This window comes from Pseudomonas sp. Bc-h, from assembly GCF_002080045.1.
Lineage (GTDB): Bacteria > Pseudomonadota > Gammaproteobacteria > Pseudomonadales > Pseudomonadaceae > Aquipseudomonas.
The window spans coordinates 1-461373 of record NZ_MUIN01000001.1; the positions used below are offsets into that span (position 1 = coordinate 1).

Consider the following 461373-nt stretch of genomic DNA (forward strand, 5'->3'; position numbering starts at 1 on the left):
GGGGGTTGGGTGGGTGTGGTGTGGATCTGATCATGGCTACATTCCTTGGTGAGCTGAGCCGACACTCTCCGCTGTCAAACGAAGTGGGTGGCGGCTGTAGGCGGGTTGACAGACCAGTCACCAAGAAACCTGGCGCACACAAGTGTGCCCCACATACAGCCGCCATAACGCAGTCGCGCATCAGTGATGCGCAAGTCTATTAGCGAGTGTTGCTTCTTAGTGGATTCGGTCTGTCAAAACCGGTCGCTGAACCCAACGACGGGAGGAGGTTATGCCGTGATCCAGAGAGCCGCAACGCGCCGGGGAGGATAGCGATTAAATTCAGAAGCGTCCTACAGCAACTGGTTGAATATGTAGGGGAATGTGTCGCTTTGAGACGGCAGACGGTTGGAGTGATCCGTGCCCGCCCGTTAGATCCGATACGTGATCGACGAAAATGACCGATTTTCGGTTGACGATATAGTCGAGACGTCATCATAATTTCGCCCACAGTCCAGTACAGCTCGCAGGCAATCTTTAGAACCTGCCCGGCGGTCCTGGACTTTTTTTTGCCTCAAGGAAGCGACATGAAAAGGACGGCGGTGCTGGTTGATGGTGGATTTTCTTCGAGCGAGTCCGTTTCTTCGTCAGAAAATACTTCCGTCCATGCTTCGTCCTGACCTCTGAACACCTGAGCACGATCGTCCACCTTCTCGTCAAAAACCACATCGAAGAGCGCCGCGCGCTTCCCCGAGAGCTTTATCGCGTTTACTACTACGACTGCCCGCCAAACGACAAACAGGTCCGTTGCCCGATTACGCCGGAAGGCCATAAAACCCCTGGCACGATCAACTTCAAAGAACATCCTCCATACAAGGTGCGAGGCGAGCTTCATGACCGCCTCAAACGAAGCCGAAAAACAGCGTTGCGGTTAGGCGAACTCTCGAAGAGTGGTCGCTGGCGACTCAACAATCATGCCTTGGACGCATTGCTCAAGGGCAGAATGACCTGGCCGGACCTGACCAATTCGGATTTCCATTTTGATATCGACCAGAAGGCTGTCGACATCAAACTCGGGATGGACATCACGACGCTGGCGCTCAACAAGCTTGCTGACGTGATTGTGCTCATTGCTGGCGATTCCGATTTTGTCCCCGCAGCAAAGCTTGCGAGAACCAATGGCATAGATTTCGTTCTTGATCCCATGTGGGCTAACACCGCAGCAAGCCTCAGCGAGCATGTCGACGGAGTCAGGTCCTACGATATCGTCAGGATGATCAGTTTCGTGACGCATGAGGTGGTGGTGAGTGTTCCAGCGTGGTGGCCACAGCTGGATCGGCAGGAGGAAGTCCGCAGAGAACACGAAATCGTAGATCCGCCAGATGATAGTGATGAGCCGGGCGTGCCCGATTGATTGGCGTCAGCGAGCTGGCTTCCGGGTGGCATTGGCGGATATACGACGTGACTTTCAGCCCCCTGTGCTGATGTATTTTCCAGTTCACAGGCAACCGGATGAACCTCATGTAGCCCGGGGAGGGCTGACCTGAGAGTTTTGCGGTTCCTGTGTCCTTGCCCATTCTTTCGCAGCCAGCTAAACCTTGACGCACCTTGTTTTATTTTCGAGAAGGAAGCTTTCGCATGGACATGCACAACGAATTCACCAACAGTCGATTCTTCCACGCCGACCGCATCGACCGCCGTTCCGCCGACGCCTTGGTGGGCATCGCTGCCGGACTCATTGCTGATGGTGTGGTCAACACCACTGAAGCGGTTTTCCTCAAGCAGTGGCTGGAGAGCCAGGTGGCGCATCTGGACGATCCGGTGATCAACCTGCTTTATTCGCGGCTCGCCTGCATGTTGAAGGACAACGTGCTGGATGAGGATGAGTCGACTGAACTGCTCAATCTCTTGCATGGGTTCGCGGGATTGCCGATCGCCAAGCCAGCGCCGTCCCAGCGTGGCGCGGTGGCCCCGAATGATCTGCCCTTCAACACTCCCGAGCCTGAATTAATCTGGGAGGGCCGGGTCTTCGTTTTTACCGGCGTCATGGCCTACGGGCCGCGCAAAGACTGTCAGACGTTGATCGAAGACAAGGGCGGGGTGATCGGCGGGGGCGTAAGCAAGAAGGTCCACTACCTGGTAGTGGGGAGCATCGGCAATGAGCAATGGCGGCACAGCACCTATGGCACCAAGATCATGAAGGCAGTGGAGTTGAGGGAGGCAGGGGCTCCGATTGCGATTGTGGCTGAGGATTATTGGCAGCGCCGAATGTTCGGGTGATTGCTCGAATGGGATTGGTCGATGGATGACGTGGACTTAAGCAGATTACGAATGACTTACACGCAGCCCAAAACAAAAAAGGCCCACCTTTCGGTGAGCCTTTTTCGCTAAATCTATGGTGCCGGCACCAGGAGTCGAACCCGGGACCTACTGATTACAAGTCAGTTGCTCTACCAACTGAGCTATACCGGCGTGTGGGCGCTGATTATAGGGATTTGATTTGTCGAGTAAAGCCCTAATTTCAGTTTTTTACGGTGCTTATGTCGGAACGCGATTACCGTTATTCACAATTGCTCTCGTGCCAAGGCGATGAAAGGTGATTTTGTAGAACCGTTCTCATTCGTTCGCAAGCTACTGATTTGTCGAAAATTTAACACCTGTCTAAAAAATGACCAATTCGTGAAATCGTTTGCGGATCAGGGTTTCTGTGCATTCGTGGGAATTTCGTCAACAGAGTTATCCACAGGGCAGTACGCTCGAAGTGGATCATTTTCGCTCGGCGAGGATGAGCAGATTTCTCGGGGTGAGCTGGCTGTCGCAGAAGGTGCCGATGCGGACGTGGTAACTGCGCTCTTGCAGGTAAAGAGCGCGGTCGAGGATGAGCCAGAGTTCGAGGAGGCGGCGGAAGAGGTTTCGGAGTAGTTCGAGGTTGCGAACTTCGGCCAGGCGCTGCCACCCAGCGGCCTCGGAGGCGGGCCAGTCGTGGTTGCCTGGATCTGATAGTTGTTTGAGTTCAGCGAGGTCGCGGCAGTAGTCGGCGAAGGGTTTGTCGAGCCAGGCGCTGGGCAGTGATGGCGTTGGCAGGTAGTCGTCGATGCCTCTCAGCTCGCGTTGCATGAGGTCGAAGGCCAGGCGGCGGGCCATGGAGGTGTCGCGCTGGCGACGGACGCGGGCGCCTGCGGTGACGGTTTCGCTGAGGGGCAGGCCGAGGTCGTCCAGGGAGAGTTCGAGTGCGGAGGCTTGGCCTTCGGTGGACATCGCCTGGTAATGGTCGCTAGCGATGCGGTTGTAGCAGCACGGTGCGATAGCCATGTGTTGGCAGCGGGTGTCGCTGGCGAGTTGCATGAGGCGCACATGCAGATCGCCGCAGGCGTGCAGGGCGACGGGAGTGTGGTCAGGCTGCAGTTGGTCTACGGCTTCGGCGGCCATGACGTCTTGTTGGACGTGTTCGGCGGCGATGTGGAGTTTGGCGCTAAGTTGGGTGCCCGCTTCGACCAGCTTGGGGTCGTATTCCAGGCAGGTGAGGGCTTGCCCTTGATGGGCGAGGCGTCTGCCGAGGTGGCCTTTGCCGGAGCACCAGTCGAGCCAGTGGGTCGGCATGTGCTGAAAGCTCAGGCTGCTGGCGAAGGCTTCGATCTGTTGCCATTTGCGGCCGGGGACGTCGACGCTCATGCGCGATGACACGCTTTGCAGTTCGACGCGGGGTAGGGCGTCGATGTCGCTCAGGGCTTTGGACTGCGCAGCGATCTGCTTGAACGGCTCGGGCGCGTCGAGTTGCTCGGGATGGTTGTGAGCGGCTTCGGCTTGTTCAAGCGAGCGCTGGCGCAGCCAGGTGGATAGTTCGGGGTGCTGCGCCTCCCACGGCAGATGGCGATGGGTGAAGGGTTTTGGGCGCCACAGGTGCTGATGCTCGAGCAGGAAGGCGTCGAGGGCGTGGAAGCGGGATATCAGGTCGGCGGGGTGCAGGGGCATCGGCTGGGCAGCGGTGTTGGGGTTCGGGGCAAGCTTACGGGCTTTGGAGGCTGGACGTCAGTCTTCGCGAGTAAGCTCCCTTGCACAGGGGAGCTCATCGCCACGCGGGCCGCATTGAGCCAGCCCCAGCCCGGTGTGCTGTTTATCGCCCCTGGCTGGCGTCCACCCGTAGGTAGCGTTCCAGCAGTTTGAAGCCCTGTATCAGCACGAACGACATCAGCAGATAGATCAGGCCCGCGAGAAAGAAGCTCTGCTCCGGCATGTAGGTGCGGGCGTTGATGGTGCGGGCCATGCCGGTGATGTCCAGCAGCGTAACCGTGCTGGCGAGGGCGCTGGCCTTGAGCATCAGGATGACTTCGTTGCTGTACGCCGGCAGCCCTATGCGGGCGGCGCGGGGCAGGATGATGTAAAGCAGCGCCTTGCCTTTGGACATGCCAAGCGCGCGGGCGGCTTCGATTTCCCCCGGCGGCACGGCCTGAATCGCGCCGCGCAGGATCTCAGCGATGTAGGCCGTGGTGTGCAGCGTCATGGTCAGTGCTGCGCAGAAGAACGGATCGCGCAGGTAAGGCCACAGCGGCCCTTTAGTCACGGCGTCGAACTGCGCCAGCCCGTAATAGACCACGAACAGTTGAACCAGCAGCGGCGTGCCGCGAAAGAAGAAGATGTAGGCGTAGGGCAGGGCGCGCACATAGGCATTACGTGAGGCGCGGGCGATGCCCATGGGGATTGTCAGAATCAATCCGGCGACAACGGCGATGGCCACCAGCTCCAGCGTCAGGGTCGCGCCCTGCAGCAGTTTGGGCAGCCATTTGAGGGCAAACTCCCACGTCATGATGCGCTCCTCACGAAACCGATCGATGCACGCTTCTCCAGCCATGCCAGGCCGACCATCGACAGCGCGGTCATGCCCAGATAGAGGAAGGCGGCGACCATATAGAAGGTGAACGGCTGTTTGGTGGTGGTGACGGCGATCTGCGCGTGGCGCATGACTTCTTCAAGACCAATGACAGAAACCAGCGCGGTGTCTTTCATCAGGATCATGAACAGATTGCCGAGCCCCGGCAGCGCGATGCGCCACATCTGCGGCATGACCAGCTTGACGAAGATGCGCGAGCGCGACATGCCCAGCGCCAGCCCCGCTTCGCGGTGGCCTTTTGGGATCGCCAGCATGGCGCCGCGAAACACCTCTGTGGCGTACGCGCCGAAGCACAGCCCCAGCGCGATGACGCCCGCAGCAAAGGCGCTGAGCGACAGGTTGGGAATGCCGAACAGGTGGCCGATGGCGCGCATGCTGCTGACGGTGCCGAAGTAAATCAGCAGCACCCACAGCAGTTCGGGAATACCGCGCACCAAGGTCGAGTAGGTGCCGCCGAGCCACTGTAGGGCACGGTTCGGTGAGGTCTTGGCCAGCGCGCCGAGTAGTCCCAGGACGAGGCCCAGGCACAGGGCAGACAACGCGAGTTGGATCGTCATCAGCACGCCGGCAGCCAGGGCCGGGCCGAATCCTTGTAGATCGAGGTTCATGGCTTTGCTTGGTCAGAGGACAGACACCACCGCTCTATAAGAAGGCGCGGCGGTGTCGGTCGGGCAGATCAGAGGATGCTGAACGGGAAGTACTTGTCGTTGATCTTCTTGTAGGTGCCGTCTGCAATGATTTCCTTGAGGGCTTCATTCAGCTTCTCGCGCAGCGGGTCATCCTTGCGCACAGCGATGCCGATCTTGTCGTCGCCGGGCAATGGCTCGCCCTTGAACTCGAAGCTTTCGCCTTCTTTGCTTTTCAGCCACTCGTAGCTGGCGTATTTGTCGCCGAGCAGGGCGTCCACGCGACCGGAAGCGAGGTCCAGAAAGGCATTTTCCTGCGAGTCGTAGAGTTTGACCGTGACAGCGTCGCCCCAGTTGTCTTCCAGCCAGGTGCCGGAAAGGGTGGCGCGCTGTGCGCCGATGGTCTTGCCATTCAGCGCTTGCTTGATGGCCTCGTTGTCGGCACCCAGATTGGTCGCTTTTGGCGCGATGAATTGCAGCTTGTTCGAGTAGTACGGGTTGGTGAAGTTGACGGCCTGCTTGCGCTCGTCGGTGATGGACATCGACGAGATGAGGAAATCGAACTTCTGCGCGTTCAAGGCCGGGATGATGCCGTCCCAGTCAGAGGTCACGACTTCGCAGGTGACCTTCATCTTCGCGCACAGGGCGTTGCCGATTTCGACGTCGAAACCCACGACCTGACCGCTTGCATCTTTGTTGTTGAACGGCGGGTAAGCCCCTTCGATGCCCATTTTCAGAGTGTCGGCAGCAAAAGCGCTGGAGACCATTGCCAGGGTAGCGGCAGTGGCCAACAGGAAATTTTTCAGGGTCTGCATCGATGTTGCTCCGTTAGCGATTGCTGGACATGAATTGTTTGCAGCGCGCCGATTGCGGGTCGTCGAAAACCTGCTGCGGCGATCCTTGTTCTTCTACCAGCCCTTGATGCAGGAACACCACTTCACTGGATACCTGCCGGGCAAAATTCATTTCGTGGGTCACCATCAACATGGTCCGGCCTTCTTCGGCCAGCCCACGGATCACAGTAAGCACTTCTTGCACCATCTCGGGGTCCAGCGCGGAAGTCGGCTCGTCGAACAGGATCACTTTAGGCTGCATTGCCAGTGTGCGTGCGATGGCCGCGCGCTGCTGCTGGCCGCCTGACAGTTGCGCAGGATACACGTGGCGTTTGTCGGCGATCCCGACCTTGGCCAGCAACGCCTCTGCCATGTCGGTCGCCTCTGCCTTGCTCTGGCCCAGGACACGGCGCGGCGCCTCGATGATGTTATCGAGCACGGTCATGTGTGGCCAAAGGTTGAAGTTCTGGAAGACGAAACCGATCTCGCTGCGCAGCCGATTGATCTGACGGTTGTCCGCGGCAATCAGTTCACCCTTGCGGGTGGCCTTTAGCTTGAGTTCTTCGCCGGCCACCAGGATCTGACCCTGATGCGGGTTCTCCAGCAGATTGATACAGCGCAGCAGCGTGGACTTGCCGGAGCCGGATGAACCCAGAATCGAAATCACGTCGCCGTCGCGCGCGGTCAGCGAGATGCCCTTGAGCACCTCGAGCTGGCCATAGCGCTTGTGCAGGTTGCGGATTTCCAGGGCGGGCGTGGCCTCGGCCATGTGCGGTCCTCATGTGTACGTGTGCTGATCGCGGGCGGCAAACGAGCTTGCCTTGCGCAAAAAGGGCGCGATGGTGCCAGCTTTAAACGCCGTGGGGAAGGGTGTTTCGGCCAACGGCGCGATCAAAGGTCATAAGCATGCCCCTATTTGGTGCTAATCGGTCGCGTCTGTGTATTTTCGGTGCAAGTAAACGTCTCTATCCTGTTGCGCTCGGTAACATCTCCTACAGGAATGGCTAAATGCTATTCCGCTCAGAGACTTACCGAATGCCTCTGCAACGGGCATATGCGTGCACGACGTCGCTTTTGAAATATTTTGGCGTAGTTCTTGCGTAAAAAATAAATAACAGAGCCGTTGTGATCTTTTTACGAGGACGCACAAACCGCTCTGATCCGTACAAAAATCCTAAAGGTTGCTTTCATGAGCAGTACCCCAAACTCTTCAAACCTCGATCAGGGGCTTAAATCGCGGCATATCACCATGCTGTCGATTGCAGGTGTGATTGGCGCTGGCCTATTCGTCGGCTCCGGGCATGCCATTGCCGAAGCGGGTCCCGCAGTTCTGCTGGCCTACGCTGCAGCCGGTACGCTGGTTGTGCTGGTCATGCGCATGCTGGCTGAAATGGCTGTCGCCTCCCCGGATACCGGTTCGTTTTCGACCTACGCCGACCGTGCGATCGGTCACTGGGCGGGCTTCACCATTGGTTGGTTGTACTGGTGGTTCTGGGTGTTGGTGATTCCGCTGGAGGCCAACGCCGCCGCGACCATCCTTCATGCATGGTTCCCGAATATCGCGATCTGGGCATTCACGCTGGTGATCACCTTGCTGCTGACCGCGACCAACCTGTTCAGCGTCAAGAACTACGGTGAGTTCGAGTTCTGGTTCGCGCTGATCAAGGTTTTGGCGATCATTGGTTTCGTGGTGCTGGGCATCGCTGCGGTCTTTGGCCTGCTGCCGAACAGCCAGGTCAGCGGCGTCAGCCATCTGTACGACACGCAAGGCTTCTTGCCGAACGGCATGGGTGCGGTGCTGGCAGCGATGCTGACCACCATGTTCTCGTTCATGGGTACCGAGATCGTCACCATCGCGGCGGCGGAGTCAAAGGACCCTGGCAAGCAAATCACCAAGGCCACCAATTCGGTGATCTGGCGGATCTGCCTGTTCTATCTGGTTTCGATCTTCCTGGTCGTGGCGCTGGTGCCGTGGAATGACAGCCGTCTGGCTGAAGTAGGCTCCTATCAGACTGTGCTCGACCTGATGGGTATTCCGAACGCCAAGTTGATCGTCGATCTGGTGGTGCTGGTCGCTGTAACCAGCTGCTTGAACTCGGCGCTCTACACCGCTTCGCGCATGCTGTTCTCCCTCGGCAAGCGTGGTGACGCACCTGCGGTTTCGCAACGCACCACCAAGGCAGGCACTCCTTACTGGGCTGTGTTGCTGTCGACTGCTGCGGCGTTTGCTGCGGTGTTCGCCAACTACGTCGCGCCGGCTGCGGTGTTCGATTTCCTGCTCGCCAGTTCCGGCGCCATCGCGCTGCTGGTGTACCTGGTCATCGCTGTTTCGCAGCTGCGCATGCGCCGCAAGCGTGAGTCTGCCGGCGAGCCTATCGACTTCCGCATGTGGCTGTTTCCGGGCCTGACCTGGGCTGTGATCGTATTCATCGTCGCGGTGCTGAGTATCATGCTGTTCCAGGAAGGCCATCGCATGGAAATCATCGCCACGGGCCTTCTGAGCATCCTCGTGGTCGCTGCCGGTTTGATCGTGTCGAGCCGCCGCAAAGCGGTCAAGGCGGGGAAGGTTGTGCTCAATTGATGAGTGATTGAGCTGGCTTTGCTGGCGTGATAAAGGCGGCTGCCGTCAGTGACGATGGTGGCCGTTTTTTTTTGCGCGCATATTTTGATCTATCAAGTAGCCTATTTGTTTATGCTTTTAAGAGTATTGTTTACGGCATCATTCAACGGTTGATTTCTGTTGAAGGGTTTCCAAATGACTAAGAGTGAAATGAGTGGGAGCGTAAATCGATGGCATACGCACTGTTGGCCGAAGTCGCTGCTTCAGTGACTGACTTGAAGAAGGATCCCATGGGGACATTTCGCGAAAGCAATGGCGACCCGATGGTGATCCTCAACCGCAACGAGCCAGCCTTCTACATCTTGTCGCCTGAGCGATATGAGGAACTCCTGGATATGTTGGATGACGCGGAGCTTGCCCGGATAGCCAAAGCGCGACGCGGTGGTCGCACAGTTAAGGTGGACATTGATGACCTCATCGCAGAGGCTGAAAAACGCTGAGCCTGTATCGGGCGGAGCGTCGGCAAGTACGTCGCTAGACGGCAGTCACCCATCAGGAAGCATCCGCCCCAGCACCGACTTCCCCCGCACCTGGTGCATCACCACTGCCGCCATGTGCAACGCCACGAGCCCCGCTAAAACCGCGCACAAGGCGTGATGCAGTTGATGTAACCCCAGCAGCGCGACATTCGAGTGAATCAGCTGTGGCAGCGTTATGAGCGCCATTAGCGTGACCGGGTGGGTCATCATCAGCACGCCTGTGATAAGCACGCCGGAGACCGCTGCATAAATCGCAGTGTGTGCCGCGCTGGCTAGTCGCTCTTTTGAAGTATGCCGAAGGTGTGGCGCCGCTTTGACGGCCAGACACAGGCGCCAGGCGAAGAACGGAATAAAGAGACTGGTCAGCTGCGGATTGAAAGACTCGACCCATTGCCGAAACGGATGATCCGAATCCAGAAATGCCACGCCAAAGCCGCTGAAGGTTGCCCAGAGGATGACCGCCGCGGACAGCCAGTGCAGGAAAATTCGCGGTTTGGAGTAAGCGCTCGCTTCGCCCGCTATAGCTGCGGATGAAGGGGTGTGGAGATGTGTCAAAACGGCCAGCCCTTATTGAGAAGAAGTTGCATTCTCGTACTAGCGCAAAGCTACCGTCTTGACCGGTGTCATGCAAATTAAAACCTGTTAACGGCGACCCGCATCCCGTGCGTTCTTGCGCTGCAGGATGTCCGACGCTTCGTTGTAGGCGTCCTGGAATTCGTCGCTGCCCAGCCACTCGACGGTCACCTCTTCCTCTTCGTCATGGAAGATCCCGCGGTAAACGATCAGCAAGGCCATAAGGAAGTCGGTGGCCGGGTCTTCCTCTTCTTCAGCAATCACCAGCTCCAGCACCGGGTATTGCAGGAAGACAACGCACATGGCCAACAGGCTGATGGCTTCAGCTTTTTGCATCGCCTGGAAGAGGTCATCGTAGTCGGCGGGCTCGAAGCCGTTCTCCATGATGTCGTTGAAGTCGAATTTGCTCAGATCGAGATAGACGTCATCGAACGGCTCATTGACGAGCGCATGGTTGAGCACCGGATGCACCGGACTTGGCTTGCCCTTGCCGGAACGGTTCTGCTTGGCCTTTGCTTTGGCCCGCTGGGCACGTTTCTGCTGTTTGTCTGGGGAGGCCATGACGGCGGTTTCCTTGTTCGGTGCAGCCATTTTCATGGCCCGGGATCATCGGGCGCACATTGTATTCAGTCTTGTGCGGGTTCGCCGGGTTTCTTCTGGTCGATGGTGAACTCTTCCATTAGGGCCTCATCTTCGATTTCGCAGAGCGCCTCGTAGAAACTCTCGTAGAAGTCATCACCGTCGATTCGCGTTCTGATGGACTGATCATCGAGTCCATGGGCCCACTTCCAGTAAGCGCCCAAGGTGTTCACGAGAATGTCGGGAAAGTTCGCAAAGTCGATGTCGTGCAGGGCGTGCGCTGCAATCGGGCCTTTGGCGAAGGTCAGCAGAAATTCTCCTTCTCCTGCCGCTTCGGCTTCCATCAGTTCCTTGTAATGCGCAATACGTTGCGCTTCTGTGGGGGCTGGCGCAGGAGATCTGTAGAGGTCCCACAGCAGGATTTCGACTTCGGAGTGTGTTGCTCCGTCTCCGCCGTCTAGGAAGGCAATGGCGGCTTCTCGTTCCTCGTCGGTCATCTCGGCCAGGACCTCGGGCTCCAGATAGCTCTCCAGAAGTAAGTTGTTATCGAGTTCTTCATCGTCTGGGGCGAGGAAGTCAGGCATGAAATAGTCCGGGACTATAGGGGCAAGCGCCTGAGGATTCTGGCGAGCCACGCGCTGTTGCTTGGCTTTGTCTTTGGCGCGCTTGGCACGCTTCTGCTGTTTGTTCGCTGATGCCATGGCCGTTCTCCTGAAAGTGAGTCTGGCCACTGATGTTAGTAAATCGCGCCCAATAAAAAACCCCTGAATCTTTCGATGCAGGGGTTTTTCGGTATTTTGGTGCCCAGAGACGGAATCGAACCGCCGACACGGGGATTTTCAATCCCCTGCTCTACCGACTGAGCTATCTGGGCAACGGGGCGCATTAGACGTGTTTTTCAGGAGGTCGTCAAGCGTGATGTTGAAAAAAATTTGAATTATTTCCTCCGCTTACGATTAACACCGTCTGCAAAGGGTTATTCGGACGGCGGAACGTAGCCTTCGGCCTTGGCGTATTCCTCGCCGGAGAGGTACTTGTCCATCTCGGCCTGCAGGAACTTGCGGTCTTCGGCGTTCATCATGTTCAGACGTCGCTCGTTGATCAGCAGGGTCTGGTGTTTCTGCCAGTCCGCCCAGGCCTTCTGCGAGACGTGGTTGTAGATGTCTTCGCCCTTGGCGCCCGGATACGGCGGACGCTCCAGACCTGGCAGTTCTTCTTTGTACTTGCGGCACATTACGGTGCGGGTCATGACGACTCTCCTGCGTTCAATACGTCGGCTGCGCTCATCAGCAGCTTCTTCACCGGGGCGGCAAGGCCCAGGCGCGGCGGGGTGGCGAGGTTATACCAGAGCCAGTCGGCCTCGGCCACGTGATGGGCGGACTCCTGGACCCGGACCAGCCAGGGTTCAATGCTCAGCTGGAAGTGGCTGAAGGTGTGGATCAACCCCGGTAGGGCTTGATGTTCACCCAGTTCCAGCGCGTGTTGGTCGGCCAGATGCTGCATGTCATTGAAGTCATCCAGTTCCGGCAGGCTCCACAAACCGCCCCACAAGCCGGTGGAAGGCCTGCGGTATAGCAGGATTTCGCCTTCGTCGTTGGCAAAGATCGGCATCAAGGTGCGCTTCTGCGGCACGGCCTTGCGCGGCTTGGGAATCGGGTAGCGGGTTTCCAGGCCAAGCATGTGCGCTTCGCAGCTGCGTTCCAGCGGGCACAGCAGGCAGCTGGGCTTGCTGCGGGTGCAAAGCGTGGCGCCCAGATCCATCATCGCCTGAGTGTAGTGATTGACCCGGCTGTGTGGCGTGAAACGCTCTGCGGTCGCCCACATCTGCTTCGCGACCTTTGGCTCACCCGGATAGCCCTCTTGCGCGGTAAAGCGCGCCAGAACGCGTTTGACGTTGCCATCGAGGATCGGTGCGCGAATGCCCATGCTGATGCTGGCGATGGCCCCGGCAGTGGATTGGCCGATGCCTGGCAGTTCGGTGAGCTTTTCCACGTCGCGAGGGAATTCCCCGCCGTGTTCGGCAACGACGATCTTCGCAGCTTTTTGCAGGTTGCGCGCGCGGGTGTAGTAGCCCAGCCCGGTCCACAGATGCAGCACTTCGTCTTCCGGCGCCTCAGCCAGAGCCTGAACGGTAGGGAGCGCCTCCATGAAGCGGTCGAAGTAACCCAGCACGGTGCTGACCTGGGTTTGCTGCAGCATGATTTCCGACACCCAGACGCGGTAAGGGGTGATGTCGTGTTGCCAAGGGAGATCGTGCCGGCCGTGACGGTCGTACCAGTCGAGGACGGCGGAGGAGAACTGCTCGGGTTGCATCGTGGTTCCGGTGTTCAGGGAAAAGGGTTGAGGCAAGCTTGCCCCGATCCCCGTGGGAGCCGGCTTGCTGGCGAATGCGGTATGTCTGCACCGGATCAGGTGATGGATACACCGCTTTCGCCACCGTCGTAACCTCCGGCAGCTCCTACAGGTTGTGTGTCGCGCTGCCGATCTGTGGTCGGCAGCGCGGTGTTACCGCTTGAACAATCCCTTGATGGCATCCTTGAGCTCGGGACTGACCTTGTCCCCCAGCTTTTCGTCAATCTTGTCGCCGAGGCGATCTCCGGCCATCTTGGCGGCGACCTTGCCGAGCCCTTCATTGTCCAGGCGGCATGCCTTGGCGCCCAGTTCCAGCGGGCCACGGCACAGGATCGGCCATTCGACACCGACGAAGCGCGGATTCACTTCACAGGCCGGGTCCGGCATATCGCTCTTGTCGCCTTCGATGATCACGCCGACGCGATAATTCATGCCCATCACGCGCAGGTCGATATCGCCGTCGCCATTGACGGTCAGGCCCGGCGTGCGAACTTTCAGGTCAGGGTTGCTGGCTACGCCGTTGCGCAATACCAGGTTGCCGTTGAGTTGCTGGAACGGCGTGTCCTTGCCGCGTGGTTCGCCGCTCAAGGTCTTGCGGTTGAGCACCGAGATACCACGGCACAGTTGCTGTTCAAGGTTGGCGTTTACGAGCACGCCGTTGTTCAGGGCGAAGCTGGCGGTGCCGTTCAGGCTCTCCACCAAGGCCTTCTCGCTGTTGCCCTTGGCGGTGACGTCGCTGTTCAGGTTCAGCAGGCCGCGCAGGGGAGGCGTGGTGCCCTGACTCTGAATGAAGTGTTCGACTGGCACTTTGACGACATGGGTCTGCACACTGGCCAGCGGCACTTCCGGACGCACGTCCAGATTGCCTTTGACTTCGAAGTTGCCGTTGTAGAGATCGCCACGCAGGCTGTCGACCTTGATCACGCCATCCAGCGCGGAGGTTTTCAGCGCGGCATTCTGAATCGGCAGCTTCTCAACGGTCAGCTTGCCAAAACTCAAGTCGGCATCGACATCCAGCTTGCGCATGCGCTCAAGCGGCAGCAGCCGGGCATCGCTCCAGGCGACCTGGGTTGGCTGGTTCGGCAGCGGACTGGTGCCCGACGCAGCGAGGGCCTCGGCTTCGCCGCTCTGAACCTCGGATTTGCGTGCAGCTCCGGCAGCTTTTGCCTTTTCATCCTGCGGTGGACGATAGCGGTCGGCGTCGAAGGTGTCGGCCTTGAGTTGCAGGCGCAGGGACTGTTTGGCGAAGTCGTCCACGGCCACGCGACCGGTGATGGTGCTGTCGTCGAGTTTCAGGGTGAGATCGTCCAGCGCCACGCTGGTTGGCGTGGCGGCAAGGCGGGTGACCATTTCGAATTTGTTCAGACTGCCTTCACCAAGAGCGGGCGCAGGCTGACCGATGCTGTCGAGAAATTCGCGCAGATTGAATGAAGCAATGGACAGACCGCCGCTCAGTTGAGGCGTCTTGTCCAGATCGCGGACATGCAACTCACCCAGAGCACGCAGCTGGTTGGCGGACAACTTGAGGTTGGTCCATTCGGCAACGTTGGCCGACATGTCTGCCAGTAGCTGACCCTGAGCGGAGAAGGTCACGGTCTTGCCTTGCAATGGGTCGCCCGCCGCTTCGCCGGAGAAGCGCATGTCATCGAGCTGATAGCGCTTGAGCGCACGGTCGAAACGCAGCTTGCCAGTCAGCTCGGTCTTGGTGCGTACCACAGGCTGATTGGTGCTGAGGAATGCTGTGAGTTTCACCGGAATGTCGGTGGCGTTGTGTACCGGGCCGGTGCTCAGCTGAATGCTCTCAGCGGTGAATTGCCGGGCTTTCTGAATATCGTTGAAGTCGATGCGCGCGTTGTTCACGGTCAGGCTGTCGATGTCCAGCTTGAGCGGCTGCCAGGCTTTGTCTGGCTTGGCGCCTGCGTCGGGAGCAGGATCGGCAGGGGCTTGCGCAGCGGGTGGCTGCGCCGTATTTGCAGCGGTAGCAGGCACCTTGCCGATGTCTTCCCAGTTGCCGTGGCCGTTTTCATCGCGGGTGAGCATCAAGTTCAGGCCTTCGACCCGCACATCGCTCATCTGCACTTCCTTGCGCAGCAGTGGCAGCACCCGCACAGACAGCCCGAGCATCGAAAGGTCAGCGAACGGTTTGGTCGGCTCGGTCAGTGTCGCGACGCTGGCGTCATGCAGCTCAAGGCCCAGCCAGGGGAACAGGCTCCAGCCAATATCGCCGTTGAGGGTCAGTTCGACGTGTGCCCGGTCGCGGACCAGTTTACGAATCTCGTCTTTGTAGTCGTTGGGATCAAACAGATGGGTCAAGGCGAAGCCGAGAGCCACGATGATCAGCAACAGCCCGAGAATGAATAGTCCCAGGATTTTGCCGAACGCTTTCATGGGCGAGTCCTTGTAATCGAGTCGTTCAAAATTTAGCCCGCGAGTATAGCGTTCTCACGCAGGTGCCGGGCCTTGATCGGCCTCGGGCGGTATTCCAGAAATGCCTGCAAATTCTGGGACAGCGGGAAATTGCGGTCATTCCGGTGTGTTTCTACAGAGTGCACTCTGCGTTCATACAATGACAGACGGCATAAAAAAGGTAGTAGCAGAATGCTTTCTGTCACGCGGCAAATGGTAATCTCTCGCCGTTCGCGGGTCATGCTGCGTCGAATTGTCACGTAACGAGACTTTCTGCCGATAAAAACTCCCGATGCTTGCGTGCATGAAGAGGGGTGGCAGATGCGATGTCGCTGTTCTTGCGAGACACAACTATAAATGGGGGCAAAATAATGACTACGAGCACTGCTCTGGGCGGCAATGTCGCTCAGCCTGCGTTCTTGTCCAAAGAGCGCATTATCGCCAAACGCGGTTTCAACCGTTGGCTGGTTCCGCCAGCCGCACTGGCAATCCATCTCTGTATCGGTATGGCCTATGGCTTCTCGGTATTCTGGTTGCCGCTGTCCAAGGCCATCGGCATCAAGACCGCCGTCGCCTGCGCGCCGGACATGGGGTTCTTCGAGCAAGTCTTCTCGTCAAGCTGTGACTGGCCGATCTCCATGCTCGGCTGGATCTATACCCTGTTCTTCATCTTCCTGGGTTGCTCGGCAGCCATCTGGGGTGGCTGGCTGGAACACGCCGGGCCGCGTAAAGCTGGTGTCGTATCGGCCCTGTGCTGGTGTGGCGGTCTGCTGATCTCGGCGCTGGGCGTGTACACCCACCAGATCTGGCTGATGTGGATCGGCTCGGGCGTGATCGGCGGTATCGGTCTGGGTCTGGGTTACATCTCGCCGGTTTCGACCTTGATCAAATGGTTCCCGGACAAGCGCGGCATGGCGACCGGCATGGCGATCATGGGCTTCGGCGGTGGCGCGATGGTCGGTGCTCCGCTGGCGACCGCTCTGATGAGCCATTTCGCAACGCCTGACAGCGTCGGGGTCTGGCAGAGCTTCGTGGCAATGGCCGCGATCTACTTCGTCTTCATGATTGGTGGCGCTCTGGCCTACCGCGTTCCGCCTACGGGCTGGAAACCTGAGGGCTGGACAGCGCCTGCGAAGAAAAACAACAGTGCGATGATCACCAACCGCCACGTGCACGTCAGCGTTGCGTGGAAAACCCCGCAATTCCGTCTGGTCTGGCTGGTGCTGTGCCTGAACGTTTCGGCCGGTATCGGCATCCTCGGCATGGCTTCGCCACTGCTGCAGGAAGTGTTCGGCGGCAAACTGCTGGGCAACGATCAAGGCTTCGCACAGCTCGACGCTTCGCAACTGGCTGCAATCGCTGCAATCGCCGCGGGCTTCACCGGCCTGCTGAGCCTGTTCAACATCGGTGGGCGGTTCTTCTGGGCGTCGTTCTCCGACTACATTGGCCGCAAAGCCACCTACTTCGTGTTCTTCGCGCTGGGCTTTTTGCTCTATGCGTCGGTTCCGACGCTGGGCCATCTGGGCAGCGTTGCGCTGTTCGTGGCGGCGTTCTGCGTCGTGCTGTCGATGTACGGTGGCGGTTTCGCGACCGTGCCGGCTTACCTCGCTGACCTGTTCGGCACGCAAATGGTTGGCGCCATCCATGGTCGTCTGCTGACTGCCTGGGCTGCCGCTGGCGTGCTCGGCCCGGTGCTGGTGAACTACCTGCGTGAATATCAGCTGAGCCACGGTGTTGCGCGCGCCGATGCCTACGACATCACCCTGTACATCCTCGCAGGCCTTTTGGTGTTGGGTTTCATCTGCAACATGCTGGTGCGTCCAGTGGCCGACAAATACTTCATGACCGAAGCGGAATTGAAGGCTGAACAGGCTATCGGCCATGACGCTGGCGCGGATCACACCACTTCGCTGGAGTGGAAAGCCGACGCAGGCACCAAGCCTCTGGCAATCCTCGCCTGGCTGGCAGTGGGTATCCCGCTGGCGTGGGGCGTGTGGATCACCCTGCAGAAAACTGCGGTGCTGTTTCACTAAAGGCTGATACACCCGGCCCGAGATTCCTTGGGCCGACGCTAATCCTTGTAGCGGCACGGCTTGCCGGCGGTAGCGATCTTACGGACGCCACCGCCGGCAAGCCGGACTCCTACGGGGTTTATCTGATGCCAGTCCTGCCCGATCGGATTGGCGCCAATGCACCCCCCCACAGCTGCTCGTGTTGCACAGGTATTCGCTTGTACGCACATGTCTAGCGCTTGAGTTCCGGGATTCAGCCCGTCAGTGATATCAAGCTCCGTGTTTCTGTTTCCCCGCCACACGCCTATAATGTCCGCCTTTTCGCCCAATGATTTTGCGGAGCTGGTGATGGCCGAACGTAAGGCGTTCGTCGAGCGCGACACCCTGGAAACCCAGGTCAAAGCCTCGATCAACCTGGATGGCACCGGAAAGGCCCGATTCAACATCGGTGTGCCTTTTCTTGAACACATGCTCGACCAGATCGCCCGTCACGGGCTGATCGACATCGAACTCGACTGCAAAGGCGACCTGGAAATCGACGACCACCACACCGTGGAAGACGTCGGTATCACGCTGGGTCAGGCCTTCAGCAAAGCCATTGGCGACAAAAAAGGCATCCGTCGCTACGGCCACGCCTATGTCCCGCTGGATGAAGCGCTGTCGCGCGTCGTCATCGACTTCTCCGGTCGTCCGGGGCTGCAAATGCATGTTCCGTACACCCGCGCTACCGTTGGCGGTTTCGACGTAGACCTGTTCCAGGAGTTTTTCCAGGGCTTCGTCAACCACGCCAACGTCACGCTGCACATCGACAACTTGCGCGGTCACAACACTCACCACCAGATCGAAACCGTATTCAAGGCATTCGGCCGCGCGCTGCGCATGGCCGTCGAGCTGGACGACCGCATGGCCGGCCAGATGCCTTCGACCAAGGGCGTGCTGTAATGCAGACGGTTGCCGTCATCGACTACGGCATGGGCAACCTGCACTCGGTAGCCAAGGCTCTCGAACACGTTGGCGCCGGTCGTGTGCTGATCACCAGCGACGCCGATGTGATCCGTGAAGCCGACCGCATCGTGTTCCCGGGTGTTGGCGCGATTCGCGATTGCATGGCTGAAATTCGTCGTCTTGGTTTCGATTCGCTGGTGCGTGAAGTCAGCCAGGATCGTCCGTTTCTCGGGATCTGCGTCGGCATGCAGGCGCTGATGGATCGCAGTGAAGAGAACGACGGCGTGGATTGCATCGGTGTGTTTCCAGGCCAGGTGCGTTTCTTCGGTAAAGATCTTCACGAAGACGGTCAGCACCTGAAAGTCCCGCACATGGGCTGGAACGAAGTGACGCAGGCTGTGGATCACCCGCTGTGGCACAACATTCCGGATCTGGCGCGGTTTTACTTCGTGCACAGCTATTACATCGATTCGCCGAACCCTCGGCAGATCGTCGGTCGTGGTCATTACGGTCGCGATTTCGCCGCCGCACTGGCTGACGGCTCGCGCTTCGCCGTGCAGTTCCACCCCGAGAAGAGCCATACCCATGGCCTGCAATTGCTGCAGAACTTCGCCGCGTGGGATGGCCGGTGGTAATGAGCAAGAAGAACAAACCGCCGATCCTGACCCTCACTCCCGAGCAGGAGAGTGAGGCGTGCCACAAGATCAAGCGGTTCATGGAGGACCGTTTCGAGCTGGACCTGGGTTCGTTCGAAGCGGCTGAAATCCTTGAATTGTTTACCCGCGAAATTGCCCCGCATTATTACAACCGAGCGATCTTCGATGTTCAGGCGCACTTGAAAGAGCGGTTCGAAAGCATCGAAAGCGACGTTTGGGCGCTCGAGAAAAACTAATTTCCGATTAAGTAGGTTTCCAGATGCTGATTATTCCCGCTATCGACCTTAAAGACGGTGCCTGCGTGCGTCTTCGCCAGGGCCGCATGGAAGATTCCACGGTGTTCTCCGATGATCCGGTGAGCATGGCAGCCAAGTGGGTTGAAGGCGGTTGCCGCCGTCTGCATCTGGTCGACCTGAACGGCGCGTTCGAAGGTCAGCCGGTCAACGGTGAAGTGGTCACGGCCATTGCCAGGCGTTACCCGAACCTGCCGATCCAGATCGGCGGCGGTATCCGTTCGCTGGAAACCATCGAGCACTACGTCAAGGCCGGCGTGAGCTACGTGATCATCGGCACCAAGGCGGTAAAGCAGCCTGAGTTCGTCGCTGAAGCCTGTCGCGCCTTTCCGGGCAAAGTGATCGTCGGTCTCGACGCGAAAGACGGTTTTGTCGCCACTGACGGCTGGGCTGAAGTCAGCTCGGTTCAGGTCATCGACCTTGCCAAGCGCTTCGAAGCCGATGGCGTCTCGGCCATCGTTTATACCGACATCGCCAAAGACGGCATGATGCAGGGCTGCAACGTACCGTTTACCGCTGCGCTGGCGGCTGCGACGAAGATCCCGGTCATCGCTTCCGGCGGTATCCATAACCTTGGCGACATCAAGGCACTGCTGGACGCGAAAGCACCGGGCATCATCGGCGCAATTACCGGTCGTGCGATCTACGAAGGCACACTCGACGTCGCCGAAGCTCAGGCTTTCTGTGATTCGTACAAAGGCTGAGGATTGAGACATGGCGCTGGCTAAACGCATCATCCCTTGCCTGGACGTCGACAACGGTCGCGTGGTCAAGGGCGTGAAGTTCGAGAACATCCGCGACGCTGGCGACCCGGTGGAAATCGCCCGTCGTTATGACGAGCAGGGCGCCGACGAGATTACCTTTCTCGACATCACCGCCAGCGTCGATGGCCGTGACACGACGTTGCACACCGTCGAGCGCATGGCCAGCCAGGTTTTCATCCCGCTGACCGTAGGCGGTGGCGTGCGGACCGTGCAGGACATCCGCAACCTGCTAAACGCCGGTGCCGACAAGGTTTCGATCAATACCGCTGCCGTGTTCAACCCTGAATTCGTAGGCGAAGCAGCTGCGCGTTTCGGCTCGCAGTGCATCGTCGTCGCCATCGACGCCAAGAAGGTTTCCGGCCCGGGCGAAGAGCCGCGCTGGGAGATTTTCACTCATGGTGGTCGCAAGCCGACCGGCCTGGACGCTGTGATGTGGGCCAGGAAGATGGAAGACCTGGGTGCCGGCGAGATTCTGCTGACCAGCATGGATCAGGACGGCATGAAGAACGGCTTCGATCTGGGCGTTACCCGTGCGATCAGCGATGCGCTGGGTATTCCTGTGATTGCTTCCGGCGGTGTCGGCAACTTGCAGCATCTGGCCGACGGCGTGCTGGAAGGCCATGCCAGCGCGGTACTGGCTGCGAGTATTTTCCACTTCGGCGAATACACCGTTCCTGAAGCCAAGGCGTTCATGGCCAAACAAGGGATTGTGGTTCGCTGATCCGGATTGCGCTGGCTCACCCTAACCTTGGTCAGCCAGCGCATTTCTTCAATTCGACGTACGCCTCAAGGCGCCGCTCAGGGCAGCAGTAGATCGGTGCGTGGCGCCGATGGTTGCTTCCCCATTTCGTAGACTATTGAACAAAGCTTCATTGGTAGCTGAGCCGCCCCAATGGTCTTCACCTCGACGTATTCGCGCATGTAACCCTGCGAGTCGTCACATTGCACCGCATCAGCCGGGCCGGATTTGAACGCGTACACCCAAAGCCACGGATTGGAGTAATGAGGCGTCACCTTGTAGTCGCCATCGGCAGTACGTTCTATTTTCATTTCCGGCATGCGGGTCGGGCCGGCCGGCGCGACTTCCATTGCCACGATTACCGGCTTGTTCATCATCTCCCCCGCTGGTCGCTGTTCAGCGGAGTCGACACCGATGATGCACAGAAAATGCAGTCCTGTGTCAGGGCCGATGGGGTCGTCGATTACTGCATTAGTTGCGTCGAGGGCGTTGCTGTAATGGTGCGGGCTCTCGCATTCGGTCGGTGTGCGAACTGCCTTGTAGCGGTACTTAGGCATGTCCAGCGAGAACTGCCATGACCACGTCGGCAGAACTTCAGCGCCCTGTTCGTCGATGCCGATTCGGCTGAAGGTCTTGAGTCTGTAATTTCCCGTTAATGTCATGTTGAGTGTCGATTGCAAGGAGCAGTCGAGAGCAAGCGGGTTGAACTGCCCATGGCTAAAGCAGGATTGCAGGCCAATCGCCGGGCTTGAGTATGAGGTGTCAGGCGCAAGCATCGGCTGGCCGTTGACGACCTCGCAGGGTGCATCCGCCTGGCAGCGATTTTCTGCCCACTTACCCCTCGTCGAGGTGCTGAGTACGCCGACGATCTGATTCGAAATCCTGTCCAAGACCGGGCTGCCTGAGCTTCCGGGAGCGATACCCTGACAGCGATGCTTGTGGAATGCGCGGAATATGTAAAAGTTTTCAACCAAGTCCGCAGCACCGTCTAGCGGGCAGGCCGACAAGCGCAGTGCAGGGGCGTTCTCGTGGCCCGAAGGATTGCCAACCATCAACAGATTCATGCCTTTTACTGGCGTCTGCGGACTGAACTTCAGTGGCTCGATGCCTTTGTCGAGGAATGACTGCAGCGGTGTGTCGAGCTCGATAATGGCCAGATCCGCGCCGCGCATGGTCGACCGGACCAGCTTTTTCAATTCATAGCGATCAGTGTTCTCCATATTGCCGAGGAAGTAATCGAAATCGATGTGCCCATCCAGGGGAGTGTCGCTCGAGATATTCAGACTGTTTCCGTTGAAGCAGTGACCGCTGGTGAGGATGTACGCCGGGCCGGATGCGTCCAGGCTGCCATTGCGTGAGTCAATCAACGACGCGGTGCAATAAAGGTCGGGATTCGCCTTGCTGAGCTGCACCCGGCCCACAGCCCTCCAGTGGCTATGACGGTCCTGCGCATTGTCGAGAGGGATGGCGTTAGAGAAGTTTTCCTGGCCTTGGCCGTAGTCATTTGCCTGGGAAATACCCGTGGCGATCACGCTGAGGAACGCGATGCTGAGCAAGGCGGATTTTCGGTATTTCATTCGACACCTATATGGTCTGTTGGCGCCCGCTTGTGGTGCGAGCTGTTAGAAAGAAGCCATCAGGTAGTCAGATAAAGTGCACTCCGGGGACATACATATTTATTGAATCAGCTACAAGGCCCGGCGGCCTGTCGAAGGCTCTGGACAACGACGCGGAGGGCCTGCACTCTGTGCGCAGTCATGGATAGAGATGAGTCGTATGCTGAGAATTTCAGCGTTTCTTTTTGCACTGTTCGGTTGTGTTTCGGGCGCAGTTATCCATGCACAAGAGCTGAGCGGTTCCACTGACGCGAGCACCAGGGCGGACACCTCATTCGTCTTGCTCACGGAGAACTTTCCGCCTTACAACATGGCCATCGATGGCAAGAACTTCGCCCAGGAAAGCAACATTCAGGGCATCGCCGTCGAGATCGTGCGCGAGACCTTCAAGCGCGCTGGCATCGGCTACAACATGACCCTGCGTTTCCCGTGGGATCGCATCTACAAACTCGCTCTGGAAAAGCCCGGTTACGGCGTGTTCGTGACTGCGCGTCTGCCTGAGCGCGAAAAACTCTTCAAGTGGGTCGGTCCCATCGGCCCGGACGACTGGATCATGCTGGCTAAGGCCGATAGCCCGATTCAGCTGAACTCACTGGAGGAGGCGCGGCAATACAAGATCGGCGCCTACAAGGGCGACGCCATTGCCGAGGAGTTGGGGCGTCAGGGCATGAACCCGATCGTGGTGCTCAGCGACAAGGACAACGCCAGGAAGCTGGTGGACGGGCAGATTGACCTGTGGGCGACAGGTGATCCGGCCGGGCGCTATCTTGCGCGGCAGGAGGGGGTGACCGGCTTGAAGACGGTGCTGCGCTTCAACAGCGCAGAGCTGTTTCTGGCGCTGAACAAGGACACGCCGGATGACGTGGTGAAGAAGCTGCAGACAGCGCTGGACCAACTGCGCAAGGAAGGGACGGTCGACAGTATTCTCGGGAAGTATCTCTGACACCCCGCGCTACCGATAAACTCCATTCTTCCCATGCCCCGACATCGCCTGATTGCCGCGGATGCTGATCATGTGGCGCAATTCGATCCACTCGATGCCTTGCGCCTTGAGCTTGGGCAGTTCGCGCTCCAGCACGTCCAGCGTCACCGGGTAGGGGTGGCCGATCATCACCACCGAACCCTGCTTGTGAGCGAGCTTGATCGCAGTCTGTAGCTGACCGTTGATGGCCTCGGCCGTGCGCTCGTCGTCGAGAAACACGTCCCGCGAAACACTGGCCAGGCCAATCTTCTGCGCTTCGGCGGCAGCAACGGTTCTGGCACTGGTGCGGCTGTCCACCAGAAACAGATGACGTCGCTGCAGTTCACCCACCAGCCAGCTCATCGCCACTGGTTCGGCGGTCATGCGGCTGCCTTCGTGATTGTTGATGCCTGCCGCGTACGGAACCTTCAGCAACGCCGCGTTGAGGCGCGATTCAAGCTCGGGCAACGGCAGATCCGGGCGCCAGGCGTAAGGGCCCGTCGCCGGATCCATGGGCATGTGCAGCATCACGGTCTTGCCGGCCTTGTGAGCCTGACGCGCGAAGTCGGTGGCGTGCGGGGTGTCGGGCATGATCGCCAGCGTCACGGGGCCGGGCAGGGCCAGCGCGCGGCTGTCCCTGTCGGGTGTTTGCCCGAGATCGTCGATGATCAGGCTGATGTAAGCGACCTTCGGCGTTTTGCCGGCAGTATCGGGGGAGTCGGCGGAGGCCGCGTGCACGGCCCCCATCGAAACAGCAAGGGCCCAGACGAGCCCGGTCAACCAGAAGCGCATATCAATTGCCGCGTGTGACACTCAATCCCTTGAGCAGACTAAGGGCCTGGTTCAGCTGGTAATCGTCGTCCTGCGGACGCGCCTTGCCGGCCTTGGACTTGGTGGTCGGTTTGTCCGCGCCGCCGTTGCCATTGCCCAGGTGGCCGAGCAGATCGGCCTCTTTGTAGTTCTCGCCATCGGCCTCGGTGGTGACCTTGGCGCGTTTGACTTCGATGTCCGGATTGATGCCCTGCGCCTGAATAGAGCGGCCGTTCGGCGTGTAGTACAGCGCCGTGGTGATCTTCAATGCACGGTCGTTGGCCAGCGGCAGAACAGTCTGCACCGAGCCTTTACCGAAAGAATCGGTACCCATCAGGATGCCGCGTTTCTGGTCCTGCAAGGCACCGGCAACGATCTCGGAAGCCGAGGCACTGCCGCCGTTGATCAGCACCACCAGTGGCGCGCCTTCACTGGCGTCGGCCGGATCTGCCGAGAAGCGCAGTTCGGAGTTGGCGATGCGGCCTTTGGTGTAGACGATCAGGCCCTTGGTCAGGAAGTGGTCAGCCACTTCGACCGCCGACTGCAACACACCACCCGGGTTGTTGCGCAGATCGAGAATCAGGCCGTTCATCTTCTTGCCGTTGTCTTTGCGCAGCTTGGCCAGTGCCTTGCCGACTTCTTCGCCGGTCTTGACCTGGAATTGAGTGATGCGGATGTAGCCGTAGCCAGGCTCCAGCATCTGCGACTTCACGCTCTTGACCTGAATGGTCGCGCGGGCCAGCGTCACGTCAAACGGGTTACCGCCGTCGCGCACCAGCGTCAGGGTGATCTTCTCGCCGAGCTTGCCGCGCATCTTGTCGACCGCTTCCTGCATGGTCTGGCCCTGAGTCGGCGTGCCGTTGATCTTGACGATCAGGTCACCCGCCTCGATGCCTGCTTTGGAGGCTGGAGTGTCATCGATTGGCGAGACCACTTTTATAAAGCCGTCTTCAACGCCGACTTCGATACCCAGGCCGCCGAACTCGCCGCTGGTGCTTTCCTGCAGCTCCTGGAAGTCTTCCGGCCCGAGATAGGCAGAGTGCGGGTCGAGGTTGCTGAGCATGCCCTTGATGGCGTTTTCCAGCAGGGTCTTGTCATCCACTGGCTCGACGTAGGCGGCCTTGATCCGGTCCATCACCTCGGCGAAGGTGCGCAGCTCATCGAGCGGCAGCGGAGCCTTGATGTTCGCGGCATTGGCGGGCGCGGATGCAGCGGGAGCGGCCGCTGGAGCAGCACCGGCGGCCATTGCCTGCGGAGCGCCGATAACCACGGCGATAGTCAGGGCCAGCGAGGTGAGGCGGGACGAAAACAGCATGTCTTACGAACTCCTGAGTGAGGCGTCGACTTATCCTTGAGTGCGACACCATTGGGCCGGATCACTAGGGCGACCCTGCTGACGAATAGCGAAATACAGCGCCGGAGTGTCCTGACCGCCACCACTGTTGCCTACAGTAGCGATCGCTTCCCCGGCTTTGACAACGTCCCCAGCTTCCTTCAACAGACTCTGGTTGTGGCCGTACAGACTCAAATAACCGTTCCCGTGGTCGAGAATGACCAGAAGGCCAGCGCCGCGCAACCAGTCGGCGAAAACCACACGACCACCATGCACAGCGTGTACCTGACTGCCAGCGGCAGCACTGATCATCACGCCATCCCACTTGGTTCGCTCGTCGTCGCCGCGAGTTTCACCGAAACGCGCCAACAATCGACCATCGACAGGCCAAGGAAGTTTTCCCTTTGCTTGTTCAAAAGCACCACCGAAGGACTGACCAGCGCTGGAAACCAGTGCGCCCGGCGCTTTAGTGGGCCGGCGCGGGGCTTCGTCGCTGTCGTCCTTGCCACGGCTTTTGGCCAGGGCTTCCTGCTCACGGGCGCGTTTCTCCGCTTCCTGCTGAGCCAGCAGCGCTTTCTGGCGCGCCTCTTCGGCTTCCCGGGCTTGCCGGGCAAGGGTTTCTTCGATTGTCTTCAGGACTTTAGTCAGATCTGTCTGATCTTGCTGGCGAGCCTGTAGTTTCTGGTCGCGAGCCTTGTAGTCCTGATTCAGCTTGGCCAGTGCGACCTGACGCTGCTGGCGCACGGTATCGAGCTGGGCTTTCTGGTCGTCCAGCGAGCTCTTCTGCACCAGCAATTGTGCTTGCTGCATGTCGATGTCTTTTTCGACTTCGGCCAGTTGGCGCAGGGTTTCGTTGAAACTGCGCAGTTGTTCAAGGCGAGCCTGACTCACGTAATCGTAATAGGTGAGGGTGCGGGCAAATTTTTCGGGGTTCTGCTGGTTGAGCAGCAGCTTGAGGTATTCCTGGCGGCCGCTCTGATAGGCGGCGCGGGCCTGTATCGCGATTAGGCGTTGCTGCTCAACGCGTGCGCTCTGGAGTTTTTTTTTCTCTCCATCGAGCCGTTGAAGCTCGGTTTCACTCTTTTTTAGTTCTTTTTGCAGGGCCTCCACCTGCTTTTCCAGCTTGCCCATTTCGGTTTCGGTGGAGCGCAGATCCTTCTGAACGCCGGATTTCTCTTCCTGCAACTGGCTCAGCGCCTTCTTCAGTTCAGTAATGTCCTGACGTGTGGCATCCAGCTGTTTTTGGGTTTGTGCGCGCTCGTCGTCGGCAAACGCCGGATTGAGCAGACAAATCAAAGCAAGGGCGATCAGGGCGCGAAGCATGAGGTTGGGCGATACCAGGAGTGAAGACGGGCTTAGTATGCCCGCCAGAGGCTGCAAAAAAAACGCTCATCGGGCGCCGCTTTCAGACATTTCATACAAAAACCGGCGCTGTCAGCGCCTGACAGGCCGGTTTATTGGGACTTACCTGGCAACCAGAATCGATGTGCCGGTCATTTCTTTCGGAATGTCCATGCCCAGCAGCGTCAGCATTGTCGGTGCGACGTCTGCAAGAACACCGCCTTCACGGACTTTCAGGTCACGCTTGCCAACGTAGACGAACGGCACCGGCTCAGTGGTGTGAGCAGTATGCGGCTGATGGGTTTTCTCGTCGGTCATCTGCTCGACGTTGCCGTGGTCGGCGGTGATCAGCGCTTCGCCGCCGACCTTTTCCAGGGCTTCGGTGATGCGCCCGACGCACACGTCCAGGCATTCGACGGCTTTGATCGCGGCTTCCATGATGCCGCTGTGGCCGACCATGTCGCCGTTGGCATAGTTGACGACAATCACGTCGAAACGCTGGTTTTCGATGGCGTCGACGATCTTGTCAGTGACTTCCGGGGCGCTCATTTCCGGCTGCAGGTCGTAGGTCGCGACTTTCGGCGAAGGAATCAGGATGCGCTGTTCACCTTCGAACGGCTCTTCACGGCCACCTGAGAAGAAGAAGGTCACGTGGGCGTATTTCTCGGTTTCGGCGATGCGCAGTTGGGTCTTGCCGTTTTTCGCCAGGTATTCGCCGAGCACGTTGTCCAGGCTGCCTTTGACGAACGCGGCAGGCGCGTGGATGCTCGCGGCGTATTGGGTCAGCATCACGAAGCCGGCGAGTTTTGGCTGGCGGGCGCGGGCGAAGTCCTTGAAATCGTCTTCGACGAACACGCGGGTCAGTTCGCGGGCGCGGTCGGCACGGAAGTTCATGAACACCACGGCGTCGCCGTCTTCGACTTTCACTTGCTCGCCGATGCAGGTGGCTTTGACGAACTCGTCGTTCTCGCCACGCTCGTAGGCGGCGTCCACGCCTGCCTTGGCGGTGTCAGCCTGGAATTCGGATTTGCCGTCAACGATCAGGTTGTAGGCGGACTCGACGCGGTCCCAACGGTTGTCGCGATCCATGGCGAAGTACCGGCCGATGATCGTGGCAGTGCGACCCTTGCCCAGACGCTTGTAGGCGGTTTCCATGGTGTCGAGGTATTGATGCGCGCTGCGCGGCGGGGTGTCGCGGCCATCGAGGAAGGCGTGCAGATAGATCTTGTCGGCGCCACGTTTGGCAGCCAGCTCGACCATCGCTACCAGGTGGTCTTCATGGCTGTGAACACCACCGTCGGACAGCAGACCCAGGATGTGCACGGCCTTGCCGTCGCCTACCGCCTGGTCCACGGCCTTGCAGATGGCCGCGTTCTCGAAGAACTCGCCGTCCTTGATCGCCTTGGTCACTCGAGTGAAATCCTGATACACCACGCGCCCGGCACCCAGGTTCATGTGGCCGACTTCGGAGTTGCCCATCTGCCCGTCGGGCAGACCGACGTCCATGCCGGAACCGGAAATCAGGCCGTTGGGCATGGTCTTATAGAGGCGATCGAAGACCGGCATCTTCGCTTCGTAGACCGCATTGCCGTCGTGGCTGTCGCTGTGACCGAAGCCGTCCAGGATGATCAGAACCAGAGGTTTAGGCGTGGTAGTCATGAATCCCACTCTTGGTGAAAAGGTGAAGTAGAGAAAAGATCGCCAGTTTAAGGACAAGTTCAGACGGCGTCACTGCCGTACGGGCTTTGGCCGACCTTGGGTGCTGTGTATACTGGCCGACATTTTAACGCCCTGGAACCTAATGATGGTTGATCACCTGATTGCATTTGCCACTAATCACTATTTGATCTCTGGCGCTTTCGTCATCCTGTTGGCACTGCTGATCGCGACAGAACTCAACAAGGGCGGCAAAAGCCTGAGCACAGGTGAGCTGACCGCCATGGTCAACCGCGACGAGGCCGTTGTCATCGACGTGCGTCCCAAGAAGGACTACGCCAGCGGGCACATTGTCGGCGCCCTGAGTTTCCCTCAGGACAAAGTCATGACGCGCACTGCGGAGCTTGAAAAGTACAAGCCCAAGACACTGATCATCGTCGACGCCGCCGGCCAGCACGCAGGGCACGTGGCCAGCGAACTGCTCAAGGCAGGCTTCTCCGCAGCCAAACTGTCGGGTGGCGTTTCGTCGTGGCGCGGTGACAACCTGCCGCTGGTGAAGTGAAATGGCTGAAGTCGTCGTCTACTCCAGCGATTATTGCCCTTACTGCTCTCGTGCCAAGTACCTGCTCGAGAGCAAGAGCGTCGACTTCGAGGAAATCAAGGTCGACGGCAAGCCACAGATTCGCGCTGAAATGACCAAAAAGGCCGGGCGCACGTCAGTTCCGCAGATCTGGATCGGCTCGGTCCATGTCGGCGGTTGCGACGATCTGTTCGCGCTGGAGCGCGCTGGCAAGCTCGACGCACTGTTGAGCGCCTGAATTCGAACCCTACATACAAGACCTTAAAAGTAAGAAGGATCTGAGATGACCGATCAAACGAATAACGGCGCCACTTCCAACGAAGAAGCTCCACAGTTCTCCCTGCAACGCATCTACGTTCGTGACCTGTCCTTCGAAGCGCCGAAAAGCCCGGCGATCTTCCGTCAGGAGTGGACTCCAAGCGTTGGCCTGGACCTGAACACCCGTCAGAAGCAGCTGGAAAACGATTTCTACGAGGTCGTGCTGACCCTGTCGGTCGAAGTGAAGAACGGCGACGAAATCGCCTTCATCGCTGAAGTTCAGCAAGCCGGTATCTTCCTGATCAAGGGCCTGGACGCGGCTTCCATGAGCCACACCCTGGGCGCGTTCTGCCCGAATATCCTGTTCCCGTACGCGCGCGAAACCATCGACAGTCTGGTTGTTCGCGGTTCGTTCCCGGCGTTGATGCTGGCTCCGGTGAACTTCGATGCCCTGTACGCTCAAGAGCTGCAGCGCATGCAGGAAGCTGGCGAAACGCCGACTCCTACCGTTCAGTAAGCGTTGTTGCCTGAATGAAAAAAGCGCCTGTGATGGGCGCTTTTTTTATGTGGACGACGTACGTCCCCTGTTACAGCACGGGGTACGTGCTGCTGTCATTTGAAGCCTAACTGCCGCCAACCCTCATAAACCGCAACGGCCACGGTGTTCGACAGGTTCAAACTTCGGCAACCTTCACGCATGGGCAGACGCAGCCGTTGGTCGCTGGACAGCGGGTCTAGCACCTCGGGCGGCAGGCCACGGCTTTCCGGGCCGAAGACAAAGGCGTCGCCTTCCTGAAACGCCACATCGTGGAAGGGCTTCGAGCCCTTTGTGGTAAAAGCGAACAGCCGCGGGTGGCCAATGCTTTCCAGGCAACTGGCCAGATCGGCATGACGATGCAGCGTCGCGTACTCGTGGTAATCGAGCCCGGCGCGGCGCAGGCGCTTGTCATCCAGCTCGAAGCCTAGCGGCTCGATCAAATGCAGGTCGCAGCCACTGTTGGCGCAGAGCCTGATGATGTTGCCGGTATTCGGCGGAATTTCTGGTTGAAAAAGGATCACGTGAAACATGCACGGCTCCGAACATAAGGACGGGATGCATTCTACCCCTGAAGAGGACCCGAGACCGAAGCTGTGGCCGCGGTTTTTGGGCTCTATCGCGATTGTCGGGTTAATGGTCGGTTTGATGATAGGTCGGCTGACCACGCCAGACCCCATCGAACTGCAGCGCATCGAAGCGCTCCCCGACGGCGTAGCGGTGTGGTTCAACCGCGAGCCGCAGCTGCATGGCGAAATCATCGACGGTGCGGTAGCACTGCTTTTCAATGCTCAGGGTACGGCACAACGGGGTGAGTTGAAGCTCGCGAGCGCAAGAGACGTGCGCTGGAGAGTGCAGAAAACCGATAAGGGATTGTTGCTGAACCTGCTGGCGGCCCGTCCGTTGCGCGGTGAGTGGCACGGCGCAACTCAGGACGGGCGCTGGAGACTCGAGGTGAATCTCCGAGAGGAATAAAAGAGGGGAATCCCCGGCCTGCCTGTACCAAGGTCCCCAAAACTGGTGATAGTTAACTTATTGCAGAGCGCGTGCCAGTTTTGGGAAATCGCCGTAGGAATTTTCTAAACATCCCTGAGACGCCCGATTTACAGCCTGTTAATCGAGGTTGCTGCGGTGAAAGCCGTTTGCTGTTTCGTATCAGCTTTCAGATTTGAGTATTTCTTGATCGGTTTTGCACGCTATTCGCGCATTTTTGGGGCTAGCCTAACCAAAGTGATGCACTCAGCCGTTCAAACTTCTCTAATGACCTCTGCACCCTGCTCTACAGATGGTTATCTCGCAGCCTTGCGGTCTTCCCCAAGATTAAAACGGCACATCTCCCAGAATCGTCGCTCGATGCATCACCCGGCGTTGAGGCCGATAGTCGTCCACCGCGTAATGCTGGGTCACACGGTTATCCCACATAGCGACGTCGTTTTCCTGCCAGCGCCAGCGGATGGTGAACTCGGGGCGCGTGGCATGAGCGAACAGCAATTTCAGAATCGCTTCACTTTCCGCAGGCTCCAGTTCATTGACGCGCGAGGTGAAGCCATCGTTGACGAACAGCGCCTTGCGACCGCTCACGGGATGCGTGCGAATGACTGGATGCGACAGCGGCGGGTTACGACGGCGGGTTTCTTCCCAGCGCGCCAGGTCTTGCGCAGTGCTGCCAAAACGTTCGACTGGAAAAGACCGGGTGAAATCGTGCGTGGCGGTCAGGCCGTCGAGCAGGATTTGCAGCGCCCTGGACAGCGCTTCGAATGCCGCAATCCCGCTGGCCCACAAGGTATCGCCACCATAGGCCGGTAACTGTTTGGCACTCAGCACGGCACCCATCGCAGGCGTCGGCAGGAAGGTCACGTCGGTGTGCCAGATGGCGTTGTCGCGGACATCGGTCAGCGCGGTGTCGAGCACCATGATTTCTGGTTGTTCCGGCACGTTGGGGTAGATCGGGTGAACGTGCGGCAATCGGCGCGAAGATCGCCAGATAAATCAGCAGCACCTTGGAGAACTCGCCGATGCCGCACCAGATCACGATCAGTGGCAGGTAAGCCAACGGCGGAATCGGGCGGTAGAACTCGATAAGCGGATCAAAAATGCCGCGAGCGATCCGGTTATGGCCGATGGCGATACCCACCGGAATTGCGGTCAATACAGCGAAGCCCAAGGCCAGGCCGATGCGCTGAAGACTCGCGCCCAGATGCTGCCAGAGCGTGGACTCCATATAGCCTTTGGTCATCAGCAACCAGGCTTTTTCCAGCACCGCTGAAGGTGGCGGCAGGAACAGCGGCTCGATCCACTCAAACGCCGTCACCAGCCACCAAGTGGCAAGCAGGAAGGCGAGGGTCAGTACGCTGATCGCGCGCGTGCTCAGTTGAATGCGAGGAGAGGGCTTTGGCGCCTTCTTCTCGGTTGGTGAGATCAGGGTTTCAGTCGCCGGAGCCGATTGATAGTTGCTCATGCCCTTTGCTCCGCAATGGCTTGGCGCTGAGAGAACACCCGCTCCAGAACGTGTTCGCGGGTTTCAATGAATCGAGGATCGGACTTGATCGCCCGCGCCGATTCCCCTGCGCTGTAGCGCTGGCCGAAGTCGAGCTTGAGGTGCTCGACGATCTGGCCGGGGTTGGGCGCCAGCAGGATCAGGTCGGTGGCGAGGAATACCGCTTCTTCGATGTCGTGGGTAATCAGGAACACTGGCTTGGCGCTGCGTTGCCAGACCTGCAGCAGCAGCTCCTGCATCTGTTCACGAGTGAAGGCATCCAGCGCGCCGAAAGGCTCGTCCATCAGCAGGACGCGTGGATCGGCGGCCAGCGCGCGGGCCAGCCCGACACGTTGCTTTTGCCCGCCGGACAATTGCCATATACGACGGTTCTCGAACCCAGCCAGATCCACCAGCGCGAGCATTTCCCGCGCCTTGGCTTCACGTTGTGCGCGAGGTACGCCTGCCAGTTCCAGTCCGAAACCCACGTTGGCCAGCACGTCTTGCCAAGGCAGCAGGGCATCGTCCTGGAAAACCACTCCGCGCTCCGCGCTCGGACCTTTCACCGGTACGTTGTCGAGGGTAATGCGACCGGCGCTCGGTTCGACGAAACCCGCGATCAGGTTCAGCAGCGAAGTCTTGCCGCTGCCGGATGGGCCGAGGGCGACCAGCAGCTGCTGCGGGCCGAGGCTCAGGGAAATGTCCGACAGCACCGGCTCGGCCGCACCGGGATACTGTGCGCAGATGCGCTCCAGCTGTAACAAGGCCATGGCGATGACTCCGCTTCTATATATAGAGGGTTACTGAGTGACGAACTTGTCGCTGACGTAAGGCGTGTAGTCAGCCAGCACTGCATCGACCTTGCCTTGCTCTTTGAGGAACGCGGCGGTCTTGCCGATGGCTTCGGTCGTCGGTGCGCCAAGTTCTTTCACCTGGTCGGTAGCCAGTGGATAGACGTTGCCTTGCAGCAAGCCGGGAATGTCATCGGATTTGGCGCCGGACAGTTTCACCAGTTTGTCGACGTTGCCGCTGCTGGCGAGCCACGCGGCCGGGTCTTTGCGGTAGTCGGCGTAGGCATCGAGCGTGGTCTTGGCGAAGGCTTTGACGATTTCAGGATGCTTGTCGGCGAAGTCCTTGCGCACGATCCAGGCGTCGAAGGTAGGTGCGCCGATCTTGGCCAGTTCACCCGAGGTAATCAGCACCTTGCCGGTTTCCTTAGCGACGCCCAGAGCCGGGTCCCAGACATACGTGGCGTCGATATCACCGCGTTTCCAGGCCGCCGCAATGGCAGGCGGCGCGAGGTTGAGGATGGTCACTTTCGCCGGGTCGATGTTCCAGTGCTTGAGGGCTGCGAGCAGGCTGTAGTGGCCGGTGGAAACGAAGGGAACCGCGATTTTCTTGCCGATGAGGTCTTGCGGGCCATTGATGCCGGAACCGTTGCGAGCGACCAGCGCCTCAGCTGCACCGATCTGCGTCGCGATCAGAAAGGTTTCCACGGGCAGCTTGCGGGTCGCAGCTGCCGTCAGCGGGCTTGACCCCAGGTAACCGATTTGCACGTCACCTGAGGCGATGGCGGTGATGACGTCTGCGCCGTTATCGAACTTGCGCCAGGAAATTTTCGAGCCCGTAGCCTTTTCATAGGCTCCGTCAGCTTGAGCGACTTTGGCCGGGTCCACAGTGGTCTGGTAAGCGACGGTGAAATCAGCCGCCTGCACCAGCAATGCAGAGCCTGCCAGCGAGAGAGCAGCCAACAGACGAAGAGGGTTGAGCAGTTTCATGGTGACGCTCCGAATCAAGGCAGACCGAGGACTGAATGCTGCGGAGCGTAAATGATCTAAGAAACGCAAAATAAATAACTTTTTTGCATGAGCTTAGAGTGGATTTCTCAGGTTCCAGATGGAGCAGGATCGCAAAAACGAAAAAAGGTCTGGGGCTGCTGCGACCGTTCATCTGAATGTCACATTTTGTAAATACGATCTGCACGCTCGCTGTGGCGGAGGGTTTTGGCCCTGAGCGCTGTGAGCCGCAATTATCGTGGCTGGCGCCGATGTCACGAGGGATTTTCTGCGGAGCATTCAGCGTAGCTGACTTTCAACAGTTAACTGACGAGTGATTATCGCCGCTGTCGAGGAAAATGACGGATAGCAGGGTGACAACGGTAACAAATACGTCTACGCCGCTACTAATTTGTTTATTTTCAAAGGCTTGAGTTCGTAATTCTCACCTTGTTTCGTAGGCCGACAGTGACTGAGCGGTCTGGTTCCGGTCGTACGATGTGGCAAAACATATCGATCTGACGAACGGAGTAGAAATATTTTTTGGGAATTAGGTAAAGACGCCGATACACTCCGCAACGGACGGCTGAAACGGCTTGTGACATATAACTGCTTGGCATAAAAGCAGGTCTACAAAGTCTTTTTAGGTTTAAAGGATTTCCCTTAACTTGCAGCCAGTGGGAAGCGCGGTCTAGTCAATTAGTCTTGGGTCCATTGACTCTCTGAGTCCGGTCCGGTGCTAATCGCGCATCCGCGGTCTTGAGCCTCCCGGCACAGGGCCAACGAACTACAAAAATTAGATTCAAGAGGAGCGAAACACAATGAAGAAGTCCACCCTGGCCTTGGCCGTATATGCAGGTGTAATGGCCACTCAGGCTGGTGCAGCTGGTTTCCTGGAAGACAGCAAGGCAACCCTCAGTTCCCGTACCCTGTACTTCGAACAAGATCCACGCGAGCCATCTTCCTCTGGTGCTAAAGGTCAAGACCAACGCCAGACCACTCAAGGCTTCCTGTTCAACTTTATCTCGGGTTACACCCCTGGCACCGTAGGCTTCGGTCTCGATGTGCAAGGCATGTACGGTATCAACCTGAGCGGTGGTATCGACAACCGCGCGGCCAACGGTAGCACTGCCAACACCGTTTCGCCGACCAGCTCCGACGGTACTCCACAGCACGACTGGGCACGCGCCGGTGCCAACGCCAAGGTCAAGATCTCCAAGACCGAGCTGAAGATCGGTAACGCGCTGCAGCCAAACCTGCCGATCCTGGTATCGAACGACGGTCGTCTGCTGCCGCAAACCTTCGAAGGTGGCATCGTCACTTCCAAGGACATCGACAGCCTGACACTGACTGCCGGTAAGCTGACCAAGGCCGCTGGCCGTGCTTCCACCAACTACGACAACCTGTCGGTTGCGGGTGGCACCAAGGGCTCCAACAACTTCCAGTTCGCCGGTGCTGACTACAAGCTCACCAAAGACCTGACCCTGCAGTACTACTACGCCAACCTGGAAGACTATTACAAGCAGCACTTCTTCGGTTTGCTGCACGTTCTGCCAATCGGTGAAGACCAGTCGTTCAAAACCGACCTGCGTTACTTCCACAGCACATCCGATGGCAAGAACTCCCAGACCGACAACGTTGGCTACCGTCTGACCGGCAACGGTTACTCCGGTACTGGTAACGACACCGGCGAGATCGACAACGATCTGTGGACCGCAATGTTCACCTATACCCTGGGTGGCCATGCGTTCATGTTGGGTTACCAGGCTTCCAGCGACAGCGGTGCCATGCCGATCATCAACAACGGCAGCGTTGTCGACGGTCGTGGTCGTAACGAAGGTGAAGGTGGTAACTCCGTTTACCTGTTCACCGACAGCATGATCACCAACTTCACCCGCGCCGGTGAGAAGACCAAGTTCGGTCAGTACTCGTACGACTTCGCACGCGTGGGTGTTCCTGGCCTGAAAGCTGCGATCGCTTACCTGTACGGTGATCAGATCCGCACCAGCGCCACCGGTGGTCGTGGCACTGAGTGGGAACGCGACATGCGTATCGACTACGTCTTCCAGGACAGCTTCCTGAAAGGCTTTGGCGTTACCGTTCGCCGTGCCAACCTGCGTTCTGACAGCGATCTGTATCCGCTGCAGCAGAACGTCGATCAGACTCGTGTGATCCTCAACTACACCTACGCTTTCAAATAAGCGTCGAGTTGTTAAGTTGAAAAAAACCCCGCTTCGGCGGGGTTTTTTTATGCCTGGCGAACCGTGATCCAGCCTTGAAATGAACGATCTGCGGCAAAAAACCGACCGTTCCATTGCATATTCATTTTGGTGCTAACCAAATGAATAAATATGATTTTAGAGAATAACAAAGCCCTGTTAAGGTCTCTGCGTCCTGGCGAGATTGCCGGCAATGAATCCCTTCCAACACCTTACTTATCCGCCATCGGACAAGCAGGTGCCACCTGTTAGCTACAAGCAAAGGAGCGTGCCATGCGCACTGTCATTTTGCGTCGAGGCCTGGTCGCTCTGTTTGCTGCGGCAGTTTCCTTCGGCGTTCTCACCCAAGCTCAAGCCGATACCTTGCGCATCGGTTATCAGAAGTACGGCACGCTGGTGCTGCTCAAGGCCAAAGGTTCGCTGGAAAAGAAACTCGCCGACCAAGGCGTGCAGGTGCAATGGACCGAATTCCCAGGTGGCCCGCAGTTGCTTGAAGGACTGAACGTCGGCTCCATCGATTTCGGAGTGACCGGCGAGACACCTCCTGTTTTCGCCCAGGCTGCTGGCGCCGATCTGCTCTACGTGGCATCCGAACCTCCTGCTCCGACCAGCGAAGCCATACTGGTGCCCAAGGACTCGCCGATTACCTCGGTGAAGGACCTGAAGGGCAAGAAAGTCGTGCTCAACAAAGGCTCCAACGTTCATTACCTGTTGGTGCGTGCGCTTGAAGAAGCGGGCCTGAAATACACCGATATCCAGACCGTGTTCCTGCCGCCCGCCGATGCGCGTGCAGCGTTCGAGCGTGGCAGCGTCGACGCCTGGGTCATCTGGGACCCGTACCAAGCCGCTGCCGAGCAACAGCTTCAGGCGCGTACCCTGCGTGACGGCAAAGGCATCGTCGACAACAACCAGTTCTATCTGGCGACCAAGCCTTATGCACAACAACATCCAAAGGTGATTCAGACCCTCGTGGAAGAAGTTCGCGCAGTCGGCGAATGGTCCAAGGCCAACCCGGATGAGGTCACCAAACAGGTAGCTCCGCTGCTCGGCTTGCCAGAGGACATCACCCGGATTTCGGTCAAGCGTCAGGGTTACGGGGCACTGTTCATCACCCCTGAAACCATCGCTGCTCAGCAGAAAATCGCCGACACCTTCTATCAACTCAAGTTGATCCCCAAACCGCTCAGCATCGCCGATGTGATCTGGACGCCACCCGCTGCTGTCGCGAAAGCGCAGTAAGCCCTGGCCTTGAGAGGAGACAACTCCATGAGCGTGGAACGATTCACTCACAGACTGGCGCCCTGGCTGCTACCGGTCTTGTTGTTGGCGGTATGGCAACTGGCGGTCAGTGCAGGCTGGCTGTCTACCCGAATTCTGCCGGCCCCAAGCGCGGTGATCGAAGCAGGCGTGACGTTGGTGCGCAGTGGCGAGATCTGGAAGCACCTGGCTATCAGCGGCTGGCGTGCGGCGATCGGCTTTGCCATCGGCGGCGGCATCGGTCTGACGCTGGGCTTCATCACCGGTCTGTCGAAATGGGGCGAACGCCTGCTCGACAGCTCGGTGCAGATGATCCGCAACGTGCCGCATCTGGCGCTGATTCCGCTGGTAATCCTGTGGTTCGGCATTGACGAAAGCGCGAAGATTTTTCTGGTGGCGCTGGGCACCCTGTTTCCGATTTACCTGAACACCTATCACGGGATTCGCAATATCGATCCGGCGTTGGTGGAGATGTCGCGCAGCTACGGCTTGTCCGGCTTCAGTCTGTTCTGGCATGTGATTCTGCCGGGGGCCATGCCTTCAATTCTGGTCGGGGTGCGCTTCGCGTTGGGTTTCATGTGGCTGACGCTGATCGTCGCCGAAACCATCTCGGCCAGTTCCGGCATCGGCTATCTGGCGATGAACGCCCGCGAGTTTCTGCAAACCGACGTGGTGGTGCTGGCCATCGTGCTCTACGCGGTACTCGGCAAGTTGGCGGACCTCGCTGCGCGTGGTCTGGAGCGGGTCTGCCTGCGTTGGCACCCGGCGTATCAAGTGGCTAAAGGTGGCGCGCAATGAGCAATCTCCAACAACCGGCGAACCTGTTGCGCGGGATCCCCCTGCAAGTGCGCAAGCTGAAGAAAACCTTCGGTTCGCGGGAAGTCTTGAAAGACATCGATCTGCACATTCCGGCGGGCCAGTTCGTCGCCGTTGTCGGTCGCAGCGGTTGCGGCAAGAGCACGTTGCTGCGTTTGCTGGCAGGGCTGGATCTGCCGTCCAGCGGCCAGTTGCTGGCAGGCTCCGCGCCACTGGCCGATGCCCGGGACGACACCCGCCTGATGTTTCAGGAAGCCCGTTTGCTGCCGTGGAAAAAGATCATCGACAACGTCGGGCTTGGACTGAGCGGTGACTGGCGCGGCAAGGCGCTCGAAGCGCTTGAAGCCGTGGGCCTGGCCGAACGTGCCAACGAGTGGCCGGCGGCGCTGTCGGGCGGGCAGAAGCAGCGTGTCGCCCTGGCGCGAGCGTTGATCCACGAGCCGCGTCTGCTGTTGCTGGACGAGCCCTTGGGCGCGCTGGATGCGTTGACCCGCATCGAGATGCAGCAATTGATCGAGAACCTCTGGCAGAAGCACGGCTTCACGGTGCTGTTGGTCACCCACGATGTCAGTGAGGCCGTGGCCATCGCCGATCGCGTGTTGCTGATCGAAGAGGGCCGCATCGGTCTGGACCTTCACGTCGATCTTGCCAGGCCTCGTGCGCGTGGCTCGTATCGTCTGGCTGCACTGGAAACCGAAGTCCTCAACCGCGTGCTGTCGTTGCCCGGCAGCCCACCCGAGCCCGAACCGTCTTCACCCCTGCCCACGCAATTGCGTTGGGCCAATTGAATCCTGGTGCAATATTGCTCCGGGCACTGATCTCAAAAAGGAAGCCATACCATGACTATCAAAGCCATCAACGTCCGTAACCAGTTCAAAGGCACCATCAAGGAAATCGTCACCGGCGACGTGCTGTCCGAAATCGACGTTCAGACCGCTTCGGGCATCGTCACTTCGGTGATTACCACGCGTTCGGTCAAGGAACTAGAGCTGGTGGTCGGCAGCGAAGTGATCGCGTTCGTGAAATCCACCGAGGTGTCGATCGCCAAGTTGTGATCGATGCGTTGTGATCAGCCCCGAAGGGTGCGAGCCCTTCGGGGCTTTTTGTTTTTTTTTTGTGGGCAGAATGGTGCTGTGGTAGTTCGGCTTGCCGGCGGTAGCGGTTTTGAAAGTGCCACCGCCGGCAAGCCGGGCCGCTACGGAATTTACCAGGCGCGCTTGGGCAAAAACGGCGGCAGATAAAGCCCCAGATACGCGTCGAACACCCGCTGACCTTCCTCGGCCATGCGCGGGGTGATCGCGTTGTGCAGCTGGACCGAACGTGCGTAAACGCGGTCGGCGAGTTCGAGGGCCAGAGCGAAGATTTCGACGTCGTCCGGCAGGGCGGGCAGGTGAAAGTGCCTGGCGAACAGCTCGTGCATCAGGTTGCCCAGTTCGACGTCGTGTTGACGGTCGGCCTGCGTTACCTCGGTCAAGCCGTGCTGGGCGAGGATCAACTGGCGAGCAGCGGCGTCTTCGCTGTAGATATTGAGCATGCGCGTTTCGACCAGGCGCGACAGGTCATGCCAGTGGGTGAGCTGCGCGTGATCGATAGGCTGTTGCAGGCTGTCGCGAAAGGCGGCGTGGACGTCTGCGGTCAGCCCTTCAAGGAGTGCCGGGACACTGGCGAAAAAGTGATAGACCGAAGACGGCGGGATTTCCGCGCGCTCGGCGACGCTATAGATCGACAGACTTGCCACGCCATCTGAAGCCAGCAGCGTACGTGCGGCATCGAGGATCGAATCGATCCGGGCCTGGCTGCGTGCGCGGGGTTTGCGGGTTGTGGCGGGGCGGGTCATCGGTTGCTCTCTTGATCGGGGCTGCGGGCATTCTACAGCGGCGCTCCACAGAATGCCTCGCAAGCAAGCTCCTTCCCACAGGGGCCTTGTCGCTCGGGAGATCGGCTTCAATGCTGCAAATCGCAGCCCCGAGGTTGATCGATATTTTTCAGGCAGCCACGATCTCTCGCGGGAGGGAGCTTGCTCGGGATGAGGCCAGCCCAGACAACACGAGGCTCGGGGGCATACCGTCTAATATAAAAAACGCCCCCAGCCTTGCGGATGGGGGCGTTCTTTTTATTTCACACTGCCGCGTAGCGCGATCAAACAGTGTGCAGATACCAGTTGTATTCAAGGTCGGAGATGGAGTGTTCGAACTCCTCCAGCTCACTCTCCTTACATGCAACGAAGATATCGATGTACTTCGGATCGATGTACCTGGCCATGACTTCACTGTCATCGAGCTCGCGCAATGCATCGCGCAAGTTGTTCGGCAGGCTCTGTTCATGCTGCTCGTACGAGTTACCTTCAACCGGCGCGCCAGGCTCGACCTTGTTGGTCAAACCGTGGTGAATACCCGCCAGAACCGAAGCCATCAACAGATACGGGTTGGCGTCTGCACCGGCGACGCGGTGCTCGATACGTACGGCATCGGCGGTGCCGGTTGGCACACGAACCGCGACGGTACGGTTATCAAGACCCCATGTAGGCGAGTTGGGCACGTAGAACTGAGCACCGAACCGGCGATACGAGTTGACGTTCGGGCAAAGGAACGCCATCTGCGCCGGTAGGGTCTCGAGCACACCGCCGATCGCATGACGTAATGCGGCGTTCTGCTCGGGATCCTCACTGGTGAAGATGTTTTTGCCATCGCGATCCAGGATCGAGATGTGGACGTGCAGACCGTTACCCGCCTGGCCTGGATACGGCTTGGCCATGAAGGTGGTGTCCATCTCATGGTCGTAGGCGATGTTTTTGATCAGTCGCTTGAGCAGCACTGCATAGTCGCAGGCTTTCAGAGGGTCGGCTGTGTGGTGCAGGTTCACTTCGAACTGCGCCGGAGCACTTTCCTTGACGATCGCGTCGGCAGGGATGCCTTGCTCTTTCGCACCTTCCAGAATGTCCTGGAGGCAATCGACGTATTCGTCGAGGTCGTCGATCAGGTAGACCTGTGTCGAATGCGGGCGTTTGCCGGAAATCGGCGAGCGCGGCGGTTGTGGGCGACCGTTCACGTTCTCCTGGTCGATCAGGTAGAACTCAAGCTCAAATGCGGCGCAGATGGTCAGACCCATTTCGTCGAATTTGGCTACAACCTGGCGCAGGACCTCACGAGGATCGGCGAAAAACGGCTCGCCTTCCAGTTCGTGCATGGTCATCAGAAGTTGTGCGGTAGGACGCTTCTGCCACGGTTCGTTGCAGAGAGTGTCGGGGATTGGATAACAGATTCGGTCAGCGTCACCGATGTCCAGACCCAGGCCGGTGCTTTCCACCGTCGAGCCATTGATATCCAGTGCGAATAGAGAAGCCGGGAGGTTGATGCCTTTCTCGTAAACCTTATGGAGGCTGGTGCGTTCAATGCGCTTGCCGCGCACCACTCCATTCATATCTGCAATCAGAAGGTCAACGTATAGAACCTCAGGATGTTCCTTAAGGAACGCGTTCGCTTCGTTGAGCTGAACGGCACGCGGGGGTACCGACATGATGCAACACCTTTGTTGTTGAAAATATCAATCATCGAGCATTACGGGGTTCAGTCAATCCGAAAGCCCGAATGAAGTCAAGAGAGGCCTGTTTTGCCCTAAAAAGGCGCCTCTGGGCCGTTTTTGCCGCACTTTAGGGCGGATTTCAGCCGTTGGACGGGGTGGGAACTGCGATCTTGAGCGAGGCGTGTTTTATTTTTTACGGGGCTGTTGTGTAAAAAAATGAACAAGGCTAAGCTCGGTCGCAACCCATAACAGCAATAATACCGGGGGTCACATGTCTCGCCTTCCGCTGATCGGCGTCACCGCCTGCACTCAGCAAATTGGCTCGCATGCCTATCACATCAGTGGTGACAAATACGTCCGCGCAGTTGCCGTCGCTGCCAAGGGCCTGCCGCTGATTCTGCCGTCACTGGCAGAGCTCCTCGATCCAGCCGACATACTCGCGGCGGTCGATGGTCTGCTCTTCACCGGTTCTCCATCCAACGTCGAACCCTATCACTATAGTGGTCCCGCCAGCGCGCCGGGTACTGCTCATGATCCTGCACGCGACCACACCACCTTACCCCTTATTCGTGCTGCTGTGGCCGCTGGCGTGCCTGTGTTGGGTATTTGCCGCGGATTTCAGGAGCTGAATGTGGCATTTGGTGGCAGCCTGCATCAAAAGGTTCACGAGACGGGAACGTTCATGGATCATCGTGAGCCAGACAACGAACCCGTTGAAATTCAATATGCTCCGAGTCATCCGATGCACATCCAGTCGGGCGGTGTTTTGGCCGGGCTCGGGCTGCCGGAAGAAATTCGTGTCAATTCAATTCACGGACAGGGTGTCGAGCGTCTTGCCCCGGGTTTGCGGGTCGAAGCGACAGCGCCGGATGGCCTTATTGAAGCGATCTCGGTGCCTGCGGGCGCGGCTTTTGCTACAGCCGATGTGTTCGCACTGGGCGTTCAATGGCATCCGGAGTGGCAGGTCACGCAAAACCCCGACTATCTTTCAATATTCCAGGCATTTGGCGATGCCTGTCGAAAACGGGCACTACAACGCGACGTCGACGCGTCAAAAAACGCCTGACTGCCATGACGGCTGCCAGGAAATGAAACCCCTGAGGTATTTATGAGTACCAACCTCGACCAGCTCACCGATTGGTTGAAAGAACACAGGATTACCGAAGTCGAGTGCATGATCTCCGACCTGACCGGTATCACGCGTGGCAAGATTTCTCCGACCAACAAGTTCATTGCCGAAAAGGGCATGCGCTTGCCGGAGAGCGTATTGCTGCAGACCGTGACCGGAGACTACGTCGAGGACGACATTTATTACGAGTTGCTGGACCCCGCAGACATCGACATGTTCTGCCGTCCTGACCAGAACGCGGTGTATCTGGTGCCCTGGGCCATCGAGCCCACCGCGCAGGTGATTCACGACACCTACGACAAGCAAGGCAATCCTATCGAGTTGTCGCCGCGCAACGTCTTGAAGAAAGTACTCAAGCTCTATGCCGATCAAGGCTGGCAGCCCATCGTGGCGCCGGAGATGGAGTTCTATCTGACCAAGCGCAGCGACGACCCCGACTATCCATTGCAGCCGCCAGTCGGCCGTTCGGGCCGCCCGGAAACCGGTCGCCAGTCCTTCTCCATTGAAGCGGCGAACGAATTCGACCCGTTATTCGAAGACGTCTACGACTGGTGTGAACTGCAGAATCTGGACCTCGACACCCTGATCCACGAAGACGGCACGGCGCAGATGGAAATCAACTTCCGTCACGGCGATGCCCTTTCGCTGGCCGATCAGATCCTGGTGTTCAAGCGCACCATGCGCGAAGCAGCGCTCAAGCATGATGTCGCCGCGACCTTCATGGCCAAGCCCATGACCGGCGAGCCCGGCAGCGCCATGCACTTGCACCAGAGCATCATCGACATCGAGACCGGCAAGAACATCTTCTCCAATGAAGACGGAACCATGAGCCAGCTGTTTCTGCAGCACATCGGTGGCCTGCAGAAGCTGATTCCCGAGTTGTTGCCGCTGTTCGCGCCCAACGTGAACTCGTTCCGCCGCTTCCTGCCGGACACCTCGGCACCGGTGAACGTGGAGTGGGGCGAAGAAAACCGCACCGTCGGCCTGCGCGTGCCGGATGCCGGGCCGCAGAACCGTCGCGTGGAGAACCGCCTGCCAGGCGCCGACGCCAACCCGTATCTGGCCATTGCCGCGAGTCTGCTGTGTGGCTTCATCGGCATGGTCGAGGGGCTTAACCCGAGCGCGCCTGTGGTGGGTCGTGGTTACGAGCGCCGCAACCTGCGCTTGCCGTTGACCATCGAAGACGCGTTGGAGCGGATGGAGAACAGCAAGACGGTCGAGAAATACCTCGGCAAGACCTTCGTTACCGGCTACGTCGCGGTCAAGCGCGCCGAGCACGAAAACTTCAAGCGTGTGATCAGCTCGTGGGAGCGGGAATTCCTGCTCTTCGCCGTCTGAAGAAACAGGGCGCCGGCCAGCCTTGCGAGGCTGGGGCGCCCGACACGCGATACCCAGTCAATGGAGTGGTTTCATGAGTTCCAACAATCCGCAAACCCGTGAATGGCAAGCCCTCAGCAACGATCACCACCTGGCGCCGTTCAGCGACTTCAAACAGCTTAAAGAGAAAGGCCCGCGCATCATCACCAACGCGAAGGGCGTTTACCTCTGGGACAGCGAAGGCAACAAGATCCTCGACGGTATGGCCGGTCTCTGGTGCGTTGCCATCGGTTATGGCCGCGACGAACTGGCCGATGCCGCCAGCAAACAGATGCGCGAGCTGCCGTATTACAACCTGTTCTTCCAGACCGCCCACCCCCCTGCGTTGCAACTGGCCAAGGCTATTTCCGACGTTGCGCCAGAAGGCATGAACCATGTGTTCTTCACCGGTTCCGGCTCCGAGGGCAACGACACGGTGTTGCGCATGGTCCGTCACTACTGGGCGGTCAAGGGCAAGCCGAGCAAGAAGGTCATCATCAGCCGCATGAACGGCTACCACGGTTCAACCGTCGCTGGCGCCAGTCTCGGCGGCATGATTTACATGCACGAACAGGGCGACTTGCCGATCCCGGGCATTGTTCACATCTCTCAGCCTTACTGGTTCGGTGAGGGCGGCGACATGACCCCGGACGAATTCGGTGTCTGGGCCGCAGAGCAGCTGGAAAAGAAAATCCTCGAAGTCGGCGAAGACAACGTCGGTGCGTTCATTGCCGAGCCTATCCAGGGTGCGGGCGGTGTGATCGTTCCGCCAGCAACGTACTGGCCGAAGATCAAGGAGATCCTCGCCAAATACGACATCCTGTTCGTCGCCGATGAGGTGATTTGTGGCTTCGGCCGGACCGGTGAGTGGTTCGGTAGCGATTTCTACGACCTTAAACCCGACCTGATGACCATTGCCAAGGGCCTGACCTCGGGCTACATCCCCATGGGCGGCGTGATCGTGCGCGATGAAGTGGTGAAAGTGCTGAACGAGGGCGGTGATTTCAACCACGGCTTCACCTATTCCGGGCACCCCGTTGCGGCGGCGGTGGGGCTTGAGAACATCCGCATCCTGCGCGACGAGAAGATTGTCGAAAGGGTTAAATCGGAAACGGCACCATACTTGCAAAAGCGTTTGCGTGAGTTGAGCGATCATCCGCTGGTGGGTGAAGTTCGTGGCGTCGGCATGCTCGGTGCGATCGAGCTTGTGAAAGACAAGGCCACTCGCGAGCGTTACGCAGGTCAGGGTGCAGGCATGATCTGCCGAACGTTCTGCTTCGATAACGGCCTGATCATGCGAGCGGTGGGTGACACGATGATCATTTCGCCGCCGCTGGTGATCAGCTTCGCCGAGATCGATGAGTTGGTGGAAAAAGCGCGCAAATGCCTGGACCTGACCCTTGAGGCGTTGCAGAGCTGAAGAGGGCGCTGCAGGCGTGCGCTGGGTTGAAGGCGCACCCCCGCATGGTTCGATGTGTTGGTGTGCAGATGAAATCTTTGAAAGTTATGCAATAAGGCAGGCCGCTCTGCTTGTAAGCCCGCCCAGGAAATTGCCAGACTAACGGTTGTTTTAGTCGCCGCTAACATAAAACATTGGAGCTGTACGAATGAAGAAATTTGGCAAAACCCTCCTCGCGTTGTCCCTGATGGGCGCCGTAGCTGCAGCTGCACACGCCGATGACAAAGTTCTGCACGTCTATAACTGGTCCGATTACATCGCACCCAACACCATTGCCGAATTCGAAAAGGAATCCGGCATCAAAGTGGTGTACGACGTCTTCGACAGCAACGAGACCCTGGAAGCCAAATTGCTGGCTGGCAAGTCGGGCTACGACATCGTCGTACCGTCCAACAACTTCCTGGCCAAACAGATCAAGGCTGGCGTGTATCAGGAGCTGGACAAGTCCAAACTCTCTAATTACAAAAACCTCGATCCCGCGCTGTTGAAGGCCGTGTCGGTCAGCGACCCTGACAACAAGCACGCTTTCCCGTACATGTGGGGTTCGATCGGTATCGGCTTCAACGCAGAGAAGGTCAAGGCTGCCTTGGGCGCCGATGCGCCGGTCAATTCCTGGGACCTGCTGTTCAAGCCTGAGAACGCTGCCAAGTTGAAAGCCTGTGGCGTGAGTTTCCTCGATTCGCCGACCGAAATGTTGCCAGTGGCGCTGCATTACCTGGGTCTGCCAACCGACAGCCAGAAGAAAGAAGACATCCAGAAAGCCGAAGATCTGTTCAAGAAGATCCGTCCTTCGGTTACCTACTTCCACTCTTCCAAATACATCTCGGACCTGGCCAACGGCAACATCTGCGTAGCCGTGGGTTACTCGGGCGACGTTTATCAGGCCAAGGCGCGTGCTGAAGAAGCGGGCGGCAAGGTCAAGGTCAGCTACAACATTCCGAAAGAAGGTGCTGGCAGTTTCTATGACATGGTCGCCATCCCGAAAGACGCAGAAAACGTCGACGGCGCCTACAAGTTCATGAACTTCCTGCTGCAACCTAAAGTCATGGCCGAAATCACCAATGCCGTTCACTTCCCGAACGGTAACAAGGCTGCGACCGAGTTCGTCGACAAGGAAATCACTTCTGACCCAGGCGTTTACCCGCCAGCAGACGTTCTGGCCAAGTTGTACGCGATTGCCGACTTGCCGGCAGCGACTCAGCGACTCATGACCCGCAGCTGGACCAACATCAAATCGGGCAAGTAAGCCTGGTCGAAATGTGCCGTCCGCGACGGCACATGCATAACTCGTAGCAGCCCGGCTTGGCGGCGGCAGCGTCCGTCAATCCGCCACCGCCGGCAAGCCGGACTGCTCCAGAGTTCGCGTGGTAGTACGAACGAAAGAAAAAGTTTTTTTGCGAGAAGGGTTTATCGAAGGTAAGTTGCGCGCCGGATTTGTCACAGGCAGTCGTTACTGTCGTCGGCACGGCCAACAGGCCCACCTACTAAAAAGGACTGCAAACGTGTCTATTTCTTTATTTTCCAAAGGCTTGCTGCTGGGAGCCGGCCTGACGTTCGCCGTCGGTGCTTACGCGGAGTCTACCGTCCGCATTTATAACTGGTCCGATTACATCGGCACCACAACTCTGGCGGACTTCGAGTCCACCACGGGGATCAAGACCAAATACGACGTTTTCGATTCCAACGAAACCCTGGAAGGCAAGCTGCTGGCCGGTCACACCGGTTACGACGTGGTAGTGCCCTCCAACCACTTCCTTGGCAAACAGATCAAGGCGGGTGCGTTTCAGAAGCTCGACAAGTCGCAACTCCCGAACTACTCCAACCTCGACCCTGAACTGTTGCAGCGTCTGGAAAAGAACGATCCAGGCAATCAGTACGCCGTTCCGTACCTGTGGGGCACTAACGGCATCGGTTACAACGTCGACAAGATCAAACAAGTCCTGGGGGTCGACACCATCGACTCGTGGGCTGTGCTGTTCGAACCCGAGAACATCAAGAAGCTGCAGAAGTGTGGCGTCGCTTTCCTCGACTCGGCGGATGAAATGATGCCGGCCGTGCTGAATTACATGGGCCTGAACCCCAACAGCACCGACGAGAAAGACTACAAAAAAGCTGAAGACAAGCTGCTGAAAGTTCGTCCCTACGTGACCTACTTCAACTCGTCCAAATACATCACGGATCTCGCCAACGGCGATATCTGCATCGCCGCCGGTTTCTCCGGTGACGTGTTCCAGGCCAAGGCGCGCGCTGAAGAAGCGGGCAAAGGCGTGAACATCGCGTACTCGATCCCGAAAGAGGGCGGCAATCTGTGGTTCGACATGCTGGCGATTCCGGCTGACGCACCCGACGTAAAAGCCGCTCACGCTTTCATCAACTACATCCTCAAGCCTGACGTAATCGCCAAGGTCAGCGACCAGGTCGGTTACGCCAACCCGAATCCGGCGTCGGGCGAATTGATGGATCAGGATATTCGCAATGACGAGTCGGTTTATCCCTCCAAAGAAGTGCAGCAGCGCCTGTACGTCAACTCCGAGTTGCCACCGAAGATTCAGCGTGTGATGACGCGCAGCTGGACCAAGATCAAATCCGGTAAATAAAGACCTTGGCGCCCGGCTATATCGGTCGGGCGCAAGAACAGTTGGGAGTTTCACCCATGGCAGTTGCCTCCGGCGCCTACAAAAAAGCCCTTGAGGGTGGTCAGCAACCTAAACAGGTGCTGGTCAAAATCGATCGGGTCACGAAAAAGTTCGATGAGACGGTTGCTGTGGACGATGTGTCTCTGCAGATCAACAAGGGCGAAATCTTCGCCTTGCTTGGCGGTTCTGGCTCAGGGAAGTCCACGCTGCTGCGCATGCTCGCCGGTTTCGAGCGACCGACCGAGGGCCGCATTTTCCTCGACGGCGTCGACATCACTGATATGCCGCCGTACGAGCGTCCAATCAACATGATGTTCCAGTCTTACGCGCTGTTCCCGCACATGACCGTGGCGCAGAACATCGCTTTCGGTCTGCAGCAGGACAAGCTGCCAAAGGCCGAGGTCGACGCCCGTGTGGCCGAGATGCTCAAGCTGGTGCAGATGACCCAGTACGCCAAACGCAAGCCGCACCAATTGTCTGGCGGTCAGCGTCAGCGTGTTGCACTCGCGCGTTCGCTGGCCAAGAAGCCGAAACTGCTGTTGCTCGACGAACCGATGGGCGCACTGGACAAGAAGCTGCGTTCGCAGATGCAACTGGAGCTGGTGGAGATCATCGAGCGCGTCGGCGTGACCTGCGTGATGGTGACCCACGACCAGGAAGAGGCCATGACCATGGCCCAGCGCATCGCGATCATGCACCTGGGCTGGATCGCCCAGATCGGCAGCCCGGTCGACATCTACGAAACGCCTACAAGCCGTCTGGTCTGTGAGTTCATCGGCAACGTCAACCTGTTCGACGGTGAGGTGATCGAGGACATGGAAGGCCACGCGCTGATCCGCAGCCCGGAGCTTGAGCGCAATATCTATGTCGGCCACGGCGTCAGTACCTCGGTGGAAGACAAGCACATCACCTACGCCATTCGCCCGGAAAAACTGCTCATCACCACCGAGCAGCCGACCGTCGAGTACAACTGGTCGCGCGGCAAGGTCCACGACATTGCCTACCTGGGCGGGCACTCGGTGTTCTACGTGCAACTGGCGTGCGGAAAGCTGGTTCAGTCGTTCGTCGCCAACGCCGAACGCCGTGGCGCGCGGCCGACCTGGGATGACGAAGTGTTCGTCTGGTGGGAAGACGACAGCGGCGTGGTACTGCGGTCATGAAAATGCGAAAGATCAAACGAGCGCTCAATCGAATAACGCCCAATGGCCGTCAGGCGGTCATCGGGGTTCCGTTCCTCTGGCTGTTCCTGTTCTTCGCGCTGCCATTTCTGATCGTCATCAAGATCAGCTTTGCGGAAGCCGACGTCGCGATTCCGCCGTACACCGAGATCTTTTCTTACGCCGAGCAAAAGCTCGACATCGTGCTCAACTTCGCCAACTACGCATTGCTGACCGGCGACGATCTGTACATCTCAGCGTACCTGGGTTCGTTGAAGATGGCCTTCTTCAGCACCTTGCTGTGTCTGCTGATCGGCTATCCGATGGCCTACGGCATCTCCATCGCCCGCAAGGAAATGCAGACGGTGCTGTTGCTGCTGATCATGATGCCGACCTGGACCGCGATCCTGATCCGCGTGTATGCGTGGATGGGCATTCTCAGCAACAACGGTCTGCTCAACGCTTTCCTGATGTGGCTGGGCGTGATCAGCGAGCCGTTGCAGATCCTCAACACGAACCTTGCGGTGTACATCGGCGTCGTTTATTCGTACCTGCCGTTCATGATTCTGCCGCTGTACGCCAACCTGGTGAAACACGATCAGAGCTTGCTGGAGGCAGCGTCGGACCTGGGTTCAAGCACCTTCAACAGCTTCTGGAAAATTACCGTCCCACTGTCCAAGAACGGCATTATTGCTGGCTGCATGCTGGTGTTCATTCCGGTGGTGGGCGAGTTCGTCATCCCTGAGCTGCTCGGTGGTCCCGAGACGCTGATGATCGGTAAAGTCCTGTGGCAAGAGTTCTTCAACAACCGCGACTGGCCGGTAGCGTCCGCGCTGGCGGTGGTGATGCTGTTGATCCTCATCGTGCCGATCATTCTGTTCAACCGTAGCCAGGCCAAAGAACTGGAGGGCAAGGCATGAGAAGCTTCCGATTCTCGAACCTGATGTTGGTACTGGGCCTGATCTTCATCTATGCGCCCATGGTCATCCTCGTGATCTACTCGTTCAACGCCTCCAAGCTGGTAACGGTCTGGGGCGGCTGGTCGGTCAAGTGGTACGTCGGCCTGCTCGACAACACCCAACTGATGAGCGCGGTGGCGCGCTCGCTGGAAATCGCCCTCTACACCTCGGTCGCCGCTGTTGCGCTGGGGACCATGGCGGCGTTCGTGCTGACGCGCATCACCCGCTTCAAGGGCAAGACCTTCTTCGGTGGCCTGGTCACCGCGCCTCTGGTCATGCCCGAGGTGATCACCGGTCTGTCGCTGTTGCTGTTGTTCGTGGCAATGGCTCAGTTGATCGGCTGGCCACAGGAGCGCGGCATCGTCACCATCTGGATCGCGCACACCACATTCTGTGCGGCATATGTAGCGGTGGTGGTGTCGGCGCGTCTGCGTGAACTGGACATGTCTATCGAAGAAGCGGCCATGGATCTGGGGGCACGGCCGTGGAAGGTGTTCTTCCTGATCACCATCCCGATGATCGCGCCGTCACTGGCGGCGGGCGCGATGATGTCCTTCGCGCTGTCGCTGGACGACCTGGTACTGGCGAGTTTCGTCTCCGGCCCTGGCTCTACGACCCTGCCGATGGAAGTGTTCTCGGCGGTGCGTCTGGGCGTGAAACCTGAAATCAACGCCATTGCCAGCCTGATTCTGCTGGCGGTTTCGATCGCGACATTCCTGGTGTGGTTCTTCAGCCGTCGCGCCGAGAACAACCGCAAGCGTGCGATTCAGCAGGCGATCGAAGAGGCTGCGGCAGATGGCTGGAAACAGCCGGACGTACGTCGTGCTCAGGTGGTTGAGCCGGTTTGATTTGATCCTTTGAACACGCACTGAACATTCCCACGCTCCGCGTGGGAATGATCAAGCAAGCCTTGATCAGTGAGCTGGCACCAGCCTCAACACGTCCTTGCTGTTCCCCGCCACATCCCCCTCGCTGAACCGCTCCGGCGTGTACTGCCCGCTGACATAGGCCTTGGCCTGATCGGCGTAGTGTTTGTCGAACAACACCCCACTTTGCCCGACCGGATTGATCCCCAGCGCATGTGCAGGATCGGCGAAGTCGATCAGCCGGCGCGTCGACGGGCCATAGGTCACAGGCCATGGAGCGGTGGTAATGCTCGCCGACAGATTATTCGGCACCTCGTGGGTGCCCGGCGCGGCAAACGGGCCGACATTGAACAGCATATCCAGCGGCGGCTGACGGCCCAGCGGATGCTCGTGAGTCAGCGTATGCGCCTTGCCCCAGGCCCACTCGTCTGGATTCACTCCGTATAACGACTTCAAGTGCGAAATCGCCGCATGCCAGGCGACCTTCACGGTGTTATCGCGGCTCTCCGGCTCCGGGGAGTTGCGATTGTTCCACCACGGTGAATTCGCGTCCGCCGCCAGGCGCGGCAAGGCCATGTCGATGACCCGCGTCGATAGCAGCGTTGCGAACAAGCCGTCGCCCAGCTCATCCCGGAAAGTCTGGTCGCAGAGGTGGTAGATGAACTGGTTGAACAGCGTCGCGCCGACTGAATCCACCGGGTAGTCGCCTTTCCATTTGGCAAGGCGCTCGATCAGATCATGCTCCTCGGGGTCACTGATCACTCGGCGCAACTCGGGAATCAAAGGTTTGAGAATCTGAGCGGCATAGTCGGTCTGCGTGCCCAACTGCAACGCCTGGCTGTTCTCCAGGTTCCACTTCACAGAATCGTCGCTCAATTGCTTGTTCAGCCGGCGACCACGTTCGGCGAGGTTGTAGTAGCCCGGAATTTCCATCCCGGTTGGCGACACTGGCTGGAAGTTGGCCGAGACGATGTACCCGCGTGCCGGGTTCTCCTCCTGGGGGTTGGCGCTGAAGGGGTAGAAACCGTTCTTGTCAGCCTGATCGGTACTGCCTTCGAGCAGAAAAGTCGGGTTCACGCCCGCCGGACGCTTGGGCAACTGCGCAGCTGCCCACCAGCCGATGTCGCCCTTGGCATTGGCGTAGACCACGTTCAAACCGGGGGACTGAATCTTCTCGGCGGCGCTGCGCATCTTTTCCAGCGTATCGGCGCGGTTGGCCTCATAGAAACCCTGCAGAATCGGGTTCTCTGACTCAAGGAACGACCACCACATGGCGACCGGCGTATCAGCGTGATCCTGAATGCCGCTGGCACTCAGCACGTCATTGACGATCGGGCCGTGGGGCGACTGGCGCAAGGTGAAGGTGATCGGTGATTCGCCTTTGACCTTGATCTGCTCGGGGCGTGACGTGATGTCTGACCAAGCGCCGTGGTACCAGACCTGATTGGGGTTGTCGGGGTTGACCTTCTCGGCGATCAGATCGACGTCGTCGTTCTGGAACATGGTCAGGCTCCAGCCGAAATCCATGTTATGGCCGAGCAGAGCGAACGGGTTGAGTGCCTGAAAGTGGCCATACAGCTCGAAACCGGGTGCCGACAGCTGCGCCTCGTACCAGACCGCAGGCACCGAGAACCGGATGTGCGGGTCGCCTGCCAGCAAGGGTTTGCCGCTTTGCGTGCGACTGCCCGACACCGCCCACGCATTGCTGCCCTCGAACTGAGGCAGACCCGCGTCTTCCAGCGCCTGCTGGCTGAGCTGTGCCAGATCGCTCAGGCCTTTCCAGTCCTTGCTGCTCAGCGCGGGCGTTTGCCCCAGTGCGCCTTGTGGCTGCCAATCGAGGTCGAAAACTTTCAGGTACTCCGGCCCCAGTTGGTCGCGTACGTACGTCAGCAGAGGTTCGGTACGAAACGCAGCGGCGAAGCTGTAAGCCAGATAGCCGCCAATGCTGAGGGTGTCTTCAGCGGTGAACGGGCGTTTGTCGATCCCCAGCACGTCAAACTCGACGGGCTTGGGGTGAGTGGCCTGAAACTGGTTCACGCCGTCCAAATAGGCTTGCAGGGCTTTCCAGGCGGGGGTGTTCTTGTCCTGCCGGGCGACGTACTCGTCGGCATGCTCGCGAATGCGCAGGCTGCGGAACAGCTTGTCGGTCGTCACCAGCTTGGGCCCAAGGACTTCAGCCAGCTCCCCACGCGCCAGTCTGCGCAGGATCTCCATCTGGAACAGCCGATCCTGAGCGTGCACGTAGCCGAGGGCGCGATACAGGTCGTCCTGATTCCCGGCCTTTATATGCGGCACGCCACGCTCGTCGTAACGCACGCTAACCGGGGCCTTGAGGCTGTTCAGGGCCAGTTCGCCGCTGCGCACAGGCTGCTTGCTGTGGATATACCAGGCACCGCCGCCAGCGATCAGAACGACCAGCACAGCGGTGACCCAAAGGCTGCGTTTCATCCAGAGGGGCTCGGAAGATAATTGAGAAGTCCGAAAGGCTACAGATTTGTCCTGAGGCTGGGTAGCTGGCTGTTTGATCCGGCAGCAGGTTCGAAGTCGTGCCAGTGGGATATTGCGTTAAGCTCAACCTCAGGTCATCCGGAGCCTTGAACATGCGAATTCAATCCCGCAGCCTTGCGCTATTGCTGATGCTTTTATGCACGCAAGCGATGGCTTTCACCGGCCCCAAGCCCGGCGACATCATCGAAGTCACCCTTGAGCAGGTCCATCCGACCCAGGCGGTAATCGGCTTTGATCAGGTGTATTACAAGCTCGAGCGCTTCGCCAAGGATCGCCAGAAGCTGTTCGATGAGATCTGCGAAAGCAACGGTCAGGACGAGGCCAGACCGATCAGTGACAGCGCCGACCCGCTAAAGCCGGAAACCTTCAGCTGCAAGGACGAGGCAAACGCGCATCCGCAAGAGATGAAAACGGTGGTAGTCGGCCCGGGCGGCCAGTTCTACCTCACGGACGGCCATCACACCTTCACCACGTTGTGGGAGCAGCCAGGCGCGGGACCGCAGATGAAGATGAAGGTGCGCATCACCGATGACTTCAGCGACAGCGCTGACCTGCCGACCTTCTGGGCGCGCATGGAGAAGGCGCACAAGGTCTGGCTCAAGGACGGCAACGGGCAGGGGCTCTCGCCCGAGCAATTGCCCGCCCATGTCGGCTTGAAGTCGATGCAGAACGACATCCTGCGCAGCATCGTCTATTTCGTTCGAGGCGCGGCCTACGACAAACCCAAGGCTGGGGATGTGTCACCGGAGTTTCTTGAGTTTTACTGGGCGGACTGGCTGCGTGACCGGCTGAAATTAGCGGATTTCAACCTAAGTGAGCGCAGCGGTTATCACCAGGCGCTGCAGGCGGCGAGCGAGTTGATGGTCAAGTCACCGTCGAGCAAAGCGATTGGCGGCGGCATGACGGCGAAACAGCTGGGCGGTTTCAAATCGGTCAAACGCAAGACCCTCACCAAGACCGCGAGCGAGAAGCTGCCGTACGTGATCGATTACAAGGACACCCATTAGTCATCTTGAACATCAGTAGCAGTCCGGCTTGCCGGCGGTGGCGTCCCACATATCGCGACCGCCGGCAAACGGAGCGCCGCCCGGACTGACTGCTACAGCAATTGGTCTCACGGAGCCCACGAGCAATAACAACCGACAGCCATCGTATGTGTTGCGCTGACCGGCCGGTCGGCCTTGAGCGCCAGCAGGATGGGCTCGATGAAGCTGTTCTGTGAGTTGCACACCAGCCCTTCGCTGTAAGGCCCGAAATACGCGAGGTTGCCCTGACGATCCCAGATCGCCACAGCGGGGCTTGAGGTGATTTTGTCGGCACCCGGCAGGCTGTCCAAGGGCCTGATTGCACTCAGCGTAGAGGGCAGCTGTCCCTGGGTACCGGATTTGCGCACAGCGTAGAAATCCACGCCGCTGGCGCCCGCAAAATGCTCCACCAGTTCGGTCAGGTGTTGCTGATTACCGACGTTGCAGGGGCAGGCGGGGTCCCAGAAGTGCACGACCCGGATACGCCCCGGCCCCGCGAGTTCTGCCGGGAGGTTCAGCACGTCACCTGCAAACAGCGCGGTTTTGTCACTGAACGCGCGGACGTATCGCCCCTCAAACCACCGATAGCCAGCCCATAACCCGGCCGCGCAGATGAGCAAGGCCAGCGCAATGAAAAACGTGCTTCCTGGAGTTCGTGAACGAGCGGTCATGGGGTGGCTTCGATTTGGGTGACGTAGCTTGCCACGCCTGAGAGGACAGAAGAAACTCACAGGCAGTCGTCACTTTTTGTTTGCTGTTTTTCTTGAGCTGGAATGCCGATGTCCAACACGTTCGACCCGGATCACCTGAGAGCCGGGCTACAACCGCTCAATGCCCGGCTGGCGCCGTCCGACGAAGCCCGGGCCTACCAGCGTTTCTACAATCTTGTGGGGCTGGGCCGCGAAGGGCGGGTCGGCAGCCAACTGGGGCGTTTCGAGATTGGCGGCTATGAGATCGTCACTCAACTCTGGATGCCCGAGCAGCCTGTGGCGACGCTGGTGCTGGTCCACGGGTTCTATGACCACATGGGGCTGTATCGGCATGTCATCGAGTGGGCGCTGGAGCTCGGATTCGCGGTGATTTCCTGCGACCTTCCGGGGCATGGCCTGTCCAGCGGGACGCGGGCAAGCATTACCGACTTTTCTGAGTATCAGGTGGTGCTCGACCGGTTGTTCGTCGAAGCCGAAATGCTTCAATTGCCCAAACCCTGGCACCTGTGTGGTCAGAGTACGGGCGGTGCCATCGTCATCGATCACTTGCTCAATCATGGCGATGAAAGCCCGGCGCAAGGGCAGTCCATTCTCCTCGCGCCTTTAGTGCGGCCCCGTGGCTGGGCGTGGTCCAAGGTCAGCTATTACCTGCTGCGGGCGTTCGTCAAAGGCATAGATCGGCGTTTCAGCGAAAACTCCAACGCCCCCGCGTTTCTGCCCTTTCTGATGGCCGACCCGCTGCAGCCGCGGCGTTTACCCACGGTCTGGGTAGGTGCGCTGGCGAAGTGGATCGAGCGAATCGAGAACGCCCCTCGTAGCCCGCGCAGCCCTTTGATCGTGCAGGGCGAGTCTGACATGACCGTGGACTGGAGCCACAATCTGGCGGTGCTCAACGACAAGTTCGACCACCCGCAGATCTTCATGCTGCACGAAGCGCGACATCATCTGGCGAATGAACTGCCGGAATTGCGCGAACGATTTTTCGGGTTTTTGACGCAGCGGATGGGGTGATGTTTCCGGTAGCGGTCCGGCTTGCCGGGAAGTGGCGATTTCGATGACGCCACCGCCGGCAAGCCGAACTGATACACGAGTAGGGGCAATCTGGGAGGCTGTGGGTTATTTCAGACTCTGCCCAACCGCCAGCCCCGCACGAATCGCCGCCAGCGCAGCCTGGTAATAGGCCTTGCCTTCGCTGGATTCAGCAAAGGTCGAGAATTCTTCCAGCTCCGAGTCGGTCAAGTCGCGGTAGACGTACAGCAGCGTGTTGTTCATGTCGTTGCTGATCTGGCCCATCAGGCGCTGGCGCTGGCCATCGAGCATGGCCTGAGTCGTGCCGCCGCCCATCAATCCCGGAATCATCGAACTGAGGCTGTCGGCGGCCACGCCTGCAATGGCAAGGCTCACTTCGGCGCCAGCTTCCTTGGCAGGCAGCGCGTTGGCGAGGTGGCCGATCATAAGCAGGCGATCGTCGCTGACCTGCATCTTCGGCAAACCTTGGGCGTTCTTTGCGAGTTGATCGGGGCGGGTAGCCGTCAGTTCTGCATTGACGATCTTGCGGCCCAGTGGCGACTGGAAGAATTGCAGCGCGGGGGTCGGGTCCTGCAATGTCTGTCGTAATTTCTGCTCTGCGCGCTGATCCATGGCTTGCGGGGCGAAGCGCTGATTGCTGTTGCTGACCAGAGCGTCGAAGACGGCGGGTGGCAGGCTGTTCTTGTAGCGCTGTTGTGCAGCTTTGAGAGCGTCGTTGAAATGCGCACGTTGTTCTGGCCAGCCGGCGACCTTGTACAGCTGGTCGTGGCCGTCTGCCCAGGCGGGCATGGTGCAGAACATCAACATCAGGAAAAACAGACGGCGCATTAGAGACTCCTGTCGGCAGGCCGCTATTCTCGGCGGGGCGGCGGGGATTTGTCGAGTTAACAGTTGCCAGACCCCGCGAAAATCCATGGGTTCGGCGGTATTTCGTATAAATCGGTCGCGGCTGTTTAAACCCCGAAAAATAAACTTTCGCCAGCAGACCGCGGGCTCTGTTGGATTGATCGGCGTATGGATACTATGCCGGCCATGCGCATATCCCCCGACGACCCACTGCTGTTACGAATCGTCGACGACCTGGCCGAACATGGCTGGTCGCAGCAGCCCCTCTTTCTTTCAGACAATCTGACCCGCGAGCTGGCCCTTGAATGCCGCAAGCGCGCAGCTGAAGGTGAGCTTGCGCCTGCAGCGGTAGGGCGCGGGCCTGCGCAGGAGGTTCGGGAAGGGATTCGCGGCGATCATATCCAGTGGCTTGAACCCGGGCAGGCCGAGCCTTGCGACCTGTACATGGAGCTGATGGACAGCTTGCGCCAGGCGCTCAATCGCGGATTGTTCATGGGGCTTGAGGACTTCGAAAGTCACTTCGCGCTCTATCCGCCAGGTGCTTTTTATCGCCGCCACGTCGATCGCTTTCGCGATGATGACAAGCGCATGGTCTCTGCGGTGATCTACCTCAACGACGCCTGGCAGCCCGATCACGGCGGCCAGTTGCGCATGTTCTTCAAGGACGGCACCGAGTACGACGTTCAACCCGACGGCGGCTGTCTGGTGGTGTTCCTGTCCGGCGATATGCCCCATGAAGTCCTGCCCGCCACCCGTGAACGCTTGTCGCTCACCGGCTGGTTCCGCCGTCGCGGCAACGAGCCGTTCGAGCTGTAAACGCCCACAAGATGAAATCTTCTACATAAACCCGGCAAGCAGCACATTTGGGTCCGCAGCGGGGCTAAGGTGAACGCTGTGCCAGAGCGTTTATCCTGGGTCCGTGAACCGATACTTCCTGCTCACGGTCCGAGACAGAGCGTTCATAAAACCAAGAACCGGAGAGATCATGAAGACCTTATTTGCAAGAACTGCCCTGGCTGGCCTGCTGCTGGGCTCGACATTCCTGGTGCAGGCCGCCGACGTGCCGCGCACTCCGTCGCCAGCAGGGGCCGAGGTTTACATCATCTCGCCCAAGGACGGCGCCGTCGTCAATGGTGCGTTCAAGGTCCAGTTCGGTCTCAAGGGCATGGGTGTTGCACCAGCAGGGGTCGATGTTCCTGATACCGGCCATCATCACCTCTTGATCGACGTGAAGGATCAGCCGGACATGAACGCGCCGCTGCCGACCACCGACAACATTCGCCACTTCGGCAAGGGCCAGACCGAAACCGAGCTGAACCTGACACCGGGCCAGCACACTTTGCAGCTGTTGGTGGGCGACAAGAACCACGTGCCGCTCAACCCGGTCGTAGAGTCGCAGAAGATCACCATTACAGTGAAGTGACCACAATCCAGGCACAAAAAAAGGAGACCCGAAGGTCTCCTTTTTTCATGGCCCTGAAAAAGCGGCTTAGAACAGAACGCGACTGCGGATGGTGCCTTTGATGTGCTGCAGCTTCTCTTGCGCCAGGTCCGAGTATTCGGCGTCAACGTCGATCACCACGTAACCGACTTTCTCGTTGGTCTGCAGGAACTGACCGGAGATGTTAATGCCGTTTTCCGCGAACACTTTGTTGATCTCGCTCAGCACGCCAGGAATGTTTTCGTGGATGTGCAGCAGGCGGTGCTTGCCAGGGTGAGCCGGCAGGGCCACTTCCGGGAAGTTGACCGAGGACACCGACGTACCGTTGTCGCTGTACTTGACCAGCTTCTCCGCCACTTCCAGACCGATGTTGGCCTGAGCCTCGGCAGTGGAGCCGCCGATGTGCGGGGTCAGGATCACGTTGTCCAGGCCGCGCAGCGGGCTTTCGAACTCGTCGTCGTTGGAGCGAGGCTCGACCGGGAACACGTCGATGGCGGCGCCGATCAGGTGCTTGTCCTTGATCGCGTCGGCCAGAGCGTTGAGCTCGACGACGGTGCCGCGAGCAGCGTTGATCAGGATCGCGCCTTTCTTCATGGCACGGATTTCCTTCTCGCCGATCATCCACTGCGTCGATGGCAGCTCAGGTACGTGCAGAGAGACGATGTCGGCCAGGCCCAGCAGTTCGTTCAGGCTGGTGACCTGGGTCGCGTTGCCCAATGGCAGCTTGGTCAACGGGTCGTAGAAGAACACCTGCATGCCCAGGCTTTCAGCCAGAACCGACAGCTGAGTACCGATCGAGCCGTAGCCGATGATGCCCAGCTTCTTGCCGCGAATTTCGAAGGAGTTGGCAGCGCTCTTGATCCAGCCACCGCGATGGCAGGAAGCGTTCTTTTCCGGGATGCCGCGCAGCAGCAGGATCGCCTCGGCCAGAACCAGTTCCGCCACAGAGCGGGTGTTGGAGTATGGGGCGTTGAACACGGCGATACCGCGCTCGCGAGCGGCGTTCAGGTCAACCTGGTTGGTGCCGATGCAGAAGCAGCCCACTGCGACCAGTTTCTTGGCGCAGTCGAACATTTCTTCGGTGAGTTGGGTGCGGGAGCGGATACCGATGAAGTGAGCGTCGGCAATCTTTTCCTTCAGCTCGGCTTCCGGCAGAGACTTGGTGTGGTACTCGATGCTGGTGTAACCGGCGGCCTTGAGGACGTCGACTGCGGATTGGTGGACGCCTTCGAGAAGAAGGAACTTGATCTTGCTCTTGTCGAGGGAAGTCTTGCTCATCTGCGTAAACCTGTGTCCCGGAGATAAATGGCAGGAATGGACAGCTTGAGCTGGCCTCACGGCGCAACGGCGCCTTCGCAGGTCGGCCTCAGGCACGTCTCTGCGGGGGCGGTATGCTAGCATATGTGCCCCGCTAAATACCCGTTCCTGCGACGTGAAGCTTTCTCAGGATCACCATGAATAGTTCGAGAGTTCGCTGATGATCGATCTTGCCGTAATTGATGCGCTGAAGACCCTGGTTGAGCCTGGCAAAGTCCTGACCGACGCAGATTCCCTTGAAGCCTACGGCAAGGACTGGACCCGCCAATACGCTCCCGCGCCGAGCGCCATTGTCTTCCCGAAAACCATCGAGCAGGTTCAAGCGATGGTGCTGTGGGCCAACGAGCACAAGGTCGCATTGGTGCCGTCAGGCGGTCGAACCGGGCTTTCCGGCGCGGCAGTGGCAATGAACGGCGAAGTGGTCGTGTCGTTCGATTACATGAACCAGATTCTTGAACTCAACGTCACCGACCGCACAGTGCGTTGCCAGCCCGGCGTAATCACCAAGCAGCTGCAGAACTACGCAGAAGAAAACGGCCTCTATTATCCGGTGGATTTCGCATCGTCTGGCTCCAGCCAGATTGGCGGCAACATCGGCACCAATGCCGGCGGGATCAAGGTCATTCGCTACGGCATGACCCGCAACTGGGTCTCGGGCCTGAAAGTCGTGACCGGCAAGGGCGACATCCTCGAACTGAACAAAGACCTGATCAAGAACGCCACAGGCTACGACCTTCGTCAGCTATTCATCGGCGGCGAAGGCACGCTGGGTTTTGTCGTGGAAGCCACGATGCGTCTGGACCGCGCGCCAAAGAACCTGACCTGCATGGTCCTCGGCACCCCGGACTTCGACGCGATCATGCCAGTGCTGCACGCGTTCCACGGCAAGCTGGACCTGACAGCGTTCGAGTTCTTCTCCGACAAGGGGCTGGCCCGCATCATGGCCCGTGGCGACGTGCCCGAGCCGTTCGAAACCAAAACGCCGTTCTATGCTTTGCTGGAATTCGAAGCGAGCAACGAAGAGATCGCCAACGAGGCGCTGGCCACCTTCGAGTATTGCGTGGAGCAGGGTTGGGTCATTGACGGCGTGATGAGCCAGAGCCAGCAGCAGTTGCAGAATCTCTGGAAATTGCGCGAGTACCTCTCGGAAACCATTTCCCACTGGACCCCGTACAAAAACGACATTTCGGTCACCGTGTCGAAGGTCCCGGCGTTCCTCAACGAAATCGACGCAATCGTCAGCGAGCATTACCCGGACTTCGAAGTGGTCTGGTACGGCCACATCGGTGACGGCAACCTGCACCTGAACATCCTCAAGCCGGAAAATCTGGCCAAGGAAGAGTTCTTCGCCAAGTGCGCGACGGTCAACAAGTGGGTATTCGAGATCGTCGAGAAGTACAACGGCTCGATTTCTGCCGAACATGGCGTCGGCCTCGTCAAGCGCGACTACCTTGAGTACAGCCGCTCGCCAGTGGAAATCGAATATATGAAGGCAGTGAAAGCGGTGTTCGACCCGAACGGCATCATGAACCCGGGCAAGATTTTCGCGGTGTAAGCTGCGCTTTGCCCTGCCAGCCATAAAAGCTGAAACCGTACGACCCCAGTATTCAGGAGCGCTCATGAGCTATCAGCACAAGTATGTCGACGGAACCAAGGTTCACTTCCCGCTGGGTAAGGTCGTCTGCATCGGCCGCAACTACGCCGAGCACGCCAAAGAGCTGGATAACCCGGTGCCGACCGAGCCACTGCTGTTTATCAAGCCGGGCAGTTGCGTGGTGGAGATCGAGGGTGGTTTCACCATTCCCCAGGACCGCGGTTCGGTGCATTACGAGGCTGAAATCGTCGTCCTGATCGGCAAGCCATTGAGCAAGAACCCGAGCCGCGAAGAAGTGCTGGACGCCATTTCCGGTTTCGCGCCGGGGCTGGACCTGACGTTGCGTGACGTGCAGTCCAAGCTCAAAGAGAAAGGCCTGCCCTGGGAAATTGCCAAATCGTTCGACGGCGCAGCGGTGATCGCGCCCTTCGTTTCCCCGGACGTTTACCCTGACCTGGCTGACATCTCGATCCGCCTGACCGTCAACGGTGAAGTCCGCCAGGATGGCAATAGCAGCCAGATGCTGAACCCGATCGTGCCGATGATTCAGTACATGGCTTCGCAGTTCTCGCTGCAGGCGGGCGACCTGATCATGACGGGCACGCCAGCGGGCTTCGGGCCGTTCAATGTCGGCGACGAAGTCGTGCTGGAGCTTGCGGGGCAGAGCCGCTTCGAAAGCGACGTACGCTGATCGAAAGCGCTTTCGGCTATCAAGGGCCGCCTGTGATGCTTCTCAGGCGGCCTTTTTTGTTGTGTGCAAACAGGATGTATCGGGAGTGCCCGGGTTGCCGTTTTTTTCACACGCGATCTGGATAATCCCTCGCCGACCGCAGCGCAGTGCCGCTGTGCCAATGGAATTCTTTCAGGACCGCCTCGATGACTGCTGATGCTCCGCAACTGCGCAAACCTAAAAGCCGGCCACGCTTCAGCTGGTCCTGGCTGTTTATCGCCCTGGTGGTGATTTTTGTCGGCCTGTCTTACGCGTGGCATTGGGATGATCGCGGTCTGTTGTGGCTGCGCGAGCAGAGCGCTTCGGCATCCGAGCGTGCGGCCAGCGTCTGGTTGCCGGACTACAAGGTCGATATCGACGGCAAGTCGCTGGTAGGGCTGGAGAAGGACGAGGCGTCGGATCTGTCCTATGACCCGGTCAGCAAAACCCTTTACTCGGTGATGGGCAAGAATGCATTCCTCGCGGAGTTGAGCCTGACAGGCGAAGTGCTGCGCAAGATTCCACTGGTGGGCTGGAGCAACCCGGAAGGCGTGATGGTGTTGGGTAACGGTGTGATTGCGATCGTCGATGAGCGTCAGCACCTGATGACCATGACCACTGTGACCCCGGAAACCAAGACGCTGAACATCGCTGACTTCCCGAAATACGATCTGGGCCCGTCGGTGGATCAGAACAAGGCGTTTGAAGGTGTGACGTGGGACGCGAAGAATCAGCAGATTCTGCTCGGCGAGGAGCGCCCGCCTGCGCTGTTCAGCTGGAAGTCCGACGGCACTGCCGTGCTGAAGGGTGACAAGCAGAAACTGTCTAACGACAACCTGATCATGCGCAATCTGTCGGCGTTGTATTCGGACCAGAAAACCGGGCATCTGCTGGTGCTGTCTGCCGAGTCGCACTTGCTGCTGGAGCTGGACGAGAAGGGCAACAAGGTCAGTTTCATGGCGCTGGTGCGGGGGCTCAACGGCCTGAGCCAGACCATCCCGCGCGCGGAAGGCGTGGCAATGGACGAGCACGGTACGATCTACATGGTCAGCGAGCCGAACCTGTTTTATTCGTTCAAGAAGAAATAAAGACGCCGTCCAGGGCGTACGTCAGACCCTGTAGCCACAAGGCCGGGCGGCGTTCCGGTTGCCGGCGGTGGCGAGTTCAGCGCCGCCGCCGGCAAGCGGTGCTACAAGCCCCGAATGAAAATGCTGATCTTGCCTACTCAGGTTAAGGCTGGTTTCAGACTAGAGTGATATTAAAGCGCCTCCTGTTCGTCATCGAGCTCCACACATGCGTCGTCTTTCCCCCCTTAATAGCGTTCTGCTCACTCTCCTGATTCTGCTGTTGCTGGCTGTTTCGTACCTGGTCACCCGTGAATATAGGGTGATCGAGCGTGTCTGGTTCAACTGGCATGTGTTCTGGCAGGCCAGCGACGCGCAGGCATTGGGGCTCGACGATTACGAAGTGGTGGTTGAAGCCAGGGAGATTGAGGGGCTCCAGGATAATGTTTCAGCCCTGAGCTTCGATCCCCAGCGCAAGACCCTGTTCACCGTGACCAATAAAGACCCCGAGCTTGTGGAGCTGAGCCTGGAAGGGCGGATTCTGCGGCGCATCCCCCTGACCGGGTTTGGCGATGCTGAGGCGGTGGAGTACATCAGCCCTGGCACTTATGTGATCAGCGACGAGTACGACCAGCGTCTGATCAAGGTGCATGTCGACGACGACACGCTGTTTCTCGACTCGGCGGACGCCGAGCAACTGACCTTGGGCATCGACGCTGGCGGTAACAGCGGCTATGAGGGGCTGGCCTATGACAACCAGGGGCGGCGCCTGTTTGTAGCCAAGGAACGTAGGCCGGTGCAGATCATTGAAGTGCGCGGATTCCCTAATCTCGATCCAGGCTCGCCGAACGTCCTCGAAGTGACCTCCAGCAAGCAGCGCGATGCCGGGCTGTTCGTTCGGGATCTTTCCAGTTTGCAGTTCGATGAGCGCAGCGGGCACCTGTTGGCGCTGTCCGACGAGTCGCGGCAGATTCTGGAGCTGGATACCGAGGGCAGGCCGGTGGGCAATGTCTCGCTGAGCAAAGGCAGCATGGGGCTGAGCAAAAGCGTGCCGCAGGCGGAAGGCATTGCGATGGGGGATGACGGGACGTTGTATCTGGTGAGCGAGCCGAATCTGTTTTATGTGTTCAGGAAGAAGTAATCAGGCCCCTCTATTTTCCTGCCTGTACTGAAACCGTGGGAGGGAGCTTGCTCGCGAAGGCATGGGTGCCGACACCCGAACTGTATCGAATGTACCGTCCTCTTCGCGAGCAAGCTCCCTCTCACGAGCGGCGCATTCCAACGGTGCGCCGCGTTGATCGTGATGAGATCAGCGCTTCAGGGTTTTCACGCCTTCCTGAGTTCCCAGCAGCAACAAGTCTGCCGAGCGTGCCGCGAACAGGCCGTTGGTGACCACGCCGACGATGGCGTTGATCTGTGCTTCGAGCTCTACCGGGTTGGTGATGTTCATGTTGTGTACGTCGAGGATGATGTTGCCGTTGTCGGTCAGCACACCTTCGCGATACACCGGGTCGCCGCCCAGCTTCACCAGTTGGCGTGCCACGTGGCTGCGGGCCATCGGGATGACTTCCACCGGCAGCGGGAAAGCGCCCAGAACCGGTACCAGCTTGCTGCCGTCGGCGATACAGATGAAGGTCTTGGCAACAGCAGCCACGATTTTCTCGCGGGTCAGGGCCGCGCCGCCGCCTTTGATCAGGTTCAGGTGCTCGTCGCTCTCGTCGGCGCCGTCGACGTAAAACTCCAGGTCGCTGACCGTGTTCAGCTCGTAAACCGGAATGCCGTGGCCCTTGAGGCGGGCAGCGGTGGCTTCGGAGCTGGCGACCGCGCCGTCGAACGCGCCCTTGTGCTGAGCCAGTGCGTCGATGAAGCAGTTGGCGGTGGAGCCGGTGCCGACACCCACGATGCTTTTATCGTCGAGTTTCGGAAGGATGAAGTCGACGGCTGCCTGAGCAACGGCCTGTTTGAGTTGATCCTGGGTCATGCGGGGCTCCACGGGGGCCAAAGGACACAAAAAGGGCGGGCATTATAACGGCATGCCGTGGTTAAAGCCTGACTCTTGGTGTGGTCGTGCGTCGGGTCGCGGGGTAGACTTCTCGGCCTTGCCCCTTCGCCAGTGATGCTTTCCAGATGCTCGAACAGTACGTCAAGAAAATCCTCACCTCCCGCGTTTACGACGTTGCCGTGGAAACCCCGCTGCATGGCGCTCGCCAACTGTCCGAGCGGCTCGGCAACCAGGTGTTGCTCAAGCGCGAAGACCTGCAACCAGTCTTCTCCTTCAAGATTCGCGGCGCGTACAACAAACTGGCGCAGCTGAGCGCGGAAGAACTGTCGCGGGGCGTGGTCACGGCCTCAGCGGGCAATCACGCCCAAGGCCTGGCGCTGGCGGCGAAAAAACTGGGCAAACTGGACGCGATCTTCGTGCCGGTGGGCGGCGGCGGGCTGATCGCGGGCATTGCGGCGTACGTGAAATACCTGCGCCCGGAGATCAAGGTCATCGGCGTCGAGCCGGACGATTCCAACTGCCTGCAACAGGCCATGGCTTATGGCGAGCGCGTGGTGTTGCAGCAAGTCGGGCTGTTCGCCGACGGCGTGGCGGTGGCGCAGATCGGCCAGCACACCTTCGACATCTGCAAGGATTACGTCGATGAAGTGATCACCGTCAGCACCGACGAAATCTGYGCGGCGATCAAGGACATCTACGACGACACCCGYTCGATCACCGAACCTGCGGGCGCCYTGGGTGCTGCGGGCATCAAGAAGTACGTCGAACAGTACGAGGTCAAGGGCCAGACATTCGTGGCCATCGARTCCGGCGCCAACGTCAACTTCGACCGCCTGCGCCATGTCGCCGAGCGCGCCGAGCTGGGCGAAGGCCGCGAAGCGATCATTGCYGTGACCATTCCCGAGCAGCCGGGCAGCTTCAAGGCGTTCTGCGAAGCCATCGGCAAGCGCCAGATCACSGAATTCAACTACCGCTACCACACCGACCGCGAGGCGCACATCTTCGTCGGCGTGCAGACGCACCCTGAGAACGACCCGCGCAAGGCCCTGATCGCCAGCCTTGGCGCGCAAGGCTTCCCGGTTTTGGACCTGACCGATAACGAACTGGCCAAACTGCACCTGCGGCACATGGTCGGCGGGCATTCGGAGCGGGTCAGCGATGAGGTGGTGTTGCGCTTTGAATTCCCTGAACGGCCAGGCGCGCTGTTCAACTTCCTCAACAAGCTGGGCGGCAAGTGGAATATCTCGATGTTCCACTACCGCAATCATGGTGCGGCGGACGGGCGAGTGGTCGCGGGGCTGGTGGTGCCTGAGGAAGAGCGGCATCTGGTGCCGCAGGCGCTGGCGGAGATCGGTTACCCGTACTGGGACGAGACGAATAACCCGGCATACAGACTGTTTTTGGGCTGAGAACACGATATCGCCGGCAGCGCTGCGTACTTGTGGGAGGGAGCTTGCAGCGCGGTGGCGCCTTGGAAATAGCTACCGCCGGCGAGCCGGACTGCGACAGAGAGAGGGCGGCGCGGCGAGGTTTTCGGCCGTGCTGCTACGCTCAAACCAACTGCCTCAAAGGAATAAACCGCGATGGAACACTTCGCCGCACTGAAAATCCTGCACATGGTCACCACTGCGCTGCTGTTTATCTGCGGCATTGCACTGACGGTCTGGATCATCCGCGGACGCAGGGCGGGGGATCTGACCGTTCAGAATCGCGCCATGCAGCGGCCGTGGGTATTCGTCTGGTTGCTGATGGGGCTGTGCCTGCTGACGTTGCCTATCAGCGGCTGGTGGCTGGTTCATTACGCCGGCTGGCCGCTGGGGCAGATCTGGCTGCTGGGGGCGAGCATTCTCTATACCTTTGGCGCCCTGAGCTGGGCTTGGCTGGCCGTACGGGTCAACCGGCTCCGGAGGCCGGTGATTGTCGGCAATTCGAAATTTACCCTGGGGTTGGCGATCTTCAGCGCCGTTTGCTTTGTCGCGATTGCCGGCCTCATGGGCGCCAAGCCTGTCTGATTCCGAGATTCTGACAAGACACCCAGCCTTGCTTCGGACGGGTACCCGCCGATGAGTGACTACCTGCTGCTCAAAACCCTGCACATCCTGTCTTCCACGGTCCTTTTCGGATTGGGGGCAGGCTCTGCCTATTACTCGTTTCGTGCATGGCGCAGCGGCAAGGTCGAAGTCATTGCCGTGACCTTCAGGCATCTGGTGTTCGCAGATTGGGCATTCACCACCACCTCGGCGATCTTTCAGCCATTGAGCGGCCTGGCGTTGGCGTGGATGGCGGGATGGCCCATGTACCAAAGCTGGCTGCTGTGGACCTACGGGCTGTATGCGCTGGCGGGGCTATGCTGGGTGCCGGTGGTCTGGCTGCAGATCCGCGTGCGGGAAATGGCCGAGAGGGCCTTGCGAGAGAACACCCCGATGCCGATGACGGCCTCTACTTATATAGCCTGGTGGTTCTGTTCGGGGTCGGTGGCGTTTTCGGCGTTCGTGGTGATTTTCTTTTTGATGGTGTGGAAGCCAGCCTGACCCTGAGGTTTTACCCAGGCTTTTTTCTACTGGTGCAAGACACCTGCAGCAGTTCGGCTTGCCGGCGGTGACGTCATCAAAATCGTTACCGCCGGCAAGCCGGACTGCTACAGGGGCAGCGCTCTGGGTTCAATCCCGCAGGGTAATCACCGGCCAGCCACGGCGGGTGGCCTCTGCGCGCAGTTTTTCATCGGGATCAACCGCGACCGGATTGGCGACTTGCTCCAGCAGAGGCAGGTCGTTCATCGAGTCGCTATAGAAGTAGCTGTCTTCCAGGTTGAAGCCATTTTCTTCGATCCAGCGGTTCAGGCGGGTGACCTTGCCTTCACGGAAGCACGGCACGTCGGTGGTGCGGCCGGTATAGCGCCCGTCGACCAGCTCGCATTCGGTCGCCAGCAGCGTATCGATGCCCAGACGCGCAACGACTGGCGCCGTGACGAAGCGATTGGTGGCAGTGATCACGACCAGTTTGTCGCCGGCAGCGCGGTGCTTGTCGATCAACGCCATGGCTTTAGGCAGGATCAGCGGCTCGATGCAGTCGCGCATGAAGTCCAGATGCCACTCGTCGAGTTGAGCCATTTCAGTGCGACCGAGAATTTCCAGGCTGAAATTCAGGTAATCGGTCAGGTTCAGGGTGCCAGCCAGGTAGTCCTGATAGAAGGCGTCGTTGCGCGCTTTGTAGGCAGCACCATCAAGGATGCCGCGTTCGCACAGGTAATCACCCCAGGCGTGATCGCTGTCACCGCCCAAAAGGGTGTTGTCGAGGTCGAATAATGCCAGGCGCATGCGGTTACTCGCTGAAATAACTGGAAAAAGAGCACAAGAATACGAGGTTTTTCCAAGAGACCGCATCTATTAATGCGGTTGTCGCGATAAGCTGTCGACGCCTCGTTGCTGCCTTCACGATCTTTGTGGAACAATGCGGCGACATGCGTTTGCGAGGTTGTAGCCGTGATCGACCCCGATGGTTTCCGCCCTAATGTCGGGATAATTCTGACAAATGATGCTGGCCAGGTCTTATGGGCTCGCCGTATCAATCAAGATGCCTGGCAGTTTCCGCAAGGGGGAATCAACCCTCAGGAAACGCCGGAAGACGCGCTCTACCGTGAATTGAACGAAGAAGTCGGGCTGGAACGGCACGATGTTGAAATTCTTGCCTGCACCCGTGGTTGGTTGCGCTATCGTCTGCCGCAACGTTTGGTTCGTACCCACAGCCAGCCGCTGTGCATCGGCCAGAAGCAAAAATGGTTTCTCCTGCGCCTGATCTCCAACGAGCAGCGGGTGAGGATGGATTTGACCGGTAAACCGGAGTTCGATGGCTGGCGCTGGGTCAGCTATTGGTATCCGTTGGGCCAGGTGGTGACATTCAAGCGCGAGGTGTATCGACGCGCACTCAAAGAGCTTGCCCCGCGCCTGTTGGCGCGCGACTGACACGGAGTTCGACCCCGAGCCATGCTCAATACGCTGCGCAAGATCGTCCAGGAAGTTAACTCCGCCAAGGATCTCAAGGCGGCGTTGGGGATTATTGTGTTACGCGTCAAAGAGGCAATGAGCAGCCAGGTCTGCTCGGTCTATTTGCTCGATCCCGAATCCAACCGGTTCGTGTTGATGGCCACAGAGGGCTTGAACAAGCGCTCTATCGGCAAGGTCAGCATGGCCCCCAATGAAGGTCTGGTCGGCCTGGTCGGTACTCGCGAAGAGCCGCTGAACCTGGAAAACGCTGCCGATCACCCACGTTACCGCTACTTCGCCGAAACCGGCGAAGAACGTTATGCCTCCTTCCTCGGCGCGCCGATCATTCACCATCGGCGTGTGGTCGGGGTGTTGGTGATCCAGCAAAAGGAGCGGCGTCAGTTCGACGAGGGCGAAGAAGCCTTCCTCGTGACCATGAGTGCCCAGCTCGCCGGTGTAATCGCCCACGCTGAGGCCACGGGCTCGATTCGTGGCCTGGGGCGTCAGGGCAAGGGCATCCAGGAAGCGAAGTTCGTCGGCGTGCCGGGTTCTCCAGGTGCTGCGGTCGGTACGGCGTTGGTCATGCTCCCGCCGGCAGACCTCGAAGTGGTGCCGGACAAGACCGTCACCGATATCGACGCCGAACTCAAGCTTTTCCAGACCGCCCTTGAGGGCGTTCGTAGCGACATGCGTACGCTTTCGGCGAAGTTGGCCACTCAGTTGCGTCCTGAAGAGCGCGCGTTGTTCGATGTCTACCTGATGATGCTCGACGATGCTTCGCTGGGCAGTGAAGTTACCAATGTCATCAAGACTGGCCAGTGGGCTCAGGGCGCGCTGCGTTCGGTGGTCAACGAGCACGTCAAACGTTTCGAGCTGATGGACGACGCTTACCTGCGCGAGCGTGCATCGGACGTCAAAGACCTGGGTCGCCGTCTGCTTGCGTACCTGCAGGAGGCGCGTCAACAGGCGCTGGTCTACCCCGATAACACCATTCTGGTCAGTGAAGAACTGTCGCCGGCCATGCTCGGCGAAGTGCCGGAAGGCAAGCTGGTCGGTCTGGTGTCGGTCTTGGGTTCCGGCAACTCTCACGTCGCGATTCTTGCTCGGGCCATGGGCATTCCGACGGTCATGGGCGCAGTCGATTTGCCGTACTCCAAGGTCGACGGCATCGAACTGATTGTCGACGGCTACCACGGCGAGGTTTACACCAACCCCAGCGAAGTTCTGCGCAAGCAGTATTCGGTGGTGGTCGAGGAAGAACGTCAGCTGTCTCAGGGCCTCGACGCATTGCGCGAGTTGCCGTGCGTGACGCTGGACGGTCACCGCATGCCGCTGTGGGTCAACACTGGCCTGCTGGCTGACGTGGCGCGCGCTCAACAGCGCGGTGCCGAAGGCGTCGGCCTGTACCGCACCGAAGTCCCGTTCATGATCAACCAGCGCTTCCCGAGCGAGAAGGAGCAACTGGCGATTTATCGCGAGCAACTGGCAGCGTTCCATCCCCTGCCGGTGACCATGCGCACGCTGGACATCGGCGGCGACAAGGCGCTTTCGTACTTCCCGATCAAGGAAGACAACCCGTTTCTGGGCTGGCGCGGTATTCGGGTGACTCTCGATCATCCGGAAATCTTCCTGGTGCAGACCCGCGCCATGCTCAAGGCCAGCGAAGGTCTGAACAACCTGCGGATTCTGCTGCCGATGATTTCTGGCACGCACGAAACCGAAGAAGCGCTGCACCTGATCCACCGTGCCTGGGGCGAGGTGCGCGACGAAGGCACCGACGTGCCTATGCCGCCCGTGGGCGTAATGATTGAAGTGCCAGCGGCGGTCTACCAGACCCGTGAACTGGCGCGTCAGGTGGATTTCCTGTCGGTCGGCTCCAATGACTTGACTCAGTACCTGCTGGCGGTCGACCGCAACAACCCGCGCGTGGCTGATCTGTACGACTACCTGCATCCTGCCGTGTTGCAAGCGCTGCAGAGTGTCGTGCGCGACGCACACGCCGAGGGCAAGCCGGTGAGTATCTGCGGCGAGATGGCGGGTGATCCGGCGGCTGCGGTGCTGTTGATGGCGATGGGTTTCGATAGCCTGTCGATGAACGCCACCAACTTGCCGAAAGTGAAGTGGATGCTGCGCCAGATCAACCTCAGCAAGGCCAAGGAACTGCTGGCTCAGCTGATGAAGAACGACAACCCGCAGGTCATCAGCAGCTCCTTGCAGCTTGCGCTGAGAAACCTCGGGCTGTCGCGGATGATTAATCCGGGTTCAGTGAAGGGTCATTGATTTAAAGTCTTCAGCGTAGACATTTCTCTGTAGCAGTCCGGCTTGCCGGCGGTTGCGATCTCAAGGATGCCACCGCCGGCAAGCCGGACTGCTGAAGATGATCAGCGCGTTTCAAATCTTCAGTTCAACCTCACCTAATCTCCCGCCATACGGCCCGAAGCTGTGTTCGATCATGCGTCGGCTGCCGTCGGCATTGACGATCAATACCGTGCTGGCGCGGGTCCCGTAATTGGGGCTGGCGATAAACACACTGGAGAGTAACTTTTCAGTGGCAAGGCCGACGCCTGTGTCGGGCAGTTCTGCGTCGTGTGCGGCTTGCGGATCGGCAAGAAACCGCAGCAGCGCTTCGGGTTGCGGGTCGTGCAGATGCTCGGACAGCGCCGTTTTGGCTTTCGTCAGCTTGGGCCAGGGCGTGTCGAGACCCGCGTTGGACACGCCGTAGACGCCCGCGTCCAGGCGCCGAGGCGTCGGGTCGGTAGCGTTGAGAAAGTGCAGCTGCTGACGGTCACCCACCAACAGATTGAAACCGCCGTATTCCGCCGAGCGTCCCGCTACTTCGCGCAAATACTCGTCGATCGACAGCGAGCTGTTCAGAAAACGCGCAACCAGCTCGCCCCGCGAGCGACGACCCGGCGGCTTGCCTGGATCGCGAATATTGGTCAACGCCGCAAAACGGCCGTCTGCGCTGACTCCCAGCCAAGTGCCACCGGCCTCCAGGTCGCGCCCGGCATACACGTTTGGGGCTTCCTCCCACTGTGCCAGTGGCAGGGTGGGACGGGCGTAGAATTCATCACGATTGGCCGCCAGGATCAGCGGCTGCGAATGATCAGGGCGCCAAGCGAAGACGATCAGGCACATGCAGGCCTCCTTTTTTTCGTCACTCTACGCACAGAACCGGCGGACATCCATCGCGCGCTGCTAGAGGTCAATTGCCGGGTCCGGTACCATGCCGCACTGATTTTGGGAGACTCCCATGGAATTTCTGCTCTATCTGGCCTTGGGCGCCTGCGCCGGAGTGCTGGCCGGCCTGTTCGGCGTGGGAGGTGGCATCATCATCGTTCCGGTGCTGGTGTTCAGTTTCACGCTGCAAGGTTTCGATACGTCGGTGCTCACGCATCTGGCCGTCGGCACTTCGCTGGCGACCATCGTCTTCACCTCGATCCAGTCGGTGCGTGCCCATCATCGCGTTGGCGCGGTCCAATGGCGGATGGTTGGCTGGATGACCCTCGGGATTCTGGTCGGCGCGGGGCTGGGTGCGCTGACCGCCAGTTACATCGCCGGGCCGTACCTGCAAAAAATAATCGGTGTGTTCGCGATTCTGGTGGCCTTGCAGATGTTTCTGGACCTGCGGCCCAAAGCCAGTGGGCAACCTCATGGCAAACCAGGCCTTACGATTGCGGGAGTGGTAATCGGCTGGGCCTCGGCGATTTTCGGTATCGGCGGCGGTTCGCTGACCGTGCCGTTCCTGACCTGGCGCAGCCTGACCATGCAGCAGGCGGTGGCGACGTCATCGGCCTGTGGTTTCCCGATTGCGGTGGCCAGTGCCATAAGTTTCATGATTCTTGGGTGGCACGACCCCTTATTGCCACCGCATAGTCTCGGTTTCGTATACCTGCCCGCTCTGATCGGCATTGCGGTGACCAGCATGTTTTTCGCCCGGTTCGGCGCCAGACTGGCGCATAAACTGTCGCCCAGGGTGCTGAAACGACTGTTCGCGCTGTTGCTGGTAGTCGTGGGTACGAGTTTTCTGATCTAGTTTTGCTTTGTCGCTCAACGAGCGTTTCTATCTTAAGGAGTCGCAATGCTGCCTTACCCGCAGATTGACCCGGTAGCCGTGGCCATCGGTCCGCTGCAAATTCACTGGTACGGCCTGATGTATCTGGTCGGTATCGGCAGTGCCTGGTTCCTGGCTTCACGCCGCCTGAACAAGTTCGACCCGACGTGGACCAAGGAAAAGCTCTCGGACATGATCTTCTGGGTCGCGATGGGGGTTATCGTCGGCGGCCGCTTGGGTTACGTGCTGTTCTATGATTTGCCGAACTATATCGCCAACCCGTTGCTGATCTTCGAAGTATGGAAAGGTGGCATGGCATTCCACGGTGGGTTCATCGGGGTAATGATCGCCACGTACTGGTTCGGCAAGCGCAACGGCAAGTCGTTCTTCCAGTTAATGGACTTCATTGCGCCGATGGTGCCGATCGGTCTGGGCGCCGGTCGCATCGGCAACTTCATCAACGGCGAGTTGTGGGGCAAGCCGACCGACCTGCCCTGGGCGATGGTCTTCCCGCCATTCAGCGACCCTGCTCAGCTGCCACGCCATCCGTCGCAGCTGTACCAGTTCGCTCTGGAAGGTGTGGCACTGTTCGTCATTCTCTATTTTTTCTCGCGCAAACCGCGCCCGACCATGGCCGTTTCCGGCATGTTCGCGCTGTTCTACGGGATCTTCCGTTTCGTCGTGGAGTTTGTCCGCGTGCCGGACGCCCAACTGGGTTATCTGGCCTGGGGCTGGGTCACCATGGGGCAGATTCTCAGCCTGCCGATGATCATCGGCGGTCTGGTGCTGATCTGGCTGGCCTACCACCGCGCGCCTGCTGCCAACAAAGCAGCTGTTTGATTCGAATCGCCCAGCCTCAGGGCTTGGCGGGTTCACCGATACAGAGGGCCTTTGGGCATGAAGCAATACCTTGAGCTGTTACAGGACGTCATCGCGAACGGAACGCGCAAGGGCGACCGCACCGGCACTGGCACCACTGCTGTGTTCGGTCGTCAGATTCGCCACAACCTGGCAGACGGTTTTCCACTGCTGACCACCAAGAAGCTGCACTTCAAGAGCATTGCCAACGAGCTGATCTGGATGCTGAGTGGCAACACCAACACCAAATGGCTCAATGAAAACGGCGTGACCATCTGGGACGAGTGGGCCACCGAGGAGGGCGATCTGGGACCGGTCTACGGCGCGCAATGGACCGGCTGGCCCACGAAGGATGGCGGCAAGATCAACCAGATCGACTACATGGTCGACTGCCTGAAGCACAATCCCAACAGTCGTCGCATTCTTTTCCACGGCTGGAACACCGAGTACCTGCCGGACGAGAAACTTTCGCCGCAGGAAAACGTGAAGGCGGGGCGTCAGGCTCTGGCGGTCTGTCACCTGCTCTATCAAGCGTTCGTCGCGGACGGCAAGCTGTCGATGCAGCTGTACATCCGCAGCTCCGACGTATTCCTCGGCCTGCCGTACAACATCGCTGCGCTGGCGCTGCTGACCCACATGCTGGCTCAGCAATGCGACCTGATTCCTCACGAGATCATCGTCAGCCTGGGTGACACCCACGCCTATTCGAACCACGAAGAACAGATCGCCACGCAGTTGACCCGCACGCCGAAAAAGCTCCCTCAGCTGAAGATCAACCGTCGTCCGGAGAGTATCTACGACTACCGTTTCGAAGATTTCGAAATCGTGGGTTATGACGCAGACCCAAGCATCAAGGCGCCTGTGGCCGTCTGAATCCTGTAGCAGCGCGGCTTGCCGGCGGTCTCGATCCGTTGGCAGGCCGGCCTGCAATGTAGCGCCTGCCTTGTCGCCCCCTCTCTAAAGTTGTGCGCACTTGAAAACCGCACAAACCTTCTATGTTCTAACTGGTCCATCCCTAAGTTGTCGCATTCTTAAAAGTTGATAAAACTTCTGATTGTTGCAGTTGTGTAATAAGTGTTTTGCAAGCCAGTAAACAAAATTGTCTTGATAGATATTTTCAATCTGAAGATTGAATATAACGAGTTTAAATTGCTTGAATGTTTGTTCTATAGTCGGGGCTTACCGATAAGTCTTTAGCCTGACACGCGTTTGGAAATAACCATCCATGACCACGACGAACTTCAGCACTGACACCTTCTCCGACACTACCTCCGGTCTTTACCGCACCGCCGCACGGATACTCAACGAAGCCGGCATTCAGATTAACGGGTCTGCCCCGTCGGATATCCGCTTCAACGGTCCTGGGGTCATTGAGCGGGCGTTTGCGCAAGGTAATCTGGGGCTCGGCGAGGCCTACATGGATGGGCAGTGGGACAGCGAGCATCTGGATGAGTTTTTCCACAGGCTGCTTAAAACCGGCATGACCGACGATGTGAAGCCTGTGCGGCTGGTGTTCTACGCGCTGATGGCCAGGCTCATGAATCGGCAGAACATCAAGCGTTCCAAGACCGTGGGTGAGGTGCATTACGACCTCGGCAACGAGTTCTACTCGAAGATGCTCGATTCGCGCATGACCTACACCTGCGGCTATTGGGAGAACGCGAGCAATCTCGAGGAGGCGCAAGCTGCCAAGCTGGATCTGATCTGCCGCAAACTGCAGCTCAAACCCGGCATGCGCGTGCTGGATATCGGCTGTGGCTGGGGCAGTTTCATGTCTTATGCCGCCGAGCACTATGGTGTCGAGGCGGTGGGCGTGAGCATTTCCAAGGAGCAGATTGCCTGGGCCCAGGAGCGTTACAAGGGGCTGCCGCTGGAGTTTCGTTTTCAGGACTACCGCGAACTGGATGAGTCATTCGACGCCATCGCCAGCGTTGGAATGTTTGAACATGTGGGCCGCAAGAACCATCGCGAGTATATGGAACTGGCCCATCGCTGTTTGAAACCCGGCGGTTTATTCCTGTTGCACACCATCGGCAAGAACCAGCGCAGCTCTTATCCTGACCCGTGGATCGACAAATATATATTTCCCAATGGCGACCTGCCGTCGATTGGCCAGATGGGCGATGCCATGGACGGGTTGTTTGTCGTCGAAGACTTGCACAACTTCGGTGCTGACTATGACAAAACGCTGATGGCCTGGCATGACAACTTCATGAATGCCTGGCCGCAGTTCGAATCGCAGTTGGGTGAGCGCTTCTACCGTATGTGGCGTTATTACCTGTTGTCCTGCGCGGGCGCATTCCGCGCCCGGGATATCCAGTTGTGGCAGTGGGTGCTGTCCAAAGGCGGTGTACCCCACGGATATCATCGCAGCCAGATCTGAACACCCCCAATCCTGTAGCAGCCCGGCTTGCCGGCGGTAGCGTTTTCAGGAGCGTTCCCGCCGGTAAATTGGACTACAACTGGATGGTCGTTATTTTTAGTTATCACTCCTCGCTATCGATCAATTAGTAACCGATTGAATTCCTCTATTAATCCAGTGCGGACTCACAATGAGCTAATGCGCCGGGTTTTCAATATCGTTCTCCACATCGAACAGACAAAGGCCGGCTTCGACAGAGGCCGCCCAAGAAAGTGACCCTTGTGGAGATAAGCGCATGAGCAACAAACTGACGACCGCATTCGGCGCCCCCGTAGTCGACAACCAGAACATTCAGACGGCAGGCCCCAATGGCCCCGCATTGCTGCAGGACGTCTGGTTCCTGGAGAAGCTGGCTCACTTCGATCGTGAAGTCATCCCGGAGCGCCGCATGCACGCCAAAGGCTCGGGCGCATTCGGCACCTTCACCGTAACCCACGACATCACTCAATTCACCCGCGCCAAACTGTTCTCGCAGATCGGCAAGCAGACCGAAATGTTCGCTCGCTTCTCCACTGTCGCCGGTGAGCGCGGTGCAGCGGACGCCGAGCGCGATATTCGTGGTTTTGCCCTGAAGTTCTACACCGAAGAAGGCAACTGGGACTTGGTCGGCAACAACACGCCGGTGTTCTTCCTGCGTGATCCGTTGAAATTCCCTGACCTGAACCATGCCGTGAAACGCGACCCGCGGACCGGCATGCGCAGCGCCGAGAACAACTGGGACTTCTGGACTCAACTGCCTGAGTCGTTCCACCAGGTCACTGTGGTCATGAGTGAGCGTGGCATTCCGCGCAGCTACCGCGAGATGCATGGTTTCGGCAGTCACACCTACAGCTTCCTCAACGCGCAGCATGAGCGTTTCTGGGTCAAGTTCCACTTCGTCTCGCAGCAAGGCATCGCCAATCTGAGCGACGGCGAGGCGCAGGATCTGGTTGGCCGTGACCGTGAGTCGCATCACCGTGACCTCTACGAGAACATCGAGAACGGTAACCTCCCGCGCTGGAAACTGTTCGTGCAGATCATGCCGGAGAAAGAAGCCGGCTCATATCACATCAACCCGTTCGACCTGACCAAGGTCTGGCCGAAGAGTGACTACCCGCTGATCGAAGTGGGCGTGTTCGAACTGAACCGCAACCCGGAGAACAACTTTGCCGATGTGGAGCAGGCCGCCTTCGCGCCTTCCAGCGTGGTGCCCGGCATCAGCTTCTCGCCAGACAAGATGCTTCAAGGTCGGTTGTTCTCCTACGGTGATGCGCAGCGCTACCGCCTGACCGTCAACTTCCATCAGATCCCGGTGAACTCGCCACGCGCCGCGCTGCACGTGAACAGCTACCACCGCGACGGCGTGATGCGCATCGATGGCAACCGTGGCGGCATGACCTCTTACGAGCCCAACACCAGGGGCGCGTTTCAGGAGCAGCCGGATTTCAGAGAGCCGCCGCTGTCCATCGAGGGCGCTGCGGGCCACTGGAACCACCGTGTGGATGACGATTATTTCTCCCAGCCGGGCAACCTGTTCCGCAACATGACCCCGACAGAGAAACAATCGCTGTTCGATAACACCGCTCGTGCCTTGCGCGGCGTGTCGGCGCCCGTCATCCAGTTGCATATCAAGCACTGCACCCTGGCCGATCCCGAGTACGGTGCGGGTGTGACAGAAGCGGTGGAGCGCATTCACCACGGTTGATAACCGTTAAACAAAAGCCCCCGACCTGGCTGACAGGTCGGGGGCTTTTTTGTGCGCGGCTTGACGGCTTTTGCTGACACGCTTCAATCCATCGAACGGCGCAGGACCTCATTGATTTCGAGATCGGTGCCGGCGCGGGTAATCAATGCCCGTGGCTACGGCCCACATGGGAATGCTCGACCTCGGGCGTCATCACACTACCACTGACTTCCAGTCGATCCAGAATCCCACAGTGATCTGGCGCGCCTTCGCTGCAGCGCTGGCGCAGGTCGATGAGCTGTTCCTGCAACGCCTGCAGGCTGGCGATGCGGGCGCTGACGTGCTGGATGTGTTCGTCGATCAAGGCGTTCACGCTCTGGCATTGATCCTGAGGACTGTCGCGCAAAGCGAGCAGGCTGCGGATCTCATCGAGCGTCATGTCCAGGCTGCGGCAATTGCGGATGAAGGTCAGGCGCTCGACGTGCTCCTGGGTGTACAGCCGGTAGTTGCCTTCGCTGCGCGCGGGTTCGGCCAACAGGCCCTCGCGCTCGTAATAGCGGATGGTTTCGACAGGGCAGTCAGTGAGTTTTGCCAGCTCGCCGATCTTGAAAGACGCATTCATGGTCATCGATCTCATTTTGTGGCTTGACCCTATAGTGGCTACAGGGTGTTCACTTGGCAACAAGCACACCAAGAGACTCAACCGATGAGTGACTCTATACACAGACATTCGCCTCACGAGCATGCCGGGCACGACCATGCGGGCCACGGCCATGATCATTCAAGCACGGTCAAATTCACGCCCGTTGGCAAGCACGAGCCTCAGGCCCACTCCTGCTGCTCTCATGAGCCTGGCCCAGCCGTCGTAAGCGTGGGCAGCGGCTCTACGGACAATGCGCGGCTGAGCAGCTTTCGGATCGAAGCGATGGACTGCCCCACCGAGCAAACGCTGATTCAGAACAAACTGGGCAAGATGTCCGGCATTCAGAAGCTCGAATTCAATCTGATCAACCGCGTGCTGGGCGTCTGGCATGAGTTGCCCTCCACCGATCCGATCCGTGAGGCGATTGGCGCATTGGGCATGCAGGCGGACGTGATCGAAGAGGGCGCCGACAAGGAGACGGCATCGCTACCCGGGCCGAAAAAGCCCTGGTGGCCACTGGGGTTGTCCGGGGTCATGGCTGTCGCCGCCGAGGTCATCCACTTCACCGATGCTGCATCCACATGGGTCGTGGCGCTGATTGCCTTGGTGGCGATTTTCAGCGGCGGTTTGACCACCTACAAAAAGGGCTGGATCGCGCTCAAGAACTTCAACCTCAACATCAATGCGCTGATGAGCATTGCGGTAACCGGCGCGATATTGATCGGGCAATGGCCGGAAGCGGCGATGGTGATGTTCCTGTTCACCGTGGCCGAATTGATCGAGGCCAAATCGCTGGACCGCGCGCGCAATGCCATTGGCGGTTTGATGCAGCTGACGCCGGAAACCGCGACTGTACAGCAGGACGGCCAGTGGATTGAGGTCGAGGTCAAACAGATCGCGCTGGGCAATGTAGTTCGGGTCAAACCGGGCGAGCGGATCGGGCTGGATGGCGAGGTCGTCGCGGGTCATTCCACCATTGATCAGGCGCCGATCACTGGCGAAAGTCTGCCGGTCGAGAAGACCATTGGCGACAAGGTGTTCGCCGGGACCATCAATCAGGCTGGCTCGCTGGAATACAAGGTGACTGCTGCGGCGAATAATTCGACGCTGGCGCGGATCATTCACGCGGTCGAAGCCGCTCAAGGCGCGCGCGCGCCGACCCAGCGTTTCGTCGACAGTTTCTCGAAGATCTACACCCCGGCGGTGTTCGCGCTGGCCGTTGCAGTGGCGGTTATTCCACCGCTGTTCATGGGCGCGGCATGGTTCGACTGGATCTATCGCGCGTTGGTATTGCTCGTGGTGGCGTGTCCTTGTGCGCTGGTGATTTCGACTCCGGTGAGCATCGTCAGCGGCCTGGCTGCGGCGGCGCGCAAAGGCATTCTGGTCAAGGGTGGCGTGTATCTGGAGATGGGGCACAAGCTCGACTATCTGGCGCTGGACAAGACCGGCACGATCACTCATGGCAAGCCGGTGCAGACCGATTACGTGCTGCTTGACGACGCATCTGGCGAACGAGCTGTGGCAATCTCCGCAAGCCTTGCCGGACGTTCCGATCATCCGGTTTCGCAGGCGATCGCCACCGCGTTCGGCAAGGACGGCCACTTGCCAGTCGAGGCATTCGAAGCCCTCGGCGGACGCGGCGTAAAAGGCGAAGTCGAGGGGCGCTTGTACCACTTGGGCAATCATCGCCTGGTGCATGAATCCGGGCTGTGTTCGCCGGCGTTGGAGGCCAGACTGGAAGCGCTGGAGACCCAAGGCAAAACGGTGGTGCTGCTGTTCGACGAGACCGGACCGTTGGCGTTGTTTGCGGTTGCCGATACCGTCAAGGACAGCAGCCGGGAAGCCATCGTCCAGCTGCATGCATTGGGTGTGAAAACCGTGATGCTGACCGGCGATAACCCGCACACCGCCAAGGCCATTGCGGCTCAGGTCGGGATCGATCAGGCCCGGGGCAATCTGTTGCCGACGGACAAGTTACAGGCCATTGAAGACTTGTATGCGAAGAACCATCGCGTCGGCATGGTCGGCGACGGGATCAACGACGCCCCGGCGCTGGCCCGCGCCGAGATCGGTTTTGCGATGGCCGCGGCGGGGACTGATACGGCCATCGAAACAGCCGACGTTGCATTGATGGATGACGACTTGCGCAAGATACCGGCGTTCATTCGCCTCTCTCGCGACACCTCGGCGATCCTCAAACAGAACATCGCCTTGGCGCTGGTGATCAAAGCGATCTTCCTGATCGTGACCTTCGCAGGCATGGCGACCATGTGGATGGCAGTGTTCGCCGATATGGGCGTGAGCTTGCTGGTGGTGTTCAACGGGTTGCGGTTGTTGAGGAAGTGATTACCAGATCCTCAGCCGGACACATAACTGCGGGAGGGAGCTTGCTCGCGAAACAATCTTCCAGACACCGCGATAGTGACTGATCAATAGCCTTCGCGAGCAAGCTCCCTCTCACAGGCATGATCGGGCCCACGCGGAGCGCGGGAACGATCGCTTGCGAGGCACTACTTCCCGTACTTCTCCCGCCCCCAGGTGATCATCCCTTGCAGCAGTTCCTTCAGCACGCCACGGGTCGGCTCGGCCAGATCCTTGCGGTAATGGAACGGCACGAACTCTTCCATGTAGGTGCTTTGCGCCAGCTCCAGCTGCACGGCGTGGATGTTTTCGGCCGGGTTGCCGTAATGGCGAGTGATGTGGCCGCCCTTGAAGCGTCCGTTGAGCACATGGCTGTAGTTCCTGGCGCCTGCGCAGACCGCTTCGACGCGCTTCTCCAGTCCCGGGTCGCAGCTGGCGCCGTTGAAGGTGCCGAGGTTGAAGTCCGGCAAGCGGCCTTCGAACAGATGCGGAATGTGACCACGAATCGAGTGAGCGTCGAACAGCAGGGCGTAGCCGAACTCGTCACGCAGGCGTTCCAGCTCATTGCGCAGGGTGTCGTGGTACGGCGTCCAGATCTGCTCCAGATAGCGCGCTCGCTCTTCCTTGCCCGGCACCTGGCCTTCCTTGAACAAAGGATCGCCTTCGAACAGCGTCGAGGGATACAGGCCGGTGGTTGCACCCGCGTAGAGCGGTTTGTCGTCGGACGGGCGATTGAGGTCGATGACGAAACGCGAGTACTCGGCAGCCAGCACGCTGGCGCCCAGATCGTGAGCGAAGTCGTAGAGGCGGGGGATGTGCCAATCGGTGTCCGGCAGACTCACGGCCTCGTCGACCAATCCCTCACGCACGACCGGCGTCAGATTCAAGCCGGGGTGCGGCATGCTGATCAGCAGCGGTACACGACCGCGAGTGAAACTCAGAACCTTGTCCACAGTAGTCTCCCGATTAGAAAGTGCTCTCTACGCCGTGACGCACGACGCGTTTTTCCAGATCGCCGCCGAGCCAGTAAGCGAGGTCGGCCGGCCGCTCGATGCTCCAGGCGACGAAATCCGCGATTTTGCCGGCTTCCAGCGAGCCATGGGTATCGGCCATGCCCAATGCCTTGGCGGCATGGATGGTCGCACCCGCCAGCGCTTCTTCCGGCGTCATGCGAAACAGCGTGCAGGCCATGTTCAGCATCAGTCGCAGCGACAGGCCCGGCGACGTGCCCGGGTTGAGGTCGGTGGCGATGGCAATTTTCACGCCGTGTTTGCGCAGGGCGTCCATCGGCGGCAGTTGGGTTTCCCGCAGGAAGTAGAACGCGCCCGGCAACAGCACGGCAACGGTCCCTGAAGCGGCCATGGCAATGGCGTCTTCCTCGGTCATGAACTCAAGATGGTCAGCCGACAATGCCTGATACCGAGCGGCCAGGCTCGAGCCATGCAATGACGACAGTTGTTCGGCGTGCAGCTTCACCGGCAGGCCCAGTTGACCCGCCGTGATGAACACCTGCTCGACCTGATCGGTGGAAAACGCCAGGTATTCGCAGAACGCATCGACGGCGTCCACCAGATTTTCCGCGGCCAGGGCCGGCAGCATCTCGCCACAGATGTGGGCGATGTAATCGTCGGCGCGGTCTTTGTACTCCGGGGGCAGCGCATGAGCGGCAAGGCAGGTGCTGCGCACGGTGACGGGCAGTTTCTCGCCAAGTTGACGGGCCACGCGAAGCATCTTGCGCTCGTTTGCCAGGTCCAGTCCGTAGCCGGACTTGATCTCGACCGTAGTCACGCCATCCTTCATCAATTGCTGCAAACGACGCTCGGCGCTGGCGAACAACTCCGCTTCACTGGCGGCCCGCGTGGCGCGAACGGTACTGGCGATACCACCACCGGCTGCGGCGATTTCGGCGTAGCTGACCCCTTGCAGGCGCTGCTCGAATTCACCGCTGCGATTGCCGCCGAAGACCGTGTGGGTGTGGCAGTCGATCAGCCCCGGGGTAACCCAGGCGCCATTCAGGTCCACGGCCTCGATGTCGCCCTGATCCGGCAGTTCGCTATGCGGACCGATCCAGGCGATATGGGCGCCTTCGGTCACGATGGCGGCGTTCTCGATGATCGAGTAAGTGCCGTTCGCCATGCTTGCCGCATGACAGTTATGCCAGAGCGTTTTCATCGTTGGCCTCCAAGGTTAACGGGAAGTAAGAGAAGCTTTGGGGTCAGGCTTGACCCACAGCCGGTAGGCGATCACCAGCAGTACGATCCACACCGCGCCAACCACCAGCGCAGCCTGTGTATCCGGGAAATAACCCAGCACCACGAATACGAAGACCATGAACGCCGTGGCGGCAATGGGTGCCACAGGCCAGAGTGGGACCGGGAATTTCAATTGCGCGACTTCTTCGGCGCTCATCGAGCGGCGCATGGCGATCTGTGTGACCAGAATCATCAGCCACACCCACACGGTCGCGAAGGTGGCGATGGAGGCGATCAGCAGGAACACGTTTTCCGGTATCAGATAATTCAGCACCACACCGCAGAGCAGTGCTGCGCCCATCACCAGAACGGTCATCCACGGCACGCCGTTGGCGGATAACTGCGCGAACCCCTTCGGCGCCTGACCTTGAACTGCCAGGCCATACATCATGCGTCCGGCACCGAAGATGTCGCTGTTGATCGCCGACACGGCGGCCGAGATCACTACGATGTTGAGGATGATCGCTGCCGAGGAAATCCCCAGATGATCGAAGATCTGGACGAACGGGCTGCCTTGATCACCGATCTGCTGCCACGGGTACAGCGACATCAGCACGAACAACGTCAGCACGTAGAACAGCAGAATCCGCAGCGGCACCGCATTGATTGCGCGGGGAATGACCCGCTCGGGGTTGCGCGCTTCGCCGGCAGCGACGCCAATGATTTCGATGCCACCGAAGGCGAACATCACCACTGCCAGCGCAGCGACCAGACCGCTGACGCCGTTGGGCATGAAACCACCCTGTGTCCACAGGTTGCTGACGTGGCTGATGCTGTCACCCGAGGTCGACCCCAGGCCGAACAAGAGAATGCCGAAGCCTGCCAGGATCATCGCGATGATCGCGCCGACCTTGAGCAGCGACAGCCAGAATTCGGTCTCACCAAACACTTTGACGCTGCACAGGTTGAGCGCGCCAATGACAAATACGATGCCGAGCACCCAGATCCAGCGCGGTACGTCGGGGAACCAGAAGCCCATGTAGATACCGAACGCCGTGACGTCGGCCAGGCAGACGATGATCATCTCGAAGGCATAGGTCCAACCCAGGACGAAGCCTGCCATGGGCCCGAGATACGTGCTGGCGTACTCGCTGAACGAGCCTGCCACGGGATTGCGCACGGCCATTTCGCCCAGTGCGCGCATCACCATGTACACCGCGGCGCCCGCGATGAGATACACCAGCAGGACCGCAGGCCCCGCGAGTTTGATGGCCGAAGCCGAGCCGTAGAACAGCCCGGTCCCGATCGCCGAACCCAGCGCCATGAAGCGAATGTGGCGAGCGCTGAGCCCACGTTTTAAATCTGTTGCGGTTTGCGATTTCATTTCACACTTTCCTAGTCTTGCTTTTGCTGTGAAATGAGCGTGGAAACGGTGTTTGCTTTCCTGTGGGAGGGAGCTTGCTCGCGAAAGCGTTTTATCAGAGACGCACTTGTCGTCTGACACTCCGACTTCGCGAGCAAGCTCCCTCCCACACTGGATTGGCGTCATGCCAGCAATCAGCTTTCCACCCTCATTCCAACGACAGGCCCTCCTGGCCTGTCCCGATTCAGAAGCTCGGCAGCAGGTCAGCAGAAACCAGTTCACTCAGACAGTTCGAGGCCAGCAGCTCGGTGGCGGCTTCGATGTCTGGAGCGAAGAAGCGGTCTTTTTCGTAGAACGGTACTTTGCCGCGCAGGGTAGTGCGGGCGATCTCCAGCTTTTCGGAGGTTTTCAGGCCATTACGCAGATCCAGGCCCTGACACGCAGCCAGCCATTCTACAGCCAGCACGCCGCGAGTGTTCTCGGCCATTTCCCAAAGACGCTTGCCCGCAGCCGGAGCCATCGACACGTGGTCTTCCTGGTTGGCCGAGGTTGGCAGGCTGTCGACGCTGTGCGGGTGGGCCAGCGCCTTGTTCTCGCTGGCCAGTGCGGCAGCGGTCACCTGGGCGATCATGAAGCCGGAGTTCACGCCACCGTTGGCCACCAGGAACGGCGGCAACTGGGACATGTGCTTGTCCATCATCAGCGAGATACGGCGTTCGCTCAGCGAGCCGATTTCGGCGATGGCCAGTGCGATGTTGTCAGCGGCCATGGCCACAGGCTCGGCGTGGAAGTTCCCGCCCGAGATGACTTCGCCTTCGGCTGCGAACACCAGCGGGTTATCGGAAACGGCGTTGGATTCGATCGCCAGCACTTCAGCGGCCTGACGCAGCTGAGTCAGGCACGCACCCATGACTTGCGGCTGACAGCGCAGGGAGTAGGGGTCTTGAACCTTGTCGCAGTCGCGATGGGACTCAGAAACCTGGCTGCCGTCGCCCAACAGATCGCGATAGGCGGCAGCAGAGTCGATCTGCCCACGCTGGCCACGAGCGGCGTGAATGCGTGGGTCGAACGGGGCGCGCGAGCCAAGCACGGCTTCGACAGTCAGCGCGCCGCAGCTCAGGGCACCAGCGAACAGGTCTTCGGCCTCGAACAGGCCACGCAGCGCGTAAGCGGTCGATACCTGAGTGCCGTTGAGCAGCGCCAGACCTTCCTTGGCCGCAAGCGTCAGCGGGGTGAGGCCGGCGATTGCCAACGCTTCCACGGCGTTCAGCCACTGGCCTTTGTAACGCGCCTTGCCTTCGCCCAGCAGCACCAGCGACATGTGCGCCAAAGGCGCCAGGTCACCGGAAGCACCGACCGAACCTTTGAGCGGAATGTGCGGGTACACCTGAGCATTGATCAGAGCGATCAGCGCGTCGATGACCTGACGGCGAATACCGGAGAAACCACGGCTCAGGCTGTTGACCTTGAGCACCATGATCAAGCGCACCAGCTCATCTGTGATCGGCTGACCGACGCCGGCAGCGTGGGACAGCACCAACGAGCGCTGGAGGTTTTCCAGGTCGGCGCTGGCGATGCGCGTGGAAGCCAGCAGGCCGAAGCCGGTATTGATGCCGTAGGCCGTACGGTTCTCGGCAAGGATCTGCTCGACGCAGGCCACGCTGTTGTCGATCTGCTGATTGGCGCTGGCGTCCAGGGTCAGGCTCACGGGTTGCCGATAGATCGCGCGCAGTTGCGCCAGGGTCAACTGGCCGGGGATCAGGTTCAGCGGGGTCGCCTTTTGGGTGTCGGTCACGATGCTGCTACTCCTTCGTTGATGTCGGTCGCGTGCCTTGAACTGGCTCCTGCCTGCCCCGCGCTTGTGGCGCTCGAACTGCGACTGTTGCTGATGCTGTTGTGGTTGGGCGCTGCCGCATGATCGCGGCAGACCTGGAATACGGTTTCCAATGACTCTTCGTTCTTGAGCAGCGTCACGCTGCTGGCGATGTCCGGGGCCAGCCAGCGGTCTTCGTCATAGGCCGGAACACGCTCGCGTAACAGGCGCCACGCCGCCTCGGTGCCGACGCCGAAGCGCGGGCCCTTGAAGAATTCGAACGCTTGCGCAGCCAGCAGGTACTCGATGGCGAGGATCTGCGTGACATTCTCCAGCACCTTGTGCAGCTTCAGTGCGGCGCTGGTGCCCATGCTCAGATGATCTTCCTGCAGGCCCGAGGTGACGTAGTTGTCGATGACCGCCGGTTGCGCCATCTGGCGGTTTTCCGCGCACAGCGAGGCGGCAACGTACTGCACGATCATCATCCCGGAGTTGACCCCCGGCTGGCTGACCAGAAACGCCGGCAGCCCGCTGACGGTGGGGTTGATCAGACGATCCAGACGTCGCTCTGCAATCGAACCCAGTTCAGCCATGGCGATTGCCAACAGGTCGGCGGCCATCGCCACCGACTGACCATGGGGGTTGGCCTGTGACACAACGCGGTAAGCCTCGGGCGTGCCCAGCAGCAGCGGGTTGTCGGTGGCGGAATTGAGCTCGGTTTCGATCTGCCGCGTGGCGTGGGTGAGCTGGTCGCGAGTCGCCCCGTGGACCTGCGGGATCGAACGGATACTCAGGGCGTCCTGAGTACGAATGCCCTTGCTGTTGGCCAGCACTTCACTGCCCGCCAGCAAACCGCGCAGGTTCTTGCCCACTTGCTGCATGCCAGGATGCGGCTTGAGCGCAATGATGGTTTCGTCGAACGCGTCCAGTTGGCCGCGCAGCGCTTCGAAGGTCATGGCACCGATCACGTCGGCCCACTGCATCAGGCGGTTGACGTCGGCGATGGCCAGGCAACTGAGGCCGGTCATGCATGGCGTACCGTTGACCAGACACAAACCGTCTTTGGCGCCCAGCTCAACGGGCGACAGTCCTTCTTCGTTCAGGGCGTGCAGGGCGGAAATCACCTGGCCGCGATAGCTCACCTGCCCGACGCCCAGCAACGCCACGCCGATGTGCGCCATGTGGGTCAGATACCCCACCGAACCCTGGGAGGGCACCTGGGGCGTGATGCGATGGTTGAGCAAGGCCAGCAACGCCTCGACCACCTGCCGATGAATCCCGGATTTGCCCTGGCTGTAGTTGATGATCGCGGCGCAGATGATCGCACGGGTCTGCTCGTCGGGCAGCGCAGGACCGACACCGCAGGCATGGCTGAGCAGGGTATTGCGCGACAGGCGACTCAGCTGCTCGCGCTCCAGCGAAACATTGCACAGCGCACCCAGCCCGGTGTTCACGCCATAGGCGCGCTCACCGCTGGCGACGATGCTCTGCACGATGGCCTGCGCATTGTCGATGCGCGCCCAGGCATTTGCCGACAGGACAAGCGTGGCGCCGTGACGAGCCACGGCGGTCACGTCCTGCCAGGTGAGCTGGGCATCGCCGATGATGATCTGTTCTGCTCGCGACATTTCTACAGCCGTCCTTAAAGGGTCGCCACGCGCCGCTGGACGAAACGATCAACGTATTCGTCGGCTGGCGAGTAGAGGATTTCTTTCGGTGTTCCGACCTGAATCAACCGGCCGTCCTTGAGGATGGCGATGCGGTTGCCGATGCGCACGGCTTCGTCTAGGTCGTGGGTGATGAAGACGATGGTCTTCTTCAGGGTCGATTGCAGCTCCAGCAACTGGTCCTGCATTTCGGCACGGATCAGCGGATCGAGGGCGCTGAAAGCTTCGTCCATGAGGATGATGTCAGTGTCGGCCGCCAGTGCGCGAGCCAGGCCCACACGTTGACGCATGCCGCCGGAGAGCTGGTGAGGGTATTTTTTCTCGTAGCCTTTCAGGCCCACCGTGGTGATCCAGTGCTGCGCACGCTCGGCGCATTGCGCCTTGCTCTCTCCACGAACGGTCAGGCCGTAAGCGACGTTTTCCATCACGGTCTTGTGCGGCAGCAGACCGAAGCTCTGGAACACCATACTGATCTTGTGCCGTCGGAAGTTGCGCAGCGCTTCCATGTCGTAAGTCAGGATGTTCTCGCCATCGACCAGGATTTCGCCACTGGTAGGATCGATCAGACGGTTGAAGTGCCGCACCAGCGTTGATTTGCCGGAGCCCGACAGGCCCATGATCACGAAGATCTCGCCGCTGCCGATGGACAGCGACAGGTCGTTCACGCCGACCACGCAACCCGTCTGCGCCAGCACCTGATCCTTGCTCTGGTTCTGCTGAACCATGGCCAGGGCTTCTTTCGCGCGGCCGCCGAAGATCTTGTACACGTTCTTGACGACGATTTTGTTCGGTTCAACGCTCATCATTTGCTCGCCTCATGCCGTGGCCGGCCATAGGCCTGCGTGATGCGGTCGATCACGACCGCCAGGATGACGATGGCCAGACCCGCTTCCAGGCCGCGACCGACGTTGAGGGTCTGAATCCCTACCAATACGTCTTCGCCCAGGCCGCGGGCGCCGATCATCGAGGCGATCACCACCATCGACAGGGCCATCATGGTCGTCTGGTTGATCCCGGCCATGATGCTCGGCAGGGCAAGCGGCAGTTGCACGCCGAACAGCTGCTGCCAGCGGTTGGCGCCGAACGCGTTGATCGCCTCCATGACCTCGCCGTCGACCTGACGAATGCCCAGATCGGTCAGACGGATCAGCGGAGGCGCGGCATAGATCACGGTCGCGAAGATCGCCGGAACCTTACCCAGGCCGAACAGCATCAGCACCGGAATCAGGTAAACGAAGCTGGGCATGGTCTGCATGATGTCGAGCAGCGGCATCAGCACCGAACGCAGGCGATTGCTGCGTGCCGAGAGAATGCCCAGCGGCACGCCGATCAGCACCGAGATGAAGGTCGCGACCAGCATCAGCGCCAGGGTCTGCATCAGCTTGTCCCACAGGCCCACGGCACCGACCAGAAACAGCAGCCCGACGATCACGGCCGTGGTCGTGACTTTACGGGTGGCGTGCCAGGCGATGAGGCCGACGATGGCCAGCAGCACCCACCATGGCGCGACGCGCAGCAGACCTTCGAGTTTGACGATGGCCCACAGCAACGTGTCGGAGATGTGCCGGAACACGTCGCCGTAGTTGGTGACCAGTTTGTCGACCCAGTCGTTGACCCAGTCGGCGATGGAGAACGTGAAGCTTTCGGGGAACATAGGCGTGTCTCGATCAAGTAAGTTGGAGCCGATCTCTTGTGGCAGTCCGGCTCGCCGGCGGTGACATTCTCGGTATCGCTACCGCCGGCATGCCGGACTGCAAAAGGGATCTGTGTGCGATTGCCCGCAAGCCTTACAACGAAGCATCCACCTTCCTGGCGGCGTCTTCGCTGACCCACTGATGCCAGACTTCAGGATGTTCCTTGAGGAAGATCTTCGCCAGCTTCGGCGACTCGATGCGGTCCTTGGTCATGCGGGCAAGGTTCTGGTTCAGCAGGTCGATGGGGATATTGACCTTTTCCATCACGGCCACCAGCTCAGGCGCCTGTTCGTGAAATGCCTTGGACAGGCCGACCTTGATATCGATGGTCTTGTTCACGCCCGCTTTTTCTTCCAGACGCACCATGTCCACCTGGCCCATCAAAGGCGTTGGCGACCAGTAGTAGGCCAGGATCGGCTCGCCACGCTTGTAGCTGGAGAGGATCGCGGCATCCAGCGCAGGGCCGGTGCCTGGACGGAAGTTGGTGTACTTGCTTTCCAGGCCGTAGCTTTTGAGCATTTCGCTGTTTTCCAGCTCGCAGGTCCAGCCAGCCGGGCAGTTATAGAAGCGGCCTTTTTCCGGCTCTTCGGCGTCCTTGAACAGCGCAGAATATTTGCCCAGGTCTGCGATTGATTTCAGGTCCGGCGCCTTGGCTTCCAGCTTGCGCTTGGCGTCGCCTTCGATCACGTAACGAGGCACGTACCAGCCCTCCACTGCGCCTTTGACCGGTGCGCCGACGCCCACGACTTTGCCAGCTGCTTCAGCCTTGTTCCACACCTCGCTGCGGCCTACCCACTCCTCGGCGAAGACTTGAATATCGTTGGTGCCCAGGGCGTTTTCCATGGTGATGGAGTTGCCCGGCAGACTATCGGTTTCGCAGCCATAACCCTTGTTCAGGACCACTTGCAGCACGTCGGTCAGAAGCATTGCGCTTTCCCAGTTCAAGCCGGCGAATTTCACCGGTTTGCCGGACTCACACCATCCCGCTGCCTGGCTGGCACCACTGGCGAGTACGCCGACTGTCAGCAACGTGGATAGCAGGGTCTTTTTCGTTTTCATTGTGTGACGCTCCTGGTCTTGAGTTGGATGAGGCAGGGCAGTAACGAAAGCGGTTGGCATCCAGCCTATGGGAAGGGCACTTGTTGCGCCCCGTCCCGCTTCACTCCAGCTTTAACAGACGTGCATGACGCGGCTCAGTTCACCGCCGCTCTCGCCGGTACAGGGTTATGGCTCGTCGTTGGAACGTCCCGCTCTGTCGGCAGGATCAAACGGTCGGCAATCTTGCCGGGCCACTTCTTCGCGGCGATGTAATACAGCGCGGCAGGCACGACCAGGCCGATGATCCACGAGATGTCGGTATCGTCCAGGCTGGCCACCAGAGGCCCAGTGTAGAAGTGGGTGGAGATGAACGGCATTTGAATCAGCACGCCGATCACGTAAATGCCGATGCCGATCCAGTTCCAGCGGCCATAGCGACCGTCAGGATTGGACAGTGCAGGAATGTCGTAGCGTTCTTTGGTGATGCAGTAGAAATCCACCAGGTTGATCGCGCTCCATGGCGTGAAGAACGCCAGCAGGAACAGGATGAACGCCGAGAAGTCCTTGAGGAACGAATCCTTGCCCAGCAGCGCCAATGCAGTGGAGAGGCCGACCATGGCGAAGATGTAGGTCAGGCGCAGGCCTCTGGAAATATGGCGGTTGCCCCGGAAGCCGCTGACAATCGTGGCAATCGACATGAAGCTGCCGTAGGCGTTGAGCGTGGTCACGGTGACCTTGCCGAAGGCGATGCTGAAATACAGCGCCGCCGCGACGGCTCCCGTGCCGCCCAGACCGACGATGAACGAGACCTCGTGATGCGCGAAGTTCTTGCCTGCCAGTGCGGCGGCGAATACACCGAACACCATCGACACTTGTGCGCCGATCACGGCGCCCAGACCGACGGCCCAGAAGGTTTTGCCTGCCGACGTGCGGCGCGGCAGATACCGCGAGTAGTCCGCGACGTAGGGACCGAACGCGATCTGCCAGGACGCCGACAGGGAAATCGCCAGCAGGAAGCTGCTCAGCGAGAAATGCTTGTTGCCCAGCAGCGCGCCGACATCGTTACCCGCCAAAAGCGCACCGAACAGGTAGATAAAGGCGATCACGCCGATGATGCTGGCGACCCGGCCGATCATGTGGATGACCCGGTAGCCGAAGATGGTCAGGACCACGATGGCAGCGGCAAAAATCACGATGCCTTGCCAGTCCGGAACCTGAATCAGTTGAGCGACGGCCTGCCCGGCCAGCAACGAGCCGCTGGCGGAAAAACCGATGTACATCAGGCACACCAGCACCAGCGGGATGACAGCCCCGAAAACGCCGAACTGCACCCGACTGGAAATCATCTGCGGCAGACCCAGTTTCGGACCTTGCGCCGCGTGCAGCGCCATGACGCCACCGCCCAGCAACTGGCCGACGAACAGCCCGATCAGCGACCAGAACACATCCCCGCCCAGCACCACGGCCAGAGCCCCGGTGACGATTGCAGTGATCTGCAGGTTGGCACCCAGCCACAGGGTGAATTGACTGAACAGACGGCCATGTCTTTCCCCGTCAGGGATGTAGTCGATCGAACGCCTTTCGATCACGGACGAACTTGCAGCACGATCATCTTGAACAGCCATCTCAAACATTCCCCTGAAGCGAGTGTTGGTACGCGTACTGCGTGACTGACGAATCTCTATCGCAGGCCCGGGCAGACAATTCATCCGAGCCTGGACTCTCTATCAGTTACCGATCATCGGCAGGTTCAGACCCTGCTCTTTGGCGCAGTCGATCGCGATCTGGTAACCGGCGTCGGCGTGACGCATGACGCCAGTCGCAGGATCGTTATGCAGAACGCGCGCGATGCGCTCGGCGGCTTCGTCCGAACCGTCACAGACGATGACCATGCCCGAGTGCTGAGAAAAGCCCATGCCGACGCCGCCACCGTGGTGCAGCGAGACCCAGGTCGCGCCGCTGGCGGTGTTGAGCAGGGCGTTGAGCAGTGGCCAGTCGGACACAGCGTCGGAGCCGTCCTGCATCGATTCGGTTTCGCGGTTCGGGCTTGCGACCGAGCCGGAGTCCAGGTGGTCACGACCGATCACGACCGGTGCCGACAGCTCACCGCGACGGACCATTTCGTTGAACGCCAGACCCAGCTTGGCGCGCTGACCCAGACCGACCCAGCAGATACGTGCCGGCAGGCCCTGGAAATTGATGCGCTCGCGCGCCATGTCCAGCCAGTTGTGCAGGTGCGCGTCGTCCGGGATCAGCTCCTTGACCTTGGCGTCTGTCTTGTAGATGTCTTCCGGGTTGCCCGACAGCGCAGCCCAGCGGAACGGGCCGATGCCACGGCAGAACAGCGGACGGATGTAGGCCGGTACGAAGCCTGGGAAATCGAACGCGTTGCTCACGCCTTCTTCCTTGGCCATCTGACGGATGTTGTTGCCGTAGTCGAAGGTAGGAATGCCTTGTTTCTGGAACGCCAGCATCGCTTCGACGTGCTCGGCCATCGACTGCTTGGCGGCCTTTACCACGGCGGCGGGCTCGGTGAGAGCGCGGTCACGGTACTGCTCCCAGGTCCAGCCTTTTGGCAGGTAACCATTGAGCGGGTCGTGGGCGCTGGTCTGGTCAGTGACCATGTCAGGGCGCACGCCGCGCTTGACCAGTTCCGGGAGGATTTCAGCGGCGTTGCCCAGCAGTGCAATGGAGATCGCTCTGCCTTCGGCGGTGTACTTGGCGATGCGCGCCAGAGCATCGTCCAGATCGGTGGCTTGTTCGTCGACGTAACGGCTTTTCAGGCGGAAATCGATACGGCTCTGCTGGCATTCGATGTTCAGCGAGCAAGCGCCGGCCAAGGTCGCAGCCAGAGGTTGCGCGCCGCCCATGCCGCCCAGGCCTGCAGTCAGAACCCAACGGCCTGTGAGGTTGCCGTCGTAGTGTTGGCGACCGGCCTCGACGAAGGTTTCGTAGGTACCTTGAACGATGCCCTGACTGCCGATGTAGATCCAGCTGCCAGCGGTCATCTGGCCATACATCGCCAGGCCCTTGGCATCGAGTTCGTTGAAGTGTTCCCAACTGGCCCAGTGTGGCACCAGGTTGGAGTTGGCGATCAGCACACGCGGGGCATTGCTGTGGGTCTTGAATACGCCGACCGGCTTGCCGGATTGCACCAGCAGGGTCTCGTCGTCATTCAGGTTGGTCAGGCTTTCGACGATCTTGTCGTAGCATTCCCAGTTGCGTGCCGCGCGACCGATACCGCCGTAGACCACCAGCTCGTTCGGGTTCTCGGCGACTTCCGGGTCGAGGTTGTTCATCAACATCCGCAGCGGCGCTTCGGTCAGCCAGCTCTTGGCGGTCAGTTGAGTGCCACGGGCCGCGCGGATTTCCACGTCGCGGCGTTTGGTCCATTGCTGGGCTGGGGTTTTGTTGTCAGTAGTCACGTAACAATCCTCGATGATCAATCCGGCCCAGGCACTGGGCTAACGTGCCTGTGTCGAACAGGCGGAATATGGGTTTAGCAGGTCAGACGCCGCTGGCTGTGAATCCAGGCGGGGCACTGATGGTACGCTTGCATACTCATATTTACTTGTACATACAAGCATATGCAACCAAGGGGCCAACTCATCCAGTGGGCTGTTTGAAAAGCTGCCAAGCCGCGCCGAATAAGGTCTGAGCTACATTGACCGATGTATGAGGTGGTAAGGAGGAGCATTGCAGGAAACGGGACATTGTTACTTTTGGGTGCGTGCGCCCCGTGACAGGGCAATCGGTAACAGAAAGTTGAATTGTTTGACGGCTGAGTTCGGCATCTACTGCGCAACTACCGTTGCGCCTGTGGCAGTCCGGCTGGCCGGTGGCAGCGATTCTTCGAGCGCCATCGTCGGCCAGCAGGGCTGCTTCAGTGGCGGTCGATAAAAATTTTCCCGATGGTGTAACCAGGGCGAGCGATGGACCGAACTACTGATCACGCGGCGCACAACGCGGCTTTACGTAACCGGGAGATGCACCTGCAATCGCTGTTTCTGGCGGGGCAAGAAGGTAACGAGCGCGCATACCGGACATTCCTTGGCGAGCTGAGCGGGCATTTGCGTGGCTTTTTGCGGGCGCGTTTGCAACGCCAGCCCGGCGAGATCGAGGATCTGCTTCAGGAGGTGTTACTGGGGGTGCATAACGGACGCCACACGTATCACGCCGATCAGCCGCTCACCGCGTGGGTATTCGCCATTGCCCGCTATAAACTCGCCGACTTTTTCCGCGCCCGTTCGCGTGGCGATGTGTTCAACGATTCTCTGGACGATACTGCCGAGCTGTTCGCCGAGCCTGAGCTGGAGCCTGCCCAGGCCAGTCGGGACCTGAGCAAACTGTTGCACGAATTGCCTGATCGTCAGCGCTTGCCGATCATGCACGTCAAGCTCGAAGGCTTGTCGGTAACCGAAACAGCGAAGATGACGGGGCTTTCCGAGTCCGCCGTCAAGATTGGCGTGCATCGCGGCCTGAAGGCGCTGGCGGCGCGCATACGAGGTACACGATGAAAACCGATGACCTGATTTCCATGCTCGCAGGGGGCGTCGCGCCGGTAGATCGCGGGCTGTTGGCCAAGCGTTTCAGCCTGGCGGTCGTCGTCGCGGCGCTGGGTTCGCTGTTGATGATGCTGGTGCTTTTCGGAGCGCGTCCTGATTTGGCAACCATGGCCAGAACCCCGCTGTTCTGGGGCAAAGTCGCGTTGCCGTTGTGTCTGGCGATAGGTTCGCTGTGGATGGTTACGCGACTGGCCCGTCCGGGCATGAGCGCGGGCTCCGGCCGCTGGGTGGTGAGTGCCGGAGTGCTGATCGTCTGGCTCGCCGGTCTGTATGCCTTGTCGCAGGCCGAGCCGGATACACGGGTTGCGATGATCTTCGGCAAGACCTGGCGCACCTGTGCGTTCAACATCACGCTACTGGCGATTCCCGGTTTCATCTCTATCTTCTGGGCCCTGCGCGGCATGGCGCCGACCCGTCTGCGTCTGGCCGGTGCCTGCGGTGGGCTGCTCGCGGGCTCGTTGGCGACGATCGCCTACTGCCTGCATTGCCCCGAGATGGAGATCCCTTTCTGGGGCGTTTGGTATCTGCTGGGGTTGTTGCTGTCCACCGTGATCGGCGCGCTGATCGGGCCCCGGGTTTTGTGCTGGTAGCGACGCCGCTGGACTGCTCCAGGCTGATCCCTGGCATGATCAGATCACCTTCACAGCCCGCCCGATGAACTGAATCGGGCCGGTCGGTTTGTTGATCGGTGAGCCTGTGGACTTCTCGAGTGTCAGCTCGAACAGCTGATTGGGTTGCAGCGGTGGCAACTTGCCGAGGGGCACTCGGAAGACCTCTCCCGGTTTGACCAGCCCTAGCGAAACCGGCCCTTGCCAATCATCGGCCTTGGTCCAGAATTGCAGCGCCTTGTCTTCAGGCACCTCTGTTTCGCTCAGCGGGATCAGCTGGATTTCTCTTGCGTCGTTGGCCTGCATCACCCAGCCTGGCGCCTTGTCTTGCGGGGCCACGAGGACAACCAGATAAGTTGGCGTGGCCTCAGGCGAAACCTGGGTCAACAGTGAAGTCCCCAATATCATCGATGCCGCCAGACCCAGCCCGGCAAGCGTACGCCAGACATTGAGACTGTCCCACCATCGAACGGACTTCATGCGGCCTCTGCGTGCCGCAGCCCTTGGCGCTGTCGACAGCTCGTCCAGACTGCGTTCGATCCGGTTCCAGAGTCGTGAAGAGGGAAGTTGCGGTTCAGCCATTTCGGTCAAGGTGAACAGGCGTGCCTCCCACCCATCTACGGCCCGGCGCAGTGCAGGGTCATGATTCAGTCGCTCTTGAACCTCGGCGCGTTGCTCGGCCGAAAGCGTCCCCAATACATACTCACCCGCCAGAATCTGTACGTCATGATCGGGTGTTGTGTCTGATTTTTCGCTCATCCAATGCACTCCCGCAACGCAACGAGGCTGCGCTTGATCCAGGCCTTAACCGTGCCCAGCGGCGCACCCGTTTTTTGTGCGATTTGCTGATGAGAATAGCCGTCGACGTAGGCGTAAAAAACACAGTTGCGACGCACGGGGTCCAATTGTTCGAGACAAGAATCGATGCGGCCCGGATTGACCCTCCAATCGAATGCGTCGGTCACGTCCTGCCAGCCTTCGAGCGTGGCCTGGGCGTGGCTGTCTTCATCATTGTCGTCATCCATCGCCACTTCCCGGGCACTGTTGCGCACGCTGTTCAGCGCCAGATGGCGCGCAACAGTGAACATCCAGCCGCGTGCGGTGCCACGGCTGACGTCGAAGCTCGCGGCAGCGTTCCAGATCTTGATGAAAGCGTCGTGGACGATGTCTTCCGCCAGTGCCCGGTCAACAACGATGCGTTGCACCACGCCAAGCAGGCGTGGGCTTTCCTGTTCATAAAGCCGTTGCAGCGCCCGCCTTTCGCCACGGGCGCAGGCATGCAACGCTGCTTCGTAATCAAAGGGAGTCTGAGGTGCGGACAAATCGATCAGCCATGAAAAAGGGAATGCCGCCGCGGCCGGTAGCCGAGGCCTCCGCGCAGGAGCATAGTCCACTTCCCGCGCAGGACCTCCAAACCTTTGTTGTCAGTTGCTGGCCCAGAAGATGTAGTCGGCCTGGTACTTGACCACTTCTTTGGCGCCTTTGTTATCCGCCGAGCAGGCGCTTGACGGGGCAACGCCGCCTTTAAGGGCAACCCGCTGGATGTAAGCCACGCCGGTCATGGCCCCTTTGCCTTCGGCAGGATTGGCCTTGACCAGTTGGTACGGCAGATTTCCCGCACTGGAGGGCGCCACGGCCAGCTGTGTCCCGGTCACTTTCGATCCGTCTTTGGCTTCCCACGTGGCAGGAGGGCCGAAGTAAGTGCCCACTTGCTTGCCGCTGCGGTCATTGAGCACTGCCTTGGGGCCGACGAACGTCCACTCCATCTCTGTTGTGCTATTGGCTTTGGCTTTGCATTCGTAGGTGATTTCGCCTATGCCGGTGGTTTCCATGCTGACCTTGTGACCGGTAGGGACTTTGATACTGTCGGGCAGATCGGCTTGGGCGAAAACGGTTGAGGCACAGGTCAGGGCCAGAGTGCTGGCGGCCAGCGAAAAGTAGTGTTTAGCGTTCATCGCAGTTACTCCTGAAGGGTATTGCGTTCGGCAGCAAAGGGCTGCTGTCTGTACTACCCGGCAGGAGACGATCTGGATGCACTGGCCTGAAAATAATTTTTTTGGTCTCGGACCGCGAGACGAGTCAATGCCGACTCAACCGACTGCGCAGCAGCAGTACCCCGACAATCGCCGACAGAATGGAACCCATCAAGACGCCCACCTTAACCTCATCGATCAAATGCGGCGCGCCGGGAAAGGCAAGGTTGCCGATGAACAGGCTCATGGTGAAACCGATCCCGCAGAGCAGCGCGACGCCGTACATCTGCATCCAGTTGCTGCCTTCCGGCAGGTTCGCCAAGCCTGAGCGAATGGCAAGCGTTGCGGCGAGGAACACGCCGATCTGCTTGCCGAAGAACAACCCCAGCGCTACCCCCAGCGGTACGGGGTCGACGAGGTTGCCAAGGCTGATCCCGGACAGCGACACACCCGCGTTGGCAAAGCCGAACACCGGCACCACGGCGAAGGCGACCCAGTAGTGCATTTTTTCTTCGAGAAACAGCAGGGGCGAGCGGGCTTCTTCCTGACGCGTACCCAGCGGAATGCACAAGGCGAGTGCCACACCGGCCAGCGTTGCATGCACGCCTGACTGAAGAACGAAGAACCACAGCAGCAGGCCGAGCAGCAGGTATGGCAACAGACGCTGCACACCCATGCGATTCATGATCACCAGAACGGCAAGGGTGGCGAAGGATGCGCCCAACATCGGCAAGTTGAGGCCAGTGCTGTAGAACAGCGCGATGATGGTGACCGCGCCGAGGTCGTCAAGAATCGCCAGTGCAGCCAGAAAGACTTTCAGCGACGTCGGAACCCGTTTGCCGAGCAACGACAGCACGCCCAGGGCAAAGGCGATGTCGGTGGCCGCCGGAATCGCCCAGCCGCTCAGGGTTTCGGGGTTGCCCATATTTATGCCGACGTAGATCAGCGCGGGCACCAGCATGCCGCCAGCAGCAGCAAAACCGGGCAGGGCGCGCTGGCCCCAACTGGCGAGCCCGCCCGCCAGTACTTCACGTTTGATTTCCAGCCCGACCATTAGAAAGAAGATCGCCATCAGGCCGTCGTTGATCCACAACTCGACCGATAAGCCGCCCCAGACGCTGTGCAACGCGGCGAAGTAGAGCGAGGCCATCGGGGAGTTGGCGACGATGATCGCAGCCAGCGCGGCGCCCATCAGCACGAGGCCGCCAGCGGATTCCGACGCGAGGAAGCTGGCAAAAATGGCGAGTGCTCGTGGGCTTTCTTTTTGAGTGTTGAGCTTCGTCATCGGCGTCCCTGTGTACGTGCAAAAAGAACGCAAATTAACACAGGTGGGCGGCGCTTAGATCGCCGTCAGCTCGATCACGCAGCAGCGGCTGGCACGCGGGGCATACAGCACAACTTCCAGCAACGACCCTTCGGCGTTGTCCAGTTGCAGGCAATCGTGGCGCTCCAGCAGTTGTGGCGGATGCTCGGCGACGTTGGCAGCCATCTGCTGCGCTGCACTGAATACCAGAAATGCATGGGCGGAGCTGAAGAAACGCTGGGGTTGCAGCACGTCGATCCATTGCAGGCGCGCGCGATAGCGGGCAGGCGCGTAGATGAGGTTGAAGTCGCGGATCGGACCGTCCAGCAAGGTGCAGGACACCTGACTGTCCCCACTGAACGCGAACGGATCGGAAGGCAGCAACGGCTCGCTGTCCTTGCCGTCGATATTTAACGTCATGCCTGCGCCTTGCAGCACGGTGATGATCCGCAGATAACCGGCGAACACCGAAAAGCCGCCCGACTCACCAATGTCGGCGATCGACAGACGCCAGGCGAAACCGTCCAGACCTTCGCCCGCGTCGCGAGTGATTTCCTCGGTGCTGCCGCCACCGTTTTTCCAGGGCATGCGGGGGTAATCGGCGGCGCGCAGAACAGTCAGTCGGGTCATTTGCTGAAGCGTCCTTCCAGGCGGTGGCGAGAGCCGGGGTGAATCAGGCGGGCGGCGGTCACAGGCTGGCGACCGGACCAGGTGCGACGACGTACCAACAGGCACGGCTCGCCTTTTTCGATTTGCAGAAGCTTGCACTCGTCAGGCTCGGCCAGAATCGCCTCGACCACGTGCTCGCCTTCGGTCAAAGGGGCGACTTGGTTGAGGTAGGCGTAAGGCGTTTGCTTGGTGAAGTCCTGCTGCAAATAGTCGGGGGCGACCAGCGCGTTGACGAAGCGGTCTTCGATTTGCACGGGAATGTCGTTTTCGAAGTGCACGATCAACGAATGAAACACCCGCTGGCCTTCACGCATGTCCAGCGCCAGCGCGCGCTCGGAGCCGGCAGCCTCTTCGCAGAGGATGATCACCTGACAGGTATGGGTGTGGCCGCGGGAAGCGATTTCATCGGCGATGTTGTGCACTTCGAAGAGTGCGGACTGGGTCTTGGGCTCGGCGACAAACGTGCCCACGCCTTGCATGCGCACGAGCATGCCTTCAGCGGTCATCTCGCGCAGAGCGCGGTTGATGGTCATCCGGCTGAAACCCAGTTGGGTCACCAGCTCGCTCTCGGACGGCACGCGATGATGCGGCGGCCAGGTTCCGTTCTGGATCTGCTGGGTGATCATTTGCTTCACCCGGGCATAGAGAGGCGCCGGACTGTCACCCATCTGGGCGGCCAGCGGAGAGTTGGCAGGCGGAGTCGGCACAGAAAAGTCCTTGTTATGGCGTAAAAGTCGGAGGCAAATGGCGTGTTATGGCGCTCAAACTAACCATTTACTCGGTCAACGACAAGCTTGCCGCAGTTTACCGGGCAGGCAAACGTCTGTATATGTATAGACAATTTCACGCGAGGGGTGCGAAGCAATGTCCGTTTTCTTTGCCGAACGAGTGTTATTGCCTGCTGGCTGGGCCAATAACGTGCGTTTCGAGGTCAGCGCCGATGGCTTTCTGACCAAGGTCCAGGCCGATTCAGAGCGTCAGGGCGCCGAGCTGATCAACGGTCCTGTGTTGCCGGGCATGCCGAATCTGCACTCCCACGCGTTTCAGCGCGCAATGGCAGGGCTGGCGGAAGTGGCGGGCAATCCCAACGACAGCTTCTGGACCTGGCGCGATCTTATGTATCGCCTCGTCGGACAGATCAGTCCTCAGCAATTGGGCGTCATCGCCCGTCAGCTCTACATCGAGATGCTCAAGGGTGGCTTCACCTCCGTTGCCGAGTTTCATTACGTCCATCAAGACACCGATGGCAAGCCCTACGCGGACCCGGCTGAGCTTGCGCTGCAGGTGAGTCAGGCGGCGAGTTCGGTTGGCATCGGCATGACCCTGCTGCCGGTGCTTTATACCCATTCCGGTTTTGGCGGGCTGGCGCCGAACGAAGGGCAGCGCCGCTTCATCAACAGCACCCACAGCTATCTGGACCTGCAATCGCGCCTTAAGCCGATCATCGAGTCGCAACCGGCGCAGGCCCTGGGGTTGTGTTTCCACTCGCTGCGCGCCGTGACACCACAGCAGATCAGCGAGGTGATGGCGGCCAGCGACAAACAGTGCCCGGTTCACATCCACATTGCCGAACAGCAAAAAGAAGTCGACGACTGCCTCACTTGGAGCGGCCGCCGTCCGCTGCAATGGCTGTATGAAAACGTCGATGTCGATGAGCGTTGGTGTCTGGTGCACGCGACCCATGCCGAGGCCGACGAAGTGGCATCGATGGCGAAAAGTCGTGCGGTGGCGGGGTTGTGTCTGACCACTGAAGCGAACCTTGGTGACGGGATTTTCCCGGCAGTGGATTACATCGCTCAAGGCGGTCGCTGGGGGATTGGTTCGGACAGCCATGTCTCGCTCAGCGTCGTCGAAGAGTTGCGTTGGCTGGAATATGGTCAACGTCTGCGCGACCAGCGCCGCAATCGTCTGTATCGCCTGGATCAACCGATGGTCGGCCGTACCTTGTATGACGCTGCGCTGGTCGGTGGCGCGCAGGCAATGGGGCAGCCGATTGGTGCGCTGGAGGTCGGCAAACGCGCGGACTGGCTGGTGCTCGACGGTAACGATCCGTACCTGGCGACGGCGTCGGGCGATGCAATTCTCAATCGTTGGTTATTTGCCGGGGGCGACCGTCAGATTCGTGAGGTGATGGTCGGCGGTCGCTGGGTGATTCGCGACGGTCGGCATGCTGATGAAGAAGAAAGCAGCCGGGCTTTCGCACAGGTGTTGAGGGAGTTGTTGGGGTAAGTCCGGTTAACGCCGCTCTCGCTGTGAAACGCCATCCCTTGCAGCAGTCCGGCTTGTCGGCGGTAGCGTTTTAATGATGCCACCGCGGCAAGCCGGGCTGCTTCAGGGATGGAGCGCGACAGGTCAGTCTGCTAGCTTGGCGATCTTCGAATCCTCCACCCGCCAGATCAGCCGGGTGGTGTCATAACCCTGCTGTTGGGCTTTCATCAGCAACTCATTGCGAGTCGTCTCGTCGACATGGGCTGTGCGCGACAGGAGCCACAAGTACCTGCGATTCGGGTTGCCGACGATCGCCAGCTTGTAATCGTCGCTGACGTCGAGCACCCAATAATTACCCTTGGCGACCCCGGGCAGCAGACGCGAGAACCAGTTGTCGAACACTACCCAGAGCTTGTCAGTCTTGCCTTCGACCTGCGGCGACGCGGTGCCTGTCGCCTCTTCCCATTTGCCATCCATGGTCCGGCAGCGGTTGGTGACTGCGATGTTGCCGTCATCCTTGAGCTTGTAGTGGGCTTCGGACTGCGCGCAATTGCGCTGGAAGAACATCGGCAACCGCGCCAGCTCGTACCAGGTGCCCTGATAGCGCTTCAGGTCCACATGATCTTCGGTTCTGGGTGCCATGGATTCCCCTTGCGGGGACTGTGCACAGGCAGTCAGCCACAGGGTCGCTAACAGCACGGCAGCAAAACGCATCACCTGGCTGATCCTCATTTGAGCCCCTGACCCGAATACAGCACGACCTTGTCGGCGGCGTATTGAACGCTGATGAAAGTCTTCTGATCGCCCCAGGTGCAGCTCGACATCCCCAGCGCGCCCGAACACTCAGTCGGGCTGCCAAGCAACTGTTCGATCTGTGCCTTGGACATCCCCGCCGAAATTTTCGAATAGTTTTCCTGATTGATCTTGCTGCACGCCGCCAGCAGCACGCAGAACGACAGCAACGCGAGAGAACGCAAAGACATGGGTGAAGCTCCTGAACCGAGAGGGGGCGACGTCGCAGCGCCTGCGCTCGTGCGCAAATGCTGGCGTGATGCCGAGAGCTTAGAAGAGAAAAAGGTGGGTCTGGTTCCGTTGAGGCAGTAACTATGCCCATGAGAGGGTCATTCCCGATTCATATGCGAATCTGGAATTGGCTGGGTTGACCAAATTAAGACTAAAATCGGTCCTTCTTCTGTTGGGAGCAGCCGCCATGAGGTTTTCGTCGCAAATCAAACCCATCAGCTACCTGAAAAGTCATACCGCCGAAATCGTGAAGACCCTTTCAGATAGCAGGGAGCCTATGTTGATTACCCAAAACGGCGAGGCGAAACTCGTCGTGATGGATGTGAAAACGTATGAGGAACAGATGGAAACGTTCGCGCTGTTGAAGATACTGGCGTTGGGTCGCAGGGAGATCGAACGTGGTGAGTTCGAGAGCGTTGAGGACGTATTTGAAGAGCTGGACGGGACAGCCGAGCGATGAGCTTCAAAGTCGTGATTCTGAATTCAGCAAAACTGGATTTGAAAGAACTCCGTGACTACGTAATCGCCAGGTTTTCTCGTTCGGTCTGGTTGGAAACATCTGAGGGTCTGAAGAAAAGCATGCTGATGCTGGCAGCCTCTCCGCAGGCCGGGTCTGTTCCTGGTGAGATCGAAATGCTTGACCTCAACGAGTATCGACAGGTGGTGTCCGGCATGAACCGCATCATTTACGAGGTTCGACAGGATGCGGTATTTATTCACGCGGTCGTCGATGTGCGCCGGGATATGGTTTCGCTGCTGACAAAGCGTCTTCTGCGCGTTCACCGATAGCCTCAAAACCGCGAGCCACGCTCCTTCAGAAACTCCACTTCCTCAGTCGTAGACTCACGCCCCACCACCTCATTGCGATGCGGGTACCTGCCGAAACGTTCGATCACCGCCCGATGCTTCTTCGCGTAGTCGAGGGTCCGGGTGAAGTAAGCACGTTCGGTGGAGGGCAGCAAAGCCAGCAAATCGGTGAAGCGGCGAACGGCGTCGTCTTGAGCGGCGAGGTTTTCGGTGTGTTCGAGCACCAGATAAATGAAGGTACGTTGCAGCGGGGTCAGCGCCAAGTCGCGTTCAAGCTTGAGGCCGTGTTTGACCAGCTCCTGAGCGCGTTTGTCGCCAGCGTAAGACTTGGGTGTATCGCGGAAAATCATGCGTGGCAGTTGATCGAGTAGCAGCACCAACGCCAGCCAGCCTTGCGGGGTTTCGGTCCATTCGGACAGTTCGCCCTTGAGCGCCTGTTCGACCAGACCACCGAAGCGGTTTAGCGCATCGGTGTCCTGGGATTTCTTCTTGCCAAACCAGAGCTTGTTTTTCTCCTTGGCAACCTCGTCCGGCGATTCGGCAGAACCGAACCACCAATCCAGCAGAGGCCGCCAAGGCGCGCTCATGATCCTTACTCTTTGTGGTACGAAGTCGCGCGTTCCACTTCTTCTTTCGAGCCCAGGAACACCGCCACACGCTGGTGCAGGCCTTCAGGCTGAATGTCGAGGATGCGCTGATGGCCGTCGGTGGACGCGCCGCCAGCCTGTTCGACCAGGAATGACATCGGGTTGGCTTCGTACATCAGACGCAGTTTGCCTGGCTTGGACGGCTCGCGAGAGTCGCGTGGGTACATGAACAGGCCGCCACGGGTCAGGATGCGGTGTACGTCGGCCACCATCGCCGCGACCCAGCGCATGTTGTAGTTCTTCTTCAGCGGGCCTTCTTCACCGGCCAGCAGTTCTTCGACGTAGCGCTTGACCGGCGCTTCCCAGTGACGCTGGTTGGACATGTTGACCGCGAACTCCTGAGTGGACTCAGGGATGCGGATGTCTTCGTGGCTGAGTACGAAACTGCCCATTTCACGGTCCAGGGTGAAGCCTTTGACGCCGTCGCCCAGCGTCAGGACCAGCATGGTCTGTGGGCCGTAGATCGCATAACCGGCGGCGACCTGCTGGGTGCCTGGCTGCAGGAAGGCTTTTTCGTTCAGCGCTTCGTTCTGGCTCAGGTACTCGTTAGGGCAACGCAGAACCGAGAAGATGGTGCCGACCGGGGCGTTGATGTCGATGTTGGACGAGCCGTCCAGTGGGTCGAATACCAGCAGGTACGCGCCCTTCGGGTATTTGCCCGGGATCTGGTAGGCGTTGTCCATTTCTTCCGACGCCATGCCGGCCAGGTGACCGCCCCATTCGTTGGCCTCAAGCAGGATCTCGTTGGACATCACGTCCAGTTTCTTCTGCACTTCACCTTGCACGTTTTCAGTACCCATGCTGCCCAGCACGCCACCCAGGGCGCCTTTGGATACTGCGTGGCTGATTTCCTTGCACGCACGCGCCACCACTTCGATAAGGAAGCGCAGATCGGCAGGAGTGTTATTGCTGCGGGTCTGCTCAATCAGATAGCGACTCAGGGTAACGCGGGACATGGAGAGCTCCGAAGAAGGGGGGATAAAAAACGCGCACAGTTTAACGCGTGTAAGGACTTATTACTGCCTGTCAGACCGACTTGGTAGTGATTGAGTTCACGGGCTACATGAGCGTAGACGTTGATCAGTGACAAGTTGGTGTACATCCTCCGGGTTTTTTCACCTGCGGGATCGGTTCAGCGCAGGCGACAGTGCCGCCTGTTTATTTATGGCGGGATGCGCGTAGCGTGCCAATCGCCATCCAGCCGAGAAATAACACCCCTAGAACCAGAACGCTCCACAGACCGATGCGCTTCCAGTCCAGACTGGCTGCTACAGGAGCTGCAGCCGCCGGAACCTCCACAGGCGTTACCGTCAGTTTCGCGCTGCCTAGAGACGCCAGCTTTTCCTGAGTCACGCCAGGCACCAGCGTCGACAGCGGCAGGTTGGCGCCTTTGATGGTCGCATTGCCAATGGCGACGCTGTACGGCGGGGCGCCGCGCCCGAGAAACACCACTTGTGTGGCGCGCACCGCGAAGCTCAGCTTTGGCGCATCGTTGCCCAGGCCGCCGCCGCGATCATCGACTTCCAGCTTGAGTTGCTGCACCACATTGCCGGGTAACTCCATTTCGTCCTGCACCACATCCTGCCCGTTCTGGGTCAGGCGATACAGCAAGCCGCTGTCGATGAGCTGCCACGGTGCATTGCTGTCGCGACGGCCATATAAAGTGGCGGGCGCCAGGCTGTTGGGTTGGGTGATCGCGACTTTCATTCGTTCGAGCGGCAGGGCGACCGGCAGTTGCCAGACATAAACGCCCGGCTTCTCGACGCTGCCATTGATGGTCGGCGACCAGCTCAGCGGCAGCGCGCCGGGTCGAGTGTTGACGACTTGCGCGGACGCCAGCGTCGGCGCCGTTTGTGGCGTGGTCCAGAGGAGTCGCAGATAGCGGGCACTGCGCCCCGGCAGCGTGACGACGCGCTGCTCGACAAGCTCATCGGCAAACGACAACCGCGCCACCTGGCCTTCGCCCCAACGCTTCCAATGCTGCAGATCGTCGCTGGCTTCGATGCTGAAACGCTGGAAGCCTTCGCGTTCGGTGCTCCAGTCGAGAATCAACTGGTCCAGCGGTGCGTTGATCGCGCTGGTGTCCAGCAGCCAGCCACGGAGAATTTCTTCGCCCGCCTCGATCTCGCCTTGAGGCAACACTTCGACCAGCGTGCCGTTGGTCGAGCGTTCGACACGGATTTTCGGTTCGGCGTCCCTGGCATCGTCGCTGTTGTAGAGCGGGAACCACTTCACCGCGACAGGGGTTTGATCTTCCGCCCGCTGAGGTTCGCCGAGAGTGATTGCGTAGGGCTGCGCCTGCCCGTCCGCATTGAATACGCGCACGTCGTTGAGGTTGCTCTGGCGCGCACTCAACTGCAGCGCCAGCGGCAATTCGAGGCGATACCACGGGCCTTCGCCGCTGACCGTCAGCGGGGTGTGACTGGCAAAGTCATCTGGCAGATCTTCAGCCTGAACCAACAACGCTGCGCACAGCATGACGCCGAACACAGCGGCCTTGACGATGGACGGACGACTCACCAACTGACTCCTGCACTTCATTGCGGTGCCGAATCCTCGGTCGCAGAGTCGGCTGATTGCTGACTACGTGTAGGATTTTTCGGCGGTAATGGTGCGAAATATCCCACTACGAGCAGCAGAATGCCAACGCCAATAAAGGAAACGATCCGCTCCAGCCCACCGCGATTGCTCAGTTCGACAAAGAACAGCTTGGCGACCACGATGCCGATCAGTACCGCGCCGACGATCCACAGATCACGCCGCGCGCGCAGATGACCGCCGATCATCAAAGCCAGTGCCATCAAGGTCCAGACAATGGAAAGCCCTGCCTGTACGCGCATGGATTCGAACAGCGCATCCGTGTGCCACGCCACGCCTGCCCAATGGTGAGCGGTGCGCATCACCATCGCCGTCACCAGTGCGAACAGAGAGGCGCCCGCGATGACCAGCGCGACCTTGCTTGAGTGTTCGGCTTTTATTCCCGACTGCGGCAGTTGCCTGTTCGTCCAGCTGACAATACCCGCCAGGGTAATCAGCAAGCCCAACTCCAACGGGTTGATCAGCGGTATATAAGGCAGCGGATCGGCGGCTCCTTCGCTGAACCAGTTGGCCAGCCAGAACCACGCCAGCATCAGCACTGCCAGCGGCGCTGCGGCCCACAGACGATATTCGCGGGGATACGCACTGATCGGCCATGGCCAGTGGCGCGACGAGCTCATCGCCAGCAAATACAGGCTTGGCAGCAGTGCCCAGCCGAGCCAGCGCCAGGCGTTGTATGACTCGGACAGCACCAGCAGTCCATAACGCAACTCCAGCGACATCACACCGATGATCAGCCAACAGCCGAGCACATGGGCGCCACTGCGCAAGCCAGGAAGAAGCTGCGCGTCGAGCCGTCGCAGCGACAGGACGTGAACAGTGAACACGGCCAGCCAACCCAGCCAGCCCCAATCTGCAGCAGGGTTGTAATAGGGATTGAACAGCATAAGGCCGAGCAACAGGGCGCTGACGGGTGTGAGTAGCACACACAGTTGCGCCAGCCCCGACCATTTCAAGCGCAGAGAGGCAATGGTCCAGAGTCCAACGCTGATGGCGCCAAGGAGCAACAGCGTCGGCACCTCTCGAGCACCCGGTACGTAATGCGTGCTGACGCAGAGTGCAATCGACCACCACAACGCACCCCAGACCAGCAACGAAGGTTGCAACACCCGTACGCTCAGCGCCAGACGCAAGGTGCCGATGCGCTCCACGGTGTAGGCGCTGATCAGGCCGGCGAGAGAGATGATCAGTGGCGTCCAGAAATCGCCTTGGTCGAACGATGGCGAATACCAGCGGCCGATGATGCCGAGAAACGCGAAGCCTGCGCCGAGTTGCAGGAGTACGCCGAAGAAACGCGCCAGCAAGCGGTTCTGTCGCATGCCGAGCCAGAACACCGCCGACCCTTCGACAGCCCAGGCGACGGTCGTCCACTGCGCGCTCAGCCCCAGCGGAATCGCCAGCGTGGCGAACATCACGCCCAGTGACAGGCAGGTTTCTACCAAGAGCAATGCCCGGCCTGGTGCACGCCCGGCGAGCATTCGAGCGATGCCCATATAAAGGAGGCCCATCACCAATGCGCTAAGGGCGGCGCCGAACTCGATGTGTTGGACGATGGCGTATTGCAGGCCGAACCCTGCGATGGGCGTGCCGAACAGCAGGCTGCCATCGACGTAGTGACTCTGTCTGGCCGACCAGCGCAGCACCGCTTCGCGGCTATCGTTTTCAGGGCCTGCGGCGTGCTGCTGCAACTTGCGACGGGCGAACAGCAGCCCGATGGCCAGATACATCAGGAAGAACAGAACCAGGAAAGGCTCGGTGCTCCAGAACAGATCCGGAGTATAGGATTTCAGTCCCCAGGCGCAGCCGATGCCGAAGGTGCCGACGAAGCCGATCAGGTTCAGCGGGCGCCATGCCTTGAACCAGGCGATGGCAAAGATGCCCGCGTTGAGCAGCGCGAAATAGCTGAACAGTGCAATGTGGCTGCCTTCGCCGCTGGAGGTCAGCAAAGGTGCCGCGAACCCACCAAGCGCCGCCACGCAGGCCAAGGCCAGCGAGTTCTGGGTGAGCGCCAGGATCGCTGAAAAAACGGTAACCGCCACCAGCAGGCTGAAGGCCATTCCAGGCGCCAGCAGTGTGTGCACCTTCATCGCGGCGAACACGGTCAGGTACAACACCGCGACGCCGGTGCCTTGCAGCATGAGTGCAAAGGATTCGTTGCGTTGTCGCAGCCACCAGCCCAGTCCCAGCAACAGTAACGCGGCAAACGCAACCCCGGCGTAACGCGCTTCTATCGGAACGACCATGCCTTCGGTGGCGTAACGCAGCAGGAAGGCCAGGCCCAGGAACAGAAGCACGACACCTATTCGCAGTACCGTGTTGCCGCCCAGAAGCCATTCTTTGGCGCGTAAAAGAGCGCTGTCCAAGGCATTGGGGCCCGAAGGCGTGGCAACGGGGCGTGCGGGTTGTGGGGCGTCTGGCGGACGACGCCATTCGGCGTCTGTCGCGGTTTCGCTGGCAGCAGGCTCCAGATCCGGAAGATCGAAAAGCAGTTCCGGACCGGTATCGTCGACAGGCTGGATGTTCAGAGGGGCGGGGGCGGGCGCATCCGGCATTTGCGCGGCGGCGGAATCCAGGTGGCTCAGACGTTCCTGAATCGCTTGCAAAGCCTGTTGGGTTTTCGCCAGTTCGGCTTGCTGTACAGCGGCCTCGCGACTGATGGAAGACAGACGGAAACTCAGGCCCAACGCAAGCCCGATCACCGCGCCCACGGCACCACCGATCAGCGACTCATCGAGCACCGCGCCGATAAACAGGCCAGCCAGCAAAAGAATCCATTGCACGCGTCGACATCCCTTCTCGGCCGGTGATCGGCGATGGCAACGAGTATATCGGGCGGGAGAGGACAGGAAACAAATTGTGTCGGGGACTGAAGACTCGGTCACCGAAGAAGAGGGAATGGCACGCTCCCCATGTAGCAGTCCGGCTTGCCGGCGGTGACGATTTGCATAATGTCACCGCTGGCAAGCCGGACTGATACAAGGATGTTGGCAGGCAGCGCAATCGCGCTTATCCGCCTTTTTATGCGCTACCTCAATCCAGCGCCTTCCAGATCTCGTTGGCGTACTCGCGAATGGTCCGGTCCGAGGAGAACCAGCCCATGCGCGCGGTGTTGAGCACTGCCGAGCGCCACCATTCCTTGGTGTCGTGCCAGCGCGCTTCGACCCGGGCCTGTGCCGCCCAGTAGGACTCGAAGTCAGCGCATACGAAGAAGCGGTCGTAGTTGATCAATTGATCGATCAGCCCGGCATAGCGATATGGATCATCCGGCGAGAATACCCCACCACGGATCGCCTGTAGCACATCGTTCAAGCGTGACGACGCCGTAATGTCGTTGTGCGCATTGAACTCTCCCGTATGTTTGCGCGCTTCGACTTCCTGCGCGGTCATGCCAAAGATGAACATGTGTTCAAGCCCGACCTGCTCGCTCATTTCCACGTTGGCGCCGTCCAGCGTGCCGATGGTCAACGCACCGTTGAGCCCGAACTTCATGTTACTGGTGCCCGAGGCTTCCAGACCCGCCGTGGAAATCTGCTCCGACAAGTCAGCGGCAGGGATGATGCTTTCCGCCAGGCTCACGTTGTAGTTGGGGATGAACACCACTTTCAGGCGACCGCGCAGGGTAGGGTCGTTATTGACCGTCCGCGCGATGTCGTTCGCCAGTTTAATGATCAGCTTGGCCGAGTGATAACTGGCCGCCGCCTTGCCCGCGAAGATCTTCACGCGCGGCACCCAGTTGGTGCTCGGGTCGGCCCGCATGGCCTGATAGAGCGCCACGGTGTGGAACAGATTGAGCAACTGGCGTTTGTACTCGTGAATCCGTTTGACCTGCACATCGAACATCGCTTCAGGGTTGAGGGTAATACCCATGCGCTCCTGAATGATCGATGCCAGCGCCTGTTTGCTGTGCAGGCGTTGCGCTGCGAATTCCTTCTGGAAGGCCGGTTTGTCAGCCAGAGGTTCCAGTTTGAGCAGCGCGGTTTCGTGATTGTCGAGCACCTGCTCGCCCAGTTCCTGGACCAACATTGCGGTGAGCTGCGGGTTGGACTGGAACAGCCAGCGGCGGAAGGTGATGCCGTTGGTCTTGTTGTTGATCCGGTCAGGGTAAAGCTTGTGCAATTGCGCGAACACGGTCTTGCGCATCAGTTGGGTGTGCAGTGCCGACACGCCGTTGATACTGTGCGAGCCGATGAACGCCAGGTTACCCATGCGCACACGGCGGCCATTGTCTTCCTCGATCAGCGACACCGCGCGCAGCAGGCCGAACAAATCCGGGTCGTCCTTGTGCTCGAGGCGTACGTTGTCGATGTGCTGGGCGTTGATCATGTAGATGATTTGCATATGGCGCGGCAACATCCGCTCCATCAGACCCACCGACCAGGTTTCCAGTGCTTCTGGCAACAATGTGTGGTTGGTGTAAGCGAGGGTGCCGACCGTGATGCGCCAGGCTTCGTCCCACTCCACGTCGTGCAGGTCGATAAGGATGCGCATCAGCTCCGCCACCGCGATGGACGGGTGCGTGTCGTTCATCTGGATTGCCGCGTGTTCCGGCAGGCTGTTGATGGTGTAGCCCATGTTCTTGTGGCGACGCAGCAAGTCCTGCAGCGATGCTGACACGAAGAAGTATTCCTGGCGCAGGCGCAGTTCCTGGCCGGCTTCGGTGCTGTCGTTCGGATACAGAACGCGGGAAATACTTTCTGCCCGCACGACCTCCGCCACGGCGCCGACGTGGTCACCGGCGTTGAAGCGTTCCAGGTGCAGGTCCTCCACGGCGCGTGCGCGCCACAGTCGTAAGGTATTCACGGCCTTGCCGCGCCAGCCGACGACGGGCGTGTCATAGGCAATAGCCCGCACGGTTTCCCCAGCGTGCCAGACCTGCCGGGTTTCGCCCGACGCGTCCAGCACCGGTGCACCTGTGACGTCGAGCACTGGCTGCACGCTACCGCCAAAGCCGATCTGGTAGATCACTTCCGGTCGTTCGAACTCCCATGGGTTACCGAAGTCCAGCCAGTTCTCGGTCTGCTCCTGCTGCCAGCCGTCGACAATGGCCTGACGGAACAGCCCGTGCTCGTAGCGAATGCCATAGCCATGGCCGGCGATGCCCAAGGTCGACATGCTTTCCATGAAGCAGGCAGCCAGACGGCCCAGACCGCCGTTGCCCAGCGCGGCATCGGGCTCCAGCGTGCGGATTTTTTCCAGGTCGACGTTCAGTCCCTTGAGCGCTTCGCGAGCGACTTCCATGATCCCCAGGTTGCTCAGGCTGTCGAACATCAAACGCCCGATCAGGAACTCCAGGGACAGGTAATAGACGCGCTTTCTTTCCTGCCTGTAGATGTAGCGCGTGTGATTCATCCAGCGCTCGGCCATCTTGTCGCGGGTCGCCAAGGCAATGGCCATGAACCAGTCATGGTCGAACGCATGGTCGGCGTCTTTGCCGACGGCATACTCGAGTTTGGTGAGCACAGCTTCACGAAAGGCTGCCACTTCAGCGTCACGAACGTTGGGTTCCGGAGACATCGGGTACGACCTCAAGTTGGTTGGACGATTGAAAGGGGTTGTTTGACTGTAGGGCGTGTCGTTGGTTATTTCCTGCCAATCGGATGAAATTTCCGCTTGCACGACCCTCGGTTCGACTCAGGTAAAGCGCTCTGGTTCGCCTGCATCTGAACTTGAACCGCGTGGGTAAAAACGCTTGCATTGATCGTTCCAACCTTCGTGTCTGCCACAGACTCTCCGGCTCATGGAGATCTTTGGTTCACCGTTTTTCGTGTAGCAGTCCGGCTTGCCGGCGGTGGTGTCTTGGCAATCGCTGCCGCCGGCAAGCCGGACTGCTACAGATTGGTCTTGACTCCCAGACACCCAGAGAACACAGGTGACAGCCGCGCAGAAACAGGCAAGCATGATGATTCATCGATTCGGGTTTATGATGCCCAACGGCAGATAGATAGAAGCCCCTGAATTGGACTTATGGAGCACCTATGCAGACTTTGTACCCGCAGATCAAACCTTACGCCCGGCACGATCTGGCAGTGGAAGAGCCTCATGTGCTGTATGTCGATGAAAGCGGCTCGCCGGAAGGCTTGCCGGTGGTGTTCATCCACGGTGGGCCGGGTGCGGGATGCGACGCGCAGAGCCGTCGCTACTTCGATCCCAACCTGTACCGCATCATCACCTTCGACCAGCGCGGTTGCGGCCGTTCCACTCCCCACGCCAATCTCGAAAACAACACCACCTGGCATCTGGTCGAAGACCTTGAGCGAATTCGCAAGCATCTGGGCATCGACAAATGGGTGCTGTTCGGCGGTTCGTGGGGCTCGACCCTTGCGCTGGCCTACGCCCAGAGCCACCCGGATCGTGTGCATGCAATGATTCTGCGCGGCATCTTTCTATGCCGTCCGCAGGAAATCAAATGGTTCTACCAGGAAGGCGCGAGCCGTCTGTTCCCGGATTACTGGCAGGATTACCTGGCGCCGATCCCACTCGACGAGCGCGGCGACCTGTTGAACGCGTTCCATAAACGCCTGATCGGCAATGACCAGATCGCCCAGATGCACGCCGCCAAAGCCTGGTCGACCTGGGAAGGGCGCACCGCCACCCTGCGCCCGAACCCGCTGGTGGTCGACCGCTTCTCCGAGCCTCAGCGCGCGCTGTCCATCGCCCGCATCGAGTGCCACTACTTCACCAACAATGCATTTCTTGAAGAGAACCAGTTGATCCGCGACATGCCCAAGATCGCGCATTTGCCGGGGATTATCGTGCATGGCCGTTATGACGTGATCTGCCCGCTGGACAACGCCTGGGAGCTGCATCAGGCCTGGCCGAACAGCGAGCTGCAAGTGATCCGCGATGCCGGTCACGCCGCGTCCGAGCCTGGGATTACGGATGCGCTGGTGCGTGCCGCATCGCAAGTGGCTCGGCGTTTGCTGGATCTGCCGCCAGAAGAGGCGTGATAGCAATACGCTGAATATCACTGTGGGAGAGAGCGAAGTATTCAGTTATCTGAGGATCGCATAGCAGACTTCGGCGATCACAATGGGAAACAGGGTTAGTAAATGAAAGGTTTGCTGCAACGCGTGCGCGGTGCTCGCGTCGATGTCGCTGGTGAAACCGTCGGCGCGATTGATCAGGGTTTATTGGTGTTGGTAGGTGTGGAGCCGCAAGACACGCGAGCCAGTGCCGACAAAATGCTGCACAAGCTGCTTAACTACCGGGTGTTCAGCGACGCCGACGGCAAGATGAATCTTTCGCTGACTGATGTTGGCGGCGGCCTGTTGCTGGTTTCGCAGTTCACGCTGGCAGCCGATACGCGCAGCGGCATGCGGCCAAGCTTCTCGAAAGCGGCGCCGCCGGCACTCGGCGCTGAATTGTTTGACTATTTGCTGGGAAAGGCTAAAACCTCGCACGGGACGGTCGCTGCGGGCCAATTTGGTGCGGATATGCAGGTACATCTGGTAAATGATGGCCCTGTGACATTTTTACTGGAGACGTAAAGCCGGGATTTTGCTTGGCATACCCGAATTTATTAGGCAAAAAGCCATAAATACTTCGTTTCCCCTGATGCGTTGTAACGCGGGCTACTAGATAATCGCGCGCTACAAAGACAGGCGATTGCCCGTCAAATTAGTAAAAACGCAGACTGGTCCGAAATCGTTTGGGGAATCATTGGCCCCTTTCGGAGTCGGAACAATGCTCGCCAACCCGGCATTTGATAGCTGGCCGTTGGTTTCTTCATCTGTTTTCGGCGAGGGTTGCTCGTGATTGTTAGTCCATGTAATGCACCAAAGACCCCTGGCAAGCGCCTGCGCAGCGCCTTGTTGGCCGGGTCGGCTTTGTTTTGTCTTTTCGGCGCCGGTCAGCTCTGGGCGTTCGATCTTGACGACGTGGCGACAAGGGCCAAAGAACTGGCCGGACAGAAGTTTGTAGCGCCAAAGAGCAATCTTCCTGCGGAATTCCGCGATATGAAGTTTGCCGACTATCAGAAAATTCGCTTCCTGCAGGACAAGGCTGAATGGGCCAATGACAAAACCCCGTTCAAGATCTCGTTCTACCATCAGGGCATGCACTTCGACACGCCGGTGAAAATCAACGAAGTGACGGCAACGGCTGTCAATGAGATCAAGTACGACCCGAGTCGTTTCGATTTCGGCGATGTGAAGTTCGATCCCAAGTCGACCGAGAATCTGGGCTACGCCGGTTTCCGCGTGATGTACCCGATCAACAAGGATGACAAGCAAGACGAAATCATGACCATGCTGGGCGCGAGCTATTTCCGCGTGATCGGCAAAGGTCAGGTTTACGGCCTGTCGGCACGTGGCATGGCCATCGATACCGCGATGCCGTCGGGTGAAGAGTTTCCGCGTTTCACCGAATTCTGGATCGAGAAGCCAGGCACCGACGACAACCATCTGGTGATCTTCGCGCTGCTGGATTCCCCGCGTGCCACTGGCGCCTACAAGTTGACTCTGCGTCCGGGCACCAACACCCTGGTCGACGTTCAGTCGCGCATGTTCCTGCGTGAGAAAGTCGGCAAATTGGGCGTTGCACCGCTGACCAGCATGTACTTGTTCGGCGCCAACCAGCCGTCGAAGGTCCTCAACTACCGCCGCGAGCTGCACGATTCCAGCGGTCTGTCGATTCAGGCAGCCAATGGCGAGTGGATCTGGCGTCCGCTGAACAATCCTAAACATCTGGCCGTCAGCAGCTTCTCGGTCGAAAACCCGCGCGGTTTCGGCCTGCTGCAGCGTGGTCGCAACTTCAGCCACTACGAAGACCTGGATGACCGCTACGACAAGCGTCCAAGCGCCTGGATCGAGCCTAAGGGCGACTGGGGCAAGGGTACCGTCGATCTGGTAGAGATCCCGACTGCCGACGAAACCAACGACAACGTCGTTGCCTTCTGGAAGCCGGAAACCCAGCCGGAGCCGGGTCAGCCGATCGACTTCAACTACCGTCTGCACTGGACCATGGATGAAGATTCCATTCACTCGCCTGATCTGGGCTGGGTCAAGCAGACCCTGCGCTCCACTGGCGACGTGAAGCAGTCCAACCTGATCCGTCAGCCGGATGGCAGCGTTGCCTATCTGGTCGACTTCGTCGGTCCGACTCTCGCCAAGCTGGGTGAAGACCCGGCAATCCGTAGCCAGGTCACCACTGACGACAACACTGATCTGGTGGAAAACAACCTGCGCTACAACCCGGTGACCAAGGGCTGGCGCCTGACTTTGCGTCTGAAGGTCAAGGACACCAACAAGTCGGTGGAAATGCGCGCCTATCTGCTGCGTGAGACCCCGGTCGAACCTGGTAAGGAACCTGCGATCATCACTGCTGACAAATCAGACAAGAAGCCTGAGAAAAAAGCAGACGCCAAGGCCGCTGTAGTCGCGGCGGCGCCGAAGGATGACAAGGCCGAAATCGTTAAGACCGACGCTGTGAAAGCCGGTGATGCGAAAGACGCCAAAGTTGCCAAGGCCGACGCGAAAGCCGATGGCAAAGACGCTGCCAAAGGTGACAAGGCTGACGCCGCGAAACCTGCCGATGCTGCCAAGGTCGCAGAGGCGAAGTCCGACGAGGCCTCCCGGCCTGAAGCCGCTCTGGGCGACGCAGCGAAGGCCAACAAAGGAAGTAAAGAAACCACGCAGCCAGCGGTAGAGGCTGCATCCACCCAACAGGGCCCGGCCATGAATCAACAGGTTCTGACCGAGACCTGGAGCTACCAGTTGCCAGCCGATGAGTAATTCACAAGCCGTGCCAGAGTCTCTGTCCGAGTACCTCGCACATTTGCCAATGACCGATGAGCAGCGGGCAGAACTTGCCAGCTGCACTTCGTTTGCTGAGCTGCATGAACGCCTTTCGGCGCAGACCGTCACCGACTCCGCCGAGGCCGCCCAGGCTTCGGTGGGCCGTCGTCTGACACTGACGACCGCTGACGAACTGCAAGACGCAGAAATGCTGAGCGTGGATGCTAGTGGCCGTGTGGTTTTGAAGGCGACGCCGCCAATTCGTCGGACCAAAGTCGTACCCGAGCCATGGCGGACCAACATCCTGCACCGTGGCTGGCGTCGTCTCACCGGCAAGACCAACCCTCCGAAGCCGAGCAAGGATGACTTGCCGCGCGATTTACCCAAATCCCGCTGGCGTACTGTCGGTTCGATCCGTCGCTACATCCTGCTGATCCTGATGCTGGGCCAGACCATCGTCGCTGGCTTCTACATGAAAGGCATCCTGCCGTATCAAGGCTGGTCGCTGGTGTCGTTCGACGAAATCAGCCACCAGACGCTTTGGCAAACCGCTGTTCAAGTGATGCCTTATGCGCTGCAGACCAGCATCCTGTTGCTGTTCGGGATCCTGTTCTGCTGGGTGTCCGCCGGTTTCTGGACCGCTTTGATGGGCTTCCTCGAGTTGCTCACCGGGCGCGACAAATACCGCATCTCGGGCGCCAGCGCTGGCAACGAGCCTATCGAAGCCGGTGCCCGCACTGCGCTGGTCATGCCGATCTGCAACGAAGACGTGCCTCGCGTCTTCGCCGGTCTGCGCGCCACGTTCGAGTCAGTTGCCGCTACCGGTGACCTGGATCGCTTTGATTTCTTCGTGCTGAGCGACACCAACGAAACCGACATCGCCGTTGCCGAGCAGCAGGCTTGGCTGGACGTTTGCCGCGAAACCGGCGGCTTCGGCAGGATCTTCTATCGTCGCCGTCGTCGTCGCGTAAAACGCAAAAGCGGCAACCTTGATGACTTCTGCCGTCGTTGGGGCGGTGACTACCGGTACATGGTCGTCCTCGACGCCGACTCGGTCATGAGCGGTGAGTGCCTGACCAGTCTGGTGCGTCTGATGGAAGCCACGCCGGACGCCGGGATCATCCAGACCGCGCCGCGTGCTTCGGGCATGGACACGCTGTATGCGCGCATGCAGCAGTTCGCCACTCGCGTGTACGGCCCGTTGTTCACCGCGGGTCTGCACTTCTGGCAGTTGGGCGAATCCCACTATTGGGGTCACAACGCGATCATCCGCATGAAGCCGTTCATCGAGCACTGCGCGCTGGCGCCGTTGCCCGGGAAAGGTGCTTTTGCCGGTGCGATTCTGTCTCACGACTTCGTTGAAGCCGCGCTGATGCGCCGTGCCGGTTGGGGCGTGTGGATTGCTTACGACCTGCCGGGCAGCTATGAAGAACTGCCGCCGAACCTGCTGGACGAACTAAAGCGTGACCGTCGCTGGTGCCACGGCAACCTGATGAACTTCCGGCTGTTCTTGGTAAAAGGCATGCACCCGGTGCACCGTGCGGTGTTCCTGACGGGTGTGATGTCGTATCTATCGGCGCCGTTGTGGTTCTTCTTCCTGGTGTTGTCCACGGCGCTGCTGGCCGTGAACACGCTGATGGAGCCCACATACTTCATGGAGCCGCGTCAGCTGTATCCGCTGTGGCCACAATGGCACCCGGAAAAAGCCGTCGCGTTGTTCTCGACCACCATCGTGCTGCTCTTTCTGCCGAAATTGCTCAGTATCGTGCTGATCTGGGCCAAGGGCGCTGTCGGTTACGGCGGTCGGATCAAGGTCACCCTGTCGATGCTGCTGGAGATGCTGTTCTCCATGTTGCTGGCGCCAGTGCGCATGATCTTCCACACCCGTTTCGTACTGGCTGCGTTTTTGGGCTGGGCCGCGACCTGGAACTCGCCGCAGCGTGATGATGACTCGACGCCGTGGAGCGAAGCGGTCAAGCGCCACGGTCCGCAGACGTTGCTGGGCTTTGGCTGGGCGCTGCTGGTGGCTTGGCTGAACCCGAGCTTCCTGTGGTGGCTGGTGCCCATCGTCGGCTCGTTGATCCTGTCGATTCCGGTGTCGGTGATCTCCAGCCGGACCAATCTGGGTCTGAAAGCGCGTGATGAAAGCCTGTTCCTGATTCCCGAGGAACACACGCCGCCTCAGGAACTGGTCTCCACCGATCAGTACACCCACGAGAATCGCTGGCACGCGCTGAATGATGGTTTCGTTCGTGCTGTCGTCGATCCACGGCAGAACGCTCTGGCGTGTGCGCTGGCAACGTCCCGTCACCGTCATGCCGAGCCAATCGAGTGGATGCGTGTGGAGCGCGTGCGTCACGCCATCAAGGGCGGTCCTGAGCACCTGAACAACAACGAGCGCCTGCAATTGCTGAGCGATCCTGTTGCACTGGCGCGGTTGCACGAGGCGGTCTGGGCCGAAGGCAATGAGGCATGGCTTGAAGCCTGGCGCGCATCGGTCAAGGCCGACCCCCATGCACCGCTGCTGCCACTGCAGCCTGCTAGCCACGTTAACGAGCATTCGCTTGTAAACGCCTGAGTGACTGGCTGAAACGAAACGCCGCCGAAGAGCAATCTTCGGCGGCGTTTTTGTCAGGGGTACGTTAAACCCGAAACTTGCCCACCATTGCCTGCAACTGCTCACCCAGCCGCGCCAGCTCAAGACTGGATGCAGCCGTTTCCTCGCTGGCAGCGGCGGTTTGTTCCGAAACGTCGCGCACCGTCTGCACGCTGCGGTTGATCTGCTCGGCGACCACGCTTTGCTCTTCACTGGCAGTGGCGATCTGCTGATTCATGCCTTGAATGGTCGAGACGGTCCGGGTGATGCTTTCCAGAGCACTCCCGGCGCGCCGACTCAGCTCGACGCCTTTGTCCGTCATGCTGCGACTGGCATCCAGCGTACTGACCACTTGCTGCGTACCGCTCTGCAGCGCGGCGATCAGGATTTCGATTTCTTCGGTGGACTCCTGAGTGCGTTGCGCCAGGCTGCGCACTTCGTCGGCGACCACCGCAAAGCCGCGACCTGCGGCGCCTGCCCGCGCGGCTTCGATGGCGGCATTGAGCGCCAGCAGGTTGGTCTGTTGCGAAACCGACTTGATGACATCCAGCACGCTGCCGATCTTGTCGCTCTCGCTTTTCAGCTGGCCCATGGCCTGGGTGGAGTTGTTCACCTCGCTCGCCAGGCGTTCGATCTGACAAATGGCGTCGGCCACCACCTGATCGCCTTCCCGCGCTTGCCTGTCAGCCTGTTGAGCGGCTTCGCTGGCTTCTTCGGCATTGCGCGCGACTTCCATCACGGTCGAGGTCATCTGGTTCATGGCGGTGGCGAGCTGATCGGTCTCGCCTTTCTGATTGTTCACGCCGACGCTGGTCTGTTCGGTCACCGCCGACAGTTGCACCGCAGCGCTGGCAAGCTGTGCGATCCCGTCACTGATACCGCTGATCAGCGTGCGCAGCCTCAAGGTCATCTCCTGCATGCTCTGTTGCAGGTTGCCCATTTCGTCCTGACGCTCAACGTCCAGATCGACGCTCAGATCGCCGCTGGCGATCCTTTGCGCCGCATTCAGGGTCTGACGCAATGGCCCGATGATTTGTTGCGTGATAAGCCAGGCCGCCAGCAGCCCCAGCAAAATCGCCAGCCCGGCGACACCGCTCAAGGTTCTGCGTGACAAAGCAGCTTCGTCATCGCGGCGCTGGCTCTGAAGCGTGGTGATCTCCTCGGTCGACGTCAGCAGCGTCTCGCCCATCGCTTCCATGGATTCCTGAGCGGCTTCTGCTTTGGTCTGAACATCCTTCAGGCCGACCAGTTGCGCGCGGTAGTCAATCAATGCCTGTCGAGCGCTGGACAGTTCGTCGGCGTTCGCGGCGGTCTGATCTGCGGCGAGCTGATCGACTTCCTTGAGCGCTTCATCGATGGCGGCGACGGCGGCCAGTTCGAAGCTGTCCTGACCGCTATAAACGTAGGCCTGCACTTCGTAGCGTGCGTTCTGGATCTGCCTGCGCAGTTGCAGCAGGTTGGTGAACTCGTCCATCCGCTCACTGCTGTCCTGCTCCTGACTGACGGCCTTCAGCACTTCGCTTTCTACCAGGCCGACTGAGCTGATCGCGGCGTCCGACAGCGCTTTCAGCTTCAGCCGAGAGGCCTCGCGGACCTGCAACAGCTCACCCAGGTCGGTGAAGGTTTTCTCCAGAGTGACCAGCGTTTCACTTTGCTTGTTGAGGAGTTTGAGGATGTCGTCGGGGAAGTCTTCGCTGCGCAGTGCGACCAGATGGGCTTCGATCTCGTTAACGCGGTCCACCACTCGGCGAGCGCTGTCGGGCGTGTTCTCCTCCCGAAAGGTGATCCGCTCGGCGCGCAGGTCTTTGGTCATCGCGTTGAGCCGCGCGATGGCGGTCAGCGACTCCGACCGCTCGATCATGGTGTCCAGGCCGTGCCAGCCAGTGAGGGTAATGACCAGCGTCAGCAACAGTACCAGCCCGAAACCCAGTGAGAGCCTGAGTTTGACGCTGGTATTGGCCAATGCCCGATTGATTCCTTGCCACATGATGCCTCTCCTTTGGATGAGCGATAATCGCGCATCGGCAGGTGAGGCTCGGTCATGACCTGAAGCAGGTGTAGGAGATTTCTGAAGGGGGCGGCAGGGTGAATCAGGTCACAGAAACACAGAGTGTTGCGGGCTCATTTTGGGGCTCTGGAGACCTCGGCTGGCATCCGCACAACCCTTCGGGAGCATCGGCTGGCAACCGAACCCTGTGGCAGCTGCAGGAGGTTACGACGGTGGCGAAACGGTCCACCTGACACACCGCTTCGCCATCGTCGTTACCTCCGGCAGCTCCTACAGGTACTGCATCGTTTTTGAGATCCGGGTTAAACCCTGAACCGCCCCACCAGCCCCTGCAAATGGGTTCCCAGCCTTGCCAGTTCCACGCTCGACGCTGCCGTTTCTTCACTGGCGGCCGACGTCTGCTCCGAGACGTCACGCACATTGAGCACGCTGCGGTTGATCTCTTCGGCGGTCGCACTCTGCTGCTCGGCAGCGGCTGCGATCTGCTGGTTCATGGCCTGAATCGCAGACACGGTTCGGGTAATGCTTTCCAGCGAGCCGCCAGCCCGACGAGTGAGTTCGACGCTGCTGACCGTCAATTCGCGACTGTTGTCCATGATCGTTGCCACTTGCTGAGTGCCGTTCTGCAACCCCGCAATCAGCCCCTCGATCTCTTCGGTGGACTTCTGCGTGCGCTGAGCCAGGCTGCGCACCTCGTCGGCGACCACGGCGAACCCGCGGCCCGCTTCACCGGCCCGTGCTGCCTCGATAGCGGCGTTGAGAGCCAGCAGGTTGGTTTGCTGAGCAACTGACTTGATGACATCCAGCACGCTGCCGATCTTGTCACTCTCGCGTTTGAGTTCACCCATGGCCTCGGTGGAATGCCCCACTTCGCTGGCCAGACGCTCAATCTGGGCGATGGCTTCGTTGACCACCCTGTCGCCCTCGCGGGCCTGCTGATCGGCGGCCACAGCGGCTTCTGAGGCTTCCTCGGCGTTGCGCGCAACTTCTTGCACGGTCGCGGTCATCTGGTGCATCGCAGTGGCGACCTGATCGGTTTCGACTTTCTGACTGTTGACCCCCGCGCTGGTCTGCTCGGTGACGGCGGACAGCTCCTCGGCCGCGCTGGCGATCTGGGTGACGCTGTCGCTGATGCCACCGATCAACTCGCGCAGGCTCAAGGTCATGCGCTGGATGCCGCCTTGCAGCTGGCCCAGTTCGTCACGGCGTTCGATATTCAGGTTGTGAGTGAGGTCTCCGGACGCGACACGGTCTACGGCGATCAGCGTCTGCTTCAACGGCAAGGTGATCTGGCGGGTAATCGCCCACGCGGCGAGCACGCCGAAGATCAGTGCCAGAAGTGTCGCCAGACCTAGAGTCGACTGCGCCTGACGGCTGTCAGCATCGCGCTTGGCATTTTGCGAGGCGGTCAGTTTGTCGCTGAGGTCAAGCAAGTGCTGGCCCAGATTGGTCATCTTCTCCAGCGCCTGGCGGCTGACCAGTTGGGCGTCCCGATACTGCGCGACGGCGGCGCGGTAACCCTTGAGCGCCAGATTGGCCCTCTGCAATTGCGGGATGTACTGCGACGAGACGTCACCGGCCAGGCTATTTACACCGACGATCGCTTCGTCGATGGCGGCGGTGGCGTTCTTCTCGAAATCGGGGTTACCGCTGAAGGTGTAGCCGCGCACCTGGAAGCGCGCTTGCTGAATCTGTTTGCTGACGCCGACGGCGCTGTTGAATTGCAGGATGTTGTCGTGCTGGATCAGCGCTTCTTCGATCTTGTTCACCTCGTCCACCGCTGCATCGGCAGTAGCGCCCAGGTTCACGCGGCTGGCCTCGCGGACCTGAATGGCTTTGGTCATATCGTCGAAGGCACGACGGTAGTCGGCCGCGGACTGAGTCTGGCTGTCCAGAAGCTTCAGATCGTCGACGCCGGCGATCTTGGTGCGGGCGCTTTTCAGGTCGACATCGAGCTTGTCCAGCGCGGTCATGACTGCCGTCGCAGTGTCCGCGCTGGATTGAGTTTCATAGCGCATGCGCGCAGTGCGCAGCTCCATGGTCTGCTCGCTGATCTGTGAAATGCTCGCCAGCTTGTCACCTCGTTCGATCAACGACGACACACTCGACCAGCCTGTGGCAGTGATGACCAGCGTCAGCAATAGCACCAAGCCAAAGCCGATACCAAGCTTGCGACTGACACTCACGTTTCCGAGACGTTGGGCAGACCAGCGATACATGATGATTCCTTGCACATTGTTTTTATGGAAGTCTGTGCATCGGCTGTGGGTCTTTGAACTGAAGCGCAACCCGACGGAGTGGCACGGTTGCCATCGATTTTGTCCGTGGGAGTCCGGCTTGCCGGCGCTAGCGATCTTACGGACGTCGCCGCCGGCAAGCTGTGCTGGTACAGGTCACGGTATCGCTGGAGGAGTCAGAACAATCGCGCGAGCAAGGCAGTGACGGCGGTTTCGACGCGCAGGATTCGCTCGCCCAGTTGCACCGGGTTCATTCCCGAGGCGCGCAGCAGATCGATTTCATAGGGAATCCAGCCGCCTTCGGGGCCGATCGCCAGCGTCACCGGCTGTTCAACTCCACGCGGGCAGGCGGGGAAATCGCCGGGATGGCCGACCAGCCCCAGAGTACCGTCGACGATGGCCGGCAGGCGGTCTTCGACGAAAGGTTTGAAGCGTTTCTCGATGACGATTTCCGGCAATACGCTGTCCCGAGCCTGTTCCAGTCCCAGAATCAATTGCTCGCGAATCGCGGCGGGCTCCAGAAACGGCGTCTGCCAGAAGCTTTTTTCGACGCGATAACTGTTTACCAGAATGACTTTCGGCACGCCCATGGTGGCGACGGTCTGAAACACCCGACGCAGCATCTTCGGGCGGGGCAGGGCGAGGATCAGGGTCAGCGGCAGTTTGGCGGGCGGTTCTCGGTCGAAGACCACTGAGAGTTCAGCCTCGCGAGGCTCCAGCCGCAGCAGCTCGGCATTGCCCAGCAGCCCGCCTACGCGGCCGACCCGCAAGCTGTCACCGACTTCCGAGCGATGCACCTCTTGCATGTGCTTGAGGCGGCGGTCGCGCAGAACGACGCGATCCGACGCTATGAAGTCAGCGTCTTCCAGAAGCAACAGGTTCACGGCTGGGTCGCTGGCGGCTGGTCCTGCTCGTCTTCGGCCTTCTCGTCGTCCTCGTGATCGCCGCGCTTGGTGACCATCGAACTGCACAACACGCCGATTTCGAACAGCAGCCACATCGGCACCGCCAACAGCGTCTGCGAGAAGATGTCCGGCGGGGTGAGAATCATGCCGACCACGAAGCAGCCAATGACCACGTAGGGGCGGATCTTCTTCAGGTATTTGACGTCGACGATGCCGATCCAGACGAGCAGCACGACCGCCACGGGGATTTCAAACGCTACGCCAAACGCCAGGAACAGTGTCATGACGAAATCCAGATAACTGGCAATGTCCGTCATCATCGACACCCCTTCGGGCGTCACGCTGGCGAAGAAGTGGAAAATCAGCGGGAACACCAGGAAGTAGGCAAAGGCCATCCCGGCGTAGAACAGAATGATGCTGGAGATCAGCAGCGGCACGGCCACGCGTTTCTCGTGCTTGTACAGGCCAGGCGCAATGAAACCCCAGATCTGATACAGGATCACCGGCATTGCCAGAAACAGCGCGACCATCATGGTCAGCTTGAACGGCGTCAGGAACGGCGAGGCCACATCGGTGGCGATCATCGTCGCGCCTTCCGGGAGGAATTTGCGCAGTGGGGCCGAAACGAAGGTGTAGATCTTCTGCGTGAAGTAGAACAGCGCGCCGAAGATCACGAAGATCGCCAGTACACAACGCAGCAGACGCGAGCGCAGCTCAGTGAGGTGCGAGACCAGCGGCATTTGCTGGTCGTTTTCCGGGATTTCGCTCATGGGGCTCGTGGTGGCTGTGTCGAATCGTTGGCGGAAGGCGCGCTCTGCACAGCTGTGGCCGAAGCGGTGACCGGTGCTGGCGCAGGTGTCGAGGCAGGTTGAGCAGGCTCGGCGTGAACCGGTGGCGGGCTGACCGACGCACTTTCAGCGGGAGCGGCCGGGCCGATGTCCGCGCTGGGCGCAGGCGACGGTGCGGCGCCCATGACCGGCTCGCTGGCGGGCGGGGTCTCGGGCTGCACGATTGGCTGCACGACAGGCGGAGCCGGCGGCTGCTGAGGCTGCATGATTTTGCGTGCTTCTTCTTCCAGCGAAAGAATGTGCTCGTTATGCAATTGGCGACGGATTTCATCGGCGCCGATTTCGCGCTCAACTTCCTGCTTGATCGCGTTGAAGCTGCGTTTCAGACGCCCGACCCAGAGCCCGGCGGTACGCGCGGCTCCCGGCAGGCGCTCGGGGCCCAGCACCAGCAGGGCGACGAGGCCGACCAGCAGCAGTTCAGAGAAGCTGATACCAAACATGCGTCACGACCTAGTCTTTGCGGATGGGCTCTTCGACCTTGTGTGCCTGGCCGTCGATGGTGTGCGACTGATTCAGCGGCTGGGTCGGCGGGGTTGGCTGCGCAGTCGACTGCGGTTGAACCGGTGGCTGCTCGGACGGCTTCTCGTCGTCATTCATGGCTTTGCGAAAGCCTTTGATCGACTCACCGACATCGGTGCCCAGGTTCTTGAGTTTCTTGGTGCCGAAGACCAGCACGACGACCACAAGAATGACGATCCAGTGTTTCCAGTCAAAAATGCCCATGTCACGTTCCTCACAAGAAATTCAGAGCCCGCAGGCCAAGTGTTTATTCCGCCGAGCGAGCTGCTTTTTCGGCGTGCCCGGACAGCCCGAAACGGCGGTCCAGTTCATCGAGTACGGCTTGTGGATGCTGACCCAGCGCTGCAAGCATGACCAGGCTATGGAACCACAAATCGGCGGTTTCGTAGATCACATCGCTGCAGTCGCCGCTGATGGCGGCATCTTTGGCGGCAATGATGGTTTCGACCGACTCTTCGCCGACCTTCTCCAGAATCTTGTTCAATCCCTTGTGATAGAGACTGGCGACGTAGGAGGAGTCGGCAGCCGCGCCCTTGCGCTCTTCGAGCACCTGCGCAAGGCGAGACAAGGTATCAGTCATGTTCAGTGTCCTGCTTGATAAATGGCTTCGGGATCCTTTAGCACCGGATCCACGGTCTTCCAGCCGGCGTCGTCGTAGACGCGGTAGAAGCAGCTTTCGCGGCCCGTGTGACAGGCGATACCGCCGATCTGCTCGACCATGAGAATGATCACGTCGGCATCGCAGTCCAGACGCAGCTCATGCAGTTTCTGCACGTGGCCCGATTCTTCACCTTTGCGCCACAACTTGCCACGGGAACGCGACCAGTAGATGGCGCGATTCTCGGCAGCGGTCAGGCTCAGTGCTTCACGGTTCATCCAGGCCATCATCAGGACGCGCCCGGTCTTGTGATCCTGTGCGATTGCCGGGACCAAACCGTCGTTGTCCCATTTAATCTCGTCCAGCCAGTCTTTCATCGTCGGCTCCGGCCGCTCTGTGGATGGGTTAGTGTGCCAGTGGTGTTCGTCAATGGCTATCGGCGCACAACCAGATAAAGCCCCGCCACCAGCATCAGGAGTGCGGGCCAGGCGCTCAGCGCCATGAGCTCGTCACCCGATTGAGTGTGCGCGGTGGCGAGAACCACGCCACCGGCAAGCAGCCCGGCGCCGATCAGGCGCAGTGCCCAATGATCGCCTTTGTTTGCGTAAGGCGGTGGCGGGTCGGAAAGATGCGGCTGCGACAGGCGTTCCAGCAAGTCGCGGGTCATGTTGGCCAGATGTGGAATCTGCTCGACTTGGGATTGCAGGTTGCCGATCAGTGTCTTGGGGCTGACGCGTTCGCGCATCCAGCGCTCCAGAAATGGCTGAGCGGTGCTCCACAGGTCCAGCTCCGGGTACAGCTGACGCCCCAGCCCCTCGATGTTCAGCAGGGTTTTCTGCAACAGCACCAGTTGCGGCTGCACTTCCATGTTGAAGCGGCGGGCGGTCTGGAACAGGCGCATCAGCACCTGGCCGAAGGAAATGTCTTTCAGGGGCTTTTCGAAGATCGGCTCGCACACGGTTCGAATGGCGGCCTCGAATTCGTTGAGCTTGGTCTCGGCGGGTACCCAGCCGGAATCGATGTGCAACTGGGCGACCCGGCGATAATCGCGCTTGAAGAAGGCGAACAGGTTGCGTGCCAGATAGTCCTGGTCTTCGGGGGTCAGGCTGCCGACGATGCCGCAGTCAATGGCGATGTACTGCGGGTCCCACGGCGAAACGGTGCTGACAAAGATATTTCCTGGGTGCATGTCCGCATGGAAAAAGCTGTCGCGGAAGACCTGGGTGAAGAACAGCTCAACACCGCGCTCGGCGAGTTTTTTCATGTCGGTGCGCTGGTCGGCCAGGGTCGCCAGATCGGTGACCTGAACCCCGTAGATGCGCTCCATCACCAGCACTTTCGGCCGGCACCAGTCCCAGTAGACTTGCGGCACGTAGAGCATGGTCGAGCCTTCGAAGTTGCGGCGCAGCTGGCTGGAGTTCGCCGCTTCGCGCAACAGGTCGAGTTCGTCGTAGATGGTTTTTTCGTAGTCGGCGACCACGTCTACGGGGTGCAGCAGGCGCGCGTCGGCAGACAGTCGTTCTGCGATTTTGGCGAGAATGAACAACCATGCGAGATCCGAACCGATGATCGGTTTAAGGCCCGGACGTACGACCTTGACCACGACTTCTTCGCCGGTTTTCAGCTGCGCGGCGTGAACCTGCGCGACCGACGCGGACGCCAGCGGCGCGACGTCGAAGCGGGCGAACACCTGGCTGATCTTCGCGCCCAGTTGGGATTCGATCAGGGCGATGGCTTTTTCGGATTCGAACGGCGGCACGCGATCCTGCAGCAGCATCAGCTCATCGGCGATGTCTTCGGGCAGCAGGTCGCGGCGGGTCGAGAGCAATTGGCCGAACTTGATGAAGATCGGCCCCAGGTCCTGCAATGCCAGACGCAATCGCGCGCCGCGCGTGAGCTCGTTCTTGCGTCGCGGAATCCAGCGCCAAGGCAATACGAAACGCACGGCCAGCAGCCACCAGGGCAGCGGCAAGGCGAACAGCAGGTCATCGAGGCGGTAACGAATTACGACACGCTGGATGCGAAACAGGCGGCGGACGGCAAGCAGGCTCATGCGTTATCGCTGGATTTGAGGGATTGGGCCAGACGCTCGAAGCGGGCTTCGAGGCGTTCCAGGTCTTGTTTGGTCTGATCCAGTTCGGCGAAGCGGGCTTCAGCCTCGCGTTTGCCGACCAGCGTGCGGGATTCTTCAGCCAGATACTCAGCCAGGTTGTGGCTCAGGCTGGCGATGCTGCCAGTGGTCCAGCGTGCGCTGTTGCGCAGGTGGCCGCCAATCAGCGGCGTGGCAACCGGGCCGAGCCAGCGTTGCAGCTCGTATTCCCAGTCCAGATCCAGATCCTGCAACACGCCCACCAGCTCCAGCAATACAGCGCTTTCGCCATCCAGCTCGACTTCCGGGCTGTGCAGCACCGCGTTCTTGTCTTTGCTCAGGGCCAGACGCATGAGGCTCGCTGCAGGCGCACGCAGGGTCACATCGGCACCGCCTTCCCAGTTCGCGGCCAGCATCAAGCCTTCGTCGCTGGGCAGAATGTGCAGATGAAACGCCGGGCTGGTGCACTGCACGGCGATCACCTTGCCGCTCAGCCGATCAAGGCGTGGCAGGGCGGTGCTGTCCATTTGCAGCACACGATTGATGCCGTGCTCGGCGCTGGCGAGCAAGCCGCTGATCAGCATCAGGGCTTGATACCACGGTGCAGGGCCACGATGCCCGAGGTCATGTTGTGATAGGTCACGCGGTCGAAACCGGCTTCTACCATCATCGACTTCAGGGTTTCCTGATCCGGGTGCATGCGGATCGATTCGGCCAGGTACCGGTAGCTTTCCGAATCGTTGGTGATCAACTTGCCCGCCAGCGGCATGAAGGCGAACGAATAGGCATCGTAGACCTTGGACATGACCTTGTTGGTCGGCTTGGAGAATTCCAGCACCAGCAGACGGCCGCCCGGCTTGAGCACGCGCAGCATGGAGCGGATGGCATCGTCCTTGTGGGTCACATTGCGCAGACCGAAAGCGATGGTCACGCAATCGAAGTAGTTGTCCGGGAAGGGCAGCTTTTCAGCGTCCGCTTGAACGAACTTGATGTTGCCTGCCACGCCGCGGTCGAGCAGACGGTCGCGGCCGACCTTGAGCATCGAAGCGTTGATGTCAGCCAGTACGACTTCGCCGGTCGGGCCGACCAGATGGGAGAATTTCTTTGCAAGGTCGCCAGTGCCGCCCGCAATGTCGAGCACGCGGTTGCCGGTGCGCACACCGGAAAGCTCGATGGTGAAACGCTTCCAGAGGCGATGCATGCCCCCGGACAGGACGTCGTTCATCAGGTCGTACTTGGCTGCAACGGAGTGGAAAACCTCGGCGACTTTCTCGGCCTTCTGGCTTTCAGCAACGGTTTTGTAACCGAAATGGGTGGTGGGTTCGGCATCGCTGCCTTTGCGCGGATCGTTCATATCGCTGTCACCGGAATAAAGTGCGGCCATTCTAATCGCCGGGGCTGGCTTTGTCTTGACAAGGCGCACGGTGAACAGTTTCTTCGCGGATCGCCGCTGGTATAGTGGCCCGACGATTTACCTCGATGAAGGAGCCTGCCGATGGCCCGAATTACCGTAGAACGCCCGCATGCACTGGGTAAAGACAAGGCTCGAGAAAAGGCTGAGTTGCTGGCCGAGAAGCTGGGCGACAAATATGGCATCGAGCACACCTGGAACGGCGACATCGTGTCGCTGGAAGGCAAGGGCGCCAAAGGCACGGTTCAGGTCGAAGATGCTCTGGTGCGGGTCAACATCGAATTGAATTTCTTTCTCTCGGCGATGAGCAGCACGATTCAGTCCGAGATCGAGCGTCAGCTGGATAAAGCGCTGACGGCCTGATAGTCATCGCAGTAAGCCTGCGCGCATTGCCTCACCCAGCCCGGCTTGCCGGCGGTAGCGATTCAAAGGACGCCACCTCCGGCAACCCGTGCTGCTACAGGATGTAGCGCCAAACCCGTTTCCCCCTACAGCCACCGAACCTAGGGTGAGCTTTCTAATTTTTCTCTCTACTTTGTGCCCATGCCCCGACTTTCAGCGGGCGGTTCGTCCTATCCCTTTCGAGCGTGAGGTGCGACATGGTCAAAGTTACCCTGAAGAAGAAAATCGAGGCCGAAGAAGCGAAGACTTTTTCGGAGGTTCGTCTTTACGCGCGCAAGATCTGGCTCGCAGGCCTGGGCGCTTATGTGAAGGCCGGGCAGGAAGGCGCCGATTACGTCAAAGAGCTGATCAAGACCGGCGAACAGACTGAGAAGAAGGCGAAGAAGGTCATCGACGAAAAGGTCGAGGCCGCCAACAGCGAGATCGATTCGGCCAAGGGCGAGTTCAAGGGTGAAATCACCAAAGCCAAGGGGCGCGTAGAGGTACAACTCGACAAAATCGAGAGTGCGTTCGACCGCCGCGTGGCCAGCGCCTTGAATCGCATTGGCATTCCGTCTAAACATGATGTTGAGACACTCTCTGCTAAGCTCGATGAGCTGACGGCATTGCTCGAACGTGTCGCGCGTAAACAATAAGGAGAGCGGGATGGCTGGCAAAAAGAAAACCGAAAAAGAAGGCAGCTCCTGGATTGGCGAGGTTGAAAAATACTCCCGTCAAATCTGGCTGGCTGGTTTAGGCGCTTACTCGAAGATCAGCAATGACGGCAGTAAGCTTTTCGAAACGCTGGTGAAGGACGGCGAGAAGGCCGAAAAAGAAACCAAGGCGACTGTTGGCAAGTCTGTCGACACCGCCAAGGCTTCGACCAAATCCCGCGTCGGTGACGTGAAGGATCTGGCGCTGGGCAAATGGGGCGAGCTGGAAGGGGCTTTCGACAAGCGCCTGAACAGCGCGATCTCCCGCCTCGGCGTTCCAAGCCGCAATGAAGTCAAAGCCCTGCACAGCAAGGTCGATCTGTTGACCCGGCAAATCGAGAAGTTGACCGGCGCGTCGGTTACGCCAATCTCGAAAACCGCAGCGGCCAAACCTGCAGCCAAGCCGGCCACCAAAACCACTGCCAAGCCTTTGGCCAAAGCAGCGGCCAAACCGGTCGCCAAAGCCGCAAGCACTGTAGCCAAGAAAACCGCAGCGGCTAAACCCGCCGTGGCGAAGGCCGCAGCCAAACCGGTAGCAGCAGCCTCCAAGGCAGCAGCTTCCACTGCAGCCAAGGCGAAAACCGTTGCCGCAAAACCGGCCGCCAAGCCTGCTCCGAAGGCCGCAGCGAAACCAGCTGCAAAGCCTGCCGCGAAACCGGCATCGGCGGCCAAACCTGCAGCGAAACCAGCAGCAGCGAAACCTGCCGCCAAACCCGCAGCAGCGAAAAAACCGGCAGCAGCGAAGAAGCCTGCAGCTGCGAAGCCAGCCGCCGCTGCGAAACCGGCCACGGCACCGGCTTCGGCTCCAACGGCCAGTGCTGCACCGGCTGCCTCCGCATCACCAGCACCGGCTTCTACCCCGTCGACCAGCTCTACCGCGTCGACACCTTCCAGCCAATCCTGATTCACGGCTGGCAACACCGAAACCCGATCTGTGAAAACAGGTCGGGTTTTTTGTCTGGCTGAGAAAGACCGTGTCCAGTCGGGCGTTCGATAGTGGCCGAACCACCGCTTCGCTGCCGTCGTGACCTSCGGCGTCTCCCACAGGTTTAGCGGTGTGCCTGATATCTCTGACACGCCTCGGGCTCTGTGGGAGACGTGACCTGCGGCGTCTCCCACAGGTTTATGATATCTGCGACACGCCTCGGACTCTGTGGGAGACGCCGGAGGTCACGACGGCAGCGATGCGGTGGTTCAGGTTTCCGCAGTTGGATCGGTCACTGTGGCCTCAGTCTTCCAGATAATGCAGCGCAAGCTGCTCGGCGGCGTGCCGTGCACCGGGCTTGAGGTGCGGCGCGACCAGCATCATGATCTGGTAAACCACCACCCGCGTTTCACCCTCGCGATCCAGAATGCGCTGGTAGTCCAGCGAAAACAGCAGGGTCATGGTGATCTGTTCCACCAGTTGCCCCAGCGCCTGAGTGTCGCTGGTGACCTGGCCTTCGGCCTTGAGTCGGGCGAGCAGCGAGGCCAGGGTGCGTTTGATCGAATTGAGCAGATTGCGTATTCCGCGTGCGAGTTTGGGCAGGCGGCTTGCGAGGTTCGACAGGTCCTGGAACAGAAAGCGATAGTGCGAAAGACGCTCGACGATCAGATGCAGAAAAAGCCAGTAATCCTCGGCATCCAGACGTGCGTCGGCTGGTGGATCGAGCAGCGGCGCCAATTCGTTCTGAAAGCGCTCGAACAGCTCCATCACCAACGGCTCCTTCCCGTGGAAGTGGTAATAGAGATTGCCCGGGCTGATTTCCAGTTCGTTGGCGATTTCAAGGGTGGAAACATTGGGTTCGCCTTGCCGATTGAACAGCAGCAGGGCACATTCGAGTATGCGGTCGCGGGTCTTCATCCAGTCTTCTTAGTTCTGATTCAAGTCGGTTGCGATCTCGCCAGCGCGGCCTTTCCTCTGTGGGAGGGAGCTTGCTTGCGAAGAGGGCAGTACGGCCGCCAGATGTTCAGCGGCAGGAACTCAGTCTCGCGAGCAAGCTTCCTCCCGCAGGATCCGTATTCCACTCAGCGCGGTTCAACGAACACGCACATACGTCCCCGGTGCCGCTTCCATGGGCGGGTAATTCTGGTTGCCCAGCGCCGTGAGCGTTTCCCGTTGCGTGCCCGAGCGCTCCTGAATCCAGTTCAGCCAGCTTGGCCACCAACTGCCCTCCGTGCGGCTGGCGTCGTAATACCAGGCCCGTGGGTCACTGCTCAGCTTGCCGTTCTCGACGTAACTGGCTTTAGGATTGCCGGGCGGATTGAGGATGCTTTGCACATGGCCGCTGTTGGACAGCAGAAAGCGACGGTCGCCGCCCAGTAGCAGAGTCGAGCGATAGACCACATCCCACGGCGTGATGTGATCGTTGATCCCCGCGACGCTGAAGCTGTCCACGGTGACCTTCTGCAGATCGATCGGCGTACCACACACTTCCAGTCCGCCGGGATGGGTCAGCGGGTTGTGCTTGAAGAAGTCCAGCAGGTCGCCATGCAGCGCAGCGGGCAGGCGCGTGCTGTCGTTGTTCCAGTAGAGGATGTCGAACGGCGGCGGTGCTTTGCCCAGCAGGTAATTGTTGACCCAGTAGCTCCAGATCAAATCGTTGGGGCGCATCCAGGCGAACACCTTGGCCAGGTCGCGCCCGTCCAGCACGCCGCGTTGATAAGAGCGACGCTTGGCGGCTTCCAGGGTCTGTTCGTCAATGAACAACGTTGCCGGACTCTCGATCTGGCTGTCCAGCAGGCTCACCAGATAGCTCGCGCTCGACACCCGACGCATCTGTCGCTTGGCCTGCAGATGGCCCTGCAACGCCGCGATAGTCAGACCGCCAGCGCAGGCGCCCATCAGGTTCACTTCCCGTGCGCCGGTAATTGCGCGGCATACGTTCATCGCTTCTTCGGCCGCTTCGACGTAGCTGGACAGGCCCCATTCGCGATGACGCACGTCCGGATTACGCCAACTGATGATGAAGGTCTGCAGCCCGTTTTTCAGCGCGTACTGGACAAAGCTATTGGTCGGGCTCAGATCGAAAATGTAGAACTTGTTGATCTGCGGCGGCACGATCAGCAGTGGGCGGGCGTACTGCTTTTCGCTCATCGGCTTGTACTGGATCAGCTCCAGCAGTTCGTTGCGAAACACCACGGCACCGGGCGTTACGGCCAGCGTGCGGCCGATTTCGAAGGCATCTTTGGTGGTCTGGCTCGGCAGGCCATTGTTGTGCATGAAGTCGTCGAGCATGTGGCTCAAGCCCTTCACCACACTGGTGCCGCCTGAATTGAACAGCTCTTTGACGGCCAGTGGGTTGAGCAGGCTGTTGGTGGGCGCCAGTGCATCGTTGAGCAATGCAAAGATGAACTGCGCCCGCGAGCGATCGTCTTCGGACAGGCCGCTGTCGTCGATCCAGTGGCGCACCTGATGCTGCCAGCTCAGGTACGCCTGCAAGCCGCGACGATACAGCGGGTTGTGAGCCCAGGTCGGATCGCTGAAGCGCGTGTCGTTCGGGTGCGGCTGATGCGGCGTGTCGCCCAGCATTACTCGGCCCAATTGCCCCCCGAGCGCCAGCGCATGACGCGCGGTGTAAACCGGGTGCTTGAGACCTTGCAGCGCCACGCTGCGCAATGTCGAGAACAGGTCCCTGCCGCGCAGGCCGGTGATCGCACTCTGCGCGTTGATAAAAGTCGCGGGCGTTGGATAAGGACTCTTCGCCGGTTTGTCTCGCATGGATCAACACTCCTTCGTCAGACCATCAACAAATACATCTGCGCAGGACGCCACGAGAGCGATCCTGCGCTGCTCTGCGCCAGGGCAATCCCGCCCGGGGCGCAGTCAGTGAAGCGACTTCCTTTGCAGTTGAAACACGGTGGTTCCAGCCATGTCCTTAGGGGTCAGCGCACGCTCGGTGCCGGCTGTGGGTGCATGACGGCGCGCTGCCGTTCTTGCTGGAGGAACTTCATGATGATGGGCGCGACAGCCTCGGCCCGGGTAATCAGAAACAAGTGACCATCGTCGATTATGTGTAGCTGGGCATTGGGTATACGCCAGGCCAGTAGTCGCATATTGATCAGCGGAATCAAAGGATCGTCGTCGCCAGCCAGCACCAGCGTCGGCTGGCGGATCTTGTGCAGCCAGTGAATGCTGGTCCAGCCCATCCCCGCGAACAGCTGCCAGTAGTAACCCAGCTTTCCGGACGAGCGGACCTTGGCCGCGTGGTTCGCGGCCAGATGCGGGTCGCGACGGAAGGCCCCGCCGTAGATTTCCGGCGCGATGCGAATCACGTGAGACGGCTGGATATAGCGCCTGGGACTGGCCATCAGCCAAAGCACTCTTGGCTTGCCGGGGACCATCACGGCACCTGCCGCCGTCGCCGCCAGCACCAGTTTTTTGCAGCGTTCCGGGTAGTCGTGGGCGAACTGCTGAGCCAGCGCGCCGCCCCACGAAACACCGATCGCGTTGACCTGTCCGTAATCCAGATAATCGAGCATCCGTGCCGCGAGTCTTGCCAGCCCCGGAAAGCGATACGGCCGACTGGGCGTCGATGAACCACCGACACCCGGGACGTCGAAGGCGATGACCTCAAGATCGGGGTCAAGGGCGTCGACGAAGGGAAACACCAGCTCAAGGTTGGCGCCGATGCCGTTGAAAATCAGCAGCGGCGTCAGATGACTCTTGCCGGGGCGCACCGCGGTGCGGATGTTGTGGCCATCCAGATCGATGGTGCGAAATACAAACGGTTGCGGCATGCGCGAAGCCCTGTGGGTTAAACGCCGGTAATGCTGTCCTGCGCGTTTTCCGGTCCTGAAACCGCATCGGCGGTTCCTGTGTGTTCGATGCTTGCCGTTCCTGTTGCTTGCTCGTTAATGCCGTTTGCTACCTTTCGTGCACATACGTCCCTGGCGAAGCCTCTCCAGCCGGATACGCCTTGTTGCCCAGTGTAGCGGGGGATTTTTTCAGTTTGCCGGAACGCTCTGCCTGCCACGCTTGCCAGTGCAGCCACCAGGAATCGGTGTGCTTGGTCGCGTCTTCCTGCCATTTGTTGGCGTCGTCGGGCATGTCCGGGTTGGTCATGAACCGCGCCTTCGGGTTGCCCGGCGGGTTCAGGATGCTCTGGATATGCCCGCTGTTGGACAGCACGAACTCGGTCTTGCCGCCAAACAGCCGTGCCGACTTGTAGCACGACACCCAGGGCGTGATGTGGTCGTTGGTCCCGGCAAGACAGAAGATGTCACTTTTGACCTGCTTCAGGTCGATGGGCGTACCACTGACTTCCAGGGCGTTCGGGCGAATCAGCGGATTGTTCTTGAACATCTCGATCAAGTCGCCATGAAACGCGGCGGGCAGACGGGTGGTGTCGTTGTTCCAGAAGAGGATGTCGAACACCGGTGGCTCGTTGCCCAGCAGGTAGTTGTTGACCCAGTAATTCCAGATCAGATCGTTGGGGCGCATCCAGGCGAACACCTTCGCCATGTCCTTGCCTTCCAGCACGCCTGCCTGGTAGGAGTGGCGCTTGGCCGATTCCAGAGTCTGCTCGTCCACGAACAGGGCGACCTGCGTGTCCAGCGTGGTATCCAGCACGCTCACCAGCAGGGTCAGCGCGTTGACCTTCTGCTCGCCGAGTGCGGCGTAATGGCCGAGCAGCGCCGTGCAGGTGATGCCTCCGGAACAGGCGCCAAGCATGTTGACGTCCTTGCTGCCGGTGATTTTGCAGACCACATCCACCGCCTCCTTCACCGCGTCAATGTAAGTCGACAGGCCCCACTCACGCTGGGCCTTGGTCGGGTTGCGCCAACTGATGATGAAGGTCTGCACGTTGTTGCGCAGGCAGAAGCGCGCCAGGCTTTTATCCTGGCTGAGGTCGAAAACGTAGAATTTGTTGATCTGCGGTGGCACCACCAACAGTGGCCGCTCGTGAACCTGCTCGGTGATCGGCTTGTACTGGATCAGTTCCAGCACGTCGTTGCGAAACACCACGGCACCTTCGGTGGTGCCCAGATTCTTGCCGACTTCGAAGGCGTCCATGTTGACCTGGCTCGGCATGCCGCCGTTGTTGACCAGATCCTTGGCCAGGTGTGACAGGCCGTCGAGGATGCTCTTGCCGCCGGTCTCGAAGAAGCGTTTGACCGCCGCCGGGTTCGCCGCGCCATTGGTGGGCGACATGGCCTCTGTCATCAGGGTGATCACGAAATGACCGCGGCTGATGTCCTGGGCGGACAGGCTGCTGTCATCGATCCAGTCGTGCAGTTCCTTGCGCCAGGCGAGGTAGGTCTGCAGGTAGCGACGGTACAGGGGGTTCTGGCTCCAGGCCGGATCGGCGAAGCGACGGTCGTCGCTTTCCGGCACCAGCGTGGACTTGCCGAGCAGAACGTTTTTGAGCTCCAGCCCGAAGTGGGCCACGTGCTTGGCGCTGTGGAAAGGTTGCCTGATGGCCTGGGTCAATACCATGCGTGCCGTGGTGAGCAAATCCTTGCGCCTCAGGCCTACGACAGGGTTCAACCCCAAGGTGTGTTCAGAGGCTTGACGCGGCAGATCATCATTACTCTTGTTACTCATCTACGACGCTCCATTGTCCTGAGACGAGCACTGGCTTCCCTGTGAAAACACGCCACGGGCGAATGCCAGTACTGCTCTCGGGTGACCGATGATTAACACAAACAGGTGTGGACGCTTACGCAAGGCACCGCGTTTTTGGGTGGCGCTATATGCGACTGCTACGAACAACACCGACAGGCTTCTGCCAATTCTCCGATGCAGAGAGCTTGCCAGAATCATTGGTTACGCGAGATTCCAAAAAATCGCAAGCAGGGTCAGTCATTGACCGCTGCGCGGACCATTGAAGCAAATTGAATTAGAAAGTGCGTCCTAAAACGCCCGCCGGTAGCGCGGGCGCGGACTAGAGCATCAGCTTGATGATTTGCTCGGAAGGGTCGCGGGATTTGCCCGCAGCTTTCAGTTCAGCCAGATAGTCATCCCACAATTGCTCCTGGCGTTGCGCCAGTTGCTCGAGGTACTCCCAAGTGAACAATCCGCTGTCATGACCGTCGTCGAAGGTCAGTTTTAGTGCGTACTGACCGGCCGGTTCTATCTTGCTCAAACCGACGCCCAGCTTGCCGAATTGCAGAATCGGATTGCCGTGCCCCTGAACTTCCGCGGAAGGCGAATGCACACGCAGGAATTCGGCGGGCAGGTGATATTCCTCATCGGGGCCGTATTTCAGGCTGAGGATTTTCGAGGCTTTGTGCAGCTGGATGGCGATTGGGATTCTGGGCATTAGGGCAGCCTCAAGCTACAAACGGCAAGCTTCAAGTAAAAGCAGATATCTGCAACCCATGATATCTGCTTGTGGCTTGAAGCTTACAGCTGGCAGCTGCTTTTAAAGGATGTAACGCGACAGATCTTCGTCTTCGGCCAGCTCGCCAAGATGGCTGTTGACGTACTCGGCGTCGATCTTGATCGTCCCTGAATCCTGCGCCGTCGCCAGGTCGCCAGCGCTGAAGGATACTTCTTCCAGCAGGCGTTCCAGCAAGGTGTGCAGACGACGGGCACCGATGTTCTCGGTCTTCTCGTTGACCTGCCAGGCGATCTCCGCCAGGCGCTTGATGCCCTCAGGCAGGAACTCGATGTTCAGGCCTTCGGTTTTCAGCAGCTCGCGGTATTGCTCGGTCAGCGATGCATGCGGCTCGCTCAGGATACGTTCGAAATCCTGCGGGCTCAGCGCCTTCAGTTCAACGCGGATCGGCAGGCGACCTTGCAGTTCAGGCACCAGATCGCTTGGCTTGCTCAGGTGGAACGCGCCGGACGCGATAAACAGGATGTGGTCGGTCTTGACCATGCCCAGCTTGGTGTTGACGGTGCAGCCTTCGATCAACGGCAGCAGGTCGCGTTGCACGCCTTCGCGGGACACATCGGCGCCGCCGACGTTGCCGCGCTTGGCCACTTTGTCGATTTCGTCGATGAACACGATACCGTGCTGCTCGACCGCTTCCAGCGCCTTGCCCTTCAGTTCTTCGTCATTGACCAGGCGGCTCGCTTCTTCATCTCGAACCATCTTCAGCGCGTCCTTGACCTTGAGCTTGCGGCTCTTCTTCTTGCCCTTGCCCATGTTGGCGAACAGGCTTTGCAACTGGTTGGTCATCTCTTCCATGCCAGGTGGCGCGGAAATGTCGACGCCGCCCATTTCCGCGACTTCGATCTCGATTTCCTTGTCGTCCAGCTGGCCTTCACGCAGGCGCTTGCGGAACAGCTGACGGGTGTTCGAGTCGCTGCTGGAAGATGCGTCTTCGTTGAAACCCACCCGAGCCGCAGGCAACAGGGCGTCGAGAATACGATCTTCGGCGGCATCTTCGGCGCGATGACGGACCTTGGTCATTTCCTGCTCGCGCAGCAGCTTCATGGCGGCGTCGGCCAGGTCACGGATGATCGACTCGACGTCACGGCCTACGTAGCCGACTTCGGTGAACTTGGTCGCTTCGACCTTGATGAACGGCGCATTGGCGAGCTTGGCCAGGCGACGGGCGATCTCGGTTTTACCGACACCGGTCGGGCCGATCATCAGAATATTCTTGGGGGTGACTTCGACGCGCAGCTCTTCAGGCAGTTGCATCCGGCGCCAGCGGTTACGCAGCGCGATGGCGACGGCGCGCTTGGCATCGTCCTGGCCGATGATATGGCGATTGAGTTCGTGGACGATTTCACGGGGAGTCATGGACATGGTTTTCAACGGTCCTCGGGCGTGATGAGTTCAACGGGCCGCGATGAATTGCGGCCCGCGACAGGACTCACTCGGCGAGGTCCTGCTCCTCAATGGTGATGTTGTGGTTGGTGAATACGCAGATGTCGCCAGCGATGTGCAGGGCTGTCTCGGCGATTTCCCGCGCCGACAGTTCGGTCTTCAGCAGCAGGGCGCGAGCGGCGGCCTGAGCGAATGCACCGCCGGAACCCATGGCGATCAGGCCGTCTTCGGGCTCAACGACGTCACCGTTACCGGTGATGATCAACGAAGCGTCCTTGTTCGCGACGGCCAGCATGGCCTCCAGCCGGCTGAGGGAGCGGTCGGTACGCCAGTCTTTGGCGAGTTCCACAGCTGCGCGAACGAGGTGGCCCTGGTGTTTTTCCAATTGTGCTTCGAAGCGTTCGAACAGGGTGAAGGCGTCGGCAGTGGCGCCAGCGAAGCCGGCGATGACCTGGCCGTGATAAAGGCGACGGACTTTCTTGGCGTTGCCTTTCATGACGGTGTTGCCCAGAGAAACCTGGCCGTCACCCGCCATGACGACTTTGCCGTGGCGGCGCACTGAAACGATGGTGGTCAAGGGGAGAGTCTCCACGCTGCGGGGCGAAAATGCCCTGATGGAAACTCATATGGGGGTGGGGGCGGGTATTTCAACTGCCAGGCGAAGCGAGGGATGAATGGCAGTCCTCTCTGGCGAGACTGTCTCTGTAGCAGCACGGCTTGCCGGCGGTAGCGATCTGGAGGGCGCCATCGCCGGCAAGCCGGACTGCTAAAAGGGACGAAACCTGTTGGTTTGATCCGTGGCCGTCAGATCTAGCGACTCTGACGCTGCTGCAGCAACAGATTGCTGAAACCGCCACCCGCCAACTGCTTCTGCGCGGTCGTCAGTTGTTCACGGTTGCTGAACGGGCCGACCAGCACGCGATACCAGGTTTCATCTTTCACGGTGCCGGACTCAACCGTCGCCGCCTGCCCGAGCAGAATGATCTGCGCACGCACCTTGTCGGCGTCGGTCTGCTTGCGGAACGAGCCCGCCTGCAAAAAGAACGTCGTCACCGGCGCAGGCTTGGTCACCGGCGGCGCGGGCGGAGGCGTCAGGCCACTGAGCGCCGCCTGGGCACGAGCGGTGTCGATCTTCGCCGCCTGTTCAGGCGAGACTGGCGTCGTAGGCGCCACCACCGGAGGCGGTGTCTTCTCGGGCACGGCTTCGTTCGGCACGATGACTTCCGACTCAGGCAGGAGCGTGTAGAAGTCGTACTTAGGCTTCACCGGCGCCGTCGGGCTTGGAGGCGTCTTGTTCGCTTCCGCGATTTTCGCAGCCTTCGCGTCGGCCTTGACGCGCTTGATGTCGTCGCCGCTGCCGGGCTCAAGTTTCATCAGGAAAACCACGAAGGCACCAACGGACAGGCCGATCGCCAGCCACAGCCATCCCGGAATCGGCTTCTTTGCGGGTGCCTCGTACCGGCTGGCGCCGCGCTTGGGAGCAGGTTTCTTTTTGACTGCCAACTTACATACGCTCCAGAGTTTCCAGACCCAGCAGTTGCAGGCCTTGCTTGAGGGTGCGACCGGTCAGGTGCGCGAGGCGCAGACGGCTTTGCTGTTGCTCGGGGTTTTCCGCGTTCAGGATCGGGCAGTTCTCGTAGAAGCTGGAGAACAGCCCGGCCAGATCGTACAGGTAGGCGCACAGCACGTGTGGCGTACCTTTTTCGGCGACGTTGTTTACGGTTTCGCCGAACTGCGCCAGTCGCGCAGCCAGGTCTTGCTCGTGCGGTGCTTCGAGGACGATCTGGCCTTTGCTCTCGTCGAAGGCCTCGCCCAGCTTGCGGAACACTCCGGAAACGCGGGTGTAGGCGTACAACAGATAAGGCGCGGTATTGCCTTCGAAGCTCAGCATCTGATCGAAGTTGAAGCTGTAATCGCTGGCGCGGTGCTTGGAAAGGTCGGCGTATTTGACGGCGCTGATGCCCACGGCCTTGGCGATGCTGCGCAGTTCGTCTTCGGCGACTTCAGGGTTCTTCTCTTTGACCAGCACGTAGGCGCGCTCTTCAGCTTCGTCCAGCAGGTCTACCAGCTTGACGGTGCCGCCATCGCGGGTCTTGAACGGACGGCCATCGGCGCCGTTCATGGTGCCGAAGCCCATGTGTTCCATTTGCATGTCGTTGGTCACGAAGCCTGCACGACGGGCCACTTCGAACACTTGCTGGAAGTGCAGGGCTTGACGTTGATCGACGAAATACAGCGCGCGATCGGCTTTGAGGACGTTGCTACGGTAACGAACGGCCGCAAGGTCAGTGGTGGCGTAGAGATAGCCGCCGCCTGCCTTCTGCACGATAACCGGCAGCGGCGTGCCTTCGGCGGTCTTGAATTCTTCGAGGAACACGCACTGCGCGCCGTTGCTCTCGACCAGCAAACCGGCCTTTTTGAGGTCAGCAACCACGTTCGCCAGATCGTCGTTGTAGGCGCTTTCGCCCATGACGTCTTTCGGCGTCAGTTTCACGTTCAGGCGCTCGTAGACTTCCTGGCAGTGGGACAGCGAAATGTCCTTGAAACGGGTCCACAGTTTCAGGCACTCAGGGTCGCCAGCTTGCAGCTTGACCACCAGGCCACGAGCACGCTCGGCAAACTCTTCGGACTCGTCGAAGCGGCCTTTGGCGGCGCGGTAGAAGTTTTCCAGGTCTGACAGCTCGTCGCTGGTGGCCGGGGTTTCTTGCAGATATGCCAGCAGCATGCCGAACTGGGTGCCCCAGTCGCCGACATGGTTCTGACGGATCACCGTGTCGCCGAGAAACTCCAGGACGCTGGCAACGCCGTCACCAATGATGGTCGAGCGCAAATGGCCGACGTGCATCTCTTTGGCAAGGTTGGGCGCCGACAGGTCGACCACCACGCGCTGGGCGGGGCCGTTCTTGCGTACCGACAACGTGGCGTCGGCCAGCGCGGCATCAAGGCGCGACGCCAGGGCCTGAGTGTTCTGGAAGAAATTGAGGAAGCCGGGGCCGGCGATGTCGACCTTGCTGATCTGCTCGTCGGCAGGCAACGCGGCAACGATCTTCTCGGCCAGATCGCGCGGCTTCATGCCCGCAGGCTTGGCCAGCATCATGGCGATGTTGCTGGCGAAGTCGCCGTTTTTCTTGTCCTTGGCGTTTTCCACCTGAATCGCCGGCGTCAGCCCTTCCGGCAAGACGCCTTCGGTGACGAGTTGGCTCAGAGCTTGTTGGATCAGCTGGCGAATGGTGTCTTTCATGGTGCTCTCTTTCGACCGCAAGCGCGGCAGCGCTCGATGCGCGGGTGGAAAAACTGGGCATTATCCGTTGCCGGAGCCACCTTGCCAACCGCGTTGGACGCGCGGTTGGGATTTGTCATGCTATCGATGCGAGGTTCAATTGCTGGCAAGACACAAACCCTGTGGGAGGGTATTCGCCATCTATCAATACAAATCCACCGGGTCGACATCCAGCGACCACCTGACCTGTCTGCCGCTCGGCATGTTCTCAAGGGCCAGCAGCCAGGTCGCCAGCAACTTGTGCAATGGGGCGCGGGCGTTGGCCTGGACCAGCAATTGCGCGCGATACCGACCGGCGCGGCGTTCCATCGGAGCCGGAACGGGGCCCAACAGTTCAATTCCGCCCAGCGCGATTTCCTTCAGCAGGTACTCCGCTTGCGTACAGGCTTCATCGAGAAAGCCTTCGGCTTGGCCCGGTTTGTGGGCTTCAGCGCGCAACAGTGCCAGATGCGAAAACGGCGGCAGCCCGGCGGCGCGGCGTTCGCTCAAGGCCTGTTCGGCGAAGGCGAAATAACCCTGTTCCGTGAGCTGGATCAGCAGGGGGTGATCGGCCAGGTGCGTCTGAATGATCACCTTACCCGGCTCTTCCGCGCGTCCGGCTCGCCCCGCGACCTGCACGATCAGCTGCGCCATGCGCTCGCTGGCGCGGAAATCACCGGAGAATAGCCCGCCGTCGGCATCCAGGATCGACACCAGTGTCACCCGTGGGAAATGATGCCCCTTGGCGAGCATTTGAGTGCCGACCAGAATGCATGGCTCGCCTTTCTGAATCGTCGCGAACAGCTGATTCATCGCGTCCTTGCGAGAAGTGCTGTCGCGGTCGACGCGCAACACCGGATAGTCCGGGAACAGGATGGCCAGCCGTTCTTCAGCCCGCTCCGTGCCTGCCCCAACCGGGCGCAGGTCGACTTTTCCGCACGCCGGGCAATTGCGTGGCACGCGCTCGACATGCCCGCAGTGGTGGCAGCGTAGCTCGCCGGAACGCTGATGAACGGTCATGCGCGCGTCGCAGCGGTTGCATTCCGAGAGCCAGCCGCAGTCGTGACAGAGCAGCGTTGGAGCGAACCCTCGTCGGTTGAGAAACACCAGAACCTGCTGGCCCGCTGCCAGGGTTTGTCCGATTGCCTGCTGCATGGGGCCGGAAATACCGCTGTCCAGTGGGCGGCTTTTGACATCCAGGCGCAGGAAGCGCGGTTGTTGAGCACCACCGGCGCGCTGATTGAGTCGTAAGAGGGCGTACCGGCCGGTGTAGGCGTTGTGCAGGCTTTCCAGTGAAGGCGTCGCCGAACCCAGCACGATCGGGATGTCTTCCTGCCGTGCGCGCACCAGTGACAGATCCCGGGCGTGATAGCGCAGTCCTTCCTGCTGTTTATACGAGCCGTCGTGCTCTTCGTCGATGATGATCAGGCCGGGATTCTTCATCGGCGTGAACAACGCTGAGCGGGTGCCGATAATGATGTCGGCCTCGCCATCTCGCGCGGCCAGCCAGGCGTCGAGCCGGTCTCGGTCGTTGACAGCCGAGTGCAGCAAGGCGATTCGCGCATTGAAGCGCTGCTCGAAACGGGCGAGAGTCTGAGGACCGAGGTTGATCTCTGGAATCAGCACCAGCGCCTGTTTGCCGGCTTCCAGGGTTTCTCGGATCAGTTGCAGGTAAACCTCGGTCTTGCCGCTGCCCGTCACTCCCGCCAGCAACGAGGCATGGAAACTGCCGAAGCCTGAGCGGACCGCTTCGAAGGCGGCGCGCTGTTCAGTGTTCAGCGGCAATTCTGGCTGCGCCAGCCAGTGTTCGTGCCGGGCTGTGGGCGCATGGCCCCGCACTTCAACAGTGACCAGTTCCTTGGCCAGCAGCAGGTTCAGGCTGTCGCGGTTCAGCATCAGCTTGCTCAACAACTGATGCGCGACACCGTGAGGGTGCTGCGCCAGCGTCCTGAGCGCTTCCTTTTGCTTGGGCGCCCGCGCGATACGTGGGTCGTCGATGCTGGCGCCGGAGGCCATATGCCAGAAACGCTCCTGCCGTGCCTCGGCCGGTTCGCCCTGGCGCAGCAGTACCGGCAATGCCCAGCTCAAGGTGTCACCGAGGCTATGCTGGTAATACTGCGCGGTCCACAGGCACAGCTTGAACAGCGCGGGCGGCAGTGGCGCTTCGCTGTCCAGCAAGGCGATGGCGGGTTTGAGCTTGTCGGCGGGGACTTCGCTGTGGTCGGTGACTTCCACCAGAATCCCGATCATCTCCCGACGGCCGAACGGCACTCGCAGGCGCATGCCCGGCTGCAGGGTACTGTGCGCGACCCCGGCGGGGGCACGGTAGTCGAACAGGCGGCGTAAAGGCGAGGGCAGGGCGAGGCGCAGAATGGCGTCGGGCACGCGGGGGATTTCCTGTTACGGAGTATGACCAAGGCGCGATCTTAGCAGACGACCGGCAGTAACGTTCGCTTGCGTCATTTGCACTCTCTGTTAATATGCGCGGCCTAATTCCGTGCGGTATTCAACAATAGTGTTGGGTGGCGGCACGCTAGCCTGAGGAAATACCGATGAAAGCTGATATCCATCCAGTTTACGAAGACGTCGTTGCGACCTGCAGCTGCGGCAACGTCATCCACACCCGTTCCAACCTGGCCAAGCCTCTGAGCCTGGACGTTTGCAACGAGTGCCACCCGTTCTACACCGGTAAGCAAAAGACTCTGGACGTTGGCGGTCGCGTCGACAAGTTCAAGTCGCGTTTCGGTGCGTTCGGCGCAACCAAAGCGAAGTAAGAGTGGATTTTCTGGATCGCTCCCCGAGCTACTCCAGGCTGCTCAAGAAGGCGTCCCTTGCGGGCGCCTTTTTTATGTCTGCGATTTGGCTCTCCTCGGCTCAGGCGCTGTGTCCGGCACCTGCTTCTCTGCCTGTTTCCCAGGTTCAACGCGTGGTCGACGGCGACACCGTGCGATTGAGCGATGGGCGCAGCGTGCGCATGATTGGCCTCAATGCGCCAGAAACTGGCAAAAAAGGTCAGTCCGCGCAGCCGTTTGCCGAAGCCGCCAAGCGTCGTCTGCAAGCGTTGGTCGATGAGAGTGATGGGCAGGTCAGCGTAGGTGTCGGTGAGCAGGCCACCGATCACTATGGCCGAACGCTGGCCAATCTCTACGGGCGCAATGGTGCCAACCTGGAAGCGCAACTGCTCGCTGAAGGTCTGGGCTATCTGGTGGCGGTGTCGCCCAACGTCGCGCTGGTCGATTGCCAGCAGGCGGCGGAAAAGACTGCTCGTCAGGCCGGGTTGGGGCTGTGGCGCAATTCGCCGGTGCAGTCGCCGGATCAAATCGACACGGGCGGCTTTGCCGTGGTGTCTGGCGAGGTCAGCAATGTGCAGCGCAACGGTGGTGGCGTCTGGATCGAATTTCAGAACTCACTGGTGCTGCGCATCGCCCCCAATCTGGTCAGTCAATTCGACCTCGCTTCACTTCAGCGTCTGAAGGGCCGCAAGGTCGAAGCTCGCGGGTGGGTGGTAGATCGTTCTCGTCGCGGCGGCCTTAAATCGGGTCAGGTGCGCTGGATGATGCCAATTACCCATTCAGCGATGTTGAATACAACATCCAGATAAAATTGTAGACATTTTTCAGGCTATATTGTTTTCAGTGCAGGCCTTGTATTTCGTGGCTCTACGCTGAAAGTCTTAGATGCGGCCCCTTGACACAGGTGACTCGGCAGTCTTGTTAGGACTTTCTGACTTGCGTATGCTCGTTCGTCCGTCTGTCCAACAGCAAAAAAGCGGAATGCCCACATGTCAGATTTGAAAACTGCCGCTCTCGAATATCACGCCAACCCTCGCCCTGGGAAACTGAGCGTCGAACTCACCAAAGCCACCGCGACAGCTCGTGATCTGTCGCTGGCGTACAGCCCGGGCGTCGCTGAGCCTGTGCGTGAAATCGCACGCGATCCTGAACTCGCTTACAAGTACACCGGCAAAGGCAACCTTGTCGCGGTCATCTCCGATGGCACCGCGATCCTCGGCCTGGGCAACCTCGGCCCGCTGGCTTCCAAGCCGGTAATGGAAGGTAAAGGTGTGCTGTTCAAGCGCTTCGCCGGTATCGATGTATTCGACATCGAAGTCGATTCGGAAAGCCCGCAGGCGTTCATCGACACCGTCAAACGTATCTCCATCACTTTCGGCGGCATCAACCTGGAAGACATCAAGGCACCTGAGTGCTTCGAGATCGAAAAGGCGCTGATCGAGCAGTGCGACATTCCGGTTTTCCACGATGACCAGCACGGCACCGCGATCGTTACTGCGGCCGGCATGATCAACGCACTGGAAATCGCTGGCAAAACCCTGAGCGACGCGAAAATCGTCTGCCTGGGCGCCGGTGCTGCGGCCATCTCCTGCATGAAATTGCTGGTGAGCATGGGCGCGAAGATCGAAAACATCTTCATGATCGACCGCAATGGCGTGGTTCACTCCGGCCGTTCCGATCTGAACCAGTACAAGGCGCAATTCGCTCACGCGACTGACAAGCGCACCCTGGCCGACGCACTGGATGGTGCTGACGTATTCGTGGGTCTGTCGGGTCCTAACCTGCTGAGCGCTGAAGGCCTGAAATCCATGGCTGCGAACCCGATCGTGTTCGCGTGCTCGAACCCCGATCCGGAAATCTCGCCGGAGCTGGCTCACGCCACTCGCGACGACGTGATCATGGCGACCGGCCGTTCGGACTACCCGAACCAGGTCAACAACGTGCTGGGCTTCCCGTTCATCTTCCGTGGTGCCCTGGACGTTCGCGCCAAGCGCATCAACGAAGAAATGAAGATCGCAGCAGCCAACGCTCTGCGTGAACTGGCCAAATTGCCAGTGCCTCAGGAAGTCTGCGACGCCTACGGCGGCATCAAATTGGAATTCGGCCGTGAGTACATCATTCCGAAGCCAATGGACGCGCGCTTGCTTGGTCTGATCTCCGATGCCGTTGCCAAGGCCGCCATCGCGACCGGCGTGGCTACCCAGCCGTATCCGAAACACTACCCGCTGAAAAGCGTGGATGATGTGTTTAACGGATAAAGGCAGTCACTGCTCCACAAAAAAACCGGCCTGAGAGCCGGTTTTTTTGTGCAGCAGCTTCAAGTTGTAAGTCGCAAGCTGCAAGTAAAAGCGTTCGCGGGTGCGGCTGTTACTTGCGGCTTGCAGCTTGGTGCTCGTAGCTGCCTTTAAAACAGATCGATTGGCGCAGATTCGTCCGCAGGGAGCGGACTGCCTGGTGCCGGGCTGCCGTTCAGTTCGTTCACGCTAGGCGGTGTGTCTTCGCTCTTGAATAGCTCAAAGAACGCTCCGGCCGTGCTTGGCGTTGCAGAGCGGCCACTGACCGGGTCGATTCGCAGGCTCAGGATGCCATCAGGCTCGGGCTGGACGTGCGGCGGTTTGTCCTTGAGCGCGGCACTCATGTAGCTCATCCAGATCGGTAGCGCGACGGTCCCGCCGAACTCATGACGGCCCAGGCTTTCAGGCTGGTCGAACCCGGTCCAGACCGTGGTCACGTAGTCGCCGTTGTAGCCGGAGAACCAGGCGTCTTTGGAGTCGTTGGTGGTACCGGTCTTGCCGGCGATGTCCGGACGATTCATTGCCAGTGCACGGCGGCCTGTGCCGCGCTTGATCACGTCCTGCAGCATGCTGTTAAGAATGTACGTGGTGCGACCGTCGACAATGCGCTCCGCCACCGCGGGGGCGGGTGGTACGCCATTGGTGTCAAGCGCGTTTGGCACAGTGTTGGCGGTCAGTGCCGGGGTTTCCGGGGCGGCAAAGGTCGACGCATCACTGACTGCTTTTTCGCTGACGGCTTTCGGGTTCGGGTCGTTGGCCGGTACGGTCGGCGGGTTGGCGACGAAGAGCGTCTTGCCTTCGCGATCCTCGATCTTGTCGATCAGGTATGGGCTGATCTTGTAGCCGCCGTTGGCGAAGGTGCTCCAGCCGCTGACGATTTCCATCGGCGTCAGCGTTGCCGTACCCAGGGCCAGCGACAGGTTCGGCGGCAGATCTGCTTTGTTGAAGCCAAAGCGAGTGATGTAGTTGATTGCCGTGTTGACCCCCAGACTTTGCAGCAGGCGGATCGACACCAGGTTGCGCGACTTGTACAGCGCCTCGCGTAGGCGGATCGGGCCGAGGAACGTGCCGGTGTCGTTCTTCGGACGCCAGACCTTGTCGATGGCTTCGTCAACGAACACGATCGGCGCGTCGTTTACCAGGCTCGCGGCGGTATAGCCGCTGTCCAGTGCGGCCGAATAAAGGAACGGTTTGAAGCTGGAGCCCGGTTGACGCTTGGCCTGCATGGCGCGGTTGTAGTTGCTCTGTTCGAAGGCAAAACCGCCGACCAGTGCGCGAATCGCACCGTTTTTAGGGTCCAGAGAAACCAGCGCGCTCTGTGCTTGCGGGATCTGGCTGAATTTGAGCGAGTTATCAGGCTGACGCTGCAGGCGCACCAGATCGCCGACATGGGCGACGTCGGATGGCTGCTTCGGATTGGGGCCGACGCTGTTGGTGTTCAAGAAGGCTTTTGCCCACTTCATGCTGTCCCAGGCGACGGTTTCTTCCTTCTCGCCGTTGCGGGTCAGAACGTGAATACCGTTCTTGTCGACCTGGCTGACGATGGCCGGCTCCAGACCGCTGATCGGACGCTGCTTGGTCAATTCCTGTGCCCAAGCGTCGCGGGTCAGGCCCGGGAAGCGGCTTTCAGGCCCGCGATAGCCGTGGCGCTGGTCGTATTCGATCAGGCCATCCTGCACCGCTTTGTTCGCATCTTCTTGACGATCGCTTGGCACAGTAGTGGTTACGCGGAAGCCTTCTGTGTAGGCTTCGCTGCCGTAGCGGCCGACCATCTCGGCACGGGCCATTTCAGCGATGTACGGCGCGTTCACTTCAGGGCTCTGAACGTGATAGCTGGCGTTGATCGGCTCGGCCAGAGCAGTTTGATAAGTGTTCTGGTCGATTTTGCCCAGTTTGAACATGCGGCCCAGAATCCAGTCGCGGCGCTCTTTGGCGCGCACCGGGTTGGCCAGTGGGTTGAATCGTGACGGCGCTTTCGGCAGCCCGGCAATCATGGCCATCTGCGCAACACTCAGATCGCGGATGGATTTGCCGTAATAAACCTGCGCCGCAGCCTCGATACCATAGGCCCGGTTACCCAGGTAGATCTTGTTGACGTAGAGCTCGAGAATCTCGTCCTTGGTAAGTTGGCGCTCGATTTGCAAGGCCAGAAGAATCTCGGTGGTTTTACGTGAGAAGCTGCGCTCGCTGGTCAGGAAGTAGTTCTTCGCAACCTGCATGGTGATAGTCGAGCCGCCGGACTGAATGTGACCGCTTTTGACCAGTTGGCTGGCGGCGCGCATCAGGCTGCTGGGGTCCACGCCATAGTGGTTGGCGAAGTTATCGTCTTCGGCAGACAGCAGGGCGTGAATGAAATTGGGTGGAATGTCGGCGAAACGGATCGGAGAGCGGCGCATTTCGCCGAACTCGGCAATCAGCTTGCCGTCGCTGCTGAACACGCGCAGCGGTATCTGCAGCTGGATGTTGCGCAGCGCGTCGACTGAAGGCAGATTCGGCGACAGGTAAAGGAAGGCACCGCTCAAACCGAGCAGCAGCCCGCAGACGATAGCGACGAAGGACCACCAGAAAAACTTCAGCAGGCGTATCAAGGCTTTTGGATTTCCAGAAAAAAGAATGGGTTAAGCGCAGGCATTTACAAATGAACACGCCTTGAAGCTTTGCTACACGAAAAAAACGCTGGGCATTATAAGCATTTTTCGTCGCCGAGCGTTATTTGCGCTACTGTCAAGGCTGCCGACAGTGGCTTTGGACAAAAAAATATCCGTAAGTGACGGAAACGCATAGGGAATCGGTTGTGTTCGAACTCTTCAGTAAGAAGGCCAATACCCTTCTAGGGATCGATATTAGCTCCACCTCGGTAAAACTCCTTGAATTGAGTCGTTCCGGTACCCGTTACAAGGTCGAGTCCTACGCGGTCGAGCCACTGCCGGTGAACGCAGTGGTCGAGAAGAACATCGCGGAGCTTGAAGGCGTCGGCAATGCTTTGACGCGAGTATTGGTCAAAGCCAAAAGTAACGTCAAAATCGCGGCGGTTGCGGTCGCAGGTTCTGCGGTTATTACCAAGACCATCGAGATGGATGCCGGCCTTTCCGATGACGAGATGGAAAACCAGCTCAAGATCGAAGCCGACCAGTACATTCCCTATCCGCTGGAAGAAGTTGCCATCGATTTCGAGGTGCAAGGTTATTCGGCGCGCAATCCCGAGCGCGTCGAAGTGCTGCTTGCTGCCTGTCGCAAGGAAAACGTCGAGGTGCGTGAGGCGGCGCTGGCGCTGGCCGGTCTGACGGCGCGTGTGGTCGACGTCGAAGCCTATGCCCTTGAGCGCTCATTCGGCCTGTTGTCGGCGCAACTCGGTCAGGACCACGAGCAACTGACCGTGGCAGTGATCGACATCGGCGCCACCATGACCACCCTCAGCGTGCTGCACAACGGCCGCATCATCTATACCCGCGAGCAATTGTTCGGCGGACGCCAGCTGACTGAAGAGATCCAGCGTCGCTACGGCTTGTCTCTGGGCGAGGCCGGCCTTGCGAAAAAGCAGGGCGGTTTGCCGGACGACTACCAACTGGAAGTCCTGCAGCCCTTCAAGGACGCCGTGGTTCAACAGGTGTCCCGCTCGCTGCAGTTCTTCTTTGCCGCCGGTCAGTACAACCGCGTGGACTACATCATGCTCGCAGGGGGGACGGCATCCATTGCCGGACTCGACCGGTTGATTCAGGAGCGTCTCGGCACGCCCACCATGGTCGCCAACCCGTTTGCCGACATGGCATTGAGCGCGAAGGTCAACGCTGGCGCGTTGGCCAGTGACGCACCGGCATTGATGATCGCTTGCGGTCTGGCTTTGAGGAGCTTCGACTAATGGCACGGATCAACTTACTCCCTTGGCGCGAAAAGCAGCGCGAAGAGCGAAAAAAACGCTTCCTGATCGCACTCGTCGGCGTCCTTGTCGCCGGTATCGGCACCATTCTGCTGGCTGATCAGTATTTGACCAGCGCAATCAACCATCAGAATGCGCGCAACCAGTTCATCAAGACTGAGATCGTCCAGCTTGACGCTCGCATCAAGGAAATCAGCGAACTCAAGGCGCGTCGCAAGCAGTTGCTGGAACGGATGAAGATCATTCAGGACTTGCAAGGCAACCGGCCGATCATCGGCCGTATCTTCGATCAACTGGCGCGAACCTTGCCGGATGGCGTGTATTTCAACGAAGTGAAGATGACCGACAAACTCATCAGCATTTCCGGGGCTGCCGAGTCGAACAATCGGGTGTCGGATCTGTTGCGTAATCTGGATGCATCTGACTGGCTGGAAGCGCCGAGTCTGACAGAGGTGAAGGCAAACACGGCTGGGGCGGTGGACCAGTCCAATACCTTCCAGTTGACCGTGCGTCAGACGCAGCCCGCTGTAGATGGAGCCAAGCCATGAATGTGAATGAATGGCTGGACAGCCTGCGCAAGATCGACATCAACGACCTGGACGTCAACAACCTCGGCTCATGGCCCGCGGCGGTGAAAGCCATCGCTGGCGCCTTGTTGATGGTGCTTGTGTTGGCGGGCGGATACTTTTTCTACATACAGGACATGCAAACCCAGCTGGATCAGGCGCGTAATGATGAAGCGACGTTGAAGGAGCAGTTCTCCAACAAGGCGTTTCAAGCGGCGAACCTGAACGCTTACAAGACCCAGATGGTGGAGATGGAAAACACCTTCGGCGCGCTGCTGCGGCAACTGCCCGGTGACACCGAAGTGCCTGGTTTGCTGGAGGACATCACCCGCACCGGTCTCGGCAGCGGGCTTGAATTCGAAGAGATCAAGCTGTTGCCCGAATCGGCTCAGCAGTTTTACATCGAGCTGCCGATCCAGATCACGGTTACCGGCGCTTACCACGACCTTGCGACGTTCGTCAGCGGTGTTGCCAGCCTGCCGCGGATCGTCACGCTGCATGATTTCGAAATCAAACCGGTGGACGCCAAGTCCCCTGGAAAACTGCGCATGAGCATTCTCGCCAAAACCTATCGCTACAACGACAAGGGGCTTCAAGGCACTGACAACAAAGGACAGGCGAAATGAGGGCCGTGCATTGGTTGTGCATCGGCGTGACGCTGATGGGGTTGGCAGGGTGTGACGGTTCGAACGATTTCGACGATTTGAAGCAGTTCATGGCTGAAGTGCGGGCGCGGCCGACGGGGAACATCGAGCCGATGCCCAAGTTTCGGCCATACGAAGCCTTTACCTACGCGGCAGCGAGTTTGCGCAGCCCGTTCCAGCCGCCGATCAAGGTCGATCTGGTCAACCGCCAGAAAGGCACGCGTCTGGTTCAGCCCGATCCGACGCGGGTCAAGCAGTTCCTGGAAGGGTTCAATATCGATGGTTTCGAAATGGTCGGCACATTGAGCAACGAAACCGGTATGTTCGCCTTGCTGCGTGGTGCCGGAGGGGTTCACCGGGTCAAGGTGGGTGATTATCTGGGCCGCAACGACGGGCGGATCGTCGGCATTACCGAGTCGGCGGTGCAGGTCATCGAAATCGTGCCTGATGGAGAGGGAGCGTGGCTTGAGCGGCCGCGCAGCATTTCCCTGAAAGAACGCTCATGAAGACGACAAGCAAGCGATACACCTTCGGATCTGCACAGTGGTGGAATGTGAACATGAACAGGATTCTTTCGATTATCGGCGTGTCGCTAGGGATGGCGATGCTTTCACCGATTCTCCAGGCGGCCAACCTCAAGACGCTGGATGTCGCCGCATTGCCGGGGGATCGGGTCGAGTTGAAACTGTCCTTTGACGGTCCGGTGGCGGCTCCCCGCGGCTACACCACCGAACAGCCGGCGCGTATCGCGCTGGATCTGCCGGGCGTGACCAGTCAGTTGGCGATCAAGAGCCGAGACCTTGGGTCGGGCAACGCCCACAGTGTCGTGGTGGTTGAAGCCAAGGATCGCACTCGCGTGATCATCAACCTCACCACGCTGGCGCCTTACAGTTCGCGAGTCGACGGTAACAACCTGTTCGTGGTCGTGGGTCAAGGTGCTGCCGCTGCGCAGGGTTCGCAACCCAGCACTGCCCAAGGCGCTCCTCGCGTAAGTGTTCCGCCAGCACAAGCCGCACAGGCCAAGCCAGCCCCGCGCTCGTATGCCCCGGGCCCCAGATCGGTGAAAAACGTCGATTTCCAGCGTGGCGAGCTGGGTGAAGGCAATGTCGTCATCGAGCTGAGCGATCCGGGTATCGCGCCGGACATTCAAGAGCAGGGCGGCAAGATTCGCGTCGACTTCGCCAAGACTCAACTGCCCGATCCGCTGCGCGTACGCCTTGATGTCAAGGATTTCGCCACGCCCGTGCAGTTCGTCAATTCCAGCGTCAGCGGTGACAAGGCCAGCATTTCCATTGAGCCATCGGGCGCGTTCGACTACTCCGCTTACCAGGCTGACAACAAGCTGACCATCAGCGTGCGTCCGCTGACCACTGAAGACCTTGAGCGCCGCAATGCGGAGAAGCTGGTCTACACCGGGGAAAAGCTGTCGCTGAACTTCCAGGACATCGACGTGCGCTCGGTGCTGCAACTGATTGCGGACTTCACCAACCTCAACCTGGTCGCCAGTGACACCGTTCAAGGCGGCATCACGCTGCGCCTGCAAAATGTGCCTTGGGATCAGGCCCTGGATCTGGTGCTCAAGACCAAGGGGCTGGACAAGCGCAAGGTCGGCAACGTGCTGCTGGTCGCGCCTGCGGACGAGATTGCCGCTCGCGAGCGCCAGGAGCTGGAGTCGCTGAAGCAGATTTCCGAATTGGCGCCACTGCGTCGTGAGTTGCTGCAGGTCAACTACGCCAAGGCTGCCGACATCGCCAAGCTCTTCCAGTCCGTGACCAGTGGCGAGTCGAAGACCGATGAGCGCGGGTCGATCACTGTCGACGAACGCACTAACAACATCATTGCCTACCAGACTCAGGACCGCCTGGACGAGCTGCGTCGTATCGTTTCCCAGCTGGACATCCCGGTCCGTCAGGTGATGATCGAGGCGCGCATCGTCGAGGCCAACGTCGATTACGACAAGGCGCTCGGTGTGCGCTGGGGCGGCTCCAGCACTCACGGCAACTTCACCACCGGTGGTAGCGGTACAGTTACTGGCGCTGCAGCCACCAACGGTCCTTTTGTGGACATGGGTGTGAGCGACCCGACGTCATCGATTGGTTTGGGCTTCCTGACCAACAACACGATTCTTGACCTCGAGCTTTCGGCGATGGAAAAGACCGGCAACGGTGAAGTGGTTTCCCAGCCAAAGGTCGTCACGTCGGACAAGGAAACCGCGAAAATCCTGAAAGGTACGGAAGTGCCGTATCAGGAAGCCAGCTCCAGCGGCGCGACCTCTGTGTCGTTCAAGGAAGCGTCGCTGTCTCTGGAAGTGACCCCGCAGATTACCCCGGACAACCGCATCATCATGGAAGTGAAGGTGACCAAGGACGAGCCTGACTACGTGAACACGGTGCTCGGCGTGCCGCCGATCAAGAAGAACGAAGTCAACGCCAAGGTCCTGGTTGCTGATGGCGAGACCATCGTAATTGGTGGTGTGTTCTCCAATACGCAGAGTAAAGTCGTCGACAAGGTGCCATTTTTGGGCGATGTGCCGTATGTTGGCCGCCTTTTCCGGCGGGATGTGGTCTCGGAGAAAAAATCCGAGCTGTTGGTGTTCCTCACTCCGCGTATCATGAACAACCAGGCGATTGCTGTGAGTCGTTGATTCTGTGCGAAATTTAATACTTGTGGGACCGATGGGCGCTGGTAAAAGCACCATCGGTCGTCTGCTGGCCAAAGAGCTTCGACTGCCGTTCAAGGATTCCGACAAGGAAATCGAACTGCGAACGGGCGCCAATATCCCGTGGATCTTCGACAAGGAAGGTGAAGCGGGCTTTCGTGATCGCGAACAAGCCATGATCGCCGAGCTTTGCGGCTTCGATGGTGTGGTGCTGGCGACAGGCGGTGGCGCGGTCATGCGCGAAGAAAACCGTCGGGCGTTGCACGCCGGTGGTCGCGTGGTCTATCTGCATGCCTCGGTAGAGCAGCAGGTAGGGCGCACTTCCCGGGATCGCAACCGACCGCTGTTGCGCACTGCAGACCCGGCACGGGTACTGCGCGAGCTGCTGGCGATTCGTGATCCGCTGTACCGGGAAATCGCCGATGTCATCATTGAAACCGATGAGCGGCCACCACGGATGGTCGTTCTTGACATCCTTGCGCTGTTGGCCGAGCTTCCTCCCCGTTAAAGCGCAGACGGAAATGCGCTATCCTCGGCGACCATAAAAAGCAGGGTCGCCAAATGGCCTTGCGCCATAGCCGGTGTCGCAGCCTTAAAGTGCGCGCACAGGCATCCAATTGTTGAAACAGTGTGGGGACACATGCAGACACTTAAGGTCGAGCTTGGCGAGCGTAGCTATCCGATCCATATTGGCGAAGGCTTGTTGGATCGTCCCGAACTGCTCAAGCCGTACATTGCCGGCAAGCAGGTAGCGATCGTTTCCAATGCTACCGTGGCTCCTCTGTACATCGAGCGTCTGACAAAGTCGCTGGCTGGTTACAACGTCCTGCCGATCGTCCTTCCCGACGGCGAAGCCTTCAAGAACTGGGAAACCCTGCAACTCATCTTCGATGCCCTCCTGACCGCACGCCACGACCGTCGCACCACTGTGATCGCGCTGGGTGGCGGGGTTATCGGCGATATGGCCGGATTTGCTGCGGCCTGTTATCAGCGCGGCGTAGATTTCATTCAGGTTCCGACCACGCTGCTGTCACAGGTGGACTCTTCCGTGGGCGGCAAGACCGGGATCAACCATCCGCTGGGCAAGAACATGGTCGGCGCGTTCTACCAGCCGAATGCGGTACTCATCGACACAGCGTCCCTGAACACCCTGCCTGAACGCGAGCTGTCTGCAGGCCTTGCCGAGGTCATCAAATACGGTCTGATATGTGACGAGCCGTTCCTGACATGGCTCGAAGAGAATATGGACAAGCTGCGTGGCCTGGATCAGGTCGCGCTGACTACCGCTATCGAACGCTCCTGCGCAGCCAAGGCTGCTGTGGTTGGTGCCGATGAGCGGGAGTCCGGCGTTCGGGCCACCCTGAATCTGGGCCACACCTTTGGCCATGCCATCGAAACCCATATGGGCTACGGCGTTTGGCTGCATGGAGAGGCGGTGGCTGCAGGAACGGTCATGGCACTGGAAATGTCCGCACGCCTGGGCTGGATCAGCGAGCAGGAACGAGATCGCGGTATTCGCCTGTTTCAGCACGCCGGGTTGCCGGTGGTGCCGCCTGAAGACATGACGCCTGAGCATTTCCTCGAGCACATGGCGGTGGACAAGAAGGTGATCGATGGTCGGCTGCGCCTGGTGCTGCTGCGCCGGATGGGCGAGGCGGTGGTGACTGACGAATATCCAAAAGAAGTACTACAGGCCACACTGGTCGCGGACTACCGCGCCTTGGTGGATCAGCTTAGAGGTTAATGAGAAATCCATGACTAGTTTGCACGCCGATGAGGCCTTTCTCGGTCACTATCAATTGAGTCATGACCCCTTTGCCACGCGGGTCCCCGGCTTCAAGTTCTTCCCTGCCCAGCGCAAACCGGTGCTTGGGCAATTGCACCATCTCGCCCGCTACAGCCAGTTGCTGTTGCTGGTCACCGGCCCTCATGGCAGCGGCAAGACTTTGCTGCGCCAGGCTTTGGTGGCGAGCACCAACAAGCAATCGGTGCAAAGTGTGGTGGTTTCCGCCCGCGGTGCCGGTGACGCTTCTGGCGTACTGCGCCAGGTGGCTCAGGCGCTCAACGTCGCTCAGCCGGAAATGAAATCGATTCTGTCGCAGGTCGTGCAACTGGCTTTGACTGGCCAGGAGGTCTACATCCTGGTGGACGATGCCGAACAACTCGGCGAATCCGCACTCGAAGCGTTGTTGGGATTGGCGGCGGGCACTCCGGAAGGTCGTCCGCACGTCTTCCTGTTCGGCGAGGCTTCGATCATCGATCGCCTGGATCAGCTGTGCGCCGAGAGCGGTACAGAAGAAGAACGCTTCCACGTTATCGAGCTTGCACCGTATACCGAAGAAGAAACCCGTGAATATCTGGCGCAGCGCCTTGATGGCGCAGGGCAAGGCATTGAGGTGTTCAGTGCCGAGCAGATCACCGATATTCACGAACAGTCCAACGGATGGCCGGGTGCGATCAACCAGGTCGCGCGCGACTCGATGATCGAAGCCATGATCGCCAGCCGCTCTGCGGTAAAGCGTCCAAGTATGGGGTTCAAAATGCCTAAGAAACACGTGTTGGCTTTGGGTGGGGTTGTTGTCGCTGCAGTATTGGCTGCCTGGTTGATTCCGGGTCGCAACAACGCGCCTGCGACAGCACCCGCCAATTCCCAGGCGCAATTGCCACTGGGTCAGGGTCAGGCGCCTGCGCAGCAGTCGAACAACGGCGGCCCGGCCATTGAGTTCGCCGGTAATTCGCAGCCAATGCCGCTACCGTTGGTCGGTAACTCGCAGCCGGTGATGCGCGGTCCTCTGGCCGAAGCCGCAGGCTCTGGCGAGGGTGACGGCGAAGACGGCGGCGCGGCTGCCAACCAGCCGCTGCAACCACCGACCGTCACCACCACCGCGCCTCCAGCAGGTGCAGCAGCAGGTCCGGCTCCGGCCATGGCTCAGACGCCGGTTCCGACACCGCGTCCGACGCCGGCTCCTGCCGCTAAACCTGCGCCGGCTCCTACGGCCAAGCCTGCTCCAGCGCCGACTCAGGTGGCCACCGCTAAGCCAGCCCCTGCGTCTGCCGCCAAACCGGCTGCTGCTCCAGCGTCCGCTGGCGGTACCTGGTACGCCGGTCAGGCGCCGACCCATTACGTGGTGCAGATCCTCGGCACCAGCTCCGAAGCCACCGCTCAGAGCTATGTGAAAGAGCAGGGCGCGGAATACCGCTACTTCAAGAAAACCCTGCAAGGCAAGCCGCTGTACGTAGTCACTTACGGTAGTTTCGCAGACCGCAATGCGGCCCTCGCCGCTATCAAAGTCTTGCCAGCGAAGGTTCAGGCTGGTAAACCTTGGCCTCGTACTGTCGGCAGTATCCAACAGGAACTCGCCGCAGCTCGCTGATTCAGTAGCGACCCTACCCGGGTCGCTCGGTTAGCTCCCCCGAACTCACGCTCGAGCGTGCTGCCAATGAGCAGCGCGCCTTGCGGTGTCTGCGTCTCAGACACACATTGAATTTCGGGTTGTGTTTGGTCAGACTCGCAACAAAGCTCTGGCTAGCACGAGAATCGCTTCAAAACCTTTCATTAATGCGACATAAATTTGCGACGTTTCGTCGCTAAATTTGTGAGGCTTTGTGTCGGTGTGTACAATGACCTCCCTTTTGCTCCCGCAAAGCTGGCGTACGTTCAGCGTGGACGGTAAATGGTTGAATTGAAAAGAAATTTGCCTCTGCAAGAGGCAGCCTGGTGAGAATGTGTCTATGAAAGCAGGTCTGTACCATCCAGAAGAATTCAAGGATAACTGTGGTTTCGGCCTGATCGCCCATATGCAAGGCGAGCCCAGTCATCACCTGTTGCAGACGGCTATCGAAGCCCTGACCTGCATGACCCACCGTGGTGGGATCAACGCCGACGGCAAGACCGGTGACGGTTGCGGGCTGTTGATTCAAAAACCCGACATGTTCCTGCGCGCTGTGGCCAAAGAGCACTTCAGCGTCGAACTGCCGCGTCAGTATTGCGTGGGCATGGTCTTCCTCAATCAGGATGACGCCAAGGCTCAAGCCGCCCGCGAAAACATGAATCGTGAGATCCTCGCCGAGGGCCTGACCCTGATCGGCTGGCGCGAAGTGCCGATCGACACCAGCGTGCTCGGTCGTCTGGCCCTTGAGCGTCTGCCAAAGATCGAGCAAGTGTTCATCGGCGGTGAAGGCCTGAGCGATCAGGAATTCGCGATCAAGCTGTTCTGTGCCCGCCGTCGCTCATCGGTATCCAACGCCGCCGACACTGATCACTACATCTGCAGCTTTTCGCACAAGACCATCATCTATAAAGGCCTGATGATGCCGCGTGACCTCACGGCATTCTATCCAGACCTCAACGACGAGCGCCTGCAGACCGCGATCTGCGTGTTCCACCAGCGCTTCTCGACCAACACCCTGCCGAAATGGCCACTGGCTCAGCCATTCCGCTTCCTCGCCCACAACGGCGAGATCAACACCATCACCGGTAACCGCAACTGGGCGCAGGCCCGTCGCACCAAGTTCACCAACGAACTGATGGACCTGGACGAACTGGGCCCGCTGGTCAACCGCGTGGGCTCCGATTCCTCGAGCATGGACAACATGCTGGAGCTGATGGTCACCGGCGGCATCGACCTGTTCCGTGGTGTGCGCATGCTCGTGCCGCCTGCATGGCAGAACGTTGAAACCATGGACCCGGATCTGCGCGCGTTCTATGAATTCAACTCCATGCACATGGAGCCGTGGGACGGCCCGGCCGGTATCGTGATGACCGAAGGCCGCCACGCCGTCTGCCTGCTCGACCGTAACGGTCTGCGTCCGGCGCGCTGGGTCACCACCAAGAACGGCTACATCACCCTGGCTTCGGAAATCGGCGTGTGGAACTACACCCCGGAAGACGTCATCGCCAAGGGCCGCGTAGGGCCGGGTCAGATTTTCGCCGTGGACACCGAAACCGGCCAGATCCTCGACACCGACGCCATTGACAGCCGCCTGAAGTCGCGTCATCCGTACAAACAGTGGCTGCGAAAGAATGCCCTGCGCATCCAGGCAACCCTGGAAGATCACGACCACGGTTCGGCGTTCTACAACCCGGATCAGCTCAAGCAGTACATGAAGATGTTCCAGGTCACGTTCGAAGAACGCGATCAGGTCCTGCGTCCGCTGGGCGAGCAAGGTCAGGAAGCCGTGGGTTCCATGGGTGACGACACGCCAATGGCCGTGTTGTCGCGCCGTGTGCGCACGCCTTACGATTACTTCCGCCAGCAGTTCGCGCAGGTCACCAACCCGCCGATCGACCCGCTGCGTGAAGCCATCGTCATGTCGCTGGAAGTCTGCCTCGGTGCCGAGCGCAACATCTTCCAGGAGTCGCCTGAGCACGCGTCGCGCGTGATTCTTAGCTCCCCGGTCATTTCCCCGGCCAAATGGCGCTCGCTGATGAACCTGGATCGTCCAGGCTTCGACCGCGCCATCATCGACCTGAACTATGACGAAGCCACCGGCCTTGAAGCTGCTGTGCGCAATGTCGCCGATCAGGCAGAAGAAGCCGTGCGCGCCGGTCGTACCCAGATCGTGCTGAGCGACCGTCACATCGCACCGGGCAAACTGCCTATCCACGCTTCGCTGGCCACCGGCGCGGTTCACCACCGCCTGACCGAAAAAGGCCTGCGTTGCGACAGCAACATTCTGGTCGAAACCGCGACTGCCCGTGATCCGCATCACTTCGCCGTATTGATCGGTTTTGGTGCGTCGGCGGTGTACCCGTTCCTGGCGTACGAAGTGCTGGGCGATCTGATCCGCACCGGTGAAGTGCTGGGCGATCTGTACGAAGTCTTCAAGAACTACCGCAAAGGCATCACCAAGGGCCTGCTCAAGATCCTGTCGAAGATGGGTATCTCGACCATCGCGTCCTACCGTGGCGCTCAGCTGTTCGAAGCCATTGGGCTGTCCGAGGCCGTATGCGACCTGAGCTTCCGTGGCGTGCCAAGCCGCATCAAGGGTGCGCGTTTCGTCGACATCGAAGACGAGCAGAAAGCCCTGGCCGCAGAAGCCTGGAGCCCGCGCAAGCCGATCCAGCAAGGCGGCCTGCTGAAGTTCGTCTACGGCGGCGAATACCATGCGTATAACCCTGACGTTGTGGCGACGCTGCAAGCAGCGGTGCAACAGGGCGACTACAGCAAGTTCAAGGAATACACCGCGCTGGTGGACAACCGTCCAGTGTCGATGATCCGGGACCTGTTCAAGGTCAAGGAACTTGAGACTCCGCTGTCGATTGACGACATCGAGCCACTGGAAGCGATCCTCAAACGTTTCGACTCGGCGGGTATCTCGCTGGGTGCGTTGTCGCCTGAAGCTCACGAAGCGCTGGCCGAGGCGATGAACCGCCTGGGCGCGCGTTCCAACTCCGGTGAGGGCGGTGAAGATCCTGCGCGCTACGGCACCATCCGCAGCTCCAAGATCAAACAGATCGCGACCGGTCGTTTCGGCGTAACGCCAGAGTATCTGGTCAACGCCGACGTGCTGCAGATCAAGGTCGCTCAAGGCGCCAAGCCGGGCGAGGGTGGTCAACTGCCAGGCGGTAAGGTCAACGGCCTGATCGCCAAGCTGCGTTACGCGGTGCCGGGCGTCACCCTGATTTCGCCTCCGCCGCATCACGACATCTATTCGATCGAAGACTTGTCGCAGCTGATTTTCGACCTGAAACAGGTCAACCCGGCGGCGCTGGTCTCGGTCAAACTGGTAGCGGAAGCTGGCGTCGGCACCATCGCTGCCGGTGTTGCCAAGGCTTACGCCGACTTGATCACCATTTCCGGTTATGACGGCGGTACCGGTGCATCGCCGCTGTCGTCGATCAAATACGCGGGTGCTCCGTGGGAAATCGGCCTGGCCGAAACTCACCAGACCCTGCGCGGCAACGATCTGCGCGGCAAGGTCCGGGTGCAGACCGACGGTGGTCTGAAAACCGGCCTGGACGTGATCAAGGCTGCGATTCTCGGCGCCGAGAGCTTCGGTTTCGGTACAGCGCCAATGATCGCGCTGGGCTGCAAATACCTTCGTATCTGCCACCTGAACAACTGCGCCACTGGCGTTGCAACCCAGAACGACAAGCTGCGCAAGGATCACTACATCGGCACTGTCGACATGGTGATCAACTTCTTCACCTACGTGGCTCAAGAAACACGCGAGTGGCTGGCGAAACTGGGCGTGCGTTCGCTGGAAGAGCTGATCGGCCGTACCGACCTGCTGGACATCCTGCCGGGCGAGACTGCCAAGCAGCAGCATCTGGACCTCACGCCTCTGCTGGGCAGCGATCACATTCCTGCCGACAAGCCTCAGTTCAGCCTGGTGGATCGCAACCCGCCGTTCGACAAAGGCCTACTGGCCGAGAAGATGGTCGAAATGGCCAAGTCGGCCATCGAGTCCAAATCCGGCGGCGACTACGCACTGGATATCTGCAACTGCGACCGTTCCATCGGCGCGCGGATTTCCGGCGAAATCGCCAAGCTGCACGGCAACCAGGGCATGAACGACGCTCCGGTGACGTTCCGCTTCAAGGGCACTGCCGGTCAGAGCTTCGGGGTGTGGAACGCCGGCGGTCTGAACATGTACTTGGAAGGCGACGCCAACGACTACGTCGGTAAGGGTATGACTGCAGGCAAGCTGGTGATCGTGCCGCCGAAAGGCAGCCCGTTCAAAACCCAGGAAAGCGCCATTATCGGTAACACCTGCCTCTACGGTGCCACCGGCGGCAAGCTTTTTGCTGCGGGAACCGCGGGCGAGCGTTTCGCTGTACGTAACTCTGGCGCCCACACCGTGGTGGAAGGCACCGGCGATCACTGCTGCGAATACATGACCGGCGGTTTCGTCTGCGTTCTGGGCAAGACCGGCTACAACTTCGGTTCGGGCATGACCGGTGGTTTCGCTTACGTGCTGGACCAGGACAACACTTTCGTTGACCGGGTCAACCACGAACTGGTTGAAATCCAGCGCATCAGCGGTGAAGCGATGGAAGCCTATCGCAGCCACCTGGAGCGTGTTCTGGCCGAGTACGTGACGGAAACCGACAGCGAGTGGGGCCGTAATCTCTGGGAAAACCTGGATGACTACCTGCGCCGCTTCTGGCTGGTCAAGCCTAAGGCCGCCAACCTCAAATCCTTGCTGTCGAGTACCCGCGCGAATCCGCAATAAGTGCTGGCGGCAGCTTCAAGCGGCAAGTTTGAAGCTGCAAGCCACAGCGGTGCGCGGTGTCGGGAATAAATTTGATCGCCTCAAGCTTGTAGCTTGGGGCTCGCAGCTTGAGGCTGCCATTAGAGGTTTGAAACATGGCTGAACGTCTGAGTAACGACTTCCAGTTCATCGATGTCGGGCGTAAAGACCCGAAGAAGAAACTGCTGCGGCAACGCAAGAAAGAGTTCGTGGAAATCTACGAGCCCTTCAAACCCCAGCAATCGGCCGATCAGGCCCATCGTTGCCTGGGTTGCGGTAACCCGTACTGCGAATGGAAATGCCCTGTGCATAACTTCATTCCCAACTGGCTCAAGCTGGTGTCGGAGGGCAACATCCTCGCGGCCGCCGAGCTGTCGCACCAGACCAACACCCTGCCGGAAGTCTGCGGCCGTGTGTGCCCGCAGGATCGCCTGTGTGAAGGTGCGTGCACCCTCAACGACGGCTTCGGTGCGGTGACCATCGGTTCGGTCGAGAAGTACATCACCGATACCGCGTTCGCCATGGGCTGGCGTCCGGACATGTCCCGCGTGGTGCCGACCGGCAAGCGCGTGGCGATCATCGGCGCCGGCCCTGCGGGTCTGGGCTGTGCCGACGTGCTGGTGCGTGGTGGGGTGACCCCGGTGGTGTTCGACAAGAACCCGGAAATCGGCGGTCTTCTGACCTTCGGTATCCCTGAGTTCAAGCTTGAGAAGAGCGTGTTGAGCAACCGTCGCGAAGTCTTTACCGGCATGGGTATCGAGTTCCGTCTCAATACCGAAGTCGGCAAGGATGTCACGGTCGAGCAATTGCTCGAAGAGTACGACGCGGTGTTCATGGGCATGGGCACCTACACCTACATGAAGGGTGGTTTCCCGGGTGAAGACCTGCCAGGCGTACACGACGCGCTGGATTTCCTGATCGCCAACGTCAACCGCAACCTGGGCTTTGAAAAGTCGCCGGAAGACTTCGTCGACATGAAAGGCAAGAAGGTCGTGGTGCTGGGCGGTGGTGACACCGCGATGGACTGCAACCGTACCTCGATCCGTCAGGGTGCCAAGGCCGTTACCTGCGCCTATCGCCGCGACGAAGAGAACATGCCAGGTTCGCGCAAGGAAGTGAAAAACGCCAAGGAAGAAGGCGTGAAGTTCCTGTACAACCGTCAGCCGATCGCCATCGTTGGTGAAGACAAGGTCGAAGGCGTGAAAGTCGTCGAGACCCGTCTGGGCGAGCCTGATGCCCGTGGCCGTCGCAGCCCCGAGCCGATTCCGGGTTCCGAAGAGATCATCGCGGCCGACGCTGTGGTCATCGCTTTCGGGTTCCGTCCAAGCCCAGCGCCGTGGTTCGAGCAGTTCAACATCGACACCGACAGCCAGGGTCGCGTGGTTGCCCCGGAGCAGGGCAAGTTCAAGCACCAGACCAGCAACCCGAAGATCTTCGCCGGTGGCGACATGGTTCGCGGTTCCGACCTGGTGGTAACTGCAATCTTCGAAGGCCGTAACGCGGCTGAGGGGATTCTGGACTATCTGGGCGTCTGAGCTGCACTCCTGCCTTGGGCTTGAGACTTGGGGCGCGAATAACTGTAGGAGGGAGCTTGCTCGCGAAGACGGATCCACATTCAGCATTTTTGTTGGCTGATCGACCGCAATCGCGAGCAAGCTCCCTCCCACGGGCATTGTGCGGTGTTGGCTGACGCTGCGTTCATGCGATAAATCGCCCCCATAGACAAAAGGCACGGTACTTACCGTGCCTTTTGCGTTGGTGTCTGAGAAAATGCCCGCACTTTTCTGCCGGATGCCGACATGACTGCCCTGAAGAACGACCGTTTCCTTCGCGCCCTGCTCAAGCAACCCGTTGACGTCACGCCGGTATGGATGATGCGTCAGGCTGGTCGCTACCTCCCGGAATACCGCGCCAGCCGCGCCAAGGCCGGGGATTTCATGAGCCTGTGCATGAACCCGGCGTTCGCCTGCGAAGTCACGTTGCAGCCGCTCGAGCGGTATCCGCTGGACGCAGCGATTCTGTTTTCCGACATCCTCACTGTTCCCGATGCCATGGGCCTTGGTCTGTATTTCGAAACCGGCGAAGGCCCGCGTTTCAAGAAGACCGTCAGCACTTTGGCCGATATCGAAGCGCTGCCAATCCCCGACGCACAGAAAGACCTGGGTTACGTGATGGACGCGGTCAGCACCATTCGCCGCGAGCTCAACGGCCGCGTGCCCCTGATCGGCTTTTCCGGCAGCCCCTGGACCCTGGCGACTTACATGGTCGAAGGTGGCTCGTCCAAGGACTTCCGCAAGTCCAAGGCCATGCTCTACGACAATCCACAAGCCATGCACCTGCTGCTCGACAAGCTGGCGCAGTCGGTCACCGCTTACCTGAACGGCCAGATTCTGGCGGGCGCGCAAGCCGTACAGATCTTCGACAGCTGGGGCGGCAGCCTCTCGGCGGCGGCGTATCAGGAGTTTTCCCTGGCCTATATGCGCAAGATCGTCAGCGGCCTGATTCGCGAGCACGACGGCCGCAAAGTGCCGGTGATCCTGTTCACCAAAGGGGGCGGTCTGTGGCTGGAAAGCATCGCCGACGCCGGTGCCGACGCCCTGGGCCTGGACTGGACCTGCGACATCGGCGAAGCCCGCCGTCGCGTCGGCAGCAAAGTGGCGCTGCAAGGCAACATGGACCCGACTGTCCTTTACGCAAATCCGCAGGCCATCCGCCAGGAAGTCTCGAACATCCTCGCCAGCTACGGCAGCGGCACCGGCCACGTCTTCAACCTCGGCCATGGCATCACCCCGGAGGTCGATCCGGCCAATGCCGGGGCATTCATTGAGGCAGTGCACGAGATGTCAGCGAAGTATCATCAGTAAACATTGATGCGCATTAAAAAAACGCCCAGTCATACTGGGCGTTTTCATTTGGAGCGATATTCGATAGGTGAAATTTCGCGAGAGCGCGTCGTAAATTCCATCTGAAATAAATAACGGAAGTTTCCTCTAGTTTCTGAGGCCGTTTCCTACATCTAAAAATTATGAATTCCGTAGAATTTTTTCGGCCTCGTTAGTCAACTTATTAAGTTCTGTATCTGCGAGCTAGTTGAGGTCTCAAAGGATTGAAGTTCGTGTGGGTGTCTGATTCACAGCGAGCGAATAATCCCGCTCACCAATGGGCGGGGTTAGGCAAAACACTACCGTTACATGGATGATCAGTTTAAAACTGCATGGGATGAGCCAAATATGTCGAGACTGAATACTGTATCTACCGCAATATCCTCTATGGCCGTGCTCGTTGCGTTGGCTGCGCCGCAGTACGCAGCCGCGCACGGTTATCTGAATGACCCGCCTTCACGAGCGTTTGTCTGCGCGAAGGGTTTGAACGCCGACTGCGGAGCCGCGCAGTACGAGCCGCAAAGTGTTGGTGAAACGGCGAAGGGATTCCCAGGAACCGGCGTACCGGATGGCAAGATCGCCAGCGGCGCCCTTTCTCAGTTTTCGGCACTGGATATCCAGTCTGCCAACCGCTGGCACAAGACCGAAATTCGGGACCGTACGATCAACTTCGACTGGTACTACAAGGCCACCCATCCCGCGACTAAGTATGAATACTTCATTACTCAAAACGGCTGGAACCCCAACGCTGTGTTGACCCGCGAGTCCTTCGACCTGACCCCCTTCTGCGTGATCGATGCCGGTGGGCGCTTGCCGACCGACCAGCCACAGGGCAGCGAAGGTCCCGCGCGGGAGAAGCACACCTGTCAGATTCCCGGCGACCGCAGCGGCCATCACGTCGTGCTGGGTATATGGACCGTTGACGATACGCCCGGGGCGTTCCATGACGTGGTCGACGTGAACATCGTTGCTGAAGCCGAGACGCCGGATGGCTGGCGGCCTGTAGGGAACATTACGCCGCGGGACGATCTGTTCGTGGGAGACAAGGTCTCGGTGCGAGCGCTGACCAGTGAAGGCGAAAGTTCTGAATTCAGCTCGCAAGTGACGATTGCAACTGTGGAAGAGGGTAAATCGGAAAACTGGTCATTCAAGCTCGCCGAGCAACTCAACGCTGCCAATACGCTGGTGCGTGCCGGAGTGCGCGGCGAAGACGGCACGATCAAGCCGGTCAGGGGCACCAACAATCTGTATGCCAAACAGGAAAGCGGGGTGAATCGCTACGAACTGCAGATGGAGTTGGTGGAAGACGCCCAGGCCCAACTGAGCATTCAATCCTTTGACGAGAACCTTGAGTTGGTTAAAGGTCGGGCCACGCTTGCGGTCACGCTGGCCACCAACCGCAAGATGAACGTCGAAGCCACGGTCTTCGATTCGACCAACAAAGCTGTTGGGTCGAGCACTGCCACCCTCGACGCCGGTAGCGCTACTGTCGATATCGCACTGGTCAGTGCTCCGGGTGATCACCAATTGAAACTGATTGGCGTGACTCCGGACGGCCGGACGACGCGTCAGGCTCTGCAAGCCCTGGTGCTGGCTGGGGAAGGTGGCGGTCAGGAGTACGACGCGGTTTATCCGGAAGGCATCGAAACTTATGCCGAAGGCACGACGGTCCTGCAACCCGAAGACGGCAACGTCTACGAGTGCAAACCTTTCCCGGCTTCCGGATGGTGCAAGCAAAACGGCCATCATTACAAGCCAGGTACCGGTTCCGATTGGCAAGATGCCTGGACACTGAAATAAACAGCTGCCTTTTAACTTCGAACAGCGCGTCGTCGCTGTTCGAAGGGTATTGACGGAAAAGGCGCTCTTTATGCAATTGCCGCAGGACTATTCACGCTTGCAGGTCGGCCTTCATTGGCTTTCCGCAATTATCATATTGTGGGCATTGGTGTCGGGAAGCCTGTTCAGGATTGTTGAAGTTTCAGCTGAGCTGAAGGAAAGTGTCACGCACTTCAATGTGTCGTTAACCATGTTGTTTATTCCGTTTTTCATCTTAAGGGCTTATCTGGCGTTTTCAACATCCTCGAGTGCTCGTGGCTGTGGCCCGAATTTTATGGAACACCTTGCACGCATTGCGCATTGCGCCATTTATGTATTAACAACTGTCGTGTTGATAAGCGGCGTGTTGATGATGAAAGACCGTGCGGATTTCTTCGGTTTTCTATATTTCGGCCCTGTGCTGACACAGCCGACGTTGCACGAATGGTTCGGCGATCTGCACATCTGGAGTTGCGTAGCGCTGGCGGCCTTGGTCGTTCTGCATATCGTTGCGGTCATCCGACACCAGATCTCAGGGAATTCAGTGATCAAGCGAATGTGGCCTTGAGCAGATTTCATCACTGGCCGGGCTTTCTCTTGCTGGCCGCGACACTTGGTTACGGGATTCATCTTTTTCTGAGCGAGCGCAGTTACCGCCTGGCGCTAGGACCTGTCACCGCGTTCGCCCCTGTCGCAGCTATCAGCGAGATACCTGCCACCTCAAGCCCGGGAGCGCTGCTGACAGTTTTAGGATTTCAGGGGGAGACAGCGGCCGTGAAAAAACAGGAGGTCGCGATATTGCGCGGCATCGTGGTTGCGACCTCAGAGGAATCACGGGCGCTGATGACTGTTGCAGGCAATCAAAGGACTTACCGGGTGGGCGAGCGGTTGCCCGGCGGCAGCGTGCTACGGCGAATTGAGGCAAGCCGCGTGTTTCTCTGGCGAAGCGGGCACGAGGTCGTTTTGCCGTTGGTGGCGCCCGCGGCCACGACTCTGCGCACTGCGCGTGCAAACACTACCCCGACGTCTTTGTATCTGCGGCCCGCGGCCGCTTCTTCTCAGGATCAACCATGAACGTGTCCGCCATGCCTGCCTTGTGCAAACGGTTGGGCTACACCGTATCGATATTTCTGGCGCTCTACTGTGTGTCCGGTGTGGCGGATGACGAGCCGCGTTGGCAGCTGGCTATGAACGAAGCCGAGTTGCGCGATGTGGTTCGTGAAATGTCTTCGATTCTGGGTGCAACGGTAGTGCTCGATCCACGAGTGCAGGGCCAGATCACCGTCATGTCCGATCAGGCGCTGGATCGCGAGGGCGTGCGAAGGCTGTTTTATTCAGTACTCGACGCCCACAACTTCACCGTGATCGATGAGGGCGAGCGCATTCTGATCACACCCGTCACGGAGGCCAAGACCCGTGCCAGCCAGGCCAGCAGCCGCAATGCTCGCACTGGCCAGTTCGTGACCGAAGTCATCGCATTGAACAATAGCGTGGCGGCCGAGGTTTCAACGCTGCTCCGGCCTCTGGTATCGGTGAACGGGTATGTAGGCCCTTCAGCGTCCAGTAACGCCCTGGTCGTTACGGACACGTCGAGCAATGTGCAGCGTATCCGGGGCATCGTCGCGCAACTGGACTCCGGGCAAAAGAACGATCATTCGGTCGTTCAATTGCGCCACGCTCTGGCAGAGCAGTTGGTGAGGGTGCTCGAACAATCTCTGGGCAAGCAGGGGGTCGAGTCGGGCAGTCTGGTCATCGCCGACGTTCGTAATAACCGACTGGTCTTGATTGGCAATCCTGCGACTCGTCGGCGACTGGCTGCGCTGGCCATGACGCTGGACACTCCTGCGTCGGCCGACGCCGAAAACTCAAGGGTGATCCGGCTTCGCCACAGTGATGCGCGACAGCTGGCCGAGGTGCTCGATGCAATGGGCTCCGGGCTTGGCGAAGGAGGCGATAAAGGCGCCACGTCGGCTGCTAAAGCGCTGGTCAAGTCCGACGATAGTCAGAACGCGCTGGTCCTGATCGCCGAACCTGCTCAGTTACGCACCCTTGAACAGGTCGTTCGGCAGCTCGATCAGCCGCGCTCGCAGGTCCTGATACACGCGGCGATCATCGAAGTATCCGGTGATATCGCCAATGCCCTTGGCGTGCAATGGGGCGCGCAGACGGGGGGCATGCTGGGCGCCATCAATTTCCCCGGAGCGGGTATCAGCCTCCCAGGCATGGCGGCAGACGACCTCAAATTGCCAGACGGTGCGGTGCTGCGTGTAGGCAATGATCGCTTTGGGGTACTGATCAATGCACTGGCCAGTGACACGCGCAACAACGTCTTGTCCACCCCCAGCCTGTTGACTCTGGATAACCAAGAGGCAGAAATCCTGGTCGGCCAGAATGTGCCGTTCAAGAGTGGCTCGTATCAGACACCTGGCAGCGGTTCGGAAAACCCCTACACCACGGTGACCCGGCAGGATATCGGTATCAAGCTGAAGATCCGACCACACATCAACGACGGCGAAACGCTACGTCTGGAGGTCGAGCAGGAGAACTCCGAGATTGCCAGTTCGGTGGAGGGGCTCGATGACCTGATCACCAACAAACGCGCACTCAAGAGCACCATTCTTGCGGATGACGGCCAGATCATCGTGATTGGCGGCCTCATCAAGGACAGCGTACGCACCCGCGAAAGTGGAGTGCCCCTGCTGCGCAGCATTCCCTGGCTGGGGGCTCTGTTCCGCTGGAGCAGCGATACCCGGGAAAAGACCAATCTGATGATCTTTCTGCGCCCGACCATCGTCCGTGGCAAGGAAGACTTGAGCGATATCACCAAAGATCGCTACCGGCAGTTGCGCAACCTGAGTGGCCCCGAGAGCGGCAACTCGTTGCTGCTGCCATCCGAGTCCCGCCAACTGTTCGACGCACCGCCTGACTCGCCGGCAAGTGGCTTGCGCAATGGCGCGGGAGGCATTCGGTGAATCAGCAATTACCCTTCGGTTTTGCCCGGCGCTTCGGTGTGATGTGTGAATGTGTCGACAAGCGTCCAACGCTATTGCTGCGGGACGACGCGTCGCTCAGCGCATTGTCGGAGGCCCAGCGGATACTGGGTGTTGGCGAACGTACATGGCAACTGCTCGATCAGCCTGAGTACGCCGCGCGGCTGGCCAGCGCCTACAGCGATAGCCAAGGCGCGGTAGAGGACGTTGCGCAGGGACTGGACGAGGAGCTGAACCTGCTGGAAATCGCCGAGCAGTTGCCGCAGACGGCTGACCTGCTTGAGCAGGAAGGCGATGCACCGATCATTCGTCTGATCAATGCATTGCTCAGCGAGGCGGTGCGCGAGAAGGCTTCGGACGTGCACCTGGAAACGTTCGAGCACAGTCTTTCGGTGCGCATTCGGGTCGACGGGCAGTTGCGCGAAGTGCTCAAGCCCCGGCGCGAGTTGGCGACGCTTCTGGTCTCCAGAATAAAGGTGATGTCCCGTCTGGATATCGCTGAAAAGCGTGTTCCACAGGACGGCCGCATGGCCTTGCGCCTGGCAGGCCACGAGGTCGACGTACGGGTGTCGACCTTGCCTTCGGCGCATGGCGAGCGGGTGGTCCTGCGTTTGCTCGACAAGCGCAAGGCCAGCCTGGATCTGAGGCAGTTGGGCATGCCGTCGGACACGCTGGCGCAGTTCGAGCAGGTCCTCGCGCGGCCCCACGGCATCTTTCTGGTCACAGGCCCTACCGGCTCAGGCAAAACCACCAGCCTCTATGCCGCGCTCACGCACCTCAACGATCAGACACGCAACATCCTCACGGTTGAGGACCCCATCGAGTATCACCTGCCCGGCATCGGCCAGACTCCCGTCAATACCAAGGTGCAGATGACATTTGCGCGCGGCCTGCGCGCCATCCTTCGTCAGGATCCGGACGTGGTCATGGTCGGGGAAATCCGGGACCGCGAGACTTCGGACATCGCGGTCCAGGCGTCATTGACCGGGCATCTGGTGCTGTCGACATTGCACACCAACAGCGCGGTGGGTGCCGTCACGCGTCTGCTGGACATGGGCGTGGACGCCTACCTGCTCGCGTCGTCGCTGCAGGGCGTACTGGCGCAACGTCTTCTGCGCACGCTATGTGACCACTGCAAGACGCCGTTCATGGCTGACGGGATATCTCGCGAGCATCTAGGACTTGGACCGGATGACTCTTGCAAGCTGTTCCGGGCCAATGGTTGCGAGCACTGCCGACAGGGCTATCGCGGCCGTACCGGCATTTATGAATTGATCAAGGTAACGCCTCGGCTGGCAGAGCTTATTCATGGCACGGCCAGTGAGCCCGAATTGCTCCAGGAAGCCAGAACCTGCTCTCGCAGCCTGTTTCAGGACGGTCGGCGGTTGGTCCTCGAAGGCCGGACAAGCCTGGACGAATTGTTGCGCGTGAGCCAGGAGGGCTGAGCCATGGGGTTGTTCGACTATCAGGCAGTGGATGCCAGCGGCCGACGCAGTCGTGGTCAGGACCAGGCGCAAAGCCCCCGCCACGTTCGCCAGCGGCTGCGAGAACGCGGCTTGCAGCCAATCGAGGTCAAACCGGCTGCCGGGCAAGCGCGCAAAGGTATCGAGCGCCCGCGCAGCCAGCGGCTCAGCTCAGCGGAGCTGACCTTGGTCACCTTGCAGTTGTCGACCCTGGTTCAGGCCGGGTTGCCTCTGGAGGAGGCTTTGCAGGCAGTGGCTGCGCAGAGCGAGAAACGCAGGATCGGTCAGTTGATCGGGGCAGTGCGTACCCGGATCACCGAGGGTCACGACCTGGCCTCGGCGCTGATGGTATTTCCCCGCGCATTCCCGGCGCTGTTCTGCGCCACTGTCGCCGCCGGTGAGCGTTCGGGTCATCTGGGCCAAGTGCTGGAGCAACTGGCGCAGTACACAGAAGCGCGCCAGCAGTCACGGCAGAAAATCCAGCTCGCTCTCGTGTACCCAGTGATCTTGCTCTGTGCCTCGTTGCTCATCGTGAGCTTTCTGCTGGGCTACGTGGTGCCGGACGTGGTCAGGGTATTCGTCGACAGCGGTCAACCATTGCCGATGCTGACAGAGGGCCTCATCGCCGTCAGCTCGGGTGTGCGTCTTCACGGAATAACCCTTCTGGCGATTCTCGCTTCGCTTGCCGGGTTAGCACGTTGGGCGCTGCGGCGTCCTTCTCTTCGTATGCACTTTCACAATGGGTTGCTGCGCACGCCGGTGCTGGGTGGCGTTCTCAAGGCCATGGATGCCGCCCGGTTTGTCAGCACCCTGGCAATTCTCGGCAAAAGCGCTGTGCCGCTTGTCGATGCGCTGCAAATCTCCGCGACCGTGGTCGCAAGCCTGCCGATCCGCGCGCGCATGTACGAGGTGGCGCGGCGGGTTCGCGAGGGCCAGACACTGACACGCAGTCTGGAGCAGGGCGCGGATATCCCGCCACTGATGCTGCACATGATTGCCAGTGGCGAGCGTGCGGGTGAACTCGACCGAATGCTCGAACGCGCCGCGCAGCAGCAGGAAAAGACCCTCGCTGCCAGCATCGCGCTGATGGTGAGCCTATTCGAGCCGGCAATGCTGGTGGTGATGGGTGGCGTGGTGCTGCTCATCGTCATGGCCATTCTGATGCCAATCCTTAACCTCAACCAACTGGTGAATTGAGCCTATGGCACTTCCGCGAAAACGTCGGCAACACGGTTTTACCCTGATAGAAATCATGGTGGTGGTAGTGATCATCGGCGTACTCGGAGCGATGGTGATCCCGCAGTTCATGAGCCGCCCGGACCAGGCCAAGGTTACCGCTGCACACACTGACATTCAGGCGTTAAGCACAGCGCTGGAGATGTACCGGCTCGACAACTTCAACTATCCCTCTACCCAGCAGGGGCTGGAGGCGCTGGTCAAACGTCCTTCGGGTGCGCCACTGGCGAAGAACTGGAACCCGCGGGGTTATCTCAAGAGTCTGCCCGCCGATCCATGGGGTACTCCTTACCAGTACCTGAGCCCCGGAACGGCCAGCGCGCCGTTCGATCTTTACTCCTACGGCGCGGACGGTGTAGCGGGCGGCGATGATTTTGCAGCCGATATCGGCTACCGGACTGGCGAGTGATGCCGCAGCGGGTTCGCGGCTTTACCTTGCTGGAACTGCTGGTGGTCATGGTGCTGATCGGCATTGTGTTGTCATTGGCCGTGACCGGCCTGACCGCAGGCCCGGCTCAGCAGGCACGGCAGCAAGCCAGTGAATTGCTGAGCCTGCTCATTCAGTTGAGAGACACGGCCGTGGCCGAAGGACAAGAGTACGGCCTGAGTTTTGACGATCACGGATACCGTTTGAAGGCATGGCAGGACGGGCAATGGCTCAATCGAAGCGATTGGCGCCTGCCGGATGGAATGTGGTTCCGCCTGGAGCTCGAAAGTCAGCCGCTGCACTTGGGACGCCGGGGTGACGAACCGCAGTTGCTGATTCTGAGCAGTGATGAAATGAGCGCTTTCACCCTCCATTACGAAACCGCCCACGGCCGCTGGTTAAGCATCTACGCGGATGGCGTGAACGATCCGGTGATCAATGAGGGCTGAGCGCGGCTTTACCCTGCTTGAGGTCATGATTGCCCTGGCGGTATTCGCCTTGCTGTCCAGTGCCGTGCTGTCGGCCTGTCAGTTCGTGCTTGATCAGAGCGGTGGTTTGCGTGAGCGTTTGTTCGCAAGCTGGCTGGCGGACAACCAGCTGACCGAACTGCGGCTGCGGCCTCCAGGCATTGGCCGTCAGCGTATGGCACGCAGCTTCGCGGGCGAGTCGTGGGTGATTGAGCAGACAGTCGAAGGTGACCGCGACGGCCCTATGCTCAACGTCGAGCTGCACGTGCTAAGGGGTACCGGCGCGGCAGCCGTTTATCGCACGTCGGGCTGGATCGCCCGGCCGCCAGAGCCCGTGCAGCCATGAGCCGACAGCGCGGGTTTACCCTGCTGGAGCTGCTCGTCAGTCTGGCGATATTCACGCTGATCGGGCTGGCGAGCTGGCGTCTGTTCGACGGTGTGTTTCGCGTGCAGGAACAAGTGCGGCAAGAGGAGCGGAGCCTTCGCACGTTACGGCGGGCCATTGCGATGATCGAGCGTGATGTGCTGCAGATCGTCTCGTCATCGAAAGCGCAACCGGTGGTGATACGCCAAGGCATCTTGAACCTGCATCGCGGCAACTGGCGCAACCCGCTAGGACACCCACGAGGAGAGCGCCAGGAAGTCAGTTACGTCGTGGAGCGCGACCGGCTGTGGCGCTACAGTCGCAGTCCGGACCTCTCGACTGTCCAGCGGCAGGCGCTGCTCAGCGAGGTACACAGGCTCGACTGGCGTCTGTATGACGCCCGGTCCGGTTGGCGAAAGGACTGGCCGACCGGGCCTGATGCAGGTCGACCACGTGCACTGGAGATGACGTTGTCCGTCGGCGGCTTTGCAGAGATCCGTCGGGTATTTGTGCTGGCGGATGGCTCATGACTCATTGCGGCCAGCGCGGTGTCGCGCTGATCAGTGTCTTGCTGATCACCAGCTTGGCCTTGTTGGTGGTGGCAGGCCTGATGCGCAGCCACCGTCTTGCGCTGCAAGGTACTGCGCAGCAGCTGCAACAGCTGCAGATGCGCCAGGCAGCGCTGACAGCGGAAAGCCGGGCCGCGCAGCTGTTACAGGCGGCTGATTTACAGGAGGCACGAACGGTCAACTTCTCTCAGGATTGGGCGAACAAGGCTGAGGCTCATGAACTGCCGGATCTTGAGCTTCAGGTACGGATCGAAGACCTCGGCGGGCGCTTCAACCTGACTCGGCTGGTGGCCACTGACAACGTGGACGAAGTCGCGCAGCAGCGCTGGGCACGGCTGCTTGAGGCGTTGGGAATTCCACTCATCGATCCGATTGCGTTGAAGGGCATCACCCTGACCGATCCCGCGCAGCTTCAGCGGCTGCCGGGCGTACGTAAAGAAGACCTGAAGCGTCTGCTGCCATGGGTGGCGGTGTTGCCCTATGAGGCGTCGCTCAACGTCAACACTGCTCCGGCTCCGGTATTGGCCGCCCTGGAAGGCATGACGCTGTCTAGCGCCAGAGGGCTGGTGAGCCAGCGACCAGCGCAAGGCTACTCCGATACCGAGGCGTTCACCCATGCGCCAGGCGTTCAGGGCCTGGGAGTCTCGACCCACGGCCTGGGAGTAAGCAGCCGCTGGTTCCGCATCACTGTTGACGTGCACATCGCCGCCACTCGGTTACGCCTGGTCAGTGATCTGGAGCGCGTTCGCCATACCCGCCGCACGCGAGTGATTCAGCGGCGTATGACATCACCGGCAGAGAGTGCTCATGAATAGTTGGCTTTATCTCGGCGTCAAAAGCATCCATCACCCAGGCGAGCCATGGGCGGTACAGCATTGGACCAACGATGCCTCCCCGTCGCGGTGCAGCCTGGCCGAGGCAGGAACGGCCCTGCAAGGCAGGGCAGTGCAGGTAATCCTGCCCATGGAAATCTGCAGCTGGCTGCGCAGCGCCCCGTGGCCGGGGCGACGCAAGCCTCACGCGCTGGCGTTGGCATATGCTGTAGAAGAGCAGTTGAGCGAAGACCTCGACGATTTGCATCTGGCGGTGGGAAGCCCTGACCTCGAGCGTCGATTCCCCTTGCTGGTGATCAGAAAATCGACGCTGCGCATCGTTCTGGATTCATTACGGGCCGCAGGCATTCATGTAACTGGCGTCTGGGCCGATGCAGACCGCTTACCTTCGGACCGACCCTGCGGCGTGTGGGTGGATGGGCGATGGCTTTTGGGTGGGGCGATCGAGGCGCGTCTGGCGCTGTCTGATCAAGCGTTGAGTGTGCTGCGCCATCGCTTGCCTGTTGATACCTGCTGGCGGGATGAACGCTTGCCTGCGCAACCTCCCTGCATACCTTTGCTTTCTGCCGCCAATACCCGATCAATCAATCTGTTGCAGGGCGATTTCCGGCTGTCGTCGAGCACGTGGCGGTGGCGCTATGGAGTGCTGGCGCTCGTCTGCGTGTTCGCGTTGTCCTGGGGGGCGAGCGTTTCTCGTGCCCAGTATCTGGAAGCTCTGGCTGGAAAGCTGTACGAGCAAAGTCTGCAGCGGTTTCGAAGTCTTTATCCAGAGCAGACTCGCATCGTTGATCTGCCAGCACAGCTCAAGGCGTTACAGGCTGGCGCCTCTGAAAAGCAGGGGCCGATGACTTCGCTGCTCAAGGTTGTGGCGCAGGTCATCGCGGCCAGCGGTGCTCAGGTACGCAGGATTGAGTTCAATGCGACCGAAGGCTGGAAAATGGCGATCACGGCGGGGAGTTTCAACGAACTGGAGCGCTTGCGTGAGCGAGGTGCCCAGAGCGGGTTGCCGCTGCGGCTCGACAGCGCGAGCAAAAGCCGGGATGGCATAAACGCGATGCTCATCATCGAGGCGCCAGGCAAATGATCGGATTCAGAGTATTGCCCTCGATGGCTGAGCGCTGGCGACAACTTGGTGGGCGGGAGCGAGCGATGTTGGCGCTGCTTGGCGTTTTCCTGTTGGTCGCGACGTCGATCAAAGGCGTCTGGCAGCCGACGCAGCAACGCCTGGAGCGCGCCGAGCGTACCTATCAGCAACGTCTGGCGCTGGCGTTTGACATGCAGAAGGCCCGACCCATCCGGCAATCGCAATCCAGTCAGCCATGGTCAAGCCACCTAAGTGAAAGTGTGGCCGCTGCCGGGCTCGAGTTGTTGCAACTGGACAAGGATCCACGCAGTTTGCGTGCAGCCATCAGTGGCGACGGGCGTGTGTTGCTTGACTGGCTGATCAAGACGGAACGCGATGGCGCCCGTATGCAGTCAATGGTGCTGGAGCGACAGGATGACCAGTTGCGCGCCAGCGTGGTCTGGATGCTCGATTGACTGGCAGTCAAACCTGCACATTCACCGCCAACGGCGGGACCTTCGCCAGTTTGCGCGCAGCGGCCAGTGCGATCAGCAGCAGGATGGCGATGAATACGCCGATGCCGTTCCAGCCGCCGTAGTGCCAGAACATGCCGCCCCCGGTGCCGGCGATGCTGGAGCCGACGTAGTAGCTGAACAGGTACAGCGATGAGGCCTGGCCCTTGGCCTTGATGGCGCGGCGGCCGATCCAGCTGCTGGCAACCGAGTGGGCGCCGAAGAAACCGAACGTGAAGAGCAGTACACCGATGACTACCACTGCCAGCGGGGTGAACATGGTCAGGGCGAGGCCGGCCAGCATCAGCACGATCACGGCCCACAGCACGTTGCGGCGCCCCAGCTTGTCGGCCAGCGCGCCGATCTTCGCTGAGCTGTAGATCCCTGACAGATAGACCACCGAGAACAGTCCGACCACGGCCTGGCTCAGGTTGTAGGGATCGGCGAGCAGGCGATAGCCGATGTAGTTGAACAGGGTCACGAAGGCGCCCATCAGCAGGAAGCCTTCAAGGAACAATAGCGGAAGACCGGCGTCACGGAACTGCAGAACAAAACCGTCCAACAGGCTTCGGGCATTGAGAGGACGAGCGCGGAAATTGCGCGACGGCGGCAGGATTTTCCAGAAAACGCAGGCGGCTGCGAGGGCGATCAGTCCCATGATCGACAGCGCGGTGTGCCAAGTGACGTAATCGCTCAACACGCCCGTGATCAACCGGCCGCTCATGCCGCCGATTGCGTTGCCACCGATATACAAACCCATGGCCAGGCCAATGTGCTGAGGGTGGATCTCTTCGCTCAGATAGGTCATCGCCACTGCTGCCAGACCGCTCAGCGAAAGTCCCACGAACGCACGGGTCACCAGCACGCCTTCCCAGCTCGGCATGAAGGCGCTGGCAACGGTAAAAAGGGCTGCGGAGAACAGCGAAAACACCATCACCGACTTGCGCCCGAGACGATCGGAGATGGGGCCGGTGATCAGCAGGCCAATGGCGAGCATCGCGGTGGAAACCGAGAGGATCAGACTGCTTTGTGCCGCGTTGATGGAAAACTCCCGGGACAGCACGGGCATCATCGGTTGTACGCAATAGAGCAGGGCAAAGGTGGCGAAGCCTCCAGAGAACAACGCGAGGACAGTGCGAATAAAAGCGGGGGTGTCTTTCTCGATGTAGGAATCGCCCAGCGGGATGGCGGCTTCGATCATTTCAGACTCGGACGCGGCGGGGGATGCAGCAGTATTCACGGTGGACCTCGGAGGAGCGGGGCGACTATGTGAAAAAGAATATAGCTGGCTAACGATTCTTTCCAATATATTGTTCGACCTGTTTGATAGGTTTAACGACCTAATGGAAAAGTCATGGAATTACGCCACTTGCGTTACTTCATCGCCGTCGCCGAAGAACTGCATTTCGGACGCGCCGCCGAGTCACTGGGCATTTCCCAACCGCCGCTGAGCCAACAGATTCAGGCGCTGGAACAAGAGCTCGGCGCGCGCCTTTTCGAACGCACCAACCGACGAGTGGAACTGAGCGAGGCCGGCAGACTGTTCCTTGACGAAGCACGTCTGGTTTTGGCTCAAGTCGAAAAAGCGTCCGACGTGGCTCGTCGTGCCCAATTAGGCGAGTTGGGGGAATTGAAGATCGGTTTCACGGCTTCGGCACCGTTTACCTCCAGTATCCCGCAGGCGATTTTTGCTTTTCGTCAGCGTTACCCAGCGGTACATCTCGCCCTTCAGGAAATGAGCAGCAAGGAGGTTGCCGAGCGCCTGGAAGAAGAGTCGATGCAGGTCGGCATCATGCGTCCGCTGCCACTGCCGGATTCATTGGTGGCTGTAGAGTTGCTGCGCGAGCCGTTGGTCGCCGTCCTTCGTTCCGATCACCCGCTGGCGACAGGAAGCGAACAGGGGATGTACCTGAAGGAGTTGGCCACCGAGCCGTTCGTGTTTTTCCCTCGGACTTACGGCAGCGGTTTGTATGCGCAGTTGCTGAACCTGGCGCGGGAGGCCGGATTCAGCCCGATGTTCACTCAGGAGGCAGGCGAGGCGATGACCATCATCGGCCTGGTGGCGGCGGGCTTGGGAGTGACGGTGCTTCCGGCTTCGTACCAACGCATGCGGATCGACGGCGTGGTGTATCGAACGCTGCTCGATCCCGAAGCCACTTCCGCGGTGTGGCTGGTGCAACGCAAGGACCAGAAATCGCCCATGGCCAAGGCATTCGTTGAGCTGGTGACGCGCAAGGCAGGTTAACCCTGTAAAGCCTGTCAGCTCATTGTCTTTCGCGGGTAACTATAGGCTAAGTGAACCAGAAGGGCGAAGTGCCAGACAATTGGGACGATAAAACTCAGAACGTGGAATATCCCATAAATCGAAACATATAAATTTGAAAGTGATAGTCCGAGAGCGGGCAGATAAGCGAATAACCAAGGACGCTTGGCCAGGTTGCGAGATGGACTGCTGGTTTTGAGCCAAAAGTACATAGCGGTGATTGTGATGGTTACAAGGCTGGCGAAGGTCGGTGCCAGATTAAAAATAACGAATCTTGAATACTCCAAGGCTGCTTCGCCGACATCATAGTCTTGGTGCCCGGTGGTGCGCAGTAGCACTGGTGACCATAAAGATAACCAGCCGCCCACGATTAAAAAGCCGTTGATGAAAAGATGGCTTTGTAGGCGATTTTTCATTGATACTCCCTCCCGCAGCTTCCGTTAAAGTTGCGCCCCCCCTGGCAGGCAGAAGGGCGCGATACTCACTGTGAATAATGTAGAGGAAGCGATCCTGAAATAACGATTTCGTACGGTTTTGACTGCTCGCTATCCATTATTGCTCTTAATACGGTAGTTGAGGTTTCCGCAAGCCAGGATCTATGGCTTGACGCATCTGCATCATATATATCGTGATAAGCCCTTGCCTCCCCTGTAAATGTGAAGTGTTTAGAGTCCGACTTGCGAACAACTCCACTGATTTTCAAGGTAATATTCCCTAGATATGCCCCGGCTATGGATGAGTCTGCACCTGAATTATATCCTACCTTCTCTAGAAATATGGGGGAGCTGCCGATATGAGCGTTTTCGAGCAAGCTCCGTAGCGTAGGGATATTATTGGGCGTTGGATTAATACCGATCTTTTCTATTTTTACGTGCAGTGGTGTACCTTCACCAGAGATTGCATGAGCCAAAGCTTTCAGTGGGGAAAAAATATCTCCCGAAACCTCTTTCTGATTTTTATCAATGGAGGCGCTTTGAACACTCGCTTTGTTTAACCCTTTTAGCCATGCATCGGATTTAGTGGCGTTCGGATGAAGACACATATACTGGTCGGCGTAATGCGCCGCAGTCAAGTCCTCTTTGAGCGGGCCATCGAAGGTTGGATATTGAGCCCGTGCCATGAGTAAGTCGTTTATTGCTGCTCGCCAATTACCATTTAAGTAATTTCCTGACCGCCGGATGGCGGCTGAACCCCGGACTACGTGGGGTGGGAAGGGTGGTCCAGCGCTAGGGCCTTTATTCCCGGGACGGCGATGGGGCGCGGTGGCATTAATGGAGGTCGGTGGAAGGTTAATAGTATTTTGCATTGCGAATTTCCTTATCTAAGTTTCCTGTTTTTAGCAGCTGTTTGCTGTGAAGTCAGGAAAGCAAATGCTCGGCGAGGTCGCAATGCCGGTTCCTGTGAAAGGGACATATCCTACAAGAATGTCGGAAGTTGTATTGCTCGACGTATGAATTGCTTGTTCAGGTGGAAGGTGAATGCTTTGCGGCGGCCTTTGCTTTTCTTGATCGTCTCTAGCCGGCCCCTATACAGAAGTTGTAACTAGGGAGGCAGAGGGTGTTCTGTACTGCGGCGAATACTAATTTATGCGTGGAAACGCTTGCTCGCGAATGCGGTGGTTCAGCCATTATTGTGGTGACTGGCTGAATGCATTCGCGAGCAAGCTCCCTCTCACAAGGATCGTGAGGCACCAACAGAGGTGGGTGTCAGCTTGGGAAAATCACTGCACCTTAGCCAGATCGCCCTTCAGCGCAACACCCGCTATCACAGCACCCGCATGGCACTCGTAGGTGGCTGGATCCTTACGCTCGATTTTCTTGTAGTAGCTGGCGATGTTGACCACGGCGTTGGCGCCCGCGCCTTTCGCGGCTTCGTTCAACTGCAGGATGGCTGACTGCAAGGCCCATTCGCAGGCATCGTTATCAGACTTGTTGAAGGCGTTGGTCTTCTTGTTGGTCACCGCGTTTGGCGACAGCACGGAAACCTTGCCCTTGGGTTGCACGCCCGCCAGATAGAACTTCACTGAGCCATCCAGCTTCTTCTCCTGAAGCATCTGTGCAACGACCTTGTCGAACGGCAGGTACAGCGCGGTATCACGCGCCTGGCTGATGCCCGGCAAAGTGCCCAAAACGATTGCGGCCGCGGCGGCCAACACTTTCAGCTTCATGGTTTCGCTCCTTGAGGTTTCTACGGTATCGATCATTGCCAGCGGCGGAAGATCAACGACGTGTTGACCCCGCCAAATGCGAAGTTGTTGTTCATCACGAACTCGTGATTCATGCGCCGGGGTTCGCCGCGCAGGTAATCCAGCTCGCCGCAGCGGCTGTCGACGTCGTCGAGATTGAGCGTGTGGATATAGCGGTCGCGATTCATCATCTCGATGGTGAACCACGACTCCAGCGCGCCGCAGGCGCCAAGCGTGTGGCCAAGGAAGCTCTTCTGCGAACTGATCGGCATGCGTGAGCCGAACAGGCTCTGCGTCGCCAGGGTCTCGGCGATATCGCCTTGTTCGGTCGCAGTGCCATGACCGTTGACGTAGCCGATGGCATCAGGCGACAGGCCGGCGTCTTCCAGCGCCAGCTCCATGGCACGACGCATGGTGACTTGCTCGGGTCGTGTGGTGTGGACGCCGTCGGCGTTGCTGCCAAAGCCGACGATCTCGGCGTGAATCTTCGCGCCACGGGCCAGCGCATGTTCCAGCTCCTCGAGCACCAACATGCCGCCGCCTTCACCGATCACCAGACCGTCGCGGCCGCTGTCATAGGGGCGCGGGCTGGTGTGCGGTGCATCGTTTTTCAGGCTGGTGGCGTACAGCGCATCGAACACCATGGCTTCGGTCGGGCACAGCTCTTCGGCACCGCCCGCGAGCATCAGTGGAAGGCGACCGAACTTGATCGCTTCATAGGCATAACCCACGCCCTGGCTGCCACTGGTGCAGGCGCTGGAGGTCGGGATCAAACGCCCGGTCAGGTTGAAGAAGATGCTGATATTCGCCGCCGTGGTGTGAGGCATCATGCGCACGTAAGAATTGGCATTGAGGCCTTCGGCGACGGAGTTCAGCAGCATGTTGCCGAACGCCTTGATCTCGTCGGTGCTGCCAGTAGACGAACCGCAGGCCACACCCATGCGGCCGTCGCGAATGATCGGATCGCCCAGCAACCCTGCATCGCGCAACGCCTGCTCCGAAGCACCGACGGCCAGGCGTGAAACCCGGCCCATGCTGCGCAGTTGTTTGCGCGTCCAGTGCGACGGCACGGTGAAGTCATCGATAGGGCCTGCCAGGCGTGTGTTCAGTTCGCTGAAGCGATCCCATTCGTCCATGCGCCGAATGCCGCTGCGGTTGGCGCTGAAATTGGCCTCGATGCTCGCCCAGTCACTGCCCAGCGATGTGATACCGGCCATGCCGGTGACGACGACGCGCTTCATCAGCACAAGCCTCCGTTGACCGCCAGCACCTGGCGGGTGATGTACGAAGCTTCCGCCGACATCAGAAAGTTCACGGCACCGGCGACTTCTTCCGGGGTGCCCATGCGTTGCGCGGGGATCATCTTCAACAGTTCGTCGACGGGTACGTTTTCGTCGAGCATCGCCGTGTCGATCAATCCGGGTGCCACGCAGTTGACGGTAATCTTGCGTTTACCCAGCTCGATGGCCAAGGCCTTGGCCGCACCAATGACGCCCGCTTTGGACGCGCTGTAGTTGACCTGTCCGCGGTTGCCGATCAGGCCCGAGACCGAAGTGATGCATACAATGCGGCCAGCGGCGCGGCGACGAATCATCGGCATCATCACCGGATGCAGTACGTTGTAGAAACCGTCCAGATTGGTGCGCATGACCATATCCCAATCTTCATCGGTCAACGCAGGAAACGCACCGTCGCGGGTCAGCCCGGCGTTGCACACCACACCGTAATAGGCGCCATGCGTTTCGACGTCGGCCTCAAGCGTTTCTTTGCAGGCGGCGCGGTCAGCGACGTCGAATTGCAGCACGCGTGCTTGTTGGCCCAAGGCCTGAATTTGAGCCTGTACCACCTCGGCTTCGGCGCGACCGCTGCGGCAATGCAGCACGATGTCGTAACCGGCTTGCGCCAGACGCAGGGCAATGGCGCGGCCGATGCCACGGCTGGAGCCGGTGACCAGAATTGAGTCAGTCATTGTCGGCTCCTTCGGCCAAATAGCTCGCCGATTGTGGCGGGCGATAAACGTTGAGTCGGGCGCTGGCTTCTATGCCGGGGCCGCTCAGGTGACACTCGAACACGCCCATGCCGCTGTCATCCTGCAGCGAACGCTGGGCGTGGATGATCAGCTCGCTGCCGATCGGGAAATGTTCGACATTGCACTCGAATTTGCGCGTGCCCAGCAAGAAGCCAAGCTCTACAGCTTCGCCTTTGACGCGGGCCTGACAGCCAGCGTATGCGGCCACGCTCTGCGCCATCAGCTCGACGCCGACCCACGCAGGCAGGCTGCCGTCAGGGCGATTGAATAGCCCCCCGGCCCGGACGCTGATCCGCGTGCGGATTTCTTCGTCGCCAAACCCCAGCACTTCGTCGATCAGGATCATGTCGCCTGCGTGAGGCAACAGATCGGCTGGCGGCCACGGGGAAGGGGTCATGGAGGTCATGCGCCATCTCCGATGATCAGACTGACGTTGTTGCCACCGAAGGCAAACGAATTGCTCATCAGGCGACGCGAGGAATTCTGCTGCAGCGTGTCGCCGGGCGTAACCCAGCGCAGTGCAGGCAGGCCTGTATCGGCTTGGCCGTCCCACACATGAGGCGGCAATTGCCGATCGCGGTTTTCCGGCGACAGTGCAAGCCAGCAGAACGCCGCTTCCAGCGCGCCCGCCGCACCAAGGGTGTGGCCGGTCAGGGGCTTGGTGGACGAGCACGGCACGCCCTCGGGGAAGAGAGCATTCACGGCCAGTGATTCCATCGCGTCGTTGTGCTGAGTTGCGGTGCCATGCAGGTTCAGATAATTGATGTCACTGGCGTGCAATTTCGCGTTATCCAGTGCTTTTTGCATCGCCTGGTGTGCGCCGCGTCCGGAGGGTTCGGGGGCGGAAATATGGTGAGCATCGGAACTGGCGCCGGCACCAAGCAGGGCGATGCGGTGATCGCCGCTGGCCTCGCGGGTCATCAGAAACACCGCCGCCGCCTCGCCGATATTGATGCCGCTGCGGTTGATCGAGAACGGATTGCAGCGCTGGTTCGAGACCGCTTCCAGCGACGAGAAACCGTTCAGTGTCAGCTTGCACAGGCTGTCCACACCGCCACACAGCACTGCGTCGCACAGGTTCATGTCGAGCAGGCGCCGAGCGCTGAGCAGGGCGCGGGCGCTGGACGTGCAGGCCGTGGAAATCACGTAGGCCGGGCCACTCACGTCCAGCCACGCGGCGAGAAAACTGGCTGGCGCGCTGAGTTCCTGCTGGTGATAGTCGTAGTCAGCAGGAAAGGCCTCGTCGCGCAGATAGCTCGCAATGCCACGACTGGCTTCGTCGATACCGGAGGTGCTGGTGCCGAGGATCACGCCAATCCGGTGCTTACCGTATTTTGCGATGGCTTTTTGAATATCGGTCTCGATCTGCAACGCCGCAGCTAGTAGCAACTGGTTGTTGCGACTGCTCTGTTGACCAAGCTCAGCAGGGATTTGCGGCAGCAGACTTTTCACCGCCCCGACAGGCAGCGAGCGCTCAGGCACCCAGCCGCTTTCGGTGTGCATGCCCGAGGTGTCGCCGGCGAACAACGTGCGCGCAACGCTTGCGCGATCATCGCCCAGCGAGCAAATAAGCCCCAGTGCATTGAGGTAGGCCGTCATTTTGAGGCCTTGCCTTGAAGCGGGCTGACGACGTACTTCAGTTCACCGCTTTCCAGGGTGATGCGAAAGATGCCCTCGGAGGCGTAATCGACCCTCCATCGGTCTTCGAGGATGCGGCCATGCGGCAGGAGCTGGACGCCCGGATAGTCGAAGCGCACTTCTTTTTCTGAGGTCAATGCGAACAGCACTGCGGCGAACAGTTCTCGGGCCTCAGGGTTTGGCGGCAGCAGGCCGTCGGCTTTCCAGCTGTCTTCCTCCAACTGCTGGCGCGCCAGCGGAATGCCCAGCGGGTCCATCAACGACCAGCGCAGGCCATGGCGCTCTTTCTGGACTACCAACAGCCAGTCCTGGCGCTTGCCAGCCTGTTCGCGCTGGACGTGCAACTGCTGCGGAAACTTGATGTGCGGGATTTGCGCCGGCAAAGGCGCATGGCTGGTGCAGGCGCTCAGCAACAGAACGCAAGCCAGCAGAAGGGTGCGGATCATGAGATGTCACCTTCGAGTGGTGCCTGTGGCGGTTTACGTGCGACAACGTTGATCAACGTCTCTTCACGTTCGCCAAACGGCTTGGGTTTGACCAGTTTCAAACGTTCCAGCAAGCCGAAGTCCCTGGCACGGCTCCACCACAAGTAGGGGTAAGAGACGTTCTGGGCGGCAAATTGAAAACCTTCTTCACGCAACATGTCCAGATATTGCGCCGCGCTCTTCTGCACATGCATCGGATGGCGGAAAAACCAGCGAATTACCCAGGTATCGATGTAGGCCTCGGTAGATTCGGCGAACAGCAGATAACCGCCCGGCTTTAGGACGCGATAAAACTCGGCGAGGGCCTGTTCCTGCTCGACCAGATGATGAAAGGTCTGATGGCAGAACACCACGTCTACGCTGGCGTCCGCGAGTCTCAGGGCGGCGCAGTCGCCGCCGATCAGTTCGACGTTCAGCCGACGGCGTTCGGCTTCTTCACCACTGAGCTTGAGGCTGGCGGGGTCGGCATCCACACCTAGAATCTGCACCGGGTTGAAGACCTTGTGCAGGTACTGGAAGGACTTGCCCTGCCCGCAACCGGCGTCGAGTATCACCGGGTTTTCCGGCAAGTGTTCGCTGAACAGGCTGCGCAGATCGTTGATCGCCACGCGCAACACATGGTGCTGCCAGGTGTGGCTGCGCAGGAAGGCAAAGCCCAGGCGGGTTTCCTCGACGTAGGTGCGGGAATAATACTGTTCAGTCATTGGCCGGTGCTCGCGCAGATTTCCGCCAGCATGCGCAGGCGCCGCTTGGGTTCAGCCACGAACGGGTTGCGCTCGTCCCAGGCGTAACCGGCGAGGATCGAGCAGATCATTCGGCGGATGTCGTCGGTGCTGTTCGGGTAGAAGATCACGTCCTGAAAGCTGCCTTCGTACCAGCCCTCGACATAGGCGCGGAAGGTGTCGACCCCTCGCTTGAGCGGCACGGCGAACTCGCTTTCCCAGTCAACGCTTTCGCCTTGCAACTGACGGTGCAGCACGCCTGCCGCCATGCTGGCCGAACGCATGGCGATGGTCACCCCGGAAGAAAACACAGGGTCGAGGAATTCAGCGGCATTGCCCAGCAGCGCGAAGCCTTTGCCGTGCAGGGTTTTGACGTTGGCGGCATAGCCACCGATGGTCCGCGCCGGGGTATCCCAGACAGCGTTTTGCAACACGCGGCTCAGGCTCGGCGTCTCGTCGATGAATGCGCGCAAACAGGCATCCAGATCCTCGGGTTTTTCCTTGAAGCGTTCGGCAGAAGCCACCACGCCCACCGAGCAGCGGCCGTTACTGAACGGAATCGACCAGAACCACACGTCGCGCAGGGTCGGGTGAACGGTGACTAGAATCTTCTCGCGATCAAAATTTTGATCGTCGATGAGGTCTTCGACGTGGGTGAACACGGCCTGACGCAACGGGAAGTTAGACGGCGCTTCGAGGTCCAGCAGCCGCGGCAATACACGTCCGTAACCGCTGGCGTCGAGTACGAAGCCGGCCTGCACACGGTACTCGCTACCATCGGCGCGCTGCACGTCGAGGACCGGCTGCTCGCCACTGAAGTCAGCGGCAGTGATCGTTTCCAGATACCGGATTTCCACGCCTTGACGCGCTGCTTCATCGGCCAGCAATTTGTCGAAGTCGGCGCGCTGCACCTGGAACGTCGTCGGCTTGCCGTTGCTGAAGGTGTCGCCGAAATCGAAGGCGCTGTACTGCTCGCCACAGGCGAAGGCCGCGCCGTTCTTGCGCTGGAAACCTGCGGCCGTGACTGCTTCGAGCATGCCTGCCTCTTCGACGAAATCGAGGCAGTGCGACAGCAGGCTTTCACCAATGGAGAAGCGCGGGAACTGCTGTCGCTCGATGATCAGAACATCATGACCCTGACGTTTGAGCAGCGCGGCGGCGATGGCTCCGGCAGGGCCGGCACCGATCACCACGATCTGGCGACATTCCATTTCAGCTATGGGCACAAGGTTTCCTTTTCGAGTGTTTTGACGGTGTCGATGTCTTTCGAGGTTGCGGTCGGAGGGCTGGCAGCTGCCCACGGCGCGAGCATGAAGCTGAAGGCAAGGCCCAGGCTGACGGATAGACCGAAGTTGCTGACCGCTGGGGTGCTGGAAATCGCCAGCAACCCGAACGACAGCCAGGTAGTCACCGCGGCGAGCAGAGTGCCGAGCAGACTGACCGCTGTGCCACCGATCTGCTCGCGCATGAGGATTGCGTAATCGACACTGATCGCTGTCACCAGCAGCAAGCCGAACAGGCTGAACAACGTCAGCGGCTGACCAAGCCAGCCCAGGCTCGCCAGGCTGCACAGCGCCGCCAGTAATGGCAGCGCGACGATGCGCAGCGCGCCCCTGAGGCCGAATGGCACAATCAGCAGGATGACGATCAGTACGCACGACAACAGCTTCAGTTCGGCTGCACTGACCTGAGTGGCGGCGAAGACCTTGTTCAGATCGCCCAGCCGATCCACCAGCTGCACGCCAGGCAGGTCCTGAGCCTGTATCCGCAGCAGGTTCGCATCATTCAGGCCTTGCAGGCTGACGATCCCCGCCACGCCTTGCTCGGTTTTACCCATCCACAGCAAACGCCAGGGCTCGCCCAAAGGGCCGGCCAACAGGCTGTCGATGTCTTGAGTGGGCAGGGCACGCAAGGCTGCGAGCTCCTTGTTCAACGCTTCCAAGGGTACGCCAAGGTCAAGCAGCGGCTGCCAGTATCCGGGCAGTGCGTCGAGAGCGTTGTGTGCTGACATTTGTTCAGCGGGAGTTGCCACCAGTTGATTCAACGCCAGGTAGCCTTGCAGCTTGCCCAGCATCACCAACTGATCGAGGCGCAAACTGAGTGCGGTCTGGCGCTCCAGCAATTGTTGCTGATCGACACCGCGAACCAGGAAGAACTGGCTGGTGGGTTGGTAACCGGTAATCCGTGCGACCGAACGCGCCTCGTCAGTGAGGCTTTGTGGCGCGGCGATCCACTGACGGATGTCGTTCTTGGTGGTCAGCTGCCAGAGGCCGGCTGCGCAGAAGATCAACAGCAGCGCCAAGAGAACTGGAGTCCCCACGCGTTTCAGCAGTCGAGCGCGAAGCTCGATCAGACTCTCGGCGACCTTTAGCGGCCATTCGGCCGGGCGCAACTCCACGCCCTTGAGCAGGGCGGGCAGCAGGCACACGGCAGCGAGGTAAGCGCCGATCAGGCCTGCGGCAGAGAACACCGCGATCTGGGTCAGGGCAGGGAAGGGCGTCCAGGCCAGCGCCAGATAACCGATGCAGCTGGTGGCCAGACTCAGGCTCAGGCCCGAGAGCGTGAGGCGCAATGCCGGCCAGCTGCGCCAGGGTCTCAGACTCCAGCCTTTGGAGAGGTAGTGCAGCGGATAGTCCACGGCGACGCCAATCAGGCTTGAACCGAGCACCAGCGTCATCACATGCATCTTGCCGAACAGCGCGATGCACGCCGTGGCGCCGAACAACATACCGACCACAACTGGCACGAACGCCAGCAAAACGCGCCAGCGTCTGAACGCCAACAGCAGCAACAACAGAATGCCCAACGTGGCGCCGCCGCCGACCCAGGTAATTTCCCGGGTCGCTTGTTGTTGTCCATTCGCAGCGTAGAGCAGCCCGCTGGCGGCCAACAGTTGGGCGTCAGCCGTGGTGGCCTGAGCCCGCGCCTCGTCCAGCAGGTCCGAGACCTTGAGTGGCAGGCTCATGTCAAAAGCATCAGCCTGGGTTCGTGCGCGCAGCAGCACCCAGCTTTTGCCATCGGCGTTGGCGATAAGTGCGCCACTGCCGATGTCCAGCTGTACCGAGCCGTGATGCTTCTGACTGTTCTGGATACGGCCGGTCAGGCCCAGCCAATCTTCATGGCTCGGTACCAGACTGAAACCGCCGAAGGGATCGAACAGGCTCTGCACACGCTTCTGGATGAAGGCCTGAGGATGGTCGATCAGCTCGGAACGGTCGCTGTCTGCGAGCATTGCCAGACGCCCTTGCAGTAGCTGTTCGCGCAGCGCCGGAAGGTCGGCCTGCAGGTTCCACTGGACCTTTTCGAACAGCCCGCTCGCCTGCCATTCATCGCTGATGCGGTGGGCCAGTTCGATGGCTTGCTGTTTGTCTGTGTGCCCGACCAACACCAGCATTTCGCGGTTCAGCGGTTCCTGAATACGTCGCTCGGCGCGCAGCTCAAGGCCGTCAGGGTTGTTGCCGGGCACCAGTTCCATCAGGTTTGCCGACAGCGGCGCACCAGCATGCCACTGCCAGCCCGCCAGCGCGGCGACTGCCACCAGGATGATCAGGAAAAGGCGCGGCAGCAGGCGTTCAATCGGCAAAGTCAGCGCGCTCCGAATCGCTCAACGGCTTGGCGCTGGTGCTGTCGATCATCTTAAGCAGCGTGCTGTCCCCCTGGGTTTCCAGCAGTTCGATGCGCTTTACCAGCGCGCCGCCGTCAATGTTGATCTGCTTGAAAATCTGTTGGAGCAACAACGAACGCGGGATCAGCGTCAGCTGCCAGGCTTGCGCGTCGCCGCTCAGATGCAGTTCGAAGTCGCGCTGCAGACCACTGCTGTCGCCTTGCAGCACGGCGAGAAACAAACGGTTCTGCTCGGCGCCGGCGCTCTTGCCGGGGAGCATTTGCCAGCTGTCGTCAGCCTCCCGACGGGCGATGCCGGCGCAGGTGATGCGGTAGTCCTGCTTGAGCGGCGTATTCAAGAGCCAGAGTAGGCCCGAGTCCTTCGCCAGCACGAAGTTACCTTTGCTGGTCAGCGGCTGAGGCAATGAACGCAGGTGTTTTTCCTGAATAAAAGCACCGTGGATCACGCTCGGTTTTGCCAGTTGCTCGCTGAGTTGTTGCAGGTCGAAGGCGTGGGCAAGCGTTGTCAGGCTCAACAGCAGCAAGGTGCAAAGCCCTTTGTGGAAAAGGTTCATGAGAGCGCCCTCTCGACCGCTTCGACGAACACCTTGGGCGAGGCCAGTTGCATCTCGCGGCTGTTGACGTCAACCGCCACCTGCACGGTGCTGGCACGCGTCAAACGCTCGCCCGTGGCCTTGTCGGTAATGAGGTAATCGATCTTCAGGCGGTTTTCCCATTCCACGAGGCTGGCGCGCACGTTGATACGCTGGCCGAACACTGCGCCGCGTACATAACGCAGTTGCAGGTCGATCACCGGCCACGCGTAACCCGATTCGAGCATGTGCGTGTAGTTGTGGCCGAGCTTGTCGAGCAGCGCGCAGCGCGCCACCTCCAGGTATTTCACGTAGTGCCCGTGCCAGACGACGTGCATGGTGTCGACGTCGAAAAATGGCACCAGCACTTCAGTGTCTTCGTGAATAACGCCCTTGCTACGCATGCAGCCTCCAGTGTTGGTTGGCGATGCGTTGCAGGCACAGACGCAGTTCCCCCTCCAGCGCACGGTCTTCGATGACAGGCGGGAAATCTTCACGCAATTGTTCGTGCATCGCGGCCAGCTCAGGAGGGAGCGGGCGGGCGTCGGCGTCACGACTGCGAAGCCATACGCCTTGATTGGCGGCAATCAGCGTAGCGGCGGCAACCTGCTCGGTCAGTTCCAGTACACGAATGGCATCACGGGCCGCGATGGTCCCCATGCTGACCTTGTCCTGGTTATGGCACTCGGTGGAGCGTGAGAACACGCTGGCCGGCATGGTGTTTTTCAGCGCTTCGGCGGTCCAGGCGCTGGTACCGATCTGCACGGCCTTGAAACCGTGGTTGATCATTGCGCGATCCGCTGGCGAGCCGGACAGGTTGCTCGGCAGGCCGTGGTTATAACGCTCGTCTACCAGCAGCGCCAGCTGGCGGTCCAGCAGGTCGGCGACGTTGGCGACGAGGTTTTTCAAACTGTCCATGGCGAAGGCGATATGGCCGCCATAAAAGTGCCCGCCGTGCAGAACGCGTTCGGCTTCGGCGTCGATGATCGGGTTGTCATTGGCACTGTTGAGTTCGACTTCGATGAAGCTGCGCAGCCAGTTCAGGCTGTCCGCCAGCACGCCCAGTACGTGCGGCGCGCAACGCAGGGAATAGCGATCCTGCAGACGATGCAGCGGGGCGGTCGGCGCATCGATCGCCAGATCCTTGCGCAGCCAGGCTGCAACCTGCATCTGCCCCGGGTGGGGTTTGGCGGCGAACAAACGTTCGTCGAAGTGCTCCGGGTTGCCCTGCAACGCCACCACGTTCAGGGCAGTGATACGGGTGGCCAGTTTCAGCAGATAGTCGGCGCGAGCGAACGCCAGGCAGGCGAGGCCGGTCATCACGGCGGTGCCATTCATCAGCGCGAGCGCTTCTTTCGGACGCAGCACCAGCGGGTCCCAGCCCAGTTGCCGATGCACGTCGGCAGACCGACGGCGCTCACCGTTGAACATCACTTCGCGCTCGCCCGACAGCGTTGCTGCGACATACGACAGTGGAGTCAGATCTCCGCTGGCGCCGACCGAGCCTTCTTCCGGAATCAGCGGCAGGATGTCGTGATCGAGAAACCCTTGCAGACGCTCCAGTAATTCGACCCGCACGCCGGAAACGCCATGACACAGCGAGCGCAGGCGCGCGGCCAACACTGCGCGAGTGGCTTGCGCGTCGAGCAGTTTGCCCAGCCCGCAGCCGTGGAAGGTGTACAGATGGCGGGGCAGCGCCTCGACGTGTTGCAACGGCACGGCCACCACACAGGAGTCGCCGTAGCCTGTGGTTACGCCGTAGATCACGCCTTCCTTGTCCAGCAGCGAGTCCAGGAACTGCGCGCCCTTGGCGATGCGCTGGCGGTATTGCGTGTCGCTTTGCAGGGCCGTTGGGCGCTGGCGATTGGACAGGGCCAGGACTTCCTCAATGCTCAGAGGGCGCTCGCCGAAGATGATCGGCTCAGGTGCTTGGTTCGTCATCGGATTTCCAGAACGGGTAGAAGTTGAACCACTGCTGCGGCGCTTGCAGGCAGTAGTGCGCCAGACGGTCGGCGTAGCGTTGGGTCCATTGCGCGATCACCTGCTGGCGGTCACTGCGGCGCCATTCGATTGCGGCGGCAAACGGTTCGAGCATCACGCGATAACCGCTCGGGCCCTTGAGACAGAAAATCAGGTTGATCGGGCACTTCAACAGGCCCGCCAGCAGCCAGGGGCCTTGTGGAAACGCCGCCGAATGACCGAGAAAGTCCACCCGAACGTTGCGCCCGCCATGCAGCGGTACGCGGTCGCCGGCAATGGCCAGCCACTCGCCGCGGTCAAGCCGCTGGCTGAGTTGCAGCATGATCGCCGGGTCCAGTTCGCTGACCTGAATCAGCCGCAGATTGGTGGCCCCGGCTTCGCCCAGCAGACGATTGAAACGTTCGGCGTGCCTGGTATGCACCAGCACATTCATCGTGACCTTTTCGCCGAGTTCGGCCAGCGCTCTACAGACTTCGAGGTTGCCCAGATGCGCGCCGACCAGCATCTGCCCGCGCTCGCCACGCAGTTGATCCCGCAGATTGGCGGGGTCGACGATTTCGATCTGCTCCAGTCGCAGCTTGCCGTTCCACACATCGAGTTTGTCTAGAAGCGCGTCGGCGAAGGCCATGAACTGTTTGAAAACGCGCCAGGTGGTAGGGCGCAGGTCAGGGCGTTGGCTGCATTCGGCCAAGTGTTGCTGGAATTGCCAGGCACTGCGACGAGCGCTGCGGCCGAACAGGAAAAAGTACAGGACAATGCCGTGCAGGATCGGACTCAGCACGCGGCGTCCGAGGACCTTGACGCCCCAGGCGGTGAGCTTCATGAGGAGGAAACTGCCGCGCTCCTCGTGCTCGGCCCAATGCTGCTTTTGCCCAGCCTCGCTCATGGCAGCCACCGGCGCCAGAGAATCAGCGGAAAACGCGCCAACATGCCGAAGAACAGCTTGGTGTGCATCTTCGAAATCAGCGCGTTGTCATGAAACAAGCGGAAATGCGAGAGGCCGTCCTGCGGGTAATGTACCTTGGTCGGCAGCCAGCGCATCGGCTGGTTGCGCCAGGACAAGCGCACAAGAATCTCAGGATCGAAGTCCATGCGCTTGCCCAGATTCACCGTATCGATGAGGTGCAGGACGGGCTTGAGCGGGTAGACCCGGAAGCCGCACATCGAATCGGGAATCTGCAGCGAGAGGCTGTTGATCCAGACCCAGACGTGGGTCAGGTAGCGCGCGTACAACCGGCCTTTCGGCACGCTGGCGTCGTATTGCGGGTAGCCGCAGATCAGCGATTGGGGATGCTCCCGGGAGTTGTCGAGGAACACCGCGATATCGTTCAGATCATGCTGACCGTCCGCGTCGACCTGCAAGGCATGGCTGAAGCCCAGCTTCGATGCCTCGCGCAGACCAGCCATCACCGCGCCGCCCTTGCCCTGGTTGACCGGCAGTTGCACCAGAAATACGTTGTCCTGCTCGGCCAGAGTCTTCAACACTGCGGCGCAGGCCGGGCTACTAGCGTCGTCGACCAACACGCACGGCAGGCCTGCGTCCAGCAGTTCCTGGACCACGGCAGGGACCGCCAGTTCGTGGTTATAGACTGGGATGACGGCGCACGGGTTATGCATTGAAGGCGTCCTTGCTCGAAGTTTCTCTGTGGCAGTCCGGCTTGCAGGCGGTGGCGGATTTGGGATCACTGCCGCCGGCAAGCCGGACTGCTACAGGGCCTGTATTCCACATATCGAAATGCTCAAGCATCCGAGCCTACCCACAGAATCCGCCCGCTGGAACACGCCGCGTCGCCATTGCGATAAGCGAAATGCAGCTTGCCGCGCTCCTGATCGAAACGCAGGGTCAGGCTGATGCGATCACCAGGACGCACCAGCTGCTGAAACTTCAAGACTTCCATTCCACCGAAGCGTGGCGGCAGGGTCATCAAGCGCTGGCCGAGGGTGATCGCCCAGTCAATCTGTACGACGCCGGGCAGAATCGGCGTGCCGGGAAAGTGGCCGGTGAAGTGCGCCAGATCCAGCGGCACCACCAGTTCAAGTTGCAGTCCTTCGTCGGTCTGCTGTCGGCCGATCAGTTCAGGCTCTTGAATCCGCGGCGCTATCAACAGCGCTTCGACCTGCGCCTGAGGCAGTTTGCCCTGGGTGTTCAGTGGCAACTGACTCAGCAGGCGCCAGCGTCGAGGCAGAGCAAGCGCCTCGCAATGCGGCACCAGATGCTGACGCAACGTATTGGTCAGCGTGCGGCGGCCCTGATTACGCAGGGCATGCACGCCACTGGCACTCAGCACCAGCAATGCGCCGAGCGACGCGCGGTTCTCTCGCACAACACCCAGACGCGCCTCGCTGACCCATTTGTGAGTCGCCAGCGCCTGCTCCAGCAAGGGCAGGGAAATTCGCTTTTCTTCCAGCTTGACGATGCGATCCAGCCGACCCAGCAACTCGAAACGGCCGTCCTCGGTGAACCGCGCCGCGTCTGCGGTCTGCTCGATATGACCGACAGGCAGGTAAGGGGACTCGATGCGCAGCGCGCCGTCTTCATCCTGGCTCAGTTTCACGTCGTCTAACGCGCGCCACAGCGGATCGCCCTGCCGCCAGGCAATGCCTCCGGTTTCCGAGCTGCCGAGGATTTCCGTCGGCCATTGTCCCAGCCGTTGATGCAGGCTTTCTGCGGCGTCGGCGGGCAGCGCGCCCCCGGATGAAAACACCCGGCGCACGGCGCTCATGCTGCTCCAGTCCAGATTGTCGCCCATGCGTTTGAGCAGCGCAGGGCTGGCGACCCAGGCGAAGGACTCATGTTCGCGACTGGCGCGTTGCAAGTCCTCGGGAAAAGGCAGTTGCTTGCGCACGAAGCTGCGGCCGGCACACAGCGGCCACAGCACTCGGAACAGCAGGCCATAAATGTGTTGTGCGGCAACGCTGCCGATGATGCAGGCGTTGCCCAGATCGTTGCCCCACAAACGCTCCAGCGCTGAGACTTCATTGGCCAGTTGACGCAGCTTCTTCTCGATCAGTTTGGGTTCGCCGCTGGAACCGGAGGTACATAGGCTCAGCACGCACTTATCCAGATCCAGCGCACTCGGGGCGAGCGGCGCTGCGCTCAATGGGTCGAGCCGTGTGTCTTCGGCAAGATCGGTGAGCCACAGGTCGACATGACTGTTCCAGCGCTGACGTGTCTGCTCCTGCAGGTCAGAGGGCAGCAAGACCTGAACCCCGGCACGCCACGCGGCGAAGATCGCTACGGCAAGTTCGCCCGCGTCTTCAAGATGAATCGCAACGCGCTCGATGCCTTGCGCTTGCAGGGCAGCGGCAACGCTGAGGACGCGCTCGCGCCATTGTGCATGGCTCATGACAGGGGCATGGGTCACGACTCGGTGCGCAAAGACGTCCTTAAGCAGGTGTTCGAGGTTTATCCAGCTCATGCACGACCTCGAACACGCTGGCGAACGAGCCATTCACCGGCAAACAGGACACCCATCAGACCGTAGGCGATGAGGCCGGTGTACAGCGTCCACCAGCTCAACGGCGCCCAGAGCGTCAGTGCCGCTGCGACCAGGCCGTTGAACAGAAAGAACACGCACCAGATCTGCGTGACGTGGCGGGTATAACGAATGGCGATTTCAGGCAACTCAGGATCGGTCAGGCGCGCCAGCCGCTCGACCATCGGCATGCCACGCATCAGGCTCATGCCGAACAGGGTCAGCATGAAGCCGCTGATCAACACCGGATACCAGCGCAGCAGTTGCGGACTGTCGAAGACTACCAGCAGCAGGCAGAAGCCTATGGCTACCAGCGCCATGCCGAGGCGGTCGGAGCGTCGTTCGCCGGTCAGCGCGCGAGCCGCCCACAGCGCGCCAAGCAACAGAGCGAATTGCCAAGGCGAGAAATGCTCCATGCCGAAGTACACGGCAAAGGGATAGAGCACCCCCGCGAGCACCAGTATCAGGCCGACCACACGACTCATGCGGCGGCGTTGACCAGCCGGTGAACGGCGTCAACGACATCACCTACGGTGCGCACGGACTTGAACTCTTCGGCGGCGATTTTCTTGCCGGTCTTGCGCTTGATATGGTCGATCAGATCGACGGCGTCGATGCTGTCGATTTCCAGGTCCTGATAGAGATTGGCTTCGAGGGTGACGCGCTCAGGTTCAAGTTCGAACAGCTCAACCAATGCAGTGCGCAGGGTTTCGAAGATGTCTTCACGGGATTGCATGTTCAGTCCTCAGGCCACTTGGCGAGCGCTGACGAAGGCCGCGAGGCTGTCGACGCTGGTGAAGTGGTTGCGTGTGTCTTTGGCGTCGGCATCGATCTTGATGCCGTAGCGTTTCTGAATGGCCAGGCCCAGTTCCAGGGCGTCGACCGAGTCCAGGCCCAGACCTTCGCCGAACAGCGTCTGGTCGTTGCCGATGTCGTGGGTGCTGATGTCTTCAAGGCCCAGGGCGTCGATGATCAGCTGTTTAATTTCCAGGTGCAGATCGCTCATCTGTGGCGAGCTCCTTGATGAAGTGGTGATGCAGATGGTCATTGAGCTTGCGCGACGCCACAGGGGCCGGGCCAAGCGCGGCGAATGCCGCTGGATCGATATCGTTGCCCACCCGCAGATGGAAATGCGGGCGGCGCGGGGGAATGCGGTACCAGGGCTCGGCCTTGGTCAGGGTGGTCGGCGACACGTGGATGGTCACCGGCGTGATGACGCTGGCGCCGCGCAAGGCAATGGCTGCGCCGCCGCGATGGAAGGCTGGCGCCTTGCCGGGCTGGGTCCGCGTGCCTTCAGGGAAGATGATCAGGGTCTGACCTGTCTGCAGCAACCGCGCAGCGTTTTCCAGCATGTCGGCACTGCCGTCGTTGCTGATATAACCGGTCGAGCGCACAGGTCCGCGGGTAAACGGGTTCTGCCACAGGCTCTGCTTGACGACGCAGTTGGCATCGCGCACCAGGCCGATGAGGAACACCACGTCGATCAACGACGGGTGGTTGGCGATGATCATCTGCCCGGGGCGCCCAAGGCGTTCAGCCCCTTCGACTTCATAAGTCAGCACACCGACTTTCGCCATGAAGCGAATGAAGGTCCAGAAAAGATGACTGATGGTGCGGCGGGCGCGACGTTGGTGACTGCATGCGCTAGCCGGAAGCAGGGTGAGCAATGGAAAGATCACAAGACGCAGGCACAGCCCACCCAGCCCGAACAGGGCGAAGCTTGCAGCCGTCGTCAGCAATCGCCAGTAATAGGCGTCGCGACTTTTACTCAGCGGTTGTGTTGCCAGTTCCATTGCCGGTTCTTCCAGGGATGCTGCAAAGCGCTCTGTTGTGTCGACAGGGCGCGTAAAAGGTTGAGCGCATGTGGCCATTTGCCACGGAAATTTGCTTCCTCTTTAGACTCGCAAGTGCTCAGCGCCAGCTGCCATTCGTCGCCTGGCGTGAGCAACAGGCCCAACGCATAAGGAAAGGGCACATCGTCTATCCATGGCGCGTAGGCGGCAGGCGGGCTCTCTTCCGTGACTACCAGCAGCACCGCCGAAGCGCCTTCTTCCAGCAGAGTCGCCGCTTCCAGCACGCCGTGTTCGAGCCCATCGCCAGCGGCCGCCAGGGCCGTCATTTCGCTGGTTGCACCTCGCAGAATCGACCAAAGCCCGATGACCGCGTTGTGAACGGAGAGGCTGAACTGCGTGGGAGACAGAGGCTGGTCGGCGGCCAGATCGCTGAGGATGTCGAAGGTGCGCGGCGTTTCACCGTGTCGCGACACGAACACCATCGGCAACTCCTCACGCCCCTCGGCCAGCGGCCAGCCCACGCTGAAGGCCATGCGGGCCAGACGGCTCAGGCGTCGGCGCTGCATCGCAGGGAGAAACGAGACGTCAGGTGAGGCGTCCCGATGGTCGGGAATTGTCGGGTTCTGACTCCATCTCTTCCAGTCTTCGCCCGTGGTCAGGCCCGGGGCCCACGCGCGCCATTGTGCAATGTTGAACTTGATCACGAATTATCATCCCGCCCATTTGCGGGCTTACTTCCTGGCTTCGGGTATCCGAAGTGACACCAACCATGGCGCGGCGCTATCACCGAGTGGCGGGCATTATCCCGATGCGTGCGATGTGTAGCAATTTGTAAGTCGGAAAATTCACCTGTTTACGTAGGTTGCATCCGCTTTTACTGTCTCTCTTGTACGAAGCGCTCGCCCTTGTCATGCGCTTTGCCTAGACTCGAGACCATTCATCGGGCCGTCAAGGTCCGCTAATGCAGGACAGCAACAGGGAGTTTTCAAATGCGGCGTGTGGTGTTCAATCAGAAAGGCGGTGTTGGCAAGTCGAGCATCGCCTGCAATCTGGCAGCTGTCAGTGCCAGCGAGGGCTACCGGACCCTCTTGATCGACCTCGACGCTCAGGCCAACTCGACGCAGTACCTCACGGGCCTGACTGGCGACGACATTCCCATGGGCATTGCCGATTTCTTCAAACAGACGCTGTCGTCCGGCCCGTTCTCGAAAAAGAATCAGGTCGACATCTACGAGACCCCGTTCGACAACCTCCATGTGGTCACGGCGACCGCTGAACTGGCCGATCTGCAGCCAAAGCTTGAGGCCAAGCACAAGATCAACAAGCTTCGTAAGTTGCTCGAAGAGCTGGACGAGGACTATGACCGTATTTATCTGGATACTCCGCCCGCGTTGAATTTCTATGCGGTTTCGGCGTTGATCGCGGCTGATCGCGTGTTGATTCCCTTTGACTGCGACAGTTTCTCCCGACAGGCGCTGTATGGCCTGCTCAAGGAAATCGAGGAGTTGAAAGAGGACCACAACGAGGAGCTGGAGGTGGAAGGCATCATCGTCAACCAGTTCCAGTCACGGGCCAGCCTGCCGCAGCAGATACTTGATGAGCTGATTGCCGAAGGCTTGCCGGTTTTGCCGGTCTATCTCAACAGCTCGGTGAAGATGCGCGAGTCGCATCAGGCCAACATGCCGTTGATTCATCTGGACCCTCGCCACAAGCTAAGCCAGCAGTTCGTCGAGTTGCACCATTTGCTGGAGGCCGGCACGGCGCATTGACCGTCTGCTCTGTTCCTTGACGAGCGCCTCTCGGCACACCGGACGGGTGCGAGAGGCTCTTTCAACGGGGCGCCTTCAGACCAGCTTGTCCGCCTGCATGGTCCTGGTCATCTGCCTGGCCCGTTTGCGCGCTTTCTCTGCCATGTCCTTCGGGATGGTGATCGTCGCTGGCATATCAGCCTGGAGCTGATCCTGACTGGCGATCAGCCGGTTCGTGCCCTCGGTGCAGCCACATTGCACGGCATGGCCGTCGGTCGCTACGGCCACCAGTTGATCGATGAATGTAGGGTTGCCCTGTGCGATGTAGCCAACTTCCTCGCACTTCGGGCACCACACGAGATCACCCATGCGCGCCATGCGCCGGTCCTCCCATGTGTGTGTCGCCGATGTGTTCAGCACAACCCCGCCGGTACTCGTCGAATCGCCTTCACGGATCACGTTTGTCATCGTTGCTGCTCCAGGATGCCAGTGAGAGTGGCAAATCCTAGACGTTGATCTCGGTGGCAGATGGGCTGAAAGGCTCTTTCAGAAAATCCCTACGACACTGGCTGTCGAGCGCTTCAATGAATGACGAAGCAACCGTCAGATTCCATGGCTCGCCAGCCAGGCGGTCAGTTGCTGAAGCGGCAGTGCGCCACTCTGACGTGCCACCTCGCGACCGTTCTTGAACAGGATCAGGCTCGGGATCGACCGAATGCCAAGCTGCGCCGACAATTGCTGATTGGCCTCGCTGTCCAGCTTGGCAAGCCTCACACGCCCGCTCAATTGCGCAGCGGCTTGCTCGAAGGTTGGCGCAAAGGATTTGCACGGCCCACACCAATCCGCCCAGACATCCACCAGCAATGGCAGGTCGCCCTTGATCTGGCTGGCGTAATCACCCTGGGTCAGGTTGAAAGGCTTGCTCAGCAACACTGGCTGCTTGCAGCGCCCGCACTTGGGTTGATCGCCAAGCCGGTCGGAAGGAATGCGGTTGAGGCCGTTGCAGTGGGGGCAGGGGATCAGCAGGGGCTCGGACATGATGGTTACCGGAAGAGGGGCTAATGATCGGTAAGTGGAGGCTGGGCTGGGTTTTATCAAGCGTCGTGACGACAGTCAGGTTTTCCGAGCGGGGTTAAATAGAGTTCATTATCTATTCAGGTCTGCTGCGGCCCTCTATTCGCCGGCTTTGGAGTTTTGATGTTTCAGCATTCGTTCCTAAGAACACTCCATTCGGGTAGCTGTTCACCATCCTACCCTCTCGTTAGCCTCTGATCAGGGGCGACTTCTCCACACCCGGACGCATCGGCCCTGTCCATTCCTTTGTCAGGGAGCGCCGATGATCAATCACATACAGGCTGCAGTTTCGGCCATTGTTTCGAGTAAAACACCAACGCCTGCCGCGACCGAGAAGGTTGAAGACGGCGAAAAACCGCCTGTGCATAAACATGAAGAGGCTGCGACCGCCCACGCAACGTTCTCCACCCTCGCCAGCCAGCTCAATGACGCCGCTGCTCGTGCCGCGAAGCGCGATGCGGTCATGACCCACGCGGAGCTGGGAAAATACGGGCTCAATCGCATCAATGAGTTTCTGATCGAGTCACCGAAGGCCAACAGTTTCACCCGGGCCATGGAAGTCCCGGATACGACCCATCCCGAATTGCTGGATCGTGCGCGGGAAGCCACAGCTTTCGTGACCCAGACCCTGGCGGGGCACCAGAATGCGAAGAGCCCGTTCGAGAAACTCTCCCGTGAACAGTTGAATCACATCGCCTACGACGACAGCGGGTCATTCACGCTCAATGAACGACGCGCTGCCTACCAGGGCGTGCAGAAGATGGATGACGCATGGCGCAGAGTCGCGATTCCCGAAGGCATCATTGAACAGACTCGCACCGGCAAGGCGTCGAAGTTCTACAGCGAGGCCCTCAGTTACTTCAAATCGCTGCCGGCGATCGAGAAGGCTGTGGATTATCCCTCAGACGCCGAGGCCATTCTCAAGGCGAGAATCAAAGCTGACCCCACTCTGCCGAGCCTACCCGGCACATCAAACCGCCAGGCCGCAGATCGAAAGCTGACCCTTTACGACATTCTCGCGGGTATCGTCGACACTCAGAAGGACAAAATCGACCCGTCCAACCCAGGGTGGACAAAGAAATTCACTCCGCGCACTTCACCAGTGCCGACCACTACCGCGGAGGAGTTCGTCAAAGAAGTTGCGAAGCCCGCCGTGCAATCCAGTCAACCGGCAGTCAAAACCTCTTAGCAGCACGGCCCGCCAGCTGTGGCGTTCCCGCAGTCGCCACCGCCGGCAAGCCGTGCTGCTGCAGGCGAGAATGTCGGGTCATCAGGACGAACAACTAATCTCCAGATGCTTGCCCCAATCCGGTGGACGCTGTGCATAACTTTCCATTCCCGGCTGTTCTTCGAACGGGTTGCACAGCACTTTGTGAAGCTGGCGGACTTCGCTGTAGTCGCCTTGCTCGGCGGCTTCGATGGCGCGTTGGGCCAGGTAGTTGCGCAGGATATAGAGCGGGTTGACGGCGTGCATCCGCTTACGGCGCTCGTCTTGGTTCGTGGCGGGCTCGCGCGCGATGCGAGCTGTGTAGGTCTGGGCCCAGGCATCGAACCCGAGCATGTCGACGAAGTCGTCGCGCAGTCTGCTGACAGCGATTTCGGCTGATTCCTCTCCCAGAAAGCGGAAAAACAGGCTGTAGTCGACGCCGCTGTTCTGCATCAATTGCAGCAGGCGGGCGATCAGATCGGCGTCGTCTTCTTCGGCAGTGGTCAGGCCAAGACGACGGCGCATCAGGTCAAGGTAGTGCGCCTGATACAGCGGCAGGAAAAGCCCCAATGCTTCGCGCAAGGCCTCGACGCTGATGAACGGGGTCAAGGCCTGTGCGAGGGCGCTGAGGTTCCACTGGCCAATGGGCACTTGATTGCTGAAAGAGTAACGGCCTTCGTGGTCGGAGTGGTTGCAGACGAAGTTCTGGTCGAAGTCGTCGAGAAATGCGAACGGACCGAAGTCGAAGGTGATGCCCAGAATCGACATGTTGTCGGTGTTCATCACGCCATGACAGAAACCATAAGCCTGCCACTTGGCGATCAGCTCGGCCTGACGCTCGACGATTACGCGAAACATCGCCAGATAAGGCTCGGGTTGTTCCAGGCATTCGGCGTAATGCAGTGAGAGTACGTGGTCGGCCAGCTCTTTCAGTTGGTCGTTCTGTTTGGTGTAGAAGAAATATTCGAGGCTGCCGAAGCGCACGTGACTTTGCGCCAGACGCAACACCATCGCCGCGCGCTCCTGCGTCTCGCGCCAGACCGGCGTGGTCGAGCCGATCACGCAACCTGCGCGGCTGGTGGGAATGCCCAGGGCATGCAACGCTTCGGAAGCGAGAAACTCTCGGATCGAGGAGCGCAATACGGCGCGCCCATCGCCCATACGCGAGTACGGCGTCTGGCCCGCGCCCTTGAGGTGCAGATCCCAATGTTCGCCAGCGTCGTTGTAGACTTCGCCCAGTAGCAGGCCGCGACCGTCGCCCAGACGCGGATTGTAGGAACCGAACTGGTGGCCGGAGTAGACCATCGCCCGCGGATCGGCTTCAGCCCATAGCTTGTGACCGCTGAACAGCTCGGCGAATACCGGCGTTTCGGCTTGCGCGGCGTCCACGTCCAGCAGCGCGAGCGCAGCATCGCTGGCGACCACCAGTCGCGGCTCGGCGATGGGCTCGGGTAATACGGACGTGGAAAACGCATCGCCCAAGCGGGCGAAGCGGTTATCGAAGGTCAGCTCGTCGAGGGCTTTCAAGGGATGCCTCCAGCAGAATGTCCGATCATTCTGCTGGGATTTGGCCGGTCAGTCGAGTTTCACGTCCGGGGGCTCAGGCACATCCTTTGGCGCTGTCGGCACGGCAGTCGGGGTCGCAATGGTCTTCTGTTCCGGCTCGACAGGTACCATTTTGTACTCCTGCCCCTGCATGTTCTTGAGGTAAACCTCCATCTGCCGGAACGAGATGTTGATCTTCTGCTTCTTGAACTCCTTGTTGATGAAGCGGTTGATCTCGTCGAGCACCGGGTTGCGGTCGCCGAGGTCGCGCACATGCATGCGCAACTCGTGATCCAGTGTGCTCTCGCCGAAGTTCAGGAAGTAGACGATTGGTTCGGGCTCTTTCAGAACGCGAGGGTTGTCCCGCGCAGCCTTGAGCAACAGCGTGCGAACCAGATCCAGATCGGAGCCGTAGTCCACCCCCAGTTTCAGGGTTACGCGGGTGATGGTGTCGGTCAACGACCAGTTGATCAGTTGCCCGGTGATGAACGTCTTGTTCGGGACAATGATGTCCTTGCGGTCGAAGTCGGTGATGGTGGTCGCACGAATGCGGATCTTGCTCACCGTACCCGACAGATTGCCGATGGTGATCGTGTCGCCGATGCGCACCGGGCGCTCGAACAGGATCATGATGCCGGAGATGAAGTTGGCGAAGATTTCCTGCATACCGAAGCCCAGACCCACCGAAAGCGCCGCCACCAGCCACTGCAGTTTGTCCCAGCTGACCCCCAGCGCCGACAGCGTCGAGACGAAACCGACCCCGGCGATGGTGTAAGACAGCAATGTCGTGGTGGCGTATGAACTGCCCTGTTTGAGGTTCAGCTTCGACAACACCAGCACTTCCAGCAGGCCGGGCAGGTTGCCCGCCAACACGAAGGTGATGCCGATGATCACCAGTGCCCCGATGAGGTCGCCGAGGCTGATCGGCACCATGCTGATGTTCGCGCCGGTGCCGCTGGTGTATTCATACAGGGTGATGTTGTCCAGGTACGAGAAAACGGTGATCAGGTCGGCCCAGACGAAGTACAGCGCGCCGACGAAGCCGGCCAGCAGGGCCAGGCGAATCAGTCGCAGGGACTGTTGGTTGACCTGCTCGATGTCCAGCGTCGGTTCTTCAACGGGTATTTCACCGTCGCCAGCTTCCTTCGCTGCCTGGCGTTTGGCCAGCGCCCGCTGATACGCCAGACGTCGCGCCGCGACACCCAGGCCGCGAACGAAAGCGGCCTCGATCACCAGCCACATCATCAGCACGTACAGGGTGTCGATCAGCCGGTCGCTGAGCTTAAGCGCCGTGTAGTAGTAGCCGAAACATACCGCGACGAACAACGCGACCGGCAGTGCAGTGAAGGCAAGACCAACTGCACGGCGGAACAGCGAAGCGTTCTGGTGCGTGGGGCTTGTGAGCAGCAAGCGCCCCAGCAGCCATGTCATCAACGCATAGCAGGTCAACACCACGGCAATGCCGATGACGTCGTCAGCGAGCGCTGATGGCTCATGTTCGGCGACGGCCACGACCGTCACCAGCGCGAGCACCACCAGCCCCAGACGACGTATCCAGCCGCGCAGGAATTCCACCTGCGATTTTTCCCAGCGGAAGTGCAGTTGCGCTACGCCACCAGGCGCCAGGATGCGATACGCGGTGTAGAAGACCAGCCACGCCAGCGAGATCTGCATCAGCGCCGCGCCGAGATTGACGTTCTGTTCGCGGGCATCGATCTGCAGCGCCAGCGCGCACAACGCCAGGAACAGTGACAGCGGCATCGCCAGCAAAATGTTGATGAAGATCGCCAGCGGCGTCTGCCACTGCCGGTCACGTTTGAAGTGCCCGATGTCGGCGTGCAGGCGATTGAGCTTGTCGTACAGCGCCTTGCGCTTCCACATCAGCGCGCCAATCACCAGCAGCAGCGGCAGGAAGATCAATGGGCGCTGAGTCAGGCCATCAGCCAGTTCGCTGACGCTGGAAGTCCACGGCAGGGTGGTGATCTGCTTGGTCAGGCGTGGCTTGACGCGTTCGAACCACTCGAAATCCAGGGGCTTGTTGCTGGGAATCCAGAACATCTGCTCGTCGAGGGTCTGGCGCAGATTGATCGCCGTGCTGACCAGCTGTTTCTGGTTCAACTGCAAGGTGATGGATTCATTGAGCAGCGAGCTCAATTCACGGTTCAGACGTTCCAACAGGTCGGTACGGGTGGTTGCCAGGTCCAGCAGGGTCTTGCGCAGCGCGGGCGTGACGTCTTCCGGCTTTTGTGTAGCAAGCAGGGTATCGACGTAGTTGCTCGGGTTGCTCATCTGTTCGCGCTGCTGATTGACCTCGAATTGGTAGAGGCGAATGTCAGCGATTTCGTCGGCGAGGCCGCTGTCGAGCTTCAGCTTGGGCAAGGCCTGTTTCTGCTTATAGAGAATCTTCGACAGCAGCAAACTGCCGCTCAGCACGTTGATCTGCTCGTCCAGCGCCTGATCGGTCTGGGTGATGGCATCGAGCTGAGTCTTGGTCTTGAGGTTCTGCTGAGTCAGCTCGTTGAGGCGGTCGGTGCCACGCAACAGGTAATCGGAGAGCTTGAGATTGGTCGCGCTTTCGGTGGCCAGGAGGCTGCTGCCTCCGGCCTTTTGCGCTTCGATCGACAGCTGCGTCACGGTTTCCTGAGACTGGGCGCGGCGTTTTTCGTTGATCAGCGTTTGCAGGTCCTGGATTTCCTGATCCTGACGGGTGACCTTCTCGGTGAGCAGGTCGTGCTGGCTGCCGCCCAGATCCTGCAACTGGCTGTTGCCCGCCAGCTCCTGACGCCGCAGCGCGATCAACGCGTTGATCGACGCCAGTTCGGCATTCAGCTGATTGCGCTGATCGGCGTTGATGGCCTTGCCCCCGTCCTTGCCGGACTTGAGGATGCCGTTGATGGTCTGGATGCGCGTCTGGCTGCTGCTGATTTCGGCCTGGGCACGCTCGGGGCGAGTCTGCGCCGTGATCGTCAGGCTGTTGGCATCGTTCAGGGCTTTCTGCAGGTCGGCCTGCTGTGCGCTGCGCTCGCTGAGCATCTGCTCGAGCTGCGGTACGTTCATGCTGGCGTAACGCTGAGCGACCGGCATCTGGCGGATGCCCTTGAGGCGTGTCAGCTCTTTCTGATTTTCGGCGGTCTGCTTGGGTGCATCGGCCAGCTGTTTCTTCAGGTCTTCCAGTTTTTTCTGGTTGTCCTTCTGGCTGGCGAGGAATCCGAGGGTCTGTTCCAGCACCTGCTGCAGGGCTTTCTGATCGTCGGGCGACAGCTTGCGGTCGGCGATCTTGTCCAGGCTCTGCTGGACGGCGTCGCTGGAAGGTGGCGGGGTGTCGGCGGCAAAAGCCGGGACGTTGGAAAGGCAAAGCCCCAGCAAGGCTGAGGCAAGAAAGTTACGCAGCGTGAACATAGACACCGGTCGAACAATCAGGAAAGGGGAGCAGTTTAGAGGAAGAGCCCGGGACCCGGGCGGCTTCCTTCGGGGAATCTGACGCCCACTTTGAGGATCTTGTTCCCCTCCATAACCGCAACGGTCCAAATAGTTCCGTTCCATTCGATCTGGTCGCCGACAATTGGCGCGCCGCGATTCTTCTGAATGATGAACTGGCTCAGCGGCATATTCGAATCCAGGCCGTCGAGTTTCAGACCGTACAATGCCGCGACAGCCCCGAGCTGAGCGTCTCCCTCGAGGACGAAGTCGCCGAAGAAGCGCAAATCCAGACCCCGCTGCGGCGCCTGACTGAACAGCTTGCCCAGCGCTGGAAGGTTGTGTTCATGGCCGATGACGCAGAGCAGATCGCCAGTTTCCAAAACCGTACTACCCGACGGATGGAGCAGTTGCTGACCCCGAAAAAGGGCCGCGATGCGGGTGCCTTCCGGCATTTTCAGCTCGCGAAGTGCTGCGCCGATGCACCATTTTTCTGCGCCCAGTCGGTAAACGAACAGTTCCCACTCGCTGGTCACGTGGACTTCCAGAGCGGCGCGGGAGATGGGCGCTGGATCAGGCGGAACCGTGACCTTTAGCCACTTGGCCATCCACGGCAGGCTCGTACCCTGAACCAGCAGGGAGACCAGCACGATGAAGAACGCAAGGTTGAAATACAGCTGGGCGTGAGGAAGACCCGCCATCAGCGGGAACACCGCCAGAATGATCGGAACCGCGCCGCGCAGCCCGACCCAGGCAATGAAGGCTTTTTCACGACCGTGAAACACCCGGAACGGCAGCAAGCCTGCGAGCACTGACAGCGGGCGGGCCACGAGAATCATCCACAGCGCCAGGCCCAGTGCCGGCAGCGCGATAGGCAGCAGGTCGTGTGGCGTGACCAACAGGCCCAGCACCAGGAACATGCCGATCTGCGCCAGCCAGGCCATGCCGTCGAGCATGTGCAGGATGCCGTGACGGCTGCGGATCGGCTTGTTGCCCAATACCAGGCCGCAGAGGTAAACCGCGAGGAAGCCACTGCCGTGAATGGCGTTGGTCAGGGCGAACACCGCCAGACCACCCGCGATCACCAGAATCGGATACAGGCCGTTGGCCAGATTGATGCGATTGACCAGTTGCAACATTAGCCAGCCACCACCCAGACCGATGATGCTGCCGATGCCGAATTCCTGAATCAGATGGCCCAGCAGGCTCCAGTGCAGCCCCGTCTGGCCGCTGGCGATCATGTCGATCAGCGTGACGGTTAGAAACACCGCCATCGGGTCGTTGCTACCTGATTCGATTTCAAGGCTGGCCGTGACCCGTTCGTTCAGGCCTTTGCCTCCGAGCAGCGAGAACACTGCAGCAGCATCCGTCGAGCCGACGATGGCGCCGATCAGCAGGCCCTGAATGATGTTCAGATCGAACAGCCAGGCCGCGACCATGCCGGTCAGCCCGGTGGTGATCAGGACCCCGACCGTGGCCAGCGACAATGCAGGCCAGAGCGCCACGCGGAAGCTCGCTACCCGCGTGCGCAAGCCGCCGTCGAGGAGGATCACCGCGAGCGCGAGATTGCCGACCAGATAGGCCGTTGGATAGTTGTCAAAGATAATGCCGCCGCCGTCGACACCGGCGACCATGCCCACTGCGAGGATGATCACCAGAATCGGAATGCCGAGACGCGAGGACAGCGAGCTGACCAGAATACTTGCACCCACCAGCAACGCGCCGATCAGGAACAGGCTGTTGATGGTCGTGGCATCCAAGGGCGGTACTCCAGACAAAGCAAAAAGTGAAAGCATTCATGGACTGACCATGCAGTCCGCGTGCCAAGGGATTTAACCCGTTGAATTGGCTGGCTGTCAAAGCCTAATCCCTCAGGTTTTCACGGGCCCGACAATAGGAGCGCCCAACCGCAACCTCTCATGCACATCGTCCCTATGCATTTCTTCGCGTTTTGTATGCGGTAATTAATTACCGCATCCGAGGGTCCGAAGGTGTTCACGATTGGGCTTCCACTGACTGACAGGATGTCAAAAAATGAACAAGGAAGTTCCGAACGAGTGGTTCACGCCCGACTTTCAGGACCGCCCTCATGGCCCACACGAGGCCGGAAAGTATCCGGCTCCGCCCGAGCCTGGAAAGGAGGTCGGCACATGGCAGCCTGAACTGCTGCAAGCGTTCATCGAGCACCAGAACGTAGGCTTTGAATCACCGCGTCAGTACGCCTATCGGCAAGCTGCAGACCACGTCAGGACCGATTGGTCTCGGGAGCCGTATTCAGGCCCGCGCGGAGGGTTCGATCAATACGCCTTCCTAAGGGACTCCGACCCCGACAACCTGCTGATCGTCACGCTATACATCAATGCTCAGGACCAGGAGCCGCAACGAGCCAATGTCGCCTACTCGATGACGCTGACGGACGCCCTGATGCGCAACTGGCAGCAAAGCGGTAACGGTCAGTTCCTCGAGCACCTGTCGCATCTGCGCGCCTACCGGGAAGGGGGCTATCCCGCGCGAATTGCTCAGACGCCTCTGGTGCTTGCCGATTGTTTTGCTTATGAAGCGATTTATCGCAAGACAAGTCCTCAGCGCTTCGACAAATCGACTCATGTGTCGATCGATCCCAAAGACTTCAAGCAATTCGTCTGGGACGCCGATCTGCAAGCGCATTATCTGGAGTCATTGAACACGTTCTGGAAGGACCATGGGGCCGATTACAACTTGCTCATCAAAGCGGCCCTTCTGAAGTCGGCCTATGTGCAACATGAAGAGCGCTCGTTGAGCACTCAAGACAAGGCATCGGTGCTTGCGGCGTTGGGGCTTGCCCCGGATCAACCCTGGGAAACGCTGACATTCGAGCGCTTTACCCATGCGGCGCCTTCATCGGACTTCACCTTTCGCGAACTGGTGCTTTACCGCTATGTCGCGACCGACATCATCGTCATCCGCAATGAGCAAACGGACAGGCTCGTCGTGTACATCCCCGGCAACTCGTCGCCGCTTCACGGATTCGAGGACCTGCCTGCGCTGCAGGACTGGATTGTGGCGCAGTGCAAGGACCCGCATCGTCGAAGGGCGCTGGAAGGTCATTTCAAGGCAGAAGATGATCCTGACGGGTATTTCCTGAGCGGTGTGCAGACGGCTTTGGCGGGTTTGGCCGCTTACCCCAATCGCCTTGACGATGCGACGGGGCACTGGTGGCCGCACAAGGAAATAACACTGAGCTCGGCGATCTCGCAATGGCCGTTTTCCCATTTCAAGCATAACCTGCAGGACCGTCTTGCATCCGATGCCAGGCAGCTGATTCGAAATCGCGCGGATTACAACAAACAGCAAGCGGCGCAGGTGCTGACCAACGCAATCATCGCCACCGGGGCTGTCGCAATGGCGGTGCCGGCGCTTTGGGTGCCGTTGTCTGTCATGTCCCTGGCATTGATTGGGCTGGGGGTTGACGAACTTGTGGAAGGCCGAACCCACGAGGAACGCCAGGAAGGCGCTGGCCGTATCGTGTTTGGCGTACTCAATGCCATACCGCTGGCCATTGAAGGAGGAATTGCTGCGCACGGTTTCTGGAGTGCTGCGGCGAGCGCCGAAGATGGCATCGCGCCGGGCGCCGCCGATGAGGTAGGGCAAATGGTTGAGGGGCGCGGCGCCGACGAGCGAAACGCAGCCATGGCCAGGCAGCAAGAAGAAAACGTCGAGATTGCAGAGGAGGCGCAGGAGCGTGAGCGTGAGTCGGCGAAAGACAGGCAGGCGTTACTGGATCGGGAAGAGCAGCAACGGCAGGCAGCGGAAAGCCACCGTGAGGCAAGATATGACAGCGCAAAAGCCTTCGGCGTGGAACCGGAGGGGCTCCGCTCGTTGACGCCGGAGCTTGGAGCCGAGCTTGCGAAGTTCGAGTACGGCGCCCCCCTTGACCGCTCCGGGGCATGGGGTGTGGACGACTTCGGGGCTGTTTATACGGTCAACGATGTGCAGACTGGGAAGACCAGTCATTTCGCTCGGGTACATTCAAAAATCTATCGGGTCGAGCGAGTCAACGGTGCCCGGCAGTACAGGATTTTTTCGCCTGATGATCCGAATATCAAAGGCCCGTTTATCAGGCAGTCGAAGGGCTATTACTCAGACATCGATCTACAGAAAGGACTGAGAGGGGGACAGAGTTACATTGAAGTCTTGCCCGAGTCCGAACCGGTGTCCGGTGCCGGAAAACCGGAGATTATCCTGGCTCAAGCGCAACGCACTCCGACAGTCATCGAGATTCCCATGGACGGGATCGAAATTCGAGAGCAGCTGGATAAGAACCTCGTTCCAGTGCAACAGTATTTTGCCTCGAATTCGTCGGTAGGTACTCCGGTTCGTTACGACGCAGATCTGGCGTGTTGGAGAGCCGATGCTCAGAAACTGCTGTGGCGTAACAAGAAAGGCGTCTGGAAAACCGGAAGTGAAGAGGAATTCATGAGAGTCAGAGGAAAGCTGGATTTCGGCGTAACGTCTGAAATATACAAATTTCCTATATTGCCCGGCTTCCCTGCGCAGCAGGAGGCAGTTGATCTCATGGTCCACCAAATATGGCTAGGCGACAGGCTGCCTCGTGTGAAGTTGCTTGAGACGATCAAGGCAAATATGAAAACGAGTCCAGAGCTCAGCTTCACATTGCACATTGATATCGACAGCAACGAACTCTCTGAAGCATTGCAGCCCAAGGCCCAACTGCAGGCTGAGTTCGCTGCATACCCGAACATGACCATCTCGAATCTTCAAGACGAGCCTTTTTTCGAGGACTTTCTTGCTAACCCGAAAACCGCCAGACCGTTTCAATATTTTCGTAGCGGCGATGGGCAGAATCTTGCAGCTGCGTCGGATGTTCTGCGGTACCGACTGATCCACGAATATGGCGGCATCTACGTCGACTGTGACGATGTTATTCTCGGTTCTTTTAGCGATGCGGATCTCAGGGCAGGTCCAAGCGACGTACTCGTTGGAGCTGCGTTGTCATCCCCACGAGCGGGATTTTTCGGGCCTAACAACAGTCATTTTGCGAGCCTGCGCGGCAATCCGGTATTGCGGGAAATGCAAGACGAACTCTTCACACGGTTTCAGGCTGAGCAAGGCGCCCTGGACCAACTGAAGGGGGTCGCTACAGACGCTGAAAAAGGAACCAACGATTACATGTCGAAAGTTTTCGAGGTCACGGGCCCTCGGTTTTTCCTCGATATGCTGAAAAAGCTGCGGCCCGATTATGCGGATCTTCTTGATGAGCAGTTCAAGCCAAACCCAGCAATTCGCTCCTTAATCTATCTGGAGTACGTCGACGAGTTGACCGATTTCTATGCGCCGTTTGCACGCAGGCTGAGAATCACCGCCGGCGCTGAGAACTCTTGGGTCGGACCCGCAGCATGATCTGAGCGCAACTCAAGAAACGAACAGGTGCCGATTACCGATGAGTGCTGCGCTGCAACACAGTCATTAGAACCATCCGTCCTGCATCGACAGGCACACATCATCACGGGCGTGCAGAATTGCCAGCTCGTGATGACAGGCCGGTACTTCCCACGTCAGGAAGTATCGCGCCGCTTGCAACTTGCCTTTGTAGAAATCGACGTCCGCCGGATTGCCCTTGGCTAATCCCTCTTGCGCACGAATGGCCTGTTCGAGCCAGCGCCAACCAATCACCGTATGCCCGAACGCCTTGAGATACAGCGCCGAATTTGCAAGCGTGGCGGTAACCTTGCCTTGGGCAAGATCTGTCAGCAGGTCCAGTGTCACGGCTTGCAGGCGCGCCACCAGTTGCTCCAACGGTTGGCGCAAGGTGACCAGCGATTCGTGTGCCTGAGCCCGCTCGCATGTGTCGGCAATCAGGCGGATCAATTGCTTGAGCCCTGCGCCGCCGTTCTGTGCGAGTTTGCGTCCCAGCAAGTCCAGCGACTGAATACCGTGGGTGCCTTCGTGGATCGGGTTCAAGCGGTTGTCGCGGTAATACTGCTCGACCGGATATTCGCGCGTGTAGCCATGACCGCCGAGAATCTGAATCGCCAGTTCGTTGGCTTTGAGGCAAAACTCAGACGGCCAGGATTTGACGATAGGCGTCAGCAAATCCAGCAGTTCGTGGGCCAGTTTGCGCTGCTCCTCGGTTTCGCCCGTCTGGGTGTCATCGAACAGTCGCGCGGCATAAAGCCCGAGATCGAACGAACCTTCGACGTAAGCCTTCTGGGTCATCAGCATGCGTTTCACATCCGCGTGCTGAATGATCGAAACCGGCGCGCTTTCAGGATTTTTACTGTCAGGCAATCGACCCTGAGGGCGCTCGCGGGCGTATTCCAGCGAATACAGATAGCCCGCGTAGCCGAGCATCACCGCGCCCATACCAACGCCGATTCGTGCCTCGTTCATCATCTGGAACATGTAGCTCAGGCCCTGATGAGCTTTACCAATCAGATAGCCGACGCACTGGCCGTTATCACCGAAGTTCAGGGCAGTGGACGTTGTCCCGCGCCAGCCCATCTTGTGAAACAGCCCGGCCAAAAGCACGTCGTTGCGCCGGCCGAGACTGCCATCTCCGTTGACCAGGAATTTCGGCACGATGAACAGCGAGATGCCCTTCACCCCTGATGGCGCGTCCGGCAGTTTCGCGAGCACCAGATGCACGATGTTTTCCGACAGCGGATGGTCGCCACCCGAGATGAAAATCTTGTTGCCGCGCAGGCGATAACTGCCGTCTTCGGCAGGCTCGGCGCGGGTGCGAATGTCCGACAGGGACGAGCCCGCGTGAGGTTCGGTCAACGCCATTGTGCCGAAGAAGCGCCCCTCGATCATCGGTTGCAGGAAGCGCTGCTTTTGCTCTTCGCTGCCGAAGTTTTCAATCAGGTTCGCTGCACCCATTGTCAGAAAAGGGTATGACGTCGACGCCGCGTTCGCCGATTGAAAATGGGCAAAACACGCCTGCGACAGCAATGTCGGCAACTGCATCCCGCCTGCCTCGAAATCGCGCGCGGCGTTCAGGAAGCCTGCTTCAAGAAACGCGTCCACCGCTGGCTTCACTTCAGGAATCAGCACCGCTTCGCCGTTTTCGTAGCGCGGTTCGTTTTCATCGTTTTTGCGGTTGTGCGGCGCAAAGAACTTTTCGGCAATGGTCCGCGCCGTGGCGATCGCGGCATCGAAGGTTTCCCGGCTGTGCTCCGAAAAACGCTCACGTTGCATCAGCGCTTCGGCATCCAGCACTTCGTAGAGCTCGAAAGCCAGATTGCGGGAACTGAGCAGCGTCTCGGACATGGCGGCATACCTTTCGTTGAAGTGCCGTCGAGTCTAGATGCGCAGGGAAGGGGTTAACAGGATGATTGATTTGGGTGATGGAGGGCTAGAACGCGGATGGTCATCAATCAGCGCGGGAGATGGGTCTGCGGATAATTTGAGGGGATATGCACACACTGTGGGAGGGAGCTTGCTCGCGAAGGCAGCGGATCAGACACCCTTGCAGTGTCTGGTTCACCGTGTTCACTGGCCAGCTCCCTCCCTCAGGGGTATTGCATCGGCACGATCGATTGTTACCCGATCGTCATCAAGCTCGCGTTACCACCGGCAGCAGCGGTGTTCACGCTCAAGGCGCGCTCGATCACCAGACGCTCCAGCGCGATGCTGGTTTCGCCTTTGGACAGGCCGTGGACGCCGATGATAGCGCCGCTGCGTTGTGCCACTTGCTCGCAGATCGCGCGCAGCTGATCGGAGTCGCCGTGGTGCAGCACGGCTTCGATGACGACGTCGTCCTTGCTCCAGTCGCTGACCAGCTTGACGCGCGCCTGAACTTCTTTCGGCAGACGTTTGTGCAGCGGCTTGCTCAGCTCGTTGTCCGGGACGATGGCAGTGCTGCCGACGGCTAGAACCGCGGCCAGTTGCGTCAGCAGGTCGGCTTCGTCGTCGGCCAGGCACAGCACGTGCTCGCGCGGCAGGATGCTGTAGCTGTTGCGCTCGCCGGTCGGGCCAGCCAGCAGACGGCTGATACCGCTCTGCGACTGCTCGGCGAACTGGCTGCACAGTGCGTCCAGTTCAGGTTGCTGATTGCTGGCTGCCCAGGCTTTCAGTGCATTCAGCGGCTTGAGCATGGCTTCACGCAGACGGGTGTCCGGGGCTGTTTCGGCATCGCGAGAGGCGAAGGATTTCTGTACCGCGTCTACCGGGCGAGTCGACAGCAGACGGTACAGGTACAGCGGGCCACCGGCTTTCGGACCAGTGCCCGACAGGCCTTCACCACCGAACGGTTGCACGCCGACGACAGCGCCGACGATGTTGCGGTTGACGTACATGTTGCCGGCGTTGACCGAGTCGATCACCTTGGCGATGGTCTCGTCGATACGGGTGTGAACGCCCAATGTCAGGCCATAGCCGGAAGCGTTGATCTGACCGATCAACTGATCCAGCTCTTTGCGCTTGTAGCGCACCACGTGCAGGACCGGGCCGAAGATCTCGCGCTGCAGTTCGTCGAAGCTTTCCAGCTCGATCAGGGTTGGCATCACGTAAGTGCCGCGCTTGATTTCGTCACTGTCGGCGATGGCGACCTGATACACGCTGCGGCCTCTATCACGCATGGCCTGGATGTGCTTCTCGATACCGGCCTTGGCTTCGGCGTCGATCACCGGGCCGATGTCCACAGACAAGCGCTCAGGGTTACCCAGACGGTTTTCAGCCATTGCGCCCTTGAGCATTTCGATGACGCGGTCGGCGGAATCTTCCTGCAGGCAGAGCACCCGCAGCGCCGAGCAACGTTGACCGGCACTGTCGAACGCCGAGGACACCACGTCGATGACCACTTGTTCGGTCAGCGCGGAGGAGTCGACGATCATCGCGTTCTGGCCGCCGGTTTCGGCGATCAGCGGGATCGGACGGCCCTGTGAGTCGAGGCGGCCGGCGATGTTGCGCTGCAGCAGACGAGCGACTTCGGTGGAGCCGGTGAACATCACGCCCTTGACGCGATCATCACCCACCAGGCGCGCGCCCACGGTTTCACCACGGCCCGGCAATAGTTGCACCACGCCCTCAGGGATACCGGCTTCGAGCAGGATGCGTACGGCTTGAGCGGCGATCAGCGGAGTCTGTTCGGCAGGCTTGGCCAATACCGGGTTGCCGGCAGCGAGTGCCGCGGCGACCTGACCACTGAAGATCGCCAGCGGGAAGTTCCACGGACTGATGCACACCACGGGGCCCAGAGGGCGGTGGGCGTCGTTGCTGAAGTCGTTGCGGGCCTGCACTGCGTAGTAACGCAGGAAGTCCACGGCTTCGCGCACTTCGGCAATGGCGTTGGCGTAGGTCTTGCCGGCTTCACGGGCCAGCAGGCCCATCAACGGCTGGATTTCGGCTTCCATCAGGTCGGCGGCGCGCTCCAGAATCGCAGCCCGCTCGGCAGGCGGCGTTGCCTGCCAGATCGGACCTGCGCTCAGGGCGCTGAGCAGCGCATTGTCGACGTCTTCCAGGCTGGCTTCCTGAACATGGCCGACCACGTCACGCAGATCGGACGGATTGAGCACAGGAGCTTCAGCGCCAGCGCTGGCCGGGCTGCCCAGCATCGGCGTGGCTTTCCAGTCATTGTGCGCGGTGGCCAGCAGCGCGGATGACAGCGAGGCCAGACGATGTTCGTTGGCCATGTCGATACCGGCGGAGTTGGCGCGCTCGCTGCCGTACAGGTCACGCGGCAGCGGAATGCGCGGATGCGGCAGGCCGAAACCGCCTTCCTGCGTCGCCATGCGCTCGATGCTGGAAACCGGGTCGGCGACCAGTTCCTGAATCGAGATCGATTGATCGGCGATGCGGTTGACGAACGAAGTATTGGCGCCGTTCTCCAGCAGGCGTCGTACCAGATACGCCAGCAGTGTTTCGTGAGTGCCGACTGGCGCGTAAACGCGGCACGGTCGGTTCAGCTTGCCATCGGCGACCTTGCCGACAACCTGCTCGTACAGGGGCTCGCCCATGCCATGGAGGCACTGGAATTCGTACTGGCCCGGGTAATAGTTCTGACCGGCAATATGGTAGATCGCCGACAAGGTGTGGGCGTTGTGCGTGGCGAACTGCGGGTAGATGACTTCCGGTACCGACAGCAGTTTGCGAGCGCAGGCGATGTAGGACACGTCGGTGTACACCTTGCGGGTGTAGACCGGGTAGCCTTCCAGGCCTTCGACCTGAGCGCGCTTGATCTCGCTGTCCCAGTAGGCACCTTTCACCAGACGGACCATCAGGCGGTGGCGGCTGCGACGGGCCAGATCGATCACGTAGTCGATCACGTAAGGACAGCGCTTCTGGTAGGCCTGAATCACGAAGCCGATGCCATTCCAGCCAGTCAGCTGCGGCTCGAAGCATAGCCGTTCGAGCAGGTCCAGCGACAGCTCAAGGCGGTCAGCCTCTTCGGCGTCGATATTCAGGCCGATGTCGTATTGCTTGGCCAACAGGGTCAGCGACAACAGGCGCGGGTACAGCTCTTCCATCACGCGCTCATACTGGGCACGGCTGTAGCGCGGGTGCAGCGCCGACAACTTGATGGAGATGCCCGGACCTTCATAAATCCCGCGGCCGTGAGACGCTTTGCCGATGGAGTGAATAGCTTGCTCGTACGACGCCAGGTATTTCTGCGCATCGTGTTCAGTCAGCGCGGCTTCACCCAGCATGTCGTAGGAATAGCGGAAACCTTTGGCTTCGAACTTGCTGGCGTTGGCCAGCGCTTCGCCGATGGTTTCGCCGGTGACGAACTGCTCGCCCATCAGACGCATGGCCATGTCGACGCCCTTGCGGATCATCGGCTCGCCAGACTTGCCAATGATGCGGCTCAGCGACGAGGTCAGCCCGGCTTCGTTGTGGGTGCTGACCAGTTTGCCGGTCAGCAGCAGGCCCCAAGTGGCGGCGTTGACGAACAGTGACGGGCTGTTGCCCAGATGCGGGTGCCAATTGCCGGTGCTGATCTTGTCGCGGATCAGGGCATCGCGAGTGCCTTTGTCCGGGATGCGCAGCAGGGCTTCCGCGAGGCACATCAGCGCCACGCCTTCCTGAGACGAGAGCGAGAATTCTTGCAGCAGACCTTGAACGATCCCGGCACGGCCCCCGGCGCTCTTCTGGTTGCGCAATTTTTCGGCGATGGAAGCGGCCAGCTTGTGGGTCGCGTCGGCCATCGGTGCCGGCAGGCGAGCCTGCTCCAGCAGCATCGGCACGACTTCAGGTTCCGGGCGGCGGTAGGCCGAGGTAATGGCAGCGCGCAGCACCGACTGCGGCAGGATGCTTTCAGCGAATTCGAGGAACGCCTGATGGCCATTGTCCGCCGGCAATTCGCCCTGATCATCGGCATCCTTGGCGCCCGAGCCGTTCAGCTCGCTAAGGGTTGCACCACCCTCGAGTTTTTCCAGGTAATTGAAAATCGCCTGTTTGATCAGCCAGTGCGGGGTCCGGTCAATGGACTGTGCAGCAGCTTTCAATCGCTCGCGGGTCGGGTCGTCGAGTTTGACACCCAGGGTGGTGGTCGCCATGTCTTGTCCTCATGAGAGCCACTGTTTGCGTGGCTATAGTCGTGGCCAAGATTAGCCGCGCTCAGGCTTGGGTGCAACCGGGTGCAACCTGTTTTTTCGGGATATTTCAAAGGCCATTAATTAGCCTGCTGAAACCGCGCAAATGCCGCACAAAGCTGGTGCTTGACTGCTCTGGACTTACGCTAGACGCTCAGAAAAAGGGCAAAAACCCCGGCGGTTACATTTTTTATCGATAAAAGGTGCAACTTATTCTAATTGTCGGGTTGCGCCCCGCTCTTGATCTTGACTAGCATGCCCGCCCTTGGTGCAACCAATTGTTCAGAACTCTGTCACGCCGCCGACTCGCATTTTGCGATCATCTCAGGCACGGGGCGCGCTGCGATCTCTTCAGCCGCATAGGTGCAGACTCGCAGCGCCGCGACCATAAAAACAACGCACGGGCACACACAATGAGCGTCAGCAACCCAACCTTGATCACTTTTGTGATCTACATCGCGGCGATGGTCCTGATCGGACTCATGGCTTACCGCTCCACTAACAACCTCTCGGACTACATTCTCGGTGGGCGCAGCCTGGGCAGCGTCGTCACTGCCCTGTCGGCAGGCGCCTCGGACATGAGCGGCTGGCTGCTCATGGGGTTGCCAGGCGCGATCTACATGTCCGGCCTGTCGGAAAGCTGGATTGCCATCGGCCTGATTGCCGGAGCCTACCTGAACTGGCTGTTCGTGGCCGGTCGTCTGCGCGTCCAGACCGAGCACAACGGCGATGCGCTGACCCTGCCTGACTATTTCTCCAGTCGTTTCGAAGACACCAGCGGCCTGTTGCGGGTGATCTCGGCGATCGTGATTCTGGTGTTCTTCACCATCTACTGCGCCTCGGGCATCGTTGCGGGCGCGCGCCTGTTCGAAAGCACCTTCGGCATGTCTTACGAAACGGCCTTGTGGGCCGGTGCCGCTGCAACCATCGCCTACACCTTCATTGGCGGGTTCCTGGCCGTGAGCTGGACCGACACCGTGCAAGCCACGCTGATGATTTTCGCGCTGATCCTCACGCCGATCATCGTGCTGCTGGCCACCGGCGGGATCGACACCACGTTCCTTGCGATCGAAGCTAAAGATCCGACCAGCTTCGACATGCTCAAGAACACCACTTTCATCGGCGTCATCTCGTTGATGGGCTGGGGTCTTGGCTACTTCGGTCAGCCTCACATTCTTGCGCGCTTCATGGCCGCTGATTCGGTCAAATCGATCGCCAAGGCGCGCCGCATCTCCATGACCTGGATGATCCTGTGCCTGGCCGGCACTGTCGCGGTGGGCTTCTTCGGCATCGCCTACTTCTCGGCACATCCTGACGTTGCCGGTCCCGTGACCGAAAACCATGAACGCGTGTTCATCGAGCTGGCGAAGATCCTGTTCAACCCTTGGGTCGCAGGCGTGTTGCTGTCGGCGATTCTTGCGGCGGTCATGAGCACCCTGAGCTGCCAGTTGCTGGTGTGCTCCAGTGCGCTGACCGAGGACTTCTACAAGGCATTCCTGCGCAAATCCGCTTCGCAGCGTGAGTTGGTGTGGGTAGGTCGCGCGATGGTATTGCTGGTGGCGCTGATCGCCATCGCTCTGGCTGCCAATCCTGAAAACCGTGTATTGGGTCTGGTGAGCTACGCCTGGGCCGGTTTTGGTGCTGCATTCGGCCCTGTCGTGCTGATTTCCGTGGTCTGGAAAGGCATGACCCGCAATGGCGCACTGGCGGGCATTCTGGTTGGCGCCGTGACTGTGGTGGTCTGGAAGCATTTCGAACTGCTGGGGCTGTACGAAATCATCCCGGGCTTCATCTTCGCCAGCATCGCCATCGTTCTGTTCAGCCTTACGGGCAAGGGCCCGACGCCAGGCATGCAGGCGCGTTTCGAGGCTGCCGAGAAAGAATACAAAGCGGCTTGAGAATCTCGCCGGTATAAAAGAAGCCCGCGTCTCGCAAGAGACGTGGGTTTTCTTTTATGAGCGATGCAGCCGGTCAGCCCTTGTTGTGGTCGATATCCAGATTGAAGAACATCGTCTTGCCACCTTCGCTGGTGTAACCGGTGTTGTCCTGGGTGTAGACGCCCGCCTTGAAGTACAGCTGCTGCCTGCTCCAGGTGGCACTGATGCGGTCGTTCCACACCATGTTGTGCGCCTTGACGCTGAGCAGGCCGGCTTTGTTCAGGTGGATCTGGTAGTTGAAGGTTTCGTTGAGGTGAATGCCTTCGGCGATTGTGAATATCCGGGCTTTCTTGTCGTCAGGATGGAAGCGGACCTTGGCGACGATGATGCCGTCCTTGGTAGCGTCCTTGTACTGATACTCGACTTTTAGCAGGGGTTGAGTGCTTTCGTAGACGTGGATCTGGCCGATAACCACTCGCCCGGAAGACGGAACCTGGAGAACTTTGAGCTTGGCGCTCAGAAAATTGTCGGCGTCCGGGTAGTACCAGTTATGCAATGTGCCGTCTGACCAGGTCTCACGAAGTTCGGTGCGAGGATAGATCGCGTTGGCGGTCTTGCTACCGGTAACGGGTGCCCAGAACGTGATGTTCGATGACCCGGAACTGAAATATTTTCCGTCGTATCCCTGAAGCAATTGTTTTGTTTCGATGGTGGTGGGGGGCGAGCCCACTGGAATGCTCAGATTCCAGGATCCCAAATCAATCATTGTGTCTTTCGTCCGATATGTCTCATTGCCAGCAAACGCGTCTGGCGCAAGGGTTTGAGGGGGGCTCCTTATACGTTTCGGATTGCCGTTTGTTAACGCAAATCCGTCGAACGGCTGACGTCAAAGTGCCGCCATTTTCGGCCCGCAGCAGCAGGTGACAGTGCTGCAGAGAGCCTACCGTTAGTCGGTTTGAACAGTCTTTTTATATGGCATAACGATGGCCCGACTGCTTTTTTTTTCATTCGGGTCTAGAGTAAATTCCATTCGGATCATGGGCGGAGCCCCTTCACCAGGCAGTAAAAGTGAATGAGTAGCAGCATGGAATGCGTGCAGTCCCAGCCACCTGATGGCAAGTCGGTTTTATTGGTCGTCGATGACTATCCGGAAAATCTGGTAACGATGCGTGCCGTCCTGCAGCGACAGGACTGGGAAATCGTCACGGCCAGTTCAGGCATGGAAGCATTGGGCCTGCTGCTGGATGTCGACGTCGATCTCGTCCTGCTCGATGTGCAGATGCCCGAAATGGACGGTTTTGAAGTCGCGCGTCTGATGCGCGGCAGCCAGCGAACCCGTTTGACCCCGATCATCTTCCTGACCGCCAACGAACAGTCCCGTGACGCCGTGCACAAGGGGTATGCCAGCGGCGCCGTGGATTACCTGTTCAAACCGTTCGACCCCAACATTCTCAAGCCCAAGGTCCAGGCGTTGCTTGAGCACCAGCACAATCGCCGCGCCCTGCAGAAACTCAGTCGAGAGCTGGAATCGGCGCGCGCCTTCAATGCGTCGGTGCTGGCCAACGTTGCCGAAGGCATCCTGGTGGTCAAGGAGGATGGCGTCATCAGTTTCGCCAATCCCGCGATCTGTCGACTGCTGGGCATGACCGACGGCGAACTGCGCGGCACTGCCTTGCGCTGTTACCTGCAGGAGCCGTGCATTGAGGATTGGACCGATTCGGGCTTTTACCATCACTACCGTCGTGCTGACACCTACCGGGTGCATGACGCGATCATGCGCACGCCAGAAGGGCGTCAGGTGCCTGTGGCGCTGTCATGCGCGCCGCTGCCTGACGAGCAGAAGGCGATGGTGCTGAGCGTGCTCGACATGTCAGTGGTGCGCGACCTGTATCGCCAACTCGAACAGCAAGCGGTGACCGACTCCCTGACCGGGCTGCTCAATCGCCGGGGTTTCTACCAGACTGTCGAAGGCATGTTGCTGCGCAATGAGCACGCCGGGAAATACCTGGTGGTGTTGTATCTGGACCTGGACGGCTTCAAGCACGTCAACGACTCGCTCGGTCATGACGCGGGTGATCAGGTGCTGGTCTGGGTCGCCGAGCAGTTGAAGGAATGCCTGCGTCCCTACGATGTGCTGGCGCGCATGGGCGGCGACGAATTCGTCGTGGTGATCGACGGCCTGGATTTCCCCGAGCACGCGGCCAAAGTCGCGGAAAAACTCATTGAGCGGGTCTCTGCCCGACGCCATATCGACGGCATCGAAGCGACCCTCGGCGCCAGTATCGGGATCGCTGTCTATCCCGACTGCGGCACCAATCTGGATGGCCTCTTGCGCGCGGCAGATATCGCCATGTATGAGGCCAAGCGGGCGGGGCGTCAGCAATACCGGTTCTATGACCAGTACATGAACGGCCGCGCACGTTCGCGTCTGATGCTTGAAGAAAGCGTTCGTACGGCCATCGAAGGTAAGGATTTTTCTATCGTCTATCAGCCTCAGATTTACGTCGCCACAGGCCGTACCCGGGGTTTTGAAGCCTTGCTGCGCTGGAATCATCCAGATGCCGGTGATGTGCCATCCAGCCTGTTCATCCCATTGCTGGAGGAGACGCGGCTGATCAACAAGCTCGGCGGCTGGATCTTCGAGCAGGGTGCTGCTCAGCGACACCGTTGGGCGGGCGTGTTCCCCGACGATATGGTGATGAGCGTCAGCGTCAGCCCGGCGCAGTTCAGCATGCCTAACCTGGCCGCAGAGCTGCAGCGCGCCATTCATATTCATGGCTTGCATCCACGGCAGTTGGAAGTCGAAATCACCGAACCGTCACTGGTGCATAACCTGGTGCACAGCCGCAAGCAGCTGCAAAGCCTGCATGACATCGGCGTGCGGGTGTCGCTGGATGACTTCGGCGCGGGAGACAGCTCGCTGGCGCACCTGCGCAATCTGGATCTGGACACCCTTAAGATCGACCGACATTTCATTGGCGGCATGATGAGTTCGCCTCGGGATCTGGCGGTGGCGCGCAGCATTATCGATCTGTGCCGCACACTGGATATCGAGGTGATCGCAGAAGGGGTGGAAACCCTGGAACAATACCAATGGCTGGTCGCCAACGGTTGCCAGATCATTCAGGGATTCCTGCTCGCGCATCCACTGGCTCCGGACGAAGCCTTGCGTTTTGTCGAGCCTATCGCCCTGCCGACCGCCCATCCGCTGCTCAATCAGGATTGACGCGGTAGACTGACGCTTTTTCGGCCATTCGATCTGAACATGATTTCCATCGCAGCTGCTCCGCTCAAATACCTGCAGGCCTATCCGGCTTCGTTGCAGGATCAGGTTCGGCAACTGATCGCCCAGGGCAAGCTGGGCGACTACTTGGAGCAGCGCTACCCGGGCCGGCACGACGTGCAGAGCGACAAGGCGCTGTACGCCTACGCGCTGGCCCTCAAGCAGGAGCATCTGCGCAACGCCCCCAGCATCGACAAGGTGCTGTTCGACAATCGCCTCGATCTCACACACCGCGCGCTGGGGCTGCACACTACGGTCTCCCGGGTCCAGGGCGGCAAGCTCAAGGCCAAGAAGGAAATCCGCGTAGCGTCTCTTTTCAAGGACGCCGCGCCGCAATTTCTGAAGATGATCGTGGTGCACGAGTTGGCGCATTTCAAAGAGACCGACCACAACAAAGCGTTCTACAAGCTGTGCGAACACATGCAGCCCGGCTATCACCAGTTGGAGTTCGATCTGCGGGTGTATCTGACGTGGCGGGATATGCAGCAGGGCTAGCGATCACATTTCATTCGACAAGGACCTGACGATGGACGTCAGCAAGACCAAGAGCAGCTTCTACCGTCGCCTTTACGTGGCTTATCTGATCGACAGTGAAATCGCCAGCAGCGTGCCGGCGTTGACCGAAGTGACCGGCATGCCGCGCCGCACCGCGCAGGACACCATTGCTGCGTTGGCCGATCTGGATATTGTCTGCGAGTTCGAGCAACTGGATGGCGCACGCAATCACGCCGGCGGCTACAGGATTCGCGATTGGGGCGCCATCGACAGGCAGTGGATCGAGCGAAATCTGGCTCGGATCAAAAGGGTTTTGGAGTATCCGTGATAGAGGGGCTGGAGGCTCAATCCAGATCCCGGCGCATCCCCAGGTGCGGGATGCCGTCCTCGACGTAAACATCGCCCACCGGATTGAAGCCATAACGGCTGTAATAGCCCTGCAGATGGGCCTGTGCCGACAGATAGATCGGCTGGTCCGGCCAGTTGCGCTCGGCATGCTCCAGCGCCTGCACCATGAGTTCATGGCCCATGCCTTTGTTGCGCATGGATGGAGCAGTCACGACGCGGCCTATGGTCACATCACCGTCTTGCTGGATCGGGTCAAGAAGGCGCAGATACGCCACCAGTTCGTCGTTCTGCCAGGCCATCAAATGTCGGGTGTCGCCCAGCAAATCCAGGCCATCGACGTCGAGATACCAGCACTTCTGCTCGACCACGAACACCTGCGCGCGCAGTTGCAGAATGGCGTACAACTGTTCCTTGCTCAGGGCGGTATGGTGTTTGCAGATCCAGTTGATAGACATAACGCCGGCTCACGAAAGGAAATCAATGCCGGATACTAAACTCATTACCTGTATTGCCCAAAGCCACAGCGTCATCGGATTTGTGATGTTTGGCGCAGGATTGGTCTATTTTCTTGAACTACGGCACAAACATCGCCTTCTTATCAGTTGTGAAAACTGCGGAACAGGTCTTCACTGGAGGCCAGTTGCCATCGTTCTTTGCGTCCCCTTTGCACAGGACAGCGCTGATCGTTGCAAGTCGCTCATTCTCGAGCCGTCATTACGGCCCGTCGTATGCTCGAACCAGGGATGTCATCGTGTCGCGTCGCCGACGCTGAACAATAACGGGCTGTTTGTTCGCCTAAGGATCTTGAGCATGTCGCGTTTGCTTCGAGCCATGGTTCTGCTTGGAATGCTGCTGAGCGCGCACGATGCGTGGGCGCAGAAGCTGCGTCTGGCGGGCGATGCATGGGCTCCATATGCAGACGTCTCGCTGCTCAATGGTGGGCTTTCCATCGATTTGATTCGCACAGCCCTCGGCCGCGCCGGTTACACCACTGAATACGAGCAGGTGCCATGGGCCCGGGCAATCCACGGCGTGGGCGAGGGGCGCTACGACATCCTGATCAACGCCTGGTACAGCGAAGATCGCACGCGCATCGGTCAGTTCTCCGGAGAGTACCTGATCAACCGTCTGCGGTTTCTCAAACGCAAGTCCTCGACCATCGACTATCAGAATCTGCCGCAACTGCACCCGTATTCGATTGCAGTCGTGCGTAGCTACGCCTACTCCCCGGAGTTCGACGCGGACACGGAATTGAAAAAAGTGCTGGTGGCAAGCTTCTCCACGGCAGCGCGCATGCTTGCCGCGGGCAGGGTTGAGTTGACTGTCGAGGACGAATACGCCGCGCGTTTTGCCCTCAGCCGGGAGTCGGACGAAGTGCGTGAGAATGTCGAGTTCCTGCCCAAGTCACTGAGCGAGAATAGCCTGCATATCCTCGTCAGCCTGAAGAATCCTGATCACGCCAGAATCGTTGCAGACTTCGACAAGGCCATTGCTGCCATGAAGGCCGATGGCACCTACGAGCAGCTGTTCAAGCTGCACGGTCTGTAACGTCGGATTCTTTTTTCGGCGCCTTGATCAAGTGCGCGGCGAGCGTTCTCAATGGGCCGAGCTGACGGCAGATCAGCGCCAGTTGGGTTTGTACCAGACGCTGGCCTTCGTCAATCTCCTCCGGCATCTGTTCCAGATCGGCCGCCAGCGCTTCCTCGGCATCACTCTGTACCGCAACCGGCTCGCGCATTGCGAGGCTTTGGGCGATTTCATCGATACTCGCCGCGAGATTGGCCCCTGCGCCTTCGATCAACTGCTCGCGTACCTCGTCAGGCAGCTGGGTTTCCCGGTGGGCGCCCAGGCCGGAGAGGTAGCTGAGCAGCGTGTGCGACAGCACCAGAAAGCGAAAGCCCACATCGGCCTCTTTGCGAAAGTGCCCTGGCTCCATGAGCATGTTGGCCAGCGTGGTCGACAGCGCCGCATCGGCGTTGTGAGCGTTGCGTCGGGCCAGGCGATAAGCCAGGTCGTCGCTCTTGCCCTTGGCGTATTGCTGCATGATCTGGCGCAGGTAAATGCTGTTGCACGATAGGGTATTGGCCAGCACCTTGTTCAGGCGACGGCCCTGCCAGTCCGGCAGGAACAGGAACACCGCAAGCCCGGCGATCAGACTGCCGATCAGGGTGTCCATCAGACGCGGCAAGAACAGCCCGTAACCGTTGCCGACCTGATTGAAGCAGAACAGGATCATCACCGTGATCGCCGCTGTCGACAGCGTGTAGCGCGTGGTGCGGTTGACGAAGAACACCACCCCAGCCAGAACCGCGCACATCGATTGCAGAACGGGCGTGGTGATCAGATCGAACAGAATCCAGCCTGCCGTGAGGCCAATGGCCGTGCCGATGATCCGCTGACCGAGCTTGCGCCGGGTTGCGCCATAACTCGGCTGACAGACGAAAACCGTGGTCAGGATGATCCAGTAGCCTTGCGACGGGTGAATCAGGTGCAGCGTGATGTAGCCGATGACCAGCGCCAGCGGCAGGCGCAGAGCGTGGCGGAACAGCAGTGAGGTAGGCGTCAGTTGCAGGCGCAAGCGTGTCCAGACGTCCTTGAAGTTGCGTGGCGAGCGATCCAGCAGGCTGCTGTCGGTGGCATCCGCCAGCGCGTCAGGGTTGCTCGCATCGCTCAGCAGGCGGTCCAGCGTCGCCAGGTTGTTCGCCAGTGCGCGCAGCGAGCGCAGCAGGCCGCGCCAGGCCGGATTGCTCTGAATGCGCAGGTGCTCCAGGGATGCGCGCAAGTCTTCCAGCGCATGGGCGAAGCTGTCGTCGTAGATGAACGGCTGGCGCAGTTGGATCGACACTGACAAATCCCGACAGGCATTGCCCTGCTGGCGCAGCAGGCGCTGGCAGCGGAACAACACGTCACTGTGAAAAAACGCCTCTGCCAGCGAGTTGTACGGGTAGTGGGAGGAACTGGCCCGTTCGTGAATGTCCTGGGCGAGGAAGTACAGCTTCAGGTAGCGACTGACCTTCGAGCCTGGACGACCACTGCCAACACGGTTGAGGATGATTTCCTTGGTCACATTGAGCGCTGCGACGACTTTGCCGTTTTGCTTGGCGAGTTCCAGACGACGGGCTTCGACGTCCAGCGTGCGGATCGGCTCGAACAGCTCGGATTTCAGCTTCAGGTACAGGCCCAGCTCGCGGAACAGTCGCGCCAGTGCCTGTTGCACTGGCTGGTTGGAAAATAGCATCTGCCACACTACCGACAGCAGGCCGTACCACGCTGCGCCCGCCACCAGCAGCATCGGCTCGTGCCAGAAGTCTGTCACTTCGCCGCCGCGCTGGTCCACGCCGATCATGGTGTAGACCGAGAGAATCAGCGTTGCGTAGGCAATGGCGCCGTAGCGCTCGCCCAAAGCGCCGAGCATGGTCAGGCAGAACGCCGCCAATGCAAAAGCGCAGATGAACACAACGGGGTAGGGAAAGAGCAGCTCAACCGACAGCGCTGCAATGCTGAAACACACCAGTGTCACAGCCAGGGCGTTGAGGCGGCCTTGCCAGCTGTCGTCGGTTTCGGACAGGGCGCTGGCGATAATCCCGAGGAACAGCGGGATCACCAGCGACATCTCGTTTTGATACCAGCACAGCGCCATGCTGCCGGTCAGCGCGATGAATACCCGCACACTGTAGGAAAACTTGTCCAGCGCCCACAGGCGGCGGAAGGTATTACGCAACGATTTCGATGCCATGAACGCTGACGGCCTTGTTCGCGATTGATTCTGCAGAAGGATATGTACAGCGCCCGATGCACGCTGTACATCCGCGAAGCAAAATTTATTCCGCGAAGACCGCGTCAATCTGTCGCCGGATGTGTGCTGGACTAACCGGCCCCATCGCGACCCTCGTGCCTCGGGTTGCTTCAACAGAAATCGCGAGTTGCCGGGGATGCATCGCCAACACATAACCTGTGGGAGCTGCCGGAGGTTACGACGGTGGCGAATGCGGTGGTTCGGCTGCCGGAGATTTATTGAATACACCAGCCCCATCGCGACGCTTGTGCCTCGGGTTGCTCCTACAGAGACAGCGTATTTGTCAGCGGCGCAGACTCGGTTGCGAAACGCTTCAGACGTACTGCGCCGCCGCGTACGCCGAGGCCCAGGCCCACTGGAAGTTGAAGCCACCCAAATGCCCGCTGACATCCAGCACTTCGCCGATGAAGTACAGCTTCGGCGACTTCAGCGACTCCATCGTCTTGGACGACACTTCTCGCGTATCGATTCCACCCAACGTCACCTCGGCTGTGCGATAGCCTTCGGTGCCCGCTGGAACCACCTGCCAGCTCGCCAGTTTTTCGGCGATCTCGGCCAGCTCGGCGTGGGTGTACTGCTTCATCGGTTTGGAGACGAACCATTGCTCGGCGATCAGGGTGGCCATCTTCTTGGTGAAGATTTCGCCAAGCAGGGTCTTCAGTTCGCTATTGGGGCGTTCGGCCTGTTGCTCGGTCAGCCAGCTGTGGGCGTCGTGATCGGGCATCAGGTTGATTTCGACTGCGTCACCCGGATTCCAGAACGAGGAAATCTGCAGGATCGCCGGGCCGCTCAGGCCCCGGTGGGTGAACAGGATGTTCTCGCGAAAGCTGGTGTCGTTGCAGCTCACCAGGCAGTCCACCGAGGTGCCGGTCAGCTCGGTGCAGAGTTCTTTCAACTGATCGGTGATGGTGAACGGCACCAGGCCTGCGCGGGTGGGCAACAGGGTATGACCGAACTGCTTGCCGACCTGATAACCGAAACCGGTGGCACCGAGGGTTGGAATCGACAGGCCGCCGGTGGCGATCACCAGTGATTCGCAGCTGATATTGCCCAGAGTGGTCTGCAGCAGATAGCCGCTTTCGGTCTTCTCGATGGTCTGCACCGAGGTGTCCATGTGCAGACTCACGCCTGCGTCATCGCATTCGCTGAGCAGCATGCCGAGGATGTCGCTGGACTTGTTGTCGCAGAACAGCTGGCCGAGCTTTTTCTCGTGGTAAGGCACGCCGTGTTTGCCCACCAGCGCGATGAAATCCCACTGGGTGTAGCGGGCCAGCGCCGATTTGCAGAAGTGTGGGTTCTGCGAGAGGAAGTTGGCGGGCTCGGTGTACATGTTGGTGAAGTTGCAGCGCCCGCCACCCGACATGAGGATTTTCTTGCCCGGCTTGTTCGCATGGTCGATCAGCATCACCCTGCGGCCACGATGGGCGGCGGTGAATGCACACATCAAACCGGCGGCGCCGGCGCCGATGATCACAACGTCAGTAACGGGCAAAGCGGTGTCCTCGGGGTGTCTGTGGTGTGTCAGAAGGCCTGATCGTTCCCACGCTCGTGGTAACGCATATTGCGACGCTCCGCGTCGCAGGGACGCGGAGTCCCGCACGGCATTCCCACGCGGAGCATGGGAATGATCAACGGATAGCGGGTGCTTACAAAATCCGGACCCGCAACGACTTGCCCTTGATCTTGCCATTGTTCAGGCGCTCCAGCGCCTGTTTGGCGATGCTGCGTTCCACGGCCACGTAGGCCTGGAAGTCGAAGATCGCAATCTTGCCGACCTGAGTGCCAGGAACCCCGGCTTCGCCAGTCAGCGCGCCGAGAATGTCGCCAGGGCGCAGTTTGTCCTTGCGGCCAGAACCGATGCACAGGGTTGTCATCGGAGGCAGCAGCTTGCCGCCTTCCTTGCGCGTCAGCTGGTCGTACTGCTGCCAGTTCAGCGGCGCTTTCTGCAATTCTTCGACAGCGCGGGCACGCTGGCTTTCACCTGGCGCGACGAGACTAACCGCGATGCCGGTCTCGCCCGCACGACCGGTACGGCCGACACGGTGAATGTGGATTTCCGAATCGCGCGCCAGCTCGACGTTGATCACCATGTCGAGCGCGTCGATATCCAGACCGCGTGCGGCCACGTCGGTCGCGACCAGCACCGAGGTGCTGCGGTTGGCGAACATCGCCAGCACCTGATCGCGGTCACGCTGTTCCAGATCGCCATGCAGGCCGACAGCCGACATGCCTTTGGCGGTCAGGTGATCGACCACTTCCTGAACCTGCTGCTTGGTGAAGCAAAACGCCACACAGGACTGCGGACGGAAATGGTCGAGGACTTTCACCACGGCTTCGAGACGCTGCTCGGGTGAGATTTCGTAGAAGATCTGCTCGATCTGGCTGTCGGCGTGCAACGCTTCGACCTTCACGGTCTGCGGGTCGCGCATGAATTTGGAGGCCAGTTGCTTGATGCCGACCGGATAGGTGGCCGAGAACAGCAGGGTCTGGCGACGCTCGGGAGTCTGCTCGATGATGTCGGCGATGGCGTCGTAGAAACCCATGTCGAGCATGCGGTCGGCTTCGTCGAGGATCAGGGTGTTCAGGCCGTCCAGCACCAGGGAGCCCTTGCGCAAGTGCTGCTGGATGCGCCCCGGGGTGCCGACGATGATGTGCGCGCCGTGCTCCAGCGAGCCGATCTGTGGGCCGAAGGACACGCCGCCGCACAGGGTCAGCACCTTGATGTTGTCTTCGGCGCGGGCCAGGCGACGAATTTCCTTGGCGACCTGGTCGGCCAACTCACGGGTCGGGCACAGCACCAGAGCCTGACAGCCGAAGTAGCGCGGATTGACCGGGTTGAGCAGGCCGATACCAAAAGCGGCGGTCTTGCCGGAGCCGGTCTTGGCCTGGGCGATCAGGTCCATGCCCTTGAGAATCACCGGCAGGCTCTGCGCCTGAATCGGCGTCATCTCGGCATAACCAAGGGACTCCAGGTTAGCCAGCATGGCGGCGGAAAGGGGCAGTGAGTTGAACGCGGTGTTAGTCACAAGGGTGGCCTGCAAAACAAAATGTCGCGCAGTGTATCAGGTCGCAGGCCCTGCCTTGGGGCTGCGGGCGATAAATGGTGTGGGTATCTGGACACGGACGCGGTCTGTGGATCCGCCGCTTTCGTTGTGGGAAAGAGCTTGCTCGCGAAAGCGGAGTGTCAGTCACCTGAAGTGTTGAGGGTGATGACGTCTTCGCGAGCAAGCTCCCTGCCACAGGAGTTGTGGTCCCCGTGTGGCGTGTATCAAGCCTCGATCTCAGGCTCGGTCTGCGGTTTGCGCGGCGGGTTCTCTGGCGGCATGCGGGGCGAGAGTTGCAGGAAGATCGACGCCGCCAGCATCGCCAGCACCCCGACACACAGGAACGTCAGCTGGAACGCGCCGAGCACACTGCTGACTTCCCCGGTCGAGACATCATCGGTGAAGCCACCCAGCAGCGCTGCCGCGCAGGCAACACCAAGGCTCAACGACAGCTGCGCGACCACCGACAGCAAGCTGTTGCCGCTCGCCGCGCTGGCGTCGTCCAGGTCGATCAGGGTCACGGCATTCATCGCCGAGAATTGCAGCGAGTTCACCCCGCCCAGCAACGCCAGATGAATCAGCAACATCCAGTAAGGCGTGTCGGCGCCCACCAGCGACATGCTCGCCAGCAGAATCCCCAACAGCAGCGTGTTGCCCGTTAGCACGATCCGGTAACCCAGACGCTCGATGGCGCGGGTCGCCAGGGGTTTGGCGAACATCGCCGCCAGCGCCAGCGGGATCATGCTCATCCCGGCGTGAGACGGCGAATACCCCAGCGCCACCTGCAGCATCAGCGGCACTAGAAACGGCAGGGCGCCGCTGCCCAGACGAGCGAACAGATTGCCCATGATGCCGACCGCAAAACTGCGGGTCCGGAACAGGGAGGCGGAAAACAGCGGCGCTTCCACATGCCCGGCGCGCAACCAATACGCCGCCAGACAGGCCATGCCGCCGAACAGCAGCATCACCACGCGCAGATGCGGCAGATGCAGTTCGCCCAGGCCTTCCAGCGCGATAGTGATCAGCACCATCGACGCACCAAACAGCGCGAAACCCACCAGATCGAAACGCGTGCGCCCGCCGCCTTGCAGGTCGGGAATGAACTTGCGCACGGCGAAACAGCCGAGAATCCCTACCGGGATATTGATCAGGAAGATCCAGTGCCAGCTCAGGTACTCCACCAGCCAGCCACCGACCGTCGGGCCCATGAGCGGCCCGAGCAGGGCGGGCATGGTGATGAAACTGAGAATGCGCACCAGCTCGGTCCGCGGGTAGGCGCGAAGCACGATCAGCCTGCCGACGGGCATCATCAATGCGCCCCCCAGACCCTGGACCACGCGGGCCGCGACCAGCATGCCAAGGGAATTGGCGGCGGCGCACAGCAGCGAGCCGAAGCTGAACAACAGGATGGCGCTGAAGAAAATGCGCTTGATGCCAAAGCGGTCCGAAATCCAGCCCGAGGCCGGAATCAGGAGGGCGATGGTCAGCATGTAGGCAATGATCACCGACTGCATGCGCAGCGGGTCTTCGGACAGCGAACGGGCCATGGATGGCAACGCGGTGTTGAGGATCGTGCCGTCCAGGCTCTGCATGAAAAAGGCGATGGCGATGACCCAAGGCATCCAGCGCAGGGTTCTGGCGTCCAGTTGCGGCGTCGAGGTCGGCATGTGAAGTCTTGGGTCCTTATGGTTTTTGGAATGCGGTCGCTTCAGCGTCGTATGGGGCAGACACGGTCTCTGTGGGAGGAAGCTTGCTCGCGAAAGGGCCGGTACAGTCGACAAAAATTCAGCGTCCGAGAATCAGCCTTCGCGAGCAAGTTCCCTCCCACAGTATTGGTTCGGCTGCCTGACCGCGCGGCTCAGCCAGACCGCTTCGTTACAACGTCAACGTCAACCTGTTCAGCAACGCCCCCGGCAGCAGGTTCGACGCTGTCTGACGTTGACTGTAGGTGCTCGCCGAGAGGATGAGTTCCCTTTCGGTGGTCAATTGTTCCAGCGCGGCGCCCAGCAAACTGAACACGCTGTCGTCGAAACGCATGGTGCTGACCGGCGCCTTGATCTTGCCGTCCTCGACCCAGAAGGTCGCAAACCGCGTCATGCCGGTGATGCGCCCCGCAGTGCGGTCGGAGAAGTTCAGGTACCACAGATTGCTGATGTACAGGCCGGTGCCCAGCTCGTTGAGCACGTCGTCCAGCGCCAGTGAGCCGCCGTTCATGGCGAGTGCGCTCGGGGATTCGCCCCAGCCAGCGCCGTTGGCTGCGAGGCCGTATTCGGCGGCGCTGCGCGAATCGATCAGGCGATCCTGCGCGGCGCCCTCGACCACCAGTGACAGGTCCGAGCGCGGGTAGCCCTCACCAGAGAACGCTGGCGACAGGGACCCTGTGACCTGCTCGTTCAGGTTCACCAACGGACTCAACGTCGCCTGACCGTCATACAGGTGTTGCAGGGGACTGGTCTTGTCCTCCAGCGATTGCGCGGAGAACCCGCCCCAGCACAGCATGCCGATCACCTCCTCAAGCGCGGCAGGCGCCAGATAAGCGCGGTATTGCCCGGGCGTCAGTTTGTGCGACGGCTGGCCAAGAAAGGTCAGTTGCTCACGGGCCAGGGCGAAGCGTTTGGCGAACGCCTCATCGCTCCATTCGTGCCCGGCGTAATTGGCTTTTACCGCCTGCCCGTTTTCGTGGAACAGGCTGAAGTCGAAGTTGAAGCTGTTCGCCTGATGCCAGCCCAGGGCGCCATTGGAACTGGCGAAGCCGCGATAGATCGGCCCGGCCGCGTAGATGCCGACCAGATCCAGCCCTTCGCCCAGTTGCGCGATCTGCTCGACGACGTGAGCGCTGTCGGGCAGCGGCACATCCTGAACATTACTGCTATGCCAGGCGTCGTCGTTGAGCAACAGATAGGGGTCTTCCGGCAGCAGTGTCAGGGTTTCGCGCAACTGATGCAGCGCTTCGGCCAGGCGCTGACGATCCACGGCTTCATCACCGCAAAGCGTCAGGTTGAGGTCGGCGTGGCGGCGATCTTCGATCAGTTTGAAATACACGCTGGCCTGCTGAACATGACCGGCCTGACGCACCTTGGCGTGGTTGAAGCGAATGAAGTCAGAGGCCTCGGCGTTGTAGCCGAGGGTGAAGCGTTCCTGACGCGTGACAGCGCCGTGCAGCCAGTCGGCCAGAGCCTTGAATTGGGCTTGATGGGACATCAGGCGTCACCTCCGAAAACATCGACGTTTGCGAATACGCAGGCGGGCGAAGCATGGCCCACGCGCACTACCTGATTGGGTTCGCCCTTGCCGCAGTTCGGCGTACCCAGAACCTTGAAGGTGCTGGCGTCGCCGACCGCGCTGAGGTTGCGCCAGAACTGGGCGGAAATCGCCCGATAGTTCGGGTTCTTCACCACGCCTTTGAGTTCGCCGTTCTCGATCAACTGACCCCACTCGCAGCCAAACTGGAATTTGTTGCGTGCGTCGTCGATGGACCAGGAGCGGTTGGTGCTCATCAGGATGCCGTGCTCGATGCCGCCGATCAGTTGCTCCATCGATTTGTCGCCGGGTTCGATGTTGAGGTTGGCCATGCGGTCGATGGGTGCACGATTCCAGCTGCATGCGCGACTGTTGGCCACGCCTTCCATGCCCGAGCGGTACTGCGACAGCGCGCCGCCCAGCGGCCGTTCGAGCACCCCGTTGCGGATCAGGAACTGCTTGCTGGCCTGGGTGCCGTCGTCGTCGAAAGCGTAACTGGCCAGTTGCTCGGGAATATCCGGGTCGAAGGTCACGTTGAGCAGGTTCGAGCCGTATTGCAGGCTGCCGAAGTCGCTGGTCTTGACGAAGCTGGTGCCCGCGTAATTTCGTTCGTCGCCGAGAATGCGGTCCAGTTCCAGCGGGTGACCGATGGATTCGTGGATCTGCAGGATCATCTGGTCTGGCGTCAGCAGCAGGTCTCGCGGGCCGGTGGGCGTGTTGGGCGCCATGATCAGTTGCAGCGCCTGATCGGCGACGTTGGCCGCAGCGCCGATGATACCGCAGGACGTAATGACTTCCGCGCCGCCCTGTTGGCCGAAGTTGTCGCGGCCCAGGCTACGGGTCTGGCTGCCTTGCCCGTCATACGCGGTCACGCTCAGACCCGGGAAGACGAAGCGCTGAGCCTGACGAATCTCGGCGCCGGCGTTGTTCAGGTAGATCTGCTCGACGTTTTCCAGGCCCAGGCTGACTTGCCAGTTGACCAGGCGCTCGTCCTTGGGCACCGAGGCGGATTCGCTGCCGAGCAGTGCGTAGCAGTCGCTCAGGGAGGGGAATGCGCTCGTCAGGTTGGGCGACAGGTAATCGGCGCGGCTGGTGGCCACGGCGTGGTCGCGCAAGTCGAGGAGGGCATGCGGGGCGAGCATCCTGGCCTGGGCTTCGGCCTGTTCAAGAGCGGCCTGCAAACCCCTTTGCGAGAGGTCGTTGGTGGCAGCGTAGGCTTCGACGCCATTGATGCGCACGGTCAGCATCGCGCCTTCATCGGTGCTCAGCTGCGGCGGTTCGGCAACGTTCTTGCGCACCGACAGGTGTTGGCTGATTTGCTTGACGTAACGCAGGGAGAAAAACTGCGCGCTGCTCTGCAGGGCTGCGAACCGCTGCTTGAGTTGAGCGGAGAAGTCGAACATGCAGGAAGGCTCCTTGGCGATTCGGACGGGCAACGGTCCGAATCATAGCGCGCTTGAGCGGTTCGGCGGGGAGTTAAGAAGTTGATGCGCGCCTGTGCCGTCCTCGAATGCGGAGCCCTAATCGCGAATGAGCCTCAGGCGGAATGCATTCGTGAGCAATCCACTCCCACAGGCCGCGCCATGGCCTGTGGAAGTGGCTTAGGCTCACCGCGCCGTTGTGCCCACTTCACGCATGGGCTTGCCGCGCACCGGTGCATCACCTGCCACGAAATACTTGGCAGTGCTACGTGGCAGTGGCGAACGTCCACGGATTCTGTCGGCGATCTTCTCGGCCATCATGATCGTCGGCGCGTTGAGGTTACCGGTGGTGATGATCGGCATGATCGAAGCATCGACCACACGCAGGCTTTGCAGGCCGTGCACGCGTCCTTCGTGGTCGACCACCGCCATTTCGTCGGTGCCCATCTTGCACGAGCACGATGGATGGAACGCTGTCTCGGCGTGTTCGCGCACGAACTGGTCGAGTTGCTCGTCGGTCTGCACGTCGAGCCCGGGGCTGATTTCTCGGCCACGGTACTGGTCCAGTGCAGGCTGCTGCATGATCTCGCGGGTCAGGCGGATGCCGTCGCGAAACTCCTGCCAGTCCTGCTCGGTGGACATGTAGTTGAAGAGGATGCTCGGGTACTCGCGCGGGTTCTTCGACTTCAGCTGTACACGACCACGGCTGGGCGAGCGCATGGAGCCGACGTGCGCCTGGAAGCCATGCTCTTTCACGCCGTTACTGCCGTTGTAGTTAATCGCCACCGGCAGGAAGTGGTACTGAATGTTCGGCCATTCGAACTCCTCGCGGGAGCGAATGAAACCACCGGCTTCGAACTGGTTGCTGGCGCCGATGCCCTTGCCCAGGAACATCCATTCGGCACCGATGGCCGGCTGGTTCCACCAGAGCAGGGAAGGGTAGAGCGAGACCGGCTCCTTGCAGGCGTACTGCAGGTACATCTCAAGGTGGTCCTGAAGGTTTTCGCCAACGCCGGGCAGGTCATGGACCACTGGAATTTCGAGTTTTTTCAACAGCGGGGCAGGGCCCACGCCGGAGCGCTGCAGGATCTGCGGCGAGGCGATCGCGCCGCTGCACAGCAAGACTTCTTTGCGCGCACGGGCTTCGATGCGGGTGTCGCTGTCGCCGACCATGTACGCCACGCCGACAGCGCGCTTGCCGTCGAACAGGATGCGATCGGTCAACGCGTGGGTGACGATGGTCAGGGTCGAGCGCTTCTTGGCTTCATCCAGATAGCCCCGCGCTGTGCTGGCGCGACGGCCATTGGGCGTGACCGTGCGGTCCATCGGGCCGAAGCCTTCCTGTTGATAACCATTGAGGTCTTCGGTCCGCGGATAGCCCGCTTGCACACCCGCCTCGACCATTGCGTGGAACAGCGGGTTGTTACCGGCCTTGGGCGTAGTCACGCTGACCGGGCCTTCGCCGCCGTGGTAATCGTTGGGGCCGATGTCGCGGGTCTCTGCCTTGCGGAAGTACGGCAGGCAATCCAGATAGCTCCAGTCTTCCAGACCGGGCAGCTTTGCCCAGCCGTCATAGTCCATGGCGTTGCCACGGATGTAGCACATGCCGTTGATCAGCGACGAACCGCCCAGGCCCTTGCCGCGACCGCACTCCATCCGGCGGTTGTCCATGTGCGGCTCTGGATCGGTTTCGTAGGCCCAGTTGTAGCGGCGGCCTTGCAGCGGGAAAGCCAGCGCGGCAGGCATTTGCGTGCGGAAGTCGGCGCGGTAATCCGGGCCGCCAGCTTCGAGCAACAGGACAGTGACGCCCGCGTCTTCGGTGAGACGGGCTGCCAGGGTATTACCCGCCGAGCCTGCGCCGATGATGATGTAATCGTATTCGGAGGTGTTCATAAGGGCTCCGTAAAGCGGCAAGCCCCAAGCCTCAAGCTGCCAGAAAAAGCAGCGAAGCCGAGCTTGCGAATGAATGTGTGGAGCGGCAAGCAGGATCTGCTGTTTCTTGAAGCTTGCCGCTTGTAACTAGACGCTGCTCTCAGAACACCGACGCGTAATCGCCCAGCTCGACCTGTACCGATTTGATCCGCGTGTACTGCGCCAGCGAGCTGATGCCGTTCTCACGACCTACGCCCGATTGCTTGTAGCCACCTACCGGCATTTTTGCGTCGGACTCGCCCCAGGCGTTGATCCAGCAGATACCGGCTTCCAGTTGATGGATCACGCGATGGGCGCGGTTGATGTCGCGAGTGACGATACCGGCGGCCAGACCGAACTCGGTGTCGTTGGCACGGCGGATCACTTCATCTTCGGACTCGTAGCTGAGAATGCTCATCACCGGGCCGAAGATTTCTTCTTTGACGATGGTCATCTCGTCGGTGCAGTCGGTGAACACCGTTGGCGCCACGAATGCGCCCTTGGCGAGTTCGCCGTCGGTCAGGCGATCACCGCCGATCAACAGACGCGCGCCTTCTTCCTTGCCCTTGGCGATGTAGCCCAACACGCTTTCCATGTGAGCGAAGCTCACCAGCGGGCCGAAGTTGGTGTTGTCGTCTTCCGGGTTGCCGACGCGAATGCGTTTGATGCGCTCGAGGATCTTGGCCTCGAACGCCGCTTTCAATGCGCTTGGCACGAACACGCGGGTGCCATTGGTGCAGACCTGACCGGAGCTGTAGAAGTTGGCCATCATCGCAATGTCGGCGGCGCGATCCAGATCGGCATCGTCGAAGATGATCAGCGGCGACTTGCCGCCCAGTTCCATGGTCACTTCCTTGAGCGAAGAACTCGAGGCGCTGGCCATGACTTTCTTGCCGGTGTCGGTGCCGCCGGTGAACGAGACTTTCTCGATGCGCGGGTGCTCGGTCAGCCAGGTGCCGACTTCGCGGCCACTGCCGGTCAGCACGTTGAACACGCCATCCGGGAGGCCGGCTTCGGTGTAGATTTCAGCGAGTTTTAGCGTGGTCAGCGAGGTGACTTCGCTTGGCTTGAAAATCATCGCGTTGCCCGCAGCCAGCGCAGGCGCTGATTTCCACAGAGCGATCTGGATCGGGTAGTTCCAGGCGCCAATACCCACGGTCACACCCAGTGGCTCACGGCGGGTGTAAACGAAGGAGGACGTGCGCAGCGGAATCTGCTCGCCTTCGATGGCCGGGACCAGACCTGCGTAGTACTCGAGCACATCGGCACCTGTGACGATGTCGACGTATCTGGTTTCAGAGATCGATTTGCCGGTGTCCAGGGTTTCCAGTGCGGCCAACTCATCGTTGCGCTCACGCAGGATGTCGACGGCACGGCGCAGCACGCGGGAGCGTTCCATGGCGGTCATTGCGGCCCAGATCTTCTGGCCCTTTTCAGCGCTGGCTACAGCACGTTCGACGTCTGCCTGACTGGCCCGCTGAACCTTGGCCAGGACTTCGCCATTGGCCGGGTTGATGGCTTCGAAGGTCGCGTCGCTGCTGGCGTCGACGTAACCACCGTCAATGTAGAGTTTTTGCAATTCGAAACGGGCCATAGAGTCCTCGCGGTAGTCGGTGAATGGCGTTGATCGTGCGCGCTGAGCGCGACCGTGATCGGTGCGGCGGCTGCTTCAGCTCACCGCTTTTGCCAGTTGTAGATCCATGTATTCAAAGGCGATCTGTTGCGCCTGTTCGGTATCGAAGGCGTCGCCGGAAAGCGCGCCGCGCAGCCACAAGCCATCGATCAATGCGGCCAGGCCGCGGGCAGCGGTGCGTGCGTCGTCCAGAGTCAGCACGCGGCGGAACTGGCAGCACAGGTTCGAATACAGGCGGTGATCGTTGATCCGCTGTAACCGGTGCAGTGCCGGCGAATGCATGCTGGTGGCCCAGAAGGCCAGCCAGGTTTTCATCGCCGGGCCGTTGACCTGACTGGCATCGAAGTTGCCCTCGATGATCACTTTCAGGTGCGCCCTTGGGCTGTCGTCGGTCAGTGCCTGACGGCGCTCGGCGACGTTGATGATCAGTGCATTCATCAGGTGGCGCATGGTCGCTGCGATCAGGCCGTTCTTGTCCTGAAAGTAGTGACTGATGATGCCGTTGGAGACTCCCGCCAGTTTGGCGATGAGCGCGATGCTGGCGTCGCCCATTCCGACCTGATCGACCGCAGTGAGGGTGGCCTGGATCAGCTGTTGACGACGAATGGGTTGCATACCGACCTTGGGCATCTTGAGTCTCCTTGGCTCGCCGAGTGATCGTGAATGACTGAAAACGGCCTACAGTCTATTGCTTTTTAATTGAACGTTCAATCAACAAAAAAAGATGGGCGTGCGCAAAGGCTGTAAACGGCAACTTCTGCGAGGCCGGATCCTATGCTGATCGTTCCCCACGCTCTGCGTGGGAATGCCGCCCCTGACGCTCCGCGTCATACCGTTGGACGCGGAGCGTCCCGAGATGCATTCCCACGCGGAGCGTGGAAACTATCAGATCAGATCTGCTACAGGTATTGCGTTAAGCGTGTGTCGCGATCAACCGTGATTCTTGCCGAGCAACGCGTGGTACAGCTCGCTGTCACCCAGGATACCGACCAGTTTGTTGTTCTCTTGCAGCACCAGCTTGTTGCCGGTGTGATAGCGGATCTGCAGTGCTTCACGCATGCCGATATCCGAATGCACGACGGTTGGACGGCGACCGAGGTTTTCGACCGACTGGCCAGGCTCCCAGCTTTGCATATCAACCGCGGCGCCGTGCTGGCGCAGGCCTGTGATCTGGTTACCGTCAGCCAGGTCGATCCACGAATCGTCGCCCGGATCCAGGCACACCTGGGAGCCGTTGATGCGCGTGCAGTCGGTGATCGGGCGCATCAGGCTGCGGCCGCAGAGCACGTTCAGCGGGTTGGTGTGGGCGACGAAGGTACGCACGTATTCGTCCGCAGGGTTCAAGACGATCTCTTCCGGCACGCTGTACTGAATGATCCGGCCGTCTTTCATGATCGCGATCCGGGTGCCCAGCTTGAGGGCTTCGTCCAGGTCGTGGCTCACGAAGACGATGGTCTTGCTCAGTTTCTTCTGCAACGCCAGCAACTCATCCTGCAGGCCCTGACGGATCAGCGGGTCAAGTGCGGAAAAAGGTTCGTCCATCAGCAGAATGTCGGCGTCCATCGCCAGTGCGCGGGCCAGGCCAACACGTTGCTGCATACCGCCGGAGAGTTCGTCGGGCTTCTTGTTGCGCCACTGGGTCAGGCCCACCAGCTCGAGTTTCTCGTCGACCAGTTGGCGACGTTCCTTTTCAGGACGACCCTGCATTTCCAGGCCGAAGCTGATGTTCTCGCGAACGGTCAGCCAGGGCATCAATGCGAACTTCTGGAACACCATGGCGATGCGCTTGGTGCGCATCATCTTCAGCTCTGCTGGTGTGCAGTTGGCGATGTTGATCTGCTTGCCTTCGTGCTCGACGAACAACGAGCCACGGCTCACGGTGTTCAGGCCATTGATGCAGCGCAGCAGGCTGGACTTGCCCGAACCGGACAAGCCCATCAGTACGCAGATTTCACCTTTGTTGATTTCCAGGCTGGCTTTTTCAACGCCAACGATCTGGCCGGTTTTCTTGAGGATTTCTGGCCGCGCGAGGCCCTGATCCAGCAGCTTGAGAGCCTCACGCGGGTCTTTGGAGAAGACGACGTCTACCTGGTCGAATTTGATGATGCTCATGCGTCGGCCCTCACTTTAGCGTCGGGTTGTTTGCAGATACGGTCGAGCATGATCGCCAGCAATACGATCGCCAGGCCTGCTTCGAAGCCCAGTGCGATATCAGCAGTGTTCAGTGCATTGACCACAGGTTTGCCCAGGCCGTCGGCGCCAACCAGCGCTGCAATCACCACCATCGACAGCGACAGCATGATGCACTGGGTGATACCGGCCGCGATGCTTGGCATGGCGTGGGGCAGTTCGATTCGGGACAGCAGTTGACGACGGGAACAGCCGAAGGCCTTGCCGGCGTCGAGCAGTTCTTGCGGGACATCGCAGATGCCCAGATAGGTCAGTCGGATGGGTGCGGCAATCGCGAACACCACCGTCGAAATCAGACCCGGCACCACGCCCAGCCCGAAGAGGGTCAGGGTCGGAATCAGGTAAACGAAAGTAGGCACGGTCTGCATCAGGTCGAGGACGGGACGCATGCAGGTGTAAAACATCGGCTTGTGCGCGGCAACGATGCCCAGCGGCACGCCGATGACGACACACACCAGGGTGGCGAACAGCACCTGGGCCAGCGTCTCCATGGTTTCCTGCCAGTAACCCAGGTTCAGGATCAGCAGAAAGGAGATCACGACGAAAGCGGTCAGGCCCCATTTGCGCTGAATGTAATGAGCCAGCAGAGCAATCAGGCCGATCAGGACAAAAGGATTGAACCAGGTCAGACCGCCGGTCAGTCCGTGGATCATGGCTTCCAGTGACGAGGCGATGGCGTCGAAGGTGCTGGCGCCGTGTTGGGTCAGCCAGTCCACAAAGCCTGCAATGTACTGGCCTAGGGGGATTTTATGATCAGTCAGCATGATATCGATTGTCCGCGTGCGGGATGAAAAGAGGACAACAGGCGGGCGAACCCGCCTGCGTGTCGAGTTACTTCGTCAGCTCGGCTTTTGCGGCTTCCAGGCCAGGTTTACCGTCCACTGTGGTGACACCCGCCAGCCAGGTGTCGAGTACTTGAGGGTTCTTCTTCAGCCATGCCTTGGCTGCTGCTTCAGGCTTCATCTTGTCGTCCAGGATGTTGCCCATCAGTTCGCTTTCCATGTCGACCGTGAACTGCAGGTTTTTCAGCAGTTGACCGACGTTGCTGCATTCGGAGACGTAGCCCTTGCGGGTGTTGGTCGCAACGGTCGCAGCGCCGAAATCGGGGCCGAAGAAGTCGTCGCCGCCGGTCAGGTACTGGATCTTGAAGCGCTTGTTCATTGGATGCGGTGCCCAGCCGAGAAACACCACGGCGGTGTCACGCTTGGAGGCGCGGTCGACCTGGGAGAGCATGCCTGCCTCGCTTGACTCGACCATCTTGAACCCCGCCGTTTTCAGGCCGAAGGCGTCTTTGTCGATCATGCTCTGGATCAGGCGGTTGCCGTCGTTGCCCGGCTCGATGCCGTAGATCTTGCCGTCGAGTTCTTTCTTGAATTTGGCGATGTCGGCGAAATCGTGCAGGCCTTTGTCGTACAGCGCTTGCGGTACGGCCAGGGTGTATTTGGCGCCAGTGAGGTTGGTGCGCACCACGTCAACGGTGCCGGCGTCGCGGTAGGCCTTGATGTCGTTTTCCATGGTCGGCATCCAGTTGCCGAGGAACACGTCCATGTTCTTGCCATCGGCCAGCGACTTGTAAGTCACCGGTACGGAAATCATAGTGGTTTTGGTCTTGTAGCCCAGCGACTGGAGGACAACGCTGGTGGTGGCGGTCGTTGCAGTGATATCGGTCCAGCCTACATCGGAAAAATTGACCGTCTGACAGGCCGCAGGCTCTGCAGCCTGGGCCAGCATGGGCAGACTCAGCACAACGCCCAGCAACAGCTTTTGTGAACCTTTCATGGTTGGACTCCTTAGGTGTTTTCTTCTCGTCATCAGGCAAAGCTGACGCGTTTTTTGGTGTCGGCGAGTCAAGTGGGAAAACAGCTCTATCACTGCGTCTGGCGATTGAGTCGACATTGATCATGTAACAGGGAAAAACAAACGCCTACAGGGGGCGTCGTAACCAGTACAGAGGGGGTCGTATCCAGTGTCAGTAACGTCGCTTCCAGATTTTTTCCCCGCTCGCCGAGAGGTTTTCGAGTGCAAGTGCGGCAAAAAGTGTCGAAAACAGTGGCGTTTGTTCTTTTGGGGGAGGCTCCTGCGCGCTGGGGAGTAGCCGCGACGTTTGTGGACAAGAGTGGGTCGGTGTGAGACGCCGCCCTCCGAGATAAAAGGCTGATGATGCCGCCATCTCGACGGATTGCAGCTTTGAGCGTAGCAGTTTCGTCGCCGGCCGCTCGGCGCGCCGGAAGCCCTGTTTTCGGAGGTTTGCGGTCAATGGCTATCAGTGTGTTCGACTTGTTCAAGATCGGTATCGGCCCTTCCAGTTCGCACACCGTGGGACCGATGCGAGCAGCCGCATTATTCGTTCAGGGCATGCGTGAGCGCGACCAGTTGGGCCAGGTAAACCGTATCGAAGTGCGTCTATATGGCTCGTTGTCGGCGACCGGTGTCGGCCACGGCAGTGACAACGCCGTGATCATGGGCCTGATGGGCGAGTGGCCGGATGCAATCGACCCCACGCAGATCGGTCGTCACATTGCCGAACTGCGTGAAACCGACACGCTTCGACTCAACGGTGATCGTCCGATCTCCTTCGTCTGGCAACGGGACATGTTGCTGATCGAAGAAAACCTGCCGTTTCATCCCAATGCCATGACCCTGATCGCTTTCGATGCCGACGGCGAGCTGCACCGCGATACTTACTATTCGGTGGGGGGTGGTTTTGTCGTGGATGAGGCGCAGGCGTCCAGTGGCGTCCTGGACATGGACAACACCGTTTTGCCCTACGACTTTTCCAGTGCCGACGAGCTGTTGATGCTGTGCCAAAAGCACGGCCTGCGCGTTTCTGAGCTGATGATGGCCAACGAAAAGGTCTGGCGCAGCGAAGAGGAGATTCGCTCCGGCCTGATGCGCCTCTGGCGCGCCATGCAGGACTGCGTGGAGCATGGCCTCAAACATGAAGGTATTTTGCCGGGCGGTTTGAATGTGCGCCGGCGTGCAGCGCGCTTGCACCGTAGCCTTCAGGAGCTCAACAAACCGAACGTGATTGGTTCGACGTTGAGCGCGATGGAGTGGGTCAACCTGTTCGCTCTGGCGGTCAACGAAGAGAACGCCGCGGGTGGGCGCATGGTCACGGCACCCACCAACGGCGCGGCGGGGATCATTCCGGCGGTGCTGCATTATTTCGTCAAATTCAGCGACGAAGTCAGCGAAGCGAATGTGGTGGATTATTTCCTGGGTGCGGCATCGATCGGCATTCTCTGTAAAAAGAACGCCTCGATCTCTGGCGCTGAAGTCGGCTGCCAGGGGGAAGTCGGTTCCGCGTGCGCCATGGCGGCGGCAGGGCTGGCGGACATTCTGGGCGCAACCCCCGAGCAATTGTGCAACGCAGCAGAGATCGGTCTTGAACACAATCTGGGCCTGACCTGCGATCCCGTCGGCGGTCTGGTTCAAGTGCCGTGCATCGAGCGCAATGCGATTGCTGCGGTGAAAGCTATCAACGCCGCACAGATGGCCCTGCGTGGCGACGGCACTCACTTCATCTCGCTGGATCGAGTGATACGCACCATGCGCGACACCGGCGCCGACATGCATGACAAATATAAAGAGACATCCCGCGGTGGCTTGGCGGTCAGCGCGGTTGAGTGTTAATTAGCGGGCGCTCAAGCCCCTATGGTCCCGCCGGGGGACCTGTGGGAGACGCCGGAGGTCACGACGGCAGCGATCACGGTTTTGCAGGCCCCCGGTCTTCACCTGACTGACCGCTTTCGCTGCCGTCGCGACCTCCGGCGTCTCCCACGGTTTGCGAGTTGTTCGCATTGGCTTGATGCCTCTGCTCGCTTTTGAATCACGCCTCAAACCTGCCGCTGCCTTTTGGCGCGCGAACCGTGTGGGCGTGGCGCAAAGCCATGCCACAAAGGCGTTACCGGACCCACCGCCCGTCACCCGTGCATGGGGTGACATCCCGTATGCCATAAATCTCGGCGATGCACACAAGTGCTACCGAATTGCTCACGCCCTCCGCCATTCCCGTGGCCCAGCGATCGATAGGTCGCTATCGGAACACCCATGTCGCTACCGAATAGACGCATCGCGACGTCGCAAACAAGAGTTATTGAATGCGCATTCAACTTTAGGCATGGCATTTGCGTTGCAATAGCAAAGCCCTCCACTGATGAGGGCCAAACAACAAGAGCCTCTAACTGGGGCCATCAACCGCTTTTCGTGTGAGGAGATACCGTGATGACTACGTTCAACTCCGGGGCCCAACCCCAGAACCGTGCGCCTCAATCCATCGGCTTTCTGCTGCTGGACAATTTCACACTGATCTCTCTCGCATCTGCGGTTGAGCCACTGCGCATGGCGAACCAGTTGTCCGGTCGTGAGCTGTATCGCTGGACCACCCTGAGCGTCGACGGCGGCCAGGTCTGGGCCAGTGACGGTCTGCAGATCACCCCCGATGCGGCCATGCACAAGGCGCCGGTGCTGGACACCGTGATCGTCTGCGGCGGTGTCGGCATTCAGCGCACCGTTACCCGCGAACACGTGAGCTGGCTGCAGAGCCAGGCGCGTCAGTCCCGTCGCCTCGGCGCGGTCTGCACTGGCAGTTGGGCATTGGCCTGCGCCGGTCTGCTCGATGGCTTCGATTGCAGCGTGCACTGGGAATGTCTGGCCGCAATGCAGGAAGCCTTTCCGCGCGTGGCCATGAGCACACGCCTGTTCACCCTCGACCGTAACCGTTTCACCAGCTCCGGCGGCACGGCGCCGCTGGACATGATGCTACACCTGATCAGCCGTGATCACGGGCGTGAACTGTCCGCCGCGATCTCGGAAATGTTCGTCTATGAGCGCATTCGCAACGAGCAGGACCACCAGCGCGTGCCGCTCAAGCACATGCTTGGCACCAATCAGCCGAAACTGCAGGAAATCGTCGCGCTGATGGAGGCCAACCTCGAGGAGCCGATCGACCTCGACGAACTGGCGGTCTACGTTTCGGTATCCCGTCGACAACTGGAAAGGCTGTTCCAGAAATACCTGCACTGCTCGCCGTCGCGTTATTACCTCAAGCTGCGCCTGATCCGCGCGCGTCAGCTATTGAAGCAAACGCCGATGTCGATCATCGAAGTGGCCTCGGTCTGTGGCTTCGTCTCCACCCCGCACTTCTCCAAGTGCTACCGCGAATACTTCGGCATTCCGCCACGTGACGAACGCGTAGGTTCCAACACTGCACAGCAAGTGGCAATGATGCCGATTCCTCAGGCGATGGTCCTGGCACCACTCTCCGGCCCGCTCTCGGCCTTGAGCCAGGCGCGCAACGAGTCGACGTTTGCGAGTGTGAGGTTGTAAAAGGGATGCCCGGCGTCGCTGCCGAGCTTCGCCATTCCTGTAGCAGTCCGGCTTGCTGGCGGTAGCGATTTCAAAAACGCTACCGCCGGCAACCAGGACTGCTACAGGGGGAATGCGTAAGGCGTCAGGCCTGTGCGCGGCCTTGTTTGTAAGTCGCCAACGCCGGTAGCAACTGTTGATCGATCGCCTGACGCACCGCAGGCAGGATGGTTGCGCTGCCGCTGAGCATTCTCTCTACCAACTGACGCAGGGCACGGGCGCGGTCGTCGTTCAGGCCGCATACCACTTGGGCGCACGCCTGTTCGGCGGTGGCACCAGAGGGCATTTCAAAGCCGATCGATCTGAGTTGGCCGAGAAGATCGTCCTGGTCGATAAGGTCTGCATGCATCATGACGCTCGCTCCTATTATTGGGGTTGAGCCGATTCTGGTAGCGCGCCGCACGCTCGGCAATACCTGTCGTCGGCAATGTCTGGCATGCGCAACAGCGTGTCGGTTTTGGCTATGTAACCGTTTAGTTAGTTCGGCATAATGGCCTCATTCAACATTGCGTTGACCACGGTTTGGTCACCCTCTAGTCAGCGCAAGTCCCTCAACCCCGGTTTTGTAACGGCTTAACCGGGGCTTTTTTTGCCTGTCGTTCGAGCATCCGGGCGAGCGGTGGCACGAGCGGTCTGCGCAAGGTCGGCTGTTTTGCTAAACTCCGCAGCCTTCCAGGAGCCGCCATGAACTACCGTCACGCCTACCACGCCGGCAACCACGCCGACGTCTTCAAACACATCGTCCTGACTCGCTTGATCGCGCTGATGTCGCGCAAGGAGCAGCCGCTCGCCTACCTCGACACCCACGCGGGCCTCGGTCTGTACGACCTGCAGGGCGATCAGGCCACGCGCACCGGCGAGTGGATCGAAGGCATCGGCCGTCTGTGGGATGCCGACGACGTGCCTCCAATGGCGGCGGGCTACATGGACGTGATTCGCCACATGAACCGCAAGACCGGCGAGTTGCGTTACTACCCGGGGTCCCCGGAGCTCGCCCGTCGCCTGACTCGTGAACAGGACCGCGTGCTGCTCAACGAGAAACACCCCGAAGACGGCGCCCTGCTTAAAGACAACATGAAATACGACCGCCGCGTCGCCGTGCATCTGGGCGAGGGCTGGCACGTGCCGCGCGCGCTGCTGCCGGTGCAGGAAAAACGCGCCGTCATGCTGATCGACCCGCCATTCGAGCAACTGGACGAGATGAAGCGCTGCTCGGTGGCGCTTAAAGAGGCCGTCAGCCGCATGCGCCAGACCGTCGCCGCCATCTGGTATCCGGTAAAGGATCAGCGCGCGCTCAAGCGTTTCTATCAGGAACTGGCCGAAACCGGCGCGCCGAAGTTGCTGCGCGTGGAATTGTTGGTGCATCCACTGGACACGCCGCACAGCCTCAATGGCTCAGGCATGGCGATTGCCAACCCGCCTTGGGGGCTTGAGGAAGAGTTGCGCGAGTTGCTGCCGTGGTTGGCGCAGAAGCTGGGGCAAACCCAGGGTGACTGGAAGATGGATTGGTTGATTGCCGAATCCTGATTGATCGCTGCATAACCTGTAGCAGCACGGCTTGCCTGCGTTGGTGTGTTTGAAATCGCCACCGCTGGCAAGCCGGCGGGCTACAGGAGGGAATGAAATCCCGATTGTGTTGATGAACACGATCTTTGTGGGAGGGAGCTTGCTCGCGAAGAGGCCAGGTCAGACGTATCAATGTCGACTAACCCACCGTTTTCGCGAGCAAGCTCCCTCCCACGTTTGATTTCTGTTCGGCGTTGAACCCCCCAAGCTGCTTTGATCAAGCCTGATTCAAACTCGGCGGCATGCAAACGCCCGTTCCGGCAATCCCGCAGTAGCCCTGTGGATTCTTCGCCAGGTACTGCTGGTGATACGCCTCGGCGAAGTACACGGTTGGCGCCTGGTCGATTTCGGTGGTGATGTCGCCCAGGCCTGCCTTGGTCAGTTCAGCCTGGAACACCTTGGCGCTGGCGTTGGCGGCATCCAGTTGCTCGGGCGTGGTCGCGTAAATCACCGAGCGGTACTGGGTGCCAATATCGTTGCCCTGACGCATGCCTTGGGTCGGGTTGTGCAATTCCCAGAACATCGCCAGCAGTTCTTCGTAGCTGACTTTCGCCGGCTCGTATACCACCAGCACCACTTCACTATGCCCGGTCAGCCCGGAGCACACTTCTTCGTAGGTGGGGTTTGGCGTAAAGCCGCCCGCATAGCCGACGACTGTGCTGACAACGCCATCACGTTGCCAGAAACGACGTTCGGCGCCCCAGAAGCAACCCAGGCCGAAAATGGCGAATTCCACGTCTTCAAAGAACGGGCCCAGCAGCGGATTGCCGTTGACGAAGTGAGCCTCTGGCAGGGCCATCGGTGTTTCACGGCCTGGCAGAGCCTGCTGGGCGGTAGGGAGTTCGTTTTTGTTCACAAGAATTTCCGAGCGCAAGACCATGAGGCAGTTCCTCTCTGGGTGACAGGACAACCGACAGGGTTTGTCAGTAATGGGCGTATATGGGGTCAGAATCGGCTGATGCAAATGAAAGGCGACAAGTGTGCCGTACAACATCCAGGCGGGGAAGGGGGGGTAACAGGAGGGTTTACGCTTGGGGCCCGCGTGGGTAGCGACGCAGTTTGCTGATCAGATCTTCGCCAGGAATCGGCTTGTCGAACAGATAGCCCTGGCCGACGTCGCAGCGATGGCGACGCAGGAACGCCAGTTGCTCGGCAGTTTCGATGCCTTCGGCGACCACTGTCAGCTTGAGGTTATGAGCCATGGCGATCACCGCCGAGGTGATTTCCATATCGTCCTGATCATCCGGAATATCACGGATGAAACTGCGGTCGATCTTGATCACGTCGATGGGGAATTTTTTCAGGTAGCTGAACGACGAGTAACCGGTCCCGAAGTCGTCCATGGCAAGGGTCAGGCCAAGGGTTTTCAGTGATTCGAGTTGCAGACGTGTGTCTTCAGTGGCTTCCAGCAGCAGGCCTTCAGTCAGTTCCAGTTCAAGAAGCGACGGATCGAGCTGTTCTTCGCGCAGGATATTCGCCAGCGAACTGACCAGATCAGGATCGGAGAACTGCTTGGGCGAAACGTTGATCGCCACGTGCAGCTTGCCGTAACCAGCGGCGGTCAGTTGCTTGCTCATGCGACAGGACTGACGCGCGACCCACTTGCCGATCGGGATGATCAGGCCGGTTTCCTCGGCGACGCTGATGAACTGGTCCGGACGGATCATGCCTTTTTCCGGATGATTCCAGCGCAGCAGGGCCTCCATACCCAGCAACCGACCCGTGCGCAGGCACAGCTTGGGCTGGTAGAAGACTTCCAGTTCGTTTTGCGTCAAGGCGCGACGCAGGTTGTTCTCGACGAACAGCTTGTAGCTGGCTTCGGCGTTGAGCGCTTCGGTGAACACCTGCACCTGATGCTTGCCGTTGGCCTTGGCCTTGTGCAGCGCCAGGCCTGCGTTCTTCATCAGGGTTTGCGGATCGCGGCCGTGGATTGGTGCGCAAGCCAGGCCCACGGAGCCGGTGACGCTGATCAACTGGTTGTCGACGAACATCGGCTTGTCCAGCGTGGTCAGCACCTGGCTGGCGATGCGCTGGCCGTCTTCAGGCCCGGTGTCGTCCAGCAGCACCGCAAACTCGTTACTGGCGAAGCGCGCCAGAATCCCGGTCGGGCTCAGGCTGTTGCGCAGGCGGCGGGCGAGGCTGATCAACAGCTTGTCGCCAGTCTGGTGGCCGAGGCTGTCGTTGATGCGCTTGAAGTTGTCGATGTCCACCAACAGCAGGCTGATCGGCGTCTCAATGTCCCGTGCGAAATGCTCGTCGAGGGTCCGGATGAACGCCGGGCGGTTGCCCAGATTGGTCAGATTGTCGGTGTACGCCAGGCGCTCGATCCGCTGCTGGGAGAGCTTGGCCTGGGTGATGTCTTCGTAGATGCCGATGTAATGGGTCAGCTCGCGGTTGTCGCCGTACACCTTGGAGATCGACAGCTGGCCCCAATAGGGTTCGAGGTTCTTGCGGCGGCTCTTGAATTCGCCCTGCCAACTGTTGCCACTGACCAGGCTTGAATTGGCGTCGAGCAGCAGCGAGTTGAGATTTTCCAGTGCAGGGAGTTCCGAAAGGCGATGACCGTGGACCTCATCGGCGGTGTACTGGGTGATCTCGGTGAAACTTGGATTGACGTATTCGACCACACCGTTGCAGTTGACCAGCAGAAACGCGTTGGCGCTCTGCTCCACGGCTCGCTGGAAAAGGTGCAGGGCGTTGGTGGCGGTACGGCGGTTGTGGTTGTTGATCGCCTGCGCGAACTGATCGGCCAGTTCGCCAGCGAAAGCAATCTCGTCAGACTGCCAGTCGCGCGGCGTGCCGGTCTGCTCAAGACACAGCACGCCGACGACCTGGCCGTCGATGCGCACACTGGCGTCGAGGATGGCGTTAATGTCCCGCGGGCCGAGGCTTTCGGCAATCTCACGGGTGCGCGGATCAAGCTGCACGTCGTTGGCGTCGATGGCGCGACTGGTGTGCAACGCTTCCAGGTAGCTGGGGTAGCGGCTGATGTCGATCGGTGCGGGTTTCAGGTACTGGTCGACGTCTCGGCGATACTCGGCAATCGGCTCGAGGGTCTTGCCGTTGAGGTTCCAGATTGCAGCGCGGTCGATGTCGTAGATCTCGCAGGCGCTTTTGGTGATCAGCTCTGCGGCTTCCTGCAGCGAGTTGCTGGAACTGTAGCGATGACGCGCCAGGCGCAAAATCAGGCTTTGCTGCGCACGTACCCGTTCCAGGTGCTGTAACTGCTCGTGCTGGGCGCGCTGGTTCAGTTCCAGGGCGATCTGCAAGCGGGAGTTTTGTACTTCCAGATCGGGACTTAGAACCATCTCACTGGCATCGAACACGTCGTCGACCACCATCAGGTAGCCACGCAGGAGTTCGCGATTGTGCTGTCGATACCCTTCACCAATCTCAAGCAGACCCAGTGGCCCGCGAGTGGTGTGCAGGGTGTAGCGGATGACGTAGTGGGAGTTGGTCGCGAGCTGCATCTGCACGGCATCGTGCAATTGATAGCGGGCCTCTGGTTCCATCAGGCTGGCATAGGGCGCGCCAATCAGGGCGCACAGCTCCATGGCCGGCATGTCGAACTGCTTTTCGCAGTTTGGGTCCAGGTACAGCATGGCCCAGCTGGGTTCATTCAGCCGCTCGAAACGCAGCATGCCGAGCCGCGAGGGCACCGGCAATTGCGTCACGACCTCGGCTGCCGATCGGGCGGCAGCATCAGGTTGGCTTTTCATGAAGGAACTCGCTTTAAGAGTACGGTCGCGCGCGGGCAAGGAGCCCATCGTTAAATCGCGTGACGCAAGGTTGCATCATGGCGAACGGGCTGACAAGTGAGCGCGATGGCTTAGTGCTATAAATCTGTCGGCAAATCCGGGATTAACTAGAGGTTGTTGGTCGGATTTGTCGGAAAAGAGCGGTAAGTGGTTGATGTTGGTGCATCGGGAACGTTTCGCTCCGACACATCAGCGTATCGGCAGTGATGCTGGCTTCTGTACTCCCGTGAGGCAGGGCCAGCATCAACGTCCGCTATAGGTGCCAGACCTGTAGCAGTCCGGCTTGCTGACGGTAGCGATCTTCCTTGAGCCATCTCCGGCAAGCCGGACGGCTACAAGTGTCGCCTCAGTATTTCAGAGCCGCGTTCGCTTTTGATTTTGCTTCTAAGTGCGCGATATCCCAGACGACACAAATCGCGACTTGGGTGCAGGCCGAACGCAGGCGTCGCGGAGTGGGCCGAGCGGCATGGATGCCGCGAGAGCGCTGCCAGGACATGGATGTCCGTTCAGCGCGGGCCCACGGAGCGTCGCCGGAGTGAGGGTACTTCGACGAAGGAGAAGCCAAACCAGGAGCAAGGACCCTTGGTTACTTGGGGTTTTCAAGTAACTCGCCGAAGGCGAAACAGCTGGCCGTTAGGCCGAGCCGACACCAGCGGCACCGCCAAAGTCGGATACACCCAACCCCAACCCCAAAACCACCCGCCCAAAAAAAGCCCCGCCAAATGAGCGGGGTTGAGGTACGAGCGTGGCAGCTCGAAAAACTGCGAAGGCCCGCTTCACGGGAAGCGGGCCTTGTACGGCTTACAGCAGAATCGTACGGATATCCGCCAGCACATCGCCCAGACGTTTGGTGAAGCGAGCAGCTGCGGCGCCGTTGATCACGCGGTGATCGTAGGACAGCGACAGCGGCAGCATCAGGCGCGGCTGGAAAGCCTTGCCGTCCCAGACCGGCTGCATGGTGGCCTTGGATACACCCAGGATCGCCACTTCGGGCGCATTGACAATCGGCGTGAAGCCGGTACCGCCAATATGACCCAGGCTGGAGATGGTGAAGCAGGCGCCCTGCATGTCGTTGGCGGACAGCTTCTTGCTGCGGGCTTTCTCAGCCAGCTCGGCGGCTTCGGCAGCCAGTTGCAGCAGGCTCTTCTGGTCGACGTTCTTGATCACAGGGACCAACAGACCGTCCGGAGTGTCTACCGCGAAACCGATGTGGAAGTACTTCTTGCGGATAACAGCCTTGCCGCTTGGCGCCAGCGAGCTGTTGAAGTCCGGCAGTTCCTTGAGCAGGTGCGCGATGGACTTGAGCAGCAGCGGCAGCACGGTCAGCTTCACGCCGGCCTTTTCAGCGACGGCTTTCTGCGCAATGCGGAAAGCTTCCAGGTCGGTGATGTCGGCCTGGTCGAACTGAGTGACGTGCGGGATGTTCAGCCAGCTGCGGTGCAGACCGCTCGCGCCCAGTTGCATCAGGCGAGTCATCGGCACTTCTTCGATCTCGCCGAAACGGCTGAAATCGACTTCCGGAATCGGCGGGATGCCCATGCCGCCGGCAGCGCCGCCAGCAGCCGGTGCGTCCTTGGCTTTGGTCATGACGGACTTGACGTAAACCTGCACGTCTTCCTTCAGTACTCGGCCGTGTGGACCGGTGGCAGTCACAGCGCTCAGCTCGACGCCGAATTCGCGTGCCAGCTGGCGAACAGCCGGGCCTGCGTGAACCTTGGCACCGTCTTTGGCAGGGGCGGCAGCGGGAGCAGGGGCTGCTTCGGCTTTCGGGGCAGGGGCTGCGGCCGGAGCTGCTGCAGGAGCGTCAGCCTTGGCCGGAGCCGGGGCAGCTGCCTGAGCAGGCGCGGCAGCAGGTGCAGCGCCAGCGACTTTCAGTTTCAGGATCAGATCGCCAGTGCCGACTTCGTCTTCGACCTTGACGCTGATGCTCTCGACCACACCAGCGGCTGGAGAAGGAATCTCCATCGAGGCTTTGTCGGATTCCAGCGTGATCAGGGACTGGTCAGCTTCGATGCTGTCGCCAACCTTGACCATCAGCTCGATGATGCGAGCCTTGCCTGACGAACCGATATCAGGAACGTGAATGTCCTGAACCGTTTCGGCAGCAGCAGCGGCTGGAGCAGGAGCTGCGGCAGGAGCCGGGGCTGCTTCAGCAGGTTTTTCAGCAGCAGGCGCCGGAGCAGCGGCGGCCGGTTCGGCAGCAGGTGCAGCAGCGGCGGCATCGCCTTCCACTTCCAGTTCGAGCAGCTCGTCGCCTTCTTTCAGGCGGTCGCCGATTTTCACTTTCAGGCTTTTGACGACACCGGCCTTTGGCGCAGGGATTTCCATGCTCGCCTTGTCCGACTCAAGGGTCAGCAGGCTCTGATCGGCTTCGATGCGATCGCCAACCTTGACGAACAACTCAATGACTTCACCGTCACCGCTGCCGATGTCGGGTACACGAATTAACTCACTCACAATGTCTCTCCTTAGGAGAACCTGTTCACTCGACTGCGCTGCCGGTAGTGCGACAAAACAGCCTCGGATGCTCATTTACCGGAGTAAATTCCGCATCCTTGGCTGTCTTGCGCAATGTTGCAGCGCTCTTTGCGATCGTTAACGCAGGCCTTAGCAGTCCAGCGGGTTGCGTTTATCCGGGTCGATGCCGAACTTGGTGATGGCTTCCGCCACGACCTTAGGTTCGATATCGCCACGATCGGCCAAGGCTTCCAGAGCTGCCAGCACCACGAAGTGACGGTCGACTTCAAAGAAGTGACGCAGCTTCTTGCGGCTGTCGCTGCGGCCGTAGCCGTCAGTGCCCAGGACTTTGTATTCCTTGGTCGGAACCCACTGACGGATCTGGTCAGCGAACAGTTTCATGTAGTCGGTCGAAGCGATTACCGGACCTTTACGGCCGTTGAGGCACTCTTCAACGTAGCTCACCTGTGGCTTCTGGCCCGGCTTCAGACGGTTGGCACGCTCTACGGCCAGGCCGTTGCGACGCAGTTCGTTGAAGCTGGTGACGCTCCAGACATCGGCGCCGATGTTGAACTGCTCACGCAGAATCTTCGCCGCTTCGCGTACTTCGTTGAGGATGGTGCCCGAACCCATCAGTTGTACGTGATGAGCCGCTTCACGCTTGTCTTCTTCAAGCAGGTACATGCCCTTGATGATGCCGTCCTCGACACCGGCCGGCATTGCTGGCTGGTGGTAGTTCTCGTTCATCACGGTGATGTAGTAGTAGACGTTTTCCTGCAGCGTCATCATGCGGTGCGTGCCTTCGTGCATGATCACCGCCAGCTCGTAGGCATAGGCAGGGTCATAGCTGCGCACGTTCGGGATGGTCGAGGCCAGGATGTGGCTGTGACCGTCTTCGTGTTGCAGGCCTTCACCGTTGAGCGTGGTACGCCCCGAGGTGCCGCCCAGCAGGAAGCCGCGAGTCTGTGCATCGCCAGCAGCCCAGGCCAGGTCGCCGATACGCTGGAAGCCGAACATCGAATAGAAGATGTAGACCGGCAGCATCGGGGTGTTGTAGTTGCTGTAGGCAGTACCGGCAGCGATGAACGAGGAGAACGCGCCTGCCTCGTTGAGGCCTTCTTGAAGGATCTGGCCGTCTTTCTCTTCGCGGTAGTACATCACCTGATCGCGGTCGACTGGCTCGTACAACTGGCCGACTGGCGAGTAGATACCCAACTGACGGAACATGCCTTCCATACCGAAAGTACGGGCTTCGTCGGCGAGGATCGGAACGATGCGCTTGCCCAGTTCCTTGTCTTTCACCATCGAGGCGAGGATACGACCGAACGCCATGGTGGTGGAGATTTCACGGTCGCCCGAGCCGTCCAGAATGGACTTGAGGGTGTCCAGTGGCGGTGTAGGAATGCTCGTGGTGCCGCGGTTGCGCTGCGGCAGGGAACCACCGAGCTTCTCGCGGCATTTGCGCAGGTATTTCATTTCCGCGCTGTCTTCGGCCGGACGATAGAACGGCAGCGATTCGAGTTCGGAATCGTTCAGCGGAATGTCGAAGCGGTCACGGAATTTCTTCAGCGACTCTATATCGACTTTCTTGGTGTTGTGCGCGGTGTTCTTCGCTTCGCCTGCACCGGTACCGTAACCTTTGATGGTCTTGGCGAGGATGACAGTAGGCTGGCCTTTGTGGTTGACCGCCTGGTGGTAAGCCGCATAGACCTTGTACGGGTCGTGGCCGCCACGGTTGAGTTTCCAGATCTCGTCGTCGGAGAGGTTCTCGACGCGCTTGAGCAGCTCGGGATCGTCGCCGAAGAAGTGCTTGCGCACGTAGGCGCCGTCTTTGGCCTTGTAGTTCTGGTATTCGCCGTCGATGGCTTTATCCATGCGACGCTGCATGAGGCCGTCTTCGTCCTGGGCGAACAGTGGGTCCCACATGCGGCCCCAGATGACCTTGTTGACGTTCCAGGCGGCGCCACGGAACACGCCTTCGAGTTCCTGGATGATCTTAGCGTTGCCGCGAACCGGGCCGTCGAGGCGCTGCAGGTTGCAGTTGATGACGAAGATCAGGTTGTCGAGGTTTTCACGACCGGCCAGGGAAATGGCGCCCAGGGTTTCCGGCTCGTCGCACTCACCGTCACCGATGAAGCACCAGACTTTCTGCTTGCCAGCCGGGATGAAACCACGGTTTTCCAGGTACTTCATGAAGCGCGCCTGGTAGATCGCAGTGATCGGGCCCAGACCCATGGAAACGGTCGGGAACTGCCAGAAGTCCGGCATCAGATGCGGGTGCGGGTACGACGACAGACCGCCGCCATCCACTTCCTGACGGAACTTGAGCATCTGCTCTTCGCTCAAGCGACCTTCAAGGAAGGCGCGAGCATAGATGCCCGGAGAAGCGTGACCTTGATAGTAGATCAGGTCGCCGCCGTGTTCTTCGGTCGGGGCCTGGAAGAAGTAGTTGAAGCCGATGTCATACAGCGTGGCGCTGGACGCGAAAGTGGAGATGTGGCCGCCCAGATCAGGGTCTTGCATGTTGGCGCGCATGACCATCGCCAGTGCGTTCCAGCGAACGATCGAACGGATGCGGCGTTCCATGAACAGGTCGCCGGGCATGCGTGCTTCGCGGGTAACAGGGATGGTGTTGCGGTAAGGCGTGGTGATGGAGTACGGCAGCTGTGTACCACTTCGCGTGGCCAGCTCACCCATACGGGTCATCAGGTAGTGAGCACGGTCTTCGCCTTCTTTGTCGAGAACCGATTCCAGGGCGTCCAGCCATTCCTGGGTTTCGACGGGATCGAGGTCTTGCATGGCTTGCTCCAGGGCGGAAAGGCTTCCAGAATCGGTTGCCTGAGTTTGTTGCGACTGGCCTTGTGGGCAGACGACGTAAAAATTCTTGGATGGCCGGAGTTGTACCCGGCGTTGTGTAGTTTTACTACAAATCTTTGGCCGTTTCAGCTTTTTGACTTGTATATACAGTAGTAAAACTACAGCTGAGCGCTGTTTTCGCTCGGGTCATACGGTGAAGCAAATCGGTAATGTTGGTAAAAACAACAAACAGATCAAGTGAAATGTCATGTTGGCTACCAAAAAAATCAAATCGCCAGCAATTTTTAACCTTTGTTCGACAGTCCGCCCCGCAACGTGTGTACAACCTGCACCGCGGGTAGTCTTTTGAACGCCGATCAAGGATAGACCATGAGCCTCCCTTTGCTGGCTGATCTGCCGGCCGTCCTTCTGCCGTTGGTCACTCGTGCGCAGCAGTCGTTCCGCGCTGCGCTTGCCTCACTGACGACTGCCGGTCAGGCGGCTTTCGATGCCTGGCCCGCTGAGCGTCTGGTTGCGTTCGACCGCATCTGTGCGGCCAGTGATTTCGTCACCGAACAGGTTGTCCGGGACCCGCAGATGCTGCTTGATCTCGCCGCATCCGGCGAGCTGGAGCGCGGTTTTGCGCCCGGTGAGCTGCGAGGGCAAATCGCCGCGCAGGTCCAATTGGCGACCAGCGACGATGAGCTGGGGCGTAATCTACGTCGTCAACGGACGCGGCAGCAAGTCCGAATTATCTGGCGTGACCTCACCCGGCAGGCCGATCTGGTCGAAACCTGTCGTGACCTGTCCGACATGGCTGATGGCAGTATCGACCTTGCTTATCGATGGTTGTATGACAGGCACTGTCAGCAGTTCGGGACGCCCACCGGGCGCCGCAGTGACGAGCCACAGCAGATGGTCATCCTTGGCATGGGCAAGCTGGGAGCGCTGGAACTGAACCTGTCTTCGGACATCGACCTGATTTTCGCCTACCCCGAAGGCGGTGAAACCCAAGGGGTGAAGCGCCCGCTGGACAACCAGGAATTCTTCATTCGTCTGGGCCAGCGCCTGATCAAGGCGCTGGACCCGGTGACTGTCGACGGCTTCGTGTTTCGCGTCGACATGCGCCTGCGTCCCTATGGTTCGTCCGGTGCGCTGGTGCTCAGCTTCAATGCGCTGGAGCAGTATTATCAAGACCAGGGTCGCGACTGGGAACGCTACGCGATGATCAAGGCGCGGGTGGTCGGCGGCGACCAGGCGAAAGGCGAAGAACTGCTGGAAATGCTCCGGCCCTTCGTTTATCGCCGTTATCTGGACTTCTCTGCCATCGAAGCGCTGCGCACCATGAAGCAGCTGATTCAGCAGGAGGTCCGTCGCAAGGGCATGGCGGCGAACATCAAGCTTGGCTCAGGCGGGATTCGCGAGGTCGAGTTCATTGCCCAGGCGTTTCAGTTGATTCATGGCGGGCGCGATCTGAGCCTGCAGCAGCGATCATTGCTCAAGGTGCTGCGCACGCTGGAAGGGCAGGGTTATCTGCCGACTGCCGTAATCGATGAGTTGCGCGAAGGTTATGAATTCCTGCGCTACACCGAGCACGCCATTCAGGCCATCGCCGACCGTCAGACCCAGATGCTCCCCGAGGATGACCGCGATCAGGCGCGTATCGCCTTGATCATGGGTTTTGCCGACTGGAGCAGCTTCCACGAGAAACTGATGTATTGGCGCGGACGGGTCGACTGGCACTTCCGTCAGGTGATCGCCGATCCGGATGAGGAAGAAGGGCAGCAGGACAGCGGCGAAGAGATCGTCGGCGGAGAATGGCTCCCGCTGTGGGAAGAGTCGCAGAACGAAGAGAGCGCCTGCCTGCAATTGCAGGAAGGTGGCTTCGCCGACGCACAGAAAGCGCTGAAACATCTGAGCAATTTGCGTAACAGTTCGCAGCTGCGCTCGATGCAGCGTCTGGGGCGCGAGCGTCTCGATGCCTTCATTCCCCGGCTGCTGGCACAGGCTGTAGAGCATGACAATCCGGATCTGGTACTCGAACGCGTCCTGCCATTGGTCGAAGCCGTGGCCCGGCGTTCGGCTTATCTGGTGTTGCTCACGGAAAACCCCGGCGCGCTGCGTCGATTGCTGACGCTGTGCGCGGCCAGTCCGTGGATTGCCGAGCAGATCGCCCGTTTCCCGCTGCTGCTCGATGAATTGCTCAATGAAGGACGCCTGTTCAATCCGCCGCAGGCATTGGAGTTGGGCGCCGAATTGCGTGAGCGCCTGACACGCATTCCCGAAGATGATCTTGAGCAGCAAATGGAGGCGCTGCGACATTTCAAGCTGGCGCACCGGTTGCGCGTGGCGGCGTCGGAAATCACCGGCAGCCTGCCGCTTATGAAAGTCAGTGATTATTTGACCTGGCTGGCCGAGGCCATCCTTGAGCAGGTACTCGCGCTGGCCTGGCGGCACACAGTGGCCCGCCACGGTTCGCCGCGCCGTCCAGATGGCACCCTGTGCGATCCCGGTTTCGTGATTGTCGGTTACGGAAAAGTCGGTGGCATCGAACTGGGGCATGGTTCGGACCTGGATCTGGTGTTCATTCACGATGGCGATCCGCAGGCTGAAACCGACGGCGCCAAGCCTATCGATGGCGCGCAGTTCTTCACCCGTCTGGGGCAGCGCATCATTCACCTGATCACTACCCAGACCAACTCCGGCCAGTTGTACGAAGTGGACATGCGCCTGAGGCCTTCAGGGGCGTCGGGTCTGCTGGTGAGTTCGCTGGGGGCGTTCGCTCGTTATCAGGAGAACGAGGCCTGGACCTGGGAGCATCAGGCACTGGTGCGTGCGCGAGTGCTGGTGGGCAGCGCCGATGTCGGGAAAAAATTCGAGGCTGTGCGTGCCACTGTCCTGGGTCGCGAGCGCGATCTGGCTACGCTGCGTCAGGAAGTGAGCGAGATGCGCGCCAAGATGCGCGACAACCTCGGGACCAAGGGCACGACGGCCGGCAAGGGAGCAAATGCCTTCGAAGCCACGTCGTCGTTCGATCTCAAGCAGGACGCCGGTGGTATCGTCGATATCGAATTTATGGTGCAATACGCGGCCTTGGCGTGGTCCAGAGAGCATCCCGCGCTGCTTCGCTACACCGACAACATCCGTATTCTCGAGGGGCTGGAAGAGGCAGGTCTGATACCGGCCGCGGACGCCAGCCTGCTGCGTGAGGTATACAAGGCTTATCGTTCAGCCGCTCACCGACAGGCCTTGCAGAAGGATCCGGGGGTGGTCAGCGGTGATCAGTTCGCAGACGAGCGGCGTGAAGTGATGCGGATCTGGGGACAGTTGGGGTTGAGTTGATACATGAAGGATTCTTCATTGAATCCTCCGGCCTCATCGCGAGCTAGCTCCCTCCCACAGTAGGCTGCGTAACCCTGGGGGAGGGAGCCTGCTCGCGATGAGGTCAGTGAAATCACCGAAAAATCCCGGCTTTGGCGAGTTGTTCATACGCGCCATCGGGACCTATATAAAGCTATGACAGGGAGGCGTCAGGCTGTGTGGAAGCGTCACGCAGTCTGATAGGCCTCCCTGCTCGTTTCTGGTCGTTTTTGGATTGAGCATGAGAATTCTGATCGTTGGGCCCAGCTGGGTCGGTGACATGGTAATGGCGCAAACGCTGTTCCAGTGCCTGAAGCAGCGTCACCCGCAATGCGAGATCGATGTGTTGGCGCCCGAGTGGAGCCGGCCGATCCTTGAGCGCATGCCAGAGGTGCGCACGGCCTTGAGCTTCCCGCTCGGCCACGGCGCACTTGAGCTGGCAACCCGTCGTCGCATCGGCAAATCGCTCAAGGGGCACTACGACCAAGCGATCCTGCTGCCCAATTCGTTGAAGTCGGCGCTGGTACCCTTTTTCGCCGGCATCCCCAAACGTACCGGCTGGCGTGGCGAATTTCGCTACGGCCTGCTCAACGATGTGCGCACCCTCGACAAGCAGCAATACCCGCTGATGATCGAGCGCTTCATGGCCCTGGCCTATGACAAAGACGCCGAAATACCGCGTCCGTACCCCAAACCAAGTCTGCAAATCGAAACCGGTAGCCGCGACGCCGCGCTCGCCAAGTTCGGCCTGACCCTGGACCGCCCCGTGCTGGCGTTATGTCCGGGGGCGGAGTTCGGGGAGTCCAAGCGCTGGCCATCCGAGCACTACGCCAAGGTCGCCGAAGCGAAGATCCGCGAAGGCTGGCAGGTCTGGCTGTTCGGTTCGAAGAACGATCATCCGGTAGGTGAAAGCATTCGCGAGCGGTTGATTCCGGGCCTGCGCGAAGAGTCCGTGAATCTCAGTGGCGGCACGTCTCTGGCCGAAGCCATCGATCTGTTGTCCTGTGCGGACGCGGTGGTCTCCAATGACTCCGGCCTGATGCATGTGGCCGCAGCGCTCAATCGCCCGCTGGTGGCGGTGTATGGCTCAACATCACCAGGCTTTACACCGCCGCTGGCCGACCATGTCGAAATCGTCCAGCTGGGTATCGAGTGCAGTCCGTGTTTCGAGCGCACCTGTCGTTTCGGCCACTACAACTGCCTGCGTCTGCTGGAGCCGGATTCGGTCATCCAGGCCTTGAGCCAGTTGGGCGGCACGCCGGTAGAGGTTGCCTGACTTGCGGGTACTGCTGATCAAGACCTCGTCGCTGGGTGACGTCATTCATACCCTTCCCGCACTGACGGACGCGATGCGCGCCGTGCCGGGCATCCAGTTCGACTGGGTAGTGGAAGAGGGCTTTGCCGAGATCCCGACCTGGCATCCAACCGTGGCTAGAGTGATTCCGGTAGCCATTCGCCGCTGGCGCAAGAATCTCTGGCAGACCTTCAAGAATGGCGAGTGGCGCCAGTTCAAACAACGTTTGCGCGACACTCGTTACGATCTGGTGATCGACGCGCAAGGGCTGCTGAAAAGCGCCTGGCTGACCCGCTACGTCAAAGCGCCCATCGTGGGTCTGGACAAGCACTCGGCACGCGAGCCATTGGCCGCACGCTTTTACGATCTGGCATACCCTGTCCCCCTTGGTCAGCACGCGGTCGAGCGTCTGCGCCAGTTGTTCGCTCAGGCACTGGGTTATCAAGTCCCGGCCGGGCTTGGCGATTACGGTCTGGATCGCAGTCGCCTGCTAGACGCCAGCAGTGAAGCGGCGCCGTTCGTGCTTTTCCTGCACGGTACGACCTGGGTCACCAAGCACTGGCCCGAGCTTTACTGGCGCCAGCTGGCCGAGCGCATGATCGGCCAAGGGCTGGAAGTGCATCTGCCGTGGGGCAATCCGGCGGAGAAGGCGCGAGCTGAGAGAATCGCCGCAGGCCTTGATAAAGCGGTCGTACTGCCCAAATTGAATCTCAAAGGCGTCGCTAAAGTGCTCGCAAGCGCGCAAGGTTGCGTGGCGGTGGATACCGGGCTGGGGCACTTGGCTGCTGCGCTGGACGTCCCGACCCTGTCACTGTTCGGCCCGACCAATCCGGGCCTGACCGGCGCCTATGGCAAGTCGCAGGTTCACTTGGCGGGCGATTACCCTGCCTGTGCGCCGTGCCTGCAAAAGAAATGCACCTATCAACCGACGCCCGAAGACAAGCGTCGGTTCGATATCGAACGCGAGTGGCCACTGTGCTTCACTCGCCTGAATCCCGAGCGAGTAGCGAGCCAGTTGGGCTCGCTGTTGCTGGCAAAGGAACATCCGTGATGCAACTGGCCTTCGTGCTTTATAAATACTTTCCCTTCGGCGGCTTGCAGCGTGACTTCATGCGCATTGCCCTGGAGTGTCAGCAGCGTGGGCATTCGATCCGCGTCTACACCCTGATCTGGGAAGGTGACGTACCGGCGGGATTCGAAGTGCTGGTGGCGCCGGTCAAGGCGATCTTCAATCATCGCCGCAACGAAAAGCTCACCGACTGGATGAACGCCGACCTGGCCAAACGCCCGGTGGATCGCCTGATCGGCTTCAACAAGATGCCGGGCCTGGACGTGTATTACGCCGCCGACGGCTGCTATGAAGACAAAGCGCAGAACTTGCGCCACGGCCTTTACAAATACTGGGGCCGCTATCGTCACTTCGCCGACTACGAGCGCGCGGTGTTCGCCAAAGACGCCAGGACCGAAGTGCTGATGATTTCCGAAGTCCAGCAGCCGCTGTTCATCAAGCACTACGACACGCCGCTGGAACGTTTCCATTTGCTGCCCCCGGGGATATCCCAGGACCGTAGGGCGCCGGATAACGCTGCCGAGATCCGTGCCGAGTTTCGTCGTGAATTCAAACTGGGCGATGACGACCTTTTGCTGGTGCAGATCGGTTCCGGGTTCAAGACCAAGGGCGTGGACCGCAGTCTCAAGGCGCTGGCCGCACTGCCGTCGGAGCTTAGAAAACGCACTCGACTGTTTGTCATCGGCCAGGACGACCCCAAGGTCTTCCAGCTGCAAAGCACCGCGCTTGGCCTGAGCGACAACGTTACTTTCATGAAAGGGCGCAGCGACATTCCGCGTTTCCTGTTGGGGGCCGATCTATTGATTCATCCGGCCTACAACGAAAATACCGGTACTGTGCTGCTCGAAGCGCTGGTCGCGGGTTTGCCAGTGCTGGTCAGCGCGGTATGCGGCTACGCCCATTACATTGCCGAGGCCGACAGCGGTCTGGTGCTCGACGAGCCGTTCGAGCAGAGCCAGCTCAATCAGTATCTGGCGCGCATGCTCAAGGACGATGCCGCGCGCGGTTCCTGGGCTCGCAACGGGCTGGCGTTCGCCGACACGGCTGATCTTTACAGCATGCCGCAGCACGCTGCGGATGTGATTCTGGCGGAGCACCACGGATGAAACTGATCCTTGCTGAACCCTTCAAGACCCTCTGGGCCGGACGCGATGCGTTTGAGGCTGTCGAGGCGCTGGACGGGCAGGTCTATCGCGAATTGGAAAACCGTCGCACCTTGCGCACCGAGGTCGACGGACGTGGTTACTTCGTCAAGATCCACCGTGGCATCGGTTGGGGCGAAGTCGCCAAGAACCTGCTGACGGCCAAGCTGCCGGTGCTGGGCGCCGGGCAGGAGTGGGACGCGATCAATCGCCTTCACGAAGTCGGCGTGCCGACCATGACCGCCGTGGCCTATGGCGAGCGAGGCAGCAACCCTGCGGCGCAGCACTCGTTCATCATCACTGAAGAGCTGGCGCCGACGGAAAGCCTGGAAGACGTCAGTCTCAACTGGGTCAAAGAGCCGCCCGAGCCGCGCATGAAGCGCGCCTACATCGCTGAAGTCGCACGACTGGTCGGGATGATGCATCGCGCTGGCGTCAATCACCGCGACTGCTACATCTGCCACTTCCTGCTGCACACCGACAAACCGGTCACGCCCGACGACTTCAGGCTTTCGGTCATCGACCTGCATCGCGCCCAGACCCGCCCGGCGATTACCATGCGCTGGCGCAACAAGGACCTGGCCGCGCTGTATTTCTCGGCGATGGATATCGGGCTGACGCGCCGCGACAAATTGCGTTTCCTCAAAGGTTATTTTCAGCAGCCGTTGCGCCAGATTCTGGCTGAAGAGTCCGCGCTGCTCAGCTGGCTGGAAGGCAAGGCCGAGAAGCTGTATCAGCGCAAACTGCGTTACGGGGATGCGCTCTGATGGCGGGTTGGAACCTTGAGCCTGAATACGCCGCCCTGGCCGACGACTTTGGCTCGCTGGATGCCGTGTTCGCCCTCAAGGGCGAGCGTCTGACCCGCGATCCTTTGTCCGAGGTGATTCGCGTCGAGCGCGGTGGCGTGAACTATTACGTCAAACGCTACGTCGCGGCTGGCAAAGGCCTGCGGCGCTATCTAGGGCGCCCTCGGGTCAAGTCCGAGTGGCAGAACCTCAAGCGTTTCGCCAAGTGGGGCATCCCGACCGCCGAAGTGGTCGCGTGGGGGCTGGAGCGCAATGGCGCTGCCTATGATCGCGGCGCCCTGATTACGCGAGAATTGCCGCGCACCGAGGATCTGTCGGAACTCGCGCGGACCAACGACTCGCGCCTGGGCGACCGTTCGTGGGTCGACAGGATCAGCCAGCAGGTCGCGCGCTATACCCGCACGATGCATGACCACCACTTCACCCATAACGATCTGAAGTGGCGCAACTTGCTGGTGGACGATCAATCGACCGTGTTCCTGATCGACTGCCCCAACGGTGCTTTCTGGGTCAGCTTCATGCTGCGCTATCGCATCACCAAGGACCTGGCGTGTCTGGACAAGGTGGCCAAATATCACCTGTCGGCCACCCAGCGCCTGCGTTTTTATCTGCAATACCGTGGGCGCGAGCGCCTGAATGATTCAGACAGGAAGCGCATTCGTCATATCGTCAGCTTTTTCGAGGGGCGCGAATGAGTGTTTTCATTGCCGATGCCGACCGCGCCTTGCTCGAGCGCCATGGCCTGGCGGATTTCGATGCGCTGTGGGACGTCGAGCTCGATGCCGTCGATGAGCCCAACACCGGACGTGGCGGCTGGAGCAGCGTGTTCCGCCTGGAGCTGGAGGGCTCGGGTTATTACCTCAAGCGCCAGAGCAACTACCTGACGCGCACCTTGCATCACCCGCTGGGCGAGCCTTCGTTCTCCCGCGAGTTTCGCAACATCAGCCTGTATCAGAAGCTCGGCATTCCGGCGCTGCATGCGGTGTTTTATGGCGAAAAGAAAGTCGAAGGGGAGCGTCGTGCGATCCTGATGACCCGTGCGCTCGATGGCTGGACCGATCTGGACACGCTGCTGAGCGAATGGAGCGAGCTGTCCGCGACTCAACGTCTGGCGATCCTCCAGGCCTGTGGACAACTGGCGCGCACGCTGCACAAGGCAGGACAGGTACACGGTTGCTTCTACCCCAAACACATTTTTCTCAAGGCGAAGGGCGCTGGGTATCTGGCGCAACTGATCGACCTTGAGAAAACCCGCAAATCTATTTTCGGGCGGCGTGATCGGGTCAAGGATCTGGAACCGCTGCTACGACGGGCGCCGGTATGGAACGAGGCAGAAATCCGCGAAATGCTCTCGGCCTACCTGCAAGCGCCTGGCGACAGTGGGCTGGTGGATGGCTGGTGGCAACGGCTGGCGAAGCGCGGTAGTCATAAGCGCAGCAATCGGTAGGATTGATTCGATCACCGTCGAGCGCGATATCTGATCACTCACCGTTGTCGCGGCAAACACAATTTACCGTTGGGAGGGAGCTTGCTCGCGAGGGCGTTGGTGGAGCTAAGACAGCTTCATTGCTTATGCCTCTGCATTCGCGAGCAAATTTCCTCCCACGGGTTATTTATTGGCTGTTGGACCAGGGATTCCTTACAGACGATTTGTCGCCTGTCAGCCCGCCGGTCTGGCGCAAGTCTGATAGAAGAGGGCGCCGATGCGTTTGTCTGAACTGAAAAACGCCGGTCGTACGCCAGCGCTGCCCATGAGTATTGCGCTGGCTGATGCGGCGGGGCCGGCCGAGTTGCAGTTGCTCAGTTTGCTGCGGGTTCTGCCGGGGCAGCGTTATGTTGGCGCCGGGATCTGGCGCGGGCGTCCGGTACTTGCCAAATTGTTGGTGGGGCAAAAAGCGCCACGGCATTTTCAGCGTGAGCGCGCGGGTGTGCAATTGCTGGCCGAACAAGGCCTCACCACACCGCTGCTGTTGGCCGACGGGCTGCAGGAAGGCGAGGGCGGTTGGTTGCTGTTCGAGTTTCTCGACAACGCCGAAAGCCTGGGCGATGCCTGGAAGGCAGTCGAGAGCCTGTCACCGCTGGCAGACGAGCAAACGGCTGTGCTGAGCGAAGCCCTCGCGGCCGTGGGCCAGATGCACGCCAAAGGCTTGTGGCAGGAAGATCTGCACCTGGACAACCTGCTGCGCCAGGACGGTAAGCTATACCTCATCGATGGCGCCGGGATTCGTGTCGAGCAAGCTGGCAAGCCTTTGTCTCGCCAGAAAGTGCTGGAAAACCTCGGGGTGTTTTTTGCCCAGTTACCCAAATCGCTGGAACCCTTCACCGAAGAGCTGCTGGTTTATTACCTGTTGAGCAACGGCGAGCACGGTTTGCCGGTCGAGGCGCTGCAAAAGCAGATCGACAAGGTCAGCAACTGGCGCCTGAAGGACTACCTGATCAAGGTCGGGCGTGATTGCAGCCTGTTCAGCGTAACGGATGGGCCGTTCGGTCTGCGGGCGATTCGGCGTGAAGAGGAGGCCGCAATGCTGCCTGTGCTGGCGAAGGCCGACACGCTGATCGACAGCGGTCATCTGTACAAGACCGGCGGCGCAGCGAGCGTTGCCAAGGCTGAAGTCGCAGGACGTGAGCTGGTCATCAAGCGCTATAACATCAAGAATTTCGCCCATTGGCTCAAGCGTTTCTGGCGGCCGAGTCGCGCCTGGCATTCATGGCGCGAAGGCAACCGGTTGATGTTCCTCGGCATTGCCACGCCCAAGCCACTGGCCGTAATGGAGCAGCGTTTTTTCTGGCTGCGCCGCAAAGCGTACCTGGTCACTGAATACCTGCCGGGACCTGACATCATCGAGCGTTTTGCGCCGTACGTAGCGTCCGGGGATGCACCTCAAAGCGAGTTGCAGGCGCTGGACACTCTGTTCGCCCAATTGCTGCGCGAGCGCATCAGCCATGGTGATCTCAAGGGGCACAACGTGTTCTGGCAGCAGGATCGCTGGGCGTTGATCGATCTTGATGCCATGTGTCAGCACACCTCGCCGGGCGCATTCGCGGCTGCTTTCGCCAAGGACCGGGCGCGCTTCATGCGTAACTGGCCAGCGGACAGCGCGCTGCACCAATTGCTGGAGCAGCGCTTGCCCAAAGCGCCTTAGGACAACCGGCAAGAAGGGCAGCCTGCCATGGCTGCCCCTCCAGCTCGTGGCGGTTACGCGACGCGGGTCAGATTGATCTCCTCCAACGCCTGAATCAGCGCGTCAATGTCTTCATAGCGTTGCATGTGCACGCCTGCCCAGGTCGGGCGGTCCACGTAGACCTTGCCAGCGGCATTGATCCGGACCGGGGTGCGGTGCAGTTCAAGCGTCCTTGAACGATGAATGATGACGTGCTGGTTACCAGGCTCCATCTCGGTCACGAACATTCCAGCCTTCGAGAGACGTTGCTCAAGTGGCAGCGGCATCGGTGGCCTGAGCGCGACAGGGGCCTGCACGATTTCCATCTCGATCCGGAAATCCCCTTTGAGGAATTCGGTTTTGCTACTCAAGGGAAGTCGCACATGCTCGCCTGTATCCAGAGCGATGCCCCGAGAGGTCCCCGGCAGTACGTCATTCAGTCGGATGCCAATTGCGCCTTCAAGCTCTGCCAGCCCTGGAATATTGTTGGCATAGGTATTGGAATGACTGTTTCCGACCAATGCGACCCATTTGTGCTGGCCGATCACCTCCTGATGTCGGCGAATCGTGCGTGACGCGAAGAAATTCATCATCTGCTGACGAGTCGTAGAGCGAGTGTGGGGGATACCTTTGAGGTGATAGCTGGTCGCGCAGTCGATCGCGCGAATTTCAATGCCATGTCGCTGCGCCTGTATCACCAGCTTTTCGAACGTGAATATTTTGGCCGGATCCGTTTGGTGGCCCCTGTCGAGCTGCTTGAGGTCGTGCAGCAGACGTTTGCTCATCAGACCTGTCTCGAAGAAACGATCCAGATCGGCCTGATGCAGATCAACCAGCAAATGTTCCATATAGAGGGTTTTCACGTTCTGCTCTGCGAGCAGTGGCAGGTTTTCCATGATGAATTTCTTGCTGCCGATGGAGTTGTGGAACTCGCCTATGACCATCCCGTCTGTTTGCCGATACAGTCGCTCGATGAACTCGGACACCTCGGTTTGAGGTCCGATATCGGGCATGACCGGGCGTGGGGGACGCTCGGCAGAAATGACTTGCCGTGCATCCCTATGCAGCTTCCTGCGCAACGCGAAGAACTCGTCGCGCACGGAGTTAACCTCCGGGTCGCTGAAGAAATAGCCTTCGTCCAGCCCCCGGCGCCTGAAGTTGGCAAGGTCGTGCAAGACCTCGCGAGAGCCAGATGGCATCTCATACGCTGCATCTGCCAGCGATTGTTGAATCGCGGTCGGCGGGGTGTCGGCGATCCATTCTTCGGGTGTCACGCGCTGCCAGCCAGACGTTTCGTCCCAGCGAAAACCATTCTCACCCGCATGCGAGGCATCGGCAGTGACTGCCCGGTGGCGGTTCATTTCCCTGAACAGTGCGTTGTCCAGTTCGGTGGGCATCGCAGCGGCCGCAGGCCTGGCCATGCCCGGGTTGGCCAGCTCGATTGTGAAATCGCATGGGGCGGCATTGTTGGTCGTGCCCGCGCGGCCAGCTCCAGGGCTGATATGTGTTGCCTGGCCCGCTGGCACATCATCGATATGTACGCTGATCGCTGCCTGTAGTTCAGCGATACCGGCAACCTCGTCATGGGTGGTCGCGAGTTTTTCGTCGAGCAGGGCGACCCAGCGGCGCGACGGATCCGCTGCGAGGTCGGCACTGATGATCTTGTGTCCGGCGAAGTTACTCATCTTCTGTGCTGCAGTGTTGTCGGCGGCGGCGACGGCCACCGGGTGAACGTTGACCGGGTAGCTGGTTGACGTGCTCAGGGGGCGAATTTCGATTCCGTGCCGATGGGCTTCCTTGATGACGTGGTAGTAATCGTATCTGTCGCTCTGGTTGTTCAGCGCACCCTCGTTGAGCGATTTCAAATGTTCCTTTATTTCCCGTGATCCTGCGCGAACGTTGCGGCCTTTCGCGCGATATTTCGCCAGTTTCTGAACGTGCTTGTCAGTGAACAGGTGCGACAGGTAAATCACCTCCACGCGCTGTTCGGCCAGCGCCGACATGTGGGTGATGAGCATGCGTTTACTGGCAACCGACTTGAGCCCCTCACTCAGCACCAGCCCGTTGCTGTGGTTGAAGGCATTTTCCAGAAAGCTGTCCACCGTAGTCGCTGCATCTATTGCAGGAAGAGATGGACGCGGCGGTATCGGCGGCTCGGCAAAAAAGGTTGCAGCGTCGCGGTAGAGCTTTGTTCTGAGCGTCGTGTAGGTTTGACGCATCGGCGTATACAGGACTTCGAAGACTGCCTCCATGCCCATGCCTATAGGGTCCACGTTCTGGTTGGACAGAATGGCCTCCATGTGAGGCTGGACGTTCTCCGGCAACTCGTATTCGTGCAGGCCTGCATGCGCTGCTTCTCCTCCGGCTGCTTCATCTTCCAGAGGAAGGAATCGGCTCGGGCGATCTTGACCACCACCACGCAGCCTGGACCGCTCAATGAGTTGCCATTGGCCATGCTCGTCAAGCCTGACAGGCTGGCGCCCGAAGAAAGCGAACGGGTTTTGCGGATCCACGATGTGCCAGCAGTGAAGGCTTGGGTCGTAGTTCACTTGATAGACCAGCCGGTTCATTTCGATGTAGTACTTGCCTGGGCCGAGACTGACGCCGTTGGCGTGACCTGCGGTCATGCGTGGCAGGCCCAGCAGAGAAATATCCACGGCACGATCAGCGGCCGGTGGCGTGCTGGTTGGCGGCGACGTCTCTCCCAGCGGTTGCCAGGTTCCGTTCCGGTCCCGGGCGGCATAGTGCCCGGTGGCGCGCACATCGTTGTCGATGACTTCTGTGCCTCGGTACACCCGCGCCTGGCCATTTAAGTTGGGCTTGCCTATCAGGAACGGCTCATCGTGAAGCTTGATCGGGTACAGCTCGTTCTGGCTCGGCAGGTCCGAAGGTTTTCTGAGCGCAGCGGGCAGGGCGCCTTTTTTAGTGTCTCTGGCAAGCTTGCGAGTCATGCCGGCGAATCCTTTCAGGCCGACCGCGAAATCACCCGCTGCACCGGCGCTGTTCAGTACCGAGGCAAGAATGTACGCGCTGGCATCCTCTGGAGAGTCACCGGTGAGTGCCTGAAGTGCCTTGAAGTTGAAATGCAGCGACAGCGCCACGCCGACGGCAAAGCTCGCGGGCGGGAAGGGCAGGGTCAATGCCACTGCGATGATTTCGACGCTGTTCCAGATCAGGTTGCTCAGCATGTCGTGGCGACCGGTTGTGGTTTCATCCACGTCACGCAACTTGCGCTCGATCGGGCGGTTGAAGCAGGTTTGCGCGAAATCAGCGATCGAGTCCCTCGGAATGAACGGTGCCTTGTGGGCATTACCGTCCTTCATGTCCCTCAAGAAGAACGACAGGACTCGGCGAGCCTTGATCCTGCAGCGATCCTTGTAATAGTCGATCATGCCTGGGCGTCTGAGGGACTCGGTGAACGAGCTGAACAGGCGGAATTCGACCCCGTCGGGAGCTTGAGGGGTGTAGAGCAATGGAGAAAGCCGGTTCTCGGCGGCCAGCAGGACAAAGCACCCCTGAACGGTTTCAACATGAATCAAGTTGGTGTCTGGAATCACTAACTGATCGAGCAATTCCACGCGACTGGCAATGAAGGGTTTGTCGATGTGGATCTGCAAGGGGTAGATCGGGAATCGCCTGCGTAGATCGGTATCCTCCTGGTGGACATTGCTGACAGCCTTCTCCAGCCACTGGTATTGCAGCCCGTCGATATGCCCCTTCAACAGGCTGCGTAGAGCGGCTGCCTGCATCTGCAGGCGTTTGATCGCCGTACTGGTCTGGCGACGATATTGGTAGCCGGTGGAGTCGGGATTGAGCAGGGTGCTCCTGATCAAGCTGATGTAGCCATCGGCGAGCCACTTGCCGCGTACGGAGCCTGCGACTGACTCCGGCGTCAGGCTGCTCAGGTCAACGCCTTCCGGTCCTCTGAATGTCGCCACGGTGTCGGCGGTCGGTGTGATGAAACCAAGGCTGTCGTCATAACCGTTGCGGATCATCTGGGTGTAAGTGAGGGTTTCGCGCTCGGAGGTGATGATGATTTGATCGGGATTTACAGTTCCCGTCGGCACCTTCAGCAACTGACAGATCTTCTCGCTGGCGCGCCGGTGTACATAGCTCTCGAACTCCTCGACCCTGGTGTGCGTCTGATTCTCGTAGTGTTTGATGCCCTCTATTGCAGCGTCTTCAAGCGCCACGAGCGTCTGGCGTTGTAATTCGCTCCCCTGCAGATACCAGTCTGGGGTATGAGTCTCGTGGTTGGAGACGATGACCTTTATCAATTCGGCAACGAACGTGCGCAGGCTCGTGTCGAAACTGTCCATTGAAACGAACTGGAGAAAACCGGGCTCGGGGTGCGGCTTTTTATTCAGTGCCCCGAGGGTCTGGTCGAGCCGGGAACGATTGGGGGCCCTGAGCTGTTGCACGAGGTAGTCGGTCATTTCGGGAATGGCCGTCCATCCCACCAGCTCATGCAGCAACTGAGTTTCGTTGTGGAAAGCCTGGAATTGTCGGTCGCGAGGTGCGTGCGACGTGAACATGATCAGCCGTTGCAATTGCCCCTGTGGGCTCTCCTTTCTGAACACCAGAATGCGACCCAGGACGTCGTTGCCGTGAATGTTCAAGTGTTGGACGCTCAAGACGCCATCACTGCGGGCGGGGGCGTTTCCAGCAATGGTTTCGATAACGTCGAAATCCTCAGGGGATATATGCCCCTGCATCTTTGCCGCACACGCCTGCTCGGATATCTGTAAGCGCAGCAGGTCGCGCATCAGAGTCTGGTTGGCGTCCTTTGCGTAGGCCTCTTTCTGGTAATCGCCAAATGTCGTTCGCAGCTGCAAATCATCGATCATCGCGGCGAGATATTGCTGGGTGAGGAGAGGGTAGGCGCCAGCTGCCGGTATAGAGTCAACGTCAATGGTGGTGTCATTCAGAAATGCCGACCCCGCCTGTTGGTCTCCCGGGTGCAAACCATAAAGTGCCAGTTGCGTCAGGGAGCGCGTGAGGATGTAGGTTTCACCGGTCTCAGGCAATCTGCGTCGGGTGCTGATCGTGATGCTTTCGGGGTCGATATCGTAGCCCAAGTCGTTGGCAACCCTGATTTTCACGCTGACCTGCGCATACTGATCGGCAGAGGTTGCGCCGTTCAATGCACTCGACAGCGCGTCCCGGGCCTGGTCATATCGCTTGAGGCGGTTGGTGTAGGTTTCCAGATCACCAGGCGATGCGATTTTTATCCAGTGCGGTAAATTCGTGGCGATCTTGCGCTCAATGAGGGCTTGCTCGCGTCGCTCCAGCATGGCCGACGGCGTGAGCAGACCCGCCATGCCGATTGCCCCTTCGATTTGCTGTACCTGCTGCTCCGTATCGCTCTTCGAACCATCGCCGCAGAGGTAACAAACATCCTCACGCTGCTTGTCGGCCTGTCTCCTCAGCGCGTGGCGATAGGGGTTTCCACTGACTTCCTCAAGATGGACGTGGTTTGCAGCGAAGGCATCGATGAACAGTTCCGGATCGTCAGCGACCGCGAAAAGTGCATCCTGATGGCGTTGGTCGGCATTGATGAGCAGTGCCCGGCGCAGCGTTTTGTCGTTGAGCCATTGCGCCACCGTTGCGGCCATGGCATGCGGGGTAGGGAATTCACTCAGACCGCTGCCGGGCAGTGCCAATAAGGTGCGACCGGTTTCGTCGGTCATGACCAGCGCACCCTTGATCTCGACCCATGCCTGATCGTGAAGCATCACGTGCAGCGAGGAGGTGCTGACTCGGTGACCTGGGGTCTGGGCCTCAGCCGAGCGGCGGGTCGCCAGGCATCCTGCGGCGTCAGGCTGCAGGTCGTTCTCATGGGATTTGAGCAGCGCTTCGGCGTGCAGGGATTCTTGCAAACGGGTCGCGAACAGCTTGAAGCGAGGTTCGCCTGAAGCGGCGGGATCGAGCCAAAATGCGTCGATTCGATGCAGCAGGCCCGATAGCGCCTGCTCGATCCGCGGCGCACTCTGCGCGCTTAGTGCGTCAATCAGATCCTGAGGCGCGACAGGGAGTTGCATCAGCTCATTGGAAAGCGTGGTGTTCGAGTCGATCAGACGTTGTAGGGCGGCTTTAGCATCAGCCTGTGTGGTGCCTGGTATTGCGGATACAGGTGTGAGTGTGTGCATGAAGTCGTGATTCCTGATTGGCCCTGTTTAACAAGGGCGGCTATGGCACGGGAGGGCCCGTGCGTTCCAAGGGTCAATCAATCACGACGCAGCCAGGACAAGGGGGTAGATATGTATTGCCGAAGCTTGGGCGAAAAAGGTGACAATGGTTCTTGGTAGCAGGCTTCGCTCACCTTACGGGCCAAGGTGTCGGGCAGAGCCGTTTTATTCGGCCAGCGCCATATCGCCCGTCATTACGCTATAATCCCGCCCTTTAGCTGCCGGCCGCACTTGCGCCAGGCACACCTTATTTATCAGGCGCACGACGCCTGCCTGCAGACTTAAGAGGCTAGACCCTAGTGGCATTGACGATCCTTGGCCTGTCCGGCGCCCTTAGCCATGATCCTTCCGCGGCCCTGTACATCGACGGCAAGCTGGTTGCAGCCGCCGAAGAAGAGCGCTTCGTTCGCGACAAGCATGCAAAGAACCGCATGCCGTACGAGTCCGCGAAGTTCTGCCTTGAGCAGGCCGGTATCAAACCGTCCGACGTTGATGTGGTGGCCATTCCGTTTGCCCCGATCAGCCTGTTCGGCGAAGCGCGCTGGCATTACGCCAAGCGCTACTGGTACGCACCGGACCGCGCCCTCGACGCCATCCTGATGGGCAACCGTCGCTACAAACGCTATCGCAACAAGATCGTCTGGTGTCTGGAACAACTGGGTTTCGATCCGAAGAAGATCAAGATCGAACCGGTCGAGCACCACCTGGCACACGCTTCCAGCGCCTACCACTGCTCCGGTTTCAAAGAGAAAACCGCGATCCTCGGGATCGACGGCAAGGGTGAGTACGCCACCACGTTCTTCGGTTATGGCGAAAACGGCAAGATCCACAAGATCAAGGAGTTCTTCGATCCGGATTCCCTTGGCGGCCTGTACGGCGCGATCACCGAGTTCCTCGGCTTCGAAATGCTCGATGGCGAGTTCAAGGTCATGGGCATGGCGCCGTACGGCGACGCCAGCAAGTACGACTTCTCGCGTCTGGCCAGCTTTGAAAACGGCGAGCTGGTGATCAATACCGAGTACGCCAACGTCATCGGTCTGCGTCGCTATAAAGAGAAAGGCAAGGGCTTCTACTTCTCGCCGAAGCTGATCGAGTGGCTGGGTCCCAAGCGCGAAGGCGACATCGCCGACGAGCCGTACATCCACTACGCCGCCAGCATGCAGGCGCTGTTCGAGAAGCTGGCGCTGCAGATGATGGATCACTATCTGGGTGACATCCTCAAGGAAACCGGCAAGATCGCCTTCGCAGGCGGCTGCGCGCTGAACGTCAAACTGAACCAGAAAATAATCGCCCGTCCGGAAGTCAAAGAGCTGTTCGTGCAGCCGGCCTCCGGTGACGCCGGTACTGCAGTCGGCGCGGCCGCCTACGTTTCCCACGCCCGTGGCGTGCCGGTCGAGAAGATGGAGCACGTCTACCTCGGCCCGTCGTACAGCAACGAAGACGTGATCGCGGCCTGTGCCCGTCACCCGAGCCAGCCAACCTGGCGCAAGCTCGAAAACATGCCGGAGCAGATCGCGAAGATCATGGTCGACGGCAACCCGGTGGCCTGGTTCCAGGGACGCATGGAATTCGGCCCGCGCGCCCTGGGTGGTCGTTCGATCATCGGCTGCCCGAGCGTGGCTGGCGTAGCCGACCGCATCAACCACCAGATCAAGTTCCGCGAGCGCTGGAGGCCTTTCTGCCCGTCGATGCTCGACACCGTCGCGCCGCAGATGATCAAGATTGATCACCCGGCACCCTTCATGACCTTCACCTTCGAAGTCGCCGAAGAGTGGAAGACCCGCGTGCCGGAAGTCGTCCATGAAGACGGCACTTCCCGTGCCCAAGTGCTCAAGCGCGAATACAACCCGCGCTACTACGACATGATGAAGGCGCTGGAAAACCTGACTGGCAACGGCGTTTCGCTGAACACATCCCTTAACCGTCGTGGCGAACCGATGATCTGTTCGCCGACCGATGCGTTGAACATGTTCTTCGGTTCGGATCTGCAGTACCTGATCATGGAAGACATTCTGGTGGTCAAAGACGGCGCGGATACCTATGACACGCTCGGCTGAGCGGCATGTGTTGCAGTTCTGCCACGGCTATGACGGGCCGTTTCTCGACTGCGCTCGTCAGTACGCCAGCCTCTTCGCAGGCAAGGGATATCGGGTTACCACGGTATTCCTGACCGGCGCGGCCGACCCGGACGTGGCCAACGGCTGCGCTTTGGACGAAGTGCTGTTCATGGAGTACAGCTCGAAGGCCATTCGTGGCCTGAAGCTGGGCGCCATCCGCGATCTGCGCAAGATCGCCGCATCCCGCAATTTCGTGTTCTGCATCGCCCACCGTTTCAAGCCGATCTACATCGCATTGCTGGCAACCCGCTTGCCGGTCATTGGTGTACATCACGCCTTCGGCGACTATGAGCGCCGCAGCCGCAAACTGTTCGCCCACCTGTTCCGCATGCGCCTGAGTTTGCTCGGCGTGTCGGACGCGGTGCGCGACGACATGCGCAAATGCCTGCCGAAGTGGCCGACCGGGCGCATTCAGACGCTCTACAACCGCATCGACGTCGAGTCGCTCGCCGCCACGCAGGTGCCGCGCGAACAGGCACGCGAAGCATTGGGTCTGGCGCAGGACAGCTGGATCGTCGGCAACGTCGGGCGTCTGCACCCAGACAAGGATCAGGCCACCCTGTTGCGTGGGTTCGCCGAGGCATTGCCCAAACTTCCGGCCAACAGTCAATTGGTGATCCTGGGCAAAGGCCGGCTGGAGCAGCATCTCAAAGAGCTGGCGATGGAGCTGGGCATTGGCCAACAGGTCTTGCTGTTGGGGCAGGTCCCGCAGGCCAGCCGTTATTACAAGGCCTTCGATGCTTTTGCCTTGAGCTCCGATCACGAACCCTTCGGCATGGTGTTGCTGGAGGCCATGGTCGCCGGCGTGCCGTTGATTGCAACCTCAGCGGGTGGCGCGAAGGAAGTGGTCGAAGGTGTGGGTATTCTCTTCCCGCTGGGCGACGCTGAACACCTGGCTCAAGGGCTGGTTCATCTGTCGCGGCTTGATGACGAACAGCGTCAGTCCTGCGCCGACATGATGCTGGTGCGCCTGCGTGAGCGCTTCTCCGACGAGGCGGTGCGCAACGTGTTCTGGCGTCTGCCGCAAGTCACTGACCTGACTGCGGAGTCCTGATGCTCAATCGTTTGCAAGCCTGGCGTGAACGTGGCTGGACGCAGATCGATGCGTCTGCCTATCAGCAAGCCTGGCAGCGTTTTGGCGGCAGCGTCGCGACGCATCCTCTGGTCATCGACCGTCTCGCGGGCCTTGCTGGAATCCCTGTGCGGTATCTGGGATGGCAACACAATGCCGAGCTGAAAGCCGCGATCCCGACGTGGGGGCGCTCGCTCGCTTTGTCGAAGGACGTGCTCAAACGTCACGGCAAGAAAGGCCTTTTCGACCTGGGCAACGCCGAGTTGATCCTGCCGGCTGCTGCTGACGCTCAAGTTCCATTGCGTCATGGCGGGCGGTACCTCTCGGAACTCAATCAGGGCCGAATCGCCACCCTCAAACCGCAGGCCGAGTCGCTGGCCATGGCGCGTCCACCGGAAGACCTGTCGAAGAAATTCCGCTACAACCAGCGGCGTGAACTACGTCTGCTCGAAGAAGCCGGGGGCGTCGTTCGCCCGATCACCGACTTCAGCAGTGCCGAAATTGCTCGCATGTATTGCGATCTGTTCCAGCGTCGCTGGGGCTTTGCTGCCACTGGCGCCGAGCGCATGGCCGATGTCGTCGAGCTGCTGCGCGAGCTGTTGATTGGTTCGGTGATCTTTCTCAACGAAGCGCCGATTGCCATTCAGTTGGTGTATCGCGTCGAGGCGCCGGAGTGGATCAGCATCGAATACATCAACGGCGGTGTTGACCCCGAAACCAGGGACTTCAGCCCCGGCAGCGTGTTGAGCTTCCTCAATACACAAAGCGCCTGGGAAGAAGCGCGGGTGTTGGGCAAGCCGTTGCGTTTCTCTTTCGGTCGCGCCGATCGTGAATACAAGGATCGTTGGTGCAACCCCGTTCCGGTGTTTCAGGTTTGAGCCGCAAACAGGAATTACTCAAACGCCACCGCCGCAACAAGCGCGTGGCGTTGCTCGTGGCGTTGATCATTCTCGTGCTGCTGGGTGTGCTGGTTGCCTGGTGGCTGCCATGGGTGCTGGCTGTGTTGGGCTGGGTCGCTCACGAAGCCTGGTTTTCGGATCATCTGTTTTATTCGCCAGGCGACGATTACCAATACCAACTCCCTGCGCAGAACGAAGTGCACGGCGTGACACTGCGAGGCGATCTGCTGCACCTCGATCAGCCCTTGGCTCTAGATGGCTCAGAGACGCTGGTGCTGGCGATCACGATCAAGAGCTCGTGGCTGGGCCGTTTTTTCGATCCTTCCATCGAACTGGATGGCGAGGGTCTCAGCGACAGCCAGGCGTTCGAACGTGGGGTCAAAGGCCTGCGATACCTTAATCTCACCGGACTGGGAACGGCGTTGAGTTCCGGTACTTTGCGCATTCGCGGTCGTGCCTGCACGGTCCATGGGCAGCCGCGTCTGTGGGCGTTCCGCCACGCCGATGCCCGCCGCCAGCGAGTGATGGTGATTGCTCCGCACGCCGACGACGCCGAGCTCGCGGCCTTCGGTCTGTACAGCCAGGCCGACGAAAGCTGGATCGTCACCCTGACCGCAGGCGAGATCGAAGCCGAACACTATCAGCGGATGGGCATGAATCGCGCCGACGCTGCGCGTACCAAAGGTCGACTGCGCGCCTGGGACAGCATTACGGTGCCGCGTTGGGCCGGTGTTCCAGAGACCCATTGTATTCAGTTGGGCTATTTCTGCCTGCAGCTGCCCGCGATGCAGGCCGCGCCCGCCCAGCCGATTGCCTCCCGGGAGGCCGACCTGAGCGATACACGGCTGTTCCGTCAATTCAACACGATGGGCCTGCCGGGGGACGTCGACGGTGCGCCGACCTGGAACAACCTGATCGCCGATTTGCGAGCATTGTTGTTGCACGCCCGACCACAGGTGCTGGTAATGCCCCACGGCACTATTGATCCACACCCGGATCATATTTGCTCGCAGGCTGCGGTTTTCGAAGCATTGCAGGGGTTGGAATGGCAACCGGAAGTCGTGCTCGGCTACGCCAATCATTTGCATGACAATGATCGCTGGCCAATGGGAAATGCCTACAGTGGCGTGGCCTTGCCGCCGGTATTCGACGCTTCGCAGGCCTTGGTGCCCTACAGCGTCGAACTCAATACAGAACAACAGCGAGACAAGGCCATGGCCTTGGGTATGATGCATGACCTGCAGCCGCCAGCTCCGCTGAAGCGTCGAGTGCGGCGATGGCTGCAGAAGGTGCTGGCGGGTCGTCGCTGGCCCGCCGAAGGTGAAAACGAATTTTTCAGAAAGGCCGTGCGTCGTCACGAACTGTTCTGGCGCAGGGAGCTCTGATCGCCCCCAACCCCGTGGTTGGGAGGCCGGGCTGTGATCTGGTTTTATTAAGGAAGCCCATGAAGGTTCTATTTCTGGTCCAGAAAGAGCAGCGCGCGATTCTGGATCGTCTATACGAAGGCGTTGCTGAACAGTGCGACTGCGATCTGCGCTGGTTGAGCTCTGACGAGCAACGCAACCTGCGTCGGTACTTCCGTCAGCACGTCGACGTCACGCAATACGACCGTATTGTGTTCTTCCTTCGCTTCAAGCAAGAAATTCGTCAGGCCAGTTTCATCCGCACCGTTCCCAATCTGGTCATCCTCGAGCACGACGCCTACCAGAACTACATCCCTTGCAAATACACCGGCAAGTTCAGTGCGCATTACCGCAAGCTGCCGTGGGTACGTGTGCTCAGCTCGGGGTATGTGGTCAGCGAACGCCTGCGACAAGAGGGCTTCGATGCAGTGTTCGTGCCCAAGGGTTATGACCAGACGTTGCTGAGCGATCAGGGTCGCGAGCGGGATATCGAACTGGCTTTCGTCGGCAGCACCAACAGTGTCGCCTACAGTGGTCGCAAGGCTCTGCTCGACGAACTGGGTCAGGTCGAAAAACTGGTAGTGACCCGCACCAAGTCAGGGGAAGAGTATTGCGACACCCTGAACCGCATTCGTTTCTTCGTCAGTGCCGATGTCGGTATGGGCGAATACATGATCAAGAATTTTGAGGCGATGGCATGCGGATGCGTGCTGTTTGCCTATGATCAAGGGGATGCGGAAAACCGCGCGCTTGGCCTGCAGGACATGCACAACGTGGTGTTCTACAGCGACATCCCCCAGTTGCAGGGCAAACTTGCGATACTGCGCCGCGATCCCGACCTTGCAGCGCTTATTGCGATCAATGGGCGCGATCTGGCAGTGTCGCAGTTCGGCTTTGGCGCGATAGGGGCGAGGATCGTGCGCGAGCTTGAACCCGCTCTGCGCAAGCAGGCGTCCAAGAGCTGGATCGAGAAAGTGCGGGCGGCGCTAGGGGTTTGATTTTTTGAACGAATCACGCACCGAATATAATGATATTTATTTGAAGTCGGACGACCTCCGCATGCCATTTTTCTTACTTTCGGCTTGTCATGAGATCCATTGTCAGTCTCCGGTAATGTGGGATCTGAAGGCGCGTCCTGACACCAAGGATCGAGTGCAGATATGAAATGGCCATTGGTCTCGGTTCTGGTGCCCTGCTTCAATCATGAGCTTTACATCGAGGAGTGCCTGCTGAGCATTCTTCAGCAGGACTACGACAATTTTGAACTGATCGTTGTCAACGATGGCTCGACCGACGCCAGTGCTTCGAAAATCGAGGCGCTGCGGCAGGTTTATGATTTTCAGTTCTACCAGCAGGAAAACAAAGGCGTCAGTGCCGCGCTCAATAATGCCTTGAGCCATGCTCGCGGCGAGTTCGTGATTACTCATGACTCCGACGATGTGATGCTGGCTGGCCGTATCCAGCGCCAGGTCAGCTATATGCTGGATCACCCTGAAGTCGGGCTGTTGGGGGCGAAGGTCATTTACATAGACTCCAACGGCAAGCCGCTCAAACACAAGATTTCGAGCGACACCCGGGTGCAGCGCTGGAGCTTCGATGAACTGCTTGCCGATGCCTATGCCGTTGGTGCTCCTGTCGCGTTATACAGACGCGAGGCGATCGACAAAGTCGGCGGCTACGATCCGTCGATCAAGGTGCAGGATTTCCAGATGACCCTCAGAATCGCTGAGGTGGGTTACAAGGTGGATATTCTGCCTGACCGGGTCACGCTGTACCGTCGTCATGAAACCAACATTTCAAAGACGGCCTACAAGAGCCAGTTGACCTATGACCTGAAAGTCATCGAGGTCTACCGGGATAATCCCGCATACGAAGCGGGCCGTCTGGCAATCATCAACAAGGCTCTGAAGGAGTCTGTTGTGATGGACAAGAAGTTTGCGCGCGGTCTGTTTGCCAGCGTTCCTGTTCATCGCTGGAACCGCCTGACATGGAAGCGATTCAGGCACTTTGTCTTCAAATACAGCAAGCCCAAGGGTGCACAGTGAGTCAGCCTTTACAGGATCAGCAATTGTTCAGCAGGATTTATTCACAGGGTAGTGAGCAGTTGCGCTCCGTTGTCGACCATCTCGGCGTTGCCGGCGTGGTGCTGGCGTTCGGTTTGTTCTGGAGCGTGGCCGGGGTCATGCTCACCCCGACGATGAAGTTTTACAGCTGGCTGCTCACAGCCTTCGTTTATCTGCCCTGCCTCTATCTTGTGGTTCGCTACTTCAGCGAGTTCCGCCATACGGTATTGAACCGGCGAGAACTGTGGCTGTTCCTGGTGCTGTTCGGCTGGTCGCTGATATCGCTGTCTTGGAGCCATGACGCAGAGCGTTACCTGACGATCATCAAGCGCGAGCTGTTCTTCCTGCTGTTGCTGCTTGGCTGGATTGTCTGGGGCCGAACCTTCAATCGCCCGCTGCAGAGTATGTTCATTCTCTGGGGCGGTCTGGCAGGTCTCTATTCGCTGGCAGCACTGATCGCCTATCCCATGCGCGGCATCGACCGGATGTACGGATTCGGCGGTTTCATGGATAACCCGAACCCCGCTGGATACACCATTGCCGCACTGGTGGTGCTTAGCTGCACCTGGTGGCCGCAGAAGTTGAGCGGTCGTGTGGTCTGGGCGTTGCTCCAGGCTTGCTCTGTGGCGTTTGTCATCATGACCGGCAGCCGTGGTTCGATCGTTTCTCTGATGGCGGTGGCGGCAGTGGTGGTGCTGCTGGGGGGAGGGCGTTTCTACCGCACGTTGGGAGTAGTGGCAATTGTGGCCGCGGTGGCCCTCGCCATTTTCGAGCCTTCGATCCTGCAGCGCGGCGATTCCGAGCGCACGATGTTGATGAAAGGCGCGATCGATCTCATTCATCAACGTCCATGGCTGGGGATCGGTCTGAGCAGCGACTACGAGGTTTCGGCGGGCGGCGTGATCTTCGGGCATTGCCATAACCTGGTGCTCGACACTGCGGTGCAGTATGGCGTGGTCTTTACCGCCCTTTGGATATGGCTGTGGCTGTGGCTGGGCTATCGTGCCTGGCGCCATCGCGCGGAAAGCCTGGGGATGGCCATCCTGATGATCTGGGTATTTGCCACCGTCGCCCAGCAATTCGACGTGTTCACTGTTTTTGGCCGGGCGCGGGCGATGTGGATGGTGGTGTGGATGCCGTTCGTGCTTTCACTGTGCCTTGGAAAGTCCGAGAAAAAACCGAATGTCAGCCAGGCGTAGCGTCTGCTAGGCCAGCGCCAGGTGCTCCGAGAGTATCTGGCGTTTCCATTTGTGCTGGCTGTGCTCGATATAACTGTCGAAAAACAGATCGCCGCCTTTCTGTAGCAACCACGCATGGTCATTCTTGTAGCGGCGCATGTGCTGGAAATTGCGCAGGCAGAGGCTTTTGCGCAGCGGGCGACGAAGGGTCTTCATATCCGCGATGTCGATCAGGCCCAGCTCGTTTTCAGGCGTCATCACCACGTTGCCAAGGTGCAGCGAGCGAAAGTAGATGCCCTGGTTGTGCAACTCGGCCACGAAACGTCCGAACTGCCTGATCAGTGCAGGGTCATCGAAGTGCGCTGGCTCGGCGATCAACTGGCGAAGGGTCTGACCGGGCAGGGGCTGGTAATGCACGACGTCACGGGCGATATCACCTACGCGATACGTCTCCAGCACCTCAGGGCAGGGGATACCGCGCTTTTGCAGGGTCAGCGCATTGCTGGCGAAGCGCTTGGCATAAGGGAAGAACGCGGCCGACGAGATCAATCGCTTGCGCCGAAACAACTTCATGAAGTTACCATCGGCCAGGCGTAGGACCTTGTCTCCAAAGAAGTCGGCTTCTATGACTTCGGCATCTCTGCGTAAGGCTTGGTAGTCAGCGTAGGCGAGTGCGCGCATGCGGGCTCCTTCGAAAATGGCGGCCATGATACCTCAGCGGGTCACCTGAGGCCCAATGCTGCAGCCGTGTGTTAGTATTTCGGCTCTTTTTATCGTATCGATGACCATGAGCACGCCAGAGAAACGCGAAACCTCCAGCCTGAAGATCTATCTCCGACTGCTGAATTACGTGAAACCTTACGTGGGCATTTTCCTGCTCAGCATCGTCGGATTCGTGATCTTCGCCTCAACCCAGCCAATGCTGGCGGGCATCCTCAAATATTTCGTCGACGGGCTGACCAATCCCGAAGCGGCGTTGTTTCCCAACGTTCCTTATCTCCGGGATCTGCAACTGTTGCAGGCCGTGCCGTTGCTGATCGTGCTGATCGCTGCATGGCAGGGGCTGGGGTCTTACCTGGGCAACTACTTTCTGGCCAAGGTCTCCCTGGGCCTGGTGCATGACCTGCGTGTCGAGCTGTTCAACAAGCTGCTGGTCCTGCCCAATCGTTATTTCGATACCCACAACTCCGGGCATCTGATTTCGCGCATCACCTTCAACGTGACCATGGTCACCGGCGCGGCGACCGATGCGATCAAGGTGGTCATACGCGAAGGCTTGACCATCGTTTTTCTGTTCCTCTATCTGGTCTGGATGAACTGGAAGCTGACCATCGTCATGCTTGCCATTCTGCCGTTGATCGCCGTCATGGTCGGTAGCTCCAGCAAGAAGTTTCGCAAGCAGAGCAAGAAAATTCAGGTGGCGATGGGTGATGTGACTCATGTCGCGTCGGAAACCATCCAGGGTTACCGCGTCGTTCGCAGCTTCGGCGGCGAGAAGTACGAAGAAGATCGCTTCGCCAAGGCCAGCACCAGCAACACCGACAAACAGCTGCGCATGACCAAGACCGGCGCCATTTACACGCCGATGCTGCAACTGGTGATCTATACCGCCATGGCCGTGCTGATGTTCCTTGTGCTGTGGCTGCGCGGCGATGCAACGGCAGGCGATCTGGTGGCCTATATCACCGCCGCAGGTTTGCTGCCCAAGCCGATTCGTCAGCTGTCAGAAGTCAGCTCGACGATCCAGAAGGGCGTCGCCGGTGCCGAGAGCATCTTCGAACAGCTGGATGTGGAGCCTGAAGTCGACACCGGCACCATCGAGCTGGATCGAGTCCAGGGCAATCTGGAAGTCCGCAACCTGAGCTTTACCTATCCGGAAACCGAGCGCCAGGTCCTTCACGACATCAGTTTCTCGGCAGCGCCGGGGCAGATGATCGCGCTGGTGGGACGGTCCGGCAGCGGCAAGTCGACGCTGGCCAACCTGATTCCGCGTTTCTATCACCACACGGCCGGGCAGATCCTGCTCGACGGCGTCGAGATCGAAGACTATCGCCTGCGCAACCTGCGCAGGCATGTGGCCCAGGTGAACCAGAACGTGACGCTGTTCAACGACAGCGTCGCCAACAACATCGCTTACGGCGATCTGGCGGGCGCGCCGCGTGCCGATATCGAGGTGGCGGCAGCCGATGCCTACGCCAAGGAGTTCATCGAGCAGTTGCCAGAAGGCTTCGACACTCAGGTCGGCGAAAACGGCGTGCTGTTGTCCGGCGGTCAACGCCAGCGTCTGGCGATTGCCCGGGCGTTGCTCAAGAACGCTCCGTTGCTGATTCTCGACGAGGCAACGTCGGCGCTGGACACCGAATCCGAGCGGCACATTCAGGCGGCGCTGGATCAGGTCATGAAAGGCCGCACGACGCTGGTGATCGCGCACCGTCTGTCGACCATCGAGCGTGCTGACCTGATCCTGGTCATGGACCAGGGGCGTATCGTCGAGCGCGGTACCCATTCCGAGCTTCTCGCGCAGAATGGCTACTACGCGCGTCTGCATGCGATGGGGCTGGACGAGCCGGCGCCGGTCGGTGCTCTTTAACGCTCAGGTCCCAGCGCCTGACGCTGCCGTGGTGGGAGCCGGCTTGCCGGCGAATGGAGTGTGTCGGTCGACAGTGTTGTCGCTGGCACACCGCTTTGGCCAGCAAGACGGCTACCACAGGGTTTGATACTTCTGCCGTTACATCGACTTTTCCCCAAGGTCTCAAGCCTTCGCAAACCCTGTGCTAAGATTCCGCCCCTGTTCATTCTTAGTTACGGGTTGTTCGATGAAGTTGTCCATGCCGCGTTTCGATCAGGCACCAGTTCTGGTGGTGGGCGATGTCATGCTCGACCGCTATTGGCATGGCGGTACCTCCAGGATTTCGCCTGAGGCCCCGGTGCCGGTAGTCAAAGTCGATCAGATCGAAGATCGTCCTGGCGGTGCGGCCAACGTGGCCCTGAACATCGCCGCGCTGGGCGCCAAGGCATCGCTGGTCGGCGTTACCGGCGAAGACGAAGCTGCCGAAAGCCTGGGTAACAGCCTCAAGGCCGCAGGCGTCACTGCGCGCTTCCAGCGCATTGCGCATCAACCCACCATCGTCAAATTGCGTGTCATGAGCCGCCATCAACAGCTGCTGCGCATCGACTTTGAAGAACCGTTCGCCACCGACGCCATTGCCTTGAGCGAAGAGGTCGATTCGCTGCTGGACGGCGTGAAGGTGCTGGTGCTGTCCGACTATGGCAAGGGCGCGTTGAAGAACCATCAGATTCTGATCAAGGCCGCTCGTGATCGTGGTATTCCCGTGCTGGCGGACCCCAAAGGCAAGGACTTCGCTATCTATCGCGGCGCCAGCATCATCACGCCGAATCTCAGCGAATTCGAAGCCATCGTCGGCCATTGTGTCGACGAGGCCGAACTGGTCGCCAAAGGCGCGCAACTGATGGCTGAGCTTGAACTGGGCGCGTTGCTGGTGACCCGTGGCGAGCACGGCATGACCTTGTTGCGCCCTGATCAACACGCCCTGCACCTGCCGGCGCGCGCACGAGAAGTGTTCGATGTGACTGGCGCGGGTGACACCGTGATCTCCACGCTGGCGGCTGCCATCGCTGCGGGCGAAGAGCTGCCACACGCGGTGGCGCTGGCTAACCTGGCGGCGGGCATCGTGGTCGGCAAACTGGGTACTGCTGCGATCAGCGCTCCCGAGCTGCGTCGTGCGATTCAACGCGCAGAAGGCTCCGAGCGCGGCGTACTGACGCTCGACCAGCTTCTGTTGGCTATCGACGACGCGCGCGCGCACAAAGAGAAAATCGTATTCACCAACGGATGCTTCGACATTCTGCATGCCGGCCACGTGACCTACCTTGAGCAGGCGCGGGCGCAGGGGGATCGTCTGATCGTCGCGGTCAACGACGACGCCTCCGTCAGCCGCCTCAAGGGCCCAGGCCGCCCAATCAACAGCGTCGATCGGCGCATGGCGGTTCTGGCGGGTTTGGGCGCAGTGGATTGGGTGATCAGCTTCCCGGAAGGCACGCCGGAAAACCTGCTGACTCACGTCAAGCCGGACGTGCTGGTCAAAGGTGGCGATTACAGCGTCGATCAGGTAGTGGGTGCCCCCATCGTCCAGGCCTATGGCGGAGAAGTGCGGGTGCTGGGCCTGGTGGAAAACAGCTCGACCACCGCAATTGTCGAGAAGATCCGCGGGCAGTGACTGTTTTGTCACCCACCTGATTTGCTGTGACCGCGCGGTAGCAGCACGGCCTGCCGGCGGTGGCGTCCTTCAGATCGCTGCCGCGGGCAAGCCTTGCTGCTACCGCGGCACCGCTTCCGGGGAATCAGGTCTTGTGCAGCGTCTTGCGCGCCATGCGCAGCAATTGCTTGGCACCCACTTTCAATCGGCGCTTGATCCCGGTCTTCTTCGGCTTTGGCGGCGTCATGCCTTGTTGTAGCAGCCAGTCCTTCCAGCGTATTCGCTCATCGCGCACCACCCAGCCATCCTGAGCCGCAAAGCTTTCTGCCAGATATAACCCGCGCGTCCCGGCAGGCGACAGCTTGTCGTTCTTGAGAGTGAACAGCTGCGGCAGCGGTGAGCCGTTCTCCAGTGGCATCAGATAAAGGTCGGGTTTGCTGCGGTTGAGACGGGCGACCAGCTCATCGTTCTCCAGACTTTCATCGACATGAAACAGGCTCAACGGCCGTGCTTCTTTCGGCACCTCCAGGCGCATGTCGTAGATCAGTTGCAGCGACGCGGTCGGGAGATGAACATAAGCGCGCGGCCGTTCGATCAAGGTCATGCTGCCGCAACGCACCGGGCGTGCAGCGCCTGAAAGGGGGCTCAGGCGAAAGGGCATGGCCTCGCGATAGTGCAAGGCTGCGGCATAGGGTGCAGGAAGCCAGGTATCGTTGAAGCGCCCACCCAACCAGCCTTGCGGCGTTTCGATCAGGCATTCCTCCGCCACTTCCTGAATCGCGGTATGCAGCGGCAGGTTCAGTTCATGGGCCGGGACGTAACCGGAAATCAACTTGAGCACTACGTCACCGCGGTCCTGACGACGTTGGCGCACCAGCACCCAATAATCGCGATTCTGCCAGTTGAGGGTCAGTCGCACCGACACGCCAAGGTTGGCCAGCTCAGTGGAAAAGCGCTCGCTGTTCTCCACCTCGATCTTGCGACGACGCAGCAGCGTCTGGGAGAAATTCAGCGGCATCCCGACGCTCTGGTAACTCAGGCTCTCGGGAGTGGCTTCGACGAACAGCGGCAGGGTTTTGAAGTTGCTGGGGTTCTTCCGGATCAGAGTTCGCGGCATATCGGCTCCTTCTTGCGTTGGGGTCGGCCGCCCACATCAGTTGTGATGGCGGATCACTTTGGCGGCAGTCGCCACGTTATGGGCCAGATGTAATGGATTGATGGTGCCGACGATAGCACCGGTGACGCCGGGATGTGCAAACAGCAGCTCGAAGCTCGCCTGCACTGGATCGACACCGGGACCGAGGCAAACGTGCCCGCTGGCCAGCGCTTTTTTGATCAGAATCCCTTTGCCGTGAGCAGCAGCGTAGTCGAGGACCGGTTTTTCGCCCTGTTCGTTGAGGTTGTACGTGACCATTGCGCAGTCACCTTCGCGCAACGCCAGCATCCCGCCCTCGACGGTTTTGCCCGAGAAACCGAAACCGCGAATCTTGCCTTCGTGTTTGAGCTCCGCCAGCGTCTGATAGACATCGCAATCGTTGAGTACGTGCAGGTCGTTGCCGTCGGAATGCACCAGCACCAGATCGATGAAGTCGGTTTCCAGACGCTTGAGGCTGCGCTCTACCGAAAGGCGTGTGTGTGCGGCGCTGAAGTCATGGCTCGACTGTCCTGCTTCGAATTCTTCGCCGACCTTGCTGACGATCACCCAGTCCTGACGCTGGCCACGCAACAGCGGCCCAAGACGTTCTTCGCTGCGACCGTAGGCGGGGGCCGTGTCGATCAGGTTTATGCCCAGATCCCGTGCCTGCTTGAGCAGCATCTGCGCTTCGTTGTCGTCGGGAATGGTGAAGCCGTTGGGGTATTTGACGCCTTGATCGCGGCCCAGCTTGACGCTGCCCAGGCCGATCGGAGAGACGTAGATGCCGAGGTTTCCCAGCGGTCGATGCAAATCGTGCAGGGTGTTCATGGCAGCAAAACGTCCCAGACAGGTCTGGCGAGCGGAGGCTTGGGCAAGTCTTTGCAAGGCGGTTGGGGGATCGGGTGAATGTCATCCCGCGACAGAGAGGCCAGTACGCGATCAGCGAAGTCCGGCGCCAGTGCCAGCTTGGTCGGCCAGCCCACCATCAGGCGGCCCTGTACGTCGAGAAAGGCGTTGTCCGGGCGCACCAGGCCGGTCTGTTGAGGCTCTGCGCGATCCACCCGCAACGTGGCGAACTGCGCCTGACTGAGGTCGACCCAAGGCAACAGATGCGCGAGTTCTTTCTTGGCCGCGGCGATTTGCTCAGCGGGTTCGCGCGCGACGCCTTCGGCTTCGGAAATGTCGCCGCCCAGGTACCAGACCCACTCGCCATTGGCGGCCGGGTGCGTAGTGACGGTGATGCGTGGCTTCGGCCCGCCGCCGAGGCAATGGGCGTACAGCGGCTTGAGCGTCGGGCCCTTTACCATGACCATGTGCAGCGGACGACGCTGCATGGCGGGATGGCTGACGTTCAGCGTCTTGAGCAGGTCAGCCGTGCCACCGCCTGCGCTCAGCACTACACGCTGAGCATGAATGTCGCGACCATCGACTCGCAGACCGACCAGTTCACCTTCATGCAGCAACGGTTCGATATGTTCGCCAGCCAGCAGACTGTCGCCAGCAAGCTCTGCGAGTTTTTCGATAAGGCTCGGGACGTCGATCACCAGTTCGGCGAGACGATAAACCTTGCCCTTGAATCGCGGGTCCTGCAGGGCAGGTGGCAAGTCGGCGCCCTTCACCTGATCGACACGGCCACGCACTGCCTTGCTGGCGAAGAAGCTGGTGAGGTTGCCGGCGATGGTGCCTGGCGACCAGAGATAGTGAGCTTCGGAAAGCAGGCGCACGCCCGCCAGGTTCAGTTCACCTTTGCCGGCCAGGGCCTCGCGCCAGCGACGGGGCATGTCGGCAATGGCTTCCGAGGCGCCGGACAGCGCGCCATGCAGCGCGTATTTGGCGCCGCCGTGAATGATGCCCTGGGATTTGACCGTCTGCCCGCCGCCGAGGCTGGCGCTTTCCACCACGATTGTCGAGAAACCCTGCCGACGCAGGCGCGCGTTGAGCCAGAGACCGGCAACGCCTGCGCCGACAATCAGAACGTCAGTGGAAATGGCAGATGGCATGAGCACCTCAAATGGCGAAACGAATCGCGCCATTATAGGGGAAGCGGCTTTTCAATGACCCCCTTTAATGACCAGCCGTTTTCGAGAACAGCTGAATCACCACCACACCGGCAACGATCAGGCCCATGCCGGCGATGGCGGGCATGTCCAGTTTCTGACCGTAAATGAACAACGCGGCGACGCTCACCATGACGATGCCCATCCCGGCCCAGACCGCATATGCCACGCCCACTGGAATGGTGCGCACCACCAGCGTCAGCATCCAGAACGCCACGGCATATCCGACGATGACCAGCAGCAGCGGCAACGGCGTGCTGAGGCCCTTGACCGCTTTCATGGAGACGGTGCCGATGACTTCGGCGCAGATGGCGATCGCAAGCAGGTAGTAGGCAGACATGATGGAAACTCCTATTCAATGCTCGCCATTCTAGTGATCACGCAGATGGGGTAAAGTCATTACCCATCTCTCTGGTAGATAGGTTGAATGTTCATGCAGTGGAGCCTTGAGCAGATTCGCCTGTTCGTCAGCGTGGCCGAGCAACGTTCGTTCTCTGCCGTAGCGCGGGATTCGAAGCGGGCGCAGTCAGCGGTGAGCAATGCTATTGCCATGCTGGAAACAGACTTGGGGGTCAGCCTGTTCGATCGAAGCAGCGGCCGTCAGCCGCGTTTGACTGAAGCGGGCAGTGCTTTGCTGGAAGAGGCCCGAGAGCTTCTGCGCCAATGCGACCGTCTCGATGGTCGGGCGCTGGCCTTGATGCGGGGTCAGGAAGCGCGCTTGCGTCTGGCCCATGACGAGGCAATGCCCTATCAACCGGTGCTCGATAGTCTGGAAGCGCTGGACGTTCGATTTCCGACTGTCGAGGTGCAATTGGCGAGCGGCGCCCAAGGCGATGTAGCACGCAAATTACTGGAGCGACGGGCTGACCTCGGTCTGCTGTTCCATCACGAACAGATGCCTGAGGCCCTTGAGCGTCGCGTGCTCGGCAGTGTGGAAATGGTCACGGTTTGCGCGGTCGATCACCCACTGGCCAGCGAGGCCTTGATCACTCGTCAGCAACTGGCGCGGCATCGGCAACTGCTCATCGCGCCGCAGCAAAGCGGCTATCCCGGCGGCGAACAATTGAGCCCGCAGGTCTGGCGCGCCGACAGCTTCTACGTGATGGCCGAACTGCTGATGCGTGGCTTGGGCTGGGCCTGGTTGCCGCGCCATGTGGTGCAATACCCGGCTTATCAGAACCAGATGATCGAGCTGAGTAGCGAATGGACGCCGCCTGCGCTGGTGGTGGAAATGGTCTGGCGTCGCGACGAACCGTTGGGGCCGGCCGCACGCTGGCTCGCTGAATGTTTCACCCATCATCTGAAGGCCATTGGCTGATAAACTCCGCGCCCATGAATAGAACCCTCTACACCGTCCTGTTTCACCTTGGTCTGCCGCTCATCGCCCTGCGTTTGTGGCTTCGTGCCCGCAAGGCGCCAGCGTACGCGAAACGAATAAGCGAGCGTTTCGCTCGTGGACTACCGCCGATGCAGCGCGGTGGTATTTGGGTCCACGCGGTTTCTGTGGGCGAAAGCATCGCGGCTGCGCCGATGATTCGCGCCTTGCTGGCGCGTTATCCACAGCTGCCGATCACCATCACCTGCATGACGCCCACCGGGTCCGAGCGCATCCAGTCGATGTTCGCCAACGAGCCGCGCGTTCAACATTGCTATCTGCCTTACGACTTTCCGTGGGCGGCAGGCAAGTTTCTCGATCATATCCAGCCAAAGATCGGCGTGATCATGGAAACGGAGCTGTGGCCCAATCACATCCATCAGTGCGCCAAGCGCGGCATTCCAACGGTGCTGGCGAACGCGCGCCTGTCAGAACGCTCGGCGCGAGGGTATGGACGGTTCGCCAGACTGACGCGCCCGATGCTGGCCGAGATGAGCCTGATCGCCGTACAGACCGAAACCGAAGCCCAGCGTTTTCGGAATTTGGGGGCGCGACCCGAGTGCGTTACGGTGACAGGGTCGATCAAGTTCGACCTGACCATCGACCCGCAATTGCTTGTGCGTGCCGCACAGCAGCGCGAAGCGTGGCAGACCATTGAGCGACCGGTGTGGATTGCTGCCAGCACTCACGCCGGGGAGGATGAAGTTGTATTGTCGGCGCATCGTGAATTACTCGGGAGCCATCCTGACGCTCTGCTGATGCTGGTGCCGCGTCATCCCGAGCGCTTCAAGAGCGTGTTCGAGTTGAGCCAGGAGCAAGGATTCAAGAGCGTTCGCCGCTCAACATCCGAACCCGTGACCAGCGAGACGTCGGTGCTGGTGGGCGACACCATGGGCGAGCTGCTGTTTCTCTATGCCTTGGCCGACATCGCATTCGTCGGCGGCAGCCTGGTGCCTAACGGAGGGCATAACCTGCTGGAGCCTGCGGCGCTGGACAAGCCGGTGCTGAGCGGCCCGCACCTGTTCAACTTCCTCGAAATCGCCGCGATGCTGCGCAGTGCAGGGGCATTGGAGGAGGTGAGCGATGCAGTGGAGTTGGCCTCCGTCGTGCGAGGTTTGATCGAGCAGCCTGAGAAGGCAAAGGCCATGGCTGATGCCGGGCTTGCGGTGATGAAGGCCAATCAGGGCGCGTTGCAGAAGTTGCTGGATGGGATCGGGCAGCTGGTGGGCTGATTTGCGGCGTGTCATCTAATCCCTATAGCAGTCCGGCTTGCCGGCGGTGGCGTCTTCGAAGTCGCTACCGCCGGCAAGCCGGACTGCTGCAAGGTGTTCGAGATCAGTCAGGTGTCAGAAGCAATCGCTGCGTCGGGGCTCACCGCTCCGAAGGCCGCTCGAAATTCTTCGCTGCTTCTTTCGCCAGATCCGGCGGCAGGAAGTCCTTGTCGGGGTTGTAATCGGGCTTGAGGTAACGCGACAGGTCTTGCAGATCACCCGGGCTCAACGTCCCCGCCGCCTGCTTCAGGCGCAGATTGTCGAGGATGTAGTCGTAGCGGGTGTTGTTGTAATCACGCACCGACGCATACAACTGACGCTGCGCATCGAGCACGTCGACGATGTTGCGCGTACCCACCTGATAGCCGATTTCCGTAGCTTCCAGCGCACTCTGGTTGGAGATGATCGACTGCTTGCGCGCCTGGACCTGCTCGACGTCGGTGTTCACAGCCCGGTGCAGGTTTCGTGTGTTTTCTACCACCTGACGACGCAAACCTTCGCGCTGCTGCTCGTTCTGATTGAGCCGGGCATACGCCTCGCGAACCTGCGAACTGGTGAGCCCGCCACTGTAGATCGGGATGTTCACCTGCAGGCCGATGGTGCGTTGTTCGACGCTGCCATGAAAATTCTGCCCGGTGTAGTTCGGGTTGGTGAAACCCAGCGGATCGTTGTCGCCTTTTTCATATTGCGCTACCGCATCGACGGTCGGCGCATGCCCGGCCTTGCGCTGTCGCAGTGTTTCTTCGGCAGCGCTGACCGCGTAGTTGCTGGCGAGCAGGTTCAGATTCTGCTGCGAGGCTGTGTCGACCCAGGATTTCGCGTCGTTAGGCGAAGGCGCCAGCACTGGCAGCGTGTGCACGATGCCTTCGATAGAGTTGTACTCGCGGTTGGTCAGGGTCACCAGGGCCTGAAAGGCGTCGTCGACCTGACGCTTGGCGACAATCCGCGCGGCGCGCGCCGTGTCGTAGCTGGCTTGGGCCTGGAGCACGTCGGTCTTGTCCGAGAGGCCTACGTCGAAGCGTTCGTTGGCCTGATCCAGCTGGCGTTTGAAGGCCGCTTCTTCGGCTTTGGTGGAGGCCAGGTTGTCCTGCGCACGCAGTACCGAGAAATAGTCTTCGGCGCTTTGCAGAATCAGGTTCTGCTCGGTGGCCGAGAGTTGCAGCATGGCCTGCTCGTTGACGTCCTTGGCGGCCTTGAGCTGGAACCAGCGGTCGGCGCGAAAGATCGGCTGACTCAGGGTCGCCCGATATACGGTGCCGCTGCGATTGATCACTGCCGAAGGTTCATCGATCTTGGTACGGGTGTTGTTCACATCGGCACCGCCGGAAATATTCGGCAGCAGGCCTGCGCGGGCCTGGGGCACGATTTCTTTCTGCGCATCGTAGTCGGCGCGTGCGGCGGCCAGATCGGCGTTGTTGTTGACCGCTTCCTGATAGACGCTGACCAGACCGGTCTTGGTCGGCAGTGGCAAGTCCGCTGCCCCGGCCATCGCACTAGAAGCACACGACACGGCAATGGCCAGTGAGAGTTTGCGCAGCATAGACATTCCCTAGTAATAGTTGTCGCCAAAACGAATCCAGACGCCTTTGGCGCCGCGTAGCGAGTGTAGTTCCAGAAGATCGCCGCAACAATCCGGCATATCAGCCATTTAACGAGCGTTTGAATTCCGCACTTGGCGTTTGGCATGCGTCACGTCTAGACTGACGCCGTTCTTGTCGGGGTGCCTTGATATGAGGCTGAGATCGGATAATCCGGATCCCGTTGAACCTGATCAGGTTAGCGCCTGCGTAGGGAACAAGATTTCTCGTCTCCCGGCGAGTCCTCTTGAGTGTCGTCCGGGGTTGTCTTTGTTCAAATTCTGAACAGTCCTCGTCTTTCGATCCTCAGCATCCGTGTCATCTCAGGGTGCATCCGTCCGTTCGAATCAGGCTCACGCTCCGACAATTCAATCCGCCGCTGGATGATGTCTGGAGAGCCCGTGATGAGTACAAAACTAAAAAACGCCAATCTGAGTGAGTCAGCCCAGGTCGATTCGGGGTCGGTTCAGCCGTTCACCCGCTCGCAGAAAATCTACGTTCAGGGCTCGCGTCCGGACATCCGCGTGCCGATGCGCGAAATCAGCCTGGACGTTACTCCGACTGACTTTGGTGGAGAGATCAACGCTCCGGTTTGCGTGTACGACACCTCGGGCCCCTACACCGACCCCAACGTCATCATCGACGTGCGCAAAGGCCTGGGCGATGTGCGTTCGGCGTGGATCGAGTCCCGTGGCGATACCGAACGTCTCGACGGCCTGAGTTCTGACTTCGGCCAGCAACGTCTCGCCGATGCCGAGCTGACCAAACTGCGTTTCGCCCATGTGCGCAATCCGCGTCGGGCCAAGCCCGGTGCCAACGTCAGCCAGATGTACTACGCACGTCAGGGCATCATCACCGCCGAGATGGAATACGTCGCCATCCGCGAGAACATGAAGCTGCAAGAGGCCCGCGCTGCAGGTCTTTTGAAGCAGCAGCACGCCGGCCACAGCTTCGGCGCGAGCATTCCGACAGAAATCACCCCTGAGTTCGTACGCGAAGAAATCGCCCGGGGCCGCGCGATCATTCCGGCCAACATCAACCACGTCGAGCTGGAACCGATGATCATCGGCCGTAACTTCCTAGTGAAGATCAACGGCAACATCGGCAACAGCGCGCTGGGTTCATCCATCGAAGAAGAAGTGGCGAAACTGACCTGGGGTATTCGCTGGGGTTCGGACACTGTGATGGATCTGTCCACCGGCAAACACATTCATGAAACCCGCGAATGGATCATCCGCAACTCGCCGGTGCCGATCGGTACCGTGCCGATCTATCAGGCGCTGGAAAAAGTCGGCGGTGTGGCCGAAGACCTGACCTGGGAGCTGTTCCGCGACACCCTGATCGAACAGGCGGAGCAGGGCGTCGATTACTTCACCATTCACGCTGGCGTGCTGCTGCGCTACGTGCCGCTGACTGCCAAACGCGTGACCGGGATCGTCAGCCGAGGCGGTTCGATCATGGCCAAGTGGTGCCTGGCGCATCACAAGGAAAACTTCCTCTATACCCACTTCGACGAAATCTGCGAAATCATGAAGGCCTACGACGTCAGCTTCTCGCTGGGCGATGGTCTGCGTCCGGGTTCGATTGCCGATGCCAACGATGAAGCGCAATTCGGCGAACTGGAAACCCTCGGCGAGCTGACCAAGATCGCCTGGAAGCACGACGTGCAGTGCATGATCGAAGGCCCCGGCCACGTGCCGATGCAGTTGATCAAAGAGAACATGGACAAGCAGCTGGAGTGCTGCGACGAGGCGCCGTTTTACACCCTCGGCCCGCTGACCACCGACATCGCTCCGGGTTACGACCACATCACTTCGGGCATCGGCGCGGCGATGATCGGCTGGTTCGGTTGCGCGATGCTTTGCTACGTGACACCCAAGGAACACTTGGGCCTGCCGAACAAGGACGACGTAAAGACCGGGATCATTACCTACAAGATCGCCGCACACGCAGCTGACTTGGCGAAAGGGCATCCGGGCGCGCAGATTCGTGACAACGCATTGAGCAAGGCGCGTTTCGAGTTCCGCTGGGAGGACCAGTTCAACCTCGGTCTGGACCCTGACACCGCGCGTTCGTACCACGACGAAACCCTGCCGAAGGACTCAGCCAAGGTCGCGCACTTTTGCTCTATGTGCGGACCGAAATTCTGCTCGATGAAGATTACGCAAGAAGTCCGAGAGTACGCCGCCAACCAAAAGATCGAAGCGGTGGATATCTCGGTGGCCGAGGGTATGCGCGAGCAGGCAGAGCGGTTCAAGCAGGAAGGCAGTCAGCTGTACAAAAAGGTTTGATCCGTATGGCCTTGATGATCGTCCCACGCAGAGCGTGAGTACGATCATCAAGGGCACGGCGTGCAAATAACTAACAAACGTTCCTCTGAGATCACACCTTGTGAACACACCCAGCACCTACTCACCCGACATCCCCGTTCCCGCCGCAAAGCGGGTCTTTGGCGGTCGCGATCTGTTTTCCTTGTGGTTCTCCCTCGGCATCGGCCTGATGGTCTTGCAAACCGGCGCTCTGCTGGCGCCCGGTCTTGGCATGTCCGGTTCGATGCTGGCAATTTTCCTCGGCACGCTGGTGGGCGTTTTGCTGCTCGCTGCTGTCGGTGTGATCGGCAGCGACACCGGCCTGTCATCCATGGCCGCGCTCAAACTCAGTCTGGGCAGCAATGGCGCTGCCGTGCCCGCGATCCTCAACTTGCTGCAACTGGTTGGCTGGGGTTCGTTCGAAATCATCGTCATGCGCGACGCGGCCAGTCTGCTCGGCGCAGGTGCTTTTTCCGAATCCAGCCTGTGGGCCAATCCACTGCTCTGGACGCTGATCTTCGGTGCGCTCGCCACCTTGCTGGCGGTCAGTGGTCCACTCACATTCGTGCGGCAGATCCTACGCAAATGGGGTATCTGGCTGTTGCTCGCCGCCTGCGTCTGGCTCACCTGGAACCTTTTTGCCAAAGCCGACCTGTCGGCCTTGTGGGCGCGGGCCGGAGATGGCTCGCTGCCGTTTGCGGTCGGCTTCGATATTGCCATCGCCATGCCGCTTTCGTGGCTGCCGCTGATTGCCGACTATTCGCGTTTCGGCAAGCGGGCGACCGGCGTGCTCGGTGGCACCGTGCTGGGTTTCTTCATCGGAAATTTCTGGCTGATGACCTTGGGCGTCGCCTATACCCTGGCCTTCGCGCCAAGCGGGGAGGCCAACGCGCTGCTGCTGGCGCTGGCCGGAGCCGGGATGGGCATTCCACTATTGCTTATCCTGCTGGACGAGTCGGAAAACGCCTTCGCCGACATTCACTCGGCGGCGGTTTCAAGCGGGATCCTGTTGAAGGCCAAGGTCGAGCATCTGGCGTTGGCCATCGGCATCATCTGCACCCTGATCGCCTGCTTCGCGCCATTGGCGCAATACCAGAACTTTCTGCTGCTGATCGGCTCGGTGTTCGCGCCGCTGTTCGGCGTGGTGCTGGTGGATCACTTCATCCTGCGTCGTCGTAGCCATGGTGCCGCGACGGTAGGCCTGCGCTGGATGACGTTGCTGGCCTGGCTCGGCGGGATTTCCACCTACCACCTGCTGGCCAATCTGTACCCGAACGTCGGTGCAACACTACCAGCGCTGATCGTGGCTGGCGTGTTGCAGCTGCTGTTGAGTAAGGCGATCAGCTCCGGCCGGGGAACAGTTCCGGCTTGATGATGCCATTGAGCTGAGGGTAGGGAATCTTCAGCTCGATGTGGCCCATGGCGTAGGGTGCAATGGTAGTGACCGGGTATTTCAGAATCACTGCACCGTACGTCAGGGCGACGTTGGAAGTTCGCTTGAATGGCCACATCTTCTGAAACTCAGTGTCCTGGTCCAGCTTGGTGCTGATCTGCCAGGCCTTGTGCGCCATTTCGGCCTTGTCCCAGAACGCCGCTTCCTGTCCTGGCACCAGCATGTCGCTCAGCGTCAGGACGCGTTGCTGTTGACGCGAATAATTGATGAACGCTCGGCCGGGATTGCCGTGGGCGCCGCCGGTGTCCAGATAACTCGACAACTCCACGACCACGATACCGTCATGCTGCTCGCGTACCTTGGCCTGCAAATAGCTGCTGTTGCGCGGCTGGGCACGGCTCAGGAACTGCTCCTGATAGTCTTTGAGCGTTGGCGGCACCGGACCATCGGTATCGCTGCGGGTCAGTTGCAGCAGGGTGCGCTGAGTGATGGCGTCCAGCTTCGGCTCGTCGGGGAAGTGCACCGTATCGATGTTCACCAATGGACAGTCGTCCGCGGTGCAGCCCGGTTTGATCAGCTCCGAAGCGTCGCGCTGAACGGTCAGCGGACTGCGAAAATTGGGCTGGAAAAAGCTCTGGCAGGCGCCCAGTATCAGGGCCAGGCAGGCCATTGAAATGATCTTCAGAAACGACATGTTGATCCTTGGCGTTGGCATAAAGGGCCATCACGGAGAGGTAACGGCAACAGGCTTCGACTGCGTCGGGCGCAATCAGTTCGCCATCGGGCGGATTAGAGTGCCTTTGGCTAGCTGGCGTCTACCCTGAGTGCCGGATTTGCCAATTCATGGGGCTGCATCCGGCGCAATGGCACGTTAGGATGGCGCAAAGGATCAAGTGCTCTGCAGTGAGAAAATTATGACCGATTCGAACAAATCGACACCCACCAAGCACGAGATCATTCGGCGCGATACCTGCTTCAAGGGTTTCTATCAGCTGGACCGTCTGACGCTTCGCCATGAGCTGTTCGACGGCGGCATGGGGCCGGAGATCAACCGCGAGTTGTTCGTGCGCCACGACGCCGTGTGCGTCCTGCCCTACGATGCCAAGCGTGACGAAGTGGTGCTGATCGAGCAGTTTCGTGTGGGCGTGGTCGGTAAGCATCCCAACCCATGGCTGATCGAAATGGTCGCCGGGCTGATCGATAAAGAAGAGCAGCCTGAAGAGGTTGCTCACCGCGAAGGAGAGGAGGAAGCTGAGCTTGTCTTCAGCGCATTGTGGCCGATCACCAAATACTTTCCGTCGCCTGGTGGCAGTAACGAATTCGTTCATTTGTATCTGGGCAAATGCGAGAGCGAGGGGGCTGGTGGGGTTCATGGGCTGGAAGAAGAGGCCGAGGACATCCGTGTGTCGGTCTGGTCGTTCGATGACGCGATGCAAGCCGTAAAAGACGGACGCATCGTCAACGCGGCAACTATCATCGCAATACAGTGGCTGGCGCTGAATCGCGCCGAAATCATGGGGCTGTGGTCGTGAATCTTCTGCGCGAGCGCTACCGTGTCGACCTTGCCGGGCTGCAAGCAGCCTGCGAGGCCAACTACGCGCGCTTGATGCGTCTGTTACCTGACATGCGCAATGAACAACGTTCTCGCCGGGTGGCCGTCACCCAGGGCGATCAAATGCTGGGCGTTCTGGCGGTCGAGGTCGTCCAGAATTGCCCTTACACCTCCACTTTGCTGGTCCGTCAGGAACACAGCCTGCCGTGGTTGCCGGTGCCTGTTCTGGAAGTGCAGGTCTACCACGACGCACGTATGGCCGAAGTCATCGGCGCCGAACACGCGCGGCGTTTCCGAGGCATCTACCCCTATCCCAATGCCGACATGCACCAGCCGGACGAAAAGGCTCAACTCAACCTGTTCCTCGGCGAATGGCTCAGTCATTGCCTGGCGTGCGGGCATGAGTTCGAGGCGGTTCGCTGAAGCGCGCATCGGCGTAATGAGCTTGATGCGTAAGACATCTCTGAAGGCTCTTTCTGAAAATCGGCTGATAGGACCGGTTTCGCTTTCATCGCTCTTTTTCTAAGGCTAGGTTTCCCCGACTAAACCTTCAGGATGAAAGCATGAGCTATCTAGGGATCCATCTCGACACCTGCAGAGCCATCCCCTTTGGGTGGCATAACGTGTCATTGGTTGTCGTCAGTGGAGATGGGCCGAATGTATGTGGTCATGCATTGATCAAGGCAGGCTTCTATTACTTTCATATTGCGGGTCTGGTAGCAAGACCGTACTACATGAGTCAGGAGGGTTACAGACGGTACCTCGCTGAAGCGAACAAAACCGAGCTGTTCAGTCGGCGGGTCTATCTCCCTGACCCGGACGGGGCGCAGAAAAAGCTAGAGGAACTGAGCATCAAACCCTGGCATTGGTTTGGTATTCCAAACAACTGCGTCAGTTATGTCGAAGAGCTTTTTTCTGCAGGTGGCTCGCGTGAATCGATTTTGAGTAATTGCCCGGTCAGGTGGCGGTGAGCGTGTTTAAAGTTCTTTCCTGTACCTCTTTGCTTGGAGCGATCATCTGGTTTGCTCTTGATCTTGCGGTAGCGCACGGCCTGCTTGTCCAAGGGACAATTTACTGGGTTGTGCTTGGCGTGAGTGCTGTGATTGGTGGGTATTTGGCGCGTTTTACCTCGTGGGGCTGGCTTGTCGGAGGGATGGTCGGGCTGTTGGCCGGGCTTTCTATGCCGCTGACGCTCGCGTTCGTGTTCCCGGAAACTGGATACGAAAAAGCTCTTCCATGGCTGCTGCTGAGTGCTGGTGCCGGCTGTTTACTGGGGGGTTACCATCTTGATAAATATTTCAAGTCGCGACTCCGGTGCTGAGATGAATGCGTTGAAAGCCTGTACTGAGACCTGAAGCGCATTTCCATGTTTGCCCAACGATCACTCAGACACCATAATCCGGCCATATCTGCTCAAGGAGATGGCCATTGCCGAGCGCATCCTTAAACTCGTCCTCCGTTCTGTTGGTGCAACTGTCCGACAGTCATCTGTTCGCCGAGGCGGACGGCAAGCTGCTGGGCATGACGACGCGCGACAGCCTGAATGCGGTGGTCGATCTGGTGCTGGCGGAGCAGCCGGATATCGATCTGATTCTGGCGACGGGGGATTTGTCGCAGGACGGATCGGTGGAGTCCTATCAGGCGTTTCGCGAATCGAGTGAGCGACTCGACGCGCCCAAGCGCTGGTTGCCGGGCAATCACGACGAACTGCGCGAAATGGCGATTGCCGCCCAGCAGAGCGACTATCTGGAGCCCGTGGTAGACGTTGGCAACTGGCGCATCACGATGCTGGATTCTGCGGTTCCGGGCTCAGTTCCCGGCTATCTTGAAGACAAACAACTGCAACTGCTCGCCCAAGCCTTGAGCGAAGCGCCGCAACGCCATCATTTGATCTGTCTGCACCATCACCCGGTACCTATCGGCGCGGCATGGATGGAGCCGATCGGGCTGCGCAACCCTGAAGCGCTGTTCTCCGTGCTGGAGCGTTTTCCCCAAGCCAAAGCGTTGCTGTGGGGGCATGTGCATCAGGACTTCGATCAGACCCGCGATGGCTTGCGATTGATGGCATCGCCCTCGACCTGTATCCAGTTCGCGCCCAACAGCGAAGACTTCGCTCTGGATGCCCTGGCGCCGGGTTATCGCTGGTTGCGCCTGCATGACGATGGCCAGCTTGAAACCGGGGTTTCGCGGGTGGCCGCAGATCTGTTCGAGGTCGACCTCAGCGGCGCCGGTTATTGAAGGAAATCTCCTGATTTCGCGGTAAATCATCAGCAAACGAGTCTTCGCGCAGTTGTCCCTGTAAACTGCGTGGCTTTGCCGCTGTGGGAGTCGACTTCCGCAGGGACGTACCGAATCGCCGCTCCTGGAGGCAACCACGTGAACCCGGATCACTCGACCCTTCTTTATATACATGGCCTGAACAGCTCGGCGATGTCGAAGAAAGCCACTCAGCTGACTGATTTGATGAACAGTCTTGGGTTGAGTGAGCAATTACGAGTACCGGAACTGCATCATCACCCGCGTCAGGCGCTGCTGCAGCTTGAAGCTGCCATCGAAGCGCTGGGCGGGCGGCCATTACTGGTCGGCAGCTCACTCGGCGGCTACTATGCGACACACTTGGCTGAGCGTCATGGTCTCAAGGCCGTGCTGATCAACCCGGCGGTCAATCCGCACCAGCTGTTCGACGGTTATCTGGGCACCCAACAGAACCTGTACACCGGTGAAAGCTGGGAACTGACTCACGATCATGTGGCTGCGCTGGCTGAACTCGAAGTGCCCGCGCCGCAGGATCCGCAGCGTATCCAGGTGTGGCTGCAAACAGGGGACGAGACGCTGGATTACCGGCGCGCCCAGACATTCTATCGGGCTTGCGCGTTGCGCATCGAAGCCGGTGGCGATCACAGTTTTCAGGGCTTTACCTCCCGACTGCCAGCCTTGCTGAGCTATGCCGGCTTTGCGCCGGAATTGCTGCAGGCAATCGACCTGTCGGGGCTTTGAGCCTGCGCGCGGTCGAAGCTTTTGCTGAAACAAACATGTAGAACAGTGTCACTCCGAAATTTCATGAACGACTTGATGACGAGACCCCATGGCCAATCCCAGCGCTAGCTCTTATAACGCAGACGCCATCGAAGTCCTCTCGGGCCTCGACCCGGTCCGCAAGCGGCCGGGCATGTACACCGACACCACGCGGCCGAACCACCTCGCCCAGGAAGTCATCGACAACAGCGTCGACGAAGCCCTGGCCGGTCACGCCAGGTCGGTGCAGGTAATCCTTCACGCCGACAACTCCCTTGAAGTGGCCGACGACGGCCGCGGCATGCCGGTGGACATTCACCCGGAAGAGGGCGTCTCGGGTGTCGAGCTGATCCTTACCAAGCTGCACGCGGGCGGCAAGTTCTCGAACAAGAACTACCAGTTCTCCGGTGGTCTGCACGGTGTGGGGATTTCCGTGGTCAACGCGCTCTCGACCCAGGTCAGAGTACGGGTCAAGCGCGATGGCAACGAATATGAAATGACCTTCGCCGACGGTTTCAAGGTGACCGAACTGGCCGTCGTTGGCACCGTGGGCAAACGCAATACTGGCACCAGCGTGTACTTCGCGCCGGACCCAAAGTACTTCGACAGCCCCAAGTTTTCTGTCAGCCGCCTCAAGCATGTGCTGAAGGCCAAGGCTGTTCTGTGCCCGGGCCTGCTGGTCAGCTTCGAAGACAAGAGCACCGGCGAAAAGGTCGAGTGGCATTACGAAGACGGCCTGCGCTCGTATCTGCAAGACTCCGTCACTGACTTCCTTCGCCTGCCGGACGAGCCGTTCTGCGGTGCCTTTGCGGGCAACAAAGAGGCGGTCGACTGGGCGCTGTTGTGGCTGCCGGAAGGTGGTGACAGCGTTCAGGAAAGTTACGTCAACCTGATTCCGACAGCCCAGGGCGGCACCCACGTCAACGGCCTGCGCCAAGGTCTGCTCGATGCGATGCGCGAGTTCTGCGAATTCCGCAACCTGCTGCCGCGCGGCGTGAAGCTGGCACCAGAGGATGTCTGGGAGCGCATTGCGTTCGTCCTGTCGATGAAAATGCAGGAGCCGCAGTTCTCCGGCCAGACCAAGGAGCGGCTGTCGTCCCGTGAAGCGGCGGCATTCGTGTCCGGGGTGGTCAAGGACGCCTTCAGCCTATGGCTCAATGCGCACCCTGAAATGGGCATGCAACTGGCCGAACTGGCGATCAACAACGCGGGCCGTCGGCTCAAGGCCAGCAAGAAAGTCGAGCGTAAACGCATCACGCAAGGGCCTGCGCTGCCGGGCAAACTGGCGGACTGCGCCGGTCAGGACCCGATGCGCGCCGAGCTGTTTCTGGTCGAAGGTGACTCTGCCGGTGGCTCCGCCAAACAAGCCCGTGACAAGGAATTCCAGGCCATCCTGCCGTTGCGCGGGAAAATCCTGAACACCTGGGAAGTCGACGGCGGCGAAGTGCTTGCCAGCCAGGAAGTACACAACATCGCGGTCGCCATCGGTGTCGATCCCGGCGCAGCCGACATGACCCAACTGCGCTACGGCAAGATCTGCATCCTCGCCGACGCCGACTCCGACGGCCTGCACATCGCCACCTTGCTATGCGCCTTGTTCGTCCAGCATTTCCGCCCGCTGGTCGACGCCGGTCACGTTTACGTCGCGATGCCGCCGCTGTACCGGATCGATCTGGGGAAGGAAATCTACTACGCTCTGGACGAAGCCGAGCGTGATGGGATTCTTGATCGTCTGGTCGCCGAGAAAAAGCGCGGCAAGCCACAGGTCACACGATTCAAGGGTCTGGGCGAGATGAACCCACCGCAGTTGCGCGAAACCACGATGGACCCGAACACCCGTCGTCTTGTCCAACTGACACTGGACGATTTCGAAGCGACCTCTGAAATGATGGACATGCTGCTGGCCAAGAAGCGCGCGGGCGACCGCAAGACCTGGCTGGAATCCAAGGGCAACCTGGCCGAGGTGCTGGTTTGAGGCGAGGTTGGCTGGCAGCCCTGTTGCTGACCGCCACTCCACTATTCGCCGCGCCGCTGCCGGAGCTCAAGCTGCTGTCCGAACACCCGGTCGACGACATGATCGGCGGCAACCTCTCGGGCCTGGCGTCCTGCAACGGTGTGTTGTGGACGGTCTCCGACCGCGACGACACGCTGTTATACAGCCTGGATACCACGGCCACGGTCTGGAAAGCCCGGGCGCAGGTGCTGGAAATTCCGCCGATTCCCGACAGTGGGTTGTCGGCGACCTTGCGTGGCATGGCCAAGGCTTCGGCGCTGATTCGTGGCGGTGATCTGGATTTCGAGGGCGTGAGCTGCGACGCGGCCGGCAATCGTTATCTGGTCAGCGAAGCCTACGCCACGGTGCTGAAGGTGCCGGTCGATGGCGCGCCGGTCTGGCTCGATCTGCCAAAGAAGCTGGTACCAGAGGCTCAGTCGGCGGGCATGCTTCAGCACTTCAATGCGATCTTCGAAGGCATCGCCGTGAGCCCTGCGGGCGATAAATTATGGCTGGCTGCCGAGCGCGAGAAACGCGGCCTGTTAACGGCGCACCTGGGCAAGGATGGCTGGGCCTGCGATGCCAGTTGCATCCTGCGAGTGGAGTCCGGGACTGACGTGTTGCCGCCGCAGCTGGGTGGCAAGTCCGTCGCAAAAGACTTTTCCGACATCTCGCTGTACAAGGGCAAGCTATTCACCCTTGAGCGCGCGGCGTACCGGATCTGCCGACGCACACTGGAAACCGGTCAACTGGAAGCCTGCTGGTCGTTTGCAAAGGAAGCTCTGCAACCCAATCGGCTCTACGACCAGAAATACGGCCTGACCGAAGCGCTGATCGTCGACGAGACGGGCGCCTGGGTCGGGACTGACAACAACTTCGGTGTTCGCGCCGATGGCGAAAAACGCCCCATCGTTTGGCGCTTCGCGGCGCCTGAAGGTGGCTGGAGCGCCAAGCCTTGACTCAGGCACCTCCCGGCAAGCGCGCCGGGCGCCTGATGTTGATCATTGCCTGGGCCGCGGCGCTGTTTCTGGCGACGCGGTTTTTTGGTGACTGGGAGCAGCGTCAGGAAAACCCGAATACCACTGTCACCTCCGAACACGGTGACGGTTTTGTCGAGGCGCAACTGGTGAGCAATCGTCAGGGGCATTTCGTCATGACAGGGCAAATCAATGCTCGCCCGGTACAGTTCATGCTCGACACGGGCGCGACCAATGTCGCGATTCCCGACGGGGTGGCAGAAAAACTGCGTCTTGAGCGCGGTGCCAGGGTTCAGGTGAGCACGGCCAATGGCCGCACCGAGGCTTTCAGGACCACGCTGGAGCGGCTGCAAATCGGCGATATCGTCCTGAACAACGTGCGCGCCCTGGTGGTGCCCGGTCTGGACGGCGATCAGGTGCTGCTGGGTATGAGCGCCATCAAACAACTCGAATTCACCCAGCGCGGCGGCACATTGCTGCTGCGTCAGACGACAAAATGATGAGGCCCGCATGAGCGACTCCCTTGACCTCAGCCTGGACGGTGTAGAACGCCGGTCACTGGCTGACTTCACCGAACAGGCCTATCTCAACTACTCCATGTACGTGATCATGGACCGTGCCTTGCCGCATATCGGCGACGGCCTGAAGCCTGTACAGCGGCGCATAATCTACGCCATGAGCGAGTTGGGCCTGGACGCCGACGCCAAGCACAAGAAGTCGGCACGTACCGTCGGTGACGTGCTCGGCAAGTTCCACCCCCACGGCGACTCGGCCTGCTACGAAGCCATGGTGCTCATGGCGCAGTCGTTCAGCTACCGCTACACACTGGTGGACGGCCAGGGCAACTGGGGTGCGCCGGACGATCCCAAGTCCTTCGCGGCCATGCGTTACACCGAAGCGCGGTTGTCGCGTTATTCCGAAGTGCTGCTCACCGAGCTGGGCCAGGGCACTGCGGATTGGGTACCGAACTTCGATGGCACCCTGGATGAGCCTGCGGTTTTGCCGGCTCGTTTGCCGAATATCCTGCTCAACGGCACGACCGGTATCGCCGTAGGCATGGCCACCGACGTTCCGCCGCACAACCTGCGGGAGGTCGCGTCGGCTTGCGTGCGCCTGCTGGACGAGCCGAAATCCACCATCGAGCAGCTCTGCGAGCATATTCAGGGGCCGGATTATCCGACCGAAGCAGAAATCATCACCCCGCGCGCCGATCTGCTGAAAATCTACGAAACCGGCCGTGGTTCGGTGCGCATGCGCGCCGTGTATCGCGTTGAAGATGGCGATATCGTGGTCACCGCGCTGCCGCATCAAGTTTCCGGGGCCAAGGTGCTGGAGCAGATCGCCGGGCAGATGCAGGCCAAGAAGCTGCCGATGGTTGCCGACCTGCGCGACGAATCGGACCACGAGCACCCTTGCCGCATCGTGATCATCCCGCGCTCCAACCGCGTCGATCCCGAAGAGCTGATGCAGCACCTGTTCGCCACCACCGAGCTGGAATCCAGCTACCGGGTGAACATCAACATCATCGGCCTGGATGGCAAGCCGCAGCTGAAGAACCTCAAGGCGCTGCTGTCCGAATGGCTGCAGTTCCGCATCACCACAGTGCGCCGGCGCCTGCAGTTCCGTCTGGACAAGGTCGAGCGTCGTCTGCACCTGTTGGACGGTTTGCTCACGGCGTACCTGAACCTGGATGAAGTGATCCACATCATCCGCACCGCCGAGCACCCGAAAGCCGAGCTGATCGCGCGTTTCGAACTCTCCGAGATTCAAGCCGACTACATCCTCGATACTCGCCTGCGTCAGTTGGCGCGTCTGGAAGAGATGAAGCTGCGCGGCGAGCAGGCTGAACTGCTCAAAGAACAGGCCAAGCTGCTGGCCCTGCTGGGCAGCGAGACCAAGTTGCGCAAGCTGGTCCGTTCCGAGCTGATCGCCGACGCCGAAACCTACGGCGATGACCGCCGTTCGCCCATCGTCGAACGTGCTGAAGCCAAGGCATTGTCAGAAAACGAACTGATGCCGACTGAGCCGGTGACCGTCGTGTTGTCGGAAAAAGGCTGGGTGCGTTGTGCCAAAGGCCACGATATCGACGCAACCGGGCTTTCCTACAAAGCCGGCGATGGCTTCAAGGCGGCTGCGGCGGGTCGTTCCAACCAGTTCGCAGTGTTTATAGACTCCACCGGGCGCAGTTACTCGCTGGCAGCGCACACTCTGCCGTCGGCGCGGGGGCAGGGCGATCCGTTGACCGGCCGTCTGACACCTCCGCCTGCCGCAACCTTCGAATGCGTGTTGCTGCCGGACGACGACGCCCTGTACGTCATTGCTTCGGACGCCGGTTATGGCTTCGTGGTGAAGGGTGAAGACCTGCAGGCCAAGAACAAGGCGGGTAAGGCGCTGTTGAGCCTGCCGTCCGGCGCCAAAGTCATCCTGCCGCGTCCGGTGCCAGACCGTGAGCACAACTGGCTGGCTGCCGTGACCACTGAAGGGCGTCTGCTTGTGTTCAAGATCAGCGACCTCCCGCAACTGGGCAAAGGCAAGGGCAACAAGATCATCGGTATTCCGGGCGAGCGCGTGGCCAGTCGTGAGGAATATGTGACCGATTTGGCAGTGATTCCCGAGGGGGCCACCTTGGTGCTCCAGGCGGGCAAGCGTACGCTGTCTCTTAAGCCGGACGACCTTGAGCACTATAAAGGTGAGCGTGGCAGGCGTGGCAATAAGCTACCACGGGGCTTTCAACGCGTAGACGCACTGTTGGTGGAAAGCGCTACTTAAAACCAAGATTTCAGCGGTCGATCTTCGTTTCGTCACGAAGATCGACGCAGAATCGCTGGAGTCATTGCGCATATTCACGGATGATATGTCGTCTTGAGGTGCGGGCGTGGCTGAGTGCCTTCATGTTTTCTTGAGTCTTTGACATTGTGGTGCGCCGTGCGGCGACCACTTGGACGGAATGATGAATTTTCTACGCGTTCCTTTTGTTCTGTTGTTGACCGGCGTTCTGGGTTTGGCCGGGTGCAGCGTTCATCAACCCACATCGCTCTACCAACTGGACAGTGGCGATCCTGGGCAACCGAAACAAAGTGCCGGAGTCGCTGTATTGCTGGGTCCGGTTTCCGTTGCAGACTACTTGCAGCGGGAGACATTACTGCAGCGTCAAGCTGACGGCAGCCTGACTGCGTCGACGGACGGTCGTTGGGCGGGCAGCCTGTCTGCAGACATCGACCAACTGCTGCTGCGCCAACTGGCGTGGAAGCTCGATAGCCAACGCGTCGTAATGGCGCCAGCGGCAGCGAACTTCAGCCCGGATGTACAGGTGGTGTTGTCGATTACTCGTCTGGATTCCGGTGAAAACCAGCCAGCGGTGCTCGATGCACAATGGCGTCTGCTGGACCGTCGCGGCACTGTACGCGACAGCAAGCTGATCCACCTTGAGGAGCCGCATGCAGGCACTTCTGCCGCTCAGGTCAAGGCTCAGGGGGTGCTGTTGCAGCGTCTGGCCGATCAGTTGAGCGCTGCGGTGAAACCGGTTGCAAGCCAGCCTCTGGTGGCTGAAGAGCCTAAAAAGGCCGCTCAACCCGCCAAGACCCGCACCGATCAGGACAAGCCAAAGATCCCGATGGCGTCCCCGATCCGCACCGATCTTGAAGTGTTCCGCTTCTGAAGGTAGGCGCAAAAACAAAAAGCCCGCAGCGATGCGGGCTTTTTTGTGGGCGTTGTCTGGGTGGTGGCGGCAATGCATATCTGCGCGTTGCCGAACATCTGTGGGAGGGAGCGAAGCTCGCGATTACGCTGGGCCAGTCAACGTTACGATGTCTGGGCTAGCCCATCGCGAGCTTCGCTCCCTCCCACAGGTCTTTGATCTCCCGCAATCCCCGCTAGACCTTACGCGCCTCATGCATGCGCGCCAGCTGGCGTTCCAGCATCGACGGGTAGGGCTCCATCAGGCGCTCTACGCAGCTGGCGCCTTCAGGGCTGGCAATCGGGCGAATACGGGCGCGCTGACGAATGGTGTGGTCTTCGCTGATCTTGCGCTCAACCAGCAGCAGGTTGCGGCTGTGTTGCGACAGTGCCAGGGCGTCCTGAGCGGTTTCGGTCAGCAGCAGGTCGATCTGGTTCATGCCGTGCAGGCCTTCACCCAAGGTCAGACCCAACTGCAATTGCAGGGTGATGCCGCTGTCAGCGACTTCAATCTGCAAGGCATGGCTCAGGGCGCGCAGCAGTTCGCCGCAGCAGATGGCGTTGGTCAGATAGTCGTCACCGCTGTCCTGGGTGCTGAACACCATCAGTGAACTGCCATCGTTCAGGGTGTGCAGTTCGCTGTCGTACAGCGATGCAGCCTGGTCGATGCAGTCGCGGTAACGCTCCAGCAACTCGGTCAGTCGAGTGCGGGGCAAGCGACGCAGCTGCTCTTGTGAGCCCAGTTGCACAGCCAGAACCGCGCTGTACTGCGGTTGCGAAGGCACGGCAGGCAGAATCGGGCGCGGCGCGGGCTTCTGCGCGACAGGCGATTCGTCGCGCAGATCGGCGAACGGGTCTTCCTCGTCGTCTTCATCTTCTTCGGCAACGATGCGTCGCGCGGGAATCGCGGTTGCACGGGGCTTGGGTGCGTCGTCGAACTCCGGATCGCCCAGATCGCTGGCGTCGAACTCTGGCGAAGTATCGTCTTCATCCTCGACATGTTCTGGCTCCGGAACAGGTTCCGGCTCAGGCTCTGGCGGCGCATAGGAGGCCTTCAGCTGACGAGCCAGGTCGCCAATCTCGTCCTGACGATCGGTGGCCGGGGTGTATGGGTCGATGTAGCGCAGCCACATGCGCAATTGCAGCATCGGCGTCGAGATGTGCCGCCCAAGACGCAGGCTCAGAGCCAGCGCCAGTGCCAGCAGGATTCCCGCCAGAATGCCCATGCTTTGCAGGCTGATGGTCAGCGGTTGTTGGAACTGGGACATGTCCAGGCTGATGCGCAGCGTACCTGCGACGGTATCCTGAAAGGTGACCTTGATCTCGTAGAGCCCTTCGGCCTCGCCCAGCAACCCGTTTTTCGGGCGCTGGCCTGCCTCGGCGAGAATCCGGTTGTCGGGGCTATAAATAGCTGCGTGGGCGACCAGCGGGTTCTTCACCAGATTGCCCAGCAGCACGTTGAGGCTGAGGATGTCGTTGGACACCAGCAGCTCCGTGGCGGAGGTCGCGGTTTGAGTGGTCAGGGCCTGCCCCAATGCGTCCGCCTGTTCGTGCATGGCTTGCTTGAACTGCAAGCCCATCACGCAGGCGTAGATCACCAGAGCCAGCGCGACGAGGATCACGTTGTGGCTGGCGATGCGCAAAGCAATCGGTACACGTCGATGACGCAATGCCCGGAAGATCAGCAAGAAGAAATTATCGGTTTTTACTGGCGTGGGCCGGTTCACTGAGCACGGCTCTCTTGGAGAAGTTGGGGCGCAGTATAGCGAGCGACCCAGTAGCGGCAAAGCGCTCGCTGTGCCCGGCGGTCACTGAAAGTGAGTAGAATGCGGTTTTTTTCCACTGCGGGGGTGCGCCTTGCGCGAAATTGTCCTGATAAACATCACCGGCGAAGATCGTCCGGGTCTCACTGCGGCCATTACCGGCGTACTGGCCCAAGGCGGCGTCGATGTTCTGGATATCGGTCAGGCCGTGATCCACGACACACTGTCGTTCGGCATTCTGGTACAGATTCCGGACACCGAAAATGGCTCGATTGTGCTGGATCAGGTGCAGCTGAAAGTCGATGAACTGGGTCAGCAGGTGCTGTTCACCCATGTCAGCGAAGACGATTACCAGCATTGGGTTGACGATCAGGGCAAGGATCGGCACATCGTGACGCTGCTGACACGCAAGGTCACGGCCGAGCAACTGCAGACGGTGAGTTCGATAACCGCCAAATACGGCTTGAACATTGATCGCATCGACCGTCTGTCAGGGCGCATGCCGCTGGACCTGCCAAGCGGCAAAGGCAAGGGCTGCATCGAGTTCTCCGTGCGCGGAGAGCCTGCTGACGCTCAGCAGATGCGCGCCGAGTTCCTGCATGTCGCGCAGGAGCTGAACGTCGATATCGCGTTCCAGCAAGATTCACTGTTCCGTCGCAACCGCCGGCTGGCGGTGTTCGACATGGACTCGACCCTGATCGAAGCCGAGGTCATCGACGAACTGGCCAAGGCTCATGGCGTGGGTGATCGGGTTTCGGAAATCACCGAGCGCGCGATGCGCGGCGAGCTGGACTTCCGAGCCAGCTTCAAGGAACGTTTGGCGCTGCTCAAGGGCCTGGACATCAAGGTGCTGGACGAAATCGGTGCTTCTCTGCGTCTGACCGAAGGTGCGGAAACGCTGTTCGCCGAGCTCAAGCGACTGGGCTACAAGACGGCGATCCTGTCAGGCGGCTTCACTTATTTCGCACGTCAACTGCAGGCGAAGCTGGGGATCGACTACATCTTTGCCAACGAGCTGGAAGTGGTCGACGGCAAGTGCACAGGTGTTGCGGTCGAGCCGATCGTCGATGCCCAGCGCAAGGCCGATCTGCTGCGTGAGCTGGCGAGCAAGGAAGGGTTGAGCCTGGAGCAGACCATCGCGGTCGGCGATGGCGCGAATGACCTGCCGATGCTGGCGATTGCAGGTTTGGGCGTTGCTTTCCGCGCCAAGCCGCTGGTCAAACAGTCCGCGAAACAGGCGATTTCGACGCTTGGGCTCGATGGCGTGCTGTACCTGCTGGGCTTCCGGGACCGGGAAGGGCGCGGCGCGTAAGGGCGGTTTATGCCGACAGCAGCACGGCTTACCGGCGGTAGCGATTCTGAAGACGCGACCGCCGGCAGCCCGTGCTGCTACAGATTGAGTCAACAGAGTCGAGGCCTTAAAGCACCGTCCACAACGAATCGAATTCCTGCTCTGGACCCGCTTGTGGCGCGGCTGTCTTCGGTCCTTCCAGAATCTGATACTCGAACTGGTTATAACTGCCAGTCGTCGCTTTGCGATTTTTCAAAGTGGCCCGCCGCTCATCGCCGCTGGTGTTGATCATCACCTTGCTACCATCCTCGAACGGGAGGCGAGGAGCGACCACCGTCGCCGGCACATCAATCGCCCGCACTTCCGGTAACAGCAACGCCCGCAAGTACTGGCTGCTCTGTTCTGCGCGCAGCAACTGCATGCCGCAGGCCTGAGCGAAAGGTGCGATCAGCTCGACACCCATCTGCGTCCCGCCGCTGCGTACCTGACGCACCCAGCGCACGACCGCGATACTCCAGCCATGACCGTGGTCCTGGATGCCAATCATCTCACCGGCCTGCAATTGGTCAGGCACGTCTTTGGGCCAGGCCAGGCAATACCCGCCCGGACTGTGATTGACGATGTGCAGACCGTAGGTCGGGAAGCTCTTCTGGCCATCGGATGCCGCCGCGCCGCCGTCTGCTTCATCCCGCTGATACTCGATTTCTTCGAACGGCAACATAGTGGTCGACGTGCCGCTGCGCTGAACGTCCATCGCTTGCGCCCAAGGGTCGTGCTTGGCTGGCTCCAGCGGTTGCAAGGTGTATTCGGCGACCTTGCTGACTGTCACTGAGGGCACCAGCAGCAATTCGCTGAAGGATTTATGGCCGCCGACGAAATAATGCAAGGCGCTCATGCCGACGCAGACCGTCAGGGTGCCTTGGCCCGGTGTGCGCTGGAATGCGCGTTCCGAAACATCACCCCAGGCTGCTGCGAGATGTTGCAGCACATCGATCGACAGGCCTGGCGGTACATGCAGGTAAGACTGCGAGCGCTGCTCGATGGGCAATTCAATGTAACGCTGCAGGGCGGCAGACAGCGCTCGAGGGTTGATGCCGAGCAGGTTGGTCCGTTTGTCCTCGGCGTACAGCGAGGTGTAACGCGGTGCGGTATCGGTGCTGGGGGCGACGGCGTACAGGCTGTTGTCGTCCAGCGGCTGTTGCAGCGTGACCATCGCACTCCAGGCATCCAGTGCGTCCGCCAGCTTGCCGATGTTGTGCTGACGCATCTGGTTGCAGCGCGCACAGCCCATCAACAGTGCGACAAGGTAGGTCTGCTCCACCGTCAGCGTGCGAGTGTGGTGGGCCTGGCTGTCGGCAACCGGAATGCTGTGCAGCTGAAGTTGGCGAGCGATCTGATAGATCTGGTGCAGTTCCAGCCACAAGCCGTCCTGCACCGGGCAGTAAAGCTGGTTGGCCCGAATCAGCGGGCCATTCAGGCAATGCAGGGCGCGTTGCAGGGCGGTGGTGAGCAGCGTGGTGCGATCCCGGCTGAGTCTTGGAGCCACCCGGGCGATGATCTGTTTATAGCCGATCGCTAGATGGTTCTGCAGGGCTTGGCACAGGTTGGCGACCTTGCGCGGGCGCTCCTCCAGTACCACCGATTGATTGAGGAAGTGCCGCTCCAGATGCTTGCACACGAAAGAGATTTCCGGGCGCAACAACTCCAGCAGTTGCATGCGGTTGTCGCTAGGAGTGAGCAGTTGGTTGAGTTCACCAAGGCCCTGGTACAGCTGACGGGCCATTTCGCCGAGGTTGGCTTTGGGCAGCGTGGAAATCCAGCGCTTCATGTCCTTGGGCGTCGCGTCACAGAACGACAGGCTCGACTGCGTCGGCACAGGTGCGCGCAACAACAGTGGGAGGCTTAAATGACTCATGTGACAGCAAACTCCAACAACTACTGGCTCGGATGGCTGCATGAAACTGCGTTGCAGTGGCACGTGGCCGAGTGAAACGAGCAAGTTTACGTCAATTGAAAGCGAAGTTTCCTACAACACCGATGAGCGACTTTAGCAGCATCAGTTCTCTGTCGCAGCCTTTAATATCAAAGTGACACTGTGTCCACTTTGATACTTCGCGATTATGACGGTCAGGGGCGGGCTGCATCGGCGATGGGCGCCCGCCAAAAAAACGTTTCAGAGTTTTTCAGGCAAAAATCAGGCCTGTGTTGGCGTCGCCAGCAGTTGGCCCATTTGCGTTGGCGAGCCAGCCGCCAGTTGCTCAGCCCATTTAACCTGATTCGGCCCGAACAGCACGATGGCGGTCGAGCCCAGTTTGAAGCGTCCTAGTTCGGCGCCTTTTTCCAGATGGATCGGCGCTCGTGCCGCCTCGTCATAGCTGAAGGCTTTCAACTCACGTTTTGGTGGCGTAACCAGGCCGGCCCAGACGGTTTCGATGGAGGCGACGATCATCGCGCCTACCAGCACAACGGCCATCGGCCCACGCTCGGTGTCGAACAGGCAGACGACGCGCTCGTTGCGGGCAAACAGCTCAGGGACATTTTCGGCAGTGGTCTGGTTGACCGAGAACAGGCGACCCGGCACGTAAACCATCTCGCGCAGCCTGCCTGCCAGCGGCATGTGAACACGGTGGTAATCCTTGGGCGACAGGTAAATCGTGGCGAACTCACCGCCCATGAACGGCGCCGACAGACGCGCATCGCCACCCAGCAGTTCAAGCGCGCTGTAGCTGTGGCCTTTGGCCTGAAAGATACGACCGTGCTCGATAGGACCCAACTGGCTCACTGCGCCATCGGCAGGGCAGAGGATCGCGCCTGGCGTTTCATCCAGAGGACGCGCGCCGGGTTTCAGCGCGCGGGTGAAGAAATCGTTGAAGTGCGGGTAGGCGGTGAAGTCTTCCACCAACGCCTGAGACATGTCGACCTGGTAGCGGCGCACGAACCATTGAGTGAAGGCGTTCTTGAACCAGCGCACGCGGCATTCGGCGACGCAGCCGGCCAGACGTGACAGCAGGTGATGGGGAAGCAGGTATTGGAAAAGAATAAACAGACGCTGTTTCATCAAGATTCCTAAAGCGTTTTAAAAAGGGCTGTACACATGAAGCCGGTTGCGTCGCAAGTGCGCCGCGTTATTTTTCGATCGGTGTATCCGGGTGATTACCCCATTCGCCCCACGAGCCGGCATAGCCCTTGATTCGCGGGTAGCCCAGCGCTTTGGCCACCAGGTAGGTAAAACCGGAGCGATGGTGAGTCTGACAATGGGTGATGACTTCTTTGTCTGGGGTAATGCCCAGGCTCTCAAGAATCTGCGGCATATCGGTTCGGATGCGCAGGTTGCGTGCCTGATCCATGCCGGCGGTCCATTCGAAGTTCACCGCGCCAGGGATGTGTCCGCCTCGGGCAGCGACCAGCTTCTCACCGGAGTACTCGGTAGGGCCGCGAGCATCCCAGATCGCCAGATCTACAGCGCCCAGGCGGCTTTGCAGGTATTCGCGTGTGGCGGTAGGTTCGTCGTGCAAGGTCAGTGGCACTGGCCCGCCAACCGGCGCGGGCACTTCGGTGGACATCGGCAGGCCTTCGGCTTGCCAGGACAGCAGGCCGCCGTCCAGATAGTGATATTTCGAATGTCCGACGACATCCAGCAGCCAGATAAAGCGACCGGCCCAGCCACCCCCTTCATCGTCGTACACCACATAGACCGCGTTGGGGTTGTGGCCCAGCTCGCCAAACAATACCTCCAGCTGCGCCTTGCTTGGCAGCAGCCCGGGAGCGGGTGGCTGACCGAGTTGGGTGCGTTTGGGGTCGACGAAACGGGCGCCGGGGATGTGGCCCGCGTCGTAACGCGCAGCGCTGGTCAGGTCGACCAGGATCAGTTCTGAAGCGCCGAGGCGTGCCTGCAGTTCTGCGGGCTCGATCACCAGCGGCAAGCTTGAGAAGGCAGACATGTAAGGTCTCCAGATCATCGAAAAGAGGCGAATTGTAGCTCAGCCGTCAGCCATTGCGATGGCTAAAGGTGGTCAGCGCCTTCTCGATGCATTGCCCGGTTTTGCCGAATGCCTGCACGGTGACTTCCGAAAACGGGCCGCCGCCCTGATCTGCCACCACCAGCATGACCACCCGGCCGTTGCTGGCCAGCGAGCGGATCAGCAGGTTTTCCCCCGCAAACAGTCCGCGCAGCTGTGCCGGTAATAGCGCCGAAAACTGCGCATTGTTGCCGGGCGTCAGACGCAATTGAGTGGCCTGTGCCAGCAATCGCTGCAGCACAGTGCTTTCCTTGTAGGGGATCAACAGCGTGGCGGCGGACTTATCCAGCCCGCCCATCTGATGAACCCGCAGGCTGTCGCTCTTGCGGTCGATCATCAGCAGCATCACCCGTTGCATGCCCGACGCCAGCAAAGCGTCGCGAGCGCAGGTGGTCAGGTGCATGGCATTGGTAAAGGCGCTCGGCTCCTTGAGCAAGTCGCCGCAGTGTTTGCGCCAGACCTGCAATGCGTCGGCCGAAGGCGGGGGCGCGGGCAGCAGACCTTTGTGAACGCGGCGCGTATCCCACGGCCAGAGCAACGCTTCGGCGGGGTGCCAGACTCCCGGCGCTGCGTGCTGTCGTCCGCTCGCCGCTGCGTTCTGATGCACTTGTTGTTGCAGGTCCATCAGCGGTTGTTGCAGATAAAGACTGGTCAGCAATTGCCAGCGCAGATTGTGCGGGGTGTCCCAGGCCTGGTGTGCGGACAGTGCCAACCCGTTCGCCAGCAAAATGGTGTTGGCCGGCTGATTGAGCCAACGCTGCAATGGCAGGTCCGCATCCAATAGCTGCTGTTGTTTCAGCGGGTCGGGATTTTCGTGAGCGATGCGCAGCACTTTGACGAGATTGCGCTGCTCATTGATCAGCAAGTTGTAGCCCTGCGTCACCCAGATCGGCAGTCGCCAATGGTTCGCCAGGGCCTGACACAGCCGCAGAAGACGCACGCCAAACAGAGACTTCTCGACGACTTTCGCCGATTCGCCCTTATGGATAACCCGCAACTCCCACTCTTCCAGCAGTTTGGGATGTGCCAATGCCATGGGCCACAGCGGCGCCAGAAACAGCAAACTGCCCAGATGAATGTCCTGCCACAGGCGGGCGAGCTGGTTGGCGAACAAGCCGTAGGCCTGTTGCGTGGCATGCTGGCTGATCAGTTGCAGTTGGCGCAGGGCAACCGGAATCTCCTGCAGGTCCACGCTGGGCAGTCGCGCGAGCAAGGTGCCGGTGCGGGCCAGGCCGAGTCGGTTCAGCGCCACCTCCAGACTTTCCGCAGGCTCTGCCAGGCCGCCGCTGTGCACGTTCGCTTCACGCAAAACGCTGAGCACCAGCGCAGGGCTGTCCTGCATCAGATCGGCGATGTCGCGCAGCGACCGGCGACTGTCATTGAGTGCGGCATGCACCTTGGCGTGGGCAGCGGCAGGCACCGGCAAGGCGATGCCATCCAGTTGCTTGATCCAGGTGTCGAGTGTCTGCGGAACAGGGAGCGGCGAGGCTTTATCAGAATGCATTCACAAGACCCGTACGGCTGGGAGGTTTAGATCGGCGTCGAATAGTGGCATCATGCTGGCCCTCTCGCTGTCGCGCCCGAGCCAGACGCCAGACAGGATTTTCGCCTGTTTTGACTATAGTCTGGCGCACTCGTGCCGATAAGGAGAACAAGAGTTTTGAACGCTTCTCGCACAATGACCATGAACCCGACTCAGTAAGAAATCTTTATCTATGGCAAAAATTATCGGCATCATCGTCGTTTTCGCGAGCGTCCTCGGCGGCTACGTACTTTCTCATGGTCAAATCGCTGCGTTGATCCAGCCTTTCGAGGTCCTGATCATCGGCGGTGCCGCGTTCGGTGCATTTTTGCAGGCGAACCCGGGCTACATGACCATGCACGTCATCAAGAAATCCTTGAAGATGTTCAGTTCGCGCTTCACTCATGCTTTCTACCTCGAAGTGCTCGGGCTGATATACGAGATCCTCAACAAAAGCCGTCGCGAAGGCATGATGGCCATTGAAGGCGATATCGAAGAGCCTGAGAACAGCCCGATCTTCGCCAAATACCCGAGCATTCTCAAAGACACCAGAATGATCGCCTTCATCTGCGACTACCTGCGCATCATGTCGTCCGGCAACATGGCTCCCCACGAGCTTGAAGGGCTGTTCGACATGGAGCTGCTGAGCATGAAGGAAGAGCTCGAGCACCCGTCTCACGCAGTCACCGGTGTGGCCGACGGTATGCCGGGTTTCGGTATCGTCGCGGCGGTACTGGGTATCGTGGTGACCATGGCGTCGCTGGGCTCCGGTGACAAGGCGGCGATCGGCATGCACGTAGGTGCGGCGCTGGTCGGTACCTTCTTCGGTATTCTCGCGGCCTATGGCTTCTTCGGCCCGCTGGCGACCTCCCTGGCTCACGATGCCAAGGAAGAAATGAACGTCTTCGAAGCGATCAAGGCCTCTCTCGTGGCTTCGGCTTCGGGCGTGCCGCCTTCGCTGGCCGTGGAGTTCGGTCGCAAGGTTCTCTATCCGGCACACCGCCCCAGCTTCAGCGAGCTGGAACAAGCTGTTCGCGGTCGTTGATCCATGGAAAATAATCAGCCAATTATCGTCAAGCGCGTAAAGCGCTTCGGCGGGGGACACCACGGCGGCGCCTGGAAGATCGCATTCGCCGACTTCGCGACGGCGATGATGGCGTTCTTCCTGGTGCTGTGGCTGATGTCTTCGGCCACGCCTGAGCAGTTGATCGCTATCGCGGGTTACTTCAAGGACCCCGTCGGCTTCTCCGACAGCGGCTCGCCCTATGTGATTGACCTGGGCGGCTCGCCTGAGATGTCCCCGGACCAGACGCTCAACCCTGAAGTGAAATCCACCCCTGCGCCGGACAAGGTGCCCGTGGACGCCGACAAGCAGGACGCGGCGGCGGAACAGGTCGAGCAGGAACGTCTGGAAATGCTGCTGCAAGAACTCCAGACCAAGGTCAACGAGAACCCGCAACTGGCGAAGTTCAAGGACCAGATTCTGTTCGAGATCACACAGGACGGCCTGCGGATCCAGATCATGGATGCCGAGAACCGCCCGATGTTCGACATCGGCAGCGCCCGTCTGAAGCCGTACTTCGAAGACATCCTGCTGGCGATGGCTGACACCATCAAAGCGGTCCCGAATAAAGTCAGCATCAGTGGTCACACTGACGCAACGCCTTATGTGGGCAACAACGGCTTCGGTAACTGGGAACTGTCGGCTGGCCGTGCCAATGCTGCGCGTCGAGCTCTGATTGCCGGTGGCTATCCTGACCCACAAGTGGCTCGTGTCGTGGGTTACGCCTCGTCTTCGCTGTACGACAAGGAGCACCCGGACAACCCGATCAACCGCCGTATCGATATCGTGGTCCTGACCAAAAAGGCCCAGAACCGTATCGAAGGTGACCAGAATGCCGGTGAAGCACCGAAATCCGATGCGGCGCCTGCTCCGGCCATACCAGCTGCCCCATCAGGCAAGCCAGGTGCATCGACCGCTGCTCCAGCAGTCGATGCACAGACCTACGCCCAGCCCCACGAGATTCGGCAGAAGCTGAACATCTTCGATGGGCAGATAAAGATCGACGAGACCAAGAACTGATACAGGGTTCTGACAAAAACGCCGCGATGATCGCGGCGTTTTTGTGTCCGGCAGGTTTTAGTAACTGCTCTCCGGCAAACTCGCGATGATCGAGCGATAGCTGTTCATCCGCTGTTGCTGCACGCGGCCATCTTCCAAAGCCTTGAGCAGTGCGCAGCCTGGCTCGCGGTCATGTTTGCAGTCGCGGAAGCGGCAGCGGCCGAGCAGGTCGTTGAATTCGATGAAGCCTGCTTCGACGTCGGCGCGGCTGACATGGCCCAGGCCGAATTCGCGAATCCCCGGGGAGTCGATCAGATCGCCACCACGAGGGAAGTGGAACAAGCGGGCGGTAGTCGTGGTGTGCGTGCCCTGCCCGGAATACTCCGACAATGGCCCGACGCGAGTTCCCACTTCCGGCAGCAGGCTGTTGACCAGCGACGACTTGCCGACGCCCGACTGGCCGACGAACACACTGATGTGGCCGTCGAGTTGGTCCTGCAGGTCTTGCATGCCGTTGCCGTGGTGCGCCGACACTTCCAGCACCGGGTAACCCAGCGTCCGGTAGACCGCCAGCAATGCGTTCAGGGCAGGGGCGTTCTGCTCGTCGATGAGGTCGAACTTGTTCAGCAGCAAAAGAGGACGAATTCCCGCGTGCTCGGCGGCCACCAGGTAACGGTCGATCAAGTTGGCGTGAGGCTCAGGCATCGGCGCGAACACGATTACGATCAGATCGACGTTGGCAGCGACCGGTTTGAGCTGGGCGCGCGTATCGGGACGGCATAGCTCGGTGGTGCGTGGCAATTGCGCGACGATCACGCCGATGCCCTGATTGCCGGCACGCCAGACCACTTTGTCGCCAGTGACCAGCGCGGGCAGGTTGGCGCGCAAGTGGCAGCGGAAAACCTGCCCGCTCAGTTCGCCTTCCTGCGCCTCGACTTCCACCTGCACGCCAAAGTGCGCGATCACAAGGCCCGTCTGTTCAGGACCCAGGTCGCCGCCTTCCAGCGTTTCCAGTGCTTGGGATTCGCGCTTGGCGGCACGCGCGGCGCGCTCGCCTTGAATCTTTTCGATGCGCCAGTTTTGGCGGCGATTGAGTTGGCGTTTGGCCATGGGTGTTCAGTGTCTCGTTCTGTGACGCATAAAGCTGCTGAAGGATGAAACGCGGGGGAGTCTAGCACGACGGCCTGAGCTAAACTGCGCGCCTGAGCTGAGGAGCCGACATATGCAGAACAAGCAGAACCTGATCTGGATCGACCTGGAAATGACCGGTCTGGACCCCGATAACGACGTCATCATCGAAATGGCCACGATCATCACCGACAGTGAGCTCAACATGCTGGCTGAGGGCCCGGTCATCGCCGTACACCAAAGCGACGATCTGCTCAACGGCATGGACGAGTGGAACACGCGTCAGCACGGCGGTTCGGGCCTGACCCAGCGCGTGCGCGAGAGCAAGATCTCCACTGCCGAAGCCGAAGCCATGACCCTGGAATTTATCAAGCAATGGGTTCCGGAACGCAGTTCGCCGATCTGCGGCAACAGCATCTGCCAGGATCGCCGCTTCCTTTATAAGCGCATGCCGACCCTGGAAAACTATTTCCACTACCGCAACCTTGATGTCTCCACGCTCAAGGAGCTGGCTGCACGCTGGTCGCCAGAGTTGAAATTCAAGAAGGGCAGCACTCACCTGGCGCTGGACGACATTCGTGAGTCCATCGCCGAGCTGCGTTTCTATCGCGAGCACTTCATCAAGGTCTGACGGTTTCAGGCGTCGAGGGGGGAGTTGCTCACGCCCCCTTTTGGTGCCTTGGCCGAATGATTAGACTGCGCCCCTTTCTCGCAGGGACTGCCGCCATGTTGCTGATGCTCTATCTGATCGCCATTACCGCCGAGGCCATGACGGGCGCGCTGTCTGCCGGGCGTCGCGGCATGGACTGGTTCGGCGTAGTGCTGATTGCGTGTATCACTGCACTGGGTGGCGGTTCGGTGCGTGACGTGCTGCTGGGGCACTATCCGTTGACGTGGGTCAAACACCCCGAATATCTGATTCTCACCAGTGTCGCAGCCTTGCTGACGATCCTCATCGCACCGCTGATGCGCCATCTGCGCTCGTTGTTTCTGGTGCTCGACGCACTGGGGCTGGTGGCGTTCACCGTCATCGGCTGCATGACCGCGCTGGACATGGGGCTGAGTATGATGGTCGCGGCGGTCAGTGGAGTCATCACCGGGGTTTTCGGTGGCATTTTGCGGGACATTTTCTGTAACGACATCCCGCTGATCTTCCGCCGCGAGCTCTACGCCAGCGTGTCGTTCGCCGCTGCGTGGTGCTTTCTGTTGTGTCAGTGGGCGGGATTGCCGATAGAGCAAGGCACATTAATCACGCTGTTTGGCGGATTACTGCTGCGCCTGCTGGCGATCAAGTTTCACTGGGAAATGCCCAAATTCGTTTACAAGGATGGGCATTGAGATCCTGCTTTGAACTCCGGTGACCACCCTTTAGCCGTCTAGCTTGCCGGCGGTGGCGATGTTGAAAGTGTCGCCGCCGGCAAGCCGGACTGCTATGGGTGATGCCCCAGAACCTTCGAATGCTGACGCAGCGCCCATTCAACATGTTCGCGCACCATTTCTGACGGATGATCGAGTCTCGCTTTCAAGGCTTCGATCACAGGTATGGTCGAGGGCGCATTGCCCAGCCCCACCGCCAGATTTCTCAGCCAACGTTCGTAACCGGCACGCCGCAAGGGCGAACCTTCGGTATTACTGAGGAAAGTGGTTTCGTCCCACAGGAACAGCGTGGTCAATTGCGCATTGTCCAGCCCGTGGCGAGGTTTGAAATCATTTTGATCGGTCGCCCGGGCGAATCGATTCCACGGGCACACGATCTGGCAATCATCGCAGCCGAACACCCGATTGCCGATCATCGAACGCAGCTCTTCCGGGATCGACGTTTTCAGCTCGATGGTGAGGTAGGAGATGCATTTGCGCGCATCCAGCACATAGGGGCCGACGAACGCGTTGGTCGGGCAAATCTCCAGACAGGCCGTACAGCGCCCGCAATGCTCGGTGGTGTGGGCCTCGTCAACTGGCAAAGGCAGGTCCACGAACAGTTCGCTCAAGAAGAAATAACTGCCGGCTTTGCGATTGAGTACCAGGGTGTTCTTGCCGATCCAGCCCAGCCCGGCCTGTTCGGCGATGGCCTTCTCCAGAACGGGGGCGCTGTCGACGAAGGCGCGAAAGCCGAACGGGCCAATCGCCTGCTGAATACGTTCGGCGAGTTGCTGCACGCGCTTGCGGATCAGCTTGTGATAGTCGCGGCCCAGTGCATACCGCGAAACGTAGGCTTTTTCCGGCTGTGCCAGTAATTGCGCCATCTGCGTATCGCCCGGCAGATAGTCCATGCGCAGTGAAACGACGCGCAGCGTTCCCGGTACCAATTCGTCGGGATGCGAACGTTTGCTGCCATGGGCTGCCATATAGTCCATCTCGCCGTGATACCCGGCTTCGAGCCAGCGTTGCAGATGCTGCTCATGTTCCGCCAGATCCAGTCCCGAGATGCCGACCTGCTGAAACCCGAGCTCGCGCCCCCATTCCTTGATCGATTGGGCAAGTTCGGTTAGCTCGGCGGCGGTCAGGGACGCTGAGCTTGTGGATGGATCTACAGTAATCGCGGACATTGCAAAGAGGACACCGGGGCGCAGGTGCGTATAATTCTGCCAGACATCGGAGCTCAAAGACGCATGTTGCACAGCAAACACCCATTACCCGACGCGCTGTATAGCGCTGCGCAAGTGCGCGACCTCGACGCACGCCTGATCGCCGCTGGCACGCCTGGCTTCGAATTGATGCAGCGCGCGGCCCACGCAGCGTGGCGAGCGCTTCGTCGGCGCTGGCCTGATGGACGAGAGCTGACTGTGCTGGCCGGGCGGGGCAACAACGCCGGTGATGGCTATCTGATCGCGGCGCTGGCACAACGGGCGGGCTGGCAGGTAGCTGTAGCCGCGGTGGGCGATACCTCGGCTTTGACCGGTGACGCAGAGTCTGCGTATCAAGAGGCTCGTAGTGCAGGCGTCGCTATAACACCGTGGAGCCAGCAACCGTTGATCGGCATCATCGTCGATGCCCTGCTCGGCACCGGGCTGAAGGGGGGCGTGCGCGAGCCTTATGCCTCTGTCATTCAGTGCATCAACGACAGCGGCGTGCCGGTTATGGCGGTGGATATCCCGTCCGGTCTCTGCGCCGATACGGGTCGCTCCTTGGGCGTGGCGGTGCGCGCAGACCTGACCGTGACATTTATCGGGCTCAAAATCGGGCTATTCACTGGCGATGCGCCAGATCTGGTGGGCGAACGGGTGTTCGATGATTTGCAGGCCGATCCGGCGGTGGTCGCGCAAACGCCCGTTGCCATCAAGCGTCTGGATACTTTCAATTTGCCGAAGCTGTCGCCGCGCCCTCGCACTGCACACAAAGGCATGTTCGGGCGCGTATTGGTGATCGGCGGCGATCTGGGTTTTGGCGGCGCAGCGCTGCTATCTACAGAAAGCACTCTGCGTTGTGGTGCAGGCATGGTGACCCTCGCGACTCGTCCCGAGCACGTTTCAGCGGCGTTGACGCGCTTTCCGGAAGTCATGAGCGCGGGTGTTCATTCTGCCAATCAGTTGATGGGGTTGATCGAGCCTGCGACGGTCCTGGTGGTCGGGCCAGGTTTGGGGCAGCACAGTTGGGGGCGCAGTCTGTTGTCCGCCGCCGCCAATGCCCAAAGGCCGCAGATCTGGGACGCTGACGCGCTCAATCAGCTGGCCGCAGGATTCGTCAGCTTGCCGAAGGATTGTGTGATCACCCCGCATCCCGGCGAAGCGGCGCGGTTGTTGGGCATCAGCACAACAGATATACAGGCCGATCGGCCAGCCGCCGCGAAGGCGCTCGCAAAGAAATACAACGCCGTATGCGTGTTGAAAGGCAGCGGCAGCCTGATCGCCAGCCCCGCCGGAGATCTGGCGTTGGCCGATCATGGCCACCCGGCGATGGCGACGGGGGGATTGGGCGACGTGCTGTCCGGCGTCATTGGAGCGTTGATGGCGCAAAAGATGCCTGCGTTCGATGCCGCCTGTCTTGGCGTTTGGTTACACGCTTTGGCCGGAGAAAAATGTGGAGCTACTGGGCGCGGCATGGCTGCCGCTGATCTGATTCCTGTCATCCGTCAGCTTCTGGAGGAGCAACAACCGTGTCTGAGTTAACCCTGCACCTGATGGGTGAAGAAGCCATGACTAACTTTGGTGCTCGGATTTCCCAAGTCACTGAAAGCAATGGGATTATTTTTTTGCAGGGTGATCTCGGCGCGGGGAAGACGACCCTCTCGAGAGGCATTATCCGTGGCCTTGGCCACGTGGGTGCGGTGAAAAGCCCGACTTTCACCCTCGTAGAACCTTACGAAATTGGGAGAAATCGCGCGTATCACTTTGATCTTTACCGACTTGTTGATCCAGAAGAGCTAGAATTCCTAGGCATACGCGATTACTTCGAAGGGGAAGCGCTCTGCCTGATCGAGTGGCCGGATCTAGGTGCAGGCTTTTTGCCAAAGCCGGACCTGATCATTACCATTAGGCCCCACGCGGAAGGTCGAGCGCTGACTCTGAGCCCGAAAAGCTCGCGCGGCGAGAAGTGGTGTGCCGCTTTGGCTTTGGAATTCAAATAGATATGGGGTTAGGTATGCGCATGCGCGCGCTGGTTACTGTAGTAGGACTGTTGCTGACGACATTGGCTGTCGATGCGTTGGCCGCTACACAGGTACGAAGTGTCCGCTTATGGCGTGCTCCGGATAACACCCGGCTGGTTTTCGACCTGTCCGGGCCGGTTCAGCACAGCGTCTTCACGTTGCAGTCTCCGGATCGTCTGGTCATCGACATCAATGGCGCGACCCTGGGCGGTTCACTGAATATTCCTACTGCCAATACCCCGATTACCTCCATGCGTTCGGCGCAACGCACGCCGGATGACTTGCGTGTGGTCATCGACCTGAAAAAGGCCGTGACGCCGAAAAGCTTCACGCTTGCGCCGAACCAGCAGTACGGCAACCGCCTGGTGGTCGATCTGTATGACAACGCTGCCGACGCCAACCCGCCACCGTCCGTGGCCGACACGCCTGCAACGGTGGCCCCCGCAACGCCTGCGGTGCCAGTCAGCCCTTCGAAGCCGGAAATCAAGCTGACGCCGGTGCCTAACGGCAAGCGCGACATCGTTGTCGTGATCGATGCCGGACACGGTGGCGAAGACCCTGGCGCCTCGGGTGGCCAAGGTCAGAAGGAAAAAAACGTGGTGCTGTCGATCGCCAAGGAGCTGCAGCGCCAGATCAATGCCGAAAAAGGCTATCGCGCCGAACTGACCCGTACCGGCGACTACTTCATTCCTTTGCGTAAGCGCACTGAAATTGCCCGGGCCAAGGGCGCGGACCTGTTTGTTTCCATTCATGCGGATGCTGCGCCGTCGTCGGCGGCGTTCGGCGCGTCGGTGTTTGCCTTGTCCGAGCGCGGGGCGACTTCGGAGACCGCGCGCTGGCTGGCCGACAGTGAAAACCGTTCCGACCTCATTGGGGGTGCTGGCGCTGTGAGCCTGGACGACAAGGACCGCATGCTCGCTGGTGTTCTGTTGGACCTGTCAATGACAGCGTCCCTGACTTCCAGCCTCAACGTCGGCCAGAAGGTATTGACCAACATCGGCCGTGTGACTTCGCTGCACAAGTCGCGGGTCGAGCAGGCAGGTTTCATGGTGTTGAAATCACCGGACATCCCGTCGATTCTGGTAGAAACCGGGTTCATCTCCAATGCGGCAGAAGCCAACAAGCTTCAGGGCTCCAGCCACCAGCAAGCGCTGGCGCGTTCCATCACTGCAGGTGTGAAGCAGTTCTTCCAGCAAAACCCACCTCAAGGTACATACATCGCCTGGCTGCGGGACAACGGCAAGCTGGCGATGGGACCGCGTGAGCACACTGTGCGCCCTGGTGAATCGCTGAGCATGATCTCGGCGCGCTACGACATGAGCATGGAGGCGCTGCGCTCGGCCAATAAACTGAGTTCCGATGAGCTCAAGATCGGCCAGGAGCTGAGGATTCCGAGCGCGGAACTGGCGGGTGAGCCATGACCGATCTGCTGCTCGATGAGCAAGGTTTCGATGCAGATGGGAGTGTCGAAGGCCTGGCGGCGCAAGCGGCTCGCATCCAGTTGCTCAGCCCGAGACTGGCGAACCAGATTGCAGCGGGCGAGGTTGTCGAGCGACCTGCGTCGGTGATCAAGGAGCTGTTGGAAAACAGCCTCGACTCGGGAGCCCGGCGTATCGATGTCGACGTCGAACAGGCCGGTATCAAGCTGTTGCGCGTGCGCGACGATGGCGGGGGTATTTCCTCGGACGATCTGCCGCTGGCCCTGGCGCGGCACGCCACCAGCAAGATTCGCGAGCTGGAAGATCTTGAGCGCGTCATGAGCCTGGGCTTTCGCGGTGAGGCACTGGCGTCGATCAGTTCGGTAGCTCGCCTGACCCTGACATCGCGCACCCGCGACGCCGATCAGGCCTGGCAAGTTGAAACCGAAGGTCGCGACATGGCTTCTCGCGTTCAGCCTGCCGCACACCCGGTGGGTACATCGGTGGAAGTGCGCGATCTGTTCTTCAACACCCCGGCGCGTCGTAAATTTCTCAAGGCCGAAAAAACCGAATTCGATCATCTCCAGGAAGTGATCAAGCGCATGGCGCTGGCGCGTTTCGACGTGGCCTTTCACCTGCGTCATAACGGCAAGACCATTCTCAGTCTGCACGAAGCCCGCGATGATGTGGCCCGTGCGCGACGTGTCTCGGCCGTCTGCGGCCCCGGTTTTCTTGAGCAGGCGTTACCCATCGAGGTTGAGCGCAATGGCCTGAAACTGTGGGGCTGGGTAGGGTTGCCGACGTTCTCGCGCAGTCAGGCAGACCTGCAATACTTCTTCGTCAACGGCCGTGCGGTACGCGACAAACTGGTCGCCCACGCGGTGCGTCAGGCCTATCGCGACGTGCTGTTCAACGGTCGGCACCCGACGTTCGTGTTGTTCTTCGAGGTCGATCCTGCTGTGGTCGACGTCAACGTTCACCCGACCAAGCATGAAGTGCGCTTCCGTGACGGGCGCATGGTGCATGACTTCCTTTACGGCACCTTGCACCGCGCCTTGGGCGATGTGCGTCCAGAAGATCAGCTGGCAGGCACGACTTCGGTCACGGCGCTGGTGCGTCCGAGCGGGCCTGAAGCTGGCGAGTTCGGGCCGCAGGGCGAGATGCGTCTGGCCAACAATGTGCTCGAAGCCCCGCAAGGCCCAGCCTGGACTGCGCCTGCGGGCTCAAGCCCCGGGAGCGGCAGCGGTGCGGGCTATCAGTATCAGTACACGCCGCGCCCGTCATCGGTGTTGCCAGCGGAGGAGGCGCGAGCGGCCTACAGCACGTTCTTTGCCCCGCTTCCCGGCGCTCAGGCAAATCCGGACGCAGCGGCGGGCGCTACCTTGCCCGAGTCACAGGGTGATGTGCCGCCTTTGGGCTACGCGCTGGCGCAGCTCAAAGGCATCTATATTCTCGCCGAGAACGCTCACGGCCTGGTCCTCGTCGACATGCATGCGGCTCACGAGCGGATCATGTATGAGCGTCTGAAGATCGCCATGGCCAGCGAAGGGCTGAGTGGTCAGCCGCTGCTGGTGCCTGAATCGATTGCGGTCAGTCAGCGCGAGGCCGACTGCGCCGAAGAGCACATGGCGGCGTTCCAGCAGCTGGGTTTCGAGCTGCAGCGTCTGGGTCCTGAAAGCCTCGCGATCCGGCAGATCCCTGCACTGCTCAAGCAGGCCGAGGCGAATCGTCTGGTCCATGATGTGCTCGCCGACTTGATGGAATACGGCACCAGCGACCGTGTTCAGGCTCACATGAACGAGTTGCTCGGGACCATGGCCTGTCATGGGGCGATCCGCGCCAACCGGCGTCTGGCGATCCCGGAAATGAACGGCTTGCTGCGCGACATGGAAAGCACGGAGCGCAGCGGTCAATGCAACCACGGCCGCCCGACCTGGACCCAGCTGGGTCTGGACGATCTCGACAAACTATTCCTGCGCGGTCGCTGATGAGTGCTCTTCCCCCGGCCATCTTTCTGATGGGGCCGACCGCCGCCGGCAAGACCGATCTGGCCATCGAACTGACCAAGGTGCTGCCTTGTGAGTTGATCAGCGTAGATTCTGCGCTGGTCTATCGTGGTATGGACATAGGCACCGCCAAGCCTTCAAAAGCGCTTTTGGACAAGTATCCGCACCGGCTGATCAATATTCTGGACCCGTCGCAGAGTTATTCCGCCGCGGATTTTCGCACTGACGCGCTGGAGGCCATGGCTGAAATCACCGCGAGGGGAAAAATTCCCCTGCTGGTGGGTGGCACCATGTTGTATTTCAAGGCTCTATTGGAGGGGCTGGCGGACATGCCGGCCGCCGACGCTGAAGTTCGTGCGCAGCTGGAGGCTGAGGCGGCGAGTCGTGGCTGGCAGGCACTGCACGACGAATTGGCGAGTATCGACCCGGTGTCCGCGGCGCGCATTCATCCCAACGACCCTCAGCGGCTGGTTCGTGCGCTGGAAGTGTATCGGGTCAGCGGAATGAGCATGACGGCACATCGCGAGCAACAAAGTGCGCAAAGTGCTCAAGCTGGCGGTTCGGGGCGGCATCAATTGCCCTATACTGTCGCAAATCTGGCGATCGCACCGACGGATCGCAAGGTATTGCACGATCGAATCGCGCTGCGTTTCAGGCAAATGCTTGATGAAGGATTCGTAGAAGAAGTAGTAGCGTTACGTTCGAGGGGTGACCTGCACTCGAATTTACCGTCTATAAGAGCTGTAGGGTATCGGCAAGTCTGGGACTATCTGGACGGCAAGCTGACTCGGGACGAGATGCAGGAAAGAGGCATCATCGCCACGCGCCAACTGGCCAAGAGACAGTTCACCTGGTTGCGAAGCTGGGAAGATTTACACTGGTTGGACAGCCTGGCTTGCGACAATCTGCCACGCACCTTGAAATACCTGGGATCGGCCTCCATATTGAGCTGAGTCCTTGCAATAGCCGTCTATCCTTGGGGGGTAACGGCCCAAGCCAATGTTTTCGAATTTATTCTATTGATCCTTAAAGGAGTGCGGCACATGTCAAAAGGGCATTCGCTACAAGACCCTTACCTGAACACTTTGCGTAAAGAAAAGGTTGGGGTTTCGATCTATCTGGTAAACGGTATCAAGCTGCAAGGCACGATCGAGTCGTTCGACCAGTTCGTTATTTTGCTGAAGAACACTGTCAGCCAAATGGTTTACAAGCACGCTATCTCTACCGTCGTTCCAGTTCGTCCAATTCGTCTGCCTAGTGCGACCGAATCCGAACAGGGTGATGCTGAGCCAGGTAACGCCTGATAGGAGTCTGCCTTGTTCTTTGAGCGCCACGGTGGTGGTGAGCGGGCAATCCTCGTTCATTTGGATGGTCAGGACCCTGAGGCGCGCGAAGATCCGCAGGAGTTCCGGGAGCTGGCTCTTTCGGCAGGTGCCGATATCGTTGCGTTCATCAACGTGCCACGGCATCGGCCAACGGCCAAATATCTGGTAGGCAGCGGCAAGGTCGAGGAGTTGCGCGATCTGGTCAAGGCCGAGAAATCGGATATCGTCATTTTCAATCACATCCTTACGCCCAGTCAGGAACGCAACCTCGAGAGAGTTTTCGAGTGTCGCGTGCTTGACCGTACGGGTTTGATTCTCGACATCTTCGCCCAGCGCGCGCGGACTCATGAAGGCAAGTTGCAGGTCGAGCTGGCACAGCTCGAGCACATGAGCACTCGCCTGGTCCGTGGCTGGACTCACCTTGAGCGTCAGGGCGGTGGTATCGGTCTGCGCGGTCCGGGTGAAACTCAGCTGGAAACGGACCGTCGTCTGTTGCGGGTTCGCCTGCGCCAGATCAAGGGGCGTCTCGAGAAAGTCCGCAGTCAGCGTGATCAGGCCCGTCGCGGCCGTTCCCGCGCTGACATTCCTACAGTCTCCATCGTGGGCTATACCAACGCCGGTAAATCGACACTCTTCAATGCGGTGACCGATTCCGACGTCTACGCTGCTGACCAGTTGTTCGCAACGCTCGACCCGACCCTGCGCCGTCTTGAACTCAACGATCTGGGGCCGATTGTGCTGGCCGACACGGTGGGGTTCATCCGCCATTTGCCGCACAAGCTGGTCGAGGCGTTTCGGGCTACGCTCGAAGAATCGAGCAATTCGGACCTTCTGCTGCATGTGATCGATGCTCACGAGCCCGATCGCATGGAGCAGATCGAGCAGGTAATGGCAGTACTGGGCGAGATTGGTGCCCAGGACTTGCCGATGCTGGAGGTCTATAACAAACTCGATTTGCTCGAGGGGGTCGAGCCTCAGATTCAACGCGATGCCGATGGCAAGCCGCAGCGGGTCTGGGTTTCTGCTCGTGACGGTCGTGGCCTGGACTTGCTCAAGCAAGCCATCGCCGAGCTGTTGGGGAACGATCTGTTCGTAGGCACCTTGTGTCTGTCGCAACGCTTCGCCCGGCTGCGTGCCCAGTTTTTCCAACTGGGTGCGGTGCAGAGCGAAGAGCATGACGAAGAAGGTCAGAGTCTGTTGGCTGTGCGTTTACCCCGAGTTGAATTCAATCGCCTGGTGAGTCGCGAAGGACTGCAGCCGCTGGAATTCATCGAGCAACACACTTTGCAATAAAAGCCTGAAAAAGCGGTTGTGCTGCTTTGACAGGCATTCTGTAGCATTGGTCGGCGCGCCGCGGGCGCGTCTTTGCTTTATCAGATGGAGAGCGCTATGGCTTGGAATGAGCCGGGTGGCAACTCGAATAATCAGGATCCTTGGGGTGGTAAGCGCAAGGGCGGCGACCGCAAGGGGCCACCGGATCTCGACGAGGCCTTCCGAAAGCTGCAGGAAAGCCTGAATGGGTTGTTCGGTGGTGGCAAGAAACGCAGTGGTGATGGCGGCGGCAGTGGCGGCGGATCGAGTAAGGGCGGCGGTTTCGGCCTGCTCGGCATCGGTCTGGTCGTGCTACTCGCAATCTGGCTCTACAACGCGATCTACGTGGTCGACGAGCAGGAGCAAGCTGTCGTTCTGCGGTTCGGCAAGTATTACGAAACGGTTGGCTCGGGTCTGAACATCTATTTCCCGCCATTCGATCGCAAGTACCTCGAGAACGTGACGCGTGAGCGTGCGTACAGCAAACAGGGCCAGATGCTCACTGAAGACGAAAACATTGTCGAAGTGCCACTGACCGTGCAGTACAAGATCACCAACCTGCAGGATTTCGTGCTGAACGTCGATCAGCCTGAAGTCAGCCTGCAGCATGCAACCGAAAGCGCCCTGCGCCATGTGGTCGGTTCGACAGCAATGGACCAGGTGCTGACCGAAGGTCGTGAGTTGATGGCCAGCGAAATCAAAGAGCGCCTGCAGCGTTTCCTCGATACCTATCGCACCGGTATCACCGTGACTCAGGTGAACGTGCAGAGCGCTGCGGCGCCGCGTGAAGTTCAGGAAGCCTTCGATGACGTGATCCGTGCCCGTGAAGACGAGCAGCGTGCGCGTAACCAGGCCGAAACCTACGCCAACGGTGTGATTCCGGAAGCGCGCGGTCAGGCTCAGCGTATCGTCGAAGATGCCAACGGTTACCGTGATGAAGTGGTCTCTCGCGCCAAGGGTGAGGCTGATCGTTTCACCAAGCTGGTCGCCGAGTATCGCAAGGCACCAGAGGTCACTCGCGAGCGTCTGTATCTGGATACCATGCAAGAAGTCTTCAGCAACACCAGCAAGGTGCTCGTGACCGGCGACAAGGGTCAGAACAACCTGCTCTACCTGCCATTGGACAAAATGATCGAAAGCAGTCGTAACGGTTCGGCATCGTCGGCAAGCGGCGCTGCGGCAACAGTGGTCGATCCGGGCTCTCGGGCTGCGGACATGCAACAGCAACGCGACACACGCACCAGGGAGACTCGCTGATGAGCAATAAATCTCTGGTCGCCCTGATTGTTTGTGTCGTGCTGGCCGTTGTGGCGTGGAACAGCTTCTACATCGTCGCTCAGACCGAGCGTGCAGTGCTGCTGCAATTCGGTCGTGTGGTTCAGGCCGATGTTCCGCCGGGCCTGCATGTGAAGGTTCCTTACGTGAACCAGGTTCGCAAGTTCGACGGTCGTCTGTTGACCCTGGATGCGCCGACTCAGCGTTTCCTGACGCTGGAAAAGAAAGCCGTCATGGTCGATGCTTACGCCAAATGGCGGGTGAAGGACGCCGAGCGTTTCTACACCGCGACATCCGGCCTCAAGCAAATCGCTGACGAGCGTCTGTCCCGTCGTCTGGAATCCGGTCTGCGTGACCAGTTCGGCAAGCGCACCCTGCACGAAGCTGTGTCTGGCGAGCGTGACGCACTGATGGCCGACATCACCGCGTCGTTGAACAAGATGGCCGAGAAAGAACTGGGCATCGAAGTCATCGATGTTCGGGTCAAGGCGATCGATCTGCCGAAGGAAGTCAACCGCAGCGTGTTCGAACGTATGAGCACCGAGCGTGAGCGTGAAGCTCGCGAGCATCGCGCCAAGGGTAACGAGCTGTCGGAGGGCATCCGTGCCGACGCCGATCGCCAACGCCGCGTGTTGCTGGCCGAAGCCTATCGTGAGTCCGAGGAAGCGCGCGGTGACGGTGATGCACAAGCCGCTGCGATCTACTCCAAGGCGTACGGTCAGGACCAGGAGTTCTATGCGTTCTACCGCAGCCTGCGCGCCTATCGTGAAAGCTTCGCCAACAAAAGTGACGTGATGGTTCTTGATCCAGGCAGCGAATTCTTCCGCTATCTGAATAAGGCAAAACCGTAATCGTCAACCGCAATTGAGACCTCCGCCGGGCGGCAAAACTGTCCGGCGGGGTGATCGCACGCCAAAACGTGTGTATGATGCGGCAGCCGGGAAATTCCCGGCTTTTTTGCGTCTACACGATTGATTGGCCGTGGCGTGTTTCGTGCGCGGCAGTTTTTTCGAGGACAGTGTTTGCAAAGCTGCGATGCAGAAGGCTTGGGTTGAAATGGCCCGTCCGGTATCCGCAGAACACTGTCTGCTTCACTCAAGGCTTGCCCAAGGGTTGGCCGCCCGGATCATAGGGGAAATGCGTAATGGCAACGGTTGACCGCTGGCTGCTGCCGGATGGCATCGAAGAAGTACTGCCGCCGGAAGCTGCGCGCATAGAAGTGGCGCGTCGTCAGGTGTTGGATCTGTTTCAGAGCTGGGGCTATGAGTTCGTAGTCACCCCGCACATCGAATACCTTGAATCACTGCTCACAGGTGCTGGCCAGGATCTGGATCTGCGCACCTTCAAAGTGGTCGATCCGCAATCGGGTCGGCAGATGGGCTTCCGGGCGGACATCACGCCGCAGGTCGCCCGCATCGACGCGCATACCCTGCGCCGCGAAGGCCCAAGTCGTCTGTGCTATGCCGGTAGCGTCCTGCATGCGCAGCCACGGGCGCTGTCGTCCTCGCGCAGCCCGATTCAACTGGGTGCCGAGTTGTACGGCGACGCCAGCCCGAGCAGCGATGTCGAAGTCATCAGCCTGATGCTGGCTATGCTGAAACTGGCAGATGTTCCGGACGTCCATATGGATCTGGGACATGTCGGGATCTACCGTGGTCTGGCCCGTGCTGCCGGTCTGTCCGGCGAAGTCGAGCAGCAGCTTTTCGACGCCTTGCAGCGCAAGGCAATTGACGAAGTCGTGGCCCTGACCGAGAACCTGCCGGCAGACCTCGCCGCCATGCTCCGTGCGCTGGTCGATCTGTGCGGTGGTAGCGAAGTGCTGACCGCTGCGCGTGATCGACTGGCCAAGGCGCCGGCGCCGGTTATCGAAGCGCTGGATGATCTGGTGGAAATCGCCGAGCGTCTGTCGGCACGCTTTCCTGATCTGCCGTTGTATTTCGACCTCGGCGAGCTTCGCGGCTATCACTACCATACGGGTGTGGTGTTCGCGGTATTCGTGCCGGGCGTCGGTCAGTCGATCGCCCAGGGCGGTCGTTACGATGACATCGGTGCGGATTTCGGTCGCGCGCGTCCGGCAACGGGCTTCTCTACCGATTTGAAAACCCTGGTCACGCTGGGGCAGGCACAGATCGAGCTACCGTCTGGCGGTATCTGGATGCCTGACAGCACCGATGCGGCACTCTGGCAGAAAGTCTGCCAGCTGCGCAGCGAAGGTCAGCGCGTGGTTCAGGCTTTGCCGGGCCAGCAGGTTCTGGCAGCGAAAGAAGCCGACTGTGATCGGCAATTGATTCAGCATGGCGAGCTTTGGCAGGTAATGCCGCTGGCCTCTTGAGTTTTCCAGTCGGCGGCAGCCGGCACCAAGTTTGCGTGAATGAGGACAAGTGTTATGGGTAAGAATGTCGTAGTCCTGGGCACCCAATGGGGTGATGAGGGCAAAGGCAAGATCGTCGATCTGCTGACCGAACATGCTACCGCGGTAGTTCGCTATCAAGGCGGCCACAACGCCGGTCACACCCTGGTGATCGATGGCGAGAAAACCGTTCTGCACCTGATTCCGTCCGGTGTACTGCGCGAAGGCGTCCAGTGCCTGATCGGCAACGGTGTGGTCGTAGCGCCTGATGCACTCATGCGTGAAATCACCAAGCTGGAAGAGAAGGGCATCCCTGTGCGCGAGCGTCTGCGCATCAGCCCGTCCTGTCCGCTGATCCTGTCTTATCACGTGGCGCTGGACCAGGCCCGTGAAAAGGCCCGTGGCGAGCACAAGATCGGTACGACCGGTCGCGGCATTGGCCCGGCTTACGAAGACAAGGTTGCGCGTCGTGGTCTGCGTATCGGCGACCTGTTCCACCGTGAGCGTTTCGCGGCCAAACTGGGCGAGCTGCTGGATTACCACAACTTCGTTCTGGTCAATTACTACAAAGAGCCGGCAATCGATTTCCAGAAAACTCTTGACGAGTGCATGGAATACGCCGAACTGCTCAAGCCGATGATGCTCGACGTCACCGCTGCGCTGCATGAAATGCGTCGTGCCGGCAAAGACATCATGTTCGAAGGTGCGCAGGGTTCGCTGCTGGACATCGACCACGGGACCTACCCGTACGTCACCAGCTCCAACACCACTGCCGGCGGGATTGCCACCGGTTCCGGTGTCGGCCCGATGTTCATCGACTACATCCTGGGTATCACCAAGGCGTACACCACTCGTGTCGGTTCCGGTCCGTTCCCGACCGAGCTGTTCGACGACGTGGGCGCTTTTCTGGCCAAGCGTGGTCATGAGTTCGGCGCTACTACCGGTCGTGCCCGCCGTTGTGGCTGGTTCGACGCCGTCATCCTGCGTCGCGCCATCGACGTCAACAGCATCTCGGGCATCTGCCTGACCAAGCTGGACGTTCTGGACGGTCTCGAAACCATCAACATCTGTGTTGGCTACAAGAACGCAGATGGCGCAGTCATCGATGCCCCGACCGATGCCGACAGCTACATCGGTCTTGAGCCGGTGTACGAGCAAATGCCAGGCTGGACTGAATCGACCCTGGGCGCCAAGACCCTGGAAGAGCTGCCAGCCAACGCCCGTGCTTACATCGCTCGCCTGGAAGCACTGGTCGGCGCGCCGATCGACATTATTTCGACGGGCCCGGATCGCAACGAAACCATCGTTCTGCGTCACCCGTTCGCTTGATAAGTCGTTGAAATACAAACAAAGGGTCGCTCAGGCGGCCCTTTGTTTTGTCTGCATGATCCCCCTCACCAGAACGGCACGACCCTTGCTGTAAATACCGTCATAAAAGATGCCATCATTTTAATGGCGTTTGTTGTGGGGGAGTCTCCAGTGTCAGCCGTCCTTTCGCTTCTTCGCAGTCGTTTGCTGCGCCCTGTATTCATTGCTCTCGGCATTGCCCTTTTGGTGCAGGTGCTGGTGGCGGTCGCCCTCACGCGGAGCACCGTGACTGCGCTGGAGGCTGATCTTGCCACGCGCCTCGGGGTAGATTCGCAACACTTGTCGGGGGAGCTTGAGCAGGCTAGCCGTGACGTAACGTCCAGCCTGGACAGCCTTTCGCAAAATACCCGTCAACGCCTGAGCAGCGGATTGTCCGCTCGTCTGAAGGATGAGCAGAAACAACTGCGTGCGACCCTGGAAAAAGACCTCAAGGATTCCGCTACGGACATGGCGGAATTGCTCGCCGCCGTAGCCCCTCGTGCGATGTGGGATGGCGATACCCCGACGCTCTCGGAATTCGCACGCCGTGCCCAGCGCAATCCCAACGTGCTGTTCGTCGTGTATGACGATGCTCAGGGTGAGCACCTGACGCGATACCTGAACCGAGATAACGAATCGATCAAATCGCTGCTGGCCAAAGGCGAGGGCGAGCGGGCGATGGATAAGGTGCTCAACGCCGCGCAGAAAGACCCTTCGGTTTATTACGTCGAAGCGTCGATCAGCCCTAACGGTGTCGAGATCGGCAAGGTGCGGATGGGCGTGTCGACGGCCACGGTGGAAGAAAACCTTGCGGCGCTGGATAAACGATTTACCGCATTGATTGGTAGTGGCGAGCAGTTGGTCTCCGAAAGTCTCGGTGGTGCGGCAGCGGAGAGTTCAGGCGCGCTGCGCTCGCGACTACAGACTGCGCAGGCAGCGGCTTCGGCCATGGCGACCAACACCAGCGCTACTGTTCAGGAAGCCGCTGCGACATTGCGCTGGAGAATCGGCGTAGGCCTGGCGCTGGTCGGGTTGGGTGTACTGCTGGCACTGGCCGTAGTGCTGGGCCGTCGAGTGGTCTTGCGCCTGCAATTGCTCAATCGAGCGCTGGATGATCTGGCGGCGGGTGAGGGTGATCTGACCAAGCGCGTGAAGCTCACCAGCAACGACGAGATCGGCGATATGGCGGCGGCGGTGAACCGGTTTGTCGACAAGTTGCAGCCAATCGTACGCGAGGCGGGAGATGTCGCCCAGCAGACAGGTGTGGAAATCGGCGCAATGAGCAAGCGTAACGCTGGCGCTGATGCCGCTGCCGAGTTGCAGCGTGATGAGGTGGCTGCGAGTCTTCAAGCGTTGGCGCAAATGGCCGACGAGGCGCAGGCCGAGAGCCATGCGATGCAGGCTGCGTTGCGTCAGGTGGTCGATATTCGCCAGGCGACGGACGAAAACACCCGTACTTCCAATCAGGTCGGCAATTTGATCGAGGCATTGGCCGGGCAGGTTGAGACCGGTGCGCAGGTCATTGAGCGTCTTGCCCAGCAAAGCGAGCAGATCGAAGTGGTGCTGGAAGTCATCCATGGCATTGCCGAGCAGACCAATCTGCTGGCTCTCAACGCGGCAATCGAAGCTGCGCGTGCGGGCGAGACAGGTCGTGGTTTTGCTGTGGTCGCTGACGAAGTGCGTGCGCTCGCCAGTAAAACGCAAAGCTCGACCGGGGATATTCAGGAGCACATCGCCAAACTTCAGTCCGGCGCAAAAGAGGCGGTGGCGACAATTGGTCTGGCGGGGCGTCAGGCCAAGGAAGGGCTTGCGGTATTGCGCGACAGTGCCCGTCTTCAACAGACGGTTCAGTCCTCGGTTGAGCAGGTTCACGCGGCCATCGGGCTGGCAACCAGGGCGGCTGAGCATCAGGCCAAAGGCGCGCAAGCTGTCAGAGGGCGGGTGGAGGTGATTCACGCTCAGGCAGAGAAGGCGGCTCAGGCCGTTGTTGAAACGACGGCAAGCGGCAAGACACTGGACAAGCTTGCGGCCCAGTTGAAGGCGAGTCTGGGGCAGTTCCGGGCGTGATTGAGCAGGGGCTGGTGCGCGTCCTGTAGCAGTCCGGCTTACAGGCGGCGGCGTTTTCAGTGGCGCTGTCGGCGGTAGGCTAGACTGCTGCAGAGACGGAATATTACAAACCCTAGAAAGCACAAAGCCGAGCACTTGGCTCGGTTTTGTTTTGTTTGGTGCCCAGGAGAAGACTCGAACTTCCACGACCGTAAGGTCACCAGCACCTGAAGCTGGCGTGTCTACCAATTTCACCACCTGGGCATGGCGCTGATTTAATTAGATTTTTCATTTCAATGCAACACAAATTTGCGAATTTGTAGGCGGGGAGATCAAAAATCTTCAGCGTGATGAAAGGGTTGCAGGAATTCGATGGAGGCGAGGAAGTGATCTACGCTCAAGGCTGTTTGCGATTCGCAGAATTTGCAGACCCTGAAAAGCACAAAACCGAGCACTAGGCTCGGTTTCGTTGAATTGGTGCCCAGAAGAAGACTCGAACTTCCACGACCGTAAGGTCACCAGCACCTGAAGCTGGCGTGTCTACCAATTTCACCATCTGGGCGATTCGTTGATTTCATTCGACTAATTGTTCAAAAAGCCGTTTGATTTCAACTACAACGTGGCGTGTGCCGTCGTTGTGGGGCGCATCTTACGGATGAGATTCGGGGCTGTAAACCCCCTTGCGTGAAATTTTTTTGAAATAGCAGAAAGCCTCAGCAAATGCTGTCTTCGCGTTTCAATGTGGTATATGCCAAACTAATTGCATACAGATAAGGTGAACTCATTCTAATGGCCGATTGGCAGTCCCTCGATCCCGAGGCCGCTCGTGAAGCGGAAAAATACGAAAACCCCATCCCCAGCCGTGAGCTGATTCTGGCGCACCTCTCCGATCGCGGCTCGCCCGCCGCTCGCGAGGAGTTGGTGGAAGAATTCGGCCTGACGACTGAAGATCAGATCGAAGCTCTTCGTCGACGCCTGCGCGCCATGGAGCGCGATGCCCAACTGATCTACACCCGCCGTGGCACGTATGCGCCGGTCGACAAACTCGACCTGATTCTGGGTCGCATCAGTGGCCATCGTGACGGTTTCGGTTTCCTGGTGCCCGATGACGGCTCTGATGACCTGTTCATGAGCCCGGCGCAAATGCGTCTGGTATTCGATGGCGACCGTGCCCTGGCGCGTGTTTCCGGTCTGGATCGTCGCGGTCGTCGAGAAGGCGTGATCGTCGAAGTCGTTTCCCGTGCCCACGAAACCGTCGTCGGTCGTTACTTCGAGGAAAGCGGCATCGGTTTCGTCGTGCCAGACAATCCGAAGATTCAGCAAGAAGTGCTGGTCACGCCGGGCCGCAACGCCAGCGCCAAGATCGGGCAGTTCGTCGAGGTGAAAATCACCCATTGGCCAACGCCGCGCTTCCAGCCGCAAGGCGACGTGGTCGAGGTCGTGGGTAACTACATGGCGCCAGGCATGGAAATCGATGTCGCGCTGCGTACTTACGATATTCCTCACGTCTGGCCGGAGGCTGTGCTTAAAGAGGCTGCCAAGCTCAAGCCGGAAGTCGAAGAAAAAGACAAAGAGCATCGCGTCGATCTGCGCCACCTGCCGTTCGTTACCATCGACGGCGAAGACGCGCGTGACTTCGATGACGCGGTCTTTTGCGAAGCCAAACCGGGCAAGCTGCGCCTGTTCTCCGGCGGCTGGAAGCTCTACGTGGCGATTGCCGACGTCTCCAGCTACGTGAAGATCGGTTCTGCGCTGGACGCCGAATCGCAGGTGCGTGGCAACTCGGTGTACTTCCCCGAACGCGTCATTCCGATGCTGCCGGAGCAACTGTCCAACGGCCTCTGCTCGCTGAACCCGCTGGTCGACCGTCTGGCGATGGTCTGCGAAATGACCATCTCCAAGACTGGCGAGATGACCGACTACGTGTTCTACGAAGCGGTGATCCACTCCCACGCGCGCCTGACCTACAACAAGGTCAGCTCGATTCTGGAACACCCGAAAACCGCTGAAGCCAAACAGCTTCGTGGTCAGTACGGCGAAGTAGTGCCGCACCTCAAGCAGCTGTATGCGTTGTACAAAGTGCTGTTGGGCGCTCGTCATGTCCGGGGTGCAATCGATTTCGAAACCCAGGAAACCCGGATCATCTTTGGCTCCGAGCGCAAGATCGCGGAAATCCGCCCGACCACGCGCAACGATGCTCACAAACTGATCGAGGAGTGCATGCTGGCCGCCAACGTGGCCACTGCCGAATTCCTCAAGAAGCATGAAATCCCTGCGCTGTACCGTGTTCACGACGGTCCGCCGCCTGAGCGTCTGGAAAAACTGCGCGCGTTCCTTGGCGAACTGGGCCTGTCGCTGCACAAAGGCAAGGATGGTCCGACGCCCAAGGATTATCAGGCGTTGCTGGAAACCATCAAGGACCGTCCGGATTACCACCTGATCCAGACAGTCATGCTGCGCTCCTTGAGCCAGGCGGTTTACAGCTCCGACAACAACGGTCACTTCGGTCTGAACTACGAGGCATACACGCACTTCACCTCGCCGATCCGTCGTTATCCGGACTTGCTGACCCATCGCGCGATTCGAAGTGTTATCCGCTCCAAGCAGGACACCCCGCACGTTCGCCGTGCTGGCGCTGCGTCGATTCCCAAAGCGCGAATCTACCCTTACGACGAAGCCGTACTGGAGCAATTGGGCGAGCAGTGCTCGATGAGCGAGCGCCGCGCCGATGAAGCGACTCGTGACGTCACGAACTGGCTCAAGTGCGAGTTCATGAAAGACCGCGTGGGCGAGTCGTTCCCGGGTGTGATTACAGCAGTGACCGGTTTTGGGCTGTTCGTGGAGCTGACCGATATCTACGTCGAGGGTCTGGTTCACGTCACTGCTTTGCCGGGTGATTACTACCACTTTGATCCGGTTCATCACCGTCTGGCGGGCGAGCGTACAGGTCGCAGCTTCCGGCTCGGGGATACCGTGGAAGTGCGGGTCATGCGCGTTGATCTCGATGAGCGCAAGATTGATTTCGAAATGTCGGAGAAGACCACCAGCGCGCCAGTCGGTCGCAAGCGCAAGGCTGCCGAACCTGCTCCTGCTCCAGTTGAGAAAGAGAAGGAAAAGGCATCGTCCTCGCGCCCTAGTCGTCGTAGCGCCAGCAAGGAGCCCGTGGCCGAGGCATATCGCCCCAGCGATGCAGCCGCAAAAAACGCCGAAGTTCGCAAGAGCCGGGAGATGAAGAAGGCCTTGCTGGCGGAAGCGAAGGGCGGTAGCAAGGCGTCGTCGGGAAAGTCGCAAAGGAGTGATTCTGCTCCGGCTGGCACGTCCGGGAAGCCGAGCAAACACCGTAAAGGCCCGCCTAAATCGGGCTCGGCTCCTGCTGCGAAGAACGGCGGAGCGCGTAAACCTAAGGCCAAGTCATGAGTTCGTTGGAAAAAATCTACGGTGTGCATGCCGTGGAAGCGCTGTTGCGTCACCATCCCAAGCGGGTCAAGCAGATCTGGCTGGCGGAAGGACGCAGCGATCCGCGCGTTCAGGTGTTGATCGAGCTCGCCACGCAAAACCGCGTGGCGGTCGGTCAGGCCGAGCGTCGTGAAATGGACGCCTGGGTTGAAGGCGTGCATCAGGGCGTAGTGGCGGACGTGAGCCCCAGCCAGGTCTGGGGCGAAGCGATGCTCGACGAGCTGCTGGATCGTACCGAAGGCGCGCCGCTGATTCTGGTGCTGGACGGCGTGACTGACCCGCACAATCTGGGTGCCTGCCTGCGAACTGCAGATGCAGCCGGCGCGCTGGCGGTCATCGTGCCCAAGGACAAGTCGGCGACATTGACGCCAACTGTCCGGAAGGTCGCCTGTGGTGCTGCGGAAGTCATCCCGCTGGTCGCCGTCACCAACCTCGCTCGCACCCTGGAAAAGCTCCAGCAGCGCGGTCTATGGGTGGTGGGAACCGCCGGTGAGGCGGAGCAGGAGCTCTATCAGCAGGATTTGACCGGTCCGACGATCATGATCATGGGTGCCGAAGGCAAGGGCATGCGCCGTCTGACCCGTGAGCATTGCGACTACCTGGTTCGCCTGCCGATGGCGGGCAGCGTCAGCAGCCTCAATGTTTCGGTCGCTACCGGTGTGTGCCTCTTCGAAGCCATGCGGCAGCGCAGTGTGAAAGCAGCCGCTTCGCGGAAATAGTGAGCCTCAACCTCCAAACGACAAGCTGAAACCGTCCGCGATCAGCTTGTCGCTTGGCGCTTACAGCTTGATGCTGCTTTTGCTCAAATAATCACCAATTTCCTTGCGCCGGTTCTGGCCCTTCTCTACAATTGCGCCCCTTGCTGTCATGGCAGGCGCTCATGTGCCTGTCCCTGTGCAAGATAAACCAGTGTTATTCACTCCTTGTCTGACCGCTTTGGCGGCAGGCTACAACCCGTAAGGAGCATTCATGCGTCATTACGAAATCATCTTTCTGGTTCACCCGGACCAGAGCGAGCAAGTCGGCGGCATGGTTGAGCGTTACACCAAGCTGATCGAAGAAGACGGCGGCAAGATCCACCGTCTGGAAGATTGGGGCCGTCGTCAACTGGCCTACGCAATCAACAATGTTCACAAGGCTCACTACGTGATGCTGAACGTTGAGTGCACTGGCAAGGCTCTGGCCGAGCTGGAAGACAACTTCCGTTACAACGATGCCGTGATCCGTAACCTTGTCATCCGTCGCGACGAAGCCGTTACCGGCCAGTCCGAAATGCTCAAGGCTGAAGAGAACCGCAGTGAGCGCCGTGAGCGTCGCGACCGTCCTGAGCACTCCGACGCCGAAGGCGTTGACAGTGATGACAGCGACAACAGCGATAACGCTGACGAGTAATCCACGGACCTTTTGAGGAGCCCATTACATGGCACGTTTCTTCCGTCGTCGTAAATTCTGCCGCTTCACAGCTGAAAATGTGAAGGAGATCGATTACAAGGATCTCAACACCCTGAAAGCCTACGTATCCGAAACCGGCAAGATCGTTCCTAGCCGCATTACCGGTACCAAAGCTCGTTATCAGCGTCAGCTGGCTACCGCTATCAAGCGCGCCCGCTTCCTGGCCCTGCTGGCCTACACCGACAGCCACGGCCGCTGAGACCAGGTTAAGTCGACAAAAACGCAGTAAGGGATAGATCGCATGCGCGCCATGGCTGACTTCATCATGCGCGGTCGCGTGCAGGCCACTCTCGTAGTGGTTGGATGTGCGGCGTTGCCGCTGTTGTTCTGGTTGAGTGCTGCCGCAGGTTGCCTTGTGCTCCTGCGACGTGGGTTGAGTGGCGCTACTGGCGTACTCGCCTGGGCTCTGCTGCCGGCCTTGGTCTGGTGGTATTTCGGTGAACCTCGCACCCTGATGGTGTTGCTCGGTTCATGGGGGTTGGCGGCTGTATTGCGCGCCAGCGAGTCCTGGGTCCGCGTGCTGCTGGTCAGCGTAGGACTTGGATTGTTGTATGCAGTGGTTCTGGGAGCGGTTTTCCGCGAGCCCATCGAAGCCATGGCGGGGGAGTTGCAGAAACTCCTGCCCCACGTCTTCGGTGATGTCTACCAGCAGATGTCGGTAGAAGAGCGAGCGCGTCTGGGAGCATTGATTACACCGGTCCTCAACGGCCTGATAGCAGCACTGTTGCAGATCGTCAGCGTGGTATGCCTGATACTTGGGCGTTACTGGCAGGCGTTGTTGTATAACCCGGGCGGTTTCGGGCGCGAATTTCGCAGCTTGAGACTCCCGCGGGCACCGATGCTGGTGCTGCTGGTGTGCATGTTGGTTGCGCCGAATTTCGGTCCGCAACTGGCGATGCTGACACCGTTGTGCAGCGTGCCACTCATGTTCGCGGGGCTGGCCCTGATTCACGGTCTGGTGGCTGCGAAGCGCCTGACACGGTTTTGGCTGGTGGGGTTGTACGTCACGTTGTTGCTGTTCATGCAGCTGATTTATCCGTTGCTGGTGGTGTTTGCCATTGTCGACAGCCTGATTGATTTTCGCGGCCGTCTGGCGTCGAAAGATGCCGATAACGGTTCTGCGAACGGTGAAGGTTAAAGTTAAGAGGTTATTACCAAATGGAACTCATCCTGCTGGAAAAAATCGCCAACCTGGGCAACCTGGGCGATAAAGTAAACGTTAAGGCTGGTTACGGCCGTAACTACCTGCTGCCTTTCGGCAAAGCCACCGCTGCAACCGCTGCCAACCTGGCTGCGTTTGAAGAGCGTCGCGCTGAGCTGGAAAAAGCCGCTGCCGAGAAGAAAGCTTCGGCTGAAACTCGCGCTGCTCAACTGGCTGAGCTGGAAGTGACTATCACTGCCACTGCTGGTGACGAAGGCAAGCTGTTCGGTTCGATCGGTACTCACGACATCGCTGACGCACTGACCGCCTCTGGCGTCGAAGTGGCCAAGGCTGAAGTTCGTCTGCCGAACGGCACCATCCGTAACGTTGGCGAATACGACGTTGCCGTGCACCTGCACAGCGATGTTGAAGCTACCGTTCGCGTAGTTGTGGTAGCTGCTTAAGCAGTTTGATTTCAGCGCTACGGTGCTGGAGTCTGATCGTCTGGCGACTCGTTCGTCGGTCGGTCAGCAAAGGGCGCGCTCCTGTTTATCAGGTCGTGCCCTTTGTCATTTCTGAGTATTCTGTTTCAAATTCCTGATTCCGTGTGGCCATGAACGACATTTCCGCTCCCGAGCAATACGATCTGCAAACCGCTGCCCTCAAGGTGCCGCCGCACTCCATCGAGGCCGAACAGGCTGTGCTCGGTGGTCTGATGCTGGACAACAACGCTTGGGAACGTGTGCTGGATCAGGTCTCGGACGGTGATTTCTATCGTCATGACCACCGTCTGATTTTCCGCGCCATTGCCAAGCTGGCCGACCAGAACCTGCCCATCGACGTCGTGACCCTGTCCGAGCAACTGGACAAAGAAGGTCAGACTTCACAGGTCGGCGGTCTGGGTTACCTGTCGGAGCTCGCAAAGAATATTCCGTCGGTCGCCAACATCAAAGCTTACGCCCAGATCGTGCGTCAGCGCGCGACCCTGCGCCAGTTGATTGGTATCAGCAACGAAATTGCCGACAGCGCGTTCAACCCGGAAGGGCGAACCGCCGAGGAGATTCTCGACGAAGCCGAGCGGCAGATCTTCCAGATTGCTGAAGCGCGCCCCAAAACGGGTGGTCCGGTAGGCGTCAACGATCTGTTGACCAAGGCCATCGATCGCATCGACACCTTGTTCAATCTGGGTGAAGGCATCACCGGCCTGTCCACCGGTTACACCGATCTGGACGAGAAGACCAGCGGCTTGCAACCGTCCGATCTGATCATCGTCGCGGGCCGTCCGTCGATGGGCAAGACCACGTTCGCCATGAACCTGGTGGAGAACGCGGTGCTGCGCAGCGAAAAGGCCGTGCTGGTGTTCTCGCTCGAAATGCCAGGTGAATCGCTGATCATGCGTATGTTGTCCTCCCTTGGGCGTATCGATCAGACCAAGGTGCGTTCCGGTCAACTGGACGACGACGATTGGCCGCGCCTGACTTCGGCGGTCAATCTGTTGAATGATCGCAAATTGTTCATCGATGACACCGCCGGTATCAGCCCGTCGGAAATGCGCGCGCGGACTCGTCGCCTGGTTCGTGAGCATGGTGAAGTCGGGATGATCATGATCGACTACCTGCAGCTGATGCAGATTCCGGGCTCCAGCGGTGACAACCGGACCAACGAGATTTCCGAGATCTCCCGTTCCCTGAAAGCCCTGGCCAAGGAATTCAACTGCCCTGTGGTGGCGCTCTCCCAGCTCAACCGCTCTCTCGAACAGCGACCCAACAAGCGCCCGGTTAACTCCGACTTGCGGGAATCCGGAGCGATCGAGCAGGACGCCGACGTCATCATGTTCGTGTACCGGGACGAGGTGTATCACCCGGAAACCGAGCACAAGGGCGTGGCTGAAATCATCATCGGCAAACAACGTAACGGCCCCATCGGCTTCGTTCGCTTGGCATTCATCGGTAAGTACACGCGCTTTGAGAATCTCGCGCCGGGTAGTTACAACTTTGATGACGATGAGTAAAACCTAGCCGCATAGTCGGAACTGGTTATTTTTTGTGCTATTCTCCGCGCCGGCGATTTCCCGAGAGGAAGTCGCCTCCCTGATTACGAACACTGGTCATCGACATGCAAGCAGCCAAGCCGTTATTTGACTATCCGAAGTACTGGGCCGAATGTTTCGGACCTGCGCCCTTCCTGCCGATGAGCCGGGAAGAGATGGATCAGCTTGGCTGGGATTCCTGCGACATCATCATCGTCACCGGTGATGCCTACGTCGACCATCCGTCTTTTGGTATGGCGATCATTGGCCGACTGCTGGAGTCGCAAGGCTTCCGCGTCGGGATCATTGCCCAGCCGGACTGGAAATCCAAAGACGACTTCATGAAGCTGGGCGAGCCGAATCTGTTCTTCGGTGTCGCGGCTGGCAACATGGACTCGATGATCAATCGCTACACCGCCGACAAGAAAATCCGCTCCGACGATGCCTACACGCCGGGCGGCATGGCCGGCAAACGTCCGGATCGTGCGAGCCTGGTCTACAGCCAGCGCTGTAAGGAAGCCTACAAAAATGTGCCGATCGTGCTCGGCGGCATCGAGGCTTCGCTGCGCCGTATCGCGCACTACGACTACTGGCAGGACAAAGTCCGCAATTCTATTCTGATTGACGCCAGCGCCGACATCCTGCTGTACGGCAACGCCGAGCGGGCCATCGTAGAGGTCGCCAATCGCCTGTCCTACGGCGAGAAGATCGAGAACATCACCGATGTGCGTGGGACGGCATTCATTCGTCGAGACACGCCTGAAGGCTGGTACGAAGTCGATTCCACGCGCATCGACCGTCCGGGCAAGGTCGACAAGATCATCAACCCGTACGTCAACACTCAGGACACTCAGGCCTGCGCCATCGAGCAGGAAAAAGGCCCGGTCGAAGATCCTAATGAAGCCAAGGTCGTGCAGATTCTGGCTAGCCCCCGGATGACCCGCGACAAGACCGTGATTCGCCTGCCGTCGATGGAAAAAGTGCGCAACGACGCTGTCCTCTACGCTCACGCCAACCGCGTTCTGCACCTTGAGACCAACCCCGGTAACGCCCGTGCGCTGGTTCAGAAGCACGGCGAAGTCGATGTCTGGTTCAACCCTCCGCCAATTCCGATGACCACCGAAGAAATGGACTACGTGTTCGGCATGCCGTACGCGCGGATCCCGCATCCTGTTTACGGCAAGGAAAAGATCCCGGCCTACGACATGATCCGTTTTTCGGTGAACATCATGCGGGGCTGCTTTGGTGGCTGCACATTCTGCTCGATCACTGAGCACGAAGGCCGGATCATCCAGAACCGCTCTCACGATTCGATCATTCGCGAGATCGAAGAAATCCGCGATAAGGTCCCGGGCTTCACCGGCGTCATTTCCGACCTCGGCGGCCCGACCGCGAACATGTATCGCATCGCCTGCAAGAGCCCGGAAATCGAATCCGCGTGCCGCAAGCCGTCCTGCGTGTTCCCTGGTATCTGCCCGAACCTGAATACCGACCACTCGGCGCTGATCCAGCTGTATCGCAGTGCGCGGGAATTGCCGGGCGTGAAGAAGATCCTGATTGCCTCCGGTCTGCGTTACGACCTGGCCGTCGAGTCGCCTGAATACGTCAAGGAGCTGGTGACGCACCACGTCGGTGGTTACCTGAAGATCGCCCCGGAGCACACCGAGGAAGGTCCGCTCAACCAGATGATGAAGCCGGGCATTGGCAGCTACGACAAGTTCAAGCGCATGTTCGAGAAGTACTCGAAAGAGGCGGGCAAGGAGCAGTACCTGATCCCGTATTTCATCGCGGCTCACCCGGGCACCACCGATGAAGACATGATGAACCTGGCGCTGTGGCTCAAGGGCAATGGTTTCCGTGCCGACCAGGTGCAGGCGTTCTATCCGTCGCCGATGGCCAGTGCGACTGCCATGTATCACTCAGGCAAGAACCCACTGCGCAAGGTCACGTACAAGAGTGACTCGGTCACCATCGTCAAGAGTGAGGAGCAGCGTCGCCTGCACAAGGCGTTCTTGCGTTATCACGACCCCAAGGGCTGGCCGATGCTGCGCGAGGCGCTGGAGCGTATGGGCCGTTCAGATCTTATCGGTTCGGGCAAAAACCAGCTGATCCCGCTGCATCAGCCTGAGACTGACAGCTATCAGAGCGCTCGCCGCAAGAACTCGACGCCTGCCGGCAGCCACAAGGTCGCCAAGACTACGAAGATTCTCACGCAGCACACTGGCCTGCCTCCGCGCGCGAGCGATGGTGGCAAGCCGTGGGACAAACGCGAGGAAGCCAAGGCCGCTGCGGCTGCCCGCAACAAGCAGGCAGCCAAGGATCGCGCCGATGCTGCCAAGGGTGGTAAGGGCGGTCAGAGCAAGAAGCCGTCGCGTCAACCGGTGTTCCCTCGGTAATCAGCCGGATGCAATAAAAAACGCCAGCTTTCGAGCTGGCGTTTTGCGTTTTAGATCTTCACGTTTTCGCGGATATTCCAGCCAAACTTGACCGGGCCGCCGTCCTTGGCCCCGTCTGCCTGTTGCGGCTGGTAGGCGACTTCAACCTTACCGAAGTTAAGTTCGATGTGCTCCCTCAACGTTTCGTCGCCGCTGCCTGCATCGGTCTGATATGACGCGATCATCACTTCTTTCAGTGTGATGATCATGTATTCCACCGGCGCGCTGCCGCCAGCCTTGCGCACCGTCAGCGTGGCTTCGGGATAATGCTTGCCGCTCGAGCAAGCCATCATGAGGTTCGGCGAAGCCTTGTCCAGCGACTTGTTCAAGCTCAGGTTCTGCATGGTCACCTTGCCCGCACCCCCGCCACCGCCCTGATGCATCGAGCCAGATTGCGCCATACCCCACTGCAACGATTGAATGTCGATTTCTTCCTTGTGAGCACTGTCCATCGACTCACCCTTGATATCGCCAAGCTTCAAAAACATATCGATTGCCATGAAATACTCCCTGAAAAAATAGTCGTCGACGAGTTGTCGTCGCGCACCTTTTCTCACCGGGAGGTTGATCGCAATACGTTGGGCGCATATCGGGACCGTTCATACGAAACAAAGAAAGTCTTCCTACAGCGCGAGGGTCATTGACTGCCTAATCTCGCCCACTCTCAGCCAAAACAAAGGGAAAAGGAATGAGCGGGCTATCACTGCGGGATGGTTTTTCCGTCGCGCGAAGTCAAGCGAGGGATCGCATAGAAAACGCTATTGATCTCAAGCAGCTGTTCCGCGTGATCGATGCTGATCCGGCCATCGTTGGGGCCGGTGTCGTTTACATCGATAGCGATTTCAATGTCGTGACGCTGAGGGAGTTTCAACCGATTTGCAGCGTGGCCGTCAAACGTGTGGTCTTGCGGGAACCACCCAGATATATGGGGGCGCAAGCGTTCGTACGTGCGTTGGAGAGCAATCCAAGGGAGTCACAGATCGTCAAGGAAAGCATTAGCGCTGCCGTAGCATGCACGGAAGCTGTGCTTAGCTGGATAGTTGTGATTAGTGGAAGTGCATTGATTCCTTTTACTGCTGGTAGTTCTGCCGTGTTCACCACATTGTGGTTGGCTTCGGCTTTGGCTGGAACTGCTCAATGTACGGTGGGGCTTGGACGGGTGGTCTATGAGTCAGTTGACCCTGCAGTGATCGACATCCTTGATTCGAATGAATGGTACGAAACGACCATGAATGTGCTGGACTTTATTACTTTGGGTGGCGCCAGCGTGTCGATTGCCGGGACGGGGATACTTAAAAGGGTGATGCTGAAGACGACAGGTAAATCCATCCGCCAAGGGGTAAAAGGCCTTAGCCGCCAGGAGAGCTATCAGCTTACAACTGAGCTGCTGTCTATCAGGCATCCAGAGCTAAAGTTTAAACTGATAAAACTCGAACGTATTGCAAAGAGACTTCCTAAACGATTTACCCCAATAGAAGTAAAAAGCAGCTTGCAGGTACAGATAAAAGACCTGTGGGCGGGACGGTTGGCTGTAGTGGGAAGCATTATCTCGGGAAATCTAACTCCAATAGCGCTAGGTATTTATGGAGAGGTGGTCAACCCATGAGACCTCTGCAGCTTTTATTATTCATGCGCCGCTACTTTCCTACGTTTATGGCAGGGATTTTTGCGGGAATATTTTCGATCGTGTTTGTTCTGGTGCTTTACATTGAGGCGTTTCTTCGCCCGATCAAACCGGCTGACGGCGTGGAGTGGCTGCTTGGCGGTGCCCTAATTGCAGTGGGCTATATGTGCGTCTGCCATTTTTTTTTGGTATGGGGCCGAGTGCTTTGGGTCTGGGGCATAGCGTTCCTGTTCGTCACTTGTCTGGGCGCCGCACTTCCCATCATTGAATATCGTCCAGTCAAAGTCCTATATTTTTTCGCTTTGCTTGCTCCATTGATCGGTTTGCTGGTCCTCAATTCAAATCGTCATCGAAAAATGAGAAAGATTCTGGTCCTCGTGCGTAATAAGCGAAAACGGTTTCTCGGTATCCGCAAAGCCCGTCTAGGCCGATTAACGGCCGGACGGCGCAAATAACTCCACCTGCCTCATTTACGTGCGACCCTTGCACCATCCGCCGAAGCTGGCGCAATTTTGGTGCTGTGCTTAGCTGAGCGGGCACCCTCAACGCCGAAGGCGCCTGACTTGCCCGGATGGCATAAGTCTTGCGCGGTTCCGCTACCGTCCAGGCTCGCAGGAGGCACGCCGTGTCGATTCACATTGCCTTGCACCACGTCACGCATTACCGCTACGAACGAGCGGTAGAACTGGGTCCGCAGATTGTGCGCTTGCGTCCTGCGGCTCACAGCCGCACGCGTGTGTTGTCCTATTCGCTGAAAGTCCTGCCCGAGAATCACTTCATCAACTGGCAACAGGACCCGCAGGGTAATTACCTGGCGCGGTTGGTGTTTCCCGAGAAGACCGACGAGCTGCGCATCGAAGTCGATCTGGTTGCCGAAATGGCGGTGTTCAACCCGTTCGACTTCTTCCTGGAGCCCTACGCCGACAAGATCCCGTTCACTTACGCCAATGAAGAGCATCGCGAGCTGCTGCCGTATCTGGAGAAGCTGCCGCTGACGCCGCGCTTTCAGGCGTATCTGGACAGCATCGATCGCACGCCGATACCGGCCATCGACTTTCTGGTGAATCTAAACCAGCGACTGGCCCACGACATCGGCTATCTGATCCGTATGGAGCCAGGTATCCAGACACCTGAGTTCACCCTGGAAAACGCCTCTGGCTCGTGCCGTGACTCTGCCTGGTTGCTGGTGCAGTTGCTGCGTCACCTGGGGCTGGCGGCCAGATTTGTTTCCGGCTACCTGATTCAACTAAAAGCCGATCTAGAGGCGTTGGACGGGCCATCCGGCACCGATGTCGATTTCACCGATCTGCATGCCTGGTGCGAGGTGTATTTGCCCGGCGCCGGTTGGGTCGGCCTGGACGCGACATCCGGTTTGTTTGCCGGTGAGGGCCACATTCCGCTGGCGTGCAGCCCCGAACCGTCTTCGGCGGCGCCGATCAGTGGTCTGGTCGAGCCCTGCGAAACCGAATTCAGCCACGAGATGTCGGTAGAGCGCATATGGGAAGCGCCGCGAGTCACCAAGCCTTACACCGATGAGCAATGGCTGGAGATACAGGCGCTGGGCCGACGGATCGACGGCGACCTGATCGCTCATGACGTGCGCTTGACCATGGGCGGCGAACCGACGTTCGTGTCCATCGATGATCGCGATGGCGATGAATGGAATACAGCGGCACTCGGACCGAAAAAACGGGTGTTGTCTGCCGAGCTGTTCCAGCGCATGCGCAAACATTACGCGCCACAGGGCATCGTGCACTTCGGCCAGGGCAAGTGGTATCCGGGCGAGCAACTGCCGCGCTGGTCGCTAAACTGCTTTTGGCGCAAGGACGGTCAGCCGGTCTGGCGTAACAATGCGTTGATTGCCGATGAAAGCGAAGACTACGGCACCGACAGCGAGACCGCTGGACGCTTTCTGCGCAGCATTGCCGAGCGGCTGAAATTGCCGGCGCGTTATGTGTTCCCGGCTTACGAAGACAATTTCTATTACTTGTGGCGCGAAGGCGCACTGCCGAAGAACGTCAGTGCCGAAGATTCTCGTCTTGGGGATGAACTTGAGCGCGCGAGACTGAGCAAAGTGTTCTCCCAGGGGCTGGACAAGGTCATAGGCCATGTTTTGCCGTTGGCGCGCACTGCGGCCGATGATCGTTGGCAGAGCGGGCGCTGGTACCTGCGTGACGAGCACTGTCGTCTGGTGCCGGGAGACTCACCGCTGGGCTACCGCTTGCCGTTGGCGTCGCAACCTTGGGTGAAGGCGGCCGAGTACCCCTACATCCACCCGACGGACCACAACCAGGAGTTTGCGGATCTGCCGGGTCGCAATGAGGTCCAGTCTCGCCTCGATGGGCTGACCGAGCACAAGGATCCGCATGCTGAAAAAGTCCCAGCCATCGATGAGTCAGCCGACTGGCTGACCCGCACCGCACTGGGGGCCGAAGTGCGCGGCGGTCGTCTGTACCTGTTCATGCCACCTCTGCAATCCCTTGAGGCCTATCTGGAACTCGTGGCGGCCATCGAATCGACCGCAGAGGAGCTGCACTGCCCGGTTTTGCTGGAAGGCTACGAGCCGCCGAGCGATCCGCGGCTGGCCAATTTCCGCATTACGCCCGATCCGGGAGTGATTGAGGTGAACGTGCAGCCGTCGTCGAGTTGGGACGAGTTGGTCGAGCGCACTGAGTTCTTGTACGAACAGGCGCGACTGACCCGGCTGACCACCGAGAAATTCATGATCGACGGGCGCCATACCGGCACCGGCGGCGGCAACCACTTCGTGCTTGGGGGCGCCACGCCAGGCGATTCGCCTTTCCTGCGTCGCCCTGACTTGCTGCGCAGCTTGCTCAGTTACTGGCACAACCATCCATCGCTGTCGTATCTGTTTTCCGGGCTGTTCGTTGGCCCGACTTCACAGGCGCCGCGTGTGGACGAGGCGCGCAATGACTCGCTGTACGAATTGGAGATCGCCTTTTCGCAGATGCCTTCGCCCGGCGAGGAGTGCCCGCCCTGGTTGGTGGATCGTTTGCTGCGCAACTTGCTGATCGACGTCACCGGCAATACGCACCGCGCGGAATTCTGCATCGACAAGCTGTATTCGCCGGATGGCGCGACGGGCCGTCTGGGCCTGCTGGAACTGCGCGCGTTCGAGATGCCACCTCATGCGCGCATGAGCCTGGCGCAGCAGTTATTGCTTCGTGCGCTGGTCGCACGGTTCTGGCAGGAGCCTTACGCACCGCCAAAACTGGCACGTTGGGGCAACGAGCTGCACGACCGTTTCATGCTGCCGCACTTCATCGAGCAGGACTTCGCCGATGTCATCGTCGAGCTTAACGCTGCTGGCTATCCGGTGCGGGCCGAGTGGTTCGCGGCGCATCTGGAATTCCGCTTCCCGAAAGTCGGCGATTACGCGGTCAGTGGCATCGAACTGGAACTGCGTCAGGCGCTGGAACCCTGGCATGTCCTGGGCGAGGAGGGCGCGGCGGGCGGTGCGGTTCGTTACGTGGATTCGTCCCTTGAACGATTGCAGTTGAAGGTCACGGGACTGCCGCCGCAGCGCTACATGCTGACCTGCAACGGCGTTCCCGTGCCGCTGCAACCCACCGGGCGCATCGGCGAGTTCGTCGCGGGCGTGCGTTATCGCGCCTGGCAGCCGTTCAATGCCTTGCAACCGACCATCCCGGTCCACGCGCCACTGGTTTTCGACATCCTTGATACATGGATGCAGCGTTCCCTGGGCGGCTGCGAGTATCATGTCGCGCATCCTGGTGGTCGCAACTACGAAACCCTGCCGGTGAACGCCAATGAGGCCGAGAGCCGGCGCCTGTCGCGGTTTTTCCGCGTCGGCCACAGCCCCGGCAAACTGGCGGTCCCTGCGCTGACCATCAATGATGAAATGCCCATGACGCTGGATCTGCGTCTGCATCGATAACGGCCCGCACGGGTTGCCCGACACGAGCTGTCGGGCCGCCTGGCTTAGAGAGCGGCCGCAGGGAAGCGAGCCACTGCGTGTCACGTTGTCTGCGCTAATCTGAGTTGTTCCAGCTGTCTGCCGAGCCTTCCATGCCTGACCTGCTTGACCGATATCCGCTCTCTGCGGGTACTTATCACGAGATGCTCGACGCCAGCGGCGCAGTTCGGCCGCACTGGCTGCGCTTTTATGAGCATCTGCAACGCAGCACACCCGCCCAGTTGATTCAGCGTCAGGCCCTTCTGGCTCGGCAGATTCAGGAAAACGGCGTCACCTACAACGTTTATGCCGACCCCAAGGGTGCTGATCGCCCCTGGGAGCTGGATCTGCTTCCGCACCTGATTCCCGTCGAGGAGTGGCAGCAGGTGGCGGCCGGCATCGCTCAACGAGCGCGCCTGCTCAATGCGGTTCTTGCGGACCTTTACGGCCCGCAAAAGTTGATTGCCGAGGGGTTGCTGCCTGCCGAACTGGTGTTCGGTCACAATAATTTTCTATGGCCCTGTCAGGGCGTCACGCCGCCGGAAGGCACCTTCCTGCATATGTATGCCGTCGACCTTGCGCGCACACCTGATGGCCGCTGGTGGGTCACGGCGGATCGGACACAGGCGCCTTCAGGTGCCGGGTATGCACTGGAAAACCGCCTGATCGTGTCGCGGGCTTTCCCCGAGTTGTATCGCGATCTGGAAGTGCAGCACCTGTCGAGCTTCTTCCGCTCATTGCAGGAGACCCTTGCACGTCAGGCGCCGAGCAGCAACGAAGCGCCACTGGTGGTGTTGCTGACGCCGGGGCGTTTCAACGAAAGCTATTTCGAACATCTCTACCTGGCCGGCCAGTTGGGTTATCCATTGGTGGAAGGCAGTGACCTGACAGTGCGTGACGCCACTGTGTACCTGAAAACATTGAGCGGGCTGCGTCGGGTTCACGCCATCATGCGGCGCCTGGACGACGACTTCTGCGATCCGCTTGAACTTCGCACGGACTCGGCCCTGGGTGTGCCGGGATTGCTTGAGGCCGTACGTCAGGGGCGGGTACTGGTGGCGAACGCCTTGGGCAGCGGTGTTCTGGAATCGCCCGGGCTGTTGGGCTTCTTGCCAAAGATCAACGAACACCTGTTCGGCGAAGAGCTGATTCTGCCTTCAGTGGCGACCTGGTGGTGTGGAGAGCCGCCCGTGTTGGCCCAGGCGCTGGAAAAAATGCCTGAGTTGCTGATCAAGCCTGCGTTTCCGTCTCAGAGTTTCGCGCCGGTATTTGGCCGCGATTTGAACGAGGAACAGCGTCAGGCGCTCGCGGCGCGCATGCAGGCCAGGCCTTACGCCTATGTCGCTCAGGAGATCGCTCAGCTGTCTCATGCGCCGATCTGGCAGGGTGAAAAGGAACAGTTGCAGCCCCGCGCCATCGGCATGCGGGTTTACGCCGTCGCCACCGAAGACGGCTACCGGGTGTTGCCCGGCGGCTTGACTCGCGTGGCCGCCGACGCCGACGCCGATGTGGTGTCGATGCAGCGCGGCGGCGCGAGCAAGGACACCTGGATCCTCGGGGAGCGCACCTTGGGCAGCGAGCCGTGGAAAGGCCGTCGCTCGCTGGGCGTGCATGATCTGATTCGTCGCGACCCGTATCTGCCATCGCGCGTTGTGGAAAACCTGTTCTGGTTCGGTCGTTACTGCGAACGTTGCGACGACAGTGCACGTCTGTTGCGAATCATGCTGGCGCGCTATGTCGACGGCGATGACCCGCTGGCGCTGCAAGCAGCCGTCGAGCTGGGCGAGCGAGTGAATCTGGTGCCTCGCGAAGATGAAGAGGACCAGGAGGGCTCCGAGCTGCCTCAGCGGCTGCTCGCCGCCCTGCTAGGCGATGAATGGCCATTCAGCCTGCGCTCTAACCTGCAACGCTTGCAGTGGGCGGCGTCACAGGTGCGTGGCAAGTTGTCCAGAGAAAACTGGCAAGCCCTCGTGGAGTTGCAGCGCGAGGCCGCCAACCTCGAAACAGACGACCCCGATTTCGGTGAGTTGCTGGACTTCCTCAACCGTCTGGTGATGTCGCTGGCGGCGCTGTCCGGTTTCGCGCTGGACGACATGACGCGTGATGATGGCTGGCGTTTTCTGATGATCGGGCGGCGTATCGAGCGTTTGCAGTTCCTCAGCACCAGCCTTGCGGCGTTCCTGCGAAGCGATGCGGTGTTCGATCAGGATGCGCTGGACTGGCTGCTGGAGCTGGGCAACAGCAGCATCACTTATCGCTCGCGGTATCTGGCGTTGCCGCAACTGATCCCTGTGCTCGACCTGCTGCTGCTCGATGAGCAGAATCCTCACGCACTGCTGTTCCAGCTCAAGCTGGTGGCGCGCTCGTCCAAGCGTCTGAACGATGATTTTGGCTCACCGAAGGACAGCAGTCTGACCTTGCTGATCCAGCGTCTGGCCGGTTTCGATCTGGGATGTCTGGAAGAAGGGCTGTTCGGGGAAAGCAGCGTCAGGGCGGCGCTGCACGGCCTGGCGGATATGCTGCAGAACATTGGCGAGGTCAGCGGTCAGGTTTCCGATCGCCTGGCATTGCGCCATTTTGCCCATGTCGATGATGTCAGCCAGCGAACGGTGTCCGTCTGATGAACAGTGCTCATTACCAGATTCTTCACGACACCCATTACAAGTACGACAGCCCGGTTTCGCTCGCGCAGCAGCTGGCCCATCTGTGGCCGCGACGCAGCCCGTGGCAGCGTTGCCTGGAACAGCACCTGGTGATCAGCCCGGCGCCGACCACGCGCCGCGACGAGCTGGACGTGTTCGGCAACCCGCTGACACGGCTGGCTTTCGAACGGCCCCATGACGAGTTGCAGGTTAACGCGCGTCTGCGCATTGAAGTGCTGGAGCGTCCAACGCTGGATTTTCAGCAGTCGCCCTCGTGGGATCAGACCCGCAGCGCGCTGACCTACAGCGCCTCGAAGATGTCCCCGGACATTCTCGACGCCTGCCGTTATCGCTTCGAGTCCCCTTACGTGCATCTGAAACAGTCGTTCGTGGACTTCTCTGCCAGCTGCTTTCCGTCCGGCCGTCCGATGCTGCTGTGCGCGCAGGCGTTGATGGAGAAGATTTTCGACGAGTTCACTTTCGACGGCGAGGCGACTCAGGTGGCGACACCACTGGTGGAGGTTCTGGAAACCCGGCGTGGCGTCTGTCAGGACTTCGCACATCTGATGCTGGCGTGCCTGCGTTCGAGGGGGTTGGCGGCGCGTTATGTCAGCGGTTATCTGCTGACCCAGCCGCCTCCAGGCCAGCCGCGTCTGATTGGCGCTGACGCGTCCCATGCATGGGTGTCGGTGTTCTGCCCGGTGCTGGGCTGGGTGGATTTCGATCCGACCAATAATATCCAGCCAGCGCTGGAACACATCAGTCTGGCGTGGGGGAGAGACTTTTCTGACGTCTCTCCACTACGGGGTGTGATCCTGGGCGGCGGCAATCATGACCCCGAAGTACGGGTGACGGTCATGCCCATCGCGGGCTGATGCCAGGCTTACTCAGCTGGCTTCTCGTCGCTCGGCTGCTCGTCGGCCACTTCCTCGCCAACCTGCGCTTCGGCTTTCTCGGCCTGCTTGCGCTGCAGCTTCTCCTCTTTCTTTTGTTCCTTGGCCAGATCACGTTGGCGTTTGGCGAATGAGTAGTTGGGTTTGGCCATGGGCAATCCTCGGGGCTGGCGATAATTACCGCCATTCTGCCTGAGAACGACGAATACCCGCCGCTGTATTTTTTGCCGGCCAACCGTCTGTTCTATAGATTCTGCTCAATCACGCCGCTCGGGCGGCGCGGCGGTAGTCGCTATAGTCCTGGCTGGCGCTGGCGTAATTGCCGCTGGCACCACAGGCATACGCGGCGAGCAAACTGCGGAAAAGGCTATTGAGTTGCATGAATATCGTCCTGAATGATGAGTGACAAGGCGATCTTAGAAGGACACTCTAGTCTGCGCTGTTTGATTGTCTCGATTGCCCCGATAGCGGCGACCCAGACATGTTTCATAATCTCCGGTTGAAAAATTGTTTAGAGTTCAGGCACTCTTTGTATACAAAAAAACCAAGAGCTACCCCATTCAGGAGACTCATCATGATTCGCAAGCTTGTTGCTGCATCCCTTCTGACGCTGGCCAGCGGGCATCTGCTGGCAGCCGAATGCTCGGTCGACGTCGACTCCACCGACCAGATGACCTTCTCCACCAAGGCCATCGAAATCGACAAGAGCTGCAAGGAATTCACCGTCAACCTGAAGCATTCCGGCAGCCTGCCCAAGAACGTCATGGGCCATAACCTGGTGGTCAGCAAGGAAGCTGACATGCAGCCGATCGCCACCGACGGCCTGAGCGCCGGGATCGACAAGCAATACCTGAAAGAGGGTGATGCACGCATCATCGCTCACACCAAGATCATCGGTGCCGGCGAGACGGATTCGTTGACGATCGACGTGTCCAAGCTCGATCCAGCGGAGAAGTACGGCTTCTTCTGCTCGTTCCCGGGCCACATCAGCATGATGAAAGGCACGATCACTCTGAAGTGATCCGCGCCTTTAGCCGTCCGGCTTGCTGGCGGTGGCGTCCTTGAAATCGCTACCGCCGGCAAGCCGGACTGCTACAACGGGCGAGGTGTCTCTGACGCCTTGTTACGACCGCTTCGAATCGGTCATCTTGAAAATCCCCTGTGCGTTGCTGCTGTCGAAATTCAGGTCGATCTTTCCATTTTCCGGGTCGATCTTGCGCTGAATGAACTCGACGAACGAGCCCGGAAGCTGATGGGTTTTCAGCACGCCCTCGGCATTCAGCAGATCGCGATTGACGGTACAGGCCTTGTACGCCGTCTGCATCACGCGCCCCGAACCTGAGACCTCGATGCTGTCCTTCATGGGCCGCTCGCGGCGAATTTGCTCCTCAACCGTGGCTTCCAGATCTGCTACGCGATCGGTCAGGTGGTTGAAGCTGTTGCCTTCGGTGGCGATCCAGGCCATTTCCGCGCTTTCGCTGAGCAATTGGCGGTAATCTTCTTCTCGTACCACACCATGCTGGCGGCCAAACGCGCGATACAGGCCTGGCAGCAGACGTGTCGCTTCTTCGACGCTGCAATGGCGGGTCGTCTGCAGACGCTTGAGGATGCTCAGGTCTTCACGACTCAGCGGATCACGGCTCGAACCGACCACACGGCCGACAGCGCTCTGAAACGCCTCGCTCAAGCGGCCCGGGTGCAGTTCGGAGACGAAGAACTGCGCGATGTCCTCCGGCAGGTCCATCTGGCGATAGCCCCAGCCGGTCATGTTCAGCCTGGTCAGCGGATAAGTGCGCACATCGGTGAAGCCCAGCGGCTCCAGCAGGCGCGAGAACGCTTGACGACCCCTTGGCAATTCGCCGTTTTCAGCCCAGTCCACGGTACGAATCGCTCCATGGTCGAACACCACTTTGCGGCCGCTCTCGAATTGCTCGTCGACGTAACGCAGGCCGTCCGGCACGGCTTCTACCAACTTGTGGAACAGGCACAGGTTCAGCGCTTCGGCGAGCCACACGCGATGGATCGCATCCTCGCTCCAGGAGAATTCCTGCAGCCCCTGAGGGACATCAACGCGGTGTTTGAGCCAGTCGGCAGCAGGCTGGCCGACGGTGGAAGCAACGAGAGAGAAGAGGCCTTGGAAAGCGGTCATGGATGGCGGCTCTGAGCGGGAAAGTCAGGACGCTATGTAAGCCTCGATGGCCGGTGCCATCAAGCGAAAAAAAACGACGGGTTCATTCCTTTTTTGAATGGCACAGGCTTTCGAAGTTGTTTCTGATACCCCGCAAGTCAACCGTGTGAGGGAGCTTGGTCGCGAAGAAGCCGGTAAATTCTCCAGATATCCGGTGACTCAAACCCGGTCTTCGCGAGCAAGCTCCCTCCCACGGAAATTGCGTCGGGCCTACAGATTCGCAGCGAACCCTCAGGGCGCGTAAGGCAGGTCGCGCTTGTGCTGGGTCTTGCGGTAGGTGTTGGCGATGATGTCGAACGCTTCCTGACGCAGCGGCTCGCCGTGGAGGAAGGCGTCGATCTCGGCGTAGGTCACGCCGTGGGAGGCTTCGTCCGGTTTGCCCGGCACCAGATCTTCGAGGTCAGCAGTCGGAATTTTCTCGACCAGGTTTTCCGGCGCACCAAAGTTGCGTGCGATGGCGCGGACCTGATTTTTTACCAGGCCGCTCAGCGGAGCCAGGTCGCAGGCGCCGTCACCGAATTTGGTGAAGAAGCCCATCACCGCTTCCGCCGCATGGTCGGTACCGATCACCAGACCGCCACGAACGCCGGCAATGGTGTACTGCGCGACCATTCGTGTGCGGGCCTTGACGTTGCCTTTGACAAAATCCACAGCCGCATCGGGCTGCCCTTCGAAGGCTTTTACCTGCTCGACCAGCGCTTTCACCGAGGGCGCGATGTCCACGGTGTGACGCTCGTCCGGATTGATGAAGTCGACCGACGCGGTGGCTTCGTGCTCGTCGTGCTGGATGTGATACGGCAGGCGCACGGCGATGAACTGGTAGGCGTCGTCGCCGGTGCTTTCGCGCAATTCGCGAACGGCGCGCTGGGCCATCAGGCCTGCGGTCAGCGAATCGACGCCACCGCTGATGCCCAGCACCAGCACTTTCAGGCGGGCATTGTGCAGGCAGTCCTTGATGAACTGGATGCGGCGCGTGACTTCGGCTTCAAGCTCACCCTGATTGGCGAAGGGGGCCTGGACCTTGAGCTCTTTGGCGATCTCGAGCTGTACGGCTTGCATGATTGACTCCTCATGAGGAAGAAGAAAAAGAGGCATTTCAAGAAAAGTAACAAGCGGTGCTCGAGTCAGGCTGGCACCTTGAATACATGGCGCAGGTAGGACACGAATTCCGGGTCCTTGCATTGCGTCTTGCCGGGCTCGTCGGAAATCTTTGCGACGGGCTGGCCGGCACAGGCGGTCATTTTAAGCACGATACTCATGGGCTCGACGCCCGGCACGTCTGCGGTGAGGTTGGTGCCGATGCCGAAGCTGACATTGATCCGACCACGCAAGGCACGAAATATTTCCAGCGCCTTGGGCAGGTTCAGGCCATCGGAAAACACCAACGTTTTGCTCATCGGGTCGATGCCGAGTTTCTGATAATGGGTGATGCATTTCTCGGCCCATTGCACGGGGTCGCCCGAGTCGTGGCGCAGGCCGTCGAAGAGCTTGGCGAAGAACAGGTCGAAATCGTTCAGGAAAGCATCGGTGGTGATGCAGTCAGTCAGGGCGATACCGAGCAGGCCGCGGTACTCGCGAACCCAGCAATCGAGGGCGGCGATCTGGCTATCGATCAGACGCGGGCCGAGTTGCTGGTGCGCCATGATCCATTCGTGGGCCATGGTGCCCAAGGGCTTGAGATCGAACTTGCGCGCCAGATGCACGTTGCTTGTGCCGACGAACTGGCCGGGAAAGTCCTTCTTCAAAACCGAAACGACGTCTTCCTGCACCGCGAACGAGAACCGCCGGCGGGTGCCGAAGTCAGCCACTTTGAGCTCAGCCAGCTCGTCAGGCGTGGCGGTGGCGGTCAGCCAGTCGAACTTGCGATACAGCTGATCGCGGGCCTGGCTCAAGAGAGTGTCGGGCGTGCGATAGCGGTTGCGCACCTCGCTGACGATGGCCAATACCGGCACTTCGAACAGGATTACGTGAAGCCACGGGCCGGCGAGGCGGATGGTCAGCTCATCGTTTTCAATCGTGGTCTGCACGTAGCGCAGGTTGAAGCGAAACAGGCCCAGGAAACGCAGAAAATCCGGTTTCATGAAGTTGATGCGTTCGAGGAAACCGGTCTCTTCGACGCTCAGCGACAGATCGCAGAGCTGTTCGATCTGGTGGCGAATTTCCATCAGGTAAGGCCGCAAGTCTTCGCTGTTGCGGCAGCGGAACTCCCACTCTACGTCGACGTTGGGATAGTTGTGTAGCACAGCCTGCATCATGCTCAGCTTGTAGAGGTCGGTATCGAGCAGGTTCTGAACGATGCGATCTGCGAAAGCGCTCTCACTCATTGTGTCGCTCCAGCCAGCAGTGGCCGCCATGCGCGGCCCATGGAATTCAAGTCGATGTCGCATACAACCTTGTGGTAGCGCGCAGGCGTTACGTCCGGTCTGTTATTGACGATGACCGACATAATGCCAGCCGAGAGCGGGTTGGGGCAGAAATGTTTCAGCTTGGCGTTGGCTGATCGAGCTGCTCCAGCATCCACTCCACGAACACGCGAATCTTCGGTACCTCCGCCGCATGCTCCGGATACGCCAGGTAATAGGCATCGCGGCTGGGCAGTGCATGAGGCCAGGGAATGATCAGCTTGCCGTCGGCCAATTCCTCTTCCACCAGAAAACGCGGCAGCAAAGCGACGCCACAGCCAACCTGCGCCGCGCGAATGCACATGTAGAAGGTCTCGAAGCGTGGGCCGTGATAGCTGTGTTCGGTCTGATAACCCTGGCTTTCGAACCACTCGTGCCAGCCTTGAGGGCGGTGGGCGTTTTGCAGCAGGACCAGATCGGCAAGCTGCGTTGGATCGGTGAAGGGTTTGTCGGGCATGCAGCCGGGCGCGCAGACCGGCACCAGTTCTTCGCCGAACAGCTTCACGCTCTCTGCACCGGGGCGTGCGCCCTGGCCGAAATAGAACGACATGTCGCAGCGACTCTGGGCCAGATCATCGCTTTCCTGTTCGTTGACCAGATCCAGATGAATATGCGGATGCCGCAGACGCCATCCCTTGAGGCGTGGGACCAACCAGCGCGCACCGAATGTCGAGGGCGTGGAGACACGCAGGACTTCGGTTTCGCCACCGTAGGAACGCAGGAAATGCGTCGACATCTCCATCTGCGTGAGCACCTTGCGCACTTCAGCCAGATACAAAGCCCCGGCGGGTGTCAGCTGCAAGCGGCGACGCACGCGCCTGAACAACAAGTGCTGGACCAGTTCTTCCAGCTGCGCGACCTGTTTGCTGACGGCACTTTGCGTCAGGTTCAGCTCCTCCGCAGCGCGGGTAAAACTCAGATGCCGGGTGACCGCTTCGAAACATTGCAGCGCGGTGACGGACGGCAGATGGCGTTTGTTCAGCATATTCAGGCCTGTTGGGCATCAGCATGAAAAAACGGAATGATATCTCGCTTAAACGTCGTTTGTTGGACCTTGTTAGTCCAGCTATTACTAGAGGCTGACGCTATCACCCATGCCAGTAGCGAATTCCAGTATTCCGCATTCGTGTTTATGGCCCATCAAGATTCAGGAGAAATCATGCTCAACGACCTGCTCACCCGCCTCGGTGTCGACCCTGCTCTCTACCAGAAGGGCGACAAGCCTGTTCACACGCCGATCGATGGCAGCCAGGTCGCTTCGGTGAGCTGGGAAGGCGCGGCCGAAGTCGAGCAACGCATCACCCGTGCCGAGCATGCCTTCCAGTCATGGCGCAAAGTGCCAGCCCCACGTCGTGGCGAGCTGGTGCGCCTGTTCGGTGAGGCGCTGCGCAAGCACAAGTCTGATCTGGGCGAGCTGGTTTCGTGGGAGGCCGGCAAGATCACTCAGGAAGGTCTGGGTGAAGTGCAGGAAATGATCGATATCTGCGACTTTGCGGTCGGGCTGTCTCGTCAGATGTATGGCCTGACCATCGCTTCCGAGCGTCCGGGGCACCACATGCGTGAAACCTGGCATCCGCTGGGCGTGGTCGGTGTGATCAGCGCGTTCAACTTCCCGGTAGCGGTCTGGTCCTGGAACACCGCGCTGGCGCTGGTCTGCGGCAACTCGGTGATCTGGAAGCCCTCGGAAAAGACCCCGCTGACCGCGCTGGCCTGCCAAGCGCTGTTCGACCGCGTCGCGTCTGAGTTCGCCGATGCCCCGCAGTACCTGGCGCAATGCGTCATCGGTGGTCGCGACGCAGGCGAAGCGCTGGTCGACGACGCTCGCGTTGCGTTGATCAGCGCCACCGGCAGCACCCGCATGGGGCGTGAAGTGGCGCCGAAAATCGCCGCACGTTTCGCCCGCAGCATTCTGGAACTGGGCGGCAACAACGCCATGATCCTGACCCCGAGCGCCGACCTCGATCTGGCCGTTCGCGCCGTGCTGTTCAGCGCCGTTGGCACTGCCGGTCAGCGTTGCACCACCTTGCGTCGCCTGATCGCCCACAAATCGGTCAAGGCCGAGTTCGTCGAGCGCCTCAAAGCCGCATACGCCAAGGTGCGTATCGGTCATCCGCTGGAAGGCAATCTGGTCGGTCCGCTGATCGACAAGCAGAGCTTCGAAAACATGCAGGAAGCGCTGGAACAGGCTCTGAGCGAAGGCGGCAAGGTGTTCGGCGGCAAGCGCGAACTGGCCGATAAATTCCCCAACGCGTTCTACGTTTCGCCTGCCATCGTCGAGATGCCGGAGCAGAGCGACGTGGTACGCAATGAAACCTTTGCGCCGATTCTCTACGTGGTTGGTTATGAAGACTTCAACGAGGCGGTGCGCCTGAACAACGACGTGCCACAAGGCCTGTCTTCGTGCATCTTCACCACCGACGTGCGTGAAGCCGAGCAGTTCATCTCGGCGCTGGGCAGCGACTGCGGCATCGCCAACGTCAACATTGGCCCGAGTGGTGCAGAGATCGGCGGCGCGTTCGGCGGCGAGAAGGAAACCGGTGGTGGCCGTGAGTCCGGCTCGGATTCGTGGAAAGGCTACATGCGTCGTCAGACAGCCACCGTGAACTATTCCCGCGAGCTGCCGTTGGCGCAGGGGATCACGTTTGATTGAGACATTCTGTCAGGTGAAATAGAAACCGGTGGGAGGGAGCGAAGCTCGCGATTGCAATAGGTCAGGCGCCACCGCAGTGCCTGGATAAATGCATCGCGAGCTTCGCTCTCTCCCGCATTGATTGCGTTCCGTCATGACGCAGAGCATGGGAACGATCGGTATACGTGTCTCTTTCTGAGGTTTTGCGATGCCGCTACGCGAAGAATGTCTGTGGGAAACGCTGACGCCGCAGAGGCCTGAGGCGCCAGCGTTGAAAGGGGAAGTGAGCGTCGATGTGTGCGTGATCGGCGCAGGCATCACCGGGTTGTCGGCAGCGATTCATTTGCTGGAACAAGGCAAGAAAGTCGCCATCGTCGAAGCCCATCGCACCGGGCAGGGTGGATCGGGGCGTAACGTGGGTCTGGTCAACGCCGGGCTGTGGATTCCTCCCGACGAGATCGAAGCCGGTTTCGGCGAAAAAGTCGGCAGCCAGCTCAATGGCATGCTGGGTAACGCGCCGTCGCTGGTATTCAGCCTCATCGAAAAGTACGGCATCGATTGTCAGGCGACCCGCAAGGGGACGCTGCACATGGCGCACAACGCCAAGGGCGAGGTCGATCTGCGCAGCCGCGAAGAACAATGGAAGCGCCGTGGTGCGCCTATCGAATTGCTGACCGGCAAAGCCTGCCAGGAAGCCACCGGCACCAAAGAAATCACCGCCGCATTGCTTGATCATCGCGCCGGGACGATCAACCCGATGGCTTACACCAGCGGCCTGGCGGCCGCGGTCACCCAACTCGGCGGTCAGCGTTTTGATCACTCCCCGGTGAAACGTCTGGAGCGTCAGGGTTCGCGCTGGTGCGTCATCACAGAAAACGGTTCGGTGCTCGCTGAACAAGTGGTGATCGCCTCCAACGCCTATACCGAAGGTGAATGGACCGAACTGCGCCGCAACTTTTTCCCCGGTTATTACTATCAGGTCGCCTCGGTGCCGCTGACTGAAGACGCTGCGCAGCAGATTCTGCCGGGTGGCCAAGGCTCCTGGGACACCCGCCAGGTATTGAGCAGCATTCGCCGCGATGCCGACGGGCGCTTGTTGCTGGGCAGTCTGGGCAATGGCAATCAGAAGCCGACCTGGTTCCTCAAGGCTTGGGCTGACCGCGTGCAGCAGCACTATTTCCCGTACCTGAAAAAGGTCGAATGGGAGTGCACCTGGACCGGTTGCATCGCCTTCACGCCCGATCACCTGTTACGCATGTTTGAACCTGCACCAGGACTGGTCGCGGTCACAGGTTACAACGGGCGCGGCAACACCACCGGGACGGTGGTGGGCAAGGCGTTCGCCGATTATCTGTGCCACGGCGATGCGAACGTACTGCCGATTCCATTCACGCCGATGCGGCCACTTTCCGGTATTGGTTTGCGCAGCTCTTTATATGAGGCTGGCTTTTCGCTATACCATGCAGCGCAATGCCTCAGAATCGTGGTCTGAGGCGAAATATCTGTCATAAAACGACGCTTTCGCACGCATCCACTAACCTGAAATGGTGCGTCCCGTAGCGGCCCCGCACCGGCGGTGTGCAGTTCGGTGACGCAAGCTGTAACAACAGGGTTGTACAAGTCAGGTTGGCGCGGTTGCGCGTTTATTTCGGGAGGGTTGCTCTTTCAAAGTCGCAGGGTTGCACCTTGCGCGGTTTAGACGGTTGCACGCCCAGTAAAAAAGGGCCAGAAACAGTCGAATAACAACAAAACGACGACTTTTTTCAGAATAAAAAACCGATGGCACGCCACTTGCTCAGAGCATCTCTGTGGTCGCAGTGCTAATTAAAAAACCTAGGAGCACCAACTCATGTCGCAGACGTTTTACAGGAAAGGCTTTCTGGCACTCGCAGTCGCTACTGCAATGGGTGCGGCTACTTTTGCGCAGGCTGACATCAAGATCGGCGTTGCAGGCCCGATGACAGGCGCCAACGCCTCGTTCGGCGAGCAATACATGAAGGGCGCTCAAGCGGCAGCCGATGCCATCAACGCTGCGGGCGGCGTCAACGGGGAAAAAATCGCTCTGACCGCTTACGACGATGCCTGCGAGCCTAAACAGGCCGTGGCCGTGGCCAACAAGGCCGCATCGGACAAGGTCGCCGGCGTAGTCGGTCACTTCTGCTCCTCCTCGACCATTCCTGCTTCGGAAGTCTATGACGAAGCCGGCATCATCGCGATTACTCCAGGCTCCACCAACCCAACCGTTACCGAGCGCGGCCTGAGCGCCATGTTCCGTATGTGCGGCCGTGACGACCAGCAAGGCATCGTCGCCGGCGATTACATCGTTGACGTGCTCAAAGGCAAGAAAATCGCGGTCATCAACGACAAAGACACCTACGGCAAAGGCCTGGCAGACGCCACCGCCAAACAGCTGACCGCTCGCGGCGTCAAGCCAGTGCTGGAAGAAGGTCTGACCCGCGGCGAGAAAGATTTCAGCGCCCTGGTTACCAAAATTCGCTCTACCGGCGCGGATGTCGTCTACTTCGGCGGCCTGCACCCGGAAGCCGGTCCTCTGGTTCGCCAACTGCGTGAACAAGGCCTCAAAGACGTCAAGTTCATGTCCGACGACGGCGTTGTGACCGACGAACTGGTGACCACCGCTGGCGGCGCTCAGTACGTCGACGGCGTGTACATGACCTTCGGCGCCGACCCGCGCCTGCTGCCAGACAGCAAGGCTGTGGTTGAGCAGTTCCGCAAGTCCGGTTACGAGCCTGAAGGCTACACCCTGTACGCCTACGCTTCGGTTCAGGCCCTGGCCGCTGGCTTCAACGGCGCCAAGTCCAACAAGGGCGAAGACGCTGCCAAATTCCTGAAGTCCCACCCGGTGAAAACGGTCATGGGCGAGAAGGCCTGGGACTCCAAAGGTGACCTGAAGGTCTCCGACTACGTGGTTTACCAGTGGGACAAGGACGGCAAATATCACCAGCTCGAAAAGCAGAAGTGAGTTGAGCTCCTAGTCGGATGAGTCGTGTCGCGGGCTTGGAACCTCGACACGACGCTTTCCGGTAATCGGTGCTGCCTTGGCGCAGCATCGGATTTCTTCTGTTGCCATCGTGCCCGTCCCGCTATCTCTCACGAGGAGGTATCCGGTCCGCGCCAGGTTGGCCTTTCAAGTTCGTGAGCGTGCGTGATGGATGGTATTTTCCTGCAGCAAATGGTCAACGGGCTGACCCTCGGTTCGGTCTACGGCCTGATCGCCATCGGTTACACGATGGTCTACGGCATCATCGGCATGATCAACTTCGCCCACGGCGACGTGTATATGATCTCCGCCTACCTCGCAGCTATCGGCCTGGCCGTACTGTCCTTCTTCGGTATCGAGTCGTTCCCCTTTCTGATTCTCGGCACGCTGATCTTCACCATCGTGGTGACCGGTGTGTACGGTTTCGTCATCGAGCGCGTGGCTTACAAACCGCTGCGTAACTCCACCCGTCTGGCACCGCTGATCAGTGCCATCGGTATTTCCCTGATCCTGCAGAACTACGCGCAGATCGCCCAAGGCCCACGCCAGCAAGGCGTTCCGACCCTGCTTGAAGGCGCCATGCGCTTCGACGTCGGCAGCGGTTTCGTACAGATCACCTACACCAAGATATTCATCCTGATTGCCGCCTTCATCGGCATGGGCGTACTGACCTACATCATCAAGTACACCAAGCTGGGCCGCATGTGCCGCGCCACGCAGCAGGACCGCAAGATGGCGTCGATTCTGGGCATCAACACTGACCGGGTCATCTCCTATGTATTCGTCATCGGCGCAGCCATGGCGGCACTGGCCGGCGTGCTGATCACCATGAATTACGGGACCTTCGACTTCTTCGCCGGGTTCGTCATCGGCATCAAGGCCTTCACCGCAGCGGTACTTGGCGGTATCGGTTCGTTGCCGGGCGCCATGCTCGGTGGATTGATCCTGGGGGTTGCCGAGTCGCAATTCTCCGGTCTGATCAACTCCGACTACAAAGACGTGTTCAGTTTCGGCCTGCTGGTAGTGATTCTGATCTTCCGTCCTCAAGGCCTGCTGGGTCGCCCACTCGTGGCGAAGGTATAACCATGTCTGCACCTACTAAACCCATCGATATCAAACAAAGCCTCATCGACGCGGTGGTTGCCGGGCTGCTGGCGCTCATCGTGTTCGGCCCGATCGTCGGCATCGTGCTGGATGGCTACGGCTTCAACATGCAGCCAGGTCGCGTTGCCGCGCTGGTTGGCGTGGTCGTCGTCGGACGCTTCTTCATGAGCCTGTTCTTGCAGACACCCAAGGGCGTGGCGATTGCGCAGAGCTTCGAAAGCTCGGGCTCCGGCGTACACGTGTTGCCGCCGGGCTACAAAACCCGCCTGCGTTTCATCATTCCTTTGATGATCCTGATTGCCGTGATCTTCCCCGTGTTCGCTGACAAATACGTACTGACCGTGGTTATCCTCGGTCTGATCTACGTGTTGCTGGGCCTGGGCCTGAACATTGTGGTCGGCCTGGCGGGTCTGCTCGACCTCGGCTATGTGGCGTTCTACGCCATTGGCGCTTACGGCCTGGCGCTGGGTTATCAGTATCTGGGGCTGGGCTTCTGGTCGGCATTGCCGCTGGCAGCGATTGCAGCGGCGCTGGCCGGTTGCATCCTCGGTTTCCCCGTTCTGCGCATGCACGGCGACTACCTGGCGATCGTGACGCTCGGCTTCGGTGAAATCATTCGTCTGGTACTGAACAACTGGCTGTCGTTCACCGGTGGTCCGAACGGCGTGGCAGTCCCTTCGCCGACGTTCTTCGGTCTGGAGTTCGGGCGTCGAGCCAAAGATGGCGGGATTCCGATCCATGAGTATTTCGGCTTCGAATACAACCCGGACCTGAAATTCATCTTCATCTACGCTGTGCTGTTCCTGGTCGTGCTGGCAGTGCTGTACGTCAAGCATCGTCTGACTCGCATGCCAGTCGGCCGCGCTTGGGAAGCGCTGCGTGAAGACGAAATCGCCTGCCGTTCCATGGGCCTCAACCACGTACTGGTCAAACTCTCGGCGTTCACCATCGGTGCCTCGACTGCGGGTCTGGCCGGCGTGTTCTTTGCCAGCTATCAAGGCTTCGTCAATCCGACCTCGTTCACGTTTTTCGAGTCGGCGTTGATCCTGGCCATCGTCGTGCTCGGTGGCATGGGCTCGACTGTCGGCGTGGTGATCGCCGCGTTCGTGCTGACCGTCGCGCCTGAAATGCTCCGTAGCTTCGCTGAATATCGCGTATTGCTGTTCGGCATCCTGATGGTCCTGATGATGATCTGGCGCCCACGCGGCCTGATCCGCATCAGCCGTACCGGCGTAAAACCACGCAAAGGCGTGCTGGCAAAAGTGGAGGGCGCGTGATGAGCGACGAAATCGTTCTTTCCGTCGAGAACCTGATGATGCACTTCGGTGGCATCAAGGCCCTCAGCGACGTCAGCCTCGAGGTACGTCGCAACTCGATCTTCGCCCTGATCGGCCCCAACGGCGCGGGCAAGACCACTGTTTTCAACTGCCTGACCGGTTTCTACAAGGCCACAGGTGGACGCATAGAACTCAACGCTCGCGGGCAGAAAACCAACGTGATCCAGTTGCTCGGCGAGCAGTTCCGCGCCAGCGACTTCACCTCGCCCAAGCGTTTTGGCAGCCGTCTGTTCTACAAGATGTTCGGCGGCACGCACCTGGTGAACCGGGCCGGCCTGGCGCGCACCTTCCAGAACATTCGTCTGTTCAAGGAAATGTCCGTTGTCGAGAACCTGCTGGTGGCCCAGCACATGTGGGTCAACCGCAACATGATCGCCGGCATCCTCAACACCAAGGGCTATCGCAAGGCTGAAGACGACGCGATGAACACCGCGTTCTACTGGCTGGAAGTAGTCGATCTGGTGGACTGCGCCAACCGCCTGGCCGGTGAGCTTTCCTACGGCCAGCAGAGGCGTCTGGAAATCGCCCGCGCCATGTGCACCCGTCCGCAGGTCATCTGCCTGGACGAACCGGCCGCAGGCCTCAATCCACAGGAAACCGAAGCGCTGAGCGGCATGATTCGCCACCTGCGCGACGACCACGACATGACCATCGTCCTGATCGAGCACGACATGGGCATGGTCATGGGGATTTCGGACGATATCGTCGTGCTGGACCATGGCAACGTGATCGCCAGGGGCAAGCCGGAGCAGATCCGTAACGATCCGAAAGTGATCGCGGCGTATCTGGGTGCTGATGAAGAGGAGTTGGTATGAGTAAGCCGATCCTCGAACTGAAAGAGATCGATGTGTACTACGGGCCGATCCAGGCCCTGAAGAAAGTTTCAATGCACATTGATGAGGGCGAAACCGTCAGCCTGATCGGCTCCAACGGCGCGGGCAAATCCACGCTGCTGATGTCGATCTTCGGCCAGCCCCGCGCCGCCAGCGGGCAGATCATCTATCAGGGCACTGACATCACCCACAAGTCGTCGCACTACATCGCGTCTAACGGCATTGCGCAGTCGCCGGAGGGTCGCCGTGTGTTCCCCGACATGTCGGTGGAAGAGAACCTGATGATGGGCACCATCCCGATTGGGGATAAGTTTGCTAGCGAAGACATGCAGCGCATGTTCGAGCTGTTTCCGCGCCTGAAGGAGCGTCGTAATCAGCGGGCGATGACCATGTCGGGTGGTGAACAGCAGATGCTGGCGATTGCGCGAGCCCTGATGAGCCGTCCCAAGCTGTTGCTGCTGGACGAGCCGAGCCTGGGACTGGCACCAATCATCGTGAAGCAGATCTTTTCGACGTTGCGTGAGCTTGCGCAGACCGGCATGACGATCTTTCTCGTCGAGCAGAACGCCAACCACGCCCTGAAGCTGTCGGATCGGGCGTATGTGATGGTCAACGGGGAGATTCGTCTGACAGGCACCGGTAAAGAGCTGCTAACCAACGAGGAGGTCAGGAACGCGTATCTGGGCGGGCATTGATTCGCTCGGTTCGCTTTAACATCAAAGGCTGAGATAACCCCCTTTAGCGGCACGGCTTGCCGGCGGCAGCGATCTTTGGACCGCCGCCGACAAGCCGTGCTGCTGCTGGGGGTTTTTTATAGTGCCCAGTAAAGGCAATGACTCAGTGCAAGAGGGGGGGGGGCGTGCTGTTGGGCCGCAATTGTGGAAAACAATTTTGAAGTGCTGCCAAAGCGCGACATATAGCCGCTGCAAATGGTTGTTTTGTCACAGTTTTGACTTGTTCAGTTTTACTGTGGAGCGGGCTGTGAATAAGTTGGTGGCAGTTGGCTACAAGCCTTTGTATACGGGGCTTTCAGGCTGGCGATCAATTTTTGATCAACGATTCCGGCCGTTATTTTGAGGGCGTTTGTCAACGCTGAAAGGGCTGGTTTTTTATACAGTTTGCGGGATGGGTAAGGCTGTGGATAAGTCTGTGTGCAACCCTTGGAAAGACCTCCGCAGGTAGCGCAATCTCTGGGTTGGCGAGGGGAATCCTGTCTGCCTGTGCAGGTCGGGGGCCTGTTTGGTTGCAGATACGTTTCAGCAGGTCAAGCGAAAACCCACTTCAACTTGCCCACAGGCCCCATATGGCGGGGCTTTGGTGACTTTGAGTTGCCCCCGGATTTTGTGTGTCTGGCTGTGGATAAGTTGGGCAAAACTACGTACAGGCCACAGGACATAAGGCTTTGAGTGGGTTGTACGTTTTTTGTACAGTAAGAGGGTTGTACGACGATTGTTGGCCACAGGCTTGATCCAGAGCCGCCTGCGCGGGCATTCTCCAGAACTTTCCTACACGCAACGCGGTTGGGTTGCGTTAATCCAGAGCTTATTCCTAAGCCGAAACCCTCAGTCAGGAGAACGACATGACTTCTACCGTGTTCATTACCGGCGCCACTTCCGGGTTTGGCGAAGCCTGTGCACGCCGTTTCGCAGAAGCGGGTTGGTCGCTGGTGCTGACCGGTCGCCGTGAAGACCGCTTGCAGGCCTTGAGTGCCGAATTGTCGAAGCAGACCAAGGTCCACACGCTGACGCTGGATGTGCGTGATCGCGCGGCCATGGAGAAGGCCATCGAAGGTCTGCCGGCAGACTTCGCCAAGATTCGCGGCCTGATCAACAACGCAGGCCTGGCATTGGGAATCGATCCTGCGCCCAAGTGCGATCTGGACGACTGGGACACCATGATCGACACCAACGTCAAAGGTCTGGTCTACACCACGCGTCTGCTGCTGTCGCGCCTGATTGCGTACGGCCGTGGCGCCAGCATCGTCAACCTGGGCTCGGTGGCGGGCAACTACCCGTACCCGGGCGGTAACGTTTACGGCGGCACCAAGGCGTTCGTCGGGCAGTTTTCGCTGAACCTGCGCAACGATCTGGTTGGCACTGGCGTGCGGGTGACCAACCTTGAGCCGGGCCTGTGCGAAAGCGAGTTCTCGCTGGTGCGTTTCGGTGGTGACCAGGCCAAGTACGACGCCACCTACGCGGGTGCCGAGCCGATTCAGCCGCAGGATATCGCTGACACCATTTTCTGGATCATGAACACCCCGGCGCACGTGAACGTGAACAATCTGGAGCTGATGCCGGTGAGCCAGACCTGGGTCGGTTTTGCGATTGATCGCAGCCGCGCGCAAACCAAGTAAGCACTCGCTTCAGGTCCGCCCCCTGAGCCGTGGGAGGGAGCTTGCTCGCGAAGACGTTTTATCATTCACCTTCAACAGTGGCTGATACACCGGTTTCGCGAGCAAGCTCCCTCCCACAGGGATCGGATCAGGGCATTACTGATGGTCAAATCCTGAAATATTCGGCCAAGCCGATATAGCAGGTCGCCAAGTGATACGGCGTGGTCGACGGCATGTCGCTGCGGCTGACCTGGCCCTGGCTGTCCAGGCATTCGTTCCAGCCGGCGGGGTGCAGAAAACGCTGCTGCAAAGCATTCAACTGACGCGCCAGCAAGGCTTCGCCGTCAGGTCGCAAAGTCAGCGCTCGCAGGTACTCCGCTTGAGCCCAGATGCGCTGGGTGCCGTCCTTCACTGAACCATCCACCTCCAGCATCGCAACCACCGCACCGGTGACCTGGTCGACCCCCTGTTCCTCGGCGTGCGCGAATGCAGTGGTCAGCGAGCGATGCAGTGGGGTGCCACGCAAGTGCTCGGAAGACTCCAGCAGATAGAACCACTCGAACTGATGGCCCGGCTCGGACCAGTTATCCACAGCATCCAGCGGCTTCTCCAGCATCACGCCGTGTTCGATATCCACAAAGCGGCGCTGCATGGCTTCTGCCAGCGCATCGAGCGCGGCGAGGGTTTGGGCGTCTTCACGCACTTCAAGCGTCGCCAGAAAGGCTTCCGCCAGATGCATCAAGGGATTCTGCAAGGGACCTGCGCCCAACGAAGACCAATGTTCATCCAGCACCGACTCGTACAAGCCATCGCCATCGGCAAACTGCTCAGCCACCACATGCAGTGCCGCGTTCAGCACCGACTCCACCAGCGGCTCACGCACCTTTGCCCAGTAATGCGCGCAGGCGAAGATGATGAATGCGTGGGTGTACAGATCCTTGCGGCGATCCAGCGGTGCGCCCTGCGGGTCGATGCTGTAGAACCATCCGCCGTGCTCGGCATCGTGGAAATGCTGTTGCAATGAGCGAAACAGTGCAGCGGCACGAATGCCGGCATCTGCAACCTGTGGATGCCCGATGAAGCTGGAAAACAGGAACAACTGCCGCGCACAGGCCATGGCCCGGTAGCGCTGAGGAGGCAGCGGTTGATGCTGGGCATCCAGCGCCTCATAGGGCAGCGCCATCTCGGCATTCCACCCCGGGCCTTGCCACAGCGGCACGATCACATCCATGAAGTGCTGCTGCGCGGTGGTGAACACAGCGGACAGTTCAGACTTGGCGGCAGGGAGAGAAACGTCAGGCATCGGATCGCGTCACGGCAGGGGCAAATTGCGCGACATGGTAGCAGGAGGTGCGACGGCGGGGGTGGTTTTGGTCGGGCAGCTGTTCTGTAGCAGCAAGGCTTGTCGGCGGTGGCGGTTTTTCATACGCCACCGCCGGCAAGCCGTGGTGCTACAGACGAAAGAAAGTGTTTGCTCTAGCCTGCAAACAACCATACGCCAGTGGCGGCGGACAACGCTCCGGCAACCCGCACCATCGGCGCGGCAGCGGCTGGCAGGAAGCGCACCACGGCATATCCTGCGGCGTGCAGCGCAGCGGTGGCGCCAACGAAGCCCAGCGCATAACCCCACGGGCTGGACATCTCTGGCAGTTCAAGGCCATGAGCCACGCCGTGGAACATCGCGAACACTGCAGTCGCGCCCACCGCCATGAACAGTGGTGGACGCACAGCCAGCGCCACGGCCAGGCCCAGTGCGAAGACGGAGGCAGCGATCCCGCTTTCCAGCCCAGGCAATGCCAGGCCTTCAAAGCCCAGCAAGCCGCCGATCAGCATGGTGCCGACGAACGTGCAAGGCAGGGCCCAACGCGCCGCGCCTTTCTGCTGCGCAGCCCACAGGCCCACGGCAACCATGGCCAACAGGTGATCGATGCCGCCCAGAGGATGGCTGATACCCGCCACCAGCCCGCTCTCATCATGGCCAGGGTGGGCGAAGGCCAATGCCGGAACCAGCAACAGCGCGAGGGCACCCAGCAGCTTTTTGCCGGTGAAGGTTTTGCTATTCATCAATGATCTTCCTTAGTGAATGAAATCAGGCGGCAGTCAGCAGGCCCTGGCGTTCGATGAAGGCGATGATTTCCTCAAGGCCCAGGCCGGTCTTCTGGTTGCTGAACACGAACGGCTTGTCGCCACGCATCTTTTTGGTGTCGCGGTCCATCATCTCCAGCGACGCGCCCACCAGAGGCGCCAGGTCGATCTTGTTGATCACCAGCAAATCGGATTTGCAGATGCCTGGACCGCCTTTGCGCGGCAGCTTGTCGCCCGCCGAAACGTCGATCACGTAAATGGTCAGGTCTGACAGCTCAGGGCTGAATGTCGCCGAGAGGTTATCGCCACCCGACTCAACGATGATCAGATCCAGCCCTTCGAAGCGACGGTTCAGTTGATCCACGGCTTCCAGGTTGATCGAGGCGTCTTCGCGAATCGCCGTGTGCGGGCAGCCGCCGGTTTCCACGCCGATGATGCGTTCCGGCGCGAGGGCTTCGTTGCGCACCAGAAAGTCGGCATCTTCACGGGTGTAGATATCATTGGTGACCACAGCGAGGTTGTAGCGCTCGCGCAGGGCCAGGCACAGGGCGAGGGTCAGGGCGGTCTTGCCCGATCCGACCGGACCGCCGATGCCGACACGCAAAGGTTGGCTGTTCATCAAATGTTCTCCGTAAATCTTCTTGTGCGGTTCTGGGTGTGGCTGCTTTCAGATCAAAACAGTCAGGATCGAAACAGGCGGCTGTATTGTCGCTCGTGGCCCATGCTCGCCAATGACAGGCCGAACGCGGCGCTGCCTATGTGCTTAGGGTCAAGTGATGTCGCGTGTTGTTGGGCGTTTTGCAGCAGGGGTAGCAACTCGCTGGTCAGGCGTTGGGCGGCCTGTTGCCCCAATGGCAGGGTTTTCATCAGCACCGCCAACTGGTTTTCCAGCCAGCTCCACAACCAGGCTGCGAGGGCGTCCTGTGGCGTGATTTGCCAGGCCCGTGCAGCCAACGCCCAACCGAGCGCCAGATGCGGTTCGCCAACTTGTTGCAGGAAGCCGCGCGCCGGTTCATCCATTTCGGGCAGACCGTTGAGCAATTGCTGCAGCGAGTAGCCCATCTGCCGGCTTTCCAGATGCAGTTCGCGGGTTTCCCGACTGGCGCGATGTTCTTCGCCCAGTTGCAGCAAGGTCGCCCAGTCGTCCTCGGCCGAAGCAGTGCAATGGGCCAGCAGGAGCGGTGCTTCGAAACGGGCAAGATTGAGCAGCAGTTGATCGCTGATCCAGCGGCGGGCGCTGGCCGGGTCAGTGACGATGGATTGCTCCACCGCCATTTCCAGCCCTTGTGAATAGCTGTAGCCGCCAATGGGCAGTTGCGGGCTCGCCAGACGCAGCAGCGCCCAGGCCTTGTTCATTTGCGCACGCCGAACTGGTGGATGCGCGGCGCATAGTTGAAGTCTTCTTCGCCTGCGCGCGAATGGTGATGACCTCCGCCGTAGGCGCCATGCTCAGGCTGAAACGACGCTTCGATGGATTCGGTGGTCGCGCCCAACTGGTCGAGCATGGCCTTTAGTACGTAGTCGTCGAGCAGGCGCAGCCAGCCATCACCCACTTGCAGGGCGACGTGGCGGTTACCCAAGTGATAGGCGGCGCGGGTGAGTTCGAAAGCGCTGCTGCAGGTGACGTGCATCAACGCTTCCGGGCGGGCGCAGACGCGCACGATTCGGCCGTCTTCAGCCTTGAGGAAGTCGCCGTCGCGCAAGGGCGACTGGCCGCGTTCCAGAAACAGGCCAACGTCTTCGCCTTCGGCACTGAAACAGCGCAAGCGGCTCTTGCTCCGCGCCTCGAAATTCAAATGCAGCTCGGCAGCCCACTCGGATTGGGGTTCGATTCGTTGATGAATCACCAGCATCGGGAAACTTCCAGCAATGTGCGATGCAATGGCTAGAGCAAGTGGCTTGCCAACTGACGGGATGGTCAGGAAATGCCTGCTTTCAGTGCGTAAGTGCTTGGGGATGGAGCGAATGGATGTAAGTTATTGGTGCGCGAGTCAATATCTTGCAACAATTTGGTGCGTTCAATTCCTGGCCTTACTCGGTGCTGCCCAGGCCCTGCCAGCGCTTGGCGCCGATGAAGATGAAGCGCAATTGCTGGGTGATCTTGGCGCGCGGTGTCAGATGTTCGGCGAGCGTCTGGGGCGGCGGATCGATCAGTTCGGGCAGCATGGCAAATACGCTTTTCACCACGAGGTCCGCCATCACCGAGAGGTCGTCGGTGTTGAGGTGGTGGAATTTGGCCATTGATGCCAGGTCGGTCGCCAGGTCGGCGATGATCGCCTCCCGCAGCGCGCCCAGCGCCTGACGCACTTTCAGCGAGCCGCCGTATTGCTCACGAGCGAGGAACAAGAACTGCGAGCGGTTAGCGGCAACCACATCGAGAAAGATCCGCACCGATGCGTCGATGATGCCGCTGTTGATGTTCTCGTTGTGCCGAACCAGCCGAATAGTTTCGCGGAAGGTCTGCCCCACCTCGCTGACCAGCGCCAGACCCAGGTGGTCCATGTCGTCGAAATGACGATAGAAACCGGTCGGCACGATTCCGGCGGTCTTCGCCACTTCGCGCAGGCTCAGGCTGCCGAAGCCGCGCCCGCTCTCCATCAAACCCCGCGCTGCATCGAGCAGGGCGTGGCGGGTCTGCTGTTTCTGTTCGGCGCGGGGCAGCATGCAGTGAGAGATATCTGAAGAAAGAATGGGCAGCACTCTAACAAATGCGTTTGCGCTGCGTCGAACCGGGTTTGCCACGGGCATTGCTTGAGGCATGAAAAAGCCCGGCGTGCTGGCCGGGCTGGTTTGATTCGTTCGCGAATCAGGAAACGCGTTGGTATTGCTGCACCAGGCGGTCCGGACCGTTGTCGGCGACGCGCTGGTAGCGGTGCGCCAGACTGTTGCAATTTTCTTCGGCAGCGACGCGTTGGTACTGGTTGATCAAACGATCAGGGCCGTCTTGCGCCAGGGTTGGCAGACCGACTTGCTGGGCAGCTTTCACTTCGCCGAGCACGGGTTGTTCGCTGGCAGGCATGGCGAACGCGCTCGAGGCGAGGAGGGAAAGTGTCAGTGCGATCAGTTGGCGTTTCATGGACTGTGCCTCTCGAAAGGGCGGGTAAGTGAACATGGGGCAATTTTACTGGCGCTGCGTATATAAAGAAGTTCAAAGGGCTGATGGTGACCATCGACAGAATTGATTCGGGCGGCAAAGCCTTGTGGGGCGGGCCTTCGGCGGATGCTTCAGGTTCTCTGACCGACCGTTTTCAGCGAGCCCTGAGGGCGGGTACGGAACTTTTAAGAGGTGGATTTGGGGATTTCATCAAACCCACAGGCCTTTTATCAGTCGAAGGGCTATGACGTGTGCGACGCGCCCAGGACGGGGCGTCGGTATTTGGGGAGAAAACGCAATGACGCGAGGCCGTAAGATTTTCGCCTGGACAGTCGGCATTCTGCTGCTGTTGCTGGCCGTACTGATCATCGTGATCGCTACTTTCGACTGGAATCGGCTCAAGCCAACCATCAATGAAAAAGTTTCCGCCGAGCTGCATCGACCGTTTGCCATTAACGGTAATCTGGCTGTGGTCTGGCATCGCGAGGTGGACGAAGGCGGCTGGCGTGCCTGGGTGCCGTGGCCACACATGTCGGCCGAAGATATCGCCCTCGGTAACCCCGAGTGGTCGAAGACCCCTCAAATGGTAACCCTCAAACGCGTAGAGATGCGCCTTGCGCCGCTGCCCTTGCTGGCTCAGCGCGTGGTCATCCCGCGTATCGACCTCACCGAGCCCAACGCGAAGATCGAGCGTCTGGCCGATGGCCGCGCGAACTGGGTGTTCGATCTACCGAAAAGCGATCCGAACGCCAAGCCTTCAAGCTGGGTGGTGGATATTGGCTCCATCGGGTTCGACAAGGGCCTGGTCAGCTACAACGACCAGATGATCAATACCTCCGTCGATGTGGTAGTCGATCCGCTCGGTAAACCGATTCCGTTCAGCGACATCGTTGGCAGCGGTGAGGCGAAGAAGGTCGCGGACAAAGGCGCCTCCGCGCAGGACTATGCCTTCGGCTTTACCGCCAAAGGCCAGTACCACGGCCAGAAACTCAACGGCAGCGGCAAGGTAGGTGGGTTGTTGGCGTTGAAGGACGCGGCGTTGCCATTCCCGGTTCAGGCCGATGTCAGCGCCGGCAATACCCGGGTTGCGGTGGCGGGCACGGTGACTGATCCGCAGAATCTCGGTGAACTGGATCTGCGTCTGAAGCTGTCCGGCGACAGCCTGGGCAATCTGTATCCGCTGACCGGCGTGACGCTGCCGGATTCCCCGCCTTACTCCACCGACGGCCGCCTGATCGCCAAACTGCATGACCCGGCCGGCGCGTCGTTCCAGTACAAAGGCTTCAACGGCAAGATCGGCAACAGCGATATTCATGGCGATCTGGCGTTTGTCGCCAGCCAGCCACGCCCGAAGTTGAGCGGCGCTCTGGTGTCCAACCAACTGTTGATGGCAGACCTCAAGCCACTGATCGGTGCCGATTCCAATGCCGAGCAGAAAAACCGCGGCGGTGAAAGCAAACAGCCAACTGACAAGGTCTTGCCCGTCGAGGAGTTCAAGACTGATCGGTGGAGCACGATGGACGCCGATGTAGAGTTCACCGGCAAGAAGATCGTGCAGAGCGCTGAACTGCCGTTTACCGACCTCTACACCCATGTGGTGCTCAACGACGGCCAACTGAGCATGGAGCCTCTGCGGTTCGGCGTGGCGGGCGGCAAGCTGGACGCCGACATCAAGCTCAACGGCCACAGCCAGCCGCTCGAAGGCCGGGCAAAGCTGACCGCGCGCAACTTCAAGCTCAAGCAGCTGTTTCCGACCTTCGAACCGATGAAAACCAGCTTTGGTGAGCTCAACGGCGATGCCGACATCAGCGGCAAGGGCAACTCCGTGGCGGCGCTGCTTGGCACCGCGAATGGTGAGATGAAGATGCTGGTCAACGACGGCGCAATCAGCCGCGACCTGATGGAAATTGCTGGCCTGAACGTCGGTAATTACGTGGTCGGCACGCTGTTCGGCGACAAGAACGTGAAGATCAACTGCGCGGCGTCGGACTTCGGCATCAAGGATGGCCTGGCCACGACCAAACTGTTCGTATTCGACACCGAGAACGCGTTCATCTACATCGACGGCACGGCGAACATGAAGACCGAGCAGCTGGATCTCAAGATCAGTCCAGAGTCCAAAGGCTTCCGCGTGTTCTCGCTGCGCTCGCCGCTGTATGTCCGTGGGCCGTTCATCAAGCCGAGCGCGGGTGTGCAATCCGGGCCGTTGCTGCTGCGTGGCGCGGGCATGGTGTTGTTGGGTGCAGCGGTTGGGCCTGCTGCGGGGCTGCTGGCCTTGATCGCTCCGAGTGGCGGCGAGCCCAACCAGTGCGCGCCGTTGCTGGAGCAGATGCGCGCGGGCAAGGCGCCGAAGACCGTGCAGTAAGCAGCCCAGGATTGAGTTGGTTAACGGTGGGTCAGGCACATTTGTGTGCCTGGTCTGCCGCTTCGCTGCCGTCGTGACCTCCAGCGTCTCCCACAGAGTCTGGGGTGCGGCGAAGACTCGCGCCGGGCGTTAGACCTGCGGAGTTGCTGGAGCTTCGCTCTCCGGCGTCTCCCACAGAGTCTGGGGTGTGGCGAAGGCTCGAGCTTGGCGTTAGACCTGCGGAGTTGCTGGAGCTTCGCTGCCGTCGTGACCTCCGGCGTCTCCCACAGAGTCTGGGGTGCGGCGAAGACCCGAGCCGGGCGTGAGACCTGCGGAGTTGCTGGAGCTTCGCTGCCGTCGTGACCTCCGGCGTCTCCCTCAGAATCTGGGGCGTTGCTAAGACTCGCGCCTGGCGCCGCCGGCAAGCCGGACTACTACATGGGTTGCCGCTGCAGGTTATTGGACGCACAAAAAAGCCAGGACACATGTCCTGGCTTTTTTGCATTGCGGCTCGAACATCAAAGCCCGTCGAGAATATCCGCCATGTCGTCGGCGTGTTCTTCTTCTTGAGCGAGGATTTCTTCGAAGATCCGGCGGGTGGTCGGGTCTTTATCGCCGATGTACTGGATGATTTCGCGATAGCTGTCGATGGCGATGCGTTCGGCAATCAGGTCTTCGGTGACCATCTCTTTCAGCGTGTTGCCCGCCACGTACTGCGCATGGGAGTTTTTCGACAGCAGGTCAGGGTTCAGCTCGGGTTCGCCACCCAATTGCACGATGCGCTCGGCGAGCATGTCGGCGTGTTCGGCCTCCTGATTGGCGTGCTCAAGAAACTCAGCCGCAGCAACCTGGGCTTTAACGCCTTTGGCCATGTAGTAATGGCGCTTGTAACGCAGCACGCAAACCCATTCCGTCGCCAGCGATTCGTTGAGCAGGCGCAGGATGGTTTCGCGGTCGGCGTCATAGCCTTCAGTTACGGCACCGTTTTCCACATGTTGGCGGGCACGTTCGCGAAGGGAACTGACGTCGGATAATTGGTGCACGTTGCTCATGATTTTTCTCCAGGGCTAATCCGGTTAAAACCGTCTCGCTCTTGATGCGCCTGCCTGTGAAAGCCTGCAGGCGCCTGGCGAGATCGGGTCTTAAGGTGTGAGTCATGGGCGAGGGGAAAAGTTTTATTTGTTTTGCGTGCGGTTGCTGGAGGCGATCAACCGGCCTTTTCGTTGGCTTCACGCTGCTCGCAGGTCATGAAACCCTTGCTGTCCACGCGATCATTGGCGCCGAACGTCACGTAATAGGCTTGCTGATGACCATCCTTGTTCAGGACGTAATTGTTGCAGGTGCCAGTGTGAACCTTGCGATGCACGCGTGTGGAAGGCTCGCCGCCGATAGTGAGCACCTGCTGTTCAGTCATGCCGTCTTCCACCTGCTTGACCAGTGGCTCATTGCGGTAAGTTGCGTAGTCCACAGGGTTTTGCAGGGTTGTCGATGTACAGCCAGCCAGTGCGGCCATTGCAAACACTACTGCCAGAGATTGCTTGTACATAACCGGTCACTCCACAGGAAGGCCTTCATTGGCCGTTGCACTTATGAGCATCGGCGTACTGAAAGAGTTCGATCAAAAGATGGCGATGGGGCATTACCGGGTTTTGTCATGATTGATGAATGGTTTGCGGCTAGTGTCTGTAGAACCGCTCGCAGAGGATTCAACCGCTCATGACGCAAGAACAGGCCACGCGTTATCCGATCGTGCTGGTGCCCGGGCTGTTGGGATTCGTGAAACTGGTGGTCTACCCGTACTGGTTCGGCATCGTCCCCGCGCTGCGTCGGGGCGGGGCGACGGTGATTCCGGTGATGGTCTCGGCAGTCAACTCCACCGAAATTCGCGGCGAGCAACTACTGGCACGCGTCGAGGAAATCCTGCGAGAAACTGGCGCCGCTAAAGTCAATCTGATCGGCCACAGCCAGGGCGCGCTGACCATTCGTTATGTCGCCGGAGTGCGACCGGATCTGGTGGCTTCCGTCACCTCGGTGGCGGGGCCGAATCATGGCTCTGAGCTGGCGGATTATCTTGAAGAGCATTTTCCTCAGAGCACGGTGGGCGGGCGGCTGGTCAATGCGGCGATTCGTCTGACGACGCTGGTTCTGGCCTTTTTCGACACCGGCTATCGCGGCACCCGGTTGCCCACCGATGTCGACGCCGCGCATCACTCACTGACCACCAGCGGTGTCGCCCGCTTCAACGCGCTGTTCCCTCAAGGTCTGCCCGAAACATGGGGTGGGCAAGGTGAAGAGCTGGTCAACGGCGTGCGCTATTACTCGTGGTCCGGCACCTTGCAACCGGGGCGCACGGACCGGGGCAAGAACCTCTTCGATACCACTAATCTCACCTGCCGCATATTCGCTCGCACGTTCACGAAAGAGCGAGGTCAATCTGATGGCATGGTCGGGCGATTCAGTTCGCATCTGGGCACGGTCATCGGTGACGACTTCCCGCTCGACCATTTCGACATCGTCAACCAGCACCTCGGGCTGGTGGGCAAGGGAGCCAATCCTGTGGGTTTGTTCCTCGACCATGCCGCGCGCCTGAAAGCCGCCGGGCTTTGACTTTATGAGCCGTAGTTCGTGATCAGTCGACCTGAAGAGGTCGCAAAGGATGAGATGCGATGAGCGATAAAGAACTGTACGAGATCGAATACAACCTGGCCGGTGAACACCATGTCGACGTGATCGACGATCTGGATGTGCCCATTATTGAGGTGGTCCACGAACTGGCGCTCAAGCATCATGTGGCATTGGATGACGACCCCCTCGGTGCCGGGAGCCCCCACGTCAATCTGCCCCATGTGGCGGGCATTACCGACGTGTCGATCCACAGCGCCGAGGATGTCGAAAAGGCCTGAGTCAGGTCGCTTTGCTGCGCAGCGGCGTGGTCCAGCGTTCCGCCAGGATCACGCCGCTCAGCGTCAGTGCCCCGCCGATAAAGTGATAGGACGCCAGCTGCTCACCCAGTGCCAAGGCTGCAACCAGCGCCGTGAGAATAGGCACCAGATTGAAGAACAGCGTGGTGCGGCTTGGGCCGAGGATGCCGATGGCTTTCATCCACAGCAGTGGTGCGATCATTGATGTCGGAATGCAGGCGTACAGCACCAACGGGATATTGCTGGCGCTGAGGCCGGTCTTGGGCGAGAGCAGGAACAGCGGAAACAGCGCTATGATCGCCACCAGGATCTGCAGGTAAAGCAGTTGCAGCGGCGGCATGCGCAGCTGCCATTTTTTCAGCAGTGTGCTGTAGGTTGCGTAGGCCAACGTTGCTACGAGCATCATCAGGTCGCCGAGGTTGACCCCGTGTGCCACGAGCACAGCCCAACTGCCTTGGGACACCACCAGCAACACGCCCGCGAAGGAAACCAGCGCCCCGACCAATGCGCCCGCCGTTAGCGCAGTTCCGAGACTGGCGATCGACATGCCCAGCGTCATCACCGGCACGAGTGACAGGATGATCCCCATATTGGTGGCCGTGGTGATGTTCGCCGCGTAGTACGCCAGGCTCTGATAGATCGCCATTCCCAGCACGCCCAGCACGATTACTTTGCCAACGATCGGTTTGATCGCCGCACGATTGCGCAGAACAGGCCCGAGCAGAAACGGCGTGAACAGGAGCCCCGCCAGCAGCCAGCGATAAAAGCCGATCTCTGCCGGAAAGATACGGCCAGCGGCGGCTTTGGTGATGACGTTGTTGCCTGCCCAGATCATGACCGTGAGCAGTGGATAAAAGTATTGCATGGATGAACCGGCAGTAGAGTGAGGCGCCATTATCGACTTGTCAGAACTTGCGTCTACCTCGCTGGGGGATTTCTCTGAAATATGTCGCAACATTCTTTGACTACACTCCTCCGAAAGCCGCGCAGTTGCGCGGCGCTCCTGGAGAAAGTCGATGAAAATGCTGCGTGTTCCTCTGTTGGTCATGGGCTTGTTGATGTGTGCTCAAGGGTTTGCCGCGACCGCTCAGCAAAACAAGATGACGACCTGCAACGCCGACGCCACGGCCAAATCACTCAAGGGCGATGACCGTAAAGCGTTCATGAGTACTTGTCTGAAAGCCGCTCCTGCATCGACCGCCACCCCCCAGCAGGAAAAGATGAAAACCTGCAACGCCACGGCGACCACGCAAGCGCTCAAGGGCGATGCGCGCAAGACGTTCATGAGCGATTGCCTGAAGAAAAAGTGAGACTTTTGTTTCCATGCAAGGATGTGGCCGGCCCACAGTTGATGTCCGGGAAGAACCTTTAGCACCACAGCTTGCCGGGGGTAGCCATCAAAGTGACGCCGCCGCCGGCAAGCGATGCTGCCACAGACGCAAGCCGAGGCTGCCATAAGCGACTAACGACGCTTTTCGACGCTGGTTCTAAACAGGGAACGCTGGCAGACTGCCCATCTTTTCAAGCCGCTTGTTTTGAGGCTGTATGCCAACGTTTTCGCCGCGTCATGTGTATCTGGCCAGCTGCATCCTTGTGTTCGGTGGCCTGCTGCTGGTGTTACCGCTCAATCTCTTGCCCAGCCTGCTGGCTGGCCTGTTGGTCTATGAACTGGTGGACATGCTCACTCCGCAGCTGCAACGGCTGATTGCCGGTGAGCGCGCGCGTTGGCTGGCGGTGGCTTTGCTGGGCACGATTGTGGTCAGCGTGTTGGCTTTACTGTTCGCCGGGGCGATCAGCTTTCTGCTCCATGAAGCAGAAAATCCTGGGGCCTCGCTGGACAAGTTCATGATTCTGGTGGATCGCGCACGCGGTCAGCTGCCGCCGTTCATCGACAACTATCTGCCTGCCAGCGCCACCGAGTTTCAGGTATCCCTCAGCGCCTGGCTGACCAAACACGTCGGCGAGCTGCAACTGCTGGGTAAAGGCGCGGCGCACATGTTCGTGACCCTGCTGATCGGGATGGTCCTGGGCGCGATCATTGCGCTGCAACGCATTCCCGATGTGACCAAGCGTAAACCTCTGGCTGCAGCGCTGTTCGAGCGTCTGCATCTGTTGAGTCAGGCGTTTCGCAATATCGTTTTCGCGCAGATCAAGATTTCCCTGCTCAATACGGCGTTCACCTCCATTTTCCTTGCCGTGATCCTGCCGCTGTGTGGCGTGCACCTGCCGCTGACCAAAACCCTGATCGTCCTGACGTTCCTGCTGGGGTTGCTGCCGGTGGTGGGAAACCTGATGTCGAACACGCTGATCTTCATCGTCGGCATGTCGCTGTCGATCTGGGTCGCACTGGCGGCGCTGGGTTATCTGATCGTGATCCACAAGGTCGAGTATTTCCTCAACGCTCGGATCGTCGGCGGACAAATCAGTGCCAAGTCCTGGGAGTTACTGCTGGCGATGCTGATCTGTGAAGCGGCGTTCGGATTGCCGGGGGTGGTGGCGGGGCCGATTTATTACGCTTATCTGAAAAGCGAATTGCGGCGGGCGGAGCTGGTTTAGTTCGGGGTTACGCGGGGAAGACACGTTGATCGTACCCACGCTCTGCGCCGATGGGACGCGGAGCGTGCTGCAGGGCATTCCCACGCAGAGCGTGGGAACGATCAATCAAGCGGGTTTACCTCGATTTTGAGGTTTGATCAGCCGTAGCGCTTCTTCGCTTCGATCGCCAGGCCGCTGCCGATGCTGCCAAAGATGTTCCCTTCCACATGCCGCGCTTTGGGCAGCATCGCCGCGACGCTGTTGCGCAGGGCCGGGATGCCGCTGGAGCCGCCGGTGAAGAACACGGTGTCGACATCGGTCACGCCGACCCCGGCATCGCTCAGCAGGTGGGTGACGCTCGCGCGGACTCGCTCCAGCAACGCATCGATGGACGACTCGAACAGCTCGCGGGTCAGGTCAACGCTAAGGCCGGACTCGACGCGATCCATCGGCACCACGCGGTTTTCGGCGTGGGTCAGCTGGATCTTTGTTTCTTCCACTTCCATCGCCAGCCAGTGCCCGGCGCGCTGTTCGATCAGCTTGAACAGACGGTCGATGCCCAGCGTGTCTTCGATGTCGTAGCGCATGCTGCCCAGTGCCAGCTGCGACTTCTGCGAGTACACCGAGTTGATGGTGTGCCAGGTGGCCAGATTCATGTGGGTGCTGGTCGGCATGTAGGCACCACTCTTCATGCGGCTGCCGTAGCCGAACAGCGGCATCACGCCTTGCAGGCTCAACTGCTTGTCGAAGTCGGTACCGCCGATGTGTACGCCGCCGGTGGCCAGGATATCGCTCTGACGGTCATCGAGCATGCGACGCTGGGGCGACAGGCGCACCAGCGAGAAGTCCGAAGTACCACCGCCGATGTCGACGATCAGCACCAGCTCTTCGCGCTCAAGCGTCGACTCGTAGTCGAAGGCCGCGGCGATGGGCTCGAACTGGAATGAAACGTCCTTGAAGCCGATCTTGCGCGCCACTTCGGCCAGCGTGTCTTCGGCCTCCTGGTCGGCAGCAGCGTCGTCATCGACGAAATGCACGGGACGCCCCAGCACCACCTGCTCGAACGACTGACCGGCCGCAGCTTCAGCGCGCTTTTTCAGCTCGCCGATGAACAGTCCCAGCAGGTCCTTGAACGGCATGGCCGTGCCCAGCACGCTGGTGTCGTGCTTGATCAGCTTGGAACCCAGCAGGCTTTTCAGCGAGCGCATCAGGCGGCCTTCATAGCCTTCCAGATACTCGTGCAGTGCCAGGCGGCCGTAGACCGGGCGGCGCTCTTCCATATTGAAGAAGACCACCGAAGGCAGGGTGATCTTGTCGTCCTCCAGCGCGATCAGGGTTTCCGCTCCGGGGCGCAGCCAGCCGACCGTGGAGTTGGAGGTGCCGAAATCGATGCCAACGGCACGGGCTGGGGATGGAGTGCTCATGTTCTTTACGTTCCGGTCAAAAAAACGGCCGCGCAGTGTATGCGAGTGGGCGGCAGATTCGTAGCGCGTAACGTCGGTTTTTCACACCATTTGCGTCTATTTCGCACAGGTGGCTTGAACTGGAGCGTTGCAAACCCAATCTTGCAGGCAACTCTCATTGCATTCGGCCGGTTTGGACAACGTTTCAAGCTCGCGAGGCCGTGTGCCGATAACCTTGCAACATTCAGCGCGTCCAACGTTCTCATTTGATAACGCGATACGGGACTGAGCTGGATAATCCGGAATGGGTGACCGTTAGATGGACTTCAAAGACTATTACAAGATCCTTGGCGTAGAGCCGACGGCGGACGAGAAGACGATCAAGACCGCCTATCGCAAGCTCGCGCGCAAGTATCACCCCGACGTCAGCAAAGAGCCTGGCGCGGAAGACAAATTCAAGGAGGCCTCCGAGGCCTACGAAGCGCTGAGCGACCCTGAGAAGCGCGCCGAGTACGACGACATCCGCAAATACGGCCAGCAGGGCCGTTTCCAGCCGCCTCCGGGCTGGCAGGGGCGTGGTGGCGCGGGTGCTGCGGACTTTGGAAACATGGGCGGTGGCGGCGGTTTCGAGGGCGGGGATTTCTCCGACTTCTTCAGTTCGATTTTCGGCAATCGTGGTGGCCCGCAGGGCGGTCGTCCGCGCAGCACTGGCCGCAGAGGACAAGACGTGGAAATGGAACTGGCGATTTTCCTTGAGGAAACCCTCTCGACCGAGTCGAAGAAGATCAGCTTCAAGGTGCCGCAGCACAGTGCCAATGGCCAGCGCATGGCAGACATCACCAAGACCCTGAACGTGAAGATCCCGGCGGGCGTCACCGATGGCGAGCGCATTCGTCTCAAAGGGCAGGGCGCTCCGGGCATGGCCGGTGGCGAAAACGGTGATCTGTTCCTGACCATTCGTCTGGCTCCGCACCCCAAGTTCGACGTCGAAGGTCACGACCTGATCATCACCGTGCCGCTGGCACCGTGGGAGGCGGCACTAGGCACCAAGGTCGCGGTGCCGACCCTGACAGGCAAGATCAACCTGACCATTCGTCCGGACAGTCAGAGCGGGCAGCGACTGCGGGTTAAAGGTAATGGTCTGTTGAACAAGCAGGGCGAGCGTGGCGATCTGTATGCGCAGTTGAAGATCGTCATGCCCAAGTCCACCGATGACGCCACCAAAGCGCTGTGGGAGAAGCTGGCCGAGAAGGCCGCATTCGATCCGAGGGCTCAATGGAGTAACTGATCATGAGCAACACCCTGGTCGTAGACATGCAGGAATTCTGTCAGGTGGTCGACATGCCGGTCGCCTATGTCATCGAAATCGTCGAGCACGGGATCGTCGAGCCCCAAGGGAAGAAGCCTGATGAATGGCTGTTTGACACTTATTCGTTGTCGATCGCCAAACGCGCGGCCAAGTTGCATCACGATCTGGAAATGGAATGGGACGGCGTCGCCCTGGCGCTGAACCTGCTGGACGAGCTTGAGCAGGTGCGGGCCGAGAATCGCATGCTCAAACAGCGGTTGGGGCGTTTTGTAGAGGATTGAGAGGCCAATCCCTTGGCCTGATCCACTGGCCCACTGCTTTCTCTGTAGGAGGGAGCTTGGTGGGAGGGAGCTTGCTCGCGAAGGCGGTGAGTCAGATACAAGTGACGTGACTGACCCAACGCCTTCGCGGGCAAGTTCCTTCCGACAAGTATTGCGTTTCTCCGTAGGGTAATCTGCCGCGAACGGTTGCAGCGAAGTCCATTACCCCTGCTTCGGCAACACCACGGTAAACGTGGTCCCATCTCCGAAATTCGACGTCACGGTAATGCTCCCGCTGTGCGCGTTGACCACTTCCTTGACGATGAACAGCCCCAACCCAAGGCTGGTGGAAGGATTGTTCGTGCCGGCTTCTTCGTTGAGCGAGCGCACCAGCGGGTCGAAAATGCTGCCGATGGCTTCCTCGGCTATCGGTTCGCCGTCGTTGTGCACTGACAAGCTCACATGGTTTTCACCGCCCACCAGCGAGACGCTGATCTTGTGAGTCGCTGCTCCGTGCTGCAGGGCATTGCCGATCAGGTTCTGCAGCATCTGGTCGATTCGCGCCCTGTCCCAATCCCCTTGCGTGTCGCCAGTGCTGGTGAATTCCGGGTCGCAATCCGGATGCCCCGCGCTCGCTTCGTCGATGGCATCGCGACAGGCGGCGGTCATTTCCATGGGCTTTCGCTCGATGGGCAATGTCACGCCCAGACGGCTGCGTACGAATTCCAGCAGGTCCTTGACCATCGTCGCCATGTGTTTGCTGCTGCTCTTGATGCGCTTGATATAAGCCATCTCTGCGTCACCGAGCCCTGCTTTGCGCATCAACACTTCGGACGACATGCTGATCGCCTGCAACGGCGCGCGCAGGTCATGGCCGAGGATGGCAAGGAAGATGTCCCGCGAGCGGTTGACGCGTTCGGCATAGGCCGCCGTCGATTCGGCCAGCGCCTCGTCGATGGCCTCATTGAAACGGATCATGTCGGTGAAGTGGCCAATTTCCGGGTTGTTCAGGCTTTCAGCCCAGAACCGGATGACCGTGGCGCGCAGGTGACGGAATTCTGAGGTCATCTGCACCAGATCGAACCCGACCGTATGTCGCAATTCGCCGTGGCTGGCGGCGGCCTGGTCCAGCGTCGGCGTCTTGCCGACGTCCTCGCCCTGAGCCTTGGCGATCTGCTCGGCCTTGGACTGCGCAGTGTTCATGTCTCGCGAGGCCGCCAGCAGGATAGCTTTGGCGTGGTCGCGCAACTCCACACTGCTCATCGAATCCGCCGCCGGAGTCAGGGTCGCGGCGAATTTTTCCCATTCATCGACGATGCGGTCAACGTTCTGCACGATGAAGTCGGAAAGACGCATGGGTTACTACCTTGCTGGCATGGCGCTGAATGAAGTGGGGCCATCTTAGCGCCATGTTGTGGCAGGAAGAACAGGGCATTTGCGCCTTGCGCTATCACGACGGGTCACACGGTCTGTAGCAGCACGGCTTGCCGGCGGTTTCGATATTGAAAACGCCGCCGCCGGCAAGCCGGACTGCTACCGGTACAAAACACGCAAACGTCCCTTTAAAACAGGAAATACCGCTGCGCCATCGGCAGCACATCCGCAGGCTCGCACCACAACAGCACACCATCGGCCTTGACCTGGTAGGTCTGTGGGTCGACGTCGATGTTGGGCAGGTAGTCGTTGTGAATCAGGTCGGCCTTGGTGACGCTGCGACAGCCTTTGACCACGCCGATCTGTTTCTTCAGGCCCAGCTGCTGCGGCACCCCTGCGTCCATCGCCGCCTGGCTGATGAAAGTCAGGCTGCTGGCGTGCAGCGAGCTGCCGTAGCTGGCGAACATCGGGCGGTAGTGCACCGGTTGCGGGGTCGGGATCGAGGCGTTGGCGTCGCCCATCAAGCTGGCCGCAATGGAGCCGCCCTTCAAAATCAACGTCGGTTTGACGCCGAAGAACGCCGGACGCCAGAGCACCAGATCCGCCCACTTGCCGACTTCGATGGAGCCTACTTCGTGGCTGATGCCGTGGGTGATCGCCGGGTTGATGGTGTATTTGGCGATGTAGCGCTTGGCGCGGAAGTTGTCATTGCCTTCGCCATCGCCCGGCAGCGGGCCGCGCTGGCGCTTCATTTTGTCGGCGGTCTGCCAGGTGCGCATGATGACTTCGCCGACGCGACCCATGGCCTGGCTGTCGGAACTGAGCATCGAGAACGCACCCAGGTCATGCAGGATGTCTTCGGCGGCAATAGTCTCGCGACGAATACGGCTTTCGGCGAACGCGACGTCTTCGGCAATGCTCGGGTCCAGGTGATGACAGACCATCAGCATGTCCAGGTGCTCGTCGATGGTGTTGCGGGTGAACGGGCGAGTCGGGTTGGTCGAACTTGGCAGCACGTTAGGGAAGCCGCAGGCCTTGATGATGTCCGGCGCATGGCCGCCACCGGCACCTTCGGTGTGGTAGGTGTGGATGGTGCGGTTCTTGAACGCGGCCAGGGTTGTTTCGACGAATCCGGATTCATTCAGCGTGTCGGTATGGATCGCCACCTGCACGTCGTATTGATCGGCCACGCTCAGGCAGTTGTCGATGGCCGCGGGCGTGGTGCCCCAGTCTTCGTGCAGTTTGAGGCCAATCGCGCCGGCCTTGACCTGCTCGATCAGCGGTTCTGGCACGCTGACGTTGCCCTTGCCAGTGAAACCGATGTTCATCGGGAAGGCTTCAGCCGCCTGCAACATGCGCATCATGTGCCATTTACCGGGGGTGACCGTGGTCGCGTTGGTGCCGGTCGCAGGGCCGGTGCCACCACCGATCATGGTGGTGACGCCGCTCATCAGCGCTTCTTCGATCTGCTGTGGGCAGATGAAGTGGATATGCGTGTCGACACCGCCTGCGGTGAGGATCATGCCTTCACCCGCGATGATTTCGGTGGCCGCGCCGATAGCGATGGTTACGTCCGGCTGGATGTCCGGGTTGCCCGCTTTGCCAATGGCGGCGATGCGGCCGTCCTTGATGCCGACGTCGGCCTTGACGATGCCCCAGTGATCGATGATCAGCGCGTTGGTGATCAGTGTGTCGACCACTTCGGCCGCCAGCAATTGGCTTTGGCCCATGCCATCGCGGATGACCTTGCCACCGCCGAATTTCACTTCTTCGCCGTAGGTGGTGAAGTCCTGCTCGACCTCGACCCACAACTCGGTGTCCGCCAGCCGCACACGGTCGCCGACGGTTGGACCGAACATGTCGGCGTAGGCTTGTCTGGAGATTTTCATCGAAATTCCTTATGCGTTCTGATCGTTCCCACGCTCTGCGTGGTAACGCCTCTCTGGACGCTCTGCGTCCGGTCTGTGACGCGGAGCGTCACGGGCTGCATTCCCACGCAGAGCGTGGGAACGATCAATGTCTTGATCTACAGATCTCCCATCACGCGCCCGGCGAAACCGAACACCCGGCGGTGCCCCGCCAGATCAACCAGTTCCACTTCGCGAGCCTGGCCCGGTTCGAAGCGCACGGCGGTGCCGGCCGGGATGTTCAGGCGCATGCCACGGCTGGCGGCGCGATCGAAGGTGAGCGCGTCGTTGGTTTCAAAAAAATGGAAATGCGAGCCGACCTGAATCGGCCGGTCACCACTGTTGGCGACGCTGAGGGTGATCGTCCGGCGCCCGACATTAAGCTCGATGTCACCCGGCTGGATCTGGTATTCACCAGGAATCATGCACTCTTCCTCGACAGTAACTTGTAGTAAATGGCGGTAGCGTGATACTCGCCGTCCGGGTTACAGGCGTAGTCCGGAAGCTTGCCGGACAGCTGATAACCCAAAGCGCGGTAGAAGTCTTCGGCTGGCGAACCGGCCAGGGTGTCCAGAAACAAAAGCCCGCGATTGTGCTGCTGCGCTGCCTGTTCCACGGCACTCATCAACTGCGAAGCCAGGCCGCGACGGCGAGCGTGATGCAACACCAGAAGCTTCTGCACTTCGGCCCGATTCAGGCCGTTGGCCTTCTGGCACAGCGCGAGTTGCGCGGTGGCCAGCACCTGCTCTTCCTGCACCACGACCCACAACAGCACCTTGCCGTGTTCGACGTCTGTCTTGACGCCCTCCCACCAGGTGTAAGCCTCGTCGGCGCTCAGGTCAGCCATGAAACCCACCGACGCGCCGCGATGTACGGCGTCCAGCAACAACGCCACCAGACCGTGACGGTAATGCGCAAAGCTTTCGCCGGTGACACGTCTTAACTGAGCAGCGTTCATGAGCAGGCGTCCTTTCAGTGAGTGAAAATCAAGCCACGGGTGTTGATGCTGGCGCCTGTGACGGCGGTGCGGATGCGCCCGGAGACAGGTCCAGTTGCATGAAAGTCAGGTCCAGCCAGCGACCGAACTTGGTGCCGACTTGCGGCATCTGGCCGGTAGTAATGAAACCCTGCTTTTGGTGCAGGTGAATCGACGCAGCGTTACCGCTTTCGATGGCTGCGACCATCATGTGTTTGTCGCAGGTTCTGGCGCGTTCGATGAGCGCAGTCATCAGCAGCGGACCCAGGCCGTTGCCACGCTGGTCGGCGCGCACATAGACAGAATGCTCGACCGTGTGACGAAAGCCTTCGAAGGGGCGCCAGTCGCCGAACGAGGAGTAGCCCAGCACCTGACCTGCGTCGTCAACGACCACCAGAATCGGATAGGCCTGGGTCTGGCGCGCAGCGAACCAGGCTTCACGATTGCCCAGGTCCACCGGTTGTTCGTTCCAGATCGCCGTGGTGTTGAGGACGGCGTCGTTGTAGATGTCCAGCACGGCAGGCATGTCAGTCAGCAGCGCGTCACGAATCGTATACGTCATGTTCGTTTTCACTTGTTCAGTTGGATGCGTCAGGCGATTGGCTGATGCACGGTGACCAGCTTGGTGCCGTCCGGGAAGGTGGCTTCGACCTGGATTTCCGGGATCATTTCCGGGATGCCTTCCATCACCTGTTCGCGGGTCAGCAGGGTGGTGCCGTAGTGCATCAGTTCGGCGACCGTCTGGCCGTCGCGCGCGCCTTCGAGCAACGCGGCGGAGATGAAGGCCATGGCTTCCGGGTAGTTGAGTTTCAAGCCGCGAGCCAGTCGCCGCTCGGCCACAAGGCCTGCGGTGAAGATCAGCATCTTGTCTTTTTCGCGTGGAGTCAGATCCATGGTTTTGTCCGTTTCAAATAATTGAATAAGGTGAATCAACTGCCATCGAACCATGGCTGTGCAATTGCAGTGTCAGGTACTCCAGATCCTCGGCGCCACGGCCTCTCGACCCAGCAGGGCAGGGCGCAGCAGTTTCCATAATTCGATCAGCCAGGCCCTTGCGTGCAGGGCTTCATCGGCCAGACAGCGAGCGACGATCAGGCCGGGCAACTGGCTCAAATCACCGCGCACTGGCGAATGGTCAGCCAAGTCACGGCAACGCTCCATCAGCTCGGCGGCTATTTCTCCGGTCACGATCAGGGTGGCGAACACCGGTTTGCCCCCCAGCCCCACAGGCGAATCCAGCAAACCGTCATTCCCTGTGATGCGCTGACGCTCATGCCACAGCAACTTGCCGTCGCGGCGGATATCCAGGTGCGCCTGAAAATGCCCCTGATCGAAACGCTCATCGCTGGCCGGGCGTCCCAAGGCAACCACGTCCCAATAGAAGAGTCGGGCGTCGCCCTCGAGGTCGACGCGTGTGCTGAGCTCAGCCTTGGCCTCGCTGAAGACGATGGTCTCCTGCGGCAGCCATTCCAGGGTTCCCCCGGCAGCGATTTTCAGGTCGAGCTGCTGATAAGCCGGGCCCGCAGCGCGATACCACTTGGCGGCGCCAGGGCTGGTGAGTTGCGCCCAGGCATCGGGCCCGACGCTGGCGCTGATGTCCAGCCGGTCACCACCCGCGATGCCGCCAGGCGGATGAACGATGATGTGCTGGCAGACTTCAGGGCCTTCGGCATACAGGTGTTTCTGCACCCGCAACGGGCCTTTGTGGCGACGCTGAGTCGGGCGTGTGCTGTCGCCGAAACGCCCATAGCCCAGCTCCAGCTCGGCGTGCCAGCTGGGTGTGAACAGGGCGGTGTGGGCAGGAAGATTCATAGTGCTCGTTATCGTTTTTCGAAGGCGACTACCTTAGCCGATCGGCGGGTCAAATGGTGACCAGACCACGCACGCCTTCGGACTCCATATTTTCGCCGCGACCTTGCTGAATGATCTCGCCGCGGGACATCACGATGTACTGATCGGCAAGTTCGGCGGCGAAGTCGTAGAACTGCTCGACCAACAGGATCGCCATGTCGCCCCGCGCAGCGAGTTTTTTGATCACTGCGCCGATTTCCTTGATGACTGAGGGCTGAATTCCTTCGGTGGGTTCGTCGAGAATCAGCAGCCGCGGACGACTTGCCAGCGCGCGACCGATTGCCAACTGTTGCTGCTGACCACCGGAGAGGTCGCCGCCACGGCGTTGCTTCATTTGCAGCAGCACCGGGAACAACTCATAAATGAACGCGGGCACTTCCTTGGCTTCGGAGCCGGGGAAACGCGACAGGCCCATCAACAGGTTTTCTTCCACTGTCAGGCGCCCGAAAATCTCGCGGCCCTGGGGCACGTAAGCGATGCCGGAATGCACGCGTTGATGCGGCTTGAAGCCTGTGATCGGCTTGCCTTCCCACTGCACGACGCCTTCTTTGGCGGGCAGCAGGCCCATCAGCACCTTGAGCAGCGTGGTCTTGCCTACACCGTTGCGGCCCAGCAGGCAGGTCACTTCCCCGATTTTCACGTCGAAGGACAGGCCACGCAGAATGTGGCTGCCGCCGTAGTACTGGTGAAGCTTCTCTATTTGCAACATGTTCGAACTCTCCCGGTGATCATTCCCACGCTCCGCGTGGGAATGCCGCGATGGACGCTCTGCGTCCGCTATGTGACGCAGAGCGTCACGGGATGCATTCCCACGCAGAGCGCGGGAACGATCAAGGTCTGCATCAGCGCCCGAGATAAACCTCGATCACCCGCTCATCCGCCTGCACTTCCTCAAGCGAACCTTCCGCCAGAACACTGCCCTGGTGCAGCACGGTGACGTGGTCGGCGATGGTGCCGACAAAGCCCATGTCGTGCTCCACCACCATCAGCGAGTGTTTACCCGCCAGGCTCTTGAACAGTTCTGCGGTGAATTCCGTCTCGGCGTCGGTCATGCCCGCCACCGGCTCGTCGAGCAGCAGCAATTGCGGGTCCTGGACCAGCAGCATGCCGATCTCCAGAAACTGCTTCTGACCGTGGGACAAGAGTCCGGCCGGGCGTGACATCGACGACGTCAGGCGAATGGTTTCCAACACTTCATCGATGCGGTCACGCTGTTCGCCGTTGAGCTTGGCCCGCAGGCTGGCCCATACCGATTTGTCGGTTTTCTGCGCCAGCTCCAGGTTCTCGAACACGCTCAATGCCTCGAACACCGTCGGCTTCTGAAACTTGCGACCAATGCCGGCCTGGGCGATCTGCACTTCGCTCATCTTCGTCAGGTCCAGAGTTTCGCCGAACCAGGCCTTGCCGTGGCTGGGGCGGGTCTTGCCGGTGATCACGTCCATCAGTGTGGTCTTGCCCGCGCCGTTTGGGCCGATGATGCAGCGCAACTCGCCGACGCCGATGTACAGGTTCAGATCGTTAAGCGCCTTGAAACCGTCGAAGCTGACGCTGATGTCTTCAAGCGTCAGGATCGTGCCGTGCAGCGTGTTCAGGCCTTCGCCTGCGACCTGGCCGAGCCCGATGGCATCGCGGCTGGTGCCTGCGTCGCTGTTTGGGTCCAGCACCGGATCGAAGGCGGGAGTGGGTGTGCTTTTCATTGTTCGCTCCTCATCTTGAGCGGGTCTTGATCAGGCCGATCACGCCTTTGGGCAGATACAGCGTCACCACAATGAACAGCGCGCCGAGGAAGAACAGCCAGTATTCAGGGAAGGCCACGGTGAACCAGCTCTTCATACCGTTGACCAGGCCTGCGCCGAGCAGCGGGCCAATCAGCGTGCCACGGCCGCCCAGCGCGACCCAGACGGCAGCCTCGATGGAGTTGGTCGGCGACATCTCGCTGGGGTTGATGATGCCCACCTGCGGCACATACAGCGCGCCTGCCAGACCGCACAAAACAGCGCTCAACACCCAGACGAACAGCTTGAAGCCACGGGGATCGTAGCCGCAGAACATCAGACGGTTTTCGGCGTCACGAACAGCAGTCAGCACCCGACCGAACTTGCTGCGCGCCAGACGCCAACCGACGAACAGGCTGCCCGCCAGCAATGCGACCGTGAGCAGGAACAACACCGCGCGAGTGCCTTGCGAGGTGATGCTGAAACCCAGAATGCTGCGGAAGTTGGTGAAGCCGTTGTTGCCGCCAAAACCGGTTTCGTTGCGGAAAAACAGCAGCATCCCGGCGAAGGTCAGGGCCTGGGTCATGATCGAGAAGTACACGCCCTTGATCCGCGAGCGGAAGGCGAAGAAGCCGAACACCAGCGCCAGCAAGCCCGGCGCCAGCACCACCAGACACATGGCCCAGAGGAAATGCTGCGTGCCGACCCAGTACCAAGGCAGTTCAGTCCACGACAGGAAGGTCATGAACGCGGGCAGGCTGTCGCCCGACGCTTCACGCATCAGGTACATGCCCATCGCATAGCCGCCCAGCGCGAAGAACAGCCCGTGACCCAGTGACAGCAGACCCGCGTAGCCCCAGACCAGATCCAGCGCCAGTGCGACGATGGCGTAACAGAGAATCTTGCCCACCAGCGTCAGGGTGTAGGCCGAGACCTGCATCGGATTGCTTTCCGGCAGCAACGACAACAGCGGCAGGGCGATCAACAGGGCGAGTATGACCACGCCTATGGAGACCGTGACTTTGGTGCCAGCGCGTTGCGCGGCGGTAACCATCAGTGGCTGGTTCATTAGTCGATCACCCGTCCTTTGAGCGCGAACAGCCCTTGCGGACGTTTCTGGATAAACAGAATGATCAGCGCCAGGATCAGGATCTTGCCCAGCACTGCGCCGATTTGCGGTTCGAGAATCTTGTTGGCGATGCCCAGCCCGAATGCCGCTGTCACGCTACCGGCCAACTGGCCGACACCGCCGAGCACCACCACCAGGAACGAGTCGATGATGTAGCTCTGACCCAGGTCAGGGCCGACGTTGCCGATCTGGCTCAGTGCCACGCCGCCAAGGCCTGCGATGCCCGAGCCGAGCCCGAATGCCATCATGTCGATGCGCCCCGTGGGCACGCCGCAGCAGGCCGCCATGTTGCGGTTCTGGGTGACGGCGCGCACGTTCAGGCCCAGGCGGGTCTTGTTCAGCAGCAGCCAGGTCAGCACCACCACGAACAGCGCGAAGCCAATGATGATGATCCGGTTGTACGGCAGCACCAGATTTGGCAGCACTTGGATGCCGCCTGAGAGCCATTCGGGGTTGGCGACTTCGACGTTCTGCGCGCCAAATACCACGCGGATCAACTGGATCAGCATCAGGCTGATGCCCCAGGTGGCGAGCAGGGTTTCCAGAGGGCGGCCGTAGAGGTGACGAATTACCGTGCGCTCCAGCGCCATGCCGATGCAGGCCGTGACAAAGAACGCCACTGGCAGTGCCACCAACGGATAGAACTCGATGGCGCCCGGCGCGTAACGCTGGAACATGATCTGCACGACGTAGGTGGCGTAGGCGCCGAGCATCAACATTTCGCCGTGGGCCATGTTGATCACGCCCAGCAGGCCGAAGGTGATCGCCAGACCCAGCGCAGCCAGCAGCAGGATCGAGCCCAGCGAAATACCGCTGAAGACCTGGCCGATCACTTCGCCAATCATCAATTTGCGTTTGACCTGAGCGAGACTGGTTTCTGCGGCCAGACGCACGCTTGGATCGGTTTCGACGTTGGGCTCCAACAGGTTTTCAAGACGAGTACGTGCCAGCGGATCGCCGGTTTCACCCAAAAGACGCACTGCCGCCAGACGTACGCTGGGGCTGGTGTCGACCAGCTGCAGGTTGGCCAGCGCCAGAGTGAGGGCCGAGTGCACGGCTTCGTCTTTTTCAGTGGAGACTTGTTGCATGAGTAACTGCAATTGCGCCGGGCGCGCGCTCTTTTGCAATGTGAGTGCGGCGGCCAGACGTAGCTTGGCGTCGGCGGCGAGCAGTTGATGACTGGCCAGAGCGGTGTCAACCAGACCCCGCAGGCGGTTGTTCAGGCTGATCGCTTGAGGTTCGTCAGGGTTCGGTGCGTCGGCCAGTGCCGGGGCGGCTGGATCGACGGCGGTAAAACTGTCGCCGTTCTGGATGAAGGCGCGATTGCTGCTGTCGGCGGCCACGCGGCCTTCCTCCAGGGCAATCAGTAAATCAACGCGCGCCGGATCGGGCTTGGCGGCCCAAGCTTCCAGCAATTCGGCACGTTGAGAGGATTCGGCCGCGACAAAGTCGCCGGCATCGCTGGCATGGGCTGCGAAGGGCAGCAACAGGCTCAGGGCGAGAATAAGGCGATAGAGAGATCTGGGCATATCGGTGTCCTGGAAGCACCCGCATGACCTCGCGGCCATGCGCAGATGCTGATCGTTCCCACGCTCTGCGTGGGAATGCATCCCCTGACGCTTTGCGTCATCCGTTAACGGACGCGGAGCGTCGAAGGCATGTTCCCACGGGGACCGTGGGAACCATCAGGGGCGGGTGTCAGTTACTCTTCACCGCATAGTCAGGTTTCTTGTCGTTACCCGGAATGAACGGGCTCCAAGGCTGGGCGCGGATCGGCTCCTTGGTTTTCCACACGACGTTGAACTGACCGTCAGCCTTGATCTCGCCGATCATCACCGGCTTGTGCAGGTGGTGGTTGGTCTTGTCCATTTCCAGGGTGAAGCCCGACGGCGCGGCGAAGGTCTGGCCGGCCATGGCTTCGCGGACTTTATCCACATCGGTGGACTTGGCTTTCTCGACCGCCTGCGCCCACATGTGGATACCCACGTAGGTGGCTTCCATCGGGTCGTTGGTCACCGCCTTGTCGGCGTTCGGCAGGTTGTGCGCCTTGGCGTAGGCTTTCCAGTCAGCGACGAACTTGGTGTTGACCGGGTTCTTCACGGACTCGAAGTAGTTCCAGGCGGCCAGGTTGCCCACCAGCGGTTTGGTGTCGACGCCGCGCAGCTCTTCTTCACCGACCGAGAACGCCACGACCGGAACGTCGGTGGCTTTCAGGCCCTGGTTGCCCAGTTCCTTGTAGAACGGCACGTTGGAGTCGCCGTTCACGGTGGAGATCACAGCGGTCTTGCCTCCGGCGGAGAACTTCTTGATGTTGGCCACGATGGTCTGGTAATCGCTGTGACCGAACGGGGTGTAGACCTCTTCGATGTCGCTGTCCTTCACGCCTTTGGAGTGCAGGAACGAACGCAGAATCTTGTTGGTGGTGCGCGGGTAGACGTAGTCGGTGCCCAGCAGGAAGAAGCGCTTGGCGGCGCCGCCGTCTTCGCTCATCAGGTACTCGACCGCAGGAATCGCCTGCTGGTTTGGCGCCGCGCCGGTGTAGAACACGTTCGGCGACATCTCTTCACCTTCGTACTGCACCGGGTAGAACAGCAGGCCGTTCAGCTCTTCGAAGACCGGCAATACCGATTTGCGAGAGACCGAAGTCCAGCAACCGAACACCACGGACACCTTGTCCTGGGTCAGCAGCTGACGAGCCTTTTCAGCGAACAGCGGCCAGTTGGACGCTGGGTCGACCACCACAGCCTCAAGCTTCTTGCCATTTACGCCGCCCTTGGCGTTGATCTCGTCGATGGTCATCAACGCCATATCTTTGAGCGAAGTCTCGGAGATGGCCATGGTGCCGGATAAAGAATGCAGAATGCCGACCTTGATGGTCTCGGCGGCCTGGACGGTCCAGGTCAAACCCATAGCGGCGATCGATGCGGACAAGGTGAACGCTTTAAGCAAACTACGACGCTTCATTGGCTAGCTCCATTCTTCGATTTTTTTAGAAATGACTGCTGTTGGCGGTGCAGAGGATGAGTCTGCTTAGGCTTTAGCAAAGGCTGGGCCAAGGCGTGAAAGGTCGCAAAATGGAATGAAAACGTCGCGAGTGACGGGTCGGGCGCACCAATCTGGGGTTGGTTCGACGTTGTGGTGCGCACGGTGCGCTGATCTGGTGCGGGAAGCTGTCGGAGTAGACAGGTTTTTACAGCGAGCAGGATTCAGGGAGGGGCGTAGCGATGAGAACGGGGCCTGAAACCGGCAATGAGGAGGAATTCATCACTAAACCACCCAAATGGTTCCAGGCCCCGCAGGACGCAATCTAAGCTGTTGCCGCCGATTTGGCAAAGCGCGAAAGGGCTATTCGATCGAGCAACCATATTGCCAGCATCGAAATCCCGACGAGCGGAAAGGCAATACCTAGCGCAAGCATCACCACCGTCGCGATTTTCCAGCGTGGCAGATCATCTCGCAGCGGCGGAACACCGAAGCCGTTCTGCGGCCGACGCTTCCACCAGATCACGATGCCGCTGACCGAACTGAGCAGCACCATCAGGCAGATGAACAGGATCAGCAACTGGTTCACCCAACCGAACATCTTGCCTTCGTGCAACATCACCCCGAGTTCAGTGGCTTTCGAAACCGCGCTGTAATCGGTGTAGCGCACGTCCGCCAGTACCTTGCCGCTGTATTGATCGACATGCAGGGTGGCGTCGTTGCGCGGGTCGTCCGCGAACACCGAAACGGTGAATACGCCGTCGGCGGTTTTCGGTTGAGTGATGCTGTAGCCCGGCTCGATCTTGCGCTCATTGGCGATGTCGACGACCCGTTGCAAAGTAATGGTCGGTGCAGCAGGACCGCTGGACATGCCGCCGTGGTTCATGTGCTCGGCATGATCGCCCGAAGAAACCGGCATCGGCGTGTTCTCCATGGCCCACGGCACAGTCTGCACACTGGCGTTATTCAGCTCGCCAGCCTGGTTCGCGGACTTGGGCACGTCATTCCACATCGCGGCGGGGAAGGTGTTCCACACGTCGGCGTAGACCTTGCCCCACATGCCGGTCCAGGTCATGCCGCTGAGCAGCATGAACAACAGCGCCACCGAACCCCAGAAACCGGTCACGGCGTGCAGGTCGCGCCACAGCACCCGGCCTTTGGCGGTGATCCTTGGCCAGAGCACGCCAGCCGGGGAACGACCCCGTGGCCACCACAGATACAAGCCGGATACGACCAGAACGATCCCCCATCCTGCCGCCATTTCCACCAGGCGATCACCGACAGTGCCGACCATCAACTCACCGTGCAGCTCACGGGCCATGGCCTGCAGATTGTTCTTGGCATCCTGCGTACCGAGAATCTTGCCGCTGTACGGGTCTATGAACAGGTTCACCTCGCGACCGTCCTTCTTGATCACGAACTGCGCGCTGCTTTCGGCGTTTGCGGGAGGCAGGTATTTACTGACCAGCACCTGCGGATAGGCCTCGAGCACGCGTCGTTGCTGCTCATCGGCAGTGAGCATGTGGTGCGCCGGTTTGACGGTCAGCAGGTCGCTGTACATCAGCGAATCGAGCTGCGGTTTGAACAGATAAACCACGCCGGTCAACGACAGCATGATCATGAAGGGCGCAACGAACAGGCCGGCATAGAAATGCCAGCGCCACGCCAGGTTGTAGAACGACACGTTTGGTTTGGACATGGTGCAACGCTCCCGTCAGGGAAAAACACGGCGCAGCGCGTCGACCGCCAGGTGGCCGCCAACGGATACGAATCTCTTTTTCAAGGGGTTATGCGACAGACGAGAACGGCGGGGCGCGACTGCGGGCGTTGGGGAAAACGTTGCGTTGAGCATGGCCTTGCTGCGGGGCCGCGTTGTAGAAATCAGCGGGTCTGGGCGGGATGGGCGCGGCGACGGCGAGGGTCTGGGTCAGCGCCGGGCAGCTGAACAGCAACGTGCAATAGCCGCATTTGGCCCAGATGACATGATCCACGCCAGCGGCGGCGCCTGTATCCGCGTGGTGCCCGCTGTGATCGTCTGCAGCCATGTCCATCGACGCGGACATGTCCATGTCGGCCGACATCGACGCTGGCATCGACATGCCCGAATGATGCTCCATCGGCATCGACTGGGAGATCAACGGCCCGATAAAGATCATCAGCATGGCGAACAGGCTCAGCCATGCACCCGAAGTCTTGCGGGGTACAGGATTGGAGCTGGCGCGTATTGCGTTCATGCGGCTCATTGGGCTCAGCTTCGACGGTCAGTGCTGTCAGTGGGCGTGAGCGGGGGGAGCGTCAGGTGCCTGTTTCTGCACCATGACCTCGACAGGCACGTCGCCGGTTTTCTCGAAGTGCAGGGTCAACGGGAAAGACTGGCCGTCTGTCAGCTTCGAACGATCTTTCAGATCCAGCAGCATGACGTGGTAAGCCATGGGGGCGAAGGTCACCTCATTGCCGGCCGGAATGTCCACCGTCTGCACTTGCTGCATCTTCATCAGGCCGTCTTTATTCACGTGCTCGTGCAATTGAGCGGCGCCTGCAACGGGGCTGTCGACACCGACAAGACGATCGGCGTCGGGGCCCGCATTACTGATCACGAAGTACGCCGCAACCGTGGGCGCATTCGGCGGCAGCTCCATCGACCAAGGCTGGGCGATTGCTAGATGGCCTTTTGCATACTCATTAGCTTCAACATAGCAGGCAGGCAACAGCATTGCCGCCAGCAGCAGAACTTTTTTTAACGTGACGTTTTTCAACATGGCACCGAGGCTCCAAATCATTCAGATACGCGACGTGCAGCGTGAACGAAGGATCAGACTCGAGGAGAGGCGCGGGGGTTGAGGCCAGGCCATAGTTGGCGAGGCGGGGCGTGAAACACCAGGATCGCGGTCGGGAAGCGGACCGGCTCGAAGATCGTGAACATGCCGAAGGTCTGGCCGGCTGGAATCGCCACAAGCGACAAGGCTGCGGAGCAGCACGGGCAATGTTGCATCGAGGAATGTTCACTGCTGTCAGGCGTGCGCTGACTGACTTTGCTGACCAGCCCCAATGGCGTCGCCACCAACTGCGTGCCATTGCCGGTGCAGAAACTGCCCCACACCACCTGCTCGCCCTGGGTGCGCGGCATGGTCGGCGTCATCGGCATCGCCAGCATCCCGAACAACAGCGCAAAACACGCCACCCAGGCAAAGGCCCGGCGCCGTTTGAGGCTGATGAGTCGATCTTGTTGTTCTTTCATGTCGGCCATTTAGCCTGAATGGCCGTGAGATGTAAAAAGCCAGGGTGCGGCGATGTGTCGCGGGGGTGGTCAGTCAGTCGGGACCGCGTGCACTTCGATATCGACTTTCAGCCAGGAGCGCATGGCCCCAAAGATGGCCGCCAGATTATCCATGTTGGGGTTGCCATGGGCCGACAGCATTCGGTGAAGGCTCTTGCTCGGTTTCTCTGTCTCCCTCGCGAGCTCTTCGAATCCGAGTGTGGCATTGACCAGGTCACGAAGGATGATCCGGGCGACTTCAGGTTCGCCATTAAGAAACAGTGTGGCCGCGTCGTCCAACAGGCCCTGAGCAAAGGCAGGATCTTGCTGGATCCTCTCGTTGATCGTGTGTTTGTAGCTGCGGGTAAGAGCCATCAGGCGCCTCGTTCATACATTTGTTTTTTTTGCGGCTTTGTAGTCCGCAATGAAAGTTCTGGCGCGCTTGATGTAGGTAACCTCTGGCTCTGTTCCATCGCTGGTGGAGGGGGATGCAGTCGACGCATGCAGCTGCAGGCCAAGCGCTTTGATCACTTTCACTCTGCGGGAGACGAAGGTCGGGAATCATCCTGCAATACCGCCAGCAACTCCCCGACGCTCCAGAACTCCCGATCCACCTCTGCCAATACTGGCCGCTTCAACACCAGCACCGGCACTCCGCGTTCCCGCGCCACTTCCAGCTTCGGTTCGGTCGCGCTGCTGCCGCTGTTTTTGCTGATCAGCACATCAATCTGGCGCCGTTCGAACAACTCGCGTTCTTCGTCGAGATGAAACGGGCCGCGCGCGCCGATCACTTCGCAGCGCTCGTTGCCGGGGTAAGCGTCCAGTGCGCGGAGTGTCCAGAACTGGTGTTCGGGGATTTCGTGCAGGTGCTGCAAGGGCTCGCGGCCGAGGGTGAACAGCGGGCGCTGGAAGGTGGCGAGTGCGGGGATCAGCCCGGCCCAGTCTGCGACTTCACGCCAGTCGTCGTCAGGGCCCGCCCGCCAGGCAGGCCGCCGCAGCGCCCAGCACGGGACGCCCGCAAGCTTTGCAGCGACGGCGGCGTTGTGGCTGATCTGCGCAGCGTAGGGGTGGGTCGCATCGAGGATAAGATCGATGTGTTCCTTGCGTACGAACTGTGCCAGCCCTTCAGCGCCGCCGTAGCCGCCGACGCGAACCTGACAGCGCAGATCGCTCGGCACCCGGCCGACACCCGCGAGACTGTAGATGTGCTGCGGGCCCAGAGTCCGTGCAATCGCCAGTGCTTCGGTGACACCGCCAAGCAGGAGGATTCGCTCAGCCATCAGGGTTTGATCGCTTCGAGCAAAGTGATGGGCAGCGCCTGGCGCCAGGTGTCGAACTCACCCAGCGGCTTGGAGTGGGCCAGATGAATGCGGGTCAGTTCACCGCCATGTTGTTCCCGCCAGTTCACCAGCATGGCCTCGCTTTGCAGCGTAACGGCATTGGCCACCAGCCGGCCTCCGGAACGCAATTGCTGCCAGCAACTTTCCAGCACTCCAGAGCGCGTCACGCCGCCGCCGATGAAAATCGCATCGGGCGTTTCCAGTCCTTCAAGGGCATCGGGCGCACGACCGCGCACCAGTTGCAGCCCGGGCACACCCAAGGCATCACGGTTGAATTCGATCAATTGCTGGCGGCTTTCGTTGGATTCGATTGTCACGGCCCGGCAGGTAGGGTGGGCGCGCATCCATTCGATACCAATCGAGCCGCAGCCCGCGCCGACGTCCCACAACAGCTCGCCGGGAACGGGGGCAAGGCGGGCGAGGGTGATCGCGCGCACGTCGCGTTTGGTCAGTTGACCGTCATGACGAAACGCATCGTCCGGCAAGCCTCCCAACGGGGATAAACGCAAGGTCCCCGGCTCGGCACGGCAGTCGATAGCCACCAGATTCAAGGCCGCGATCTCTGGATCGGACCAGTCGCTGGCGATGGCCTCGACGCGTCGTTCCGATGGGCCGCCCAGGTGCTCGAGAACGGTCATTTTGCTGGAACCGAAGCCGCGCTCGCGCAACAAGGCCGCAATCGCCGAGGGGCTGTGACCGTCGTTGCTCAGCACCAGCAGGCGCAGACCGTGGTGCAGTTGTGCGTTCAGCGCGGCCACCGGGCGAGCGACGACAGATAACGTCACCACCTCCTGCAACGCCCAGCCCAGGCGCGCGGCGGCCAGAGAATAGGAAGAGGGCGCAGGAATCACCCGCATCTGCTCGACAGGCACCTGACGCGACAGGCTCACGCCCACCCCGAACAGCATGGGATCACCGCTTGCAATCACGCAGACCGGCTCGCCACGCTGTTCCAGCACTGGCTGCAATGAGAACGGGCTTGGCCAGTGACGACGTTCGGCGCCAATGCACCGTGGCAACAGGTCGAGCTGGCGCGAGTTGCCGAACACCTGCCGCGCCTGCAACAGTGCGTGCCGGGCATTCCTGCCCAGCCCCTTGAAGCCGTCTTCACCAATTCCCACGACTGTCAGCCACGGCGACATGTATTGCCCTCAAAGCCAATGCTTGCGACAGGCCGATAAGCGCGGCCTGTGGATAAGGTCGGCATGATACCGCGCCAGTGGAGGCTCGTCCTTTTTGCCATCCGACAGACCGGCTTTTCATGCGACCTGCCAAAGCAGGCATAATACGGCGCCTGCAGACGCCCCGTTCTGCACTTCCCAGCCCGATCACGTCAGGTGACCCTTTGACCGAGCCGCTGTCTGCTCGCCCGCCCGCTACGCCTCTGCGCCCCTCGGCTTGTCCGGGGTTGTTGCGTATCGTCCCGGCGCTGGACGGTGGCATCTGCCGGATCAAGCTGGCAGGCGGCGTTATATCGGCGGATCAGGCGTTTGCCGTTGCTGATGCCGCGCAGCGTTTTGCCGGTGGGGTGATCGAGGCGACCAATCGCGGCAACCTGCAGATTCGCGGGATCGGCGCGGACCACGATGCGCTGATCGCGACATTACTCGATGCCGGGCTGGGGCCGAAGAACCCCGCCAGCGACGACGTGCGCAATCTGATGCTCAGCCCTACGGCAGGTCTGGATCCACAGCAGCTGTTCGATGCTCGCCCTCTGGCGGCGCAGATTCTCCACTCGCTTGAAACCCACCCTCGCTTTCATGAGCTCTCCCCAAAGTTCGCCCTGTCACTGGATGCAGGCGAAGGCCTGGTGATGCTCGAACATCCCCATGACCTGTGGCTGTCGGCAATGGACGTGGATGGCGAAACCTTGCTGGGGTTTGGACTGGCGGGATGCCCGGCGAACGATCCGCCACTGGCGGCTGTCACGCTGGATTCGGGGCTTGATCTGGTGGTGGCCATGCTCGAATTGTTCCTTGAGCATGCCCGGCCGGAGCAGACGCGGATGCGTCATTTGCTTGAAGACATGCCGGTCACGCGTTTTCTGGAGCTGCTGTCTGAACGCCTGACGACGTCGTTAAGAACCGGCAAGGAAATAACCTCATGGCGTCGGTCGCCGATCCGGACGAACGCGCATATCGGTGCTTATCCGCAAGCGCTGTCCGGCCTGACGTGTGTCGGTGGGGTCGTGCCTTTGGGGCGCCTGACGCCGTCCATGTTGCGCAAGGCCGCTGTGCTGTCGGTTGAGCTGGGCGATGGCGCGCTGGCGATGACTCCCTGGCAGAGCCTGATACTGCGCAATGTCGCCACGGCGCGATCCGCCGACGCGCTCGATGGCTTGCGAGCGGCAGGGCTGTTATGCGATGCCGACCAGGCACTCTCGCAGATGATTGCCTGCACTGGCTCTGCTGCCTGTGGCAAAGGGCTGGCGGACACCAAGTCGGACGCATTGCAACTGGCCGCGTACCTGCAACGAGAGGGTGTCAGTCAGATGATTCATCTTTCTGGCTGCACCCGGTCCTGCGCTGCGGCCCATGTGGCGCCGGTCACATTGCTGGCGGTGTCAGCCGGCCATTACGACCTTTATTTTCACCACGCAGATCGGCCGGGTTTCGGCGAGTTGCGTGGGCGGGACCTCACTATTGAAGCAGTCGGTGCGCTGTTGACCACCGACTCACGGAGCAACACCGATGATTGATTACATCCGCGACGGTCAGGAGATCTATCGCAACTCCTTCGCGATCATTCGCGCCGAGGCCAACCTCGACAGGATCCCGGCCGACCTTGAAAAACTCGCAGTGCGGGTGATTCATGCCTGCGGCATGGTCGATGCGGTCGACGGTCTGCGCTTCTCTCCGGGCGCCGGCACAGTCGGGCGTCAGGCGCTGGCTGGCGGTGCGCCGATTCTGTGTGACGCGCACATGGTCGCCGAGGGTGTGACCCGTGCCCGTCTGCCTGCGAACAATCAGGTCATCTGCACGCTTAAACGTGAAGAGGTTCCGGAGCTGGCCCGCGAGCTGGGCAACACCCGTTCCGCTGCCGCACTGGAACTGTGGCGGCCCCATCTTGAAGGCGCTGTAGTGGTCATTGGCAACGCGCCCACCGCGCTGTTCTACCTGCTGGAAATGATCGATGCCGGTGCTCCGAAACCGGCACTGATTCTTGGCTTTCCGGTGGGCTTCGTCGGTGCCGCCGAATCCAAGGACATGCTCGCCGCCGACAGCCGTGGCGTGCCATACGTGATCATGCAGGGCCGTCGCGGCGGCAGCGCGATGGCGGCAGCTGCGGTGAACGCCCTCGCCACGGAGGTCGAATGATGCAGGCTCGTGGTCGTCTGATTGGGCTGGGTGTAGGCCCCGGGGATCCTGAACTGATCACCGTCAAGGCGCTGCGCCTGCTGCGTGAATCGCCGGTGGTGGCGTACTTCGTGGCGAAGGGCAAGAAGGGCAATGCTTTCGGGATCATCGAAGCCCACCTGCAAGAGGCCCAGACGCTGATGCCATTGGTGTACCCGGTGACCACCGAAGTCCTGCCTGCGCCAATGTCTTACGAACAGATCATCAGCGACTTCTACGACACCGCCAGTCTCGACGTGGCCGCGCATCTGGATGCCGGGCGCGATGTGGCAGTGATCTGCGAAGGCGACCCCTTTTTCTACGGCTCGTACATGTACCTGCACGATCGCCTCGCCGAGCGTTATGAGGCGGAGGTCGTGCCGGGTGTCTGCTCGATGCTCGGCGGCGCTTCGGTATTGGGTGCGCCACTGGTGTATCGCAATCAGAGCCTGTCGGTGTTATCGGGGGTGCTGTCGGCGGAGGAGCTCAAGCGCAAGCTGGTGGATGCCGATGCGGCTGTGATCATGAAGCTGGGGCGCAACCTGCCTAAAGTGCGCCAGGTGTTGGTTGAGACCGGTCTGGCGGAACGCGCGCTGTACGTCGAGCGCGCGACCATGAGCAATCAGAAAATCGTGCCGCTGGCCGAGGTCGACCCGATGTCCTCGCCGTACTTCTCGCTGATCATCGTTCCTGGCGAAAGGTGGCAAGGCTGATGGGCACTTCGAACATCCAGGCGCCAGCCATTGTCATTCTCGGCAAGGGGGCGCTGGCGACGGCCAAACGCATTCAGCAGCTCTACCCGGACGCGCTGATTCACGGCCTGGCCGAGCGTGTCGAAGGTGCCGATCGCAGCTACGCCGAGTTCGGCGCGACGCTGCGTCAGCTGTATCAACAGGACACGCCGATCATTGCGCTGTGCGCGGCAGGGATCGTGATTCGAACCCTCGCCCCGGTCTTGCTGGAAAAGGGCGCCGAGCCGCCAGTGCTGGCTGTCGCCGAGGACGGTAGCGCGATCGTGCCACTGCTTGGCGGCCTGGGCGGGGTCAACGTCATGGCCCGGGAAATCGCCGGGGCCCTGAACACGACTGCCGCGATCACCACCAGCGGTGAACTGCGTTTCGGCACCTGTCTGCTCAATCCGCCTGCCGGTTATGCGCTGGGCGATCTGGAACTGGGCAAGCGTTTCGTTTCCGACTTGCTGTCCGGAGAAAGCGTGCGCATCGAAGGTGCAGCGCCGTGGCTGGCCCAGGCGCAATTACCTGAGGATGATCACGCGCATCTGGCGATTCGCGTGGGTTACGCCGAGCGCGAGCCGTCGGCCAATGAATTGCTCATCTACCCGCGCAATGTGTTGGTGGCGGTCGATGCGTCAGTCGCTGATATTGCCAATTCCGTGAGAGATGCGCTGCATGATTCGCGGATCGCGACTCAGGCACTGGCCTGTCTGCTGGCCAGCGAATCAGACATGGCAAAACCTGCGCTGCATGCGGCTGCCCAAGCGTTGGGAGTGCCGGTGCGCTTTACCTCGGCTGCATCGGTAAGCGAGATGGTGCAGCAAGTACTGCCGCAACTGCTACCGCCGATCAACCCGGTGGACGGCATTGCGATTGCAGTCGCACCACAGCCTCTGGACACAGAGCAGGTGGGCCGCGGGCGCGGGCGTCTGGCTGTCATCGGCCTGGGTCCTGGCGCCGCAGAGTTCATGATTCCCGCCGTCAAGGCCGAACTCGCCCGGGCCAACGATGTATTGGGCTACGAGACCTATGTGCGCATGGCTGGCCCATTCCGCGCCGATCAGGTCCTGCACTGCACCGATAACCGCGAAGAGATGCAGCGGGCACGCCACGCGTTCGAACTGGCAGCTCAGGGGCGTTCAGTGGTAGTGGTTTCGTCTGGGGATCCGGGCGTATTCGCGATGGCTGCAGCAGTGCTGGAAGCGCTGCAAGAGTCCGACAATCCCGAGTGGCATGCAGTCGATCTGGAAATCCTGCCGGGCGTATCCGCTTCGCTGGCTACGGCGGCGCAGGCGGGTGCGCCTTTGGGCCATGATTTCTGCGTAATGTCCCTGTCCGACAATCTCAAGCCTTGGGGCATCATCGAAAAGCGTCTGGACCTGGCGTGTCAGGCGGATCTGGCGTTGGCGTTCTACAACCCGATTTCCCGTTCCCGGCCATGGCAACTGGGACGCGCACTGGAAATCGTGCGCCAGCATCGCAGTCCGCAAACCCCGGTGACGCTGGGGCGCGACATCGGCCGTCCGGGCCAGACCTTGCGCGTCGTCACCCTCGGCGAACTCGCACCCGAAATGGTCGACATGCGCACCATGGTCCTGATTGGCTCCTCCACCACGTGTGTGTTTGCGCGTGCCAATGGCAGTCAGTGGGTGTACACGCCGCGTTGGTATGGCGACAAGCCTGAGAAGTAGTCAGCCCGGCGTGCTGAACTCTCTCGTTCTCATGTGGGAAAGGTCTGGGCGTAGACGAAGCTTTGTCGCTACGCCCATCTTGAAATTCGCCCGCTTGCCAGAGGAAATGATCGCTACTTAGCGACGTCAGTTGTCGCTCTTTTCCCTGTTGGGCTGTTCAGGCCTACGCGGCTCCCCGCGTGCGCAGGGGACGATGCATTCCCCTCTCCATGCCTTCCGGAACGGCGTGTAGGAAACACCTGTTTCCAGTTCCACTTCTACTTATTGGTCACTTGTTTTCTTGCCGCGAAAACTCGCTAGTCTCATTTTGTCCATGAGGGACATGAGTGATCTAAAAGGACTGGAAAATGAGTTTTGAGAAACAAATGAGTGACAACGATATTCGCTCTTTTATCGCAGAGGTCGAACTGGCGGACAGCTCTCGGCCAGTGATCCAGCAGCGTCGCGCGATGAGTATCGCTCGGGCGAGGACGGCATTGGTGACGGAAAATGCCGATGCAGCGGTAGTAGGCAGCAATCTATTGGCATTTGCCGAGGGGGTTTCACGGCAGAACAAGGAAGACGTCATGGATTCCTTTCTGTTCGCGACGTTGGTAGCCAACAAGGCTTTCAACCCCGAGACTCAAAGCGTCGACTGGTACTCGCGCTTCTACAAGGTACTCTCGACAGTAGGCTGGCTATCAACGAGCTGGAGCTACGAACGGTACCAGTCGAATCATCAGCGATTCACTATGGAGCAGGCCGGCCTTGAAATTCTGGCTTCTGCAATCGCTGCAGCGGCATTACCGGGACCTGCTTCGGTGGCGATGCTCAAGGTCGCGGGGGACGCAGTCAGGGCCCTCGCAGCAAAGGAAAAGCCCTTGGGTTTGTTCGAACGTCAGACCAAATCCCACAATGGCGCAAGTTTCCGTATCGGCGCATGTGCCGAGTCCCAAGACGGCACGGTCAACCTGGCGATGGGGGCGGTCAATTTCGAGGCCTCCTCGACCGTGACGGATGTGCTGTTCTGGGAATGGAACAGTTCCGAGGTCAAGACCTTTCGCGGGGAAGACACTCTGGTGTTGAACACACGTCTTTATGCCGGTCATCGCGAGCTTATCCAGCAGCGACTGGGTACCAATGCGCAAACCGCTATTGCCGAGTTCGATATTTAAGAATGAGAGAGGGGCGCCTGGCGCCCCTTTTTCATGTGGAGGTGCAATTGAATCAAGGAACGATTGAAGGGCAATGCAATGCGGGTTGCCTGCTGTTTATGTCCGCCGCTTGCAGTGATCGACAAAAGACCGATGCAAGCGATATCACGTTGTATACCCAGCTGGCGGCCAGCAAAAAACACTCACGGATGGATACTCCGGACAGTTGGAAACAAACCTGGTTGGCCGCCCTGAGCAGATTTGGCTGGGCATTGAAAGCTCATGAGACGCTGAGCTTGCCTGCCGCCGAACTGGGCTCTGGCACTCTGTGGGAGTGGACGCATCGGCATGTTCCAGTTTTTTTCCCACGTCAGTTGGTTCGGGAAGGGGGGATCTTGATGAAGCGGTCCGTGGCTGCCCATCCAGAACAGCCTGCCCTTGAACTGTTAATCCCTCACATCATTGAGCCTGTCCCGACTAGCCTTGCATGGGATCAGATGGCGCCAGTGCCGGAGCACAGAATAGGGTTGCAGTTCGCCTATTGCGGGCCGGCATCGGGGTTGAATCTGGTGGTTCTTTCGTTGAAAACGAGGCAAACGCTGAAGTCCGGTTTCCTGATTGAGGTGCTCGATCCCAAGGCTGTGGTCGGTAATGTCGAGGTGACGTATTACTCGGTTGAAATGCTGGAGCGGGTCTACGGCCCGCTTCGCGCCAGCATCGGCAGGGCTCTTGAGGAGCGCCGCGTGATCATGATCTCTCCCTTGCAGGAGGTCGCCGATGACCACCCCGAATGAGAGCCTGGTGATGGGCAGCAGTCTGGTGTCCTTTGGCTCGTCTGTCTCCGCAGGCCTGCGTGCCGACGTTATGGATTGCCTCTTGTATGCACAGCTATCGGCAGACAAGAAATATGACAGGCGTCAGAACTGGAGGCAGTGGATCGAGCAATATCAACGAGTCATTTATCAGAAGGGGTCGCGGATCAGCGGCGCGCTCAATCCCGTCCAGATAAAGATTCAGCGTCTGCAAGATCTTCGTACTGTTCGCTACTACCTCTCGGGAGCCGCGACTTCCCCCGAGTTGCAGGCTTTGCTAGAGCGGTCCATCGATGCGCTGATGGGCAGTGAGCATGCGAAAGCGTTCTTCAGTACATGGTTTGTTTCCGGTCGCTCCGAGAGCATGCAAGTCATCCCGTGCGAAGCGAGGGCGGACGGCGGGGTCAATATCCTTGTGTGCGGTCTGCAGATGACCACGAGCGCGTTCACCTCAGGTTTCTTTTTCTGGGAGGTGCCGTCTGGCGAGATGATCGTTCGTTCCAACGGCGCCTCTTTCATGATGACCGAGGAAAGTTATGCGCCATTTCGCAAGCCGATAGCGCGCTATCTGGGCGCGCAGGCACGTCGAGTGATTCTGGAGCTGTAGACGCGGGGTACCCTCAAGGCACCAGATACCCTTTGATCCCCGTGAAGATGATCTGTGCAGCCAGCGCACAGACAAACAGCCCCATCAGCCGGCTGACGATCTGCAAGCCTTGCTCACCCAGAATGCGCTCGATGCTGTGTGACAGGTACAACACCACGCCCACGGTAAAGCTTGCCAGGGCAATGCTGATGATTGCGGTGATCTTGTCGTCCCAGTGCGGTTGGCTGACGCCCATGACCAGCAAGGCGCCAATGGTGCCCGGACCTACGGTGATCGGAATGGTCAGGGGAACAACGGCGACGTCTTGTTGAACGTTGTCGGTGTCGACGCCCGACTTGCCCTGTGCCATGGCCAGCGCGGAAATGAACAGCACGCTGCCGGCGCCTATGCGGAAGGCGTCGGCAGTAATGCCGAACACACCAAATATGACTCGCCCGAACAGGTACAGCAGCACGCTGGACACCAATGTCGCGAAGGCGATTTTCCACGCCAGATAGCGGCGTTCCTTGCGCGAATAACCGCGGCTCAGGCTGATGAAGCAGGACAGGACGAAGAACGGGCTATAGAGCACCAGCATCTTCAGGTAAACGCTGAACAACACATGCAGCATGGTTTGAGCTCGTGGCGGCAGACTTGGACGGGGCAAGTCTATCAGGCGCCGCAGAGAGCGTAGGGTCAGTTTTGCTGATAGCGATCCTGATCGCTGCGTTCGATGCCAGCCTGGTTGCGTGCCCGTTGCTCGACCCAGTACTCCACCAGTTCACGTAACTGCGAGAGTTCTACAGGCTTGGACATATGGCCGTCCATCCCGGACTGGCGGGCGCGGTCCTTGTGCTCAGCCAGAATGTGCGCTGTCAGCGCAACGACTGGAGTGCGGGAACGCTGGTTGCCCATTTCCCAGGCACGCAGTTGCTGAGTGGCAGAGAAGCCGTCGAGGATGGGCATCTCACAGTCCATCAGCACAAGGTCGTAGCGCTGGGCCTTCATGGCGCTCAGGGCTTCTTCGCCGTTACTGGCAGTGTCCGGTTGCAGGTTGAGTTTGCCCAGCATGCCCCGGATCACCTTGGTGGAGATGCTGTTGTCTTCGGCGACCAGAATGCGGAAGTCGCTCGGCACGTTCACATCGGTGTTGACCGCCGGGGAGGGTTGAAATGGCGTCTGGCCCTTGTTCCGCTGGTTAAGCTCATCGGCCAGCGTGGTCTTCAGCGTATAGCCCGCTACCGGTTTGGCGAGGATGCGCTTGACCCCGGCATTGCGTGCGATGACCTTGCTTGGCGCATTGCTGATGCCAGTGAGCATGATCAACAGAATGTCGTGGTTGAGGCTCGGGTCTTCCTTGATCTTGGCCGCCAGCTGCATGCCGGTCATCCCGGGCATGTTCTGATCGAGCAGCACGATGTCGAAGTAATCGCGCAAGTGCGCCTTGGTTCGCAGCAGCGCCAGCGCTTCCTTGCCGGAGGGCACGGCGCTGACGTTCAGACCCCAGGCGCTGCATTGCTGGACCAGCACTTTGCGGCAGGTGTCGTTGTCGTCGACCACCAGCACGCGCGCACCCTTTAGCGGGCTGTCGAGGTCAGAAGGTGGCTGCTCAAGACGCTCGGGATCCAGCGGCAGGCTGAGCCACAGGGTGCTGCCCTGATTGCTGCCGCTCTGAATACCGAATTCGCCGTTCATCAACAGGATCAACTGACGCGCGATCACCAGCCCCAGGTGACCACCGACTTTGCTGGCTGCCAGGAAGTTCTTGCTGTGCAGTTCAGCGTGCAGCAGTGCGTCGCGTTCCTTGGCCGTGAGCGGCGAGCCGCTGTCCTGCACGGCGATGCGCAGCCGTGGCTTGCCGCCGCGAGAGTCGAGGGCGACGACCAGCAGAATCTCGCCCTCGTCGGTCTTCTTTAGCGCGTTTTCCAGCAGGCTGAGCAGGGTCTGTCGCAAGCGCGTCGGATCGCCGCTGATCACCCGGGGCACCTGCGGCTGGATGAAACTGATCAGTTCGACGCTTTGCTGCTCGGCCTTGGCCCTGAAAATGCTCAGGCAATCTTCGATCATGGCGTTGAGGTCGAACTGTACGTCGTCCAGTTCGATCTGTCCGGATTCGAGCTTGGTGATATCGAGGATTTCGTTGATCAGCGTCAGCAGTTCATTGCCGGCGCTGTGGATCGTCTGTACGTAATCACGCTGCTTGACCGACAGCGGCGTGCCCAGCAGTAGCTCGGTCATGCCGAGAACGCCGTTCATGGGGGTACGGATTTCGTGGCTGATCTTCGCCAGAAACTCGGCCTTGGCGTTGATTTCGGCGGTGCTGGCGGCGAGTTCGCGACTGATGCTGAAGTTGTCTTCAGTGATGCTGCGGTGGCGCTCGCTCAAGGCGATGCTCATCAGCAGACCGCACAGGCAGAACATGCCCAGCACCGCGCTGATCAGGGTTTGTGCCGGGATGGTGGTCAGCCAGAGCATGGCCGGCAGGATCACCAGGTTGCCGAGGTTGAAAACGATCATCGCGATCACGAAGGGACGCGCGGGCGCATAGCCCTTTTGCAGATGATAGATCGAGACCAGTGTGATGGTTAGCGTGGTGAGCCCCACCAGCAGGAATGTCAGGATGTTGAGCGGCAAGGTGTCGACGAAGAGCACCAGCAGGCCGCCGAAGCCGACGATCAGCAAGACGCTCATCAGCAGGCGATTGAGGGCTTCGACGCCGCGCTGAACGAAGAAACAGTAGGCGAACATCAAGCCGGTGGCGGCAGCGAGCAGCAGCGCCAGGTGAGCGCTCGGGGTCTGCGCCAGGTGCCAGTGAGGCAGCCACGGCGCCTGAAGATTGAGCAGCAGCAACGCACTGAGGCCTAGAAACGCTTCGCAGGCGGCCAGCCACAAACTGCTGACCGAACGGGATTGGGCATAGCGGGTGATGTTCTGCACGATCAGCATGAACAACGAACCGAAGAACAGGCCAAGCAGCAGCGGGCGACGTTCATCCGCAGCGCTGGAAACGGCTGACTCCAGTGAGATGTTCGGCCGCAGCTCTTGCTCGGATTTCAGACGCAGATACAGATCCAGAGGCTTGTCGCTTTGCGGGACCGGTAGCAGGAAGTCGATGGAGGGCAGCGGTTGCGAAGCGCGGGGCACTTTGTTGCCGGAGCGCGAGTGATCGATCAGGGTTTCACCATCGAGGACGTACATGTCCACAGTGGCAAGATCCGGAGCGAAGATGCGCACCAGTTGTTCGTGATCGGCAGGGGCCAGGCGATAGTGTAACCACAGCGCGGAATCGCGATTGGTGGCGCGGACCTGATCGAGTTCGACCGGGCTGAACTGAGTTTCGTAGTGAGCGGAGCGAATGTCGCTGAGTTGCAGGTTGGCCTGATCGTCGACAAGGGTCGACCATCCTGCACTGACCTCGGCAGATGCCGTAGGAACACAGAGCAGGGTCATCATGGCGATGAACAGACAAGTGGCAATCCTGAGCCAGCGCACGGCGAAATCCCTTCGTGAATGAAGCCAGTTAACTCTGGGGCGGCACTGGATGATCAGCCGGTTCTCCTGAATGAAGAACCGGCCAGAACCAGGTTTACTCCAGATGTTCGCCGCGTTCCCGGGCAATGGCACGGTAGCCAATGTCCTTGCGGTAGAAACAGCCTTTCCAGTCAATCTTTGCAGCCAGTTCGTACGCGTGCTTCTGCGCATCGCCGACGCTGTCACCCAGCGCAGTGGCGCACAGAACACGGCCGCCGGAGGTCACGACCTGACCATCCTTGAGCGCAGTACCGGCATGGAACACCTTGCCCGGCAGAGCGGAGGCGGCGTCCAGCCCGTTGATCGCATCGCCCTTGGCGTAATCGGCAGGGTAACCGCCCGCCGCCAGCACGATGCCCAAACTTGGACGCGGATCCCATTGGGCTTCCACTTTGTCCAGAGCTTGCGCCAAAGCAGCCTCGACCAGCAATACCAGGCTCGATTGCAGGCGCAGCATCACAGGTTGAGTTTCCGGGTCACCGAAACGGCAGTTGAACTCGATGACCTTGGGATTGCCCGCCTTGTCTATCATGAGACCAGCATAGAGGAAGCCGGTGTAAACGTTGCCTTCCTCGGCCATGCCTCTGACGGTCGGCCAAATCACCAGATCCATCACACGCTGGTGCACATCGGCGGTAACCACCGGAGCCGGGGAGTAGGCACCCATGCCGCCGGTGTTCGGGCCGCTGTCGCCGTCGCCGACACGCTTGTGGTCCTGGCTGGTGGCCATCGGCAGAACATTCTTGCCGTCGACCATGACGATGAAGCTGGCTTCTTCGCCGTCCAGGAACTCTTCGATGACGACGCGCGAACCGGCATCCCCAAAAGCGTTGCCCGCGAGCATGTCGCGCACGGCTTCTTCGGCTTCTTCGAGGGTCATGGCGACAATCACGCCTTTACCGGCTGCCAGGCCGTCGGCCTTGATCACGATCGGTGCGCCCTTTTCGCGCAGGTAGGTCAGCGCAGGCTCGATCTCGGTGAAGTTCTGATAATCGGCGGTCGGGATTTTGTGGCGAGCCAGAAAATCCTTGGTGAAGGCTTTCGAGCCTTCCAACTGCGCAGCGCCTTTGGTCGGACCGAAGCAGTCCAGGCCGCGGGAGCGAAACAGGTCAACCACACCGGCAACCAGAGGAACTTCCGGGCCGACGATGGTCAGGGCAACGTTCTTTTCGGCGAAATCGGCCAACTGCTCAAGGGCCAGCACGTCGATGGCAACGTTCTCGCATTTGGCTTCGATGGCGGTACCGGCGTTGCCTGGTGCAACGAAGACCTTCTGGACGCGCGGATCCTGCGCGACCTTCCAGGCCAGAGCGTGTTCACGGCCACCGCTGCCGATGATCAAAACATTCATTTCAAAAACCTCGATGACGCTAATTCTGTGAGTGTCGCTGGCGCTGAGTGCCATGCCGCTGCATCCATGATGCTGCGTTGTGTATGTAGCAGTCCGGCTTGCCGGCGGTGGCGTCAGTGAGATCGTGAACACCATCGCAATACCGGCCTCATCGGCCGCTGCAATGACTTCAGCATCACGCATCGAACCGCCTGGCTGAATCACAGCGGTGATACCGACCTTGGCAGCGTTGTCCAGACCGTCGCGGAACGGGAAGAACGCATCCGATGCCATCACCGAACCGGCGACCTGCAGGCCAGCGTGTTCAGCCTTGATCGCTGCGATGCGCGCGGAGTTCACGCGGCTCATCTGGCCAGCGCCAACGCCGATGGTCTGGCGGTTCCTGGCGTAGACGATAGCGTTGGACTTCACGTACTTGGCGACTTTCCAGGCGAAGATCAGGTCGTTGATTTCCTGCTCGGTCGGCGCGCGCTTGGTCACGACTTTCAGGTCGTCGGCGGTGATCATGCCGATGTCACGGCTCTGCACCAGCAAACCGCCGTTGACGCGCTTGTAGTCCCAGGCCGGCGCGCGGTCGGCAGCCCACTGGCCGCTGGTCAGCAGACGCACATTGGCTTTGCTGGCAACGATGGCCTGCGCTTCGGCGCTGACGCTTGGGGCAATGATCACTTCCACGAACTGGCGTTCGACGATGGCCTTGGCGGTCTCGGCGTCCAGTTCACGGTTGAAGGCGATGATGCCGCCGAATGCCGACTCGCTGTCGGTGGCGTAGGCCAGTTCGTAGGCCTGACGGATGCCGCCTTCGGCGTCCGGGCTGACAGCCACGCCGCACGGGTTGGCGTGCTTGACGATGACGCACGCCGGCTTGACGAAGCTCTTCACGCACTCCAGTGCAGCGTCGGTATCGGCCACGTTGTTGTAGGAGAGTTCCTTGCCCTGCAGTTGGGTTGCAGTGGCGATGCCGACTTCGGCCGGTTTCGCCTCAACGTAGAACGCGGCGCTCTGATGCGGGTTCTCGCCGTAGCGCATTTCCTGGGTCTTGACGAACTGGGTGTTGAAGGTGCGCGGGAACTCGCTGCGGCCCTCGGTGCTCAATGTTTCGGCGCTCTGGTCGACGCTGCCCAGGTAGTTGGCGATCATGCCGTCGTAGGCGGCAGTGTGCTCGAAGGCCTTGAGCATCAGGTCAAAACGCTGTGCGTAGGTCAGACCACCGGCCTTGAGGCTTTCCAGCACCTGGCCGTAGTCACTTGCGTTGACCACGATGGCCACGTCTTTGTGGTTCTTGGCAGCGGAACGGACCATGGTCGGGCCGCCGATGTCGATGTTCTCGATGGCCGTCGGCAGATCGCAACCTGGCTTGGAAACGGTCGCTTCGAACGGATACAGGTTGACGGCTACCAGATCGATGGGCTTGATGCCGTGCTCGGCCATGATCGCGTCGTCAGTGCCGCGACGGCCCAGGATGCCGCCGTGGATTTTTGGGTGCAGGGTCTTGACCCGACCGTCCATCATTTCTGCAAAACCGGTGTAATCCGCGACTTCTACCGCTGCTACGCCGTTGTCCTTGAGCAGCTTGAACGTGCCGCCGGTGGAGAGAATCTCGACGCCCAGGGCTTCGAGTTCACGGGCGAATTCAAGGATCCCGGTCTTGTCTGAAACGCTGATCAAGGCGCGGCGGATCGGCAGGCGGGTAGTCTGGTCGGTCATCTCAACTTCCATCAAAAGCAAAAGAATTCAGCAAAAAAGCGACCTGATTGCGGTCGCTTTTTCTGTTTTGGATGCTTACAGCAGGTCGTACTGCTTGAGTTTCTTGCGCAGGGTGCCACGGTTCAGCCCCAGCAGCTCGGACGCCTTCGTCTGGTTGCCCTTGACGTAATTCATCACGCACTCGAGCAGCGGAGCTTCGACTTCCGATAGCACCAGGTTGTAGACATCAGTGACGGCAGCACCTTCCAGGTGAGCGAAATAATTGTGCAGCGCCTTTTCGACGCTTCCGCGCAGGGTCTGACCCTCTTCGCTCGGCGTATTGAGGTGCTGTTTCAAATTGACGTTGTCGCTCACGGGTGTTGTTCCACTCACTAAAGTCTCTGTCATCATCGTCATGCGGCCACCTCTTGTTCGTTCCCTGCTTCCGGGCTTTTATCGCGTTCGGCAAAGAATTCCCGAACGTTGGCGCACTGTGCTTCCGTATCTTCCAAACGATTGAAAAGGGCGCGAAATTCCCTGGCGCCCGGCAAGGTTGCGAGATACCAGCCGACGTGTTTTCGGGCAATCCGCACGCCCATCACGTCGCCATAGAACGTGTGAAGCGCGGCCAGATGCTCTAGCAGAATGCGTTCCACTTCAGCCAGCGCGAGCGCGGGGAGTTTTTCCCCGGTGCGCAGGTAGTGTTCTATCTCGCGAAAAATCCATGGGCGCCCTTGGGCGGCCCGGCCAATCAACAGTCCATCGGCACCGGTCGCGTGCAATACGTGCCGGGCTTTTTCCGGTGAATCGATGTCGCCGTTGGCGAATACCGGAATCGACACCGCCTGTTTTATCGCGGCGATCGTGTCGTACTCGGCTTCGCCGGTGTAGAGATCCGCACGGGTCCGCCCGTGTACCGCCAATGCCTGTATTCCGGCTTGTTCGGCGATTCTGGCGACCGTCAGACCATTTTTGTTCGCCCGGTCCCAGCCGGTGCGAATCTTCAGGGTGACCGGTACCTCGACTGCCGCGACCACCGCGTGCAGGATTTCGGTCACCAACTGTTCATCTTTCAACAGTGCGGAACCAGCGGCCTTGTTGCAGACCTTCTTCGCCGGACAACCCATGTTGATATCGATGATCTGCGCGCCAAGTTCGACGTTGGCACGTGCTGCATCCGCCAGCATCTGCGGATCTCCACCGGCGATCTGCACCGAGCGCGGCTCGGGATCGCCTTCGTGAATCATGCGTAACCGCGACTTGCGGCTGTTCCACAGGCTCATGTCACTGGTGACCATTTCCGACACCACCAGGCCTGCGCCGAGCTGGCGACAGAGCTGCCGGAAGGGCTGGTCGGTGACGCCCGCCATGGGGGCGAGGATCAAGCCGTTTTGCAATGTATATGGGCCGATGCGTACCGCCGACATAGGGTGACCTGTTGTGGGGCCGAATCACGAGGTCTGGTCCGGAAAGTGCTACCGAAAACGGTCGAGCAGCTTTTCAGACGGGACCCAGAGTATGAAAAAGGGTGGGCATGATACCCGCTCTCGATGACTGGATAAAGGCTGAATTGGATAAAATCTGAACAGTTGCTTTCTTATCGCGAACGGTTTGGTTCGAGTTCGCGTTGTCATAAATCTGTCGTCGGTTTTTTGCCCGCGCCGTGCCGCATTTCAGTGCGGTTCAGTGAGGGTGGTTCCCTGCCCGCCGTCCTGGATTTTACTCCGGCGAGCGAAAACTCAAACTGTAATTCACGGCCTTCGGACCAGGGTCGAGGATGTCCAGTGCGATGTGGATAGGCGTCTGCGGCGGCATTTCGTCCTTGCCGGCCAATTCTCCACTCAGGTATTCCCCAGGCTTGAACCGACGACTGGCAATCAGCTGACCACTGGTATCGGCGAAGCGCAGTTCCAGGAGCGGAAACGGCTGGGAGAACGAAGCCCGGTTGTAGATGATTGCGTCGACGACCAGAGCGCCCTGGAATTCCGGGTGGCTGCGTACCACCAGGTTGCTGCTTTTGAGCAGCTTGATGTCAACCTTGGACGGCACTTTGCAGCCGATTTGCGGGCACACGTCCTGGAACAACGACCGATATTGGTCCTGGCGCGCCAGTTCATCGAAGTGATACCAGACGTACTGGCCCGCCAGCGCGCAAAGGGCGATCAACGCCAGCAGCAGCCAGAGCAGGCGACGTCCCCAGCGTGGCTTGGGTTTCTCCCAGGCCAGTTGCAACGGGTCGTCGGTCAGGTCCATCAGCGCCGGATCACGCAGCCCGGGCTCGTTGCGACCGCGCCTGCCATTGGGCAGTGGTTGTTCTTCCTCATCATCGTCTTCTTCATGATGGCGATTGCGGGCGCGATCATCGTCACCATCCAGCGCTGAAAACCGCTCGGATTGGTGTTCCTCGTCATGCACGGTTTCGGTGTGCAGCCGATGGATATGCGACGGCTCGTCGTCGAAGTCGTCGGTTGCCATTGAAAGGGAGGGCTCTGTGCGATGGTCATCGTGCGGGTCGACTTCATCACTGACGGAGGGCTCGTCGAACGTCTTGTGCTCGTCATGCTCGTCGATGACTTCAGCGCGCAACTCCGGTAGCTGGCTCACATCGTCGTGGGTCAGGCCATGATCCCAGTGCTCGCCCGCGACCTCCGGCTCGTCGCGACGGGCGCTGAATGACTCGACCTCGTCGTGATCGCGGCCAGGGCTGGCGTGACCGAAAGATTTCGGCAGCTGGATCTCCCGTTGTTCGAGACGGGCCAGTTCTACGTCCAGATCGTCGAGATCCAGACTGTCCAGGTCGACGGTGCGGTCTTCGCGCTTGACCGGCAGCGGCGCGGGCTCGCTGATCACGACGGACTGCGGTGCGATGACCTCGGGCTTTTGCTCAGGCAGCGGCTGTACCTGCTCCGGCGATGGGGCAGGCGGCGACGCCTTTGCCCCGGCGCGCTGTTCCAACAGTTGTTTCGCGGCATTGAACACTTGCAGGCAAGAGCCGCAGCGCACCATGCCTCGGGCCACGCTCAATTGAGCGTGGCTGACGCGGAAACTGGTCTGGCAGTGAGGGCACTGGGTGACGAAACTGTCGGTCATGCGGGTATCCGGGTTAGCGAGCGCCTAAAGGTTTGCAGTAAAAATCAGCGACGGCGGCCGGTGATCCGGACCCAGCCTTCGCGGTTGGCGATGGGGTCCAGATCGAATGCATCGGCGTAAGCGGCAGCCACTTCATCGCCTTGCTCGGCCAGAATGCCGGACAGCGCCAGGCGTCCACCGGGTTTGACCAGACTTGCCAGCTGAGGTGCCAGCGACACCAGCGGTCCTGCCAGGATATTAGCCACCAATACGTCGGCCGGCTCTTTTGGCAGGTCTTCAGGCAGATAGAGTGGAAATTTTTCGGCCGGGACGTTGTTGCGCCCGGCGTTGTCGCGAGACGCTTCCAGGGCTTGCACGTCGATATCGGTGCCCACAGCGTGGTTAGCGCCCAGCAGCAGCGCGGCGATCGCGAGGATGCCTGAACCACAGCCGAAATCGAGCACATTGCAGTGGCTCAGGTCCTGACCGTCCAGCCATTCCAGGCACAGGGCAGTGGTCGGGTGGGTGCCGGTGCCGAACGCCAGTCCCGGATCAAGCAGCAGGTTAACCGCATCCGGCTCAGGCGCAGCGTGCCAGCTAGGCACGATCCACAGACGCTGACCGAAACGCATCGGCTGAAAGTTATCCATCCAGCTGCGTTCCCAGTCCTGGTCCTGGATCACTTCATGCATGTGCTCCGGCAGTTCGGCGCCGGTCAGCAGTTTGAGGTGTGCGAGCACATGATCGGCGTTGGTGTCGGCTTCGAACAGGGCCAGCAGGTGCGTGTGGGACCACAGCGGTGTGGTGTTCAGTTCGGGTTCGAAGATCGGCTGGTCTTCAGCGTCCATGAATGTAACGGACACGGCGCCGACTTCAAGAAGGGCGTCTTCGTAGGTTTCGGCTTGTTCTGGGCTGATGGCGAGACGGACTTGCAGCCAAGGCATGGCGGATTACCTTCGAATTTGAAAAATGACGAGCGGCACAGCGCCGCGAGAGACCGGCAAGTTTACGGGGTTCGGGGAGAAACAACAAAGCCGCTCGGAAGCGGCTCTGTTGGTCTGCGGCACTTACTGGAGAATCAGTGTTTGTCACCGGCCAGTTTGTGTTCCAGGTAGTGGATGTTGACGCCGCCTTCGCAGAAGCCTTCATCGCGGGTCAGATCACGGTGCAGCGGGATGTTGGTCTTGATCCCGTCGACCACGATTTCGTCCAGGGCATTGCGCATCCGCGCCATGGCTTCGTCGCGGGTTGCGCCCCAGGTGATCAGCTTGCCGATCAGCGAGTCGTAGTTCGACGGTACCTTGTAGCCACTGTACAGGTGCGAATCGACGCGCACGCCGTTGCCGCCCGGCGCGTGGAAGTGCTTCACCAGGCCTGGGCTTGGAATGAAGGTTTTCGGGTCTTCGGCGTTGATCCGGCATTCCAGCGCGTGGCCGTGGATCTTCACGTCATCCTGGGTAAACGACAGCTTGTTGCCAGCGGCGATGCTCAGCATCTCCTTGACGATGTCGATACCGGTGACCATTTCCGAAACCGGGTGCTCCACCTGAACACGGGTGTTCATCTCGATGAAGTAGAAACGGCCGTTCTCGTACAGGAACTCGAACGTGCCGGCGCCACGGTAGCCGATATCCACGCAGGCTTTGACGCACGCGGCGAACACGTCTTGACGGGCTTTTTCATCGATGAACGGAGCCGGTGCTTCTTCCAGAACCTTCTGGTGACGACGCTGCAGCGAGCAGTCGCGGTCGCCCAGATGGATGGCGTTGCCCTGGCCGTCGGAAATGACCTGGACTTCCACGTGACGTGGGTTGGTCAGGTACTTCTCGAGGTAGACCATCGGGTTGCTGAACCAGGCGGCCGCTTCGGCGCGCGTCTGCTTGGCCGCTTCGATCAGGTCTTCTTCCTTGTGCACCACGCGCATGCCGCGACCACCGCCGCCGCCAGCGGCCTTGATGATCACCGGATAGCCGACTTCACGGCCGATGCGCAGCGCGGTTTCTTCGTCTTCCGGCAGTGGGCCGTCGGAACCTGGAACCGTGGGTACCTTGGCCAGCTTCATGGCGTCCTTGGCAGAAACCTTGTCGCCCATCAGGCGAATGGTTTCGGCTTTCGGGCCGATGAAGGCAAAACCGGATTTCTCGACCTGTTCGGCGAAGTCGGCGTTTTCCGCGAGGAAACCGTAGCCTGGGTGAATCGCCGTGGCGCCGGTCAGCTCTGCAGCCGAAATGATGGCCGGGATGTTCAGGTACGACAGGTTGGCTGGCGCAGGACCGATGCAGACGGTTTCGTCTGCCAGGCCCAGGTGCATCAGCTCACGGTCTGCCGTGGAATGTACCGCGACGGTCTTGATGCCCAGTTCTTTACAGGCACGCAAGATGCGCAAGGCGATTTCGCCGCGGTTGGCGATCAGGACTTTTTCCAACATCGCAGGCTCTCCCCGGTTCAAACGATGGTGAACAGCGGCTGGTCGTACTCAACCGGCTGACCGTTTTCTACCAGGATGGATTCGATGACGCCGCTGACTTCGGCTTCGATGTGGTTCATCATTTTCATCGCTTCGACGATGCAAATGGTGTCGCCTTTCTTGACGGTCTTGCCCACTTCGACGAACGCTGGCGAACCCGGCGCCGGCGTGCGGTAGAAGGTACCGACCATCGGCGATTTGACGACGGTGCCGTTCAGCTTCGGTGCTGAAGGGGCTTCTGCTGCCGCGACAGGCGCTGCAGCTGGAGCAGGGGCTGCGACTGGAGCCGCGACTGGGGCCGGTGCATAGTACTGCTGTGCTGGAGTCTTGCTGTGACGGCTGATTCGTACGGACTCTTCGCCTTCACGGATTTCCAGTTCGTCGATGCCGGACTCTTCCAGCAATTCGATCAGTTTCTTGACTTTACGGATATCCATTAATCATCAACTCCCAAAGGACGGTCAGGGGTATTCGGTAGCCGGTTCGGGCTGTGGGGCTCAGTGCGAAACTGCGCCGTTCACGCCTTCGAACGGGTGGCCAGTTGTTCCAGGGCAGCCTCCAGGGCCAGTCGGTAACCGCTGGCGCCAAGGCCGCAGATCACTCCTACAGCGACATCTGAAAAGTAGGAGTGATGGCGGAAAGGTTCGCGCTTGTGCACGTTCGACAGGTGCACTTCGATGAATGGGATGCTCACTCCCAGCAATGCGTCACGTATTGCGACACTTGTGTGAGTGAAAGCAGCCGGATTGATCAGGATGAAGTCCACGCCCTCATCGCGCGCAGCGTGGATGCGGTCGATCAACTCGTACTCGGCATTGCTCTGCAGATACATCAGATGGTGACCGGCTTCGCGCGCGCGCTTTTCCAGGTCCTGGTTGATATCGGCCAACGTGATCGAGCCATAGATTCCCGGTTCGCGGGTGCCCAGCAAGTTCAGGTTAGGTCCGTGAAGAACCAGAAAAGTCGCCATCGTGTGTTCCTTGTTGTGTGCGTTGTCGACGTTCGCATCAGGTGCGAGCGGTGAATGCGCAGCGACTATGCCGGAAAGCGCAATGGACTGTCCAGTTACCGACCCAGATATCGACAATGTTCAGCACGATGTCCGATGTTCGCGCAAAGTTTGTGACTAAGACGCTAAATTTGGTCATTTGCTCTAGAAAGGTGCTCGGAGAAGCCTTCCACGTCGATTTCGCCGACGACGCGCGCATTTGTCAGCTCGTTCCCGTCTTTTCCGAAAAACAGCAGGGCGGGCGGGCCGAACAGTTTGTAGTTATCCAGCAGAGCGCGCTGTTCTGCGCTGCTGTCGGTCATGTCGAAGCGAATCAGGCGAAACTCCTTGAGTTGGCTCACTATTTTCGGATCGGGCAGGACTTCATGCTCGATCACTTTGCAACTGATGCACCAGTCCGCGTACCAGTCGACGAGCACCGGTTCTTCGGCGATTTTCGAATCGGCGAGGATCTGATTCAGTTCACTCACCTGTGTCACGGTCTGCCACTGCTCGCTTGCCCTTGCGCTGTTTTCACTGCCGATCTGCGTGGTTTGCGCGCGGCCCAATGGACGCAGCGGATCTGTCTGACCGCTGAATGCGCCGTACCAGCAGGACAGAGCGTAGACCAACAGAAACAGACCGAGAAGTTGGGCGAGGCGACCCCGGGTAGTCTTTACCGTGAACTCCAGCGCGCCGAGGAACACGGCGACACCTGCCCACAGCAAGCCGACCAGCAGCAACGTCAATTGTCCTGGGATGACCCGGCTGATCAAGCCGATCGCCAATGCCAGCAGCAGAACACCGATAGCGTTCTTGACCGTCACCAGCCAAGGCCCGCTTTTCGGCAGCCAGGCTGCTCCACCAGTCGCGACGACAACCAGTGGCGCGCCCATGCCAAGGCCTAAAGCGAAAAGCTTCAAGGCCCCGCCCAATGCATCCCCGCTGGCGCTTATATAAAGAAGCGCACCGGCCAGTGGCGCGGACACACAGGGGGATACCAACAGGCTCGAAACCACACCCAATACTGCCGCGCCCCACAGCGAACCGCCTTTTGTGTTGCCGGCAATGCGGTCGAGTCGGTCGTTCAAGGCGCGAGGCAGTCGCAGCTCAAAAACGCCGAACATGGCAATGGCGAACACCACGAAGAACAGTGCAAACGGCCCCAGCACCCAGGCTGATTGCAGTCGTGCCTGCAAATTGAGGCTGGCGCCGAACATGCCCATCAAAGCGCCGAGAATCGCGAAGCAAACTGCCATTGGCAGTACGTACGCCATAGACAAGGAGAAGCCGCGCACCCCGCCAATCTGTCCGCGCAGGACTACCCCGGAAAGGATCGGCAGCATTGGCAAAACGCAGGGTGTGAAGGTCAGGCCGATGCCCGCGAGGAAGAACAGTGCCAGTTGTTTCCAGCTGAACGAAACATCGGTTTTGCCCCCTGCCAAGGCAGGATCAATGGTCGATGAAGAGGCGCCGCCGATGCTCAAACGCTCGGTTTCAGGCGGATAGCACAGGCCTTTGTCGGCGCAGCCTTGATAAGTTACGACCAGCGTGAACGGGCGAGTATCAGAGGTTTTGCGCGGCAGGTTGATGTCGAGGATGCCGTGATACACCTCGACATCGCCGAAGTATTCGTCGTGCTTCTTCTCGCCGTCGGGCAACTGCGCTGTGCCCAGGCCAATGTCAGCAGGTTCGGTGCGGAACTGGAACCGATGGCGATACAGGTAATAGCCTTCGGTGGCGACGAACTGCAGTTTGATCGATTCGGGCGAGGTGTCGATCAGGTTCAGTTGAAAGGCCTGGCGAACCGGCAGGAAGTCCTTGCTGTTGTCGATGGCCGCGCTGCCCAGAGTAGAGCTCGGCCTGCTGTCCAGCAGGCTGGCGCTGAAGGCAGGCAGGGCAAGAGTCAGCAATATCAGACAAAGCAGGCGGCGCATGGCGGTCTCGCATCACAGAAGTCCGCGCATGATAGCGGAGTGGCTGATGCGTTGCAGGGAACGCCGATGGCGTGGACGGGGTTAGTCTGTGGTGGATTGCCGGAGGTTGCGACGATGGCGAAGCGGTCGTCTGGCTGATAGAGATGCAGTGTATGCACCGGCCTCATCGCGACCCTCGTGCCTCGGGTTGCTCCCACAGGGTTTGCGGGTTGCCAGCAGTCGGCGGCTGGCCGTGAAAGCGGGGTTTGGCGACCGGTATTGCAAGCCACAGTATCGGGCGATACCAATGATTTTTTCATACGAGAGCAACCAGGCGATGCCGCCAATCTGCCGCGCGCCACAGAACCTGTGGGAGCTGCCGGAGGTTACGACGGTGGCGAAGCGGTCGTCTGGCTGATAAAGATGCAGTGTATGAAATGGCCTCATCGCGACCCTCGTGCCTCGGGTTGCTCCCGCAGGGATCGCGTGGTGCCAGCAGTTAAACGATGTCTACCGTCGAGTGTTTGGAGGCGCGAGCGAGGTCGTCCGCCAACCCATGCACCTGGTTGCGCCCGGCCTTTTTCGCGCGGTACAGCGCGTCGTCCGCGTGCGATGCCATCATCAGCGCGTCGTCGTGCTCACCCAACTCCACGACACCGGCGCTGAACGTGCAGAACAGATCGGTCGGCTGCGCCGGATAGTGAATTTCGGCGAAGCGGCGGCGAATTTCGTCGAGTACGCCGTGGGCGGCCTTGAGGTCAGTGTCGGGCATGACCACTGCGAATTCTTCGCCGCCATAACGGCCGATGTAATCGGTCTTGCGCAGGCGTTGCTTGAGAAACAGCGCGAGGCTCTTGATGACCCGGTCGCCCATGGGGTGGCCGTGACCGTCGTTGACCTTCTTGAAGTGGTCGATGTCGAGCATCGCGAAGCTCAGCGGTTTCTTCTCGCGGCGTGCGCGAAAGCTGCAGTCTTCAAGCAATTGCAGGATGTGCGTGTGGTTGTACAGGCCGGTCAGACTGTCGCGCACCATTCGCGCCTTGAGATTGCGCGCCCGCGCTGCACGGTTGCGAACGGTAGTGATCAGGTGTCGCGGCTTGATCGGCTTGGTGAGGAAGTCGTCGCCGCCCTCGCTCATCGCGTCAAGCTGTTTGTCCAGATCGTCCTCGGCCGACAGATAGATGATTGGCACGCTGACATAACGGTCGTTGTGGCGAATGACCTTGGCCAGTTCGGTGCCGGTGCAGCCGGGCATGTACATGTCGAGAATGATCAGGTCTGGCTGGAATTCAGCCAGTTCGGACATGGCCTTGATCGGGTCGAACAAGGTCCGGGTGACGATCCCGGCACTGTTGAGCAGGCGCTCGGTATGGGTGGCCTGGGCCCGCGAGTCGTCGATGATCAACACTTTATAAGGCTCGTACTGAGCGACTCGGGTGAGAATCTCGATTTTCTCCAGCAGGCTGGACGCCTCCAGCGTGCCGGTCAGAAACTCCTCACCACCGGCCCGCACCGCGGCCAGACGCGTAGGTGTATCGGTTTCGTGATGGCTGAAGAACAGCAGTGGCAGCTTCTGCTCAAGACCTTCCTGCATCTTGGCGGCCAGCTTCAGGCCTTCGCCAACACCGCCGAAATCCACGTCCATCACCACGGCGGCGGGCAAGCGCTCGGCCAGGGTTGTGTGAACGGCGTGAATGCTGGCCAGCGATTGCGCGCTGAGGCCAAAAAACTCAAGCTGCTTGGCCAGCCGTTCGCCGCGCTCGTGATCCTGCAGCATCACGTAGATCGGCTTGCGCAACGGAGGCAGCGAAGTGTGTTCGAGGCGATCGCCATGACGCAGACCAGTACGCGAAAGCCGCTGCATCAAACGGTTGAGGTCGGTGATCAACGAACTGCTCAGTCGCCCGCGATTGGCTTCCACTTCCTGCAGGGACTGACTGATGCCCCGTGCCAGTTGAGCGTGCTCGGCCTGTTCGAAGCGCTCGGCGAAACGCAGCAAGCGCTGGTTGGCTTCGCTGAGCTCTTCCATGTCGACGACTGACCACTCGCTTTGCTGCAGGCGCTGCCAGACCTCCAGGATCTGACGTGCTTGGTGGATGACGCGCTGGGCGAAATGGTGCTTGAGACGGTCTCGGCTCGGATCTTCTGGTTCGGTCATGACCTGACTACTTGCTAGGGGAAACCCTGATACGAATGCTGGCGCTATGCTAGCACTACTTTTCTTCGGCAAGTGCACCGCAAGTCATTTTGTTGTCATTTTTTAAGGGTTTTTTGCGTCAATTTTTCAGCTTTTTCAGGCTTTAAGTATTGAATGCCATTGGAAAACGAATGGTCCGATCGTGACTGGTTCGTCAGGAAATGCCTGATACGCAGGTAGGGGGGATTTTGATCGGTTAGAGAGGCCTGCGAGCTAGAGCGTGATGGCATGACGCACACGGACTCGTCGATTACGCAAATGGACCCTCCACCGCGTTCCTGCCAAACGCACCTTGCTGTAAGGTTGCGGTCCTAAGCACTGAATTCCGTGATTGAAAGGACAAGGCCATGCTGGATTGGAAGAAGCGCTCGGGCACCGCGGGCGAGGGTGAGCGTGTTGATGCTAAGCCGGTAGGCAAGGCGCCTCGGGGATATTGGGGCGGTCTGCTCTTCAGCCGCGCAGTGGGTGCCGTTGTCGGCATCTATCTGGTCGTTACGGTGGTCCTCGGCATTTGGTGGAGCAGCGAGCCTCCCTTGTTTCCGGTCCAGCAACAGGCTCAGGCCGCGGCCGAGCGTGAAGGCAAGCAGATGGTGATTGGTTACACCACGGTCGAAACCCTGAAGACCGTCGCCTCGACGCTGCTGGACAAGCCTGGTGGCTACATTTCCAACGACCGTTTCCCGCCTGGCCTGTGGATGGACAACACCCCGAGCTGGGAATATGGCGTCCTGGTCCAGGTACGTGATTTGAGTCGAGCCTTGCGCAAGGATTTCGCACGCTCGCAGTCGCAGTCGGCTGAAGATGGCGATCTGGCGCGTGCCGAGCCGCTGTTCAACTTCGACAACAAGAGCTGGATTCTGCCTTCGAGCGAGTCCCAGTATCGCGAAGGGATCGCTGCGCTGAGCCGTTATCAAGCTCGCTTGTCCGATCCGAATCAGAAAGGCGCACTGTTTTATACTCGTGCCGATAACCTGAACAACTGGCTCGGTGATGTGGGTACGCGTCTGGGTTCGCTGTCCCAGCGTTTGTCGGCCAGCGTCGGCCGCGTCAAACTCAACAGCACCCTGAAGACAGAAGCGCAGTCCACCGTGACAGTGAAGCCGGGCGAAGTGCCTCAGGTCGATGAAGAAATCGTCGAAACCCCGTGGATGCAGATCGACAACGTGTTCTACGAGGCACGCGGTCAGGCCTGGGCACTGTCGCATTTGCTGCGCGCCATCGAAGTCGACTTCGCCGACGTGCTGGCGAAGAAGAACGCCACTGTTAGTGTCCGTCAGATCATTCGTGAGCTGGAGGCCTCTCAGGAACCAATGTGGAGCCCGGTGATTCTCAACGGCAGCCCGTTCGGCGTATTCGCCAACCACTCGCTGGTCATGGCCAACTACCTGTCGCGCGCCAACGCCGCAGTCATCGACTTGCGCCAACTGCTGTCTCAGGGTTGATCGATGTCAGTCTCTGAACGGGAAGTCGCCCATCGGGCGGCTTCCGACGCTGAACAGATCGCCTGGGTCGATCGGCAGGATCAACTGCTCGGCTCCCTGCCTCGCGCAGAACTTCGCGAGCGGGGGCTGATCGGTCGCGGCACCTACATCCTCCTCTTCAACTCTGCCGGCGAGCTGTGTGTTCACCGACGCACCCTGAGCAAGGCAATTTATCCTGGCTACTGGGATGTCGCCGCCGGCGGCATGGTGCAGGCCGATGAAAGCTATAAGGAGTCAGCGGCCCGAGAGCTTGAGGAAGAGTTGGGCGTGGCGGGTGTCGAGCTGACGGCCCATGAACAGTTTTTCTTCGATCAGCCGGACAACCGTCTCTGGTGTGCAGTGTTTTCGGCGGTCTGGGACGGGCCTTTGAAACTTCAGCCTGAAGAGGTGCTGGAGGCTCGCTTCATCGGCGTCGATCAGGTACTGCGTGAAACCGCCGAAAAGCCTTATTGCCCGGACTCTCTGGCCGCGTTGAAGCGCTATTTGGCCGACGTCGCAAAAGTCCCGTAAATTGGCGCATATTTGCACTTAGCATCTGCGCTTTTTGCCGTTACACTGCGCGACCTTTTCAACCTGGACTGCCTTGCGGTCCAGTAGCGCTGCCCCTGCCTGAGTGGGGCTTCGCGGTCGGCTCCGCAGAGTGGTATTACCCAGCCTGCCCGACCAGACTTTGGTCCTCAAGAAGAGGATTGCCGGTGGCCAAAAAAGCCGCATCCTTCGCCGCCCTCGGTGGCCTGGTGTTTTCAACCGACGCAGGACGGCACTGTCCCGAATGCCGTCAGCCCGTCGATGCCTGCATCTGCAAGAAATCCGTTATTCCCGAAGGTGATGGCATTGCCCGCGTGCGACGCGAAAGCAAAGGTCGTGGCGGCAAGACTGTCACCACCGTTACCGGCGTGCCGTTGCCTGAAGATGCACTCAAGGAACTGGCGACTACGCTCAAACGTCGTTGCGGTACCGGTGGTGCACTCAAGGATGGCGTGATCGAGATACAGGGCGATCACGTCGAGACGCTGCTGGCGGAGCTGGTCAAGCAGGGCTTCAAGGCGAAAAAGTCAGGCGGCTGAGCCGTCCTGTCCATCCCGTCCCACGTTACATTGTCGGTCCGGCGTCGGTCCGTTGAACCAAACTCTGCTGTGAGTTGCAGGTCTACTGCCGCACGGCGAGCTGGCGCCAAACCGTCATTTCCACTCTATACACTGCGCCCAGCCGGTCCGGCCGGGGCTTTATGACTTTTATACAGGGGACTTCGATGTCCGTACGACGCACACGCAAAGACGATGGCAGCCAATGGACAGTTGCGGACAGCCGCAGTGTCTATGGGATACGCCATTGGGGGGCTGGTTATTTTGCAATCAACGAAGCCGGCCGTGTTGAAGTTCGCCCCAACGGGCCAGGCAGTGCGCCCATTGACCTCTACGAGCAAGTAGACGAACTGCGCAAGAGCGGTTTGTCCTTGCCGTTGCTGGTCCGTTTCCCGGACATCCTGCAGGACCGTGTGCGTCAGTTGACCGGGGCCTTCGACGAGAACATCGCGCGCCTGGAATACCAGAGCAAATACACCGCGCTGTACCCGATCAAGGTCAACCAGCAGGAAGCGGTGGTGGAAAACATCATCGCCACGCAGAACGTTTCCATCGGTCTGGAGGCCGGTTCCAAGCCTGAGCTGATGGCTGTGCTGGCGTTGGCGCCGAAAGGCGGGACCATCGTCTGCAACGGTTACAAGGACCGCGAGTTCATTCGCCTGGCGCTGATGGGCCAGAAGCTGGGCCACAACGTCTTCATCGTCATCGAGAAAGAATCCGAAGTCGAACTGGTGATCGAAGAGGCCGCCGAGCTCAAAGTTGCGCCTCAGGTCGGCCTGCGCGTTCGTCTGTCCTCTCTGGCCTCCAGCAAGTGGGCTGACACCGGTGGCGAGAAATCCAAGTTCGGTCTGTCGGCCGCGCAGCTGCTGTCAGTGGTCGAGCGCTTTACCAAAGCGGGTCTCGATCAGGGCATTCGTCTGCTGCACTTCCACATGGGTTCACAGATCGCCAACCTGGCGGACTACCAGCACGGTTTCAAGGAAGCGATTCGTTACTACGGCGAACTGCGCAACCTGGGCCTGCCGGTCGATCACATCGACGTCGGTGGCGGTCTGGGCGTCGACTACGACGGCACCCATTCGCGCAACGCCAGCTCGATCAACTACGACATGGACGATTACGCCGGTGTCGTGGTCGGCATGCTCAAGGAGTTTTGCGATGCGCAGGGTCTGCCACATCCGCACATTTTCTCGGAAAGCGGCCGTTCGCTGACCGCGCACCACGCGATGCTGGTGATCCAGGTCACCGACGTCGAGCGTCACAACGACGAAGTGCCTGAGATCACCGACAAGGAAAACCTGCCGGAAACCCTGCAATGGTTGATCGATCTGCTCGGCCCGACCGACATCGAGATGGTCACCGAGACCTACTGGCGCGCCACGCACTACATGAGCGACATCGCCTCGCAGTACTCGGACGGCAAGATCACCCTGGCGCAGAAAGCCTTGGGTGAGCAATGCTACTTCGCGGTCTGCCGTCGCCTGCACAATTCGCTCAAGGCACGTCAGCGCTCCCACCGTCAGGTGCTGGACGAACTCAACGACAAGCTGGCCGACAAGTACATCTGCAACTTCTCGGTGTTCCAGAGCCTGCCGGACACATGGGCCATCGATCAGGTTCTGCCGATCATCCCGCTGCATCGTCTGGACGAGGAGCCTCTGCGCCGCGCCGTGTTGCAGGATCTGACCTGCGACTCCGACGGCAAGATCAACCAGTACGTCGACGAGCAGAGCATCGAAACCAGCCTGCCGGTCCACGCCCTGAACGAAGGCGAAGACTATCTGCTGGGCGTGTTTCTGGTCGGCGCGTATCAAGAGATTCTTGGCGACATGCACAACCTGTTCGGTGATACCGACTCGGTGAACATCTATCAGAATCAGGACGGCAGCGCTTACTCGGCCGGTATCGAAACCCACGACACCATCGAGGACATGCTGCGTTACGTGCACCTGTCGCCGGAAGAGCTGATGACTCATTACCGGGACAAGGTCGCCAGTGCCAGGATCAGCCCGCGTGAACGTACTCAGTATCTGGACGCGTTGCGCCTGGGCCTGACGCGGTCTTCGTATCTGTCCTCATGATCGTTCCAGCGATGTGAATGAAACGGGTCCGAATGGGCCCGTTTTTTATTTCTCCTACATATTTTCGCTGTGTTTCTATCCACAGCTGTAGGCAATTTCCTGTTCTGCATTTGCCCTCTCTACTTGCCGCACCTTGTGCCCCAGAATCGCTGGCCGCTTGAAACTGCCAGTCGAGGTCATCCGCACCATGTCGCCGTTCGCCAACGCCCCGCATCTGCGCCTGGACGTCAGCCGCCCGAACCGTTCACTCGAAGTGCTCAGCTGCAAAGGGGCAGAAGTCTTCAATCAGCCCTATTCCTTCGAGTTGGAAGTGCTCAGTCACGAGGGGCCGCTGGATGCACACGACCTGCTGTTCAGTGCTGCTTACCTGCATTCGAGCGCCGGAATTTCCGGGATTCACGGTCATATCCAGAGCATCGTGCGCAGCAGCGCCGAACCCACCTCGGGCCACCTGTTGCAGCCTTCGCCCGCGCATTACCGGATTACGCTGGGGCCGCGCCTGGGGTTGATGGCCTACCGGCACAATCAGCGAGTGTTTCAGGGGATGAGCGCCGAGCAGATCATCATCCAACTGCTCTGCGAGCACGGTATCGACGAGGCCACTTATCTCTGGCAACGCACGCAGCCATGCCGGGAGCGGGACTTCTGCGCGCAATATTGCGAGAGCGATCTGCAGCTGTTGCAACGTCTGTGCGCGGAAGAGAACCTGCACTATTACTTCCTGCATACCCGCAGCCGTCATGTCGTGGTGTTCGCCGATCAGTCCGAGGACTCGGTACAACTCCTGCCTCTCAGCACAAGCCGGCAATCGGCAATCGATGCACCGCCCCCCCGACGCATCAGCATGCATCGGGCCTGTGTGGTTGGCGGGTTGTTCGAGATAGTCGGCCTTGATGACAGGAACAGGCTCAAGGTGCGTTTCGATTGGGGCAATCAGGGCGATGGTGCGCGGTTCAACGATTGCTGGATTCCAGTGGACCTGGCCTTGTTGCAGGGTAACAACCCGTGGTGGGGAGGGATGGAGGTGATCGTGAGCTTTCGCGACGACAACCCTGATGATCCCTTCATCAGCAACCGGTTGTGGGATCCGGACATCAACCCCCGAACCCAGCCGGAGCCCGTTTCCTTGCCTCGCCGAATCATCACCACTCGCATCGACAGGGAAATGTTTCTGGACGAGTCTCGGCAGTTCACGGTGGACGACGAGCTCATCGTGCGCATGGCCCGGAACAACGAAATGCACTTCAGGGTCGGGAGCAGTCTGGTGACGATCGATTCGAAAAGCGTATCCCTGAGCGGGTTGAAGATCATGCTGTCCTCGATCACGGAGGCACAGGGGGAAGGGGAGTAGAGGTGGCTTGATTCTGCTCCAACTATTTGCGCCCCTCGGAGTCGTAATGCTGAGCGGCCATGACTGTCCTGACCGCAGCCAGGAGAGCAATCGATGATGCGGGCTTTGGTGGTCGGTGGGTTGTTGATCTTGCTGATGGGTTGCTCACCTTTGAAGGTGCTCAACGCCTTCACCCCGAGCGGTGGGTTCAGCAAGGCCAGTGACGTGAGTTACGGCAGTGATCCGCGCAACAGGCTGGATGTCTACACCCCAACCAACGTCGGACCCGACGCACCCGTGGTGGTGTTCTTCTACGGTGGCAGCTGGAACAGCGGTTCGCGCAGTGATTATGGTTTTGTCGGCGAAGCGCTGGCGTCTCGCGGCATCGTCGCGGTGTTGGCGGACTACCGGCTTTATCCACAGGTGCATTATCAGGGCTTCCTTGATGACAGCGCCCGAGCCGTGGGCTGGACCCGCCAACACATCGCCCAATACGGTGGCGATCCGCGTCGCTTGTATGTGATGGGCCACAGCGCCGGTGGTTACAACGCCGCGATGCTGGCGTTGGACCCGAAGTGGCTGGCGACGGTGAGCATGAAGCCCTCGATGCTGAGCGGCTGGATCGGTCTCGCCGGGCCGTACGACTTTCTGCCAATCGAGAATCCAGAGGTGAAACCGGTATTTTTCTTTCCCGACTCGCCGCCGGATTCCCAGCCGATCAACCATGTGAGCAGTGCTTCACCGCCTGCGCTATTGATAGCCGCGAGGGACGACACATTGGTCAACCCCGAGCGTAATACCGGTGGCATGGCCAGAAGGCTTCGTGAGCAGGGAGTCTCAGTGCGCGAGCTGTACTTCTCCAAACCCGGACACGCGACCTTGGTGGCCGCATTCTCTCGTCCAATGCGCAGCCTGGCCCCGGTGCTGGATGAAGTGGCGGATTTCATTCATGCGCAGGATCAGGCCCGGGTAACAGCAGCGAAGGGCGATTGATCCTGACTGTGTGGGCTCAACCTTGAAACCAACCACCACTGCGGTTCAACCGTCTGGCGATATACCCCAGGGTTAAAGCCCTCAGTGCCATGAACAGCAGAAACGCCACCCACAGCCCATGGTTGCCGAGCCCGCTGGATAGCCAGGCGAACGGGGCGGCGATGAGCGCAGTCAGCACCATGGCGTTGCGCATTTCCCGTGCGCGAGTGGCGCCGATGAACAAGCCGTCGAGCAGATAACTCCAGACCGCCACCAGAGGCAGCAAGGCAAGGTAGGGCAGATAGACGTAAGCAATTTCCCGCACTTCTGAAATGTCGGTCTGCATGTCAACGAACAGGTGCCCGGCGAAGAGGAACAGCACGGCGAATGCCACACTGCAGATCAACGACCAACCACCGGCCACGTTCAGCGAGCTTCGCAAGGCTTCACGGTTTCGGGCGCCGATGGCATGGCCACAGAGTGCTTCCACCGCGTGGGCCAGCCCGTCGAGTGCATTGGCGGTGAGCAGCAGTCCGTTGAGCAACAGGGCGTTGGCGGCCACCGTGGCATCGCCCAGTCGCGCGCCTTGCACGGTGATCAGAAAAAACACCGACTGCAGCACTAGGCTGCGAATGAAAATGTCGCGGTTGACCCCCAGCAGCGGCTTCCAGCTTTGCCAACGTTTCAGGGCGGCCAGCGCCAGATGCCCCGGGTATTCGCGCAGGCCCTTGTGAGTCAGGGCGAGTCCCAGCAACACGCCGACCCATTCAGCCAGCACCGACGCCCGGGCGCTCCCGACAACGCCCCAGTCCAGACCAAGAACGAACCACAGGTTCAACGCGATGTTGACTAGATTGGTGGTGAGCAAAATCGCCAAAGGCGCGCGGGCGTTCTGCAGGCCCAGGAACCAGCCGACCAGGGCGTAGCTCGCCAACGCGGCGGGCAGGCCGAACAATCGGGTATGGAAGAAGTCGCGGGTCAGGTCGTTGAGATCGGCCGAGGGTTGCATCATCTGCAGCGCCAGATGCTGAAAGGGCAGGCCGACCAAACCCAACAGCACAGAAAAGCCCAGCGCCAGCAGCAGCCCCTGCGTCAGCACCTGACGCAATGCAGCGCCATCCTTACGTCCCGCGGCCTGGGCAGCGAACCCGGTGGTGCCCATCCGCAAGAAGCTCATGGCCCAGGCCAGAAAGCTGTACAACGTCCCGCCGACCGCCACAGCGCCCAGTTGATGAGCGTGAGGCAGGTGGCCGATGACGGTGCTGTCGACCAGCGAGACCAGCGGCACCGAAATGTTCGACAAAATCATCGGTGCGGCCAGCGCCCAGACCTGTCGGTGGGTGGCGCGCTGACGCCAGTCAGTCAGAAAGTTGGGCATGAACGCTCGGCAGATGAAAGGGCACAAGAAGGGCTGCATTGTAACGGGATGAAAGCGCCAACGTGGATCAACTGTAGGAGCTGCTGGAGGTTTGGGACAGCCCGGGCCGCGATCGGATGATGCGGTGGGTCAGTCGCAAATGCGGTCGTCTGACCCACCGCTTCGTCCGAATCGCGGCCCGCACCGTCGTGACCTCCGGCGTCTCCCACAGGGATTGTGGCGTGCTGCAGATCTGGGTTTGGTGGTTTGAGCCCTGCGAACAAACGCACAAAGCCAGGGTCTATTCCCGCGCCGCGCTTTACGATCAGGTTTGCGGTGCTATAACTGCTGCTCCTCATAATAACTGCCGCCAATGAGTGCCTCATGCTTAACAAAGGATTGTTCCTGGCCTGCGCGCTGGTACTGCTCAGTGCCTGTGATTCCTCCACGTCCGATAAACCTGCTCAGGCCCCGGCAACCCCCGCCGCGCCCGCGACGCAGCCGGCGGCAGCAGAGGCTGCCAAACCCAAACCCGCGGTCGACATCCCTGCGCTGAGCAAACGCTACGCCGGGCGTGAGCTGACGGTGGTCGATGTTTCGGAAATCCAGCTCGATGGCGCTAGCACGCTGTCGCTGAGTTTTTCCGTGCCGCTGAATCCTGATCAGAAGTTTGCCGAGAAAGTGCATCTGGTCGACAGTGTCAATGGCAAGGTCGATGGCGCGTGGGAGCTGTCCGACAACCTCATGGAATTACGCCTGCGACATCTGGAGCCCAAGCGCAAGCTGGTGCTGACCGTCGACCCGGGGCTGGCCGCCGTCAACAACAACACCTTGGCGGCTGAATATTCGGCGCGTCTGGAAACCTCCGACCTGCAAGCCACGGTAGGCTTCGCCAGTCGCGGCAGCCTGTTGCCGACCCGGCTGGCTGAAGGCCTGCCAGTAATCGCGCTGAACGTCGACAAGGTCGATGTGGAATTCTTCCGTATCAAACCCGATTCGCTGCCAGCATTTCTCAGTTCCTGGGAAGGCTCGTCCAGCCTGCAAAGCTATGAATCCAAGGAACTGCTGCCCATGGCCGATCTGGTCTACGGCGGCCGCTTTGATCTCAACCCTGCGCGCAACACCCGCGAAACCGTGCTGCTGCCGATTGCCGGACTCAAGCAGTTGCAGCAACCGGGTGTGTATCTGGCCGTGATGCGCGCCTCCGGCACCTACAACTATTCCCAACCGGCGACATTGTTCACCCTTAGCGACATTGGCCTCTCTGCCCATCGCTACAGTAGCCGCCTGGACGTCTTCACTCAGGCGCTCGAAGGCGGCAAGGCGCTTAACGGCGTCGATCTTGAGCTGTATGACGACAAAGGCCGCGTGGTCGGCCAAGGCAAGACCGACAACGCTGGCCACGCCGAGCTGCCACTGCCTGCCAAGGCCGAAGTGCTGCTGGCCCATCAGGGCGAACAGACCAGCATGTTGCGCCTGAACAGCGCCGCGCTGGATCTGGCGGAGTTCGATATCACCGGCCCGCAGGCCCATCCGTTGCAGTTCTTTATCTTCGGCCCTCGGGATTTGTACCGTCCGGGCGAAGTGGTGCTGCTCAACGGCCTGCTGCGCGACAACGACGGCAAAAGCGTGAAACCGCAGCCGATCACTGTGGAAGTGCGTCGCCCCGATGAACAGGTCAGCCGCAAATTCGTGTGGGATGCTGACGCCAGCGGGCTCTACCAATATCAACTGCAACTGTCGGACGAAGCGCCGACCGGTCGCTGGCAATTGGTGTTTGACCTGGGCGACGGCAAGCCGCAGTTGTACGAATTCCAGGTCGAGGACTTCCTCCCGGAACGCATGGCCCTCGAACTCAAGGGCAGTGAGACACCGCTGGCACCTGATGCGGCGTTCGACATCTCCATCAACGGTCGTTACCTGTATGGCGCGCCTGCGTCAGGCAATCGCCTGACCGGCCAACTCTACGTGCGTCCTCTGCGCGAAGCGGCGCCGGCGTTACCGGGTTATCAATTCGGTTCGGTGACCGAAGAAGACCTCAAGCAGGATCTGGAAGTCGAAGACAGCACCCTCGATGCCAATGGCGAGTTGGACCTGAGTATCGACAGCCAATGGGCCAAGGCTCGTTCGCCGCTTGAGCTGGTGCTGCAGGCCAGCCTGCAAGAGTCCGGTGGCCGGCCGATTACCCGGCGTCTGACTCAGCCGGTCTGGCCTGCAGACAAACTGCCGGGGCTGCGCGGGCTGTTCGATGGCGAGGCAACTGATGGCGACGGCCCGGTGGAGTTCGAAGTGCTCATGGCCGACGCCGAAGGCCACAAACTGGCCGCCGATAATCTCAAGGTGCGGTTGATTCGCGAGCGTCGCGACTACTACTGGAACTACTCCGACAGTGACGGCTGGAGCTATCACTACAACGAAAAATTCCTGAACCTGTCCGAAGAAACCCTCAGCGTGAAGAAGGATTCCACGGCGAAGATCAGCTTCCCGGTGGAGTGGGGCCCTTACCGCGTTGAAGTTGAAGACCCAGAAACCGGCTTGATCAGCAGCGTGCGTTTCTGGGCCGGTTATCGCTGGCAGGACAACGCCGAAGGCGGCGCCGTGCGGCCCGATCAGGTCAAGCTGGCGCTGGACAAACCGGCCTATGCCGATGGCGACACCGCGAAGGTCACGGTCACGCCGCCGAGTGCGGGTAAGGGCTATCTGCTGGTGGAATCCAGCGAAGGCCCGTTGTGGTGGCAGGAGATCGACGTGCCTGCTGAAGGCAAGACCTTCGACATTCCTATGGACAAGAAATGGGCGCGCCATGATTTGTACGTCAGCGCGCTGGTGATTCGTCCGGGTGAGCGCAAGGCCAATGTCACGCCGAAACGCGCGGTGGGCGTGCTGCACCTGCCGCTGGATCGCTCGCAACGCAAGCTTGCGCTGACGGTTACGGCACCCGAGAAGATGCGGCCCAAACAGCCGCTGAAACTCAAGGTCAATGCGAAGAACGCAGACGGCTCGATTCCCAAGGATGTACACGTGCTGGTCGCGGCAGTGGACGTCGGGATCCTCAACATCACCGAATACGCCACGCCGGATCCGTTCGCCAGCCTGTTCGGGCGAAAGGAATATGGTGCCGATCAGCTGGATATCTATGGCCAGTTGATCGAGGCCGGGCGCAATCGGCTTGCCAGTCTGGCATTCGGTGGCGACGCCGCGCTTGCCAAGGGTGGCAAACGTCCGGAAACCAGCGTGACCATCGTCGCCCTGCAAAGCGCGCCGGTGACCTTGAATGAGCAGGGCGATGCCGAAGTCAGCGTCGACATTCCAGACTTCAATGGCGAGCTGCGAATCATGGCGCAGGCCTGGACTGATGAACGCTATGGCATGGCCGAGGCGAAAACCATGGTCGCCGCGCCGCTGATTGCCGAGCTGTCAGCGCCGCGTTTCCTGGCCGGTGGCGACCAGACCAAAGTAGCGCTGGATCTCTCGAATCTGTCGGGCAAGGCGCAGAAGCTCAATGTGCAGGTCAGTGCCGAGGGGCAGTTGAGCCTTGGCGAGGCGGACGCAGCAAAAGTCGTGAGCCTGACTCAAGGCCAGCGCACCACGCTGCAAATCCCGGTGAAAGCTCAGGGCGGATTCGGCCAGGGCGTGATCAAGGTCACGGTCAATGGCCTGGATCTACCGGGTGAGAGCCTTCCCGCGTTCAGCCGGGAATGGACCATCGGCGTGCGCCCTGCGTATCCGGCGATGCTCAGGCAATATCGCGCGGTGCTCAAGGATCAGGCGTGGAGCCTGCCGGACGGGGCGCTGGACGCCTTCGAACCTGCGGGGCGCGAAGCCTTGCTCTCGGTGTCGAGTCGTCCGCCGCTGAACCTGGGCGAGCAGATCCGCGCGTTGAAGGCCTACCCTTACGGCTGTCTGGAACAGACCACCAGCGGCCTCTACCCGTCGCTTTACGCCGATGCCGCCACGCTCAAGCGCCTGGGGCTGGAAGGCGAGCCGGATGCGGTGCGCAAGCGCAAGATCGAAGTGGGTATCGAGCGCTTGCTGGGCATGCAGCGTTACAACGGCAGTTTCGGCCTGTGGGGCGCGGACGGCGAAGAAGAATACTGGTTGACGGCATACGTCACCGACTTCCTGCTGCGCGCCCGCGATCAGGGCTACGCGGTGCCGCCGGATGCGCTGAAGAAGGCCAACGAGCGACTGCTGCGCTATTTGCAGGAACGCAATCAGATCGAGGTCAACTACAGCGAAAACGCCGATCACACCCGCTTTGCGGTGCAGGCTTATGCGGGGCTGGTGTTGTCGCGCAGTCAGCAGGCGCCGTTGGGTGCGCTGCGCAGCCTGTTCGACCGTCGCAGTGATGCGCGTTCCGGGCTGCCGCTGGTGCAGCTGTCCATCGCGCTGGAAAAAATGGGCGACAAACCCCGTGCCGATCAGGCGTTGCTGGCCGGATTGGCAGCGGGTCGCAAGGCCAACGACTGGCTGGCGGATTACGGCAGCCAATTGCGCGATCAGGCATTGATTCTGTCGCTGCTGGAGGAGAACAAACTGGCGTCGGACAAGGTCGAGGATCGGCTGTTCGCGCTGTCCGATCAGGTTGCGGCCAGCCGTTATCTCTCGACCCAGGAACGCAATTCGTTGTTCCTCGCAGGGCGTGATCTGCTCGGCAAGCCAGAAGCCAAATGGGCAGCGACCTTGAACAGCGGCAGCAACAACCGTGAGTTGAGCAACGATCAGCCGGGCGTGAAACTCGACAGCTCGGTGCTGGCCTCACCCTTGACCGTGCAGAACACGGGCGGCGAAACCCTTTACCAGCAGATGACCATTTCCGGCTATCCATCGCAGCCACCGGCAGCCGGTGGCGAGAACCTGAGTATTCGTCGCGACTATCTGGGCATGGATGGCGAAGCGCTGAACCTCAATGCGCTGAAGAGCGGCGAGTTGGTGCTGGTGCATCTGGAAGTCAAAGCCAAGGAGCGTGTGCCGGATGCCTTGGTGGTGGACTTGCTGCCAGCAGGTCTTGAAATCGAGAACCAGAATCTGGCCCAGAGCGCGGCAAGCCTTGAAGACGCCAGCGAGTCGGTGAAGGCGTGGCGTGAGTCGATGGAAAACGCTGGGGTCAAGCACCAGGAATTCCGTGGCGACCGTTATGTCGCGGCGCTCGATCTGCAGGGTTTCAACACAGTGCACCTACTGTACCTGGCTCGCGCCGTGACGCCGGGGACGTATCGCGTGCCGCCGCCGCAGGTGGAGTCGATGTATCGGCCGAACTGGCAGGCCCTAGGTGAGGCGCCCGCGCAGTTGGTGGTGAAAGGCAAGAAGTAGCCCGAAGCTGGGGAAACGGACCTTCTTCCTGTAGCAGTCCGGCTTGCCGGCGGCAGCGTCCTTGAGATCGCTGCCGCCGGCAAGCCGGACTGCTACAGGGTCAGGTGTGTTGGCCTGATGATCAATGAATAATCCAGCTCAGCAGCCACAGCCCCAGAAACAGCCAGATGATCCCCATGATGATCGAGGCGCGCATGAAGGCGCGGATCGCCGAATACAGCAGCATCAGGCCGATGATCAGCGCGATGATGCTGATCAGTGAGGTGTCCATGCCCAGCGTGCGCGACAATCCGTCGACGAAATTGCCACCGGCATGAGTGAACATGTTGAACAACCAGCTTAACCCGTCGACGACGAAGCGGATCACGGCCCCGATTACCTGGCCGAGCCATTCGAAAACGCTTTCTACCTGCATGTCTGCTTCCTGATGAAGGGGATGAAACCAAAAAGGGATTGTTCGCTTTGGCTATCGATTGGCTGGGCGAGTTCCCTGAAGCATAAAGGCTGTTTGGCATGACGCGCGGATTTCTTGTGGGCAAATGGGGGCGTGTCCTGCGCTGGCTCATCGGTAGCCTGCTGTCACTCTGCCTGCTGCTATGGCTTGCTGACCGACTCTGGCCGCTGCCTTTGCCCAAGGATGATCTTGCCCGTGTGGTACTCGCCGAAGACGGCACTCCGCTGTGGCGCTTCGCCGATGCCAACGGCGTGTGGCGCTATCCCGTGACGGTCGATCAGGTGTCGCCGTATTACCTCGAAGCACTGCTGACCTACGAGGATCGTTGGTTTTATCAGCATCCCGGCGTAAACCCGATGGCGCTGGTGCGGGCGACCTGGCAGAACCTCAGCGGCGGGCATGTGGTTTCTGGTGGCAGCACGTTGTCGATGCAGGTCGCGCGGCTGCTTGATCCGCATTCGCGCACGCTGGCGGGCAAGCTGCGCCAGCTGTGGCGAACGGCTCAGCTGGAATGGCATCTGTCCAAGGCTGAGATTCTCGGCCTGTACCTCAACCGCGCGCCGTTCGGTGGCACCTTGCAAGGTGTGGCTGCAGCCAGTTGGGCGTATCTGGGCAAATCCCCGCAACAACTGACGCGCGCCGACGCTGCATTGTTGGCAGTACTGCCGCAGGCGCCGAGCCGGTTGCGTCCCGATCGTCATCCTCAGCGCGCGCAAGCGGCGCGGGACAAAGTGCTGAAACGGCTGGCCGAGTTCAATGTCTGGCCACAACAGGCCGTCAATGAAGCGCTGGAGGAGCCTCTATTGCTGGCGCCACGTCAGGAGCCGAGCCTGGCGCCGCTGCTGGCCCGACGTCTCAACCGCCCCGACAGCCCGCCTTTGATTCGCACGACTCTGGACGCCGTTTTGCAGCGCCGTCTCGAGGACCTGTTGCTTGGCTGGCGCGCGCGGCTGCCTGAGCGCACCTCCGCTGCGATTCTGGTGGTGGAGGCCGAGAACATGGCGGTGCGCGCCTATGTTGGTTCAGTGGACATCGGCGACGCCAAGCGCTTCGGTCACGTGGACATGGTCAGTGCGTTGCGCTCGCCGGGGTCGACACTCAAGCCGTTCCTCTATGGCAAGGCCATGGACACCGGGCTGATCCATTCCGAATCGCTGTTGCAGGACGTCCCGCGGCGTTATGGTGATTACCGTCCCGGCAACTTCTCCTCCGGTTTCAACGGCGCCGTGGCGGCGAGTTCGGCGCTGTCGATGTCCCTCAACCTGCCAGCCGTTCAACTGCTTGAAGCCTATGGTCCGAAGCGCTTTGCCGCCGAACTGCGCAATGGCGGCGTGCCGCTGACACTGCCGCCTCTGGCCGAACCGAATCTGGCGCTGATCCTCGGCGGCGCTGGCAGTCGACTTGAGGATCTGGTGGGCGGTTACAGCGCCTTCGCGCGCGGCGGACGCAGTGCCGATATTCGCTTGCAGCCCAATGATCGGCTGCGTGACCGGCCGATGATGTCGCCGGGCGCTGCGTGGATCATCCGGCGCATCCTCAGCGGGCAGTCACGACCTGATCTGGACCCTCACGCCGAGCTGGTGCAGCGTCCGCAGCTGGCCTGGAAAACCGGCACCAGTTACGGGTTTCGCGACGCCTGGTCTATTGGCGTCGGGCCGAGGTTTCTGATCGGGGTGTGGATCGGACGACCGGACGGCACACCGGTGCCGGGGCAGTTCGGGCTGGCATCGGCGGCGCCTCTGATGCTGCAGGTTCACGACCTGCTGGTGAACCGAGATGCCCAGCGCAATATTGCGCCGCCGGTCATGCCGGTGCCGCTGAACGTCGGTGTCGCGGCGATCTGTTGGCCGTTGGGCCAGCCTATGAGCAAGAGCGATCCCAACTGTCGACGTCAGCGTTTCGCCTGGACGCTGGACGGCACCACGCCACCGACCTTGCAGGCCACCGATCAGCCTCTGGGGTTGGGCTTGCTGGAGAAGATCTGGATCAACGACAAGGGGCTGAGAGTCGGCGCCAATTGCCCTCAGGCGCAGCCGAAGGACGTCGCGCTGTGGCCTGCGCCGCTGGAGCCGTGGTTGCCGAAAACCGAGCGACGGGAAGCGCGCTTGCCCGCCGTCGATCTTTCGTGCCCACCTCAGGGTTTGGGCCTCGCAGCGCCGCTGTCCATCGTCGGCGTGCGCGAAGGTGATCAGCTGCGCTTGCCCGCTGGCAGTCAACAGCAATTGCGTCTGAAACTGTCGGCGCTGGGCGGCAATGGTCGGCGCTGGTGGTTCATCGACGGTGCGCCAGTCGCCGATACCGCCAGTCAGGACAGTTACAGCCACACCTTCAGCCGTCTCGGCCGCTACCAGCTGAGCGTGCTGGACGAAAGCGGGCAGACCGCGCGGGTGGAGTTCAGCGTGGTGGATTGAGTGCAGGCCCGCTGCGCCGCACGTCCGTCCGTAGCCGTCCGGCTTGCCAACGGTAGCGAACGGTTTAATACCAATTGATGAATTGCGCCAGCGCCGTGCAAAGAGTGATATGTCACCCAGCGGTTTGCAGTATCTGGCAGATGGCTGAGCGAGTTGCAGGCGCTTGGGCGGCAGTCTGTGGAAGGTGGCCGACTGTCGGCAAGTAGTGCTGCGCAGTGTGAGAACTATCGCGAGTCTGTCGTCCGCGATGCAGTGTTCTTTCGCAGCCTTGCCGAAGGTGGGAACGTTTCATGGAGAGCCAGCGCCTGTTGCAGGCAGGGGGGTCGGATGATCCCCTGCCTTTTTTTATGCGCTGAAAACGGGAGTCAATCGAGCGTCAGGGCGCGGCTGTTATTGGCCGACCTTGTACACCTTCGGTTCTGGAAAGAGGTTGTTGAGGGTTTCCAGCAGACGGACGTGGTAGATGGGTTTGCGGAAGAGATCCAGCACCTGCAGGCGTAGCAAATCGCTGACATCCTCCATGTCGGCGTGGCCCGAGGTGACGATCACCGGCAGGTGCTGGCGTGACGTGTGCTCGCGCAGGCGCTTGATCAGCGAGATGCCGCTTTCTTCCGGCATCCGCAGATCGGTGATCACCAGCGCAATGTCCGGGTGCTCGGTCAGCAGCTTCAACGCCGCCTTTACCGAGGGGGCGGTGAAGCAGCAGAAACCCTCGCCTTCGAGCAGTTCGGCGAGCTCTTCGTTGGCGTCCTCTTCGTCGTCAACGAGCAGTAGTTGTTGGCGTGTGGGGGCGGGCATTGATACGACCTTGGCTAGTTGATCAGATGGCGAGCAGGCGATTGGAGCTAATCTGCCGCCTCTCCGCCGAGGGCCGTGATGATTTCATTGAACCGGCCTTTGATGGCATCGCCCATTGGCGTGATCATCGCGAACAGCACAAGCGCAACCATGGCGACAATGACTGCGTATTCGATGGCGGAAGCCGCCTCTTCGTTTTTGACGAAGCGACGAAGTAACACTGACAGGTAAGTGAGGAACATCTGACTTCTCCTTTGCGCTGAGTAAGCGCCGTTACGCGTATACAGCGTTTGACAATCCTTCGTACCCACAGCATTGACCCCATTTCGCCACTCCACAATCACAAGAAAGCATTAATCAGAAAGTATTAGTGTCGGGCGGCAGCGCAATCAGTGTCGGCCCTTCGAACGAATGTAATTAGGTGAAATTTCCCACGACTGATGGCGTTTTGGATGACGTCGACTACCTTCATATAGCGAAAAGGATGAATGTTCACAGCCACCTGAATGACAGGTTGTCTCGTAACGTTTTCGAGGTTGTAGTCGGGCATGGGAGGCCGTAATGAGCAGTCGCGTCACGATGGGACTCGCTGTGCTTTTTTTGCTGGGGGCGTTGTTCGCCGGGTATTGGGGTCTGGTCCTGAGTCGTCAGCCGGCGCCTGCTCCTGTCGCCCCTGTCACTCAGACCGAAACGCCGGTCGCTGCGCCTCCCGTGGCCGAAAAGCCGATGGAAGACCCCACCCGCCAGCCTGTGCTGGTGCTCGCCAAAGACCTTCCCGCCTACGCACCCATCAAAGCCGATGACCTGATCGTCGAGCGTCTGAAAGTCGCGCCTCCCGGCAGTTTCGACAAACCCGAAGATGCGGTCGGTCGCATGTCCTGGCGGACTCTTGCGGCCGGGACATGGTTGACTGAAAGCAGCTTCGAAGCCGGTGGCACGCTGGCCCGGATGATTCGTCCCGGTGAACGTGCGCTGGCATTGTCGATCGATGAAATCATCGGTGCTGGCGGCCAGTTGAGCCCTGGCGATTATGTAGACGTGCTGCTCTACCTGCCGCCGGATCAGGCCAGCACCGATCGCAGCGCGCAGACCGTGGTGCCCGCGCTGAGGGTGCTCAGCGTTGGCGCGCTGATGGGGCCTGTGAATCAGGGGCAGGACGATCAGGGCATCAGCCGCGAAGAACGTGCGCAACAGCAAAAGCTCAGAAGCAGCGCTCGCAGCGTGGTCGTCGCCGTTCCGGAAAAACTCCTCAACCGCTTGATGCTGGCGACCCAGGCGGGCCCCCTGCGTCTGGCTGTGCGCAGTGCCGAGGAAAAGAATCTGGAGCGCTACTGGGCAGGCGACTCGGACATTGCCCAGCAGCTGGATACCACCAGCCGCAACGTCACCCACTACAACCAGTTGAGCGTGGGCGGCGGACGCAGCACGCCGGTCGGCGGCAGCGCGCCGCGCACGGTGCGGCCGATTGATGTCATTCGCGGCAACCAGGTCACGCAGCAAACCCCCTGATCGAGCAAGGACTGCACATTCATGAGTAACCGTTTGAAGCCGGTGTTGAACCGTATCGTGTTGGGGTTGCTGTCCGCCGGTCTGTATCAGGGCTGTGCAGTGGCGGCTCCGGGCGGGTGCGCATCGCTTGCGGCCATGCCTGCCGCTCTGGAGATCGGCCAGGGCGTACAGCAGGATATTCGCTCGTCTGTGGCAATCACACGGCTGGCTGTCGGCGATCCGAAGATCGCGGACGTGCACGTCAATGGCGACGACAACGGCGGCTTTCTGTTGACCGGCGTGGCACCGGGCACCACCAGCCTGATGGTGTGGACCAGTTGCTCGACCTCGCCCCGGCAAAGCATGGTCTTCGTGCGTGGCGCTGCCAAAACGGGGATGACCGACGCGCTGTTGCCGCCCTCCGAAGATCCGCTGTTGCCGAGCCAGGTACAGACCGATATTCGCTTTGTGGAAGTCAGCCGCACCAAGCTGAAAGAGGCGAGCACTTCGATCTTCGGCAGGGGCTCGAACAACTTCCTGTTTGGCTCACCTGGCACCGTACCGGGCGTGACCGTAACGCCAGGCACGGTGGGCGGCACGCGGCCGGCGATCCCGCTGAACAACAATAATTTCAACATCGTCTGGGGCGGTGGCAGCAGTAAGGTGCTGGGCATGCTCAACGCCATGGAAAGCAGCGGCTTCGCCTATACCCTGGCGCGACCAAGCCTGGTGGCGTTGAGCGGGCAGAGCGCAAGTTTTCTGGCGGGAGGCGAGTTCCCGGTGCCGGTGCCCAATGGCGAAGGCAACGGCATCTCCATCGAGTACAAGGAATACGGCGTGCGCCTCACGCTGACGCCGACGGTGGTGGGGCGAAATCGCATCGCCTTGAAGGTTGCACCCGAGGTCAGTGAGCTGGATTTCACCGCTGGCGTGACCATCGCTGGCACCACAGTCCCCGCGCTGAACGTGCGCCGCACCGACACCAGCGTGTCCCTGGCCGATGGCGAAAGTTTCGTGATCAGTGGCCTGATCAACACCAGCAACATTGCCTCGGTGGACAAGTTTCCGGGCCTGGGTGACATCCCGATTCTCGGGGCATTGTTTCGCAGTTCACAGATCAACCGTGACGAGCGCGAGCTGCTGATGATCGTCACCCCGCATCTGGTTCAGCCACTGGCCGCCAACGCGCCGCTGCCCGCGCTGCCGGGCGAAAGCCTGCGTAATTACGATCCGAACTTCCTGAAGATGTACTTCCTTGAAAACGGCAATTTCGACCGCCGTAGCGGGTTATCGCAATGAGCCAGGGACCTAGCCTGAGCCAGACCTTTCTGGCCATCACCCGCAACACCACTGACCTGGAATGGCTGCAGGGCGCACTGGCGCCGTTGGGTCAGGTGGTCAGCGCCGGCACTGGCAGCCTGGATGAACTGCTCGCGCTGGTGGACGTGACCTTCGCCAGCGTGGTGTTCGTCGGGCTTGATCGCGAACACCTGATGAACCAGAGCGCGTTGATCGAAGGTGCGCTGGAGGCCAAGCCGATGCTGGCCATCGTGGCCTTGGGCGACGGCATGGACAATCAGCTTGTACTGAATGCGATGCGTGCCGGTGCGCGGGATTTTGTCGCCTATGGTTCGCGTTCCAGTGAAGTCGCCGGGCTGGTCCGGCGCCTGAGCAAGCGTCTGCCCGCGGTGGCACCCAATCCGAACATGGGCGGCCTGACCGTTCTCTATGGTGCCCAAAGCGATGGCGACGGCGCGTTGGTCTCGGCCCATCTGGCGTTGGTCGCCCAGCAGAAAGGTCAGCGGACGTTGTTGCTGGATCTGGGCTTGCCCCGTGGCGATAGCCTGGCAATGCTGAGTCTGGAGGCTTCATTCAATTTCGGCGACGCAGTGCGCCACCTGCGGCGACTCGACTCAACGCTGATCGACAGTGCCTTCACCGTTCACCCCAGCCAGCTGCGCATTCTGGCCTACGCCGACGACGACATGTCGCTGGAGCACACCAGTGCTGCCGAGCTGTACATGCTGCTCAGCGCCTTGCGTCAGCACTTTCAACATGTGGTGGTGAATCTGGTGGGCCAGCCGGACAGCGAGTCGCTGCGGACCTTCGTCGCCCATTGCGACCAGTTGCTGTGGTACGTGAACCAGAACGTCATCGAGTGCCGACGCAATCTGGCGATTCTCAACCTGTGGCGCGAGAAGGGCCTGAAGCTGCAACACGCGGGGCTGTTGGTGGACAAATACCTGCGCCAGGTCACGCCCAATTCCGAAACCCTGGAAAAGACCTTCGGCCTGCCCGCCATGGCGGTGCTGCCGCTGAGCCCCGAGCTGCGTCTGAACGCCAAGAATCAGGGGTTGTCGCTGTTCGAACTGTCGGCCCGAGAGTCGTTGAGCGCGGGTCTGCGCAATCTCGGCGAGCGTCTGGCCACCCAGTCCGAGGACCCCGGAAAATCCGGCGGCGGCTGGCTCACTCGGTTGTGGGGGCGCAAGTAGATGAAAGGCGAAAAACTCTTCGGCGTGTCGTCTCGTCCGGCCGAAAGCGGTGGTGACGGGCAGGGCCTGAAACTGGTGCTGCATCGCTACATCATCGACGCCATTGAAGAGAGCGGGCGCAATCTGCTGGAAGGCACACGCCCGGCGCTGGCGCAGTTCGTCACTGACAAAGTGGCGGAGTACGTGGCCCGCCTGCGACTGGCGATCTCCCGGTACGAGATGGAGCGCCTGGCCGAAGAGCTGGTGGACGAGCTCACAGGTTTCGGCCCGCTGGAGGTCCTGCTGCGAGACAAGTCGGTTACCGAGATTCTGGTCAATGGCCCGAACAAGGTGTTCATCGAGCGCGAAGGTGTGCTGCATCACTCCGACCTGCGCTTCATCGATTCGCATCATGTGGAGCGCGTGATTCAACGCATTCTCGCGCCCCTGGGCAGGCGTCTGGATGAGTCCTCGCCAATGGTCGATGCGCGCTTGCCCGATGGCAGTCGGGTCAACGCGATCATCCCGCCGATTGCGCTGGACGGCCCCTGTGTGTCGATCCGCAAGTTTCGCAAGGACATGCTCAAAAGCTCCGATCTGGTGGCGATGCAGACCATCGACCAACCGATCTATGACTTCCTCGAAAGCGCCGTCAGCAAGCGTTGCAACATCCTCATCAGCGGCGGCACGGGCACCGGCAAGACCACCATGCTCAACGTGCTCAGCCAGATGATTCACAGTCAGCAACGGTTGGTGACCATCGAAGACGTCGCCGAACTGCAACTCGGCCATCCCCATGTAGTGCGTCTGGAAACCCGCCCCCCCAACGCCGAGGGGCATGGCGAAGTGCGCGCCAGCGACCTGATTCGCAACGCCCTGCGGATGCGCCCGGACCGGATCATTCTCGGCGAGATTCGTGGCGTGGAAGTGCTGGATGTGATGACCGCGATGAACACCGGTCACGACGGCTCCATGAGCACCGTCCACGCCAACAATGCGCAGGATGCGTTGCTGCGTCTGGAAACACTGGTCGGTCTGACCGGTCGACAGATTGCCGAGAAGACTCTGCGTCAGATGATCTGCGCGGCGCTGGACGTGATCATCCAGTTGACCCGGATGCCCGATGGTCGACGCTGCGTCAGCGAAGTGGTGGAGGTGGTCGGAACGCGGGATGACGTGTACGTCACCAACACCCTGTTCCGTCTGGACCGCCGTACCGGCTTTGGCTTTTTGCGTGAAGCGATCAACCCGGCGGGCGACAAGCTTCGGCAGCTGGATTACTGAGCGCGAACAGGGAGGTTCAAGGTGAAAGGAGCCATCGTCCTCGGACTGATTTTCATGCTGCTGATGGGGATGTCTCTCTACCTGTTCTATCGCGGGCTGAACAAGGGCGCCAATGAACGGATCATGACCCGCCTGTCGCTGGGGCAGCCCGAGGCGCCTTTTGCCAAGCCGGGGCTGGCACGAGTCGAGCGGGCGTTTTTGCGCGCAGGCCTTGGTAAACCCACAGAGCGCCTGCCGCTTGCCATGTCGATCTGGCTGGGGTCGGTGCTCGTGGGTTATTTGCTCTACGGATGGTTTGGTCTGGCGCTGGGGATTGTGTTGCCTCTGATACTTCTGCGTTTTTTCGTTAGCTTCCGTTATCAGCGTCGGGTGCGGCGGATGATCGAGCAATTACCTCAACTGCTGGACCATACCGTGCGCAGTCTGAAGTCCGGACGTACGCTGGGGGACGCAGTACTGCACAGTATTGACGCGGCAAGCTTCCCGCTTAGCGAAGCCATGTCCCGAATCAGGCGTAATGTACAAATGGGTATCACCCTTCCGGATGCGGTGCAGGATTTTGCCGATCTCTATGAACGCGACGAGTTTCAGTTATTCGCACTGGGCCTGCGCGTCAACCATCGATATGGCGGCAACGCCAGCGAGCTACTGGAAAACCTTATCAGGGTGGTTCGTGAACGGGAACAAGGCGCCCGCCAGCTTCGGGCAATGACCGGGGAAACGCGCATGACAGCGGTAGTACTCGCACTGCTTCCTGTGAGCATGGCGGGGTACTTTCTTGTGGTGAATCCGACCTATCTGTTGCACATGTGGAACGACGATTCGGGGCGCAAGATCTTGCTTGTCGCGTTCACCATGCAGACGTTGGGTTGTCTGGCGCTATGGCGCATGTTGCGGAGTATTTGAAATGGTCTTGTTGCTCAGCGTCCTCTTATTTGCAGCCGCAGGTTTTCTCCTTCTATTGACCGTTGCCCGGCAGCGGCGCAGCGATCGCCAGATCATGTCTCGCCTGCAAGGAGAGATTACCCGCGACAGTCGCGTCGGCAGTCTGTTGCGCGTGCTAGGCGACAGCCGGTTCGGCCAGCGCTCGGTCAGCCTGGACAGCGAAACACAGATCCTGCTCAACCGCATCGGGTGGCGTCGCTCAAGCCAGCGTTCGCTGTTTGCCGCATGCCAGATCGGCGTGCCTCTCGTCGCTGTGTGTTTAGTTCTGTTGGTTCAGATGCTTTTTTTCAACGACTTGAAGTATCCGTTCATGGCTCCGGCATTCGCTTTAGGGTTGGGATATCTGGCCCCAAAGCGTGCGCTTGCCGCCGCTGCTGCGCGTCGACAGAAACGGGCGGTGATTGAAATATCTACCTTCATTCCCCTGCTGCGCATTCTGTTCGAGTCAGGCATGGCAGTGGAACAGGCATTGCGAGTTTTGAGCAACGAAGGACGCCAACTGCTGCCGGTACTTTCATCTGAGTTGCGAGTGATGCTGGTGCGTGTTGATTCAGGCCTTGAGTTGGGTGATGAGTTGAACAAGGCCGCCGCCCTGCTCGCAGTCGATGAGTTCACCGACACCTGCGTGATCCTCAATCAGCTGATTCATCAGGGCGGCGGGGCGATGAAGTCTCTGTTGGCGCTAAAACAGTTGATCGATGACCGTCGCCTGACCCGGTTGCAGGAATACATTTCCAAACTCTCGGCGAAGATGTCAGTGGTGATGATGGTATTCCTGTTTCCTGCTTTGTTGATCGTATTGGCTGGGCCGGGTTTTATCGCCATCAGCAAGGCGCTGAGTTCACATTAGGGAGATCCCATGAAAGGAATGATCGCAGTATTGGGGCTGGTCCTGCTCAGCGGTTGTGCAAGTGACGGCAGCGCCCCTTGGCTGGCGCAAACGACTAGCGTCAGTTGTGCAAAACCCACCTCGGATCAGGAACTGGCCTTGAATATGGCCCAGGACATGGCCGACGAAGGCCGTCTGCACGCAAGCCTGGCAAATCTGGAAAGCCTGCCGCCGAACCTCGCCGAGGTGAGATTGCGCAAGGCGCGAGTGTTGCGTCTGTTGGGCAGCAGTGAGGCCGAGCCGTTGTTCAAGAGCTTGCTGGGCACCTGCCGGGCGGCCGAAGGTGAGCACGGTCTCGGGCAACTGGCGGCAGCGCGCGGAAACAACAAACAGGCCTTGGCGCATCTGCAGGCGGCGGTGAAGCTGTCGCCCACCGACGAGAAAATTCGAAACGACCTTGGCGTGGTTTATCTCAATCAACTGAAGCTTGAGCAGGCGCGCTTCCAGTTCCTGACCGCCATCGAACTCAAGCAGTCCGACACACTGGCTGCGCTGAACATGGTGACGCTGCTGATCTACCAGGATGACTGGACCCAGGCGGCAGCACTGGTCTCGCGCACAGGCCTGACCCCCGATCAGGTGAACGATGCGCAGGCCCGCGCCGACAAACTCAAAAGCGCGCCCATCAGCACGCGAGTCAAACCCGACCGGGTCGCCGCCGTCGTCGATCCAACCGTAGTCGCAGGGAGACAGCCATGAGCGGAATCTTGCTGAGCGGGGTCTGCGTATTTCTCGTCAGCGGTGCAGCCTGGGCCATCGAACCGGGACCGTCCTCGCCTTCGCAGAAACAGACCGAAGCCTGGTTGCAACTGCAAGCCAGTGGCAAGGCGGCGTCCAGCGTCCCGCAGCCCTCAAGCCCCATCGAGCGTGACCTGAGCATGCAGCGCTGGCTGGACAGCTATCAGCACCCGATTCCGGATTTTTATGAGCAGAAGAAGGGCGGCAACGTGTCGAGCGGGAGTTCGGGAGGGAACTGATGAACGGCCTGTGCATTGAACATGACCGGTAGCCGTCCGGCTTGCCGGCAGTGGCGATGCTGAGGGCGCAACCGCCGGCAAGCCGGACTGCTACAACCGGTGGAAAACTCGAAAATGAGACTTCAATGCGCAGTCACACGCCCTCGCGCCGCTGCATTGTTCGGCGATAGCGCCAGTGCCAGTTGGGTGCGGTTGTGCATGTGGGTCAGGCGCAGCACTTGTGAGACATACAGCTTCACGGTGTTTTCGGTGATGCCCAGTTCGCAGGCGATCTGGTAGTTGGTCTGGCCCTTGCTCACCAGCTTGGCGACGTCCAGTTGGCGGGGAGAAAGTGGCTCGAAAATCGCCGGGATCTGGAACTCACCATCGCCCTCGGCAGCGGCGGGTTGAACGATCTGCCGCGACTTGTCGAGGTCTTGGCAGAGGTCGTCGATGGAGGCCGCCAGAAACTGCAGTTTGTCGTTGAGATGGCCAAGGTGCTGAACGTTTTTCACCCGCTCTTCAAGTGATTCTTCCTGACGCTGCACGCCCTGAAGCAGTTCGTTGAGGTCGACGGGTTTCTGGTAGTAATCAGCGATGCCGGCGCGCAGGGCCTTGATCACGTCCTGTTTCTCGGCTTTGCCGGTCAGCATGATGGATTCGAAAATACGCTTTTTGCCGGCCAGCAGCTTCATGGCTTCCACCAGTTCAATACCGTTCAGGCCTGGCATATCCAGGTCGCACAGCACGATGGCTACGCTGCTGTCATCGCGGAATCGTTCGAGCGCTTCACGGCTCGAATAGCAAGGGACGCAGTGATAGCCGCTGCCCTCCAGAAACTCACTGATTTCATCGACGATCAGCGGCTGATCGTCAACCACCAGAACTTTCACTGCCGAATACTTGTTCACTCGCT

391 protein-coding genes, 4 tRNA genes, 3 pseudogenes and 1 riboswitch are annotated in these 461373 nt (G+C 59.9%); of the genes and pseudogenes, 199 read left to right on the forward strand and 199 right to left on the reverse strand.

Annotated features, from left to right (window positions below; translation table 11 throughout):
- Positions 1 to 553: 553 nt before the first annotated feature.
- Complete coding sequence (locus BWR59_RS32715) at positions 554 to 874, reverse strand: hypothetical protein (protein WP_230981924.1); 321 nt, start codon at positions 872 to 874, stop codon at positions 554 to 556.
- 84 nt (positions 875 to 958) lie between these two features.
- On the opposite strand from BWR59_RS32715, the gene BWR59_RS32720 reads away from it, so the two are divergent.
- Positions 959 to 1393: an NYN domain-containing protein gene (locus tag BWR59_RS32720; RefSeq protein WP_230981925.1), complete on the forward strand. Its 435-nt coding sequence runs from the start codon at positions 959 to 961 to the stop codon at positions 1391 to 1393.
- A gap of 224 nt (positions 1394 to 1617) precedes the next feature.
- Positions 1618 to 2259, forward strand: a complete 642-nt coding sequence (locus BWR59_RS00010) for a BRCT domain-containing protein (protein ID WP_081563604.1) — start codon at positions 1618 to 1620, stop codon at positions 2257 to 2259.
- 116 nt (positions 2260 to 2375) lie between these two features.
- On the opposite strand, the gene BWR59_RS00015 is transcribed toward BWR59_RS00010, so the two are convergent.
- The 6 genes from BWR59_RS00015 to BWR59_RS00040 all read right to left on the reverse strand — a co-directional run bounded on the left by BWR59_RS00015 (position 2376) and on the right by BWR59_RS00040 (position 7095).
- Positions 2376 to 2451 (reverse strand) — tRNA-Thr (locus tag BWR59_RS00015).
- 294 nt (positions 2452 to 2745) lie between these two features.
- Positions 2746 to 3951 carry a methyltransferase gene (locus BWR59_RS00020; RefSeq protein ID WP_081563605.1) on the reverse strand — a complete coding sequence of 402 codons (1206 nt, stop codon included), beginning with the start codon at positions 3949 to 3951 and terminating at the stop codon, positions 2746 to 2748.
- Between the two features lie 142 nt (positions 3952 to 4093).
- On the reverse strand, positions 4094 to 4783 hold the full coding sequence (locus BWR59_RS00025; RefSeq protein WP_081563606.1) for an ABC transporter permease: 690 nt from the start codon (positions 4781 to 4783) through the stop codon (positions 4094 to 4096).
- Positions 4780 to 5475, reverse strand: a complete 696-nt coding sequence (locus BWR59_RS00030; protein ID WP_081563607.1) for an ABC transporter permease — start codon at positions 5473 to 5475, stop codon at positions 4780 to 4782. Before BWR59_RS00030 ends, BWR59_RS00025 begins: the two co-directional genes overlap by 4 nt.
- A gap of 68 nt (positions 5476 to 5543) precedes the next feature.
- Positions 5544 to 6308: an ABC transporter substrate-binding protein gene (locus BWR59_RS00035; RefSeq protein ID WP_081563608.1), complete on the reverse strand. Its 765-nt coding sequence runs from the start codon at positions 6306 to 6308 to the stop codon at positions 5544 to 5546.
- A 13-nt stretch (positions 6309 to 6321) separates the two neighbouring features.
- Entirely contained in the window at positions 6322 to 7095 is a 774-nt protein-coding gene (locus BWR59_RS00040; protein ID WP_081563609.1) for an ABC transporter ATP-binding protein, read from the reverse strand.
- A gap of 420 nt (positions 7096 to 7515) precedes the next feature.
- Here BWR59_RS00040 and gabP point away from each other — a divergent pair, with 420 nt between their 5' ends.
- Positions 7516 to 8907, forward strand: a complete 1392-nt coding sequence (gabP, locus tag BWR59_RS00045) for a GABA permease (protein WP_081563610.1) — start codon at positions 7516 to 7518, stop codon at positions 8905 to 8907.
- 209 nt (positions 8908 to 9116) lie between these two features.
- Complete coding sequence (locus BWR59_RS00050) at positions 9117 to 9386, forward strand: type II toxin-antitoxin system Phd/YefM family antitoxin (protein ID WP_081563611.1); 270 nt, start codon at positions 9117 to 9119, stop codon at positions 9384 to 9386.
- A 45-nt stretch (positions 9387 to 9431) separates the two neighbouring features.
- Here BWR59_RS00050 and BWR59_RS00055 read toward each other — a convergent pair whose 3' ends face one another.
- From BWR59_RS00055 to BWR59_RS00085, 7 genes are all read right to left on the reverse strand, one after another.
- A complete protein-coding gene (locus BWR59_RS00055) occupies positions 9432 to 9980 on the reverse strand; it encodes a cytochrome b/b6 domain-containing protein (protein WP_230981926.1) in 549 nt (182 codons plus the stop codon).
- 87 nt (positions 9981 to 10067) lie between these two features.
- Entirely contained in the window at positions 10068 to 10559 is a 492-nt protein-coding gene (locus BWR59_RS00060; RefSeq protein WP_081563985.1) for a hypothetical protein, read from the reverse strand.
- 65 nt (positions 10560 to 10624) lie between these two features.
- Entirely contained in the window at positions 10625 to 11278 is a 654-nt protein-coding gene (locus BWR59_RS00065; protein ID WP_081563612.1) for a hypothetical protein, read from the reverse strand.
- A 97-nt stretch (positions 11279 to 11375) separates the two neighbouring features.
- Positions 11376 to 11451: transfer RNA gene (locus tag BWR59_RS00070), tRNA-Phe, on the reverse strand.
- A gap of 102 nt (positions 11452 to 11553) precedes the next feature.
- The gene (locus BWR59_RS00075) at positions 11554 to 11826 is read right to left on the reverse strand and encodes an oxidative damage protection protein (protein ID WP_081563613.1); all 273 of its coding nucleotides are present in this window, start codon (positions 11824 to 11826) and stop codon (positions 11554 to 11556) included.
- Entirely contained in the window at positions 11823 to 12890 is a 1068-nt protein-coding gene (mutY, locus tag BWR59_RS00080) for an A/G-specific adenine glycosylase (RefSeq protein WP_081563614.1), read from the reverse strand. Before mutY ends, BWR59_RS00075 begins: the two co-directional genes overlap by 4 nt.
- A gap of 192 nt (positions 12891 to 13082) precedes the next feature.
- Positions 13083 to 15317, reverse strand: a complete 2235-nt coding sequence (locus tag BWR59_RS00085) for an AsmA family protein (protein WP_081563615.1) — start codon at positions 15315 to 15317, stop codon at positions 13083 to 13085.
- A gap of 389 nt (positions 15318 to 15706) precedes the next feature.
- Between BWR59_RS00085 and BWR59_RS00090 the strand changes: the two genes are divergently transcribed.
- From BWR59_RS00090 to hisF, 6 genes are all read left to right on the forward strand, one after another.
- Positions 15707 to 17368, forward strand: coding sequence for an OFA family MFS transporter (locus BWR59_RS00090; RefSeq protein ID WP_081563616.1), 1662 nt, complete (start codon positions 15707 to 15709; stop codon positions 17366 to 17368).
- A gap of 327 nt (positions 17369 to 17695) precedes the next feature.
- On the forward strand, positions 17696 to 18289 hold the full coding sequence (gene hisB, locus BWR59_RS00095; RefSeq protein WP_081563617.1) for an imidazoleglycerol-phosphate dehydratase HisB: 594 nt from the start codon (positions 17696 to 17698) through the stop codon (positions 18287 to 18289).
- Entirely contained in the window at positions 18289 to 18927 is a 639-nt protein-coding gene (hisH, locus tag BWR59_RS00100; RefSeq protein WP_081563618.1) for an imidazole glycerol phosphate synthase subunit HisH, read from the forward strand. Before hisB ends, hisH begins: the two co-directional genes overlap by 1 nt.
- Positions 18927 to 19184 carry a DUF2164 domain-containing protein gene (locus tag BWR59_RS00105; protein ID WP_081563619.1) on the forward strand — a complete coding sequence of 86 codons (258 nt, stop codon included), beginning with the start codon at positions 18927 to 18929 and terminating at the stop codon, positions 19182 to 19184. The genes hisH and BWR59_RS00105 overlap by 1 nt, the downstream gene beginning before the upstream one ends.
- A gap of 23 nt (positions 19185 to 19207) precedes the next feature.
- Positions 19208 to 19945 carry a 1-(5-phosphoribosyl)-5-[(5-phosphoribosylamino)methylideneamino]imidazole-4-carboxamide isomerase gene (gene hisA / locus BWR59_RS00110; RefSeq protein ID WP_081563620.1) on the forward strand — a complete coding sequence of 246 codons (738 nt, stop codon included), beginning with the start codon at positions 19208 to 19210 and terminating at the stop codon, positions 19943 to 19945.
- A gap of 10 nt (positions 19946 to 19955) precedes the next feature.
- Positions 19956 to 20726, forward strand: coding sequence for an imidazole glycerol phosphate synthase subunit HisF (gene hisF, locus BWR59_RS00115; RefSeq protein WP_081563621.1), 771 nt, complete (start codon positions 19956 to 19958; stop codon positions 20724 to 20726).
- 77 nt (positions 20727 to 20803) lie between these two features.
- Here hisF and BWR59_RS00120 read toward each other — a convergent pair whose 3' ends face one another.
- Complete coding sequence (locus BWR59_RS00120) at positions 20804 to 22321, reverse strand: serine protease (RefSeq protein WP_081563622.1); 1518 nt, start codon at positions 22319 to 22321, stop codon at positions 20804 to 20806.
- A 199-nt stretch (positions 22322 to 22520) separates the two neighbouring features.
- Between BWR59_RS00120 and BWR59_RS00125 the strand changes: the two genes are divergently transcribed.
- A complete protein-coding gene (locus BWR59_RS00125; RefSeq protein WP_081563623.1) occupies positions 22521 to 23303 on the forward strand; it encodes an ABC transporter substrate-binding protein in 783 nt (260 codons plus the stop codon).
- 9 nt (positions 23304 to 23312) lie between these two features.
- Here BWR59_RS00125 and BWR59_RS00130 read toward each other — a convergent pair whose 3' ends face one another.
- The 4 genes from BWR59_RS00130 to gpmI form a co-directional block, all read right to left on the reverse strand.
- Positions 23313 to 24113, reverse strand: a complete 801-nt coding sequence (locus BWR59_RS00130) for a divergent polysaccharide deacetylase family protein (protein WP_081563624.1) — start codon at positions 24111 to 24113, stop codon at positions 23313 to 23315.
- Between the two features lies 1 nt (position 24114).
- Positions 24115 to 25446, reverse strand: a complete 1332-nt coding sequence (locus BWR59_RS00135) for a S41 family peptidase (RefSeq protein WP_081563625.1) — start codon at positions 25444 to 25446, stop codon at positions 24115 to 24117.
- A gap of 30 nt (positions 25447 to 25476) precedes the next feature.
- The gene (locus BWR59_RS00140) at positions 25477 to 26787 is read right to left on the reverse strand and encodes a murein hydrolase activator EnvC (protein ID WP_081563626.1); all 1311 of its coding nucleotides are present in this window, start codon (positions 26785 to 26787) and stop codon (positions 25477 to 25479) included.
- A gap of 141 nt (positions 26788 to 26928) precedes the next feature.
- Positions 26929 to 28464, reverse strand: coding sequence for a 2,3-bisphosphoglycerate-independent phosphoglycerate mutase (gene gpmI / locus BWR59_RS00145; protein ID WP_081563627.1), 1536 nt, complete (start codon positions 28462 to 28464; stop codon positions 26929 to 26931).
- 145 nt (positions 28465 to 28609) lie between these two features.
- Between gpmI and BWR59_RS00150 the strand changes: the two genes are divergently transcribed.
- Genes BWR59_RS00150 through secB form a run of 3 tightly spaced genes read left to right on the forward strand, consistent with a single transcriptional unit; the run spans position 28610 to position 29816 of the window.
- Positions 28610 to 29023 carry a rhodanese-like domain-containing protein gene (locus BWR59_RS00150; protein WP_081563628.1) on the forward strand — a complete coding sequence of 138 codons (414 nt, stop codon included), beginning with the start codon at positions 28610 to 28612 and terminating at the stop codon, positions 29021 to 29023.
- A gap of 1 nt (position 29024) precedes the next feature.
- Positions 29025 to 29279, forward strand: coding sequence for a glutaredoxin 3 (gene grxC / locus BWR59_RS00155; protein WP_081563629.1), 255 nt, complete (start codon positions 29025 to 29027; stop codon positions 29277 to 29279).
- A 45-nt stretch (positions 29280 to 29324) separates the two neighbouring features.
- Positions 29325 to 29816, forward strand: coding sequence for a protein-export chaperone SecB (secB, locus tag BWR59_RS00160; protein WP_081563630.1), 492 nt, complete (start codon positions 29325 to 29327; stop codon positions 29814 to 29816).
- A 95-nt stretch (positions 29817 to 29911) separates the two neighbouring features.
- On the opposite strand, the gene trmL is transcribed toward secB, so the two are convergent.
- A complete protein-coding gene (trmL, locus tag BWR59_RS00165; RefSeq protein ID WP_081563631.1) occupies positions 29912 to 30367 on the reverse strand; it encodes a tRNA (uridine(34)/cytosine(34)/5-carboxymethylaminomethyluridine(34)-2'-O)-methyltransferase TrmL in 456 nt (151 codons plus the stop codon).
- On the opposite strand from trmL, the gene BWR59_RS00170 reads away from it, so the two are divergent.
- Entirely contained in the window at positions 30366 to 30809 is a 444-nt protein-coding gene (locus BWR59_RS00170; protein WP_081563632.1) for a hypothetical protein, read from the forward strand. The two genes, trmL and BWR59_RS00170, sit on opposite strands and share 2 nt — an antisense overlap.
- A 345-nt stretch (positions 30810 to 31154) precedes the next feature.
- Here the strand turns inward: BWR59_RS00170 and tauD are convergent.
- From tauD to tauA, 4 genes and pseudogenes are all read right to left on the reverse strand, one after another.
- A pseudogene (gene tauD, locus BWR59_RS00175) lies at positions 31155 to 31793 on the reverse strand (taurine dioxygenase); the annotation flags it as partial.
- Between the two features lies 1 nt (position 31794).
- A pseudogene (locus BWR59_RS00180) lies at positions 31795 to 32292 on the reverse strand (taurine ABC transporter permease); the annotation flags it as partial.
- Positions 32289 to 33080, reverse strand: a complete 792-nt coding sequence (tauB, locus tag BWR59_RS00185; RefSeq protein WP_081563634.1) for a taurine ABC transporter ATP-binding subunit — start codon at positions 33078 to 33080, stop codon at positions 32289 to 32291. The pseudogene BWR59_RS00180 and the gene tauB, both read right to left, overlap by 4 nt.
- Before the next feature lie 30 nt (positions 33081 to 33110).
- Positions 33111 to 34088, reverse strand: coding sequence for a taurine ABC transporter substrate-binding protein (tauA, locus tag BWR59_RS00190; protein WP_081563635.1), 978 nt, complete (start codon positions 34086 to 34088; stop codon positions 33111 to 33113).
- A gap of 818 nt (positions 34089 to 34906) precedes the next feature.
- On the opposite strand from tauA, the gene BWR59_RS00195 reads away from it, so the two are divergent.
- The 5 genes from BWR59_RS00195 to BWR59_RS00215 all read left to right on the forward strand — a co-directional run bounded on the left by BWR59_RS00195 (position 34907) and on the right by BWR59_RS00215 (position 39432).
- Positions 34907 to 36286: an OprD family porin gene (locus tag BWR59_RS00195; protein ID WP_081563636.1), complete on the forward strand. Its 1380-nt coding sequence runs from the start codon at positions 34907 to 34909 to the stop codon at positions 36284 to 36286.
- Positions 36287 to 36577: 291 nt separating this feature from the next.
- The gene (locus BWR59_RS00200) at positions 36578 to 37543 is read left to right on the forward strand and encodes a sulfonate ABC transporter substrate-binding protein (protein WP_081563637.1); all 966 of its coding nucleotides are present in this window, start codon (positions 36578 to 36580) and stop codon (positions 37541 to 37543) included.
- A gap of 27 nt (positions 37544 to 37570) precedes the next feature.
- On the forward strand, positions 37571 to 38359 hold the full coding sequence (ssuC, locus tag BWR59_RS00205; RefSeq protein WP_081563638.1) for an aliphatic sulfonate ABC transporter permease SsuC: 789 nt from the start codon (positions 37571 to 37573) through the stop codon (positions 38357 to 38359).
- Positions 38356 to 39165: an aliphatic sulfonates ABC transporter ATP-binding protein gene (gene ssuB / locus BWR59_RS00210; RefSeq protein WP_081563639.1), complete on the forward strand. Its 810-nt coding sequence runs from the start codon at positions 38356 to 38358 to the stop codon at positions 39163 to 39165. Before ssuC ends, ssuB begins: the two co-directional genes overlap by 4 nt.
- A gap of 51 nt (positions 39166 to 39216) precedes the next feature.
- Positions 39217 to 39432 (forward strand): TOBE domain-containing protein, encoded by a 216-nt coding sequence (locus BWR59_RS00215; RefSeq protein ID WP_062379390.1) that lies wholly within the window; start codon positions 39217 to 39219, stop codon positions 39430 to 39432.
- Positions 39433 to 39581: 149 nt separating this feature from the next.
- On the opposite strand, the gene BWR59_RS00220 is transcribed toward BWR59_RS00215, so the two are convergent.
- Complete coding sequence (locus tag BWR59_RS00220) at positions 39582 to 40214, reverse strand: TetR/AcrR family transcriptional regulator (RefSeq protein WP_081563640.1); 633 nt, start codon at positions 40212 to 40214, stop codon at positions 39582 to 39584.
- A gap of 302 nt (positions 40215 to 40516) precedes the next feature.
- Positions 40517 to 41893: a glutamine synthetase family protein gene (locus tag BWR59_RS00225; RefSeq protein WP_081563641.1), complete on the reverse strand. Its 1377-nt coding sequence runs from the start codon at positions 41891 to 41893 to the stop codon at positions 40517 to 40519.
- A gap of 277 nt (positions 41894 to 42170) precedes the next feature.
- Here BWR59_RS00225 and BWR59_RS00230 point away from each other — a divergent pair, with 277 nt between their 5' ends.
- The 8 genes from BWR59_RS00230 to BWR59_RS00265 all read left to right on the forward strand — a co-directional run bounded on the left by BWR59_RS00230 (position 42171) and on the right by BWR59_RS00265 (position 51443).
- The gene (locus BWR59_RS00230; RefSeq protein ID WP_081563642.1) at positions 42171 to 42965 is read left to right on the forward strand and encodes a gamma-glutamyl-gamma-aminobutyrate hydrolase family protein; all 795 of its coding nucleotides are present in this window, start codon (positions 42171 to 42173) and stop codon (positions 42963 to 42965) included.
- A gap of 42 nt (positions 42966 to 43007) precedes the next feature.
- Positions 43008 to 44366 carry a glutamine synthetase family protein gene (locus BWR59_RS00235; protein ID WP_081563643.1) on the forward strand — a complete coding sequence of 453 codons (1359 nt, stop codon included), beginning with the start codon at positions 43008 to 43010 and terminating at the stop codon, positions 44364 to 44366.
- A gap of 73 nt (positions 44367 to 44439) precedes the next feature.
- Positions 44440 to 45804: an aspartate aminotransferase family protein gene (locus tag BWR59_RS00240; RefSeq protein ID WP_081563644.1), complete on the forward strand. Its 1365-nt coding sequence runs from the start codon at positions 44440 to 44442 to the stop codon at positions 45802 to 45804.
- 187 nt (positions 45805 to 45991) lie between these two features.
- Positions 45992 to 47089 carry a polyamine ABC transporter substrate-binding protein gene (locus BWR59_RS00245; protein ID WP_081563645.1) on the forward strand — a complete coding sequence of 366 codons (1098 nt, stop codon included), beginning with the start codon at positions 45992 to 45994 and terminating at the stop codon, positions 47087 to 47089.
- A gap of 256 nt (positions 47090 to 47345) precedes the next feature.
- Positions 47346 to 48440 carry a polyamine ABC transporter substrate-binding protein gene (locus BWR59_RS00250; RefSeq protein ID WP_081563646.1) on the forward strand — a complete coding sequence of 365 codons (1095 nt, stop codon included), beginning with the start codon at positions 47346 to 47348 and terminating at the stop codon, positions 48438 to 48440.
- Between the two features lie 56 nt (positions 48441 to 48496).
- Complete coding sequence (gene potA / locus BWR59_RS00255; protein WP_081563647.1) at positions 48497 to 49639, forward strand: polyamine ABC transporter ATP-binding protein; 1143 nt, start codon at positions 48497 to 48499, stop codon at positions 49637 to 49639.
- Positions 49636 to 50556, forward strand: coding sequence for an ABC transporter permease subunit (locus BWR59_RS00260; protein WP_081563648.1), 921 nt, complete (start codon positions 49636 to 49638; stop codon positions 50554 to 50556). Before potA ends, BWR59_RS00260 begins: the two co-directional genes overlap by 4 nt.
- The gene (locus tag BWR59_RS00265) at positions 50553 to 51443 is read left to right on the forward strand and encodes an ABC transporter permease subunit (protein ID WP_081563649.1); all 891 of its coding nucleotides are present in this window, start codon (positions 50553 to 50555) and stop codon (positions 51441 to 51443) included. The genes BWR59_RS00260 and BWR59_RS00265 overlap by 4 nt, the downstream gene beginning before the upstream one ends.
- Positions 51444 to 51509: 66 nt before the next feature.
- Here the strand turns inward: BWR59_RS00265 and BWR59_RS00270 are convergent, their stop codons facing one another.
- Positions 51510 to 53909, reverse strand: a complete 2400-nt coding sequence (locus BWR59_RS00270; protein ID WP_081563650.1) for a penicillin acylase family protein — start codon at positions 53907 to 53909, stop codon at positions 51510 to 51512.
- Positions 53910 to 54061: 152 nt separating this feature from the next.
- On the opposite strand from BWR59_RS00270, the gene BWR59_RS00275 reads away from it, so the two are divergent.
- Positions 54062 to 54976 carry a ParB/Srx family N-terminal domain-containing protein gene (locus BWR59_RS00275; protein WP_081563651.1) on the forward strand — a complete coding sequence of 305 codons (915 nt, stop codon included), beginning with the start codon at positions 54062 to 54064 and terminating at the stop codon, positions 54974 to 54976.
- Positions 54977 to 55083: 107 nt separating this feature from the next.
- Here BWR59_RS00275 and BWR59_RS00280 read toward each other — a convergent pair whose 3' ends face one another.
- On the reverse strand, positions 55084 to 55665 hold the full coding sequence (locus tag BWR59_RS00280; RefSeq protein WP_081563652.1) for a DUF6436 domain-containing protein: 582 nt from the start codon (positions 55663 to 55665) through the stop codon (positions 55084 to 55086).
- 108 nt (positions 55666 to 55773) lie between these two features.
- Between BWR59_RS00280 and BWR59_RS00285 the strand changes: the two genes are divergently transcribed.
- A complete protein-coding gene (locus tag BWR59_RS00285; RefSeq protein ID WP_081563653.1) occupies positions 55774 to 56715 on the forward strand; it encodes an alpha/beta hydrolase in 942 nt (313 codons plus the stop codon).
- Between the two features lie 105 nt (positions 56716 to 56820).
- Here the strand turns inward: BWR59_RS00285 and BWR59_RS00290 are convergent, their stop codons facing one another.
- Complete coding sequence (locus BWR59_RS00290; protein ID WP_081563654.1) at positions 56821 to 57561, reverse strand: DUF2059 domain-containing protein; 741 nt, start codon at positions 57559 to 57561, stop codon at positions 56821 to 56823.
- Between the two features lie 195 nt (positions 57562 to 57756).
- Between BWR59_RS00290 and BWR59_RS00295 the strand changes: the two genes are divergently transcribed.
- Both BWR59_RS00295 and BWR59_RS00300 read left to right on the forward strand, forming a co-directional pair.
- Positions 57757 to 58395 (forward strand): 2OG-Fe(II) oxygenase, encoded by a 639-nt coding sequence (locus BWR59_RS00295; RefSeq protein WP_081563986.1) that lies wholly within the window; start codon positions 57757 to 57759, stop codon positions 58393 to 58395.
- Positions 58396 to 58564: 169 nt separating this feature from the next.
- Complete coding sequence (locus tag BWR59_RS00300) at positions 58565 to 59002, forward strand: DUF4399 domain-containing protein (protein ID WP_081563655.1); 438 nt, start codon at positions 58565 to 58567, stop codon at positions 59000 to 59002.
- Between the two features lie 66 nt (positions 59003 to 59068).
- Here the strand turns inward: BWR59_RS00300 and serA are convergent, their stop codons facing one another.
- Positions 59069 to 60298: a phosphoglycerate dehydrogenase gene (serA, locus tag BWR59_RS00305; RefSeq protein WP_081563656.1), complete on the reverse strand. Its 1230-nt coding sequence runs from the start codon at positions 60296 to 60298 to the stop codon at positions 59069 to 59071.
- 199 nt (positions 60299 to 60497) lie between these two features.
- Between serA and BWR59_RS00310 the strand changes: the two genes are divergently transcribed.
- From BWR59_RS00310 to BWR59_RS00325, 4 genes are all read left to right on the forward strand, one after another.
- Positions 60498 to 61892 (forward strand): FAD-binding oxidoreductase, encoded by a 1395-nt coding sequence (locus BWR59_RS00310; protein ID WP_081563657.1) that lies wholly within the window; start codon positions 60498 to 60500, stop codon positions 61890 to 61892.
- A 64-nt stretch (positions 61893 to 61956) separates the two neighbouring features.
- Positions 61957 to 62622 (forward strand): fumarylacetoacetate hydrolase family protein, encoded by a 666-nt coding sequence (locus tag BWR59_RS00315; protein ID WP_081563658.1) that lies wholly within the window; start codon positions 61957 to 61959, stop codon positions 62620 to 62622.
- A 185-nt stretch (positions 62623 to 62807) separates the two neighbouring features.
- A complete protein-coding gene (locus BWR59_RS00320; RefSeq protein ID WP_081563659.1) occupies positions 62808 to 63728 on the forward strand; it encodes an SdiA-regulated domain-containing protein in 921 nt (306 codons plus the stop codon).
- A gap of 205 nt (positions 63729 to 63933) precedes the next feature.
- Positions 63934 to 64845: an SdiA-regulated domain-containing protein gene (locus BWR59_RS00325; protein ID WP_081563660.1), complete on the forward strand. Its 912-nt coding sequence runs from the start codon at positions 63934 to 63936 to the stop codon at positions 64843 to 64845.
- Positions 64846 to 65013: 168 nt separating this feature from the next.
- On the opposite strand, the gene rpiA is transcribed toward BWR59_RS00325, so the two are convergent.
- On the reverse strand, positions 65014 to 65685 hold the full coding sequence (gene rpiA / locus BWR59_RS00330; RefSeq protein ID WP_081563661.1) for a ribose-5-phosphate isomerase RpiA: 672 nt from the start codon (positions 65683 to 65685) through the stop codon (positions 65014 to 65016).
- Positions 65686 to 65831: 146 nt separating this feature from the next.
- On the opposite strand from rpiA, the gene ilvA reads away from it, so the two are divergent.
- From ilvA to BWR59_RS00345, 3 genes are all read left to right on the forward strand, one after another.
- The gene (gene ilvA, locus BWR59_RS00335; RefSeq protein WP_081563662.1) at positions 65832 to 67115 is read left to right on the forward strand and encodes a threonine ammonia-lyase, biosynthetic; all 1284 of its coding nucleotides are present in this window, start codon (positions 65832 to 65834) and stop codon (positions 67113 to 67115) included.
- Positions 67116 to 67289: 174 nt separating this feature from the next.
- Positions 67290 to 67718: a DUF2269 family protein gene (locus BWR59_RS00340; protein WP_081563663.1), complete on the forward strand. Its 429-nt coding sequence runs from the start codon at positions 67290 to 67292 to the stop codon at positions 67716 to 67718.
- Positions 67719 to 67769: 51 nt separating this feature from the next.
- Positions 67770 to 68237: a DUF2269 domain-containing protein gene (locus tag BWR59_RS00345; protein ID WP_081563664.1), complete on the forward strand. Its 468-nt coding sequence runs from the start codon at positions 67770 to 67772 to the stop codon at positions 68235 to 68237.
- Positions 68238 to 68366: 129 nt separating this feature from the next.
- Here the strand turns inward: BWR59_RS00345 and BWR59_RS00350 are convergent, their stop codons facing one another.
- Positions 68367 to 69023 (reverse strand): HAD family hydrolase, encoded by a 657-nt coding sequence (locus BWR59_RS00350; RefSeq protein ID WP_081563665.1) that lies wholly within the window; start codon positions 69021 to 69023, stop codon positions 68367 to 68369.
- Positions 69024 to 69188: 165 nt separating this feature from the next.
- On the opposite strand from BWR59_RS00350, the gene BWR59_RS00355 reads away from it, so the two are divergent.
- On the forward strand, positions 69189 to 69668 hold the full coding sequence (locus BWR59_RS00355) for an RNA pyrophosphohydrolase (protein ID WP_062379340.1): 480 nt from the start codon (positions 69189 to 69191) through the stop codon (positions 69666 to 69668).
- A 21-nt stretch (positions 69669 to 69689) separates the two neighbouring features.
- Complete coding sequence (ptsP, locus tag BWR59_RS00360) at positions 69690 to 71969, forward strand: phosphoenolpyruvate--protein phosphotransferase (protein ID WP_081563666.1); 2280 nt, start codon at positions 69690 to 69692, stop codon at positions 71967 to 71969.
- 111 nt (positions 71970 to 72080) lie between these two features.
- On the opposite strand, the gene BWR59_RS00365 is transcribed toward ptsP, so the two are convergent.
- Positions 72081 to 72827 (reverse strand): NRDE family protein, encoded by a 747-nt coding sequence (locus BWR59_RS00365; protein WP_081563667.1) that lies wholly within the window; start codon positions 72825 to 72827, stop codon positions 72081 to 72083.
- Between the two features lie 115 nt (positions 72828 to 72942).
- Here BWR59_RS00365 and BWR59_RS00370 point away from each other — a divergent pair, with 115 nt between their 5' ends.
- The 5 genes from BWR59_RS00370 to BWR59_RS00390 all read left to right on the forward strand — a co-directional run bounded on the left by BWR59_RS00370 (position 72943) and on the right by BWR59_RS00390 (position 78707).
- Positions 72943 to 73725 (forward strand): sulfite exporter TauE/SafE family protein, encoded by a 783-nt coding sequence (locus tag BWR59_RS00370; RefSeq protein WP_081563668.1) that lies wholly within the window; start codon positions 72943 to 72945, stop codon positions 73723 to 73725.
- A gap of 45 nt (positions 73726 to 73770) precedes the next feature.
- Positions 73771 to 74583, forward strand: coding sequence for a prolipoprotein diacylglyceryl transferase (gene lgt / locus BWR59_RS00375; RefSeq protein ID WP_081563669.1), 813 nt, complete (start codon positions 73771 to 73773; stop codon positions 74581 to 74583).
- Between the two features lie 57 nt (positions 74584 to 74640).
- The gene (locus BWR59_RS00380) at positions 74641 to 75474 is read left to right on the forward strand and encodes a thymidylate synthase (protein WP_081563670.1); all 834 of its coding nucleotides are present in this window, start codon (positions 74641 to 74643) and stop codon (positions 75472 to 75474) included.
- Positions 75475 to 75826: 352 nt separating this feature from the next.
- Positions 75827 to 76984 carry a cyclopropane fatty acyl phospholipid synthase gene (gene cfa, locus BWR59_RS00385; protein WP_081563671.1) on the forward strand — a complete coding sequence of 386 codons (1158 nt, stop codon included), beginning with the start codon at positions 75827 to 75829 and terminating at the stop codon, positions 76982 to 76984.
- Positions 76985 to 77258: 274 nt separating this feature from the next.
- Entirely contained in the window at positions 77259 to 78707 is a 1449-nt protein-coding gene (locus BWR59_RS00390; RefSeq protein ID WP_081563672.1) for a catalase, read from the forward strand.
- A 142-nt stretch (positions 78708 to 78849) separates the two neighbouring features.
- Here BWR59_RS00390 and cadR read toward each other — a convergent pair whose 3' ends face one another.
- A complete protein-coding gene (cadR, locus tag BWR59_RS00395) occupies positions 78850 to 79308 on the reverse strand; it encodes a Cd(II)/Pb(II)-responsive transcriptional regulator (protein ID WP_081563987.1) in 459 nt (152 codons plus the stop codon).
- Between the two features lie 84 nt (positions 79309 to 79392).
- Between cadR and BWR59_RS00400 the strand changes: the two genes are divergently transcribed.
- Positions 79393 to 81675, forward strand: a complete 2283-nt coding sequence (locus BWR59_RS00400; protein ID WP_081563673.1) for a heavy metal translocating P-type ATPase — start codon at positions 79393 to 79395, stop codon at positions 81673 to 81675.
- A 164-nt stretch (positions 81676 to 81839) separates the two neighbouring features.
- Here the strand turns inward: BWR59_RS00400 and hutG are convergent, their stop codons facing one another.
- From hutG to hutU, 10 genes are all read right to left on the reverse strand, one after another.
- Entirely contained in the window at positions 81840 to 82643 is an 804-nt protein-coding gene (gene hutG, locus BWR59_RS00405; RefSeq protein ID WP_081563674.1) for an N-formylglutamate deformylase, read from the reverse strand.
- Positions 82644 to 82656: 13 nt separating this feature from the next.
- Positions 82657 to 83862, reverse strand: a complete 1206-nt coding sequence (gene hutI / locus BWR59_RS00410) for an imidazolonepropionase (RefSeq protein ID WP_081563675.1) — start codon at positions 83860 to 83862, stop codon at positions 82657 to 82659.
- Between the two features lie 15 nt (positions 83863 to 83877).
- Positions 83878 to 85266, reverse strand: coding sequence for an amino acid permease (locus BWR59_RS00415; RefSeq protein ID WP_081563676.1), 1389 nt, complete (start codon positions 85264 to 85266; stop codon positions 83878 to 83880).
- A gap of 223 nt (positions 85267 to 85489) precedes the next feature.
- Positions 85490 to 87013 carry a histidine ammonia-lyase gene (gene hutH, locus BWR59_RS00420; RefSeq protein WP_143490738.1) on the reverse strand — a complete coding sequence of 508 codons (1524 nt, stop codon included), beginning with the start codon at positions 87011 to 87013 and terminating at the stop codon, positions 85490 to 85492.
- Positions 87014 to 87036: 23 nt separating this feature from the next.
- A complete protein-coding gene (gene hutH / locus BWR59_RS00425) occupies positions 87037 to 88686 on the reverse strand; it encodes a histidine ammonia-lyase (protein WP_081563678.1) in 1650 nt (549 codons plus the stop codon).
- Positions 88687 to 88700: 14 nt separating this feature from the next.
- On the reverse strand, positions 88701 to 89531 hold the full coding sequence (locus BWR59_RS00430) for a glycine betaine/L-proline ABC transporter ATP-binding protein (protein ID WP_081563679.1): 831 nt from the start codon (positions 89529 to 89531) through the stop codon (positions 88701 to 88703).
- Positions 89528 to 90379: a proline/glycine betaine ABC transporter permease gene (locus tag BWR59_RS00435; RefSeq protein WP_081563680.1), complete on the reverse strand. Its 852-nt coding sequence runs from the start codon at positions 90377 to 90379 to the stop codon at positions 89528 to 89530. The genes BWR59_RS00430 and BWR59_RS00435 overlap by 4 nt, the downstream gene beginning before the upstream one ends.
- A 133-nt stretch (positions 90380 to 90512) precedes the next feature.
- Positions 90513 to 91478 carry an ABC transporter substrate-binding protein gene (locus BWR59_RS00440; RefSeq protein WP_081563681.1) on the reverse strand — a complete coding sequence of 322 codons (966 nt, stop codon included), beginning with the start codon at positions 91476 to 91478 and terminating at the stop codon, positions 90513 to 90515.
- Between the two features lie 134 nt (positions 91479 to 91612).
- Positions 91613 to 93082 carry a cytosine permease gene (locus BWR59_RS00445; RefSeq protein ID WP_081563682.1) on the reverse strand — a complete coding sequence of 490 codons (1470 nt, stop codon included), beginning with the start codon at positions 93080 to 93082 and terminating at the stop codon, positions 91613 to 91615.
- Between the two features lie 102 nt (positions 93083 to 93184).
- Positions 93185 to 94882 (reverse strand): urocanate hydratase, encoded by a 1698-nt coding sequence (gene hutU, locus BWR59_RS00450; RefSeq protein WP_081563683.1) that lies wholly within the window; start codon positions 94880 to 94882, stop codon positions 93185 to 93187.
- A gap of 507 nt (positions 94883 to 95389) precedes the next feature.
- Between hutU and BWR59_RS00455 the strand changes: the two genes are divergently transcribed.
- Together BWR59_RS00455 and BWR59_RS00460 are read left to right on the forward strand one after the other, a co-directional pair.
- A complete protein-coding gene (locus BWR59_RS00455) occupies positions 95390 to 95974 on the forward strand; it encodes a sigma-70 family RNA polymerase sigma factor (RefSeq protein WP_081563684.1) in 585 nt (194 codons plus the stop codon).
- Positions 95971 to 96612: a DUF1109 domain-containing protein gene (locus BWR59_RS00460; RefSeq protein WP_081563685.1), complete on the forward strand. Its 642-nt coding sequence runs from the start codon at positions 95971 to 95973 to the stop codon at positions 96610 to 96612. The genes BWR59_RS00455 and BWR59_RS00460 overlap by 4 nt, the downstream gene beginning before the upstream one ends.
- A 39-nt stretch (positions 96613 to 96651) precedes the next feature.
- Here the strand turns inward: BWR59_RS00460 and BWR59_RS00465 are convergent, their stop codons facing one another.
- From BWR59_RS00465 to hutC, 6 genes are all read right to left on the reverse strand, one after another.
- A complete protein-coding gene (locus BWR59_RS00465) occupies positions 96652 to 97389 on the reverse strand; it encodes an anti-sigma factor (protein WP_081563686.1) in 738 nt (245 codons plus the stop codon).
- On the reverse strand, positions 97386 to 97952 hold the full coding sequence (locus BWR59_RS00470) for a sigma-70 family RNA polymerase sigma factor (RefSeq protein ID WP_081563687.1): 567 nt from the start codon (positions 97950 to 97952) through the stop codon (positions 97386 to 97388). Before BWR59_RS00470 ends, BWR59_RS00465 begins: the two co-directional genes overlap by 4 nt.
- A gap of 102 nt (positions 97953 to 98054) precedes the next feature.
- Entirely contained in the window at positions 98055 to 98585 is a 531-nt protein-coding gene (locus BWR59_RS00475) for a DUF3455 domain-containing protein (RefSeq protein WP_081563688.1), read from the reverse strand.
- Between the two features lie 124 nt (positions 98586 to 98709).
- Positions 98710 to 99888 (reverse strand): Na+/H+ antiporter NhaA, encoded by a 1179-nt coding sequence (gene nhaA, locus BWR59_RS00480; RefSeq protein WP_081563689.1) that lies wholly within the window; start codon positions 99886 to 99888, stop codon positions 98710 to 98712.
- A 54-nt stretch (positions 99889 to 99942) separates the two neighbouring features.
- Complete coding sequence (locus tag BWR59_RS00485) at positions 99943 to 100536, reverse strand: HutD family protein (protein ID WP_081563690.1); 594 nt, start codon at positions 100534 to 100536, stop codon at positions 99943 to 99945.
- Entirely contained in the window at positions 100533 to 101243 is a 711-nt protein-coding gene (hutC, locus tag BWR59_RS00490; RefSeq protein WP_178111203.1) for a histidine utilization repressor, read from the reverse strand. Before hutC ends, BWR59_RS00485 begins: the two co-directional genes overlap by 4 nt.
- 196 nt (positions 101244 to 101439) lie before the next feature.
- On the opposite strand from hutC, the gene BWR59_RS00495 reads away from it, so the two are divergent.
- Positions 101440 to 102804 carry a formimidoylglutamate deiminase gene (locus tag BWR59_RS00495; RefSeq protein ID WP_081563692.1) on the forward strand — a complete coding sequence of 455 codons (1365 nt, stop codon included), beginning with the start codon at positions 101440 to 101442 and terminating at the stop codon, positions 102802 to 102804.
- Positions 102805 to 102927: 123 nt separating this feature from the next.
- On the opposite strand, the gene BWR59_RS00500 is transcribed toward BWR59_RS00495, so the two are convergent.
- Positions 102928 to 103425 carry a lipocalin family protein gene (locus BWR59_RS00500; protein WP_230981927.1) on the reverse strand — a complete coding sequence of 166 codons (498 nt, stop codon included), beginning with the start codon at positions 103423 to 103425 and terminating at the stop codon, positions 102928 to 102930.
- 86 nt (positions 103426 to 103511) lie between these two features.
- A complete protein-coding gene (gene bamE, locus BWR59_RS00505; protein WP_081563693.1) occupies positions 103512 to 103766 on the reverse strand; it encodes an outer membrane protein assembly factor BamE in 255 nt (84 codons plus the stop codon).
- Between the two features lie 227 nt (positions 103767 to 103993).
- Between bamE and BWR59_RS00510 the strand changes: the two genes are divergently transcribed.
- Positions 103994 to 104266 carry a type II toxin-antitoxin system Phd/YefM family antitoxin gene (locus tag BWR59_RS00510; RefSeq protein WP_081563694.1) on the forward strand — a complete coding sequence of 91 codons (273 nt, stop codon included), beginning with the start codon at positions 103994 to 103996 and terminating at the stop codon, positions 104264 to 104266.
- Positions 104263 to 104595 (forward strand): type II toxin-antitoxin system RelE/ParE family toxin, encoded by a 333-nt coding sequence (locus tag BWR59_RS00515; RefSeq protein WP_081563695.1) that lies wholly within the window; start codon positions 104263 to 104265, stop codon positions 104593 to 104595. The genes BWR59_RS00510 and BWR59_RS00515 overlap by 4 nt, the downstream gene beginning before the upstream one ends.
- Before the next feature lie 2 nt (positions 104596 to 104597).
- On the opposite strand, the gene BWR59_RS00520 is transcribed toward BWR59_RS00515, so the two are convergent.
- From BWR59_RS00520 to BWR59_RS00540, 5 genes are all read right to left on the reverse strand, one after another.
- The gene (locus BWR59_RS00520; RefSeq protein WP_081563696.1) at positions 104598 to 105200 is read right to left on the reverse strand and encodes a DUF924 family protein; all 603 of its coding nucleotides are present in this window, start codon (positions 105198 to 105200) and stop codon (positions 104598 to 104600) included.
- A 5-nt stretch (positions 105201 to 105205) separates the two neighbouring features.
- A complete protein-coding gene (locus BWR59_RS00525; RefSeq protein WP_081563697.1) occupies positions 105206 to 106216 on the reverse strand; it encodes a class 1 fructose-bisphosphatase in 1011 nt (336 codons plus the stop codon).
- 202 nt (positions 106217 to 106418) lie between these two features.
- Positions 106419 to 107738 (reverse strand): DUF3999 domain-containing protein, encoded by a 1320-nt coding sequence (locus BWR59_RS00530; RefSeq protein ID WP_230981932.1) that lies wholly within the window; start codon positions 107736 to 107738, stop codon positions 106419 to 106421.
- A 59-nt stretch (positions 107739 to 107797) separates the two neighbouring features.
- Positions 107798 to 110638: a DUF2339 domain-containing protein gene (locus tag BWR59_RS00535; RefSeq protein WP_081563699.1), complete on the reverse strand. Its 2841-nt coding sequence runs from the start codon at positions 110636 to 110638 to the stop codon at positions 107798 to 107800.
- 250 nt (positions 110639 to 110888) lie between these two features.
- Positions 110889 to 113372, reverse strand: coding sequence for a glycogen/starch/alpha-glucan phosphorylase (locus BWR59_RS00540; RefSeq protein WP_081563700.1), 2484 nt, complete (start codon positions 113370 to 113372; stop codon positions 110889 to 110891).
- A gap of 461 nt (positions 113373 to 113833) precedes the next feature.
- Here BWR59_RS00540 and pip point away from each other — a divergent pair, with 461 nt between their 5' ends.
- The 4 genes from pip to mdoH all read left to right on the forward strand — a co-directional run bounded on the left by pip (position 113834) and on the right by mdoH (position 120170).
- Positions 113834 to 114805, forward strand: coding sequence for a prolyl aminopeptidase (gene pip / locus BWR59_RS00545; protein WP_081563701.1), 972 nt, complete (start codon positions 113834 to 113836; stop codon positions 114803 to 114805).
- A gap of 102 nt (positions 114806 to 114907) precedes the next feature.
- A complete protein-coding gene (dtd, locus tag BWR59_RS00550; protein WP_081563702.1) occupies positions 114908 to 115345 on the forward strand; it encodes a D-aminoacyl-tRNA deacylase in 438 nt (145 codons plus the stop codon).
- Positions 115346 to 115609: 264 nt separating this feature from the next.
- Positions 115610 to 117589: a glucan biosynthesis protein G gene (locus BWR59_RS00555; protein WP_143490729.1), complete on the forward strand. Its 1980-nt coding sequence runs from the start codon at positions 115610 to 115612 to the stop codon at positions 117587 to 117589.
- Positions 117582 to 120170: a glucans biosynthesis glucosyltransferase MdoH gene (gene mdoH, locus BWR59_RS00560; RefSeq protein WP_081563704.1), complete on the forward strand. Its 2589-nt coding sequence runs from the start codon at positions 117582 to 117584 to the stop codon at positions 120168 to 120170. Before BWR59_RS00555 ends, mdoH begins: the two co-directional genes overlap by 8 nt.
- Positions 120171 to 120234: 64 nt before the next feature.
- On the opposite strand, the gene BWR59_RS00565 is transcribed toward mdoH, so the two are convergent.
- The 11 genes from BWR59_RS00565 to ubiE all read right to left on the reverse strand — a co-directional run bounded on the left by BWR59_RS00565 (position 120235) and on the right by ubiE (position 130746).
- Complete coding sequence (locus tag BWR59_RS00565) at positions 120235 to 122175, reverse strand: methyl-accepting chemotaxis protein (RefSeq protein ID WP_081563705.1); 1941 nt, start codon at positions 122173 to 122175, stop codon at positions 120235 to 120237.
- 323 nt (positions 122176 to 122498) lie between these two features.
- Positions 122499 to 124415: a methyl-accepting chemotaxis protein gene (locus tag BWR59_RS00570; protein WP_081563706.1), complete on the reverse strand. Its 1917-nt coding sequence runs from the start codon at positions 124413 to 124415 to the stop codon at positions 122499 to 122501.
- A 194-nt stretch (positions 124416 to 124609) separates the two neighbouring features.
- The gene (locus BWR59_RS00575) at positions 124610 to 125317 is read right to left on the reverse strand and encodes a 16S rRNA (uracil(1498)-N(3))-methyltransferase (RefSeq protein WP_081563707.1); all 708 of its coding nucleotides are present in this window, start codon (positions 125315 to 125317) and stop codon (positions 124610 to 124612) included.
- The gene (gene tatC, locus BWR59_RS00580; protein ID WP_081563708.1) at positions 125314 to 126108 is read right to left on the reverse strand and encodes a twin-arginine translocase subunit TatC; all 795 of its coding nucleotides are present in this window, start codon (positions 126106 to 126108) and stop codon (positions 125314 to 125316) included. The genes BWR59_RS00575 and tatC overlap by 4 nt, the downstream gene beginning before the upstream one ends.
- Positions 126105 to 126626, reverse strand: a complete 522-nt coding sequence (gene tatB, locus BWR59_RS00585; RefSeq protein ID WP_081563709.1) for a Sec-independent protein translocase protein TatB — start codon at positions 126624 to 126626, stop codon at positions 126105 to 126107. The genes tatC and tatB overlap by 4 nt, the downstream gene beginning before the upstream one ends.
- Before the next feature lie 10 nt (positions 126627 to 126636).
- Positions 126637 to 126909, reverse strand: coding sequence for a twin-arginine translocase TatA/TatE family subunit (locus tag BWR59_RS00590; RefSeq protein ID WP_081563710.1), 273 nt, complete (start codon positions 126907 to 126909; stop codon positions 126637 to 126639).
- A gap of 43 nt (positions 126910 to 126952) precedes the next feature.
- The gene (locus BWR59_RS00595; RefSeq protein WP_062379266.1) at positions 126953 to 127285 is read right to left on the reverse strand and encodes a phosphoribosyl-ATP diphosphatase; all 333 of its coding nucleotides are present in this window, start codon (positions 127283 to 127285) and stop codon (positions 126953 to 126955) included.
- A 2-nt stretch (positions 127286 to 127287) separates the two neighbouring features.
- Entirely contained in the window at positions 127288 to 127680 is a 393-nt protein-coding gene (gene hisI, locus BWR59_RS00600) for a phosphoribosyl-AMP cyclohydrolase (RefSeq protein WP_081563711.1), read from the reverse strand.
- 56 nt (positions 127681 to 127736) lie between these two features.
- Positions 127737 to 129356 carry a ubiquinone biosynthesis regulatory protein kinase UbiB gene (gene ubiB, locus BWR59_RS00605; protein WP_081563712.1) on the reverse strand — a complete coding sequence of 540 codons (1620 nt, stop codon included), beginning with the start codon at positions 129354 to 129356 and terminating at the stop codon, positions 127737 to 127739.
- Positions 129353 to 129976 carry an SCP2 sterol-binding domain-containing protein gene (locus BWR59_RS00610; protein WP_081563713.1) on the reverse strand — a complete coding sequence of 208 codons (624 nt, stop codon included), beginning with the start codon at positions 129974 to 129976 and terminating at the stop codon, positions 129353 to 129355. Before BWR59_RS00610 ends, ubiB begins: the two co-directional genes overlap by 4 nt.
- Positions 129976 to 130746 carry a bifunctional demethylmenaquinone methyltransferase/2-methoxy-6-polyprenyl-1,4-benzoquinol methylase UbiE gene (ubiE, locus tag BWR59_RS00615; RefSeq protein ID WP_081563989.1) on the reverse strand — a complete coding sequence of 257 codons (771 nt, stop codon included), beginning with the start codon at positions 130744 to 130746 and terminating at the stop codon, positions 129976 to 129978. The genes BWR59_RS00610 and ubiE overlap by 1 nt, the downstream gene beginning before the upstream one ends.
- Before the next feature lie 141 nt (positions 130747 to 130887).
- Here ubiE and BWR59_RS00620 point away from each other — a divergent pair, with 141 nt between their 5' ends.
- From BWR59_RS00620 to BWR59_RS00630, 3 genes are all read left to right on the forward strand, one after another.
- The gene (locus BWR59_RS00620) at positions 130888 to 131166 is read left to right on the forward strand and encodes a polyhydroxyalkanoic acid system family protein (RefSeq protein WP_081563714.1); all 279 of its coding nucleotides are present in this window, start codon (positions 130888 to 130890) and stop codon (positions 131164 to 131166) included.
- A 236-nt stretch (positions 131167 to 131402) separates the two neighbouring features.
- Positions 131403 to 131840 (forward strand): phasin family protein, encoded by a 438-nt coding sequence (locus tag BWR59_RS00625; RefSeq protein ID WP_081563715.1) that lies wholly within the window; start codon positions 131403 to 131405, stop codon positions 131838 to 131840.
- 10 nt (positions 131841 to 131850) lie between these two features.
- On the forward strand, positions 131851 to 132801 hold the full coding sequence (locus BWR59_RS00630) for a phasin family protein (RefSeq protein WP_081563716.1): 951 nt from the start codon (positions 131851 to 131853) through the stop codon (positions 132799 to 132801).
- A gap of 324 nt (positions 132802 to 133125) precedes the next feature.
- Here BWR59_RS00630 and BWR59_RS00635 read toward each other — a convergent pair whose 3' ends face one another.
- From BWR59_RS00635 to BWR59_RS00680, 10 genes are all read right to left on the reverse strand, one after another.
- Entirely contained in the window at positions 133126 to 133740 is a 615-nt protein-coding gene (locus BWR59_RS00635) for a TetR/AcrR family transcriptional regulator (protein WP_081563717.1), read from the reverse strand.
- A 174-nt stretch (positions 133741 to 133914) separates the two neighbouring features.
- Positions 133915 to 135597 (reverse strand): class II poly(R)-hydroxyalkanoic acid synthase, encoded by a 1683-nt coding sequence (gene phaC / locus BWR59_RS00640; RefSeq protein ID WP_081563718.1) that lies wholly within the window; start codon positions 135595 to 135597, stop codon positions 133915 to 133917.
- 164 nt (positions 135598 to 135761) lie between these two features.
- Positions 135762 to 136616 carry a poly(3-hydroxyalkanoate) depolymerase gene (phaZ, locus tag BWR59_RS00645; protein WP_081563719.1) on the reverse strand — a complete coding sequence of 285 codons (855 nt, stop codon included), beginning with the start codon at positions 136614 to 136616 and terminating at the stop codon, positions 135762 to 135764.
- Between the two features lie 127 nt (positions 136617 to 136743).
- Complete coding sequence (phaC, locus tag BWR59_RS00650; RefSeq protein WP_081563720.1) at positions 136744 to 138423, reverse strand: class II poly(R)-hydroxyalkanoic acid synthase; 1680 nt, start codon at positions 138421 to 138423, stop codon at positions 136744 to 136746.
- A gap of 340 nt (positions 138424 to 138763) precedes the next feature.
- Complete coding sequence (locus BWR59_RS00655) at positions 138764 to 139141, reverse strand: DUF971 domain-containing protein (RefSeq protein ID WP_081563721.1); 378 nt, start codon at positions 139139 to 139141, stop codon at positions 138764 to 138766.
- Positions 139142 to 139243: 102 nt separating this feature from the next.
- Positions 139244 to 140581 (reverse strand): ATP-dependent protease ATPase subunit HslU, encoded by a 1338-nt coding sequence (hslU, locus tag BWR59_RS00660; protein WP_081563722.1) that lies wholly within the window; start codon positions 140579 to 140581, stop codon positions 139244 to 139246.
- 67 nt (positions 140582 to 140648) lie between these two features.
- Positions 140649 to 141179 carry an ATP-dependent protease subunit HslV gene (gene hslV / locus BWR59_RS00665; protein ID WP_081563723.1) on the reverse strand — a complete coding sequence of 177 codons (531 nt, stop codon included), beginning with the start codon at positions 141177 to 141179 and terminating at the stop codon, positions 140649 to 140651.
- A 233-nt stretch (positions 141180 to 141412) separates the two neighbouring features.
- A complete protein-coding gene (locus tag BWR59_RS00670) occupies positions 141413 to 142105 on the reverse strand; it encodes an SPOR domain-containing protein (protein ID WP_081563724.1) in 693 nt (230 codons plus the stop codon).
- A gap of 1 nt (position 142106) precedes the next feature.
- Complete coding sequence (argS, locus tag BWR59_RS00675) at positions 142107 to 143843, reverse strand: arginine--tRNA ligase (protein ID WP_081563725.1); 1737 nt, start codon at positions 143841 to 143843, stop codon at positions 142107 to 142109.
- Positions 143844 to 144026: 183 nt separating this feature from the next.
- Entirely contained in the window at positions 144027 to 146246 is a 2220-nt protein-coding gene (locus BWR59_RS00680) for a primosomal protein N' (RefSeq protein WP_081563726.1), read from the reverse strand.
- A 167-nt stretch (positions 146247 to 146413) separates the two neighbouring features.
- Between BWR59_RS00680 and rpmE the strand changes: the two genes are divergently transcribed.
- The 3 genes from rpmE to BWR59_RS00695 all read left to right on the forward strand — a co-directional run bounded on the left by rpmE (position 146414) and on the right by BWR59_RS00695 (position 148911).
- Positions 146414 to 146635, forward strand: a complete 222-nt coding sequence (rpmE, locus tag BWR59_RS00685) for a 50S ribosomal protein L31 (RefSeq protein WP_062379238.1) — start codon at positions 146414 to 146416, stop codon at positions 146633 to 146635.
- A gap of 74 nt (positions 146636 to 146709) precedes the next feature.
- The gene (locus BWR59_RS00690) at positions 146710 to 147462 is read left to right on the forward strand and encodes a thermonuclease family protein (RefSeq protein WP_081563990.1); all 753 of its coding nucleotides are present in this window, start codon (positions 146710 to 146712) and stop codon (positions 147460 to 147462) included.
- Between the two features lie 180 nt (positions 147463 to 147642).
- Entirely contained in the window at positions 147643 to 148911 is a 1269-nt protein-coding gene (locus BWR59_RS00695; protein ID WP_081563727.1) for a malic enzyme-like NAD(P)-binding protein, read from the forward strand.
- Positions 148912 to 149057: 146 nt separating this feature from the next.
- Here the strand turns inward: BWR59_RS00695 and BWR59_RS00700 are convergent, their stop codons facing one another.
- Positions 149058 to 151535, reverse strand: a complete 2478-nt coding sequence (locus BWR59_RS00700) for a penicillin-binding protein 1A (protein WP_081563728.1) — start codon at positions 151533 to 151535, stop codon at positions 149058 to 149060.
- 206 nt (positions 151536 to 151741) lie between these two features.
- Between BWR59_RS00700 and BWR59_RS00705 the strand changes: the two genes are divergently transcribed.
- From BWR59_RS00705 to gspM, 24 genes are all read left to right on the forward strand, one after another.
- On the forward strand, positions 151742 to 152806 hold the full coding sequence (locus tag BWR59_RS00705) for a pilus assembly protein PilM (RefSeq protein ID WP_081563729.1): 1065 nt from the start codon (positions 151742 to 151744) through the stop codon (positions 152804 to 152806).
- Positions 152806 to 153372: a PilN domain-containing protein gene (locus tag BWR59_RS00710; RefSeq protein WP_081563730.1), complete on the forward strand. Its 567-nt coding sequence runs from the start codon at positions 152806 to 152808 to the stop codon at positions 153370 to 153372. Before BWR59_RS00705 ends, BWR59_RS00710 begins: the two co-directional genes overlap by 1 nt.
- Positions 153369 to 154016: a type 4a pilus biogenesis protein PilO gene (gene pilO / locus BWR59_RS00715; protein ID WP_081563731.1), complete on the forward strand. Its 648-nt coding sequence runs from the start codon at positions 153369 to 153371 to the stop codon at positions 154014 to 154016. Before BWR59_RS00710 ends, pilO begins: the two co-directional genes overlap by 4 nt.
- Positions 154013 to 154540, forward strand: coding sequence for a type 4a pilus biogenesis lipoprotein PilP (gene pilP, locus BWR59_RS00720; protein ID WP_081563732.1), 528 nt, complete (start codon positions 154013 to 154015; stop codon positions 154538 to 154540). Before pilO ends, pilP begins: the two co-directional genes overlap by 4 nt.
- A gap of 53 nt (positions 154541 to 154593) precedes the next feature.
- Positions 154594 to 156678, forward strand: coding sequence for a type IV pilus secretin PilQ (pilQ, locus tag BWR59_RS00725; protein WP_081563733.1), 2085 nt, complete (start codon positions 154594 to 154596; stop codon positions 156676 to 156678).
- 4 nt (positions 156679 to 156682) lie between these two features.
- Positions 156683 to 157201, forward strand: coding sequence for a shikimate kinase AroK (aroK, locus tag BWR59_RS00730; RefSeq protein ID WP_081563734.1), 519 nt, complete (start codon positions 156683 to 156685; stop codon positions 157199 to 157201).
- A 132-nt stretch (positions 157202 to 157333) separates the two neighbouring features.
- A complete protein-coding gene (gene aroB / locus BWR59_RS00735; protein ID WP_081563735.1) occupies positions 157334 to 158437 on the forward strand; it encodes a 3-dehydroquinate synthase in 1104 nt (367 codons plus the stop codon).
- A 10-nt stretch (positions 158438 to 158447) separates the two neighbouring features.
- A complete protein-coding gene (locus tag BWR59_RS00740) occupies positions 158448 to 160067 on the forward strand; it encodes an AAA family ATPase (RefSeq protein WP_081563736.1) in 1620 nt (539 codons plus the stop codon).
- Positions 160068 to 160425: 358 nt separating this feature from the next.
- Complete coding sequence (gltB, locus tag BWR59_RS00750; protein ID WP_081563737.1) at positions 160426 to 164871, forward strand: glutamate synthase large subunit; 4446 nt, start codon at positions 160426 to 160428, stop codon at positions 164869 to 164871.
- Between the two features lie 134 nt (positions 164872 to 165005).
- Positions 165006 to 166424: an FAD-dependent oxidoreductase gene (locus BWR59_RS00755; protein WP_081563738.1), complete on the forward strand. Its 1419-nt coding sequence runs from the start codon at positions 165006 to 165008 to the stop codon at positions 166422 to 166424.
- A gap of 264 nt (positions 166425 to 166688) precedes the next feature.
- Positions 166689 to 167753, forward strand: coding sequence for a uroporphyrinogen decarboxylase (gene hemE, locus BWR59_RS00760; RefSeq protein ID WP_074751575.1), 1065 nt, complete (start codon positions 166689 to 166691; stop codon positions 167751 to 167753).
- Positions 167754 to 168158: 405 nt separating this feature from the next.
- Positions 168159 to 169571 (forward strand): N-acetylglucosamine-binding protein GbpA, encoded by a 1413-nt coding sequence (gene gbpA / locus BWR59_RS00765; protein ID WP_081563739.1) that lies wholly within the window; start codon positions 168159 to 168161, stop codon positions 169569 to 169571.
- A gap of 70 nt (positions 169572 to 169641) precedes the next feature.
- Complete coding sequence (locus tag BWR59_RS32725) at positions 169642 to 170157, forward strand: cytochrome b/b6 domain-containing protein (protein WP_081563740.1); 516 nt, start codon at positions 169642 to 169644, stop codon at positions 170155 to 170157.
- Positions 170154 to 170663, forward strand: coding sequence for a type II secretion system protein N (locus tag BWR59_RS00775; RefSeq protein WP_230981928.1), 510 nt, complete (start codon positions 170154 to 170156; stop codon positions 170661 to 170663). Before BWR59_RS32725 ends, BWR59_RS00775 begins: the two co-directional genes overlap by 4 nt.
- Positions 170660 to 172561, forward strand: a complete 1902-nt coding sequence (gene gspD, locus BWR59_RS00780; RefSeq protein WP_081563742.1) for a type II secretion system secretin GspD — start codon at positions 170660 to 170662, stop codon at positions 172559 to 172561. The genes BWR59_RS00775 and gspD overlap by 4 nt, the downstream gene beginning before the upstream one ends.
- Positions 172558 to 174024, forward strand: a complete 1467-nt coding sequence (gene gspE / locus BWR59_RS00785) for a type II secretion system ATPase GspE (RefSeq protein WP_081563743.1) — start codon at positions 172558 to 172560, stop codon at positions 174022 to 174024. The genes gspD and gspE overlap by 4 nt, the downstream gene beginning before the upstream one ends.
- A gap of 3 nt (positions 174025 to 174027) precedes the next feature.
- Positions 174028 to 175239, forward strand: a complete 1212-nt coding sequence (gspF, locus tag BWR59_RS00790; RefSeq protein WP_081563744.1) for a type II secretion system inner membrane protein GspF — start codon at positions 174028 to 174030, stop codon at positions 175237 to 175239.
- A gap of 4 nt (positions 175240 to 175243) precedes the next feature.
- Positions 175244 to 175687 (forward strand): type II secretion system major pseudopilin GspG, encoded by a 444-nt coding sequence (gspG, locus tag BWR59_RS00795; protein ID WP_081563745.1) that lies wholly within the window; start codon positions 175244 to 175246, stop codon positions 175685 to 175687.
- Positions 175687 to 176154 carry a type II secretion system minor pseudopilin GspH gene (gspH, locus tag BWR59_RS00800; RefSeq protein ID WP_081563746.1) on the forward strand — a complete coding sequence of 156 codons (468 nt, stop codon included), beginning with the start codon at positions 175687 to 175689 and terminating at the stop codon, positions 176152 to 176154. The genes gspG and gspH overlap by 1 nt, the downstream gene beginning before the upstream one ends.
- A complete protein-coding gene (gene gspI, locus BWR59_RS00805) occupies positions 176144 to 176518 on the forward strand; it encodes a type II secretion system minor pseudopilin GspI (protein ID WP_081563747.1) in 375 nt (124 codons plus the stop codon). Before gspH ends, gspI begins: the two co-directional genes overlap by 11 nt.
- Complete coding sequence (gene gspJ, locus BWR59_RS00810; protein WP_081563748.1) at positions 176515 to 177066, forward strand: type II secretion system minor pseudopilin GspJ; 552 nt, start codon at positions 176515 to 176517, stop codon at positions 177064 to 177066. Before gspI ends, gspJ begins: the two co-directional genes overlap by 4 nt.
- On the forward strand, positions 177063 to 177920 hold the full coding sequence (locus BWR59_RS00815; protein WP_081563749.1) for a type II secretion system protein GspK: 858 nt from the start codon (positions 177063 to 177065) through the stop codon (positions 177918 to 177920). Before gspJ ends, BWR59_RS00815 begins: the two co-directional genes overlap by 4 nt.
- On the forward strand, positions 177913 to 179022 hold the full coding sequence (gspL, locus tag BWR59_RS00820; RefSeq protein ID WP_081563750.1) for a type II secretion system protein GspL: 1110 nt from the start codon (positions 177913 to 177915) through the stop codon (positions 179020 to 179022). The genes BWR59_RS00815 and gspL overlap by 8 nt, the downstream gene beginning before the upstream one ends.
- A gap of 23 nt (positions 179023 to 179045) precedes the next feature.
- On the forward strand, positions 179046 to 179477 hold the full coding sequence (gspM, locus tag BWR59_RS00825) for a type II secretion system protein GspM (RefSeq protein WP_269140269.1): 432 nt from the start codon (positions 179046 to 179048) through the stop codon (positions 179475 to 179477).
- A 7-nt stretch (positions 179478 to 179484) separates the two neighbouring features.
- On the opposite strand, the gene BWR59_RS00830 is transcribed toward gspM, so the two are convergent.
- Positions 179485 to 180714 carry an MFS transporter gene (locus BWR59_RS00830; protein WP_143490740.1) on the reverse strand — a complete coding sequence of 410 codons (1230 nt, stop codon included), beginning with the start codon at positions 180712 to 180714 and terminating at the stop codon, positions 179485 to 179487.
- Positions 180715 to 180867: 153 nt separating this feature from the next.
- Between BWR59_RS00830 and BWR59_RS00835 the strand changes: the two genes are divergently transcribed.
- Complete coding sequence (locus BWR59_RS00835; RefSeq protein ID WP_081563753.1) at positions 180868 to 181758, forward strand: LysR family transcriptional regulator; 891 nt, start codon at positions 180868 to 180870, stop codon at positions 181756 to 181758.
- Positions 181759 to 181772: 14 nt separating this feature from the next.
- On the opposite strand, the gene BWR59_RS00840 is transcribed toward BWR59_RS00835, so the two are convergent.
- The 22 genes from BWR59_RS00840 to BWR59_RS00945 form a co-directional block, all read right to left on the reverse strand.
- Positions 181773 to 182192, reverse strand: a complete 420-nt coding sequence (locus tag BWR59_RS00840; RefSeq protein ID WP_081563754.1) for a hypothetical protein — start codon at positions 182190 to 182192, stop codon at positions 181773 to 181775.
- A gap of 65 nt (positions 182193 to 182257) precedes the next feature.
- The gene (locus BWR59_RS00845) at positions 182258 to 183082 is read right to left on the reverse strand and encodes a lipid II-degrading bacteriocin (protein WP_081563755.1); all 825 of its coding nucleotides are present in this window, start codon (positions 183080 to 183082) and stop codon (positions 182258 to 182260) included.
- 414 nt (positions 183083 to 183496) lie between these two features.
- Positions 183497 to 183943 (reverse strand): excinuclease, encoded by a 447-nt coding sequence (locus BWR59_RS00850; RefSeq protein WP_081563756.1) that lies wholly within the window; start codon positions 183941 to 183943, stop codon positions 183497 to 183499.
- A gap of 32 nt (positions 183944 to 183975) precedes the next feature.
- Entirely contained in the window at positions 183976 to 185202 is a 1227-nt protein-coding gene (locus tag BWR59_RS00855; RefSeq protein WP_081563757.1) for a beta-ketoacyl-ACP synthase, read from the reverse strand.
- Positions 185202 to 185930 carry a 3-oxoacyl-ACP reductase FabG gene (gene fabG / locus BWR59_RS00860; protein WP_081563758.1) on the reverse strand — a complete coding sequence of 243 codons (729 nt, stop codon included), beginning with the start codon at positions 185928 to 185930 and terminating at the stop codon, positions 185202 to 185204. The genes BWR59_RS00855 and fabG overlap by 1 nt, the downstream gene beginning before the upstream one ends.
- Positions 185923 to 186396, reverse strand: a complete 474-nt coding sequence (locus tag BWR59_RS00865) for a hotdog family protein (protein ID WP_230981930.1) — start codon at positions 186394 to 186396, stop codon at positions 185923 to 185925. Before BWR59_RS00865 ends, fabG begins: the two co-directional genes overlap by 8 nt.
- Positions 186393 to 187589 carry a beta-ketoacyl-[acyl-carrier-protein] synthase family protein gene (locus tag BWR59_RS00870; RefSeq protein ID WP_081563759.1) on the reverse strand — a complete coding sequence of 399 codons (1197 nt, stop codon included), beginning with the start codon at positions 187587 to 187589 and terminating at the stop codon, positions 186393 to 186395. Before BWR59_RS00870 ends, BWR59_RS00865 begins: the two co-directional genes overlap by 4 nt.
- Positions 187586 to 188074 (reverse strand): DUF3261 domain-containing protein, encoded by a 489-nt coding sequence (locus tag BWR59_RS00875; RefSeq protein ID WP_081563760.1) that lies wholly within the window; start codon positions 188072 to 188074, stop codon positions 187586 to 187588. The genes BWR59_RS00870 and BWR59_RS00875 overlap by 4 nt, the downstream gene beginning before the upstream one ends.
- The gene (locus BWR59_RS00880) at positions 188071 to 188817 is read right to left on the reverse strand and encodes a class I SAM-dependent methyltransferase (protein ID WP_081563761.1); all 747 of its coding nucleotides are present in this window, start codon (positions 188815 to 188817) and stop codon (positions 188071 to 188073) included. Before BWR59_RS00880 ends, BWR59_RS00875 begins: the two co-directional genes overlap by 4 nt.
- Positions 188814 to 190061: an NAD(P)/FAD-dependent oxidoreductase gene (locus BWR59_RS00885; RefSeq protein WP_081563762.1), complete on the reverse strand. Its 1248-nt coding sequence runs from the start codon at positions 190059 to 190061 to the stop codon at positions 188814 to 188816. Before BWR59_RS00885 ends, BWR59_RS00880 begins: the two co-directional genes overlap by 4 nt.
- Positions 190052 to 192418, reverse strand: a complete 2367-nt coding sequence (locus tag BWR59_RS00890; protein ID WP_230981931.1) for a hypothetical protein — start codon at positions 192416 to 192418, stop codon at positions 190052 to 190054. Before BWR59_RS00890 ends, BWR59_RS00885 begins: the two co-directional genes overlap by 10 nt.
- On the reverse strand, positions 192408 to 193013 hold the full coding sequence (locus BWR59_RS00895) for an outer membrane lipoprotein carrier protein LolA (RefSeq protein WP_081563764.1): 606 nt from the start codon (positions 193011 to 193013) through the stop codon (positions 192408 to 192410). The genes BWR59_RS00890 and BWR59_RS00895 overlap by 11 nt, the downstream gene beginning before the upstream one ends.
- A complete protein-coding gene (locus BWR59_RS00900) occupies positions 193010 to 193435 on the reverse strand; it encodes an acyl-CoA thioesterase (RefSeq protein ID WP_081563765.1) in 426 nt (141 codons plus the stop codon). Before BWR59_RS00900 ends, BWR59_RS00895 begins: the two co-directional genes overlap by 4 nt.
- On the reverse strand, positions 193428 to 194972 hold the full coding sequence (locus tag BWR59_RS00905) for an aromatic amino acid ammonia-lyase (protein WP_081563766.1): 1545 nt from the start codon (positions 194970 to 194972) through the stop codon (positions 193428 to 193430). The genes BWR59_RS00900 and BWR59_RS00905 overlap by 8 nt, the downstream gene beginning before the upstream one ends.
- Positions 194953 to 195897, reverse strand: coding sequence for a glycosyl transferase (locus tag BWR59_RS00910; protein ID WP_081563767.1), 945 nt, complete (start codon positions 195895 to 195897; stop codon positions 194953 to 194955). Before BWR59_RS00910 ends, BWR59_RS00905 begins: the two co-directional genes overlap by 20 nt.
- On the reverse strand, positions 195894 to 196628 hold the full coding sequence (locus BWR59_RS00915) for a glycosyltransferase family 2 protein (RefSeq protein ID WP_081563768.1): 735 nt from the start codon (positions 196626 to 196628) through the stop codon (positions 195894 to 195896). The genes BWR59_RS00910 and BWR59_RS00915 overlap by 4 nt, the downstream gene beginning before the upstream one ends.
- A 122-nt stretch (positions 196629 to 196750) precedes the next feature.
- On the reverse strand, positions 196751 to 198430 hold the full coding sequence (locus tag BWR59_RS00920) for an acyl-CoA synthetase family protein (RefSeq protein WP_081563769.1): 1680 nt from the start codon (positions 198428 to 198430) through the stop codon (positions 196751 to 196753).
- The gene (locus BWR59_RS00925) at positions 198427 to 198972 is read right to left on the reverse strand and encodes a hypothetical protein (protein WP_081563770.1); all 546 of its coding nucleotides are present in this window, start codon (positions 198970 to 198972) and stop codon (positions 198427 to 198429) included. Before BWR59_RS00925 ends, BWR59_RS00920 begins: the two co-directional genes overlap by 4 nt.
- On the reverse strand, positions 198969 to 199223 hold the full coding sequence (locus tag BWR59_RS00930; protein ID WP_081563771.1) for an acyl carrier protein: 255 nt from the start codon (positions 199221 to 199223) through the stop codon (positions 198969 to 198971). Before BWR59_RS00930 ends, BWR59_RS00925 begins: the two co-directional genes overlap by 4 nt.
- Before the next feature lie 9 nt (positions 199224 to 199232).
- Complete coding sequence (locus BWR59_RS00935) at positions 199233 to 199493, reverse strand: phosphopantetheine-binding protein (protein ID WP_081563772.1); 261 nt, start codon at positions 199491 to 199493, stop codon at positions 199233 to 199235.
- Positions 199468 to 200280: a lysophospholipid acyltransferase family protein gene (locus tag BWR59_RS00940; RefSeq protein ID WP_081563773.1), complete on the reverse strand. Its 813-nt coding sequence runs from the start codon at positions 200278 to 200280 to the stop codon at positions 199468 to 199470. Before BWR59_RS00940 ends, BWR59_RS00935 begins: the two co-directional genes overlap by 26 nt.
- The gene (locus tag BWR59_RS00945; protein ID WP_081563774.1) at positions 200256 to 200984 is read right to left on the reverse strand and encodes a beta-ketoacyl synthase chain length factor; all 729 of its coding nucleotides are present in this window, start codon (positions 200982 to 200984) and stop codon (positions 200256 to 200258) included. Before BWR59_RS00945 ends, BWR59_RS00940 begins: the two co-directional genes overlap by 25 nt.
- Positions 200985 to 201269: 285 nt before the next feature.
- Here BWR59_RS00945 and BWR59_RS00950 point away from each other — a divergent pair, with 285 nt between their 5' ends.
- Complete coding sequence (locus tag BWR59_RS00950; RefSeq protein WP_081563775.1) at positions 201270 to 202049, forward strand: ParA family protein; 780 nt, start codon at positions 201270 to 201272, stop codon at positions 202047 to 202049.
- 75 nt (positions 202050 to 202124) lie between these two features.
- Here the strand turns inward: BWR59_RS00950 and BWR59_RS00955 are convergent, their stop codons facing one another.
- A complete protein-coding gene (locus BWR59_RS00955; protein WP_081563776.1) occupies positions 202125 to 202496 on the reverse strand; it encodes a PAAR domain-containing protein in 372 nt (123 codons plus the stop codon).
- Positions 202497 to 202631: 135 nt separating this feature from the next.
- Positions 202632 to 203066, reverse strand: coding sequence for a thioredoxin TrxC (gene trxC / locus BWR59_RS00960; RefSeq protein ID WP_081563777.1), 435 nt, complete (start codon positions 203064 to 203066; stop codon positions 202632 to 202634).
- A 298-nt stretch (positions 203067 to 203364) separates the two neighbouring features.
- Between trxC and BWR59_RS00965 the strand changes: the two genes are divergently transcribed.
- Positions 203365 to 204291 carry a hypothetical protein gene (locus BWR59_RS00965; protein WP_081563778.1) on the forward strand — a complete coding sequence of 309 codons (927 nt, stop codon included), beginning with the start codon at positions 203365 to 203367 and terminating at the stop codon, positions 204289 to 204291.
- Between the two features lie 81 nt (positions 204292 to 204372).
- Here the strand turns inward: BWR59_RS00965 and BWR59_RS00970 are convergent, their stop codons facing one another.
- Genes BWR59_RS00970 through BWR59_RS00980 form a run of 3 tightly spaced genes read right to left on the reverse strand, consistent with a single transcriptional unit; the run spans position 204373 to position 211031 of the window.
- Entirely contained in the window at positions 204373 to 205836 is a 1464-nt protein-coding gene (locus BWR59_RS00970; protein WP_081563779.1) for a YdiU family protein, read from the reverse strand.
- Between the two features lie 48 nt (positions 205837 to 205884).
- Positions 205885 to 209253 carry a mechanosensitive channel MscK gene (gene mscK / locus BWR59_RS00975; protein WP_081563780.1) on the reverse strand — a complete coding sequence of 1123 codons (3369 nt, stop codon included), beginning with the start codon at positions 209251 to 209253 and terminating at the stop codon, positions 205885 to 205887.
- Between the two features lie 35 nt (positions 209254 to 209288).
- A complete protein-coding gene (locus BWR59_RS00980) occupies positions 209289 to 211031 on the reverse strand; it encodes a potassium/proton antiporter (protein WP_081563781.1) in 1743 nt (580 codons plus the stop codon).
- Positions 211032 to 211305: 274 nt separating this feature from the next.
- On the opposite strand from BWR59_RS00980, the gene BWR59_RS00985 reads away from it, so the two are divergent.
- Complete coding sequence (locus BWR59_RS00985) at positions 211306 to 214671, forward strand: DUF6543 domain-containing protein (RefSeq protein WP_081563782.1); 3366 nt, start codon at positions 211306 to 211308, stop codon at positions 214669 to 214671.
- 66 nt (positions 214672 to 214737) lie between these two features.
- Here BWR59_RS00985 and BWR59_RS00990 read toward each other — a convergent pair whose 3' ends face one another.
- Both BWR59_RS00990 and putA read right to left on the reverse strand, forming a co-directional pair.
- Positions 214738 to 216540 (reverse strand): acyl-CoA dehydrogenase, encoded by a 1803-nt coding sequence (locus BWR59_RS00990; protein ID WP_081563783.1) that lies wholly within the window; start codon positions 216538 to 216540, stop codon positions 214738 to 214740.
- Positions 216541 to 216812: 272 nt separating this feature from the next.
- Positions 216813 to 220766 (reverse strand): trifunctional transcriptional regulator/proline dehydrogenase/L-glutamate gamma-semialdehyde dehydrogenase, encoded by a 3954-nt coding sequence (putA, locus tag BWR59_RS00995; RefSeq protein WP_081563784.1) that lies wholly within the window; start codon positions 220764 to 220766, stop codon positions 216813 to 216815.
- A gap of 449 nt (positions 220767 to 221215) precedes the next feature.
- On the opposite strand from putA, the gene putP reads away from it, so the two are divergent.
- Complete coding sequence (putP, locus tag BWR59_RS01000) at positions 221216 to 222700, forward strand: sodium/proline symporter PutP (protein WP_081563785.1); 1485 nt, start codon at positions 221216 to 221218, stop codon at positions 222698 to 222700.
- Between the two features lie 73 nt (positions 222701 to 222773).
- On the opposite strand, the gene BWR59_RS01005 is transcribed toward putP, so the two are convergent.
- The gene (locus tag BWR59_RS01005; protein ID WP_081563786.1) at positions 222774 to 223445 is read right to left on the reverse strand and encodes a polysaccharide lyase family 7 protein; all 672 of its coding nucleotides are present in this window, start codon (positions 223443 to 223445) and stop codon (positions 222774 to 222776) included.
- Between the two features lie 318 nt (positions 223446 to 223763).
- On the opposite strand from BWR59_RS01005, the gene BWR59_RS01010 reads away from it, so the two are divergent.
- Genes BWR59_RS01010 through BWR59_RS01020 form a run of 3 tightly spaced genes read left to right on the forward strand, consistent with a single transcriptional unit; the run spans position 223764 to position 226785 of the window.
- Positions 223764 to 225905, forward strand: coding sequence for an EAL domain-containing protein (locus BWR59_RS01010; protein ID WP_081563787.1), 2142 nt, complete (start codon positions 223764 to 223766; stop codon positions 225903 to 225905).
- Positions 225906 to 225944: 39 nt separating this feature from the next.
- Positions 225945 to 226457 carry a M48 family metallopeptidase gene (locus BWR59_RS01015; RefSeq protein WP_081563788.1) on the forward strand — a complete coding sequence of 171 codons (513 nt, stop codon included), beginning with the start codon at positions 225945 to 225947 and terminating at the stop codon, positions 226455 to 226457.
- Positions 226458 to 226488: 31 nt separating this feature from the next.
- Positions 226489 to 226785 (forward strand): winged helix-turn-helix domain-containing protein, encoded by a 297-nt coding sequence (locus BWR59_RS01020; protein WP_081563789.1) that lies wholly within the window; start codon positions 226489 to 226491, stop codon positions 226783 to 226785.
- Between the two features lie 16 nt (positions 226786 to 226801).
- Here BWR59_RS01020 and BWR59_RS01025 read toward each other — a convergent pair whose 3' ends face one another.
- Positions 226802 to 227260, reverse strand: a complete 459-nt coding sequence (locus BWR59_RS01025; protein WP_081563790.1) for a GNAT family N-acetyltransferase — start codon at positions 227258 to 227260, stop codon at positions 226802 to 226804.
- Between the two features lie 355 nt (positions 227261 to 227615).
- Between BWR59_RS01025 and BWR59_RS01030 the strand changes: the two genes are divergently transcribed.
- Positions 227616 to 228353 (forward strand): transporter substrate-binding domain-containing protein, encoded by a 738-nt coding sequence (locus BWR59_RS01030; protein WP_081563791.1) that lies wholly within the window; start codon positions 227616 to 227618, stop codon positions 228351 to 228353.
- On the opposite strand, the gene yccS is transcribed toward BWR59_RS01030, so the two are convergent.
- The 12 genes from yccS to BWR59_RS01090 all read right to left on the reverse strand — a co-directional run bounded on the left by yccS (position 228334) and on the right by BWR59_RS01090 (position 245819).
- On the reverse strand, positions 228334 to 230541 hold the full coding sequence (gene yccS, locus BWR59_RS01035) for a YccS family putative transporter (RefSeq protein ID WP_081563792.1): 2208 nt from the start codon (positions 230539 to 230541) through the stop codon (positions 228334 to 228336). The genes BWR59_RS01030 and yccS overlap by 20 nt on opposite strands.
- 373 nt (positions 230542 to 230914) lie before the next feature.
- Positions 230915 to 232093 (reverse strand): NAD(P)/FAD-dependent oxidoreductase, encoded by a 1179-nt coding sequence (locus BWR59_RS01040; protein WP_081563793.1) that lies wholly within the window; start codon positions 232091 to 232093, stop codon positions 230915 to 230917.
- A gap of 154 nt (positions 232094 to 232247) precedes the next feature.
- A complete protein-coding gene (gene dbpA, locus BWR59_RS01045; RefSeq protein WP_081563794.1) occupies positions 232248 to 233627 on the reverse strand; it encodes an ATP-dependent RNA helicase DbpA in 1380 nt (459 codons plus the stop codon).
- Positions 233628 to 233869: 242 nt separating this feature from the next.
- The gene (gene mdtD, locus BWR59_RS01050) at positions 233870 to 235312 is read right to left on the reverse strand and encodes a multidrug transporter subunit MdtD (RefSeq protein WP_081563795.1); all 1443 of its coding nucleotides are present in this window, start codon (positions 235310 to 235312) and stop codon (positions 233870 to 233872) included.
- Between the two features lie 208 nt (positions 235313 to 235520).
- On the reverse strand, positions 235521 to 236846 hold the full coding sequence (locus BWR59_RS01055; protein ID WP_081563796.1) for a metallopeptidase TldD-related protein: 1326 nt from the start codon (positions 236844 to 236846) through the stop codon (positions 235521 to 235523).
- Positions 236846 to 238288, reverse strand: a complete 1443-nt coding sequence (locus tag BWR59_RS01060) for a TldD/PmbA family protein (RefSeq protein ID WP_081563797.1) — start codon at positions 238286 to 238288, stop codon at positions 236846 to 236848. Before BWR59_RS01060 ends, BWR59_RS01055 begins: the two co-directional genes overlap by 1 nt.
- A gap of 204 nt (positions 238289 to 238492) precedes the next feature.
- The gene (betA, locus tag BWR59_RS01065; RefSeq protein ID WP_081563798.1) at positions 238493 to 240199 is read right to left on the reverse strand and encodes a choline dehydrogenase; all 1707 of its coding nucleotides are present in this window, start codon (positions 240197 to 240199) and stop codon (positions 238493 to 238495) included.
- A gap of 139 nt (positions 240200 to 240338) precedes the next feature.
- A complete protein-coding gene (betB, locus tag BWR59_RS01070) occupies positions 240339 to 241811 on the reverse strand; it encodes a betaine-aldehyde dehydrogenase (RefSeq protein ID WP_081563799.1) in 1473 nt (490 codons plus the stop codon).
- A gap of 75 nt (positions 241812 to 241886) precedes the next feature.
- Entirely contained in the window at positions 241887 to 242480 is a 594-nt protein-coding gene (gene betI / locus BWR59_RS01075) for a transcriptional regulator BetI (protein ID WP_081563800.1), read from the reverse strand.
- A 300-nt stretch (positions 242481 to 242780) separates the two neighbouring features.
- Positions 242781 to 243962 (reverse strand): choline ABC transporter ATP-binding protein, encoded by a 1182-nt coding sequence (gene choV / locus BWR59_RS01080; protein ID WP_081563801.1) that lies wholly within the window; start codon positions 243960 to 243962, stop codon positions 242781 to 242783.
- Positions 243959 to 244807, reverse strand: coding sequence for a choline ABC transporter permease subunit (choW, locus tag BWR59_RS01085; protein ID WP_178111204.1), 849 nt, complete (start codon positions 244805 to 244807; stop codon positions 243959 to 243961). Before choW ends, choV begins: the two co-directional genes overlap by 4 nt.
- Positions 244808 to 244871: 64 nt before the next feature.
- Positions 244872 to 245819: a choline ABC transporter substrate-binding protein gene (locus BWR59_RS01090; RefSeq protein ID WP_081563803.1), complete on the reverse strand. Its 948-nt coding sequence runs from the start codon at positions 245817 to 245819 to the stop codon at positions 244872 to 244874.
- 477 nt (positions 245820 to 246296) lie between these two features.
- Here BWR59_RS01090 and BWR59_RS01095 point away from each other — a divergent pair, with 477 nt between their 5' ends.
- The gene (locus BWR59_RS01095) at positions 246297 to 247673 is read left to right on the forward strand and encodes an L-serine ammonia-lyase (RefSeq protein WP_081563804.1); all 1377 of its coding nucleotides are present in this window, start codon (positions 246297 to 246299) and stop codon (positions 247671 to 247673) included.
- Between the two features lie 591 nt (positions 247674 to 248264).
- Complete coding sequence (locus tag BWR59_RS01100; protein WP_081563805.1) at positions 248265 to 249368, forward strand: GlxA family transcriptional regulator; 1104 nt, start codon at positions 248265 to 248267, stop codon at positions 249366 to 249368.
- A gap of 124 nt (positions 249369 to 249492) precedes the next feature.
- Here BWR59_RS01100 and BWR59_RS01105 read toward each other — a convergent pair whose 3' ends face one another.
- The gene (locus BWR59_RS01105) at positions 249493 to 249759 is read right to left on the reverse strand and encodes a hypothetical protein (RefSeq protein WP_081563806.1); all 267 of its coding nucleotides are present in this window, start codon (positions 249757 to 249759) and stop codon (positions 249493 to 249495) included.
- Positions 249760 to 250091: 332 nt separating this feature from the next.
- On the opposite strand from BWR59_RS01105, the gene rlmJ reads away from it, so the two are divergent.
- On the forward strand, positions 250092 to 250934 hold the full coding sequence (gene rlmJ, locus BWR59_RS01110) for a 23S rRNA (adenine(2030)-N(6))-methyltransferase RlmJ (RefSeq protein ID WP_081563807.1): 843 nt from the start codon (positions 250092 to 250094) through the stop codon (positions 250932 to 250934).
- Between the two features lie 256 nt (positions 250935 to 251190).
- Here rlmJ and msrA read toward each other — a convergent pair whose 3' ends face one another.
- The 4 genes from msrA to aceE all read right to left on the reverse strand — a co-directional run bounded on the left by msrA (position 251191) and on the right by aceE (position 259987).
- The gene (msrA, locus tag BWR59_RS01115) at positions 251191 to 251853 is read right to left on the reverse strand and encodes a peptide-methionine (S)-S-oxide reductase MsrA (protein ID WP_081563808.1); all 663 of its coding nucleotides are present in this window, start codon (positions 251851 to 251853) and stop codon (positions 251191 to 251193) included.
- 145 nt (positions 251854 to 251998) lie between these two features.
- Complete coding sequence (locus BWR59_RS01120; RefSeq protein WP_081563809.1) at positions 251999 to 254692, reverse strand: EAL domain-containing protein; 2694 nt, start codon at positions 254690 to 254692, stop codon at positions 251999 to 252001.
- A gap of 840 nt (positions 254693 to 255532) precedes the next feature.
- The gene (gene aceF / locus BWR59_RS01125) at positions 255533 to 257188 is read right to left on the reverse strand and encodes a dihydrolipoyllysine-residue acetyltransferase (RefSeq protein WP_081563810.1); all 1656 of its coding nucleotides are present in this window, start codon (positions 257186 to 257188) and stop codon (positions 255533 to 255535) included.
- A gap of 150 nt (positions 257189 to 257338) precedes the next feature.
- Positions 257339 to 259987, reverse strand: coding sequence for a pyruvate dehydrogenase (acetyl-transferring), homodimeric type (aceE, locus tag BWR59_RS01130; RefSeq protein WP_081563811.1), 2649 nt, complete (start codon positions 259985 to 259987; stop codon positions 257339 to 257341).
- 387 nt (positions 259988 to 260374) lie between these two features.
- Between aceE and glnE the strand changes: the two genes are divergently transcribed.
- The 8 genes from glnE to BWR59_RS01170 all read left to right on the forward strand — a co-directional run bounded on the left by glnE (position 260375) and on the right by BWR59_RS01170 (position 270798).
- Positions 260375 to 263326 (forward strand): bifunctional [glutamate--ammonia ligase]-adenylyl-L-tyrosine phosphorylase/[glutamate--ammonia-ligase] adenylyltransferase, encoded by a 2952-nt coding sequence (gene glnE, locus BWR59_RS01135; RefSeq protein ID WP_081563812.1) that lies wholly within the window; start codon positions 260375 to 260377, stop codon positions 263324 to 263326.
- A gap of 259 nt (positions 263327 to 263585) precedes the next feature.
- Positions 263586 to 264620, forward strand: a complete 1035-nt coding sequence (waaF, locus tag BWR59_RS01140) for a lipopolysaccharide heptosyltransferase II (protein WP_081563813.1) — start codon at positions 263586 to 263588, stop codon at positions 264618 to 264620.
- A gap of 1 nt (position 264621) precedes the next feature.
- Entirely contained in the window at positions 264622 to 265689 is a 1068-nt protein-coding gene (gene waaC / locus BWR59_RS01145) for a lipopolysaccharide heptosyltransferase I (protein WP_081563814.1), read from the forward strand.
- Positions 265689 to 266813, forward strand: coding sequence for a glycosyltransferase family 4 protein (locus BWR59_RS01150; RefSeq protein WP_081563815.1), 1125 nt, complete (start codon positions 265689 to 265691; stop codon positions 266811 to 266813). The genes waaC and BWR59_RS01150 overlap by 1 nt, the downstream gene beginning before the upstream one ends.
- Entirely contained in the window at positions 266810 to 267616 is an 807-nt protein-coding gene (gene rfaP, locus BWR59_RS01155) for a lipopolysaccharide core heptose(I) kinase RfaP (protein WP_081563816.1), read from the forward strand. Before BWR59_RS01150 ends, rfaP begins: the two co-directional genes overlap by 4 nt.
- Positions 267616 to 268350: a lipopolysaccharide kinase InaA family protein gene (locus tag BWR59_RS01160; protein WP_081563817.1), complete on the forward strand. Its 735-nt coding sequence runs from the start codon at positions 267616 to 267618 to the stop codon at positions 268348 to 268350. The genes rfaP and BWR59_RS01160 overlap by 1 nt, the downstream gene beginning before the upstream one ends.
- The gene (locus tag BWR59_RS01165; RefSeq protein ID WP_081563818.1) at positions 268347 to 269102 is read left to right on the forward strand and encodes a lipopolysaccharide kinase InaA family protein; all 756 of its coding nucleotides are present in this window, start codon (positions 268347 to 268349) and stop codon (positions 269100 to 269102) included. Before BWR59_RS01160 ends, BWR59_RS01165 begins: the two co-directional genes overlap by 4 nt.
- A gap of 256 nt (positions 269103 to 269358) precedes the next feature.
- On the forward strand, positions 269359 to 270798 hold the full coding sequence (locus tag BWR59_RS01170) for a lipopolysaccharide kinase InaA family protein (protein ID WP_081563819.1): 1440 nt from the start codon (positions 269359 to 269361) through the stop codon (positions 270796 to 270798).
- Between the two features lie 53 nt (positions 270799 to 270851).
- Here BWR59_RS01170 and BWR59_RS01175 read toward each other — a convergent pair whose 3' ends face one another.
- A complete protein-coding gene (locus BWR59_RS01175) occupies positions 270852 to 276965 on the reverse strand; it encodes a membrane-targeted effector domain-containing toxin (RefSeq protein ID WP_081563820.1) in 6114 nt (2037 codons plus the stop codon).
- 338 nt (positions 276966 to 277303) lie between these two features.
- Between BWR59_RS01175 and BWR59_RS01180 the strand changes: the two genes are divergently transcribed.
- The 7 genes from BWR59_RS01180 to BWR59_RS01210 all read left to right on the forward strand — a co-directional run bounded on the left by BWR59_RS01180 (position 277304) and on the right by BWR59_RS01210 (position 285757).
- The gene (locus BWR59_RS01180) at positions 277304 to 279061 is read left to right on the forward strand and encodes a carbamoyltransferase (RefSeq protein ID WP_081563821.1); all 1758 of its coding nucleotides are present in this window, start codon (positions 277304 to 277306) and stop codon (positions 279059 to 279061) included.
- Positions 279045 to 280175 (forward strand): glycosyltransferase, encoded by a 1131-nt coding sequence (locus tag BWR59_RS01185; RefSeq protein ID WP_081563822.1) that lies wholly within the window; start codon positions 279045 to 279047, stop codon positions 280173 to 280175. Before BWR59_RS01180 ends, BWR59_RS01185 begins: the two co-directional genes overlap by 17 nt.
- The gene (locus BWR59_RS01190; protein WP_081563823.1) at positions 280175 to 281071 is read left to right on the forward strand and encodes an antimicrobial resistance protein Mig-14; all 897 of its coding nucleotides are present in this window, start codon (positions 280175 to 280177) and stop codon (positions 281069 to 281071) included. The genes BWR59_RS01185 and BWR59_RS01190 overlap by 1 nt, the downstream gene beginning before the upstream one ends.
- The gene (locus tag BWR59_RS01195; protein ID WP_081563824.1) at positions 281068 to 282477 is read left to right on the forward strand and encodes a PIG-L family deacetylase; all 1410 of its coding nucleotides are present in this window, start codon (positions 281068 to 281070) and stop codon (positions 282475 to 282477) included. The genes BWR59_RS01190 and BWR59_RS01195 overlap by 4 nt, the downstream gene beginning before the upstream one ends.
- Positions 282478 to 282536: 59 nt before the next feature.
- The gene (locus tag BWR59_RS01200) at positions 282537 to 283493 is read left to right on the forward strand and encodes a glycosyltransferase (RefSeq protein WP_081563825.1); all 957 of its coding nucleotides are present in this window, start codon (positions 282537 to 282539) and stop codon (positions 283491 to 283493) included.
- 162 nt (positions 283494 to 283655) lie between these two features.
- A complete protein-coding gene (locus tag BWR59_RS01205; protein WP_081563826.1) occupies positions 283656 to 284540 on the forward strand; it encodes a glycosyltransferase family A protein in 885 nt (294 codons plus the stop codon).
- Positions 284537 to 285757 (forward strand): O-antigen ligase family protein, encoded by a 1221-nt coding sequence (locus BWR59_RS01210; protein ID WP_168184430.1) that lies wholly within the window; start codon positions 284537 to 284539, stop codon positions 285755 to 285757. The genes BWR59_RS01205 and BWR59_RS01210 overlap by 4 nt, the downstream gene beginning before the upstream one ends.
- 6 nt (positions 285758 to 285763) lie before the next feature.
- On the opposite strand, the gene BWR59_RS01215 is transcribed toward BWR59_RS01210, so the two are convergent.
- A complete protein-coding gene (locus tag BWR59_RS01215) occupies positions 285764 to 286417 on the reverse strand; it encodes a toluene tolerance protein (RefSeq protein ID WP_081563828.1) in 654 nt (217 codons plus the stop codon).
- Between the two features lie 106 nt (positions 286418 to 286523).
- On the opposite strand from BWR59_RS01215, the gene msbA reads away from it, so the two are divergent.
- Positions 286524 to 288326 (forward strand): lipid A export permease/ATP-binding protein MsbA, encoded by a 1803-nt coding sequence (gene msbA / locus BWR59_RS01220; protein WP_081563829.1) that lies wholly within the window; start codon positions 286524 to 286526, stop codon positions 288324 to 288326.
- 226 nt (positions 288327 to 288552) lie between these two features.
- Entirely contained in the window at positions 288553 to 289974 is a 1422-nt protein-coding gene (gene hldE / locus BWR59_RS01225) for a bifunctional D-glycero-beta-D-manno-heptose-7-phosphate kinase/D-glycero-beta-D-manno-heptose 1-phosphate adenylyltransferase HldE (RefSeq protein ID WP_081563830.1), read from the forward strand.
- Positions 289975 to 290098: 124 nt separating this feature from the next.
- On the opposite strand, the gene BWR59_RS01230 is transcribed toward hldE, so the two are convergent.
- From BWR59_RS01230 to BWR59_RS01245, 4 genes are all read right to left on the reverse strand, one after another.
- Positions 290099 to 291070 (reverse strand): metal ABC transporter ATPase, encoded by a 972-nt coding sequence (locus BWR59_RS01230; RefSeq protein WP_081563831.1) that lies wholly within the window; start codon positions 291068 to 291070, stop codon positions 290099 to 290101.
- 36 nt (positions 291071 to 291106) lie between these two features.
- Positions 291107 to 291916 carry an aldo/keto reductase gene (locus BWR59_RS01235; RefSeq protein ID WP_081563832.1) on the reverse strand — a complete coding sequence of 270 codons (810 nt, stop codon included), beginning with the start codon at positions 291914 to 291916 and terminating at the stop codon, positions 291107 to 291109.
- On the reverse strand, positions 291913 to 293088 hold the full coding sequence (locus BWR59_RS01240) for an FAD-dependent oxidoreductase (protein ID WP_081563992.1): 1176 nt from the start codon (positions 293086 to 293088) through the stop codon (positions 291913 to 291915). Before BWR59_RS01240 ends, BWR59_RS01235 begins: the two co-directional genes overlap by 4 nt.
- A 64-nt stretch (positions 293089 to 293152) precedes the next feature.
- Entirely contained in the window at positions 293153 to 293485 is a 333-nt protein-coding gene (locus BWR59_RS01245; protein WP_081563833.1) for an SMR family transporter, read from the reverse strand.
- A gap of 93 nt (positions 293486 to 293578) precedes the next feature.
- Between BWR59_RS01245 and BWR59_RS01250 the strand changes: the two genes are divergently transcribed.
- The gene (locus tag BWR59_RS01250) at positions 293579 to 294463 is read left to right on the forward strand and encodes a LysR family transcriptional regulator (protein ID WP_168184434.1); all 885 of its coding nucleotides are present in this window, start codon (positions 293579 to 293581) and stop codon (positions 294461 to 294463) included.
- Between the two features lie 14 nt (positions 294464 to 294477).
- Entirely contained in the window at positions 294478 to 295752 is a 1275-nt protein-coding gene (waaA, locus tag BWR59_RS01255; protein ID WP_081563835.1) for a lipid IV(A) 3-deoxy-D-manno-octulosonic acid transferase, read from the forward strand.
- A gap of 139 nt (positions 295753 to 295891) precedes the next feature.
- Here the strand turns inward: waaA and BWR59_RS01260 are convergent, their stop codons facing one another.
- Positions 295892 to 297331 (reverse strand): TolC family outer membrane protein, encoded by a 1440-nt coding sequence (locus BWR59_RS01260; protein WP_081563836.1) that lies wholly within the window; start codon positions 297329 to 297331, stop codon positions 295892 to 295894.
- A 166-nt stretch (positions 297332 to 297497) separates the two neighbouring features.
- Positions 297498 to 297602, forward strand: a riboswitch (TPP riboswitch).
- Between the two features lie 170 nt (positions 297603 to 297772).
- Between BWR59_RS01260 and thiC the strand changes: the two genes are divergently transcribed.
- Both thiC and cytX read left to right on the forward strand, forming a co-directional pair.
- A complete protein-coding gene (gene thiC, locus BWR59_RS01265) occupies positions 297773 to 299659 on the forward strand; it encodes a phosphomethylpyrimidine synthase ThiC (protein WP_081563837.1) in 1887 nt (628 codons plus the stop codon).
- 100 nt (positions 299660 to 299759) lie between these two features.
- Positions 299760 to 301049, forward strand: coding sequence for a putative hydroxymethylpyrimidine transporter CytX (cytX, locus tag BWR59_RS01270; protein WP_081563838.1), 1290 nt, complete (start codon positions 299760 to 299762; stop codon positions 301047 to 301049).
- On the opposite strand, the gene BWR59_RS01275 is transcribed toward cytX, so the two are convergent.
- Complete coding sequence (locus BWR59_RS01275) at positions 301018 to 301764, reverse strand: RsiV family protein (RefSeq protein WP_081563839.1); 747 nt, start codon at positions 301762 to 301764, stop codon at positions 301018 to 301020. The two genes, cytX and BWR59_RS01275, sit on opposite strands and share 32 nt — an antisense overlap.
- A 220-nt stretch (positions 301765 to 301984) precedes the next feature.
- Between BWR59_RS01275 and BWR59_RS01280 the strand changes: the two genes are divergently transcribed.
- The 11 genes from BWR59_RS01280 to BWR59_RS01330 all read left to right on the forward strand — a co-directional run bounded on the left by BWR59_RS01280 (position 301985) and on the right by BWR59_RS01330 (position 312265).
- Positions 301985 to 302602 (forward strand): NUDIX domain-containing protein, encoded by a 618-nt coding sequence (locus BWR59_RS01280; RefSeq protein WP_081563840.1) that lies wholly within the window; start codon positions 301985 to 301987, stop codon positions 302600 to 302602.
- Positions 302593 to 303045, forward strand: coding sequence for a DUF1249 domain-containing protein (locus BWR59_RS01285; RefSeq protein WP_081563841.1), 453 nt, complete (start codon positions 302593 to 302595; stop codon positions 303043 to 303045). Before BWR59_RS01280 ends, BWR59_RS01285 begins: the two co-directional genes overlap by 10 nt.
- Positions 303046 to 303185: 140 nt before the next feature.
- On the forward strand, positions 303186 to 303593 hold the full coding sequence (locus tag BWR59_RS01290; RefSeq protein WP_081563842.1) for a hypothetical protein: 408 nt from the start codon (positions 303186 to 303188) through the stop codon (positions 303591 to 303593).
- A 2-nt stretch (positions 303594 to 303595) separates the two neighbouring features.
- The gene (locus BWR59_RS01295) at positions 303596 to 303943 is read left to right on the forward strand and encodes a hypothetical protein (protein ID WP_081563843.1); all 348 of its coding nucleotides are present in this window, start codon (positions 303596 to 303598) and stop codon (positions 303941 to 303943) included.
- A 107-nt stretch (positions 303944 to 304050) separates the two neighbouring features.
- Entirely contained in the window at positions 304051 to 304860 is an 810-nt protein-coding gene (gene cpdA, locus BWR59_RS01300; protein ID WP_081563844.1) for a 3',5'-cyclic-AMP phosphodiesterase, read from the forward strand.
- A 192-nt stretch (positions 304861 to 305052) separates the two neighbouring features.
- A complete protein-coding gene (locus tag BWR59_RS01305; protein ID WP_230981935.1) occupies positions 305053 to 305619 on the forward strand; it encodes a YqiA/YcfP family alpha/beta fold hydrolase in 567 nt (188 codons plus the stop codon).
- Positions 305620 to 305707: 88 nt separating this feature from the next.
- On the forward strand, positions 305708 to 307612 hold the full coding sequence (gene parE / locus BWR59_RS01310; protein ID WP_081563846.1) for a DNA topoisomerase IV subunit B: 1905 nt from the start codon (positions 305708 to 305710) through the stop codon (positions 307610 to 307612).
- A complete protein-coding gene (locus BWR59_RS01315; protein WP_081563847.1) occupies positions 307609 to 308589 on the forward strand; it encodes an esterase-like activity of phytase family protein in 981 nt (326 codons plus the stop codon). Before parE ends, BWR59_RS01315 begins: the two co-directional genes overlap by 4 nt.
- Positions 308586 to 309107, forward strand: a complete 522-nt coding sequence (locus tag BWR59_RS01320; protein WP_081563848.1) for a TIGR02281 family clan AA aspartic protease — start codon at positions 308586 to 308588, stop codon at positions 309105 to 309107. The genes BWR59_RS01315 and BWR59_RS01320 overlap by 4 nt, the downstream gene beginning before the upstream one ends.
- Positions 309108 to 309117: 10 nt before the next feature.
- The gene (parC, locus tag BWR59_RS01325) at positions 309118 to 311376 is read left to right on the forward strand and encodes a DNA topoisomerase IV subunit A (protein WP_081563849.1); all 2259 of its coding nucleotides are present in this window, start codon (positions 309118 to 309120) and stop codon (positions 311374 to 311376) included.
- Positions 311377 to 311557: 181 nt separating this feature from the next.
- Complete coding sequence (locus BWR59_RS01330) at positions 311558 to 312265, forward strand: PqiC family protein (protein ID WP_081563850.1); 708 nt, start codon at positions 311558 to 311560, stop codon at positions 312263 to 312265.
- A 214-nt stretch (positions 312266 to 312479) separates the two neighbouring features.
- Here BWR59_RS01330 and BWR59_RS01335 read toward each other — a convergent pair whose 3' ends face one another.
- The gene (locus BWR59_RS01335) at positions 312480 to 314009 is read right to left on the reverse strand and encodes a HAMP domain-containing protein (RefSeq protein WP_081563851.1); all 1530 of its coding nucleotides are present in this window, start codon (positions 314007 to 314009) and stop codon (positions 312480 to 312482) included.
- A gap of 130 nt (positions 314010 to 314139) precedes the next feature.
- Between BWR59_RS01335 and serB the strand changes: the two genes are divergently transcribed.
- Complete coding sequence (gene serB, locus BWR59_RS01340) at positions 314140 to 315357, forward strand: phosphoserine phosphatase SerB (protein WP_081563852.1); 1218 nt, start codon at positions 314140 to 314142, stop codon at positions 315355 to 315357.
- 106 nt (positions 315358 to 315463) lie between these two features.
- Here the strand turns inward: serB and BWR59_RS01345 are convergent, their stop codons facing one another.
- The 4 genes from BWR59_RS01345 to BWR59_RS01360 form a co-directional block, all read right to left on the reverse strand.
- Positions 315464 to 317251 (reverse strand): molecular chaperone, encoded by a 1788-nt coding sequence (locus BWR59_RS01345; protein ID WP_081563853.1) that lies wholly within the window; start codon positions 317249 to 317251, stop codon positions 315464 to 315466.
- 279 nt (positions 317252 to 317530) lie between these two features.
- On the reverse strand, positions 317531 to 318400 hold the full coding sequence (gene asd, locus BWR59_RS01350) for an archaetidylserine decarboxylase (RefSeq protein ID WP_168184435.1): 870 nt from the start codon (positions 318398 to 318400) through the stop codon (positions 317531 to 317533).
- Positions 318401 to 318461: 61 nt separating this feature from the next.
- Positions 318462 to 319277 carry a rhodanese-like domain-containing protein gene (locus tag BWR59_RS01355; RefSeq protein ID WP_081563855.1) on the reverse strand — a complete coding sequence of 272 codons (816 nt, stop codon included), beginning with the start codon at positions 319275 to 319277 and terminating at the stop codon, positions 318462 to 318464.
- Positions 319278 to 319323: 46 nt separating this feature from the next.
- Positions 319324 to 320859 (reverse strand): HDOD domain-containing protein, encoded by a 1536-nt coding sequence (locus BWR59_RS01360; protein ID WP_081563856.1) that lies wholly within the window; start codon positions 320857 to 320859, stop codon positions 319324 to 319326.
- Between the two features lie 211 nt (positions 320860 to 321070).
- Between BWR59_RS01360 and motA the strand changes: the two genes are divergently transcribed.
- Entirely contained in the window at positions 321071 to 321922 is an 852-nt protein-coding gene (gene motA / locus BWR59_RS01365; RefSeq protein WP_062379054.1) for a flagellar motor stator protein MotA, read from the forward strand.
- 3 nt (positions 321923 to 321925) lie between these two features.
- Complete coding sequence (motB, locus tag BWR59_RS01370; RefSeq protein WP_081563857.1) at positions 321926 to 322960, forward strand: flagellar motor protein MotB; 1035 nt, start codon at positions 321926 to 321928, stop codon at positions 322958 to 322960.
- 57 nt (positions 322961 to 323017) lie between these two features.
- On the opposite strand, the gene rsgA is transcribed toward motB, so the two are convergent.
- Complete coding sequence (gene rsgA, locus BWR59_RS01375) at positions 323018 to 324049, reverse strand: small ribosomal subunit biogenesis GTPase RsgA (protein ID WP_081563858.1); 1032 nt, start codon at positions 324047 to 324049, stop codon at positions 323018 to 323020.
- Positions 324050 to 324161: 112 nt separating this feature from the next.
- Between rsgA and orn the strand changes: the two genes are divergently transcribed.
- Both orn and BWR59_RS01385 read left to right on the forward strand, forming a co-directional pair.
- Positions 324162 to 324698, forward strand: a complete 537-nt coding sequence (gene orn, locus BWR59_RS01380) for an oligoribonuclease (protein ID WP_081563859.1) — start codon at positions 324162 to 324164, stop codon at positions 324696 to 324698.
- 95 nt (positions 324699 to 324793) lie between these two features.
- On the forward strand, positions 324794 to 325405 hold the full coding sequence (locus BWR59_RS01385) for a trimeric intracellular cation channel family protein (RefSeq protein WP_081563860.1): 612 nt from the start codon (positions 324794 to 324796) through the stop codon (positions 325403 to 325405).
- 92 nt (positions 325406 to 325497) lie between these two features.
- Here the strand turns inward: BWR59_RS01385 and queG are convergent, their stop codons facing one another.
- Complete coding sequence (gene queG / locus BWR59_RS01390) at positions 325498 to 326613, reverse strand: tRNA epoxyqueuosine(34) reductase QueG (protein WP_081563861.1); 1116 nt, start codon at positions 326611 to 326613, stop codon at positions 325498 to 325500.
- Positions 326614 to 326676: 63 nt separating this feature from the next.
- Here queG and BWR59_RS01395 point away from each other — a divergent pair, with 63 nt between their 5' ends.
- From BWR59_RS01395 to BWR59_RS01450, 12 genes are all read left to right on the forward strand, one after another.
- On the forward strand, positions 326677 to 328173 hold the full coding sequence (locus tag BWR59_RS01395) for an NAD(P)H-hydrate dehydratase (RefSeq protein ID WP_081563862.1): 1497 nt from the start codon (positions 326677 to 326679) through the stop codon (positions 328171 to 328173).
- Positions 328161 to 328631 carry a tRNA (adenosine(37)-N6)-threonylcarbamoyltransferase complex ATPase subunit type 1 TsaE gene (gene tsaE, locus BWR59_RS01400; protein WP_081563863.1) on the forward strand — a complete coding sequence of 157 codons (471 nt, stop codon included), beginning with the start codon at positions 328161 to 328163 and terminating at the stop codon, positions 328629 to 328631. Before BWR59_RS01395 ends, tsaE begins: the two co-directional genes overlap by 13 nt.
- A gap of 2 nt (positions 328632 to 328633) precedes the next feature.
- Positions 328634 to 330073 carry an N-acetylmuramoyl-L-alanine amidase gene (locus BWR59_RS01405; protein ID WP_218191120.1) on the forward strand — a complete coding sequence of 480 codons (1440 nt, stop codon included), beginning with the start codon at positions 328634 to 328636 and terminating at the stop codon, positions 330071 to 330073.
- Positions 330070 to 332058 carry a DNA mismatch repair endonuclease MutL gene (gene mutL, locus BWR59_RS01410; RefSeq protein ID WP_081563865.1) on the forward strand — a complete coding sequence of 663 codons (1989 nt, stop codon included), beginning with the start codon at positions 330070 to 330072 and terminating at the stop codon, positions 332056 to 332058. Before BWR59_RS01405 ends, mutL begins: the two co-directional genes overlap by 4 nt.
- A complete protein-coding gene (gene miaA / locus BWR59_RS01415; RefSeq protein ID WP_081563866.1) occupies positions 332058 to 333029 on the forward strand; it encodes a tRNA (adenosine(37)-N6)-dimethylallyltransferase MiaA in 972 nt (323 codons plus the stop codon). The genes mutL and miaA overlap by 1 nt, the downstream gene beginning before the upstream one ends.
- 90 nt (positions 333030 to 333119) lie before the next feature.
- Positions 333120 to 333380 (forward strand): RNA chaperone Hfq, encoded by a 261-nt coding sequence (gene hfq, locus BWR59_RS01420; protein ID WP_010221594.1) that lies wholly within the window; start codon positions 333120 to 333122, stop codon positions 333378 to 333380.
- 12 nt (positions 333381 to 333392) lie between these two features.
- A complete protein-coding gene (gene hflX, locus BWR59_RS01425; RefSeq protein ID WP_081563867.1) occupies positions 333393 to 334694 on the forward strand; it encodes a ribosome rescue GTPase HflX in 1302 nt (433 codons plus the stop codon).
- 96 nt (positions 334695 to 334790) lie between these two features.
- Positions 334791 to 335969: an FtsH protease activity modulator HflK gene (hflK, locus tag BWR59_RS01430; protein ID WP_081563868.1), complete on the forward strand. Its 1179-nt coding sequence runs from the start codon at positions 334791 to 334793 to the stop codon at positions 335967 to 335969.
- The gene (hflC, locus tag BWR59_RS01435) at positions 335969 to 336838 is read left to right on the forward strand and encodes a protease modulator HflC (RefSeq protein ID WP_081563869.1); all 870 of its coding nucleotides are present in this window, start codon (positions 335969 to 335971) and stop codon (positions 336836 to 336838) included. The genes hflK and hflC overlap by 1 nt, the downstream gene beginning before the upstream one ends.
- A gap of 293 nt (positions 336839 to 337131) precedes the next feature.
- Positions 337132 to 338319 (forward strand): ATP phosphoribosyltransferase regulatory subunit, encoded by a 1188-nt coding sequence (locus BWR59_RS01440; RefSeq protein WP_081563870.1) that lies wholly within the window; start codon positions 337132 to 337134, stop codon positions 338317 to 338319.
- Positions 338320 to 338373: 54 nt separating this feature from the next.
- Positions 338374 to 339666 (forward strand): adenylosuccinate synthase, encoded by a 1293-nt coding sequence (locus tag BWR59_RS01445; protein ID WP_081563871.1) that lies wholly within the window; start codon positions 338374 to 338376, stop codon positions 339664 to 339666.
- A gap of 150 nt (positions 339667 to 339816) precedes the next feature.
- Positions 339817 to 341751 carry a methyl-accepting chemotaxis protein gene (locus BWR59_RS01450; RefSeq protein WP_081563872.1) on the forward strand — a complete coding sequence of 645 codons (1935 nt, stop codon included), beginning with the start codon at positions 339817 to 339819 and terminating at the stop codon, positions 341749 to 341751.
- Positions 341752 to 341907: 156 nt separating this feature from the next.
- On the opposite strand, the gene BWR59_RS01455 is transcribed toward BWR59_RS01450, so the two are convergent.
- Together BWR59_RS01455 and BWR59_RS01460 are read right to left on the reverse strand one after the other, a co-directional pair.
- Positions 341908 to 341994: transfer RNA gene (locus BWR59_RS01455), tRNA-Leu, on the reverse strand.
- A gap of 211 nt (positions 341995 to 342205) precedes the next feature.
- Positions 342206 to 342292, reverse strand: a tRNA-Leu gene (locus BWR59_RS01460).
- 227 nt (positions 342293 to 342519) lie between these two features.
- Here BWR59_RS01460 and rnr point away from each other — a divergent pair.
- From rnr to BWR59_RS01500, 8 genes are all read left to right on the forward strand, one after another.
- Positions 342520 to 345147: a ribonuclease R gene (gene rnr / locus BWR59_RS01465; RefSeq protein ID WP_081563873.1), complete on the forward strand. Its 2628-nt coding sequence runs from the start codon at positions 342520 to 342522 to the stop codon at positions 345145 to 345147.
- Positions 345144 to 345905, forward strand: a complete 762-nt coding sequence (rlmB, locus tag BWR59_RS01470; RefSeq protein WP_081563874.1) for a 23S rRNA (guanosine(2251)-2'-O)-methyltransferase RlmB — start codon at positions 345144 to 345146, stop codon at positions 345903 to 345905. Before rnr ends, rlmB begins: the two co-directional genes overlap by 4 nt.
- A 250-nt stretch (positions 345906 to 346155) precedes the next feature.
- Positions 346156 to 346578 carry a 30S ribosomal protein S6 gene (gene rpsF, locus BWR59_RS01475; protein WP_062379020.1) on the forward strand — a complete coding sequence of 141 codons (423 nt, stop codon included), beginning with the start codon at positions 346156 to 346158 and terminating at the stop codon, positions 346576 to 346578.
- A gap of 28 nt (positions 346579 to 346606) precedes the next feature.
- A complete protein-coding gene (gene rpsR, locus BWR59_RS01480; RefSeq protein ID WP_037015707.1) occupies positions 346607 to 346837 on the forward strand; it encodes a 30S ribosomal protein S18 in 231 nt (76 codons plus the stop codon).
- 42 nt (positions 346838 to 346879) lie between these two features.
- Entirely contained in the window at positions 346880 to 347776 is an 897-nt protein-coding gene (locus BWR59_RS01485; protein WP_081563875.1) for a hypothetical protein, read from the forward strand.
- A 20-nt stretch (positions 347777 to 347796) separates the two neighbouring features.
- Positions 347797 to 348243, forward strand: a complete 447-nt coding sequence (gene rplI / locus BWR59_RS01490; RefSeq protein ID WP_062379016.1) for a 50S ribosomal protein L9 — start codon at positions 347797 to 347799, stop codon at positions 348241 to 348243.
- 149 nt (positions 348244 to 348392) lie between these two features.
- Positions 348393 to 349790, forward strand: coding sequence for a replicative DNA helicase (gene dnaB / locus BWR59_RS01495; RefSeq protein ID WP_081563876.1), 1398 nt, complete (start codon positions 348393 to 348395; stop codon positions 349788 to 349790).
- Between the two features lie 104 nt (positions 349791 to 349894).
- On the forward strand, positions 349895 to 352204 hold the full coding sequence (locus BWR59_RS01500; RefSeq protein ID WP_081563877.1) for a YgiQ family radical SAM protein: 2310 nt from the start codon (positions 349895 to 349897) through the stop codon (positions 352202 to 352204).
- Between the two features lie 50 nt (positions 352205 to 352254).
- On the opposite strand, the gene BWR59_RS01505 is transcribed toward BWR59_RS01500, so the two are convergent.
- Complete coding sequence (locus BWR59_RS01505) at positions 352255 to 352743, reverse strand: type VI secretion system tube protein Hcp (RefSeq protein WP_081563878.1); 489 nt, start codon at positions 352741 to 352743, stop codon at positions 352255 to 352257.
- 188 nt (positions 352744 to 352931) lie between these two features.
- Between BWR59_RS01505 and BWR59_RS01510 the strand changes: the two genes are divergently transcribed.
- The 5 genes from BWR59_RS01510 to BWR59_RS01530 all read left to right on the forward strand — a co-directional run bounded on the left by BWR59_RS01510 (position 352932) and on the right by BWR59_RS01530 (position 361321).
- The gene (locus BWR59_RS01510) at positions 352932 to 353849 is read left to right on the forward strand and encodes a hypothetical protein (RefSeq protein ID WP_081563879.1); all 918 of its coding nucleotides are present in this window, start codon (positions 352932 to 352934) and stop codon (positions 353847 to 353849) included.
- Entirely contained in the window at positions 353846 to 354322 is a 477-nt protein-coding gene (locus BWR59_RS01515; protein ID WP_081563880.1) for a hypothetical protein, read from the forward strand. Before BWR59_RS01510 ends, BWR59_RS01515 begins: the two co-directional genes overlap by 4 nt.
- A 170-nt stretch (positions 354323 to 354492) precedes the next feature.
- Positions 354493 to 357786, forward strand: a complete 3294-nt coding sequence (locus BWR59_RS01520) for a transglutaminase family protein (RefSeq protein WP_081563881.1) — start codon at positions 354493 to 354495, stop codon at positions 357784 to 357786.
- 131 nt (positions 357787 to 357917) lie between these two features.
- Positions 357918 to 360425, forward strand: a complete 2508-nt coding sequence (locus BWR59_RS01525) for a circularly permuted type 2 ATP-grasp protein (protein ID WP_081563882.1) — start codon at positions 357918 to 357920, stop codon at positions 360423 to 360425.
- A complete protein-coding gene (locus BWR59_RS01530) occupies positions 360425 to 361321 on the forward strand; it encodes a transglutaminase family protein (RefSeq protein ID WP_081563883.1) in 897 nt (298 codons plus the stop codon). The genes BWR59_RS01525 and BWR59_RS01530 overlap by 1 nt, the downstream gene beginning before the upstream one ends.
- 8 nt (positions 361322 to 361329) lie before the next feature.
- On the opposite strand, the gene BWR59_RS32320 is transcribed toward BWR59_RS01530, so the two are convergent.
- Positions 361330 to 361491 carry a hypothetical protein gene (locus BWR59_RS32320; protein ID WP_168184431.1) on the reverse strand — a complete coding sequence of 54 codons (162 nt, stop codon included), beginning with the start codon at positions 361489 to 361491 and terminating at the stop codon, positions 361330 to 361332.
- A 422-nt stretch (positions 361492 to 361913) separates the two neighbouring features.
- Between BWR59_RS32320 and azu the strand changes: the two genes are divergently transcribed.
- Positions 361914 to 362360 (forward strand): azurin, encoded by a 447-nt coding sequence (gene azu / locus BWR59_RS01535; RefSeq protein ID WP_081563884.1) that lies wholly within the window; start codon positions 361914 to 361916, stop codon positions 362358 to 362360.
- A 102-nt stretch (positions 362361 to 362462) separates the two neighbouring features.
- Here the strand turns inward: azu and BWR59_RS01540 are convergent, their stop codons facing one another.
- The 4 genes from BWR59_RS01540 to BWR59_RS01555 form a co-directional block, all read right to left on the reverse strand.
- Complete coding sequence (locus BWR59_RS01540) at positions 362463 to 363488, reverse strand: DUF1338 domain-containing protein (RefSeq protein WP_081563885.1); 1026 nt, start codon at positions 363486 to 363488, stop codon at positions 362463 to 362465.
- A gap of 270 nt (positions 363489 to 363758) precedes the next feature.
- Positions 363759 to 364586 carry an ammonia-dependent NAD(+) synthetase gene (gene nadE / locus BWR59_RS01545; RefSeq protein ID WP_081563886.1) on the reverse strand — a complete coding sequence of 276 codons (828 nt, stop codon included), beginning with the start codon at positions 364584 to 364586 and terminating at the stop codon, positions 363759 to 363761.
- 65 nt (positions 364587 to 364651) lie between these two features.
- Positions 364652 to 365851, reverse strand: coding sequence for a nicotinate phosphoribosyltransferase (pncB, locus tag BWR59_RS01550; RefSeq protein ID WP_081563887.1), 1200 nt, complete (start codon positions 365849 to 365851; stop codon positions 364652 to 364654).
- A 157-nt stretch (positions 365852 to 366008) separates the two neighbouring features.
- Positions 366009 to 366914 carry a LysR family transcriptional regulator gene (locus BWR59_RS01555; RefSeq protein WP_081563888.1) on the reverse strand — a complete coding sequence of 302 codons (906 nt, stop codon included), beginning with the start codon at positions 366912 to 366914 and terminating at the stop codon, positions 366009 to 366011.
- 174 nt (positions 366915 to 367088) lie between these two features.
- Between BWR59_RS01555 and BWR59_RS01560 the strand changes: the two genes are divergently transcribed.
- From BWR59_RS01560 to BWR59_RS01595, 8 genes are all read left to right on the forward strand, one after another.
- On the forward strand, positions 367089 to 368579 hold the full coding sequence (locus BWR59_RS01560; protein ID WP_081563889.1) for an aldehyde dehydrogenase family protein: 1491 nt from the start codon (positions 367089 to 367091) through the stop codon (positions 368577 to 368579).
- A 187-nt stretch (positions 368580 to 368766) separates the two neighbouring features.
- Entirely contained in the window at positions 368767 to 370050 is a 1284-nt protein-coding gene (locus tag BWR59_RS01565; RefSeq protein WP_081563890.1) for an FAD-binding oxidoreductase, read from the forward strand.
- A 357-nt stretch (positions 370051 to 370407) separates the two neighbouring features.
- Positions 370408 to 371541 carry an ABC transporter substrate-binding protein gene (locus BWR59_RS01570; RefSeq protein WP_081563891.1) on the forward strand — a complete coding sequence of 378 codons (1134 nt, stop codon included), beginning with the start codon at positions 370408 to 370410 and terminating at the stop codon, positions 371539 to 371541.
- A gap of 186 nt (positions 371542 to 371727) precedes the next feature.
- Positions 371728 to 372642: a branched-chain amino acid ABC transporter permease LivH gene (locus tag BWR59_RS01575; protein WP_081563892.1), complete on the forward strand. Its 915-nt coding sequence runs from the start codon at positions 371728 to 371730 to the stop codon at positions 372640 to 372642.
- A 2-nt stretch (positions 372643 to 372644) separates the two neighbouring features.
- A complete protein-coding gene (gene livM, locus BWR59_RS01580) occupies positions 372645 to 373940 on the forward strand; it encodes a high-affinity branched-chain amino acid ABC transporter permease LivM (protein ID WP_081563893.1) in 1296 nt (431 codons plus the stop codon).
- A complete protein-coding gene (locus tag BWR59_RS01585) occupies positions 373940 to 374815 on the forward strand; it encodes an ATP-binding cassette domain-containing protein (protein WP_081563894.1) in 876 nt (291 codons plus the stop codon). Before livM ends, BWR59_RS01585 begins: the two co-directional genes overlap by 1 nt.
- A complete protein-coding gene (locus BWR59_RS01590) occupies positions 374812 to 375528 on the forward strand; it encodes an ABC transporter ATP-binding protein (protein WP_081563895.1) in 717 nt (238 codons plus the stop codon). The genes BWR59_RS01585 and BWR59_RS01590 overlap by 4 nt, the downstream gene beginning before the upstream one ends.
- 884 nt (positions 375529 to 376412) lie before the next feature.
- Complete coding sequence (locus BWR59_RS01595) at positions 376413 to 377186, forward strand: SDR family oxidoreductase (RefSeq protein WP_081563896.1); 774 nt, start codon at positions 376413 to 376415, stop codon at positions 377184 to 377186.
- Positions 377187 to 377331: 145 nt separating this feature from the next.
- On the opposite strand, the gene BWR59_RS01600 is transcribed toward BWR59_RS01595, so the two are convergent.
- The 7 genes from BWR59_RS01600 to BWR59_RS01630 form a co-directional block, all read right to left on the reverse strand.
- Positions 377332 to 378468 carry an AGE family epimerase/isomerase gene (locus tag BWR59_RS01600; protein WP_081563897.1) on the reverse strand — a complete coding sequence of 379 codons (1137 nt, stop codon included), beginning with the start codon at positions 378466 to 378468 and terminating at the stop codon, positions 377332 to 377334.
- 173 nt (positions 378469 to 378641) lie between these two features.
- Complete coding sequence (locus BWR59_RS01605) at positions 378642 to 379229, reverse strand: HupE/UreJ family protein (protein WP_081563898.1); 588 nt, start codon at positions 379227 to 379229, stop codon at positions 378642 to 378644.
- 25 nt (positions 379230 to 379254) lie between these two features.
- Complete coding sequence (gene ureG, locus BWR59_RS01610; protein ID WP_081563899.1) at positions 379255 to 379869, reverse strand: urease accessory protein UreG; 615 nt, start codon at positions 379867 to 379869, stop codon at positions 379255 to 379257.
- A gap of 62 nt (positions 379870 to 379931) precedes the next feature.
- On the reverse strand, positions 379932 to 380606 hold the full coding sequence (locus tag BWR59_RS01615; RefSeq protein ID WP_081563900.1) for an urease accessory protein UreF: 675 nt from the start codon (positions 380604 to 380606) through the stop codon (positions 379932 to 379934).
- Positions 380603 to 381103 carry an urease accessory protein UreE gene (gene ureE / locus BWR59_RS01620; protein ID WP_081563901.1) on the reverse strand — a complete coding sequence of 167 codons (501 nt, stop codon included), beginning with the start codon at positions 381101 to 381103 and terminating at the stop codon, positions 380603 to 380605. Before ureE ends, BWR59_RS01615 begins: the two co-directional genes overlap by 4 nt.
- A gap of 178 nt (positions 381104 to 381281) precedes the next feature.
- Entirely contained in the window at positions 381282 to 381914 is a 633-nt protein-coding gene (locus BWR59_RS01625) for a TetR family transcriptional regulator (RefSeq protein ID WP_081563902.1), read from the reverse strand.
- Between the two features lie 142 nt (positions 381915 to 382056).
- Positions 382057 to 382326, reverse strand: a complete 270-nt coding sequence (locus BWR59_RS01630; RefSeq protein WP_074751900.1) for a hypothetical protein — start codon at positions 382324 to 382326, stop codon at positions 382057 to 382059.
- A gap of 316 nt (positions 382327 to 382642) precedes the next feature.
- Here BWR59_RS01630 and BWR59_RS01635 point away from each other — a divergent pair, with 316 nt between their 5' ends.
- Positions 382643 to 384709 carry an AsmA family protein gene (locus BWR59_RS01635; protein WP_081563903.1) on the forward strand — a complete coding sequence of 689 codons (2067 nt, stop codon included), beginning with the start codon at positions 382643 to 382645 and terminating at the stop codon, positions 384707 to 384709.
- Positions 384710 to 385206: 497 nt separating this feature from the next.
- On the opposite strand, the gene BWR59_RS01640 is transcribed toward BWR59_RS01635, so the two are convergent.
- Positions 385207 to 385740, reverse strand: a complete 534-nt coding sequence (locus BWR59_RS01640) for a ferritin-like domain-containing protein (protein WP_081563904.1) — start codon at positions 385738 to 385740, stop codon at positions 385207 to 385209.
- A gap of 155 nt (positions 385741 to 385895) precedes the next feature.
- A complete protein-coding gene (gene osmE, locus BWR59_RS01645; protein WP_081563905.1) occupies positions 385896 to 386234 on the reverse strand; it encodes an osmotically-inducible lipoprotein OsmE in 339 nt (112 codons plus the stop codon).
- Between the two features lie 170 nt (positions 386235 to 386404).
- On the opposite strand from osmE, the gene BWR59_RS01650 reads away from it, so the two are divergent.
- Both BWR59_RS01650 and BWR59_RS01655 read left to right on the forward strand, forming a co-directional pair.
- Complete coding sequence (locus tag BWR59_RS01650; protein WP_081563906.1) at positions 386405 to 387295, forward strand: triacylglycerol lipase; 891 nt, start codon at positions 386405 to 386407, stop codon at positions 387293 to 387295.
- 59 nt (positions 387296 to 387354) lie between these two features.
- Complete coding sequence (locus tag BWR59_RS01655) at positions 387355 to 387591, forward strand: hypothetical protein (protein ID WP_081563907.1); 237 nt, start codon at positions 387355 to 387357, stop codon at positions 387589 to 387591.
- Position 387592: 1 nt separating this feature from the next.
- Here BWR59_RS01655 and BWR59_RS01660 read toward each other — a convergent pair whose 3' ends face one another.
- Positions 387593 to 388474, reverse strand: a complete 882-nt coding sequence (locus tag BWR59_RS01660; RefSeq protein WP_081563908.1) for a DMT family transporter — start codon at positions 388472 to 388474, stop codon at positions 387593 to 387595.
- Positions 388475 to 388625: 151 nt separating this feature from the next.
- Between BWR59_RS01660 and BWR59_RS01665 the strand changes: the two genes are divergently transcribed.
- Both BWR59_RS01665 and BWR59_RS01670 read left to right on the forward strand, forming a co-directional pair.
- On the forward strand, positions 388626 to 388919 hold the full coding sequence (locus BWR59_RS01665) for a PsiF family protein (protein WP_081563909.1): 294 nt from the start codon (positions 388626 to 388628) through the stop codon (positions 388917 to 388919).
- Between the two features lie 235 nt (positions 388920 to 389154).
- Positions 389155 to 390165 carry a hypothetical protein gene (locus BWR59_RS01670; RefSeq protein ID WP_081563910.1) on the forward strand — a complete coding sequence of 337 codons (1011 nt, stop codon included), beginning with the start codon at positions 389155 to 389157 and terminating at the stop codon, positions 390163 to 390165.
- Between the two features lie 137 nt (positions 390166 to 390302).
- Here the strand turns inward: BWR59_RS01670 and BWR59_RS01675 are convergent, their stop codons facing one another.
- The gene (locus BWR59_RS01675; protein ID WP_081563911.1) at positions 390303 to 391568 is read right to left on the reverse strand and encodes an Hsp70 family protein; all 1266 of its coding nucleotides are present in this window, start codon (positions 391566 to 391568) and stop codon (positions 390303 to 390305) included.
- A gap of 298 nt (positions 391569 to 391866) precedes the next feature.
- Between BWR59_RS01675 and cbpA the strand changes: the two genes are divergently transcribed.
- Both cbpA and BWR59_RS01685 read left to right on the forward strand, forming a co-directional pair.
- Positions 391867 to 392835 carry a curved DNA-binding protein gene (gene cbpA, locus BWR59_RS01680; RefSeq protein ID WP_081563912.1) on the forward strand — a complete coding sequence of 323 codons (969 nt, stop codon included), beginning with the start codon at positions 391867 to 391869 and terminating at the stop codon, positions 392833 to 392835.
- A 2-nt stretch (positions 392836 to 392837) separates the two neighbouring features.
- On the forward strand, positions 392838 to 393137 hold the full coding sequence (locus tag BWR59_RS01685) for a chaperone modulator CbpM (RefSeq protein ID WP_081563913.1): 300 nt from the start codon (positions 392838 to 392840) through the stop codon (positions 393135 to 393137).
- 201 nt (positions 393138 to 393338) lie between these two features.
- Here the strand turns inward: BWR59_RS01685 and BWR59_RS01690 are convergent, their stop codons facing one another.
- The 19 genes from BWR59_RS01690 to cbiE all read right to left on the reverse strand — a co-directional run bounded on the left by BWR59_RS01690 (position 393339) and on the right by cbiE (position 410788).
- Positions 393339 to 394472 (reverse strand): HAMP domain-containing sensor histidine kinase, encoded by a 1134-nt coding sequence (locus tag BWR59_RS01690; RefSeq protein WP_081563914.1) that lies wholly within the window; start codon positions 394470 to 394472, stop codon positions 393339 to 393341.
- 206 nt (positions 394473 to 394678) lie between these two features.
- Entirely contained in the window at positions 394679 to 396379 is a 1701-nt protein-coding gene (ureC, locus tag BWR59_RS01695) for an urease subunit alpha (protein ID WP_081563915.1), read from the reverse strand.
- 137 nt (positions 396380 to 396516) lie between these two features.
- Positions 396517 to 396822, reverse strand: a complete 306-nt coding sequence (locus BWR59_RS01700; protein ID WP_081563916.1) for an urease subunit beta — start codon at positions 396820 to 396822, stop codon at positions 396517 to 396519.
- Positions 396819 to 397355, reverse strand: coding sequence for a GNAT family N-acetyltransferase (locus tag BWR59_RS01705; protein WP_081563917.1), 537 nt, complete (start codon positions 397353 to 397355; stop codon positions 396819 to 396821). Before BWR59_RS01705 ends, BWR59_RS01700 begins: the two co-directional genes overlap by 4 nt.
- A 28-nt stretch (positions 397356 to 397383) precedes the next feature.
- Positions 397384 to 397935 carry a GNAT family N-acetyltransferase gene (locus BWR59_RS01710; protein WP_081563918.1) on the reverse strand — a complete coding sequence of 184 codons (552 nt, stop codon included), beginning with the start codon at positions 397933 to 397935 and terminating at the stop codon, positions 397384 to 397386.
- 29 nt (positions 397936 to 397964) lie between these two features.
- A complete protein-coding gene (locus BWR59_RS01715; RefSeq protein ID WP_081563993.1) occupies positions 397965 to 398267 on the reverse strand; it encodes an urease subunit gamma in 303 nt (100 codons plus the stop codon).
- 72 nt (positions 398268 to 398339) lie between these two features.
- Positions 398340 to 399185, reverse strand: coding sequence for an urease accessory protein UreD (locus BWR59_RS01720; RefSeq protein ID WP_081563919.1), 846 nt, complete (start codon positions 399183 to 399185; stop codon positions 398340 to 398342).
- Between the two features lie 49 nt (positions 399186 to 399234).
- Positions 399235 to 399933, reverse strand: coding sequence for an urea ABC transporter ATP-binding subunit UrtE (gene urtE / locus BWR59_RS01725; protein WP_081563920.1), 699 nt, complete (start codon positions 399931 to 399933; stop codon positions 399235 to 399237).
- A gap of 133 nt (positions 399934 to 400066) precedes the next feature.
- Entirely contained in the window at positions 400067 to 400921 is an 855-nt protein-coding gene (urtD, locus tag BWR59_RS01730) for an urea ABC transporter ATP-binding protein UrtD (protein WP_081563921.1), read from the reverse strand.
- 10 nt (positions 400922 to 400931) lie between these two features.
- On the reverse strand, positions 400932 to 402008 hold the full coding sequence (gene urtC / locus BWR59_RS01735; RefSeq protein WP_081563922.1) for an urea ABC transporter permease subunit UrtC: 1077 nt from the start codon (positions 402006 to 402008) through the stop codon (positions 400932 to 400934).
- A complete protein-coding gene (gene urtB / locus BWR59_RS01740) occupies positions 402008 to 403597 on the reverse strand; it encodes an urea ABC transporter permease subunit UrtB (RefSeq protein WP_143490734.1) in 1590 nt (529 codons plus the stop codon). The genes urtC and urtB overlap by 1 nt, the downstream gene beginning before the upstream one ends.
- A 169-nt stretch (positions 403598 to 403766) precedes the next feature.
- Positions 403767 to 405032 (reverse strand): urea ABC transporter substrate-binding protein, encoded by a 1266-nt coding sequence (urtA, locus tag BWR59_RS01745; RefSeq protein ID WP_081563923.1) that lies wholly within the window; start codon positions 405030 to 405032, stop codon positions 403767 to 403769.
- A 343-nt stretch (positions 405033 to 405375) separates the two neighbouring features.
- Positions 405376 to 406749 carry a PepSY domain-containing protein gene (locus tag BWR59_RS01750; RefSeq protein ID WP_081563924.1) on the reverse strand — a complete coding sequence of 458 codons (1374 nt, stop codon included), beginning with the start codon at positions 406747 to 406749 and terminating at the stop codon, positions 405376 to 405378.
- Positions 406750 to 406837: 88 nt separating this feature from the next.
- On the reverse strand, positions 406838 to 407284 hold the full coding sequence (locus tag BWR59_RS01755) for a DUF2946 domain-containing protein (protein WP_081563925.1): 447 nt from the start codon (positions 407282 to 407284) through the stop codon (positions 406838 to 406840).
- A gap of 36 nt (positions 407285 to 407320) precedes the next feature.
- Positions 407321 to 407809 (reverse strand): copper chaperone PCu(A)C, encoded by a 489-nt coding sequence (locus BWR59_RS01760; RefSeq protein WP_081563926.1) that lies wholly within the window; start codon positions 407807 to 407809, stop codon positions 407321 to 407323.
- A gap of 53 nt (positions 407810 to 407862) precedes the next feature.
- Entirely contained in the window at positions 407863 to 408288 is a 426-nt protein-coding gene (locus tag BWR59_RS01765) for a DUF2946 domain-containing protein (RefSeq protein WP_081563995.1), read from the reverse strand.
- Positions 408289 to 408357: 69 nt separating this feature from the next.
- Complete coding sequence (locus BWR59_RS01770) at positions 408358 to 408681, reverse strand: transcriptional regulator (RefSeq protein WP_081563927.1); 324 nt, start codon at positions 408679 to 408681, stop codon at positions 408358 to 408360.
- Positions 408682 to 408839: 158 nt separating this feature from the next.
- Positions 408840 to 409586, reverse strand: a complete 747-nt coding sequence (locus BWR59_RS01775) for a cobalt-precorrin-6A reductase (protein ID WP_081563928.1) — start codon at positions 409584 to 409586, stop codon at positions 408840 to 408842.
- Positions 409586 to 410788: a precorrin-6y C5,15-methyltransferase (decarboxylating) subunit CbiE gene (cbiE, locus tag BWR59_RS01780; RefSeq protein ID WP_081563929.1), complete on the reverse strand. Its 1203-nt coding sequence runs from the start codon at positions 410786 to 410788 to the stop codon at positions 409586 to 409588. Before cbiE ends, BWR59_RS01775 begins: the two co-directional genes overlap by 1 nt.
- 119 nt (positions 410789 to 410907) lie before the next feature.
- Here cbiE and cobG point away from each other — a divergent pair, with 119 nt between their 5' ends.
- From cobG to BWR59_RS01815, 7 genes are all read left to right on the forward strand, one after another.
- Positions 410908 to 412344 (forward strand): precorrin-3B synthase, encoded by a 1437-nt coding sequence (gene cobG, locus BWR59_RS01785; RefSeq protein ID WP_081563930.1) that lies wholly within the window; start codon positions 410908 to 410910, stop codon positions 412342 to 412344.
- On the forward strand, positions 412337 to 412963 hold the full coding sequence (locus tag BWR59_RS01790) for a precorrin-8X methylmutase (RefSeq protein ID WP_081563931.1): 627 nt from the start codon (positions 412337 to 412339) through the stop codon (positions 412961 to 412963). Before cobG ends, BWR59_RS01790 begins: the two co-directional genes overlap by 8 nt.
- Entirely contained in the window at positions 412963 to 413694 is a 732-nt protein-coding gene (locus BWR59_RS01795; RefSeq protein ID WP_081563996.1) for a precorrin-2 C(20)-methyltransferase, read from the forward strand. Before BWR59_RS01790 ends, BWR59_RS01795 begins: the two co-directional genes overlap by 1 nt.
- Complete coding sequence (gene cobJ, locus BWR59_RS01800) at positions 413694 to 415406, forward strand: precorrin-3B C(17)-methyltransferase (protein WP_081563932.1); 1713 nt, start codon at positions 413694 to 413696, stop codon at positions 415404 to 415406. Before BWR59_RS01795 ends, cobJ begins: the two co-directional genes overlap by 1 nt.
- A 347-nt stretch (positions 415407 to 415753) precedes the next feature.
- Positions 415754 to 416560, forward strand: coding sequence for a hypothetical protein (locus tag BWR59_RS01805; protein WP_168184432.1), 807 nt, complete (start codon positions 415754 to 415756; stop codon positions 416558 to 416560).
- A gap of 47 nt (positions 416561 to 416607) precedes the next feature.
- Positions 416608 to 417333, forward strand: coding sequence for a hypothetical protein (locus tag BWR59_RS01810; RefSeq protein WP_143490735.1), 726 nt, complete (start codon positions 416608 to 416610; stop codon positions 417331 to 417333).
- Complete coding sequence (locus BWR59_RS01815) at positions 417317 to 417958, forward strand: hypothetical protein (RefSeq protein WP_081563934.1); 642 nt, start codon at positions 417317 to 417319, stop codon at positions 417956 to 417958. Before BWR59_RS01810 ends, BWR59_RS01815 begins: the two co-directional genes overlap by 17 nt.
- Before the next feature lie 13 nt (positions 417959 to 417971).
- Here BWR59_RS01815 and BWR59_RS01820 read toward each other — a convergent pair whose 3' ends face one another.
- The 13 genes and pseudogenes from BWR59_RS01820 to BWR59_RS01880 all read right to left on the reverse strand — a co-directional run bounded on the left by BWR59_RS01820 (position 417972) and on the right by BWR59_RS01880 (position 435103).
- A complete protein-coding gene (locus BWR59_RS01820; RefSeq protein ID WP_081563935.1) occupies positions 417972 to 418568 on the reverse strand; it encodes a MarC family protein in 597 nt (198 codons plus the stop codon).
- Positions 418569 to 418633: 65 nt separating this feature from the next.
- A complete protein-coding gene (locus BWR59_RS01825; RefSeq protein WP_081563936.1) occupies positions 418634 to 421429 on the reverse strand; it encodes a hybrid sensor histidine kinase/response regulator in 2796 nt (931 codons plus the stop codon).
- 94 nt (positions 421430 to 421523) lie between these two features.
- Entirely contained in the window at positions 421524 to 422819 is a 1296-nt protein-coding gene (gene purD / locus BWR59_RS01830) for a phosphoribosylamine--glycine ligase (protein ID WP_081563998.1), read from the reverse strand.
- A 123-nt stretch (positions 422820 to 422942) separates the two neighbouring features.
- A pseudogene (gene purH, locus BWR59_RS01835) lies at positions 422943 to 424526 on the reverse strand (bifunctional phosphoribosylaminoimidazolecarboxamide formyltransferase/IMP cyclohydrolase); the annotation flags it as partial.
- A gap of 75 nt (positions 424527 to 424601) precedes the next feature.
- The gene (gene fis, locus BWR59_RS01840) at positions 424602 to 424922 is read right to left on the reverse strand and encodes a DNA-binding transcriptional regulator Fis (protein ID WP_007907419.1); all 321 of its coding nucleotides are present in this window, start codon (positions 424920 to 424922) and stop codon (positions 424602 to 424604) included.
- Positions 424919 to 425932: a tRNA dihydrouridine synthase DusB gene (gene dusB, locus BWR59_RS01845; RefSeq protein ID WP_081563937.1), complete on the reverse strand. Its 1014-nt coding sequence runs from the start codon at positions 425930 to 425932 to the stop codon at positions 424919 to 424921. Before dusB ends, fis begins: the two co-directional genes overlap by 4 nt.
- Before the next feature lie 292 nt (positions 425933 to 426224).
- Complete coding sequence (locus BWR59_RS01850; RefSeq protein WP_081563938.1) at positions 426225 to 427595, reverse strand: DUF3426 domain-containing protein; 1371 nt, start codon at positions 427593 to 427595, stop codon at positions 426225 to 426227.
- 44 nt (positions 427596 to 427639) lie between these two features.
- Positions 427640 to 428518 (reverse strand): 50S ribosomal protein L11 methyltransferase, encoded by an 879-nt coding sequence (gene prmA, locus BWR59_RS01855; protein ID WP_081563939.1) that lies wholly within the window; start codon positions 428516 to 428518, stop codon positions 427640 to 427642.
- 134 nt (positions 428519 to 428652) lie between these two features.
- On the reverse strand, positions 428653 to 430002 hold the full coding sequence (gene accC, locus BWR59_RS01860; protein WP_081563940.1) for an acetyl-CoA carboxylase biotin carboxylase subunit: 1350 nt from the start codon (positions 430000 to 430002) through the stop codon (positions 428653 to 428655).
- 17 nt (positions 430003 to 430019) lie between these two features.
- Positions 430020 to 430478, reverse strand: coding sequence for an acetyl-CoA carboxylase biotin carboxyl carrier protein (gene accB / locus BWR59_RS01865; RefSeq protein WP_081563941.1), 459 nt, complete (start codon positions 430476 to 430478; stop codon positions 430020 to 430022).
- 80 nt (positions 430479 to 430558) lie between these two features.
- The gene (aroQ, locus tag BWR59_RS01870) at positions 430559 to 431011 is read right to left on the reverse strand and encodes a type II 3-dehydroquinate dehydratase (RefSeq protein ID WP_074751988.1); all 453 of its coding nucleotides are present in this window, start codon (positions 431009 to 431011) and stop codon (positions 430559 to 430561) included.
- A 164-nt stretch (positions 431012 to 431175) separates the two neighbouring features.
- The gene (locus BWR59_RS01875; RefSeq protein WP_081563942.1) at positions 431176 to 432966 is read right to left on the reverse strand and encodes a protein-disulfide reductase DsbD; all 1791 of its coding nucleotides are present in this window, start codon (positions 432964 to 432966) and stop codon (positions 431176 to 431178) included.
- 478 nt (positions 432967 to 433444) lie between these two features.
- Positions 433445 to 435103: a PleD family two-component system response regulator gene (locus BWR59_RS01880; protein WP_081563943.1), complete on the reverse strand. Its 1659-nt coding sequence runs from the start codon at positions 435101 to 435103 to the stop codon at positions 433445 to 433447.
- 386 nt (positions 435104 to 435489) lie between these two features.
- On the opposite strand from BWR59_RS01880, the gene BWR59_RS01885 reads away from it, so the two are divergent.
- The 6 genes from BWR59_RS01885 (at position 435490) to BWR59_RS01910 (ending at position 442112) form a co-directional block, all read left to right on the forward strand.
- Positions 435490 to 436584 (forward strand): DUF2333 family protein, encoded by a 1095-nt coding sequence (locus BWR59_RS01885; protein WP_081563944.1) that lies wholly within the window; start codon positions 435490 to 435492, stop codon positions 436582 to 436584.
- Positions 436585 to 436587: 3 nt separating this feature from the next.
- Positions 436588 to 437133: an NUDIX hydrolase gene (locus tag BWR59_RS01890; protein ID WP_081563945.1), complete on the forward strand. Its 546-nt coding sequence runs from the start codon at positions 436588 to 436590 to the stop codon at positions 437131 to 437133.
- A 185-nt stretch (positions 437134 to 437318) separates the two neighbouring features.
- Positions 437319 to 437690: a translation initiation factor Sui1 gene (locus BWR59_RS01895; RefSeq protein ID WP_081563999.1), complete on the forward strand. Its 372-nt coding sequence runs from the start codon at positions 437319 to 437321 to the stop codon at positions 437688 to 437690.
- Positions 437691 to 437875: 185 nt separating this feature from the next.
- The gene (gene speA / locus BWR59_RS01900; protein WP_081563946.1) at positions 437876 to 439789 is read left to right on the forward strand and encodes an arginine decarboxylase; all 1914 of its coding nucleotides are present in this window, start codon (positions 437876 to 437878) and stop codon (positions 439787 to 439789) included.
- Between the two features lie 157 nt (positions 439790 to 439946).
- Positions 439947 to 441140 carry a contractile injection system protein, VgrG/Pvc8 family gene (locus BWR59_RS01905; RefSeq protein ID WP_081563947.1) on the forward strand — a complete coding sequence of 398 codons (1194 nt, stop codon included), beginning with the start codon at positions 439947 to 439949 and terminating at the stop codon, positions 441138 to 441140.
- A gap of 93 nt (positions 441141 to 441233) precedes the next feature.
- Positions 441234 to 442112, forward strand: a complete 879-nt coding sequence (locus BWR59_RS01910) for an alpha/beta hydrolase (RefSeq protein WP_081563948.1) — start codon at positions 441234 to 441236, stop codon at positions 442110 to 442112.
- 16 nt (positions 442113 to 442128) lie between these two features.
- On the opposite strand, the gene BWR59_RS01915 is transcribed toward BWR59_RS01910, so the two are convergent.
- A complete protein-coding gene (locus BWR59_RS01915) occupies positions 442129 to 443469 on the reverse strand; it encodes an MATE family efflux transporter (protein ID WP_081563949.1) in 1341 nt (446 codons plus the stop codon).
- A gap of 363 nt (positions 443470 to 443832) precedes the next feature.
- Between BWR59_RS01915 and BWR59_RS01920 the strand changes: the two genes are divergently transcribed.
- Positions 443833 to 448761, forward strand: coding sequence for an alpha-2-macroglobulin (locus BWR59_RS01920; RefSeq protein WP_081563950.1), 4929 nt, complete (start codon positions 443833 to 443835; stop codon positions 448759 to 448761).
- Positions 448762 to 448882: 121 nt separating this feature from the next.
- On the opposite strand, the gene BWR59_RS01925 is transcribed toward BWR59_RS01920, so the two are convergent.
- Complete coding sequence (locus BWR59_RS01925; RefSeq protein WP_074752012.1) at positions 448883 to 449176, reverse strand: hypothetical protein; 294 nt, start codon at positions 449174 to 449176, stop codon at positions 448883 to 448885.
- Between the two features lie 98 nt (positions 449177 to 449274).
- On the opposite strand from BWR59_RS01925, the gene pbpC reads away from it, so the two are divergent.
- A complete protein-coding gene (pbpC, locus tag BWR59_RS01930) occupies positions 449275 to 451626 on the forward strand; it encodes a peptidoglycan glycosyltransferase PbpC (protein WP_081563951.1) in 2352 nt (783 codons plus the stop codon).
- Between the two features lie 390 nt (positions 451627 to 452016).
- Here pbpC and BWR59_RS01935 read toward each other — a convergent pair whose 3' ends face one another.
- Positions 452017 to 452424 carry a response regulator gene (locus BWR59_RS01935; protein ID WP_081563952.1) on the reverse strand — a complete coding sequence of 136 codons (408 nt, stop codon included), beginning with the start codon at positions 452422 to 452424 and terminating at the stop codon, positions 452017 to 452019.
- A gap of 47 nt (positions 452425 to 452471) precedes the next feature.
- Complete coding sequence (locus BWR59_RS01940) at positions 452472 to 452666, reverse strand: Flp family type IVb pilin (RefSeq protein WP_081563953.1); 195 nt, start codon at positions 452664 to 452666, stop codon at positions 452472 to 452474.
- A gap of 319 nt (positions 452667 to 452985) precedes the next feature.
- Between BWR59_RS01940 and cpaB the strand changes: the two genes are divergently transcribed.
- Genes cpaB through BWR59_RS01980 form a run of 8 tightly spaced genes read left to right on the forward strand, consistent with a single transcriptional unit; the run spans position 452986 to position 460478 of the window.
- The gene (gene cpaB, locus BWR59_RS01945) at positions 452986 to 453933 is read left to right on the forward strand and encodes a Flp pilus assembly protein CpaB (protein WP_081563954.1); all 948 of its coding nucleotides are present in this window, start codon (positions 452986 to 452988) and stop codon (positions 453931 to 453933) included.
- A 21-nt stretch (positions 453934 to 453954) separates the two neighbouring features.
- Complete coding sequence (locus tag BWR59_RS01950) at positions 453955 to 455211, forward strand: type II and III secretion system protein family protein (RefSeq protein ID WP_081563955.1); 1257 nt, start codon at positions 453955 to 453957, stop codon at positions 455209 to 455211.
- On the forward strand, positions 455208 to 456404 hold the full coding sequence (locus tag BWR59_RS01955; protein WP_081563956.1) for a pilus assembly protein: 1197 nt from the start codon (positions 455208 to 455210) through the stop codon (positions 456402 to 456404). The genes BWR59_RS01950 and BWR59_RS01955 overlap by 4 nt, the downstream gene beginning before the upstream one ends.
- Positions 456405 to 457667, forward strand: coding sequence for a CpaF family protein (locus tag BWR59_RS01960; protein WP_081563957.1), 1263 nt, complete (start codon positions 456405 to 456407; stop codon positions 457665 to 457667).
- A gap of 21 nt (positions 457668 to 457688) precedes the next feature.
- Entirely contained in the window at positions 457689 to 458573 is an 885-nt protein-coding gene (locus BWR59_RS01965; RefSeq protein WP_143490736.1) for a type II secretion system F family protein, read from the forward strand.
- A gap of 1 nt (position 458574) precedes the next feature.
- Positions 458575 to 459462: a type II secretion system F family protein gene (locus BWR59_RS01970; RefSeq protein WP_081563958.1), complete on the forward strand. Its 888-nt coding sequence runs from the start codon at positions 458575 to 458577 to the stop codon at positions 459460 to 459462.
- A 9-nt stretch (positions 459463 to 459471) separates the two neighbouring features.
- Entirely contained in the window at positions 459472 to 460200 is a 729-nt protein-coding gene (locus tag BWR59_RS01975) for a tetratricopeptide repeat protein (RefSeq protein ID WP_081563959.1), read from the forward strand.
- Positions 460197 to 460478: a DUF3613 domain-containing protein gene (locus BWR59_RS01980; protein ID WP_081563960.1), complete on the forward strand. Its 282-nt coding sequence runs from the start codon at positions 460197 to 460199 to the stop codon at positions 460476 to 460478. Before BWR59_RS01975 ends, BWR59_RS01980 begins: the two co-directional genes overlap by 4 nt.
- A gap of 122 nt (positions 460479 to 460600) precedes the next feature.
- On the opposite strand, the gene BWR59_RS01985 is transcribed toward BWR59_RS01980, so the two are convergent.
- The gene (locus BWR59_RS01985) at positions 460601 to 461368 is read right to left on the reverse strand and encodes a response regulator transcription factor (protein WP_081563961.1); all 768 of its coding nucleotides are present in this window, start codon (positions 461366 to 461368) and stop codon (positions 460601 to 460603) included.
- Between the last annotated feature and the right edge of the window lie 5 nt (positions 461369 to 461373).

Excerpts from the sequence above, each read along its gene's own strand:
- gspH (WP_081563746.1), top strand. The coding sequence starts at position 175,687 with ATGCCGCAGCGGGTTCGCGGCTTTACCTTGCTGGAACTGCTGGTGGTC.
- BWR59_RS01570 (WP_081563891.1), top strand. The coding sequence starts at position 370,408 with ATGTCGCAGACGTTTTACAGGAAAGGCTTTCTGGCACTCGCAGTCGCT.
- BWR59_RS00135 (WP_081563625.1), bottom strand. The coding sequence starts at position 25,446 with ATGCTGTTTTCGTCCCGCCTCACCTCGCTGGCCCTGACTATCGCCGTG.
- BWR59_RS01875 (WP_081563942.1), bottom strand. The coding sequence starts at position 432,966 with ATGCGCCGCCTGCTTTGTCTGATATTGCTGACTCTTGCCCTGCCTGCC.
- BWR59_RS01590 (WP_081563895.1), top strand. The coding sequence starts at position 374,812 with ATGAGTAAGCCGATCCTCGAACTGAAAGAGATCGATGTGTACTACGGG.
- BWR59_RS00465 (WP_081563686.1), bottom strand. The coding sequence starts at position 97,389 with ATGAGCGAAAAATCAGACACAACACCCGATCATGACGTACAGATTCTG.
- BWR59_RS01245 (WP_081563833.1), bottom strand. The coding sequence starts at position 293,485 with ATGTCTGCCTACTACCTGCTTGCGATCGCCATCTGCGCCGAAGTCATC.
- BWR59_RS00310 (WP_081563657.1), top strand. The coding sequence starts at position 60,498 with ATGATCGATCTTGCCGTAATTGATGCGCTGAAGACCCTGGTTGAGCCT.
- BWR59_RS01020 (WP_081563789.1), top strand. The coding sequence starts at position 226,489 with ATGGACGTCAGCAAGACCAAGAGCAGCTTCTACCGTCGCCTTTACGTG.
- betA (WP_081563798.1), bottom strand. The coding sequence starts at position 240,199 with ATGAACACCTCCGAATACGATTACATCATCATCGGCGCAGGCTCGGCG.
- BWR59_RS00050 (WP_081563611.1), top strand. The coding sequence starts at position 9,117 with ATGGCATACGCACTGTTGGCCGAAGTCGCTGCTTCAGTGACTGACTTG.
- livM (WP_081563893.1), top strand. The coding sequence starts at position 372,645 with ATGTCTGCACCTACTAAACCCATCGATATCAAACAAAGCCTCATCGAC.
- urtE (WP_081563920.1), bottom strand. The coding sequence starts at position 399,933 with ATGTTGCAAATAGAGAAGCTTCACCAGTACTACGGCGGCAGCCACATT.
- mdoH (WP_081563704.1), top strand. The coding sequence starts at position 117,582 with ATGAGTAATTCACAAGCCGTGCCAGAGTCTCTGTCCGAGTACCTCGCA.
- BWR59_RS00625 (WP_081563715.1), top strand. The coding sequence starts at position 131,403 with ATGGTCAAAGTTACCCTGAAGAAGAAAATCGAGGCCGAAGAAGCGAAG.
- BWR59_RS00300 (WP_081563655.1), top strand. The coding sequence starts at position 58,565 with ATGAAGACCTTATTTGCAAGAACTGCCCTGGCTGGCCTGCTGCTGGGC.
- BWR59_RS00510 (WP_081563694.1), top strand. The coding sequence starts at position 103,994 with ATGAGGTTTTCGTCGCAAATCAAACCCATCAGCTACCTGAAAAGTCAT.
- BWR59_RS01640 (WP_081563904.1), bottom strand. The coding sequence starts at position 385,740 with ATGAGCAACGTGCACCAATTATCCGACGTCAGTTCCCTTCGCGAACGT.
- putP (WP_081563785.1), top strand. The coding sequence starts at position 221,216 with ATGAGCGTCAGCAACCCAACCTTGATCACTTTTGTGATCTACATCGCG.
- BWR59_RS01655 (WP_081563907.1), top strand. The coding sequence starts at position 387,355 with ATGAGCGATAAAGAACTGTACGAGATCGAATACAACCTGGCCGGTGAA.
- BWR59_RS00280 (WP_081563652.1), bottom strand. The coding sequence starts at position 55,665 with ATGACCGCTCGTTCACGAACTCCAGGAAGCACGTTTTTCATTGCGCTG.
- gltB (WP_081563737.1), top strand. The coding sequence starts at position 160,426 with ATGAAAGCAGGTCTGTACCATCCAGAAGAATTCAAGGATAACTGTGGT.
- BWR59_RS01950 (WP_081563955.1), top strand. The coding sequence starts at position 453,955 with ATGAGTAACCGTTTGAAGCCGGTGTTGAACCGTATCGTGTTGGGGTTG.
- BWR59_RS01850 (WP_081563938.1), bottom strand. The coding sequence starts at position 427,595 with ATGACCGACAGTTTCGTCACCCAGTGCCCTCACTGCCAGACCAGTTTC.
- hldE (WP_081563830.1), top strand. The coding sequence starts at position 288,553 with ATGAAGTTGTCCATGCCGCGTTTCGATCAGGCACCAGTTCTGGTGGTG.
- BWR59_RS00475 (WP_081563688.1), bottom strand. The coding sequence starts at position 98,585 with ATGAACGCTAAACACTACTTTTCGCTGGCCGCCAGCACTCTGGCCCTG.
- BWR59_RS01805 (WP_168184432.1), top strand. The coding sequence starts at position 415,754 with ATGAGTTTTGAGAAACAAATGAGTGACAACGATATTCGCTCTTTTATC.
- BWR59_RS01940 (WP_081563953.1), bottom strand. The coding sequence starts at position 452,666 with ATGTTCCTCACTTACCTGTCAGTGTTACTTCGTCGCTTCGTCAAAAAC.
- cpaB (WP_081563954.1), top strand. The coding sequence starts at position 452,986 with ATGAGCAGTCGCGTCACGATGGGACTCGCTGTGCTTTTTTTGCTGGGG.
- aroB (WP_081563735.1), top strand. The coding sequence starts at position 157,334 with ATGCAGACACTTAAGGTCGAGCTTGGCGAGCGTAGCTATCCGATCCAT.
- BWR59_RS00235 (WP_081563643.1), top strand. The coding sequence starts at position 43,008 with ATGAGTACCAACCTCGACCAGCTCACCGATTGGTTGAAAGAACACAGG.
- tauA (WP_081563635.1), bottom strand. The coding sequence starts at position 34,088 with ATGAAACTGCTCAACCCTCTTCGTCTGTTGGCTGCTCTCTCGCTGGCA.
- BWR59_RS00710 (WP_081563730.1), top strand. The coding sequence starts at position 152,806 with ATGGCACGGATCAACTTACTCCCTTGGCGCGAAAAGCAGCGCGAAGAG.
- BWR59_RS00320 (WP_081563659.1), top strand. The coding sequence starts at position 62,808 with ATGACTGCTGATGCTCCGCAACTGCGCAAACCTAAAAGCCGGCCACGC.
- ureG (WP_081563899.1), bottom strand. The coding sequence starts at position 379,869 with ATGAACAGCCAACCTTTGCGTGTCGGCATCGGCGGTCCGGTCGGATCG.
- BWR59_RS00460 (WP_081563685.1), top strand. The coding sequence starts at position 95,971 with ATGAAAACCGATGACCTGATTTCCATGCTCGCAGGGGGCGTCGCGCCG.
- BWR59_RS00240 (WP_081563644.1), top strand. The coding sequence starts at position 44,440 with ATGAGTTCCAACAATCCGCAAACCCGTGAATGGCAAGCCCTCAGCAAC.
- BWR59_RS01185 (WP_081563822.1), top strand. The coding sequence starts at position 279,045 with ATGACACGCTCGGCTGAGCGGCATGTGTTGCAGTTCTGCCACGGCTAT.
- aceE (WP_081563811.1), bottom strand. The coding sequence starts at position 259,987 with ATGCAAGACCTCGATCCCGTCGAAACCCAGGAATGGCTGGACGCCCTG.
- BWR59_RS01715 (WP_081563993.1), bottom strand. The coding sequence starts at position 398,267 with ATGGATCTGACTCCACGCGAAAAAGACAAGATGCTGATCTTCACCGCA.
- BWR59_RS01880 (WP_081563943.1), bottom strand. The coding sequence starts at position 435,103 with ATGACCGAACCAGAAGATCCGAGCCGAGACCGTCTCAAGCACCATTTC.
- waaA (WP_081563835.1), top strand. The coding sequence starts at position 294,478 with ATGAATAGAACCCTCTACACCGTCCTGTTTCACCTTGGTCTGCCGCTC.
- BWR59_RS00090 (WP_081563616.1), top strand. The coding sequence starts at position 15,707 with ATGACTACGAGCACTGCTCTGGGCGGCAATGTCGCTCAGCCTGCGTTC.
- BWR59_RS00870 (WP_081563759.1), bottom strand. The coding sequence starts at position 187,589 with ATGACGGCCTACCTCAATGCACTGGGGCTTATTTGCTCGCTGGGCGAT.
- BWR59_RS00290 (WP_081563654.1), bottom strand. The coding sequence starts at position 57,561 with ATGCGCCGTCTGTTTTTCCTGATGTTGATGTTCTGCACCATGCCCGCC.
- BWR59_RS01175 (WP_081563820.1), bottom strand. The coding sequence starts at position 276,965 with ATGCACACACTCACACCTGTATCCGCAATACCAGGCACCACACAGGCT.
- BWR59_RS01815 (WP_081563934.1), top strand. The coding sequence starts at position 417,317 with ATGACCACCCCGAATGAGAGCCTGGTGATGGGCAGCAGTCTGGTGTCC.
- BWR59_RS01565 (WP_081563890.1), top strand. The coding sequence starts at position 368,767 with ATGCCGCTACGCGAAGAATGTCTGTGGGAAACGCTGACGCCGCAGAGG.
- mdtD (WP_081563795.1), bottom strand. The coding sequence starts at position 235,312 with ATGCCGACCTCGACGCCGCAACTGGACGCCAGAACCCTGCGCTGGATG.
- accB (WP_081563941.1), bottom strand. The coding sequence starts at position 430,478 with ATGGATATCCGTAAAGTCAAGAAACTGATCGAATTGCTGGAAGAGTCC.
- hemE (WP_074751575.1), top strand. The coding sequence starts at position 166,689 with ATGACTGCCCTGAAGAACGACCGTTTCCTTCGCGCCCTGCTCAAGCAA.
- BWR59_RS01710 (WP_081563918.1), bottom strand. The coding sequence starts at position 397,935 with ATGACGTATACGATTCGTGACGCGCTGCTGACTGACATGCCTGCCGTG.
- BWR59_RS01575 (WP_081563892.1), top strand. The coding sequence starts at position 371,728 with ATGGATGGTATTTTCCTGCAGCAAATGGTCAACGGGCTGACCCTCGGT.
- aroQ (WP_074751988.1), bottom strand. The coding sequence starts at position 431,011 with ATGGCGACTTTTCTGGTTCTTCACGGACCTAACCTGAACTTGCTGGGC.
- BWR59_RS00865 (WP_230981930.1), bottom strand. The coding sequence starts at position 186,396 with ATGACCTCCATGACCCCTTCCCCGTGGCCGCCAGCCGATCTGTTGCCT.
- rpsR (WP_037015707.1), top strand. The coding sequence starts at position 346,607 with ATGGCACGTTTCTTCCGTCGTCGTAAATTCTGCCGCTTCACAGCTGAA.
- accC (WP_081563940.1), bottom strand. The coding sequence starts at position 430,002 with ATGTTGGAAAAAGTCCTGATCGCCAACCGCGGCGAAATCGCCTTGCGC.
- BWR59_RS01920 (WP_081563950.1), top strand. The coding sequence starts at position 443,833 with ATGCTTAACAAAGGATTGTTCCTGGCCTGCGCGCTGGTACTGCTCAGT.
- phaC (WP_081563718.1), bottom strand. The coding sequence starts at position 135,597 with ATGCGAGACAAACCGGCGAAGAGTCCTTATCCAACGCCCGCGACTTTT.
- BWR59_RS00455 (WP_081563684.1), top strand. The coding sequence starts at position 95,390 with ATGGACCGAACTACTGATCACGCGGCGCACAACGCGGCTTTACGTAAC.
- BWR59_RS01705 (WP_081563917.1), bottom strand. The coding sequence starts at position 397,355 with ATGAACGCTGCTCAGTTAAGACGTGTCACCGGCGAAAGCTTTGCGCAT.
- BWR59_RS01260 (WP_081563836.1), bottom strand. The coding sequence starts at position 297,331 with ATGCTGCGCAAACTCTCACTGGCCATTGCCGTGTCGTGTGCTTCTAGT.
- hutC (WP_178111203.1), bottom strand. The coding sequence starts at position 101,243 with ATGGGTGACAGTCCGGCGCCTCTCTATGCCCGGGTGAAGCAAATGATC.
- BWR59_RS00285 (WP_081563653.1), top strand. The coding sequence starts at position 55,774 with ATGTCCAACACGTTCGACCCGGATCACCTGAGAGCCGGGCTACAACCG.
- ssuC (WP_081563638.1), top strand. The coding sequence starts at position 37,571 with ATGAGCGTGGAACGATTCACTCACAGACTGGCGCCCTGGCTGCTACCG.
- BWR59_RS00835 (WP_081563753.1), top strand. The coding sequence starts at position 180,868 with ATGGAATTACGCCACTTGCGTTACTTCATCGCCGTCGCCGAAGAACTG.
- cobJ (WP_081563932.1), top strand. The coding sequence starts at position 413,694 with ATGGGCACTTCGAACATCCAGGCGCCAGCCATTGTCATTCTCGGCAAG.
- orn (WP_081563859.1), top strand. The coding sequence starts at position 324,162 with ATGCAGAACAAGCAGAACCTGATCTGGATCGACCTGGAAATGACCGGT.
- BWR59_RS00815 (WP_081563749.1), top strand. The coding sequence starts at position 177,063 with ATGACTCATTGCGGCCAGCGCGGTGTCGCGCTGATCAGTGTCTTGCTG.
- BWR59_RS00340 (WP_081563663.1), top strand. The coding sequence starts at position 67,290 with ATGGAACACTTCGCCGCACTGAAAATCCTGCACATGGTCACCACTGCG.
- BWR59_RS01010 (WP_081563787.1), top strand. The coding sequence starts at position 223,764 with ATGGAATGCGTGCAGTCCCAGCCACCTGATGGCAAGTCGGTTTTATTG.
- BWR59_RS01755 (WP_081563925.1), bottom strand. The coding sequence starts at position 407,284 with ATGAACGCAATACGCGCCAGCTCCAATCCTGTACCCCGCAAGACTTCG.
- motA (WP_062379054.1), top strand. The coding sequence starts at position 321,071 with ATGGCAAAAATTATCGGCATCATCGTCGTTTTCGCGAGCGTCCTCGGC.
- BWR59_RS00905 (WP_081563766.1), bottom strand. The coding sequence starts at position 194,972 with ATGACGAACCAAGCACCTGAGCCGATCATCTTCGGCGAGCGCCCTCTG.
- BWR59_RS01915 (WP_081563949.1), bottom strand. The coding sequence starts at position 443,469 with ATGCCCAACTTTCTGACTGACTGGCGTCAGCGCGCCACCCACCGACAG.
- gspG (WP_081563745.1), top strand. The coding sequence starts at position 175,244 with ATGGCACTTCCGCGAAAACGTCGGCAACACGGTTTTACCCTGATAGAA.
- speA (WP_081563946.1), top strand. The coding sequence starts at position 437,876 with ATGTCCGTACGACGCACACGCAAAGACGATGGCAGCCAATGGACAGTT.
- BWR59_RS01500 (WP_081563877.1), top strand. The coding sequence starts at position 349,895 with ATGCAAGCAGCCAAGCCGTTATTTGACTATCCGAAGTACTGGGCCGAA.
- mscK (WP_081563780.1), bottom strand. The coding sequence starts at position 209,253 with ATGTTCACGCTGCGTAACTTTCTTGCCTCAGCCTTGCTGGGGCTTTGC.
- BWR59_RS01030 (WP_081563791.1), top strand. The coding sequence starts at position 227,616 with ATGTCGCGTTTGCTTCGAGCCATGGTTCTGCTTGGAATGCTGCTGAGC.
- BWR59_RS01775 (WP_081563928.1), bottom strand. The coding sequence starts at position 409,586 with ATGGCTGAGCGAATCCTCCTGCTTGGCGGTGTCACCGAAGCACTGGCG.
- gspD (WP_081563742.1), top strand. The coding sequence starts at position 170,660 with ATGAACGTGTCCGCCATGCCTGCCTTGTGCAAACGGTTGGGCTACACC.
- BWR59_RS00440 (WP_081563681.1), bottom strand. The coding sequence starts at position 91,478 with ATGAAAACGAAAAAGACCCTGCTATCCACGTTGCTGACAGTCGGCGTA.
- argS (WP_081563725.1), bottom strand. The coding sequence starts at position 143,843 with ATGAAAGACACCATTCGCCAGCTGATCCAACAAGCTCTGAGCCAACTC.
- phaC (WP_081563720.1), bottom strand. The coding sequence starts at position 138,423 with ATGAGTAACAAGAGTAATGATGATCTGCCGCGTCAAGCCTCTGAACAC.
- BWR59_RS00265 (WP_081563649.1), top strand. The coding sequence starts at position 50,553 with ATGAGAAGCTTCCGATTCTCGAACCTGATGTTGGTACTGGGCCTGATC.
- BWR59_RS01090 (WP_081563803.1), bottom strand. The coding sequence starts at position 245,819 with ATGAAAGGTTCACAAAAGCTGTTGCTGGGCGTTGTGCTGAGTCTGCCC.
- BWR59_RS01720 (WP_081563919.1), bottom strand. The coding sequence starts at position 399,185 with ATGAATCTTCCTGCCCACACCGCCCTGTTCACACCCAGCTGGCACGCC.
- BWR59_RS00040 (WP_081563609.1), bottom strand. The coding sequence starts at position 7,095 with ATGGCCGAGGCCACGCCCGCCCTGGAAATCCGCAACCTGCACAAGCGC.
- BWR59_RS01910 (WP_081563948.1), top strand. The coding sequence starts at position 441,234 with ATGATGCGGGCTTTGGTGGTCGGTGGGTTGTTGATCTTGCTGATGGGT.
- BWR59_RS01925 (WP_074752012.1), bottom strand. The coding sequence starts at position 449,176 with ATGCAGGTAGAAAGCGTTTTCGAATGGCTCGGCCAGGTAATCGGGGCC.
- BWR59_RS01630 (WP_074751900.1), bottom strand. The coding sequence starts at position 382,326 with ATGAAACGCCAACTGATCGCACTGACACTTTCCCTCCTCGCCTCGAGC.
- BWR59_RS00065 (WP_081563612.1), bottom strand. The coding sequence starts at position 11,278 with ATGGCATCAGCGAACAAACAGCAGAAGCGTGCCAAGCGCGCCAAAGAC.
- BWR59_RS00595 (WP_062379266.1), bottom strand. The coding sequence starts at position 127,285 with ATGACTGATACCTTGTCTCGCCTTGCGCAGGTGCTCGAAGAGCGCAAG.
- pilO (WP_081563731.1), top strand. The coding sequence starts at position 153,369 with ATGAATGTGAATGAATGGCTGGACAGCCTGCGCAAGATCGACATCAAC.
- rlmB (WP_081563874.1), top strand. The coding sequence starts at position 345,144 with ATGAGTTCGTTGGAAAAAATCTACGGTGTGCATGCCGTGGAAGCGCTG.
- ureE (WP_081563901.1), bottom strand. The coding sequence starts at position 381,103 with ATGCTGGTGATTCATCAACGAATCGAACCCCAATCCGAGTGGGCTGCC.
- potA (WP_081563647.1), top strand. The coding sequence starts at position 48,497 with ATGGCAGTTGCCTCCGGCGCCTACAAAAAAGCCCTTGAGGGTGGTCAG.
- BWR59_RS01525 (WP_081563882.1), top strand. The coding sequence starts at position 357,918 with ATGCCTGACCTGCTTGACCGATATCCGCTCTCTGCGGGTACTTATCAC.
- BWR59_RS00025 (WP_081563606.1), bottom strand. The coding sequence starts at position 4,783 with ATGACGTGGGAGTTTGCCCTCAAATGGCTGCCCAAACTGCTGCAGGGC.
- rplI (WP_062379016.1), top strand. The coding sequence starts at position 347,797 with ATGGAACTCATCCTGCTGGAAAAAATCGCCAACCTGGGCAACCTGGGC.
- BWR59_RS01795 (WP_081563996.1), top strand. The coding sequence starts at position 412,963 with ATGCAGGCTCGTGGTCGTCTGATTGGGCTGGGTGTAGGCCCCGGGGAT.
- BWR59_RS00935 (WP_081563772.1), bottom strand. The coding sequence starts at position 199,493 with ATGAGCGATCTGCACCTGGAAATTAAACAGCTGATCATCGACGCCCTG.
- BWR59_RS00840 (WP_081563754.1), bottom strand. The coding sequence starts at position 182,192 with ATGAAAAATCGCCTACAAAGCCATCTTTTCATCAACGGCTTTTTAATC.
- hflC (WP_081563869.1), top strand. The coding sequence starts at position 335,969 with ATGAGCAATAAATCTCTGGTCGCCCTGATTGTTTGTGTCGTGCTGGCC.
- BWR59_RS00030 (WP_081563607.1), bottom strand. The coding sequence starts at position 5,475 with ATGAACCTCGATCTACAAGGATTCGGCCCGGCCCTGGCTGCCGGCGTG.
- ubiB (WP_081563712.1), bottom strand. The coding sequence starts at position 129,356 with ATGAGCCTGCTTGCCGTCCGCCGCCTGTTTCGCATCCAGCGTGTCGTA.
- BWR59_RS00540 (WP_081563700.1), bottom strand. The coding sequence starts at position 113,372 with ATGTCTCCGGAACCCAACGTTCGTGACGCTGAAGTGGCAGCCTTTCGT.
- BWR59_RS32320 (WP_168184431.1), bottom strand. The coding sequence starts at position 361,491 with ATGGCCAAACCCAACTACTCATTCGCCAAACGCCAACGTGATCTGGCC.
- BWR59_RS00415 (WP_081563676.1), bottom strand. The coding sequence starts at position 85,266 with ATGAAATCGCAAACCGCAACAGATTTAAAACGTGGGCTCAGCGCTCGC.
- cbiE (WP_081563929.1), bottom strand. The coding sequence starts at position 410,788 with ATGTCGCCGTGGCTGACAGTCGTGGGAATTGGTGAAGACGGCTTCAAG.
- BWR59_RS00590 (WP_081563710.1), bottom strand. The coding sequence starts at position 126,909 with ATGGGCATTTTTGACTGGAAACACTGGATCGTCATTCTTGTGGTCGTC.
- BWR59_RS32715 (WP_230981924.1), bottom strand. The coding sequence starts at position 874 with ATGAAGCTCGCCTCGCACCTTGTATGGAGGATGTTCTTTGAAGTTGAT.
- BWR59_RS01555 (WP_081563888.1), bottom strand. The coding sequence starts at position 366,914 with ATGCTGAACAAACGCCATCTGCCGTCCGTCACCGCGCTGCAATGTTTC.
- BWR59_RS01205 (WP_081563826.1), top strand. The coding sequence starts at position 283,656 with ATGAAATGGCCATTGGTCTCGGTTCTGGTGCCCTGCTTCAATCATGAG.
- BWR59_RS00755 (WP_081563738.1), top strand. The coding sequence starts at position 165,006 with ATGGCTGAACGTCTGAGTAACGACTTCCAGTTCATCGATGTCGGGCGT.
- BWR59_RS01165 (WP_081563818.1), top strand. The coding sequence starts at position 268,347 with ATGAGTGTTTTCATTGCCGATGCCGACCGCGCCTTGCTCGAGCGCCAT.
- BWR59_RS01025 (WP_081563790.1), bottom strand. The coding sequence starts at position 227,260 with ATGTCTATCAACTGGATCTGCAAACACCATACCGCCCTGAGCAAGGAA.
- urtC (WP_081563922.1), bottom strand. The coding sequence starts at position 402,008 with ATGAACCAGCCACTGATGGTTACCGCCGCGCAACGCGCTGGCACCAAA.
- BWR59_RS00930 (WP_081563771.1), bottom strand. The coding sequence starts at position 199,223 with ATGCAATCCCGTGAAGACATCTTCGAAACCCTGCGCACTGCATTGGTT.
- nhaA (WP_081563689.1), bottom strand. The coding sequence starts at position 99,888 with ATGACGAAGCTCAACACTCAAAAAGAAAGCCCACGAGCACTCGCCATT.
- BWR59_RS00910 (WP_081563767.1), bottom strand. The coding sequence starts at position 195,897 with ATGAGCGAGGCTGGGCAAAAGCAGCATTGGGCCGAGCACGAGGAGCGC.
- BWR59_RS00895 (WP_081563764.1), bottom strand. The coding sequence starts at position 193,013 with ATGAACCTTTTCCACAAAGGGCTTTGCACCTTGCTGCTGTTGAGCCTG.
- BWR59_RS00525 (WP_081563697.1), bottom strand. The coding sequence starts at position 106,216 with ATGTCCCGCGTTACCCTGAGTCGCTATCTGATTGAGCAGACCCGCAGC.
- hslU (WP_081563722.1), bottom strand. The coding sequence starts at position 140,581 with ATGTCCATGACTCCCCGTGAAATCGTCCACGAACTCAATCGCCATATC.
- ureC (WP_081563915.1), bottom strand. The coding sequence starts at position 396,379 with ATGAAAATCTCCAGACAAGCCTACGCCGACATGTTCGGTCCAACCGTC.
- msbA (WP_081563829.1), top strand. The coding sequence starts at position 286,524 with ATGAGCACGCCAGAGAAACGCGAAACCTCCAGCCTGAAGATCTATCTC.
- motB (WP_081563857.1), top strand. The coding sequence starts at position 321,926 with ATGGAAAATAATCAGCCAATTATCGTCAAGCGCGTAAAGCGCTTCGGC.
- BWR59_RS00170 (WP_081563632.1), top strand. The coding sequence starts at position 30,366 with ATGCACGGCTCCGAACATAAGGACGGGATGCATTCTACCCCTGAAGAG.
- BWR59_RS01015 (WP_081563788.1), top strand. The coding sequence starts at position 225,945 with ATGATTTCCATCGCAGCTGCTCCGCTCAAATACCTGCAGGCCTATCCG.
- BWR59_RS01605 (WP_081563898.1), bottom strand. The coding sequence starts at position 379,229 with ATGAATAGCAAAACCTTCACCGGCAAAAAGCTGCTGGGTGCCCTCGCG.
- BWR59_RS01955 (WP_081563956.1), top strand. The coding sequence starts at position 455,208 with ATGAGCCAGGGACCTAGCCTGAGCCAGACCTTTCTGGCCATCACCCGC.
- azu (WP_081563884.1), top strand. The coding sequence starts at position 361,914 with ATGATTCGCAAGCTTGTTGCTGCATCCCTTCTGACGCTGGCCAGCGGG.
- BWR59_RS00530 (WP_230981932.1), bottom strand. The coding sequence starts at position 107,738 with ATGCTGTGCGCAGCGTTGTTGGTTCAGGCTGAAGATCTGCCAGATGAC.
- urtA (WP_081563923.1), bottom strand. The coding sequence starts at position 405,032 with ATGAAGCGTCGTAGTTTGCTTAAAGCGTTCACCTTGTCCGCATCGATC.
- hisH (WP_081563618.1), top strand. The coding sequence starts at position 18,289 with ATGCAGACGGTTGCCGTCATCGACTACGGCATGGGCAACCTGCACTCG.
- rfaP (WP_081563816.1), top strand. The coding sequence starts at position 266,810 with ATGAAACTGATCCTTGCTGAACCCTTCAAGACCCTCTGGGCCGGACGC.
- BWR59_RS00950 (WP_081563775.1), top strand. The coding sequence starts at position 201,270 with ATGCGGCGTGTGGTGTTCAATCAGAAAGGCGGTGTTGGCAAGTCGAGC.
- cobG (WP_081563930.1), top strand. The coding sequence starts at position 410,908 with ATGCGACCTGCCAAAGCAGGCATAATACGGCGCCTGCAGACGCCCCGT.
- miaA (WP_081563866.1), top strand. The coding sequence starts at position 332,058 with ATGAGTGCTCTTCCCCCGGCCATCTTTCTGATGGGGCCGACCGCCGCC.
- BWR59_RS00430 (WP_081563679.1), bottom strand. The coding sequence starts at position 89,531 with ATGATGAGCGTTGAACCGAACAAAATCGTCGTCAAGAACGTGTACAAG.
- gspF (WP_081563744.1), top strand. The coding sequence starts at position 174,028 with ATGGGGTTGTTCGACTATCAGGCAGTGGATGCCAGCGGCCGACGCAGT.
- BWR59_RS01095 (WP_081563804.1), top strand. The coding sequence starts at position 246,297 with ATGGCTATCAGTGTGTTCGACTTGTTCAAGATCGGTATCGGCCCTTCC.
- BWR59_RS01510 (WP_081563879.1), top strand. The coding sequence starts at position 352,932 with ATGAGCGGGCTATCACTGCGGGATGGTTTTTCCGTCGCGCGAAGTCAA.
- BWR59_RS01675 (WP_081563911.1), bottom strand. The coding sequence starts at position 391,568 with ATGAGCACTCCATCCCCAGCCCGTGCCGTTGGCATCGATTTCGGCACC.
- BWR59_RS00075 (WP_081563613.1), bottom strand. The coding sequence starts at position 11,826 with ATGACCCGCACCGTAATGTGCCGCAAGTACAAAGAAGAACTGCCAGGT.
- BWR59_RS00140 (WP_081563626.1), bottom strand. The coding sequence starts at position 26,787 with ATGCTTCGCGCCCTGATCGCCCTTGCTTTGATTTGTCTGCTCAATCCG.
- hutH (WP_081563678.1), bottom strand. The coding sequence starts at position 88,686 with ATGTCGCGAGCAGAACAGATCATCATCGGCGATGCCCAGCTCACCTGG.
- BWR59_RS00350 (WP_081563665.1), bottom strand. The coding sequence starts at position 69,023 with ATGCGCCTGGCATTATTCGACCTCGACAACACCCTTTTGGGCGGTGAC.
- BWR59_RS01960 (WP_081563957.1), top strand. The coding sequence starts at position 456,405 with ATGAAAGGCGAAAAACTCTTCGGCGTGTCGTCTCGTCCGGCCGAAAGC.
- betB (WP_081563799.1), bottom strand. The coding sequence starts at position 241,811 with ATGGCCCGTTTCGAATTGCAAAAACTCTACATTGACGGTGGTTACGTC.
- BWR59_RS01385 (WP_081563860.1), top strand. The coding sequence starts at position 324,794 with ATGTTGCTGATGCTCTATCTGATCGCCATTACCGCCGAGGCCATGACG.
- BWR59_RS00635 (WP_081563717.1), bottom strand. The coding sequence starts at position 133,740 with ATGAAGACCCGCGACCGCATACTCGAATGTGCCCTGCTGCTGTTCAAT.
- rsgA (WP_081563858.1), bottom strand. The coding sequence starts at position 324,049 with ATGGCCAAACGCCAACTCAATCGCCGCCAAAACTGGCGCATCGAAAAG.
- BWR59_RS01980 (WP_081563960.1), top strand. The coding sequence starts at position 460,197 with ATGAGCGGAATCTTGCTGAGCGGGGTCTGCGTATTTCTCGTCAGCGGT.
- BWR59_RS01625 (WP_081563902.1), bottom strand. The coding sequence starts at position 381,914 with ATGCTGCCCCGCGCCGAACAGAAACAGCAGACCCGCCACGCCCTGCTC.
- BWR59_RS01280 (WP_081563840.1), top strand. The coding sequence starts at position 301,985 with ATGACCGATTCGAACAAATCGACACCCACCAAGCACGAGATCATTCGG.
- queG (WP_081563861.1), bottom strand. The coding sequence starts at position 326,613 with ATGTCCGCGATTACTGTAGATCCATCCACAAGCTCAGCGTCCCTGACC.
- BWR59_RS00985 (WP_081563782.1), top strand. The coding sequence starts at position 211,306 with ATGAACAAGGAAGTTCCGAACGAGTGGTTCACGCCCGACTTTCAGGAC.
- BWR59_RS00020 (WP_081563605.1), bottom strand. The coding sequence starts at position 3,951 with ATGCCCCTGCACCCCGCCGACCTGATATCCCGCTTCCACGCCCTCGAC.
- BWR59_RS01770 (WP_081563927.1), bottom strand. The coding sequence starts at position 408,681 with ATGGCTCTTACCCGCAGCTACAAACACACGATCAACGAGAGGATCCAG.
- BWR59_RS01595 (WP_081563896.1), top strand. The coding sequence starts at position 376,413 with ATGACTTCTACCGTGTTCATTACCGGCGCCACTTCCGGGTTTGGCGAA.
- BWR59_RS01615 (WP_081563900.1), bottom strand. The coding sequence starts at position 380,606 with ATGAACAAGGCCTGGGCGCTGCTGCGTCTGGCGAGCCCGCAACTGCCC.
- BWR59_RS00245 (WP_081563645.1), top strand. The coding sequence starts at position 45,992 with ATGAAGAAATTTGGCAAAACCCTCCTCGCGTTGTCCCTGATGGGCGCC.
- BWR59_RS00570 (WP_081563706.1), bottom strand. The coding sequence starts at position 124,415 with ATGTATCGCTGGTCTGCCCAACGTCTCGGAAACGTGAGTGTCAGTCGC.
- hutI (WP_081563675.1), bottom strand. The coding sequence starts at position 83,862 with ATGAAAACGCTCTGGCATAACTGTCATGCGGCAAGCATGGCGAACGGC.
- BWR59_RS00220 (WP_081563640.1), bottom strand. The coding sequence starts at position 40,214 with ATGACCCGCCCCGCCACAACCCGCAAACCCCGCGCACGCAGCCAGGCC.
- BWR59_RS01765 (WP_081563995.1), bottom strand. The coding sequence starts at position 408,288 with ATGAAAGAACAACAAGATCGACTCATCAGCCTCAAACGGCGCCGGGCC.
- mutL (WP_081563865.1), top strand. The coding sequence starts at position 330,070 with ATGACCGATCTGCTGCTCGATGAGCAAGGTTTCGATGCAGATGGGAGT.
- BWR59_RS00390 (WP_081563672.1), top strand. The coding sequence starts at position 77,259 with ATGAGCAACAAACTGACGACCGCATTCGGCGCCCCCGTAGTCGACAAC.
- BWR59_RS00955 (WP_081563776.1), bottom strand. The coding sequence starts at position 202,496 with ATGACAAACGTGATCCGTGAAGGCGATTCGACGAGTACCGGCGGGGTT.
- pip (WP_081563701.1), top strand. The coding sequence starts at position 113,834 with ATGCAGACTTTGTACCCGCAGATCAAACCTTACGCCCGGCACGATCTG.
- BWR59_RS01670 (WP_081563910.1), top strand. The coding sequence starts at position 389,155 with ATGCCAACGTTTTCGCCGCGTCATGTGTATCTGGCCAGCTGCATCCTT.
- BWR59_RS00880 (WP_081563761.1), bottom strand. The coding sequence starts at position 188,817 with ATGACTGAACAGTATTATTCCCGCACCTACGTCGAGGAAACCCGCCTG.
- gspJ (WP_081563748.1), top strand. The coding sequence starts at position 176,515 with ATGAGCCGACAGCGCGGGTTTACCCTGCTGGAGCTGCTCGTCAGTCTG.
- pbpC (WP_081563951.1), top strand. The coding sequence starts at position 449,275 with ATGACGCGCGGATTTCTTGTGGGCAAATGGGGGCGTGTCCTGCGCTGG.
- urtD (WP_081563921.1), bottom strand. The coding sequence starts at position 400,921 with ATGAAAAGCACACCCACTCCCGCCTTCGATCCGGTGCTGGACCCAAAC.
- BWR59_RS01170 (WP_081563819.1), top strand. The coding sequence starts at position 269,359 with ATGCGTTTGTCTGAACTGAAAAACGCCGGTCGTACGCCAGCGCTGCCC.
- BWR59_RS01005 (WP_081563786.1), bottom strand. The coding sequence starts at position 223,445 with ATGATTGATTTGGGATCCTGGAATCTGAGCATTCCAGTGGGCTCGCCC.
- BWR59_RS00655 (WP_081563721.1), bottom strand. The coding sequence starts at position 139,141 with ATGCCCAGAATCCCAATCGCCATCCAGCTGCACAAAGCCTCGAAAATC.
- BWR59_RS01885 (WP_081563944.1), top strand. The coding sequence starts at position 435,490 with ATGCTGGATTGGAAGAAGCGCTCGGGCACCGCGGGCGAGGGTGAGCGT.
- BWR59_RS01060 (WP_081563797.1), bottom strand. The coding sequence starts at position 238,288 with ATGTTCGACTTCTCCGCTCAACTCAAGCAGCGGTTCGCAGCCCTGCAG.
- osmE (WP_081563905.1), bottom strand. The coding sequence starts at position 386,234 with ATGTACAAGCAATCTCTGGCAGTAGTGTTTGCAATGGCCGCACTGGCT.
- BWR59_RS01700 (WP_081563916.1), bottom strand. The coding sequence starts at position 396,822 with ATGATTCCTGGTGAATACCAGATCCAGCCGGGTGACATCGAGCTTAAT.
- BWR59_RS01820 (WP_081563935.1), bottom strand. The coding sequence starts at position 418,568 with ATGCTGCATGTGTTGTTCAGCGTTTACCTGAAGATGCTGGTGCTCTAT.
- fabG (WP_081563758.1), bottom strand. The coding sequence starts at position 185,930 with ATGACTGACTCAATTCTGGTCACCGGCTCCAGCCGTGGCATCGGCCGC.
- BWR59_RS01790 (WP_081563931.1), top strand. The coding sequence starts at position 412,337 with ATGATTGATTACATCCGCGACGGTCAGGAGATCTATCGCAACTCCTTC.
- BWR59_RS00695 (WP_081563727.1), top strand. The coding sequence starts at position 147,643 with ATGTCAGATTTGAAAACTGCCGCTCTCGAATATCACGCCAACCCTCGC.
- BWR59_RS01515 (WP_081563880.1), top strand. The coding sequence starts at position 353,846 with ATGAGACCTCTGCAGCTTTTATTATTCATGCGCCGCTACTTTCCTACG.
- BWR59_RS00225 (WP_081563641.1), bottom strand. The coding sequence starts at position 41,893 with ATGTCGGTACCCCCGCGTGCCGTTCAGCTCAACGAAGCGAACGCGTTC.
- BWR59_RS00495 (WP_081563692.1), top strand. The coding sequence starts at position 101,440 with ATGTCCGTTTTCTTTGCCGAACGAGTGTTATTGCCTGCTGGCTGGGCC.
- gpmI (WP_081563627.1), bottom strand. The coding sequence starts at position 28,464 with ATGACTACCACGCCTAAACCTCTGGTTCTGATCATCCTGGACGGCTTC.
- dnaB (WP_081563876.1), top strand. The coding sequence starts at position 348,393 with ATGAACGACATTTCCGCTCCCGAGCAATACGATCTGCAAACCGCTGCC.
- BWR59_RS00925 (WP_081563770.1), bottom strand. The coding sequence starts at position 198,972 with ATGAGTCGTGTGGTCGGCCTGATACTGGTGCTCGCGGGGGTGCTCTAT.
- BWR59_RS00085 (WP_081563615.1), bottom strand. The coding sequence starts at position 15,317 with ATGAAAGCGTTCGGCAAAATCCTGGGACTATTCATTCTCGGGCTGTTG.
- nadE (WP_081563886.1), bottom strand. The coding sequence starts at position 364,586 with ATGCAAGCCGTACAGCTCGAGATCGCCAAAGAGCTCAAGGTCCAGGCC.
- waaF (WP_081563813.1), top strand. The coding sequence starts at position 263,586 with ATGAGAATTCTGATCGTTGGGCCCAGCTGGGTCGGTGACATGGTAATG.
- bamE (WP_081563693.1), bottom strand. The coding sequence starts at position 103,766 with ATGTCTTTGCGTTCTCTCGCGTTGCTGTCGTTCTGCGTGCTGCTGGCG.
- BWR59_RS01215 (WP_081563828.1), bottom strand. The coding sequence starts at position 286,417 with ATGCGCGCACTCGCCTACGCTGACTACCAAGCCTTACGCAGAGATGCC.
- BWR59_RS01290 (WP_081563842.1), top strand. The coding sequence starts at position 303,186 with ATGAGCTATCTAGGGATCCATCTCGACACCTGCAGAGCCATCCCCTTT.
- BWR59_RS01975 (WP_081563959.1), top strand. The coding sequence starts at position 459,472 with ATGAAAGGAATGATCGCAGTATTGGGGCTGGTCCTGCTCAGCGGTTGT.
- hisI (WP_081563711.1), bottom strand. The coding sequence starts at position 127,680 with ATGAAAGACTGGCTGGACGAGATTAAATGGGACAACGACGGTTTGGTC.
- pilP (WP_081563732.1), top strand. The coding sequence starts at position 154,013 with ATGAGGGCCGTGCATTGGTTGTGCATCGGCGTGACGCTGATGGGGTTG.
- BWR59_RS01560 (WP_081563889.1), top strand. The coding sequence starts at position 367,089 with ATGCTCAACGACCTGCTCACCCGCCTCGGTGTCGACCCTGCTCTCTAC.
- BWR59_RS01685 (WP_081563913.1), top strand. The coding sequence starts at position 392,838 with ATGAGCAACACCCTGGTCGTAGACATGCAGGAATTCTGTCAGGTGGTC.
- tauB (WP_081563634.1), bottom strand. The coding sequence starts at position 33,080 with ATGGCCTTGTTACAGCTGGAGCGCATCTGCGCACAGTATCCCGGTGCG.
- BWR59_RS00120 (WP_081563622.1), bottom strand. The coding sequence starts at position 22,321 with ATGAAATACCGAAAATCCGCCTTGCTCAGCATCGCGTTCCTCAGCGTG.
- BWR59_RS00270 (WP_081563650.1), bottom strand. The coding sequence starts at position 53,909 with ATGAAACGCAGCCTTTGGGTCACCGCTGTGCTGGTCGTTCTGATCGCT.
- dusB (WP_081563937.1), bottom strand. The coding sequence starts at position 425,932 with ATGTCGGCGGTACGCATCGGCCCATATACATTGCAAAACGGCTTGATC.
- BWR59_RS01505 (WP_081563878.1), bottom strand. The coding sequence starts at position 352,743 with ATGGCAATCGATATGTTTTTGAAGCTTGGCGATATCAAGGGTGAGTCG.
- BWR59_RS01650 (WP_081563906.1), top strand. The coding sequence starts at position 386,405 with ATGACGCAAGAACAGGCCACGCGTTATCCGATCGTGCTGGTGCCCGGG.
- BWR59_RS01235 (WP_081563832.1), bottom strand. The coding sequence starts at position 291,916 with ATGAACACCCTGCACGATTTGCATCGACCGCTGGGAAACCTCGGCATC.
- BWR59_RS00060 (WP_081563985.1), bottom strand. The coding sequence starts at position 10,559 with ATGGCCTCCCCAGACAAACAGCAGAAACGTGCCCAGCGGGCCAAAGCA.
- BWR59_RS00500 (WP_230981927.1), bottom strand. The coding sequence starts at position 103,425 with ATGGCACCCAGAACCGAAGATCATGTGGACCTGAAGCGCTATCAGGGC.
- BWR59_RS01230 (WP_081563831.1), bottom strand. The coding sequence starts at position 291,070 with ATGCCGCGAACTCTGATCCGGAAGAACCCCAGCAACTTCAAAACCCTG.
- BWR59_RS00125 (WP_081563623.1), top strand. The coding sequence starts at position 22,521 with ATGCTGAGAATTTCAGCGTTTCTTTTTGCACTGTTCGGTTGTGTTTCG.
- BWR59_RS00150 (WP_081563628.1), top strand. The coding sequence starts at position 28,610 with ATGGTTGATCACCTGATTGCATTTGCCACTAATCACTATTTGATCTCT.
- BWR59_RS00855 (WP_081563757.1), bottom strand. The coding sequence starts at position 185,202 with ATGAAGCGCGTCGTCGTCACCGGCATGGCCGGTATCACATCGCTGGGC.
- BWR59_RS00435 (WP_081563680.1), bottom strand. The coding sequence starts at position 90,379 with ATGTTCCCCGAAAGCTTCACGTTCTCCATCGCCGACTGGGTCAACGAC.
- betI (WP_081563800.1), bottom strand. The coding sequence starts at position 242,480 with ATGCCCAAGGTCGGTATGCAACCCATTCGTCGTCAACAGCTGATCCAG.
- hflK (WP_081563868.1), top strand. The coding sequence starts at position 334,791 with ATGGCTTGGAATGAGCCGGGTGGCAACTCGAATAATCAGGATCCTTGG.
- BWR59_RS01540 (WP_081563885.1), bottom strand. The coding sequence starts at position 363,488 with ATGACCGCTTTCCAAGGCCTCTTCTCTCTCGTTGCTTCCACCGTCGGC.
- trmL (WP_081563631.1), bottom strand. The coding sequence starts at position 30,367 with ATGTTTCACGTGATCCTTTTTCAACCAGAAATTCCGCCGAATACCGGC.
- rpmE (WP_062379238.1), top strand. The coding sequence starts at position 146,414 with ATGAAAGCTGATATCCATCCAGTTTACGAAGACGTCGTTGCGACCTGC.
- hfq (WP_010221594.1), top strand. The coding sequence starts at position 333,120 with ATGTCAAAAGGGCATTCGCTACAAGACCCTTACCTGAACACTTTGCGT.
- BWR59_RS00845 (WP_081563755.1), bottom strand. The coding sequence starts at position 183,082 with ATGCAAAATACTATTAACCTTCCACCGACCTCCATTAATGCCACCGCG.
- BWR59_RS32725 (WP_081563740.1), top strand. The coding sequence starts at position 169,642 with ATGCAATTGCCGCAGGACTATTCACGCTTGCAGGTCGGCCTTCATTGG.
- BWR59_RS00630 (WP_081563716.1), top strand. The coding sequence starts at position 131,851 with ATGGCTGGCAAAAAGAAAACCGAAAAAGAAGGCAGCTCCTGGATTGGC.
- BWR59_RS01970 (WP_081563958.1), top strand. The coding sequence starts at position 458,575 with ATGGTCTTGTTGCTCAGCGTCCTCTTATTTGCAGCCGCAGGTTTTCTC.
- purD (WP_081563998.1), bottom strand. The coding sequence starts at position 422,819 with ATGAATGTTTTGATCATCGGCAGCGGTGGCCGTGAACACGCTCTGGCC.
- thiC (WP_081563837.1), top strand. The coding sequence starts at position 297,773 with ATGAGTACAAAACTAAAAAACGCCAATCTGAGTGAGTCAGCCCAGGTC.
- choV (WP_081563801.1), bottom strand. The coding sequence starts at position 243,962 with ATGAGCATCATCAAATTCGACCAGGTAGACGTCGTCTTCTCCAAAGAC.
- BWR59_RS00850 (WP_081563756.1), bottom strand. The coding sequence starts at position 183,943 with ATGAAGCTGAAAGTGTTGGCCGCCGCGGCCGCAATCGTTTTGGGCACT.
- ubiE (WP_081563989.1), bottom strand. The coding sequence starts at position 130,746 with ATGAACGATCCGCGCAAAGGCAGCGATGCCGAACCCACCACCCATTTC.
- BWR59_RS00940 (WP_081563773.1), bottom strand. The coding sequence starts at position 200,280 with ATGGAACTGGCAACACAACCGCTGAGTAAAAGTCGCGACGCCTATTAC.
- BWR59_RS01660 (WP_081563908.1), bottom strand. The coding sequence starts at position 388,474 with ATGCAATACTTTTATCCACTGCTCACGGTCATGATCTGGGCAGGCAAC.
- BWR59_RS00260 (WP_081563648.1), top strand. The coding sequence starts at position 49,636 with ATGAAAATGCGAAAGATCAAACGAGCGCTCAATCGAATAACGCCCAAT.
- BWR59_RS01305 (WP_230981935.1), top strand. The coding sequence starts at position 305,053 with ATGTCGAAGAAAGCCACTCAGCTGACTGATTTGATGAACAGTCTTGGG.
- BWR59_RS01665 (WP_081563909.1), top strand. The coding sequence starts at position 388,626 with ATGAAAATGCTGCGTGTTCCTCTGTTGGTCATGGGCTTGTTGATGTGT.
- ssuB (WP_081563639.1), top strand. The coding sequence starts at position 38,356 with ATGAGCAATCTCCAACAACCGGCGAACCTGTTGCGCGGGATCCCCCTG.
- parC (WP_081563849.1), top strand. The coding sequence starts at position 309,118 with ATGAGCGACTCCCTTGACCTCAGCCTGGACGGTGTAGAACGCCGGTCA.
- BWR59_RS01200 (WP_081563825.1), top strand. The coding sequence starts at position 282,537 with ATGAAGGTTCTATTTCTGGTCCAGAAAGAGCAGCGCGCGATTCTGGAT.
- BWR59_RS00200 (WP_081563637.1), top strand. The coding sequence starts at position 36,578 with ATGCGCACTGTCATTTTGCGTCGAGGCCTGGTCGCTCTGTTTGCTGCG.
- lgt (WP_081563669.1), top strand. The coding sequence starts at position 73,771 with ATGCTGCCTTACCCGCAGATTGACCCGGTAGCCGTGGCCATCGGTCCG.
- BWR59_RS01405 (WP_218191120.1), top strand. The coding sequence starts at position 328,634 with ATGGGGTTAGGTATGCGCATGCGCGCGCTGGTTACTGTAGTAGGACTG.
- BWR59_RS00325 (WP_081563660.1), top strand. The coding sequence starts at position 63,934 with ATGCGTCGTCTTTCCCCCCTTAATAGCGTTCTGCTCACTCTCCTGATT.
- BWR59_RS00485 (WP_081563690.1), bottom strand. The coding sequence starts at position 100,536 with ATGACCCGACTGACTGTTCTGCGCGCCGCCGATTACCCCCGCATGCCC.
- BWR59_RS01100 (WP_081563805.1), top strand. The coding sequence starts at position 248,265 with ATGACTACGTTCAACTCCGGGGCCCAACCCCAGAACCGTGCGCCTCAA.
- BWR59_RS00520 (WP_081563696.1), bottom strand. The coding sequence starts at position 105,200 with ATGAGCGCGCCTTGGCGGCCTCTGCTGGATTGGTGGTTCGGTTCTGCC.
- rpsF (WP_062379020.1), top strand. The coding sequence starts at position 346,156 with ATGCGTCATTACGAAATCATCTTTCTGGTTCACCCGGACCAGAGCGAG.
- BWR59_RS01690 (WP_081563914.1), bottom strand. The coding sequence starts at position 394,472 with ATGCGTCTTTCCGACTTCATCGTGCAGAACGTTGACCGCATCGTCGAT.
- BWR59_RS01530 (WP_081563883.1), top strand. The coding sequence starts at position 360,425 with ATGAACAGTGCTCATTACCAGATTCTTCACGACACCCATTACAAGTAC.
- BWR59_RS01440 (WP_081563870.1), top strand. The coding sequence starts at position 337,132 with ATGGCAACGGTTGACCGCTGGCTGCTGCCGGATGGCATCGAAGAAGTA.
- hisB (WP_081563617.1), top strand. The coding sequence starts at position 17,696 with ATGGCCGAACGTAAGGCGTTCGTCGAGCGCGACACCCTGGAAACCCAG.
- pilQ (WP_081563733.1), top strand. The coding sequence starts at position 154,594 with ATGAACAGGATTCTTTCGATTATCGGCGTGTCGCTAGGGATGGCGATG.
- BWR59_RS01355 (WP_081563855.1), bottom strand. The coding sequence starts at position 319,277 with ATGTCTGCCTTCTCAAGCTTGCCGCTGGTGATCGAGCCCGCAGAACTG.
- BWR59_RS00830 (WP_143490740.1), bottom strand. The coding sequence starts at position 180,714 with ATGATCGAAGCCGCCATCCCGCTGGGCGATTCCTACATCGAGAAAGAC.
- BWR59_RS00900 (WP_081563765.1), bottom strand. The coding sequence starts at position 193,435 with ATGCGTAGCAAGGGCGTTATTCACGAAGACACTGAAGTGCTGGTGCCA.
- trxC (WP_081563777.1), bottom strand. The coding sequence starts at position 203,066 with ATGTCCGAGCCCCTGCTGATCCCCTGCCCCCACTGCAACGGCCTCAAC.
- grxC (WP_081563629.1), top strand. The coding sequence starts at position 29,025 with ATGGCTGAAGTCGTCGTCTACTCCAGCGATTATTGCCCTTACTGCTCT.
- putA (WP_081563784.1), bottom strand. The coding sequence starts at position 220,766 with ATGGCGACCACCACCCTGGGTGTCAAACTCGACGACCCGACCCGCGAG.
- gbpA (WP_081563739.1), top strand. The coding sequence starts at position 168,159 with ATGGCCGTGCTCGTTGCGTTGGCTGCGCCGCAGTACGCAGCCGCGCAC.
- cadR (WP_081563987.1), bottom strand. The coding sequence starts at position 79,308 with ATGAATGCGTCTTTCAAGATCGGCGAGCTGGCAAAACTCACTGACTGC.
- BWR59_RS00740 (WP_081563736.1), top strand. The coding sequence starts at position 158,448 with ATGACTAGTTTGCACGCCGATGAGGCCTTTCTCGGTCACTATCAATTG.
- BWR59_RS00035 (WP_081563608.1), bottom strand. The coding sequence starts at position 6,308 with ATGCAGACCCTGAAAAATTTCCTGTTGGCCACTGCCGCTACCCTGGCA.
- BWR59_RS00275 (WP_081563651.1), top strand. The coding sequence starts at position 54,062 with ATGCGAATTCAATCCCGCAGCCTTGCGCTATTGCTGATGCTTTTATGC.
- secB (WP_081563630.1), top strand. The coding sequence starts at position 29,325 with ATGACCGATCAAACGAATAACGGCGCCACTTCCAACGAAGAAGCTCCA.
- msrA (WP_081563808.1), bottom strand. The coding sequence starts at position 251,853 with ATGGTCTTGCGCTCGGAAATTCTTGTGAACAAAAACGAACTCCCTACC.
- gspI (WP_081563747.1), top strand. The coding sequence starts at position 176,144 with ATGAGGGCTGAGCGCGGCTTTACCCTGCTTGAGGTCATGATTGCCCTG.
- BWR59_RS00130 (WP_081563624.1), bottom strand. The coding sequence starts at position 24,113 with ATGCGCTTCTGGTTGACCGGGCTCGTCTGGGCCCTTGCTGTTTCGATG.
- BWR59_RS00690 (WP_081563990.1), top strand. The coding sequence starts at position 146,710 with ATGTCTGCGATTTGGCTCTCCTCGGCTCAGGCGCTGTGTCCGGCACCT.
- BWR59_RS00610 (WP_081563713.1), bottom strand. The coding sequence starts at position 129,976 with ATGCTGATCAGCGGCTTGCTCGCCAGCGCCGAGCACGGCATCAATCGT.
- tatB (WP_081563709.1), bottom strand. The coding sequence starts at position 126,626 with ATGTTTGGTATCAGCTTCTCTGAACTGCTGCTGGTCGGCCTCGTCGCC.
- BWR59_RS01240 (WP_081563992.1), bottom strand. The coding sequence starts at position 293,088 with ATGCCATCTGCCATTTCCACTGACGTTCTGATTGTCGGCGCAGGCGTT.
- fis (WP_007907419.1), bottom strand. The coding sequence starts at position 424,922 with ATGACGATGATGACAGAGACTTTAGTGAGTGGAACAACACCCGTGAGC.
- BWR59_RS01585 (WP_081563894.1), top strand. The coding sequence starts at position 373,940 with ATGAGCGACGAAATCGTTCTTTCCGTCGAGAACCTGATGATGCACTTC.
- BWR59_RS01890 (WP_081563945.1), top strand. The coding sequence starts at position 436,588 with ATGTCAGTCTCTGAACGGGAAGTCGCCCATCGGGCGGCTTCCGACGCT.
- ptsP (WP_081563666.1), top strand. The coding sequence starts at position 69,690 with ATGCTCAATACGCTGCGCAAGATCGTCCAGGAAGTTAACTCCGCCAAG.
- BWR59_RS01275 (WP_081563839.1), bottom strand. The coding sequence starts at position 301,764 with ATGTCGTTTCTGAAGATCATTTCAATGGCCTGCCTGGCCCTGATACTG.
- BWR59_RS01445 (WP_081563871.1), top strand. The coding sequence starts at position 338,374 with ATGGGTAAGAATGTCGTAGTCCTGGGCACCCAATGGGGTGATGAGGGC.
- BWR59_RS01160 (WP_081563817.1), top strand. The coding sequence starts at position 267,616 with ATGGCGGGTTGGAACCTTGAGCCTGAATACGCCGCCCTGGCCGACGAC.
- BWR59_RS00565 (WP_081563705.1), bottom strand. The coding sequence starts at position 122,175 with ATGTGGCAAGGAATCAATCGGGCATTGGCCAATACCAGCGTCAAACTC.
- BWR59_RS00370 (WP_081563668.1), top strand. The coding sequence starts at position 72,943 with ATGGAATTTCTGCTCTATCTGGCCTTGGGCGCCTGCGCCGGAGTGCTG.
- BWR59_RS01600 (WP_081563897.1), bottom strand. The coding sequence starts at position 378,468 with ATGCCTGACGTTTCTCTCCCTGCCGCCAAGTCTGAACTGTCCGCTGTG.
- rpiA (WP_081563661.1), bottom strand. The coding sequence starts at position 65,685 with ATGACCCAGGATCAACTCAAACAGGCCGTTGCTCAGGCAGCCGTCGAC.
- yccS (WP_081563792.1), bottom strand. The coding sequence starts at position 230,541 with ATGGCATCGAAATCGTTGCGTAATACCTTCCGCCGCCTGTGGGCGCTG.
- BWR59_RS01150 (WP_081563815.1), top strand. The coding sequence starts at position 265,689 with ATGCAACTGGCCTTCGTGCTTTATAAATACTTTCCCTTCGGCGGCTTG.
- mutY (WP_081563614.1), bottom strand. The coding sequence starts at position 12,890 with ATGCAACCCGAGCAGTTCTCCTCCGCCGTCCTCGACTGGTACGACCGT.
- parE (WP_081563846.1), top strand. The coding sequence starts at position 305,708 with ATGGCCAATCCCAGCGCTAGCTCTTATAACGCAGACGCCATCGAAGTC.
- hisF (WP_081563621.1), top strand. The coding sequence starts at position 19,956 with ATGGCGCTGGCTAAACGCATCATCCCTTGCCTGGACGTCGACAACGGT.
- urtB (WP_143490734.1), bottom strand. The coding sequence starts at position 403,597 with ATGCCCAGATCTCTCTATCGCCTTATTCTCGCCCTGAGCCTGTTGCTG.
- prmA (WP_081563939.1), bottom strand. The coding sequence starts at position 428,518 with ATGCCTTGGCTGCAAGTCCGTCTCGCCATCAGCCCAGAACAAGCCGAA.
- hisA (WP_081563620.1), top strand. The coding sequence starts at position 19,208 with ATGCTGATTATTCCCGCTATCGACCTTAAAGACGGTGCCTGCGTGCGT.
- BWR59_RS01105 (WP_081563806.1), bottom strand. The coding sequence starts at position 249,759 with ATGATGCATGCAGACCTTATCGACCAGGACGATCTTCTCGGCCAACTC.
- BWR59_RS00215 (WP_062379390.1), top strand. The coding sequence starts at position 39,217 with ATGACTATCAAAGCCATCAACGTCCGTAACCAGTTCAAAGGCACCATC.
- BWR59_RS01120 (WP_081563809.1), bottom strand. The coding sequence starts at position 254,692 with ATGAAAAGCCAACCTGATGCTGCCGCCCGATCGGCAGCCGAGGTCGTG.
- BWR59_RS01635 (WP_081563903.1), top strand. The coding sequence starts at position 382,643 with ATGACGCGAGGCCGTAAGATTTTCGCCTGGACAGTCGGCATTCTGCTG.
- BWR59_RS01485 (WP_081563875.1), top strand. The coding sequence starts at position 346,880 with ATGCGCGCCATGGCTGACTTCATCATGCGCGGTCGCGTGCAGGCCACT.
- rnr (WP_081563873.1), top strand. The coding sequence starts at position 342,520 with ATGGCCGATTGGCAGTCCCTCGATCCCGAGGCCGCTCGTGAAGCGGAA.
- BWR59_RS00400 (WP_081563673.1), top strand. The coding sequence starts at position 79,393 with ATGAGTGACTCTATACACAGACATTCGCCTCACGAGCATGCCGGGCAC.
- tatC (WP_081563708.1), bottom strand. The coding sequence starts at position 126,108 with ATGAGCGAAATCCCGGAAAACGACCAGCAAATGCCGCTGGTCTCGCAC.
- BWR59_RS00920 (WP_081563769.1), bottom strand. The coding sequence starts at position 198,430 with ATGAGCTGGATAAACCTCGAACACCTGCTTAAGGACGTCTTTGCGCAC.
- BWR59_RS00875 (WP_081563760.1), bottom strand. The coding sequence starts at position 188,074 with ATGATCCGCACCCTTCTGCTGGCTTGCGTTCTGTTGCTGAGCGCCTGC.
- BWR59_RS00990 (WP_081563783.1), bottom strand. The coding sequence starts at position 216,540 with ATGTCCGAGACGCTGCTCAGTTCCCGCAATCTGGCTTTCGAGCTCTAC.
- dtd (WP_081563702.1), top strand. The coding sequence starts at position 114,908 with ATGAAAGGTTTGCTGCAACGCGTGCGCGGTGCTCGCGTCGATGTCGCT.
- serA (WP_081563656.1), bottom strand. The coding sequence starts at position 60,298 with ATGAGCAAGACTTCCCTCGACAAGAGCAAGATCAAGTTCCTTCTTCTC.
- gspM (WP_269140269.1), top strand. The coding sequence starts at position 179,046 with ATGGCTGAGCGCTGGCGACAACTTGGTGGGCGGGAGCGAGCGATGTTG.
- BWR59_RS01935 (WP_081563952.1), bottom strand. The coding sequence starts at position 452,424 with ATGCCCGCCCCCACACGCCAACAACTACTGCTCGTTGACGACGAAGAG.
- BWR59_RS00230 (WP_081563642.1), top strand. The coding sequence starts at position 42,171 with ATGTCTCGCCTTCCGCTGATCGGCGTCACCGCCTGCACTCAGCAAATT.
- BWR59_RS00195 (WP_081563636.1), top strand. The coding sequence starts at position 34,907 with ATGAAGAAGTCCACCCTGGCCTTGGCCGTATATGCAGGTGTAATGGCC.
- gabP (WP_081563610.1), top strand. The coding sequence starts at position 7,516 with ATGAGCAGTACCCCAAACTCTTCAAACCTCGATCAGGGGCTTAAATCG.
- BWR59_RS00915 (WP_081563768.1), bottom strand. The coding sequence starts at position 196,628 with ATGCATAACCCGTGCGCCGTCATCCCAGTCTATAACCACGAACTGGCG.
- BWR59_RS00620 (WP_081563714.1), top strand. The coding sequence starts at position 130,888 with ATGGCCCGAATTACCGTAGAACGCCCGCATGCACTGGGTAAAGACAAG.
- gspL (WP_081563750.1), top strand. The coding sequence starts at position 177,913 with ATGAATAGTTGGCTTTATCTCGGCGTCAAAAGCATCCATCACCCAGGC.
- BWR59_RS00010 (WP_081563604.1), top strand. The coding sequence starts at position 1,618 with ATGGACATGCACAACGAATTCACCAACAGTCGATTCTTCCACGCCGAC.
- rlmJ (WP_081563807.1), top strand. The coding sequence starts at position 250,092 with ATGAACTACCGTCACGCCTACCACGCCGGCAACCACGCCGACGTCTTC.
- BWR59_RS01760 (WP_081563926.1), bottom strand. The coding sequence starts at position 407,809 with ATGTTGAAAAACGTCACGTTAAAAAAAGTTCTGCTGCTGGCGGCAATG.
- BWR59_RS00365 (WP_081563667.1), bottom strand. The coding sequence starts at position 72,827 with ATGTGCCTGATCGTCTTCGCTTGGCGCCCTGATCATTCGCAGCCGCTG.
- BWR59_RS01345 (WP_081563853.1), bottom strand. The coding sequence starts at position 317,251 with ATGAGTCATTTAAGCCTCCCACTGTTGTTGCGCGCACCTGTGCCGACG.
- BWR59_RS00965 (WP_081563778.1), top strand. The coding sequence starts at position 203,365 with ATGATCAATCACATACAGGCTGCAGTTTCGGCCATTGTTTCGAGTAAA.
- phaZ (WP_081563719.1), bottom strand. The coding sequence starts at position 136,616 with ATGCCGCAACCGTTTGTATTTCGCACCATCGATCTGGATGGCCACAAC.
- BWR59_RS00105 (WP_081563619.1), top strand. The coding sequence starts at position 18,927 with ATGAGCAAGAAGAACAAACCGCCGATCCTGACCCTCACTCCCGAGCAG.
- cbpA (WP_081563912.1), top strand. The coding sequence starts at position 391,867 with ATGGACTTCAAAGACTATTACAAGATCCTTGGCGTAGAGCCGACGGCG.
- BWR59_RS01750 (WP_081563924.1), bottom strand. The coding sequence starts at position 406,749 with ATGTCCAAACCAAACGTGTCGTTCTACAACCTGGCGTGGCGCTGGCAT.
- BWR59_RS01360 (WP_081563856.1), bottom strand. The coding sequence starts at position 320,859 with ATGCATTCTGATAAAGCCTCGCCGCTCCCTGTTCCGCAGACACTCGAC.
- glnE (WP_081563812.1), top strand. The coding sequence starts at position 260,375 with ATGAGCCTCCCTTTGCTGGCTGATCTGCCGGCCGTCCTTCTGCCGTTG.
- BWR59_RS00515 (WP_081563695.1), top strand. The coding sequence starts at position 104,263 with ATGAGCTTCAAAGTCGTGATTCTGAATTCAGCAAAACTGGATTTGAAA.
- BWR59_RS00445 (WP_081563682.1), bottom strand. The coding sequence starts at position 93,082 with ATGGCTGTTCAAGATGATCGTGCTGCAAGTTCGTCCGTGATCGAAAGG.
- BWR59_RS00315 (WP_081563658.1), top strand. The coding sequence starts at position 61,957 with ATGAGCTATCAGCACAAGTATGTCGACGGAACCAAGGTTCACTTCCCG.
- BWR59_RS00295 (WP_081563986.1), top strand. The coding sequence starts at position 57,757 with ATGCCGGCCATGCGCATATCCCCCGACGACCCACTGCTGTTACGAATC.
- BWR59_RS01250 (WP_168184434.1), top strand. The coding sequence starts at position 293,579 with ATGCAGTGGAGCCTTGAGCAGATTCGCCTGTTCGTCAGCGTGGCCGAG.
- BWR59_RS01395 (WP_081563862.1), top strand. The coding sequence starts at position 326,677 with ATGTTGCACAGCAAACACCCATTACCCGACGCGCTGTATAGCGCTGCG.
- BWR59_RS01055 (WP_081563796.1), bottom strand. The coding sequence starts at position 236,846 with ATGTCCCATCAAGCCCAATTCAAGGCTCTGGCCGACTGGCTGCACGGC.
- BWR59_RS00345 (WP_081563664.1), top strand. The coding sequence starts at position 67,770 with ATGAGTGACTACCTGCTGCTCAAAACCCTGCACATCCTGTCTTCCACG.
- BWR59_RS01330 (WP_081563850.1), top strand. The coding sequence starts at position 311,558 with ATGAATTTTCTACGCGTTCCTTTTGTTCTGTTGTTGACCGGCGTTCTG.
- pncB (WP_081563887.1), bottom strand. The coding sequence starts at position 365,851 with ATGAGTGAGAGCGCTTTCGCAGATCGCATCGTTCAGAACCTGCTCGAT.
- cfa (WP_081563671.1), top strand. The coding sequence starts at position 75,827 with ATGACCACGACGAACTTCAGCACTGACACCTTCTCCGACACTACCTCC.
- BWR59_RS01190 (WP_081563823.1), top strand. The coding sequence starts at position 280,175 with ATGCTCAATCGTTTGCAAGCCTGGCGTGAACGTGGCTGGACGCAGATC.
- BWR59_RS00380 (WP_081563670.1), top strand. The coding sequence starts at position 74,641 with ATGAAGCAATACCTTGAGCTGTTACAGGACGTCATCGCGAACGGAACG.